Genomic DNA, 461,373 nt, shown 5'->3' on the forward strand with positions numbered 1-461,373 from the left:
AGACCCCTCATAGACGATGAGGTTGATAGGTTCGGTGTGGAAGCGCGGTAACGCGTGGAGCTGACGAATACTAATCGGTCGAGGACTTATCCACAAATTCTTAGCAATCATGCATATCTAGTTTTGAAGGTGCATATAATCACGGAGAGTTACCCAAGAGGCCGAAGGGGACGGTTTGCTAAACCGTTAGTATGCGCAAGCGTAGCGAGGGTTCGAATCCCTCACTCTCCGCCTTTTTTATTTTGGCGGCGTAGCTCAGCTGGTTAGAGCGTTCGGTTCATACCCGAAAGGTCGGGGGTTCGATTCCCTCCACCGCTACCAAACTACATAAAAATATGGCGGTCGTGGCGAAGGGGTTAACGCACCGGATTGTGGCTCCGGCACTCGTGGGTTCAAGTCCCATCGATCGCCCCATAACAACATGGGAGTATAGCCAAGTGGTAAGGCACGGGTCTGCAAAACCCTTATCCCCGGTTCAAATCCGGGTACTCCCTCCATTTTAGTCCCAGTAGCTCAGCAGGATAGAGCAACGGCCTTCTAAGCCGTCGGTCGGGAGTTCGAATCTCTCCTGGGACGCCACGCCTTTTCAAAAGATAGCCTCCTTAAGACGTTGTGGCGTCCGCAGGAGGTTTTTTTCGTAGAAGATAACGCGTTTTTCAGGGTGCAAACAGAAGCAAGTGATAAGTCATATGGCCCATTTCAAAAAAATAGTAAAAAAACTTTCATCCACAACTGGAAATATTTTGTCTAATTTGTCATAAATTATGTAAAAAAATCACAGAATATGGCTCCCTTTCTATTCGGAAAATGTGACGAAACGATGATATTTTTGTAGAGAGACGTTTGCATTCTTTCAAAATTTTTGCGACATGTAACTTTCTTTTTCGACAAACGTATCTAATAGAGGACTGGACAAAAAAATGATAGTTTGACAGGAAAAATATGGGCTCCATTCAGTCGAAAACGATATTGACTTGCGAAAATTGATTGTGTATACTCAAAAACGTACTTCGTGTCAACAGAAAAACACGAGTGAAATCAGCGTTTATAGGCGGTCGTGGTGGAATTGGCAGACACACCATCTTGAGGGGGTGGCGGGGCGACCCGTGCGAGTTCGAGTCTCGCCGACCGCACCAATCCCGGAAACAATCAGGAAGAAATGGAAACGAGTGTTTGTATTTTTCTAAATAAACGGAGCCTTTTTCGACAAGGGCTTTTTTTTCTGCCAACTGCGAAGCACTGTCGAATAGAAAGAGAAAAAGGTGGGAAAGGTGATAGCAGTGCCTTGTTTTTTCCCACTTTTGGGTCATTGCTTATGAATCGCATTTGATGTAAACTGCCAATTGAGAGAAAAACAATAGAGAAATGTTGGAAAAACAACACTACCTAAATTCAGATCAGACCCAATCTGGTTTAGGTCGAGGAGAAGAACCCATGAGTGTAATTAGAGAGATCATTGAGGGATTATTCATCGGATTTACTTCTGCGGTGGGTGTAATCGGCACATACCAAACACTAGTTTCTTGTGCAGGCCTGTTCCGCAAAAAAGAGCAAGTAACAACTGAGCCGCAAAAGACGTTTGCTGTGCTCGTGGCAGCTCACAATGAGAGCGCCGTAATTGCTCCGCTTATTGAAAACCTGAAGAAACTCGACTATCCACGTGAAATGTACGACATCTTCGTCATTTGCGACAACTGTACAGATAACACGGCAGAAATTAGTCGGGCGCATGGTGCAATTGCATGTGAGCGTTTTGACACATCCAAGCGTGGGAAAGGCTACGGCATCGAATGGATGCTGGAGAACCTCTGGGCAAGACCTAAGCAGTATGACGCTGTCGTCATGTTTGATGCTGACAACTTGGTTGAGAAAAACTTCCTGAAAGTAATGAATGACCGTCTCAGCAAAGGGGCGCGTGTGATTCAAGGTTACCTCGACTCTAAGAACCCGTTTGATTCCTGGATTACGTTGTCCTATGCGGTTACCTACTGGTTTACAAACCGTATGTGGCAGCTGGCTCGTCACAATTTGGGACTGCCGAATACTTTGGGCGGAACTGGCTTGTGCATTGAGAGCAACCTGCTTAAAGAAATGGGCTGGGGAGCAACCAGTCTCACGGAAGACCTGGAATTTGCAACACGTTGTATTGAACGCGGTATTTACCCGACTTGGGCACATGACACCAAGGTCTGGGATGAAAAACCGATTGATTTAAAATCGTCAATGCGCCAGCGTTTGCGTTGGATGCAAGGGCATTACGATGTGGCAGGACGCTACATTCGAGCTGTTTTGTTTAATGGATTGAAGTCAAGAAAGCTGGGAATGCTTGACGCAGCCTTCTACCTCTTCCAACCGATGTATGTGCTGATGGTGACGATGATGTCGGTATTGTTCTTGGCAAGATTTTTTGATATCGGTACGCTGACAACAGTATCCACGATCTTGCCTACATGGCTGGTATACGGTTCTACTGCCGTGTTCTACCTGTTGCCGATCTTGGCCCTCTATTTGGATAAAGTTCCGTGGAAGGGGTATTTCGGGCTCCTCTTGCTACCATTCTTTTTCCTGACCTGGCTTCCGATTATGTTTTACGCGTTCTTTACGAAGAAAAACCAAGAGTGGAGTCATACCTCTCACACACGCGCGATTCGTATTGAGGAGATCCAGCAATAGTGACGTAAACAAGCAAAACCACAGGGGGAATTTTCACCTGTGGTTTTCCTATTATCTTAAAGTAGCGAGACCGTTGCCGAATTTGGTATAATGACGTGATCAAGCAAGTAGCGTTCGCCAACGGGATTAAGGCACCAGCGCCAGACGTAGCGGTGCCCATAGGAGGAAAACAGCAATGAAGCTCGCGACAGATATTCACAACAACGACGTCCCATTGTTGTGGGGCGATAAACGATACCATACATGGAATTATCATTTAAGAGGGACTTTTCACGAAAAGATTTTCAAGGTTCCATTGGATGGCGGTTTTAGTTGTCCGAATCGGGATGGGAAAGTGGCGACAGGCGGCTGCACGTTCTGCAGCGCGAGAGGATCTGGAGATTTTGCTGGTGACCGCAGGATGGATCTGGAAAGACAGTTTCATGATGTGAAAAACCGCATGCACGAGAAATGGCCGCAAGCCAAGTATTTGGGCTTCTTCCAAGCGTACACGAATACGTATGCACCTGTGGAGGAGCTGCGGGAGATGTACGAAGTTATCCTCCAACAAGAAGGTGTAGTCGGACTCTCCATTGCCACACGTCCTGACTGCCTGCCAGACGATGTTGTGGAGTATTTGGCTGAATTGAATGAGCGCACATATTTGTGGGTGGAGCTCGGTCTACAGACAGTCCATGAGCACACAGCCCAGTTAATTAATCGAGCCCACGATTATCAATGCTACGTGGATGCTGTAGAGAGGTTGCGCAAGCACAATATCCGTGTATGCTCTCATATCATCTACGGATTGCCAGGAGAGAGCCACGAAGAGATGATGCAGACGGCAGATGCTGTGGCACATCTGGATGTGCAGGGGATCAAGATACACCTGTTGCATCTGCTGCGCAAAACGCCGATGGTGAAGCAATACGAAGCAGGACTCCTGGAATTCCTGTCACAGGAAGAGTATACGAAGCTCGTTGTGGATACATTGGAAATTTTACCTCCAGAGATGATTGTTCATCGAATCACAGGTGACGGACCACCTGATCTCTTGATTGGACCGATGTGGAGTCGCAAAAAGTGGGAAGTTCTGAATGGCATTGATGCAGAACTGAAAACGCGGAATAGCTGGCAAGGAAAGTTTTTCGTGCCACGTACGTAAAGATGCAGCAACAAAAAGGGAGCCTTTTTAAGGGCTCCCTTCTTTTTTATAGATTGCGAATCAGATTTCTCGCACGCTTCGGGTAATTGGTGATCAGACCATCTACACCAAAGTCAATGGCTCGCTGGATTTGCCGACCAGTATTTACCGTCCAGCTCAAAACTTCAAAATGATGCTCCTTTGCTTGTTTGACCAAGTCTTCTGTCAATTGATCAAAAGGGACGTGCAATTGATCAGCTCGATAGCTGCGGGCTACTTCCCAAGGCTTGGCGAGTGGTCCAACATATAAGAGTCCCGTCGTTTGCGTGGCATCCAATTGCTTGATTCGTAAAAGGCTGTCGAAGTTAAACGTTGAAATAATGGTTCGCTCCGTTAGCTGATATCGCCTGATTTGTTCGATGACGAGCTCCTCTAAGTGGGGTTGATCCAGGAAAAAATTTTTCATCTCAATGATGAAGCGCAGTGGTGTGTCGACAAACGTCTGGAATACCTCCTGCAGGGTTGGAATGTGGGCTTTTGGTACTCGCATAGACGAGTCTTTATCCGCACGAAGCTGACGCAGTTCACGCAATGTGTAATTTCGCACCAATCCAGAACCATTGGTCGTACGCTCCAGGCTGTGGTCATGAATGACAGCCAGCTTATTATCACTGCTGAGCTGGACGTCCAATTCGATCCCATTGGCTCTTCTGCGGACGGCTGCTTGAAACGATTCCATCGTATTTTCCGGATACAGGCCGGAAGCGCCACGATGGCCATAGATAAGTGGGGGCACGAGGGCTTCCTCCCTTCTCGAGCGTGTGTCACCTACTACCATGATATGTAAAGGGCCCCTCGATACAACCTGACATGAGAGGCATCTCCAGGAGTCTATCCGATTACGACGAGTACGATGACCAAAAGGACAAAGAGGACAAGGATCAGGGCAAAATTGTTATTGCAGCTCACAAAAAACACCCTCCTTCTCGCACATGAAGCATCTACTATCATGGTATGAAGAACGAGTAAATATGACCCAACAATATGCCCACCTTGTGTTTTTTTGTGCATGAGGAACGCTTTTTTATACAGATTGGCAGATGACGGCCTTACTTGTTTTGCTACAATGAGAGGAGGAGTACTATAGGGGAGGATGAAGACGTGATAAATGTTGTAGGCGCACAGGACGCTGGCGACCTGATCATTGATCGGCAAAATCGCCGGGTAAAGCTGCACGTATATGAACCTTCACAAATCGAGCAGTGGGATCGGGTCATGAAGGAGCTGGCCGAAGAGTCAGAGGCAACAAAAGTCATTGTGTACGGGAAGAAACAAGATATTCCGCAATGGCAATCCCTGGGTTACGAGCTGGAGGGAACCATCGATGGTTTTTTTCAAGGGGATAACGCACAGATGCTCACCTGTTATCTGACGAAAGAGCGGGCTACCTCTGGTGCAGCAAAACTTGCCGAGGAAATTCTTACGCTGAGCCTGTCAAAAGCGGGGAGTACGATAGAGAAATCATTACCCGAGGGATACCACCTGCGTGAAGCAACGGAGGCAGATGCGAAGGAATTGGCGTGTTTGTATGGACTGGTATTTGCGACGTATCCTACACCGATGAACGATCCGTCCTACATTCGCAAAACCATGCAAGAAGGTACCATCTACTATGTCGTTGAATTTGAAGGCAAGATTGCATGTGCTGCGTCAGCTGAAGTATCCGAACGATTTGGTTCAGCGGAAATGACGGATTGCGCGACCCATCCAGACCATGCGGGGAAAGGTCTCCTCCAACCGCTGTTTATCGCGCTGGAACAAAGGATGGAGGAGGCGGGGATTTACTTTTTGTACACCTTGACCCGGGCACAATCTGCAGGAATGAATGTGACGGCTGCCAAAATGGGCTATGCATACCGCGGACGGCTAATTAACAATTGTACGATCTTTTCAGGTTATGAAGACATGAATATATGGGTAAAGCCACTTCGCCCCACGAGGGAATAACAGGCTACCTGTTTGTAGGATACAACTGCTGCTGCAGACGACGGGCCATCAGGGCCAACTGAAGCTGCCAGCGTTGATGAGCATCCTCCAGGCGGTAGCCTGTTTTTTCTTCAATTTGGGTCAACCGGTACTTGAGCGTATGTCGATGGATATACAAGGCTTGCGAGGTCTGTAGACCGTTTCCATTCTGGGCCAAATACACTTCAAGTGTTTCGAGAAGCTGTTGATTGTATTTCGTATCATAGCGAATTAATGGTTCCAGCAATGGGTTCCACAGGCGGAGCAAGCTTTCTTTTTCACGATGGTACGGAAATAAAAACTGATAGCCCTGCATATCCCGGTATCGCAAGATTTGCGGGGATTGGGCCAACAGTGGGTACGCTTGTAGAGCAAACATCGCTTCTTCGGAGGCACTGACGACGTTTGGCAATTGCTCACAGGGATTGCTCAAGGCGATCCGTAGGTCAAGTGTAGGGTGCAGCCCTCTCCAGCGGGAAGTGAGCTGTTCCAGCAAGCGCAGGCTCGTCTGATCATCCGGCAAAATAAACAAGAGGCAATGTGGCCGCTCGCGCAGCAAATAAGAGCGCTGATGACGATCGCTAAGCCTCCGCATCAACGTAATGACACTTTGATGCATGTCTCCGAGCATCGTCTGATCGGTTACCTCTACGCGAACAGCGACACAGAGATGATGTCCAGCAAGCGGGTACCCCAGCATGCGACAACGGCTCTCAAGCTCCGTATGGGTCATCTGTTGTCCGTTCAGCAGTTCCTCCACAAAATCCCCTTTTAACCGCCATTCCGTTGCGGCTACGGCTCTTTCTTTCACATATTCGAGTGCACATAAGGTAGCAGCATGCTGTAGAGCGACGTCATCGAGTTCTTTCCAGGCGTGTTCGGGCTTGGCTAATGTCAACGTGCCAAAATGCTCGCGATTGGCGCGAATCGGTACACGATGCGCGATTTCCTGGGACTGATCATGCGGCAGTGCTTCCGAACTGCCATGCTGTGTGACTTCAAAGCCTAATGCATCGACGAGCGACACGACGCCTTCCGTAAGTGCAGCGAGCTCGCCTGCGATGGCGGGAAGGCCTCCTTTGGACAGGGCAGCTTCAATTATTCGATTATGAATCGCCGAGGAATAGGCCAGCGTTTCAAATTGCCGATTCATGATCGGCTGCAAGATGGCTTTGGTTATGGTTGAAAAGTTTATCTCCGTGGGAATTTCAATCAATGGAAGTTGATAGTGATCCGCCAAAGTCAAAAACGTCTCGGGAATTTCCCGTAAATAAAAGCCCGTATGAATCGCAACGCCACTCAGCTTTTGCTTCGCCAACGAAGGAATAAAAGAAGCGAGCTTTTCCGTATGTTCAGCCAACCCAAAGCCGGTTGTAATCAAAAATTCGCCTTCCTGCAAGCGACTCGTATCCTCCAGCACCTCGACAATTGTCACCCAACGAATCGGATTGTCCAGTCCGCCTGCTCCTGCGATCAGCCTGGTGTGAACCATGTCCGGCAGTTGCAGCGCTTCTCTTATCGTGATGGTCATCAGGTATCTCCTCCAAAAGCCTCGGTAAAGGTTCTCTTATACAAAATGTACAAAAGATTTTGTCTCTTTTCCATGTTTTTTTGCCAGCACGTAGGATGGCTCTTGCGTGCTGGTCAGCTAGGATAGAGGTAGAGAATAAGCGAGGTGGCGACGAAAATGACAAAAAGCTATGTAATCAAGCCTGAATTGGGCAAAGAGTATCCAGTTATTTCTCACGGAAAAGGCATCTATCTTTACGATAAAGAGGGGAATCGTTACATCGACGGTTCCAGTGGAGCGGTGACGGCAAGCATTGGTCACGGTGTAGAAGAAGTGGCTGAGGCGATGTATGCACAAGCCAAGGAGGTTTCCTTCGTATACCGCTCACATTTTAGCAGCGATGCTGTGGAGAAGCTGGCTACAAAGCTGGCTGAGTGGGCACCAGGCTCACTGAACTGGACGTTTTTTGTCAGCAGCGGTTCGGAAGCAACAGAGACTGCACAAAAAATCGCGATTCAATATTGGCAGGAAAAAGGAAGACCAACGAAAAACCGGATTATCTCCCGCTGGATGAGCTATCACGGGATTACAATGGGTGCACTTTCGATGTCTGGACACGTCTTGCGCAGAAAGCGGTTCACCTCATTATTGGCTGACTATCCGGCAATCACAGGACCATATCCGTATCGCAAACCAGAAGACATGTCCCTCGAATCGTATGCGCTTGCGTGTGCAAACGAACTGGAGACCGCAATTTTGCGCGTCGGACCTGAGCAGGTAGCCGCATTCATCGCAGAACCGGTCATCGGGGCTTCTGGTGGAGCGGTCGTGCCACCAGATGGTTACTTCCAATGCATTCGCGAGATTTGCGACAAGTATGAGGTTCTGTTTATCGCAGACGAAGTGATGACAGGGGTAGGTCGCACGGGGAAAGCGTTTGGGATCGACCATTGGGGCGTCGTACCTGACCTGATGGCATTGGGCAAAGGCATGAGTGCCGGTTACACGCCTATGGCTGCTACGATTGTCTCTGACAAAATCATTGAGACCATTACAAAAGGCAGCGGCTCGATTATGGCAGGACATACGTATAGCGCCAATCCACAATCTGCTGCTGTTTCTCTCGCTGTCCTCGACTATGTGGAGAAGCATCAGCTAGTCGACAAAGCAGCAGAACAAGGAGCCTATTTGCTTGCAAGCCTAAAAGAACTGGCTAAGGAGCTCCCGTTGATCGGAGATGCACGTGGTCTTGGCATGCTGTGCGCGCTGGAATTTGTGAAAAACAAGCAGACAAAAGAACCGTTTGCGCTTTCGCAAGGAGTTGGCGTGAAGGTCATTGAAAAAGCATTTGAAAAAGGCTTGCTTATTTATCCTGCAATGGGCGGAATCGAAGGGGTGGCAGGAGACGCTGTCATCATCTCACCTCCACTGACCATTACTACGGAGCAAATCGATGAGCTGATATCTCTGCTGAAAGAAGCGGTGATAGCTGTTCAGCAAGAGCTCCAAGACAAGGCACTGATCGGATAGAAAAGGAGGAACGAGGATGACAAACCGATTTGAAAAGGTCGTCTCCCTGTCCGAAGCGCTCGCCCATTTTCGCGATGGGATGACGCTGTTGGCAGGGGGCTTCGGTGGGGTAGGAAACCCGCCTACTTTGATTCAGGGGATTTTGGATAGGGGCGTGCGCGATCTGACGCTGATCAGTAACGATACGGCTTTCCCGCATATCGGAATCGGCAAGCTGGTGACCGAAAAGCGCGTCAAAAAAGTGATAGCTTCTCATATTGGCTCAAATCCGAACGCAGGGGCCCAAATGACGGCTGGAGAGCTGGAAGTAGAGTTCTGCCCGCAGGGGATACTTGCAGAGCGTGTACGGGCAGGTGGAGTCGGTCTGGGAGGCATTCTATCGGATGTCGGCATCGGGACGATCGCGGAAAAAGGGAAGCAGAAGGTCGTTCTGGACGGAAAGGAATATCTATTGGAGACACCGCTCACTGCCGAAGTGGCTATCGTACATGCGAAAAAAGCGGATCGCTTTGGCAATTTAGTGTTTGATACAAGTGCACGCAATTTCAATCCGTTAGTGGCGATGGCGGGCGACATTACTATCGTGGAAGCGGATGAGATTGTCGAGGTAGGCATGATCGACCCGGAAGAAATCGTCACCCCGGGCGTTTTCGTGAACTTTATCGTCCAAAGTGAAGGGGTGAACTGGCAATGGGCATGGGAGAAGTAAAAGAAACAGAGAGCTATCGTGAGCGTATTGCCCGCCGCGCAGCATTGGAAATAGAAGACGGCATGATTATTAATCTGGGAATCGGTATTCCAACGCTAGTTGCGGATTTTATTCCAGCTGACAAACGGGTCATGTTTCACGCGGAGAACGGCATTCTCGGTACAGGACCAAGCCCTGCGAAAGGGGAGGAGAACGCCATGCTTTGCAATGCAGGTGGTTTTCCTGTCACGCTCGCCACAGGGGCATCCTTTTTCGACAGTGCGACTGCTTTTGCCATCATCCGCCGTGGGCTATTGGACATGACGATTTTAGGGGTCCTGGAAGTAAGCCAAAATGGTGACATTGCCAACTGGATCGTTCCAGGGAAACGTGTCCCAGGCATGGGAGGAGCAATGGAGCTGGCACAAAAGGCCAAGAAGGTCATGGTTGTGACCACGCATCTGGATAAAAACGGACGTTCGAAAATCGTTCGGGAATGCTCACTGCCGTTAACCGCGACCAAAGCTGCGGATTTGATCATCACGGACATGGCAGTAATGGAGGTCATGCCAGATGGGTTGTATCTACGAGAAGTCATGTATCCATACAGTGTAGCTGATGTGATTGGAGCAACGGAAGCCGAGCTCAAGATGGACGGAGAGGTTGGCGTTTTCCGCTAAGCAAAGACAAAAACCATGGAACGGGGGAAAAACATGGCAAACTGGCAGGTGCTTATTCGGGAGCAATTGGAAAAAGATCGCGAGGCCGCTGTTCAATTGCTACAGCAATGGGTAAAAAGCCCGAGCGTACAAGGAGAAGAGCAATCCATCCAGCAAAGCATTGCTGAGCTTTTGAGGCAGATGGGTCTGGATGTTGACTTATGGGTCATGGAAGGCGAAGAGCTGGTGTCACATCCGTATTTTGTCTCCCCGCGTACGACGTTTGAAGGTAGCCCGAATGTCGTCGGTGTGTGGAAGGGGCAAGGAGATGGGCGTTCCATCATTCTAAACGGACACGTGGATGTAGTTCCCGCGGGCGATCTGGCACAGTGGAGCGATGATCCGTTTAGCGGGAAGATTGAGGACGGCAAACTTTACGGACGCGGAGCAACCGACATGAAGGGTGGAAACTTATCTTCAATATTGGCGATCCAGGTTCTACAGAAGTTGGGTGTGCAACTGAAAGGCGACGTCATTTTTCAGAGCGTCGTAGAAGAAGAAAGTGGTGGTGCAGGAACATTAGCGACGATCATTCGCGGTTACAAGGCGGATGCTGCCCTGATTCCAGAGCCGACCAATATGAAAATTTTCCCGAAGCAGCAAGGCTCCATGTGGTTCAGATTGACTGTCAAAGGGCGTTCTGCTCACGGAGGGACCCGCTACGAGGGAGTCAGCGCCATCGAAAAGAGCATGCTCGTCGTTCAAGCAATTGGCCAATTGGAAAAAGAGCGTAACGATCGACTCGACGATCCGCTCTACGCCAAGCTGCCCATTCCGATCCCGATTAATCTGGGGGTGATTGAGGGTGGCAAGTGGCCTTCGTCTGTAGCTGACCTCGTCAAGCTGGAAGGAAGGATGGGGGTTGCCCCAGGAGAGCAGATGGACGATGCCAAAGCAGAAATGGCAGCAGCACTCAAAAAGCTGGCAGAGGTCGACCCGTGGTTTGCAGAACAGCCGGTTGAGCTGGAGTGGTTCGGAGCTCGCTGGGTTCCGGGAGCAGTGGAGCTAGATCATCCGTTGATGGATATTCTGCATGCGCAGTTTGAAGCTGTGACAGGAGATCGTGCCACTGTGGAAGCATCGCCTTGGGGAACAGATGGCGGGTTGTTGACTGCTTTGGCCAATACCCCAGCGATTGTTGTTGGACCTGGAGTCACACAGGTTGCACACTACCCGAATGAATACATCGTTTTGGATGAGGTATTCCGTTGTGCTGAGATCTTTGCGCTTACGTTACTCGAATGGTGCGGTGTGGCTGAAAGTGTGAAAGAGTAAAAAGATATCCAAATATTTCAAAAACACGACAGGAAGGCGCGCGCATGAGGGAGAATGATTGGAAGGTGAACTCCAATCAATGAGAGTGGGGATATGCCGATGAAAAAAACGTGCTTTATCGGGGGAGCGTGGGTGCCAGCCACTGATCATGCACCGCTACTCTCTCCATGTACGGGTCAAGAGATTGCACAAATTTCGCAAGCAGACTCATCATTGGTTGAAAAAGCAATTGCTGCGGCCCACGAAGCGACAACCGTCATGCGACGCCTTCCTGCCTATCAACGCGCCTTCCTGCTTGAAAAAATCTCGATATTGATGAATGAACGTTTGGAGGAAGCGGCGCGGATCATCGCAATAGAAGCGGGGAAACCAATCAAAACAGCCCGCGGTGAAGTGATTCGAACCATTCAGACGTATAAGTTTGCAGCAGAGGAAGCCAAACGCCTCCACGGAGAAACCGTACCACTCGATGCAGCTATCGGGGGAGAGGGACGCTTGGCTTATACCGTGCGTGAGCCACTGGGAGTCATCGGAGCCATTACACCCTTTAATTTTCCAATGAATCTCGTCGCCCATAAGGTCGGACCTGCTCTCGCTGCTGGCAATACCGTTGTTCTCAAGCCTGCATCGCAGACACCGCTTAGCGCATTGTTTCTCGCAGAGCTCGCAGAGCAAGCTGGTGTGCCTGCTGGCGCCCTCAATGTGATCACAGGCAGTGGAGCGAGTGTTGGCGATAAAATCGTGTCTGACCCGAGAGTCAGGGCGGTGACGTTTACAGGGAGCCCAAGTGTTGGGCTGGATATACGCAATCGAGCGGGTATGAAAAGAGTCACGCTCGAGCTGGGGTCGAATTCGGCAGTGATCGTTGATCGTGATGTGCAACTGAATGAAGTGATACCCCGATGCGTTTTTGGCGCCTTCGCCTACTCTGGACAGGTATGTATCTCTGTGCAAAGAATTTATGTGGTCAAAGAGATCTATCAAGATTTCGTCCAACGTTTTGTTGAACAAACACGAGCACTTCGCGGTGGTGAATCGCTCTCTGAGGACGCGGACTATTCCGCGATGATCAATCCGCGCGAAACAGAACGTGCGATGGAGTGGATTCATGAGGCGCTCCAGCAGGGGGCACTTCTGGAGTGTGGGGGACAGATCGTGGATCGGATGCTCCAACCTACGGTGTTGACCGGTGTCCCGGCAGATGCAAAAGTATCTTGTCAGGAAGTATTCGGCCCTGTCGTTCTAATTAATCCAGTGGAGTCCGTCCGGCAAGGCATTACGTTGGTCAATGATTCTCGCTATGGATTACAGGCTGGTGTCTATACCAACAATCTGTCGTTGGCTCTGGAAGCGGCAGAAGAGCTGCGCGTGGGCGGTGTGATGGTGAATGATATTCCGACTTTTCGCGTGGACCATATGCCCTACGGTGGCGTAAAGGAAAGCGGACTTGGTCGGGAAGGGGTCAAATACGCGATAGAAGAAATGACGGAATTGAAATTCGTTGCCATCAAGCGATAAAGGAAACGAATACGGGCTCTTGCAAAAAATAGTAGAGCTGTGATATAGTATGTATTGTTGAAATACGGAGGGATACCGAAGTGGTCATAACGGGGCGGTCTTGAAAACCGTTAGAGTGCAAGCTCACGCGGGTTCGAATCCTGCTCCCTCCGCCATAAATACAAATGAACCGACTCCAGTTAAGTAGCTGGGGTCTTTTTTATGGTCGAGAGCTTTGAGAGAAGTTGATGTTTCTTTTTTGTTAAAATATCAGAAAATAAAGAAAACTATTATATAATGGAGATGAGACTATAAGTGATGGGGGAATTTGCATGCTCGAAGCGCAAAGGGTTCGTAGAAATGCACTTGGCGATATTTTGCGAAGAAGTCGTGGACGAAATCCTGATAAGCCTGCCCTGTACTTTGAGGAAGAAGTATTGACTTACACGCAGCTTGATCAGCTTGCAAATAAGACGGCTCATACGCTTCTTTCAAAAGGCTTGCAAAAAGGGGAGCGGGTGGCAGTACTGTCACGCAACTCGATGGATTTTGCGATTCTGAACTTTGGGCTAGCGAAAGCAGGAGTCATCATGGTGCCAATCAACTTCATGTTGAATAAAGAAGATGTCGCCTATATTTTGGGGCATTCGGAAGTGAGTGCGTGCTTCGTTGCTCCCGAATTCCTGCAGCTCGCTCAAGACGGACTCCAATTAACTGGAATTTCCCCCAAGCTGCTTTCCCTCATGTCCAAACCAGCAGTACAAGCAGGGGAATGGTTGCCATTTCGCACGCTGATTGAAGCGGCAGACGACCAAGAGCCTGAAGTAGACATAGCGGACGATGATGTTGTGCAAATTTTGTATACCAGCGGAACGGAATCAAAGCCAAAGGGCGTTATGCTCACTCATAAAAGCATCATCTCTGAATATGTCAGCGCGATTATCGAAGGAGGGATGACGCAGGATGATGTGGCTGTTCACGCACTTCCCTTGTTCCATAGTGCGCAGCTTCATTGCTTTTTGGGACCGTACGTGTACCTTGGTGGGAGCGGAATTATTTTGGAACAGGCAACCCCTGCGTTATTGCTGCAGACGGTAGAGGCGTATAAGGCTACCCAGTTGTTTTGCCCGCCTACCGTGTGGATTGCTTTATTGCGTTCTCCCGATTTTGCCGCTCGTAATTTGAGTTCTTTGCAAAAGTGCTACTATGGTGCAGCGATCATGCCCGTAGAAGTGTTAAAAGAGCTCGGTCAACGCCTCCCGAACGCACAGTTTTACAATTTTTACGGACAGACGGAAGTGGCGCCATTGGCAACTGTTTTACAACCGAAGGATCAGATGAGAAAAGCGGGCTCTGCAGGCAAGCCAGCATTAAATGTGGAAACGAAAATCGTCGATGATGATGGAAATGAAGTCCCTCGTGGAAGTGTTGGTGAAATAGTTCACAGGACCAGCCATGCGATGCTGGGTTATTTCCGTGATGAGGAGAAGACACAGGCTGCCTTCCAGGGAGGGTGGTTTCACAGCGGGGATTTGGGCATCATGGATGACGAAGGCTATATCACCGTGGTTGATCGGAAAAAGGATATGATTAAATCGGGGGGAGAGAACGTAGCAAGCAGAGAGGTTGAGGAGCTTATTTATCAACATCCGAAAGTGTCCGAGGTTGCAGTGATCGGAGTTCCCCATCCGTACTGGATCGAAGCAGTGACGGCTGTCGTTGTGCCAAAAGCAGGTGAGTTACTGACTGCTGACGAGATGCTTGCTTTTTGCAAAGATCGTCTTTCCTCCTTCAAAGCACCCAAATATGTAGTGATTGCTGACAATCTTCCCAGAAACCCTAGCGGCAAAATTTTGAAAAGAGAGTTGCGCCTCCGATACGAAACGCTGACGACTTAGCCAATCGCAAGGTCCAAAGCGCAGAAAAACCCGCTCTGTGATGAAGCGGGCTTTTTGCTGCTGTGATTATTTTACGTTGGAAACTGTCGGACGATCGTCTTGAATGACTTCAAAACGATAGCCTTTTTCTTTCAAGTACGAAATGATTTCGGGGAGAGCTTCAGCCGTTGGTGACTTGGTGCTGGAATCATGCATCAAGACGACGATTTCTTTTTGTGACTTTACTTGCTGCTTTATATTTGCCAGTGTTTGAGCGGCTGTGTATTTATTGCTTCTTGCATCGCCGTTTGTTACATTCCAGTCGATAAACGTATAGCCACGTTGTTTCGCCTCTGCTTTGATCGCCTGCATGACTGTCTGCTGCTTGTTATAACGTTTGGGATCTTGATATTTCAAGCTGACGGTATTCGTGCTGCCACCTGGATAGCGGAATACTGTTGGTTTTACGCCGGTTGCTTTTTCAATCATTTGACTGCCTTTTTCCACGTCTGCAAAAAAGCTCTCCATGTTTTTGTAAACAAGCTGATAGTTATGGGAATACGAATGTCCTCCCACCGCATGTCCTTCGGCTACAATCCTTTTGAGAATAGCCTCATGACCAGCTACCTCACGGCCTACAATAAAGAAGGTGGCTTTGACCTGATGCGTTTTCAGCGTATCCAAAACGCGTGGAGTTACAGAAGAAGGTCCATCGTCAAAGGTTAAATAAGCGATCTTCTCAGAAGACTTCGGAGTCTGAGGGATCGGTTTTGTAGCTGGTTCAGGCTTCTTCTTTTGATTGGTCGTTCCATTATGATTGCCAGTCTGCGGTGGAGTCGGTGTTTCTGGCTTTTCTGGCTTGGATGGTTTCGGTTGTTCTGGTTTCTTTGGTTGTTCAGTCTGTCTTGGTTGTTTTGGTTGTTTCTGTTGAAGCGGCTGCATCGGGATATACGGTTCATCGCCATAGATCAAATATTTTTGCCGCAGCTCTACAAATTTCTTAAGATCCGTTTCATAGGAAGAAACAATCTCCTGCGGGGATTTACCTTGTTCGAGAAGCAGACCGATTTTGTTGGTACCCATCACTTTGTCGAACATGGAGATTTGCATACTCGTACTTTTTGGCATAGGGAATGGCTGTAATTGCTTGGCATAAGCCAGCGCGTAAATACCTGTTTTTGCCGGGTTAAACTGATGTAGATCGTTGATTTGAAGGCGTACGCCCCCAGCAGTTCCTTTATTCTCAGGAATAAAGATGACGCCAGGTAGAAGACTTCCATTTAACAGATCGGCGTACATGTGCGAATCTAGACCCTCTGCCCCGATCCAGGTGAAATGGTCGCCTTGACGAATGGGGGTACCCTCACCCAAACCAGTTGCCATATACCCGAAAACCGAGGTCAAGTTAGGGATGTGCGGAGAACTCGGAATCCAGGCTAAACCAGTCTGTTGATAAATCATGTTGCGTGAATACCCTTGCATCGGAATGACGGTAAGATCTACACCAATGGTACGGTTGAAAAACAATGCCAGCTCTCCGATGGTCATGCCATGTGCAAGCGGGAGAGTATCCACTCCAATAAAGGAGCGGTAAGGCAGTTCAACGACAGGCCCCTCGACAATTGCTCCGCCGAGAGGATTCGGTCGATCCAGTACCATTACTTCTTTTCCTTGTTCCTTTGCAGCTATCATGGCGTATTGCAAGGTAGATATGTATGTGTAGGTTCTCGATCCGATATCCTGCAAATCGACGAGTAGAATATCAATGTCTTTCAGCATTTCTGGTGTTGGCTTGCGTGTTGAGCCAGACAAGCCGTAGACCGGTATAGCGTAGACGGGATGAACAAAGCTCGTTACTTGTTTTCCTGCGACCGTGTTTCCGTCGAGGCCATGCTCAGGTGCATACAGAGCGGTTAAATGGACGGAGCGATCACGTCGTAACATGTCGATCGTGCTAACCATTTGACTATTGAGACCTGTTTGATTCGTAATCAGCCCGACTTTTTTGCCTTCAATGAGATGGTGGAACTGATTGAACAGCACATCACTTCCCAATTGGATAGCAGTCGTATTGGCGGAGCTTCCTACTGGAGGAATTAAAGTTAAGATAAGTGCCAGGATAAGGAAAGGGAGAAATTTGTTCATCATTCATTGCCTCTTTCAAGATAAAATACTGTCGCTTCTTGTCTATTGTAACGGTTTTGGAAAGCAAGATGGTTGCATTTTTGTAACAATTTGAAATTAGGTCAAAAGGAGGAGGAAAAAGTAACGTAAAAGAGGAGAGTTACTAGGAAAGAATGATCTTTTGAAAGGGAGACTACAGGAAAATCTTGAAACAGCCTTCATCCTATAGTAGATTAAGAATCGTGTGAACCTTTTTGGAAATGGAGTGAATGTTTTGCTAAAAAAAGTAACCTCATTACTGCTAGCGATCGCCTTGGTACCGATGGCAGCATTTTCTGCAGCGGCAGCACCTGTAGCGCCTAAAGCCGTACAGAATGCTGTTAAAGTGGAGTACAATAAAAAACAAATTGCGTTTCCTGACCAAGCACCTATTATCAGCCAGGGACGTACACTGGTTCCGATTCGTCCGATTGCAGAGAGTCTTGGATTTGAAGTGAAATGGAATGAACAAACCCGGACTGTTACCATCAACAAAGGGAAAGATAACATCAGATTGGTTGTTACTCAAAAAATTGCCAACAAAAATGGACAAACCATCAACCTCGACGTACCGGCACAGATTGTGAACAAGCGTACTATAGTACCTGTTCGTTTCATCGCGGAAGCTCTGAGCTACAAGGTGGATTGGGATCCGAAGACACAAACCGTATTGATTGCGGATAATGTGAACCCTAATCAAGTCGGCCAACAGGAAAAGCCAAAGGATCCGACGAAGCCTGCAACGGATGAGAAAAAGCCTGATCAGGTAGCTTTGATTGATAAAGAAAGCATTGAAGGAAAAACTGTCAATGTCTTAACAATTGGTCTGTACGGTGTAACAGGAAAGGTTGACCCTCAAGCATCGCTCGTAGTTGTTATGGAAGATCAGACGTATGAAGTTGACGTAAATTCAGATGGAACTTTTAATTTTGAAATGCACACGAATGACGGTATCCGTACTTTTACGCTAAAAGCAGAAAAAGCTGGTAAACAAGACGTATACGAAGGCGAATTTATTTCCAATGATTTAGGGGTTTAAAGTCTGAGTAAGAACGCCTCCTGCACATCACACTAAGTGCAAGGAGGTGTTTTTGTTGTGAGACGAATGAGTGGGGGTATCATTGCTGTGCTCCTGTTTGCTGGCTTGGTGACAGGGTGTTCGCCTAACAAAGAACAGGGCACCGAGGATCAGAACGGAAATAAGGCCAAATTTGAATCTCTCGGGATTAACATCCAGAACGATAACGTCGCTAGAGACAAAGGACCGGCAGCCATGATTAGCCAAAAGATGGTTCATCAGAGAGAGCCGCAGCTAGTGACTCACTTGGAAGGGCATGCGGAAAAGCTGCCCGGTGTAACCGATATCAAGGTGTTAGCGTACAAGGATAACTTGATTGTTGGTGTGCTGCCAGTCGATACACCGAAGCCTGACGAAGTCAATCCGCGGACGTCGATCCCGTATACGCCTGGGAAAATTGTGCGAGTCGATAATGGACATCCAGATTCGCTGCATAAACGTGTTGTGGATCGGATGAGATCACGCTTGCAGGCAGAAACTCGCTTCAACATCTTGTACGTGTCTACCAATCGCGCAGTTTATGACCGAATCGCAAATTTGCATTCACGAATTACGAACGGAGAGCACATCAGAGACGAAGAATTCCAAGTCCTGTTAAATGATATTGGACATACTGTTACTGGATATAACTTAGTGGATTGAATGAGCACCACCTGGACTCCCGGGTGGGCTTTTTGTCGGTTAAGGGCCAAATGGCAGGAGAATAGTTAGAAATGGGGAAATAGTCAAAGAAGAGCAGGAGAACGGCAAGGAGTGCACATATCATGATTCCAATCCACATCCCTATATCCAAAATAACTCCTCCAGGACAGAAGCCATACGTCTTACGGCGACCTACATTGGCGAAAAAATTACGCCTGTTGAAATATACGCAGCTTTGTCTCATTCATGCAGGGACAGGCTATGGCAAAACAACTTCTCTGGCTACATTTCTACATGATGAAGCACTGGCTGCGTCCTGGTATACCATTCAGGATGGAGACGATGCTCTTCTTGTGTTTGTCATCTGTCTCGTCGAAAGTGTTCGGCAGGTTCATCCTGATTTTGGACAGGTATTGCGAGAGCAGCTCATACGTATCACAGAGCAAAGTCCGGTGCACTCCATAGACAGTAAGGTACTGGTCGACTGGTTCGTCGGAGAATGTGTACAGCTCCAGGCGGACCACATACTTGTTTTGGACCATTACCAACGGATAGTTAATGGTAGTGACGTCGATCGATTTGTTCAACGGTTGGCCGAGGCTCTCCCACAAAAGGTCAAGCTGGTCATCTTAACGCGCTCTCGACCGAAATGGTCCAATCTCGACTTGTTGTCCGCAAGAGGAGAGTGTCTGGAACTTACAACAAATGACCTTTCTTTTACGCTGGAGGAGAGTGAAGTCTTTTATTCCGATCAATACGACATCACGTTGTCCGAAGACGATTGGGGCCGCGTGGAAGAGGTGGCACAAGGCTGGGTGATGGCGCTTCGCACTTTTGGTGAAATGGTAACGAGGGGGCAGACGGTTTCTGACAGTCTGCGTGAGTTATCGCGATTGCTGCATTTGCTGGAAGTGGAAGTCTGGACACAGCTGGATGCAGATATGCAGCGCTTCTTGATGGAGGCAGCGGTTCTCGAACAATTCGACATGGAGGACTGCAAGCAAATACTCGGGGAAGGATGCATCGAGCACCTATTGGAAGTACAGCGTTGTAATCTTTTTCTGCATGTCCAAACAGGATCTCATTATTCCTTTCATCCACTTTTCCAGCGTCTCCTCTCTAGCAAGCTGGCTGCGAATCAAACGACGTACGTGCATGTCAATCACAAGGCCGCAGGATGGTACAGACGTAAAGGGGACGAGGCAAAAGCTTTTGGGCGGTTGCGTCTCGTGGAGCAGTGGGAGGAGCTGGGAGAATGGTTATGCCAAGCATCGGAAAGATTGCTGCAAGAAGGGAAGCTGGACTTTTTATATGAGTGGATAACACTGTTACCTGAGCACATCAAGTGCGAACAGCATTGGCTGTTGTTTTATCAGGGCGAAGTAGAACGCTATCGCTGTCTATATGCGAAAGCCTTTTCTTCCTATGAGCAATTTTTGAAACAATGTGAACAAAAGCAAGATCAAATCGGATTGTGCCGAGGGCTGGAAGGGCAAGCACGCGTTCATCTCGACAGCGTACAAGGCGTCCGGGCAGAAGAACTGCTCAAGAGGGCGATTCAACTGTTGCCCCCATTTGAACAAGAGAATGAAATGGCACCGAGGCTATACCGCTTGCTGGCAGAAATTTATACGAATCGCGGAGATGCCAAACAGGCAGCAGCTTGGTATGAACGGAGTCAGGAATTAGAGCAGCAGACGGAGGTTGAGCTGGAATCGCGCCTGTTGTTCCGTACCGGCCGATTGCAGTCCTCCATTCAGCTCTTGGAGAGTAAGTGGCAGGTAGAACAGAGGAAGCATCCTCCGTTGACCAGATCGTATCGGGAAACCTCTTTGCTGCTATCTTTTGTGTACGCATTGAATGGCGAATGGGAGCGGGGGTGGGAATCTGCAGAAACTGCCATACAACTTGGACGTGCAGCGCATTCACCTTTCGTAGAGGCGAATGGCTATGTTCGAAAAGCCCATGCGGCCCTCATCAGTCAAACATTGCCTACGGATGAGATTCGCCAGCTTTATGAAAAGGGTTTGCAAATCATGGAGGAGCTTCAGTCGACACGCGGAAAGTCAGAAACGCTTTTGGGACTAACCTTGCTTCACGCAAGAGAAAAGGCACTCGACCAAGCCCTTCTGTATGGCAACAGGGGGATACAAGAGACAGAGGCAATGCGCGACGACTGGTTAGGCAGTCTGGTAAGGATGGCGATTGGAATTGCATACGCCAAATACGGTAAAGAAGAGGAAGCGTGGGCTACCTTTATCGATTGTGCCGACCGGCTTAGTCACTGTGGGGATAGCTACAGTGTCGTCATTTGCCAATTGTGGTTGAGCTTCTTGGCTTATCGCAAAAAACAATGGGATTTGTTCGTACCTGCGGTGACGCAAGCTCTGTCCTTGATGAAGTCTGGTGAATATCAATTCCTCCTGCAGAGACCTACTATGCTTACACCGCATGATGTACAGCAGCTTATGCCAATTTTGATTGAGGCAGAGCGCCGAAAGGTATCGCCCGATTACGTATCTCAGCTGTTAAATGATTTGGGCTTGCAAAACGTGACATTCCACCCCGGCTATACACTTCGTATTCAGACGCTGGGCGCGTTCCGTGTGTGGCTGGGAGAGCGGGAACTGAGCGAAAAGGCATGGCAGCGAGGGACGGCCAAGCTGTTGTTTCAGCTTTTATTGACGAAGAGACATCATTTGTTAGCCCGTGAAGAAATCATGAACCGACTATGGCCAGACAGTATCGAGGAAGCGGCAATCCGCGATTTTAAAGTGTCGCTGAATGCGTTGAACAAAGCCCTCGAGCCAGATCGTGCCGCCAGAACAGATACATTCTTCATTCAACGCCATGGCAGCTCCTACGGTTTCAATCTGGCATCGGGCTACCATATGGACGTTGAAGAGTTCGAGAAGCTCGTTACCCTGGGCTTGGCAGAATCAGACGGGCGTCAGGGCGCCATCCTTTTGGAAAAAGGGCTTGCGTATTACTTGGGGGACTACATGCCGGAATGCCGTTATGAGGATTGGTGTGTAGAAGAGCGTGAGAGGGTGCAGGCGCTTTTTTTACGCGGAGCAGAGAGGGTAGCCAAAATCATGCTAGAGGATGGGCAATTGGAAAAAACGATCCGCTGGTGTGAAGCGATTCTACGAGTGGATGATTGCTGGGAGGAATCGTACCGCTTACTTATGACTGCGTATTATCAGCAAAATAATCGGACACAGGCCATACGCTGGTACGAAAAATGTGTAGCAAAACTAAGGGAGAACCTCGGTGTCGCGCCAATGCCGGCAACCACGGAGACTTACTTTCAAATTATAGAGAAGTAAAAGATCGCCTACAAAGCGATCTTTTTTTTGTACATAGAAGTAATGGCTGCTTGACAAAACTAGGAAGTATTCGTAATATAATCTTTGTACTGACCAGTCAGTTCAAAAAATCGAAAGGGGACAGGAGTGATGGCACCATCAAAAAAAGATCAAATTGCGAACGGAGCTTTAACTGCATTTGCCCAATTGGGATATAGCGAAACGACCATGGATGCAATCGCAGAAATGGCGCAGGTGGCAAAAGGAACACTCTATTATCACTTTTCCACAAAGGAAGAGCTGTTTTTGTACGTGATAGAAAAAGGCGTGAAGATGCTGATTTACCATGTAGATAATGTCATGCAAAATGAAGAGCTTTCCTTGGAGGATCGCATTCTGAATGTGCTGGATGAGCATCTTCGCTTCTTTTCCGAGAATCAAGATTTGTGTTTCCTGTTGCTGAGTGCCTTCTCAGGAGATGGACAGCGCGATAGGATGGTTGGCAATCTGTTAGGTGGCTATTTCAGTACGATGGAGTCACACATGCTGGAGTTGCAACAGCAAGGGTATATCCGGGCAGATATCGAGATTCGTACACTCGCTTCCGCGTTGTTTGGCATGGTTGGGTTTACCGTACTTCGCAAGCAATTTCGCAAAGAGCCAGTGAACAGTGCCGCAGATAAACAGACACTTCGTTATATGCTTTCAGGAATGTTTCAAACCAAATAACGTCTAGAGAAACGTAAAACAAGAGGAGAAGACAGATGAACAAACGTGCATGGATCGGTGTAGGTAGCTTTGTAGTCGGCATTGCAGTACTTGGAACCGTATTGTTTGGTTCAAACGTGAGTAGTATGGCCGGTCAGAATACAACGAAATTAGCAGGTGTAATCGAAGGAACAGAGGTAGACCTCTCTTTTAAAATGGGCGGTTCCATCGAACAGCTCTCTCTAAAAGAAGGAGACGAAGTAAAGGCAGGGCAAGTAGTTGCCACGCTAAACAGCGCGGAGATTCTCGCGAAGAAAGAGCAGGCGGAAGCTGCTTACAAGCTCTCACTCGTCAAACTTGATCAGGCGAAAAAAGGAGTATCCGTGACGGATAACTCCAGCAGTGCCCAAGTCGACCAAGCAAAAGCAGCAGTCAACTCGGCGCAAGCGCAGCTTGACGCGAACAAAAATGGAGCGCGTTCAGAAGAAATTACGCAGCTCAAAGCGAAATTGCAAGCAGCACAAACTTCGAATCAAATTGCTGCGACGAATTTGGTACGAATGAAAAAATTAATGGCGGAAGGTGCCGTTCCTCAAGTGAAAGTGGAAGAGGCGCAGATGCAAGCAGATAAGGCGCAAGCGGAGTTTAAAGCAGCAGAAGAGCAGTTGAAAATGGCTCAAACTGGATCGCGCAAAGAGCAGGTCGATGCCGCACAAGCACAGCTGGATCAAGCAAAAGCTGCATACAACCAAGCTGTAGCTGGGAGAGGTCAAGTAGGTTTGAAGGAGCTGGATGTTAAATCCGCAGAAGCGAACGTGATGCAGGCAAAAGGTGCGTTGGCAGAAATGGAAGCCTATGTGAACAACACCAAGCTGTCAGCTCCAGTAGACGGTATTGTAAAATCAGTTGCTGTTCAAAAGGGAGAGCTGGTTTCGCAAGGCTTCACCGTTTTGACGATCCAAACGAAATCAGACAACTATGTCAAATTTTATGTGAATGAATACATGCTCGCGAATGTGAAAACAGGCGATCAAGTGAAATTGTTCGTCCCAGCCCTGAACAGAGAAGTAGACGCCAAAGTGGTTACTGTAGCTCCTGCTGCTGACTTTGCCGTTAAAAAAGCGACACAAGAACTCGGTGATCGAGACATTCGTTCCTTCCAGGTGAAGCTGCTGGTGTCCGATCCGGAATTGCGTCCAGGCTTGACGGTTGAGTGGCAACTTGAAGGAGCTGGTAATGGTGAATAGTTTCTCTCACCTGTTCTGGAGCGAATGGAAAAATCTTTTTGCAAACAAAACCATTCGGAATATTCTCTTCCTCGTTCCGCTGATTTATTTGACGATGTTCGGATTTCTGTACAGTGAGAAAAAAGTGATGGAGATCCCTACGGTGATGGTGGATGCCGATCAAACCGAATTGAGTCGTGAGCTCTATCGCGCCTTTGAGGTCGATCATACATTTCGGATCACGTCCATTGTAGGAACAGAAGAAGAAGCAATGAAATTGGTTGACAAGGGCGAAGCAAATATCGCCCTGATCATTCCAGCTGGATTAGAAAAGGATGTGAAGGCTGGGAGAGAGGCAGAGGTACTAACTGTTATCGACGGCAGTAACATCATGATCTCGAATACGGCAGTTCGAGCAGCGAATACAGCCATTAAGTCTGTATCGGCAGGAACCACGCTGAAGAAGATGGAAGCAATTGGGGGATGGGGAGAAAAAGGGAAAAACATGTTTACGGGTATCGACTATCGATACAGAGTGCTGTATAACCCGACCTTCAGCTATCTGTCCTTCATGGTATTCGGACTCGCAGGTACAGTGCTACAGCAAGTGCTGTTCCTCGGAATCGTATTGTCGGTTGCCCAACAAAAAGAAGAGGGTACCTGGAGGGATACACTCTCTCGCCATAGCTTCTTCGCGATCACCGCAAGCAAATTGTTGCCGTACTTTCTGGCAGGAACCCTCAATATGTTCCTAGCGTTTACACTGATGTTAAAAGGTTTTGATATCCCTTATTACGGAAGTACGTTCGATCTGATGCTACTGGCTACCATGTTTAACTTGGCGGTGTTGGCTATCGGTTATGCCATCTCCTTTGTGTCCAGCAGCCAACTCCAGGCTACTCAGATCGGGATGATGATTGCAGTACCTTCGTTCATGTTATCTGGCTATACTTGGCCACTCATGTCGATGCCGACCGGAATTGTCGCGATTGCAAAATCTTTGCCGCTGACGTATTTCCTGAATGGTGTCAGAGAAATCTTGACGAAGGGACATGGTCTGTCAGCTGTCATGAACGACTTTGTCGTTCTCGGCTTCATGACAATCATCGGGTTGTTCGCAGCCTATCTCATTTATTTGTTGCAGATAAGGAAAATTAAGGGAAAAGTTAGTGAGCAATCAGCGGTATAAATTGCAATTGCATAGTAGAAATTGGCTACGCTAAAGCTTTGGCGTAGCCTTATTTTGTGCGTTTATGATGCTCCATATCATCTTCTGAAGTAGTCTTCTTGCATAAAAATAACCCTTGTGTAATAAATAATCTTTCCTTTATACTTATTATAAAAAAGGCAGATTCTTCAACATTAGGGGGACTTTATGTCAGCGACTCATCTAAAGCAATTGTGCGAGGAGACGTACACCAAGTTGAAAAAGGTCAGCATGGAAGTGGAACGTTTTTTGAATCAGGTTACCCTAGCTGGTCTTGTATCCGCGTCAGGTGATCCTGAAGAATTTGAAACGTATTACCGTAACTATCTTTCCGACTTGCGCCACCTTTTGGTTTACTGCGAAAATGCATACGAAAGGCTGGGAGTATCGCTCCGACGCGCACGATTTCATGAGGAGTTTGCCGAGGAAGTATTGTATCAGGTATACCATACCTGTATAAATAACTTCTACTATCCCAAAGGTGAGGTTTACGAAGAAGATGGGCGGTTGGCCTATACGGGTCAGGACTGTATCATTTTTCGCAAGCAGGCGGTCCCTGAGTTGCAGCAGTTGACCTTGTCCTTATCGAGAGTATTCGAACCGATGCGTAATGATCTTCAATATTACGAGACAGACTATATCGCGAAAAAAAATATGCAAATAGAAAAAGCACAGGCCTAATAAGCCTGTGTTTTTCTATGGTTTCTCGATCGGGGATGAACCCTGATGGAAGTCCTATTATTTATAAAAGTGTAGCGTAATGGATAATGGCTATTTTCATTATGCTTCGAAGTAATCACTTTTCTCCTCATCAAAAGAGAGAGGAGAGTTCAAGAGAAAAAAACGAATTTCCTCAATGCTTAATCCCATTTTTCGTGCTGTAAGGATTAAATCGATCCATTCCTTATCCAGGAGATCTTTAGGAGACGGAGTGCTTTTCATGTTAGTTCCCCTTTTACCCTCCTTTTGTAAAAATAAATAAAATATCCAAAAAATGGTTGGAAAAAGATAGGTAAAAAGCTTATATCAGAAATGATACTTAATTCAGTTTCATATGTAAATCTAGTATTTGTGACTTTTGTTTTAAATTAATGCAAAAAATAATAAGCCACCACTATATCAGTGCTGGCAACAATGTTATTTATGTCGATTTAACCGCCATTTATTGTACTCCAAAAACTCCCGAAACTGTTCTTTACTTACCCCGGATTTCATAGCCTCTTCGATCAGCTTGTACCATTCTTCATCAACATTCTCGCTTGAAGGAACAACTTTTTCCTGAAGCAATGTGTCTACTGTCACATTTAATACTAGTGCGATTTTCTCAAGAAATTGAATAGAAGGATTTCGCTGAATGCCGCGCTCGATTGAGCTCAGATAAGACTTGGCGACACCAGCGCGATCAGCTAAATCAGAAAGAGAAAGGCCTTTGTCTATTCTAAGCTGCTGTATACGCGAGCCGATCATGTAATAGCCACCCCTTTAAATCTCTTCGTTTATTATAACGTCAATATAGCTGAAACACAACTTTTTGCGGGACTAGTCCTGTATCGTTTGGCTCATTTATTCGGTTTGTCCCTACTGACATTGCTAAAAAATTACCTTTCTACTAGATAAAATGAAGCGTCATTATGGCTAAGTATCTATAATTGCGACCGTTCTTTATAAGAAACGTAGTGTTCGTTATTAAGGTTGAGTAAAAACGAGATATTCAGACGATATTCTACAAAACAGTCGATTTTCGCTGTTTTTGGTCTATTTTTGGAGAAAATTGATATTTTACATTCCATAGCCCGTACAGGATACTAATTTCAAATCGTTCTTTATAAAGAACAAAACGAACGAAATGTTCTCTATAAAGAAAACTTCGAGCTTGAATGGCGCTTAACGCTGTCGACTTGAAATGGATAGGAATGTACAAAAAACTTACAAAAAAACTGGAGAGGAGAGATCCATTCTGCATGCCATTTTGTCAGAAGCAGTCACGGTAATCTGCCTGTTAATTGTAATAATTATACTATTTTTTATGGGTATCTTGGTGATTAAATCAAGGAACTTGTTGATAGAAAGGAGAACGCGCGTTTACCTGAGACAGTTTCAAGACTACTTCACGTATATCCAGTCTCATATGGACTCGCCTGAGAGGTTGAAACCGCCTTACTGGCAATTAAATCGCTTGGAAATGAGAGTTCTGCAACAAAAACTCACTGAATGGATCGAATCTCTTACAGGAAGCCACCGAAAGAAAATGATCACACTCTGTGAGGATACAGGGCTCGTCAAGCGAAACCTCCAAAGGCTGTATAGTCGCTTCCATTGGATAAGGATCGATGCGGCCTATCATGTAGGAACAATGCGATCCGAGGAAGCCGTACCAAGACTTCTGCAATTGCTGCAGACAAAAAAACTCGATCCCACTCATTTTATCATCGCGAGATCTATCACCAAGTGTGCAAGAAATCTGGACGATATAAGGAACATGCTGATGCTCCTTATAAAGCATCGAAAAAGCAATCATTTCCTTACAGTTGACATCATGAAAGAGACAGAGCTGGATTGTACACCATTATTGCTTGAATGTTTGCGAAGTACGGACAAGGATTTGAATAAAATCGCTTTAATTGGATGGTCTGCTCCTTTAACCGCGGAGATTGCCGATTTGGTATATCAGCAGATCGATTCGGAGGACAACGAAGTCCGCATCCAGTCAGTGAGGTTGCTGTTCGAATATGATGCTGTTTTGGCAACGGCATTGTTCGAGTCCTTGATGAAGACGAACGATACGGAAGTCTGTCAGAATACTGAAATTATTGAGATGTATGCCAGTTGCAGAAAGCAAATCAATGAGGATGAGCAGGCGGACAAGAAAAATCGTTATGTTTATGCCGTGTAACTATACCTGAAAGGAGATTGACATGAGGGACTTTTTGCAAGCATACGGGATCTTTGCTGTTTATTACGTAATCGTGATTGAGACGCTCTATTTAACGATTCTAAGCCTGTCCATCAAAAATATTTTTTCCATCATCAAAAGCTCCATGTATTCTCGCTTTCAGTCACTCTCTGGATCAGAGTACGTACCACAAATATCCATCCTCGTTCCTGCTTACAATGAGGAATTGACGATCATTGAAAACGTTCGTTCTCTTCTCGCGCTAGACTATCCCAAGTATGAAGTGGTTGTTATTAATGACGGTTCGAGAGATGAAACGTTGCAAGTTTTGTTGGATGAGTTCCAGTTAACCCGCACAGAGTATGCAGGGGGCTCCAAAGTATTGGAAACCTCCAACGTACGAGGCGTTTATTACAATACGCAATATCCCAATTTATATCTCATTGATAAGGAAAACGGAGGAAAAGCCGACTCGCTAAACGCCGGGATTAATCTTTCCCATTATCCATTGATTGCTTCCATCGATGCTGATTCGTTATTGGAAAAGGACGCGTTGATCCGCATCGCCAAGGTGTACATGGAAAACCCTGAAGAAACGGTCGCGATCGGCGGTATCGTCCGAATCGCAAACGGCTGTGAAATCGAGGACGGAATGATAAAGAAAGTCAATCTTCCTACCAAAATTTTGCCAATGTTCCAATGTGTCGAATACTTAAAGGCATTCCTAGGGGGGAGGGTTGGGTGGAGTTCAATCAACGGACTAATCATTGTGTCGGGTGCCTTTGGGGTATTTCGAAAAGATTTTGTTGTCAAAGCTGGTGGTTATCGAGGGGGATATCCTGGCGAGGACATGAACATCATCATCAAGCTTCATAAATATATGCTTGAAAATAAACTTCCGTATCGAGTGGCTTTTTGCCCCGATGCCGTTTGCTGGACTCAGGCTCCTGATACGCTGAAAATACTTGGCAGCCAGCGAAGAAGATGGGGACGCGGAAACCTAAAAAACATGCTGGAGTACGGCATTTATATAGTAGGCCGTCCTAAGTACAAAGTTATGGGGCTGATTACATTTCCCTATAACATCATTTTCGAAACGCTGAATCCTTATTTCAGGTTTACCGGCTTTTTGGCTCTGCTGGGATATACATTGATGGACATGACTCAATGGAGAATACTGGTTATCTATGCGCTGTTGAATCTCTTGTTTGGCGTGCTGCTCGGGATCGGCTCTCTGTTTATGGAAGAGTTGGCCTTCAAGCGTTATACAAGAGTTCGCGACAATCTCAAGATGTTGGCATTCCTCTTCTTCATGTTTCTTGGATATCAGCAGTTGGGAGTCATTTGGAGATTTTTGGGTCATATCGAGTTTATGCGCAACAATAACACATGGGGAACCATGACGAGAACAAGCTGGAAAACATAGAGAAACAGGGCACAGGAGGGAGATACCATGAGTCAGATTGCAAAAGCGTATTCGTTTCCTTTATTTCAAGCCTTTGAGCATGTGCTTACCTTCTATGAATCGAGTCAGTTGCCATGCGGGATTATTCTGGCTGTCACGAATGGAAGCAGTGAAGAAAAGATCCAAGATTTGAAAATGTCTTTGGCAAAAGCAGAGGGGTTTACGGATATCCATTGTTTTTACGACAAACAGAGCAGCATTCTAGGTATTCTCCTTGGCGACCAAATGCTAGGCAATACTCATTTCCATTCTCTCTTCATCAAGGAACAGCTACAGACCCAACATATGTTGGCAGGGCCAGTATTCATCGCCAGCTTCCCCGAACAGGGGGAATCAGCAGCACAAGTCCTAAGTGGTATGGTACAGGAGATTACTGCTGAAAAGGGAATCGCTGGTGATATTCACATATACAGCGGTAAAAGATCATCGGAAGCAAAGAGAAGTCTTTTGCTTGTTTCGCAAGATGAAACTGTGAATGAGTTTTTACGCATCTATTTACAAAGAAAAGGTTACTGCGTTTATTTGGCCGACAACGGGAGAGAAGCGTGGGAAAAATACAAGCGATTTTTACCAGACGCTGTTATCACCGATGTCAATTTGGCCATTGAAGACGGTTACCAGCTCATCAGCAAGATCAATACAGTTGAGCGTGGCACCAAAATCGTAGTATTAACCCACAAGCGGTTGGAAGACGACAAGAAAAGATCATTCGAGCTGGGAGTCTCAGATTATATAGCGAAGCCATTTTCACCCGTAGACTTAGAAGCACGAGTGAGAAGTCTATTGTCTTAAAAAACAGAGAAAAGGGAGGAAGAAAAATGAGCTACTTCACAAAATTGAAGCAAAAAATGGAATCAAAAACCGTAAAAGTTGGGGTAATTGGACTTGGGTACGTTGGTCTGCCCCTCGCAATGGAAATGGCCAAAAGCGGTTTCTCTGTTTATGGGATCGATTTGGATCAGCGAAAGGTAGAAAGCTTGCTCGCAGGCAGGTCATATATCCAGGATGTTCCTTGCGATGTGATCCAATCAAGCCTTTCTGCTCAGCGATTCTTCCCGACAACTGATTATAGGGTGCTCAAGGAGCTGGATGCCGTCAGCATATGTGTTCCAACGCCGCTCAGTGAAAATCAAGACCCGGATACCTCCTTTATTAAGGGAGTTGTCCGTGAAATTATCAAATACAAAAAGAAAAACCTTCTGATTACGCTTGAAAGCACAACTTACCCTGGAACGACAGAAGAATTGATCCAATGGGAGTTCGAAAAGCTGGGTCTGACCGTCGGACAGGATTTCTTCCTTTGCTTCTCTCCTGAGCGTGTAGATCCAGGCAACTATTCCTTTAACACACATAATACGCCAAAAGTAATTGGGGGAACCACGCCAAAGTGCTTGGAGTTGGGGGCCCTGCTGTATAGCAATTTGGTTACCAATGTAGTAACGGTTTCTTCCCCGAAAGTCGCTGAAATGTCTAAATTATTGGAAAATACATTCCGGAGTGTAAACATTGCTTTTATCAATGAAATGGCTATGATGTGCGACAAAATGGGCATCGATGTGTGGGAGGTTATCAAAGCTGCGTCAACGAAACCGTTTGGCTATATGCCGTTTTATCCAGGTCCTGGAATTGGGGGACATTGCATTCCGCTTGATCCGATGTACCTCTCCTGGAAGGCAAAGGGCTTCCGTTTTCATAGCAAATTTATCGAACTGGCACAATCGATTAACGACAATATGCCAGACTATGTGATCAATAAAACCGCACAGGTACTGAATCTTTATGCCAAATCAATCAAAAACTCGCGGATTCTCATTTTGGGGATGGCCTATAAGCCTGACATTGATGATCTGCGTGAATCCCCAGGCTTGCATATTTACGAGCTGTTCCAGGAAAACGGAGCACGTGTCGATTACTACGATCCTTATGCACAAAGCTTTGTCGACAAACGCGGGAACACCATTCGTTCCATTCCGCATGACTTGGAACAAATGAAAAATTACGATTGCATGGTACTCGTTACGAATCATAAGAGCTTTGACTACCAGAAGTTTGCTGATCTGGGTGTAGCCATCATTGATACACGAAATGCTTTTGACAGCATAACGGGTCAACACATATACAAGCTTGGAAATCCGGCAAGGATGCACATCGAGGAAGAACGAGTTGTACTCCTGGCTTAACTAGAAAACTTGCTGATGATTACGGAATAGGGAGGCAATCGTATGTGCGGTATCGTGGGATATATTGGTGAGGGACAAGCGCAACAAATCCTGACAAATGGTTTGCAGAAGTTGGAGTATCGCGGCTACGACTCGGCTGGTGTCGCAATATTTAACGGTGAAAAAATGGAGATTTGCAAATCGAAAGGAAGGCTGGCCGTTTTGGAAGAACGGCTCAACCAATCTCCTATTCAAGGTTGTTTGGGAATCGGACATACGCGTTGGGCCACTCACGGCCGTCCGTCAGATGAGAACTCACATCCGCATACGGATGAATCAGGAAAGTTTTCTGTTGTCCATAATGGTATTATCGAAAACTATCTGGAAATCAAACAGGAGCTTTTGGACCATGGGGTCACGTTTACATCCGAGACCGATACAGAAGTCATTGCTCATCTCATTGCTGTCCTATACGAAGGCGATCTCGTTACCGCAGTTCGAAATGCAGTGCTGCGTATGCGCGGAGCGTATGCTCTCGGTGTTGTTTGCGAGTACGAACCAGATAAAATGGTGGCAGTCCGATTGGCAAGTCCATTAATTATCGGGGTAGGCAAAGGCGAAAACTTCATTGGTTCCGACATCTCTGCGGTTCTTGAGCACACACGCGACATTGTCATCCTGGAAGACGGGGAAATGGCGGTTCTCAAGCAAGACAGCGTTTCTCTCATGAAAGTGGAAACTAGCGAACCGTTTCAGCGAGAGATGTTCCGTGTAGATTGGAATGTGGAACAGACGGAGAAGGACGGCTTTGAGCACTTCATGCTAAAAGAAATTTACGAGCAGCCAAATGCATTCCGTAACACACTGCTCAACCGGATTGACGAGGAAGGAAAGCAAATTGTATTGAAGGATTTTCAATTACAGCCTGAACAAATCAAGCGGTTTGAGAAAATATTCATCATAGCGTGCGGAACCGCATTTCATGCAGGGCTGATCGGCAAGAATGTGATCGAAGAATTGGCGAGGATACCCGTAGAGGTCGATGTCGCTTCAGAATTCAGATATCGACGCCCTATTATATCTGAAAAAACGCTGGTCATTGTCGTGAGTCAGTCGGGTGAGACAGCTGATACGCTGGCAGCGTTGCGGGAGAGTCAACGCCTGGGAGCCAAGGTCTTGGCCATCACCAATGTTCAAGGTAGCTCGATTGCCCGTGAAGCCGATTATGTGCTTGCTACCTTTGCCGGACCGGAAATTGCTGTCGCTTCAACGAAGGCGTACACCTCTCAGGTCATCGTTTTTTATCTGCTCGGATTGTATCTGGCTCAGGTGAGGGAGACGCTTACGACAACAGAACGGGAATTCATGATTGCCAATCTGCGACAACTGCCTGAGCAGGCTGAAAAGGCACTCCAACATGCGGATGATATTCGCGTCTATGCCGAGTCCATCAAAAATCATGCCAGCCTGTTCTTTATCGGTCGAGGTATTGATTATGCTGTGGCGCTGGAAGGGTCCTTGAAGCTGAAGGAAATTTCCTACCTGCACTCAGAGGCATACGCTGCAGGGGAATTGAAGCATGGAACGCTGGCTTTGATCGAAGAGGGGACACCTGTCATTGCCTTGGTGACACAAAAAGAGCTGGAAGAAAAAATGGTTAGCAATATTACAGAAGTGAAGGCACGAGGTGGGAATGTGTTAGCGATCACATTGGAAGGGAATGTTGAATTGCACAGAAATGTAGATGAAGTGTGCTTTGTGCCTGCGACATTGCCTGTGTTTACCCCCATCCTGTCCGTTATTCCGCTGCAGTTGATCTCTTATTACACTTCTCTGGCATTGGGCAATGATGTAGACAAGCCACGGAATCTTGCCAAAAGTGTAACCGTTGAATAAAAAAATATGATTTGAAAGAATCCCGGAACAGCCAGTTTATTGGAGAGAACGGGATTCTTTCCCCATTTTGACTTGTCGGATTTACATTAATTCCGTAAGGGGCTGAATTGTCCATGATGGATTCCACTGACCAAACTCTTGATCAAAAAACGTTGATAGAAATCATGCTTCAGGTTTACGAGAAAGGTCAACAGACAACGACAATGGGAACCAGAGATATTGTTGAGGATATTGTCAACAGAGTAAGGCCGTACTTCAAAGAAGCCAAATAAGTCGATCTGTTGGGAGGATCATATGAGTAGTCGTTATGCAATTGTATTGGCAGCGGGAAAAGGGACACGGATGAGGTCTACGCGGTGCAAAGTGCTCCATGAGGTTTGTGGAAAACCAATGATCCAGCATATTGTCGACCGATTACATGGCCTTGGCATCCATGAGATTATTTTGATTGTAGGGCATGGGGCCGAGCAAGTGAAAAAGCAGTTCGGTGCTTCTGTCCGCTATGCTTACCAGTCCGAGCAATTAGGAACTGCCCATGCAGTGATGATGGCGGCTGACCTCCTGCAAGACAAACAGGGGACAACGATCGTGTTGAGCGGGGATACACCATTGGTGAGGGAGAAAACGCTGGAGCAATTGCTTGCGCAGCATGAAACGCAACGTGCAGCTGCAACTGTCTTAACGGCACGAGTAGACGATCCTACAGGGTACGGGCGATTGATCCGCGACGCAAACGATCTTGTAAAACGGATCGTGGAGCATAAGGATGCAACAGCCGAAGAACGGCTCGTATGTGAAATCAATACAGGAATGTATTGTTTCGACAACCAAAAGCTGTTTCAAGCCATATCCCGAGTGAAAAATGATAATGCCCAGAAAGAGTATTACTTGCCTGACGTTTTGACTATTTTAAACGAGCAAGACGAGCGCATTGGGGCTTTCATGACCGATGATGCGGAAGAGGGGGGCGGCGTGAATGACAGAATCCAGCTGGCTTGCGCCGAGAGATTGCTCCGTATGCGAATCAATGAGGAGCATATGCAAAACGGGGTCACGCTCATTGATCCAACCTCCACTTATATTGATGCCGATGTGTGTATCGGACCTGATACGGTTATTCATCCGGGAACGTACCTCCGTGGGAAAACAACAATAGGATCCAATTGTGTCATCGGACCGAATGCAGACGTAAGTGATTGCGAAGTAGGGTGTAACGTAGAAATTCGTTATGCAAATGCATGTAACAGCATAATTCGTGACGGGGCATTGGTTGGCCCTTATGCCTATATTCGTCCAGGTTCAGATGTAGGTGAGGCGGCAAAGGTCGGAGATTTTGTCGAACTGAAAAATTCACGTCTCGGGAAAGGTGCAAAGGTTGCTCACCTCTCGTATATTGGTGATTCTGATATTGGTGAACATGTAAACGTAGGGTGCGGTACAATCACTGTCAACTACGATGGCGTCCGCAAGCATAAAACGATCGTTGGCGATCACGCCTTTATTGGTTGCAATGCCAATTTGATAGCTCCAGTTACCATCGGGGAGGGCGCTTATGTAGCGGCAGGCTCTACGATCACAGATGATGTTCCGAACGACGCTTTGGCCATCGCCAGAGAACGCCAAAGCATCAAAGAGCAGTATGCCAAACGGTTGATGGCAACCCGCACATAATCGTAGTCAGTAGGAGGATGTCTTATTTTTACAGACAGCATGGAACCAGAACAGAATCGATTAAGCAAAAAAAAGCTACTGCTTGGTTTTGTGATCATCATCATACTAGTCATCGCAATCATCGCTTATTTGTATAGGACTCCGCCGATCATCGCGACCTGGATTTGGAATACGCAGCTCATTGTCACAGAAAGAGAGGAAATCATCGCATTTGCCAAGCAACATGACGTCAATCTCATTTATTTGCATATTGATCAAGAAAATGTTGCCCATCAAGATTATCATTCCTTTATTAAGGCAGCAAATGCATCCGGCATTCGCGTGGATGCTCTTGCAGGAGATCCGGTCTGGTCTCTCGTTTCCAATCGAAAAAGTATTACCACCTTCTTAAACTGGGTTCAGACCTATAATAAATCAGCAGGGGAAGGTGAAAGATTTAGTGGCCTTCATCTCGATATTGAACCTCACGTACTACCCGAATGGAATGAGAACAAGGAAGTAATCAAAAACGAATGGGTAGCCAATATCGAGTACTTGTCCACGGAAATCAAAAAGGACCCGGCGTTGGAGTTAAGTGTCGATATTCCGTTTTGGATGTACGAGCTGTCGCTGGCAGACAAATCGGAAACTGTTAGCAAATGGCTGGTCAGCACGCTAGATCATGTAACGTTAATGGCCTATCGCGACAGGGTAGAGGGACCGAACGGGGTATTGGAAATTGTGAACCCGATCATGAACGAAGCGGACGATCAAAAAAACAAAGTGGTCGTTGGTCTTAACCTGCTGCAAAGCGCAGAGGGAGAAAACACCACCTTTTATGAGGAGGGGCATGGAGGATTGGAGGAGCAGCTGGCCGTTCTCGAAGATAACCTCGGAGAATTTGCAGGCTACGCCGGATACGCCATCCATGATTACGAGAAGTGGAGGGAACTGGTCAAAAAAAGCGAAGCACAAATGGAAGCAAGCAAAGCGTCAAAACCGATGCCTGTATTCGAAAGTGAAGGCAAAAAGCTCGTTGCCAAGGTAGATGGTGGGGATATTGTCCTCTATAACGGGCAGGGCTGGAAACCTGTGTTTTGGGCGGGAATCAATCTGGGTGCAACGACACCAGGACACTATCCTGGAGAGCTCTCCCCGACCCGCGAGGATTACTTGCGCTGGTTTTCGCAAATGAAGGAAATGAATAACAAAGTAATTCGCATTTATACGATTCTACCTCCGATCTTTTATGAGGCTTTACACGAGTTCAACCATAAACAGGAAGAGCCGTTGCTCCTGCTGCAAGGAATCTGGTCGCCGGATGAAGCGCTCGCGGGTGAAGATCGGAAAGGACGGGATGCATTTACTCCCGAAATAACCAAAGATTTTCGCCATGAGATTAAAGACGCTGTACAAGCAATCCATGGAGACGTGACACTCCCAGAGCGGTACGGTCGTGCCAGCGGTGAATATCGGACAGATGTGTCGCAATACTTGGTAGGGTGGATACTGGGTACCGAGTGGTATCCGTATACGGTACAGGTGACGAATGCATCTCATCCGGACATGCCTCCTTATCAGGGAAAATATATCAAGACAACGGAAAAAGCGTCTCCTTTTGAAAGCTGGCTAGCCTTCATGCTTGATTATTTGGCTGAGGAAGAGATGAAATATGGATGGCAGCATCCAGTATCGTTCACAAACTGGCTGACGACCGATCCGCTGTCGCACCCTAACGAGCCGCTACCGCAAGAGGATATGGTCTCGATCGACCCGATGAATCTGAAAGCATCGGTGGAATGGACAGCCGGTTACTTTGCCTCTTATCATGTCTATCCGTACTATCCGGACTTTTTGCGATATGAGGAGAAGTACCAAAAGTACCGGGATTCCAGCGGTAAGTTAGACCCATATGCGGGATACTTGCGTGATCTACGTGCCCACCATAAGGGAATCCCGTTGTTGGTTGCCGAATATGGTGTACCTAGCTCACGGGGAATGGCTCATTATGGGCCTGCTGGACGGAATCAAGGAATGCATACGGAACAAGAGCAGGGCGAGATGAATGCCGATATGCTGCGTAATATTTATGAAGAAGGTTATGATGGCGCACTTTTATTCGCATGGCAGGATGAATGGTTCAAATTTACCTGGAATACGATTGACCTGGAACTGCCTTGGGAACGGAGGGCGATGTGGAGCAATACGTTAACCAACGAGGAAAAATTCGGCGTCATCGCGGTGGAACCCGGTAGTTACGCGTCTGACCAGATCGTTCTCGATGGGAAAACAGCAGATTGGGAAAAAAGACTTCAGCGCGTCAAACGTGCTTATCCGGGATTTGATCTATCTGTTACTCACGATGAAGCGTACTTGTTTCTCATGCTAAAGAAGAGCGAAGGAGAGTGGGATTTCTCAAAGGACACGCTGGATATTGGCTTCGATACGCTAAGTGGTGGGAGTCGAACTGCGGATAAAGCACCAGGTATTACATTTTCCCAAGAGATCGAATTTTTGTTGCGAATGCAAGGGGAAAGCAATTCTCGCATTTTTGTCAATAGTGCCTATGATCAGCATAGTTGGCTATACGGGTACCTAAAGGGAATGCTGCCATGGGACGAGCGTTATGATCAAGCAGATAGCGGCATATTCTTGCCGTGGAAGCTGGCGCTCAACAAAGCATTGTATTTACCAGAAACGAAGAAAACAGTACCTTTCGAAGAGCTGGAAGTGGGCATCATGAAGCCAGGGATTTCTGATCCGCAAGATCCGGCGTACAACTCACTGGCAGATTGGTATGCAAAGGGCAATGTTTTGGAAATACGCATTCCTTGGATGCTTTTAGGGTATACTGACCCGAGCAGCAAACAGGTTTGGAAATATCCGTATGAGGCGAAAGGAACCGTACCAACCGAAAGTAAAGGTGTCGGAGTGGAAGTATTTGCACATTCCCATCAGAAGCCATTCTCGCGCGAAGCCTCCAAACCACTCTTGTACCAATGGGACAAATGGGATCTGCCAACGTACCATGAACGAAAAAAGCAAAGCTTTGAGATACTGCGCAAGGCTTATGAAGCATATGGTACACCAAAGTCTGAGTAACAAACAAAGGTGGTCAACAGCCACCTTTTTTCTATTCGTACCGCACCAAAAAGTATATAAAAAAAGGCGTACAAACCTTGGATCGGTACGTACGCCTTTTTGTCCATCGAAGTTTATCACTGAACTTATTGCCCACCAAAGCGCAGACGTTGAAAGAATTTATTAAGCAAGCCGCCGATAGTTTTTGGAGGTTGTTCTGATTTGACTCGCTCGGCCGGCTGGGCTTGGCGAAGAGCCTGGTTCACATTGATCATACCGTATCCGTATAACTGATCGTGCCCAGGAGCACCGAGGTCAGTCGAGGATTGTCTAATGAGATTCATCACGTCTTGGGAATTCATATTGGGATGAACGGAACGGATGAGCGAAGCGAGTGCAGCGACATGAGGGCACGCCATCGAGGTACCTGATAGCGAGGCATAGTCGCTAGAAATGTACGTGCTCGGAATATCGACCCCAGGAGCAGATACATCCACATAATCACCAAAGTTGGAAAAATCAGCGCGTTCTTTACGGTGATCGACAGCGGCAACGGCAAGGACTTCATCATAGGCAGCAGGAAAGCTAGGCTGATCGCTCGCATCGTTTCCGGAAGCAGCGACTAACACAACATTTTTATCAAAGGCATAGCGACATGCTTCCCGCAGAGCAGCAGAGGAGGTATAGTTACCTACACTCAAGTTGATGACATCCGCTCCGTTATCTGTCGCCCAATAAATGCCTTGTGCGATGTCCACGGCTGATCCCGAACCGTCTGCGCCAATGGCTTTGATCGGCATGAGCTTGCTATTCCAGGACATCCCGGCAATGCCATCTCCGTTATTCGTTTTCGCCGCTATGACACCTGATACGTGTGTACCATGACCATTATCATCCTCAGGTTTGCTACTGCCATCCAAAACGTTGTAGCCTTTGACTAGCTTACCAGCAAATTCCGGATGCTTCATATCCACACCTGTATCGACGACTGCAACGATGACATCACTGCTGCCTTCACTGACGTCCCAACTTTGCTCCATGCCGATCAGAGGTAGATTCCACTGGTATTCCTTGTAATACGTATCGTTTGGTTTCACGTTCGGGAGTAAGAGGTAATTCGGCTCGGCAAATACGGAGTCCGGATGTTCAGCCAGTTTTTTCATGAGCTGCTTGGTAGTCATGCTCTTTGATTTGATAATGAGAAATTTGTCAAAATCACGTTTGATCTTGGCATCCAAAGAAGAAACGAGCTGATCAATTTTTTCTTGCTTGGGGCGTGGTGAAAAGCGCACGACGACTTCATTTTCTACATAATGACTGCGGTCACGCTGGTTATGATGAAGCGTTTGAATATGGCTTTTTTTCTCCAGGTCACGACGGATGTCTTTCACCTGTTCAATGTAGTTAATGCGGGGAATTCTCGCTTGAACCGATGTCACGCGGGGATGAGGTTCGCGCATTTCCTGTTCTGCATTCTGATTCATCCGATACGGGACAACTACGAGACCGACCAAGGCAACAGCGGCAACAAAAGGCCAAACGCGCAAAAAAACTCACTCCCTCCAGTGCTGTTGTCTATAGCGTGCACATGAAGGGAGTGATTATGAAGGAAATAGCTTACAGTTAGCGTAACTAGATTAAACCAAGCTTTGCTAAACCATGTTGGATGCCACTGTCGTTTACGTGACGCGTAATCATATTGGCGAACGGCTTCAACTCTTCATGAGCATTTCCCATCGCTACCCCCATGCCAACATAGGAGAGCATCTCTTTGTCGTTCAATCCGTCTCCAAAGGCAACAGCATCCGCAGGAGTTAGTCCAAAATGTTTTAAGACGGCTTCAATTCCTTTTGCCTTGGAGCCGTTTGGGGGCAAAATATCCATGCAGTGTTCATGCCAACGAATGTAAGAGACGTCATGGAATTCACCCGTGTATCTCGATTCATCAGCGCCACAGTAGAGAAATGCTTGATAAATCGACGTTTCCTCCCAGTAGCGATGGCGATACGCTGGGGATTCCAGTCGCAACCAATCAAACGACTCGATGATATGTGGGTGGTCCGTGGCATTGGCATAGCAGTGATCTGCGCTCAAAAATACCATGGGGTGGGAATGACCCTCCGCCATTTGTTCGAGCTTTGCCAATGTATCTGTAGCAATTGGCGTGTGATGGATGATCTTCCCTTCGCTCTTCACATACGACCCGTTAAAGCCCACGAATGTCTCAATGCCCAATTGCTCAGCGATTGGCATCAAATGATAAGGAGCTCGACCGGTTGCGATCGCGACATGGACACCGTTTTGTTTTAATGTTTGTACGGCGTCCACCGTTGTTTGTGGAATGATGTGATCGGTGTTCAGTAAGGTTCCGTCAATGTCAAAAAAGACGATTTGATAAGCCACTTCTTATCCGCTCCTCTCCACGCTACCTCTAGTTGTTCTCTCTATATAGGTTTTGCACAAAAAAATAGGAAAAGGAATGCCGATGGGACACTCCTTCTCACTTCGCTATTAGAATACAGCTACTTCTGTCTCGCTGTCAAATACATGACATTTGGCAAGATCCATCGCTAGTTTTACCTTCATCTTTGGTTTTAGCGCTTCACGAGAATCCACGCGCGCTACCATCTGGGTATCCCCGATATTGTGGAAATAGACGTACAATTCGGAACCCATGTTTTCTACGACTTCAACTTCTGCTTCCAGTGAACTCTCAAATGGATTTGCTTCCATAAAAGAGGCGTCGCTGTAAATGTCCTCCGGGCGAATACCAAAAATAACCTGCTTATTTACATAACCTTTTTCCCGTAAAGTCTTGGCTTTATCTTCTGGGAAGCGTACATGAATATTTTGCGCATCAAAATAGAGCGCCCCGTCTTTCTCGGAAAGATTCCCTTTCACAAAGTTCATCGCAGGCGAGCCGATGAAGCTCGCTACAAACAGATTGACTGGATGATTGTAGATTTCAGTCGGGGTTGCCACCTGTTGGATAAGGCCGTCCTTCATGACGACGATTCGGTCTCCCATGGTCATGGCTTCCGTCTGATCGTGTGTCACATAAATAATCGTGGTATTCAAACGTTGATGCAGTTTCAAAATTTCCGTGCGCATTTGTACACGCAGCTTCGCATCGAGGTTGGACAATGGTTCATCCATCAAAAATACTTGCGGCTCACGCACGATCGCACGACCCAATGCGACACGCTGTCTTTGGCCCCCGGAGAGAGCTTTTGGCTTGCGGTCTAGTAAATGCGAAATATCGAGGATTCGAGCTGCATCTTGAATTCGCTTATCAATATCGGATTTGGAGAATTTGCGCAATTTCAGGCCGAAAGCCATATTTTCGTATACATTCATATGCGGGTAGAGTGCATAGCTTTGAAAAACCATGGCGATGTCGCGATCTTTGGGAGCCACATCGTTGACTCGACGATCACCTATGTATAGATCACCTTCCGAAATCTCTTCCAGACCTGCAATCATGCGCAGCGTGGTAGATTTTCCACAACCAGATGGTCCGACTAGAACGAGGAATTCGCGATCTTGAATTTCCAAGTGAAAATCGTCAACTGCCGTTACGCTGCTTCCATATCGTTTATAAATGTGGGAAAGACTTACTTTTGCCATGAAAAAGGCACCTCCTCGGGTTTGTGAAGAGAGCAAATTCTTGGATGACTGTAAGGGTAGGGTACCAATTCACTAGCAAGAAGAATATGGACAGTATATACGAAATGTTTTGTTAATTTTGACGAAAGAGAAGGTAGAGCTGCAGCATGACGGCATCAGGAAATAATCGCGGGTCTAAACCGGTTTGTTCCGTCAGCTTGTCCAATCGATACAACAGTGTATTCCGATGAAGGAAAAGCTGCCGTGCTGTATCGCTTACATTCAATTGTCTGGCGAACAACGTATCTAATGTTTCCAGTTGTTCATCTGTCATGTGTGGAACGGTTATGACAGCGGCCAACTCGTTAGCGATTGCGGCTGCTATTTCTTTGGGGAGAGAAGCTGCCCATCGTTCTAACGGATACGACCAGTCCCCAGCAACCATCATTTGTGGTCGATAGGATTGAAGGGCACGCGAGAGTGATACTTGTCGTAAAAGAGTGTCGCCCAATGCAAGTGGACTCGTGATTGGCGATCCGACAACAAGGCGAACGGGTTCCATCCATTCCATCGAAATCAGATCGTGTAAGCCAGATGCCCACTCCAAAAGCTCTGAAGCTGTTTTTTGATGATCGAGCATGGAGACAGGGACGATGAGAAGGGCATGTATTTGCGTCAACGGAATGAAATCGGGTACTCCTTCAAAAAAATCATGCAACAAGGGCTGCAAGGTATCCCATTCTCCCTTGCGATCTGGTCTGCATCGCTCTAATAAAAAGGAGACGCGGGCTTCTTTCCACGGCCATTTCGCTTCCAGCTGAGCAGGGATCGCTACAGGGGAGCCGGAGACAATGCCCGAAAGCCAATGGGATATCTGTTTGGGGAAGGGAAGCGTTGCTGGATCATTCACTTGAGGAAAAATCAGATCCAACAACACTCGGGCTGAAGTATGCCACGATGCCGTTTCAATAAGGATCATTGTCATTACACCGTTGCTCGAATGGATGGCAATTTGCTCCCAGCCTTTTTGTACCCAATCCTGCTGGACTTGTACTGCATCTGTTTGTGAGACTTGTACATATTCGATAGGTAAATTTGTCGCTTGTCGGATGTGCTCGACATCTCTCTTCCATTTTTCCACAAGGTGACCCCCATCTCGACACGAAAGTAAGGCTATTATATCTTAGTCGAGAGCGAGCGTGGCAGCTGTTTCTTGTAGAGCCGGAGCTGGAGCGGCCTTCTCGTTGAATGGAGCATCACTGCCCAGTACATGCAAAGTTATCTCGGGACGGGAACGCAGACGGATGTTTACCCCTGTTTGCCCCAGGCCCTCACTGATGTAAAAGGATCGACCATCCATCTCGTGGAGACCTTTAACGATATTCAGCTTAGGCAGCTTCCCCATCGTTGCGAGATGAAAGGGGCGAGGCCAATGGATCTGTCCGCCGTGAAAATGCCCTGACAACAAATAATCGTAAGCATACTCTTTCATGTGCAAAACTATATTAGGATCATGAGTTAAGACGAGCCTTGCTCCTGTCTCGGGTACACCGTAGAAAGACTTGTCCAGGTTGCTATGGCGTGTGCTGAAATCATCCACACCTACAATGTGCAGGGGCTGCCCCTTGTGATAGATGGTTTCATTTTCGTTGATAAGAACACGACAGCCAATTCGCTCCAACTCTGATTTCAACTGTGCGAGCTTGAAAGGGGTAAGAACGTAGTCGTGATTGCCAAAAACCACATAAGTTCCGAGTGCTGGCTGTAATTGCTGGAGACATTGCACAAAAGCAACTGCCTTCGGAATGTTTTTTTCACGGTCGAGCAAGTCGCCGGTAATCGCAATCAGGTCTACCTGACGCTGCGAGAAGTCATCGACAATACTCTGGGGCAGTACAGATAAGTTTTCCATGTGCAAATCAGACAAATGTAGGATCGAAACCGGCTCAAACTCATGCGGTTGTTGAAGGTGCCGGGATTTTTGCAAGGGTATCGCTACTTCTTTTATTTGAACATCAAATGTATTGCGATAGGCTCGAAAAAGCAACAAGGCGATAGCGCCAAGTAAAGTAAACCAGATCATCATGGTCAGCCATCTCCTTCACAGTAAGAGTACCGTCATTATACAAGAAAAAGTTCGCGATCGAATAAGTAGGTTCTGGCAGGAGGAATTATGCAAAAAATGTAGAAATATTATGAATGTTGCGTAGTGAGAAAAACGATATGTAGAGTGGGAGAGTGAAGACATGAACGTAGAGAAAATTCCAGCAACGGAAGGCACTTATAATCTGGAAAATTATGACGAAGCATATGCGAATTTTGATTGGGCGGATGTGGAGAAGCAATTCTCTTGGTATGAGACCGGGAAAGTGAACATGGTGTACGAAGCCATTGATCGACATCTCGCTACTGATCGGAAAGACAAAATCGCTTTGATGTACAGCAATGCGACGAGAGACGAGACTTATACTTTCGCGCAATTAAGCGAATTATCCAATAAATTCGGTAATGTCTTGCGGAATTTGGGCATTGTGAAAGGGGACCGCGTTTTCGTCTTTATGCCGCGTTCGCCGGAGCTTTATGTAAGCGTTTTAGGCACGATTAAGGTTGGCGCAATCGTAGGACCGCTGTTCGAAGCGTTCATGGAAGCGGCTGTGCGCGATCGCTTGGAAAATAGCGAAGCCGTTGCGATCGTTACGACACCTGCACTCTTGCCACGCATTCCGGTAAGTGACCTGCCTGCATTAAAACACGTGATTGTTGTAGGTGCAGAAGAGGAGCTAAAAGAAGGTCACATCCGTTTTGAAAAAGCGATGGAAGAAGCCTCCACTGAGCTGGAAATCGAATGGGTTGATCGTGAGGATGGCATGATCCTCCATTACACTTCAGGCTCAACGGGCAAGCCAAAGGGTGTTCTGCATGTTCACAATGCCATGATCCAGCACTACCAAACTGGGAAATGGATTCTCGACTTGCAAGAGGATGATATTTATTGGTGCACAGCAGACCCAGGCTGGGTAACGGGTACTTCTTACGGCATTTTTTCACCTTGGTTGAATGGAGCAACAATTGTCGTACGTGGCGGACGTTTCACTCCCGAAGACTGGTATAAAGTCATTGAGAAAAACAAAGTATCGATTTGGTTCAGTGCTCCGACTACGTTCCGCATGTTCATGGGGGCAGGGGATGAACTTGTCAAGCAATATGACTTATCCAGTCTGCGTCACGTCCTGAGCGTTGGCGAACCACTCAATCCGGAAGTCGTTCACTGGGGTATGCGCGTGTTTAATCAACGCATTCACGACAACTGGTGGATGACGGAAACAGGTGCTCAGCTGATTTCTAACTATCGCTGTATGGCGATCAAGCCTGGATCGATGGGTAAGCCGTTCCCAGGTATTTATGCAGCGATTATTGACGACCGTGGAAATGAGCTGCCGCCGAATCGAATGGGGAACCTGGCAATCCGTACAGGTTGGCCAGCCATGATGAGACAAATCTGGAACAACCCAGCGAAGTACGAAGAATACTTCAGCATCCCAGGCTGGTACGTGTCCGGGGATTCTGCATACAAGGATGAAGAAGGCTACTTCTGGTTCCAAGGCCGTATTGATGATGTGATCAATACTTCCGGTGAGCGAGTCGGTCCGTTTGAAGTAGAGAGCAAGCTCGTGGAGCATCCAGCGGTAGCGGAAGCGGGTGTCATCGGCAAACCGGATCCGGTTCGTGGTGAAATTATCAAAGCGTTCATCTCGCTGCGAGCTGGCTATGAGCCAAGTGAAGCGTTGATGGATGAAATTCGCAAGTTTGTGAAAGAAGGACTGGCTGCGCATGCTGCTCCTCGTGAAATTGAATTCCGCGACAAGTTGCCAAAAACGCGTTCCGGAAAAATCATGCGCCGTGTCTTGAAAGCATGGGAATTAGGTCTACCGACGGGTGACCTGTCTACCATGGAAGATTAATCACAAGAAAAACCATCTCTCGAAAATGTCGGGAGATGGTTTTTTTGTTAGGAATGGCTATGTTGTTTATGATCATGCGCATGGTCGTGGTTGTGATCATGGTCATGGTCGTGATCGTGAGAATCGGCTGTTGCCTGGCAATGTAAGCCACCGTGTGTAGTAGACGAGTTCTCAATCTGGATGGTAGCGTGTGTAATGCCGAATTCTTTTTCCAAAAGGGCCAATGCATCATTTAACACAGGGTAGCTAGGTAAGTCGTCCTCAACAACCAAATGGCATGTCAGGGAATCGAATCCGGAAGTAACCGTCCAAATATGGAGGTCATGCACTTTGCTAACTCCAGCTAGCTGACTGAGTCGTTCTTCGACTTTTGTCGTATCCAGCCGTGAAGGAGCGCCTTCCAGCAAAATATTGACGGATTCTTTCGTTACGCGCCATGCGCTCAGCATGATCAGGACAGCCACGACGATACTGATAATCGGGTCGGCAATGTACCAGCCAAAAGCCCACATCAGGATACCACCAATGATTGCACCGACAGAACCGAGAAGATCGCCGAGAACATGGAGATATGCACTGCGTACATTGACGTTGTTCTTGGTATCGCCACGCATGAGTACAATGGCGGCAGCAATATTTGCCAAGAGGCCAACTGTGGCGATGATGATCATGGAGCCGCTGGCAACCTCAGGCGGATTCCACATGCGTTGGAATCCTTCCCAGAAAATGAACAGGGAAATTAGTACAAGTGTAACACCATTGGTCAGTGCAGCTAAGATTTCAAAGCGCTTCAGCCCGAAGGTTCTCTTGGCAGAAGGTGGTCGTGCAGCGAAATGAACAGCGATTAAGCTCAATAGAAGCGCCAATGCATCGCTTAACATATGCCCAGCATCAGAGAGCAACGCCAAACTATTGGTGAGGAAGCCCCCGATGGTTTCTACAACCAAAAATACAGCAATGATGAGGAAAGAAATGAGAAGAGCTCGTTTACTGGCTCCTTTTCCATGGTGATGGTGATCGTGACCATCTCCATGATCGTGATGATGAAAGCTCATGATTGTGTCCTCCTTATAAAACGAATGATTTATAGATGCTCTGCTAAATAAAGCGCGTCATTCCCGACACCGCCCATTAGCGCTGATCCTCGCGTATGCTGCCAGGGCAGCCCGAGAAAGGATAGCCCAGGAACGTTTGTTATCCCTCGATTATGAATCGGTCGGCCATGGGAATCGAGCACATTGGGAACGTTTAGCCAATCGTAGTTCGGTCGAAAACCGGTAGCCCACAATATGTTGTTGACCGTTGCTTGTGTTCCATCTGCAAAAGTAGCGGTATTTCCGTTTACCTGTAGTGCTCGGGAAACCAATCGCAATGCTCCGGTTCTGGACAGTTCTTGGACCTGCTTTTTGTAACCGAATATCGGATCAGGTGATTGACTCAATTTTTGGCCAAGCCAGGTGGAGCGGGGGACATCAAGTAAACCGAATGTCCTCATGTAATCAAATATAGGTTTTCCAAAAATGAAGAGCGGCAAGTAAGAACGTGATTCTCCTTGAGAAAAAACAACGGGTCGATGAGCGGCAAGCTCTACTGCAATTTGTGCGCCAGAGTTGCCACTGCCTACGACGAGGACAGGACCGTCAATGAGCTGGCTTTCATTTTTGTACTGTGCCGTGTGCCATTGCCGAATGGTCGGGTCTAGGCTGTTTGCGATAGCCGGGATATAGGGTGTATGAAAGGGACCCGTAGCAATCACTACTTGGTTCGCGAAGAGCAAGCTGTCTTGTGTCCGAACCTGAAATCTAGATTCGGCATGGCTAAGTTCCAAAACGGTTGTTCTCAGCATGACTGGCAATTCGAAATGTTTCGCGTACATTTCCAGATAGTCTGCTGCATCGTCTTTGTTTGGGAGTGAATGCGGCTTTCCTGGGAAAGCGAGACCAGGTAGATGATTATATTGGCGTGGTGTAAAAAGCACGAGTGAATCGTACCGCTGCCGCCAACTATCCCCGATCCGTTTGTTTTGCTCCAAGATGACAAAACGGCGATTTTTACGCTTGAGTGCATATCCGAGAGCAAGTCCTGCCTGCCCTCCACCAATTATGATGACGTCATAGTCGTTCATGATTAGGGCCTTCTTTCGGTAAGGATTAACTAAATCATACCATATTCATTATCATATTCAAGTAATTGTTTGAATGTTTTTTGAGCATCAGCAAAAAAAGGCCGCCACTCATAGTGACGGACCTGTATGTAGCCAGTGGATTTACGGTTTTGATTGCTTCAATTCGGCAGCATGCTCAATTCCACACATGATTAAATGACGGACATGATCATCATCGAGTGAGTAATAGACGAGCTTGCCGTTTTTGCGGTAGCGGGCGAGACCCATATTTTTTAGCAACCGCAGATGGTGAGAGGTATTGGGGATCGAGCTATTGATGGTTGCAGCGACATCACAAACGCATAGCTCTCCTTCTAGTGCCAGCGCGTAAATGATTTTTGCTCGCGTATCGTCTGCGAGAGCCTTGAAGAGAGGGGCCACACCTTCCGTCTCCATCATTCTGGGCCGAAGCCTGTTTACTTTTTCTTCATCGATCGTCTGTACTTCACAAACCTCTAGATCAGTGGGAATGCGCTGAATGTCTTCGCTCACTTCATTCACCCCGAACGGTTCCATTTTTCACCATTATAAGACGGATACAGGGGGAAGGGAAGGCTGTACAACCTGTTCATCTTGCAAAAAAAAAGTAAAAGGATAAGAAGGAAATATAGATGCCTTTATATAAATAGGAATGATACCTATTTGCAAATAGAGAGGAGAGAACTCCCACTTGATTCTGAAGATCCGCCAATTCCTGGTTGAAATAATCGGGGCGCTCCTGCTTGGACTAAGTGTCGTTTGGTTAACCATGGGTAGAGAAAGCAGCTTGTTTTCCGGTTGGAGCATAGAGTGGTCCCCTTTGTGGCTTGATGTGAAAACCTTTTTCCTTAGTATTTGGTTGGAAGCAATCCCGTTTGTCCTCTTGGGTGTATTTTTTTCTGCATTTATCCAGACGTTTGTGACAGAAGAGCAGGTGAGGCGCTGGACACCGAAGCATCCACTCGTGGCCCTACCGTTTGCTGGGTTACTCGGGTTTTTGTTCCCTGTATGTGAATGTGCCATTATCCCTGTGGTTCGTCGCTTGATCCAAAAAGGGATGCCGCTTTCAGTTGGTATTGTTTTCTTATTGGCGGGACCGATTGTGAATCCCGTAGTTTTGTCATCGACCTATGTGGCTTTCGCCCGGCAGCCGGAAATGGCTCTCTACCGGGGCATTGCGGGATTTATTGTTGCCCTCATTGTGGGTATGCTTGTCTTCCTGTTTGTCAAAAAAAATCCGATACGGCTCGGCATGGAATCGCAAATCAGTCATGAAGCCGAACATGTAAAAGCGACGAGTGGAAAGCTTTCCTCGACATTTGCCCACGCGGTGGACGAATTTTTTGATATGGGGAAATATTTGTTGTTTGGTTCGTTTATCAGCGCGCTTCTACAGGTGTACATCAGCCGGGATACGCTCATGGACATTGGTCAAACACCGCTCACCTCTAATTTGGTCATGATGGGGATGGCGTATTTGTTTTCGCTTTGTTCAGAGGCAGATGCGTTTATCGCTGCTTCCTTTGCCAATACGTTCTCAAGCAGCTCGTTGCTTGCATTTCTGATTTTCGGTCCCATGCTCGATTTAAAAACAACGTTGATGCTATTTGGAACGTTTCGCTTTGGTTTTGTTGTCAAGCTGGTCGTAGTTATTACGCTTTTGGTAATTTGTGTAACCATGCTTATACCGATGTAAGGAGGAGAATATGGATCAGAACAAATTGAAGCGTCATCATGTCATGCGCAGTTTGATATTGGCGGGCATTACAGCGTTGTTGGCCTATTTGATCCTGTCGGAAACGCTCAGTCACTATCTCGCACCACGATTACACATGTTCAGCTATGTCACGCTCGTCATCCTGGCTCTGTTGACAATTGTCAGCATACGGCAAATTTTTGTAGGCAGTAGTGTTTACGATTGCGATTGTGAGGAGCAGCACAAAGTTCCGCGTACACCCATCGGCTCCCTTTTGGTTTATGGCTTGTTTGTGCTCCCAATTGTGATGGGATTTGTCATGCCGGATAAAATTCTTGGCAGTGATGTAGCTGAGAAGCGGGGAATCACGCTTCTCAGCAATGATGTACGAAAGCTGGCGGATGTTACGGCGAACGCGAATGCGAACGTGAATGCAACAGAGAATGTGAAGCAGACAGCAGAGGTAAAAGAAGATGCCGTGCCAAGCGTGGAACCACAGCCAGAGGCTACCAATCAAGTAGCAACACCCCCGGTACAAGCGACAAACGACGAACAATTGCGGCAGCGATTCTCGAACGGGGGATTTGGTGACTTTTACACAGATATCGCCGTCTTTTTACATAAACAGCCAGTGATTGAACTGAATGACAAAGTGTTCTTGGACGGACTCACCACAATGGAGCTATATGCAAAAGAATTTGCTGGGAAAGAGCTTGAGACGATGGGATTTGTTTATCGGCAGCCTGATTTTACGAAGCAGCAGTTTGTCGTAGCGCGTTTTTCCGTCACCTGCTGTACAGCAGATTCCAGTGTTTATGGCGTTTTGGTGGAAAAAGAGGACGCGAACAAATGGGCAAAAGATAGCTGGGTAAAAGTTCGCGGAAAGCTCGAGCTGCGTCAGGTAGATGGATACGACATGCTTGTTCTCCAAGCATCTCAGGTAGAAGCCGTTGCCGCACCGAAAGATCCTTATGTGTACTATAGCTTTGAAGCAGCACCAGACAGTTAAATGCGGGGGAAAACGAAATGATCGTGCGACTAGATTTACAGGAAGAACAAACGGTACAAAAACTTTGGAACATGCAGCAAAGAGCGTATCGTGTAGAGGCGGAGTTAATTGGAACGGAAGATATTCCACCCCTGCGAGAATCAGTAGAACAACTGAGGACTTGTGGAGAAACGTTTTTTGGCTACATAGAGGAAGGCGAGCTGGCAGGGGCGGTTTCTTTTTTGATCGAGGGACAAACGTTGGATATTCATCGGATGATTGTGGATCCTGTTCATTTTCGCAAGGGAATCGCGAGTCAATTACTTGCCTCTGTCCACGAGCATGGCTGCAGCAAGATCATCGTTGCTACTGGTTCCTTGAATGAACCGGCTGTTCGCTTGTATGAAAGACATGGATTTACCTTGACGGATCAAAAAGAAGTGAAGCCCGGTCTGAGGCTGTCTTTTTTCGAGAAAACGATTTATCCATCTTAAAGCGAAAGCCCACCCAAATAGTTGGGGAGGGATATAGTTGCACAAAATAACCCGGAGGACGGGCACTTTTTCAAGTGTCTGTTTCCGGGTTTTCATTCTTATGAAAGCATATTCTTACTTGGTATCATCTGTTTCTTTCTGTTGGTCTTCATAAAACCAGAGAGGATCATCGCAATCCTCATCACCATTGTAATTGATTAAGATTTCTTCACCCGCTTGAATGTCCGTATAGGCATAAAAATCAAACGTGTGGTTGTCGAAGTTAATCTCATACGTGGCATTTGGCGTGTAGGAGTGATTAAATAGCATGCCATACCCTAACAAGAAGGCTGTGTGATTGGCACCGTACTCAAATGCATAATCCGCGAGTAAGGTTTTCTCAATATGCTCATGCTCTTCGTTCAAATAGGGCAGCACGGGCGCTTCATGAATCAGATCGCCTTTTCGGATATCTTGTGTTGCAAATACACCTCTATTTAATTCTCCATTGCTTAGTTTGGAGGTCTTGACTTCGATCATGCGGATCACCTGCATTTCTTATGTCTGTGGAAAACGTATCTTTTTAAGGATGACAGTTGATCGAGCAGAAAGCAATGTTTTTTATTTTAAAACCAAATGATGGCGAACGGCATAAGCAGCGAGTTGGACGCGATTAGCCAATTGCAGCTTTTCAAGAATGTTTTTTAAGTGGTTTTTCACCGTGTTTTCTGCGATGATCAGCGCTTCGCTTATTTCCCGATTCGTTTTTCCGGCTCCCACGTACATGACAATCTCTCGCTCTCGCGGGGTCAGAACATCTGGTACCATTTCATCTGTAGCCTCTTCTTGACGGAAGCGGTACATGAGCCGAGTTGCCATTTCGCGAGTCAATTCACTGTCCTCGCCGAGCAAGGCATGCAAGTAGTTAATCCAGTCGTCAGGCTCTAAATTTTTCAGCAAGTATCCTTGGGCGCCGAACTGAATGGCCGTGATCAGGTCAGCAACGTCATCGGAGACGCTGAGAATGACAACCTTGATGTGCGGGTATGCTTTTTTGACCTCGCGGGTCGCTTCGAGTCCGCTCCATTTCGGCATGTTGATGTCCATGAGCACAAGGTCCGGTTGTATTTGTCCGCATAAGAGAAAAGCTTCCTCGCCATTTTGCGCTTCTCCGATGACTTCAAAAGAGGGATCGGGATCAAGCAGGCTGCGAATGGCCATACGAGCCATCGGGTGGTCGTCGGCGATCAATACACGGTAAGCGTTCATAGGGTTTTTCCTCCTGAATGAGAAGATAAGCGGATGATCGTACCGCCTGCCGGTCGTAACTGAATGTCGATGGAGGCGTTCAACTGGCGTGCTCGCTCGCGCATCATGGACAAACCGTATTTTTTCGCATCGGGAGAAGGGTTGGAAATCCCAATGCCATCGTCCTCAACGGCGAGAACCCAGCCAGTTGTTTCATCCGTCGTGAGGTGAATCCACGAATGCTTGGCCTGAGAATGCTTGCGAATATTGGCAAAAGCTTCTTGGATAATCCCGAACAGTTGTACTTCTGAGGTGGCAGTAAAAAAGCCATCTTTGACATGCAATTCGCTAACAACGTCGATTCCAGATAAAGCGCTCCATTGCGCCAGCCATTTCTCAAGGCGTTGATCCAGACTGCCTTCTTCTGGCAATGAGCGCAAGTTAAAAATGGCTTGGCGTACATGATTGTCGATGGCAGAAACAGCGACCCGTGCATCGTCCAAGTGTCCCTGCTTCAGCTTTACGTTGAGGAAGAACAGAGACTGCGCAATCCCGTCGTGTAATTCGCGGGCAAGGCGTTCACGTTCTTCATAAACAGCGCGACGAGCTTGTTCCTCGACAATTCGTGCATTCATTTGTTTAAGCGTGTGAAACATCCAGGTAGCGAATAAAAAAGAGAGAAAGAGCGTCAAGAGGGTAATGTACACATTCCCGGCTTCCATAGACATATAGGGCAGCAGAAAGTCGTGACGGATGAATTCAAAACCCCCGATGATGATGGTTGGAATCAAAAAGGTCAACCAATAAAAAATACGATAGGACATGCAGATGCCTCCTTGCATGACTGCTGGCAAACATTCCTTTAGTATACCGAATGGGACGAGCGGATGGTATACTCAGGTGAGAAAAGGTGGAAAGCAGGAGGGAATATCATGAGCACGATTGCGAAAGCATTGACGATAGCGGGTTCAGATAGCGGTGGGGGAGCTGGGATTCAGGCGGATCTGAAAACCTTTCATCAACTCGGTGTGTACGGAATGAGTGCGATCACAGCAATCACTGCACAAAATACATTAGGCGTAGCAGGAGTTTATCCGTTGCCGACAGAGGCAGTTGCACAGCAAATGCATGAGGTGCTACGTGATCTAGGCGCTGACGCGGCGAAAACGGGAATGCTATTTAACGCTGATATCATTCGTGCTGTTGCGGAAGAGGTAAAAGCATTTGGCCTGAAAAAGCTGGTGGTAGACCCAGTGATGATTGCCAAGGGAGGTTCAAAACTCCTGCTGGATGAGGCGATCGTTGCCTTGAAAACAGAGTTGCTGCCTCTTGCAGAAGTCGTCACACCTAACTTGCCGGAAGCAGAATGCTTGACTGGCATGAGAATCGAGACGACAGACGAGATGCGCGAAGGGGCGAAAGCGATACATGCGTTAGGCGCTCGCAATGTCCTGATGAAGGGGGGACATATGCAAGGGGACGTTGTCGTGGACATTTTGTTCGATGGTACGGCATTCCATGAATTGTCCCATGAGCGTATTCATACACGTCATACGCACGGCACGGGTTGTACGTTCTCAGCGGCTCTCACAGCAGAGTTAGCAAAAAATACACCGCTCATCACTGCGGTTGAAAAAGCGAATCGTTTTATCTTCGAAGCTATTAAGACAGCTCCGCAATTGGGTGGCGGGCATGGGCCGACCAATCACTGGGCGGTTGTAGACTAAGGTTATCAAATTAAGAATGCCCCACAGCGATGCCGTACAAGCAACCGCTGAAGGGGCATTTTTTATTTAACTTCAATAGAAAAAGTACCTTGAAGTCGTTCAGGATAGCTGGACAGAGGAAAGGAATAGGAAGTCGGCTTACCTATGTTTGTTTTTCGCTTGAATAGCATGGAATAGTTTTGAATGGATTCATCTTTCGTTGCAGATGAAGAACTCCCTTGCACATAATCATATTCATTTCCTAGGTCGTCCGTTATGTTATATCCAAGAGAGATATGAGAGTGATTATCTTGGGGCGGCACCTTTAAAGAGAAGTCCATACCCACGACATCATCGACTTGACGCAGCGCCGTTAGTTTCAGGCGATCATCCGGTACTTTTGTGAGTGTACCTGTCTTCGCATCAATCACGATTTGCAATTGATCTTTGTCTAAAGCACGAATGCCATCTGTTTTCAGGTAGAGCTTTTCGGGTTCCACAAAATAGATGCTCTCCAGATGATATATCCTTCCGTTTTCTCCGTTGTCACGAACAGGAACACCATTCCCCCAAAAAGCGAACGTTTGCCCTTTTTCATCCTCAAGTCTTAGCTTATCGAAGTCAAAGACATGTTTTTTATTGGCTGGGTCAAATCGGATACTCACTTCTGTCTGTGTAGGAAATACTGCAATTTGTTCAATCGTAAACCGTTGTCCGTCAACTGTTACTTCCTTCATCACCGGATACACTTTTTTCTCAAGAGTCTTGTACTTGCTTTTGTCGACCGCAAAGTCAATCGATAAAGGAGTCTCTTGTTTGATATGATCGATTTCCAGCGTGACCTTTGCTGTCATTGCATCCGGTATTACGGTTGCTTCGTTGATGATAATGTCGAGACGGTTTTGATTCACAAGGTCTTCGTTGCCCATGTTTGACCAAGAAACACCATACTCCCATTCCTTTCCTGTTTGGTCTAACAACTCGATCTTGTCCAGGGCTACTTTTTTATCAGTAAAAGGATGCTTTAGTGTATAGAAGAGGACCATCCGTTTTTCGTCGGCCAAAACTTGATCGATGGTAAACGTCACATCTCCCGTTGAACCACTGGCGCCAATATTTTGGACAAGATTGTGTTCTGCTGCCTTTTGCAAGCCTTTATCATCCCGAAGAAACTCAACGATCTTCTCCATCCCGGGAATGGAGCTGACATAAGCAGCAACAGCAGGTGAAAGTCGAACGGAAAAAATAAACACGAAAATGAACAAACAAGCAACCAGACTAGAACCAACGCGTACCCACCGATTGCGGCTCCGATTTTGACGCAGCTCTTTTGCTTGTTCCATCCCTCTTCGAATGTATTGATCAATCTCAGCGGGAACCATAAATGGACTCGCATTCTTTTTTTCATTATCACACATGCAGCTCACCAGCCTTTCCCGAGATCTTTGCGGAGTGCACCCAAAGCCTTGTGCAGCCATGTCTTGATGGTGCCTTCCGGATGACCGAGTACCTCTGCAATATCGCGTATCGTCCGATCTTCAAAATATTTCAAAATAATGATGTGGCGATAATTCGGACTGAGACGAGCGAGAGCCTCTTCGATTTGAATACGCTCGACATTTTGGTCGTCTATAGGAATACTTTCACGACTTTCGATGTCATCCTCCATGGGATCCAAGATGATCCGTTTTCGGCGCTTTTGCTCATCCAGACAAATATGAATAAGGATGCGAGTCAGCCATGTACGAAAATACGCAGGCTGTTTCAATCGTGCCAGCTTGAGATAGGAACGGCACGTCGCTTCCTGAATGGCTTCCAATGCATCTGTCTCGTTACGAAGAAAGGCGTAAGCGATTTTATACAGTTGTTCTTTATGAAGGCTGACGAGTTGAAAAAAGGCATCATCATCCCCATCTTTTGCGTACGAAACGAGCTGTTCCAGATTCACTTTTCCCCCTCCTCTAGCATTAGACGGCGCAGGTGCCAAAATGGTTTTCATAAATTGTCAGCCAAGCTGTTTTTTTTGAACCAATCACCTGTCCACTGCTTACTGTAAAAGAAAGAAGTGTGTAAGGATGGGGTGCAGGTGCATGTGGATCAAATGGGTTACGATTCATGAATCGTATGGCCTTCCGCGGATTGCTCAGGAATGTCGGCATTATTTAGAAATGAAAGGAATTCGAGTCAGGCTTTTGTCCAGACAGACCAAAAAAGCAGGACATGTCTATACACTGCAAGTACCACTAGCTCAACAGGAGCAAGCAAAGGCGCTGCTACGCGATTTTAAGAACACCCTGAAATAACGGACACAGCCATACTTCCCCTTACGTCCAGTCAAATGGCACGGGCATACTAGGTGAAGGGGGAATGATAGCTATGGGAACGACCCTGTTGGAAAGACCTGAAAAGAAGGAACAGAAAGGCAGCAAGCTATTTGTTCCGGATTATATTTTCGTCGAACCAAATGCACTGAATTATCCACTTGGCCAAGAGCTGTATCGCCGTTTTCAAACGGAAGGGATTCCAATGCAGATGACGACCAGTCATAATCAGGTCCGTGGCATCCCTGGAGATACAGAAGTGGAGAAATATCGCAATGCGAAGCGGACGTTGGTCATTGGTGTACGCAAAACATTGAAGTTCGAGACCTCCAAGCCTTCCGCAGAATATGCCATTCCACTGGCAACGGGATGTGCTGCCCACTGTCACTATTGCTATTTGAACACAAATATCGGGACAAAGCCGTATGTTCGGGTGTATGTCAATACAGATGAGATTCTTGCTCAGGCCGAGAAGTATATCCAAGAACGCCCGGGAGAGATCACTCGTTTTGAGGCAGCCTGTACATCCGATCCGGTTAGCATTGAGCATCTTACGGGCAATCTGAAACGAGCGATTGAGTTTATGGGCCAACAGGAGTTTGGGCGGTTGCGGTTCGTGACTAAGTTTCATCACGTGGACTCCTTGCTAGATGCTAAGCACAACAAGCATACCCGATTTCGCTTCAGCATGAATGCCGACTATGTCATCAAAAATTTTGAGCCAGGCACCTCCAGCTTTCATCAGCGACTGGAGGCCGCAGGGAAGGTAGCCAAGGCCGGTTATCCGCTCGGCTTTATTTTAGCGCCTTTATATTGGTTTGACGGATGGGAAGCGGGGTATACCGATTTGCTGGAAAGGCTCCGTTCGCAGTTGGTTCCCGAAGCGATGGAGGATTTGACGTTCGAGCTGATTCAGCATCGTTTTACCAAGATCGCTAAAAACTTAATCCTCCAGCGTTATCCGAAAACGAAGTTGGAGATGAAGGAAGAAGAGCGCAAGTACAAATGGGGGAAATACGGGAAAGGCAAGTATGTCTATCCCGACATCCAAGCAAAGGCGTTGCAGGCCCATTTGGAAAGTGAAATTGCCCGACTATTTCCACAGGCTCGCGTTGAATATTTTACGTAAGAACCAGACTGCTCTTGATGAAGAGCAGTTTTTCTTTTAGAAAAATGAATACCAAATGATACCAAACGACAGGATGCGAATGTTTTCGACAAACGTTTACATACGTGCTAGAATATGGAGTGCTCTCATTTTCTTGAAAGGAATCGAAGCATACATGAAGTCCATATTGATTACCGTTGAGGGACCTATTGGTATTGGGAAAACCTCTTTATCGCGGGAACTAAGCCGCGCATGCAACTTGCAGCTACTGGAAGAGATCGTCTACGAAAATCCGTTCCTGGGTAAATTTTATGAAAATATTGCCGAATGGAGCTTTCAACTCGAGATGTTTTTCCTCTGCAACCGTTACAAGCAGTTGCAGGATATTCATTCTCAGTTCCTGAATCAAGGTATTTCCGTTGTTTCTGATTACAATATTTTCAAAAATACGATTTTTGCCAAACGGACGTTACAAGGAGATAACCTGCCAAAGTACCTCAAAATTTATGATATCCTAACAGAGGATTTGCCTCAGGCCCATTTGGTGATCTACATGACAGCTTCGATTGAGACCGTGATGAAGCGGATTTCGATGCGCGATCGCGAAATGGAGCGCAGCATGGATGTCACCTATATGGAGAACCTGATTGCTGATTATAACGAGTTTATGGAAGCGTTTGAAAAGCATCATCCGGATACGCCTGTCATCAAATTCGACTGTGACGATTTGGATTTCGTACATAGACCAGAAGATTTGAAGGTTGTACTGGATCGAATTGCCCCACGGATCCAAGAGTTGATGGGACAAGAAGATTAGGGAACAAAGGAAAAGTAAGCATGGGGATAAGGAGTTGCGTACATGTCGAGGTTTCAAAACAGCACGCTTCGTGAAAAATACGGGATACCGAACAACGCAGTGATTACGATCGGAGGGACAGTAGGGGTAGGAAAATCCACCTTTACACATGCCTTGGCAGATCAGCTAGGATTTCGTGTATCTGTAGAGAAGGTTGACAATAACCCGTATTTGGGCCGTTACTATAACGATTTATCGCGTTGGGGTTTCCATTTGCAAATTTTCTTTTTGGCAGAACGCTTTAAGGAACAAAAACGGATGTTTGATTATGGCGGCGGTTTTGTCCAAGATCGCTCCATCTATGAGGATACCGGGATTTTTGCCCGCATGCTGTACGAGCAAGGCAACATGACAGAAGAAGATTACCGCACTTATACAGAACTTTTTGAAGCGATGGTCATGACGCCTTACTTCCCGCATCCGGATATTTTGATCTATTTAGAGGGAAGCTTCGATGATATTATTGACCGCGTAAAAGAGCGCGGGCGTCCGATGGAGCAACAAACGCCGGTGGATTACTGGCAGGATTTGTTTGGCCGCTATGATAGCTGGATTGCTTCCTTTACTTCCTGTCCGATTTTGCGGGTCAATATCAACGAATACGATGTTGTGGATGACCCATCTTCGGTAGAGAGCATTATTGCTCGGGCTGCTGAAAAAATTCGGCTTGGACGAGCTACCCGCTTTTCATCATAAAAAAACCTTTACAATAACAGAGCACCCCTACATTTTGCCGGTAAGAGGCGGAAGCAGGGGTGCTTTTCTTTTATTTGGTGCGATATCCTTCCAAGAGAAGAGTCATTGCTGCTGAAATTTCCTCAAGGGACTTTTCATGATCAGACGTCTCCGAAATCCAGAGCACCGCTTCATTCATCGCACCAGACAGCAAATGCGTCAGAGCATCGATGGAAACGGGACGAAGGTATCCTTGCTCCTGCATCGTTTGAAGCTGCTCCCTGAGATGCCTCATGGAGTTTTCCTCGTCCATCCGGCGCCACGTTTCCCACCCGATAACAGAAGGGCCATCGATAAGCAAAATCCGCTTGTTGCGATGTTCGACGGCCGAGGAGACAAAGGCCAAGCAACCCAAGATCAATTGTTGCCAAGGATCCTCACTTTTCGCAGCTTCAGCTTCTACGCGCTCACCGATTTCTTGTTGGACAGAAGCCAGTACTGCCTCAAATAATCCTTCTTTGCTCCCAAAGTTATGGTACAGTGCGCCACGGGTCACCCCGGCTTGCTTTACGATGTCTTCCATAGCGGCATCCGCGTAGCCTTGCCTGGAGAACATCTCTCTTGCTACTTCGATCAATTTTTGCATCGTCTGTTGTTTTTGCTCTGCTTTGGACATCTTCATACGGTACGATCTCCTTACTTATTTCATGCCAGATTATACAGGGTCAACATAACTTTCAGCAAATGCTTCAGAAGGCGGGATTACTGTTATGATATCGAGTAAAATGCCGTTCGGATCGGATGTAATAAAATGCCGCTGACCGAACTCTTCGTCTCTAATGTCGAGATGGAGAGGAAGACCTGCTTTCACAATAAGTCTCTCGTATTCAGCGTCAACATCATCGACTTCGAAATTAAGGATAAGACCACCATCTACTGGCTTTCGGAATCCTTGTGGAATTGTGTTGTGAGAAGGATCTAAGATGGCTAGCTCAAATGCCGGATTGCTGCTCTGATTTTGCAGGCTCACATACCAGTCTGCTTCGAAAACAATTTCAAATCCAAAGTGTTCACGATAAAACTTCGAGCTAGACTCAACTTGTTCTGTCAAGATGACAGGATAAAAGCTGTTCACTTTCATTACGGATCTCTCCCTCACGATTGGATGAGGTTAATTTAACATACATACAGTATGTATGTAAAGCGATTTCTATATTTTTCAACAAAGCTTTTGTACACTTTGCCATATGCAAATCGGCTCCGGATAAACCCCGCTGTGGTATAATAAGAACATCTTGGAATTAAAGGGGCTCAGACATGGCAGAAGAATGGTTTGAACGCAGCTTTCGCGAAGATTATGTGCTTGTGTATCGTCATAGGGACGATTCGGCAGCAGATGGAGAGATCGCTAATCTGTTGGAAAGATTGCCGGTAAAGGACACAGGACGCGTACTTGATCTTTGCTGCGGGAGCGGGCGTCATTCGCGTGCGCTGGCTCGCCGGGGCTATGAAGTAGTTGGTGTGGATTTGTCGCCTGTTCTCTTACAGTTGGCTGAGGAACAAAACACCTATCCACAGCTAAGTTTTGCCCGCTGTGACATGCGCGACATTCCGTTTCACGACGAATTTGATATCGTGGTGAATTTGTTTACCAGCTTTGGTTATTTCTCCACAGATGAAGAAAATGCTAACGTTATTCGTAACATGGCACAAGCACTCAAAACAAAAGGTGAAGTGGTCATCGATTTCTTAAATGCAGCGTACGTCATGGATAATCTCGTGTCGCACTCTACGAAGGAAGTCAGTGGAATGTTGATTAAAGAAGAACGCTGGATCCAGGATGGATTTGTGAAAAAGCGGATACTGATTTCCGACGAGTCTTCGAATGAACCGCGTGAGTATATGGAGCAGGTTCGCTTGTTTTCTGCCCAGCAAATGATTGCAATGCTGACAGAGGCGGGATTCGAAAAAATCCAAGTATTTGGAAATTATCGGTTTGACGAATATGTGGCGCATGAATCACCTCGTATGATTTTTTATGCCGTGAAGCAATAGGGAGCGGATAACCTGTACGTCTCGTGAATATGATGGTGTAACAACCATTCATCGGGTAAAGGGGGCATTGCGAAAATGAGCAAGCTGTCTTTGGAACAGGTCAAATTGTATCTGAGCAAGGTACCTGGCTGGAAGCTGGTAGAAGACCGAATGGCACTATCACGCACGTACCACTGTCGTGACTTTTCCACTGCGGTCAGTTTCGTTAACCGTGTGGCAGAGATGCTTGAGCATGACAATCAGCATGTGGAAATTCATCTGGCAGGGGGAACGGTTACGTTTACGTTAGCCACCCGCGAGGCAAAAGGTTTAACCGGCAAAGATTTTGCGTTAGCCCAGACCATTAGCAAAGTAAGCTAACAGGCAGAAGAGAAATAGCCGCTTCCCACAGCGAAGCGGTATTTCTTTTTGGCTTTTTAAGAGCTACTTTGTTATGATGGGCAGTATGAACCATTTCGGAGGGATTACAAGATGGACATTCAACAACACGAGCAATTGATTCAACTGTTGGCGGAGTATAAAAATCAAAAGGTTTCCGTGGCTTTTACCCAATGGGATACCGATAGCGAAGAAGAGGAAGAGGTAACACAATTTCAAGCTCAGCTCCTCGAAACCAAACTGACTGACAATGAATTTGAGGAAAAAGATCTCCTGCTCGTGTTTACGACAGTAGAGGGCGAAGAAATGGAAATCCTGATGGAAATTCCGGGTGATGAAGTAGATTTGGCTAGCTATGAGGAAGGCCATTTGCGCATTTTTGGAACAGAAGCGGAGATTGTTTTGCAAAAATGAAAACGAAGCGGGCTTTTCGTTATGTAGGCACGCCCGATCCCATGTCTGATAAAGAGGCGTACCACTGCGAAAAATATATAAAGAAAAACAAGCATTCCTTGGTGAGAGCGGGACAATATTTGGTTGATGTAACAGCCCTCCAAGCTTTGTTTCATTTGGACTGTTGGAATTGCAGGACGGTTCATCGTGAGACGTGTTGTGAGGGTGGACAACCATACGCAGTAGAAGAGTGGCAAATTCCAATCATGGAGGGGGAAATCCCCTCTATCTCTGCTGGACTCCAGGATGAGTCTGAACGCAATCATTGGCTTCTTCATGGGGTTTGGGATCGCAATGAGCCTCCAGGAACCATTCGCATGCGGCATGGTAATTGTCTTTTTTATCAAGAAAACAATGGGCGTTACGGCTGTGCGATCCATGCTTATGCCGAACAGGCTGGTCGTGAAGTTGAGCCTCTCAAGCCATTTAGCTGTCAACTGTATCCAATCGATTTGATTGAGACAGGGGAAGGGATCCTGCTAACGGCGGTTACCACCGAAACGTCTTCCTTTTCCAGATGGGGTACGGATTATTTGGAGCAGTTTTACTGTGCCAGTCCGGCCCGCCGAAAGCTTGCCACGCATATAGATGACAAGCTGTTTGCTTTAGACGGCTATCGCCCAGCCTATGAGTGGAATCTCCCTTTGTTACGTTACATTTTGCAAGATGATGCAGAGAGAATAGAAGGCATGCTTGCGACCAGCTATCAATTGGAACGTTAAATGCCTTGTGATATGATGAAGTATGCATCAAGTAGATTGATAAAGGAGCAACAGCGATGAACATCAAGACAACTCAAGAATCTCGTACAATTCAGGCATCACTGGTTCAGCCATCTGATACGAATTACCATGGGACTATTTTTGGTGGTACGATGATGGCTTATATAGATGAGGTAGCTGCAATCGCTGCGATGCGACATTCGCGTCGCCCTGTTGTGACAGCATCGATTGACTCGATTGACTTTCTTGCTCCCGTCAAAATGGGACATTCCATCTGCCTGGAAGCTTTTGTTTCGTCAACAGGCAGAACGTCTATGGAGATTTTCGTAAAAGTCATCTCGGAAAATCTCCAGACCGGCAAGCGCATTTTGACCGCGACATCTTTTCTCACCTTTGTTGCCCTAGATGAGGAAGGGAATCCGACTGATGTGCCAGCTATTGCCCCTGAAACAGAGGAAGAAGAGAGATTGATGGCAACTGCGGATGAGCGCAAGAAAATGCGCAAGGAACGAAAAGGGAATCTGCAAGATTTTGTGAGCCAATTGAACATCGAGAAAAGCATATAATTTTTTTTAGTCTACACCCTGAGCGAACATTCGTTCAGGGGATTCTCGTTTATCCATGATGAGGAGGAATCGGGCAATGAAGTACCGCAGATTAGGAAAAACCGACTTGAACGTATCCGTAATCGGTGTAGGTACCTGGCAATTTGGCGGGGAGTGGGGAATGGATTTCTCGCAAGAAGCTGTTGACCAGATTCTCGACAAAGCAAAGGATCTCGGGATCAACTTGATTGATACAGCGGAATGCTACGGAGATCATCTGTCCGAACAGCTTATCGGAGGATATTTGAAAAAAAGCCGCCGGGAAGACTGGATTGTGGCGACGAAATTCGGGCATCATTTTCATGACAAATTTTCTCGAACCAATCATTACGGAGCAGCTGAAGTTCAGCAACAATTGGAAAAATCGCTGGAAGCCTTGCAGACCGACTATATTGACTTGTACCAATTCCACTCGGGACCTGACGAGGCTTTTGACAATGATGACTTGTGGACTTACCTCGACAAACAGGTGCAAGCAGGAACGATCCGTCATCTCGGCCTCTCGATTGCGAAAAATGACAACATGCATCAAACATCCGCCGCTACTTCGGTGAATGCAAAGGCAATCCAAGTGGTGTACAATCGTTTGGATCAAAAGCCGGAAGAAGGTGTTTTTGCTTCTTGCCAGCAGCAAGATCTGGGTGTGTTGGCCCGCGTTCCGCTGGCGAGTGGTTATTTGAGCGGAAAGTATAAGCCGGGTTCTGTATTCGGTGGAAACGATGTGCGACACCGACACGATCAGGAGCATGTCAACAAGCTGCTGCTCCAAGTAGAAGAAATCAAGAAAAATGAAGTTCCAGAAGGAATGGATATGGCGCAGTGGGCATTGGCGTGGTGCCTCATGCATCCGGCTGTTACGACCGTGATCCCAGGCAGCAAGAGCCCAGCGCAGGTAGAGGCAAATGCCAAGGCAGCTGACTATGTGAGCGATGAGCATCCACAAGCGACGTCGAATTAAAGAGGATACGTGCCATGACAACTTCCAAAAAAACGGTAAGAACTTGCGCGAATGGTCATCCATACATGAAAAGCAGTGATTGTCCGACTTGTCCAATCTGTGAGCAAGAACGCAAACCGGACACGGGATTTCTTTCTCTGCTCTCGGCACCAGCAAGAAGGGCATTGGAACACAATGGGATCACTTCCTTGGAACAGCTCGCAACCTACAGCGAAAAAGAGATCCTGAAATATCATGGGATGGGGCCCGCATCTATGCCGAAACTTCGGACTGCATTGAAGGAAAAGGGATTGTCATTTAAGAGCGAATGATTGGGCACAGCGAATAAAAAAGGAGGAGCCGCGATAGGACAACGGCTTCTCCTTTTTCTTTTAATCCAAAAAGCGGGATCTGATCTGCGGGGTAGGAAGCATGCATTGTTCAGCTTTGCCCATCCACCGATAGCGATTTCTCGCGACCCAATCATAAATCGGATTGCGGACAGGTCTAGGGATGAGCCGAGCTACGTTTGACAACAGAGGCCATCCACCTTGAAGCTTGCGACCAACGTGCAAGATCGCATCCGATTTTGTATATAGCTGTCCGTTGGCGATAAAGACCACGGATGACAAGTCTTTTTCCTGATACTTGTAATGAGACAAAATTTCCTGTGCTCTCTCTGACTGTAAGGATGCAAAGTGAATGTGCCCATGCGGATCACGCTTCAAAATAAACTGTACAGCACCGTGGCACAGATGACAAACCCCATCAAACAGTAACAGGTACTCAGGATGGTCCAGTTCTCTGCCTGCTTTCATGAGACAGCCCTCCATACTTCAAGTGTTTTGCTCTAAATGCTTATCCTTAGCTCCATCATAACAGAGAAAGACAATGGTTCCTATACACGAACGATTATTCTGTCACAAACGCGAGAGTCCCTTGCTGGATCAGCTCTTCTGCCTTTACGAGATCAGGATGCATTTCGCGGTCTTCATACAGGCGGGGAATCACCCGGCGCAACTGCTCATAGGCTCGCGCTGTACCTGTCCCGAGATCTCCCGAGCCAAAATCGATAGCTTGTGCTGCTGCCAAATATTCAATGGCAAGCACCTTGGTGACATTCGATACGATCGTGCGAAGCTTGCGAGCAGAAGTCGTTCCCATGCTGACATGGTCCTCCTGATTGGCAGATGACGGAATCGAATCGACCGACGCGGGATGGCAGAGCACTTTGTTTTCAGAAACAATGGAAGCGGCTACATATTGCGTAATCATAAATCCAGAATGGAGTCCGCCATTTTCGGTTAAGAATCCGGGTAGACCACTTAGCTGTGGGTTGACGAGACGTTCTGTGCGTCTTTCGGAAATATTTGCCAGCTCAGCTATGGCAATGGCAAGAAAATCAGCTGCGAATGCCATTGGCTGACCATGGAAATTCCCGCCGGAGATGACGTCGCCTGTTTCTGTGAAAAGAATAGGGTTATCGGTGACGCTATTGCATTCGCGTGTTACCGTAGTCCATACATACTCCAGCGTATCACGAGTTGCACCATGCACTTGCGGGAGGCAACGAAGGCTGTATGGATCTTGGACGCGTAGCTCACCCTGCGCAGTTGTACGTTTGCTGCCGGATAAGTGCTGGAGCAAGCGCTTCGCTGACTCCTGCTGTCCTGGATGCGGGCGGACGAGATGGAGTTGGGGATCAAAGGCTTTTGGAATTCCACGCAGCGCTTCAATCGTCATCGCCGCAATCAATTCAGCGCTTTCAAGCAGAACTCGCGAATCATACAAGGCGAGGCAAAGCTGTGCAGTCATCGCCTGTGTACCGTTAATCAGAGCCAGACCTTCTTTAGCCTCCAGTCGAATAGGGGAAAGCCCTACTTCATTCAGTGCTTCTTTTCCGGATAGCCGCTTGCCATTGACGAACGCTTCACCTTTACCGAGCATGACCAGTACCATATGAGCGAGAGGGGCCAGGTCGCCGCTTGCACCAAGGGAACCTTGTTGAGGAATAATCGGATGAACCCCTCGATTGCATAGTTCTACAAGCTGAAGCAATGTTTCTTCTCGTATTCCCGAATAACCCTTTGCCAATGCATTGATGCGCAAAGCCATCATCGCACGGACAACTTCAACGGCATAAGGGTCGCCCATCCCGCAAGCATGACTCATAATCAAATTTTCTTGTAGCTTGCTTACGTTCTCGTCGTGGATCATGACATCGGAGAATTTTCCGAAGCCAGTGGTGATTCCGTATACGACTTCCTGCTGCGATACCATTCGCTCCACCATGGCACGTGAAGCACGAATACGATGCAATGCTTCTTCGGTCAATTGGACGTGGGTGGCGCTTCTTGCAATGGAAACAACATCTTCGATACGCAATTGATCCCCATCTACTTTTACAACGTTTACTTGCTGATTCATCTGTAATTTCCTCCTTTAGCAGAGCAGAGAACGAAAAGAGCGAGGGGTTAGGACATCATATCCTAACCCCTCGCTCGAGAGCATGTATGTGATTGGATGAAAACGTGTAAGCCTGCATTTGTCGCGGCATACGTTCTTCCTCACTTTCGTTCATGTGCAACTGTCTGATTATTTTAGCTATTGTTATCATTGTATCAAATGCCTACGTGCAGTCAAGATGATCTTGTCACGGCGGCTTCCCTAGAGAGCAAAAAACGGGCTTAGTCCATTTTTTCAAACTGGGCGAGAGTCGTCTCTCGAGTTGGATAAATGTCATACCATGTACTGTGTTATTTCATCCGAAAGGACGTGTAGAATTCCGTGGAAAAGCGACGTAAGATGCCGCCTATGCCTACCGCACTCCCAAGGCGTCCTAAAGAAATGCCGAAACCGCCTTCTTCAGCGATGCCATTGCCGTCTCCATCGATGCCGTCACCTATGAAGCCTTCTCCTGAAAAGCCCAAGTCGGAAAGTCCAATCAATCCGAATCATTCTATTCCTGCTCGCCCAATGCCGCAAAAACCGATCATGCCAGCTCCCAATTTGGCTAACCCGAACGTGCCAAACGTAATGCCGCCAAATCGGATGCCAGCGAATCCCATGCCACCAAATCTCAAGCCGTCCAATCCAATGCCTCCAAATCCGATGCCACCAAACCTCAAACCGTCGAATCCAATGCCAATGCCACCGAACCGGATGCCCGCAAACCCTATGCCTAACACTTTACCGAATGTAAGGCCAAATGAGAGCCCAAACATGATGCCAAATGTAAGACCCAATGTGCGACCAAACGTGCGACCAAACGTGCGACCGAATGAAAGTCCAAACATGAGACCAAATGTCAGACCGAACGTAAGGCCAAACGAAAGTCCAAACATGAGGCCAAATGTAAGGCCGAATGTCAGACCAAATGTCAGACCAAATGTCAGACCAAATGTGCGGCCGAATGAAAGTCCAAACATGATGCCAAATCTAAGACCGAATATTAGACCAAATATTAGACCAAATATTAGACCGAATGTCAGGCCGAATGCGCGACCGAATGAGAACATAGGAAGGGATCTGGAGATGTACTTGTTCAAATTCCAGTTCCATATGGACCGGATGCAGTACTTCCGCCACAAATGCGAGGAGCATGGTGAAAATCGCCGCAAATACATGGAATACCGCAGACATTACAAACACCATGAACGGAGAATGCATCATTATCATGACCGTTGTCAATTATGGAATGACGGTAGCAGTTCCTTTGGTCGGGGCTCATCATCTTCATCTTCGGGTGGCAGTAGCTCCTCGGTCGGATGCCATTGCGGACGTAGACGGGGTCATAGACGAGGGCGTGGCTGCGGATGTTCATTTTGAAGCACATGAGGAAGGACGCCAGCTAATTAAGCGGCGTCCTTTTCCAAACTCAATTCGTAAATGCCTCAACAGCGACTCCTTTTTTCTTTAACTCGCGCCTTAAAGTAAGCAAGGCATCATCTTTGTTTTTGCATTCCAATATGATGTCCACATTGTAATCCGCTAGCGCACTGACAAATGTAAGGAACGCGTCTGGGTCAATATCGTCTGCATGAGCGCGAAAGTCATTTGCTGACTTAGGCGAGGACATGTGCATTTTCGGTGTGCGCTCTCCCCAGGTTTGAATAATCCGGGGAAGGTATTCCGTCCAATCTTCGCCATCAGAATGGCAGGTATGGTGGTGAATATCGAGCACCATCGGCACACCGATCCGTTCGCATAGCTCCAGTACCTCGCGCATGGTAAAAGACATGTCGTCGTTTTCCACAACTAAACGACGTTTGACGTTTTCAGGAAGCTGCTCGAAGTTGGATGCAAAACGATCGAGAGAAGAGGCCTTGTCTTCGTATACTCCTCCCACGTGCGTCACCAAGACGGAATTATCGTCGAGCCCCAGTAAATCAAACACTTTTGCATGGTAGGAAAAATCGGCAATCGTCGATTCCAGCACAGAAGGCTTGTCGCTGTTCAATATGCTGTAATGTCCGGGATGAGCTGTCAAACGAATGCCATGATTGCGGATATAATTCCCTGCCTTTTGGAAGTCCCATGCGAATTCTTTTGCCCAATCCCATTCAGCTGCTACTGGATGAGTAGCCAGTGGAACAAATTCAGAAGGAAGTCGATACACAAAGATATGATTTTCTACATTATAAGCAAGCAAATCCATTAAATTGAAAAAGTTTACCTGCATAACTTGCCGCAGCTTTTTTAACCGAGCTTGGGGATCTAATTTATTTACTTGGGCAACCGTCGTTTTTTTGTTTGGATTGTTTTTCGTCTTTACACTGATGCAGGCATAGCCCATACGGATCAAGGAAATCTCCCTCCTTTGCAGCAGCATTCCTTTGTAGTATCTCCAAAACGGGAACGTCGTCGGCTTCTTGCCAGAGAATTATAAAACGGATAAGATGGGAGAATGTCACAGGCACGTCGATAAACAATCCCTAAAAGTGCGGACGTTCCTTGTGAGTAGACATCGGTAGAGGTTTTTGAAGGAGAATGCAATGAATAGTCTTGACCAATCCTATAGTATGACTCTGGTTTTTCTCTCCTATTTTATTTCAGCAATGGCGTCATACACAGCATTAGATCTAGGCGCACGTCTCCATTATGCAAAAGGCAGGGGACGTGTGTTTTGGTTATGTGCTGGAGCCGTCTCCATGGGGCTTGGTATTTGGGCTATGCATTTTGTTGCCATGCTTGCTTTGCATCTGCCGATTGCCGTCCAGTATGATAACCTGATTGTATTTTTCTCGATTGTTTTGGCGATTTTATCATCAGCGATCACATTATGGATTGTGAGCGAGCAGTCCATGTCCAAAACGAGGGTAGTAACAGGATCGGTTGTCATTGGGTCTGGTATCGCCGGAATGCATTATACAGGGATGGCAGCGATGATGATGAACGCCATTATTCTGTACGATTGGCGATGGTTTACCGTATCCATTTTTGTTGCCATCCTGGTTTCGATGGTAGCGTTGATTCTTACGTTTCAATTGCGTTCGGTGGACCCAGTAGAAGGTCTCTGGCGTAAAATTTTTGCAGGGCTGTTGATGGGGGCAGCCATTACCGGTATGCATTACACTGGTATGTACGCCACCACATTCATCGCTCACGAGCACATGACAATCGCAGTGATCTCACATGATGATTCGGGGCTGATTGCTACCATGATTGGCATTGTCATCGTGTTGATTCTGGTCGTTACATTGGCTTCTGTATACGTGGACAAGCAATTCGCAGGGAAGACCTTGCGCGTGCTAGAAAGTGATCAACGCTATAAATCGCTATTTGAGCACAATTACGACGGGGTGATCTTTTACTCGATCGATGGTAGCCAAAGCGTCATGAATCCTGCGGCGATGCGATTGACAAAGGAGCAGAGCTTGCCTCTCGAAAAATTAATGACGATGTGTGCTGCAACAGATGCCGAGCTCATATCGACACATTTTGCTAATGCAGTGCAAGGTCAGGCGCGTAACTACGAGATTACCTTGACCACGTGCGAGGGTCGTCAGCTTCATCTGAATATGACCCATACCCCCGTATTTGTCGATCAGCAGATTACGGGCGTATTTGTGATTGTGAGAGACATTACCAATAAGAAAGAATACGAGGCAAAAATCAATTATCTCGCTTTCCACGATTCGTTGACTGGTTTGCCGAATCGCCGTTTTGTTGAACAGCAACTGGATCAGGTGATCATGGAGGCACAAAAAACGGATCAGCAAGTATACGTGTTGTTTTTGGATCTCGACCATTTCAAGCTGGTAAACGATTCCTTGGGGCATGATTTTGGTGACCTGTTACTCCAGGAAGCCTCCTTGCGATTGCAGGATTGTGTGGGTGAAAGAGGAACGGTGAGCAGGCTTGGCGGAGACGAATTCATGGTGATTCTTACGGATGTCACGGAAAAAGAAGTATCTTCCATGGCGAATGAAATCAACCAAAGGATTGAACAGGCATTTTTTATCCATGGGCACGAGCTGTACATAACGACGAGTATCGGGATTTCTCGATATCCAGAGGATGGGCAAGACAGAAGTGTCTTGATGCGTAACGCAGATGCGGCGATGTATGCAGCCAAAGACAAAGGGAAGAACAGTTTCCACCTGTATGTACCGAATCTGGAGCAAGCAGTGAATGACAAAATGAAGATTCAAAATGAATTGAATCGCGCTTTGGCCAGGCAAGAATTTTTATTGCATTACCAGCCACAGGTAAGTGCCAAATCAGGCGCAATCGTTGGTGTAGAAGCGTTGATTCGTTGGGACCATCCTGAACGAGGCTTGCTTTTGCCAGACCAGTTCATCTCTGTAGCAGAAGAAACCGGGTTGATCGTACCGATTGGAGAATGGGTGCTACGAACGGCCTGCAAACAGAACAAGCAATGGCAAGAACAGGGACTCATGCCGCTTCGAGTAGCCGTTAATCTATCTGCGCGGCAATTCCTCAAACAAGACTTTACCCTGATGGTCGCTGAGATTCTGCACCAGACAGGGCTAGCACCGGAATACTTGGAGCTGGAAATCACAGAAAGCAGCATGATCGACGTCCAACGCGCCACACAGGCACTTAAGAAACTGAAGCAATTAGGGGTGCACGTTGCGATTGACGATTTTGGAACGGGCTACAGTTCTCTCTACTATCTGAAAGAATTTCCGTTAAATCGTTTGAAAATAGATCGCTCGTTTGTGCGCGATATGATCGAACAGCCTTCCAATCAGGCCATCGTGTCCACGATAATATCCATGGCGCATCATTTGCAACTGCATGTGATTGCGGAAGGGGTCGAGACGAAGGAAGAGCTTGCGTTTTTGCAAGAGCATCTGTGTGAAGAAGTGCAAGGCTATTTATTCAGCAGACCGTTACCGAGTGAAGACGTAGCGCTTTATTTGCAAGCCCAAAAAGGCGCGAGTTAAACAAGAGGAGCAGCTCACATGAGTTGCTCTTTTGTTTTGCATCGGCCAGCCAAATGAGGTGGTATAGCTGTCAAATTGTCACGTAAAATGTACTATTCCTGCGAACTTGTCAAGGAATTGCATCTAGGACGAAAGGAGGGAGAGTATGCTGGCTCTAGGTGTCGTCTTATTGCTGTTTACCATTGGAGTTGCGATTGCCATTGGGTATCGGGCAAACGAAAGCGTCCGGCAATTTGATGAAAGCGCGCATGAGAGCTTTATCGGTTCCCAAGCAGAGAGGGAGGGATAACGAAATGCAGCAGGAAAAAGAACAGCAATTGCTCGAGGACAAGAGAGACCTGAACAAGTTTGGTTATGCGCAGGAATTACTGAGGGATATGGGTGGCTTTTCGAACTTTGCGATCTCATTTTCGATTATCTCTATTTTGACAGGTGCAGTATCCTTGTACGGGCACGGATTACTGTATGGCGGTTCTGGCATGATGGGCTTCGGATGGACCTTGGTAGCGTTATTCGTCATCCTGATTGCAGCATCGATGTCTGAACTCGCATCTGCGATCCCTACAGCCGGAGCGTTGTATCACTGGGCAGCAATATTAGGTAGCAAACGGTGGGGCTGGTACACAGCGTGGATCAATCTCATCGGCCAAATCGGGATTGTCGCAGGCATTGACTATTCGTTCTCTTTGTTTGCGGACCCGCTGCTCGCGAGTGCGTTTGGTTATACCTCAACAGAAACGACGACGTTAATCCTGTTCGGGATCACACTCCTTTTGCACGGTACATTTAACCACATTGGAATTCGACTCGTTGCCCGGTTAAATGACTTCTCCGCTTGGTACCATATTGGCGTCGTCGTCATACTCGTCGGCAGCCTCGTCTTTTTCTCCCGTCATGATTTGCAACCACTTGATTACCTCTTTCAGGTCGGTCAAACTTTTTCAGACAAACCGTACGCGATTGCTTTTTTAATTGGGTTGTTACAAGCGCAGTGGACGTTTACTGGCTATGATGCATCGGCACATACGATTGAAGAAACGATTAACCCGCGGGTTCGTGCTGCTTGGGGGATTTATACGTCTGTGGCCTTTTCCTTTATTTTTGGATTCATCATGCTTGCTTTTGTCACCTTATCCATCAAAAACGCAGCGGCTGCGAGTGAAGCGGAAAATGCATTTATTTATGTGATTAGCGAGGCATTAGGCGGCACATTTGGTTCGGTCGTGCTGTGGCTGGTTACCTTTGCGATGTGGTTCTGTGGCTTGGCGTCCATTACTTCCTTTTCGCGAATGCTGTATGCGTTTTCACGCGACAAAGGAATGCCGTGGAGCCACCAGTGGGCAGCAATATCGACCAAGTACAGAACGCCGGCAAAAGCAATTTGGCTGGTTATCATTCTTTCTTTTGCGCTTGCCTTGTTCGATTACATCGTGAAAAGCATCAATCCGAACACGACGTATACGACCTTGGCATTTCTTACTGCGGTTAGTGTCGTTGGGCTTTATGTCGCCTACGGGATTCCGTTGTACCTCAAGCTCCGGGCGGAATCGCGAGGACTTTTTCAGCGGAAGCATTACGGTCCCTGGCATTTGGGGAACTGGAGTAAACCCATTAATGTGTTGAGCTTGATTTGGATCATTTTCATCTCGATTATGATGGTGATTCCACCCAATCAGACAGCTGGGTACGCCTTGATAGCCATGTTTTTGGTGCTTCTGATCATGGATTTGGCTTATTACAGGAAGCATTTCAAGGGCCCGCAAGCTGCGCTGGGCAATTCGGAGGAAGACATTAAGCGTCAGGAAGCGAAATTTCGGGACTCCTAATGGAAAAGAAGTTCCGTTTCAAGGAAAGTGAAGAGCCTCCCTTATGTCAGTATTGGCATAGGGGCTTTTTTTCGTTGAAGGCGATTTTGCATAACGAATGGCAGAGGACGAAAAGCTATCAGTAGGAAGGAAATAGCAATACATATGGGAGGAACGCGATGAAAAGAATGAGATGGATATTGCTTGCGATGGGAATCGTTCTGATGGCTCAAGCAATGACGAGTTTGGTTCCACAGGTGAGTGGGTATGACGGATATGCGCGTGAAGGAAATTCCTCGAATCGGTATGAAGTCGCGGGTATTACAAATGCAGGCGCATTTGAAGCCTTTTTTGGAAAACTTCAAGAAGCGGTCAAAAAAAATGACAAGACAGAAGTAGCCAAGCATATCAGGTATCCACTGCGTGTGAACAAAGACGGAAAAAGTCATTTTATCCGAGATGAGCAGCAATTTTTGGAAGAGTATGATCGAATCATCACGGAGAAGGTAAAGGAAGCTTTTTTACAGCAAAAGGTAACGGATACGTTTGTCAATTATCAAGGAGTGATGGTAGGGAATGGAGAAATGTGGCTGGGGCAATTTTCGAATCGCTTTGTCGTTTTTGCAGTAAATGTAGAATAGGGACAAGGGCTTTTCTCTAGAAAAGCTCCCAATCTAGCAGCATAAATGTTTTTATTGTTCCAAATAGTATATTTTACATGGACATTATCGATGGAAAATTCTAAAATAACAAATAAATAAACAGCTACAGATGTAGATTCGACAGTTTTGTCCTTGTGGAATGGACATTTGTTATTTTCATCGTTCCGTGATAGAATTCACAAAACGATATTTTTTTTAGTTAAACTTAACTGACTCGGAAAATGTTGAGGAAAAAAGCAGAAAAAGGAGTGATTGTGTGAGTTTGGAAACGAAGAAATGGGCGGATGAAGTAGCTGAGCAGGTAGTCTCATGGCGACGATATCTCCATCAGCATCCAGAATTGTCTTTTGAAGAGGAGAAGACGTCTCAATTTATTTACGAAACGTTAGAATCTTTCGGGAATTTGGAGCTTTCGCGGCCAACCAAAACGAGTGTGGTCGCTCGACTGATCGGATCACAGCCAGGAAAAGTTCTTGGCATTCGCGCTGATATTGATGCTCTCCCCATCCATGAAGAAAATGATGTGCCATATGCATCAGGAAAAGCTGGCGTGATGCACGCGTGCGGACATGACGGTCATACAGCGATGCTGTTGGGAGCCGCAAAAATTTTGTCCCAGTACAAGGATCAAATCAAAGGTGAGGTTCGTTTCTTCTTCCAGCATGCCGAGGAGCTGCCGCCGGGTGGGGCTGCTGAAATCGTAAGAGCTGGTGCAGCGGACGGACTGGATTCGATTATCGGCATTCATTTGGCATCGTACATGCCTGTCGGGAAATTTGGCGTACTGTACGGGGCACTTACTTCATCGACAGATCGCTTCGATATCAAGATTCAAGGAAAAGGCGGGCACTCCTCGCAACCGGAAGCATCGGTTGACCCGATCGTCATTGGGGCACAGGTTATTACTGGCCTACAACAAATTGTATCCCGCAACGTCAGTGCGTTGGACAAGGTCGTTATTTCGGTGACGATGCTGAATGCAGGGACAGCTTATAACATCATACCAGATTCGATGACACTGACGGGTTCCACGCGCTGCTTCGATGCGGAGATTCGCAAAAATATTCCAATGTGGATTGAACGAATTGTCAAAGGAATTACGGAAGCGCATGGCGCAAGTTATGAATTGACGTTCTCGCATGGCTACACATCAGTTGTCAACGACAAGCAGGTGACCAAGCTGATGGAGGATACGATCCGCGAGCGTTGGGGAGAAGAAGAGATTATTTACATTGATCCTTTGATGCCGGGTGAAGATTTCTCTGAGTATTTGAAAAAAGCTCCAGGCTGTTTTATTCAATTGGGCGCTGGCAATCCAGACAAAGGCTTTACGTATCCGCACCATCATCCACGCTTTGATTTTGATGAGGATGCAATGGTACGCGGCGTGGAATTGTTTGTTCGAGCAGCTCAAAAAGTCGTCATGGAGTAGAGCGAGATAGAATGAGGGGGAAGTTGTATGGCAGAGGCACGCGTCAATGAGTACAAGCTGCATTTTCTCGTACTGATTCTCGTCGCATTGACAGAATTTATCGGGACAAAGAAAATCAGTATTGGCATCGGGGTTATCGCTCTGTTTCCGATGCTCTACGCGCTCGTTTTAGGTGGGGCAATTAGCTGGCCTAAGTTTAAATTTTTGAGTGAAAAAGAAATGAACGTCGCAGCCAATATTTTGGGTGTTTCGTTTTTGATCTTTATTGCGAAGCTGGGAGCCAATATCGGTCCTGAGCTGCCTAAGCTGCTCGGTTCTGGTGTATCCTTGATCGTCCAAGAGATGGGACACATTGTAGGGACAATCGCATTTGGTCTACCAATCGCATTGTGGCTAGGTCTGAAGCGTGAAGCAATTGGGGCTACTTATTCTCTCGACCGTGAGCCAAACTTGGCAATCATTGTTGATAAGTTTGGAGCAAACTCTGCCGAAGCTCGCGGCGCGCTGGGTGTATATATTTGCGGAACCTTGTTTGGTGCCATTTATATGTCGATTCTTGCAAGTATTTTAGGAAGCAGCGGGGTGTTTCACCCGATTTCTCTGGCGATGGGAGCCGCAGTTGGTTCCGGTAGCATGATGGCAGCAGCAACAGGCTCATTGGCTGTTATTTTCCCGGAAGCGCAAAAAGACATTGCCTTTTATTCCGGAGCGGCAAACTTGATGATGAGTATCGTCGGAACGTACGTATGTATCTTCTTCTCCTTGCCGGTCACACAAAAGCTGTACGCATGGCTTGAGCCTATCATTGGACGCAAAGGCGCTTCTTCTGCAGCAGAAGGGGGGAGAAAAAGCGCATGAATCAGATCTTGACGATTTTTATCATTGGCTTCATTGCTCTCATTGGTAACTGGATCGGTTATAAAGTACCATTCATGGAATCTTTGCCAGGTATTTTGCTCTTGGCGGTCATTACGTTGATCGGAATGGGCTTCACTCGCATTCTCCCGTTCAAATCTCCCGTCATTGTATGGATCTCTTTGTTTGCGATGCTTGCGACCTCCCCGTTTTTTCCAGGGAACGAATATACGGCTGCTGCGATTGCCAAGATCAATCTGCTTGCATTGGCCACGCCGATTCTCGCGTATGCAGGTCTGTCACTCGGAAAAGACGTTCATCTATTCAAACAGCTTAGCTGGCGTATCGTAGTCGTGTCTCTCGTCGTCTTTACAGGTACGTTCCTATTCGCTACGTTGTTTGCAGAGATTGTATTCAAGATTCAAGGCAAATTTTAACGAAACTGTTTTTGTGTTAGGGCCTCCGTGTGCTTCCATATGCCATGGAGGTTCTTTTCACATACAACTGTGAGAGTCAGGAGTGGAGAGAGCATGATCATTGATGTGAGAAAGGTTACCTGGCAAAGAGATGAAACAACCATTTTGCGAGACATTGCCTGGCAAGTGCAAGACAGGGAGCATTGGTGTTTAGTTGGTTTAAACGGCTCTGGTAAAACCAGTCTGTTGAATATCATTTGTGGCTATGTGTGGCCGACAAAGGGGGAGGTCAGTGTATTAGGTAATCTTTACGGAACAGTCGACTTACGCGAGGTGCGTAAATCAATCGGCTGGGTAAGCACGGCGTTGATGGCACAGCTTCACGAGCATGAAACCGCACTCCGTGTCGTCTTGAGTGGACGGGAGGCAACCATCGGCTTGTATTCCGTTCCAGAGGAGGCGGACGTAGAGAAAGCGTCGGATTTACTCGATACATTTGGATGCCGTGCATTGAAAAACAGACGTTTTGCCGCTTTATCGCAAGGGGAGAGACAAAAAGTGCTGATTGCTCGTGCATTGATGGCTTCCCCTCGGTTACTCATCCTAGACGAGCCTTGCACTGGACTGGACTTGCTTTCAAGAGAACAGCTGTTGGCCATGATTGAACAAATCGCCAAACAGCCCAACGGGCCCACTCTTCTTTATGTCACCCATCACATTGAAGAAATTTTGCCTTGCTTCACGCATACCTTGCTGCTAAAAGCAGGGGAAGTAGACCAGGTTGGAAAAACAGATGAGGTCTTAACGGCTGAGCGTCTGACAAGCTTTTTCGGTGTACCTGTTCACATTCAACGCTCGCAAGGAAGATCTTGGGTAAGCTTAGGCGAAGAGGCGACTTTTTGATCGTGTAGGATAAGTTTGGGCACGAGTCAGCACGGTTGTGCATGATTGTGTATAATAGCAATAAGAAATGGTATCTGGGAGGAGAGGAGAGATGGAGGCATGAACAATGTGATTGCACCAATCACAGACTCCACCTGGGCGATCATCACCTATGAGGAAGCGTGGAATAGCTACGTGAACAGCTATGTGATCAAACAAGGGAATGCCTTTGTATTGATTGATTCTCACCAGCGCAAGCAACGCTCATTTTTTCAACAGGCGTTGGAAGAGATCGGGGTCAAGCCAGAGCGAACGGAATATGTCTACTTCACTCATCGACATGCTGATCATATTGGAAATGCCGATATGTTCCCTTCTCGAAACAATTGGATTCACCTCGAAGATTATTACGAACTGGACGATTTTTCACAGACGCTATTCGGCCATACGTTTACAGGGAGTGGGGGCGATCTGCCTTCACTGCGTTTCCGACAGCTTTCTTTTCATACAGAAGGCTCAGTTGCCTTCTTTGATCCCCAGTCGAAAATATGCTTTGTCGGCGATCATTTGTGCTTTGAAAACACAGAACTCGGCCAAATCGTTGGCGGAGAAGTGGACTGTCGGACAGCTTATCAAGAACACTTGAAGCAATGGGTAGCACGTGAACCGGAGCGAGCGATGGAGTTTACGGAGGGCTTGGAGATTTTGCAGGATTGGCCCATTGAGTATTTAGCGACTGGTCATGGCCCCATTCTTCAAGGCGAAATTAAGGTGTTTTTGCAAGAGTTGATTGCGATTGCCCGTTCGTAACGAAAAAAAGACTTGTGTGCCGCGTACTGCCGGCTTGCACAAGTCTTTTTGCATTACTTGCTGGAAGTTGTTGTTTCTTCTTCTTCCACTTCTTTTTCTTTTTCTAAATCTTTATCCAGGATTTGGACATTATGCTTCTTATACAATTCATCGATCCATTTATCTATATTTTTGCGTTTGTGTCTGTCTTTTACTTTTTCTGTCACTTGCGGGCGAACTTCTTCGAGTGTTCCCTCGAACTTATCTTTGTTTTTCTCATAGTATTCTTTGATTTGTTCTTCAGTGATCGGATTAGCCTTCTCGAACAGCTTGTCCCGCAGCATGACAGCACGCACGCCTTCACGGAGCTCTTGCTCAGTCATTTGCTTATCATCCAAATACTGTTGGAATCTCTCTGGTGATCCCATTTTTTCTTTAACTGGGTTCACACGCGCATCGAGTTCTTGATCAGTTACAGTGACTCCTTGTGCAGCGCCTTCCTGCTTGTACAGCTCCAAGGTGATGATATCAGCCATGACACGCTTACCAGCATCTTTTTTCAACTTGTCGTACATTTGTTCTTGAGTGATCGTCACATTACCTATTTTGGCAACAGGGTTATCCGCAGAGAAAGCAGAATCTTTTCCAGGTGTACAGCCCGCTACAGCGAGACCGAGTACAAGTGCTGAGGCAGCAAGTATAGATACATTGAATTTTTTCATGAAAAATACCTCACTTTCTTGATAGTAATACGACTGTGTATAGAGCAGCGTTACGGAGACCGGAAAATAAAAACCGCACACATAAAGCAATGTGCGGTCGTCAATCGATTAGCTGGCTTGTGTAGAGGCTTTTTTCCACTCTTCCAAGCGTTTTTCCAGTACGGTGTGATTCAGATGCAAAAGACTGGCTGATTTGTCCATCAATTGCTTCAGATGGGAGAGGGCTCGCTCGTAATTTCCTTTGGCAGCTTCAATCTCTGCCAAGCAGAAGAGCCTCCAGTCTTTTGCCGATCGTTTGCTTGCGATCAGCTGGTAAGCTTCTATCGCACTCTCTACTTCACCCAGGCGGGCGTGCGAGCATGCAATAAGAGCTAAGGAATCAGTCATTCCTTGATCACGCTGGTAAATACGAAACGCCACTTCCAATGATTCGTTGTATCGTTCGGATGAATAGTAAACGATCGCCAGGTTGTAAAACAAGTAGTGAATCATCGCTTGATTGAATAACGTTGGTCGTTCTTTGCAAACGTTGATTCCTTGAACGATATATTTTTCGGCCATTTCATAATTGCCAAGCATGATCTCATGGGTTGATTTATCCAGCATAGCGACAGCACGGGAACGGTTCTTCCGATAGGAAGCCTCCAGCCAGCGCAATCGAATATTCAAACGTCGTTTGAAAAGATTGGCCATGTACTGAAAGCGGAAGGGCCAGTGCAGGCGAATAAACATAACCAGCAGCACAGCCGCAATCCCTGCCAGCGTTGATGTCAAATTAAAACTCAAATACTCCACGTAGTGACACCCTCTCTATTTACGCTGCATCTATTACCCCATCTTAGCACAGAACCTGTCCGCATGACAGAGCATTACCGCTATTTCGTCAATGGCAAGATATTCTCTTTTTGGGGGGAAGAGAGTTGCTGCGTTTTGACATAATCGTCGGAAACGGTATAGAGCGTGTCGCCAATCGTGAGTATCCGTTTAATATTACTGGAGCTGTCGTACCAGCCTTCGCCTGCTTTCGCGACATCTTCCTTCGACAGATGGGTGATCTGATCTGTCAGTTGAAAACCTTTTTTCAGATCGAGCTGATATACATAGGCACCTTGGAAAGTAAAGTGGCCGTACTCGCGCATATCGTTTTTTGCTTTTTGTTCAGCCGTACGTTCGTGAACGGATACAGGGAAGGCTAGCAGATTTTTTTCTTTGGAGAACAGCAGAGCCTTGTGATTGCGCAACAGCTCGGAGTCCGTTCCTCTGTCCCCGATAACAGTCTTGAACTTTTCCTTCGGTTTGGTTACATCACTGACGTCAAAGAGGGCAATTTTCATCCCTTGGTAGTACGCCCAGTCTTTATCTGATTCTGCTTCTTTGCCAAAACCGATGATATGGTTTTCATCATACGGGTGTAAATAGTCGCTGTAACCTGGAATTTTGAGGGCACCTAGTACGCTTGGAGCAGAAGGCTTCTTCAGATCGAGAACGAACAGCGGGTCGACTTTTTTGAAGGTGACCATGTAGGCACGATCTCCCATGAAACGGACAGAGTAAATGCGTTCTCCTGGAGCGATGCCTTCCAGCTTGCCAAATACCTCGAGTTTGTTGTCCAGAACATACAAGTTGTTTTTTGACGTAAGCTCATCGTCTCGCCACATGTCACCGCTCGTGGTGGCAATTCGGAAATAACCGTCGTTTTCATCCATGGAAAACTGGTTCAGAATGCGTCCAGGCACCGACCCTTTTCCTGTATACCGAATGTCTCCCTTGTTCATGGCAAAACGGTAAATGGTTGTATCTGACTCAATGGGAGGTGCAATCAAAGGAGTTGTCACTCCTTTTTGCTTAACGGCTACTGGCTGGGCATTGTTCTGGGTGACTGCTACATACAGATTTTTGGTGGATGCATAGATGTTCTCGCCAGCACCAAGATACGTATTCAGTGACATCTTTTGTTTCGCGTCATCCAGATTCACGCCAGCGACGATCAAATATTCTGGACGAAAGTGATCCGGGAAGTAACGAATCTCGCTGTACGGAATGGTTTGGTATTGGTTATGATGGGCGCTGTCTTTATACGTTGGACCTGGCACTTCTGCTTTCTCTTGCATGATACGATACGTATCCATGTAATGGTTGGTTGTCACGTACAAGCTCGCGCCGATTTTGCGGGACGACATGTACTGGCCTTCCAGCTCCAATTGACGAATGAGCCGAGGTTGTTTTTTGTCCGTAATATCGTAGATCATGGTTTTCACGGACTGCATGCCTTGGAAACGGGGGATGCCTCTTTTGGAAGCAGGACCAGGAGGATAGGAGATCGTCTCATCCGCTTGCCCGATTACGATGAGTCTGCGTTCGTCTACATACATTTCTTGCGGTACGAATTTTCCATTGTCATAGCTGATACGGCTTGAGACCTTCATCTCGGTGGCTGGATACGCTTTGATGATGCGCACTTCATTTTGCGTGGATTGATAAAGATAAGTGCCGTCTGATTTTACGATATCTGCTTCATCGACGCCCTGCACTTGTGTGTTCGTTGTGGAAAAATCACCGCGAACAGAGCCGCTAGATGTGTCCGCTACTTTATTGGCTGTGCTGGGTGCTGCTACTGGCATAGCGGTACTCGTTTCCATGGTGGCGTAATGATAGCTGTCCAGGTCTGATGATTGGATGAGCTTTTTTAGCCTCGCATAGGAACCGACTACTGGCAACTCTTCTGTAGATGCGGCTTGAACGGTTGGCTCCGCGATTGTACCCGTCGTGAACAGGAAGGGTATAGCGGCCACCACCATCACGGATGCGAGAAGCCCGGCAAATGTTCTTTTCATTTTGATCCCCCTCATATCTGCTTCTTGCCAAAATTTGCTGTCGGTAGTAAGACGATGCATATTAACGGAATGTTTCACACACTCTTTGGGCAGCAATCTACGGACAGGTGGGGGAGCGTGTGCTATAATAATAGGCGGTTTATGCTACCATTTACACCACTACGTCAAAAGGGGCGTCATAGATGGAAAACTTGAAGCAAAGCATTCTGGAACTGATCACGGATACTTCTACGAATCTACCACCAGATGTGCGTCGTGCCGTCAATGCAGCTAAAGTGAACGAGGATCTTGGCACTCGTGCAGCGCTGTCTTTGTCTACGATTGCGCAAAACGTCGTCATGGCAGAAGAAAATGTTTCTCCGATCTGTCAAGATACGGGTATGCCTACATTCGAAGTGAAAACGCCGGTTGGAGTTAACCAACTGATCATTAAACAAGCAATCAAAGAAATGATTGCAGAAGCAACCAAAACAGGTAAGCTGCGTTCCAACTCTGTAGATTCCTTGACGGGTGCAAACACAGGGGACAACCTCGGACCAGGTACTCCTGTCATTCACTTCGAGCAATGGGAAGAGAATGAAATCGAAATCAAGCTGATTCTCAAAGGCGGCGGCTGTGAGAACAAGAACATCCAATACTCCCTGCCCTGTGAGCTCGAAGGCCTGGGCAAAGTGGGCCGCAACCTGGATGGCATTCGCAAGTGCATTCTGCACGCGGTATACCAAGCGCAAGGACAAGGCTGTAGTGCCGGCTTCATCGGCGTAGGAATCGGTGGCGATCGCACTTCCGGTTATGCACTGGCGAAGCATCAATTGTTCCGCAAAGTGGACGATGTCAATCCAATTGCTGATCTGGCTGCATTAGAAGACTACATCATGGAAACAGCAAACCAACTCGGAATCGGAACCATGGGCTTTGGCGGAAACGCTACCCTCTTGGGCTGTAAAATCGGCGTGGAAAACCGCCTGCCAGCGAGCTTCTTCGTATCCGTTGCATACAACTGCTGGGCATTCCGCCGTCAAGGAGTTCGCCTGAACCCGGATACTGGCGAAATCCTTCGTTATCTGTATAAAGATGAAGAAGTGGCGATGGACTTGACGCCAGTAGCAGCTTCGGACGAAACAGACGATGAACCTCGTGAAGTGGTTCTTCAAGCGCCGATCACGGAAGAACAAATCCGCAGCCTGAAAGTGGGCGATGTGGTTATCATCAACGGCGAAATGCACACAGGACGCGACGCGCTGCATAGCTACCTGATGGATCATGACTGTCCAGTGGACATGAATGGTGGCATCATCTACCATTGCGGTCCAGTAATGCTGAAGGATCAAGAGGGCGAATGGCATGTAAAAGCGGCTGGTCCGACTACCTCCATTCGTGAGGAGCCGTACCAAGGCGAAATCATCAAGAAATTCGGAATCCGTGCCGTTATCGGAAAAGGCGGAATGGGTGCGAAAACACTGAAAGCATTGAATGAGCATGGCGCTGTTTACCTCAATGCAATTGGTGGGGCAGCTCAATACTATGCACGCTGCATCAAAAAAGTAAACGGTGTTGACTTCATGGAATTCGGTATTCCAGAAGCAATGTGGCACTTGCAAGTGAACGGCTTCGCGGCTATCGTAACGATGGATGCGCACGGCAACAGCTTGCATGCGGATGTCGAGAAAACGTCCGCTGAGAAACTGGCTCAATTTGCTGCACCTGTATTTAAATAAGGTATAAAGGGAAAACCTCTGGCGCACTTATGTGTGGCCGGAGGTTTTTTATTTTTTACGAGGCAAAGAAACAGGGAGGAAAAGGTCGGATGCATGATGAACTTTCGAGGGACTAACTAGGATTGCGGACAGATGGATTTTCATTTTTGACAGGGGGGACAGGAATGAAATGGTTGATTGCTGATCGCGTCATTATCGGAGATGGAGAGCATGTAATCGAACAAGGCGCTGTTGGGATTGATGAGCGAGGAAAGATTGTAGCAATAGGGAAAGAATCGGAGCTTACGGATTCCATTTCGGAGGGAGAGGTAAAGCGGTACACCGGATGCTCCATTTTGCCAGGCTTGATCGATTTACATGTTCATATCGGGTATTGGTGGAGCAAACCAGACTCGGCTGAGTATCGCAACAACGATGGACTCGTGGCTTTACTTGCGACAGCGAACTTGAAAGAGGCACTTTCCTTGGGGGTCACGACGATTCGCGATGTAGCAGCACCGGATGGATTGTGCAGTACGCTGAAGATGGCAGCCAAGAACAAGTTCATTGTTTCCCCTCGTCTTTTTCAGGTAAACCAAGGGATTATTATGACCGGGGGGCACGGTTGGCAATTAGAGGGTGCCCTGCGAGAAGCAAATGGTCCGTGGGACGTGCGGACAGCTGTGCGTGAACAAGTGAGAGCTGGAGCGGACTGGATCAAGCTCATGACGAGCCATCGTACACCAACGCCGGAGTTCACACAAGAGGAGCTGGATGCGGCGGTTGATGAATCGCATCGCTTGGGACGGAAATGCTGTGTCCATGCCTCGACCCAACCTGCGATCCAGATGGCGATTGATGCGGGATTTGATACGATCGAGCACGCAACATTTATGACCGTCGAACAGGCAGAACAGATGAAAGAAAAAGGACTGGTATGGGTACCGACCATGATCACCTTTTTCCAGATTGCTGATTATTACAAACATATTTGGAATGAGCACCAACAGGCGAATCAAGGCATATTGAGCGAAGGGCTTATTGAGCAGGGAGCCTTTTTCATCGAATCGGAAAAGGCGTACCGGGAGAACTTCGTACAATTGATGAATACAGGCGTAAAGATCGCTACGGGTACGGATATCGTATTGGAAGGCTATCCGATTACCCCTGTGGCAGAAGAGATCAAGCTGATGGTGGAGCTGGGGATGGAGCCAATTCGTGCGATCCAGGCTGCTACCCAAAATGCTGCTGAGGTGCTGGACCAAGGGAGTAAGATCGGTACGTTAGCGCCAGGTTATTTTGCTGATTTGCTTGTGGTAAAAGGAGATCCATTACAAGAGATAGAGGTATTGAAGCAAGTAGAGGAAGTGTTTCTTGAGGGTGTGACTGTCTATTCAAAGTGTTGATGGGGCTGAGCCTTGCTCTTTCAGGTTTGTAACGGCGTTTGTACTGGGTGTTTGACTATTTTTTGCCAAAATGGGTATTGGTTTATTGCGCGTGTACCAGGGCGGGCATAGGTTAATAACGAATGATCACAGAAAAAAGGAGTGAGATTCGTGAACTATGTAGTCCGTTCGGGAGATACGCTGAACAGCATTGCGGCTCGTTTTGGTGTATCCGTTCAGGAATTGATCCGCGTGAATAATATCGCCTATCCCTACTACATTTACGTTGGTCAAAATTTGTACATTCCGATTACTCCGACACCAGCTCCTGGTGGAGATGTCGAGCGTCGTTTGAATCGACTGGAGAATCGAGTAGATGCGCTTCGCGAAGACTTTCGGAGGCTGGATAATCGAGTAGATCGGTTGGAGAACCGTGTCACTCGTCTGGAGCGGGCCATTACGCCGACACAACCTCCGCGCCCACGTCCGACCGGCACGCCTCGTCCACGCTAAGCAGCAGGATAGAGGGTCGAATATTTTTCCACACTTTGCAATTTCCTCTTCGCCCGATCCTGCATAAAGTGATACGAGAGGATTAAGAGGAGGTGCGGCCATGCTGGGGTTAAATGGAAAAAACGTCCGACACCATTTCATGGGCGTCTATGGAAAAGTGGTGCAGATTCGGGAACTGGTGGATGTGATCGACCAAGTTTTTGACTCTGTAAACAAAGTGGGCGACATAGGAAAGGCGATGCTTGGACCTCGTAAGGCAAGTGCCAAAAAGCTCGACAAGCTGAGATGAATGGCAAAACAAAAAAACCGCGTCCATAATGGAGGCGGTTTTTATTTATAATTCACTCATAATTCTTATGGGCAGACACTATCATCAGAATAACTCATCAGAAAGAAAAAGTCTACTCTTTTTCTAAAAAATCCCTTATATTTTTGGAGCTGTTATCAACTGACTTCAAAAAGGGGAGTGGGATGGAGATGGAAAAGGAAAAGCGCCGCGTAGGCTTGGTTACGGGTGGAGTGCTGATGGGGCTAATCTTGTCATCGTTGGATCAGACGATTGTATCAACAGCCATGCCGACAATTACCAAAGAGCTGGGAGGTCTATCGCTTTATAGCTGGGTGTTCGCCATTTATATGCTTACAGCGACCACGAGCATGCCCATCTATGGGAAAATGGCGGACTTGTTTGGACCAAGAAAAATGTATGTGATCGGTTTGTTTCTGTTTCTCGTGGGATCTCTCCTGTGCGGCATGGCGAATTCCATGACGAGTCTTATTGTAGCGAGAGGAGTTCAAGGGTTGGGCGCTGGGGCATTAATGCCGGTTGCTTTCATCATTGTGGGTGAACTGTATCCACCCGAAAAGAGAGGCAAATTTCAAGGCCTTTTCGGAGCTGTCTTTGCCATGACGAGTATACTCGGTCCCTCGTTGGGAGGAATTCTCGTGGAGCATCTGCCGTGGGGATGGATCTTCTTTATAAACCTTCCTATAGGTATCGCTGCGTTTTTGATTATTGCCCTAGTCTTTCGTGATCAGCGGCACTACGATAAGAAGCCTGTGATTGATTGGTATGGGGCGACTAGCTTGAGTACAGCCATCATTCTCATCCTGCTGTCCCTTGTTATGGAGGGGAGGGAATACAAGATCGGGTTAGGGGGAGTGGGTATCTTACTTCTCGGTTTGTTCATCTGGGTTGAAACGAAAGCAAAGGAACCCCTGCTTCCGCTTTCCCTATTTCGCATCCCGGCCATTGGCTATGGCAATCTCGTTGGATTCTTTGTGAGTGCCGCTTTGTTCGGTGCAATTGGATACATCCCTCTGTTCGTCCAAGGGGTACGCGGTGCGAGCCCCTCAGAAGCTGGATTCCTTTTAGTTCCTCTCATGCTGTCCGCAGCGATTTCTTCGACGGTTGGGGGAAGATGGATGGCAAAAGCTTCATTTCGGGCGATTCTGATTCCCAGCTTACTCATCATGGCGACAGGCTTTTTCCTTCTAAGCACGATGGATGTAGAGACAACCAACGCACAGCTCGTAAGCTACATGATTGTCACAGGTCTAGGCATGGGGGCAATCTATCCGGCACTCGGTACAGCAGCACACAGCGCTGTAAAACCGCAAGATCGGGGCGTTGCTATGTCGACATCGCAATTGTTTCGTTCCATTGGGGGGACGATTGGTATTAGTGTGTTTGGGACCATTGTAGAAGGGCGGATGCAGGGAGGAATGGTGCTTAGTGAAGCTATGCACGGCGTCTTTATCACTGGATTGATTCTGATTGGAATCAGTTTGATAGCCAGTGTCCTACTCGGCAATACTCGATTGCTCGACAAAGAACCCCGCCATTCGCATACATCAAATAGCGGGGTTCCCAAACAATAGAATCACGGTTTTTTATTCATACCTTCCATTGCCATCCGAACCATCTCTCTGACCATACTGCCGCCCAAGCGTCCTCCGATTCGACCAGCATCGTGAGAGGTTAATTGTCCATTGTAGCCGGGCTGCAACGGCACATGAATTTCTTCTGCGACCTCGAATTTGGCCTGCGCGGGATCAGCAACGTGTGCAACCTGCGCTTTTAGGGCGTCCAGTCCTTTTCTCGCCTCGGGGACGAGAGGGCGTTTGCGTCTGCTCATGGTAGATCACCTCACGCCCTAGTGTGCCCAATTAGACGAGTGCTTTGCGCAGAGTAAAATCAGTCTCCTGATAGTAAGTATTAGCAACGAGCAGGTTTGGTCCTGCACATCCAGCAGCGGGGCAGAAGCAATTGATTTTCTGATTCAGCGTGTGTTCCTGCCATTTTTCAAACATCGACTGGAGCTGATCGGTTTGAATATTGCCCAATGGCTCTACATCACCGAAATCGGTCACGATGACATCGCCTGTGAAAATGTTGATGTTAAGACGATTGCGACCATCTGGATCATTGCGAGTCGTCACATTTTTCGCAGAGCGCAGTCTGCTGATCAATTCCCTGTCTGCTGCTTCAGGACTACAAGCGAAAAACGGAAGCGTCCCGAAAAGCATCCACAAATCTTCATTGCGTACATCGAGCATCCGATGAATGGCTTGACGGAGCTCATCGAGTGAAAGTACATCCAGATCACGGGCAAAATCACTCGCGTACATCGGGTGTACCTCATGTCGCTTGCTTCCCATCTCCTGAATCTGACGGTGGAGCGTATCGAGCTTTGTCCATGTGCGATGATTCAGCATCGTTTCGGCTGAGACAAATACACCTGCTTCTGAGAGCTTGCGAACATTTTCCATCATCTCTTGAAACTGTGCTTCCGCTCTTTTGATTGAAACCGGCTGCCGTGCTTTTGCGTAAACAATATCATGGAATTCTTCGGGGGTAGACCAGTTCCATGAAATATGCATGACGTCGATGTAAGGCAGGATCAACTCATACCGAGAAAACGGCATGGACATGTTGGAGTTGATTTGCGTCCGCAGCCCACGATCTGCTGCATATTGTAGAATAGGCGCGATCACAGTTTTCACGGTGCGCTCGCTGTACATCGGTTCTCCGCCTGTTATACTGATAGTAAGCAGATCTTTTGCTTCATCGAGACGACGGAGTATGAGATCAACAGGGAGAGCGGGATCGTCTTTGTATCGCAATGTATCACCAACCGCGCAATGCTCACAGCGGAGATTGCACAGATTCGTTACAGTAAACTCGACGCTGGTAAGTTTATAGGCGGGGGGTGTAGCATTGAACAACGGCTCCCATGGATCGTGTAAAGGTGTTAGTGGTGTAGTTGGAACCATGCGGATCAATTGTGGAAACCTCCTTCATTCTGCGTACAACTCAACCTATTATAACGACATTAGGGCGGAAGGAGAATAGCTAACGAGATGATTATGGGGATGTCTTTTGGACGCGGTGTGCTTTTTCATGATCGAAATGTGCTGGCTTGCGCGGAAGTAAAAGACGGCGTGATTCATATGTGGGCGGAAAAAATCACATTGAAAACGATCGGGAAGCTCTGGTATCGAATATTTTTCTCCTTTCCGTGGTACTATCAATTGTTTCACCTCCTGCTTGCTGGTTATGTACTGGCAGCGATCGTGAAGCCTGACTGGGCCATCATCGATCCGATGTGGGTAGCTGTATACATCGCAGGCTTTCACTTCGTTTTTCCGAAAATGATGAAAAAATTTCACGGTGCAGAACATAAAGTATTTAGCTATGGGGGCAAGAAGTCGCTAGCAGCACTCAAAGAGATTCAACGGGCAAATATCGTGAATGACGGTTGCTCGACGAATCTGGTCGTGTGGTTTTTTACGGGGTTCATTTTGTCTGTATTCTTTTTACCCTTAGAATGGAGCGTCGCATGTGGGGTAGCAGGACTGCTTGTTGGCATGCTAGGGGATCGCTACGTGCGTAAATATTTTGGTTTTCTTTACAAGCTGTCGGCTTTCTTTCAAAAGTACAGCACGACTAAAGAACCGGATCGGCTTCATCTAGAGACAGCGATCCGCTCGTATATGCTTTTTGAGCACATTCGCAAGGTGGATCGATTGCAGAATGCTTCATAAGGAAAAAGCGGTGTTTCCACTATGGATACGCCGCTTTTTTTGTTCCATGCACAGGTCGGTAGCGTCATTGAATCCTGAAAAGTATTTTAGTAATATTTGCTCAACTCGATCCTTTTTCTTTGAAAAGGGATGGAGGAATATGAGATGAGGGGAGCTGAGTCGAGATGAGAAAAGAACAGGATGTAGGGGTGTACGAGCAAGTCGGAGTGGCAATGACATGCCGTTCCTATCAAGAGTATGTGGATATGTTTTCGCTCACGGACGAAATCTTGGCGATGGGACCGATCTTGGACGTCGGGGCAGGAGCGTCCTCCTTTACAGCGGAGGCATGTCAACAAGGACGAGAGGCAATGGCAGTCGATCCGCTTTATCGAATGAAGCCCGAAGAGATTTACACGAAGGGGAAGCGAGAGATCGAGGAATCGACGCAAAAGCTGGCTGGAATCGCACACACCCTTCATTGGGAATATTACGGCTCGCTTGGCCAGCATCAGCAAAACAGAGAAAGGTCACTGGAGCAATTCGTTGCCGCTTATCGTGCCGATAAAGGCATCGGTAAAAGATACGTCGCAGGCTTGCTACCGGAATTGCCTTTTGCAAACGATCAATTTTCACTGGTGCTTGGCAGTCATTTTTTGTTTTTGTACCAGCAACAGTTCGATGAGCAATTTCACCTGGACGCGATCAAGGAATTGTTGCGTGTTTGTCAGCCTGGCGGTCGAATCAAACTCTATCCATTAATCGGATTGGATACCAAACCATCTAGCATGCTGCCACAGCTCATGGAAGAAATACAACGGTTCGGCCACACAGCCAGTTTGCAGCCGACGAGCTTTCGGTTTCTAGTGGGCGCTACGCATTATTTGGAGATTCGCAAATCATAAAAAAACAGGGAGGATAGAAGGTGCCCATGCGCCTTCGACCTCCCTGTTCCTTTTCCTATTCCCGTTCTAGCGGGCTTTCTTCCAGTTGGCGATACATCTTGCCTTTATCCACATACGATTGGCGAATGCGTACGAATTCTTTCAAGTCAGCCTCGTTGAGTTCGCGTTTTACTTTCGCTGGATTTCCGACAACGAGCGAGCGAGGTGGCACCTTCATGCCTGGAGGAACGAGTGCACCCGCAGCGACCATCGCTTCTTCCCCGATTTCCGCACGATCCAAAACAATCGCGCCCATTCCGATCAATGCGCCGCGACGTACCACGCAGCTATGTAAAACGGCATTATGTCCAACGGTCACCTCGTCTTCGAGGATCAACGGGTTGTTCGGACTTTGATGCAGGGTGCTGTTGTCTTGCACACTGACGCGTTTTCCAATGACGGTCGGAGCGATGTCCCCACGGATCACAGTGTTGTACCAAATAGAAGAATCCTCGCCGATTTCGACATCGCCAGAAACGACGGAGCCTTTTGCCAGGAAAACAGTAGGGTGAATCTTCGGTTTGATGTTTTCAAATGATAAGAGCAGCATAGTATCCTCCTAATCAATGAGTAAGCGAGCAATCTGTTTGCATCGGGCGCGGATGGAAAATGGAGAAGCGACCAGTTGCAGGATCGCAGTCGATGACTGTCCCGGAAAGCTTGTCTATCTCATGCGTTTGATAAAAGAAATGAATCCCACTAATATCTTGGGCAATATCGTGTTTGTCCGCTTCCGTAATGGCGATGCTATATGTATAGCTACCACAACCCGTCGTAGTCGGGACGAGTCTGATTCCGAGCTGTTCAGCATCCGCTTCTTCCGCGATCATTTGTGCAAGACGTACTGCCGCAGTTGGAGTAATGGTTATCATCGTCATACCTCCTCGTAGCCATTCTATTGTACTACAAATGGACCTTCCAAATCCTGCTTGTTGACCATGTAGGAGGCATGTGATAGAGTAAATGTTACTGATTCTGATGTGCAGGAAATGTGGGTAGTCGCTGCCGCAATCGTTTCGACGATTGGCGGTAGAGGAAAGTCCAGGCTCGCCCAGGCTGAGATGCCTGGAGTGTTCGTACCTGGTGCAAGCCAGGGCAGTGAGGTGCAAGCCTTGCTGACGGCGTGGAAAGGGCTCTCTCTGAGGCCCGAGTACGCTGAAAGTGCCACAGAAACGTAGCTTTTCTGGCGACAGAAAAGATGGAACGCGGTAAACCCTGCGAGCGAGAAACCCAAATTAGGTAGGGGAACCGTCCTGAAGGAATCAAACGGAAAGGACGGATGGTATCTTCGGATGCCATAGATAGATGGCTACCGCTCTTGGTGCGAGGGATTGCCCCGCTTGAAGCACGGGAGAGACAGAACCTGGCTTATAGCATTTCCTGCTGGAATGAAACGTAAAACCACCTGAGATCTCAGGTGGTTTTTTTACGTTCTCCGAAATATCGTGAACCCGCTACCTATCAATGTTGAAGAACAGTGGAATGATTTACCGTGAACAAGCTATGAAACCTTTTCGGAAGTCTTGTCGTCTAAAAAGAGCAATCGGCCGAAGAAAACAGTTCTACTGCGGACAATTCCATCATTTCTTCAAATGGGAGTGTTTGCTGGAGAGAATGAACTGATAAAACTGTTACATTGATGGAGGGGTTTATTTTGCAAAAAGCAAAGAATAGAGCAAGCAAGGATTTTAAAAAATTATTAGCAACTGCGGTTCTGGCAGGTTCGCTTGCGTTACCGGGTACCGGATTGGCTGCTACGGCACTGCCATTCTCCGATATCGGAGGAAACGTAAACAAAGACGCGATTCTGAAATTGAATTATGCCGGTGTTTTAAAAGGATATACCGATGGCACGTTCAAGCCGAATAAAGAAGTGACAAGAGCAGAGTTCGCCAAAGTTGCGGTGCTGGCACTCGGGTACACAGATGCCCAAGCAAAGCTCTTGCAAGGAAAGACCGTTTTTAAAGACCTGCCTGCAGATCACTGGGCGACAGGCTATATCAATCTCGCTGTATCGCAAGGCATTATCAAGGGCTATCCGGATGGTACCTTCAAACCGAATCACAACGTAAAAATTGCGGAAGCGTTGACTGTCTACGTTCAGGGCTTGAAGATCGACGTTCGTCCATCAGCATCAAGCGAATGGTACATCCCGTACTTGCTGGAAGCGGACAGAGCAGGTATCTACGATGCAAAAGAAACACCGACAGCAGCAGCCCCGCGTGATACCGTCGCGAAGTATACTGATCGCTTTATGGAAACACCTGTATACGCAAACGGCGCATACTACGACAAAGATGGCAATGCAAAAGGAACCGATCAGAAGCTGCCAGTAGTAAAGGGCGCAGTTGCTTCGTATGACAAGTCTGGCAAAAAGCTGAAACTAGTCGGACAAAACAAAGAAATCGAAATTGCTGATTCCGCGCAAGTATACGGCAATCTGGTCGTAGGCGCGCAAGTAGAATACATCACGAAAAACGGCCGAGTGGCTTTCCTCACCGTTGTTACTTCTGATTCCGAAATCGTCGAAGGAATCGTGAAGACTGGCCTTAATTTTACAACAGCTGTAGGCGATGAGAAGAAATTCAAGGCAATCGTCAATGGAAGAGAAGTCGTTTTGGAAGTAGAAGATGGCGTAAATGTTAGCCGTTCTCACATCGGCCAAAAGTTTGTGGCAGTCGTTGGCGACAATGGCAAGATCAAGTCCATTACGATCAGCGACAACACGACAAAAGGAATTGTGGAAAAAGTATCTTCCGTGAGTGGTTCCAACTCGAAGAAAGAGCTGAGAGTAGACGGCACAACTTATGTTCTGGACTCCAAAGCAACGATCAAAGGCAAGGAGCATCCAGAGGCGAAAGCAACAAGTGCTTCGTTCTCTGACATCGAAAAAGATGACTTAGTCGAGCTGACACTTAATGTGGACGGCGAAGTATCCGAGCTTCTTTACACGAAGCTGAGCTACACGGATACGATTACCGTTGATACAGACAAAAACCGGATTCGCGTTGGCAGCGTTAATTACGAGGTGCATGAAGATACCGAGTTGTTTGTTGACGAGGACGAAGTAGATGAACTGGATGAGTTGGCGAGCGGCCAAATTGCAGTTCTTACGTTTGACAAGAATGGAAATCTGGTGAAAGTGGAGCAGGGTGTAGGTGCAGCTACGAACAAGCTGATCTCTGACACAACAGCGTATCAAGCAGGTAAGCTGGCAACTGTGAAAATCGACGGGAAAACCTACGACATCTTGACCAACGCGAAGCTGAAGGTCGATGGCGACTCCGTATCACCAACGACGATTAAAACAGATCAGTTTAATGACCACCGTATCCTTACGTGGAAATACAACGTCGGCACGAATGACATTGTAGAGCTGACTTTGGAAAAGCAAACCGTAAAAGGATACGTGACGAAAAAATCCGGTTCCAAAATTACCGTGAACGGGAAGGTGTATGAGCTCTTGTCCGGGGTTACTATTGACAGCGATGCAGCATCCAACGACAACGAGTACACACTGACACTCAACAACGCTGGCAAAGTAAAGGCAATTACAGGTGCGCCTAGGAAAGTAAGCGGCGTGGTTGATTCTGTTGAGGTTCGTAACGATGACGGCAAGGTGACTTCCGCGAAAGTAGAGATTAACGGCAAGACGTACGATGTAACGGATGAAGATGCGATTGAAGATGTCGATCAATTTGAATACGTGACATTGACCCTTGATCGGGACGGTGATGTCATTGCTGCTTCCGTCAGTGGAAAGCTGGCGAAGGAAAACGTGAGCTTCGTTGGAATTGAATCCCGTGTGAACAAAGACAAATACGTATTCTTCAATGATGAATCGACGAGCTTGAAGATGACAGAAGACGCGAAGATCAAATACTACAACGGTAATGACTTGAAAGAAAGCGATCTTTCCTCCAAGGACAAAGTGGATTTGTGGACAAATAATCAAGGTCATGTTTATGTTATCGTTGTAGCCAAACGATAAGAAATAGAAAAAGGCGATCTCTTGCTCGATTCGAGAAGGGGGTCGCCTTTTTGTTTGTTGGCATAGTCTTTAAAAAGTATTTAATTGAAAATCGTTTTCAATTAAAAGAAGATGTGATATATTCATATTGTTTCGCGCAAAACAAAAAAGAGGAGTGGTTTCAATGCAGGTCGATTATGAAGTGATTATTGTTGGTGGTGGACCAGTTGGAATGATGGTAGCTGCAGAGCTGGCGTTGGCTAAAGTGAAGGTGTGCGTACTTGAGCGCTTAAAGGAAACGACCCCGTATTCACGGGCGCTCACTGTACATCCGCGCACACTGGAAATCCTGGATATGCGCGGGTTGAAAGCGAAATTACTTGATAGAGGAAAGCCGATTTCTACGGCGCATTTTGCTGCGCTTGATACACGCTTGGATTTTTCTGTCTTAGACTCTTCCTCCAACTACACACTGATTATTCCCCAACATGATACGGAGAAGGTACTAGAGGAGTGGGCAAAAAATCTAGGGGTGGAAATACGCAGGGAAGAGGAGGTAGTGGCAGTCAACCAAGATCAGCACGGGGTTGAGGTAGAGGCTGTCGGGCCGAATGGAAAGGTTGTGCTGACGGCACTCTATGTGGTCGGTGCAGACGGCGCTGCCAGCATTGTCCGCAAGCAGGCAGGCATTCCGTTTATCGGTAAGAATGCGACTTTTACGGCTATGCAAGGGGATGTCGTTTTGAAAAATCCGCTGGAATCAGGAATTCCTTCCTACTTTAATGAGCAAGGTTTGGTCATGATTGTACCCTTGCCAGCAGGAATGCATCGGGTGGTGCTGATCGATCCGGAGCGAATGGCAGTGCCAAAGGAAGAACCAGTTACATTGGAGGAACTGCGTGCTAGTTTGCTGCGTATTCTTGGAGACGATTTAGGAATTTCCGATCCGTTTTGGATGACTCGTTTTGGCAATGCGGCCTTGCAAGCTCAGCGTTATCGAGAAGGACGGATTTTCCTGGTCGGAGATGCAGCGCATATTCATTTTCCAGCTGGAGGACAGGGGATGAACGTTGGCTTGCAAGAGGCAATCAACCTGGGGTGGAAGCTGGCGGCCCATTTAAAAGGCTGGGCACCGGATTGGCTGTTGGATAGCTATCATACAGAGCGTTTCCCCATCAATACCGCATTGCTAACGAATACACAGGTGCAATCGGTGCTTTTCGGTAGTTCGGAATTCTCTCCATCCGTCATAGCTTTGAGGAATATGCTGTCCAACCTGCTGCAAATACCCGAGGCAAATTATCGGCTGGCTACCCAAATCTCTGCGTTCAATGTCCAGTATGAACCGGATAGGGAGACGCAACCGCATGTATTGAATGGTCGACGTTTTACAGAGTTGAATCTGCGCCTGGAGAACGGTGAGTGCCAGAATACATACGAGCTTTTTCATTCTGGTTCATTCCTCTTGCTACATTTCGGCTCGGATGATCGATTGGACGATGCTTTCGATTGGTCGAAATACAAGCATGTCCATGTAGCTCGCGCTTCGCTTGCTAAGGGAGCTGCTGAATGGCATGACGTACATACTGCGTTGATTCGACCGGATGGATATGTCGCATGGGCGGTTTCCCAAGAGGAGTCTAATCCGATGGAAGCTATTCGAAAAGGAATCATCCACTGGTGCGGACATGATTGATTGAAACAAGATTGTTTCGTGCAAAACAAAATGAAATTGTTTTTCTCGAAACAATCCGTATATAATGGAGAGGAGATGGTAATCTAGGAGACATGATATGCAAAGTACAGAACTTTCCAAGCAGAGGATCATACAGCTTTACATTCAGCTAGTCACGCAGCAAGAGCTGCGTGAAAGCAAATTGACTGCGCGAATGGCAGAAGAGATGCAGAAGCTGGAATCCGAAATGGGGGTGAAGCTAAACCTTACCCTATCCGAAATTCATTTCATTGCCTGTATCGGCGATCATGGTCCCATCAATGTCACCACGATTTCGGAGAAAGTCAACTTAACGAAAGGGTCCATAACGCGGATCAGCAAAAAGTTATGGAAGCTTGATTTAATTAAAAGGCAACAGCTGGTTGATAATAAGAAAGAAGTATACTATCGGCTAACGGCAAAGGGACAAAAGCTGTATAAGATTCATAACCGGATGCATCAGGATATTGAACAGCGATTTATGAGCTTTCTAGATAAATACACACCGGAGCAATTAGCATTTTCCCGCGAACTGCTGGAGGACTTGCTGGATTGGGATTTCTAAAATCGTAGACAAAGGGGCGCCATCACACAGATGGTGTCCTTTTCATTGACTCGGGGTCCTCTTGACAACTGAAACGGTTTGTCTCGTTGATCTAGTAACATAGGTTCAAGAAACATAATTATGACTAAGAATAATTATATCAGTCGACTTTGTGTGAAAAATATGTCTGTGAACAGAACTCTCGCTAAGTAAAAAGCCGAATTACCCCACGGTAATCCGGCTTTTTTGCTTATTTAAATCTTAGGTTGAATTTTGCATTTCTCATAGGAAACCGCTCTTAGTTAGGTATACGTCTGTCTTTCCACTCGTCAACTTCTCTTGGATCGATGTCGAGAACTTCGCAAATATGTAGCGCAATCGTAACAGTGGGATTGGTAATCCCGTATTCTATGTTCTGATAATGTTTCAAGGATACGTTTATGATCCTGCTTACTTTTTCCTGGGATAATTTCTTTTCTATTCGGGCATCTTTTAGTTTCAATTCTTGGAAGCTCTCCTTGAATTTTTACTCATATGTTAACCTGTTAGCGAATTTTTGATGACCCATGATACTTGGCTAAATAAAATACACGTATTATACTTACTATTATTGCTAGGCATTTGCATTTTGATAACCTCTAAAAACTAAGATGAAAGTGGAATGAAAATTCATAGAAGGATGTGAACTCCATGCATGAGTAATATAATTGACGGATCATAAGTAAGTTCAAGGAGATTTGATGGTAAATATTTACAAATACTTGTAACGATTATAAAATGTGGGAAGTTAAGTGTTTCTTATGTACATGGCTAAGGGGGATTTCTTTTAGTATGGAAACAAGAAAAACAACACAAAAATCGATACGCTCTGAAATAGATACAAATATAAAAGAGAACGGATATACACTTAGTAAACTCGGCGAGTTAAGTGGTGTGAATCCTGGACATTTGAGTGAGATCCTAAATAGCAATCCACCACGTGCCATTACAATTGGTCAGCTTGACACGTTGGCTAAGGTCTTTAAAAAGGCTCCTGGTTGGTTGTACGAGTTATACCCGGAAGAGTGCATAGCTGAGGAAAAAATTTCGCGTCCACATTTGATCCCTTACTTGGTTCGATGTGCCGAGATCGGGCGTCAGGATTGTATTGATGTGGTTGTCTCAAGATTGCTAGAGAACCCTAAAAACGTTTCCATTCTCTTCACTGTTGCAGAGCAATTATTTCAAACTGATGGAAAGGCTATGTCAGTCCCTTTTTATCAGCTAGTGATTGAAGCTGAAAAAGATAGTCATTCGGATCACTTTCTGATAAGTCAATATCGGTTATTTCGTGCGTTACAAGGTACAAGTCCAGAAGACAACTGGAAAGCGATCATAAGGTTTGAACCCTATCGGAACAGATTGTCCGAAAATCACCAATTGGACGCGTTGCTACATTTAGCGAATGCGTGCTACATGTTGCAGAAGTGGAAAGATGTAGAAAAATATGCTGACGAATTACGGACCCTAGCTATTGCAGTCTATCAGGATCAACTACGCAAGAAAGAGAGCGGTAAAACGGTTGAAATGTTACACACGGAACGTCATCTAGTTGTGTACTATGGCCAAGGCTCCTTGTTAAAAGGAGTTGCTCTCACTATGCAAGAACAGTATGTAGAAGCGGAAAAACACGTGATCGAATATACTGATCTTACTTGGTTTGAACTGTTAGATGAGATAGGGCATAAAGAAGTAAAGAAATTCAATATATGGGGCAGGGCTAACTTATATGGGCTTAACTTGAAGAAGGGAAACGTGAGTATCCTATCAGAGTATGTTGCTTTCTTACAGGAACATCCAAATGAAATTCTCCCTGGGATGTTGACCATCATCGAAGCAGCCAATAAACATAATTTTTGTATAGATGAGCTACTACATCGTTATTCTGCTAATCTATCCAGCTTTCATGACCATCAGAACCCTATTAATTTGAGTCAGAATTTTCACTTTTGGGATCAAAAGACTGAATATGAATTTAGAAAAGGAAACACGTCACAAGCGATAGATCAGTTACTGCTGTGCCTGGATTTATCTGACAAAATGACCTATCACCAAGGATTTAAACGTTGTGTCACAAAGTTTTGGAAACACTTGCCACATGCAACAAATGAGCAAAAAGATCGCTATGAAGCCATTTTAGAAGGGAGAGTGTGAATATGAAGAGATTTTTTGTTTTGTTATCCATGGCTTTGAGTTTTGGGCTGTTTTCCAGTGTTGGCCAGGCTTCTATAGCCAGCGAAACGCCATCTATTTCTGCTGTTTCTCCTCCTCCAGTTATGCAATATCATCACGGCGTAGGAGGCTAAATAGAGTTTGATAAAGGGTTCGAAAAAGCATCCCCAACAAAAAAAGGGATGCTTTTTTTATTTTCCCATTTTTCTAAGAACAGTGAATTTGGGAAATTGCAGTATAGTTATAAATGTATCCATTGTAAAAAAAAGGGAGGTGATAAGTATAGGAGCATTTGCATATAGAAAGGGCGTTCCACCCATTCGTCAGGTTAATGGAACGCCCGCAGGAGGAGCAGATACAGCTCCTATAAGTAAATGTACCACGCTACCGTTAGATCGGGAAGGAGGAACTTATCACGATGTAGATCATTTGAAAAACATTGTGGAACAATTACGTGAACAACTGGTGCAATTGTTTTTGGAGAAGAATGATTTGTTGGATGATGAAGTCGTGGAATTAAGTCAGCAATTGGATCAGTACATCCTGGTAATTCAATCAAGAATGATTCAAAAATAAGAAAATAAGGTTTTATTTGGGTTTGGGTATTTAGAACCTTTTTTAGGAATATATGTTATGGTTGTTTTCTATTTAAAATTTCCAATACTATACAGGAGGGTAAAAAATGAATATTAAGAAACTTTCTTTCGCAACTCTCTTACTTAGCAGTTTAGTTGTATCTGGAGCTGGTTCCGCCTTCGCAGCATCTCAAGGTGAGATTATTAAAATAGGTAACCTAAAAATCGTTGAACGTGTATATGAGAACCCAGAAGAGTATGATTTTACAGATGCCCTTACGAAGAGTGATTCATCTAAGATTGGTCCCTTAGGCAATGATATGACTGGCAAAGTGTATGAAATGTCTAAGAAGGACCTATACAAATCAAAATCTTATGAAGCTGATATTGAGAATGATAGTAACGAAAACGATTCCATTTCAAGAAAGGTTACAAGAAAAACCTTTCTGACCGGTAAAATAGGTGCGTCAGCTGAGACGAAAGTCAACTGGAGGATAATAGAGGGGAAAGTGGGGATTAATGCAGAAGTTTCATTTGGAAAAGAAGACATTATAGAAACAACCCAAACTTGGGTCATACCAAAGCGTACGATGACAACCGTTGAATACGGATCAAAAGCAGTAAAAACCACTGGAAGCTTAGTCGAATATTTTCAAGGCAGAGTAGTAGATTCTAACTACGTTAACGTCAAATATTCGTACAAAGAGTATTATAGTAAAAAATCAATAGATCTATGATCCGACCTCTCCATATGCTTCTCCTTCTGTTCATAGTTCTTCTTAGTGGTTGTAGCGAGGGTAGTTCATCAGGAACAGTCCCTACAGATAAGTCATATGCAAGCGTCTACGATTATTTTGAACAAATTACAGGGGAGAATTTAAAAACATCCGTGCTACAGATAACAAAAAATAGTAATTCGGCAGAACTCACGTTACGAATCTTAATTTCGGACGATTTGAGAGAAAAAATGATGCATACGGAAAAACCCATTTACTTTTCGTTTGCAGATATGCCGGGTAACGAGACCATTAAAAATTTGCTTGCAGAGACTCCTTCACTCGTTCAAATTGATTTAAACAGTAATGAGAGTCGGTATACGATTACGCAACAGCTAAAGCTAAAAGAAAATTTGTCAGAAGCTGATAACCAGGCGCTATTGTCTCCTGCTAATTATCGACTTCAGGTTATAAACGAAGAAAAGCTCTCCGTAGCTAGTTTTATGGGTTTAGAATATTCGCTACTTCCTGAAGATAATCAGAAGTAGCAAATCGCTTGTTACGAATTGTACATCTTGTGGCAAACGTGGCCACACCCTACATGGTATTTTGGGGGTACCGCCAACCAAATGTGACATGGATGTAATAAAAAACTCGTTTTCCTGTACGCTAAGGAACTCGAGTTTTTTCATATTGCCGGTACCCATGGGAGTAGCATCCATTGTTCCCTGGAATACAGTGCTTGGAGTGAGCGATACAGGCGTTGACAGAACGAGGAGAATTGATCGATGACAATCTATTACAATCGTACGATTATTTCCGTTTCGTGAGGTGCCCCCTATTGTCCGAATCAATCCATTCTTGTCGCTTGAAAGCATCAGCATGTATTTACAGCGTGAACGATTCTTTATCTTAACGTACAGGATACCAGCGTTTTTTCTGTCATCCAGGGCTTAGCGTACAAAATCCGCATATTGTTGGCGGTACCCCTTATTGGAATACGGAGCTGATCCACTTCTTGCTACACAGTATGCCCCAGAACACCCATTCAAGTTATCTAGTCCGATCGCAGAAGCAAGAATGTTGGGGAATCGTGAAAATCAGTAACTTCTCATTCGCACAGGGGTAGTGCCTTCTTTTTTCAATCGATTATAATAACGTATAAAAGCTAGTTACCTGTTAGGAGAAAGAGGGAACCTCCATGGCTTATACGACCCAGGAAAGCGGTATTTTTCCAGCAGTCTGTTCACTTGATTGCCCGGACCAATGTGGATTACTCCTTCATAAAAAAGAGGGGAAAATCGTCAAAATTGAAGGGGACCCGAACCATCCGGTGACGAAGGGGAATATTTGCAACAAAGTCCGCAACATGACAGAGCGCATTTACGATCCCAAGCGACTCACGCATCCGTTGAAGCGTATTGGCAAAAAAGGGAGCGGGGAGTTTGTTCAAATCAGTTGGGAGGAAGCCATCACTACCATAACCGAACGCTGGCGTGCCTTGATCGACTCAGACGGTCCTGAGAGCATTTTGCCTTACAGCTTTTACGGAAACATGGGGCGGATTAGTGTTGAAGGTATGGACCGCCGTTTTTTCCATCGTATGGGGGCCAGTCAACTTGACCGTACGATATGCAACAGTGCAGGGGCTGTAGGGTACAGCTACACGATGGGCGGAGCCTTTGGAACAGATCCGGAAGACACCGTTCATTCCAAGCTATTCATCATGTGGGGGATCAATACGGTTAGCACCAACATGCATCAAGTGGTGTTTGCGGAACAGGCTCGAAAAAATGGGGCGAAGATCGTCGTGATTGATGTCCATAAAAATCAGACGGGTCGATGGGCTGATTGGTTTATCCCGATTTTACCCGGAACAGACACGGTTTTGGCTTTGGGCATCATGCATGTGCTTTTTGCAGAAAACTTGGTAGATTTAGCCTTTATGGAGAAGTATACGGTAGGACATGAAGAGCTCAGGGAGCATGTACGTACCTACGACCCTATTACCGTATCAGCCATTACGGGTGTCCCTGTCGACGATATTTACAAATTGGCGAGAATGTATGGAACCACATCCCCGTCCTTTATTCGCATTGGAAATGGCATTCAGCATCACGACAATGGTGGAATGTGTGTAAGGACGATTGCTTGTCTTCCGGCCCTGACAGGGCAGTGGCTTGTCAAAGGCGGTGGGGCCAATAAAGGGAATAAAGGTTTCCTGGAGCACAACAAGCTTGCCGTGCAGCGACCAGATTTGCTGGCCAATAAACAGACGAGAGTCATCAACATGAATGAACTTGGGAAAGCGCTGCTCGATACAGATCCACCGGTGAAATCACTCTTCGTCTATACGAGCAATCCAGCCATTGTCGCACCGGAAGGAAACAAAGTTCGGGAAGGCTTGGCGAGAGAGGACTTGTTCACGGTCGTACACGACTTATTTTTGACGGAGACGGCTCTTTATGCCGATATCGTTTTGCCAGCGACGTCTTCTTATGAAAATACTGATTTTTACACGTCGTATTGGCATCATTACATTCAACTTCAGCAACCAGTGATCGCCCCATTTGGAGAGAGCAAGTCCAACACGGATGTTTTCCGCTTGCTGGCTGCTGCCATGGGATATGACGAACCTGCTTTTCAAGACAGCGATGCAGAGATGGTCAGACAGGCGTTGGAGGGGCACGATAATCCTCATCTAGAAGGAATCACGTATGAAACTTTGGTCGAAAAACAATATGCCAAAGCCAATCTGGAACCTTTCTTTTTGGAACATCTCCCCACCCCAAGTGGCAAAATTGAGCTTTACTCGCAAGCAATGGCAATACGAGGGCTGCCTCCATTACCGACGTACACGCCATTAGTGAATGATGGGGATTTCCCGTATTTATTTGTCCCGGGACCCAATCACAATTATTTGAACTCCACGTTCTCGAATAATGAAAAACATAAGAAGATGGAAAAAATACCTCGTTTACACATGAATGTGGTGGATGCTAGTACTCTAGATATTAGTGATGGAGATACGGTCCGCATATGGAATGAGCGGGGAGAGTGTGAACTCGTGGCAGCTGTCGGCGAAAATGTTCTCACGGGTGTCGTCGTGAGCCAAGGCTTATGGGCAGACAACGAAGGGCCGAAGCATTATGTAAATGCCCTCACACCAGACCGAATCGCGGATATGGGTGGAGGAGCGACGTTTTTCTCTGGACGTGTTGATGTGGAAAAGATCATTCGATAAAAGCAGCGAGTGCCCTATTGTAGCAGGGCACTCGTTGTTCATGAAAAAGTGTCCCTACTGCACATGGCAGAGGGACACTTTCTCATGTTACTTACAGGACGAAGCTGACGACGACACCAGACAAAAGACTAACTAGCGTGGCACCGAATAACAGTTTTAACCCAAAGCGAGCAACCACATTGGATTGTTTCTCATTCAGTCCTTTCACCGCACCAGCGATAATGCCGATGGAGGAGAAGTTCGCGAACGAAACGAGGAAGACAGAGAGAATTCCTACTGTACGTGGGCTCAGTTCAGATACGACTTTGCCCAGCTCGATCATCGCCACAAACTCATTCGTTACGAGCTTTGTCGCCATGATACTACCAGCCGTCATCGCTTCCGCAAAAGGAATGCCCATCAGGATGGCAAAAGGAGCGAAGACGAAGCCGAGCATTTCTTGGAACGTCCAACCGAAAATCATGCCGAACAAGCTATTCACAGCCGCGATCAAGGCAACAAATCCGAGTAGCATAGCGCCAACGACTACTGCTACCTTGAAGCCGTCCATGATGTACTCAACGAGCATTTCAAAAAAGGACTGCTTTTCATTGCTTTGAATCTCCAGTAAATCTTCTTCTTCGTTCACTGTATAAGGGTTGATGATCGAAGCGATAATAAAGCCGCCAAACAGATTCAAGAACAGGGCTGTGACAACGTATTTCGGCTCAATCATCGTCATATACGCACCGACAATCGACATCGAAACAGTGGACATGGCTGACGCGCACAGCGTATACAGACGGTGTTCCGGCAAGGAGCCGAGCTGTTTTTTAACAGCGATGAATACTTCATTTTGGCCGACAATAGCGGAAGCAACAGCGTTATATGACTCCAGCTTACCCATGCCGTTAATTTTGCTCAGAACAAAGCCAATTGCCTTCATGATAATCGGCAAAATCTTGAAGTGCCGCAAAATACCGATGAGGACGGAAATGAAGACGATTGGGAGCAATACACCAAGGAAAAAGGACATTTGTCCGTCGTTTACCAGATTGCCAAATACGAAATTGATCCCTTCCGCTGCAAAAGCAAGAAGCTTTTCAAACGATTTGGAAATGGCTGAAACGAAAATAAACCCAAACTTGGTATGCAGAAGAAGAAAGGCAAGCAAAAATTGCAGAGCAATCATGACGATGATCGGTTTGTATTTGACCTGTTTACGTCCATTGCTCCCTAACAATGCTAACCCGATCACGATGAGTAAGCCAGCGATGGGAATGATGAAATTCATTACAACCTCCAAGAAATTAAATAGTGCTAAACTTAAAAGGCAAAAAAACGCACTTCCCGACAAGAGAAGTGAAAGCGGTTTATATTCTATCACCTCGATAATATGATTGCAATTTATATGTATGTTCAGAATTATTGTCCATAGCGTTTGGAACGCTGAAATCGGGCGTACTAGCATAAGCCCACCACCATACGGTTTATGGAGGAGGTGAAATCCTTGGATGAGTTGCAGAGGCTCAAGCAGTTTATCACTTCAGCAGAGCATGTCTGGACTCAGATCGCGAATTCGCCGAGAGGAAAGCCTGTATATACCGTAAACGGTGTGGATTACACGCCATTGCCCGAAAAATACAACACCAAACGAAAAATCTCCCGTATTTTCCGCCGGTATTGGGGGAAGCAATTGACGGAAGTGATGATTCGGAATCTCCATTTGCGGATGCTAAAAGGTAAGCTCTGTGTTCCTTATCGTGACATCCCACCTTTTCCTGCAACCGTGTTGTCGTTGCAGATAAAAGTGAATCTGCCGGATCATCGGACCGTGGCTGCGATACTGAGCGGGGGCGGGAAAAGAACAAGAGTGGACTACCGTTTGATCCGAGTCGGCGCAACCAAAACGTTCACGATCATGAAACGCTCAGGCGAGCAGTTTGATCTGAGATATCAATCTCTTGCTACCATACCCCTCAACCCGAAGGCACAACCCGTACGTAGAACCAAGCAACGGGGAAGAACCAAAAAGTAACGAAAAGCTCCTCAATTCCCCCGAATCATAAGGGACGAGGAGCTTTTGTAATATCGTTAGGCACGAATGGAAACACGGTATTCCCGCAGCCAATAATCCAGCTGGCCGAGATAGGCGAACAACTGGGGTGTACTCATGAGCTGACCGAAAAACGGAATGCTCGAAGCCTGTGCATCTGACTCGGCAATTTTTCGAATCGTTGGAACATCTACCAGTTGAAGCAGTGGAGAGGAAGAGTCGTTTACTATATCGAGCAGCCAAGAGCGAACGGCTTCCGTATAAGCGGGATTGTGTGTTTTCGGGTACGGGCTTTTCTTGCGATACAGCACTTCGTCCGGCAAGATTCCTTCCATGGCTTTTCGCAAAATTCCTTTTTCCCGATTCCCGTGCGTCTTCATATCCCATGGGATGTTCCAGACGTATTCCACGATGCGATGGTCACAGAACGGGACGCGCGCTTCCAGACTGGCCGCCATACTCATTCGGTCTTTGCGATCCAACAGCGTGTTCATGAACCACGTTATATTCAAATAAAACATTTCCCGTCGGCGAGCTTCAATGGGATCTTCGCCTGGAAGATGTGGGACTTCATCGAGAGATTCCTCATACCGCATGGCAACGTATTCCTCGGGTTTGACCCAATCACGAAGATCAGGGGATAGCCAGGAGGCACGTTCTTTCGTCGCTCTCGACCATGGAAACGTTCCGGCATTCAGCAGTTCCTCGCGATGAAACCACGGATACCCGCCAAATACTTCATCTGCGCATTCTCCAGAGAGGACGACGGTCGTCTCTTTTTTTATTTCGCGGCAAAACAGGTAAAGGGACGCATCCACATCAGCCATCCCCGGCAAGTCGCGGGCGAGTGTCGCTGTTTTCAGGGAATCAATCAAATCGTCTGTGTCAAACTCAATGGTGTGGTGCTGGGTTCCGAGAAACTTTGTAACGAGCTGCACATAAGGTTCATCCTCATTCGGTTGAAAAGTACTTGCCTTGAAATGTTTTCGGTTGTCTACGTAATCGATGGAGTAGCTGTGCAGGGTTCCACGGCCTGTTTTTTGAAAATGATCTGCCGCAACAGCTGTGATAATGCTCGAGTCTAACCCACCTGACAAGAGGGTCGAAACGGGCACATCCGCAACCAATTGGCGTTCAATCGAATCCGTGACTAACTCCCTGACACGTTCCGCAGTTGTCTCCAGGTCATCTGTATGTGGGTGGCTTTCGAGCTGCCAATAGCGTTTTTGCTTGACGCTATCACGCGTCACCAACAGATAGGAGCCGGGCCGAACCTCGTGTACGTTATGAAAAACACCATGGCCAGGCGTACGAGCGGGACTAATTCCGAAAACCTCAGCCAAGCCTTCACGAGAGAGCTCTGGTTTGACTTCGGGGTGAGCGAGCAAGGCTTTTAGCTCGGAGGACAGTAGAAATGAACTGCCTCTTTGCGCATAAAACAGCGGCTTAACCCCCATACGGTCACGGCCGACAAACAATCTTTGTTCGCGTTCGTCCCAGATCGCAAAAGCAAATATGCCGTTTAGCTTTGACAGACAATCTGGCCCCCACTCCAAATACGTGTGCAAAAGTACCTCCGTATCCGAGTGAGATTGAAAGGTATGTCCGCAAGCAAGCAGTTCTGCTCGCAAATCCTCGGTATTATACAATTCACCATTGTAAATCATGGTGCAGGCATGTTTGTTTTTGATAGCCGACATAGGCTGCTGTCCGCCAGCAGGGTCTACGACCACAAGGCGGCGATGACCGAGTGCCGCGCGAGGAGTCAGCCAAAAGCCTTCTGCATCAGGGCCTCGATCCTTGAGGCATTGGGTCATTTTTTGCAGCACATCACGTTCACCAGATAAGTCCTTTTCCCAATCAATCCATCCTACAATTCCACACATGGCATGATCACCCTTCTCCTGAAGCATTGCACACACAGCGTATGCAATCAGCCTAGCGAGGTTGTCTGTCCAGCAGGGAATTGCGGGTAATATGCGGAATTTATAGAAGATTTAAAATAAAGGAGGCTGCGGTGGACAATCTCACGTTATTGCTCATTGAAAGAATGGGCATTCTTTTGACGCTGGCATTTATTTTGACAAGGACACCATTATTTCGCCAGCTTTTAGACCGCGAATTGCACGTAGGGACGTCAATCGCCTTTTCCGTGATGTTCGGGTTGTTTGGGATTGCGGGTACATATGCAGGAGTGGTCGTGCAAGGGGATAGCTATCTTCCTGCATTTTGGATATTTCGCTTGTCATATGAAGAAATTATCGCGAATTCTACTTTGGTAGGAGTCGTTATTGGAGGTTTGCTAGGAGGACCTCTCGTTGGCCTGGGGGCAGGTGTCATTGCTGGGCTTCATGTCTTCCAATTGGGAGGATTCGCCGCAGCACCGATGGGCTTATCGATCCCGATCACGGGGGTGCTGGCAGGATACGTAGCGCGTTTTTTCTCGCAGGAGCGGGTTATTTCTCCGTCCAAAGCTATGTTCATCGGTATGTTCGCGCCCATTATACAGATGTCGCTTTTATTGATCATGGCAGCTCCGCCAGAATTGGCGCGAACCATGGTCAACGTGATTGGGATTCCGATGGTGCTGACGAATAGCGTTTCGATTGCGATTTTTACGACGATGATACGAGTTGCCTTGCAAGAGGCAGAACGTTCGGCTGCCATTGAGGCGGAGCGTTCCTTTACGATAGCGGAAAGAATTTTGCCACACCTGAAAAGGGGGCTTACACCGCAGACATCTCAGTCAGCAGCCCTCGTCTTACAAAAAGAAACGAAAGCAGCCGCCGTTGCTGTAACCGATCGAGAACGGCTCCTTGCGCACGTGGGAGTGGGGGCAGACCATCATCATCCAGGAGAAGCGCTCAATAGTGAGCTCGATAAGCGGGCTCTGTATAGCGGTGGAATTGACAAGGGATTGACGAGAGAGAGCATAGGGTGCAAGCGCAAAAATTGTAACCTGCATGCAGCGATTCTCGTGCCGATTAAAGAGGGGGACAGCGTCGTTGGACTGATCAAACTCTATTATCGGAGGCCGCAACAAATAGGAAAAGTTCAAGAAGCACTAGCAAAAGGGCTTGGCAACCTGATCTCCAATCAATTGACCCTATCTCTCACGGAGCAAATGAAAGGGTTAATGAAGGATGCAGAGTTGCGGATGCTACAGGCACAGATTCATCCTCACTTTTTGTTCAACACGTTGAATTCCATTGTGACCTTGATACGAATTGATCCGCAGCTAGCCCGGCATATGACCATTCAGCTTGGCGTGTTCATGCGATTCAACCTGAAGCTCACAGCGAGTCCGCTTGTCACCGTGAGACAGGAGTTGGATCACCTGCATGCTTATTTGGAAATTATCAAAATCAGATTTTCCGAGCAATTCGCCGTTCGCACCATCATTGATGGGGGGGTAGAGGAAGCCCTTATTCCTCCTGGCACGTTGCAGCCGTTATTTGAGAATTGCATTCAGCATGGTGTTCGCGACATCACGAACGGCGGTGAGATCATCCTCCATGTGAGACGGCAGGATGTGCACGTTGTTTTTCAAATCGAAGATAATGGCGAAGGCTTTCCCGACAACTTGCTGCCAGTTCTGGGAAAGGTGCCAATGGAGAGTAAGGAGGGCAACGGAATTGGCATCCATAATGTCAACCAACGTCTGATCAGCTTGTGCGGACAAGATGCCCAACTTCATTTTGCCAATAAACAAGAAGGCGGTAGTACGATTATCTTTACTATTCCGATTACAAAAGAGGTGAGTGCCTGATGCCAATACGCGTCATGATTGCAGAAGACGAGCGACTAGCACGCGAAGAACTGAGCTATTTACTGCTACAAGAAGGAGACGTAGAATTGCTGCCCTATGCCACTAACGGCCGAGAGCTGTTGGAAATGGTCGATGTGCACGAACCGGATGTCGTCTTCCTGGACATGAAAATGCCTGAGCTGGAAGGGGCGCAGGCAGCAAGAATGCTCGCTTCACGCAAGCAGCATCCCCTCATCGTTTTTTGTACCGCATATGAGGAATTTGCCATCGATGCGTTTAAGTTGTACGCCGTCGATTATTTGTTGAAGCCTACGGAGCCCAAGCGTCTGGTAGAAACGATGCAACGAATACGCGAGCGTCTAGTCAAGCCAAAAGTAGAGCCTGTCCAGACAAAACGAACCAAGCTGTTGGTAGAAGACAATAGTAGATTAGTGGTCATTGATCCAGCGACGATTGTCTATGCGGTGCGGGAGGAGCGGTATGTGCAAATCGTCACCCAAACGGCGACGTACTCGACGCGGATGACCCTGACACAACTGGCGGAAAAGCTTTTCGCATACGACTTTTTCCGTACCCACAAAAGCTATTTGGTCAATCTTCAATTCGTGAGCGAGCTCGAACCATGGTTCAACGGTGCCTACAATCTGATTTTGAAGGGAGAAGGAAGACCGCGTATTCCCGTATCTCGGACCTCCGCCAAGGATTTGCTCAAACGTCTCGAGGAGTAAGCCTGGTGATCCATCGTTTGCAGATCGTGGTTAAAAATCTGCCACTGACACACTCTCCCCGACATCTTACGCAGAAAAATACACGGTTAGAAAAGGATTCTCTACAATGTAGGAAGCGCTTACATTTCTGTAGATGAGGGGGAGGTTCCCATGGGCAAATCCGCTTCGGCAAAAAAAGCCGAGGATCAGAAGAAGCAAGCTGTTGATTATGCAGCGGTAATTCAGTCAGCCACTTTCAAAGAGCTCTTAAGAAGAAAAAAAGCGTTTATTTTGCCATCTTCTATTTTTTTCTTCGTGTTTTACTTTACCCTTCCAATTTTAACCTCCTACTTCACCGTACTGAACCAACCAGCTTTTGGAGCCATTTCGTGGGCGTGGGTATTTGCCTTTGCTCAGTTCGTCATGACATGGGGCCTCTGTATTCTGTACACCAGGCGGGCAGCGCAGTTTGATCAACTTGTTGAGAAAATCAAACAAGAGGCAGGTGGACGGGGCTAATGAACGTTACTGCATTTTTACTCTTTCTCGGCATTGTTCTTTTGACACTTGTCATCACCTTTTACGCTTCGAAAAAGACGAACACGACTAGTGAGTTTTATACCGCTGGAGGCGGCTTGACGGGTTGGCAAAACGGCCTCGCGATTGCGGGAGATTACATGTCCGCTGCTTCCTTTCTGGGAATTGCCGGGATGATTGCATTGAGCGGATTTGATGGCTTCTTCTACAGTATCGGTTTTCTTGTCGCGTATCTCGTTGTGCTCTACTTGGTAGCAGAGCCTTTGCGTAATTTAGGAAAATACACGATGGCAGATATGATAGCCGCGCGTTTTGACAATAAAAAGGTTCGTGGTGTCGCCGCTCTCAATTCGATTGCGATCTCGATTTTTTATATGATCGCGCAATTGGTCGGAGCAGGGGCCTTGATCAAGCTGCTCTTGGGGCTGGATTACACGACATCTGTATTGATCGTAGGGGCATTGATGACGATCTACGTCGTCTTCGGCGGGATGACGGCTACCTCGTGGGTGCAGATTGTCAAAGCGGTTTTGTTGATGATCGGAACATTCATCATCTCTATGATGGTTTTTGCCAAATTCGATTTTAATCTCTTGAAAATGTTCGAGCAAATGAAGACAGTGACACCATTGGGAGAGCAATTCCTCAATCCTGGCAACAAGTTTAAAGTGGGGCTCGATACCATTTCACTGAATCTCGCGCTGGTGCTCGGAACAGCTGGATTGCCGCATATTTTGATTCGTTTCTTCACCGTAAAAGATGCCACGACAGCTCGCAAATCAGTTGTGTACGCGACGTGGATCATTGGCGCCTTCTATGTCATGACGATCTTCCTCGGCTTCGGGGCGGCAGCCTTTGTAGGAGCGGGGAATATGGACCCCGCAGGTAACATGGGAGCTCCACTGCTTGCGCAAGCACTTGGCGGCAATTTCTTGTTCGCCTTTGTATCTGCGGTTGCCTTCGCTACCATTCTCGCGGTAGTGGCTGGGCTGGTGCTGACTGCGGCTTCTGCCTTTGCACACGACTTTTACGGACACGTATTACGCCAAGGAAAAGCAACAGAAAAGGAGCAAATGAAGATGGCCAAATGGGCGTCTGTCGGTGTCTCGATTGTCTCCATCTTGCTCGCCTTGTTTGCACAAAATCTGAACGTGGCTTTCCTTGTTGCGCTGGCTTTCGCAGTAGCGGCGAGTGCAAATCTACCAGTGATTTTGTTCACGATCTTCTGGAAAAGGTTCAATACGGCAGGAGCAATCAGCGGGATGCTCGTCGGTTTGTTCAGCTCTCTCATTCTCGTTGCGTTGAGTCCTAACGTTTGGAATCCTGTAGCTGGAAAAGCCATTTTGGTTGGCGAAGCGCTGTTCCCGTTGCCGAATCCGGGCATTGTCTCGATCCCGTTAGGGTTTTTGGCAGCATGGATCGGAACCTTGTTGTCTAGTTCTCGTGATGATAAGAAGTACGATGAAATTTTGGTGAAAGCGAATACAGGAATGAAAGATTCAGCGTAGAAACAGTAAACGTAGGAAGCTCATGCCACGAAGAGAAGGCTAGGGTTAACCCCTGGTCTTTTTTATTTATGCAAGAAGGGAGAGGTATTGTCCGTGACGACGATCATCTTTTTCCTTGCCGTCATTATCGGAACGATGGCCATCACTTATTCGGCTGCCAAACAGACGGGGACGACGAAAGACTTCTATGCAGCAGGAAATCGCTTGAACGGGTTACAAAATGGCATTGCCATCGCAGGCGATTACATGAGTGCTGCCTCGTTTTTGGGGATTGCGGGAACGATTGCGATGTACGGCTTTGACGGGTTCGTGTATGCGATTGGCTTTTTTGTCTCTTATCTGATTATTTTGTTTTTAGTTGCGGAGCCGTTGCATAATTTGGGGCGTTATACGTTGGCAGACGCGATTGCCGTCAGGTTTGACAGTCTTTGGCTGCGTGGCGTTGTTGCCTGTACGACTCTATTAATTACGATTTTTTACATGTTGGCGCAATTAGTTGGGGCAGGTGCCCTCATTCATTATTTATTGGGAGTGCGTTACGATACGGCTGTCTTGATTGTCGGGAGCCTGATGACATTTTACGTCGTGTTCGGCGGGATGGTGGCGACCTCCTGGGTTCAGATTATTAAAGCGATTTTGCTCCTGACAGGGACATTGATCCTAAGTCTGATCGTGTTTGCCCGTTTTGATTGGAGCTTCTCCGAAATGTTTTCACATGTGAGTACGATTACACCTCTGCAGGAACAGTTCTTACAGCCGGGTAATCAACTTCATGATCCGCTGGAAACGATCTCCCTGCATTTGGCCTTGATTCTCGGTACCGCCGGACTCCCCCATATTATCTCCCGGTTATTCACAGTCAAGGACGCAAAGACGACTCGAAATTCGATTTACACCGCTACCTGGGTCATCGGCGCTTTTTATTTGATGACGGTCTTTCTCGGATTCGGGGCGAGCACGTTTGTAGGCTACGAGGCATTGAAAAATGTGGGTTTCGGGGGGAATCTGACCGTCACGCTCTTGGCAGATGCTCTCGGTGGAGAGTTTTTGATGGCGTATATTGCTGCTGTTGCCTTCGCGACGATATTGGCAGTCGTGACAGGACTTGTGCTCTCTGCCTCTTCTGCGTTCGCGCATGATGTCTACAGTCATTTGATCAGACGAGGGGGCGCATCAGAAAAAGAACAGGTCACTATGGCAAAGCTTTCGTCAGTGGCAGTGGGCGTGATTTCCATTTGGCTGGCTATCGGTGCAGAAAAAATGAACGTGGCGATTCTCGTTGCGCTGACGTTTGCGGTAGCCGCATCATCCAATTTGCCACTGCTGTTGTTTACGTTGTATTGGAAGCGGTTTACCGTGAGAGGAGCGATTTGTGGCGTCCTGACAGGGTTAACGGCATCAGTAGTCCTTGTCATTTTAGGACCGACTGTTATGCATCCCCTCACCGGACTTATCCGTGCGGAGCCCCTTTTTCCACTGACGAATCCCGGATTGGTCTCCATACCACTCGGCTTTTTAGGTGCTGTGCTCGGGACACTATTGGATCGGCCTGATCCAGATGCCGAAATGAAGTACCAACGCGTACTGTTTCAGGCGTTGACAGGAATCCGAGTTCCACCTGCGAAGAAAACGGAACAAGAATCTGCATAAAGCCTCTCCACGTGCCCCACTCTAGGAGTAGAAGGAGGAGGGGTAAGTGGGTACGACGAAAGAGTCAGACGCATTATCACATGACCAGCCAGATGTCTATGAACGCGCAAGGCTGGCACTGGATGATCTGATTGAAGAGCTATGTGAAGCACTGGAAGAGGAAGATACCGAATCCTATAAGCGAAAAGGCTATGAGATGATCGGGAGCTACTTTCGAGAGCCGGTTAATACCGGGGAATTAACCTTGATTTATGCTGCGGTGCTTACCGATATCCTCTATAAGCTGGAGTTGACGCAGCAAGGGGAAAACGTAGCAATGGTCCGTGATCAGTACAGCATGATGAAAAAAGACGACTGAGTGGCGACCCCGTTTGAGGGTCGTTTTTTGATTCGCACGATCCCGCCCTGCATGTTTCATTGGGCAACCATTCATACTACGGGTAAACGACATCAAAATGGGTGATTGGTATGGAAAAGGTCGGGCTCGTTTTGCAGGGCGGGGGAAGCCGTGGGATTTATACCGCTGGCGTTCTGGATTACTTTATGGAGCAGGAGCTTTACATCCCGTATGTGATTGCCGTGTCAGCAGGTGCGTGCAATGGAGCGGCATACTTGGCGAGGCAACGCGGATTGGGCAAGATTTATCATACGAAATACATTCACGATCCCCGGTACTTTCACTATAAAAATTTGATCACGAAGCGCTCGTTGTTTGGCATGGATTTTATTTTCAATGAGATGCCATACAAGCTGGAGCCGTTCGCCTTTGATCGGTTTCACGAAGCGAAGGAACAGTTTGTCGTCGTCACAACGGATTGCGCGACAGGGGAAGCCGTTTACTTTACGAAAGCCGACTGTGAGGATATTTTCCATGTGATTCGGGCTTCGTGCAGTCTTCCGTTTCTATCACCCAAGGTTACGATCAACGGACGTAAGCTATGGGATGGAGGCATCGTGCATCCGGTACCTTTCATGAAGTCCATGCTTGATGGCAATCAAAAACATATTATTGTGCTGACTTCTTCTTGTCCGCCAAGTGAGTGGATGCGTCGGCTTTCGCGTGTCGAGCGTCTTTTTTCTAGAAGTATGAGCTTGTGTCAAGCATTCATTCGTCATTTTCGCATCTATTGCGAGGCAATTGAGCAGGTCAAAGAGATGCAGAAGGAAGGCAGAGCGTTTGTTATCGCACCACCAATGGGTACCTTTCTACGAGGCTTTGAACGTCAAGAGGAGAAGCTGGAGCATTTTTACAGACAAGGCTACCAGGATGCACGTACCCAATTTTCTGAGCTTTGTACTTGGCTTGGTCTTGGAAGGAACAGGTGAAAAATGAGGAGACAGCTGTCCCGTGGATGTTTTTTCGGCAAAATCATGCGAAACAGGTTTTTCCAAAGCAAAGATAGGGAAGAAGCATCAGGGGAGGATGGAATCAGGAGGAAATACCCTATGAAATATGTGAATGTAGACCTAGTAGAGCCAGGAGACGTTTTGGCTCGAAGCATTTATACAAGCGAGGGCTTGACGCTCTTGCATACAGGTGTCCAGCTGACTGTCGGAATGATTAATAAATTGCGGCGGTTTGGCGTCACGATGTTAAGCATCAAAGACCCGCTGCTCGATGAAGTGAAAGAGCAGGAGGTCGTCACAGAGACCACTCGGAAGGACGCAATCCGCAATCTGTCACAAGCGATTTCGTGTGTGCAGACTGGAAAAAATTTTGATGTCCGCGGTATTCAAAAATCAGTGGGAAGTATTATCGACGAAACTTTGAGAAATCGCCGCGTGCTCTTGAATCTGGGAGAAATTCGCACGACCGACAACGCTATGTACATTCATTCCTTGAATGTGTGCATGATGGCGACAGTAATGGGCGTAGGATTAGGCTATAATACGGCTCAATTAAAAGAGCTCGCCATCGGAGCCCTTTTACATGACATTGGAAAGCTGTCAGTCGACAAGGAAGCCCCAGCCTACAAAAAGAACAGCAAGACCAATCATCATACGTGGCTGGGCTTTGATCTGTTGCGAAAAAAACATGAGATGAGCATTGTCTCTGCACACGTTCCTTTGCAACATCATGAATGGGTGGATGGTAGTGGGCAGCCACGAGGATTGACTGGCGATGAGATTCATGATTTCGCCAAGATTGTTGCGATTTGTAACTACTATGATAATCTCATCTCTCCTTTTTCAGAGGAAGAAGAGACGTTACCTGCGTATGAGGCTTGCGAAAAAGTTATGGGGTTCGCGGAGAAGCGCTTTGACCATAAAATGGTCATTCACTTTTTGCGCTCGATTGCCTTGTACCCGACAGGAACCTCGCTGAAGCTGTCGACAGGAGAGATCGGTGTGATCATTGACCAAAATAGAGGCTTGCCTTCGCGCCCAGTCGTTCGGGTCATTCGAAGAGACCAGCAGGCGAATCGGCGGATGGTGGATGACCATGAGATCACGGACATTGATTTGAGTGAAAAGCCAACTATTTTTATCACTGCTGTCATGGACTAAGACATTGAAAGAATAGGACTCCCTATCAGGGAATATCCCTACCAAGATCAGGGAAAACCCCTACATACACGTAGGGCTCACAGGTCTACAATGGACTCAAGGCAGATGGGTACATAGAGCTACACCACATTTGCCAGATGAAAAAGAGGAAGGACGTGTCATTATGTCCCGTATTCTAGTCCCTGTCGATTTCTCTGCGCAGTCCATTCAGGCGGTCCGCTTCGCGCTGGCCTACGCCAAAAATAAGCATGATATCACATTGCTTCATGCCATTTCGCCGTTCCCTTCACGCAATGTTGTCAGAAGGTTGGGACGAGATGTCGTTGAAGATTTTCAATTGGATGAAGCAAGAGATGATCTGAAAAAATTCCTGGCGATCGTAGAAGAAGCCGGAATCTCGTATGAACTGGAGATTGAGTTCGGAGAGCCGCATGAAGTCATTGCGAAGCACGCAGCGAATGACTATGCTGCCATCGTAATGGGTACACATGGTTACGGTCGCATTACAGGCTTCCTGTTGCAAAGCGTCAGCTATCCGACACTACACGATGTCAAAGTCCCAGTCTTCCTCATTGCGGAGGAGACAGATGAGAGCCGCTTCCCTTGGAATAAAGTACTTATTGCAGTAGATGGCTCCGATCATTCGATGGAAGCTGCGAAAAAAGCCATCGAGATGGGGCAGCACCTACCGGATGTATCATATACACTCTTGTCCGTTGTCATCCCACCAGTCACATACGCAGGAGTGTATGGCGTAGGCTGGGATAACATGAATACCCTCGAAGGTTGGGGACGTGAAACGCTAAAACCTTGCGAGGAGATGCTTGAAGCTGCATCGCTTCCTTTTGAAAGCAAGGTCGTGGTTGGAGACCCAGCTACTGTGATCCGCCAGACGGCTGAAGAAATCGACGCAGGACTGGTTGTGCTCGGTCATCATGGCCAAGGTGCAGTTGCAGGTACGCTGCTTGGCAGTGTTACATTTAAAACGATTCATCGTACGAAAACACCACTCCTCATTGTGAAAACATAGCATTTTGCTAGAAAAAGCTGTCCGCTTAGTGGACAGCTTTTTTGCTTGGGCGCATTCTCTTATGATAGAGTTTGCGCTTGTTTTTGTTCGAGAAGATGGTTAGCTCCATCTTGTGTAACCTCTGCCGAATCCCACTTGATTCGAGTACATCCCCATGCAGCGAGCAGAAGGATTACAGATGCTATTAGAAAGACCATAATCAACGAAGTCATCTGCATGAGCGGACCTGCAACAAAGGAACCGATCATCATGAGTCCGACCATGAGCGGTGAAATCGTTCCATTTACCCGTCCGATATACGCTTCATCCACGAGCTTGATCATGAACATACTGATCACGATCTGTAAAAATGCCATCCCGATTCCGGTGAAAAAGCGCATCGCTGCGGTTAGGTATATCCATACAGAGAGAACTTCTACGGCGACGGAGAGAGCGAAGAATATCAATCCACCTGTAATGACCCAGCGACCATTCAGGCGTTCCAGATAAACAGAAGCCAAAATGCCGCCCAACAGCATACCCAATCCGTCTAACGCGTTAAACCATTGAATGGCTTCCTTGGAGAGTAAAAGACGATCCGTGATGACAAAAACTTCCAGCGAATTAATAAAACCCGAGGATAGCCCCAGACACGAAAAGGTAATGGCGAGCCCGCGCAAGGCTGGTCGCTTTTTTACATAGGCAAAACCTGCTTTAATCTCAGAAAGGAGAGTTCCATCTTCCTCTGGTGCGGTGGCAGATGAGGCAGGGAGTGTCAAGAGGATCAGTGCCGAGACGAAGAATAGGCCAGCCATCGTTAACAGGGAAGGGTAGATGCCCCAATGTTCAAAGAAAAAGGTTCCGACAATCGGGCCAACCAGTAGAAAAATAGAACCCGTACTTTGTGAAATAGACACAGCTGCTGCAACTTGCTCATCAGGAATATGACGCTTCATCATCTTGGCAGAAGAAGGCTGGGAGAACTGTGACACGACAGCCGAGATAAATGTCGCAAAGAATACAGCGATCCACATCCCTTGCCAGAGTAAATACACGATGACTAAAACAGAGAGGGCGCTCAACAGGTTCCCGGCTATCATCGTTCGCTTCGGATTCCAGCGATCAGCCAATGCTCCGCCAATAATCGAAAAAACCAAGATTGGCGCAAGTTCGATAGCGGTCAAAAGCGATACGGCAGTTGGATTGTTGCCGCTCGTCTCCATCACATAGTAGAGCAAGGCCATGTTACGAATCCATATACCGATATTTTCTAATGTATCACTGATAAAGACAGTGAGAAAAACTTTGTTTCCCCAAAGACCTTTCATAGGTCATTTCACTCCCGAAAAGTTATACCGAACGTCCGGTCTAATTAAAGGTGAAAAAAATGCTACTTGGCAACAATGCCATGCAGCAAAACGTCAATGCTCCTCTTCAGAAGAGCATGAAGACGTTCGTCTTCCATTTGATAACCTACGTTAATGATTCCGTTCATGAGCCCTTCCAATATCATCGCCATTTCTTCGGGATCGCATGGGGCGAACTCGCCTCGGTCGATTCCTTCTTGGAAGAGGGAAGTATAGAGGGTATACGTAGAACCGAGCATTTCCAGCACTTGTTCCAAAATGACTGGATCGGCGAGCTGGCTACCGGAGAACTCTTCGCCTGCTTTTTTTAAAGGGTGGGACAAAAAATCCTCCAAGAAAAAAGCAGCTAAGCCGTACAGCTTATCGATGGATGTCTCGAATTCTTTTTCTTTTTCCTGCCACAGATCTACCCATTCGTTGTACTGCTTTTCAAGCAAATACAGGAACAACTGCTCCTTGTTTTTGAAGTGATAATAGAGGCTGCCCTTACTCGCTCCAGTTGCTTGGCAAATGTCCTCAATGGAAGTGGCTGAATAGCCTTTCTGAGAAAATAACTCGGTGGCTTTCTCTACGATATGTTGTTTGGTTTTCTCCCCATCGAGACGACGCTTTGACATTTTTTAAAAACTCCTTCTTCTAGACTGAACGTTCGGTTTAGTTTTAAGTTTATTCGATCTGACAGGGAAGCGCAAGTGCTCGATTGAGAAGAAGGGTCAGAGGGAAAAATGATAGAGGTATTTCAAAAAGTCGTCTTTTGATCACGGAGTCGTCCTGAAAGTCTATTCGGCGTCGAAAGCGGCGTTCACCTTCAAAGTCCGGTGCTCATGTAGGTTTCCTACATTCCGCGCCTCCTTTTTCAGGTTCACACCACTTTCTTGGTGCTGAAAAGACGACTTTTTGAACAAGCAATGAAAGGAAGCGAGAGAAGGGCGGGATTGCCTTGGAAATCGGTTGTCATGTCAGTATTCGTCATGGGTACGAGGAGGCGGCGAGAACTGCCTACAAAGAAGGAGCGTTATCCTTTCAATTTTTCCCGAAAAACCCGCGAAGTTTAGGTGTCAAGCAATTCGATGCCCGGGATGCAGAGCGGTGTCGCGCCTTTTGTCAGCAAAACGGTATGCTGTCGATTGCTCATACGCCATACCCGGTGAATCTTTGCGTCGAGGAGCAGGAGCTATTCGCCGTCACAGTGGGCTCCGTACGAAATGACCTTGAAATTGCCGAAGCTTGTGGAGCGTTGGGCGTGGTCGTTCACTTTGGCCAGTATAAAGGCGCCGATGTTCTTACCGGTTACAAAATCATGATCCAGATGGTCAATCAAATACTGGATGGCTGGAATGGAAAGGCTCAGCTGTTAATCGAAAACAATGCCGGACAAGGCAACCGGATGGGCACGACACTCGAAGAGCTTACGCAGGTTCGACAATTGTTTGCTGAGCCACAGAAGGTAGGCTTTTGCCTGGATACGTGTCATGCATTTGCCAGCGGATTGTGGAAAGGGAATGATTGGGGGGAAGTAGCTGATCGGATGCGAGAGCTCGATTATTTTACGAGCTTGCGTGCCGTTCATCTGAACGATTCCGTTTATCCGAGTGGTTCCTTTCGAGACCGGCATGCCTCCATCGGAAAAGGGATGATCGGTGATGCAGCTATTGCCGCTTTTTTGCAAACACCCGAATTGCAAGGACTTCCCATCGTTCTGGAAACGGCGAGAGGCTCAGAAGGGGGACATAGCGAAGAAATCAAACATGTTCGTCTGCTCAGAGACAATTGGCAGGGCTGACCATGTTGTGGTAGAGTGTGAAATGATGTGTTCAACACGGGAGGGGTAGCTATGAAAAAGCGTATTAAGGTGACGATTGCGGATTTTACTCATCTTACAGAAAACTTGAACAACCCGGAAGAGCTCGCTCTGTACGAAGGGGCGAACGGAAATACATACGATGCTGAAATCGAGCATGATGGATATGCTATTGTGGATGTGACAGACGAGGATTACATCGAGCTGGCTCCGGGAGAGTATCAGCTGATGATCGAGGAGTGGACAAACGCCGGACAAATCGGTGAGTGGACACTACAAACCATGTCAGACCCAGCGGATGACAAAGCTTTGCTGTACCGCACAGTGGACAAGGCTGGAACAGAAATACAAGCACCACAATCACTGCCGAAGCAAGTCGTCGAGCTGGTTACCAATACGTGGTTCGGCAAAAAAGCAAAGAAGATTGAAGAGTAATCCAAGAATGAAAAGGAGCGCTATGAGATAGCGCTCCTTTTTTTTCTATTACTGATTTCTATGGCCTTCTGGATTTGTCTTACTTTGGTCAAGTTCATACTCCGTAACCTCTTTGGTTGTTTTCGACTATCGCTAAATAAATCATTTTTATCCGGTTCAATACTTTATTATTCAGTCTAAAACTTTATTGTCGCTGCACATTCGCTCCGGGTTTTCTTATTTGTTCATCCTCTATTTACATGAAATTAATCTTTAAAACAAAATACATTCATGTGTGGTTAATATTGCGATTTTATATTATTGATGTAGCGAATCGCAATCAAACGCACATGAATCGCAAATCGGAGGGGAACGAAGTGATAAGAATAACGGCTCTGAAAACAGTACTGGCAATGGGTTTAATGACAATTACCATTACGGGATGTGGAGGTCAACAAAATACTGCCACTCCAAATACGGCATCAGATGCAACAGCGGAACACCCAAGAAAAGAACTGTCGCTCGTAGAGATCACCAATCTGGCGAAAAAAGAAGGAAAAGTTGTGAGTTTAGGAATGCCAGACGGGTGGGCGAACTGGAAGGATACCTGGACTGATCTTGACAAGAAATATGGGTTGCAGCACACCGATACAGATATGTCTAGTGCAGAAGAAATCGCAAAATTTGAAGCTGAGAAGGATAATCCAACAGCGGATATTGGGGATGTCGGCATCTCATTTGGCCCTGTCGCAGTCGAAAAAGGGGTGACAATTCCATACAAAACATCCTATTGGAACGACATTCCTGACTGGGCAAAAGACGATCAGGGTCACTGGACAGTTGCTTATCAGGGAACGATCGCGGTTCTCACAGACAAGAAGCTTGTCAATAACCCACCTACATCATGGGATGATCTGCTAAAAGGCGACTATAAAGTAGTTATGGACGATGTTGCCGTATCGAATCAGGCACAAATGACCGTTTTGGCAGCCGCCATGGCACGCGGCGGAAATGAAGGAAATATCCAACCTGGTTTGGACTTTTTTGCGGAGTTGGCGAAGCAAGGCCGGCTAGCATCGATGGATGTAAAACCAACCAACCTAGAGAAAGGTGAAGTGCCAGTTGCGCTTTTGTGGGATTTTTCGGCTTTGGGGTACCGGGACAAAATCGATCCAAACCGTTACGAAGTATCGATTCTAAAAGAGGGCAGTGTTGTCAGCGGTTATACAACCATTATCAATAAATATGCGCCGCATCCGCATGCAGCGATGCTTGCCCGCGAGTACATTTTGAGTGATGAAGGTCAAATCAATTTGGCCAAAGGCTATGCTCGACCAATTCGAGTAAATGTAAAGTTGCCGGAAGATGTAATGAAAAAAATGATTCCGTCCGAGCAGTATCAAAATGCAAAGCCGATCAATGACTACAAAGTCTGGGCAGAAACAGCAAAACGGCTTCCTCAAATGTGGCAAGAACAGGTATTAGTCAACGTACAATAGGAGGATTTGATATGAACAAAGTGATTATGGTCGTGATTGACGGCTTGCAGCATAAAGTTGCCACTTCCCAAATGGGCTATGTAAACCATCTGGTTGAACTGAATAAAGCGGCTTCGTACAAAGTAAAGTCCGAACTGCCAAGTATGTCGAGACCTCTTTATGAGGTGCTGTTGACTGGTACCCCATCATCAGTTAATGGGATCACAAGTAATGACACGGTCCGGCTGTCTACCCAAAAGAGCCTGTTTCATCTGACAAAAGAATTTGGGATGCGCAATGCAGCAACCGCTTTTTATTGGGTAAGCGAGCTTTACAACCGGGCTCCATTTGACAAATTTGTTGATCGCCACCAGGCGGATGAGTCTAAGGTCATACAATACGGTTCGTTTTATTACGACGATTTCTATCCGGATTCTCACCTTCTGTTGGACGCTGAAGCTCTGCGCAGAAAACATGACCCTCACTTTCTCTATATCCATACCATGGGTGTTGACAATGCAGGACACCTATACGGATCAGATTCGAAACAGTATCGAAAATCTGCTATTAAAATGGACAGCTATTTAGCTGAGTTGATCCCTGTATGGTCGCAGGAAGGATACCAAATCGTCATTACGGCAGACCACGGGATGAATACGGATGGGGATCACGGTGGTACCGGTGGTGATGAGCGGGATGTTCCTTTGTTTATCATTGGTGAACGAGTGAAGCCGGGCTATCATGAGCAGGTGATCCCGCAGCTTGCAATGGCGCCATTTATTTGCCAGTTGCTTGGAATTTCTAAGTCTGAAGTGATGATCGATTATGATTTTTCAGGAATGATCGTTTAAATCTGAACCAATCACAGGAAGACCATTGCTAGAAGGGAATGGTCTTCCCCAATTAAAGCCAGGAGTTGTCCAAATGAAACAGAAGATAACGTGGTTCTCCGTGTTTGCACTACTGCCTTTTGTCGTGCTGATCATTACGTTTGAAATCGTGCCTCTCATCGGAATGATCCTCGACAGCTTTCAGTCTGATGATGCATACAGCTGGGATCATTATGTAACAGCTTTGACAAATCCCTATTATTTTAAAGGAATACTCAATAGTTTGCAGATATCCTTGTATTCCAGTCTGATTGGGATTGTAATTGCCCTGGTCACCTCTTATTCCATTACACAAATGCCAAAAAAGATTCAAACGATCATGATCACATTCTCTAATATGACATCCAATTTTTCCGGAATTCCACTTGCCTTTGCGTACATTATTTTACTTGGAAGCAGCGGGATATTTACCTTGTTATCCAAGGAACTAGGTTGGAATATACTCTCCTCCTTTGATTTATATAGCTGGAGTGGACTCGTAGCGGTGTACGTCTATTTTCAAATACCATTAGCGATACTGATGCTCTACCCGACATATTCTGGCATCCAAAAATCCTGGCGTGAATCTGCCGCTCTCTTGGGAGCTTCTCCATTGCAATTTTGGTGGCATATCGGACTTCCAGTGATTTTTCCAGGCGTTGTCGGTACGTTTAGTATCCTCTTTGCAAATGCAATGGGGGCGTATGCAACCGCCTATGCGTTAGTAGGAGGCAGTTATAATATCGTGCCGATACGTATCGGTGCTTTAGTAAGCGGAGATGCTATCAGCCAGCCCCATTTGGGAAGCGCGTTGGCTGTCATCTTGGGCTTGATGATGATTGGAGCGATGTGGTTTAACGAACGAATGATGCGTCGGGTTAGGAGAGATTTGCAATGAAAAAAGGATCAATCCACTATCTTGTCATCTTCGTGGTAGGGATGTATCTTTTCCTACCTTTGGCCGCAACATTTTTGTACTCGATATCCAATACGTGGGCGAATACGATCTTGCCTTCAGATTTTACGCTCTCATGGTACCAAGAGCTGTTTTCCGATCAGCGCTTTATCCTGGCGATGGGAAGAACCGTGCTGATCTGTATTCTGGCTCTATTCGTCAGCATGATTACTATGGTGATGGCTGTTTTTACGATCACCGTCTATTTTCCAAAATGGGAACGTTTTATCCAGGCGCTAGTGATGCTTCCGTATGCCATTCCAGGTGTGGTAGCTGCTGTGGGACTGATCAAAATGTATTCCAGCAAGCCGATTGTCCTGACGGGAACCGTATGGATCATCGTTGGAGCTTATTATGTGTTGATTTTGCCATACATGTATCAAGGGATTCGAAACAGCTTGAGAACGATTGATGTCAAGAGGCTGATCGAAGCCGCAGAGATTTTGGGGGCAAGTAAATGGAAAGCTTTCGTCAAAGCGATAGTGCCTAACATTATTCCAGGAATTCTTGTTTCGTCTCTATTATCTCTTTCGATTTTGTTCGGAGAATTTGTCTTGGCTAATATTCTCGTAGGCGGGCATTTTGAAACGATCCAAATCTATTTGATGAAACGCCTTAAAGAAAATGGGCATTTGTCCAGTGCGGTTGTGATAACGTATTTTGTGATCGTTCTGATCAGTTCGCTGGTGATGTTGAAGCTGGGATCAAGACTTCAAAATGGAAAGACAAAGGAGAAGGTGTCATGAGTTATGTACAGATTGAAAGGGTTGAAAAAAATTATGCTGGCACTACCGTGCTTCAGCAGGTCTCCCTTCAGATTGAAAAGGGTGAATTCATCACATTGCTTGGTCCGAGCGGATGCGGAAAGAGTACATTGCTCCGTTGCATTGCCGGATTGGAAACAGCAGACAGCGGAACGATCACAGTCAATGATACGAACATTACCAACCTCTCTCCCCAAAAGCGGAATGTCGGGATGGTATTTCAATCGTATGCATTGTTTCCCAATATGACGGTATTTGATAATATCGCCTTTGGATTGAAAATGCAAAAAATGGACAAGAACCAAACAGAAAGAAAAGTGCGTCAGGTAATTGAGCTGATTCATCTGTCAGAAAAAGAAAAAGCCTATCCGCACGAACTTTCCGGAGGACAGCAACAGCGCGTAGCGCTTGCGAGAGCGATCGTGACAGAACCAGATATATTGTTGCTGGATGAACCACTAAGCGCACTCGACGCAAAAATCCGCAAAAGCCTGCAAATGGAACTCAGAAACATTCAGAAGAATTTACAAATGACGATGATCTTTGTAACGCATGACCAAGAAGAAGCGATGACCATTTCAGATCGGATCTTTGTGATGGACCAAGGGGAGATTGTACAGAGTGGAATACCGGAGCATATTTATGCGTCTCCTAAAAACGAATTTGTAGCCCGCTTTATCGGCAGCTATAACGTATTAACTCACGAAGACATTTATCGATTAACGGGGGAGTCGCTTCAAGCAGGAACCTATGCTGTTAGGCCCGAAGTAATCGGATTATTTGACAGCAGTATTCCTTCCAAGATGAAAACATCAGGTTATTGGGTAAACGGATCTGTCATGAGTGTAACCATCAAAGGAAACGTACGTCGTTATGAAATTCAGGCGAATGATTGCTTGATACATGCTGACGAACTGAACGTGCCTCAAACCTCATCTTTAACAGTAGGCATGCAGGTTCAAGCCTGGATACCGGAAAAAGAGTGCATATTACTTTAACAGAAAGGTGAGTCCCGATGTCGATTCAGGCTGTAGAGAGAAAAAAAACCATTCTTGATCAGTTGCAATCTACTGGAAAGGTGAACGCATCTGAATTGTCTCGATTGTTTAATGTTTCCATGGAGACAATTCGTCGAGACCTTGATCTTCTGGAGAAGGAAGGTTTATTAAAACGCGTGCATGGTGGGGCGGTCAAAAGCAATTTTGAACTGGGAGAGCCTCCTTTTGTACAAAGGCAAAGTATTATGATCGAGTCCAAACAGCAAGTCGCAAAACGTGCGGTACAATTGATCCAAAATGGAGATACGATCGTACTTGGTGGCGGCACCACGATCGTGGAACTGGCGCATGCGATTCGCGGTCTGACGAACCTCAACATTTTAACGAATTCCCTCCCCACAGCTAATGTCTTATTGGATTCGTTGTACCAAGGAGTTTTCCACGGGAATGTAATCCTATTGGGAGGAGCGTTAAACGTGGATCAGCACTCAAGTGCAGGGACCATTTGCGAGAAAATGTTAGAGGTATTTCATGTAAACAAAGCCTTCATTTCTCCAGGTGGAATCTCTTTGAATGGTATTACAGAGTACGATCTCGAAGAGTCATCAATTTCCAGGAAGATGATCGAAGTGGCGAAGGAGGCTGTCATTCTCGTAGATCATTCAAAGCTCGGAATGGAAGCTTTTTGCAAGGTTTCACCTATACATGGGGTTGATGTGATTGTGTGTGATCAAGATATGCCTGCAGCATGGAAAAAGCAAATAGACAGCATTGAATGGATAACAGCAGGAAACGAACAAGAAGGTAATTCCGCAGCATCGTAAAGAGAGGCAGAAAGGTTGGGTGCATTAGAATTGGGTCAGATTAAAGGAATCCTTTTTGACAAGGATGGTACGTTACTGGATTTTCATGCTTTCTTTGTTCCAGTAGCCAGACAATTGGTTACTCAATTGCTTGATGATTTGGGATTATCAGATGATCGCCTGTTAGAACAAGAACTGTTGAAAGTGATCGGATTAAGGGAGACTCAGGTAGATCCAAAGGGAATTCTCGCCAGCGGTACATCCTGTGACATTTATGAAGCCTTTTCTGAATTGCTTCAGGATAAACATGTGAGGGCGGACCGACTGAAACAATTGGAGTCCTGGATTCCAGAAAAACTATATGAACTCACCAAATCAAGCGCTGCTCAAATAAAGCCGACTGCTGATTTGAAAAAACTGTTTGCACAGCTCCAGTCCATGGGAATGAAGGTAGGAATTGCAACGGCAGATGATTGGGAATCAACTGTTTACGGTTTGAAAAGCCTGGGAATTCATGATTATTTTGAATTCATTGGAACATCGGATCACTATGATAAAAAGCCGGATCCATGCATGCTTTATGCATTCTGTGAAAAACATCAGTTGGATACGACTGAAGTAGCTGTTGTCGGGGATACGGTAGTAGATCTTCTGCTTGCCCGAAATGGGACGGCTGGTCTTGCGGTTGGAGTGCTCTCCGGTGTAAGCGGAACACGTGAATTGGAAGAATTGGCCGATATCCTGTTGCACTCCGTTGGAGACATCGTTCGAGAAGATGGATGCTTGATATGGGAAAACAGCATCATTCGCTAAATGCGAGTGATGTTGTTTTTTAGGAGCTGTCGCTGGGGAGATGAACGTATGAATGGAAATTGGGTATACATTCTTGTCGCTGGTTTTTTTGAAGTGTTATGGGTAATTGGATTGAAACATTCATCGAACGGGTGGATGTGGCTAGGTACGATTGTAGCAATCTTCCTTAGCTTTGATTTTTTGATCCGTGCTTCCAAACAATTGCCACTGGGAACGGCCTATGCAGTCTTTACTGGCATTGGAACAATGGGAACAGTAGTGATAGAAATACTTATTTTCGGAGAGCCGTTCAAGTGGATAAAATTACTTTTGATTCTCATTCTGTTAGCAGGAATCGTCGGCTTAAAGGTAATCACCAAAGACATGGACACAAAAGGAGAAGCCGCATAATGGGATGGGCATATCTACTCTTGGCTGGTGTATGTGAAGTGGTGAGCGTAACCAGTATTCATCATGTAAATGTAGGTGGTGGCTGGAGGGCAAAGATTGTGTTGGTTAGTGGTTTTACGTTAAGTTTTTTACTCCTTTCCCTTGCCATGAAAACCATTCCGATGGGGACCGCGTACGCACTCTGGACTGGAATAGGGACAGTAGGCAGTACAATCGTATGCATGATAGGATACGGGGAATCAAGAGATTGGCGTCGAATGATCTGCATGAGTATGATTTTATTTGCAGCAGTCGGTTTAAAGATAGTATCTTGACATTTCGGAAGGAGAGAAGTATATGAGAGCAGATAAGCTGATCGCAGGAAAAACGATCAATCACTGGATTGCCGAGCATCCTCTGTTGGAAGATATCATTTCAACCAAAAAGGTTTTCTGGTCAAATCCATCTCATGGCTTACAAAAGGGAGATCCCTGTTCGTTGGGAGCAGAGGATGTAAAGGATGCAGAGGAGAGATTGTTGAGATTCGCGCCGTATCTCGCGAAGGTATTTCCGGAAACAAAAGGGACAAATGGAATCATAGAATCACCCATTATGCCAATTCCCAATATGCAAAGATACATGGCGGAACGTTACAAGCAAGAGACCCCAGGGAGATTATTGCTGAAGTGTGACAGCCATCTCCCCATCTCAGGATCAATTAAAGCCCGGGGCGGAATTTATGAAGTGCTGAAACACGCTGAAGATCTGGCATTTGCACATAACATGCTTACGATGGATGATTCCTATGAGATGATCGACTCGGAAAGGTTTAGGCAAATTTTCTCTCAGTATTCCATTGCTGTTGGCTCTACTGGGAACCTGGGGTTAAGCATAGGCATTATGGGTGCCAGAATGGGATTTAACGTGACCGTTCATATGTCAGCCGACGCAAAACAGTGGAAAAAAGACTTGCTTAGAAGCAAAGGCGTAACGGTTATTGAATATATGTCGGACTATAGCAAAGCAGTAGAGGAAGGAAGAAAACAGGCGGAAGAAGATCCAACCTGCTATTTTATTGACGATGAGAATTCAAAGCATCTTTTTTTAGGGTACGCCGTCGCAGCCGGAAGATTACGGAAACAATTGGATGAGTTAGGGGTCATTGTTGATGAGGAAAATCCACTGTTCGTGTATCTCCCATGTGGTGTAGGCGGGGGGCCAGGAGGCATCACGTTTGGATTAAAATTATTGTACAAGGATCATGTACATCCCTTCTTTGCTGAACCTACCCATTCCCCATGCATGTTGCTAGGTTTATTGACCGGAATGCATAACCAGGTCTGTGTGCATGACTTCGGTATAGATAACCGAACAGAAGCGGATGGCCTTGCAGTGGGCAGACCTTCACGCTTTGTCGGCAAGACCATGGAGTCCTTACTTAGTGGAATATATACGATTGATGACGATTCGTTGCATCTACTATTGCAAGCGCTGACTGATATCGAAAACATAAAGCTTGAACCGTCTGCCTTGGCAGGAATGCTAGGTCCCGTCAATCTGATTGGAACCGAAACAGGCAAACAATTTCTCGCAAAGAATCATCTGGATTCGAAAATGAATCAAAGTACACATATTATTTGGGCTACCGGTGGAAACATGGTACCGCCAGAAATAATGAAAGAATATTACGAGAAAGGGCTGCTTTTATCAAAGGGCAGCAGGTAAACTTTTTATTTTGCCCCAGTAATTCTGGCTGTACAGGATAAACTCCACTGTCGCAGGGGAGTCGGATTGGTAGTCGCAACCCGCCAGGTCGGGAAATTCTCGATAGCTATCTTAATAGATCCCGGGATATTGCAGCATTATACTAATTCTGATAAGGAGGATCTTCTTCCTAAGTTTTTTAAAAGGTATCGATGAACCAACAAAGCTGGTGAGAAGAAAAAGCGCAGGACTCGCAGACCTTGACAACGCCTACCCAGTCGGAACTTCAAAAAGGGGACCACGCTTGTCGAACACTTCTTCCTTGAGAATCTTCCGCCCGTAGGGTGGCTTTTGCTCGACGGTCCCCTTTTTGAAGTGGAGACGGACAGTCAATCTCTCTTGCGGGCGTGTCAGAGTCGAAGAGAACTGCGCTTTTTCTTCTCCTCCACTATGTTGACTCAGGCCTTTTCCAAGTTTCTCAATCACTCTTCCTCAAAATCCAGTTGAATCCCATACTTTTTAATCCGACGCATGAGAAGAGACTGGGTAATGCCGAGGGCCGCTGCTGTTTTGCGTGTCGTTTTGTGTGTGCGCAATGCTTGCAGAATAAATTCCATCTCAATTTTCTCCATCCGCTCGGTAAGAGAAAGAGAACCGAGTGAAAGAATCCCTTCCTCCAGCTCCCGAATACTCCGCAGTTCTTCTGGTAAATCGCTGACTTGGATTTCATCCAGCTTGGACGTGATGACGATCCGCTCTACCAAATTTTCCAACTCCCGCACATTCCCAGGCCATTCGTATTGATGCAAAACATCCAGCGCTTCCGGGGAAAAACGCCGTTTCTGGTTATGCTTGCTATTGAATCGCTGTAAATTATGGTGGAGTAACGGGAAAATATCGTCCTTTCTCTCCCGTAATGGCGGAACATTGATTGGCAAAATATTAAGGCGATAGTACAGGTCGTGTCTGAATTTGCCCAACCGCACGAGCTCCTGAAGATTGGCATTGGTTGCCGTTATGATGCGGATGTCAGCTGTGTATGTTTTGGTGCCGCCGATTGGCATAAACGTTTTGTTTTGCAGGAGCAGCAATAATTTCGATTGCAAGTGGTAGGGAAGCTCGCTGATTTCGTCCAAGAAAAGCGTCCCTTTGTCCGCCATTTTCACTAATCCGATTTTCCCCGAGTGACTCGCCCCCGTAAATGCCCCTTTGTGGTAGCCGAACAGCTCTGATTCGATCAAGGTTTCGGGAATGGCGCTACAGTTGACGTGGACGAACGGCCCGCTTCTTCGTCCGCTCAACTGGTGGATTTGCTCCGCAAGATAGCTTTTTCCTACGCCTGTTTCACCCGTAATAAACACAGTTGTGTCGACAGGGGCTGCTTTTTTCATTAATTCCAACAGGGCGAGATAGGAACGACTGTTGCCAATCATGGTTTGAGAAGAGCTCTGGCTCGCTTCCCACTTCATGAGCTGAATCTCTTCGCTGTACCGCTTAAGCAAAGCGACCGTCTCTTCCAGCTGCGAACTGGCACGGGCTGCCTCTGTGATATCACGTGAGTGGGAAACGATCAGCTCCGGTCTCCCATCCTCATCCGGGATGATATGCCCGGTCACCAGGAACTTCCCTTTACTATTGACGAGTTGAATGGTTGTGGTCGGTTTTCCCGTTTCTAAAACCAAGCGGGTAACTGAAGGACTGAAAATCCCCATTTCTTCGAGGTCGGATACGTTTTGCCCGATGAGTTCGGCTTTTGGTAGACCACACAGGTTTTCACTGGCATTGTTTAACCATAAAGTAGTTCCCTGCGCATCAGCAATGAATATGCCATCTGCCAGTGTGTTCAGGATGTCAATAAAACGATCAACAGAAGACAATGCTAGTATCTCCGCAGCTTTTTCCATGTTGAGTAGCTCCCCGGTTTTTCAACTGATTGTACAAGATGAAATTGATCGTTGTATAGTGAATCGAATTTAAAAATAATTGAGTCGAAATAGATTCAATAAAAAAGTTAGACTTTTCCTACTTTTCGATTCAAAAGTGAGTCTACTTCGACTCACCAAGAGAGGGTTGCTTTTAGCTTGATTGCGTTTTCTTGCCGTTTTGAGGCTTGGCACAAGAGTTGCTATTACATAGTTGGACGTAAGCGATTTACCCAAGAATAAGAGATAAGGAAGCATGCGATGTTATCAAAACTGGTGACGCACGAACAAGCAGTGGAGCATGTTTTAGATGGCACCCGGCTGATGTATGGCGGATTCGGCACGATTGGCTCCCCGGCGCACTTGATTGATGCGATCTTGCACAAAGGCGTGCAAAGCTTGACACTCATCGGAATTGATGCGGGGTATCCGGAACTCGGAATCGGAAAGCTGATCAGTCATGGACGGGTGAGGCAGCTGATAACCACACATATTGGCTCCAATCCCGAAGCAGGTCAACAAATGATGGACGGAATGCTGGAAGTGACATTTTGTCCACAAGGAATTTTCGCAGAAAAGATTCGGGCAGGAGGTGTTGGCATTCCGGGAATCGTTGTAGATGCGCATGTGAGAGGAGAGCGAATGGAAGGAGCAGAGCCGTTTGCCTTTGCCGGAAGAACTTGTCAGGTTGAAGCTGCTCTTACAGCGGAGGTAGGAATCGTCTATGCGAAACAGGCGGACACCTACGGTAATCTCGTTTATGACAAGGCGGCAAGAAATTTGAATCCACTAGTTGCGATGGCCGCAGATATCACGATCGCTGAGGTGGAGGAGATCGTTCCGGCAGGAGAGCTGGACCCGGATAAAATCGTGACGCCTGGCATTTTTGTGGATTATATCGTGGTAAGTGGCGGAGGGAACAGCTAATGGGGTTGGAAGTGGATCAGCGAAATATGGTTGCGTGGCGTGCAGCCAAAGAGGTCGCTCCCGGAATGGCAGTGAACTTGGGGATTGGGATACCTGAGCTCGTCGCTGATTTTATCCCGCATGAATGGCAAGTCATGTTTCACTCGGTGAATGGAATCTTGGGAGTCGGACCTACGCCGTTAAAGGGAGAAGAGGACCAGCATATTTCCAACGCAGGTGGAGCACCTGTTACCGTAGTACCGGGGGCATCGTATTTCGACAGCACCATAGCGTATGGCATGATCCGAAGAAGAAAGCTGGATGCAGCGTTTATCGGGGCTTTGCAGGTGAATCGCCGAGGAGATCTGGCAAACTGGATTGTTCCTGGCTCACGCGTTCATGGAATTGGTGGAGGAGCGGAGCTGGCCTACTACGCCAAAAAAGTAATCGTGCTCATGAGCCATGTCAATCAGGCAGGTGAGCCCAAAATTCGCAGGGAGTGCACATTGCCGCTGACGGCAAAGGGCTGCGTCGATCTCATTATCACCGAGAGGGCCGTTATCGAGGTCACGCAAAGAGGCTTGCTTTTGACAGAGGTAATGTACCCGTACACCTTGGAAAATGTCATTACGAATACCGGAGCACCGCTAATGATTTCAGAAAATTTACAAATGGTAGAGTAATGAAAAATGTAAGCGTGAACAAAAAGAATTGGGGGATGGAACAGATGAAAAAAACAATGAAAACAATCGCAGGAGTCGTATTCTCGTTGTCACTACTTGTAAGCGGATGTAGCCAAGGCGCTTCCACTAACAGTGCGGGAGGTCAAGCGGGTGGGGCAACTGCTGGAAATGCATCGTCCATGACAAAAGAGGCAGGGGTATTTGTATACGCGGCTTCCGGTGAATATCAGCCATTCAGCTACTTCAAGGATGGTCAATTGACTGGATTTGATGTCGAGATCGGCAATGAGATCGCCAAGCGCTTGGGTCTTGAGCCAAAGCCAGTCACATCGCCTTTTTCCGGCATTATCGCAGGGGTAAAGGAAGGACGCTACGATGCGGCGATTGCTAGCCATGTGATCACAGAAGAGCGGAAGCAGCAGGTTGATTTCGCAGACCCGTACTACTTGTCCGGTGGTCAACTGTTCGTTCGCCCCGATGGGACCATTAGCACGCTGGAAGGATTGAAAGGCAAAGAAGTGGCAGTTGCACTCGGCACTACACATGAAAAGATGGCGCGGGAGTATACGGATAACATCAAAACGTATGACAGCGATGTAACGGCTCTGCGTGCTTTGGAGCAGGGAAAACATGATGTCGTGATTACAGATAGCGTCGTAGGGGAGCTTGCCATTGGGCAAGGCTTGAAGCTCAAGAAAAGCGGGACGCCACTTTCAGAAGTCCAGCATGGAATCGCAGTGCGCAAAGGAAATACGGAATTGCTGAACAAGATCAACGAAGTGCTCAAGCAAATGGTGGAAGATGGTACCTACCTCAAATTGAGCGAAAAGTACTTTAATCGTGACATCAGCAAAGCCGAATAGTGAGTTTGGTATGACAAGTATATTCCATTACGAGTGAGGGGTGGCATCAAGTGCCGAGTTTTGCCCATCTGACAGAAGAGTTTTTCCGAACATTGCCGTTTTTTTGGAAGCCGTTACTGCTGACGTTTCAGCTGACGGTCGCATCTGTTATCGTTGGATCGATTATCGGATTGTTTGTGGCCTTGTTAAAGGTATCCAAGCTTCCCATTGCACGTTTTGTAGCCAATGCGTACATCATGATCATTCGCGGTACGCCGCTGATCGTGCAAATTTTCGTCTTGTATTTCGGCTTTTACAAAATCATTGACCTCGGTCAATTTTGGTCGGCAGCGCTCGCCCTGGCGATTCACAGCGGAGCCTATATCGCAGAGATTTTCCGGGGCTCTATTCAGTCGATTGATAAAGGACAAATGGAGGCAGGTCTGTCTTTGGGCATGTCCGCTCGTCAGACCATGCGTCGGATCATTTTGCCGCAAGCGATGAAACGATCGATCCCGCCGCTTGGCAACCAGTTTATTTTGTCTTTGAAGGAATCGTCTCTGGCCGCTTTCATTGCCATGGATGAATTGTTCTCACTGGCCCGTCGCTTGTCAGCGGAAACCTTTGATGAAATGACGTACTTTTTGATTGTGGCGCTTTATTACTTGATTATTGTCATGGTGTTTACGTATGTGGTCCACATCATGGAGAAGCGTCTGGCCAAAGGAGAGGCGTAAAGCGGAGGGGAAAGACGATGGAAAAGCAAAGAGAAATGATACGCGTGCAAAATTTGAAGAAAAGCTTCGGAAAAGTGGAAGTTCTCAAGGATGTTACCCTGCAAGTCGGAAAGGGCGAGGTTGTCGTCTTGATCGGTGCTAGTGGATCTGGGAAAAGCACATTGATTCGATGCATTAATTTTCTGGAGATCAAGGATGGCGGAGAGATCTATATCGAAGGAAAAAGCATCGACTCGAAAAAGGATGACTTGACCAAAGTACGGCAAAAGGTAGGCATGGTGTTCCAGCACTTCAATCTGTTTCCGCATAAAACGGTTCTGGAAAACATCATGGAGGCACCGCTGATTGCCAAGAAAGCGGACAAGGAAGAAACGAAGCAGGAAGCACTCCGGCTGCTGCAAAAGGTAGGTCTTTCTGAAAAAGCGGACGCCTACCCGTCCAGCCTCTCCGGTGGACAAAAGCAACGCGTGGCCATTGCTCGTTCGCTGGCGATGAAGCCCGAGATCATGCTCTTCGACGAACCAACCTCAGCACTTGATCCGGAGCTGGTAGGGGAAGTGCTGGAGACAATGAAGCAGCTCGCGCAAGAAGGGATGACGATGATTATTGTGACGCATGAAATGGGGTTCGCCAAGGAAGTGGCCGATTGGGTTGCGTTTATGAATCAAGGCAAGATCATCGAGATGGCTAGACCCCAAGAAATTTTCAACAATCCGAAAGAAGAGCGCACCAGAGAATTTTTGAACCGTGTATTGTAATGGCAGAAAACGAAAGGGAGCTGTGGCATGAGAGACGTGGTCATAGTAGCGGGTGTGCGCAGTGCAGTGGGTGCATTCGGGAAAAGCCTGCGTGACGTACCGGCAACAGAGCTGGGGCGGCAAGTATTGGAAGGCTTGATGAATAAAGTTGATTTGCCGAAGGAACAAGTCAATGAAGTGATTTTTGGTAATGGATACGTACATGGGGGAGGACTCAATGCTGCACGTATCAGCTCGCAGCTAGCGGGATTTCCACGCAATGTCTATGGTCACATCGTCATCAAAGCGTGTGGCTCAGGATTGAAGGCGATTGGCAACGGTGCGCTAGCCATAGCAGCAGGTCAAGAGGACGTGGTGATTGCGGGCGGAGTAGAGTCCATGAGCAGTGTTCCCTATCTCGTGAAGAACCGCTGGGGCAGCAAATTCGGCAATTTGTCTATGGAGGACGCTCTCTTATCCGATGGATTGATCTGCTCGCTGACCGGTGAGCATATGGGGATGACGGCAGAACGGCTGGCTGTACAGTACGGTATTTCCCGTGAGGAGCAGGATCGTTATGCCTATGAGAGTCACGTAAGAGCAGCAGCAGCAATCGAAGCGGGCACGTTTGAGAGTGAGATCGTACCGATTGAAATCAAGGATCGCAAAGGCACCCGTGTTTTTGCGCAGGATGAATCCGTGCGCCCTGATATCAAGTTGGAAGAGCTGGCTAAGCTGAAAAGTGTTTTTCAAAAAGAGGGAACCATCACTGCCGGAAATGCGTGTCCGATGAATGACGGTGCAGCCGCTGTATTGATGATGTCTCGTGAAAAGGCGGAGGAAGCGGGATTGACTCCGCTCGTGAAAATAAAGGCTTTTGCCAGCGCAGGAGTCGAACCTGACGTGATGGGGATCGGACCAGTTCCCGCCACGCAAAAGGTATTGGAGAAAGCGGGATTGACACAGGATGACATTGGACTCATCGAATTGAACGAGGCATTTGCCGCCCAGGCATTGTCTGTAATCAAAAGCTTGGAGCTGGACACGAGCAAGGTGAATGTCAATGGAGGCGCGATTGCCTTAGGTCACCCTGTGGGAGCAACTGGAGCCAAACTGACTGTGACGTTGATGAACGAAATGATGCGCAGACGCGAGAAGTATGGCATGGTGACGTTGTGCATGGCAGGTGGCATGGGGATGTCTGTGATCTATGAAAACTTGACGATGTAAACTTCTCATGTGCAAATGAAAAAGCCCCGAACGTGGATATGTCGGGGCTTTTTGCCATGAAAGAGTGAGCGCTTATTAGGGGACCTATTGTTCGTGTAAGTATTTTCGCAATGTGGCTGCTACTTCTGTTGGGTTTTCTAGCTGTACAATGACATGCTGATATTTGACATGTCCCTCTACTTCTAGGATCAACAACGAATCAGTCTGGGTAAAAGAAAGGAAGTACCATTCATTTCTATGCTGAAAGCTTCCTTCGTAAATGTTCAAAGGTCCAAAGGACGTCCCTGGCAAGCGCAACATCCATTTTGGCGGAATAAAAGAACCGACCTCGACATGCTTGATCGATTGATAAGGTAACGTGATCGTGCTCTTCAAGGCTAAGAGCGTATGCAAGCCAGTGAGACGCAAAGTAAAATCCGTCTTGCCGAAATGTACACTTCTTCCCATCGTTGCTCACCTCTTTTATCTGCCTTCGTTCCATTATCTCACAGAGGAATGATGATGACACGGGACAATCAAAAAAGCCGGCACTTCCCCACAAGGAAGGCAACCGGCTTTTCGTATTCTTACTTACATTTCTTCTGGAGCAGCTAGACCGAGCAGACGCAGACCTTCCTTCAGCACAGCAACGACTGCTGCTACGAGCTGGAGACGGGATGCTTTCACATCTTCTTCCTCAGCCAGGATGCGTACATTCGCATAGAACTTGTTGAACGTTTGCGCCAGGTCGATCACATACTTGCCGATTTGCGACGGATCGAAGTTATCGGCAGCACGTTCGATTACCTCTGGGAACGCGTTCAAGAGGGTAATCACTGCCCAAGCCTCTTTGCTGTCGAGTGCGCCGGAAGCCAGGTTCACTGTCGTTGCTGGCTGGTAGCCACCTCTGCGCAGCAGGGAGCATGCACGAGCGTGTGCGTATTGTACGTATGGTCCTGTTTCACCTTCGAAGGTCAGCATCTCTTCCCAGGAGAAGTTGACATCATTCAGGCGGAAGTTTTTCAAGTCATGGAAAATTACTGCGCCTACCCCGACTTGACGAGCCACTTCTTCTTTATTGGACAGCGTAGGGTTTTTCTCTTCGATGACTTTTTGGACATCAGAAATGGCTTGTGCCAACACTTCTTCCAAGAGAACAACCTTCCCTTTACGCGTGGACATTTTCTTGCCGTCCTTGAGCATCATGCCGAATGGAATGTGGTGCATATTTGCAGACCATGCATAGCCCATTTTTTCCAACACTTTATAGAGCTGCTGGAAGTGGAGGCGTTGCTCGTTTCCTACGACATAGAGTGCTTTTGCAAAATCGTACGATTCGTGGCGGAAGAGGGCAGCAGCCAAATCACGCGTTGCGTACAGGGTAGCGCCGTCTGATTTTTTGATCAGGCATGGCGGCATATTGTATTCATCGAGGTTCACGACCATTGCACCGTCGGATTCAGTCAAGAGACCTTTTTCCTCGAGCAACGTAACAACGCGATCCATTTTGTCGTTGTAGAATGCTTCACCGTGCGTGGAGTCGAAGGCTACGTTCATCAGGTCGTAGATCTTCATGAATTCTTTGAGGGACTCATCACGGAACCATTTCCACAGATGTTGTGCTTCTTCGTCGCCATCCTCGAGCTTTTTGAACCATTCCCGGCCTTGGTCTTCCAAGGTAGAATCGTTCTCGACTTCTTCGTGGAAGCGAACGTATAGGCTGAGCAGCTCCTTGATCGGTTCTGCTTTTACCTTTGCTTCGTCACCCCAGAGGCGATATGCAACGATCAGTTTACCGAACTGCGTTCCCCAGTCACCCAAGTGATTGATGCGCACTGGCTCGTAGCCTTGCTTTTCCATGGTGTTGGCAATCGCGTTCCCGATTACAGTAGAGCGCAGGTGACCCATGGAAAACGGCTTCGCGATATTCGGGGAGGAGAGGTCGATTGGTACTTTGCGTCCTTGACCGACATTGCTGCTTCCATATGTGCTGCCTTGAGTAAGGATTGTTCCGATTACTTGCTCTGCCACATTTTCTTGATCCAGGAACAGGTTCACGTATGGACCAACTGCTTGCGATTCGCGCAAGGGTGCACCGGAGAGCTGTTCAGCCAGCTCTGCTGCGATCATCGGTGGAGCTTTGCGCAATGCTTTTGCCAATTGGAAGCATGGGAAGGCAACATCGCCCATCGCAGGGTTTGGTGGTGTTTCCAGCATGCCGTATACGGCTTCTTTTGTCAGTGTGTCTACGCCCATCGAGGAGAGCGTAGCGGCAATCTTTTCAGCGACTTGGTGTTTGTAGCTCATTTAAATTTCTACTCCTTTCAAATAAAAAAACCTCTACGTCTCCTGTGAAAAAGAGACGAGAGGTTATACTCCCGCGGTGCCACTCTTGTTGTTTTTCCCTTCCATCGAACAGGAAGGCAAAAACCGCTTGATCTGCTGTAACGGGCAGTCCCGGCATAGCCCTACACGATCCGTTGCCCATAATGGCTGGCGTAGGATGTTCAGGTCGCATCTCCGAGGGGCGCTTCCTCACATGGTTTGGCATCGGGCTCACACCGTCCCCGACTCGCTACAGCCTCGCACAAGGAGTACTTTCCTCATCAACGATTCGTTTGTTTCTCTAGAATTATAGCTGTATTAACCGTCAGGATGCAACTCACTGTTCCGGTTTTTTCAAAATCTTATCTAATTCCGCGAAATACTGCTTGGTCAGCTCTTCCCTTTCTTCCGCGCTGAGGTTATCCGCGTTCATCATTTGCTCTTTGTACTGTTCCAGCTTTTCGAGCATAGCCAGCTCGGCAGCAGCGGCCTCGTCCAGATCGTAATTTTCAGATGGATCGAACGGGATCAATCGATTGTCGTTACCACTGCGCAAATAAGCGGAGCGCCAGTTTTCAGGGAACTGGTACGCTTGCTCGCCAAACATAATCCCTAAAATATCGTCGGATTCAATCGGCAGGAAGTGATCGTAATCGTCTCTTCTGCCTCCCTCGGATAAGTTAATGTGGGACAAAAAATAGTGGAGATAATGTTCGCCGGTTTCGGTATTCTTAACGATGGAATAGGTTTCAAATTCGGATTTGGATAGTTCTTTTATGGTCTCCAAACAGGACAGAAATTTGTCTTTTTCTCGTGCTTGCAAGTCATCCATGTCATCTCGTTCCTTTCGCTCTACAATAAGCCTCATGATAGCAAAAGCAATGTGCGCTGACAATGAAAGCAACGCAACGGAGTGTAGCAGTGGAAGAAGGGAAAAGGATTATGGAAAAAATAATTGGATAATCTTGTCACAAAAATAAGTCAGCTGGATCAAATACATATCAACACGTAACAAGGAGGTGAACAGCGCGTGAATGCAAGTGCCAAAAGTAGCGAAGCGGATTGGACGCTGCAACTGACCAACGAGGAGAAGCTGACGAGACTCATGAGCGAGTACGGAGACAACATCGTGCAGCTCGCCTACTTGATCGTCAAGGATCGGGGAATCGCGGAAGACATTACCCAGGAAGTGTTCCTAAAGGCGTATCGGGGTCTGGATCAGTTCCGCCATCAGAGTAGCGTGAAAACGTGGCTTTACCGAATCGCGATCAACGAGTCCCGCAAATATTTGCGTTCGTGGTCCTTTCGCCAGATTTTTTCTACATACCTCTCCAAAGAGGAAGCACCCCCGGAGAAGGCCGACACCGCAAACGTTGAAGCGGCAGTCATCGGACGAATGAGCAAGGTACAGATAGCGGAGCAGGTGATGAAGCTCTCGCCGCTGTACCGAAAAGTCATGATACTTCATTACTATGAAGATTTGTCGATAAGAGAGATTGCGCAAGTGCTGGATATTTCAGAAGATGCCGTACGAACCCAATTGTCACGGGCCCGAAAACATTTTAAGGCATTGTGTGAAAAGGAGGGATTGGAATGGATGTAGATAAGCAAATGCGTGAAGCAGTACGGAGCGCAAGTGAGGAATCAGTGGAGGAAGTGAGGTTTACAAAAGAGATGGAATTACGGATCAGAGGTGCGATTGCACAGAATAAACACAAGAATCGAAACCGAATTTTTGTAGCTGGCTCGCTGGCAGCGTGCTTGGCGGTAACTGCTGTGGGCATGCACCAACAAGGCTGGTTTCCACAGTTGCCAAATGGCAAAAATGTAACGAATGCGATTGTTACAACTGCTACGAAAACAAACAATAAAGAGGCAAATCCGAACAGTGTAAAGGTGTCGCCGGAGGAGGCAATTTTACCATTGAAAAAGGCGATCCCAGCCTTGAGTAAGATGACAATAAGAGTGGATCGTACAAGCTATGGATTCAGTAATCTAACGTTATTGGAAGGCGATAATGCTCGTGCCAAGGTTGCATATGATATACAGACAGGACAAATTGAGAGCTTTACAATTGATGGTGATCGAGGAGAACAGAAGGAAGAGAAATTGCCATCAGCCAAGACTGCGGAGAAAGCAGCAAGCGCATTTCTTCAAGCTTTTTTGGGGGAGGAAAGTAAGACCTATCAGCTCGTCGAGACTCAGATCTATACGGACGAGTATAAGGTAAAAGGCCCATGGATGAGCGTGAATTATCAACGTATGGAAAACGGCCAGCGAGTTCCGTTCGACGTATTGTCAGTTGGAATTGACCAGCATGAGCAAGTCACATTTTTCGGGCGATTGAACAAGAGTGAACAAGCCTTTTTCACCAAGCTGACAGATGCCGTGCCCGATTTGAACCCCTCCCTTCTTCTGTTGGATAAAGAGAAGAACCACGATGGCATGTTAGTAATCTTGGGGAAAATGAACAAGGAGGGGCATCAGGTTTCTCTTGCGATCTATGGAAATGGTCAAGCACTGGAATCGTATATGCTTCTGTATAGGGATGAAAAGGAAGCAGCGAGCCGGAAAGAAGCAGAAGGAGCAAAAGCCTTGGAGCAAGAGCGACAGTTTCTGAACAAACTGCTCGGGGCTGATAGCGAGAACTATCGGTTGTTGGACGCCAACAATCCAGGATTGTACTTGCGATACTATAACGGGCTGCCAGTGTTGTCTGATGAAATAAGCATAGTAACAACTGACTCTGGCCATGTCCAATATTTCAGGAAGGAGCCCGTATCATTCGAGCCGTCACGATATCCAGATGTATCGACTGCTGTGTCAGAAGAGGTAGCCATCAAAGAGCTGAGTGAGCATATGAAGCTTCGATACGTGCAGAATCCGAGAATACGGCCAGAATCAAAACAAGGAGAGAAGTGGCAGCCTATTCTGGAGTACACGCCAGCTGTTTCCTTCATGCAACGAGGACGTGAAGATGGTACGGAGTGGCATATCGACGCGACCAGTGGCAAGATTGTGTATGGAACGGGAGATAACGGGCTTGCCTATGATCAGTTGAATACGAAGAAAGCACATCCAATCGAATCTCCGAAAGAATACGTCAAGGTTCGCTCCAAGGATGAGGCAAAAGCACTGCTGCAAGCAGAGTTCGGCGTACAGGTAGAAGGCTTGACCTACAGAGAGAGTGAACGTGAGCGCGATGGACGCAAGGAATACGTCTGGTATGATAAAAATGACAAGTATATCGGCGTAGAAGTTATCGCAGAAACAGGCAGTGTCGTCGGGCTGGGAACACCGCGTTCCAATGCTGCAGTGACAGTCAAACGCCAGCAAGCGGAAGAGGCTGCATTCGCCTTTCTGCATAAATACGTCGATCCAGGTGTAAAAGAAGTACAATTGGCACAAGTTATACAGCCAGGCGAAGCGAGTCCTGTGTCATCGGGCGAATGGGAATTCAGATTTTTCCTGAGCAAGGATGGCATTCCTGTACAGGATCGCGAGCAAAAAGCGGCTTATTCGGTAACGGTCGATCCGTCTACGGGCAAAGTGACAAAGTTTGATAACTACAGAGAGACGCACGAGTTGGTGGAGCTTCCAGCATCCGACAAGATCATCTCGAAAGACAAGGCTGTTGAGGAGTATTTACGCGTCATGCCTTTGAAGCTGGTCTATTTGATGAAAGATGTGGATGGGCAAAAATTACCTCAACCGAAGCTGGCGTATGTGCCGTGGAGTGAGGAAAAGCTTGCGAACAAATTTATGGCCCTTGATGCCGTGACAGGCAAGATCATCGCCGACTAAAACGAAAAAAAGGCTATCCCGCAGCCATTCCTGATGGCTTTTGGGATAGCCTTTCTTAAACACTTATCTAACAGTCGTCACACGAGCACCCGATAATAACCAACAGGATAAACAGCACGAGCACGATTGCGAAGCAGTCACCGAAGAATCCGTTCCCGCAGAAAGATGTACTCATCTTTGTTTCCCCTCCTTTCCGTTATACTCCAGTCTATACACGAATGCCGATATTGGACTGGGCGGATGCCCAGCTTAGGCAAAAATGGGCGCGTAAGAGAAGAGGCTTAGTAAAAAATAGACAATTCACAATTGACGGGGAGACAAAGGGGGTGTTAAGATACTTGCAAACATTCAAGACATTTCACAATACAACTAAATGACAAGTGTACGACTCTTATCCAGAGAGGCAGAGGGACTGGCCTGATGAAGCCTCGGCAACCGGTAAAAATCCGGTGCCAATTCCAGCAAAGCTACGTGCTTTGAAAGATAAGAGGATGTCTCAGGCGTTTTCGTATCTGCTGACAAATCCTCTTCTTTCAAAGAAGAGGATTTTTTGATTTTATTTACCTAATGACAGAGAATAAGCCGATGCAAGGGAGAAAAGGGGCACGTCAATGAAACCAACTTTTCGCGAACAGCTTTCCCGGAAAATTCTGATTCTGGACGGTGCAATGGGCACCATGCTTCAACAGGCGAACCTGACTGCTGATGATTTCGGCGGTGAAGCCTATGATGGCTGTAATGAACTCTTGAACCTGACCAGACCAGATGTGATCCGTTCCATTCATGAGAAATATTTAGAGGCGGGAGCAGACATCGTCGAAACAAATACGTTTGGTGCTGCTTCCATCGTTTTAGCCGAGTACGATGTGCCAGAGAAAGACCTTGAGATCAATATAGCGGCAGCACGCTTGGCCAGAGAAGCGGTGGATGCCTATTCCACGGAGGAGTGGCCGCGTTTTGTAGCAGGTGCAATGGGACCTACGACCAAAACCCTTTCGTTGACAGGCGGTGTCACTTTTGAAGAACTGGTCGAGGCGTATTATCGTCAGGCAAAAGGTCTGATTCTCGGTGGCTCCGATGTTCTTCTTTTGGAAACCTCGCAAGATACGTTGAACGTTAAGGCCGGTGGAATTGGGATTCGCAAAGCTTTTGAAGAGCTTGGACAGGAGATCCCGGTGATGCTGTCAGGTACGATTGAGCCGATGGGCACGACGCTTGCTGGCCAAAACATCGAGGCGTTTTACATCTCCTTGGAACATATAAAGCCAGTCTCTATTGGTCTGAACTGTGCGACAGGACCAGAGTTCATGCGTGATCATCTGCGGACATTGTCGGGAATTGCCCAATGTGCGGTCAGCTGTTATCCGAACGCAGGCTTGCCAGATGAGAACGGTCATTACCATGAAACGCCACAAGGACTTGCCTCGAAAATGCTGGCGTTCGCTGAACAAGGCTGGATAAACGTCGCTGGCGGTTGCTGCGGAACAACGCCTGACCATATTCAAGCGATGGCAGAAGCATTGAAAGACTGCAAGCCTCGCAGTGCAGCTGTAGAACCGCTGAGCGCGGTCTCCGGGATCGAGGTCGTTTACGTCGAAGATGACAATCGTCCCCTGCTAGTAGGGGAGAGGACCAATGTCATCGGTTCCAAAAAATTCCGTGAAATGATTGCAGCTGGTCACTATGAAGAAGCATCTGATATTGCCCGGGCACAAGTAAAGCGCGGCGCACATGTCATCGATATATGCTTGGCTGATCCCGACCGTGATGAATACGAAGATATGGAAAAATTCCTACAGTTCATCGTGAAAAAAGTAAAAGCGCCCCTCATGATCGACTCGACAGATGCCAAGGTTATGGAGCTGGGACTTCGCTACTCGCAAGGGAAGGCCATTCTCAACTCGATCAACCTGGAAGACGGGTTGGAGCGATTTGAGGAAGTCGTTCCGCTTATTCACAAGTTCGGTGCCTCCGTTGTCGTTGGAACGATTGAGGAAGCGGGTATGGCTATCACTCGCGAAAAGAAGCTGGAGGTCGCGCAACGCTCGTACGACATTCTTGTCAACCAGTATGGAATAAAGCCACAGGATATTATTTTCGATCCACTCGTCTTTCCAGTAGGGACGGGGGATGAACAATACATCGGCTCTGCATTGGAAACCGTAGAAGGAATTCGTTTGATCAAACAAGCAATGCCTGCTTGCAAGACAATCCTGGGTGTCAGTAACGTTTCCTTCGGCTTGCCTGCTGCAGGTCGGGAAGTGCTGAATGCGGTCTTCTTGTACCACACCACTCTCGCAGGGCTTGATTACGCCATCGTCAACACGGAAAAGCTGGAGCGCTACGCTTCGATTCCAGAAGACGAGAGAAAGCTGGCAGAAGCTCTTCTATTCGAGACAAATGATGAGACATTGGCGGCCTTCACCGAATTTTATCGCCAAAAGAAAAAGGAAGTCAGTGTGGAAGTCTCCTCGCTAACGCTCGAAGAACGCTTGGCCCGTTATGTAGTCGAAGGCTCCAAGGATGGTCTAGTGGAAGACTTGAAGCTGGCTCTGGATAAATACGTACCGCTCGAGATCATCAACGGTCCGTTGATGACTGGGATGGAAGAGGTCGGTCGCCTGTTCAACGGCAACCAGCTGATCGTGGCAGAAGTATTGCAGAGCGCAGAAGTTATGAAGGCATCCGTATCGTTTTTAGAGCCATTCATGGAAAAAAGCGATGCCGCTGCCAAGGGGAAAATCTTGCTGGCGACAGTCAAGGGCGATGTACACGACATCGGAAAAAACCTCGTGGAAATTATTTTGTCAAACAACGGCTACAATGTCGTGAACCTGGGGATCAAGGTACCGCCAGAGCAACTGATTGCCGCATGCAGAGAAGAAAAGCCGGATGCCATCGGTCTCTCTGGACTCTTGGTGAAATCCGCGCAACAAATGGTCATTACTGCACAAGACCTGCGTGAGGCAGGCATTGATATCCCGATGATGGTTGGCGGTGCGGCGTTAACGCGCAAGTTCACATCGAACCGGATCGCACCGGAATACCGTGGAATTGTTTTATACGCAAAAGATGCCATGGATGGTCTGGACCTCGTGAATCGTCTACAAAATCCGGATGAACGTGATCGCTTGGTAGAAGAACAGCAGCATCTGCTGGAAGCAGTTGCAACCGCTCAGCCTGTTGTTGAGGAGAAAAAAGCACCAGTGCCTGCTCGCTCAGCCATCAGCAGAACCGTTCCGATCCATCTGCCGCCCGATTGTGAACGACATGTTTTGCGACAATATCCGCTCAGCCATTTGCAGCCGTATTTGAACCTGCGGATGCTCCTCGGAAAACACCTCGGTGTTCGCGGAAATGTAGATAGATTGATAGAGGCAGGCGACGACAAGGTACTGGAACTGTACGGCATTGTGGAAGAGCTATTAAATGAAGCGAAGCAAAAAGGAACCATTACGACACACGGTGTGTATCAGTTCTTCCCGGCTCAGTCAGATGGCAACGAAATTTTGGTCTATGATCCAAAAGACCACAGCAAGCTGCTGGAGCGCTTTTCGTTCCCGCGTCAGCTGGAAGAACCTCATCTTTGCCTGTCCGACTTCCTGCGACCAGTGGAGAGCAAGGAAATGGATTATGTCGGATTCCTGACCGTAACGGCTGGGGGAGGGATTCGCGAAAAATCTACAGAGTTAAAAGAGCGTGGTGACTACTTGCGCTCCCATGTCCTCCAAGCCTTGGCATTGGAGCTGGCAGAGGCATTTGCTGAGCGAATTCACCACGTCATGCGCGACGTGTGGGGTATACCCGATCCGGTTGAGATGACGATGCTCGAGCGCTTCGGTGCTAGATATCAGGGCATTCGTGTATCCTTCGGTTACCCTGCTTGCCCGAATCTGGAAGATCAGGCGCAGTTATTCCGTCTGTTGCGTCCAGAGGATATCGGCGTTCAGCTGACAGAGGGCTTCATGATGGAGCCAGAAGCTTCCGTATCGGCGATGGTTTTTGCTCACCCTGAAGCACGTTATTTCAACGCAGGTCCATCTATTTTTGAAGTTTAAAGATAAATGAATATGGGAGAGAAGGGATTGAGTTGACGACGAGAAAGAAAGATTTACGAGCCTATTTGAAAGACAACCTTCTAGTCGGAGATGGAGCGATGGCGACCCAGCTGCACGGGCTGGGCGTCCCAGTTGGTGTCAGCTTTGAGGAGCTGTGTTTATCCAACCCTCGTTTGGTACATGAAGTTCATACGTCCTACTATCAGGCCGGTGCACGTTTCCTAGAGACAAATACGTATTCTGCCAACCGCGATGCATTGAGCCGTTACGGTCTAGAGCATAAGGTTGCGCGGATTAATCGGCTCGCAGTCGCCATTGCACGGGAAGCTGCTCAGGATGATGCTTATGTAGCTGGGAGCATTGGATCGATTTTGGCTGGACGGGTGAAGAAAAAGGTTTTGGATGAATACCGTGACCAATATGAGGAACAGGCGATTGCTCTATTGCATGCTGGCGTAGATGGACTGATTCTGGAGACGTTCGTGGACTTGGAGGAGCTGCTTCTGGCGATCGAGGTAATCCGCCCGCTCACAGATGTACCTGTAATCGCGCAGTTAGCTACTTTGGAAGTAGGGCGCACACGTGATGGCTACGATCTGACAGATGCTTTTTCCAAGCTGAAAGCCGCAGGTGCTGACGTGATCGGACTAAACTGTCGCCTTGGTCCCGCTGAATTACTTCGTTCGTTTGAAAATACAGTAATTCCAGAAGATGCACTCTTATCCGTATTCCCAAATGCGGGTCGTCTGGGGATGACTGACGGAGAATACGCTTTTAAATCATCACCTGAATATTTTGGACAGAGTGCGCTTCGCTTACGTGAGCAGGGGGTACGGTTGATTGGCGGATGCTGCGGAACTACGCCTGCACATGTGAAGGCGATTGCAGATGCACTTGAGTCACTTGAGCCGCAAGCGCGTGTGAATCCAACCATCGTAGCTGGAGATCGTCCTTCGGTTTCTGTGCAGAACACGAGGGAGAGGGAGAAACCAAGCATTGTCGAGCGTGTAAAAACGGCAACGACGCTCATTGTTGAATTTGATCCTCCGCGTGATCTGGATGCAGACCAGTTTCTCCACGGATGCTGCGAGCTGCACAAAGCAGGAGCAGACGCCATTACGTTGGCGGATAACTCGTTGGCGACAGTGCGTATGAGCAACATGGCTCTCGGGGCCCTCATGAAGAGCAGACATGGAATCGATCCGCTCTTGCACATTGCTTGCCGGGACCGCAATCTCATTGGACAGCAATCGCATTTAATGGGGCTGCACGCATTGGGGATTGACCAAATATTGGTAATTACTGGCGATCCATCGCGCTTTGGTGACTTGCCAGGTGCCAGCTCGGTATTTGATGTGACCTCGTTTGATCTGATTCGCATGGTGAAGCAGTTGAACGAAGGTGTTTCGTTCTCAGGACGTCCGTTAAAGCAAAAAGCCCAGTTTATTGTGGGCGCAGCCTTTAATCCGAATGTCCGAAATATGGATGCTGCCGTTGCCCGCTTGGAAAAGAAGGTCGAGGCAGGTGCGGACTATATTATGACACAGCCTGTGTACGATGCAGAGTCCATTCGGAATGTGTACGAGGCGACGAAGCACATCGGCATTCCTGTCTTTATCGGGATCATGCCGCTGACTAGCTCGCGCAATGCGGAGTTCCTGCATAATGAAGTGCCGGGAATCAAGCTGTCGACAGAGGCTCTCGAACGGATGAAAAAGGTACAGGGAGAAGCCGCCCGACAGGAAGGAATCGCAATCGCGAAGGAATTGGTCGACACGGCCGTTCGTTACTTCAATGGTATCTATCTGATTACACCTTTCAATTATTACGAGATGGCGGCAGAGCTCATTCACTATACGCGTCAGCAAAGCTCATTGGTGAAGCTGGCCCGGACTTAACGGTATACGCCAGTTAAATAGGGAAGGCCTATGTGTATAGACAGGCTATAGCCTTGTGTCTAATATACATGGGCCTTCATTTCGTCTAACATAAAGGCGGTCTTGAGAGCTTCCCGATTGCAAAACTGTTGAATCTCAGCAAGGCTCATCTGGGCGTACAGCTTTTTGCGTAAAAAACGTTCAATGATATGCGGGAAAGCGAGATCGACAAAGAGCAAATGCAGTTGCTCAATCGATAGGGGATTTTCTTGGAGATAGCCACGCATTATATGAGAGAACAATTCCTCGTTCCACTGTTCATTTTTTCGCATAGCAAGGGATAGAACACGGGCAATGTCTTTGGACGGAAAATCGTAACGAACGTCATCCCAGTCAATGATCGCAATTCTTTGATTACTGACGAGCAAATTCCCATTGTTAAAATCGCCGTGACAGAGAAAGTGGTTGCTCAGGAGTTCTTTTTTCCATTTCGAGAAGTATGGAGCGGATATCAAGTGTTCCTTGGCTGTGATCCCGGCTTGTTTAAAAAAAGGAAGGTATTCCGCGATCGCAGTGTATTTTTGATCAGTCTTCCCGGCATGTCGAAGCTCCCACTTCTCAAGGGCAGCTAAATCTGTCTTGTATTCCACGGACCATTTTTCTGCGCCATTGTAAAGGTTGCCATGCTTGGAGGAAAAACCGAGTGACCTCACATGAAATTTGCCTAATACCGTGCCGATCCGTTCCATTCGAAAAGGGGAATTATACGCAATATTTGGCCAGGATAGCCTTCGGTGGAGAACGAAAAGATTTTCATTATGAGTTATGTAACGCTTATTATTTTTGGTTCGTTGAATGTCGGGGATGAGTACGCCATTTTGGCGCAAATGCGCTTCTGCATTCAGAATGAAATGTAAACGTTCCTTTTGCAGAGGGAAAGCCTTTCCGATGAATTTGCCATTGGTTGTTTCCAAGTAAATGACGAGTGATTTGGAAGTATCCCGAATGGTTTTGTGATGCAGAACAGTCATGTCGTATCTGTTCTGGATTTTTTTGATGAGATCGTCCACTGCTGATGCCCCTCCTTGCGTACAGAGCTACAAGTATTGTACGGAAGAAGAGGAGTGGTTGACACTGAAGGATCTACTCAGCAGGCAAGGGAAGCGGGTGCCAATTCATCTCGCGTAAAAAATGACTTAGCTCAGTAAACTTGGCGATTCGTTCCTCACGTGTAAAAGATGCGTTAGCCCCACTGGTAGACGGGACGACAAACACATAGCTGCCAGACCAATCTTCTGTCCCAAAGTACCTGATTGGCTGCAGCCCCAGTGAAATTGCTTCTTTTTTTTGTCCGGTCGCGTGACGAAAAGCAGTAATGCCGTTAAAACAAATGACACGAGGCCGGTAAGTCTGAATCATTTGGACGAACTGTTCTGCACCTGTGGCATAATCCTCGTTACGAAGGTCTGTTGCGGAGCGGGTAGGGCGTGAGACCAGATCGGTAATACCATAGTTGTAGTCTAAGAGGGTAGCGGTTTCCTCGGGCAAGAGCTTGTGAGGTGTCAGGCCGCCTTCGTACAATCCGCGCCAAAACAGGTTGGCTGGATTGGCGTAGTGGAAACCCGTCGTAGCCGATATACGTCCTGGATTGATACCGCAAAATAAAACCGCCAAATCGCGGCGAATGTATGTGGGTAACCATTTTTCTGTGAACTCTACCAAAGCGAACCCCTCCTGTTTACCACATTGTAGCACATCAGTGAGCGCTTTCAGAAAGGAGCAAAAAAAGCTGCCAGATTCGGCAGCTTCAGGTTATATTGGATCAAGTATTGGATCTTATAACTGGGGAAGCGGATACGGCAGCACTTGCTGTGGCTCATTGAACGTGAATTGCTCCATTTCATTCCGGACGTATCTTTTCGTCTCAAATGGAACGACTTCTTGTTCTTCATTACCCCACAACCAATTCGACAGCATTTGTATCATAAGGATACCCTCCACTTTGTGGAAATGTTTTACATGTTCATCATACTCCAGTTGAGGGCATTTTTGGTTGGGCAGGTGTGAATAAGGCGTGAAGAAATCGTGGATAGAAAGTGAACAAAAATAAAGCGGTTTCACAGGGCTTCGAAAAAAAGCGAAAAGAAATCCGCCTGTACGAACGGACTCTTTTCGCTTTTTTGCCATGTCATATTTATGGATTGGTGGACCACAGTCCAGCGGATTTCACAAAGATGCGTTTGTTCAGCTTCAGCTGGCTAACCACGAACTCAGCAATATCCTCAGGTTGCATGGTCTTTTCAGGATTTCCGTCGGTCAGACCCAAGTCAATTGCCATATCGGTTGCTACTGTGCTAGGCGTAAGCGCTGTTACGCGAATGTTGTGTTTGCGCACTTCGAGAGCCAACGATTCAGTCAGACCAAGAACACCAAACTTGGATGCACTATACGCGCTGGTGACAGGAGCTCCTTTTTGTCCAGCAGTGGAGGAGATGTTGATAATGTCACCGGAGTTTTGGTCAATCATGCCAGGGAGTACAGCGCGAGTCACGTAATACACGCCCATCAGATTGACTTGGATGATTTGTTCCCATTCGCTCGTTTCCAGCTCTAGGAATTTACCGAATTTAGCGACGCCTGCATTGTTGAGCAGGATATCAATTTGACCCAGTTCATTTTTGATAGAGGTAACAGCTGTCGTGACGTCGTCATAGTTGGAAACGTCTGCTGTCGCAATCGCGACCTTTACGCCGTATGCTTCTACTTCCTTGGCTACTTGCTTCAAATTTTCCTCAGAGCGAGCCAAGAGGCCGAGATTCACACCTTCCTTTGCCAAAGCAATTGCAGTAGCGCGACCAATGCCTTTACCTGCTCCTGTAATGATTGCGGTTTTTCCTTTTAGATCGATAGCCAATCGATAACACTCCTTTTTCAAGACAATAGGAATCTCATGTATATTATGCAGTGTACTAGCATTTATCCGCGGGGGGAAGGATGCACTTTTATGTACGTAGGTTACGAAAGGTAACTGTTTAAAATGAAAATGTCCTCCCTGAGCAGGGAGAACATTGGATAGCAAAGGTATAACTGCTTACAGCTTGTATACGTCTGTGTATTTTTTCTCCAGGTAATTCATCAAGTAAGTCGCATTGGTGCCTTCGCCTGTAATCGCTTGTACGAGTTCGCGAGGGCTCTTCATTTTGCCGTACTGATGGATTTTTTCCTTGAGCCATTCACGAATCGGAGCGAAATCGCCTTTTGCGATCAGCTCTTCGTAGCCGTTGATCTCATTTTCCATAACGTGGACGAATTGTGCCGCATACACATTACCCAGCGAGTAAGTAGGGAAGTAACCGATCATTCCGCCTGACCAGTGTACATCCTGAAGCACACCCAGTGCATCTGTCGGTGGCTCAACACCGAGGTATTCTTTCATTTTTTCATTCCAGATTTTTGGCAGATCAGCCACTTGAATGGTTTGATTGATCAAGCCTTTCTCGATTTCGTAGCGGATCATGACATGCAGGTTGTACGTCAACTCATCTGCTTCAGTCCGGATAAAGGAAGGAGTAACAGCGTTAACCGCACGATGCAAATCTTCTACAGACACACCTTCGAATTGGGTAGGGAACGCTTTTTGCAAGTCAGCGAAAAAGTGATTCCAGAACGGCAGACTGCGTCCGACCATGTTTTCCCAGTAGCGGGATTGGGATTCGTGAATCCCCATGGAGGTACCATCGCACAGTGGAGTGAACAGCAGGTCTGGATTGATGTTCTGCTCGTACATCGCGTGGCCAGCCTCGTGAATACAACTGAAGAGCGCAGAATTGAAATCATTTTCAGCGTAGCGCGTCGTAATGCGGACATCACCCGGATTGAAGGTGGTGCAGAATGGATGCGCACTGCGATCCATGCGGCCAGACTTGAAGTCGTACCCGATTTTCTCGAGGATATAACGGCTGAATGCTTCTTGGTCTGCTACTGGGAAGTTTTTCGTCAAGAAGGATGTGTCTGGCTTGTTCGGGGAGTCGGCGATCGCTTTTACCAGCTTGACCGTTTTCTCGCGCAAGGTGGCGAAGATCGGATCGAGCTGATCGACAGTCATACCAGGCTCATACATGTCCAAGAGGGTGTTGTACTTGTTTTTGCCGTCATGACCCCAATACTCGATGAACTCGAGCTGGAAGTTCACGATTTTCTCGAGGTACGGCTGGAACATGGAAAAGTCGTTGTTGGCACGAGCTTCTTCCCACACCGTTTCAGCCTTGGCGGTCAGCACGACGTACTCCTGATGCCTGTCAGCAGGAATTTTCTTGTTGCGGTCATATTCCTTTTTGCATTCCAGCACACTATGACGGGTAATTTCATCCAATGTTTCGAGGACAGATGGCTCACTCAGCTCTGTCAAAAGCGCTTCCATTTCTTTAGACGTCGCTAGCTTGAATTGCTCACCAGCCAAAGTCCCGATGATTTCAGAACGGGCATCCATTCCATTGCGAGGAGCTTGTGTAGCCTTGTCCCAATAAAGAACGTTCAGCGCTTGCGTGTAGCTGGTTATTTTCTTCACATAGTCACGGAATTCGGCCGCACGTGTTTCCACAGTCGTTGACATAGGGTTCCTCCTGTAAATTTGTCATATTCTGGTAATTAATATGTAAGTCATGCAGTCAAAAAAATTTTACTACTGAATATTATAACGGTTTAATGAAAAATTACTAGGTGGATGCGACAAGCATTTGTCGGTATAATCGTAGAGGAAACGAAAGTGTTACTTATTTGCGATGACAGGAGAATGAAGATGAGTCAATCCAATCCCCAATGGGAAAATGAGATAGCAAAACGCCGTACCTTCGCCATCATCTCCCACCCGGATGCGGGTAAAACGACAATGACGGAAAAGTTGCTCTACTACGGCGGAGCCATCCGTGAAGCAGGGGTGGTCAAGGGGCGCAAAAATTCCAAGCATGCCACTTCTGACTGGATGGAGATCGAGAAAAAGCGTGGAATCTCCGTTACGTCCAGTGCGATGGATTTCGAATACAATGGTCACCACATCAACATTTTGGACACACCTGGTCACCAAGACTTCAGTGAGGATACGTACCGCACGCTGACTGCTGCAGACGCTGCTGTGATGATTATCGACGTAGCAAAAGGGGTAGAGGCACAGACGATCAAGCTGTTCAAGGTCTGTCGCATGCGTGGTATTCCGATCTTTACGTTCGTGAACAAGCTGGACCGTCACGGTAAAGATCCATTCGAGCTCTTGGAAGAAATTGAGCGCGTATTGGGTATTCGCTCTTATCCGATGAACTGGCCGATTGGGATGGGCAGCTATTTCAGCGGCGTATTTGACCGCATGAAGTCTCGTGTCGAGCTGTATCAAAACAATACACAGCACGAGGATATCTCCTTTTTCCCTGTAGAGGGAGCAGAAGACCCGCTGATCGGTGATCGTGTCGGTCAAGAACTGTGGCAGCAATTGCAGGACGAAATCTCCCTGCTGGATGTTGCGGGAGATGAATACGATCCTGAACTGATCAACAAAGGGCAACTGACGCCTGTTTTCTTCGGTAGTGCCATCAACAACTTCGGTGTACAAACATTCCTGGACAACTTCCTGCAAATGGCGCCAGCACCTTCTGCGAAGAAGAGTACAGAAGGATTGATCGATCCGTATACGAACGATTTCTCCGGCTTCATCTTCAAAATCCAAGCCAATATGAATCCAGCTCACCGAGATCGCATCGCTTTCTTGCGTATTTGCTCCGGCAAGTTTGAGCGAGGAATGTCAGTCAAGCACGTCCGTCTTGGCAAAGACATCAAATTGGCGCAGCCGGTACAGTTTATGGCACAGGACCGCGAAATAGTCGATGAATCGTTCGCGGGAGATGTCATCGGTCTTTTTGACCCGGGCATTTTCCAGATCGGCGATACACTCTGCGTCGGAAAATCGTTTGAGTACGAAGAAATGCCGCACTTCTCGCCAGAGTTTTTCTCCAAGGTGATGGTGAAAGACGCGATGAAGCACAAGCAATTCCAAAAAGGGATCATGCAGTTGACCGAGGAAGGCACAGTGCAGTTATTCCGTACCCATCCGATGGAAGAGCTGATTCTTGGCGTGGTAGGTGTGCTGCAGTTCGAGGTACTGGAATACCGTTTGAAAGCCGAGTACGGGGTAGACATCATGTTGACTCGTATGCCGTATCAAATCGCTCGCTGGCTCGAAGGGGAGAAAGCAGACCTCGATGCTGTGAAGAACAGAACCGTAAGTGACCGTTATGGCCGTCCGGTTATGCTGTTTGAGAGCGAGTACCAGTTGCGTGTCGCGATGGATAAGTACTCGAATATCAAGTTCCATGACAGTTCTCTTGGTTTGAAATCCGTTCATTCTTAATTGAAAAGGGAATTACAGGGCCTCCCAATCACGGTGAGGCCCTCTTTATCCCTCATGAGGAGGCAATCCGATGCAAATTTTGTTGATTCGCCATGGACAATCCGAAGCAGACATTTTGAATGTACATGAAGGCAAGGCAGATTTTCCTTTGACAGAAGAAGGGCGTGAACAGGCACGGCGCATGGCAGCGCGCGTTTTGGAGCAGTTTCCTCCAGATTTTATTTGGGCGAGCACACTCAAGCGAGCCAGTGAGACCGCTTCTATTTTGGCTGACACAGTAGGTTGTCCCGTTCAGTACATACCCGAGCTGCAAGAGCACAATAATGGAGATCTGGCAGGCAAGCCCTTAGAGGAAGTCGCGTTTCCTTGGGGAATCTTGCCGCACGAAAAGTTGGGCGGAGATGGCGAGAGCAAGATCGAATTCCGCGCACGCGGCGAGCAAATCTATTCCGCAATCAGACATCTCAGCACTTCCTATAAAAGAATTGCGATTGTTTCCCACGGCGGCATGATCTCCAGAATCATCGAAAGCTTCTTGCAGCTGCCTGTCTTGCACGACATTTACTTTGGCACAGGCGACACAGGTATCCACTTGTTGGAGTATAACGAATACGGACGTCTGATCCATTTCACCAATTCCATCACTCATTTGGACAGCATGGACTAGAACTCGATGGCAAAAAACTTGACCTCCTTCGTATCATTTGGAAGGGTAACCATCCCTTGTTCTTGTAGGCCGATTTTCTTTAGAAGATTGGCAGAAGATGCATTATCGGGGTTGGTGATTGCTACGATGCGCTTTAAGCCGACAACTTCTTTTGCGTGGGCAAGAACGGCAGAGGCTGCCTCATATGCGTAGCCTTTGCCCCAGTATGCGGGCAGAAAGGCAAAGCCGATATCAACATCCTCCAACGACTCTCTCTTGATCAGTCCACATAAACCGATCGGAACATTTCCTTCCTTTCGTTCTGTCAAATACAGACCAAAGCCAAGACTCTCGTACATCGCGACAGCGCCATTCAAAATATAGTTGCGGGCGTCTTCCGTCGAACGAAGACCACGATCGCCAATAAATCGAATCCAAGAAGGCTCATTCATCAGTTTCAAGACAAAATCAGCGTCTTCGGCAGTTTGCCAGCGGAGGATGAGACGATCTGTTTCCAGTACTTTCAAAGGAACGACACCAGCCTTTTCTTTTATCATTTATCCGATGATTTGCAGCTCTTTGGGAAAAGACGTCAATACTTCTACGCCATCCTTCGTGACGAGCACATTGTCTTCAATGCGGATGCCACCGATCTGCGTGTTATAAATGCCTGGTTCAATCGTGAAAACCATGCCTGGAATGAGTTCTCCTACTGCCTGGCTGTGAACGTACGGGGCCTCATGAAGCTCCAATCCGATTCCGTGCCCTACCCGATTGATGAAAAATTCTCCATAGCCCCGGTCCGAAATGACAGCTCGAGCAGCTAGGTCAACCTCTGCGATCAGAGCCCCTGGTCGAACGGCTTGTATCCCGGCCAAATTCGCTTGCAAGACCGTATCGTACATGTCTAGCAATTCTGCACCAAGTTGACCGACAGCAAAAGTACGAGTCAGGTCCGATACATACCCATCGACGTATACCCCTGCGTCAATCAACAAAACTTCTCCCGCCTGAATTACACGATCACCTGGGTCACCATGGGGCAGTGCTGCTTTTTCTCCAGCGAGTACAATCGTTGAAAAGGAAGGGCCTTGGGCTTTTAGCTTTTTCATCTGGTATTCCAGCTCTGCTACGACGTCCAGTTCCGTCATCCCTACGGATATCAGAGGGAGCGTACGGCGTAGGGATTCCTCCATCACCCAAATAGCTCGCTTGATAGTAGCGATTTCAGATTCATCCTTAGCCACGCGTATATTGCACAGCAATTCTCCGAGATCCACTGCTTCTGTAGCGTGCACCACCGATATGAGCGCCTCATATGTTTTCGCTGTCAAATGGTTCTTCTCCACACCAATGTGAGAGAGGGGAGTCGGCAGCAAATGCTGAAGCACAGTCAGCGCATCCTGTGAATCGTCATGCGTGTAAATCATAATAGCAGGACAAGCCTCCCGTGCTTTTTCACCGTCCAGCAGTGGAACGAAGAGGAAGGGGGACTCGCCTCTCACCAAAACGAGGCCCATAAAACGTTCATGTGGCTCTGACAAAAATCCGGTAAAATAGTACACGTTTTTGGGGTGCGTAATGATCAATGCGTCCAGTTTCCTGCTTTCCATATACGCGTGTAGCTTTTCCAGTCTTTCTTGCATTTAAATCACCCTTTTATATTGGTAGATAATGCGGAAAGGACACGTTGCGTTAGGCTCTAAAAATGACAGGCGTCAAAACGGACAGAATCTCGGCTTCTTCAACAGTGGAAGGATTGTACCACGTATGAAGGAGAGAGGAAGGGAAGTGGATCGTGTCTCCTTGCTCGAGATGGTATTCCGTTTCGTCGACGATGATGGTGACACATCCTTTTACAACGTAGTAAAACTCTTCACCGGGATGCTGAAAGGCGACATGCTTCGTCTGTCCGGGTGGCAACACGTTGAGGAGGGGCTCAAGCGCCCTGTCGGGGAAATTCCCACCGATTCGAACGTACTTCACAGGTGAACCTTCAATCTGCAATGTTTTACGCTTTTCAATGGGTGTGTGGTATATGACATCATTTTCTACTTCAAAGAAATACGTAATGGAGACACCCAGGCATTCCGCAATTTTTTGCAGAGAAGTAATCGCGAGTGAACTGTTACCACGCTCTACTTGTGATAAGAAACTGACAGAGAATCCTGATTTCTCACTTAAGTCCTTTAAAGTAAGCTCCTGCTGTATACGAAGCGCTCGTATTTTTTTGTAAACGTGCTCCAAAAAGTCACCTCCTAATCAAAAACAATTACGGTAATACAGTAAATATTACGGCAATACAAAAATAATTGCTATATTTATTCTGAATCTTCCCTCTCCTTTTCTTATCCTACTTGTACCATTCCCTTCATATACTGGGACAAAGACAGGCCGTTAGAGAGGAAGGGAATACTTTGAGGGCTCTCCTGTTAGTGGTTTTGTTTCTTGTTGCCTTTGACATGCACGCGCAGACGCCTCTTCTTGCGCCGTATTTAAACGTATTGGGTGTATCCGCTGCGATGATCGGCTTCGTGCTCGGCGGTTATGCGATCAGTAATTTGACAGGCAACCTGCTCGCTGGCCCTTTTCTCGATCGCTATCCGAAAAAATGGTTTATCGCAGGTGGATTGATTTTGGCTGGGGTGATGCTGATTGGCCAAGGCATCGTGCAAAATACCGCTGGTTTCTTTACCTTTCGACTGATGCTCGGGTTTTTGATGGCGTTTGTATCTCCTGCTTGTTCTGCCTTGCTCGGAGAAACAGGGAAGACGGCACTTGAGCAGGGCGAAATCATGGGTAAAAAGGGATTGGTCCTTACCTCGGCAGGTATCGTATCCCCGGCAGTCGGTAGCTTTTTGGCAGTGCAGTTCGGCTATGGTCAATCATTCGTGATTCTTGGCTACATGATGATCATTGCTGGTGTTTTCGCTTGGATGATGCTGCCGGCTAGAGTAGAGGGAAGCACGCCGTCCACGCCACGGATCAAAGGTGGAGGCAAGCAGAGCCTTACCGCCATCCTGGAAAATCGAATGCTGTACCCTGCGTTTCTTGGGGGATTTGCGATCATTTACGCTCAAGGAACGATCATCTACGAAGTACCCTTGCTCATCCAAAAACAAGGGCTGTCCCCGGCCGTTACGGGCATATTGTTCAGCTTGAAAGGGTTGGGGGCACTTGCTATTCTGTGCCAGTTTTGGCTGCATCGCGTTCCCGTTGAGACGAGAACGTTTGCTGGTTTGGGCGTACTTAGTCTTCTTCTGTATGCCCTGGCAATCGGGCTGGCAATTCCGATTCATGTGATGATGTTTTTCTTCGGTGCGTGCTTTGGGATGCTATTTCCGGCTTTTGCGACCATTTTGACGGTACATTCCCCCCGAGAGCAATATGGTAGCGTGTTTAGTATTTACTCAGCGGTATTGTCGATCGGAGCGGTATTGAGCCCAGTATTGGCAGGCTTGCTGGGGAATTGGCACCATTCCTACTTCATTGCGTTTTTTGTAACAGCTGGCGTGTGTCTGATCGGGGGACTGCATCGATTCTTGTTAAGCGGGGTTCCGCGATAAAGCTGCAAGACGGATAGACGAAGGACTTTCTGCTTAGAAGCAGGAGGTCTTTTTTCGTTTCCATAAACAAAAAGTTGAGCATCGTGCCATAATCCGCTATAATACCCATTGTGATTTTGATAATTATTCTCAACGGAAATGTAGTCGAGTTGGCAATTGTCGCTGCTTGATGGCATGACGCAGATGGAGGAACACACCAATGAAGAAAACAGCCAAACTTTTGATAGCCAGTGTCGTATTGGCAAGCCTAGTTACAATCGTGAGCGCTTGCTCTGGCCAGCCGAATACTGCGAATCCAGGGACACAAACTGGCGATAGTCAAACGGCGACACCATCAGCTGAAGCTCCACGGGTATTGAAGGATGCGATGGGAAATGAAGTAACAGTCCCAGCCCAACCGCAGCGCGTGATCGCTTCTTACTTGGAGGATCATTTAGTCGCATTGGGAGTGAAGCCGGTTGCCCAATGGTCAGTAGGGAACAGCGAGGTACAAGGCTACCTGCAAAAGGAGCTGGCGGGTATTCCAGCGATTCCTTATGATCTGCCACCAGAAGTCGTGATGAGCCATAGTCCTGACCTGATTATTTTGGATAGCGCGACCTTGATCCAAGGCGACAAGTATAGTCAGTACGAAAAAATTGCGCCAACCTATACAATCGGAAAAGAAAAGAACAGCGATTGGCGTAAAGAGCTCCTGACAGTAGGGGAAGTTCTCAACAAGGGAGAAGAAGCGAAGAAAGTGCTGGCAGATTATGAGACATTTGCAGCCGAGTCCAAACAAAAGTTGCAGCAAGCGATTGGGGAAAAATCAGCGGCAGCACTGTGGATGACGGGGAAAAATGTGTACGTAGCACGTCAGGACTTGTCTAGCGGTGATGTGCTCTACAAGGACCTTGGGTTTAAGGCTCCTACCATCGTTCAGGAAATCTCCAAGTCAGGAGAAGCAAACTGGAACGCGATTTCCATGGAGAAATTGGCTGAACTCGATGCCGAGTACTTGTTTATCGTAAACAGTAATCGAACTGCTGTGGAACAGCTGCAAAAGGATCCAGTATGGGCGAATATTCCTGCTGTGAAGAATGGAAATGCCTATACATTTGCGAAAGATTCCAGCTGGCTGTACACAGGTGTCATTGCCAACCGCCAAATGATCGAGAATGTACTCGGCAACGTAATGAAATAAGAGAGAAAGCCTATCCACCCTTTGACGTTTCGTAGGAAGAGTGGATAGGCTTTTTACGTGTGTTTCTTTCTATCATGGGACTGGGATCTTCTGGATTTTACGTGTTTCAATTCCGCCACGATAATAAAGCTCACGATAACAAGTAAAAACCACGAGCTGATTTTACTGAGATGCACGAGCTCCCAGCCTGCTTTTTGATTCGGATAATTCCAAGCGCCGAGGAACGTCGCTATATTTTCCGCAATCCAAATGAAAAAACCGATCAAAAAGTAACCAAGAGGGATGGGCATGAAAAATCGCTCGTTCGCGACGCTAAAATAAACACGGGTTTTCCAGAAGACAATGAAAATAGCTGCCATCAGCACCCAACGCAAATCCCAAATATAATGGTGGGTGAAAAAGTTCAAATAGATCATTGCGCCCAAAATTGTGGCGATAATCTGATTCGGCCAGCCAGAGAGTGTGACCTCAAGTCGGCGCCACGCTTGACATAAGTAGCTCGCGACACTGGCGTACATGAACCCACTGTAAAGAGGAACGCCAAACACCTTGCTGTACGCATCCTCAGGATAGCTCCAAGATCCCATATGCACCTTGAATATTTCCAAGCACAGCCCGATCACGTGAAAGACCGTGATGACCTTCAATTCGTCCCGAGACTCCAAGCCACTTTTCACCATGAAGATTTGGAAGAGTAGGCAGAGCAAAAGCAGGAGGTCATACCTCGGCAAACCAGGAATGGTGACGAACTTGGATAAGGCGAGCGAAGCAAAAATAAAGACTGGAAACAAGCAAGACATGGCTTCTTGATAGCCGAAATGAAGCAATAAACGAATATATCGTATCATTTGTCTGTCCTTTACGTTCTGAAAGTAGTTTCAGAGGGCTAATCCGTAAGCACAAACCGCACAAGTCTATTAATCGCGGAAGGCAGCACGCTTACGTGGCCCTCATCTTCGAATTTGATGTAGCTCACTTGAACACCTTTGGTAGCGAGTGGTTCCATGCGCTCGACGACCCGTTGTGCACCCTCGACCATGAAGGAGAGCTCATCACCGCCAACAATGACAAGAAGCTTTAGTTCGTGATCCCCTTTCCATTGGGCGGTGAAGCGCTCTTGCTCCCTCAATACCTCGTCGTTGCCCCACCAGACGGAAGGGCTGCCTGATACGACGTGAGAAAAGAGCTTCGGACGCGAGAACATCGTATACAGTGTGAAATGTCCGCCCAAGGAGTGGCCGAAAATCGCCTGTTTGTTCGGATTTACTTGCCACTCGGAAGAAATAGCTGGCATCAGCTGTTGTTCAAGGAAATCGAGGAACCGATCAACTCCACCATGCTCTGGCCAAGGCTGCCCATTTGGTCGGTCAGGAAGCGTAGCTGCGTCCACAGGCATGGTCAGATCGTAACAACGGCGGTCCATGTCAAATGGTAGACGTGATGGATAGCCGATTCCTACAACAATGGCTGGGTTGAAGCCCTTGGGCTTACGGGTTTGCACCTTCACTGTCTCGGCAATCGTTCCAAACATCGCATCGCCATCCACGGCATAAATAACCGCATACCCTTCAGGAGGGGCCTCAGCTTCTGGTATCGCAATCATAATCCGATAGTCACGACCTTGGCTTGATTGCAGTGTCCACTCTACACAATTACGAGGGGAGTAGCCATTTTTCTCTATGATTCTCATTTTGCAATCAATCCTTTCACATCGTCAATGACTTTCATATGTGCGATCAGGCCGCCACTTAACCAGTGATCTCCCTCTACTTTAAACGTACGACCGTTCTTCACAGCCTCCATGCTTTTCCAAACAGGACTCTCAGTCAAATCCTTCTCGAACGCATCCCCCGTACCAGCGTCATTGATGAGGAAAATATAGTCCGCATCCAAATCAGGTAAGCTCTCTAGTGATAAATTAATGTCACCGCCGAATACAACTTGGCTCGGCAAAAAGCCTATCTCATTGGTAAGTACGTATCCACTGAAGAAATCGTACTTGATGAAGAACATCCCTCTGTCATTGAAGCGAATAATCGCTGCTTTTTTGCCTTGGATATGAGGGGCCAGCACCTTTTTGGCTGAATCGACATGCTCCTTATATTTCTGCAAAGCTTCTTCAGCTTCCGCCGACTTGCCCAACAGATCGCCTACCACGCGTACGGAAGATTCAAGATCAGCATTTGCTTGCTTGAACACATACGTCGGAGCAATCATCTTATATTTATCGTATACGCCGCTTTCGATATGGTTGGCATTGTGCAAGAGGATGAGATCTGGCTCATGGGCCATAACCGCTTCCGGCTCTGGAGGCAACCCACCTGCGAAGGTAATGGACGGCACATCTTTTAGCTTATCTTGCAAATACATTTTTGGTCTTGAGCCAGATGACCACTGTACGACCGGAGCAACGCCTAGTGCGACCAAAGTATCTTCCAGATTGGGAGCGAATATTTTGGCAGGTGCGGCAGGCAATGTCACCTCGTTACCCATTTCATCTTTTAGTATTCGCGGGTAGGCAGGTTGGTCAGTAGAGCTCTTTGCCGATCCTTCGGCACTCCCAGTCGCGGACGAATCGACCTTCTGCGTCACAGACTCATTGCTTGCATTGTTCCCGCAGCCTGCTGCAAGTCCAGCAACGAGCATCGTCGTGGTCAGCATTAGCGCAAGGCTAGTTTTCTTTGTCATACTAGTGGAATCCCCTCTCGATGATAATGTTTCTCACTGGAAAACATTATAATTCACGCGAGAAAGGGGCTCCATGGACAACACCTTGAATTGCATTTGGACTTTTCCCCGTTACCATCAGCACCATTTCATCCAGCATTCGGTTCATGGCAACAGGTGAATACTCGTACCACGGATTAGAAGGCAAGGAGTAGAGGTATCCATTTTGTACAGCGCGAAGTTCTCTCCAAAGCGAATGATGCTGCAGCGTCAGCCAGCTTAGACGTGTCGACTCATCCAGACAAACGAACAACAGGATTCGCTCCGGGTCTAAGCTCGCAAGCTGCTCGAGCGTGATGGGCTGATTGCAAGGTTTCATTTCCTTTTCCACAAGAGAAAGCTGCAAATCATCGTACAGAAGTTCCTTCATTCCTTTGTTGTTGTAGAGATGGATGCCATTCCGATAAAGTCGAATGATCGCAAATTTATCTTGCTTGAGCACGGACTGCAGGTCTGCGCGAACGGCAGCAGCCTTCGCTTCATAAAAAGCGATCCAGGAGTCACAAGAAGTTTCTTTGCCCGTGTAGTTGGCCACTTCACGTAATTGCTCTCTCCAGCCAGATGATTGGAGGGTCAAGACGTCTATGCCATGTGCGGACAAGCGTAGCCTAGTAGTTTCGGGAAGTTCTATGTGGCTAATGACAACGTCCGGTTTGGCAGCCAGAAGCATCATTTCCTGATCGTCATCGTTCCATGGTGTTTCGACCGCTTTTAGATGAACCGCAATTCGTTGCTGAAACTGCTGATAGTAATAGGGGGTCCACTTCGCATCCAAAGGAGCAGCGACTGGTAAAATTCCTAATACCATTAGATGACCCAGCAGGGAAGGGGAGAAGACGGCAACTTTGCGCTCGGAAGCTCTTTCATACACGGATGGGGACACTCCCACTTCCTTTTTGAACTTCCGACTAAAGTAAAACTCATCGCTATACCCGATTGTTTTCGCAATATCCCGCAGCTTCATATCCGTCTCGCGTAACAATCGTTTGGCGTGATTAATACGCAGACTCGTTACATAGTCCATGACACTTTGTCCGTAAGCCTTTTTGAACGAATCGCCAAAATAGCTCGGACTCAAGTTCGCCATCGCTGCCAACGTAGTTACGTTTAACGGACGATCGAAGTTACAGATCATATAGGCACGAACCTCGTGGAGTGACATATGACGTCTAGGCTCGTATTCTTCATTTTGCTTCATGAATCCATCCACCTTTTCAGGCAAGTGCAAAACTTTGTGATAATGATAATTATTATCTATGAATAAAAGCAAAAATGATAGAGGAAGAGAAAAATTAAGGCGACCACTCCCCAGTATCGTAGGGAAGTGATCGCCCGCCAATTCATTTTTGGAATTACTCTTCGCCGGTAGCTACTGGATTATCTGGATACGAGCTCCAGTCACTCCAGCTGCCCAGATACAATTTCACATCTGATCGACCAGCAGCATGGAAAGCGAGCAAATTGGAGCAAGCCGTCACGCCTGAGCCGCAATAGACAATCAATTCTTTATCAGCGTAAGGGGCGAGACGCTTTTGCAGCTCGTCTGCTGGAAGCATCGTCTGATCACCAGCGAGGTTGTCCTTATAAAAGAAATTGTGCGCCCCGGGAATGTGACCTGCTTTTGCGTCGATTGGTTCGTTCTCGCCGCGGTAGCGTTCTGGCGCACGAGAATCGAGCAATACAGTGTGCTCGCTGCGTTGTTTGACACCTTCTATGTCAACCAGCATGTCGTGGCGGACATAGGGGACGAACACTCGAGGTTGTACAGTAGGTACTTCTGCTGTTATCTCATAGCCAGCCTTTTTCCAAGCAGCGTATCCGCCATCGAGTACAGCTACCTGATCGTGACCAAGGTATCGCAGCAGCCACCATAGACGTCCTGCCATCGCCATTTCCTGATCATCGTAGGCGATGACAGTCGTGGTGGCATCGATTCCCGCATTTGAAAAATGGGCAGCCAGCAGATCCGTGTCTGGTAGAGGATGACGTCCACCATGCTCCCTTTTGGAGCCAGAAAGGTCACGGCTCAGATGAAAGTAGAGGGCTCCCGGGATATGGTCCTTCGTGTATTCCTCTGCACCTGCTTCAGAAGCACTTAAAGCAAAACGACAATCGACGATCACCAAATTTTCATCGTTCAGATGATCCTTGAGCCATTGAGGTGTGACAAGTGCTTGCATGAATCTCCCTACTTTCGCTTTTTTTTCTTCATCATAGCAGATGGCAATCCAATCAGGTACAATAATTACGGTAAGGTAGTTAGGAGAGAGGAGAAGAGAGGAGAAGAGAGATGAAGCGTTTCATTCGCTATTTTTTAGAGGGGCTATTGTTTGTCATTCCTTTGGCAGTGACGATTTATATTTTGTACTGGATTTTCACGACTGTGGATAATTGGTTCTACCTGCTGGTCCACAAGTGGTTTAATCTCCAAATTCCAGGACTAGGCTTCCTCTTGACCATACTCGGCATCACGATTGTAGGTTTCCTTGCATCCAATGTGCTGACACGCGGAGTACTTTCGCTCGTGTCCACTGTTTTCGAGAAAGTGCCGTTTATCAAACTCATTTATACATCCATCAAGGATTTGATCGGAGCGTTTGTAGGGGAGAAGAAGAGCTTCGACAAGCCGGTGCTCGTGACGCTATCCAAGGATGGAAATGCGAAGGCAATGGGGTTTATTACAAAGGAAAGCCTCGATTCTTTCGGTCTGACAGACCATGTAGCGGTCTATCTGCCCCAGTCGTACAATTTTGCAGGAAATCTCCTGTTGTTCCCGAGCGATCAGGTACTGCTGCTTGATACGGAAAGCTCAGAAGTCATGGCATTCCTGGTATCGGGTGGAGTATCCGGAGGTCCGCAAAACGTAAACAAAAAAAGCAGCGATGCGTAAATAATACAAACCTCCAGCGCCACGAGTCTTGTGGTTTTGGAGGTTTGTTGCTTGTTTCTTGGGAACTTCTTTCGTGTTCTCTCCATTCAATCCTGTAGTTACTATAGCGATCGTTGTCAGAGGTGGTATTCATATATACTTTGAACCACACCACTGTAACTTGCACCAACTACGACTTTTCCACATAAAAAAGACACTCAAACGAGTTTGAGTGCCTTCTCATTTTAATTATGTTAGCTGCTAAAAAATCCACTATGGCTGGAATATTTACGACGGTAGTGACGATGACCGTATGTTCGATGCCCCATCTTCCAAAAAGGGCGATATCGGTAATCACTGCTGCTGTACTTGTGATAGCCACGTCCGGTCATTTTCCACAAGAACCGGGCGCCTTTCTTAAAGAGGACCGCCACAATGACAATCGCAACGATCAATATAACGAAACCGATCCCCAAAATCGTGAGTAGGACTGACATCCACATCGTCTCCTTACCAAAAAGGTCTTACCCTTTTTTACGGATGACTCCACAGGAAGTTTCAATTATCCCTCTGCATTCAAATATTTTTCATAGGGAGTGTAGTCGATTTCTTTGGATTGCAGGTGGGCAATGAGCCATTTGTGGTCCCGCTTGGGGGTTGCTACGATGTAGCCCTTTACAATCAAATCTGTTGTAATGGTGGTTGCTTTCTCTTCCAGCGCGATCTGGCCGATTTTCGCTGCAATAGAACGTCTCGCAACATCACGAAACAACTGTGGCACAGGATCAACTAATTCATTGAGCAAGGTCAGACCCTCATCTGTCCAGAGTGAACGTGTCTGATCAATGTAATGATCTTGCCAATCCAAGTCGGATTTTCCGTCTTGCTTGGGCATGGACTTGAGAAATTTGCGGAACATGAAATACCCGCCAATGGCCATAAGACTTACGAGAACGATGGTCCAACCAACGATAAACAGGGAAAACCCTGTAGACATTTCACCCATACCTTGTACACCTCATTACGAATATCCATTCACTAGTAAAAATTGTACCTTATTTTGGTTCGAGCAACAAACTTTTTGTGCATTTTCCTATCCTTGGGGTTTGCTCTTCCCAAGAACACATACAATTTAGTATGATTAGAATTAATCTTTATTGGGAGTTGACGCTCATGTTCAAGCTTGGACAACGCGTCGTCATTGTTGCCGACTCCTTCGAGCAAGGTTTGCCTTTGGGTGAATACGGTTACCTGATTGCTCGTGACCGCAATCCGGACAGCGCATTTTCCTGGGTTTTACGCATTCCGAAAATTGATAAGCAAATCGCCGTTGTAGAAGAGGATATCGCCTTGGAGGAGCAGTTGCTGGAGGAAGAAGCAAATCGCATCTCGCATGAGGCTTTACTTGATTTTGCATTGGCGACAAGGAACGAAGCACTGTTTCGACAACTGATGGGCATGGAAGATGCAGAAGAGGCAAATGACGAACCCGCGAAGGAATCAATGGAGGAATTTATCCGTAAAGTAAATATCAAAGCATGGATCTAATTGGCGGTTTTCCTTGTGTGGAGAATCGTTCTTCTTCTTTGGAAATATCTTGTCCCTTTAACAATCATTTGAAACTTTTGTGAGGAAATGAAAGCGAGGCTGTTTCATGTCTGAATTTGTGACGTTTACCAATGAGTTCGGTCAAACCATCGATATGTCCCGAGAGGACTACCAGAAAAAAATAATTCCGCAAAATCTGGATAAGTACTGGGATGAAAAAGATAAGCTTCGCGATTTTGCGATGGAGTTGGTGAAGGGTCAATTTCATGAGCAAGCCGCTGTCGCTGCCGACAGGCTTCTCGAATTATACGGTCCAATCGAGTCTGCTCTCATTTTCCGTGCAGTCGTTCATATGCAGGCGAGAGAATTTGAAAGCGCTAAAAAAATCCTGACAGATTGTCTGGAACGATTCCCGTCCTCGGGCACGGCATGCACCAATTTGGCAAAAATCTTCGCGTTTGAGGGAGATGAGCCAAAAGCGTTCGAGACCCTACATACAGGCCTTCACAAAGACCCGAATCAAGAAAATGGCTTGAACATGTTTGTCGAGAGCTTCTTGCAAAGAGGGAAAAAGGATGAGCTGAAAGGGCAGCTAGAGGCGCTGGCAAGTAAAGAAGGCGCATGGAGACCACAATTGCAGCTGGCGCGTGTTGCGTTGAATGAGGAGGATCTCCTGAATGCAATGAAATGGTACACGGTAGCGATTGAAGGAGCGAAAGATCGCTTTGAGGTCGTCATGACTGTGACAGGTGAATTGGGACAAGCGGGTTATGTCTATCAGTTGATTCAGATTTGTGAAAAGTTCTGGACGCCACATTTCCCGTATCCGTATGCAGGCTTCAACTATGCCAACGCTCTGTTGGCGACCGATCAAATGGAAAAGGCAATTGTCATCCTGCGAAACATGCAAGAGCATTTGCCAGATAACTACAAGCCTATGGTCGATCACTTCCTGAATCGAGTACCTGGAGCGCACGAAGTGGAAGCAACCGCCCAACAGAAAGTCGTCGAGAGCCAAATGGACGATCCGACGACGAAGAAGAGCAAGTGGAAGTTTTGGAAGTAAATCGATAGTTGTAGCGCCCGGCATTTCGCTGTCGGGCGCTTTTCTGTAAAAAGGGGGGGGCTGTGCGATGCTGCATCATGTAGAAGTGTATGTCTCCAATCTGGCACGCTCAAAAGATTTTTGGGGCTGGTTGTTGGAGGGGGGACTGGGCTATACGCGATATCAAGAATGGGCCAGTGGGGTAAGCTGGAAACAGAACGGTACCTATCTGGTTTTTGTCCAGGCAGAAGAGCGATTCCTTGACATTTCGTATCACCGTTGTCGTGTCGGTTTAAATCATCTGGCATTTTACGCACGGGATCGAGAGCATGTGGAAAAGCTGCGGGAGGAAGCTGCTCGTCGCGGTATCTCTTTGCTCTATCAGGATCGGCATCCGCATGCTGGAGGCGAGGGACATTATGCTTTGTTTTTCGAGGACCCAGATCGAATTAAGGTCGAGATCGTCGCCCCCTAACCTCTCCAAAACGTATTGCTCCATGAAAAAACGGTGCAATCATCCCCGGTAGATGGTTGGCACCGTTTTTTAGAAGCCATCTATTTGAACTGGCTGGTGAGCCGCCGCTCTATATAGGCTACGCCTTGATACATCAGGGTAGCGATAACCGCGATAATGGCTAAGCTCATCATGACCAGGGTGAAATTAAATACTTGGAAGCCATATATGATCAAATACCCCAAGCCTTGCTGGGATACGAGAAACTCTCCGACGATGACGCCCACCCATGAAAGTCCGACATTCACCTTCAGCGTAGCGAGAAGGGTTGGGATGGTAGCTGGCAAAATGACGAGCGTGAAGATTTGCCGCTTGCTACCCCCGAGTGTTTGCACGACTTTGACGTAGTTTTGATTGACTTCCTTGAAGCTGGTGTAGACGTTGATTGTGGTGATGATGACCGAGATCGCGCACCCCATCGCTATGACGGAGAGCAAACCTGGACCAAAGCCGACGATAAAAACCGGACCGAGGGCTACTTTTGGCATACTGTTGGCAATCACCAGATAAGGCTCTAGTACGCGGGAGAGAAAAGGGGACCACCATATGATCGTTGCCATGACGGTTCCCAGAATCGTTCCTAAGAGAAAGCCGATAATCGTTTCCCATACGGTCAAGCCGACATGCGGGAGAAGACTGCCATCTTGCAGCTGCAACCAAAATTGAGCCCAAATCTTGGAGGGATAGCTGAAGATGAGTGCATTAATGGTGTTTGTTCGAGCCAAGAGCTCCCATAAACCGAGAAAAACGAGAAAGAGGAACAGTTGTGTGGAAAAGACGGAAAAGCTCATACGCTTTTCTAACTGTAAGTAGCGACGATGGACAGATTCAATTTCCTTTGGCTGCATCAGACACTACCTCCATCTCTTTCCACACGCGATGGAACAAGTCTTGGAATCCATCATGATTTCTGGCATCGAATGGCAGAGCATCCCGGATCGGGTTGGGTACGACAATCTCGCTGTTGATGCGTCCCGGGTTGCGAGAAAAGATATAGACGCGATCGCCCATCGCGATCGATTCGGAGAGATCATGTGTCACAAGCACTGCCGTTTTCTTATGCCGACGCAGCGTCGAAAAAATCAAGTCTTCGAGCTTGAGTTTGGTTTGGTAGTCCAATGCCGAAAATGGTTCGTCAAGCAACAGTACATCAGGTTGACAGGCGAGTGTACGGACGAGTGCAACCCGTTGCCGCATGCCGCCTGATAGCTGCAGGGGAGAGGATTTGCGTACATCAGACAGTTCCATCTCATCCAGCAGATGCAGGGCGTACTCCTCTGTTTCCTTGGAACGGATGCTTTGGATTTCGAGTCCGAGAAACACGTTGTCTTCGATGGACCGCCAATTGAACAAATAATCTTGCTGAAGCATGTACCCAACTTGCCTAGACGTTCCGTTGACTTCTCTTCCGTCGATCCACACCTTGCCTGCTGTCGGCTTCTCAAGCCCTGCAATGAGTGAGAGCAGCGTCGTCTTTCCACAACCGCTGGGACCAACCAGACAAATGAACTCGCCTTCCTCCACGCGCAGGTTAATGTCTTGGACCGCCATGAACGCCCTGGTCGTGGATAAATAAAGATGGGTCACGTGGCCGAGTTCTATTTTTGCCGGCGTAGAAGAAATCTGCTTCATGACGGCCTATTTCCCTTCCTTGGATTGGGTAGCAAAAGTGGTGTTTACCAGCTTGGTGTAATCAGCGCGTTGCTTTAATTCACCAGCGGAATCCATAATATCTTGTAACTGATTCCATTCCTTTTCGTCCAGAATGGGATCCGTCGCATAGGAGCCTTGTTCCAGGTAACGCTGTACAGCGGTTTCCAGAATCTTTGGATCGATTTGCTCGAAGTACTTGCCAATCACATCAGCTGTTTCTTTTGCACTGTGGCTGGCAACCCACTGTTGCCCTTTGTAGACCGCATTGGTAAACTTTTGGATAGCTGCTGCGTTGCTGTCGATATAGCTTTGTTTTGTCATGAAGACGGTGTATGGAACGGTTCCGCTCTCTTTGCCAAAAGAGGCGACGACATGGCCGATTCCTTCCTGTTCAAAGCGGGAGGCTTCCGGTTCAAACAGCTGTACATACGCTCCGGTACCAGATGCGAAGGAAGACGCAATATTTTTGAATTCGATATTCTGAATGAGTTCCAGGTCGCCTTGCGGATTGATATTGTGCTTTTTGAGTACATACTCTCCGACCATTTGCGGCATACCGCCTTTACGTTGACCCAAGAAGACACTGCCCTTTAGCTTGTCGAAAGTAAAGTCATCCATTTTGTTGCGGGAGACGAGGAAGGTACCGTCCGTCTGCGTGAGCTGCGCAAAGTTGACAACTGGATCGGCAGCACCTTGCTGAGAGACGTAGATGCTGGTCTCGGAGCCGACGAGCGCGACCTCGATGCCGCCAGATAACAGAGCCGACATCACTTTATCTCCGCCGGGTATGGTTGAGAGCTCCACTTCCAAACCTTCTTCCTTGAAAAATCCTTTTTCAAGTGCGACATATTGAGGGGCGTAAAACAAAGAACGAGTCACTTCACCAATTCTTATTTTTTCGGGAGTGCTGGAGCAGCCAGTCAAGACGGCCGTCATAACGAGAAAAGCGGCCAGCCCCAGCGCCAAAAATCGTTTCATGATTAGGAGTCCCTCCTTGCTAGGCTTTGTATGTTGTAGGCTATGCGCCCAGACAAAAAAGGGTGAATGCCTAGAGATAGAGACAGGCACATGATGAGGGAAGGCCACAAAGGAGATGGACATAGCGTGATCGTTACATTCTTAGGCACCGGATCAGGTGCACCCACTACGCGAAGAAATGTGAGTGGTATCGGATTGCGATTTTTACAGGCAGGTAAATGGTGGTTGTTTGATTGCGGAGAGGGGACTCAGCATCAACTACTACGAGCACCGATGAAAATTAGTCAATTGGATAAAATCTTTATCACTCATTTGCACGGGGATCATCTGTACGGTCTGATCGGACTGCTTGCGAGCCGGTCTTTGCGCAATACCGAACCGACTCCGTTAGAGCTGTATGGACCACCGGGGCTCGACCAATATTTTCGAGCTATCATGGAGGCAAGTCCAGTTCATTTGCAATATCCTTTGGAAATAAAAATCGTTAGTGAGGGCGTAATCTACGAGGACGAAGAGATCGTGGTGAGCTGTCGATTGGCGAAACATCGTGTGCCTTCGTTTGCTTATGCCGTGATGGAAAAGGAAAAGACAGGAGCATTTCAAGTAGAACTGGCAAAGCAGGCCGGTGTGCCGTCAGGGCCGTTATTTGGAGCCTTGAAGAGAGGAGAACAGGTCACACTCGAGGATGGTCGAGTGCTGGACGGGAAGGACTTCGTTGGAGAGCCGCAGCCAGGACGCAAAATCGTCTTCAGTGGAGATACGGAGCCGAGCCAAGCGGTTGTGGAGCTGGCAACAGGGGCAGATTTGCTTGTCCACGAAGCGACCTACGCCCATCATGACAAGGAGTTGGCGACCAGAAGCGGGCATTCCACAGCACGCGAGGCGGCTCAAATTGCCAAAGACGCGGGTGTGAAAGAACTATGCCTGACTCACTTTAGTCCACGTTATGAAGATGAAGACGGAGATTTTTCGATGGAGGATCTGTTGGCAGAAGCGCAGCAAATTTTCCCGGCGACCCAACTGGCTGATGATCTTGGCAGCATTTCTGTAAAGCGAGAGAGAAACGATGGGAGAAAGCCATAATCCCTGCTATAATGAATGATCACGATGGAGGAGGTGGGGGAGCATGAAGCGGATTACTTTTACTACACCAGAAGAACTCATTCAACATTGTCAGTCGGAAGAGGTCAGCCTCGTCGTCGAATATCGAGACGATGTGAACAAGCAACGCCAGGTCATTTTGACGGGAGAGCAGCTTGTAGAGGCACAGACCTACCTGAACTTCTCCAAATCGGAAGCGTATTACCGGAAGGACGGGCTTTTTTACGAAGTCATTGCAGGCTGGAAGTAAACCACATCGTCAGGAGATGAAAGAGACGTGTCTGGCAGAGGGTTCAACAGGTCGATCACAGTTCGCTACATGATGTTTGTACTGGGCTTGTTCGTTGGTGCATTCGGTACAGTACTGGCCATTAAAGCAAACCTCGGCGTAGCACCTTGGGAAACCTTTCACATTGGCCTGCAAAAAACATTTGGATTAACGATTGGCCTGTGGTCTCAGATCGTAGGAGTCGTTGTCATTTTCGCCACTTATTTGGTGGCAAAAATAAAGCCTAATTTTGGAATGTTCTTAAATATGATTTGCTTTGGCGTTTTTCTCGATCTTATCTTATGGTTAGATTTTATTCCTGAGCTGCAATCTATTTGGGCGAGGCTCTTGATGTTTCTCGCAGGTGTCGTTGTTTTGGCTGTCGGGATCGGGATGTATTTATCTCCTTCTCTTGGGGCAGGACCGCGCGACAGCTTCATGCTGGCGATGAACGAGCGTCTTGGCTGGAGTATCCAGCGAGTCCGACTGATCATAGAAGTAACCGTACTGCTTGCAGGTGCTGCTTTGGGTGGACCTGTGTCAATCGGCACGATACTGATAGCGCTGTTAACGGGACCGATGATTCAACGTACGATTCCGTTTTGGCGTCAAGTCATGAAAAAGCAGTATGGATTGCCAGAACCAGTTGAAAGACAAGCGAGCTAATCTCCTTTCCATTTGCCAGTAACTGTGTAAAAAACCAGGAAAAACAGTCTTGTATAGGCGATGGTCCAATCATTCTTGAGCATTCGCACATACAGTATGACTAGTTGCTGGCAAAGGAGGGAAAGCGAATGAGTCTGTTCAACGGAGGATTTGACGACTTTGCTTTAATACTGGTGTTGTTCGTATTGCTCGTTATCGTTGCATGCTCTTGCGACTAACGAAAACACAGGGTATTAGCTTCGCCAGGAGGGAGAGCGATTTTTCGCTCTCTCTTTTGTTTTGCAAAAAAAGCTTCGCCAAAGAGTGGCGAAGCCAAGGGGAGACATATCTTATCCGAGGCGATCATGCACTTGTTTTTTTACACTGGACATTTGCTGGTCGGATAAGTTGACACCGACCGCCTTGCTGACTTTTTTAATCAGCTCGCTTAATTTCTTGTCATCCTTCAAGTCTTTCATGGAGAAGTTTTTTGCCAACGATCGGACATCACCCATCGTCCATTTTTTCTTGCTTTTCTTGTTGATGGACTTCAGTATGTCACGTGGACTGCCCTTCGCTTTGAGCTTGACTTTTGCCTTTGCTTTTCCTTTTGCTTTTGCCATGATGCTTCGCTCCTTTCAAAGGAATACGCCTGCCATATGCAGTTATATGGAAAAGCAAGGGAGTTCGCTTGGACAGATTCAGGCCGCTATTCGCCTATTTTGCTCAACGTTGTGCAATGGCCCAAACCCATAGGGGGAGCCGTGACATAGGATGAGTCAGAACGACGCATGACAGGAGGCTAGTGGGTTGAAAATTGTCAGCTTTCATCGGGATACGCCGTTTACCGAGATACTGTCAGATTTGAAAACCAAGGTTCTGACCAAAACCGAGAGACTTCCATGGCGATGCTATGATGACCTTTCTTGCTTGTGTGTCAAACAAAAGATTTTTGAGCAGCATGAGGAGCTTTTTCGAAGGTATAAAGCGATGGTGGAAGAGAACATTACCGTAAGCGTCCATGCGCAAGGGGTGGATGAAATCCCGTGGGGCGTGCAATATGTGGGGGCACAGAGATTGTGGCGAAAGGGGCGTGGAGCAGGCGTCAAGGTCGCTGTCATCGATACGGGAATCTCCCGCGATCATTTTGATTTGAAGGATCAAATAAAGGGTGGCATCCAGCTAGTGCGCGGCAAACAAAATGGACACGGGACGCATGTCGCAGGGATCATCGTAGCTGAGATGAACCAAAGAGGAATTGTCGGAGTTTCTCCAGAGGCCCATTTATATGACGTCCGTGCTTTTGATCATGAGGGTCAATCATCTTTGTCGACCATTTTGCAGGCCCTGCAATGGTCAATTGCCAATAAGATGGATGTTGTCAACATGAGCTTTGGCATGCCCCAATATAGCGAAGCAATGGCGAGAGCAGTTGGTCGGGCCCATCAGCAGGGAATCGTATTGGTAGCATCTGCAGGCAATGGAGGGGGAGAAGCGGAGTATCCAGCGCGGTACGATGGTGTCTTAGGGGTTAGTGCGATTGATCAAATGGGAAAATTGGCATCGTTCAGTGCGAGAGGCAAGGGCGTAAATATGAAGGCACCCGGGGTTGATATTTTGTCTACGTGGCCGGGGAATCAGTTTAAAAAGCTGAACGGCACTTCGATGGCTGCCCCGCATGTAGCAGGGCTGAAGGCGTTAGAAATTGGTCGCAAGCGAAAAAAAGCATAGGGTTCCTAAAAAAATCAGCTCCGAGGCTAATGAAGCCAAGGAGCTGTTGCTTTTTATAAACGAATTATTGATGGATTTTGGTGTCATGGTCTTGCTGGACACGGAACCATATATTAAGATCGTTAATAACACTAGCCAACTCGTGGATCTCGCTGTTCAATTCACAAGATCTTACGAAATTTTCTTCTTCGGACATTTGTTTGGTTTTCTCAATGATGACCTTCTCTACCCGGTATATTTTATCCGGAATGGTCGCGCGGATTTCTTCCCATTCCAGCAACATGTCCGCTCTTTCTACCTTCGAATAATCTTCCCATTCCAGATGCAGTACGGGAAGTCGTATACCTAGCCGTTCATCATGGATAAATTGATAGCGCAAAGGTGAACTCACTCCTCTCCACCTCCATCATACCAAAAATGAATCGGTACGGGGAGAGAAATGCACACGAAAGGAGAAACCATGTCAAAAGGACGTGTTCTTATCGATGCGGATGCCTGTCCGCGCCAGGCACTCTTAACTGCCCAAGCATTGTGCAAGGAGCTCAACTGGATTTGTTTGACCTTTGCCAGTTATAATCATCAAATCGGCAACGCAAATCATGTAACGGTAGATGCCGGCCCACAAGCAGTAGATATGAAGCTGGCGAACGAAACGAGTTCAGGGGATGTCGTGGTGACGCAGGATATTGGTCTGGCAGCGCTGATTCTTGGGAAGAGAGCCCATGCCCTGACACCACACGGGATGGTTTTTGACCCAGAACGGATTACGTTTCATTTGGAAGAACGAAATGAAAAAGCGAGATATCGGCGCGGGGGAGGTCGTACGAAGGGGCCTGCTGCTCGCACGCGTGAAGATGATCAGCGATTTGCTGAGTCCTTGCGCTTTTTGATGGAAAGAGGAGATCAACAATGAATCAGACAACGAGAAAAAATGGATATGTACGCGGAGCTCTTTGGTTTGCGGTACTTGCCACAATCATGTTTGCCCTCTACGTAGCAGGGAAAGTGGCAGGTATGGATCAAGCAGCTATCGCATTTGCGGAGTCGATTCGCTCGGATGCGGGGACTGCTTTTTTCCGATTGGTAACCAATCTTGGCGGAGGAATGTTCCTTGTACCTGTAGCGGTGATCATGTTCGTTGTCCTATACATAAAGAAATATCGTGTGGAGGCAATGTTTGTTCTGATTTCCCTCGGTGCCAGTGAAGTTGCGAATGAGCTTTTAAAGCGGTTCTTTGAGAGACCTAGACCGAGTGGCGTCAATCTGATTGAGCTGCCGGAGTCCTTTTCGTTTCCGAGTGGTCATGCGATGATTGGACCAGCCTTTTATTGCATAGTTGCGTTTTGGATTGCCCAATGGTTTGCGGAGAAAAGATGGTCGTCGCTCGTACAGCCTGCGGTTTTTATTTTCGTAGCATTGCTCGCGTTCAGCCGTGTGTACTTGGGTGTTCATTATTTAAGTGATGTGCTTACCGGCTTTTTCCTGTCGATGTGCTGGTATTTTCTTCTTCGTCTTGGCTATGAAGAATGGATGGGGAGACGAAGCACGGTCGTCGACCCCATACCGCATTCCAGGTAATCAGCAAACTAGGTGGAATATCCTAATTCACTCATTAAACTCAGCCATTTTTCTACGCTGGGTTTATTTTTTTTGTCCTTCGGCAGGACGATGTACGCCGATCGTTTAGGAGGCTTATTACCTGTTATGATCAGTTCCTTCAAGGTACCCGCCGCAAGCTCCGCTTTGACGGTAGAGCGCGTCAACAAGCTCACGCCGAGACCTTCTTTGATCAGGTCGATGGCGAGCTCCGCTTTGTCTACTGTCAGCTTGGGTACGTAATTACGCGGCAGTGTCTGTCTAATCCACTCGTTAAAAGGAGGGCCCCAATTCATGTACAACAGCGGCAGATTGCGCAGCTCGCGCGAATCGACGTGTGTAGATGCGGCAATGGGGCTCTCAGGACAGCATACCAAGACAATTTCATCATCCCACGTTGGAATAACGTCAAAGTTGGGCAAGGATGGGGGAACGTACACGATTCCGATTTGAATCACGTTGTCCAGCAAATACTGGATGACATCGGACGAGTGCCCTGTCTTTGTGCTGATCGCAATTTGTGGATATCGATAGTGGTACTCTTTCAAGATCGGCTCGAGGGTGGAAGTCCAGATCGCGTTTAAGCTACCGATCGATAAATAGTCTTCATAAGGCTGGAGTGAAGCGACTTCATTTAGGGCTTCATGGGATAGTTTGAGGATTCTCTCTGCATACGGTAAAAGAGTTAAGCCCGCTTGGGTAATCTCCACACTTCTTTTATCACGAATGAAAAGAGGTTTGCCAACTTTTTCTTCCAGTTGCTTGATTCGCATTGTCACCGTAGACTGGACTAAGTGGAGCATTTCCGCAGCCTTGGTGAAATTTTTCGTTTGGGCCAATGTGTAGAAAGCGCGTAATTGTTCGAAGTCCATACAGTTGGAATCCCTCTTATCTAAATATTTGATTACCATATACAAAAATGTTCGTTTCCCAAATTATACCCTGTTCGCTAAGCTGGGGATATCCTTATTTCATGCGGGCTATCGGGAGAGCGAGGGGTATTGGGATGAAGTGGGAATGGTGGCGAGAAACGCCCTTTTCAGTGAAGCTCTTGTTAAGCACATCTTTTATGATGAATATGGGCTTTTATGCATTAATCCCGTATCTCACTTTGTATTTGACGGGTAGCATCGGCTGGACACTGGCGATGGCAGGGATAGTCCTGAGTGTTAGACAGTTCTCCCAGCAAGGTCTTGCTTTTATAGGCGGTGTGATCGCGGATGCCTTCGGATACAAAGGGGCGATGTTCCTCGGATTAGGCGTACGTGCTGTTGGTTTTGCGATGTTCGCTTTTTGTACCGAGACATGGCACTTTTTTGTTGCCGCGATTCTTTCCGGATTGGGTGGGGCGTTGTTTGAGCCTGCTTGCTCTGCTGCCTATGCGATTATTACACCTGAGGCCATCCGAAAAGAAGTATTCTCCCTTCGCAATGTGCTTGGCAATATTGCGGTTGTCGGTTCCCAAATCGTGGGGACAGCACTCTCGGCTATTGATTTTACGTACATTTCGTTGTTTGCAGGGGCCGTCTTCGGAGTGAATACAATCGTGATTTTCTTTTTATTCCCACCGATTCGCGCCACAAATACGCGGCATAGTATATGGGAAAGTATGTCCACGGTAGTGAAGGACAAGCTGTTTGTACGATATACCTTTATTTTGATGGGGTATTATTATTTGAATATGCAGGTGTTTTTAACGATTCCGCTGTTTGTTGAAAATGTTACGCATAGCAAGGTGAATGTAGGAATCGTGCTTTCTGCGCTCTCGCTGTTTGTAATCTTATTTCAAATGAAAGTGACACAATTGCTGGAGAGTTATCAGCAAAGGCTTACCTTAATTGGCATCGGGACGTTGTTTATGAGTGTGGGACTATTTTTGTTCACGTTTGCCGATTCATTGTGGCTCATTCTCTTGGATGTGTTCCTTTTTGCACTGGGTACCATGATTGCTGTTCCGAATCTGGTCGATGTCGTTCCTCGTTTTGCTCCCAAGGACTTGGTGGGCGCCTATTACGGCTTCAACGGGTATTCGATTGCCATCGGGGGTTCATTCGGACAAATAGCAGGAGGATGGGTGTACGATGTAGGGCTGCGCTTGCAAACGCCGTGGCTGCCGTGGACCATTTGTTTGGTCATCGGGTTTTGGGTGGCCTGGATGCTGCATCGCATGGAACAACAAACCGGACAAATCGGGAATGATCTTAAGAAAATAGCTCGCTCATAAATATTTTTAGGCGAAATGAAACATTTTCCATCGTTCAAACGTATATAACGATAGAGATGATTGGCGCAAGAAAGTGAGGGAATTTTTATGGAAGATATGAAAAAGCTAAAGCGCATGTTGCTGGTAACGAGTTCCCTTGGATTTGCAGTTTTTGCCATGGTAGTCGTTACGGAAATTGTCCGAATCTCATTGTAGTATTGCCAAGCCTATCGCATCACATATAAAACATGAAAAGCTTGCAGTCCCTTCTTGAAGAGGGGGCAGCAAGCTTTTCTTTTTGAATTACGCTTCGATTTTCTTTTTAAAATGGAATTGATACACGCATATCGCAATGATCATGAACGGAACTCCGCAGTACAAGGCGATGCGCTGCTCTGGATCGAATGCCAAACTCACGAGAACAAGCAAGTTCAGGATCAAGGAAATCAAAGGCAGTATAGGGTACAAAGGTGTACGGAACTTCAGGTCCTCCAACTTGCCTCCATTTTTCAGGTAATGGCGACGGAAAGCCAGCTGCGAAGCAGAGATGGAGATCCAACCCACCTGTGCGCCGAGACCAGCGATTGACAACAGTACCATGAACACCGTATCTTCTGCAAAAATACCGGACAGAAGAGACAAGAGAGCAATTGCAAACGTAATCAACAAAGCGTTCATCGGAATCCCTTTTCCATTTACGGCCCCAAGCTTTTTCGAAGCCATTCCTTCTTTGGACAGGGAGTAAAGCATACGAGTTGCTGCGTACAAACCAGAGTTAGCCACAGACAGAAGTGCTGTCAAGACAACGAAGTTCATGATGTCAGCGGCATAAGGAATTCCAATACTGTCAAATACGGCGACAAACGGACTTTCAATTACACCCGCCTGTTGGTGTGGAATCATCCCTGCCACGATAGCAATCGCCAGAATGAAGAAAACGAGTGTACGCCAAACCGTCGTACGAATGGCCTTCGGAATCGTCTGCTCTGGATTCTCACTTTCTCCAGCGGCAATCCCGATCAGCTCGGTACCTTGGAAGGAGAAGTTCACGGTGATCATCGTCATCAGCAAGCCTGTGATTCCAAAGGGGAGAAGCGGGCTTTCTGTAAAGTTGGTGAGCATTGGCGCAGGCTGACCGTTTTTCAGGTCGATGAAGCCAAACATCGCGGCTCCACCCAAGATGATGAACAAGATGATAGCGCTTACTTTAATACTGGAAAACCAGAACTCAGATTCACCGAACGCTCGAGCAGATAAAGCATTTAATAAGAAGAGCACTACACCAAAGATCGCGCACCACATCCAAACAGGTGAGTCAGGGAACCAACGTTGCATCAGCAATCCTGATGACAACAACTCTAAAGCAACGGTCACGGCCCAACCAAGCCAATACAACCAGCCTACACCAAACCCAAGTGCTGGGCTAACAAAGCGGGTCATATATGTTTGGAACGAACCGGCCACTGGCATGGCAACTGTCAGCTCGCCCAGACATAGCATAGTCAGGTACATGATAAAGCCGCCGACTAAATAGGAGAGAATGGCACCAACTGGTCCTGCCTGACTAATTGTATAACCTGATCCGAGGAATAACCCGGTTCCGATTACGCCGCCAAGAGAAATCATAAAGAGGTGTCTGCTGTTCATTGTGCGTTTCAATTGATTGTGCTGTTCCATGTTGCTTGTGGACATATAACCCTCTCCTTCACGCGAGTATGTTAAATGGATGTATGCGTTTTCAGGCGCGATAGCGATATATGCTCTGCAAGAATGATACCAAACGAAATACTTTATGAAAATATTATTTTTGAGGTATATACTGGCAAAAAGCGCAAAATGTTTCGGCAGTTGATGCAAAATAATTAAAAAAACGCCAAATCTCTTGGCGTTTATTAAAAAAGATAAGGTGAAAACTGGACTGATAGAAAACATCTAATGAGATGACCAGCAATTATTAAAAGGTAACGATGAACCAACAAAACTAGTGAGAAGAAAAAGTGCAGGGCTCGTAGACCTTGACAATGCCTACCCAGTCGGAACTTCAAAAAGGGGACCACGCTTGTCGAACACTTCTTCCTCGAGAAACTTTCGCCCGTACGGTGGCTTTGGCTCGACGGTCCCCTTTTGGAAATGGAGACGGACAGTGATTCCCACTTGCGGGCGTGTCAGAGTCGAAGAGAACTGTGCTTTTTCTTCTCCTCCACTACGTTGACTCAAACCAGAATGCTCTTAAAAGGTACTCTTTATCCCTTAATCCCCAGCTTACGCAAACGATATTGCAAGCTCTGACGACTAATTTGCAATTCCTTGGCTGCTCGTGAAATATTTCCGTTATAGCGTTCCACAACATGGTGAATATATGCTGTTTCAAATTCTTGCATGGTTTCCTTCAATGGCTTTCCTTCATCCACAAAAGGCAATGTATGAGGGGAGGGTTGCTCGATCGTTACGGAAGCGGCTGGCGTACGACGCAAAAAGTGCAAAGGCAAGTGTTCATAGCGGATGGTTGATTCGTCAATCATCAGATTCATGGCCCCCTCAATCAAGTGTTGAAGTTCTCGCACATTCCCAGGCCAGTCATGCTGGATAAAAAATTGCAGAACCTCGTCACTGATGCCTCTTACTTCCATTTGGAACAGCTCATTGTATTTCTCGATAAAATGGCTGACCAGCATCGAAATATCTTCCTTACGTTCCCGAAGCGGGGGGAGAAATAACGTGACGACGCCGAGTCGATAGTACAAGTCTTTTCGCAAATGCGAATTGGCGATTGCCTCAACAGGATCTTCATTGATAGCGGCAATGATTCGCACATCGATCGACCGATCCTTTGTGTCACCAATACGTCTAATCGACTTCTCTTGCAGAGCACGCAACAATTTTGCCTGGAGTGGCATACTAAGCGAGTTGATTTCATCGAGAAAAAGTGTTCCGCCTTCCGCTTGCTCAAACAATCCAGGTCGCTCCACTGCGCCGGTAAATGCTCCGCGAGCAGTTCCAAACAAAAGCCCTTCGATCAGGCTATCCGGAAGCGCAGCGCAGTTTTGTGAAATAAGGGGACCAGAAGCACGCAGACTGGCATTATGAATGCTTTGCACGAACAGCTCTTTCCCGGCACCAGTTTCACCGACTACCAATACGGATGAGGAGGTGCGTGCTGCGCGTTTGGCATTCTCTATGACATCGAGAATAGGACCGCTTCTCCCGATAATGTGCTCGAATGTGTAGCGTGACCCGTTTTTTTGCAGCAGGTTTTCTCTGATCAATCGTTCCATTTTGGTAACATCATTTGCGATTTCCATTGCGCCGATGATCTTGCCTTTTTCAATGATGGGGTACGTATGGTTAATGGTTGAAATTTCTTTTTGCTTGTCATTGAAATACGTTTGGCGTGTATTGCGAATGCTATTTCCGGTACGCAAGCATGTGAGCAAGGTACTTTCCTGTCCAGACGGGAACTGAAAAACCTCTGCTAAAGGTTTGTGCAAAACGTTTTGTCTGGTCATCGATTCCAGCTCGGTCATTTTGGAATTGTAGACAATCGTCGTTCCGTCCGAATCGATGACATGTACACCTTCATTCATTCTGTCCAAAATATGTTCATAAATGCGCAAGAGAGTGTCAGCTGAAGAATTATGCGTAGAAGACGACACCGTGGTCACCAGCCTTTCCTTATGAGGGTATCATAGCATAAAGGGAATGAGTGCAAAAACATTATGCACTGCAAAGGAATATGAATGCGAGATGCAAAATTTTTTTGCTTGTCTGATCGGATTGGACCGACTTTGTGGGGTTTTCCTATTTGGCATCGTTCTTGCTAGATAATTTTAGCAAGTGATCTTGAAGGAGGCTAACGACATGAGTAAAACAAACGTGGTTATTGAACAAACAGAAAAATTTGGTGCGCACAACTATCATCCGCTACCGATCGTTATTTCCAAAGCAGAAGGCGTATGGGTACACGATCCGGAAGGCAATAAATATCTGGATATGCTGAGTGCATATTCTGCGCTGAACCAAGGGCATCGTCATCCACGTATCATCCAAGCTCTGAAAGATCAAGCAGATAAAGTAACGCTCACTTCCCGAGCTTTTTACAATGACCAACTGGGTGAATTTTACGAAAAGCTCTCTGCCGTGACAGGAAAAGAAATGATCCTGCCAATGAACACTGGTGCAGAAGCAGTAGAGACAGCACTCAAAGCGGTTCGTCGCTGGGCTTATGACGTGAAAAAAGTACCAGAGAACCAAGCAGAAATCATCGTATGTGAAGGCAACTTCCATGGTCGTACTGTCACAGTAACTTCCTTCTCTTCTGCAGAAGAGTACAGACGTGGCTTTGGACCATTCACGCCTGGTTTCAAAATCATTCCTTATGGCGATATCGAAGCGCTTAAGCAAGCGATTACACCGAATACAGCAGCATTCATGCTGGAGCCAATCCAAGGGGAAGCAGGCATCATCATTCCGCAGGAGGGCTACTTGAAGCAAGCACAAGAGGTATGTAAAGCAAACAATGTACTCTTGGTCAGCGATGAGATTCAAACGGGCTTCGGTCGCACAGGTAAAATGTTTGCCAGCGATTGGGAAGATGTAGTACCAGACATGTACGTCATGGGGAAAGCTCTTGGCGGTGGCGTGTTCCCAATCTCCGCAGTAGCAGCAGATAAAGAAATCTTGAGCGTGTTTGAGCCAGGCTCCCACGGTTCTACCTTTGGCGGAAATCCACTAGGATGTGCAGTTGCTGTTGCAGCTATGGATGTATTGGCTGACGAAGGTCTTGTACAGCGCTCCCTGGAAATGGGCGCATACTTCATGGAGAAATTGAAAGAAATCAACAACCCAATCATCAAGGAAATTCGCGGTCGCGGTCTGTTCATTGGTTTGGAGCTGACAACAGCGGCTCGTCCATATTGCGAAAAACTAAAAGAACTGGGACTCCTGTGCAAAGAAACACATGAGACAACCATTCGCTTTGCACCGCCACTCGTCATCAGCAAAGAAGATCTGGATTGGGCAATTGATCGCATCAAGCAAGTTCTGCACGTGACAGAAGCTGCAAACGCATAATAGCAACGACAAAAGCCATCCTGTACAGGGTGGCTTTTTTTCTTGAGGGTTCTTTATGACAGAATAGTCACATCATTCGTTCGACAATTTTCGACTGACTGTGGATAAATGGAAGAAAACATCCACAAAGGAAATGCTTGGATACTTATAAGTTACACACAATTTACCCACATGTTACCAACAAGATGTCCACATTGCTTGTGGATATCCGAACGATTGTTCGATACAAATGCATCTGTTACAATGGGCTCATATGAGAGATGGAGGTGAGCAAAGGTGAAATACTTAAGTGACCAAATGTTGATAGAAGTATATCATCGAGCTGTCGACCTTCAACTAGATGCAGCTTTTATCGAATTGCTTCGCGAAGAACTACAGCATCGGAATATCCGTATCACGCAGTTCAGCGCCTAAGAGCAAAATTATCACACATACGTAACATATGGCAAAAGCCATCCTCTTTTATCGAAGGAGGATGGCTTTTGTTATCTTACGCTTACTTGGTAATAAACTCCAAAGCGGTAATTCCTTTGATCGGTGCTTCATTTGCCAGCAACACTTCCGGCAAATATAAGTACACAGGACCATCTTCTTTAATAGGCTTGCCGTCTTTGGAGAATTGTAGGATGGCTCTTCTTGCCTCAGCAAGTGGAAGAACGATTGCTTCCTGATCCCCGCGGTGAAGACGGACATGAGTCACCTCTGGTAGGGGCTCAGCGTTTGTAATGAAGGGATCGAGACGGATTCCGTAATCGCCTTCGAGCACTTTACGTTCTTCTGCTAAGCTTTTTCGTTCGGAAGGAAGCGTAGCCCCCTCGCGCAATTCCTTATCCCACTGCGTCCCCGTGCCAGCCAAATACTTTGCTTGTGTAGCTAGCGAGCTATCATCTTCGCCCGAGTATGTTTTCAGATCGAATTTGCGTTCATCAAAAACCCAAACGGTTGGATCCAATGTAATGGGGAAAGCAATAGCCCCTTTGAACACGATAACATCAGACATACGTCATTCCTCCGTGATCATTCGTAGTCAATCTCTATATTACTATAGACTCGCAAATGACAGCAATTATCCAAAAAGCGAAAATTTCATAAAATAGTCTAAAAATTATTGACATGCATTTTGTAGATTATATAATCATATTAGAAAGTTATTATGTGAGAGTGAACTTTGCCTATGATATTTGAGTTCCTACTAAAAAGTTGGGGTCAGATAAAAGGCATTGTGTACAAGCCTTTCGATTCTTGGAAAGGCTTTCACGAAAAAAGGGAAGCTCACTTCGTCTTTCTCCCGCTGAACCATCAACGGCGATGAGCGCTAGAGAAGGAAGACCACATCATTCATCCCGAGGATGGTTGCAAAGCCGCAGAAACATTCAGGGAATTCAAACGACTTAGGGGGCGAAACTATGGCGAAAGGCACGAATGTGCAAGCAGATCTGATGAAGCAAAAAGGTATCCTAAAATGGATTGAAACGGTAGGGAATAAGCTCCCGCATCCATTTGTATTGTTCATTATTTTGTGTGGTGTATTGATGGTAGTCTCAGCAATCCTCGCAGCCATGGACTTTTCGGTTATGCATCCTGCTAAAGGCGAAGAGGTTGCGGTTAAGAGTTTGCTTAGCGTCGAAGGTATTCACTGGATTTTAACGAGTATGCTGAAAAACTTTATTGAATTTCCAGCACTTGGTCTCGTTCTGGCGATGACGCTTGGAATTGGACTGGCAGAAAAAATCGGTCTTTTGACGACTGTTCTACGCAAAATGATGGCAGGCATTCCGGCATCGGTTGTCAGTTATGCAATTGTCTTTGTCGGTATATTAGGAAATCTTGCTTCTGATGCAGCCATGGTTATTATTCCTCCGCTTGGCGGTCTTGTGTTCTTGGCAATGGGGCGTCACCCGATTGCAGGTTTTGCAGCTGGTATGGCTGGTGTATCCTCCGGTTTTACAGCGAACTTTTTCATTGCCGGTACAGATGCTCTCTTGGCAGGGATCAGTACCGAAGTAGCGAAAACGATTGATCCGAATGCAATGGTTACACCAGTAGATAACTGGTTCTTCATGTCAGCTTCCGTTGTCATCCTCGCTTTTATTGGTGGATGGATTACCGATAAAATTATCGAACCACGCCTTGGCACGTATCACGGCGATCGAAACGTACAATTCGAAGAAGTAACTCCTCAAGAAAACAAAGCACTGCGTAAAGCGGGTATCGCAGCGTTGATTTTCGTAGTCATTGTAGGATTGCTGGTCGTTCCAGAAGGTTCACTGTTGCGTGATCCAAAGACAGGTGACTTCTTGACATCACCGTTTTTGAAAGGGATCATTCCCATCATCCTGTTGTTCTTCGTGACCGTATCGTTTGTATACGGTAGAGCAATGGGACTGATTAAAACATCGAAGGACATTCCGCATTACATGTCCGAAGCAATCAAGGATATGTCCGGCTTTATTGTGTTAGCGTTTACAGCAGCGCAGTTCATCGCGTTCTTTAACTGGAGCAACATTGGTATTTTGATGGCTGTCAATGGCGCAGAAGTCATGACAAACATGGGCTTGACGGGCTTGCCGATCATTATTGCCTTTACACTTTTCACGGGTATCTGTAGCTTGTTTATCACGAGTGGTTCAGCGCTGTGGGCGATCCTGGCACCTGTATTCATGCCAATGCTGATGCTGTTAGATTACAATCCGGCGTTTATCCAAGTCGCTTATCGGATTGCGGACTCTGCAACCAATACGATCTCACCTGTGAATCCGTACATCCCGCTCTTCCTGGCTTTCTATCAGAAGTATAATAAGAATGCAGGAATGGGAACGATTTTCTCTACCATGACTCCGTATGCAATCGTTTTCCTGGTGGTTTGGATCTTGCAATTGACAGTGTGGTACTTCCTGGATCTCCCATTTGGTCCTGGCGTATACGCTCGTTAATCTATTCTTTAGTAAGAAGAGAGTCGCTCATCAGGGCGGCTCTTTTTTTCGTACACCAGAAGCTTGGACAATTGGAAAAAGACGGTTTATGCTGTGTGTATGTATGTGAAGGGAATAAGGGAGGGAACGAAAGTGTACGATTTTGATCAGCGCATCGAACGCAGAGGGACAGATAGTGTCAAATGGGAGATTCAGAATCCAAAAGTGAATGGTGAAGGAATGCTTCCGCTGTGGGTAGCGGATATGGATTTTGCTTGCGCTCCTGAAATCACAGAGGCACTGATCAAACGAGCGAGTCACCCGATATACGGATACACTTTAAAGTCAAATGCCCTTTACCAGAGCTTGAAAGAGTGGATACACAAGCGATTTGGTGTAGAGGTAGAAGTGAGTTGGATGACAGGGATACCTGGAGTTGTTCCCGGCATTCACGTAGCGGTAGAGGCGTATACAGCCCCGGGAGACGGTGTCTTGATCCAGACGCCTGTGTACCATCCTTTTTATCATGCAGTCGAAAATCGCGGACGTCATGTCGTTACCAGCCCACTATTGGAGCGTGACGGCCGTTATGAAATGAATTGGGATGATCTCGCACAAAAGCTGAGCGACCCGCGGGTGAAGCTCATGCTGCTCTGCACACCGCACAATCCGATCGGGCGAGTATGGACCAGAGAAGAGCTGGAGCGCTTGGGAAGGTTGTGTGTAGAAAATGGCGTGCTTGTGGTTGCCGATGAGATTCATTCGGATTTGGTCTATGAGCCGAATGTTCATACGCCTTACTATTCGCTGGCACCGGAATTAGCCAATCAGAGCGTTACCTTTCTATCAGCCGCCAAAACGTTTAATTTAGCTGGTCTGTATACTTCCTATTTGATGACAGAAAATCCGCAGTTATTGCGGAACTTCTCCATTACAGCGTCCAAAATGGGCTATGAGAATCTGAATCTGTTTGGGATGGAAGCAACGATCGCAGCCTACCAACATGGAGAAGCATGGCTGGAAGAACTGTTGATCTATTTACGTAAGAATGCAGCCTATGTGCATGAGTTTTTATCGACTCGTATTCCTGGGGTATCCATGGCCATTCCAGAAGCGACATACTTGGGGTGGATGGATTTTAGACAGCTAGGACGTAGTCAGGCGGAGTTGAACAAGCTCATTCGCGAGGAAGCAAAGCTTGGCTTACACGATGGCACCACGTTTGGGCCGGATGGTGCAGGGTTTATGCGAATCAATTTTGCTTGCCCGAGATCGATTCTAGTCGAAGCGATGGAAAGATTGGAGCACGCCGTGCAGAAGTAGGGATAATTTGACATGTCCCATGTAGAAACCTACAATCGAATCTGTATACATCGACGTAATAGACTGAGGGGTTTTTCGATGGATTTGAAACAAGCGTCCGAACAATTGGAGCAAGTACGCAACCAATCACTTAAGTATACAAACAAGGGGAGTGTTGCTTCCTACATCCCTGAATTGGCAAAAGTCGATCCACATCAATTGGGAGTGGCTGTATGCTTGCCCGATGGGACGATCCTTTCTGCTGGTGATGCAGATGTGCCTTTCTCGATGCAAAGTATCTCCAAGATATTCTCTCTGATCGTCGCCTTATGCCAGAACGGGAAGGAACACGTGTTTCGGCATGTGGGGAAAGAACCAACTGGAGACCCGTTTAATTCGATTATTAAGCTCGAGACGACCGAATCCCATAAACCACTGAACCCGATGATCAATGCAGGAGCCATTGCGGTTGCGGGCATGATTCGCGGTGCCAACGTGGACGAACGGCTAGATGCTGTGATGGCATTAATGCGGAAAATGACGGGGAATCCTCATCTTTCTATCAATCAAGCTGTTTATTGTTCTGAAAAGAAAACGGCTGATCGCAATCGTGCCCTCGCTTGGTTTCTAAAGGACAGCGGCATTCTGGAAACGGATGTAGAAGAGACGCTTGATCTGTATTTTCGCCATTGCTCGATAGAAGTGACAGCGAAGGAAGTAGCTACACTAGGGATGGTGCTAGCAGCAGACGGAATTCTCGTGAATACAGGTGAGCGAGTGATTCCAGAAGAAGTAGCGCGAATCTGCAAGACCTTCATGGTGACTTGTGGGATGTACAATGCCTCTGGTGAGTTCGCGATTGACGTAGGAATCCCCGCGAAAAGTGGGGTTGCAGGCGGTATTATGGCAACAGTGCCACATCGTATGGGGATTGGTGTGTTCGGTCCATCTTTGGATGATAAAGGAAATTCAGTAGCTGGTGTCAAGCTGTTGGAGCTGCTTTCAAAAGAGTGGAAGCTTGGTATCTTTTAGCTTCTTGCAGTTGATCTGTCTTCTCCCCTTTTCAAATGGCCCAGAATCGCGTACTATGTATGATAAGGATGGAGGCAAACGGAGGGATAGGTTTTGACAGAAATTAAGGTTCCCGATCTGGAACAAAAAGCGCTAGCGTTGCTTCAAGCAGACGCCGACAAAATTTACAAGCTGATCGACGTACAGATGGAAAACCTGACCATGCCGCAGTGCCCACTGTATGAAGAAGTGCTGGATACCCAAATGTTCGGGCTTTCTCGTGAAGTAGAGTACGCGGTCCGCTTAGGACTGATTAGCGAAGACATTGGTCGAGAAATTATGGGTTCATTGGAACGTAAATTGGCCCATCTTCATGAACTGTTTAATCAAAAGTAAGGCGAGGAGAGCGGCGATTATCCTCGCTTTTCATTTTGTTGAATGAAAAAGTACTTGCCTATTTCGTATATTTATATTAAATTAAAGTCTATAATTTTTTATTAATTTTGAAATGCAATGACGGAGACTAGTATGCGGAATCACCGCTTGTCAGGGAGAAGCTGCCTTAGACTGAAAGCAGCTTTGAAGCGCGCCCCGTAGAATTCCCTCCTGAGCAGCCCTCTTAATGGCTTTTTGCCTAGTAGGAGGAATCGGGTCATTCCCGTTATCAATGATGGAGAGAAGTGCGTAGGGAATCTGTATCCCGTGCACTTAATCAGGGTGGTACCGCGAATAACTCGTCCCTTTTTTGGACGGGTTTTTTTTATTTTCGCAAGACGCCCAACAATCGAATTATAGAAACAAGCAAGGAAAGAGACTAGTAAACGGACCTGCTACATGACAGGGAAGGCTGCCATAGACTGAGAGCAGCCTGATGTAAGCCCCGTAGAATTCACTCTTGAGCTGACCTCTGAACGCAGGCGCCGCCAGTAGGAGAGTCCGGGTCATTCCCGTTATTAATGACGAAGCGAGGCATCGCCAATTGGGGATGTCTAAGTAGGGTGGTACCGCGAGAAATAATAACTCGTCCCTTTTTGGGGCGGGTTTTTTTGTATCCATTTTTGAGCATAAAAGAATATCTTTGGAGGTTGAAAACTATGAAACAAGCCGAACAATGGACGAGCAGGCTCGGCTTCATCTTGGCAGCAGCAGGCTCGGCAATTGGACTGGGGGCCATTTGGAAATTTCCTTATATGGTTGGAACGAGCGGTGGTGGAGCGTTCTTTCTGCTATTCATCATCTTTACGCTAGCAATTGGTCTTCCGCTGTTGCTAGGAGAATTCACAATCGGACGCAGTACACAAAAAGAGGCGATCAGTGCGTATAAAACAATTGCGCCTGGGTCACTCTGGCATTGGATTGGTCGCCTTGGAGTGATCACCTGCTTCTTGCTCTTGTCCTTTTACAGTGTGGTGGGAGGCTGGATTCTTAGTTATCTTCTTCGCGGGTTTACTGGTCAATTGCAAGGGCCAGCTTATGATAAAGTATTTGGTGACGTTATCGGTGATCCTGTTGGTGCAGTAGTTGCCCAGTTGGTTTTCATGCTCATTACCGCATGGGTAGTAGCGAGAGGCGTACAGAGTGGAATTGAGTCTGCTAACAAGTACATGATGCCTGGTTTGTTCCTTTTATTCATGGTATTGATGGTTCGTTCCTTGACGTTGGATGGGGCTATGGAGGGCGTTTCCTTCTTTCTGAGTCCTGATTTTTCCAAGCTGACTGCTGAATCGATCCTGTACGCATTGGGTCAATCCTTTTTCGCGCTGAGCGTCGGGGTGTCCGTCATGGTCACGTACAGCTCGTACCTTGCCAAAAACGAAAGTCTGGTTCGTTCTGCTGGATCGATTGTCAGTTTGAATCTGCTCGTATCGCTGTTTGCTGGTTTGGCGATATTCCCTGCAGTCTTCTCCCTTGGAGTAGAACCAACAGCAGGACCAGGATTACTGTTTATCGTACTGCCTTCTGTGTTTGAACAAATTGCCTTCGGTAGCATTTTTCTGTTAATCTTTTTGGCTCTTTTCCTTTTCGCTACATTGACTTCGGCTTTTTCGATGCTGGAAATTATCGTGGCTTCTCTTGCAAAGGGGGACGAAACGAAGCGTAAACGTCTCGCTTGGGTGATTGGTCTGTTGATTTTTATCGTTGGTGTTCCGTCGGCTTTGTCATTCGGCGTATGGAGCGAGGTTACGCTGTTCGGCAAATCTATCTTTGATGCGATGGACTTTTTGGTCAGTAATATCTTGATGCCATTGGGAGCGCTGCTCATTGCGATCTTTGTTCCGCTGAAAATGAAGCGTGAGACCTTGATCAACGAGCTGGAGGCACATACTACTCTGGGCAAACGCATGTTTATCATTTGGCTGCTCCTGATTAAATATGTAGCACCTATCGCGATTCTCGCCGTTTTCCTGCAAATGCTGGGTATCTGGTAACAAAACGAAAGGCTTCGCCACAGAGGATGGCGAAGCCTTTGTTTTGTTCCTGAGCCCTACGCGAAGAAAAAGACTGTACCCAAAATAACATACACCGTCAAGAGAAGTACGCCTTCAAACCAGTTCGTGGCGCCATCCCGCGTGATGGAAATGGTAATAAAGGTAGCAACTCCGATCGCAGCCAATTCAAAGGTAGTGAACACGATGTCCATAGGATTGCCTAGCAAGAGACTGATGATGACGAGAGTAGGGGCTACGAACAAGGCAATCTGCAAGCTGGAGCCGATCGCGATTTCGACTGCTGCACCGATGCGTCCTTTTAGTGCCAAAAGCAAGGCAGCGCTGTGCTCTGCGGCATTCCCGATGATCGCAATGACAAAAGCCCCGACGAATAACTCCGACCACCCTAACGATTCGGAGACATGCTGTACACCCTCTACCAGCCATTCCGAGACAACGGCAACGAAAAAAGTGGAGACAGCAAGCATCAAGAGTGAGACACCCTTTGACCAAACCGCATCACTTTCTTGTGGCTCGATATCCGATAAAAAATCGCTGTGTGTAATCATTGAAAAGATGAGCCACAAAATGTAGGCAATGATGAGCAGGCTGGCGATGACGATGCTGATGATCTCCACCTTGATCATAGGCAAATCGAACATGAAGACGGCCGGTATGAACAAAGCGACGATCGCAAGTGTCATCAGCGAAGCATTGTGACTTGCCAGTCTGCTATTGAAGGTTTGTTCCTTGTACTTGAGACCGCCCAGTAACGTACTCAAGCCAAGAACCAACAGCATATTTCCGATGATCGCACCCGTAATAGAGGCTTTGACCATATCGAACAAGCCTTCTTTCACCAGAAAAAAGGCAATAATGAGTTCTGCGGCATTTCCGAAGGTAGCGTTAAGAAAGCCGCCGATTCGGTCCCCAGCATAATGGGCGACGCTCTCTGTCGATTTTCCGAGCCAAGCCGCCAAAAAAATGATGGCAAGAGAAGCCGTGACGAATTGGAACATTTCATTTCCAGAAAAATAGTGGGCGAAAAGAGCTAACAGCATGCTCCCGCCTACTAATGAAAAAAAGAGTTTCAAGTTCATTTCATCACCTCAGCAGTTTTTACTCATCCCTAAAACCTCATAGGTATAGAGTTCCTGTTCTGGACAAAACTAACCATGAACAAGAAAAGTGAGGTGTTTTTTATGACCCAGCCTTTGTTATGCCCGACATGTAAATCGAATCGGATGAGGTTCACTGTCATCGAGCAGACCCCTCGCTATATAAGACTCGACCCACAGTCAGGCGAAGTCGTAGCAGAACTCCATCAAGAACAGCTCGATATGTTTCACCAGCCGTACAAAGGTGAGAACTACATGATACAATGTGGAGTTTGTGGGACCACAGAACCGGAAGAGCGATTCGTCAAAATGGCCCAGCATATGCAATCACAGCGTTCGAAATGAGACTCGAAAAGGAAAACAGGCACGCAGCTTACGACTGTCGTGCCTGTTTTTTATGGAATGCTAGCGACAAAAAATGTGTCTGCCGATCTTTTTGATTTGAGGGCGGCTCCAAATCCAACCGGATGTAGCTGTATCCGGGTTGAAATAATAAATGGCTCCGTCTGATGGGTCCCAACCTTTGAGCGCATCATTCACTGCTTTTTTTGCCTGCTCGTTCGGTGCTAGCCAAATTTGACCATCCGCCACGGCTGTAAAGGCACGCGGTTCGAAGATAACCCCCGCGGGTGTATTGGGAAAGGCTGCGTTCTTCGTCCGGTTTAGAATGACAGCCGCCACTGCCACTTGGCCGATGTAAGGCTCTCCACGCGATTCTCCGTAAACAGCATTCGCCATCAAACGCAGGTCATTCTCCGATATTCCGGCTGCGTGATAAGTAGGCTTAGAGGGCTTAGGAGGCGTAGAAGGCTTCGATGGTGCAGGGGTTGCGGTTTGTGGCGCCCCGAGATCAGAAGCAGTGGGCTTATAATTTTTCGTTGCGTTATACAGCTTTACTTTTGTCTGCGCTCCGAGGACACCGTCTATGGTTAAGCCAAACTCATACTGAAAGTTACGCAACGCCCAATAAGAACGCCACCCGAATACGCCGTCTACTTTTCCCGTATAAAAACCAAGGTGCTTCAAGCGATACTGCATCTCACGCACGTCTGAGCCTTCTGCCCCTACTTTGACGATCTGCTTACTGAATGCATCTGAGCGCAACGGAGATACCATAACCGCAGTCGTAACCAGAAGTGCGAATACTACTACAGCTAGCAGCCATTTGACAGGCTGTTTCATTTCTTACCCTCCTTCGGGTATGGATTTGAATATCAGTTGAATATTGTTAGGTTCTCCAACTTCCGTCATTTTGGCCTTAGTAAAATATTGGAGAATGCGTAGACTACGAGTAATGTATTTGCACTTTAGTACTGGAAGGGGAAGATTTTGATGCAGGTCGCGCAATATTTGACGGAACAATTGATCAGATGGGGAGTAAAACGAATATACGGGGTGGCAGGTGACGGAATCTTTGCGTGGCTGGATCAGATCGCGAAGCAATCCGGCATTCAATATATTGCTTGCAAGCATGAATCTGCTGCGGCCATGATGGCAAGTGCGGAAGCAAAACTGACGGGAAATCCGGCTGTTTGTACCGCGACGATGGGGCCGGGTTTCGTCAATCTGCTGAATGGACTTGCAGATGCGCATACAGATCGCGCACCTGTCATTGCGATTACGGGTCAAGTGGAGACATACAAGCTGGGTGGCGCGTACAAACAGTTTATCTCACAAGAAGACATGATACGTCCCATCAGTTTTTATTCGACGACGATTACGCATCCAGATGCAATCCAGAGTGTTTTGCACAAAGCATTTGTAACGTCTATGCAGCAAAAGGGCGTGAGCCATCTCTCCATTTGCAAAGACGTCTTTACGCAAACGACTTCAGATGCTGTTCTTCCAGCACTTCCACGTATTCCACATGCCATTTATCCAGATCGGATGGAGATCGAACTCGCTTGCGAGCAGGTTGTGAAGGCGCAAAAGCCTCTCATACTGCTTGGTATCGGTGCCCGCAAGTCGGCGGATTCGTGTGTAAAGCTAGCGGAACAGCTAGGGGCAGGCGTGTTGCTGTCGCTCGGAGCAAAAGGGGCGGTAGATGAATCTCATCCACTTGTGATCGGCGGATGGGGAGAGGGGGGCAGTGAAACAGCTTTACATGCCTTAGCGGAAGCCGATTTGTTGCTGATTTTGGGAGCGAGCTGGTTCCCGCGCGCTTTTTTGCCAAAGAAACTGTCCGTCATTCAAGTAGATCATCAGCCTGGGTCGATACATGCACATCCCTACCTCCAGTCTGTCACTGCTGAATTGGACGATGTCCTGCCTATCTGGATGAGACGCTTGCAATCGCGCAGGATGGACGATGCGTGGCAGGAACAGATCAAGCGGTGGCATGAAGAGTTTGGCGAGGAGACAGAGCAAGCGGTCATTCAACAAGCGAGTGAACAAGTAAAACCACAAACCTTGATGAATACGCTTGGGGGCGTGGTCAATGAAGATGCGATTATCGTCCTAGATACGGGTGAGCACACGATCTGGTTTAATCGGGCGTTCCGTGGGAAAAAACAGACCCCACTCTTCTCCGGGAAGTGGCGAACGATGGGATTTGGGTTGCCTGCGGCTGTGGCTGCAAAGCTAACCTATCCGGAGAAGCAGGTCGTCTGCGTAGCTGGAGATGGGGGATTGCAAATGAATCTGGCAGAACTTATGACAGTGGCAGAGCTCCAACTTCCGATTGTGATTCTCGTGGTGAACAATGGGACATTAGGATTGGAAGAGGTCAAAATGAGTCAGGCGGGCTTGATCCCTTTTGGAGTAAAATTGCATAATCCAGATTTTCAACAATTGGCGAATGCTTGCGGAATCAGTGGTAAGGTCGTCAAAGAGGTACATGCTTTAGAGCCGGTATTGCGGGAGGCGTTTGCTGCAGATCAGTTGACACTCGTCGACATTCATTGCACGTCTCCGACACTAACGGAGAGAAAAAAACAAATTTCCTTCCAAGCCCAAGCATGATTTGTTTATAATGAAAGAAAAGGGAAATGAAACCAGTGGGTGAAGTACGAAACGGGCGAAGAGGAGGACGTCCTGATGGCTGACAGGCTTGGCGAAATCAGAGTAGCAGATCAGGTGATCGCGATCATTGCTGGTGTTGCTGTAGAAGATGTGTTGGAAGTCACAGTTCGTTCAGGCGGAATCTATCAAGATTTGGCGAAAAAGCTGAATGGCGGCGCGAAAGGCATTACCGTATCCGTAATAGACGACAGAGTCACCATTGACATGCGTGTGTCCGTCCGTTATGGGGCGCAGATCCATCACGTCTGTCACGTCCTACAGGAAAAAGTAAAAGAAGCAGTGGAAACATTGACTGGTCTTTATGTGGAAGCCGTGAATGTACGGGTGGAAACAATCGAGCTCCTTCGAAATGAGTAAGAAAAAAGGGATACTGGACGCATCCGGTATCCCTTTTGTTTCTTACATGGCATAGGGTTGTTTTTGTAATTGCTCTTCTACCTTTTGGCGACTGACTTCCCGCGAAATACTGAGCAAAAAGCCAGTGGCGAGCAGACATACGAGTAAAGAGGAACCACCATAACTGATAAACGGCAAAGGTACACCTGTCAATGGAATCAAACCCGTTACTCCGCCAATGTTTAGGATAGCCTGAATGGCGAACATGCTGACAACACCGATTCCTGCCAGACTGGCAAAGGTATCCTTTACGCGCAGACAAATATGGATACCGCGCAGTAGGAAAAGCAAGAAGATCAAGAGGAACACAGAGGCACCGATAAAACCAAGCTCTTCAGTCATAATTGAGAAAATAAAATCGGTATGCCTCTCGGGCAGATACAAATATTTTTGAATGCTTTTTCCAAAGCCTGTCCCAGTCAGACCGCCATGTGCAATTGCAATCCAGGATTGAATGATGTTGTAGCCAGTGCCATCCATATCACTCCACGGATCGAGATAGGAGTAGATCCGATTCAAGGCATGGGGCTTTGCTGTAATGTATACCAATAGTGCAACAGTCACAGTTGGTGCACCGAGACCGACTAGATGACGGATTTTGGCCCCACCACAGATCATGACAATCAAAGCGCATCCGAGCAAGATGGCGGCAGAACCGAGGTCGGGTTGGACTACAATCAGCATAAAAAACAGCCCAGTTACCATCAGTGGCGGCATCAAACCAGATTTCAACTTTTGTATCCCATTGCCTTTTTTGGAGATGATCGCTGCCAAGTACAGAATAAGACCAAGCTTGGCAAACTCCGCAGGCTGTAAGGTTGCAGAACCGATTTCAAACCACGATCGTGCTCCGTTAACTTGCTTACCAATCCCTGGAACAAGTACCAGGAGCAAAGAAAAGAAGCTGACGAGCGCAATCAATAAGAAATTTCTCTTATAAAAGGAGAAGGGAATGTTCATGGCCACCAGCATCCCAACGACACCAAGCAGCAAGAAAACCGATTGACGCTTCACGAAATAAAGCTCATCTCCGCCACAATAATCACAGCCGCCGCTTGTAAAACTGGTCAACGCGAAAATGGAGCTGGAGCTGAGCACCATGGTTATCCCAAACCCAACAAGTAGGGCGGTCAAAAACAGGAGCAAGAAGTCAGGTACGCCCCTCGTCTTCATAAAAATACCCCCCTCTACGTGAAACAGAGAGGGGATTCCTCTCTGTACACCGTGCCAATTCATTTTTTAGTGTGAGGACAGCTTTTCGCCCAGCATTTGCAGCTTTAATTTCGCTGTTTTTACAACGGAGTCTGGCATTGGGTAATCGTAATCCAGACCGTGTGGGAAAAGATGTTTGCCCATATAAGGATCTTCGAGCTTCAGGACAGCGTGCGTATCCTCAAGTTTGCCTTCTGTCACGTTCGCTTCGATGCGCAGGTAGAAGACAGTGCCTTTATCTTGGATTTTATAATCGTATGTAGCATGCTTGTAATCCCAGGCGCCGCGATCAAAGCCGAGTTCGCTCATGTAATGTTCCAGATCGGCGAAAAAGACTTCTTTCGTGCCAATCCCCGTGTCCTTAATGACCATTCTTTTTCCTCCTAAAAATGGGTGAGATATTCACTTATTAATCATAGTCTGTTTTTGGAAGAAGCGCAATATATCATACTCTTTCTTGCGCATGAAACGATAGCTGAGAGGACAAACTACAATCGTTGATTAGCAAAAGGAGGAGAATACAAATGGCGAAGCTGGAAAATCGCACACTGCGCGAAATTATGACAAAAGATGTCGCTACTGTGACGCTTAAGGATAATGTGTATGAAGTGGCTTGCAAAATGCGCGATTGGAATGTAGGGGTCATTCCGGTGGTGGATGAAAAAGATGATGTAATCGGGATCATTACGGACCGCGATATCGTCATTCGTGGCTTGGCTGAAAAGCATGAAGGCTCGACCGCCACAGAGGTCGTCATGACACGAGACATTATTCTTGGGGAACCTGGAACGACTGTCGATGAAGCGGCTAGGATCATGGCCCAGCATCAAATTCGTCGTCTGCCTGTTGTCGAATCTGGCAAGCTGGTCGGAATTGTGGCGTTGGCAGATATGGCTGTTCGTCAGTTTCACCAAGATGAGGCGAGTGACGCTCTCCAGCAAATTTCTGAGCCGGCGAGACATTAATAAGATAGAAGATAGAAACGAGCTGTCGGAAAGAATCCGGCAGCTTTTTTTCTTTCGTTCTGTACATTCACGCTGCGTCAAGGTTTATGATAAGGAAAGAATGATACAGGGAGAGAGTTCCATGCAAATCAAAGACATGGCCCATCGCTTGCAAATAACCCCGCGTGCGATTCGATATTATGAAGAAAAAGGGTTAATCAAGCCATCGAAAGCAGATGCGTCCGGGTATCGCCAGTTCACAGAGGAAGATGTCTGGAGGCTGCAAACCATCATTACACTCCGCGAGGTCGGGATGGCGGTAGAAGACATTCGGGAGCTCCTGATTCAAATGAAAGATCAGGAAGGAAGTCTTCTCCATTATTTAGAGCTGCAGCGCTCGTTTATGTATACAAGGTGGGTAGAAATGAGCAAGGTCATCCAAACGACAGAAGCGATGATTGAGCGGATAAAGGGTAGAGAATCGATTGATCCAGGAGAGCTGTTTACACTGGCAGAAGCGAACAAGCGATTGAAGCAGACAAGAGATAACTGGGTGGATCGATGGAATTTTAATGAATGGGCGGACCGCTACGACGAATGGGCACATGGCGGGAATGGTCATGAATCATACGAAAACGTACTAGATGAGGTCGTTGCGACAGTTGCGGTCAAACCGGGGGAGTGTGGTCTGGATGCTGGAACGGGTACAGGAAACCTCGCAGGGCGTCTCGTGAACAAAGGAGCTAGGATGAGCGGGTTCGACCAATCTCCGCAAATGCTGAAGCAATGCAGAGCGAAACACCCGGAGGTCGAGACGAAGCTGGGAACCTTTTTCGCGTTTCCGTTTTTAGAAAACCGATTTGACTTTGTGGCTACGAGTTACGCCTTGCACCATTTGACGGATGATCAGAAGCAGCTCGCCTTGGCGGAATGTCGTCGTGTGTTAAAACCAGGGGGGCGGTTGGTCATTGCCGATTTGATGTTTGTGGATCAGACGCATAGACAAGCTCATCTTGATGCCCTAGCGGAGGCAGGTCATACGAGAATGATAGCAGATATTCAGGACCGCTGTTATGCCGATCGCTCTCGATTGCTACAGGAGCTTGCCAATCTTGGTTTTACGAATGAAGTAAGACAGCTAGGTACCTTTACGCATTTGATCTTGTCTACTTGTAAGATTTGAACACGCATTTCACTTTTGGGCTCTTCCAACTACTGGCACGCGTCTAGCCTTTTGCATAGGCTGTAGCGAGAAGGAAAGGAGGACTCCACCATGGGTCTGCTCGACGGTTTTTTTGATCGCGAAAACGAGGAATTTATATGGATTATTATTGTCGTGGTCGTCCTGTTGTTCTTGTTTAGCGCTGATCGTGACTAAAATCTGGACGTATAGACAAAACGACCTTGCGTGAAGGTCGTTTTTTTCGTTAGGAAAAAAGGACTTCTATCTTGAACATTTGTACTTTTTTCTCTTCTATTGACCTGCGCTGGCAAATCCACTACGCTGGAAAACAATGCAACGTAGAAGAGGAGAACGAAGTCTATGAAACGATTAACCATATATCTGTTCGCACTGGTTCTTTTGCTATCGGCATGTGGATCGTCCGGCCAGCCAGAAGCTAACGGTGAGATAGATGCTGTGATCAAACGAGTGGTTGATGGCGATACATTCGAGCTGGACAGCGGAGAAAAAGTCCGTATGATTGGCGTAGATACCCCAGAGACAGTGAAACTCAACCATCCAGTCGAACCGTATGGGAAAGAAGCGAGCAATTACTCCAAGGAGCTTTTAACTGGCAAAAAGGTCAAGCTGAAGTTCGATGTAGAGCCCTATGACAAATACAAGCGTTTGCTTGCTTACGTATATTTGGAAGACGGCACCTTCGTCAATGAAAAGCTCGTTCGTGACGGCTACGCCCGGATCATGACAATCCCACCGAATGTAGCCCAAGCAGAGCTGTTCCTGGCAGCAGAGCGGGAGGCGCGGGAGCAGAATCGCGGACTGTGGGCTTTAGAAGGGCAGCAGACAGAGGCTCCTAAGGAAAAAGCCAAGCCCAAAAAACAGTCCAATAACAATACCGCCGCAGACACCGCGCCACCAGAAGGCAAGACCATCAAGGGCAATATTAACAGCAAAGGCGAGAAAATCTACCACGTTCCAGGCTCCGCTAGCTACGAGCAAACAAACGCGGAGATGTGGTTTGCGACGGAGGAAGAAGCGCAGCAAGCAGGCTTTCGGGCGCCAAAACGATAAGATATGCAAGAAAAAGTAGCAGCATAAATGGATAGGTAAGCCTCGTCCGCCTTGGCAGTCGGGGCTTTTTCATTGTCGAAAAGAATTCCAAAAATGTTACAGAACGATGTTGTATGATAAAAAGGTCAAAAGACCTATAGAAAATGCCGTTACATAAGAGGAAGGGATTATAAAATAACTTACATAGTTCACAGAATGAAGGAATAATTCGTAGAATTACGATGGAGGAAACAACTATTATGAAGTTGACGGTAAGGAAAAAGTTATTTTTAGGATTTTTGGCAGTGTTATTACTTTTAGTGGCAGTAGCAGGGATTGGTTTTTCTCAGATTTCTTCCATCGATTCCCGTTATGGGAGGATGATTGAAGACCGAGTTAACAAGGAGATGTTGTCCAAGGACATTATTGCAAGTGTCAGTGAACGACAAAAGTATGCACGCGGATATGTCATTGTAGGCGATGATAGCTACCTGACGGGGTATTCAAAAGCAAATGACCGTTATAAAGAGCTTACAGCAGAAATGTTCAATTTGGGCATGACTTCTGAAGGGCAAAAACTCGTAACAGAGATGAATGAGCTACATGCCCAACACGAGGAAATTATTGATCGGGTTGTAGTCTTAAAACAACAAAACAAGGTAGAAGAGTACACGCGCTTGGTCAGAGATGAATGTACGCCAGTCGGCGAATTGTTCATTCAAAAAGCCCAAGAATTTGTTGCTCTCGAACAGAAGCTATTGGAACAAGATATTGCCGAGCTGGATAGCGGTATTCAATCTACGAAGCTCCTGGTTGTCTTGCTTAGCTTACTTGCTCTTCTCACAGGAGCAGGTATCGCCTTCATGATTGGACGTGCCATTTCTCAGCCCGTTTTACTGATCACGAATGCAGCCGAACAAATTGCCGCAGGGAACTTGGCCTCAGCAGAAATTCAAATCAAGAATCGCGACGAAATCGGTGATCTGGCCCGCCATTTTTCCCAAATGAAGCATAATCTGCAAGATTTATTAGCACGAGTCTCCTTCCATTCACAACAAGTAGCCGCCTCCTCCGAGGAATTGACAGCCAGCTCCGAATTAACACGTCAGACAGCAGAGAACGTATCCCAATCGATCCAAGGTATTGCAGCAGGTGCTGAGCAGCAAGTAAATGATGCAGAGAATGCCACACAGATTGCCGTGAGCATCTCGCAAGTTATGCAGCAAGTATCAATGAGCATGGATCATGCGATCAGCTCATCCATTGAAGCGAACAAAACAGCAACCGAAGGCAATGAAGTGGTTGCCCAATCAATCGAACAAATGAATGAGATTAATCAAAGAGTGAGCTCTTCTACCGAAGTGGTCAATATGCTCGGCGAAAAATCCAAAGAAGTCGGTTCAATCGTTTCGATTATTACGGAAATCGCGAGTCAAACGAATTTATTGGCGTTAAACGCAGCGATTGAAGCGGCGAGAGCGGGAGAACAGGGAAGAGGATTCGCAGTTGTAGCAGATGAAGTTCGCAAATTAGCAGAACAGTCCGCGCAAGCAGCTTCGCAGATCGCTTCTATCATCGGGGATATTCAAAGAGATACGGAAAAGGCGATTCACGTCATGAGTCAAGGGGACGTAGCAGTTAAAGAAGGAGTCATCATGATCGAACAAGCTGGGGTTGCCTTCTATAAAATTTTGGGGGTAGTAGACGAAGTCTCGAAAAGAACACAAGAAATGTCAGGACAAATCAATGAAGCCAATAACGGAACTGTTTCCGTAGTGGAATTTATAGAGGGAATTGCGCATGTTTCAAGAATGGCAGCGGAAAACACGCAAAGCGTAGTTGCTTCTGTACAAGAACAAACAGCTTCTATGGAACAGATTACAACCGCTTCCAGTACACTCGCCGAAATGGCAGAAGAGCTGCAGCATTCCATTCGTAAGTTTCAATTGTAATGCGAGAACAGGCGGGGGTGCCATGTGTTTAATCAAATCAGAGATGTAAAGTATGCATTATCTGCATTGGAAGAGTCATCAGTTATTTCGATAACAGATGAAAAAGGAATCATCACCTACGTCAATCACAACTTCTGTCAAGTATCCAAGTTTAGTAGAGAGGAATTAATCGGAGAGAACCATAACATCGTCGATTCCGGTTTCCATCCGCGAGACTATTTTAAATCGCTATGGGATACCATCAGCCGAGGAAAAGTATGGAAAGGCGAGATGAAAAATCGGGCGAAGGACGGTACGGAATATTGGCTTAGCATGACGTTAGTACCGTTCATGAACGACAGTGGATTCCTTTATCAGTACGTGGCAATCGGGACGGACATCACGAAACGAAAGCAGATGGAAGAGTCTCTTTCAAAGACAATGAAGGACTTGCACGATATCAAAAATGCACTGGATGAATCTTCGATTGTAGCGATTACAGACGATAAAGGCGTCATTACTTATGTAAATGACAAGTTTTGTGAAATCTCCAGATACGAAGTGGATGAATTGGTTGGAAATACACATCGGGTCATTAACTCTCGCTATCATTCCAAGTCGTTTTTTAAATTGATGTGGGAAACGATCAAGCAAGGACGTGTCTGGAAGGGCGAAGTGAAGAATCGAGCCAAAAACGGTAATGAATACTGGATGAATACGACCATCGTTCCATTTCTAGACGACCGGGGAGTTCCGTATCAATATGTTTCGATTCGTACGGATATTACCGACCGCATTGAAGCAGAGGCAGCTTTGGCAGAAGCATTGCAGAACGATTTTCGCCGGACGGTTCAAAACTTGCAAAACTGTGTGTTCAAGATCGTGACAGATCCAAAAGGGAACATCACCTATACCTTGTGTGAAGGGAAGATTGCGGAAGAGCTCGGGCTAACGTCTGAGAGGATGTTGAGAAAAACGTCGTATGAAATCTTTCCTTATGAGGTAGCGGAGCAAATGGAAAGCTCTTTTCGCAGAGCTTTTGCTGGCGAGCCCGTTACCTTCGAACTGAAACTATCCGGAAATGATTATTACATTACGTTGTCACCTATTGAGGAAAACGGAGAAATCGTGGAAATGGTAGGCTCCATGATTGACATCACCGAGAGAAAAAAGGCCGAAGAAACGATTCGCTACATGGCCCATTACGATTCCTTAACCAACCTGCCTAATCGAACGCTTTTTCATGAAAAACTGGCAGAGGCCATGCTCAAAGCAAAGCAAAAAGATGAGAAAATCGGCGTCATGTTCATCGATTTGGATCGATTCAAAAACATAAATGATACGCTGGGTCACTCCATAGGGGATGTCCTTTTACAAGCAGTAGCAAATCGTCTCATCGGTTGTTTGCGAAAAGAAGATTCTGTTTCTCGACTAGGCGGAGATGAGTTCGCCATCTTTCTCACAGGTGTCACACACAAAGAGGTTGGTGAAATTGCGCAGCGAATCATCACGAGCATGTCCGAATCGATTACGTTGGACCATATCGAAATCTTTATAACACCAAGTATCGGCATCAGCATGTTTCCGGAGGATGGAGACGATATTGAAGCGCTGTTGAAGCATGCAGACGCTGCCATGTATTTGGCAAAAGAGCAAGGGAAAAATAATTATCAATTTTTCTCGGAGGAGCTGCATCAGGTTTTAGCCAAAAAGCTACAGCTTGAAAGAGAGCTGCGAAAAGCTTTGGATGAGAAACAATTTACGCTGCACTACCAACCGAAGATTCAATTGCAAACGGGCCAGATTATTGGCATGGAGGCGTTGATTCGTTGGGAACATCCAGACCTTGGTCTCATCCCACCTATTCAATTTATCCCGATCGCAGAAGAAACAGGCTTAATCGTACCGCTTGGGGAATGGGTAATGCGAACGGCTTGCCAACAGACAAGAGTGTGGCAGAAAGCAGGCTTTACGCAGCTGGCGGTTGCGGTGAATATATCCTTACGCCAATTTATGCAAAACAATCTCATTGAGATGATTACCTCGATCCTTGAAGAAACAGGCTTATCTCCGCAATACTTGGAGCTGGAAATCACGGAAAGCATGGCGCTAAATGTAGACTATACGATTCGGATTTTGAATCGCTTGAAAGGTCTTGGGATTAGCATCAGTATCGATGATTTCGGGACGGGCTACAGTTCTTTGAGCTATCTAAGTCAATTTCCGATCGATCGGCTCAAAATCGACCAATCCTTTGTCCGGAATTTGAATCCACGGAATCAAGCGATTATTAAAACGATCATCCATATGGCACACAACATGAAAATTGCTGTTATTGCAGAGGGTGTAGAAACACAAGAACATGTTGATTTTCTAAAGGAACAAATGTGTAATGAAGTCCAAGGGTACTTCTACAGTAAACCGCTGCCCATGAAAGAAATCGATTCCTACTTGCAGGTAAATCGTTATGGTGAATCAGGCAGCATGGTTTAAGTGAAACCATCCAGATTAACAAAAGGAAAGTGGTGAAGGAGCTTGGATCACCAGATACATGGGACGTACGACAATTTCCTTGTGATACTATCTTATTTAATCGCGGTTGCAGCTTCTTTTTCTGCTCTCAACCTGGCAGCCAGAGTGAGTACAAGTAAGGGGAAGCATCAGCTACTCTGGTTAATTTTTGGTGCCACAACGATGGGGCTTGGAATATGGTCCATGCATTTTGTCGGAATGCTGGCACTTACCCTCCCTATTAAGGTTCTGTATGACATGGAGTATGTCATCCTATCTGTCATTCTTGCTATTTTTGTCTCAAGCATAGCCTTGTTTACCGTCACGAAAAGCAACCTCAATGCACGACAGTTAGGTATCGCGGGAATTTTGATGGCCGCAGGAATATCTGGAATGCACTACGTTGGAATGGCCGCGATGATTATCGAAATTACATACGATATGTGGATCGTCATTTTATCTATTATCATTGCAGCGACTGCTTCGGCAGCGGCACTTTGGCTCTTGTTTTACTTTCGCCGCGATCAGTCGAAATACGCGTATTTATACAAATTGGGCAGTTCACTCATTATGGGAGCTGCAATAGCGGGTATGCATTACACTGGGATGGTTGCAGCGCATTTCTACGTAACGGAACTGCCGACAACCGAGGTGGAAACGCAAATCGAACCGGAGACCTTGGCCTATATCATTGTCTTAGCCACTTTTTTACTGATCGGCATTACATTGTTTGGATTGTTTATTAACAAACGACTCTCGCAAAAAGATACGGTCATTCAGGAAAATGAAAGCTGGTATCGCTCCCTTTATAAAAATAATGAGTACGGCATTATTTCCTTAGATACAGGTGGATGTATTATCAAAATGAACCCAGCTGTCACGAAGATTGGTGGTCTGAGTGAGGAAGAATTCATGAATCAACATGTATCCAAAATTGGCATGCATATTGTTGAGGAGAAAAGGGACATCACTAAAGATTCTTTTGCCCAGTCGTTTCAGCCCATTCGTAATAATTTTGAGACGACCATCCTTCATCCGAACGGAAATCGCGTAGAGCTGAGTGTACTCAATGTCCCGGTTGAGATTGAGGGAGAAGTGGTGGGGAATCACATCATTGTGAAGGATATTACCGAAGAGAATCGCGTGAAAGAAAAAATCAGATATTTGGCTTATCACGATGAGCTGACCGACTTACCGAACCGAAGAAAGTTTAATCAAGTCCTTCATCAATCCATTGAAAAAAGTAGCCAAGATTCATCGAGCTTTGCCGTCATGGTTATCGACATCGATCGGTTCAAAATGATCAATGATTCCTTGGGACACTCCTACGGCGATATCTTTTTGCAGGGGGTCAGCGACAGAATCGTAAAAAATGCGGAAGGGTACCACGCAACAATTGCCCGGATGGGTGGAGATGAATTTACCATCCTCTGCGAAACAGGAACGGACCGACGGGAAGCAGAGAGTTTAGCGGATAAGATCATTGAAGCATTGAAACAGCCATTCTCGCTAAAAGACAGTGAATTTTACATATCAGCAAGTATTGGAACGGCGATATTCCCAGACCACGGAACGGATGCTGGCGCGCTGCTCAAAAAAGCGGATACGGCCATGTACGAGGTGAAAAAACAGGGGAAAAATGGTCACCTGTTCTATACACCCGATTTTGATGTCCAATTGCTAGAAAATATTGAAATAGAAAGCGATCTCAGAAAAGCAATTGAACGTAACGAGCTGGTAGTGTATTACCAACCTCAATTTCATGCGGAAAGTAATCGCATGATCGGAGTGGAGGCGCTCGTCAGGTGGAATCATCCGACCAAAGGGATGCTTTCACCAGGAGTGTTTATCCCTATTGCTGAAGAGACAGGGTTGATCTATGAGATCGGTACATGGGTGCTTCGCGAGGCGTGCAGGCAAATGAAGCATTGGCATGATGAAGGGGGACCGTTGATCCCCGTATCCGTCAACTTGTCCTCCCATCAATTTCACCAACGGAACCTCGTCCAGTACATCAAAAATATCCTCGAGGAAACCAAGCTTGCCCCGCACTTTTTAGAACTGGAAATCACGGAGAGCATGATGATGGACCCGGCTGTATCGATCAGTATCCTGCATGAGTTAAACAAAATCGGAACGAGAATCAGTCTGGATGATTTTGGAACCGGTTACAGCTCTTTGAGCTATTTGAAAAAGTTCCCGATCCACAAACTAAAAATTGACCGCTCCTTCATAACAGACCTGTCTCGAAATGATAACGATAAAGCCATTGTGGCCACCATTATTTCGATGGCGAAGCATCTGAAATTGGATGTGATTGCAGAAGGTATTGAAACGAAGGATCAATTAGACATTTTGACAGAAAATCATTGCAAGGAAATTCAAGGGTACTATTATAGTCGCCCATTATCTGCCAATGAGGTGGAGCACGTGTTTTTTGCTCCCATCAGAAATCATCTCAGCCAAGAAGCGTAAGGAAAACTCCCTGTCTTTTATAGATGGGGAGCTTTTTTGTATGTACACAGCAGGAAAATGTAAAATTGGGTATTGCATACCCTACAGGGGTATCGTAAAATGTAATCAAGTAAAGCTTCCCAAAAACAAAGGAGGATGTAAAATGAATGTCACTTTGAACGTACAAGGAATGTCCTGCAATCACTGCGTTATCTCCATAGAAGGTGCACTTCAAAAACTAGACGGGGTTAGCAAAGCAACGGTAAGCCTTGCTGACAATCAGGTAAGCGTGACTTTTGATGAATCCGTTGTTTCGCTGGACAATGTGAAAGAGACCATTGAAGATCAAGGATACGATGTCGTTTAAGGAAAGGTTGCGGGAAAGGCTGTGATTGTAGAATTGCAGTCTTTCTTATAGCTTGCAGTTAACCGAAAATTAAAAATTCAAATGCGTAGGAGGAATGCCTTTTGAAGCGTGTACAGTTTGCCGTAAGTCCAGAAATTCGTGTCGGCGGTTCTGTGTTTACCCCAACAGATATGGTGGCGATCGGTCAAATCGTTGGCGAGGATGCACAAATTGAACTTTCAACCTTTCAGCAGCTTATTGTCGAGATGAATGAAGAGAAGGCTGAGAATGCGAAAAAAGCGCTGCGTGAAAAAGGCTTATGCGTGTACGAAACGGGCTCTGTTGTGAAGAATTTGTCTGTCTGTTCTTTTTGCAAAGGAGCAGAGATTGAAGGGCTAGAGGCAGCGAGAAATTTGAATGATACGATCGCAGGGATGGTCGTTCCTTTTACGGTGAGAGTCGGTTATACGGGCTGCCCAAATGCCTGTGGAGAGCCGTTGGTAAAAGATATCGGGATCGTCAAGCGAAAAGAAACCTTTGAAATTTACGTCGGAGGCCAATCGAAAACAATGGAGGCCAAAACAGCCGAGCTCCTGGTCGAGCAGGTGAAGGAAGAACAATTATCCTCCATCGTCCAAAGCATCATTACGTTGTATCAGACGCAAGGGAAAAAGAGAGAGAAGTTTTTCAAGTTTGTCGAGCGATATGGATTGGAAAATGTCCGAAAAGAATTGGGGCTGTCTTCCTGACAGATATGTGAATATGGAACTTGCTACATTTTGAAAATTTGGATTATAATCGAAGCGTATGTTTGCTAGGATGATTAGAGGAGGAATCTCATTGTCAAGTGCAGAATTGAACGTTGTACAGTCTTGTCATACATCAGATCGAAACAGTCATCATTCAGAAAAAACCAAGCAAAACTTGCAGGCGCGCCTCAATCGGATTGAGGGACAGATTCGCGGGATTAAAGGCATGGTGGAGAAGGATGCTTATTGTGATGATGTCTTGAATCAAATTGCTGCGGTACAATCTGCCTTAAATTCAGTGGGACGTATCCTTTTGGAAGGACATATGAAATCCTGTGTGATTGAACGCATCCAAGAAGGGGACAGCGCAGTCATTGACGAGCTGTTAACCACGATGAATAAGCTGATGAAATAAAAAGCTTCAGAAATGAAGCTTTTTTATTATTGCGAAATATAGGTTAGTGGGGTATAGTATTTTCAAGTCAGAATATTTTCATAATACAGAAAATATCAATCAAACAGGATGACAAGGGAGATGAAAAAATGGGCAAGAAAATGTTGCTGTTAGGTGTGTACGGCATGGAAGTGGTGGAGTGTGGCGGTGCTCTTGCCATTAACGTGAACAATGGAGGGGAATCGTACGCCTCGATCATACTGTCTAGCGAAAAATCACGCCCGCAAGTTACAGAGGCGGCAGCGGTATTGGGGGTTCAAATGTATTTTCCCGGCTTTCAATCCGGTTATGTTGATGTCAGTCCGGAGTCCAAGAAAAAGCTCGTACAGATTATCCGGGAAGTGAAGCCAGATATTATCATTACGCAGGACCCGGAACATTCTTTTCACGACTTGGACCCAGACCGTAGGCAGGCCATGATTTTAATCTTAGAAAGTATCGCATTGGCAAGTCGGGAGTTTGCTTTAGATGAAATGCCTGGCTTGGAGGCACATCCGATCCCGGCGCTCTATTACATGACTCCGCATCAACCCAACTGTGTCGTTGATATTTCGTCAGTGTGGGAACAGAAAAATCGAGCGATGGATGTCTTGCACAGTCAGATGGAGTTCAGTGGCCGACATTTTGAAGAAGCGATAGATGCGAAGGCAATGGAGGCTATCGTCCCTGGGTTTTCCGCGTTGCCCTCTGACTACGAAAAGGGAAGAGCAGTGCACAAGGTACTCGATCAAGCCATTCACGTCTATCACGGTTTGGCAACACATGGTCATTTTACATTAGCAGAAGCATATAAACGTGATGGGAACTTTCATTTGAAAGAACTGATCAACTAATAGGAGAGAGATGTCGGATGAAGCATAATCGAATCGGGATCATATGGCTGCTCATCGCTCTGGTTTCCGCGTTGTTCGCTATTCCGGCTGGTGCCGAGAATCACAGGGAGGTGAAGCTTGGGATCACACAGGATGAACGCTCCTTGAATCTATACACATACAATACCGGCTTTCCTGGACTCGAGCTGGTTAATCTTCTTTACGACCCGCTATTTATCCTCGATAAAAGCAACAAACCCATTCCTTGGCTGGTCAAAGAATTCACGGTATCCGGCGACGGCAAGCAATACAAAATGATCTTGCATGACCAAATCTTGTGGCAGGACGGAAAGCCTTTGACCTCAGAGGATGTGAAGTTCACCTACGAATACTTGTTGAAATATAAAAAATCCCGCTTTACAACCCCAGCTGCACTCGTGAAAAGCATTCAAACACCCGACCCAACCACCGTAATCATGGAGCTTGAGAAGCCTGAACCAGATTTCTTCATTCAACCTCTCGCTGATTTGCCAATTCTCCCGAAACATATTTGGAGCTCTGTGACGGATCCTGATAACTTCAACAATTCCTTGGGGAGCGGTCCTTTCATTTTAGAGGATTACAAAAAGGATCAATTCTATAAGCTGAAAGCGAACCCGCAGTACTTTAAAGGCAAACCGGAAATCGATACGTTAGTCATCCCCATCATCGCAGAAGCTAACGCCATGTTTACAGCACTCGCGGCCGGGCAGCTGGATGTCATCAGTCGCAGAGTCCAACCGGAACTCGTCAAAGAGTTTGAAAGCAATCCGTCAATTAAAGTGGAAAGAGGCCCCGGTTTTGCTACAACGTTACTCCAATTCAACGCCGAAAAGTTCCCGATGTCCGATCAAAAATTTCGCCAAGCGATTAGTCTTGCTATCGACCCGCAATACTTGGTAGATACGGTTTTGCTCGGCTTTGGCACAAAAGGAAGTCCCGGCTTTATTCATCCAGCTACTTCTTCTTACAACAAGGCAGTCGTACATAAGACCGATGTTGAACAAGCCAAATCCATTCTTGAACAAGCAGGCTATAAAGACACGAACAATGATGGCTTGCGAGAGGCGCCAGATGGCAAAAAGCTCGAACTCGTCAATCTAGTCCAATCAAACAACCCTTCTAGCATACGCTCTGCTGAAATCATTGCCGGATGGATGAAAACGATCGGGATTGATATGAAAGTTCGACCGATGGACCCCGATACCGTGATTAGTCTTGTCTGGCCCGAATATGATGTCACCAAAGGCCGGAATTATGACATGACGATGTTTGGCTGGTCGACTACGATGCAGCTGTTCCCTGCCAGATTGATTGATTTGTTCCACTCCGATCTAGCTGGCAAAGGAGGAACCAATATTGGCGGATTCAAAAGTGCAGAGTTTGACAAGCTGGCTGAACAGTTCGATGCCACATTGGAACCGGAAAAACGCCTACAGATTATCAATCAGATGCAAGAGCAGGTAGCCAAAGATTATCCGATCGTCCCTCTGTACTATGCTGAGGAAATTGGTGCGTACAATCCCGCTAAATACGACGGGTGGGTATTCCAGGATGGGAAAGGCATCATCAACAAGCTCTCCTTTGTTTCCAATGGCGAAAAAGCGGCTGTGACAACGGAACAGCCAGCAGCAACACCTGCAAGCACAACGCCTGCTACTGCTACAGAAAGTGCTACATCTGTATCCACAGAAGCACAGGCGAATGCGAATACGGGAAAAGGCACGACCTCGATCGTGACCATTCTCATTATTATCGTTGTCGTAGCGGGTGGATGGTATTTGCTCAGCAGAAGAAAAACGAAGAGCGAACGGTAAGCATGTTGACAGCTTCCTCTGCAGTAATGCTCCTAAAGGTTATTGCGGGGGAACCATTTGTTCCTGTTGATTATCGAAAGAAGAGGTGTACTCATGACCCGATTTCTAACAGGCAAGGTCACTCAATATATTTTCGTTATTTTTATTATGCTGACATTGAACTTCCTCCTCCCTCGTTTGATGCCAGGCAGTCCCCTCGCGTATATAGCGGGAGAAGACATCATGCTCATGACGACGGAAGAGAAGGAGGCCATATTAGAGGCGCACGGATTGAATAAATCACTCTTGGAGCAATACGTCATCTATTTGGGAAATATGGCGACGATGGATTTCGGCTATTCCTACCAACAAAAGATGCCGATAACGGAGTTGATTTCAGAGCGGTTGCCGTGGACGATGCTGTTAACTGGATTGAACTTAGTGATTTCTACCTTGTTAGGCGTCATTTTTGGGACGATATCTGCCTGGAAATGGGGGAAAAGAAGCGATGTTAGTCTCTTAACGATTTTTATGTTTTTAAGCGCGATGCCGTCCTTCTGGCTGGGCATGATTCTGGTAGCGATTTTTGCCGCACAATGGGGGCTGTTTCCCATCTTTGGCGCGCAGACGGCATGGAGCAATTTGACTGGCTTAGATCGCGTTACCGACATTGCCCATCATCTCGTTTTACCTCTGGTGACACTCGTATTGATCACCGTTACGACAACCTATATGACGATGCGCTATTCGATGCTGAACGTGCTGGGCGAGGACTACATTATGATGGCCAGAGCCAAAGGCGTAAAAGAAAAAATGATCAAATACCGTCATGCGATGCGGAATGCGTTACTCCCGGTAGCTACGGTTTTTATGCTCAGTCTCGGTAATATTTTTGGAGGGGCAACGGTGATTGAAACCGTGTTTGCCTACCCAGGCATCGGCAGGCTGATGTTTGAGGCCGTCTTAAGCAGGGACTATCCGGTGATACAGGCTGCTTTTCTTATCATTACACTGAGCGTAGTCATCGCCAACTTCCTAGCGGACATCTTATACCCGATTCTCGATCCAAAGGTGGGAAGGAACAATGGATAAAGGCAAATGGCTGCAGTACTGGACCATTTTTCAATCTAGCCGACTCGGGGCGATTGGTATCATCATCCTACTTTTGTTTGTAATTGTTGCGCTAGCGGCACCACTCCTAGCACCTTTTGACCCGGACGAACGTGTAGCTGCGCCATTTCTTCCGCCAGGCGGAGATTATGTACTCGGAACCAATGACGTTGGACAAGACATCTTTAGCGAGCTCCTGTACGGCTCGCGCATTTCATTGACGATCGGTATTTTAGCTGCGTTGTTTTCTATCTTGCTCGGTTCTCTTGTGGGGATCGTTGCCGGATACTTCGGGGGAAAAATCGATTCTGCTTTAATGAGACTGGTAGATTTGGTACTCGTTGTGCCTTTTTTGCCTTTGATGATTTTGCTCGCCGCGTTTATCGGTCCGAGCTTTTGGAATCTCATTTTCGTCATTACCGTATTGACCTGGGCATCTCCTGCTAGGGTGGTTCGCTCACAGGTCCTTACGATAAAAACGAAAGGGTTCGTGGAGGCTGCACGATCAATTGGCAGCAGCGTTTCTACCGTGATGTTCCGTCATATTTTGCCGGGAGTCGTACCGATCGCCTTATCACAATTCATCATGGCCGCGAGCAACGCCATCTTGCTGGAAGCTTCCCTTAGTTTCCTAGGGCTGGGCGACCCTTTGAATAAAAGCTGGGGAACGACCCTGTATTATGCACAGGCCAGAAGTGCTTTCCTGACGGATGCATGGCTATGGTGGATCTTGCCACCAGGTGTGTTAATTACGGCGCTGGTTATCGGGTTTGCTTTTGCTGGCTACTCGCTGGAACAAATCTTTAATCCTCGGCTGCGGAAAGGGTGACTAGCCATGAATAAAGTTCTCGTCGTCGAAAATTTGCACACACACTTTTTTACGGCAAATGGTGTAGTAGAAGCCGTTGAGGATGTCAGCTTTCACCTGGAAAAGGGGGAAATGCTCGGGCTGATCGGAGAGTCTGGCTGCGGGAAGTCCACCGTGATTCAGTCCATTCTGCGATTACTCGAATACCCGGGGAAGGTCATGAGCGGGAAAGCCATGCTGGGTGGAGTCGACTTGTTGCAGGCGCCAGCAGAGCAGATCGAGAAGCTTCGCTGGAAATCAATTTCTGTTATTCCCCAAAGCGCGATGAATGCCTTAAATCCTGTATTTACGGTCGGGGAACAAATTATGGAAGCGATTCTGTTACACGAAAAAATGACGATGGAGGAAGCGATTCGACGAACAGAGCAGCTATTGGAAATGGTCGGGATTCCCAAGCAAAGGCGCAAGTCGTACCCACATGAATTCAGCGGAGGAATGAAACAGCGTGTAGCCATAGCGATGGCGCTAGCCTGTAATCCGCAGGTCGTCATCTCAGATGAATCGACGACCGGACTGGATGTTTTGACCCAAGCGCAAGTCATCGCGATTTTGAAAGATCTACAACGATCTATGGACTTGTCTATTATTCTTATCTCTCACGATCTGCCGATGGTGACAGCCATCTGTGAAAGGATTGCCATTATGTATGCGGGCAAGATTGTGGAATGTGGGATAACGGAACAATTGATTACGAACCCAAGGCACCCGTACTCACAAGGTTTGCTCGCTGCCACTCCCGATATTAATGACCCCGAGAAAGAATGCCGTTCGATTCCGGGGACAGTGCCGCTGCTCATTAACCCGCCAAAAGGGTGCAGATTTCATACGAGATGCCAACATGTGCAAGACAAATGCAAGGTAGATTCACCTCCAATAAGAGAAGTGCATGAAGGGCATTTTGTATCCTGTTTTGTAGGAGGGTAAGACATGGCAATCACACAAAAGTCGCAATCCAACGATGATTTGGTGACGGTGCAAAATCTGGTCAAACGCTTTGAAAAGAAGCAGGGAGCGTTTTTTCGCAGCAAAAAGACGACGGTCTATGCAGTAAACAATGTGAATTTCTCCATTAAAAAGGGGGAGATTCTCGGGATCATCGGGGAGAGCGGGTGTGGGAAAACAACGACTGCTCGAATGATTATGCGGCTTACAAAAGAATCATCCGGTCAAATTCTTTTTGATGGGCAAGATTTGTGTCGATTAGGGGAACGGGCAGTGAGGGGAATTCGGCAAGAGATGCAAATGATTTTTCAAGACCCGTACGATTCATTGAATCCAGGAATGACTATTCTTGAAATTTTAATGGAGCCGCTCCATGCCCATAAAAAAGCGAGTACCTTTGAAGAGAAGAGGGAGAAAGTGCTTCAAATTCTCAACCATATCGAGTTAAGACCTGCCGAAAGCTATTTGCAGCGATATCCGCATCAGCTAAGCGGGGGACAGCGGCAAAGAATTGCAATCGCTCGAGCGCTCATTTTAAAACCAAAGTTCGTTGCGGCTGATGAGCCGACCTCCATGTTGGATGTGTCGGTCAGAATGGGCGTTTTGCAGCTATTAAAATCATTGAAGGAAGAAATGGGTCTGACGATGCTGTTTATTACCCATGATCTGTCGACGGCTGCCTACATGTGTGATCGGATAGCTGTTATGTATCAAGGGAATATCGTCGAGATCGGACCGACTCATGAGATTCTGTATCATCCCTCTCACCCTTACACACGTGCACTCGTAGCCGTGGTATCCGATCTTAATCATTTTCTCAAACACAGGCAAGAGCTGATAGTAGATGGGGAAGTGCAGAATGAAGGAATCCAAAGAGGATGTCCCTTCCTTGTCCGCTGCCCCCATCAGGTTGACCACTGCCGGAATATGGTACCTATGCTAGAGCGAATCTCATCCGACCACTATGTTTCATGTATCCATCACCAGGGGGAATATGAGAGCGCAAAGGCTACCAACAGGCATGCGAACTAGAAAATGGGTGAGCCCTCTCGACAGTAGTCAGAGGGTTTTCTCGTTCGTTTTGTCCTATTTTGTTGGCGTAGGACATACTTTACAATGTGGGGAATATACTCGGGGGTGGTATCTTGAGCGCGGTGTATCAGGTCCTGATCTACGTCGGTTTCGCTTACGTTTGCTTCACATGGTTTATATGGCGACGAAAGCAGGGAATCGATCATATGCAAGGCATGATGAGCACGATGTCTGTCAGTATGATGATTGGCTTGATTGGAGGGTTGATCCTCGGCGATGTTTACAGGGGAGACCTTTATGTATCCACCATGTGGGGAATGCTGGCAGGTGGACTGTCTGGTTTTCTGCTAGGAGTTCCATTGTCGATCCTGAGTATTGTAGAAGGAATCTTATCAGGCGTCATGGGCGGGATGATGGGCGCCATGCTGGGAGAGATGGTCCCTAGTGAAAAAGTAGAGCCTCTCCTGTTTGTTTTCGTCATGCTCTATACCGTATGTATGCTGCTCGTAGCCAAGCTGATTGATTTTAATAAAAAAGAAACGAAGTGGTCCTCCATTTTTCATCATCCTGCCGCTCCAGCTGTGTTGCTGCTTGCCGTCTTCTTCTGGTTTCAATCATTACCGTTTCCATCCCCGGCTCTTTATGCAGGCGATCGCGCGACAGAAATCAACCTCACAGCCGTCGACTTTTCCTATAAACCGAACCAATTTACCGTGAAAAAAAATACGGAGATCAAAGTCGTTTTTCAAAATGATGGCAGTGTAGAGCACGATATAGAGGTTGTGTCTCATGGAAAAATTATAACGATTTCAGAATCAAGCACGGAACATCAGCATGGAGCAATGGCTGATGGCGTGGTTCATTTGCACGCCAAACCGGGAGAGTCTGTTGAAACAGTGTGGAAGGCATTGGAGGAAGGAATCTATGAATTTTATTGTACGATCCCTGGACACAAAGAAAGCGGCATGATGGGACGCTTGCAAGTGACGGGATGAAGCAAAGGAGAGGCGAATCATGCCTTTCTTTTTTTCTTCATAGTTTCCTCACAACCTTTTTGTAAAATAAAAGAAAAGAAAAGGAAGCCCCACTCGGAGGAGAAGCATGGATTGGTATTCGTACTTGTATCAATATGGAGCATGGATCAGCAAGCCCTTTTCCGATTTGTATTACGGAATGGGTGAACAAGCACCGTTGATTGGAGCGTTGTTGCTCGGGATCGTTGGGGCGTTTGCACCGTGCCAGTTATCAGGGAATGTGGCTGCATTTACAGTGTTCGGGAAGAATGTCGTCGTCAAAGGTGGCTTTCGTAGTCATGTATGGACGTTCATCCTTGGCAAAGCAGTCGTGTATTCCGCTTTGGGAGCAATCGTATTTGCGTTTGGCGAACAACTCTCTACACAAGCGATTCCATTGTTTCAGTGGGCGAGAAAATTACTAGCACCGATGTTTATTTTGATTGGATTGTTCTTAATCGGATGGATTCGACTGCCATTTCTACATACGCAATCAATTGAGGAAAAAATCAAGCGTTTTTCGGAGCGATTTGAGGGAAAGACACAATCCTTTTGGCTTGGCGTTGCCTTTTCCCTCGGGTTTTGTCCGACGATGTTCTGGCTCTATTTTGGACTGACGATGCCTATGATGTTCACGAGCTCGTTCGGCCCGATCATTCCGACTGTATTTGCACTTGGCACGGCGCTACCGCTACTCATCGTTTTACTGCTGCTTGCCGTTGCAAGTGATAGCCCTTCTCTCATGAAGAACACAAGGAAATGGGGGGCGGTAACGCAAAAATTGGCTGGTATCGTGTTTGTCCTACTCGGTATTTCGGACTTCATGGCATTTTGGTAAGGCTGCAACAAAATAAAATACGAAAAGGTGGATCGGATGAAAAAGATATGGATAACGAGTGCTCTGGTGGTCGTGCTCGCTATGGTAGCGTTCGTATTTTGGAATACCAAACAATCATTGCAAATCATAGATTCAGAACAGTTGGCGCAATGGATGACGGGTGAAAAAGATATGGTGATTGTGGATTTGCGCGAGCCTGAATTGTTTGAAGAGGGAAGAGTCCCCAATGCCATTAATATTCCTTTTGCAGAGATTAATGAGAAATACAGGAGCATCCCCACAGACAAGAAAGTCGTCTTCGTCTGTCATACCGGAAGGATGGGAGTGGAGAGCGGAAACCTTCTGCTAGAAAATGGCTACAAAGATGTTGCGAATCTGGACGGTGGCATGGCGAAATGGACTGGACAGGTGGAATTGTAGTGTTAACCGCTTTCCTTTTACAGAGGAGAGCGGTTTCTTCGTGTTGGGGTATCAATCACGCCTACTGGGTGGGCTGCATAGTGTAGTCATGAAGGAATAGACAATGCAAGTTGGAGGAGGATATTGGCATTGCATTCGCAAACACGCGACTACTATCCGTATGTAGGTCCTTATGATCCTTGTCCGCCGATTCGGGTGAAGACGTACCAGGTGCCCGCTCAGCTGTTCATGACGTTTCAGCCGGAGAACTTACCACAATACAGCCCGATGGAAGCGTTGAAATTAGGTACGTTATGGCCGGCACTTTTTAGCCCCTATGATCCCAGACTGAGTCATTTGGGGAGGGAGCACTCATGACAGCTGAAAATAGATTTGGCGATGAACAATATTACGCATTGCTTGAACAGCTGCAAGCGATCGACTTTGTACTGGTAGAGCTCAGCCTTTATTTAGATACGCATCCCACCGATCAGAATGCGCTTCACCAGTTTAATGATTTAACGGAGCAGCGCTGGGTTTTCGCGAACGAATATGAGAAATTGTACGGGCCTTTGCAAAATCTTGGTCGCAGCTATTCAGGGTATCCGTGGCAGTGGAATGATGATCCATGGCCTTGGCAAGTTTAGAAGAGAGGGATAACGAAACCGATGTGGATTTATGAAAAAAAACTGCAGTATCCGGTTCGTGTCAGTAAGTGCGATGTAAGAATGGCGAAGTATTTGATTGAGCAATATGGAGGGGCGGATGGAGAGCTGGCAGCCGCTCTGCGCTATATGAACCAGCGGTATACGATCCCGAATAAAGTCGTAGGGTTATTAACGGATATCGCTACCGAAGAGTTTGCGCATCTCGAAATGATTGCCACGATGGTGTATAAGCTGACCAAAGACGCGACTGTCGAAGAGTTGAAGGAAGCGGGACTGGGTGACCATTACGCCAATCATGATCGGGCGCTCTTTTACAACAATGCCAGTGGTGTGCCGTGGACGGCAGCCTATATTGCTGCCAAGGGCGATCCAATCGCGGATTTGTATGAGGATATCGCTGCTGAAGAAAAAGCCCGCGCGACGTATCAATGGCTGATTGACATGACGGATGATGTTGATTTGCAGGACAGCTTGAAGTTTTTGCGAGAGCGGGAAGTCGTTCACTCTATGCGTTTTCGCGAGGCTGTAGAGATTTTGAAGGAAGAGCGGGATGCGAAGAAGATATTTTGAGGGAAAAAAAGAGAGCTGATGGGCTCTCTTTTTTCTAATTTAGTCTATCGCATAGCTGGCGAAGGTTATTGAAGTCGTTAATCTTTGCTATAATCGTATGGGATCACTATAATGGATTTCTGCCCCCATTTATGAACAAAAATAACCTCACAGTTTAACATTTCTGCAACTTCTCGTAACGGGACCACAAGAATGGTATTATTGTGCAGCTTGGCTTTTGCCGATGTAGTAACAGGGTAATTATTGATTATGAATCGATTACTTCCTGCTGGAATGGTAATCCAAATTGCGCTTCCCGGGTAGGTCTCTCGTGTGATTGTTGCGGACTGAGTTGAATCGTCCCATTGAAGAGTAGCACCAAGAGCATCCGCTAAGTCGCGAAGCGGCACATATGTGACATCATTTTCAACCAAGATTAGATCATTAAGCTTTTTATTATTAACTGTCACACTCAGGGCTGTATCTTTATAAGGTGCTGAGTTCTCATGCGTAAAAGAAAACTTTATCGTGAATATATCTTGAAAGCTATTAAACTTAGAATTGATAAAATTCATTGGTATTTGAAAGGATACGCGGGCGAATTGCCCCGGTTCTAGCCGCAATGATGAATTGATAACAGCGTGATTTGTTTCAGAATAGAAGTGTACCATTCCATTTTGAGCGGTTAATGATATTCCCGAGTATTTAAAATTTGAGGCTGTTGCCTCTCCGTGATTAATTAAAATGGTCTTGATGGAGAGATTGTCCCCGGACGGCCCAAATGTTATTGCTCCTGGTACGATGTCAGGTCTGAGTTCAGCTTTTTTTCCTAATGTAAATGTATACGTTGGTTTTAGATAAGCACCCTCGATTTGTGTGGGATTTGTAACGGAAGGAACAAGATCAAAGTCTACCATTTCGAAAAAGTCATAACCACTAGTGCCGGCTTCGAGATTATATCGTTCAATGTATTTAGGTTTCGTACTGATTTTTTGACCCTGCTTATTGAGCAAATCAATGCTTCCTTTAAGTTCAATTATTTCATAAGGACTAAGATTTCCCCAATTCAAGTATCCTTGTGCATAGTGACTTCCATCCGGCTTAGTTACAAATTTTACTTCCGTAAATTCGAACAGTAAAGGATTCTTCTCCAAAGATGCCAAGGAAACTGGAACCGAAGCAAAGAAAATAATAAAGGTCAAAGCAAGGCACGTAAAAAGTCTCACCATTTTCACCATTCCGAATCACCCCAAGGTTGAAAATATCATGTTGGGAGAAGATAATTGTGTTGCTACATATCAGGGATGTACGGAACAACTATGATGGATCTTCGTCCCCATTTATGTTCAAAATCAACATAACCATACATCATTTCCACTACATCTTGTAGAGGTACGACCAGAACGGTGTTATTATGCAGCTTTGCTTTTGCAGATGCAGTGGTTGGGTACCCATTATGTACAAATCGATTACTTCCAACTGGGATGATTATCTTATTTTCCCCTTGCCAGGTGTCCTCTTCAATGAGTGTTGCGGTCTGCGTAGAGTCGTCCCATTGAATAGTAGCACCAAGAATATCGGCTAACTCGCGAAGTGAAACATAAGTGACATCATTTTCAACAAAGGTTTGTTGTAATAGCTTTTTATTATTTACTGTCACACTCAGCGCAGCGGTGTCTATATAAGGTGCAGAGTTCTCGTGCGTATAAGTTATACTGACATCATCAATTTCTTCAAACTTTCCAACGTTAGAATTGATAAAATCTAGTGGTATATCAAATGATGCGTATACATATTGCCCCGGCTCTAAACGTAATGACGAATTGACAACTGGGTGGGTCGTTTCGGAGTAGAAATGAACGAGTCCTTTTTTGTCCGTAATGGAGACCCCAGAGTATATAAAATTAGTAGCGGTTGCCTCTCCCTGATTAAGTAAAAAGGTCCTGAAGTAAAATTTTTCCTGGTCCATTCCATGATATTGTTTTCCAAAAATGACGTTCGGTTTGAGTTCAGCTTTCTTCCCTAATGTAAACGTATAAGTCGGCTTTAAATAAGCACCCTCGATCTGAGCAGGATGGGTAACGAAAGGAGCAAGATCAAAGTTTACAATATCGAAAAGCCCTAAATCGTTATTTCCTGCTTCCAAATGATAACTGTCAATGTCTTTAGGAGTAGCTCCGATTTTTTGCCCTTTACCATTGACCAAATCAACGCTTCCTTTAAGGTCATGGATTTCATAGGGACTGACATTTCCCCATCTCATATAACCCTGTGCATAGTGACTTCCATCAGAACTTGTTATGAATTTTAATTCGGTTAATTCAAACTGCAAAGGATTCTTCTCCAATGATGCATAGGACACTGGAACCGAAGCAAAGAAAATAAAAAAGATGGCAAGAAGGCACGTAAAAAGTCTAACCATTTTCCCCATTTCAAATCACCCCAAGATTGAAAATATCATGTTAGAAAAGCCTCCAGGAAAGAAGGCTTTTCCCTACTCATCTGTAAAGATTATTCGGAACGACGATGATGGTTTTCTGACCCCCTTTATGTTCAAAAACAACATAGTAATCCAGCATTTCTACAATATCTCGTAAAGGTACAACCAGGGTGGTGTTATTGTACAGCTTCGCTTTTCCCGACACAGTAGTTTCGCGACCTTCATCAATAAAGCGATCACTGCCAACCGGTATGACTATTTTTCTATCGTATTCCATGAAGTTGTCTCTCAGGATGAGCGTTGCCGTTTGGGTAGGATCATTCCACTGGATAGAAGCACCAATAATGCCGGCTAACTCGCGAAGGGAAACATAAGTGACATCATTTTCAACAAAGGTTTGTTGCACAAGCTTTTTATTATTTACGGTCACAAGCACTGCTGAGTCGTCTTTATAAGGAGCAGCGTTATCGTGGATAAAGTCTATACTAATTTTTTTGATGTCTTTCAAGTTCTTAAACCTAGAATCGATAAAATCATAGGGGAGTTCAAATTTTGCTTCTACAAACTGTCCCGGCTCTAGCTTTAACGACGAATTGATAACAGTATGGCTAGTTTCGGGGTAGAAGTGAACCCTTCCGTTTCTGTCTGTAAATGAGAGGCCTGAGTATTTAAAATTTGTAGCGGTTGCTTCACCTTGATTAAGGAATAGGGCATAAATAAAAAAATTGGTTTCCTCTGATCCTCCATAAATCATTGAATCTCTAATGACATTTGCTTTGAGTTCTGCCCCTTCAGACACTGGAACCGAAGCAAAGAAAATAAAAAAGATGGCAAGAAGGCACGTAAAAAGTCTAACCATTTTCCCCATTTCAAATCACCCCAAGATTGAAAATATCATGCTAGAAAAGCCCTCCAGAAAGAAGGCCTTTTCCTCATACATCCATAATAATCGGCAGGATCATGGGTCTGCGCTTTGTTTTGGCATATACGAATTTCCCAATCGATTCCCGCATTCCTTGCTTCAAGCGGTTCCACTGACTCACATTCGCTTCCTGTAAATTGGTGATCACCTCGGATGCAAGGCGAGTCGCTTCTTCCAACAGACCCTCTGATTCCGGGGCATGAATGAATCCGCGAGAAATAAGGTCAGGACCCGACAAAATCTTGCCGTCGGTTTTACTGCGCGTCACAACGATCACGAGAATGCCATCTTCCGAAAGATGTTTGCGATCCCGTAATATTCCATTCCCTACATCACCGATTCCTAAACCATCCACCAAGGTATTTCCGGCAGGGATTTTTCTTTCCTGCACAGCCACACCATCCTGAATATCCACGACATCTCCGTTATTTACAATGAAAGTGGACTCGAAATCAACGCCGACGGATTCAGCCAATAGACGATGCTGATGGAGCATCCGATACTCACCGTGAATGGGGATAAAATATTGTGGCTTCATGAGAGTGAGCATGAGCTTCAATTCTTCTTGGAAGCCGTGGCCGGACACATGCAAGCCAGTCCCAGAGCCATATATAACGTTGGCACCCATAATAAACAAGTTGTCGACGATGCGCGCTACATTCCGTTCGTTCCCTGGAATCGGGGAAGAAGAGAGAATGACGGTATCGCCGCGTTCTACTTTAACGTGCCGATACCCGGAGGTCGACAACCGGGATAAAGCTGCCATCGGTTCGCCTTGGCTTCCCGTGCATAGAACAGCGACACGGGCTGGATCGAGCTCGCTCACTTCTTCTATTTCCACCAACATGCCTTCTGGTATAAGTAAATAGCCTTGTTCCGATGCGATTTTGACTACATTGACCATACTTCGGCCCAGCAAAGCTAGCTTTCGATTCGTCGCTTCTACGGCATCAATGACTTGTTGCAGGCGGTATACATTGGAAGCGAACGTCGAGACAAATATTTTCTGCTGTGCCTTACTGAATGCTTCTAACAGACGATCGCCCACGTTCTTTTCTGATGGAGTAAAGCCTGGGCGCTCCGCATTGGTACTCTCCGACAACAAGGCCAATACACCTTTCTGCCCGATTTCAGCCATTCTGTGCAAATCGGGGGATTGCTTATGCACCGGCGTTAAATCAAATTTAAAATCACCCGTATGCACTATAGAGCCTGCTTTTGTCTCAAACACGACACCCAAGCAATCAGGAATGCTATGGTTCGTTTGAAAAAAGCTAATCGTGAGCGAACCTAATGAAATAGTAGAGTGACGATCGATGGAGATGAGGGTGGTCTGATGAAGCAAATCATGCTCCTTCAGCTTCAATTCGATAAGTCCTAACGTTAAGCGGGTACCGTAAACAGGGACGTTTAATTGTCTTAAAAAATAGGGAATGCCCCCGATGTGATCCTCATGCCCATGCGTGACAATCAAGGCTCGGACTTTTTCCTGATTTTCCAGCAGATAACTAATGTCCGGTATGATCAGATCAATTCCTAAATAACTCTCATCCGGGAACTTCGAGCCACAATCGATGAGAACAATTTCATCCCCGCATTGAATCCCGTACATGTTTTTGCCGATTTCATATACTCCTCCTAATGCAAAAATAGAAAGAGTTTCATTCCATGCATTCATACGCAGTCACTGACCTCCCCAAAGCATCTTATGGTTACTCTTACCTATTAGAAAGCTGAGTATGTATGGATAGCTGGTTAGATCATAAGGCAAAAATGGATGAATGAACCAATCAGGAGTCGGGCACACTGGGGTAAGACTCATTTTGGAAGGGAGCAGCTCCGGTGAAAACCAAACGATTTCTTTTCCGCTTGTTTCTATTGATTGCCATTGCGGCTGGTGTGGAATGGTTTGTGTACGCGAACCAACAAGCGCAAAGCGAAGTGGTAGCAGACGAGTCGCACGCTCATCATGCAGCGCCGACACTCGCTGTGACGCATACCCTTGAGAAAGATGATTTGCAGCTCAAATTGGCCGTTACGAACTTCTCTTTTTCCCTCGAAAACATGGGGAAAGAAAACAAGCACGGAGAAGGCCATGTTCATCTGTACCTCGACGGCAAAAAGATCGCTAAAGTATTTGAGCCTAGCTATGTCATGAAGGATATCCCGGCTGGGAAACATGAGGTCAAGGTAGAATTGGCTCATAATAATCACGAGTCGTATGGTGTTGCAGAGAGCTTTTCCATTGAGGTAAAGCCCTGATAAGTAAGGGTAACTGTTGGGAAAAGGAAAAAAGCCGACTTCGATACGCCTTGTGGCTTTCGAACTGTCGGCTTTTTTCATGGATAGACTAGCGCATATGCACACTGACTTTTGCTTGCTGGTCTGGCAGGGCAATCACCAGAGTCGGATAGCTGATGACTTGCGTTTTCATCGAACCTGGAGCTGGTGATTGTACCCGAACGTGTACGGCAAAGGCATGAGGGCCTGTCCGCTTGACTTGGTCCGCCACTAAACGATATCCTCCTGTAGGGCGCTGTCCTGCACCCACGACTACATAGGATTTTCCATTGGCACGAACAATAGTATGACCGCCATTTTTTCGAACTTTCTTCAAAGCTTCCTGCACAGCCGGCGGATAGGGAGCAGCAACGGCCTCGTAAGCAGCATCTGCTTGTACAGCCTCTTTCGCCACAGGCTCAGATACGGTAGGATGTTGAGGTGACAAGACTTGTGTACCTGTTACAGCTAAGGTTGCTGTTAAGAGTAAGCTAGGAAATACATGCAACATCAAGATCCCTCCAATAGGTAAAAGTAATGAATCGAACATCATATAGACTGAGGTGACAGGCGTGCGTGTGAAGGATTCGCTGGAATACCTGTCCGAATCAACGCGACAAGCGATTCTACATGAACAGACCAAACGATATCAGATTGCCGAAGAGCAAGATTTAACAGCTAGATTATTGGACCCCGTTTTTATTGGGCAAGTATGGGAAGAGGCAGATGAGCTGGAACGAGCCGTTATCCGGCTTTTCGTAACCAAAGCGACGAGAGGCTTTTTTAGCAAACGAACCTGGGAACGCGAAACGGCAAAAGAGCACAGACATCTGTCAGTCGGCTTGACGAAATTGCGACGGCTTGGACTGATCTTGACTGTACGGAAAATGTGGAGTGAGATCGGCTATTTGATGCCACAAGAGGTTCGAGAGCAGTTGACGAATCAAATGCTGCCGGAAGCCTCTCAGGCTTTTGTTTCTCTTTCAAAAACGCTCCCTTATTATATATCAGCAGGCAGAGGGATACAGCTGGATCTTTTTGGGCTTCTGCTGTTTATTCGAGACAACCAAATTCCCATTACGCAAAAAGGAAGCATTCATCGCAGGATGTCGCAAAAAATGCTGCCGCTGCTCTCGTTTACAGACGAGCATGTAAAAGGAATCGTGATTCCACCGCTCGATCAGGAACAAAGAGAGGGCTTATCCTTGACCGTTGTCCTTGATATCGCGCTCAGACTAGGCTTGGTGCATAGGGAAGAGCGAGAACTCGTACTCGATCTCAATCGAACGAAGCAATGGCTGCATCAACGGCCGCTCGTACGTTGGGAAGAGATGTACCAACTCGTGATGGAACAATTTTTGCCGCATGGTGACTGGTGGGAATTTTTCATTCAATTGATGAGACAGGTTCCTGTCGAGCAGTGGTGTTCCATCCATGAGCAATTGCGCATGCTAAAAGAAGCAGGATTCCCTTTGCCCGATAATGCAGAGGAGCGCATTGTGGAGCAATGGATGCATTTGCTGTTAGGCTTAGGATGGATTCAGCTCGGGATGGACGAGGAACGTGGGATTTATTGGCGTTGGAGCAGCTTGCCGCGATTATCGTCAGAGGAAGGCTGGTTTGTGGACCCTTCAGGTGCCATTACAATTCCTCCGCTTGTCCCATTGCTGGATGTATGGGAGATCAGCCGGTTTTGCCAGCTCCAATTTGATGGGCAATTGATTCGGGGTGAATTACAAGCAAGGCTGTTGCAAACGTATTTGTCTCAAGGAGGGACGGAGGAGCAAGTCATCGAAAAGCTCCGTGCCTCCTGTGTTTATCCGTTGCCTGAGAGCTTGATTGAGGTTGTGAGCCAATGGGCTAGAACAGCAAGGCAGATTCAAATGGAGCCGTACTTCCTCGTTCGGACAGCACATGCTGGATTTCTGGAGGAATGGCGCGAAATTCCTGACTTTCGCCCATTTCTTACCCAAGTGATATCGCCGACTGCGTTTTTGATTCCGTACTCGCAGGAAAAAGAACTGATCCGTTTACTTCGTCACTTCGGTTATGAGCCGCAAGTGCTGTCACATGTTGCTAGTGCAAGCAAAGAGCTCCAGCCGTGCCAAAACAGTCAAGCCGGGAATAAGGGCTTGCTTCTCATCGAACGGCCTTGGGACGGTTATGCTATAGAAAACACGTTACCTGAGCAAAATGAGCAAATCGCAGCACTACCCAAAATGTGGACGAAGCATTTCCAATCGTATCATCCACAGTCCATGCGGGATTTGTTTAAGCGTGCAATAGAACTGAAGCTGGAAGTCGAGATCCAGCAAAGCGGAAAAGAAAAGCTGCGAGGGCTACCGACAGAAGTACGCCTGGAAATGGGGTATTGGATGGTTACGATTGCCGGACAGAGCGGCAAACATTATTACCGTCTCGACAACATTGAGCGAGTGCGCATTGTAGTGCCTGAATATCTGTACTAAGGGTGTGCATCATGATACAATCAGGAATGACGTAAAGTTTTCAAGCTTTACGGCGAAAGGAGGTCTCGCTTTATGGAAACATTGGAAGCTGTGGATATGTCACAGTTGATCATGGAGTCTCATGAGCTGTCCACGATGATTAACCAATCGCGCGAGGTCTCGGGGTATCTGGAGGCCAAACGCCAAATGGAAGCAGATGAGGAAGTGCAACGTCTGCTCGTCGTGTTCGAGGCTAAGAAGGAACAGTACGAAGATGTGCAACGGTTCGGGAAGTATCACCCGGATTACAATCATATATCCAAAGAAGTACGGGAACTGAAGCGCAGCATTGAACTGAGGGATTCCGTACAGGCATTCAAGAGAGCAGAGGATGCTCTGGATGAGCTCTTATATCAGGTGAGTAGAACCATTGCTCATTCCGTATCGGATACGATCAAGGTGCCGAGCAACAATCCATTCTTAGAGGCGCAGGGTAGTGGCTGCGGGACAGGCGGAAGCTGCGGCTGCAGTGTGAAAAAGCCATCGTAATTTACGCTGTTCCCGATTCATTTTGGCGCAGCAGAAAGCAGTCTTCACAAAGATTGCCACAGCAAAATTGCTTTTCGTCAGGTACGCGAAAGCGGAAGCGATACACATGCTGCGCGTGATCAGAACGCACGTAAATGCATTCTGGCTTTAATTTGGTATCAGTGGTCAGGCGCTCTCCTGTTTCCATGAGCTGCTTTGTCAGCATAGGAGCAGGGAGCGTACTGCATACATAGAAAAAAAGCTGGCCTGCATATGTACGCCAACTGCTATGGGTCACTATTTTTTCGCGGTGAAGCGCTTCCTCGAATTGATGATAAAACGTAGCCAGCATAGACCACGATTCCTTTCTATAATAAGCTTTCACCAGTAAGTATACCACGATTGGGAAGGAGACCGACGGCAAAACATGAGAGAGCGACGTCTGGGGGTCGCCGTGTGGGTGAAAAACACGCGTGCCGCCAAAAATTTACGCAAATTTGGCACCATTCATTACATCTCCAAACGCTTAAATTACGTTTCGATGTATGTGGATGCCAATTTGTTGGATGAAACGATTCGCATTATGGAAAAGCTACACTTTGTAACGAAAATTGAACGTTCCCATCGCCATGAGATCCCGGTAGAGTACAACAATGCCAGACCGGATAAGGCAAAGGAATACGATTATAAACAAGAGAAGAACCAGGTAATGGCACTAGCAGAGACCTTGCAGACAGAAGAAAGCAGCCAAGCAACCGTTGGTTCGACATAAGTTGTTCATAAGCTGCCATTTTTCGGCAGCTTTTTTGCTTTTGTTAAACTGGCGTACATGGTATGCTAAAGTGGAAGAAAACGAGAAGCCACGCGCATGAATGCGTTTTCAAAAGATAGATTAGTGAAAGAAGGGTGAGCATACATGATTCATCTGGATATTAACTGCGATATGGCAGAGGGCTTCAGCAGAGGTCGACAATCAGAGGATTTGGGGATTATGAAATGGATCACCTCCGTTAATATTGCTTGCGGATTGCATGCAGGGGATCCCCATATTATTTGCAGAACAATCGAAGCTGCACTCAAGCATGATGTGAAAATCGGGGCACATCCCGGTTATGCAGATATTCAAGGCTTCGGACGTCGCTCGATGAACTTGTCTGTTAATGAAGTGTATGAGCTAGTGCTGTATCAAATTGCAGCATTGGCTGGGACTACAAAAGCACTCGGTGGGGAGCTGCACCATGTGAAATTGCATGGTGCGCTGTATAACGAAGCGGCTGAACGCCCAGAGCTCGCCGAAGCGGTTGTCCAAGCCATTGCGGATATTGATGAAGAACTGATCCTCTATGCACTGTCTGGCAGCAAGCTTGTAGAGGCAGGCTTGGAACACGGGCTTCAGGTGGCAGAGGAAGTATTTGCAGAGCGGGCTTATTTGCCGAATGGTCGATTGGCCCCGCGTGAGTTGGAAGGAAGCGTGCTGATCAGCAAGGAAGAACGTATGGAGCAGACACGTCAGCTCGTTTTAAAACAAAGAGTAATGACGGTCAATGGCGAGCACATTGACTTGGCGGCCGATACCCTTTGTGTCCATCACGAGAGCCATGACGTACTGCAATTCCTTGTCGAAGTACATAAGTGGGCAAAGCAAAACGATGTGAAAATTGAACCAATCACAGCTCGATAGTAAAAAGCCATCCAGCAATGCCATCCCATTATCGGGAAATGGACGTTGCTGAATGGCTTTTTTCATTTTTCCGTTCCTTGATTGTGCCGTTATCGATCAGGAAAATGACATCTGCGAGCTTCTCGGCCTCTTCACGATCATGGGTGACCAGCAGAAACGGGATGTTCCATATGGCGTGAAGGCGAAGCAACTCATCCTGGCATTGTTTACGCGTATCTGCGTCCAGCGCCGATAAAGGCTCATCAAGGAGCAGGATGTCTGGTTCAGTAGCAAGTGCACGTACGAGTGCCACCCGTTGTTTTTGTCCTCCGGATAACTGGTGAGGATATTTTTGCAGCAGATGATCGATGCCCACTGTGGACAACAATGGGGCTAAATTGAGCTCATGTCCTTTTTTCAAGCCGTATCGAACATTTTGGTCGACCGTCATGTGAGGGAACAGTGCATAATCTTGAAATAAATACCCGATGTTGCGTTTTTGTACGGGAAGCGGCTTCTGTCCTTCGCGATAAAAAACGTTCTCGTCTAATTGGATCACGCCGGTATCAGGATGAACCAGACCTGCAATACTGTTCAATATCGTTGTTTTGCCAGAGCCGGATGGTCCGAACAGCACGACAATTTCCTTCTGTACCGAAAAGGACACATCCAAAATAAAATCAGGCAAACGCTTCTGTATGTGGACAAAGAGCATTTACCAATCACCTGCCTTACTTTTGATTGGCGTACCTGCGCACGTTACGACGACTCCACCAATTCAGCCAGAGAGTCGTACCCATACCCAAGGAAACAATAATGATGACCCAAAACAATGCCTTATCCATTTGACCAGCCTCAACAGCAAAATAAATGGCGACGGGAATCGTATCGGTTTTCCCAGGGATGTACCCTGCGAGCATTAGCGTAGCGCCAAACTCCCCTAAACCACGGGCAAAAGAAAGAACAAACCCAGCCAACAGGCCAGGCCAAGCCAATGGAAAGGTAACGGTCCAGAATAATCGCCATTCGGAAGCGCCCATCGTGCGTGCCGCATTCTCCAAACGACGATCCACTCCTGTAAAGGCAGCGACTGCACTCTGATACATCAACGGAAAGGAAACGACAATCGAGGCAATAACGGCTCCTGTTAGCGTAAAGACGACGGTGATATTGAACCATTCATGCAGAAGCTGGCCGAGAAAGCCGTTTTTTCCGAAAAGCATCAACAAGCCGAAGCCAACAACAGTGGGAGGGAGAACAAGCGGAAGCAAAAAGAAGGACTCCAGCACATTCTTCCCCCAAAAATCCTTTTGTGTCATCCATCTTGCAGAAATCATCCCAAGGACAAATACAAAGGAGGTGGAGAGCGCAGCTACTTTAAGGGATAGCATCAAAGGAGTAAGATTGGTTTCGATCACGCTTGCCACCTCCAATTCGATTCGATTGGTTTATTTATTGAAACCCGTACTTCTGTAAGATCGCTTTTCCTTTGTCGCTTGTCAAGTAGGCAAGAAAAGCTTTTGCTGCATCTGGGTTCTTCGATGCGCTGACAACAGCACCAGGATAAACGATAGGCTTGTGCCATTCAGGCTTGGCTGTCGCCAATACCTTTACATTTTTCGAAGCTGCGGCATCACTGGAGTAGACAATACCGACTTCCGCGTTACCGGATTCTACGAAGGTCAAAACTTGGCGAACATCGCTGCCAAATACCATTTGTGCCGAAAGAGAATCCCACATTTTCAGCGTATCCAAAGTTTCTTTCGCATATCGTCCAGCAGGGACTGTCTCAGGCTCACCGACGGCAATATGCTTGATTGCTGTGTTGCTCAGCTCTTCAAAAGAAGTGATTGCGACAGCACTTGTGTTACCTGCAATGAGAACAAGCGAGTTTTTCGTGAAGTCTTGACGTGTGTCTTTGGCGATCAGTTGCTGTTCCTCTAGACCGTCCATGTCTTTTTTACTAGCCGACAAAAATACATCAGACGGAGCGCCTTGCGTAATTTGTGTGGCGAGTTTGCCCGAGCCTCCGAAGTTAAAGGTGAGGGTCGTTCCTGGGTGTTCCGTTTCATATTGGGTTTTCAACTCATTCAAGGCATCCGTCAAGCTAGCAGCAGCAGAAATCATCAGTTCTACCTTTGCTGTTTCGGTTTTGGCTGGCTCACTCGCTTGTGGTGCTGTTTGCGTTGTCGAGCAAGCAGTGAGCATCAAGCAAAATGCCGTCAATAGGGCTAACCAGTGCTTCTTCATAAAAAAAGACCTCCATAATTATATTTAGTTATAATTAATTATAACTGGACATAACTAGATTATATGGATTCGTAATGAATAATCAATTGCGATTTTACGACACTTGTTTGACAATAGAGCAAAGGAGATAACGGAGGCGGAACATGAGTCAACAAAATTCTTATACCACCGAAGAAATAGCAAAAATTCTACGTATTTCTAAGCTGACGGTCTACGATCTGATTAAAAAAGGAGAGTTGCCCGCTTATCGCGTCGGTCGGCAAATGCGCGTAGATGAAAGCGATCTAGAAGCGTACAAGGCGAAGGCAAAGGGAGAATACAGACAAGCCTCAGCCGTTAGCATTCCTCAGACAGGACAAGCTCAGCAATTGACACGACATGAGCAGGCTGGTACAGGCCGCAATATCATTATCAGCGGGCAGGATGTGAGCTTGGACCTACTGGCGGGGCATTTGGAGAAAAAGGATGCGGCATACCGACCGCTTCGCTCGTACGTGGGATCTCTAAACAGCCTCGTAGCGATGTATACGGGTAAGGCAGATATCGTCAGCACGCACTTGTACGATGGGGATACCAATGAATACAATGTCCCGTATATTCGTCGTATTTTGTGTGGGCATCGATTTGTTGTCATTAATATGTTGTCACGTTGGGCTGGATTCTACGTCCAGGCAGGCAATCCGAAACAGATCAAGGCATGGAGCGATTTTACGAAGCCGGGCATTCGCATGGTCAATCGGGAAAAAGGGTCCGGTGCACGCACGCTGATTGAAGAGCAGTTTCGACTGGCAAAAATAGCGGGGAGTGACGTAAGTGGCTATGAACGGGAAGAGTCCAATCACCTGGCAGTCGCAGGGGTAGTAGCACGGCGCGAAGCAGACGTAGGGGTGGGCATTGAAAAGGCAGCTTCACTCGTTGGCGTAGAGTTTGTCCCAACTGTGCGTGAGCGATATGACCTAGTCTTGTTGAAAAATAAGGACAATGAACCGCTCATTCAGGCCGTTCTTGATGTTCTCGGATCGCGTCCGTTTCAAAAGGAATTGGAAGCGGTCGGGGGCTATGATCTTAGCCAAACAGGAAAAATTATGTACGAAACGTGGTAAACGCTAAAGAAAGCTGCCAATCATTACGATACAATGAGTGGCGGCTTTTTTATTTCACCTAGGAAAGACCATTGTCAAATAAGGCGTTTTCTCTACAGAATCTCCTGAATTTCTACTCAGTTTGACATATATTTGCTACAATGAAACAAAAACACTTAGCGCCTGCCGCCGGGCGGTTTATTATATGGGGGCTGTCATGAAATCACTACATAAAACGAGCTTGCTAGTATGTGTGACGATCCTCGTTTTTTTTGGCTCAGTTGGGGTCGTCGCGTATTGGCCAGCCATTTCACAAATCATTGCCATGAATCAATCACCTGAGGAGGAGCAAAAGTTCGTCGATCCATTTTCATATGATCCCCCTCTGCCGTCTTATGTAAAGGATTTGAACCCTGTATATAAGATTCAAGCTGAATTACATACGTCCGAAGCGAAAATAACCGGAAACATGACCTTGGAGTTCGACAACCCGAAAACTCCAGATGTACGACTGTATATTTACGACTACCTTTGGAACAAAATGACGGTGAAGTCGATTCGCTACAAGGACAAGCCGCTTTCTTTTGAACGTGGTCAATCGCTGGTGAAAATGGCAAATCCTCTTGGTAAGGAGCTTCGTGGGGCCCTAATCATTGAATTTGAGAACCCGGTTCCACGTAGGGGCACACGTTTTGGGGTCAAAGACGATATATGGACGTTGACGACATGGTACCCGATGCTCGGGGCACAAAATCAAAAAGGTGTTTGGTACGACCCACCGCAACGCGTTGATTTTGGTGATCCATTCGTTTACCACTATGGAGATTACGATGTGTCGTTTACCTCTCCACAAGGCTACAAATGGGTCAGTTCATGGGGCAGAGGACAAACGAAGTCAATCGGTGGCAGTAAGCAACAAGTCCATTATCAAGCAAAAAATCTGTTGAACTTTGGACTGGTCGGAAGTCCGCTTTATCATATCGAAACGATTCAATTTGCTCCGAATTTAACGGTTGACATTGCTTCCGTTGATAAAGGAAACATAGAAAGAATCAAGACCATTGCCCAATCGGTATTTCCTACTTTCATCGACATGTACGGTCCGTTGCCGTATCCGCACGTGGCGATTGCGGAAACAAGTACAGGAACGACGTACGCCATGGAATACGCGAATCTCGCCGTATTCAAAAGAGACATGCATTACAACAATCTGATCGATCATTGGCTGCCACATGAGGTAGGGCATCTTTGGTGGTATAACAGTGTGGCTACATTGGAGTCCACGCATGGGTGGCTTGATGAGGGGCTGGTGGAGATCGGCGTGTCTCATTACTTACAGAAGCGTTATGGTGCCCAATCAGCTACGACTTTGTTAGATGAGTACAACCGGGATGTCAAACGTTTGCAAGAGCGTTATCCAAATGGAAAGCTGGACAAGCCATTGCAGAAGTTTGCCACCGAAGAAGAGTTTAAGCTGACCTGGTATTCCCGAGGAGCACTCCTGTTTGACAATCTGCGGCGCAAAATTGGTGACGATGCCTATAAGCGATTCTTGCAGCGCGTCCAACAAAATTATCATGGTAGTGTCATTGGTGCAGAGCATCTCGATCAGGCGCTTGGGCAAACTTTGCAAGGGGAAGCGAAATATTTCACCCTGTATACCAATAGTGCAAATAAGAATGGCTTTGGTGCAGTGCAACTGGAGCCCTATATCACTACGATCATCAATAACATGAGCTTTTATCCATCGATTCCGGCTCGGGTCACCCAAAATACGGTGTATATTCCGTTGCGTGAGCTCGGTGAAAAAATGGGATTAGCGATTAGCTGGGACGACAAGAAACAAATGATCCGCGTAAAAGGAAATGGGCGCGAAGTATTTATAAAGGAACGGGAGCGCTTTGCTGACGTAGATGGGAAGCGGATGGATTTAGGTAGCCCGTTAATCGAAATCAAAGAACGTACGATGGTTCCACTGTCCTTTTTTGAAAAAGCATTAGGATATGAAACAGCGTACAATCAACAACAAAAAACGGTGAAGATCAATACATACTGAACGATTGGAAAGGCGGCAAAAACAAAATGATGAACCTGGTGTTGGTCGGATTTATGGGAACAGGAAAAACCACGGTTGGCGCCGCACTCGCTGCCTCTTTGGGAATGAAGCATACGGACTTGGATGATGCGATTGTGGAAAGTGAAGGTCGCAGCATTCCAGAAATCTTCACTGATCAAGGAGAAGCGTATTTCCGAGACGTCGAGACGAAACGTCTTGCACAATTACTGGCAGCAGGGCCTCAGGTACTAACAACTGGCGGAGGAGCTGTATTACGAAAGCAAAACGTAGAGATGATGATGGAGCATGGCATCGTAATCGCACTGCATGCCACGGAAGAGGAACTCATCAAGCGTTTGGAAAAGGATACAGGCCGGCCCTTGTTGGCAGGAGGAGTAGCGACAAGGGTAAAAACCTTAATGGCGGAGCGCGCAGGTGTATACGATTTCGCGCCGATTCAGGTGGATACGACAGGAAAGAGCCTTTCCGATATTGTGATGGAAATTACGAGCCAAGTGGTTGAAAGAACGCAGGACGGGGAACAATAGAGGGGACAGCGCTTGCGCCGTGGTTTGAATCCGCGAGTAAGAAGGAGGTCAAGTGCGATGTCCTTTCAGGAATATTTAAAGTACCTGACGAAACTGTTTGTTCAGTACGTGGATACTCCAAAAGATGAACGCCGTTTGCGTAAGACTCCACGCGAGTCCTGGTCGTCACGCTGGTTTGGTGCCATTCCCATGTCCATTCGACTGTTGTGGCGCAAATAAAATTCGTAAACCTATCATGGACGGAGGGTGCATATGGCGAGAGTAGCGGTAGAAAATTCCCTGTCTGAAGTGTGCGAGATGCTGCGTCAAAATGGTTACGAAGTTGTTGATTTAGGCAACTGGCAGCAGGTGGTAGACGCGATTGTCATTACAGGCCAGGATATCAACGTGCTAGGTGATCAAAACAAAACGATTACAGGAGCACCCGTCATTAATGCAGAGGGAATGACGGTCAATGAAGTTTTTCATGCCGTTCATGAACGTCTCTCTCCTACGGAACATCGGTGAATAGAAAACGTAAAAAACAAGCTCTCCAACCGGTTATTCGGCAGGAGAGCTTGTTTCGTTTACGAAAAATCGTCCGACACGATGTGCATACGAATACGGGACAAAGCGCAGGCCCTCATCCCATACGCCCACATAAGCATTTTGGTCGTTCCATATATGCAGGGACCCCACGACAAAGGGTGCTAAAACCTGTGACTGATGAATCGGGACGGCTAATGTTACCGGCGAGGTATAATCTTGCTGCCACAATTGGTTCCAGGACACGTCTGTGTCTGTTGTACTCATTTGGCTGACCCACCCGATATGATCAAAAGGATCAGCCTCGGCTGCGCTTAAAATTCTCATTTGAGTCAGGCGTTGTCCATTTTGTATGAGCTGCTCGCCTGCAAAGGCATCGACAGCGGGCTCACTAATTTGAAAGGAAGTGGGATACATTTCTCCCGTTTTTGCATTGACCATTTGTGTATCTGACTTCTGGGTGATCAGCCAGTAGGAAGCGAACCCGTCATAAACTGGCTCTGCCGCGATTTCTTTCGGAGCAAAAGCGTCATCGAACAAGATGTACTCCCCGACACCGTATTCCAGCAGAACAAATTTCTCATGGGAATTGGAATTAGGTGCTTCTCCTATCACCAAATACCCTACTTGCTTGTCCGCTTTTTTTATACTTACCAGCCATTGATGCTGCCCTGCACCAAGTGTTTGCACGTCCGTTTTTGCGTCCTGCCATTGCTTGAATTGAGGGTCTCGGCTTGCGATTGCATCCATCCATTCTCGAATTTGTGCTTGGAATTGCTGGTCCCAGCTAGCTTCGTCTTGCGCAAAAGCTGGTAAGGAGAGCAGCATCAGAGACAAAAGAGCAGCGATAAAAGGAAGAAATCGTCTGGTCACAACTATGCACCACCTTTTGTAAAGGCTTAACCTATTCCTATTGTAACCAGCTGTGACAAAAAGATTTGTTGCAACGTGTCTTTTCTGTTTCACATTTTCTCGTTGATCTTTTACATGATTCGCCCTGATGCGGGGAGATGTCGCATGCTTTTTGCTTTTGAAGACCGCATGAGCGGAGGAACGGAAGATAAATAGAACAAGCCGCCGTTGATGAACGAAACCTCGATCCGCGGCTCGTATTGCCATGCCAGCTCGTCTTTTCGGCGTTGTCTTTCCTCATCTGGCGTGCTCTTTTTCCATTCTGCTTGATTAATCTCTTCGCGTGAAGTGGTTTGGATTCCATTTGCACGTAAAAAGTCGAGGATTCGTCCGCCAGAAGCCCGGTATTCGTCAAAAGATATTGGCTGTTCGACAGGAGTTGGTCCATCTGGATCAGCTTCGGAGTGCAGGGCTTCTTGCTCGAGTGACGACTGAGCTTCTGGCTGTTCTGCTTCTTCCCCGGTTTCGTCTACGTTTGTTTGCTCATTTTCTGGTTCGCGCCGTGCCAGCTCTTCATAGTACACTTCCAAGATGGCCATTTCTTCGCTCAAACGTGTGCGCGCTTCCTCTGCCCATTGCTGATCTGCTTGTTCCAATGTATGTTCGACTTCCTGTTGTGCCATTTGGAGGGCTTCCTGTATGGTTACCTTTCGATCTAACGTGTAATAGTAGTCAGGGATCGCAGGGGTCAAGGAAAGTGAAAATAAAAACGAAGTGAAATCCGTCACCATCCGTGGCTGATGCAAATTAATCCCTAGGTACAATAAAATGTCACGTCGCTTGTCACAGAGCAGAGAAACCTTCAAGTTCATCCCGAGCCAAGGCACGAGAGGGGTTGAACGACGCTTGCCGGCATTGCCTAAAAGGCCCCCTTGTTGTTCGTACATACAGACAAAGCTGCCATGCTTTTTGGTTGAAGCGAAAATTTGTTGCATGCGTGCAGCCCCTAGATGCAGATGCTCGGATCGCAAACCCTCAGGCATGCAATCTGGATGAAAAGTAAAGGTGAGCACTAATGGCTGATAAGCTAAATTCATCTTATCCACCCAGCTCCAGTAAAAAGGGCGATTGCCGATATCTTTGTCCACCTCGACAGGTAGTTTGACTGTGAAATAATCTGGGTGAGACTCGACGATATGGGCAGAAAAAGTCGCCAAGTAGCGCTCGACAAACTGTCTGACCTGCTGTTGCTGCATCAGGAGACCTCATTTCTTTTTCGTATCCAACAAGAGTTATTGTTCAGCCGCCTCAGAAAGCGGGACAGCATCATTTGTTATTTTGCTTGCCCGAATCGCGTATCCAATGTTATCGAGCTTCAGCGCCATTTCTTTGGAGGAGCGGGAATCCATAATGATTTGAATCAGATTATCTTCCAAGGAATGATTTAAATTCAGACGTTCCACAATATCATCGAGTTCACCGATGACCATTTCAAAGAGGTCGATTTTTTCATAGAGCAGCTTGAGAATATGCTCCTCGATCGTTCCTGTTGTCGATAAATTGTAAATGTGCACATCCCTTTTTTGTCCGAGACGATGGACGCGACCGATTCGTTGCTCCACTCGCATGGGATTCCAAGGCATGTCGTAATTGATCACCTGATTGCAGAACTGCAAATTGATGCCTTCGCCGCCTGCTTCCGTCGCGATCAGGACTTGTGCACGATTTTGGAAAAGATCCGTCATCCAGTCCTTTTTGCTGCGCTTAAAGCCGCCGCGGAAGGGGACAGAAGTAATGCCGTGGTCGTGCAAATACTTTTGTAGATAGTTTTGTGTTGCCCGATACTCTGTAAAAATGATCACTTTGTCGTTGATTTGTTGAATGAGCTCAACCGTTTTGGCAGCCTTGGAATGCGTCTCAATTTGTTTGATCATCTCGACTAGCTCAAGAATTTGTGCGCGCAGGGGAGAGTCCTCGCCGGTGCGCTGGTGCATGTTATACAGCGTCATGAACGCAGCTTCCTTACTGGAGCAGACCTCGCGCTGCAAGGTAATCAGAGCGAGAGAGTTGAAGCCGCCAACCCCAAATCCTGTTTGGTATTGCTCGCGGACGAAGCGGGTCACACCTTCGTACAAGGTCAATTCCTCAGGAGAAAGGTCAATCGGAATCGACTGAACGCGGCGACTGGTGAATTGAATACCACCGTCACTTCGTTTGTTGCGAATCATGACCTTTTCAATTTCTTCCCGTAATTTCTCGCTATTTTTGGATTGGCGTTTGCCCTCAACGTAATTGGTAGAGAAGGTGGAAGTATGGCCGAGGTGACCTGGCTTTAACAAATTGATGAGGTTGTACAGCTCGTCCATCTCGTTTTGAATAGGAGTTGCGGTAAGGAGCAGGCAATATTTTTTGCGGATTTCTTTGACGAACTGATAGTTGCGTGTCCGTTTATTTTTGAGTTTATGGGCCTCGTCGATGATGAGCATGTCGTAATCGATGTCGAGGACGTGACGCCTGTGAGGATCTCGTTTTGCTGTGTCAATTGATGCGACAACGACTTCGTGCTGCCGCCACATATATTCTTTTTTTTGCGCGACTGCTGCAATGCCGAATTTTTGATGAAGCTCTTTTGTCCATTGAATGACGAGAGAGGCCGGAACCAGGACGAGAATTTTTTTAGCCAAGCCGCGGACCATATACTCCTTCATGATCAAACCTGCTTCGATCGTCTTTCCCAGACCGACCTCATCTGCGAGAATGGCTCGTCCGCGCATCTCTAGCAGGACACGTTTCGCCGTTTCCAACTGGTGTGGAAATGGTGACAAGAGTGGAAGGTATTTCAGACATTGCAACTGATCAAATTCGTGAACAGCCATCGCTTCCTCGGCTTCCAATGAGAGCTTGAACAGCTCCCACTTATCCCAGGGACCATCTTCTTGCATGCGGTCTGTAAGCGGATTGATCCAACTCGTATCAAATGAAATAGGAACATTCGGCATATAAGATACTCCTTTACATAGCTCTGCCATAACTTTCAAGGTTAATGTCTAAAAACTGAACATTTATCTATTGTCAATGTGTTTTGTTAAGTTTTTCTGAATCTGACTGTTAATTTGTATATTTTCAACTTCGGACTCTCATGGTAGGATAAAGAGGTAGTACATCCATTAGTATGGAAATGATAGCAAAAACTTATGTATGACCATGAAACAACCGCGAATGAAGGTAGTAGGGAGAGACTGCTTGAACGTTTTGCAGCGCCGAAGGAGCAAGCCGGTAACGGTGAATCTCTCAGGCAAAAGTACCTCTACTGGACGCAACTCTGGAGAGAGCTCACACGAGCCACCAAAGGGGAAACTTGCAAGTGGGGAAGGAAGTAATCCCCATGTGATACGCAAGGTAACTCTCAGGTACCAAGGACAGAGGAGGAGAAATGGGCACCATTATTTTGGTGTACCCGTTTTTCCCCCTCTGTTTTGTTTTGGATCTTATTGTTCACAGGAGGTGCCACATGTCCAATTTGAAACGTACGCCACTATTTGATTCTTATGCAAAGTATGGCGCGAAAACCATCGACTTCGGTGGTTGGGATCTGCCGGTGCAGTTTACAAGCATTGGTCAAGAGCATGAAGCTGTTCGGACAAAAGCTGGTCTATTTGATGTTTCCCATATGGGAGAAGTGGACGTAAAAGGGGAAAATGCTCTTTCTTATCTCCAGCGTGTGACTACGAATGACGTGTCCAAGCTGGCAGTCGGACAGGCGCAGTACAGTGTGCTTTGCTACCCAGATGGGGGTACGGTAGACGATCTGCTTGTTTACAAGTATGCAGATGATCATTACTTGCTCGTCATCAACGCGGGGAATATCGACAAAGACTATGCGTGGCTAGAAGAACATCTGATTCCAGGCGTAACGATTGAGAATATTTCGCCACAAACAGCACAAATCGCGATTCAAGGTCCTTTGGCTGAATCCATTTTGCAAAAGCTGACGACTACAGACTTGTCTCAAATCGGCTTTTTCCGTTTTGAGCGTGATGTGCAAGTGAGCGGTATTCCGGCATTGGTCTCCCGCACTGGCTATACTGGCGAAGATGGCTTCGAGATTTATTTGGATGCCGATCGTGCAGCAGAGCTGTGGGACATCTTACTGGATGCCGGAAAAGAAGAAGGTCTTTTGCCGTGCGGTCTCGGTGCACGCGATACGCTTCGTTTTGAATCCAAGCTGCCACTGTACGGACAAGAGCTTAGCAAAGACATCACTCCGATCGAAGCGGGCATTGGCTTTGCTGTCAAGGTAGACAAAGAAGTGCCGTTCATCGGTCAAGACGTGCTGAAGGCACAAAAAGAAAACGGTGCCCCACGCAAGCTGGTAGGGATCGAAATGATCGACCGTGGGATTCCGCGCACGCATTACCCCGTTTATGTAGGGGAAGAGCTCATTGGCGAAGTGACGACGGGAACACAATCTCCAACCTTGAAGAAGAACGTCGGTCTCGCTCTCGTAAAAACAGAGCATACTGCGTTAGGTACACAAGTAGAGGTAGAAATTCGCGGAAAACGTCTGAAAGCAGAAGTCGTTGCCGCTCCATTTTATAAACGCCCAAAAAACTAAGCGATACACCACATACATCCTTTTAGAGGAGGACAACGTCCGTGAAATACCGCTACCTGCCCCAAACTGATCAGGACAAGCGCGAAATGCTGGAAACCCTCGGCATTTCGAGTGTAGAAGAACTGTTTGCTGATATTCCGGAAGAAGTACGCTTCAAAGGTGCATTGAATATTCCAGAAGCACTTTCCGAGCCAGATTTGGTGAAGTATTTTACACACCTCGCAAATAAAAACGTAAACTTCAGCACGCATGTTAATTTTCTAGGCGCGGGTGTTTATCAACATTACACACCGAGCACAGTCAATCACATGTTGCTCCGCGGTGAATTCTTTACCGCTTATACACCTTACCAGCCAGAAATCAGCCAAGGTGAGCTGCAAGCTATTTTTGAGTTCCAAACGATGGTATGTGAGCTGACTGGCATGGAGGTAGCTAACTCCTCGATGTATGACGGCGCGACTTCTTTGGCAGAGGCAGCGATGATGGCTGCGGGTCACACTGGCAAAAAGCGCGTAATCGTTTCTCGCGCTGTCCATCCGGAAGCGCGTGGTGTTTTGAAAACATATGCGTATGGACAAAATGTTGAGCTGGTTGAAGTAGGTATCAACAGCGACGGCGTTACGGATACAGCGGCTCTGGAAGCGCTTGTTGATGAAAACACAGCAGCGGTCATCGTGCAGTATCCGAACTTCTTCGGAAATGTAGAGGACTTGGGAGCGATTGAACCAATTGCGCACGGAAAAGGCGCACTGTTGATCACATCCTCCAATCCGCTTGCTCTAGGTGTACTGGAGGCGCCGGGCAAATTAGGCGCAGATATCGTAGTGGGCGACATGCAGCCATTCGGTATCCCAGCATCCTTTGGCGGACCACATTGCGGATATTTTGCTACTACATCCAAACTGATGCGCAAAATGCCAGGTCGTATCGTCGGTCAAACGAAGGACGAGAATGGCAAACGCGGCTTCGTATTGACGCTGCAAGCGCGTGAACAACATATTCGTCGTGAAAAAGCGACTTCCAATATCTGCTCGAACCAAGCGCTGCTCGCATTGGCTGCTTCCATTGCCATGACAGCACTCGGCAAGCAGGGTGTACAAGAAATGGCGATGATGAACCTGCAAAAAGCTCATTACGCCAAAAATGCCCTGCAAGCAAAGGGCTTGGAGATCGTATTCACTTCACCGTTCTTCAACGAGTTTGTGGTGAAGCTGAACAAACCAGTTGCAGAAGTGAACAATGGGCTGCTGGCTGCTGGAATGATCGGGGGCTATGATCTCGGTCTCGACTATCCAGAGTTTGCGAATCATACCTTGCTTGCAGTAACCGAGCTACGTACCAAAGAAGAAATCGACACATTGGCGGCTGAATTGGAGGCGATCACACGTGCGTAACGACCAGGAGAAAGCACTGATCTTTGAAATGAGCAAACCAGGCCGTGTGGGCTACAATTTGCCGGCATTGGATGTTCCAGAAGTAGAAGTAGCAAGTCTTTTGCCAAAGCACCTCATCCGCGAAACGCCGGCTGAGCTGCCAGAAGTATCTGAGCTGCAATTGGTTCGTCACTATACCGAACTGTCTCGTCGCAACCACGGGGTAGACAATGGCTTCTATCCGCTCGGTTCTTGCACGATGAAATACAACCCGAAAATCAACGAGGACGTTGCCCGTTACGCAGGCTTCGCGCAGACACATCCGTATCAACCAGAAGAAACCGTACAGGGCGCTTTGGAGCTGTTGTACAACCTGCAAGAAGAACTGGGTGAAATTACAGGCATGGACGCAGTTACCCTGCAACCAGCTGCTGGTGCTGCGGGTGAGTGGACAGGCCTGATGATGATCCGCGCTTACCACGAGAGCCGTGGGGAAGCGCATCGTACCAAAGTAATCGTGCCGAACTCCGCACACGGTACGAACCCGGCATCTGCTGCTGTAGCTGGCTTGGATACCGTAACGATTGCATCTGACGATCGTGGATTGGTTGACATTCAAGCACTGCGTGATGCAGTAGGACCAGACACGGCTGCTTTGATGCTGACGAACCCGAACACACTGGGATTGTTTGAAGAAGATATCGTAGAAATGGCGAAAATCGTCCATGAAGCTGGCGGCCTCTTGTACTACGATGGTGCCAATGCAAACGCGATTTTGGGAATTGCCCGTCCAGGAGACATGGGCTTCGACGTAGTGCATCTGAACTTGCACAAAACGTTTACAGGGCCTCACGGCGGTGGTGGTCCAGGTGCAGGTCCGGTCGGTGTGAAAAAAATTCTCGAGCCCTTCCTGCCTACACCAATCGTAGCGAAAAAGGAAGACGGCAGCTTCTACTGGGACAGCAATCGTCCGGCTTCCATCGGTCGCGTAAAAGGCTACAACGGAAACTTCGGTATTCTAGTTCGTGCATACAGCTATATCCGTACCATGGGTCCAGAAGGCTTGCTGCAAGTTTCTCAAAATGCGGTGCTCTCCGCCAACTACATGATGCGTCGTCTGGCAACGGCTTATCATCTGCCATTTGATCGCGTCTGCAAGCATGAGTTCGTCCTGTCTGGTGTAATCCAGAAGAAGCTGGGCGTACGCACGCTCGATATCGCAAAACGCTTGCTCGACTTCGGCTACCACCCGCCAACGATCTACTTCCCATTGATCGTGGACGAGTGCCTCATGATCGAACCGACTGAAACCGAGACAAAAGAAACGCTCGATGAGTTCATCGACGTCATGCTCCAAATTGCCCGCGAGTGTGAGGAAACGCCAGAAATCGTTCAGGAAGCTCCTCATACTACTGTGGTCAAACGTTTGGATGAAGCGACAGCGGCAAGAAAGCCAATTCTGCGTTATCAACCGCAAGCATAATTCTAGATTCCAGGAAAAGTCGCCTGTTGTTACGGGCGGCTTTTCTTTCGGATTGGTGCTATCATGAGGGAGGAAGAGGCAGGGGAGGGTTCGAACCGAATGAAGAGAAGGATTGTGTTTACCGGTGGTGGTTCGGCAGGACATGTCACTGTGAATCTTGCGCTCATCCCCCACTTTATCAAGCTGGGTTGGGAAGTCGCCTACATTGGTTCTGCGACAGGAATTGAACGAGAGCTAGTCGCCAACCATCCGGATGTTCGCTATATTGGCATTTCTTCAGGAAAATTGCGACGTTACTTTGATTGGAAAAACGTAAGTGACCCGCTGCGAGTCCTCAAAGGCATTTGGCAAGCTTCTCACTTTCTCGGTAAGTGGAAGCCGGATGTGATTTTTTCCAAAGGGGGCTTCGTCTCCGTGCCGGTCGTATTTGGGGGGTGGGTAAACCGCCTTCCGGTAGTCATCCACGAATCAGATCTGACACCCGGTCTTGCAAATAGGCTGGCTGTCCCTTTTTCCAGCAAGGTGTGCGTAACATTTCCAGATACGCTTTCGAAAGTGCCGAAAAACAAAGGGATTCACGTAGGTGCAGTTGTGCGAGATGAGCTGAAGCAGGGGAGAAGAGAAGCGGGCTTGTTATCCTGCTCCTTTTCTACAAAGAAACCTGTCATGCTTGTCATGGGTGGAAGCCTGGGAGCACGGAGAATAAACGAGGCGGTACGCCATTCGCTTACTGCTTTGCTCGAACATTTTTCCATTGTACATATTTGCGGCAAAAATCAAGTGGATGAAACGATTCAGGTGGCAGGCTACAAGCAATTCGAGTATGTACAGGAGGAATTGCCCGATTTGCTGGCGATGGCTGATCTTGTCGTATCACGAGCAGGCTCCAATGCGATTTATGAGTTTTTAGCCCTGCAAAAGCCGATGCTCTTGATACCGTTGTCCCGTGAAGCAAGTCGGGGTGATCAGATACTAAATGCACAGTCTTTTAAAAGGCAGGGCTTGTGTCATGTTTTGCTCGAAGAAGAGCTAACGGCTGATCGCTTTTTTCAAGCGGTGAATGACTTGCAAAACAACAGGGAGTCCATCTTGCAGCGAATGCGGGAAGAGAATGCGAAGAAAACAGATTCATTGGCGCAGGTCTTGGCCATTTTACAGGAAACAGCTCGCCCCAATTAGCCCATCAGAAGCTTGCCGTCCTTCATGCCAGAAGCGTACAATGAAGGCGTTGTGAATGAGGAGGTACATAGATGGAACAGTGGCGCTATATCGTGACGGAAGCAATGTCACCCGCGATGAATATGGCAGTAGATGAAGCAATTTTGCAGTTACACAGTGAGGGCAAGGTTCCGCCGACCGTTCGTTTTTACACGTGGGACCCCGCGACACTATCGATTGGTTATTTCCAAAAGGCCATCAAGGAAATCAACCTGGAGGAAGTTCAAAATAGAGGACTGGGCTTTGTTCGCAGAGCGACGGGAGGGCGTGCTGTTCTCCACGATCAGGAGCTGACATACAGTGTCATCGTATCCGAAGACCATCCGAAAATGCCTTCGAGTGTGACGGAAGCCTATAAAATCATTAGCTTGGGACTGCTGCACGGATTCCAAAACCTTGGACTCTCGGCGGAAATGGTCTCTTTGGCGAGTGAAGAGGAGAAGGAAAAGTACAATTCGCCAGGGTCATCGGCTTGCTTCGATTCGCCCTCTTGGTATGAGCTCGTGGTAGAGGGGAAAAAAGTAGCGGGAAGCGCTCAGACCCGACAAAAGGGCGTTATTCTTCAGCACGGCTCTATTCTGCTTGATATGGACGTAGATTTGCTATTCTCGCTCTTGCATTTCCCATCGGAGCGGGTAAAACAACGGATGATCGATAGTTTCCGACAAAAAGCAGTGACGATCAACGAAGTAAGCCCACGGCCAATCAGTCTGCAAGAATCCATCGAGGCGTTCTCGAAAGGCTTTGCATCTGGATTGGAAGTGGAGCTGATCCCTTCAACGCTTACGGATGAAGAACTCGCGTTGGCAGAGGAACTCGTTAAGACGCGCTATGCCACAGACGAATGGAATCTGCGTCGTTAAAAAAAGAGTAGCTCTCTCGGATGTATGTGCATACCGGGAGAGCTTTTTTTCATTACACGAGTATGTCCAGTGAAAATAATGTTTTAGACTGAGAAAATATCACCTTTTTTGTAACGTGTCGTTACTCTGTTTGTACTTGGAGTTCGGTTATAAAGTCTTTATTGTTTGAAGAAGCATAATTATTCGGAAGCGAAACTTCGTATACATGATTCTCTTTTGAAAAGCCTAATGACTTCGTTCATGGATTGACGAACACCAAAATGTGGAAATGTCACTTTCAATGTATCGGGTTCTTCATCCACAGACATTACATAATCAGTAGCTGTGCCTTTCGTTGGGAGGAATGGATTTTCGATTCCAATTTTTTTCGTGACCAACAGAATATCGTTATAGTCCTTCAATGTATAGCGGAGGTTGTCAACATACGAGGATGGGTTGTAAGCCATTGTTTATAGACTCGTGCGAGAATGATGAAATTGGAGAAAGGAAAGATTCTGTATTTTGGTTGTTTAGGCGGAACAACGGGCTATATGTTACGGCATAAGATGAAATGGGTAATTAAACGAATTCGAAGAGTGACAGGAACCATATTATAAACCTTTTGTTTTTGATCGATTTTTAATACGATAAATACTATTGAATATAATTACTAAATAACGGTCCCGAGCTAATACCGAATGCGTTGGGAGAACACCTTACTTCATCTGTTGTAAGCATCGATGACAATGGTGAAATTCTGGTCGGCCAAATTGCAAAAGAGCGTCTCATTACCCATCCCTATGTAACTGCAGCAGCCTTCAAACGGTATATGGGTACAGAAAAGCTGTTTTATGTTGGGGCAGTATTCATTTTCTCCTGAAGAGCTTTCCTCTTTCGTCCTGAAAGCCTTGAAGGCAGATGCTGAAGCATTTTTTGGATATGAGGTTACGGAAGCGGTGATTAGCGTTCCGGCTTATTTTAATGACTCTCAGCGAAAGGCAACCAAGCGTGCTGCCGAATTAGCCGGGTTAAAAGTAGAGAGGCTCATCAGTGAACCTACTGCCGCTGCGATCGCGTATGGACTTCATCAAGAAAAGTCCGATACCAAATTCCTGGTCTTTGATTTGGGTGGAGGAACCTTCGACGTTTCTATACTCGAATTTTTTGAAGGAGTCATGGAGGTCAAATCGATAGCAGGAGATAACTATCTTGGTGGCGAGGACTTCACCGAGATACTCGCTGCCTATTTTGTTGAAAAAACAGGGATGGATTCTGAGGCTCTAGATGCCAAGGCACACTCTGCCATTGTCAAACAGGCGGAACTTTGTAAACGGATGTATGCCCTTATAGGCTTGGAACCGATATTGTGAAAAGAACGGCAAGCGGCTTTGAGGATGGACATTATCTGCCGATCATTGAACGTAACACGCCCATACCTGTGGGCAAAGTAAAGCGTCTGTATACAGTCAATGATAATCAGACTACGATTCTCACCGAAATATACCAGGGGGAGAGCCGCCGTGTCGAGAACAACATCAAACTGGGGGAGCTCAAAGTAGAGGTGGGATTTTGGAGGTTGAAGTTACTATAGTCAGTACTGGCTTGAAAAAGAACATGATTATCGAGAAAAACCCAGGAAGCCTGTCACCTGAGGAGATCGAAGCTCGCCTTAACGAATTGAAAGATATTAAAATCCATCCGCGTGACAGGGTCGAAAATAGACTGTTGCTTGCTCGGGGTGAACGGATGTATGAAGAATCCCTTGGGGACAAACGCACAGAAAATGCATATTTACTGGAAAAGTTGGAAGCTGTGTTAGCCAGACAAGATCAGCAACTGATAAAAAAGGCAACTTTAGCGTTTAAAAAACAACTGGATCATTTAGAAGGGTGGTTCGACTACTAATGGGTGTGTGGGAAGTACTGGGGATTGAACCCACAGAAGATATTCAATCGATTAAAAAAGCCTACTCCCAAAAACTGAAGGTTCACCACCCAGAGGATGATCCGGAAGGCTATCAAAGGCTAAGAGAAGCATATGACTATGCAGTGAAGGCTGCGAAAAAGGGAACCATCAAAGAAACTGGCCCGTCGTTCAGCGATGAAAACAACCTCCATATCTGGCCCAATCCTCCCAACACGGTCGAGCTAACAGTTGAAACAATAGACCGACCAGAAGAGATTGACCCAGTAGATGAATTCATGGAACAAGTTGAAGAGGTGTATTCTGATTTCTCTTCCCGTATCAGCCATGAACAATGGTCAAAGCTATTAAATAAAGATATTGTCTGGAATGTAAGGCTCAAAGAAATAGTAGAAGTAGCATTATTGGATTTCTTGCATGAACATCGGTTTCTCCCTAAAAGAGTTTGGGAATTCATCGAATACTGTTTTCGTTGGCGTGAACTAGCAACAGAAGATCCGGATGATCGAATGGAGCATTTCACCGAAGAGTTTTACCATTTTTATTGTAGACAATTGGATGAACCTGCTCTTCGTTATACCTTTATACAGCATGTAGCCAATTTAGACTACGATGTGTTTCTGAACAAGCGGGAGACGGCATATCAGGCACTTAAGGAAAACAATCTGGAACTGGCAGGTCAATCGCTTGATGAAGCATATGCGATGTATTCAGATGATCCTGACTTGCTTCGGCTACAGGGTGAATACTTCCTTCGAATGGGTGAAAAGGAGTCTGCTCTTGCTGCAATGGAACACGGAATCCGTATTTATCTAGATGACATCGATTGGTATCTGATTCGATCGCGGATATGGTATGAAACCCATCAATTCATAGAAGCAAAAGACGAATGTCTGTACATCCTCTCACATATGCCTACCAATATGGGTACCCTGCGTCTGTTGGGGAAATGCCTCATTCAACTTGGTGAGTTAGAGAAGGCAGAGGAGAACTACTTGAAGATATTGGAGAGTTTTCCGAATGATATTGATGCCATAACCAGCCTTGCACATATCCGTTATGAGATGGTGGAGCGGGCCAAGAGGAGGCCCTTTTTCACCAGAAGATCAGTCATAAAGAGATTGTATAAAAAGCTTGGGAAGCCAAATTTTTTTGGCAGTGTGAAACTGTTTTGGATGCAGTTGCCCAAAGTAGGTGTCGTATTCTCTCTATCCTTAATTCTTTTTCTACATGTTTTGTTATCTAATTCTTTCATCAATGATAACGGATTAACACCTATCTCCTATCTAAAAAATAGGATTCATCCTGTAGAACTATCTTCCACTGAGGTGCTGAATCAACTGGATTATTCTGATATCGCCCAAATAAAGCTTCCCAGTGTTCATTTTCTAGGAATAACAGAGTATCAAGCAAAAGCCCAAACCGGTGCTATCAGTACTCGATATAATTCTTCCTACAGTAAGCAACGTAATTGGGCTCGAAGCATTCTCCCCACAGGATGGTTTTATGTTGCTAAGCTTGATAACTCATCAATCGTTTTATTGGTCTCAGATGCCAATCAAGCAGTGCACATACAAAAAAGTAATTTCATTGATTCGCCAGGAACAATCGTGAAAATGCCGCAAGAGTTACCTGAGTATGTAGGGGAAGTTTTGCAGATTACAGACTTTGGATCCAAATACAAAGATTCCAAATTTGTTGTCGATAAACTAATTGTTGTACATAATGTCACGAATGAAGTTCCCGTTAAAGCAGTGATTTATTCCGTATTGTTACTAGTTCTCTATGCATTTTTGCTTCGACTGTTTGTCAGAACCTACAAAACGGTCCGATTCTAATAAGGAGGAACCGATGGCACCCACCGTTCTTACATATAATCAGAAGGGTCACAGATTATTTCTGCGAGCTCTTTCGTCTGTTTGCTTTAGCAAAAGTGGAGCCTACTATTATGCGTTATATCATGAAAATTTAAGTAGACGAACGTGCCTATTTCTTCTTAAGGAAAAACAGATTACAGATAAGACCGCACTAATTGATACAATAAAATGGCTCATATCGGAAGGGAAGAGGGAAGAATTCAATCGTCTCCGTCATTTCTTATTTACTTTTTCCGAATCAGAACGAACGGCATACATTCAAGCGTTACCCGAGGACCATCAATCGAAATCTCAGTTGATTCTTGTCGATTACTATTCGAGATGTCTACCTTCAGAGGGGATTGCTGCTCATGACTATGCTTGGTGTGTCCTTTTATCCAGAGCTGGTTTGAAACTGGGTTACTTGCAAAAGGATCAGGCAATCGAATATATGTTGAGTGCTGCAAGACTGGCACAACAAGCGTATTCCGGATGGAGTGAATATATTGCCGGTTTTGTGGCAGGAATTGACTTTTTAATTCCGGATACGTCTTTCCAAACTGCTAAAGAAAATCGAGGTTTCTACACCAAGCTGCTCGCCTCTAGGCACAGTCCCATGCGTCAAGTTGATTGGAACGTAGCTCTCAACAGTAATAAATGATCTGACCTTCGTGAAATATCAGTCCTCAATCGTACCAAGAAGATGTAGGGCTGGCTTGATTTTGAGTAAACCAAACAAATGTTCACAACATAGAGTGGTTACCAACACGTCCTCGTCGATTAACACGAGGGCGTGTTTTTAAATAGAAGTATGGGATTATATAGAAATATTGGAATAATATGTGACACAAATAATTGCCCATCCGTCTTACCATTGGTAAGGTCAAACAGAACCTATCCACAAATCTGAACACTTTTTGGAGGTGCCCAATGAAACTCAATCCATCCATGATGTCGGTTATAACGGCGTGCTTACTTGCCTCTGCACCTGCATGGACTACTCATCAACCAACTGTACAAGCAGCAAGCGATGTGAAAAAGGAAGAGACTCAAAAAAATGATTATTCCCAAGATGTTCAGAATTCTCTGGACAAGCTGTTTGAGGCGATTCCAGAGTTGAAAGGGTATCGACTAATAGATAAATATCATGAGGAAGATAGCTTTCGCGGTTATCCGTCACCGATCTGGAGCTTGAACTTCACCAACATGCCAAAAACAGATGAAAAAGAAGAGTATGACGCATACTCATCCGTTAGCCTTGAGCTGGATGCGCATACGGGCCGACTGCTTTTCATGGATATCCAAAATCCAGCATGGGCTTCAGCCGATTATCCGGAAGAAAAGCTTGCCAGAGACAAGGCTTCAATTTTTATCAAGGACTTATTCGGTATGGAAGCAAAACAGCTGAAGGCCGAACAAAAACTCGGCAGAGGAAAAGCAGGATCAGGTGACGGGAAAGGCAACAAGCTGGAATGGGCTCGCTCCACGGTGAAATACCACTCTCTCATCAATGACCTCCCTCTGTCCAACAACTCTATCTCCGTATCCGTTGATGATGCTGGCCATATTATTCGCTATGAAGCGTATGATTTCATCAATCCTAGCAAAGTGAACTGGCCTGATCCGAAAAAAGCGATAACACTTGAGGAAGCAAGCAAAATCTATAAGGACAAGCTTAAGATGGACCTGGTATACGTATCGGAGCAGCCGATTTCCTATGCTCAAAATGGAAAACTGGCAGAAAAGAAACCGATGCTTATTTATCAACTGAATACCATTGGTTGCATCGATGCTCTAACCGGCAAAGTCATCGGGGAAGAAGCCGAACTGGCAGGGGAGGGTGTTCGTGTAAAAGGAGAAGGGAAAAGCATCAAAATAGCTTCCCGCGAACAAGGAGAGAAATGGCTGAAAACACAGTTTGGTATTGATGTTTCAGGTGCGGCCTTTGAATACGATGATCACAAGGACAATCTTTTAGAAGGACTTCAGACAATCGAATCCTATCGTTGGATGAATGATTCAAATAAAGGTACGCCTGCATTTGAGCTGGTTAGCCTCACGACAGATGAACAAAGTGATCGGCTCATCGACTTCGATCTGAATTTGCCAGACCAACGAAAAACAGAGCAGAAAATCAGTGTAGAGGAAGCGAAGAAAAAAGCGATCGCAGCACTCGTACCTTATCTTGACCCTGCGTTAACGGAGCTATCGCTTATCGTAGAGACTCCAGAAGAAGATATTCCGGAGTGGGTAGACAAGAACAAGCTGGATAAGGAAGAGGATAATGCGTATTCATTCACTTTCCTCGGAAAACGCAACGGGGTCGAAGTATCTGACGAGACTTATATGGTGGGTGTAGACAAGGCAACGGGTACGATTACAGAGTTAAACCTCCACCCTCTCAACCCGCGCATTACCCTTCCAGATTCCAAGAAGATTGTAAGTGCAGCAGAAGCAAAAGAAACGATCCAACAAGAAATTGACCTTGAACTGGTCTACGTGTGGGAGCAGTATGATGGTCAAAGAGCTCCCGAACCGCAGTTGGTCTATCAGCGCAAATGGAAGAATGGCTATAGCTTTATCGATGCTTCGACAGGGGAGCTCGTCAAGGTGTCCCGCCAATAAATGACGTAACAGCCGATTTGCTCTCGCAGCAATATCGGCTGTTTTTTGATGCGCCTAGCATGGGCGTCGTTGTTCACTGAAAAGTCCAGTCCTAGTATTTCAAGTCACCTCAATTAATGGAAAGCTGTTTGAATTGTCAGCTTACCGAGGGAAAGTTCTCCTCATAGTCAACACTGCCAGTAGGTGCAGCTATTCTCGTCAATTCGCTGGTCTTCAAAAGCTTTACGAAAGTTACCATGAGAAAATGGAGGTTAGAGGTCAGACTGCTCATCCATTATTTCAATTTTTAACAGAGCAAGTGCCATTTCAAGGTTTCGATACTCAGACCTCGGACGGTCAATGGATGCAGAGCTTTCTGCAAGAAAAGTATCCTGACATATACGCTGGTGTTGAGATCAAGTGGAATTTCACAAAGTTTTTGATCGAACGGAACGGTCATGTATACGGAAGATACGAAACAACCATGGAACCATTGGAAATAGTGCCAGTAATTAAATCACTGCTTTTAAAGTAAATGAATATTTTCGGCCATTCTATTAAACATCCCTGTAAAGGCTAAGAAATGGCCTTTGCCAAAAAAAGAGGTTGAACTAACGAAGACGTTAGTACATTCATAGGCCGAAACAGCAGCGGCAGTCTAAGACTTTATTTTTCACATCTTAGTCCGCCACTGTTTCTTTTATTGAACCAGTCTTAAACTTATTTTGCGAAGGCTGCCCAATTTATATTTGAAAAACCGCGTTAGATCAATAACTCCAGACTAAAACTTTATTTTCATTACACAAGAACACTTGTGTTGATATGCTGTTCAAACAAGTCTTGTAGCGTAAGAACGACAGGTCCTGGTTGTCCGTTGCCGACAGCGACGCCATCTACCGAGATGAGCGGCATGATTTCTGCGGTGGTGCTGGTGAGGAATACTTCATCGGCTTGTTTCAAGAAAGCCATGTCGAATGCTTTTTCGTGTACAGTGATGCCGTTGTCCCGAGCCAAATCAATGACCGCTTGGCGGGTAATTCCGTGCAGGATCAGATTGTCAGCCTGATGTGTATACAGCTCGCCATTTTTTACAACGAACAAATTGGAAGAGCTGCACTCTGTGATGACGCCGTTGCGGTGCAAAATCGATTCTTGGGCACCTGCATCCTTTGCGTATTGTTTGACCAGAACAGCCCCTAGCAGATTGAGCGTTTTGATATCGCAACGCAGCCAGCGGATATCTTCAATGAGCTGAGCGGTCCAGCCTTTTTTCATATCGGCGACAGGGCGGTCCTTGCGACGGACAAAGCCCATGATCACAGGCTTGATACCAGACGGAATATCGTGTACACGCGGAGAGGCGCCACGAGATACTTGCAGGTAAAGGCTGGCGTCATCATTCTCCGTGATGTTGTTTTTGGCGATCAGCTGATTCGCTAAGTCTGTCAGCTCTTCTGCGCTCCAAGGGAGCTCCATTTTTATTTCTTTGGCACTTCGAAACAGACGGGTAAGGTGTCCATCCCATTGATACATGCGCCCCTTATAAATGCGTACTACCTCATATATGCCATCCCCAAAGTTATATCCGCGGTCTTCTGGATGAACTGCGACTTGCCCGTCTTCTACCCATTTGCCATCAACATACAGCATGGTACTTCCCCCTCAATGGATTCCAATCCGTTTCTTTCAAACGGTTTTTTGTTGATTCCACCTTAGCAAAAGGGAAGGACATAGGTCAATTTGAAAGTCGCCTTTTCTTTATCAATAATTTTACGGAGTAAAGCACCTTTCTATTAAGAATTCATATGGAGGGAAGTCGCTCGAAAAATCGATGTTTTGGGCAGAAGAAAGCGAAAGCTGTCCAGGGATGGCGCAGGATGAAGTTATTTGACTAACTATTCTGACTAGACTCGGTTTGTCGTAACCGCCCATAATATAAGCAAAGAGCGAAGGAAAGGGAGACTGCCATGCGATCTGTCCGTCATTATGCGCTATGTGCCTTGCTAGTCTGTGGAACGATATTGCCGATACCTTCCCTTTCACATCGTGCTCATGCAGAGGAAACGCAAGATTGGATCGATAATGAACGATTGTACAGCCATGTCGAGCAATTGGCGAGAACAGCCCGTCCACCTGCTACTGAAGCGGAATTTGCGGCAGCTGTCTATGTAGAAAATACACTTCGATCTTATGGGTACAAGACCAAGCTCGATCCGTTTTCTTATTATACGTACCGAAAGCCTACTACTCTATCACTGACGATGGAAGAATGGCAGGGTCAAAAATGGGCAGTAAGTGGATTTGCTTTTGGGATCAATGGAACCGCGACAGCAGATGTGGTGGATGCAGGCTTGGGAAGAGCGGTTGATTTTGCGGATGAGGCATCACGGGGAAAGATTGCTTTGGTCAAGCGAGGCGAGATTCCGTTCGGAGAAAAAGTACGTCAAGCAGCCGCTGCCGGAGCCGTTGCTCTTATCATCTGGAATGATCGAGAGGAAGGATGGAATGCTTCACTGGGTGAACCCTTGGATATCGCTGTTCCTGTAATCGCTTTGTCTAAGGCGGATGGCACGAAGCTCCAAAAACGCATCATGGACAAGCGGCCCGTAAAGGGAACCGTCAAGGTAGAAGGAGCCGCAACCACCAAGCAAACCTCGTATAATATCGTGGCAAGCCGAAAGCCCAATCAAAATGACACTGGGCAGGTCGTGATGGTATCTGCTCACCATGATTCCGCTGGGTTATCGGTTGGGGCAAATCACAATGGCTCCGGTGTAGCGGCCTTGCTTGAGATAGCGCGTAATATGGCTGACAAGCCGATTGATACGGAAGTGAGGTTCATAAGCTTTGGCGCGGTTACATCGGGAAGCAGAGGCCCGATTGCTTATGCGAATGTCTTATCAGCCAAAGAGCGACAAGCCATGATAGCAGCCTTCTATGTTGATGGGGTAGGCAGTCAAAAGGCAGAGCTCGTAGCAACGAATTCGCTGGGCAACGAAAATCTGCCAATCCAACTCCTGAGAGCAGCGGGGGTGTCTCCTTCCAACAAGGATGGGAAGCGTGAACGAAACGGTGCAGCAGGCTCTTTAGCCACCGCAGGAATTCCTACGGCACTTGTGACGAGTGCAGGGACGGGACAAGCAACAGATGACTCCTTGGAGCAAATGGATTGGGAACAAATCACAACGGCGACAAAGGCGGTCCTTTCAGCAATTCACAAAATTACGGAACAAACAACGCCAGCTTATCCGCTGGGTTCTCCAAATGGGGGACAGCTAAGAGCGGAGAGTGAGGCTTTGCAGTAAACGTCTCCTTCGGGGGACGTTTTTCATATGTGATAAAATGAGAGAGAGTAAGAAATATTGAATTGGCTCCTATAATGCGAAAAAAAGTGGCCAAGATTCTGTCTTGACCACAGGGGCTACGAGTAAACGATCAGGTCAATTCTGATGCTTCCAAACATACCAGCCCATTACGAACATGCCACAATAGGTTGCTGCACTGGCGATTGCAGACATACTCCACGGAACAATGAGTGTGAGGAGAGCGAATACAAATACGGTAAGCAGCATGACGACAATCAGTGGCAGCATTTGTAGATGTTGACGTGTCGCAATGGGATGTGTCAGCGAGTAGAGTAGGGCTGCGACAATGACTCCACCATGTACAAGTGAGAGGATAGCGAGAAGCCAATCGCCACCCGTCATCATTTGAACCAAAATTTGTTTGATAGGCAGTACAGAGGCGTGGGCATCATGCCAGTGGGCAAGAAGGATAGCTTGACCTAACATTGTGAACAAAAGGAAGATTCCAGCTCCGATGATTGCCCCCAGCCGAACAGATCGCTCATGGGACGCACGCACTGCCAGAGGTAGAGTCGTGGCCAAGCTGATAAGAAAATGCAAGGCAAGGAAAAATACGGCGTGAATCAGCCAGTTCACATTCAGTTGATAACCCAAGCTCGGGATTGGCACATGGGTTTGTGCGCTGAAAATCAATCCGAATAATAATAAACCGATGGATAGAGATATGGCTGTTGCAGTGACAATCCATCTCCAACGATTTATGATAAAGAAGATGGCTGCAATGGTCAGAAGGATGAACCATAGGGGAGAGAGCTCCTCCAAGAGGAAATCTGCCTGTTGGCCAAGCATGACTCCTGTATAGCCCAATAGCAGAATGTGGGTGATGACAGATAGGCTAGAAGCGAATGCTTCGCCACACAATACGTAGTACAGCTCGTACAGGGAGCGTATTTGCTTGCGATGGCAAAAGGTCAACAGCTGGACGCCGAACCAGCCGAGGCCAAGAGCCGCAAGTGCAATGCCTATTGTTCCCCAGGAACCGAAATAAGTAAAAAAGCGTAACCACTCATATCCACCCAAGTAGAATCCACCTAACGCAGACCCTGCAAAAAGCACGGCGATATGCCAAGCGACTTTGTCCATAGGCATCATCCTCACTTGCAACTTGGTACAAGTGTATGAAACGAACAGGTCTGTTCAGAACAGATGATATTAAATAAACATAAATGTTTACAAATTATACTTAATGGAATATAATGATGATCATACCAGTATTTAGATTATCGATGGGGTGAAACCATGAAAATTGTAGGAATAGCCGGAAGCATGAATGCCAATTCTACGACAAAACAAGCGATTCATATTGTACTCGAAGCAGCGAAGGCTGCAGGTGCCGATGTTGAAATGATTCATCTCGCGGACTGGAAGCTGCCGCTGTATGATGATCGTGATGATACCAGTACGTACCCTGAAATTGTCCATCAATTTGTCAAAGCGGTTTCTGAAGCGGATGGATTTGTGATCGGTTCGCCTGAATACCATGGCACAATGACAGGTGCTTTGAAAAACGCCATTGACTTCCTGGAAGGGCGCATTTTGCGTGACAAGCAGGTTGCCATTATTGGGGTCGCTGGGGGAAGCATGGGTGCTACGAACACGGTCAACACCTTGCAGTTAATCATGCGCAACCTGCATGCATGGCCGTTGCCATCTAGCCCTTCCATCCCAAGTGCTTACAATGCCTTTACACCAGAAGGCAAGCTGAAGGATGAGCGTCTACAGGCGCGTATGGAGCAGTTGGGTCAACAACTCGTACAATATGTCCAAATGATGAATCCAACACCAGAAAAACAGCTGAGATAGGTACTTTTCTCTTGCAAATGCTTCTCATTACGCGGTATCATATTTCTACGTGCCTTTTTTGGCTAGATGAAATAACGGTTTGGAAATGAGGGGTTCACAATGCCGCCGACGCCGAGTATGGAAGACTATTTGGAACGCATTTACAACTTAATTGAAGAAAAGGGCTATGCTCGTGTCTCCGATATTGCTGAAGCGTTGGAAGTACATCCCTCTTCGGTCACGAAAATGGTTCAGAAGCTAGACAAAGACAAGTATCTCGTTTATGAAAAATACCGTGGGCTTGTCTTGACGCCAAAAGGGAAGAAAATCGGAAAACGCCTAGTGGACCGTCACAGTCTTTTGGAAGAATTTATGCGGATCATTGGCTTGGATGAAGAGCATATTTATCAGGATGTGGAAGGAATCGAGCACCACCTGAGCTGGGAATCGATTACATGCCTGGAGTATCTGGTTCAGTACTTCGAGGCAGATCCAAAACGTATAGAAGAGCTTCGTAACATTCGTTTGTTAGATGAGCAAAAAGAGGAATAGTCTATATCTTTATCGTATTATAGCGCAAGCCAACCTGGCTTGCGTTTTTCTTTGTGGTAATGGAAAAGCTGTCGTCTTATACATGGAAAATGGGGAGGAATTTTAGGGAGGGGAAACAAGGTGAAAGCGGATGCGGTCTTTGAAGGTGGCGGCGTTAAAGGAATCGCTTTTATTGGTGCCTTGCGAGTCATGGAGGAGAATGGATACACCTGGGAAAGGCTCGCTGGTACATCGGCAGGCTCCATTGTTGCAGCTTTACTCGGCGCAGGCTATTCTAGCCATGAGTTGAAACCGATCTTTGAAGAGCTGGATTACCTTCACTTTCTCAAGCGCTCAGGGCTGGGCAGGCTCCCTCTCATTGGACCAATCTATGAACTAGTCGTGCGGGAAGGGATTTATCGAGCAGATCGAATCGAGTTGTTCATAGAGGAGTTGTTACTACGAAAAGGAGTACGAACATTCGGAGATCTTCCGCCTGGTAAGCTGAAAGTTGTCGCATCTGATGTCACTGACGGAAAAATGCTTATATTACCTGACGATTTGGCACGGTATGGTGTAGAACCCGATGATTTTCCTGTGGCACGAGCCGTTCGTATGTCTTCCTCGATTCCGTTCTTTTTTCAGCCTGCAAAGCTGCCAAGTGCTGGACATGTGCACTACATCGTCGATGGCGCATTATTGAGCAACTACCCGGTGTGGTTATTTGATGTACCGGGGACTCCCCGGTGGCCGACGATTGGTTTTCGCCTGAGTGATGATCAAGACAAGAGAGAAGCGACTAGCATCAACGGTCTTTTTTCCTTCTCTCGGGGATTACTGGCGACCATGCTCGATGCCCATGACCGTTTGTTTGTGGAAAAGGCAAAAGCCGTTCGGACGATTTTTATTCATACATTAGGGGTGAGGACTACCCAATTTCAGCTGTCAAAAGAAATGCGGCAACAATTGTTTGAGTCAGGGGAGGCAGCGGCTCACAAATTTTTGGCGCAATGGGATTTTGAAGATTATGTCAAAGTGTTTCGCAATAGCTCTCCGAAAATACTGGTCTAATAAAAAACAGGTTGCCGATTCAGGCAACCTGTTTTTGTTTTCAGTGGGAGATATTATTTTGCGATTTTTCGTCTTGTTTCTCTTTTTGCTTCCCTTTACTGCCTTCGATCACACGAAACGGATGATCTTTTCTCGGGGTAGTCGACTGCTTTTTCACTGCTTGCCGGGCAATGGAGGGCTTTGGTTTCACCTTGACCTTTGGCTGTCTAGGTTTGCCTGCGTCTTGTGAAAAGAAGGAGCCGGTTTGTAAATAGTTGCGAACGACCAAGAAAAGTACAACGGATAATCCCAAGATGATAATCGTACTGACAGGATCATTGATGAGTGTTATCAAAAATCCGTAAATCGCCAATACGATCACTATCAGAATCACTGGTGGAATACGGCGTAACATAGGGCTTCACCTCTATGGGAATAAAAATGCCTCACGTTATCCGGTCGTAACCATTCTTTCCTGCACGTGCTTCTGATCAAGCTCCCGCATCTTTTGGAAGGAAGCGATGGCTACCTCGACTTGGCTGTCATCTGGTTCACGAGTTGTGATCTTTTGCAACCACAATCCTGGATAACCAAGGTAACGTAGGACTGGTACATCACGGAGCTTGTTTGTCCACTGCAAAACCTCATAAGAGACGCCGATTACCAGTGGCAAAAGAACAATGCGTTGTACGACCCTCTCCGTCAGGGAGTCATAACTGAACAGTGAGTAAATCACTACACCGACGAACACAGAGAAAATGAGAAAACTGCTCCCGCAACGATAATGCAGAGCGGAAAATTTTTGTACATTAGCTACTGTTAATTCTACCCCGGATTCGAATGCGTTAATCACCTTATGCTCGGCTCCGTGGTATTGAAAAAGCCTTTTAATCAACGGAGCTTGTGCAATCGCTGTAATGTAACCGAGGAGGAGCAAGATTTTAAATCCGCCTTCAGCCAACGTTTGAGGAACGCCATCTGGTACCCATTTTCCGAGTAAAAAGTCGGCCAGGAAAACGGGAACGAGTGTAAATACGAATTTCCCGAACAGGAAGGAAAGTACCCCGACGACAGCAACACCTAAAATCATCGTGAGCTTCGATGGACTTTCGGAAACTTCTTCTCCAGACTCCATACTGTATTGTTCAGAGGCGAAGTTGAGATGTTTGGCCCCATTGGCGCTGGCTTCGACCAAACCAACAATCCCACGCACAAACGGAATCTTTTTCAGCGTAGTAATCCATTTATATTCCGATCGTGGGGATTCAAAATACTCAATTTCATGATTTTTTTTGCGAACAGCCGTAACAGTCATGGTTTTGCCACCGAACATAACTCCTTCGATGACGGCCTGACCGCCGTAGCTAGGTACGTTTTGTTGCGCCAATACAATCACCATCCTTACCACTATATTAACGGAAATGGCGACTTGAAGCTACAAGGAGTTCGCACTTTTCCAACAAATGTAAAGCGAAAGTGAAAAACTTAGAGGAAGAGCATACTAGAGAACAGAGGTGATGGAAATGGAAGTAAGCAAAACAGGACGGAAGCACAAGCAAGCACGCGTATCCCATACAGAAGAAGGTAGGCAAGGGAGTAAAAGAATCTCCACTTCGAAGATTTTGGAGGTCGCATTCTGGGGAACTATCATTTGGGGGCTCGTTCGTTTGATGGCTCACTTTTTGAACATGACCCCGTACGGAGTCGGAGCCTTTGCACGTCCTTTTATCAGCATCGAGGACGAAAATACGTTTGCGAGCGTGTGCCTTGGTGGTATCGTATTGTTCGTTGAAACAGTCGTTTCTTCATTTGTGTTCAGCTTGCTTTTTAGCCGTATCCGTGCGTGGTGGCTGGGACTCGTCTACGGGGCGGTTATGTTAGGGATAGCGGGTTTCTTCTTTCATATCGGAAATTGGGAGGTTGCCACTCTAAGTACGGAAGGCGCTTGGTATTTGACGTTTGGCTTGTTCATTGGGATGACAATCATACTCGAGCAGTCGGACGAGCATCATGCATGGAATGAGTCCACAAGGTAGGAGGAATTCTCCGTTCCTTGTCAAAATGGATGTAACAATGTTCGAAATGTTGCATAGATGAATGCCCACTATGGAACGAGGACGGCTTGTGGTAAAATGTTTCATTAGTAAGAAAACGACTATCGATGCCTCTTCAAAGCGGAGGGACCGCGTTTTTGCGGTTAGTTTTGCCGAAGTTATGCTGGAAGCGTACGCTGAGGCACTTCGTCATGCGCTCCAGAATTCATAAGCATGTCGCTTATAAATTCTTACACGGAAAACAACTTTTTTCGAAGACTGTAGATTATGGGGGGAGGAATGGTCGATGACTTCCGTCTTGTTGCTGAACGGTCCCAACCTGAATTTATTGGGGACAAGGGAGCCGGATGTTTACGGAAGGGAAACGCTGGAGGATGTGGTGACAATCCTGACGGGTGTTATGGATGAGCTGGGCGGAAAGCTTGAGCATCTCCAATCGAATCACGAAGGTGTCCTCATCGACGCGATTCATCAGGCGAGAGGTGTCCATGACGGTATCTTGATCAACCCAGGGGCATTCACACATTACAGCTATGCAATCCGAGACGCTTTGGCCAGTGTGGCACTGCCAACGATTGAAGTACATATTTCCAATATTCATGCACGGGAACCATTTCGCCATCACTCAGTCATCGCTCCTATCGCGATTGGACAAGTTGTCGGATTGGGGATCGATGGATATGAATGGGCACTAAGAGCGCTCGTCCGTAAAATCGAAAAAAAATAATAGCATTCAAAAAGGGGAAAAGGCTGCCATGAAACAACGTCTGCATAAATTGCGCGAGGCGCTTACACAAGTTGGAGCAGAGGCATTTATTACCGAAAAAACAGAGAATCGCTTCTACTTGAGTGGTTTCACCGGATCAACGGGATGGGTGATTGTCACCGAAACAGAGGCGTTTCTCGTCACTGACTTCCGCTATGTGGAACAAGCGCAAGAACAAGCACCTGATTTTACGGTGGTAAATAACGAGAGAAAAGCAGTTGAAGCGATGGCAAAGCTCCTGCAAGAAAAAGGGATTAAGCGTTTGGCATTCGAGAGCAGCGTGTCCTTTAGCACCTATCAGGAATGGAACAAAGGATTTGACGGAGTAGAGCTGGTGTCAACAAGCGGTCTGCTTGAAAAAATCCGCATGTTTAAAGACGAATCCGAGATGGTTATTATTCGTGAAGCGGTTCGTATCGCGGAAGCAGCATTTACGCATATTCAAGGCTACATCAAACCAGGCGTGCGTGAATCCGATGTTGCTTTGGAATTGGAATTCTTCATGCGTAAACAAGGAGCGACAGGCTCTGCCTTTGATATGATCGTAGCGTCAGGTGTGCGCGGTGCTCTGCCACATGGACGAGCTTCCGAGAAAGTGATTCAGGCAGGGGAAATGGTTACGCTCGACTTCGGAGCTGCATACCAGGGCTACAATTCCGATATCACACGCACGTTGTCTGTGGGAGAGCCGGACCCGAAAATGCGCGAAATCTACGAAATCGTTCTGCGTGCACAGCTCGCAGGTTTAGAAGCACTGAAGCCAGGTGTATCCGCAAAAGACGCTGACGCAGCAACGAGAGATATCATCACAGCAGCAGGCTATGGCGATGCCTATGGACATAGCGCAGGTCACGGTCTCGGACTGGAAGTTCACGAGCTGCCAGGGCTGTCGACTGTAAGTACCTTCGTATTAGAGCCAGGTATGCTCGTAACGATGGAGCCAGGCATTTACGTAACAGGCCTTGGTGGCGTTCGGATCGAAGACGATGTGTGGATTACAGCTGATGGTCATGAGAACCTGAACAAGTCCACGAAAGAGTTGCTCATTTTGCCTGTGTAATTTATACTTATTCTGTTATTGATTGATTTGGGAGGACTACCATGATCTCTGTAAACGATTTTCGTACCGGTTTGACAATCGAAGTGGATGGCAATATTTTTACCGTGCTAGAATTCCAACACGTAAAACCAGGTAAAGGTGCGGCATTCGTTCGCTCCAAACTGCGCAATCTGCGTAGCGGCAACACGACAGAAATGACCTTCCGCGGCGGCGAAAAAGTAAACCCTGCTCGGATTGAATCCAGCACGATGCAGTACCTGTATGCTAGTGGCGATGAATACACTTTCATGAATACTGAAACATACGAGCAAATGACGTTCACTCAAAAGCAAATCGAGCGTGAACTGCGTTTCCTCAAGGAAAACATGAACGTGCAAATCATGCAGTACAACGGAGAAACAATCGGTATTCAATTGCCGAATACTGTTGAACTCGTTGTAACAGAATGTGAGCCAGGTGTAAAAGGTGACACTGCTTCTAACGTAACAAAGAAAGCAACCTTGGAAACTGGCTTCGTAGTAAACGTTCCTCTCTTCGTAGAAGAAGGAGAGCGTCTGATCATCGATACTCGTACGGAAGCATACGTTTCCCGCGCGTAAAAGTACGGATTGCAAGAAAAAGCTGTGCCCAAATGGGTGCAGCTTTTTTTATTTGCTTCACCAATTGATGCGGTATTGTAAAAATTATGCAATTGCACTACATTAAGTGGACGGAGAAATAGTAGGGTGGAGGGGTATGGCTTTGAGAACGGAACAAGAAATGATGAGCATGCTGATCGATTTCGCCACGAAGGATGATCGAATCCGCTTGGTAACCTTGGAAGGGTCGCGTACGAACAAAAATATACCCGCTGATCCATTCCAAGATTATGATATTTCGTATTTTGTGACAGAGATGGATTCTTTTAAGGAAAATGATCAATGGCTCGATGTTTTTGGGAATCGGATCATGATGCAAAAACCAGAGGATATGGAGCTTTTTCCGTCCGAGCTAGGGAATTGGTTTTCCTATCTCATGCTATTTGACGATGGAAATAAAGTAGATCTGACGCTGATTCCGATAGACGAGACAAAGCCGTATTTTGCAGATAGCGACGGCCTGGTTGAGGTTTTGCTGGATAAGGACGAGCTTATCAAACACGAGGTGCTCCCTTCCGATCATCAATATTGGATCAAGAAGCCAACTGCTAGAGAGTTTGATGACTGCTGCAATGAATTTTGGATGGTCTCTACTTACGTTGTCAAAGGTCTAGCGAGAAAAGAAATCCTTTTTGCGATTGACCATCTCAACGAAATCGCCCGACCGAATTTGCTCCGCATGATGGCTTGGCAAACCGGATGTGAGAAAGGATTTACCTTTAGTGTCGGGAAAAATTATAAATTTATTGATCGCTATCTTCCAAAAGAAGATTGGGAAGCGCTACTATCCACTTATCGCCAAAATGGCTACGTAGACATGTGGGAATCGTTATTCACTTGCTACGAGCTATTTCGAAAGTACTCCAAAGCGGTGGCAGATAGTCTCGAATATCCGTATCCAGATTACGATGAAGCCATTACCAAGTATGCGGAAAATATCTACCATTCATGGAAGTGATGGATGGAACTCGACCGCCTTATTCAAGGGCGGTTTTCTTATGTTGTCGATCACTTCTTCTTTGAGATTCTTCCGCCCGTAGGGTGGCTTTGGCTCGACGGTCCCCTTTTTTAAGTGGAGACGGCCAGTGAATCCCCCCTGCTGGCGTGTCAGAGTCGAAGAGAACTGTGCTTTTTCTTCTCCTCCACAATGCTGACTCAAACTTTTTTTAAAAAATGCACTCATTTCTGGAAAGAAAATACAAAATGATCCGTTAATCCATATGAGCCTGCCAAAACGAACGCTGCGCAGCGAACTTTTTTGAAATGGGAGGATTTCCTTTGCAGGATGATTGGTTGCTCATACAACAGGTACAAAAAGGGAATCGGGATGCCTACGCGCACCTGGTCGACAAGTACAAAGAACGAGTATACAGCTATCTGTATCGAATGACGGGGCAGCAGCAGGATGCCCAAGACCTGACACAAGAGGCTTTTATCAAAGCGTACTGTCAACTGGATAAATATAAGCCGACAGATGCTTTTTTGGCCTGGCTGTATCGGATTGCGTCCAACCTGTGTATAGACGCGTGGCGCAAGAACAAGCACTACGCCAAAACACCTTTGGAAGAGACCAGATTGATTGAATCCGAAACACCCGAAAAAGCTTATTTGGAAAAAGAAAAGCAAGATACCTTGCAGCAGCAAATCATGGCGCTGGGTGAGGAATACCGCATTGTGTTTCTGCTGAAATACATGGAGCAGCAAAGCTACAAGGAGATTAGCGAGAGTTTGCACATTCCGGTGACAACCGTGCAAATGCGCATCCATCATGCCAAGAAAAAGCTCCGGGCAAGTATTACGCAAGAAATGTCAGGAGGTGCTGCTATCTATGAATTGCTCCAAAACTGAAGAATTGCGCAAGTACTTGGCTGGAGACCTGACCACAGAAGCAGCGAGACTGCTGGAACAACATGTCGAAGCGTGCATGCTTTGCCAAAAGGTAATGATGGAGGAAGCTGACAGCGATGAGGAGTACCAAGTCCTGCAAGTTCCAAGCGCGTTGCCAGCAGATTTTACAGCCCAAGTGATGACAGCATTAGAGACAGTGCGAACTCCTACTCCTAAACCAAATTGGAAAAAGAGGAGTGTAAACATTTTGAAGAAAACAGCGATAGCCGTAGCGAGTGTGACTGCGATCATTACGTTTGGGTCCATAGTGTCCCCAACTTTTGCGAGCTATGTAAATAGTGTGATCCAGTCCATCCAAGGCATTGACAACGGAATGAAGCAAGCTGCCGAAAAAGGCTATGCCAAAGCAATCAATAAGAGCGCAACCGATCAGGGAATGACACTGACCGTGCAAGAAGTGGTTGCTGATCCGGTGAGAATGGCAATCTTCGCCCAAGCAGTCGATCAAAATGGCAAGCGCATTCCGTTTGACCCGGAAAAAATCGAGGTTTCGCTTACGTATAAAACAAAATCAGGTGAAGAGCTCAATCCAGATGGAGGAGGCTATCACTTCGGAGAAGAGGGTGAATACCTAGTCATCAGCCATGATATCTTCCAATTTCTGAGAGACAGAAAGACTCAACTGGATGAAATGATAGTCGGCGTGGACGTGACGATGCTGAATGGAAAAGAAGGTAGCTGGAAGCTGGAGTTTCCAGTCGATTTGAAAAAGGCGAGAGCAGCGGCAAATCAAACAACGATTGAGAAAAATTTCATGACCCCGCATGGAATTAAGCTGGCTTTGCACAACATTAAGACTGTGCCTAGTGTCAGTTTGATTGAATTGGAAACAGCGTGGACGGAAGAGCGAGCGAAGCAAGTTCAAAAAATAAAAGAAGAAAATGGATGGGTCGTAAAGCAAGATGCACCAGGTGTGTTCACAGATGCAGAGCGCGTGGAGAGATATTTCGTAGACATCGGATTGGCCTATGAAATCGTGGATGAAAAAGGAAAAGTAGTAGCAGGATGGGATGATGCTATTTACGGGGATCAACTCAATCAAATTCGCAAAAACACGGTATCTCCCTCTTACCGAGGGCAACTGCATGATGAGGGGAAACGATATACGAAGTGGAATGGCATAACGCCTTTGGCTGATGACCAAACTTATACATTCAGGCTGCACTCCCTGTACTTATTTGAACCGGCGAAGTTTCAAGTGACCATTCCGGTTGATAAGCTGATGAAGGAAAAGGTGACTGTAACGAATAACGACAGCGTGTACACCTTTACGGGCTTTACCTTAAAAACGACGGAGGGCGAGGAAAAAATCGGGGACCATACCTACAGCGGTAAAGGTGCCATCATCCCGTTCACGGCTGTTCTTCCTGAAGGTATCATCATGAATTTGGTATGGAGCGCGCAAGATGACGCCAAGCAAGACTACCGATTGCTCATGAAAGAAACATTCAAGAGAGACAAGGATGGGCGTGTACATGTCAGTGGAACCTTCTTTATCCGTGATCTAGAAAAGCAACCGAAAGAGCTGAGCCTGAAGCATTTGATGCAATGGCGTCAATACCAAGGGATGAATTGGGAAGTCCCATTTAAAACGTCTAGCAAACGGTAAGCCAATCAGAAAAGATAAATCCCCCTCCTGCACAAAGAGGGGGATTTCCTGTTTTTATTTACTCATAAACCATTCCCATAGCTTCAACACAAAGGCGGTAATCCCGGCAGCCATCAACGGTCCAACGGGAATCCCACGGAAAAATACAATCCCAATAATGGAACCAATCACCAATCCGACGATCATGTGCGGCTCAGACCGCAGCAAATCGAGTCCTTTTCCATTCATCCAGGTGGCAATGGCCCCACCAGCCAGTGCGGTTAAGCCGACAACCGTAGTAAAGAGAGGTGTGACGTCTTTCCACGATATTTTTTCGCTGGCGAATGGAACCAGTACGGAAATGGTCAAAAAAAGCAGGCCGAGCTCCAATCCGCGACGCTCTACCGTTGGGAAAAAACGCTCCAGTGCCGTTAGCTTCAACACCAACAATATACTCGCCGCAGTAGCAATAATCGGTGAGCGCCCAATAAGACCGATAACGATCAGGATGACGAGCATCACTTCTCCAGACATCATTGGCATCATAACCCCTGTCCCTGTTCTCCTTTCACATTATGAGACAAGGTGTGGGAGTATGCGTTTCTCCTTGATATAAGGAACGATTTGATACTGATCCACTTGAGCACAGTACCGTATATCGCTTGCGTGATGATGCTGGACGAGCCTTTTTCCTGTTGTTGTGTGGGGTAACAGCTCGCTCAGTTTCCCTGCGTAGTAAAGGTAGCTCGCTTTTAGAACTTCACCCAGATCACAAATTTGGATGCTCGGTAACGATTGTTGTGTCTGGGCAATCATCAAGCCGGCAGCCAGACCGTCTTCCAGAGCGAATTCCGACCGGGTACCTGCACAGTACAGCGTAATATCGAGATGATACGAAAGAGCGTGTCGCACGCATGCCGTGGCATTTAAGAAGCAGCCAATCAAGAGAGCAGAGGCACGTTCTGCTTTTTGGATCGCGCGAGTCCCGTTCGTCGTGGTGAGAATAAGCTGGCTCCCCGTTTTCCCCAGAGCTGCGATTTCAGTTGGTGAGTTGTTGCAGTCGAATTCCGGGATTTTCTTACAGTGGCGTTCACCAGCCAAAACACAGTCGTTGGCGCGCAGCGAGTTCGCTTGCCCAATGGTTTCGACCGGGATGACGCTACGAAATCCATTGCCTAAAGCGGTGACAATCGTACTGGAGGCACGAAGCACATCGATGACGATGACAACATGATTGCTGATCTGTTCAAAACGAATTTCTTCCACGGTCGGCACCACTTCTATTCGCACGGATAAAACCTCCCTCTATCCATGAGTAGGGCAGTATCGCCGCGCAATCCTCGCCGTAGCGTCTCCACAGAGAATACATCTGTATAGGCAATGTTTCCGAGATTAACTTCGCTGCCAATAGCTTTGATGAAGCAGACCTGTTGATCTTTTTGTGGGGCTTCCCAGATTAGGCGGGAGGCTTTTTCTTTGGCCGCCGCGACAATGTCTAAAACGAAGGAATCGTCTATATTGCCGTCCCCGTCACAAACGCCAACGGTCCCACTCTCTCTCGCTTCCACAATAACGTGACTGGCACCATTGTGCAGGTCGAAGCTAAGTGTCTCCAGCAATTCCTCTCGACTAGTGCGATAATCGGCAGTTTTTTTCCCAACTTCCGTGTAGACCACCAGATCATTGTCTAACGCGTAATTGATGGCTTCCTGACGTTGTGAGAAGGATAAAGGGAACGTTCCATCAGATATCTCGACCGCAGTAAAACCGAGAGAGCGAATCAGCTTCATATAATCCGCAATCGTATTATGACGGATGGCAATTTCAAAAAAAGTTCCTCCTGGCATGATGTGTACGCCATTTTGTTTTGCGAGGGTCAATTTTTGGTTGAGTATTTCGAGGGGGTACAGAGCGATGGTGCCAAAACCGAGTTTGTATAGATCGATATAGGGAGCAGCCAGCGCTAACAAGTCGGAATAAGCGGTAAGTCCAAGGCCTTTGTCAATGACCATGGTTAAGCCCTTCGCCCGGGGCTTCTCTCGGATTTGCCCGGACGGGTTTGCCCAGCTGTCAGGCAAAAACGATTGATCACACTCTACCATCGGCAAGTTCCTCATTTCTTCTAGGCGTATGGTTCAGTGTATGCCCAGTAGAGGGGAGGAGTGAGGGCAAAAGCCTATAGAGGTCATGCAAAAAGTGCTGAAATGATGTGGTACAGGCATAGAGTGAAAGGAGGGGAGGACGAGACGGTATGTTGGAAAAAGCAATTATGGGTATGGCGGCGCTTAGGGTCTTCTCAGGCAGTATCGAGATCATTGCAGCTCTGCTCATTTTGAAAGTGAACCAGGTCGAAAAAGCTCTGCTCATTAATTCGGGTCTTGCGATTGTCGGGCCAATCATCTTAATCACTACTACAACAATCGGTTTATTAGGCATGTCGGATCGGGTTAGCTTTGCCAAAATTGCCTGGATTCTGGTGGGGATCTCCTGCATCTTGATTGGGGTCCGCAAGTAGTTACCCATTTCCTTCCATTGGTAAATGCAATCACGATGGGGAACGATAGGTGGGAGAGATTGGATGGGAGGGAATGTGGATGCCAGAAGCATTGGCGAATCGAATCGCATACTTGCAAGGGTTGGCAGATGGGTTGGAAGTGGGGGAGAAGAGCCCCGAAGGAAAAATTATGGTAGAGATGATTGAGATTCTAAATGAGGTGCAGGGTCAGATACGAGAGCTTCACGCGCGAGTGGAAGAGGCAGAGGATTATGTGGAGGCCTTGGATGAAGACTTAGAGGACATTGAGCTCTACCTTTTTGAAGATGATGATGACTTGTACGAAACCGTTGTCGATTGTGAGGATGATGACGATGAGTACGCGGCTTTCTACGATTTAGATGATGATGAAGACGCACAACTGTACGAAGGACAAGTAGATCCCCATCTCGATACGACCTACGAATTCGCATGCCCTAGCTGCCAGAAAGAAATCTATCTGCACGAGGGCGAAGATGAGGAAGGTTTCAGACACTATGTAATAGAGCCGGTGGATAACAAGAAAACGGATAATCGGTGATCCCAATAGGAAAAGCTTGCACTCGCGTTCTAGCACGAGAGCAAGCTATTTTTTTTGCATAAATCTCGTCCACCTCTGCATAGGATGGAGGTAAGTCAAAGTGGACAAAGGCAGAATGCTGCAAAAGGAGGGTACCTGATGAATGAGATCTTGATGATATTGCCAGCAACTTTACGTACGATTTTGACGGCCCTTCCTATCGCGGTAAGAGAGAATCTGGAAGAGATTCGGCTTCGGCAAAACCAGCCGCTAGAAGTCCGGTTTGGCCAACAATCTAGCTATGTGACACCGTCGGGGCAAATCACCTCGATACCCGCGCAAGGTTGGCTGTTTTCAGCAGAAGAGGCTGCAAAGCTCTTAAACCAGGTCAGCCAGCATTCTCTCTATGCCTTGGAAGAAGAGTTGAAAAGGGGTTACATCACGGTGGTTGGCGGTCATCGCATTGGCATTGCGGGGAAAGTGGTGCTGGACAAAGGTGAAGTGAAGGGAATCAGAGATGTGACCAGCTTCAACATCCGGATTGCCCGCGAGAAAAAAGGCGCGGCCAGGAAGGTCATGCCGTATTTGTTTGAGGATGGCAAATTGCTGAACACGCTGCTCATCTCCCCACCCCAGTGCGGGAAGACAACCTTGTTGCGTGATATGGCGAGAACCATCAGCTACGGGAGCGAGTGGTCTTCAAGTCGCAAGGTAGGAATTGTGGACGAGCGTTCTGAGTTGGCGGGATGCTTACAAGGAGTTCCTCAACGAGACGTCGGTCCGCGAACGGATGTGCTGGACGCTTGCCCAAAAGCTGCAGGGATGATGATGATGATTCGCTCCATGTCTCCTGATGTTCTGATTGTGGACGAGGTGGGAAGAGCGGAGGATGGCGACGCAGTCTGGGAAGCGATTCATGCAGGTGTAGCCGTCATTTGCTCAGCGCATGGAGCGAGCGTCAAGGAAGTAGCAGAACGCCCCATGCTGGGCAAGCTGATTCGATATGGAGCCTTTTCCCGCTATATCGTACTCAGCCGCGAAAAAGGCGTTGGAACGATTCAGGCCATCTACGATCAAAGCATGAACCTGGTTGAAAGGGAGAAGGTTGCATGGTCAAGTTGATGGGAGCCGTACTCATCCTGTTTTCAGCGTCGATGGTTGGTTGGCAGATCGGCAAGTATTACGCGAATCGTCCCGTTCAGCTTCGGGCTCTGCTCGTTGCTCTGCAAATGCTCGAAACGGAAATCGTGTTTGGGATGACCCCATTGCAGCGGGCGTTTGTGAAGGTCGGTCATCGCGTCTCCGAAGAGGTAGGGAAAGTATTTCTTCTGGCTGCTGAATTCCTGCAGACCGAAAAGGCGCATTCGGCTGAGGAAGCGTTGCAACAGGCAATGAATAGACTCTGGACTCAAACCGCCTTGCGCAGACAAGAACGAGAGGTGCTAGAGAGTCTAGGTCAGGTACTCGGATCATCCGATCGGGAAGACCAGCAAAAGCATTTGCGCCTAGCTGTCACCCACCTGCGAGGGCTGGAAGAGGAGGCTCGTGCAGAACAGGAAAAGTACGAAAAAATGTACAAGAGTTTGGGCTTTTTAGGTGGACTCTTGGTCGTCATCCTGATGTTCTAAAGGCGAGGTGTTCACAGTGGATTTTGATTTGACACCTGTTTTCCAGATAGGAGCAGTAGGGTTCATAACAGCCATCCTGCATACAGTCCTGAAGCAGGCGGGCAAGGAAGATATTGCGCATTGGGCAACTCTGGTCGGATTCATCATTGTCCTGTACATGGTGTCCCATTACATCGGCGATCTGTTCTCCGAGGTAAAACGCGTCTTCCTGTTCAACTGAGGAGGGGCTCCAGATGGAGATTGTACAAATTGTCGGACTAGGACTGGTGGCTACGATTCTCGCGCTAGTCATTAAGGAACAGAAGCCGATGTTCGCCTTTTTGTTGGCGATCGCGAGCGGAGTCATCATCTTTTACTTTCTCGTCGGAAAAATAGCAGATGTCATTCGGGTTTTGGAAAGATTAGCGGTTCAAGCAGACTTGAACCTTGTGTTTCTGGAAACGATTTTAAAAATCATCGGAATTGCCTACATTGCTGAATTCGGTGCACAGATGACCCGAGATGCTGGACAAGGTGCCATAGCTTCGAAAATCGAGCTCGCTGGAAAAGTCCTCATACTGGTTATGGCTGTACCGATCATCCAAATCATTATCGAAACAGTGATCGACTTGTTGCCGGCATAAGGGAGGTGGGATGTCCATGGCACACACTTGCAAGCTGATCCTGTTCTTGTTCTTGCTTCTTGCCTTGTTTCCAGTTGCCGTGTCTGCTGCTATGACACCCGCTGTTGCACCCGCAGCCGGTCCGATCAATCAAATCGTGCAACAACAGGTCGATCACTTGCAGCTAGACCGAGTCGAAAAGTATTGGCATCAGTTGCAGCGCGACTATAAAGGGTACTTGCCTGACTTGAAATCGGAAGGCTTTATCCAAATCCTCATGCAGCAAGGTGACTTCAGTATTTCAGGAGTCCTGCAAGGAATGGGCAAATTCATCTTTCATGAGATTTTGATGAATGGCAAGCTGCTTAGCTCCATCATTATCATTACGGTCTTCGCGATGATTCTCGAAACGATGCAGAACGCCTTTGAACGCAATGCGGTATCGACAGTGGCGTACTCGATTACTTATCTCGTCTTGATGGTACTTGCGATCAACAGCTTTCATGTCGCCATTACCTATGCCAAAGATGCAATCGCGAACATGTCTGATTTCATGCTGGCCATGATCCCACTTGTCATCGCGCTGCTTGCTTCGGTAGGAAATCTGGCATCCGCCACTATGTTTCACCCGCTGATTATCTTCATGATCAACACCAGTGGCATGATGATCTCTTACGTCGTGTTTCCGCTACTGTTTCTCTCTGCGATGCTCTCTATCGTCAGCCTGTTTTCAGAGAGGTACAAAGTCACACAGTTAGCGACCTTGCTTCGCAATATTGCAATGGGTGTCCTTGGCTCATTTCTGACGATCTTTCTCGCCATTATTTCCATACAGGGAGCGACTTCAGCCGTTGCGGACGGGGTCACGCTCCGAACAGCGAAATACATTACGGGCAATTTCATCCCGATAGTAGGTCGTGTGTTCTCCGATGCGGCAGATACCGTACTCAACGCCTCGCTACTGGTCAAAAATGCCGTCGGCTTGGCAGGAGTTTTGATCCTGATCATGCTATGCGCGTTTCCGGCTTTGAAGATACTGGTACTGGCTCTGATCTACAATCTGTCATCTGCCGTACTCCAACCGCTTGGAAACAGCCCAATCATCAGTGCATTAGGTACGATTGGGAAAAGTCTTTTGTTCGTCTTCGCTGCTTTGGCGACAGTCGGCTTGATGTTCTTTCTGGCGATTACGATCATTATTGCAGCGGGCAACATCTCCATGATGGTTCGGTAGGTGATGAGATGACTTGGTTAACCCTGTGGTTGAAAAAAATTATCTTGCTCGTCCTTTTGGCTGCCTTCCTCGATCTGATCCTGCCCAATACGACACTGCAACGCTACGTAAAAATGGTGATGGGCTTGATTCTCTTGTTGACGATCATTTCTCCCGTGTTTAGTCTGTTTAGCCTCTCGCAGGAAGATTTGGCCTTTCGTCTGGATCGCTACCAACAAGAGCTGAACAAGCCTGCTTCGGCAGAGTGGAAACGCATCACTGACAAGCTGCTCGGTCAACAAAACCAACAGATGACCGCTTACGTCCAGTCACAGGTAGCGTCCTCAGTAAAAGCCAGTGTCAAAGAGCAGTACGGCGTAACTGTCGAAGATGTCACGATTACCGTTAATCAGCAAAATCCAGAACAACCAACCCTTGAGCGAATCGAGCTGGTAGTCGGTGACGCGAACAAGGAAGAGCAAAAAGGGCAGAGCACGATTGAACCGATTAAACCTGTCCAGCCTGTTGAGATTACGATTGGCGAACCCATTGACATACAACCTGATCCCAAATCAGATATTGCAGCAACAGCTCACCATGACAACCCGCTTTACGCGCAAATCACAAACGATGTCGCTAAAGAGTGGGGGCTTTCGAAGAGTCAGGTCGTTATCAAAGACGAATCGAGAGAAAGAGAGAAACAGTAGCGGATACAGTCAGTGAAACGAGGTGAAAACAATGAAGCAATTGTGGGAAAAGCTGAAAAGTATGTTCATGAAGCAACAAGGCGAGACGATGCAGGAAGAAAAGAAAATCGTAGTGGGGAGCAAGGGTAAAAACCCAAAACTGAAGCCGCTGCATTATTTCATCGTCATATTGGGAATAGGCGTTGCCATTATGATTTTGACGGATTTCCTCAGAGTGGAAAAAGATCAGCCACTCGGATTTGGAGATATAGGGAGTGAGGCGCCAGGTCCTCCTGGAGGCGATTCAACTTCCCAGGTGCTAGGAGGATCACCGACTACCGACATTATTGCCGAATATGAAAACATTTACGAGACGCAGCTGCGCGATATCCTCGCTTCTGTTGTCGGCGTCGGCGAAGTAGAGGTCATGGTCAATCTGGAATCAACACCAGAGCTGGTTGTGGAAAAAAATCGCAACATTCGTTCCTCAACCAATCAGGAAATGGACAAAGAAAAGGCAACCCGCAATCAAAATGACCAGTCACGAGATGAGCAGGTCGTTATCGTGCAAGGCGGCAAGCAAGATGCCCCCGTTGTTGTGAAGACGCTGAAGCCGAAAGTACGCGGGGTCCTGGTAGTGGCTAAAGGGGCCGATAACATCCAGGTTAAAGCGTGGATCACTGAAGCCGTTCAAAAGGTTTTGGATGTTCCCGCTTATAAAATATCCATTTTGCCCAAAAAAGGGTAGGAGGTAATGGCGAATGATTCTAAGAAAGCAAACGGTATGGTTGTTGACAATGCTTGCTGTCATGGTTGTGCTCTCCGGCTATTACTTGGTGAAGGGGCCGCAAGAACAGGTCCCAACATCAGGACAAGAGCAAGCCGTCCAGAAGCAAGAGCAAATTTCTGGCGTGGTTGTTGAATCCAAGCAAGTAGATCACGCCTCACAAGCAACTCCTGTCGATCAAGCTCCAAAGGCAGCTCCGGTAGACGAAAAAACTGGCACGAAGGAAGCCAAAACTCCTGCTGCACCAGAAGCGAAGCCAGCTGCAACGAACACGGTCGTCCCAGTAGCAGAAACGGCGAGTGAAATCTTCCAAGGTTACAAAATGAAACGTGAAGCCATGCTGGCGCAACAAAAAGACGAACAGCTCGCAATTGTAAACAGTACGGATTCCTCTCCGCAAGCAGTAGCAGAAGCAATGGCCAAGTTTGAAGAACTGTCTAACATGGAAAGCGCTACGATGACTGCAGAAGAAATGCTCAAGGCGAGTGGCTATCAGGATGCGGTCGTTACTGTCCAAAATGACAAGGCGACAGTCATTGTACAAAAAGATAAATTGAGCGCCAACGAGGTCGTGGAAATCATTGCAAACGTGAAGCAGCACTTGAATATCCCGGCGACAAACATTAACGTACAATACAAGTCATCCTAATAAAAGCTGCGGTACTTTCTCGTTATAAGGGATAGGAGAAACGGGCATGATGGTAAGGATTTTCTCGCTTCTGTTAGAAAAGAAGCGGGGAAATCCTTTCTTGACGTGGTATAGGCAACAGGCTACCATGGATTTATGGTTTGCCAAAAGGATACATAATGGACTCCCCGAACCTCTATTGAAAGAAAAGAAGGAGTGCTTGTTCGTAATGAAAATGCATGAAATCCGCGAAATCATTAAGTTAATTGATCAATCATCCATTCAAGAATTTAACTTGGAAACAGAAGGTGCCAAGGTGTCTCTGAAAAAATCCAATGGTACGGAAACGATTGTCGTCACGCAACCAGCGGTTCAAGCTCCTGTTGCAGCACCAGTAGCACATATCTCGGCTCAGCCAGTTGTTGCGGCAGCGCCAGTCGTAGCAGAAGTTCCAAAAGCAGCTGCTGTACAAGCATCGGATGACGCAAATCTCCACAAGATCGTATCTCCAATGGTAGGGACTTTCTATAGCGCACCAGAACCAGGCAAGCCGCCTTACGTACAAGCTGGTGACAAAGTGAATGCGAGCAAGGTTGTTTGCATCGTAGAAGCTATGAAACTCTTTAACGAAATCGAAGCAGAAGTAAGCGGCGAGATCGTGAAAGTGCTCGTAGAAGACGGTCAATTGGTTGAGTATGGCCAAGCATTGTTTTTGGTAAAGCCAGAATAAGGTGGGGGAGAGCGGAATGTTTCAAAAAGTATTGATTGCCAATCGCGGGGAGATTGCCGTGCGTATTATCCGGGCATGCCGCGAGCTGGGCATTCGTACGGTCGCCGTCTACTCCGAAGCGGATCGTGAAGCGCTTCATGTGAAGCTGGCCGACGAAGCTTACTGTATTGGTCCAAAGGCATCCAAGGAAAGCTATTTGAATATAGCAAACATCATGAGTGTAGCGACCAAGGTAGGGGCAGACGCCATCCATCCTGGTTATGGCTTCTTGGCAGAAAACGCAGACTTTGCCGAGATCTGTACAGCCTGCAACATTACCTTTATCGGTCCAGACCCAGAAGCAATTGTGAAGATGGGTGACAAGTCCACAGCTAAGGATACGATGAAAACGGCAGGTGTACCTACTGTACCAGGTACGGAAGGACTGATCGAAGATGTGGCTGACGCTGTAGTCACCGCAAACGAGATTGGCTATCCTGTCATGGTCAAAGCGACAGCGGGTGGCGGCGGACGCGGAATGCGCGTAGCCGTTGACGACGAAGATTTGGAAAAAGCGATCCGTCAGGCGCAAAACGAGGCGAAAACGGCTTTTGGCAATCCAGGGGTTTACTTGGAGAAGTTCGTAGAAGGCCCACGCCATGTGGAAATTCAAATCATGGCAGACAAGCATGGCAATGCCGTATACCTGGGTGAGCGCGACTGCTCCATCCAACGTCGTCACCAAAAGCTGATCGAGGAAGCTCCATCTCCAGCATTGAGTGAAGAGTTGCGTCGACAAATGGGTGAAGCTGCTGTTGCGGCGGCAAAATCCGTTTCCTATCACGGTGCGGGCACTGTCGAGTTTTTGCTGGACAAACACGGACAGTTCTACTTCATGGAAATGAATACACGTATTCAGGTTGAGCATCCGGTAACCGAGCTGGTGACTGGCTTTGATCTGATCAAGGAGCAGCTGACCGTAGCGGCAGGCCAACCTTTGTCCTTTACGCAAGAGGATATCCAAATGGATGGCTGGGCTATTGAATGCCGCATTAATGCTGAGAATCCTGCGAAAAACTTCATGCCTTCGCCAGGTCGTATCACGGAATATTTGGCGCCAGGCGGCTTTGGCGTGCGCGTAGACAGTGCAGCGTATGCGGGATATTCCATTCCGCCATACTACGACTCTATGATCGCCAAGCTGATTGTGTGGGGCAAGGATCGTAACGAAGCGATTGACCGTATGAAACGTGCCTTGAGCGAATTCGTCGTAGAGGGTATTACGACAACGATTCCATTCCATTTGAAGGTATTGGAGCACGAAGTATTTGTCAGCGGGAATTTCGATACGAAATTCTTGGAAACCTACGACTTGAACCTGAATGAAGAGTAAGTAGGGCTGATTTGTAAAAATACGGTGTGCTTGGTATAATGAATTACAAATTAGAGGGAGGTGCGAAGCATGGAAGAGTTTACTTCAGATTTAGATAGAACAGAACTTGGTAAGGTCCAGATCGCTCCCGAAGTGTTGGAAGTGATCGCCGGCATGGCTGCATCCGAAGTAGAAGGTGTGGCGCAAATGAGCGGCGGTTTCGTAGGAGAAATAGCTGAACGTTTAGGCCGTAAAAATATAGCACGTGGTGTGCGTGTAGAGGTTGGTTCCCGCGAAGCAGCGGTGGATGTTTCGATCATTGTCAAATACGGACATCGCATCCCGGAAGTCGCTCGAAATATTCAAGATAGTGTACGCAATACGATTGAGAGCATGACAGGTCTTTCGGTAGTTGAAGTAAACGTACATATCGTTGATGTTGAGTTAAAAGCTGAAGAAAAAGCACCGGCACCTGTACCGGTTGAAGAACACCAGCGCGTGCGCTAACAAGCAGCGGATGGATGCCCCCTACGAACAGGGGGCATTTTCCTCATTTGAAAACGTGATTTTGTTTAGGCTTTCAGCGTAAATTCATGGAGTTTTCCGGAACGTGCCGTGTTTGTCTTCTTTTTCAAACATGGCTGAAAGGAGAGGTGCTTGTGAACTTGTTTGACCGCTTTATCTTGACGATTTATAGCTTTGCGCTCATTGTTTTGTCTTGCATCGCGATAGCAGCGACCAGCGGATTGATCTCGCAAGATTTTTTCCGTCCATACGTGGATCAGATGCTGGCGGGTACGAACATCACCTATCTCGTTGTCGCGATTATTTTCCTCGTAGTCAGCCTTCGCTTCTTTTTCAGTTCTTTCCGCTCTAACAAGCCTAAAGTAGAACGGGGAATCCGTCAGCACAGTGATTTGGGTGAGGTCAACATTACGATTCAAACGATCCAGACCATTGCAGAACGTGCAGCCCGCCGAGTTAAAGGAGTGCGCGATATGAAAACGACAGTGAAAGCACTCGAGAGCGGCAATATTATCACCCTGCGTGTTTCGGTAGATGGAGAAACGCCATTGCCTGAACTGACACAGAAGCTACAAGCTGACGTGAAGGAGCAAGTTGAGGGGATTGCTGGTGTTGTCATTTCTGAGGTGACCATTGTCGTGACGGAAGTAGCTCAGCAGGAAAACTACTCGGCTCGTAAACGGGTGGAATAGAAGGTGAAGTAAATGGTGCGGGAGTTAATGTGGGAACACAAGGGGAAGCTAATGGGGGTTTTTGCCGGACTTTTTTTAGGCATCATCTACCTTCTCGTGGGATTTTGGGATACACTGGTTTTTGTTGTGTTTGTCGGGACCGGTTATTATATTGGTCGCAAGCTCGATCATAAGGAAGACTTGCGTGAAATACTCGACAAGATTTTGCCAGGCAAGTTTCGGTGACATAAGAAAAGTCCGAGCTCATTTTAATTAGTAGGTGAATGAATGGTATGAAACGAAGAACAGCACGAGAAAAAGCAGTCCAATGTCTTTTCCAAATTGATATGGCTGAGGTTCCGCTAACGGATGCGGTTGCCCTCGTCATGGAAGAATCCGAGGAAAATGCACAGTATTTGCGTTATCTCCTCGATGGTGTATTGAATAACTTGACTGAGATTGATTCGGAAATCAAGAAGTATCTGCGCGGATGGCAATTGGAACGCATCGCCAATGTAGATCGCGCTATTCTTCGTCTGGCTTTTTACGAGATCATGTTTGAGCAAGACACTCCTGACAAAGTCGTGATGAACGAAGCGATTGAGATCGCGAAGCTCTTTAGCGACGAGACGTCCCACCGATACATTAACGGTGTGTTGTCGAGCTTCTTGCAATCGCGTGAAACTAAGCAGGCGTAATAGGTAGGAGATACAAGCATGAGTAAGGTAATGTTGGGAATCGACACGAGCAATTACCGGACATCACTGTGCTTGGCTGAGGAAGACGGCCGAATTGTCGCAGAAGCAAAACGCCTTCTGAAAGTAAAGGAGGGCAAGCGCGGACTGCAACAATCCGAAGCCGTCTTTCAGCATGTGATGAACCTGCCGGAATTAAGTGAAGAAATGAAGTGGAAGGATTACGAGATTGCAGCGATTTGCGTGAGCGAGAAGCCGCGTCCGCAAGACGGATCGTATATGCCTGTATTTAAGGTAGGAGAGGGCTTGGCGAAATCGTTGGCAACTTATTTGCGGGTTCCCCTTCACTTGACGACTCATCAAGAGGGACATATAGCGGCGGGGGAATATACCGCTGAGGTGCGTCCGACAGAGGATCGCTTTTTGGCTGTGCATTTGTCTGGAGGCACCAGCGAGTTGTTGTTGTGCGAGCGTCACGCAGCCGGTTACGTCATTGAGAAAATCGGTGGGACAATCGATCTGCACGCTGGGCAACTAGTTGATCGGATTGGTGTAGCACTCGGTATGTCCTTTCCAGCAGGTCCTGCGTTGGAGCAGTTAGCCAAGGACTCAACAGGTGCGTTTCGGATTTCTTCGGCGGTTGACGGGCTTTCCTTTAGTTTTTCTGGTCCAGAAGCTTCGCTTTTGCGTGAAGTGGAGAGAGGAAGTACGAGTCCTGCTGAGATTGCGCGAGCGACAGAGCAATGTATTGCCAATACACTAGAGAAGTCCTTACGTCATGCAGTAGAGCAAGGTTACCCGAAGGATATCTTGATTGTTGGAGGAGTAGCTGCTAATTATTACATACGTGAGCGGCTAATCAAACGCCTGGAACACCCTGCCGTGAAGGCAAAGCTGTACTTCTGTGACCCCGTTTACTCCGGTGATAATGCCTATGGAGTCGCTATGTTGGGGTGGATGAAGCAAAAGGCGAACATTAAATAAATGCGAACTTTTTATAATTCGGCTTTACAGCTGAGGGGGAAATCGGTACACTTAACGTATCGACGTTGATAAAGGAGGCATTTTCTCCATGGCTGCAACCATTCTCCAGGGAAAAGAAGTAGCACAGAGTATTCGGGCCGAATTGGCGAACGAAGTAGCTGAATTGAAAAAGCAAGGGATCGTACCGGGATTGACCGTTGTCATTGTGGGAGACGACCCGGCTTCTCACTCCTATGTGCGTGGTAAAGCAAAAGGCTGCGAGGAAGTCGGTATTTCATCTGAGATCATCATGAAGCACGCTGACATCACAGAGGAAGAGTTGTTGGTGATCATTCAACAGTTGAACGAAAATCCGAACGTTAATGGGATTTTGGTTCAGCTTCCTCTTCCTGCTCATATTTCAGAGCATGCGGTAATTGAAGCCATTGCTCCTGAAAAAGATGTGGATGGTTTCCATCCGATTAGCATAGGAAACATGGTATTGGGAAATGATACGATGCTTCCTTGCACGCCGCACGGGATTATTGAATTGATCAAGCGCACAGGCACCCCAATGGCAGGCAAACATGCAGTGGTGATCGGACGCAGCAACATCGTTGGTAAGCCGGTCTCATTGCTACTGCAACAGGAAAATGCTACGGTAACCATGTGTCATTCTCGCACGCAAAATCTCGAGGAATACACCCAAAAGGCAGACATCCTCGTCGTTGCAACCGGTAGGGCTCATATGATCGGCAAGGAGCATGTCAAACCGGGCGCTGTCGTCATTGACGTTGGTGTGAACCGCATCGAAACGGGTAAGTTGGTTGGAGATGTCAAGTTCGACGAGGTCAAAGAAGTGGCTAGCTATTTAACCCCAGTTCCAGGCGGTGTTGGCCCGATGACGATTACCATGCTGCTGAAAAATACCGTTGCGGCAGCGAAAAAGCAAGCAAAACAATAGAAGAAAATCGGCAACTTATTATAGAATGGATAAGGCATAAGCTTTATCCATTCTTTTGCATAGTCCTTGTTACATGCACGGCAAAGCCAAGTTTTTTGTAAAGGAGGGGCCGCATGGCATTACAAGATATCTTATCCGTCACTGATCTCAATCGTTATATTAAGCTGGTGCTGGAAAAGGAACCCCACCTGCAAGATATATGGGTGAGAGGGGAAATCTCCAATTTTACCCACCATTCCAGTGGTCATATGTATTTCACGCTAAAGGACAAGCAGTCACGCATCAAAGTCGTCATGTTTGCGAGTTATAACCGCTTCCTGCGTTTCTTGCCCAAAGATGGAGCAAAAGCGATTGTGCGCGGGTCCATTTCTGCATACGAACGGGACGGCGCGTATCAGTTTTACGCCAAAGAGATGCAGCCAGATGGTCTCGGCTCGCTTTATTTAGCATTTGAGCAGCTAAAAGAAAAATTAGCTCAAGAAGGGTTGTTTGCAGCAGAGAGGAAGCGAATGCTCCCGCGTTTTCCCAAACGTGTCGGTGTCGTTACTTCTCCGACAGGAGCAGCCATCCGAGATATTTGCACGACGATTCGCAGACGGTATCCGCAAGCAGAGATCGTACTTTCACCAGCTGTTGTCCAAGGTGCGGATGCACCTGCATCGATTGTCTCCGCTATTCGGATTCTAAACGATCAGCCTGACATTGATGTTCTCATCGTAGGGCGCGGTGGTGGTTCCATTGAGGAGCTGTGGGCGTTTAATGATGAAAACGTAGCGAGGGCAATTGCTGCATCACTCATCCCTGTTATCTCTGCGGTTGGACACGAAACGGATGTGACGATCGCCGATTTCGTAGCAGATGTCCGGGCAGCTACGCCGACAGCCGCAGCTGAATTGGCAGTACCGCATTATTTGGAATGGGTCGAGAGAGTGCGGCAGCTCGAAATACGGATGCATCGAGCAGTGCGTGGTACCATGACAGAGAAGAGAAGCCGTTTGACACGCTTGAGCAATTCGTATGCGATGCGCCAACCGGAGCGGAGGCTGGAGGAAGCCGCAGAACGATTGGATCGGGCACATTTGCGGATGCGTCAATCGATGAAGCATTTGCTAGAAAGAAGACGCGAACGCTATACGAGATTAGACGAACAAATCAAGCGCTATCGCCTCGCCGATCAAATCGGGGATAAAAGAAAAAATCTGTCTAAACTCCGCGCCACCCTGGACGAACGGATGCGGGGACGTCTCAACCATAAAAGAATGGCATTCGCAGCTCGCATAGCTACTTTGGAAGCACTGAGTCCGTTGAAGGTCATGCAGCGTGGATTCTCACTTGTATACACAAATGACAGACTCGTAAAATCGGTGGAACAGTTTGCCCCTGGCGATGAGATCATGGTACGATTAAGTGATGGCAGTGCGACTGCGCGTGTGGAAAAAGTGAACCGGGAGGAGGAGAAGAAGAGTGGCTCGCAAGAAAACAGAACAAGAGACTGATATGCAGTTCGAGGACGCGATGAAGCGTCTGGAAGAAGTCGTCAATCGACTCGAGGAAGGAGATATTCCCCTCGAAGAAGCGATTACGCTATATCAGGAAGGAGTAACTCTTTCCAGAATTTGTGGTCAAAAGCTGGATGCAATCGAAGCGAAGATTACCCAGTTGGTGGAAGAAGACGGACAGGTAAAGCAGAAGGCTTTTCGCGTGGAAGGAGAATAATGATCGGCGTGCATACATTCGAGAGTTATTTGGTGGAAAAGACTGCCTATATAGAACAAAGACTCCTGCCAGCCCTTGAGCAGCAAGGAGTTCCGGAAAACTTGTACGAATCCATGAAGTATTCGCTCATGGCAGGCGGAAAAAGGTTGCGTCCCATGCTGGTGTTGGCGGTCCTAGAAGCACTGGACAAGCCGATTGAACGGGGTGTGGCTTTTTCGGCTGCCTTGGAAATGATACATACGTACTCCTTGATTCACGATGACCTCCCTGCGATGGACGACGATGATCTTCGTCGCGGAAAACCGACCAATCACAAAGTATTCGGTGAAGCAACAGCCATTCTCGCAGGAGATGCCTTGCTGACTAGAGCGTTCGCATACATTGCAGAAGCTTACATGGATCACGCTGATGTTTCAGCGGCTACTACCGTGAAACTGATTGCGGAGCTGGGAAAACGTGCAGGAGCAACTGGTATGGTCGGCGGACAGATGGCTGATATCGAAGGGGAGAGCAAGCGCCTTAACCTGGACCAGCTCGAATTTATCCATCGTCACAAAACGGGTGATCTCTTGATCGCAGCCTTGCGCGGGGGAGGCTACCTCGCAGAAGCATCCGAAGGTCAAATGGAAGCGTTGACACGCTATGGTGTTTGCATTGGTCTCGCTTTTCAAATTCAGGATGACATCTTGAATGTGGAAGGAGATGCCCAAGAGCTGGGGAAAGCAGTTGGCAGTGATGCAGATCGGGAAAAGGCGACGTACCCATCGCTGCTTGGTCTAGCCGAATCGAAGGCGCGTCTTGACGAATTAATTGCGGAGGCAAAAGCAGCGCTTACAGATGCGGGAATCGAGAATTCTGCACTCAGCCCTTTGGCCGACTACGTGCGTGATCGCAATAAATAAGTGAAAGCTGGCAACCCATATGGGAAATGCCAGCTTTTTTCGTACCTACCTATTACAAGCTTTTATCGTTAATGCTATTTAAAAATTGTTCAATCTCGCCAATCACCGATGGTATGCTGTCGTCCTCAAATGGAGAATACAGCTTCGCCACTTGTACCAACTCGAGGAACGATTTGCTTCCGCCTTCGCGGCAAAGTGTCAAATAATCTTCCCAAGCTTGCTTCGGCTCAGATTGAGCCCGTTTCCAAAATTGGAACGCGCAAATCTGAGCAAGTGTGTAGTCGATGTAATAGAAGGGGCTTTGAAAAATATGCGTTTGTTGCTGCCAGAAACCGCCCTCCTCAAGATACTCATTCTGTGCGTAATTGCGATCGGGGAGGTACTTGCGCTCAATTTCACGCCAAGCACGTTTACGCTCTGACGGGGTCATATCTGGGTTCTCGTAGACAACATGCTGGAACTCATCAACAGAAACGCCGTACGGAATGAACTGGAGTCCGCTACTCAGATGAGAGAATTTGTATTTGTCCGTATCTTCCTTGAAAAAATGCTCCATCCATGGCCACGTCAAAAACTCCATGCTCATCGAATGTATTTCACACGCCTCATAGGTTGGGAAATGATATTCAGGGACCTCAAAATCTCTACTTACATACACCTGAAACGCATGTCCTGCCTCGTGTGTAAGTACGTCGATATCACCAGATGTACCGTTAAAATTGGCGAAAATAAAGGGGAGCCTGTATTGGCTGATGTATTCACAGTAGCCGCCTGTAGCCTTTCCTTTTTTGCTCAATAGATCTAAACAGTCATTGTCCAGCATGAAGTTGTAAAATTCGTCCGTTTCAGGTGCCAACTCGGCATACATCTTTTTCCCGTTATCAACAATCCATTCCGGCGGGCCTTTCGGACTTGGATTCCCTGTAGCGAAATCAAAGGAAAGATCGTAATACTCAAGTGTATCGACACCAATGCGTTGGCGCTGACGTTCAACGAGCTTTGACGCTACTGGAACGATGTGCTCAAGCACTTGCTTACGGAAATTGGCTACCATTTCTGCGTTGTAATCGGTACGGTTCATACGTGCATAGGCTAGCTCCACAAAGCTATTGAAGCCGAGTTTTTTGGCGATGCGTGTGCGTACCTTGACGAGCTGATCGTAAATGCGATCAAATTCGTCCGTATGTTGCCGCATATACTCATACTTCGCTTCATTAGCACGTTTGCGCGTGTCTCTATCTTTCGCGATTGTAAAAGGAATCATCTCTGAAAGATTTCGCTCTTCTCCTTCAAACATGATTTTGGCAGAAGCTTTCAGTGCGACATATTGACTGGCCAAACGGTTTTCTTCCTGCAAATCAGAAATGACTTCTGGCGAAAATGTACGGAGTGTGCTTTCAGCGATGCGAAACAGCTGTGCACCCCATTTTTCTTCCAAGTCAGCACGGAAGGAAGAATCGACGATCGCCTGATAGTAGCGGGAAACGATTCCGGTATACAAAGGAGTTGCTTCATCCCAATAATCCTGCTCTGCTTTGTAGAAAGGATCTTCTGTATTGATCGTGTGGCGGATTTGTGCGACATTCCGCGCAGATTCCACTTCTTGTCGCAGTTTGTTCAATTGAGCCATGATTGTATCTTGCTCGGAGAAGGTTGCAGCATGTTGAAACGCTTCCAATAATTGCGTGAATTGTCCTTCAACTTTGTCCATATCCATGCGCTCATACTGAATTTGTGAGAACTTCACGGACGTCCACCTCTTTTGTTCGGAGTATGTATTCAAAATCATCTTACCAGAAAATGCAAGATAGCGCCTTCATATTCGTATATGTTGATGAAAAGTGGTGTTTTTATTAAGAAACCGTTATAATGAATCAAGCTGAAAATAAGCGGAATCGGCTATAGCAATAAGGAAAGCCGGGTTTTCTAGTGGCTTGATTGATATGCAGCATGCACAATCGCCGGAGAACGAACAGTGGAAAGTGAGGAATACCAATGCTGCTTACTACTATAAATGATCCTCAAGACTTGAAAAAGTGCACGCAACCGCAGCTACATACATTGGCATCCGAGATCCGTCAGTTTCTAATCGAGACGCTATCGAAAACAGGTGGTCATCTCGCGCCGAATCTGGGAGTCGTCGAGCTGACACTAGCGCTGCACTATGTTTTTGACAGTCCCAAGGACAAGCTGATCTGGGATGTCGGACATCAAGCATACGTACATAAAATGCTGACAGGACGCCGGGAGATGTTTCCGACCTTGCGTCAGTATAAAGGTCTGTGTGGGTTCCCAAAAATGGTGGAAAGCCCGCATGACGTCTGGGAAACCGGGCATAGCAGTACGTCGTTGTCTGCCGCAATGGGGATGGCGACTGCGCGGGATTTGAAAAAAGAAAAGAACCATGTCATTGCTGTGATCGGAGACGGTGCGCTGACAGGCGGTATGGCTCTGGAGGCCTTGAACCATATTGGTCATGAGCGTAAGAATGTCATCGTTGTGTTAAATGATAACGAAATGTCCATCGCGCCAAACGTTGGGGCCTTGCACAACTATTTGGGGAAAATTCGCTCGACGGAGAACTATCAATGGGCGAAGGATGAAGTCGAAGGATTGTTGAAATCCATTCCGGCTGTAGGGGGCAAATTGGCTCACATGGCTGAGCGCTTCAAGGACAGCATGAAATATTTGCTCGTATCTGGCGTTCTCTTCGAGGAGCTAGGCTTTACGTATATTGGCCCAATAGACGGACATAACATGGAGCTTTTGCTCGATACATTGAAGACAGCCAAGCATACAAAAGGCCCGGTTTTGATTCATGCCATCACGAAAAAAGGTCTAGGCTATGCGCCAGCTGAAGCTGACTCAGTCAAGTGGCATGGTATCGGTACGTATAAAATCGAGTCAGGTGATACACCGAAATCTGCACCAACGTATACGTCTGTTTTTGCAGATACGATGATGAAGCTCGCAGATGAAGACAATTCGATCGTGGCTGTTACCCCTGCGATGCCAGCGGGCTCAGGCTTGATCCCCTTTGGACAGAAGTACCCTGACAGACTGTTTGACGTTGGGATTGCAGAGCAGCATGCATGTACATTTGCGGCAGGATTAGCAACACAAGGCTTGAAGCCGGTCTTTGCGATTTATTCGACCTTCTTGCAAAGAGCTTATGATCAGCTAATCCACGATGTCGCACGCCAAAAGCTCAATGTAATTTTTGCCGTTGACCGTGCTGGGCTCGTCGGAGCAGACGGGGAGACACACCAGGGTATGTACGATGTGGCATTCATGCGTATCATTCCAAATATGGTCATTATGGCACCGAAGGATGAAAATGAGCTGCGTCATATGATGAAGACAGCAGTAGAATATAAAGATGGTCCGATCTCTTATCGTTATCCACGATTGCCGATTCGTGGCGTCAAAATGGATGACGATCTGCAAGTGCTGCCAATCGGAAAAGCAGAGATTGTACGCGAAGGCAAACACGTGGCGATCCTTTCGTTCGGGCATGTATTCGAAATTGCTGAGGCGGCTGTCAATCAGCTTCAAGACGAAGGAATCAAGCCGATGCTGGTCAATGCACGTTTTTGCAAGCCTTTGGACGAAGAGCTTTTGTTCCGTCTGGCAAAGGAAGGCTACGATATCGTTACGGTCGAAGAAGGCTGTGAAATGGGCGGATTCGGCAGTGCTGTCATTGAATGCTACAATCGCGCAGGCTATCACGGCATGAATGTACAGGTAGTCGCGGTACCTGATTATTTTGTTGAGCATGGAAGTGTGAAAGAACAACGGCAAGAGGTAGGGCTGACAGCTGATAATATCGCTGCTCGTGTTCGATCCTTGATGCCAATTTCGAAGGGCGTAGTGGAAGCATGAGTGTGAGAAAAGAACGGGTTGATGTTCTCTTGGTCGAAAGAGGCCATTATGAGACCAGAGAAAAAGCAAAAGCAGCCGTAATGGCAGGCCTAGTGCAAGTAGCTGGCGAGCGCTGTGACAAGCCGGGAACCAAATTTGCCGAGGATGTTGCGATTACGGTGAAGGGCGAGGTACACCCGTATGTGAGTCGGGGTGGCCTCAAGTTAGAAAAAGCATTGCGTGTCTTTGAAATCGACATGAAGGATCGTGTCATGATGGACATCGGGGCCTCCACTGGCGGATTTACGGACTGTGCGCTACAAAACGGTGCGCGACTTGTATACGCCATTGATGTCGGGTACGGACAGCTCGCGTGGAGCTTGCGACAGGATGAACGAGTGGTCGTCATGGAACGGACGAATTTCCGTCATATGGACCCGGAAGCCTTTGAACATGAACGCCCTAACTCGGCATCGATTGACGTATCGTTTATTTCGCTGCGATTGATCTTGCCGGTGCTGTACCGTTTTCTGCTCGAGGGCGGTGACGTCGTTGCGCTGGTCAAGCCTCAATTTGAAGCAGGCAAGGATAGAGTCGGAAAGAATGGAATCGTCCGTGATCCAGAAGTACACGAGAGCGTACTGACTGACATCGGTCAATTTGCCAGCGGATTGGGTTTCGCGCTAAAAGGCTTGGATTACTCTCCCATTACAGGGGGAGAAGGAAACATTGAATTTGTTATGCATGCCCAGAAAAGTGAGGGCGGCATGGATTCGGAAGCTTGGTTGCAATGCGTATCAGAGGTTGTTGCGTCTGCTCATGCGAATTTGAAATAGGATAAAAAACCAAAGCCTCGGGAGTTTTGTCACAATCGAGGCTTTTTATTTATGCATGTGAAGTTGTATACTTGTATATGAGGTTGTTCAAGAAGGATTTCCAACCAACCAGTTTTGGGGTGGACCACGTGAAGAAAATTGGAATCATAGCGAACAAAGGAAAACCCGAAGCACGTATCGTTGCACGGGAACTGCTGTATTTACTTGAGGACAGAGGGGCGCAGGTATTCCTGGATGAACATGTCGCATCAGATGTAGGGCATCCAGAACTGGGCGCTTCTGTAGAAGAGATGGGGATGCAGGCGGATTTGGTTTGTGTATTAGGGGGCGATGGCACTCTACTCAGAATTGCTCGCCAGCTTGCCGGTCACTCTATCCCGATCTTTGGAATTAATTTAGGCACGTTGGGCTTTTTGTCGGAAGCGGAACCGGAGCATCTGCCTCAGGCTGTAGACAATCTCCTTTCTGGAAAGTACGACATTGAAAAAAGAGCGATGCTGGAAGCTTGTTTGGTGCGAAAAGGAACCACACTGGGGACATACACAGCCATGAATGATATTGGGATTGCAAAAGGGTCATTTTGCCGGATCATTCAATGTGCAGTCTTTCTGGATGATGAGTACGTCGCGACGTTCAGCGGAGATGGTGTCATTGTCTCTACACCAACAGGATCAACGGCATACTCGCTTTCTGCGGGCGGTCCAATAGTGGCGCCCAATGTGGACATGCTATTACTGACGCCAGTGGCTCCTCATTCCTTGACGGCCCGGCCATTGGTACTGTCAGGCAATCAAACGATCCGGGTCGAAGTGGATGCCATTCATCAAGAGATGGGACTGTCCATTGACGGGCAGTTTGGTTATCGACTAGAGGGCGGCGATCAGATTTACATTAAAAAGTCACCGTGTGTTACCCCGCTGATTAAGTGGAAAAAAGGTGGCTTTTTCGAAGCAATACGAACGAAATTACAAGGGGAATGGGAGTAATCCATATGAACAAAGGGCAACGACATATTCGTATTCGGGATATCATCAGCAATCAAGAGGTGGAAACACAGGATGAGCTGGTGGACCGCTTGCGGACTGCTGGCTTTAACGTGACGCAAGCGACTGTATCCCGAGACATCAAGGAACTACACTTGGTAAAAGTTCCGCTCCCTGATGGACGATATAAGTATTCAATGCCTGCTGAACAAAAATTCAATCCACTGCAAAAGCTGAAACGCATGCTTGTGGATTCCTTTATTAGCATTGACCAAGCTGATCATTTTATTGTACTGAAGACACTTTCGGGACATGCAAATGCGGTAGCTGAACTGATTGACAACCTTCCATGGGAAGAAATCATGGGGACAATCAGTGGCGACAACACCATCCTGATTATTTGCCGTTCCAAAGAAAATACCAATGAAGTGACGAAACGCTTAATGGAAATGTTGTAGAAGGTGGTCGCTTGCGATGCTAGTGGAACTCTCGATCCGAAATTTTGCCATCATCAAATCAGTGACGGTCTCTTTCCAAAAAGGCTTAAACATCCTGACAGGGGAGACTGGTGCTGGTAAATCCATCATTATCGATGCGCTTGGACTGCTATTAGGAGGCCGGGCTTCGGCTGATTTTGTACGTTACGGTGAGCCTCGTGCAGAAGTGGAAGGGCTATTTGAATTGCCGCCTGGTCATCCTGGACTTGACGTTTGTAAGAATGTCGGTGTCCAGATTGAGCAAGACGGAATGCTCGTGGTACGACGAGATATATCGAATCAAGGGAAGAGCATTATTCGAATCAACGGCCAGCTCGTGACTCTCGCTATGCTGCGTGAGTTAGGGCCATGGCTGGTTACGGTGCATGGACAACACGATACGCATATGCTGATGCAGTCAGACAAGCATATCAATTGGCTCGATGCATATGGGGAAAGTGCATTGGGATCTGCGAAGCAAGAGTACGGCACCCTGTATGCTACTTACCGCAAAACAAAGCAAGATCTGGAGCGTATGGCACGTAATGATCGTGAGCTGGTACAGCGTATGGATCTATTGCAATATCAGCTCGATGAAATTGAGGCGGCAACCCTCACGCCTGGTGAAGACGAGAAGCTCTTGCAGCAGCGGAAAAAGTGGATGAACATTGAAAAAGTTTATTCAACGATTCAAGATGCATATCGCGCCTTGCATGGTGACCAAAAGGGCATGGATTGGTTAGGACATGCGATGGGAGAGCTCGAGCGTGGTGTGAACTACGAAGAACAGCTCGTTCCGATTTTGGAAACGGTCCAATCGGCATACTATCAGATAGAAGATGTGGTACATAACCTTCGTCAATTGTCGTATCAAATGGATTTTGAACCGGAGCAGTTGGCAGAAGTAGAACGCCGTCTTGATCAGATTCAGTCGTTAAAACGCAAGTATGGCAAAAGTGTAGACGACATTTTGGAGTACGCTGCCACGATTCAGGATGAATTGGATGATATGCATCACTACGAAGACCGCCTCCAGCAGGTGGAAAAGCAATTGCAGGAGTTTGCAGCCGATTTGGCAGTGGAGGCATTGGAGTTGTCGGTCATTCGTTCCGAATGCGCAGGGAAACTCGCACAAGAAATCGAGCAGCAGCTAAAAGAACTGCACATGGAGCGTGCTCGTTTTGCCATTGATGTCAGACAGACGCCGGATGATGACGGGGTAGAAATTGACGGAATCAAGCGATTTGTAGATGCAAACGGAATGGATCAGATCGAGTTTTTAATCTCACCTAACCCGGGTGAGCCATTGCGTCCCTTGGCGAAGATTGCTTCCGGCGGGGAGCTGTCTCGCGTCATGCTGGCCATTAAAACAATTTTGGCGGGTACTGATCAAGTGGAGACCCTTATTTTTGATGAAGTCGACACGGGAGTAAGCGGAAGAGCCGCTCAAGCGATTGCAGAAAAGCTCGCCCGAGTCGCTGGGCAGCGCCAAGTCCTGTGCATTACGCACTTGCCACAGGTAGCATCCATGGCAGACGCGCATTTTCTGATCAAAAAGGAAATGAGCGAGAATGAAACAGAGACGCGGGTGAATCGTTTGTCTGATGATGAACGGGTATCAGAGCTGGCTCGTATGCTAAGCGGGGCAGAGGTAACAGCAAAAACAGAAGAACATGCGCGCGAGATGATCCTTCTCGGCCGTGAACGAAAGACTGTCAGCTAATTTAAGTTGGCAGTCTTTTTTTCGTTTATAAAAGTGCTGCAATAGACTCGCCAAGGGCTTGGTGATGCCTGGTTTTCTAATGTTCAGAGTGGGTTATTTTCCTGACATAATCCGCTTCGCTGGTGGCAACATTAAAGGTACACAAGGTGGAGGTGTCCCTCATGACCGCTTGCGGTCAATCAAAACGGACCTGACCGTTTTGTTTTGTAGGTGTAGGTAGGGAACGGTAGGAGTGATTACTGGTGATCCGACAAAACAAAAGAAAATGGATGGGAAGTCTCCTTCTCCTCATCACGGCGCTTGTCGTGAGTTCCACCCCGTTCCGCGATCTGTCCTCCTTTCCCCGTGAATTGCGTTTGATGGAAGGGTCCCTCGAACAACTGCGGGTCTCTGTGCCGGTAATGGGCACGCTAATCAATAGCAATCCTGATATTTTGCACGTTAACGGGACAGAGGCGCGAGAGGTATCCGTTGATTTGAGCAGGCCTATGTCCGTTGAACCGCGTAGGGCTGGGGAAGCCCAATTGCAGGTGAAGTGGCATAACATTCCGCTGACTGCTGTAAAAGTAAATGTATTGCCAGATCTGCGGTTGTACCCTGGTGGACAGTCAATCGGGGTGAAGCTGCAAACAGCGGGTGTTTTGGTTGTCGGTCATCATTTAGTTGACGATGGTAAAAACAAGTTTTCTCCAGGTGAACAGGCAGGTATACACGTCGGTGACATGATTATCAAAATGAACGACATGTACATCAATGACATGAACGACGTAAAGAAATTGATTAACGAAACGGGGAAAAAGAATCATTCCGTTCAATTGCTTGTCGTTCGTGGCAAGGAAAAGCTTTCGCTCACTTTGCATCCGGCAAAAGACAAAAAAGACAGTGAATATCGCATGGGTCTCTATATTCGGGATTCAGCGGCAGGAGTAGGGACACTAACCTTTTTTGATCCGAATTCCAAAGCGTACGGGGCATTAGGGCACGTCATTTCCGACGTTGATACTGGTCAAGCCATTGTCGTAGGAGATGGCCAGATCGTGCAAGCAAGTGTCACATCGATTGAAAAAGGACAAAGTGGCAACCCAGGGGAGAAATTTGCACGTTTCTACAATGAAAGTGAAGTTCTCGGAAATATAACCAAAAACACCCCTTTTGGCATTTTCGGCAAAATGAAGGATGAGCCCAAACGCAGCTATTACCAGGAGCCGTTACCAATCGCTCTTGCTGAGCAGGTAGAGGAAGGACCAGCCAAAATTCTTACTGTCGTGGAAGGTCAGAAGGTAGAAGAGTTCGATATTGAGATCGCAAACGTGGTCAAGCAGCATTTTCCTGCAACCAAAGGGATGATTATTAAAGTCACGGACAAACGCCTTTTGGAAAAGACAGGTGGCATCGTACAGGGAATGAGCGGCAGTCCCATCATTCAAAAAGGCAAGATCGTCGGTGCCGTCACGCATGTGTTTGTCAATGATCCTACTTCGGGATACGGCTGCTACATTGAATGGATGCTTCAGGATGCTGGTGTGAATGTGCGAGGTACTGCCGAATCTCGAACCAATACAACCAAAGCTGCTTGAATGAAGTGCCGTCACGCGAACGAAGCGAGGCGGCTTTTTCGATTTTTGCAGTCCTTTGACGAATCGATTAGAAATGTAAGGATTCTTTGTCGAAATATCAGTTAAATCATTCAATCTTTCGTCATTGGCAGGAATGGAATTTGCTTTGTCGAATAATTTTTGTAGAGAAAAGATGGTATGGACTAATCCTTTTAGATTTGTTACCTCTAGAACGCCACCTTCTTTCCAAAAGACCGTCCATTGTTAGGAGGAACGACCTTGAGCAAGATTGAAGTGTTGTTGGCAGATGATAACCGTGAATTTGTAAATCTGTTGGAAGAGTACATCAGTAGCCAGTATGACATGAATGTTGTGGGTGTTGCTTACAACGGCAATGAGGTAGTTCGACTGCTGCAGGAACGTGTACCCGATGTATTAATTTTGGATATCATCATGCCACATCTGGATGGCTTGGCTGTTTTGGAGCAAATTCAGGCCATGCGCTTAAGTCCTCAACCTAAAATTATTATGTTGACTGCTTTCGGGCAGGAAGAGATTACGAAGAAAGCAGTAGAGCTGGGAGCAGCATACTACATTTTGAAACCGTTTGATATGGAGGTGCTGGCTCAGCGCATCCGTCAGATCATTACAACCAAACCAGCCTCTTCTTTTGTTTCTTCTGTAAAACCACAAGCTACCTTGCAAATCCGCGGACGCAATTTGGACGCGAGCATCACAAGCATCATTCATGAGATTGGAGTTCCTGCTCATATCAAAGGCTATTTGTATTTGCGGGAAGCGATCACAATGGTATACAACGATGTTGAGCTGCTCGGTTCGATTACCAAAGTCCTGTACCCGGACATTGCCAAGAAATTCAATACAACCGCAAGTCGGGTAGAACGTGCCATCCGTCATGCGATTGAAGTAGCGTGGTCCCGTGGTAATTTGGACTCCATCTCCAGCTTGTTTGGTTATACGATTTCCAACACCAAGGCGAAGCCGACCAACAGTGAGTTTATTGCCATGGTGGCGGACAAGCTGCGGATTGAGGCGAAGATTAGCTAGGATCGCGTCATTAGTTGAGACGAGTTTAACCGAATGCACATTCGAAAGCAACGTTGCCCGAATTGGGTGGCGTTTCTTTTTATTTGTACTAACGCTTTAGTCTGACAAAGTGCATAAGCATAGTAAGTACATCTGATCGTGTAGGTACTTGAAAGCATATTCGAGGAAGTATGTATAAGGGGCAACAGTATATGAAGAACTGCCCCTATTTATCTTAGTGTGATTCAGTCTCCTCCGTAAATTTCTTGACAATCTACAAACTCTTCCGCACACCTTTGGTTACACAAGACGTTTTCATAGCCAGTCATGAAGGAACAACGCCTTTCACACCGTTTTCGTTCCATGACGCATATGTCAAAGTTTGAAAACCAGCGATACGGATAAGGTGGATAAGGATCGTATGGATTCGGATACCTGTCGTACTGTACATGTCGAATGGTTCTCTTATTACCCTTTCGTTTCATGTCTTCACTCCCTCGTGAAAGTAACGCACCTTTTGTAGTAAATGACTATATGGCCCGTCCTGATTGGACGAATCGACTAAACGTTTCACCCAAATACACGCGCGGCGCCGTAATGGTACCGCGCTTTTCGCGTTATCTCAACGAAAGGAGCTCGAACATGCCCGTTTATATCGGAACGCGAATACTCACGAGCACACAGGCGGATGCAGACGTTATCGTCCCACTTCTCTTAGAATAAATTAACAAAAAATGGTTTTCATCATCTATAATTATATTCTAAACAGAATAAAAACGAGGTGCAAAATGGAAAATCCAACAGAACAATGCTCAAAATGTGGGTGTAAAGAGATTGGGGAAGGGAGGCAGTCTGGGCATGCGGGAGTATTACCCATAGGCAAGATTTTTCCGCTTAGTTCTGCGATCATTCATAGAATCTGTACAAATTGTGGCTATGTTATCGAGAGTTATGTTGAAAACCCAACTAAATATAAAGGTTAATACTGATCATTATTTCAATCGGAGATAAAAATAAATGAGCAAACTATTGTCCTACAAAGAAATTAGTATTCGTTCTTCTACATCACCAATTGAGTTTAAGAGGGCTGGTTATCGTCAAAGGTATCTAACCATTGAGGGAAAAGATATCGCCAATACAGGTATAGGTTGTGAAACCTGTCTTTTTTATGCCGACGCTTCAGGAATGGATATGAAAAACTCAACAAAAATATCCAACAAACTAAATCAAGGGATAATTACACTGGACCAAGAATTCATGTCTGATTTATCCTGTCTCATTCCCAATGGTCATTACATTAAAAAGTTTGCGGCAGATAAAGCCCATAAAGCAATTACCCTATTATCCTTTTTATCGATTGAAGAGTCATTCGCTAATATGGAACAATTAGAAAAACTATTCCAAGTTTTAACCTGATGAATGGACTAATGAACTTAGATGTCTCTCTGGGCAAGAGGTAAGCCAAGGTATTTTACCCCTGGCTTTGATTATCATTACACAATTTTACTTAATAGAATCACTGAGGTCATTTAGATGTTTCTGTAGTAGGTGGTTGCTTGGGGGTTGCTGCGGGAGCATTTTTATATTCAAATTGTATTTCGGAGGTACTACTCAATCCGGTTTGTTCCATGCCTTTACTCGTCAAGGCAATTCTGCCAAATGCCGTAACAGTGGGGGGAATCATTCCATCTGGTTTGATAATTGACACAGAAATGGAGTTAACTTCCTCTTTCTTGTCTTTTGCTAAGGTCCGAGTATTTTCCACGAGAGCACGTAATTCCTTTTCATCATTCGACTCGGTTGACAAAGCAACGAACCACGTTCCAGTACCTTCGTCAAATCGATCAATGGCTAATACATAGGTAGGTAACGGTACTTCAGGTGTGTTTGCAGTTTCACTACAGGCTGGAAGGATTAGTGCTAGTGCAAGTATTAAGGCTAGTCTTAATTTCAATCTGCAACTCTCCTAATTATATTTTTAATGATTTTACCAAAGTTAGTAAATTTATACTATAACTAAAAAAGTACTCTTTCCGGAGGAACTGAACCCATGTGTCTGGAATTATTCGTCATGATAAAAGAAACACCGGGATTTGAACCTAAGCCGCTACTTTCCCCTTATGTTTTGACAGGCAAACTGTCACGGGAAAAAAGCCCTTATTTTTTCAAGCATTTTCCGAAAAAACAGGCTTGGTGGGTGACAACCGAAGAGGGTTGCGCTTGCAGATTTAGCATTTCCAAGCATCCTGATAAAGTAAAACTCGGGATGTATCCAGAAGAGGAGAGGCATCGTTATTATCAAAAATACGTAGAGGACTATCAAAAAAGCATGGACAGAATGATGCATCTACGTGCTTGGTGCGAGGAGCTGCTTGATCACGATAAGACGCAGGTAGAACTGTATGGTCTATGTATAGGTGAGAAATTCACGAAAAGAGAACCAATTTACTCGACGATTGTGGACCTCTTTTCACCCAAAAAATTTCGTTTAGGCGAGAAACATTACATCCTGACAAAATGAACCACTTGATAAGAAACTGCTACAGTCCCTTGCGAGATTTTGATCCAACTATGTAAAATAGAAAAGCATACGATACAAATACATACTACTAAGAGCGAGGCAGGTGCTGTGAAAGTGCGCAATTTGGATGAAATTCTCGCATTTAACCATGAATTTGTGGCGAACCAAGAATATGAAAAGTACCAAACCACCAAGTTTCCTGATAAACGATTGGTCGTGTTGTCTTGTATGGATACCCGTTTGGTTGAATTGCTGCCGAAAGCCATGAACATGCGCAATGGGGATATCAAGCACGTAAAAAGCGCCGGCGCAATCGTGTCCCATCCTTTTGGGAGTATCATGCGTAGTATTCTTATTGCGATCTACGAATTGAATGCCGAAGAAGTGATGGTCGTCGGGCATTATGACTGCGGGATGAGCGCGATCGACAGCAAACGCACGATGGAGAAGATGCTGGAGCGAGGAGTCTCGGCTCAAACGTTTTCCACGCTTCAACATGCAGGGATTAACTTACATAAATGGCTGCACGGATTCGATCGAGTAGAAGAAAGTGTGAAAAATAGCGTAGAAACGATTAAAAATCACCCGCTCCTCCCACCGAATGTGGAGGTACATGGCTTACTCATTGACCCGGTGACGGGAAGACTGGACGTTGTCGTGAATGGGTATGAGCGAATGAAAGACAGTGAATGATCCTAACCTTGCTCCCCTTTCAAGGAAAACATTTCTCCACAAACTCACGAAATGGGTAGGGGGATTGATTGGTCTCGGTATAGCGACTGGCGTGTACGGTCATCTATGGGAACGAAAAGCGCTAGATATCGTGCGATTGTCCATCACGATACCGGGATTGCCAGAAAGCTTTAAGGGGACAAAGCTCATTCATTTCAGTGATGTCCATCTCGGTCATTATTTTGAACCGAAAGAGTTGGAGTCGGTTATTGCCTTGATCCAGAGCGAAAAACCAGATTTGATTTGCTTCACAGGGGATATCGTAGATGAAGTGACGCGACCTCTATTCGCCGCCGTTCCCCTTTTCAATCAGCTCCTAGCTCCATTAGGCAAATTCGCCGTTTTGGGCAACCACGATTATCGAGCTGGTGAACAACAAAAAGTTCGGGATGGATTAGTCGCGTCTGGATTCGAAGTGTTGGATAATCGGCATGTGGTTGTACACAAAGATGGCCAGCAGTTATACATGGCGGGAGTGGATGACCTTTTCTATGGTGTACCTGATCTTCCAAGGGCGCTAGAAAATATCCCGCCGGAGGGCAGTGTTATCTTGTTGGTGCATGAGCCTGATTTTGCTGATATTGCGTCAGAGCACCCTGTACATCTCCAACTGTCCGGCCACAGCCATGGCGGACAAGTGCGCTTGCCTTTCATTGGTCATCTTTTGGCGCCGCAATACGGTCGTAAATATGTACAAGGACTGTATCAGGTAGGTAGCATGGCTGTGTACACCACCAGAGGGTTGGGTACGACGATCTTGCCTGTTCGTTTATTTTGCCGCCCGGAGCTTACGGTACTCACACTCCATTGAACTTTTGTTAATAATGTTCCTTGATCCATTGGACGAATTGCTGGAAAGCATCGTCCTCTTTTTTTGGATGCAGGTAGGCGATGAGTGTGGGGCGCACTAATTCGCCGTTTGCGATATCGTAGGCGATCAATCTTCCGGTCGCTAGCTCTTGTTGTATGGTTCTTTCCGGCAGGATCGTAATCCCTAGCTGCCGTTCGACCATTTTTTTAACAGCATTGAAGCTGTCCAATTCCATAATAATATTCGGAAAAACTCCCTGCTGTGCCAAATAGCGGTCAATCCGTTGGCGATAAGGAGCGGTGTGATTCCCGAACACAATCATTTCCTCGGTTCCCCATGCCTGAAAACCTGGAAACCCGCTTGCCCAAGGATGGTTGGGCGCCATGACGAGCAGGAGCCGATCGCTGGGAAGGAATTCTTGATGGATGTGCGGATGATACATTTCACTCCCGAGAAAAGCAATATCGGCCGTTCCCGTTAGCAGAGCGCTGAGGGACTCCTCGTACAACGTAGAGCGGACGTAGCAGGTAAAGCCCGGATGAGCAATCCGGTACTCTCCAATCAGTCGTGGCAGCTCATAGGCGACAAAAGCTTTTCCTGCGACGATGTTCATCGATTGGCGTTGTTCTTTCTCTTGGATAAAGGAGCGCATTTGCTCCACGATATTCGTCGCAACCGGTAGTAACCGACGTCCTTCGCCTGTAAGACTCACTCCAGAAGCGGTGCGAACAAAAAGCGCAGTCCCAACCTGGCGCTCTAACTGCTTCAATCGATGCGTCAATGTTGATTGCGCCAAAAATAATGCCTGTGCAGCGCGATTAATCGATCCATGACGAGCAATCGTTAAAAATACCTCAAGACTTTCTCGATCCATTGTGAGTTGCCTCCTATTCAAATTCTCGATAGCTAGTTATCTGTATTCTATAACAAGGATGACAAACATTGGAATATGATGTAGGCAGGAGGTGTTCCCGATGAAGAATGAGGAGATCAAACAAGCTGTTCAAGCGCAATTTGGAAAAAATGCAGCGCAATACGTGCAAAGCAAAACGCATGCAAATGGCAGCGACCTGGAACTGATGGTGGAGTGGATGCAGCCAGCAGAGAAGTGGCGGGCACTGGATATCGCCACAGGCGGTGGGCACGTAGCGAGGACATTGGCTCCACATGTGAGCTTGGTCGTCGCCACGGATTTGACTCGCTCGATGCTCATGGCGGCGTCTGCGGCCAATGATACAGCACTTGTCCATAATGTGATGTATGTCCAGGCTGATGCAGAATCTCTCCCGTTTCTCGATGAATCATTTGAGATGGTCACATGCCGAATCGCGGCTCATCATTTTCCCGATCCGGCGGCTTTTGTTCGTGAGGTGAGTCGCGTGCTGACCCCTGGAGGGTTGTTTCTCTTCATCGACAACATTTCACCTGAGGAGTCGTCACTCTCGGCATTCATAAATGAAGTAGAGAAAACACGCGATCCCAGTCATGTTCGCTGTCTTTCCGTAAGTGAATGGCGCGCTTTGTTTGAAGTGAATGGCTTGATTACACAAAAGCAGCAGGAACGCAAAAAAAGGTTTGAATTTATACCATGGGTTCAGCGCACTTCCGAATCATCTGAGCAGGAAGCGGCCGTAGAAAAAATGCTGCTGAACGCTACAGACGAACAAAAGGAATATCTTGGGCTTACCACAAACGAAGGCAGAGTAATGACCCATCAGATTGACGAATGGATGGTTCTTTGCAAAAAAAGAGGAGGAAATGAAGACGATGACAACAAAGCATGAATGGATTGGACTTGACCATGTACAATTAGCAGCACCAGCAGGAACGGAGGACGTAGCGCGCAAGTTTTTCGGTGAGCTTTTAGGAATGCCGGAGGTTCCAAAGCCAGAGAAGCTGCTTGTTCGAGGTGGTGTATGGTTCAAATGTGGCGCCCAAATGATTCATATTGGCGTAGAGGAAGGATTCATTCCTGCGAAAAAAGCACATCCGGCGTTCCTTGTGCAAAACATTGGTTCACTGATGGAGCATTTGCAAGCAAATGGGGTATCTTTTCGAATTGACGAAGAAATTCCTCACCTTATCCGCTTTTTCACAGAGGACCCATTTGGAAACCGACTGGAGTTCATGGAGGCGAAACAGGAATGACAATTGATTTTCACACTGAGAAAAACCAGTTGAGCTATACAGGGAGAACCGCTGACGACTCGTGGAGACAGACGATCCTCTCACTTGTCAATCCGGTGGGCAAAAATGTCGTGGACATCGGTTGTGGCGGTGGAATTTACAGTAAGGCTTGGTCTGGGCTAGGCGCTGCTTCTGTCACGGGCATTGACTTTTCCCACGTGATGGTAGAAGCGGCGAGAGAGCAATGCGCTGACGATCCGAAGATTTCGTTTGCACAGGGGGATGCCCGCGCAACAGGCTTGCCGAGTCAGTGTGCGGATATTGTATTCGCTCGCGCCTTGATCCATCATTTCCCGGAGCAAGACTTGCAGAAATTCTTTAAAGAAGTGATCAGGCTATTGGCACCTGGCGGAATTTGCCTGATCCAAGATCGGACGATGGACGATGTCAAAATGCCAGCCTCGCCGACTCATTTTCGCGGTTATTTCTTTACCCGATACCCGCGCTTGCTAACGATAGAACAGACGCGTAGACCGGATGATACAACGGTGCAGAACACCATGAAGCTCGCGGGGCTTGACCAGGTGAACAAGACAACGCTATGGGAGACAAGACGTGAATACGATAGCTGGTCTGAATTGGAAGCTGACTTACTTTCAAGAAAAGGCCGCTCCATTCTGCATGAATTGTCTGATGCGGAACTGAAGGACCTTGTTCACACCATCCATGATCACGTAGTCAGTGAAGAAAAATGGAATGAGCAAGATTGCTGGAGTATATGGATAGGCAACGCAACTTGTGGCACAATAAAAGGGAAATAATTGTGAAACTTTTTGTTCACAAATTTGGATATGCTTGTCTCATAATACGTGAAGCTATATAATGGAATTGCCATTGTATTCCGGTTTGCGTCATCATGGTGAAGGAGTTGTCGTTTATGAAAATCGTTTTATTTGACATCCTGATGTTTATCTTCACATTCTTTATTGCTTGGGGCTGTTTGAGTTCCATCAAAGCGAAAAACACATTTGCAATCTTATTTGGCTTTGTATCTTTGATGGTTTTCCTGTTCGCAGATGGTTTAATCATTTACTACCTGGTCAAAGGTGCGTAGATTAAACTGAAAACGCTTCGCTAAAAGAGGTTGTGCATTTGATGCACAGCCTCTTTTTTTTTTTTGCATTGTGCAAGGAAATATTTAGCATACTAAAAGCGGAGGTGGAAACGTGGGCAAACAAAAAGGTTCTACAGCACATTCATACACGGCTGTCGTAGCAGCTGATCTGAAGACGAAGCAGTTGTGCAAACGTCTCCACTCCCATCATATCGCCATCATTGATCATCCGGACGTTGATGAGATAGCAGCACAGTCCTTGTTGGAAAGAGGGGTAAAAGTCGTCCTCAACCTTTCGCCATTCATGACGGGGCAATATCCGGCTGAAGGAGCTCGCCAACTTTTAACAAACGGTGTCACACTCTATGAGGTACTGGATGTAGATGTGTCGGATTCGTTCATGGAATGGATCGAAGGCAAGTATGCAACGATACGCGAAGAAAAACTGTACATCCTATTGGAAGAGAAGTGGGTCCAAGTATGTAGGCTGCAGCAGGTGACAGTTCCCTCTATTTTGAACCGATGGCATGAAGCGCAGGATAAGTTGGATGACACACTCTCTTCGTTTATCGACAATACACTTTTGTACGCCAGCAAGGAAAAAGACCTATTTTTAAAACCACTTTGCCATGTGCGATTACATACAAAAATGGAACAGCGACATGTCGTTGTCGTCGTTCGCGGAAAACATTACAGAGAGGATTTACTGACGCTATCTTCCTACATTCAGGAATATCGACCTGTTTTGATCGGGGTCGATGGCGGTGCAGATGCCCTCATGGAAGCAGGGTATCGTCCAGACCTGATTGTGGGAGATATGGACAGCGTCTCGGACAGAGCACTTCAAAGTGGAGCTGAGATCGTCGTACATGCTTTTGTGGATGGGACAGCACCTGGAACGATTCGCGTAAAAGCACTCGGTTTGCCTTATCATGTCTTGCCAGCGCCTGGTACGAGTGAAGATGTGGCGATGCTGTTAGCGTACGAAAAGGAGGCAGAACTGATCGTCACGATCGGTGCCCATACCAATATGATTGATTTTCTGGAAAAAGGCCGCAAAGGTATGGCGAGCACGTTATTGGTCCGCACGAAGATTGGGACAAAGCTAATTGATGCCAAAGGAGTCAGTCATCTCTATCGGCCGAGCGAGTCATGGAAGCTGTGGGGTTGGTGTTTAGTTGCTATGCTTCTCCCTGTTTCAGCCGCGCTCATCATTAATCCGATCGCCCGTCATGCTGTACAGATGATTTGGACCCAGTGGCGAACATGGACTTTATGAACAACGCACTTTCATGGAGGTAGACATGATACCCTTCCGCTATCATTTGATTTCACTGGCTGCCATATTTGTCGCACTTGGGGTAGGTATCTTGTTAGGAGGGACGGCAGGCCATTCATGGATAACGCAAGGAACAAAAGGCATTCTTTCCAATATGGAAGCAAAGTACGATCGCGCTCTCAAAAGCAACCATGAATTAAGACAGCAAATGAATCGATTGCTCAAGGAAGTTGCTCGCAGCAACCAAGAAGTCGTCCAACTCATGAGCGTACGCTATGTGGATGAACTTGCAGGAAGCAAGCTGTATGTTTGGCAGGAGGATGGCAACGTTGCTGAACAGATTAAGCAACTGATGCATTCAGTAGGCATGGAAGTGGTTTCATATCGCGAGGGAAACAGTTGGGAAGATGGGGTGCTTTTGGTGGTAGCTAGGCAAGCCCCGCTTTGGTTACGGGAAAAACGAGTGAATTCCTGGATACAGGTCGTAGAAGTGCCTGACTCTCCTGCAAAACAATGGGCACTTTTGGAGCAAGTGCAAAATAGATTGCCTGAGAGGAAGGGCTCGCGTGAAAAAAGTTAGCGTCGTCATCCCAGCGTTCAACGAACAGGCTTCCATTGGTGATACACTCCGTGCCATCCGTGAACGCTTTTTTTGTGATGAACTAATCGTTGTTGATGATGGCAGTAAAGATGAGACGGCACACATCGCAAGCAAGTGGGCCGATATGGTGATTCGAGCGCCGCGCAATCAAGGGAAAGGTGCAGCTGTTCAACTGGGCTGGAAGTGCGCTAGTGGGGATGTGATCATGCTTCTAGACGGTGATTTGCGAGACAGCGCAGCAGAAGCCGCACATTTGCTAACGCCGGTGCTACAAGATGTCTGTGATATGGCGATAGCTGTTCTTCCACCTCCGCAAGTGAAAGCAGGTTTCGGATTAGCAAAAGGCTTGGCTCATCAAGGCATCCGGGTGTTGACCGGTTTTGAAGCAAAAGCCCCTTTGTCGGGACAACGGGCAATACGTCGCGAGCTTCTTAACCGATTGGGCAGTCAGGATAAAGGATTTGGTATAGAGGTGGGTCTCACTGTCGATGCCTTGCGGGCAGGGTATCGTGTAGCAGAGGTCCCTGTCTTTTTTTCGCATCGTGAAACGAAAAACGATTGGGCAGGCTTCTGTCATCGCGGGAAAGAGTTTGTCGCGATAAGCCGAACGCTATGCTGGAAATGGTGGGAGGGGCAGGAGTGGAAACGAAAATCATGATGCTCATGATGCTCGTCGCGGTCGTTATTCCGCTGATGCTTGAACGTCCGCTGTATAAAATCGGCATACAAAAGCTCAAAGCCCTAGGGATGAATCGATTCAATTACAATGCAGAGCCAGTACTGACAGCGGGGGGGCTCATCCTCGTATGTACGAGTGCTATAACCGGGATAGTGCTGATCGGACTACTTTTGCTCAGAGGGGCCAAAAGCGAGCTTCTCCTGAACGGCTTTTTATTTCTAACAGGTATGATTACAATGGCCTTTTGGGGATGGCGTGATGACCGCGCATCAGATCGGGATGCAAAAGGATTTCGTGGACATTTCGGTGTGTTTTGGCGAGAGAGGCGAATGACCAGTGGCATGTGGAAGCTGATAGGCGGGACAAGCACGGCTTTTTGTCTTTCCTTCACTCTTTCGAACTCGTTAGGGGCCGGTATTGTTTCCTTTGGTCTACTTGCACTCTCGCCTAATATCGTTAACTTGTTTGATTTGCGGCCTGCACGGGCGATCAAAGTGTTTTGGTGCCTGACTGTACTGGCAGGGGCTTTTGGCATATGGACATTAGGAGCCAGTGCGGCGATGGCAAACTGGATTTTTTTGATCCCTGTTTTCATGGTAAGCATGCTCATGTTTCCCCATGACGCTAGCGGCAAAATCATGCTCGGAGATACAGGGTCGAATACCTTGGGTTTTGCAGTAGGCTTTTCCTTTGTCATCGGGACATCGATTTATGTACAGACGATTATGCTCGTGCTTTTCCTGTGTCTTCAGGTTGCGGCAGAATTTTGCTCGTTTTCCCGCGTCATCGAACAGGTCGGCTGGCTCCGTCGACTCGATCAATGGGGGAGGGCTACAGAAGCAGAAAATAAAAAAAACCAGACTGGCTCGTCCGGTTTGGTCTAGTCCTCGTCATCAGGTTCAGGAACCATGAAACGGGGCTGTACGCGATTTTTTTTGCGTTCGTGGTGGAGAATAAATCCGGCGATAAACCATACAGGGATGGCGAAAGCCAGTATACCTAGAATGAGTTTTCCCCATAAAAATCCAACATCCGGAGAGGCAGAGTAGAAGAATGCGTCACGGATTAACTTGATTCCGTACATGGCGATTGCCGCCGGAATTACCATAATTAAGAGTGCAATGATTTTCTGAAATACCAAGGGTTTTTCACCCCTTTCTCCAATGCGTAAACGAACTACAACTTCTACAGTACGGTCTTTTCATCATATCGGATGCGAACAGCCTTGTCCACCGTACCTGTTGCACACGAACGAGCGCACGTTAGGGAAGAACGCCTGTCCATCAACGGTTTGTTGGAGTACAATGGTAACGAGTAAGATCGTAAAGAGGTTGTTCAAAAAGTGAGGGGTCTCTCGCATGCACAAGCTGCTCATCGTTGGTGCGGGACGTGGTGGAACAGCACTCCTGCGGATGCTAAACCAGATGGACCGATTACAAGTCGTTGCTGTTGTCGATCAACGGCCAGACGCCCCAGGCATACTACTGGCCCAATCATTGGGGATTCGCGTCGATCAAGATTATCGGCCTTATTTGGATGAGGATCTGGATGTCATTTTAGAAGCTACAGGGGACCTGGGGGAGTATGAGCATCTCAGGCAATTAAAGAAAGATAAGACAGTGCTCATCCCAGGAACGTTTACGAGAATCGTCATGAAATTGATTCGGGAACGCGATAAGCTGATTGCGGTCTTGATGCAAAATCAGCGGGAGCGGGAAACGATGTTGAATTCTACGCATGACGCGATTATCGGGGTCAATCGCCAAGGAGTTATTACGTTGTTCAACAAAGCCGCAGAGCGATTGATGGGCATCGAGGCGAGTGAAGTGCTGGATACAAAAGTTTCGGAGCGTATACCGAACACTCGGTTACATATTGTATTAAAGACAGGCTCTCCCGAATTGAATCAGGAGCAGGTTTTGCCGAATCAGACGCGGATTATTACAAACCGTGTGCCTGTTCGCAATGATCGAGGAGAAGTTGTCGGAGCTGTTGCCATTTTCCGTGATATTACAGAAATCATGGCGTTGGCAGAAGAAGTGACGAACTTGAAAGATTTGCAGAGCATGCTGCAAGCGATTATTCAATCATCGGACGAAGCAATATCAGTCGTTGACCAATACGGGAATGGACTTTTGATCAACCCGGCCTACACGAGGCTTACGGGTTTTTCGCAAGACGACATTATCGGGAAACCAGCGACGGTAGATATTTCTGAAGGCGATAGCATGCACATGCAAGTCTTGAAAACGAAGAAGGCAGTGAGAGGCGCCCCCATGAAATTGGGACCAAAGCGCAAGGACGTCGTGGTCAATGTTGCACCTGTTCTGGTCGATGGGGAGCTGAAAGGCAGCGTGGGCGTCATTCACGATGTCTCCGAATTCAAGCGCCTGTCAGAAGAGCTGGAGAAAGCTCGTCGTATCATCCGCAATCTGGAGGCAAAATATAGCTTTGCAGACATTATCGGCTATAGCGAGTCCATGCAGCAAGCGATCGAGCAAGCCAAAAAAGCGGCGTCAACACCAGCAACGGTCCTTCTCCGTGGGGAATCGGGAACGGGGAAAGAACTGTTTGCCCACGCTATACATAATGCAAGTGAACGAAAATACAACCAATTTATCCGGGTCAATTGTGCAGCGATCTCAGAGAGCCTGCTGGAGAGTGAGCTTTTCGGTTACGAAGAAGGTGCGTTTACAGGTGCGCGTCGAGGAGGCAAGCGGGGGCTGTTTGAGGAGGCCAGCGGTGGAACAATCTTTTTGGACGAGATCGGCGAACTGTCCATGAGCATGCAGGTCATGCTTTTGCGCGTCCTGCAGGAGCGAGAGGTCGTGCGAGTCGGTGGAACGAAGCCGATCAACATCGATGTTCGCGTCATTGCGGCTACTCATGTGAATCTGGAGGCTGCGATCGGAGCGGGACGTTTCCGTGAAGACTTGTACTATCGTCTCCACGTCGTGCCGATTCATATCCCTCCACTCAGACAGCGTTTGGAAGATATTAAACCGATTGCTATGCACCTGCTACGAAAAGCCAATGTGGAGTACGGTAGAAATGTAGAAGAGCTGCATGAAGAAACATTGCAGATGCTTCTGTCCTATCACTGGCCAGGAAATGTGCGCGAGCTAGAAAATGTACTGGGCAGGGCGATGATTCATATGCGGATCAACGAGCGAATCATTATGCCGGAACATTTACCCCCACTGGAAAGAAGAATCGTTTCGACCAAAAAGGAAGAGACCCAGCATGAGGGTTCCACTGGTACCACGTTAAAAGAAGCGGTGGAGAAGGCAGAACGTCAGCACATATTGCGGGAACTGGCAGCAGCCAAAGGCAATCGCACCCTTGCAGCAAAACGCCTCGGAATCGCGATTCGCAGTTTGTACTACAAGATGGAAAAATTGGGCATCATGGATGTGCAGGAAGAGTAACGAAGTGATCGTGCAAAATATTGCACGCAAATCTTTGCGCGTATATGCAAAAAAATGCAGACTTGACGTCGGGATACTCATTCCACGTTCTTGTAAATAAAGCGCTTTCATGAGTTTGATTTTATTGGCATGACTTTTGCATATACCTCTTGACGGGAAATTCTCCAAATGGAGCCCACTGTTACGCCAGCTTACTTAAGCGGAAAACGAAAGATACTAGGGAGGTTTCTTCAGTGAACATCTTTGACTACATGCAAAAGTACGATTACGAGCAATTGGTATTTTGCCAAGACGAAAATTCCGGTTTGAAAGCAATCATTTGCATTCATGATACGACATTAGGACCAGCACTCGGCGGTACGCGCATGTGGCCGTATAAAACAGAAGAAGAGGCGATTGTGGACGTACTCCGTCTCGGTCGTGGGATGACTTACAAAAACGCTGCAGCTGGACTGAACATCGGTGGTGGTAAAGCAGTCATCATCGGTGATCCGCGCGAGCATAAGAGCGAAGAGCTGTTCCGTGCTTTCGGTCGCTATATTCAAGGGCTGAATGGCCGTTACATCACAGCTGAGGATGTAGGCACAACGGTAGCAGACATGGATATGATCCACTTGGAAACAGATTTCGTCACAGGTGTTTCTCCAGCATTCGGTTCCAGTGGCAACCCATCCCCTGTCACAGCTTACGGTGTCTACCGCGGAATGAAAGCTTCTGCTAAATTGGCGTTTGGTTCCGACTCTCTCTCCGGACGAGTGATTGCTGTACAAGGTGTAGGAAACGTAGCGTACAACCTGTGCCGCCATCTGCATGAAGAAGGCGCGCATTTGATCGTAACGGACATCAATCAAGAAAACGTAGATCGCGCAGTGAACGATTTCGGTGCGAAAGCAGTAGGCGTTAACGAGATCTTTGGCGTAGAGTGCGATATCTTCTCTCCTTGCGCATTGGGTGCAATCATCAACGATGACACCATTCCACTCTTCAAAGCAAAAGTGATTGCAGGGGCAGCTAACAACCAGCTGAAAGAAGAGAGACACGGCGACCAAATTCACGAGTTGGGTATGATCTACGCGCCTGACTACGTGATCAATGCTGGTGGTGTAATCAATGTGGCAGATGAGCTGCAAGGCTACAACCGCGAGCGTGCACTGAAAAAAGTAGAAACAATCTATGACAGCATCCTGAAAATTTACGAAATCGCTGAACGTGATGGCATGGCTTCCTACAAAGCTGCTGACCGCATGGCGGAAGAGCGCATTGCAAGTGTTGCAAGATCACGTAATACTTTCCTGCAAAACGGCAAGACTGTTTACAAGCGCTAATCTTGTTTCTTCTATAAAGTTCATACTCCTGTCCGCTCTTCAATGGAGGGCGGTCAGGAATACATAAACGTTTTTCTTTGAATATTCATATTCTCGTAAATACGCAGGTTAGCTTTCCGAATGAAAGGAGAGATCGTGGTGTCTCAAGAGTTTGATCTAGTCGTCCTCGGGGGAGGTACCGGCGGTTATGTAGCGGCAATCCGCGCTTCCCAGTTGGGAATGAAGGTAGCAATCGTGGAAAAAGAAAAGCTCGGTGGTACTTGCTTACACCGTGGTTGCATCCCATCTAAAGCGCTATTGCGCAGTGCAGAAGTATTCTCCACCCTGAAGGAAGCTGACAAATACGGAGTCTCGGCAGGTACTGTAGGCTATGACTTCACAAAAATACAAGAGCGAAAGCAAGGCATTATCGACCAACTTCACAAAGGGATTCAATACTTGATGAAAAAAGGCAGCATTACTGTCTTTGAAGGCTTTGGAAGAGTCATGGGGCCTTCCATTTTTTCTCCGCAGGCAGGTGCTGTGCGCATTGAAAAGGAAAACGGGGATCAAGAAATGATCGTTCCACGGTTCCTTTTGCTGGCAACAGGTTCTCGTCCACGCACACTTCCAGGTTTGGTCATCGACGGATCTTATGTGGTAACAAGCGATGAAGCGTTGCAGTGGGAGCAATTACCTGCTTCAGTTGTCATCGTTGGTGGCGGTGTCATCGGGATTGAGTGGGCTTCCATGCTCAATGATTTCGCTGTGGAAGTAACTGTTGTGGAGTACGCCGACCGTATTTTGCCGTTTGAGGATGAAGAAGTGAGCAAGGAATTGGCTCGTCTTTTGAAAAAGCGGAAAGTCAACATCGTGACGGGAGCAAAGGTGCTGCCTGAATCGTTGGAAAAAGGGGAAGGCAAAGTATCTATTCAGGCGGAAGTCAAGGATGGGGTCCAAACCTTCGAAGCCGAAAAGGTACTCGTATCAGTAGGACGCCAAGCGAATGTAGAAAACATCGGCTTGGAAGCAACCGAAATCAAAGTCGAGCGTGGCGTAGTCGTGGTTAATGAATTTTTCCAGACCGCAGAGTCTCATATTTATGCGATTGGTGACGTTATTGGCGGTCTGCAATTGGCGCATGTTGCTTCGCATGAAGGAATACTTGCGGTAGAGCACATGGCTAGACTAAACCCGCACCCGATGGATTACACCAAGGTTCCGAAATGTACGTATAGCCGACCTGAAGTCGCAAATGTCGGACTCACTGAAAAAGAAGCAAAAGAACAAGGCTACGATGTGAAAATCGGCAAGTTCAGCTTTAAGCCATTAGGTAAAGCTCTGATCCACGGTGAGAATGACGGCTTTGTGAAGTTGGTCGTTGATGCCAAGACCAATGATTTGTTAGGGGTTCACATGATCGGTACACATGTGACAGATATGATTTCTGAAGCGGGCTTGGCTCGTGTACTGGATGCGACTCCGTGGGAGATCGGCCAGACGATTCACCCGCATCCATCCTTATCAGAAGCAATCATGGAGGCAGCGCAGGCTGTCGACGGAAAAGCGATACACAATTAGCAAGGAGGGAATGTAACGATGACAACCAAGCGACATGAGCAAGTGGGATTGACCGATGCGCAAGTCCTTGACATGTATTATTACATGCTATTGGCCAGAAAAATTGACGAGCGCCAATGGCTGTTGAATCGTGCGGGCAAAGTACCGTTCGTGATTTCCTGCCAGGGTCAGGAAGCAGCTCAGGTGGGGGCAGCTTTTGCGATGGAAAAAGACAGGGATTTCTTTTGCCCTTACTATCGCGATCTTGGTTTGGTGCTAGTCTTTGGTCAAACAGCCCGTGATTGCATGCTGTCCGCATTTGCAAAGGCAGAAGATCCGAATAGCGGTGGAAGACAGATGCCAGGTCACTTCGGTGGCAAAAAGTACAATATTTTGACGGGTTCAAGCCCTGTGACGACCCAAGTGCCACACGCAGTGGGTATGGCTTTGGCAGGTAGAATGAAGCAAAAAGATTTTGTTGTGTATGCATCGTTCGGGGAAGGCTCCAGCAACCAAGGTGACTTCCACGAAGGTGCGAACTTTGCGGGTGTCCACAAGCTCCCGGTTATCTTTTTCTGCGAAAACAACAAATACGCGATCTCTGTACCACTGAAAAAGCAGTTGGCTTGTGAAAGTGTAGCAGACCGTGCGATTGGTTACGGTTTCCCAGGAGTCAGTGTAGACGGAAACGATCCAATTGAAGTATATCGTGTCATGAAAGAAGCGGTTGAACGTGCTCGCAGTGGTCAAGGGCCGACGCTGATCGAAGCCGTTATGTATCGCCTTGTTCCGCACTCCAGCGACGATGACGACCGTGTGTATCGGACGAGAGAAGAAGTGGAAGAAGCGAAGAAAAAGGACCCGCTGATTGTTTTCGCTGAGTATTTAAGAGAGATCGGACTCTTGGATGAACCTAAGGAAGCAGATATGCTTGCTCGCGTACAGCTGGAAGTGGATGAAGCCACTGAATATGCAGAAAACGCGCCATATCCAACACCAGAATCGACTATGACATACGTATACGGGGAATAAGGGGGGATCTTTTATGGCAGTCATTTCTTTTATTGATGCAATAACAATGGCGATGCGTGAAGAAATGCGTCGCGATTCCAATGTGTTTATCCTCGGGGAAGACGTTGGCGTACGCGGTGGGGTTTTCCGTGCGACAAACGGGTTGATTGAAGAGTTTGGCGAGGAGCGCGTGATTGATACGCCACTGGCTGAATCCGCTATTGTCGGTGTAGGGATTGGGGCGGCAGCTTACGGTATGCGTCCAATCGCGGAGATCCAGTTTGCGGACTTCATCATGCCAGCTGTGAACCAAATTGTCAGTGAGGCGGCGAAAATGCGCTATCGTTCGAACAACGACTGGCATTGCCCGATTACGATTCGTGCCCCATTCGGCGGCGGGGTTCACGGTGCACTGTACCACTCGCAATCTGTGGAAGCGATGTTCACAAACACCCCTGGTTTGAAAGTAGTGGCACCTTCGACCCCTTACGATGCAAAAGGTCTTCTGAAAGCTGCCATCCGCGATGAAGATCCTGTGCTCTTTTTCGAGCACAAGCGTTGCTATCGTTTGATCAAAGGCGAAGTGCCTGAGGACGACTATGTGCTGCCGATTGGCAAAGCGGACGTCAAGCGAGAGGGTACAGACATCACGGTCATCTCCTACGGCTTGACTCTGCACTTCGCACTGCAAGCTGCGGAAAAGCTCGCACAAGAAGGCATCAGCGCGCATGTTCTCGATTTGCGCACACTGTATCCGTTGGACAAAGAAGCGATTGTAGAAGCGGCTTCGAAGACAGGCAAAGTATTGATCGTACACGAGGACAACAAAGAAGGCGGCGTTGGCGGTGAGGTAGCTGCCATTGTAGCGGAGCATTGCCTGTTCGATTTGGATGCACCGATTAAACGGCTTTGCGGTCCAGATGTACCGGCTATGCCATACAGCCCGCCGATGGAAAAATACTTTATGCTGAACCCGGAAAAAGTATTGGAAGCAATGCGCGAGCTGGCCAACTTTTAAGGCGAGGAGGACCAAGGATCATGGCAACGAAAGTACTTATGCCCCAGCTCGGAGAGAGCGTAACCGAGGGCACTATCAGCAAATGGTTGGTCAATGTAGGCGACACGGTCAAGAAATACGACTCGCTGGCTGAAGTGACGACGGATAAAGTAAACGCAGAGGTTCCTTCTACCGTTTCAGGACGCGTTACTGAGATCGTCGTGCCAGAAGGTGAGACGGTTGCTGTCGGCACATTGATCCTATATATAGAAGAAAGTGGTGCAGAAGGTGGAGCTGCAGCGCCTGCTAGCACGACGGAAACTACGGCTCCACAAGCACCTGCAACTGAGCAGCCAAAGGTAGCGACGCCGGCTGTATCCATTCAGCAAGCACCAGTCGTCGATGGACCAAAACAACGTTATTCACCTGCTGTTGTCATGCTATCACAGCAACATGGCATTGATTTGTCCCGCGTTGTAGGGACTGGGGCAGGCGGTCGTATTACTCGCAAAGATGTCCAAGCGATTATCGACGCGGGCGGCCAAAAACCAGCTGAGACTGTGAAAGAAACGATCGCGCAGGCTCCCGTGGCAGCAGTCGAACAAACTACTGTCGTTTCAACACCTGCTCCAGCAGCTTCAACTCCTGCTGTTTCTGTAGATATTCCGGTTGCAACCGGTGATCAAGTTGTACCTGTAACGTCTATTCGTCGTACGATTGCAAACCGGATGGTACAGAGCAAGCATGAAGCTCCACATGCTTGGACGATGGTCGAAGTAGACGTGACTAATCTCGTTAACTTCCGCAATCAGGCAAAAGGCGAATTTGCGAAAAAAGAAGGGCTCAACCTCACGTTCCTGCCGTTCTTTATCAAAGCGGTCGTGGAAGCGTTGAAAGAGTACCCGATGATCAATTCGACATGGGCACATGACAAAATCATTGTGAAAAAGGACATCAACATCTCCATCGCAGTAGCCACGGAAGAGGCTCTCTATGTTCCTGTCATCAAGCATGCTGACCAAAAATCCATTCTTGGCATTGCCAAGGCAGTCGATGATCTGGCAGCACGCACCCGTGCAGGGAAATTGACGATGGATGACATGACAGGCGGGACCTTTACGGTTAACAACACAGGCTCCTTTGGCTCTGTTTTGTCCCAGCCGATTATCAATGCTCCGCAAGCTGCGATTCTTAGTGTCGAGTCCATTGTGAAACGCCCTGTCGTCATTAACGACATGATCGCAGTGCGTTCGATGGTCAATCTGTGCATGTCCTTGGATCATCGCGTGCTGGATGGTCTGATTTGTGGACGATTCCTGCAGAGCGTGAAGCAAAAGCTTGAGAATGTAGGACCAGATACCAAGCTGTATTAGGGTGTCGAAAAACCAGGTCAAGTAAAGACCTGGTTTTTTTCATAAAAGAATTTCAAAAAAATTTTCCAAATCGATCATTACGTATGTAACTTTTTCCGAGACATCTTCGTCTTACCAATTGGAGCCAGTAAGTCTCATAAATGATCTAGAAGAGATTCCCACCAGATAGCATTTGTGGTAGACTGGTAGCGTCCTGCTAGAGAGATTTTCCAGATTAACGGTAAATATGGGAGGAAAAACATGGAGAAAAGTAAAAAAGCACTACCAATAGTGCTGGCATCAGCGCTGGCCGCTACACCTTTTGTTGCAGTACCACAAGCATATGCTATTGAAAAATTGGATGTATCAGCTGACAACGATGGTGCCGGGAAAGAAAGTGACTATGATATTAAATTCACGCTAGAAGAAGACCTGTCGAGCGGAGATACCATCACGGTTGAATTCGACGGTGATTTCGATGTGGATGATAAAATCAGTAAGAAAGATATTGACGGTATAGATGTCAAAAAAGTTGAAGTGGATGACAATGAAGTAATTATCACGGTGGATGAGGATTTTGATGAAGGAGAAAAAATCTCGTTTACCATTAAAAGTGGGATCACAAATCCTGATGATAAGGGTACATATGATGTAAGCGTAGAAACCGAAAATGAGAGCTCTGACACAGACGAAGTTGAGATCAAAAAAAGCAGCTCCAGCAGCGGTAGCAAGTCCAAAAACGATTACAGCGTTACTTTGAGCAGCAAAGCAGCAGGCGAAAAAGTAAGCCTCAAACTCGGCAAAATTTCTCTGAAAGGTAGCGATGAGCTGGAGACGAACTCCACCATTACCGTCACTTTCCCAGAGAAAGGTATGCTGCCTTCGAGCATTGATGAAGACGATGTAAAAGTAAACGGTACTACAGCGAAATCCGTCAGTATTAGCGGTAGCTCAGTAGACATCAAGATTCCGAGTGGCGCAGACTCAGATGATTACATCACGCTGGAATTTGACAAATCTGCTGGCATTGAAAATCCTAGCTCCGGCGACAAATATGTTTTCAAAGTGAAATACGATGGTACGACATATGAGTCAGATGAATTCGAAATTACGAAAAACGGCTCCAGCAATAGTAGCGCTTCCGACAGCTTTACGGTAAATCTGTCTGATCCAGGTGTAGGAGCTCGCGCTAGCTACACCTTTGATGCTGACTTCGGCAGCAAAGAGTTGAAAGAAGATGGAGAACTGATTCTTGAGTTCCCGTCCTCTGATATGGTACCGGGCATTGTGACAGCATCTGACTTCTTGCTCAATGGGAAATCAGCGAGGAAAGCAACTGCAATCGGGAACAGAATTGCCTTGGTTGCACCAACCGGCTTCAAAGCGACTAGCAAAGTGAAGGTTGAAGTTACTTACGGAGCGTGGATTTCGAATCCAAAAACGGCAGGAAGCTACAAGTTGAAGGCTACTGTTTCCGGAAGAACTTTGGAATCCAAGTCCTTCAGCATCGGCGGTTCTTCGGTGAACCCGACGCCAACTAACCCAACTAACCCAACCAACCCGACAGTACCTGTACCAAATACAACTACGAACAATAGCACCGCAACCATCGCATTGACACAAAATGCACTTGGCAAGCAAACGGGTGTAAATGTGGCAATCAAGGGATTGGGTGTTGGTTTGCAAAAGCAACGCGATTTCATTGAGATCGTATTCCCGGTAGGCTACAAGGTACCAGCTTACATCGCGCCAGCTAACATCTCTGTGAATGGTGTAGGAGCGAATTTCGTTGCGGTTCGTGGACAAAACGTTCTGATTTATCCGTCTCAGGATGTTCCTGCGGCAACGAACGCTAATATCGTGATCAATCCAGCGGCGAACATCGTAAACCCTGCTGTGAAAAACACATATAGCATCAGCGTATTTACTTCCGAAGAAAGAGGCTTGCTGTTTGCTCGTGCTGTTGGTGTAGGTATGGCTTCCCCGGCTCAACAAAAGCCTGTAACGCCAACGCCACAACAGCCGCAACAACCATCGACAGCTATTCCAGCAAACTCGGCTTCCTTTAAAGTAAATGCAGCAAACTTCAGCCTGCATGGCAAAACGTATCCGCTCTCTGTAGCTCCTTACATTGATGGAAATACGACCATGGTTCCAGCCCAATTCTTTAAAGAAGCACTGGCACTGACTACGCAATGGAACAATACAAGTGTTGCTGTTATCAGTGGAACCAAAGTTGTGAAGTTTACAGTTGGGTCGAAAACAGCAAAAGTAGGCAAAACGGAAATCCAACTGCCAACACCTGTTGTCCTCAAAAACGGCATGCCAATGATTCCAATCCGTACCGTTACGGATAATCTTGGTTACAAAGTTGGCTGGGATGCGAAAACTTCCAGCGTATACGTTTATAAATAAAAACTAGCTGGGACAAATGAAAAACCCCTTTCCGCATTTCGGTCGGAAAGGGGTTTTCATTGTTTATCATCACTCGTTTATTGAAAGTAAAAAAACGTGGGAACGATGAGTGAGAGTATTAGAATACCGATCAGGATTTTTGCAAAGAGCGATTGGTGTCTCATTCTAATCAAACCTCCTTTCAAGGTAGAGGAAATTATCAGGTGATTCTGTAAGTGGCTGTGCTAGAATGAAGAAAAGGATATCATTGGCTTTCTTTTTTCGCCCATGCTGAAATTGTACCGAAATGTAGCCAATGAGACAACCACTTACAAAAGGATGATGATTCGTGAGCGCACCGAAAAAAATTGCCCATATCGGCATTGCGGTAAAAAGCTTGGAAAAGACGCTTCCCTTTTATACCGAGCAATTGGGATTGGAGTTGGTTGGAACCGAAATCGTAGAGAGCGAACAAGTACAAGTGGCATTTTTAAAGATCGGGGAAAGTCATATTGAATTATTAGAACCGTTGAGTGATGAGAGTCCGATAGCAAAATTTATGGAAAAACGCGGTGAAGGCATTCATCACATTGCTTTTGATGTAGATGACGTTACGGGTCGTCTAGCCACATTAAAAGAGCAAGGTGTACCTCTTATTCACGAGGTCCCAAAAGCGGGTGCACACGATGCGTTGATTGGATTTTTGCATCCGAAGGCAGCGAATGGCGTTTTGTATGAGCTATGCCAATATCCGAAAGAATCATAGGCGTTTACGTAGTAGAAAAAATTTTTTTGCGGTATACTGGAACTTGTGAATATGTACCAAAATCGGGCAGTACGATCAGGAGGTAACGAGTGTGAGTACGATCAACCAAGAGCGTTTGTTAAATGAATTTTTAGAGCTCGTCCAAATTGACAGTGAAACGAAGAACGAAGCAGAGATCAACAAGGTGCTCAAAGAAAAACTGATTGCGATGGGCTTTACCGTAGAAGAGGATGACGCAGCAGCGAAAACCGGACACGGTGCCAACAATCTGATCGCAACCTTGGAGGGAACTGGAAAAGGTCCAGTTATCCTGTTTAGTAGTCATATGGATACGGTTGTACCAGGAAACGGAATCAAGCCACAAATTCGCGATGGCTTCATTTATTCCGATGGAACGACGATCCTCGGTGCGGATGACAAAGCAGGAATCGCAGCGATCTTTGAAGGCATTCGCAGCATGAAAGAGCAAAACTTGCCACATCCAACGATCCAAGTCGTATTGACAGTGGGAGAAGAGTCAGGACTTGTAGGCTCCCGCGCAATGGATTCTAGTCTGCTGAAAGCAGAAATGGGCTTCATCCTCGATTCGGAAGGTCCAGTTGGAAAAATTACAGTTGCTGGTGCTGGACAATATCGCATCGTAACCAAAATCCACGGCAAAGCAGCGCATGCAGGTGTGAATCCAGAGGATGGCATCAGTGCTATATCGGTCGCTAGTAAAGCAATTTCCCGTATGCCACTGGGTCGTATCGATGCGGACACAACTGCAAACATCGGTCGTTTTGAAGGCGGAAAAGCGTACAATATCGTAACGGATTATGTGGAAATTTGGTCCGAGGCTCGCAGCTTGGTTATGGACAAGCTGGAAGCGCAAGTGAAGAAAATGACGACAGCATTTGAAGAAGTGGCAGCCGAGATGGGTGCGACTTGCGAAAATGACGTTATTTTTATGTACCATGGCTACAAATTCAACGAAGAAACGCCTGTTGTACAAAAAGCGATTGCAGCAGTTAAACGTGTAGACCGCAATCCTGAGCTGGTTGCAAGCGGCGGCGGAAGCGACGGTAACGTATTTAACGGCTACAACGTGCCAAGCGTAAACTTTGCCATCGGCTATGAAGAAATCCATACGAAAAACGAGCGTATGCCAATCGCTGAACTGAACAAAGCGGCAGAGCTGGTGCTTGCTGTTATTGCAGAAGTACAAGAATAACCAAAGAGGGTCGGAATCTCCATGCGAGGGGTTCCGGCCTTTTTGTTCGTTCGCTTACTCGTTTGCATGATTGAGACAACCACTGTTTATCATAGACTGAATAGAAAGCTTGGGGACGAGGCAGGACTGAAAGGGGGAAGCTGCGTGCTCCGTTTGGCGGTGGGGACGGTCCAAAAAGTTCTGGAAAAGCAACCAGGGATGCAGATACTCGAAGTCCGGACAGAATCGGTTGCTGGATACAAAATGGAGAGAGTGTTGTCTTTTTTGCAGGAGGATTATAAAAGTGGCGATTTACTTTTGATCAATACAACCGCTGTTCGACTTGAATTGGGGACAGGCGGGTATCATTTTGTTGTAGGAAAGGTTACCCAACCAGAGGAAACTGATGTCCTTCCGAATGAGTGGGGGCATGTCATGAAAATGCGCTATTCGCCATGGCAGCTCGCGGTTGATTCGGTAGAAGAACAGACCAGCCCGTACCACCCTTTGTTTGTGCAAGAAGATTTATCCTTGGAAGGTACCCCTGTTTTGATTGGCGAACTGCACAGTCTTCTGCCTGTTGCAGTCCTTGCTTTGCATAAAAAAAATCCAAATGCCCGTATCGTATATGTCATGCCAGACGGCGCATCTTTGCCGATTGCCTTGAGCCAGCACGTCCATCAATTAAAAGCAACTGGGAGCTTGGCTGCGACAGTGACGACAGGTCATGCGTGGGGCGGAGATCGCGAGTCGTTGACGATTCATAGTGGCTTACTGGCAGCACGCCATGTAGAGCATGCCGATATCATTGTTTGTATGCTGGGACCTGGGGTAGCAGGTACGGGTACACCTTATGGCTTCTCGGGAATTCAGTTAGCTGAGGTCATTCATGCCGTATCCACTCTCGGAGGAACGCCCTTTTTTATTCCCAGAATCAGCTTTGCAGACCCACGTACCAGGCATTATGGTGTCAGTCATCATACTGTATCGATAGTAAACAGATTTGCTCTCTGTCCTGCTCTGGTTACAATCCCGATTTTCGAGGATGAAAGAGATGAAGTCCTTTCACGGCAAATGAAAACAATAGAAGTTGCGGGGAAGCATATTTTCATAAAGGGAAAAGTCCCGGACCAGTCAGAGCTGGCAGCACTGGAAAAGGGGTATGGCTTGTCCTTTTCTACGATGGGTCGAAATTGGCAAGAGGACCCTGCACCTTTTCAGACGGCATGGATGGCTGCCGATTTTGTGGCAAACAGTCTGGACTACATCGTCCACACCGTTAACGGCGCCCCGCATTCGCCCGCTTCATTAAATAATCTTGAAGCGTTAGGTCTTTATTTGACCAGGAACGAAGTGCAGCCTTGATCTCCCAAGCTTTCCCGACCATACGCAATTGCTTTTCGCTAACATATGTTTTCATACATGATCTCCTCCGATACAATAAGGTGGACAAGCTCTATGCTCCCAACTTATGGAGGGAATCGAGGATTTAGAACGACTTCATGAAAAAAGGATGATGACGACAGTGAATAAATATGATCACTTATATGAAAAAACCATTTCCAGTCAACCGATTTATGACGGAAGAATTATTAAGGTCAAGGTGGATGAAGTGCTTCTGCCCAATGGCAACACAGCCAAGCGAGAAATCGTGAATCATCAAGGGGCGGTTGCCGTATTGCCGATCACAGATGATAACAAAATGGTTGTGGTTCGACAGTTCCGCAAGCCGTTGGAGCGTACGATCGTGGAAATCCCAGCAGGAAAGCTGGAGCCAGGGGAAGAGCCGCTTGCATGTGCAATGCGTGAGCTGGAGGAAGAGACGGGTTACGTTGCGAGTCAGTACACACCGCTCAGCTCTTTTTATACATCGCCAGGCTTCGCGGATGAAATATTACATGTTTTTGTGGCCACTGGTTTGAAAAAAGGAGAAAGCAAGCCGGACGAGGATGAGTTCGTAGACGTGCTAGAAGTGACACTGGAAGAGGCGCATGCCCTGCATCAAAGTGGAGAAATTCGTGATGCCAAGACAGTCGTAGCATTGTTTGCTTGGGAAAACAAAATGCTGCGTGAACGTGGCTAGTACCATGCTTACTTCGTATTTTTGCGACATGCATATTCACATCGGTGGTACGTGGACGGGTAAACCTGTGAAAATAACGGCTTCTCGTCAAATGACACTCACCAAAATTTTGGAGGAAGCCTCAAATAAAAAAGGGATGGATGTCATCGGGATTATTGATGCACATTCGCCGGAGGTTCAGGATGAGCTGGTAGATCTGTTGGAAAAGGGATTAGCCACTGAACTGGTGGATGGAGGAATTTCCTACAAAGATACCTTGCTAATCTTGGGGTGCGAAGTAGAAATCAAGGAGCTGGGGCGTGGTGCAGCTCATTTTCTCGTTTATCTGCCGAAGCTACAAGAAATGAAGCAATTTACTGCGTGGCTGTCAGAACGCTGCAAAAATGTGCAGTTAAGTTCTCAGCGTATCTACACAACACTTAGGGAATTACAAGCCTGTGTCGATCAATTGCAGGGCCTCTTGATCCCCGCACATATTTTTACGCCGCATAAAGGGTTATATGGGAGCTGTACGGATTCGATGGCGGAAGCGCTCGATCCTTCGCTCATCTATGCGGTTGAGCTGGGATTGAGTGCGAATACCATGATGGCGGACCGCATTTCCGAGCTGCATGACAAAACCTTTCTCACCAACTCAGATGCCCATTCTCTGGCGAAGATAGGCCGGGAATATCAAGCGATATATATGCTAGAGCGCTCCTTCGCAGAGTGGGTGAAAGCAATTAAGCGGATCGGTGGAAGAGGGGTTCATGTGAATTACGGTCTGCATCCCGAGCTTGGCAAGTATCATCAGACGGCATGCCAAGGGTGCCAGTCTTTACTAGCTGCGGATGCCTCAGGCAAATGTCCGGAATGCGGCTTCCAACGAATTGTGCGAGGAGTTGCAGCGCGCATTGATCAGCTGGCGGATGTAGAGGCCGGCCAGCATCCGGTGTTCCGTCCTTCTTATATCGAGCAAATCCCGTTGGAATTCATTCCGGGAATCGGTCCGAAATTGTTGGACAAGCTGTATCGATCGTTTGGTACACAGATGAACGTATTGCATCGCGTGAACGAAGAAGAGCTCACCCATGTTGTCGGAGAGAAAATCGCTTCGCTTATCGTGCGAGCACGAGAGGGAAAGCTATCAGTCCAAAAAGGAGGCGCCGGTACCTACGGCAAGATCGTCCCGCTGTAGGTTGTCATAGGGGAGAACTCGTCCGCATAAGCTGTACAGTAATCAGCCAAGCGGGAGGCGACGAAGCGTGCGTTCACGAGTCGGACAAACTATCCAATCCTATGCGAGAGAACATCAGTCACTCTACTGGTTCACGATCGTCCTGTTTACGATGGGCATTATTTTCGGAGCCGTCCTCGTCAATTCACTGCCATTGTCACAGAAGCAGGAGCTGTACGGTTTTCTGCAATATTTTTTCAACAGTCTTGGCAGTGATGGAATCCCTGAGACCAGTGCCCATTTTCAGCAGGCGTTTGGTCATTATGCCAAAACCATAGCGATCATGTGGGTGCTAGGATTATCCATTATTGGGTTGCCTATGATTTTGTTGATGCTCTTTTTAAAAGGAGTCGTGGTTGGTTTCACCGTCGGTTTTTTGGTGAGTCAACTCCAATGGCAAGGCGTAACATTTGCCATGGTGGGTGTACTTCCACAAAATTTATTAGTCGTCCCTGCCCTTTTTATTGTAGGTGTCAGCGGAATTTCGTTTTCTCTTCGACTCATACGAACGAGAGTGCTAAGCAAAAGGGATGTCATCATGCCGCATTTTATGGGCTATACCGTTCTTGTTCTTAGCATGCTGGCGGTATTGACGATTGCAGCCTTGTTTGAAACCTTCATTTCCCCTAGGCTGATGCAGCTTGTGCTTAATTAAGAATAATTCTCAGGTAAGAACTTATGCATTTGACTTATTCAATGCCCCTCTACTATAATAGGAACAGGTTTCATGCGAGCGGGGAGGGGCATTAATGTTGGAAGAAAAATTAGAGAAAATTAAGCAGCAGTTGCATTCACAGAACTACAAGCTGACGCCACAGCGTGAAGCCACTGTTCGCGTGTTGTTGGAGAATGAAGAAGATCACTTGAGTGCGGAAGATGTTTACTTGTTGGTGAAGGATAAAGCACCGGAAATCGGGCTTGCTACCGTATACAGGACATTAGAGCTGTTGAGCGAACTGAAGATCCTTCATAAAATGAATTTTGGCGATGGCGTAGCTCGTTACGATCTTCGTGATGATAATGCTGCCTATCACCATCATCACCTCATTTGCCTCAATTGTGGTACGGTGGATGAAATTTTTGAAGATCTGCTTGTCACAGCAGAAGAGAAAGTCAAGAATGTTTACAACTTTTATATTACCGACCACCGATTGACCTTCTACGGGATCTGCAATCGTTGTGTAGATAAAGTAAACGTGGAGGACTTCAAATAAAGTCGACTTCTCTGGGAACGGAGAAGTTTTTCTTTTTTCCTTGGGAGCTTTTGTAATGGCAGACCTATTCCTGTGGAATCCTAAAAGAGGATCGATTCGAATGGAGCAAGGGACAAGTGCATATAAATGAAAGAAAGTCTGTAAGGAGGCTCACGGATGAAGGTCTCTTATCGCCGCTTGATGGAGGGTCTTCGTTTCTTGCTTCTTTTCATTACCTGCACTTTGCTCTCCTACGGCATCATTACCTTGCTGGCGGACAAATTTCTTCCGGCAAACCCTTATCAGGAACCACATGGGAATGCGGTGAAGGTAGTAAAAGTCATCAATACCTCTCAGGCACAGGATTTTGACGGATATGTCGCACGGCTACAGCTCTTTTTTCTAACAGGAGAGTAATGCAAGTTTGAGTTTTTTATCTGGAGAAGCAGGAGTTTCTTTTTCTTTGTGGAAAGCAATACAAGATACTTATCAGCTGAAGGGGACAGCTTCATGGACAGTCTGATTGATCAGTTTATTCATTTCCTGACTGTGGAGAAAGGGTTATCGAGAAATACCCTGGAATCCTATCAACGGGATATGGTGGCCTTTACCTCGTACTTACAGGAGCAAGGTGTTGCTCGAATAGAGGATTCTACTCGGACGCACATCATTGGATACTTGCTTGTTTTACGGGAAAAAGGACGTGCAACAGCAACTCTTTCTCGCAATATGGCATCGATACGAGCGTTTTATCAGTTTCTCATTCGGGATAAATACATAGACAAAGATCCATCCATTCACCTAGAAACACCGAAGATCGAGAAACGCTTGCCGAAAGTGCTCTCTGTTGAGGAAGTGGAACGTCTTTTGGAAAGTCCTCCTGTCAATCATCCTGCCGGGCTGCGAGACAAAGCGATGCTTGAGCTTCTATATGCGACAGGCATTCGGGTCTCGGAGTTAGTCAATCTGGATTGTGCTGATGTGAATCTGGATATGGGTTTTGTCAAATGCTTGGGAAAAGGATCAAAAGAGCGAATCATTCCGTTAGGCTCGGTTGCCATTCAAATGGTACGCCACTATTTGCAGGCAGGGCGCCCCAAGCTGGTAAAAGGAACTGGCGATAATGCATTATTTCTGAATCACTTGGGCAAACAAATTACACGGCAAGGTTTTTGGAAAATTATTAAACGATATGCCCAAAAATCAAACATCCGTGCAGAGATTACACCCCATACACTTCGCCACTCTTTTGCCACTCACTTACTGGAAAATGGAGCCGATTTGCGCTCTGTTCAAGAGATGCTTGGGCATGCTGATATTTCAACCACCCAGATTTACACACATGTGACCAGAACGCGGATTAAGGACATCTATGCCAAGACGCATCCGCGAGCATGAGTATGAAAAAACGATCGACTCCGCCTGATTGTCGGGCGGAGAAAAATTTTCTGAATCAGGTCAGACGTCTGACGACTTGATTATAGAATTCGAATGACTGGTAAACAGGAGGCGTTAAGATGCAGTATTCACGAGTTTTTTTGATCGTCATGGACAGCGTAGGGATTGGCGAACAACCTGATGCGCCTAAGTTCAATGATGCAGGAGCAAACACCTTAGGTCATATTGCGGAACGAGTTGCAGGATTTTCGTTGCCTAACTTGCAAAAATTAGGTTTGGGAAATATAGCACCACTCCAGAACGTTGCGCCAGTAGCAACCCCTATGGCCCATTACGGGAAAATGCAGGAAATCTCCATGGGGAAAGATACGACGACTGGTCATTGGGAAATCATGGGTCTGCATGTGTCTACTCCGTTTAACACCTATCCAGATGGATTTCCACAAGAGCTGATCTCAGAATTTGAGCAACGTATTGGCCGCAAGGTGCTCGGGAACAAGGTCGCTTCTGGGACGGACATTCTCGACGAGCTTGGCGAAGAGCATATGAATACGGGTGCAGTCATTGTCTATACATCTGCGGACAGTGTATTCCAGGTGGCAGCACATGAAGAGGTTGTTCCGCTTGAAGAGCTATACCATATTTGCGAGGTAGCTCGTGAGTTGACGCTTCGTGATGAGTTTGCGGTTACTCGTGTCATTGCGCGTCCATTTGTTGGACAGCCAGGCAATTTTAGCCGTACAGCAAATCGTCACGATTATTCCGTGAAGCCATTTGCTCCGACAGTCATGAATCGTCTGCAAGATGCTGACCTTGCTTCTATTGCCATTGGCAAAATCAGCGACATCTACGCAGAAGAGGGCGTTACCGAATCTATCCGAACCAAAGATAACATGGACGGTGTAGATCAAATTCTTGGCACGATGAAACAATCTTTCACGGGTCTTTCTTTTGTCAACTTGGTGGACTTCGATGCGAAGTTCGGTCATCGCCGCGATCCAGAAGGATATGGTCAGGCTTTGATGGAGTTCGACGCTCGTATTCCAGAGCTTTTGGAAGCGCTACAAGAAAATGATTTGCTGGTAATCACGGCAGACCATGGTAACGATCCTGTACACCATGGCAGTGACCATACGAGAGAATATGTTCCGTTGATTGTGTATCACAAGGGTATTCAAGCTGGAGAACATTTGGGCATCCGTGAAACATTTGCAGACTTGGGTGCGACCATCGCAGACAATTTTGGGGTAACTGCTCCAGTGATTGGGAAAAGCTTCCTCAATCATTTATAAAGGTTAAGTAAAAATAAACATTTATATAATAGAAGAAACACAAAAAAAGGAGAGAGTTGAATTGGCAAATTTCCATGACGCAGTAGCATATATCGAACCGAAACTAACAGAAAAACCAACCATTGGTCTCGTACTCGGATCAGGGCTGGGTGTTTTGGCGGATGAGATCGAAAATCCGGTGATCATCCCTTATCATGAAATTCCTGGCTTCACTGTGTCCACCGTTGTCGGCCACAAAGGACAACTCGTGATTGGCAAGCTGCAAGGCAAGCAAGTCGTTGCGATGCAAGGTCGTTTCCACTTTTATGAGGGACATGGTCTGGATGCTGTTGTTTTCCCAATTCGTGTCATGAAGCTGCTCGGCGTAGAAACCATTATTGTGACCAATGCGGCTGGCGGAATTAACGAAGGCTACAATCCAGGGGACCTCATGCTGATTTCTGATCACATCAATATGACGTTCCGCAATCCATTGATCGGTGCAAACGATGAACAATTGGGAGCACGTTTCCCAGATATGTCTGAGGCTTATTCCAAACAGCTCCGCAAGCTGGCTCATGAAGTTGCGTCCGAGCAAGGAATCCAGCTCCGTGAAGGTGTATACGCAGGTCTGCTAGGTCCTACCTATGAAACTCCAGCTGAAATCCGCATGCTTCGTCTGTTGGGTGGGGATGCTGTAGGGATGTCCACTGTACCAGAAGTAATCGTGGCACGACACATGGGTGTTAAGGTGCTTGGTATTTCGTGCATTAGCAACATGGCAGCAGGTATTTTGGAACAGCCTCTGTCCCATGATGAAGTAATGGAAACAACAGAAAAGGTAAAATCTCAATTCCTGGCTCTGGTAAACGGTATCGTAGCCAAGATGTAAGTAACGGATTCGGAGGGATTAACAATGCGTATGGTCGATATGATCGCCAAAAAACGTGATGGCGGAGAACTGACAACAGAAGAGATTCAATTTCTGGTGACAGGCTATACAGATGGAAGTATTCCTGACTACCAAATGTCCGCGTGGGCAATGGCAGTCTTTTTCCGTGGCATGACTGCGAGAGAGACAGGAGATCTAACCTTGGCAATGGCAGGGTCAGGCGAACAGCTTGACCTGTCTTCCCTGCAAGGAATTAAGGTAGACAAGCACAGTACAGGCGGAGTAGGGGACAAGACTACTCTAGTTGTTGCGCCATTGGTCGCGGCAGCGGGTATTCCTGTGGCAAAAATGTCTGGAAGAGGCCTTGGATACTCAGGAGGCACCATCGACAAGTTGGAGTCCTTCGCGGGATTCGAAGTAGAACGCACACGCGAGCAATTTTTGCAGCAGGTGCGTGATATTGGCGTGTCCGTAATTGGGCAGTCTGGCAACCTGACACCTGCAGACAAGAAGCTGTATGCTCTGCGTGACGTGACAGCTACTGTAGAGGCTGTGCCGTTGATTGCAAGCTCCATCATGTCCAAGAAGATTGCCGCTGGAGCAGATGCCATCCTGCTTGACGTAAAAGTAGGGAAGGGCGCTTTCATGAAAAGCATTGAAGAGGCAGAAACATTAGCAAATGCGATGGTTGCAATCGGTAGTCAAGTAGGACGTAAAACGGTGGCGGTCATCAGCGATATGAACCAGCCGCTTGGCTTTGCTGTGGGCAATGCACTGGAAGTGAAAGAAGCGGTGGAGACACTTGCAGGTAAGGGTCCTCGCGATTTGACCGAGCTGGTATTGGCTATTGGCTCCCGCATGCTTGTCATGGGTGGGCTTGTTACTGATGTGGAAGAAGGTCGTAAGAAGCTAGAAGACCTGATGGCTTCCGGAAAAGCAGTGGATAAACTGGCGGAAATGGTAGAGGCTCAAGGCGGCAATAAGCAGGACGTCTATGATTTGGCTCGTCTGCCGCAAGCAAAGATCATTCATACGGTTACAGCCGAACAGGACGGCTTTGTAAGCGCGATTGATGCGGAAGCGATCGGTCATGCTTCTGTTGTCCTGGGTGCTGGCAGATTGACAAAAGAAATGCCAATTGACTTGGCAGTAGGCCTTATTCTGCACAAAAAACGCGGGGATCAGGTGAAGGCTGGAGAAGTTTTGGTCACGATCCATGCCAACGAAGACCATCTTCTGCAAAATGCGTTGAAAGAAATGGAAGGTGCCTTCCAAATTTCGACGGCAATCGATGGAGAACAACCGTTGATCTATAAAATTATCGAAGCATAGAACGTCCGGATATTAGTTGATCAATCAAATAAAACAAGGCGTGCACAGCACATGCGCACGCCTTGTTTTATGAGTAAAAATACAGTTTCTCGAAAAAATATTGTTGATTAAATCTAGCTTTTCATATTCAATAGAAAGATATAAGTCGTTTTTTATTATATAAAAAATATTTTACTGTTCGGATTGACTTTATAAAGTTTTATAATTCTACTTGTCAAATTTCGTTGACACCGCTATCATTTCCGATTACTTTTATTGTATTAGACTGTTTGTAAAAGATTATTGCGAAATTCGTAAAAAAATGATGGAGGTTCCCAGAAAATCGTATTTATGAAAAAGCTGGACCATGTCGACAGACAGATTCTGCAAATCCTCCATGAAGATGGGCGTATCCCATATACAGAAATCGCCCATCAACTAGGCGTGAGCGAAGGAACAATTCGATCGCGCATCACTCGTCTTTTGCAAGACGGAGTCTTCCAATTCGTAATTCAACCCGATCCAGAGAAATTAGGATTACATGTGCAGGTTATCATCGGGTTAACCACAAAGCTAGGTTTGCAGAAAGAAGTGGCAGAAAAATTAAGCAAATTTTCTGCAGTACGTTTTGTAGGCGCTTATAGCGGTAAGCACGACTTGATTATCCAAGCGTGTTTCCATAGTAATGATGAGCTGATCACCTTTGTTAATGAACGACTCTCTCAAATTGAAGGAATTGCGGCTGCGGACGTTTCACTGGAACTGAAGCAGTACAAAGACACCTTCTCTTTCGTTCAAGACGACGAGGTGACCCTGCAATGAAAGGGGTTGATGCCTTCCAGCCGAAGTCAAGCAGCTTCGCGTAGTTTTCATTTTTTTTCGTCCTTTATTTTCAGAAAAAAGACAAAAAAGAAAAACGTACTGGGGGTTATTGCGTTGAAAAAGAATATGTTTGCACTTGTGAGCTCGATTGCTGTATTAGGAACCGCCCTGGCAGGGTGCGGAGGAGGTCAACCAACTGCCGCTCCACCGTCAGGAGAAACACCTGCAACAACAGCACCTTCACAGCCTGCAACTCCAGCTGCTGAGAAGAAGCCACAAGTTTTAAAAATGAACCTGCACTCCGAGCCACCTACAACTGATCCAGGCCTCGCAGAGGACACGACTTCAGGCGCGATTATCTTGGCAACCTTTGATGGCTTGACCCGCATTGGTACCGACGACAAGCCGCATGAAGCTGCTGCTGAGAGCTATACCGTCTCTGATGATAAGCTAACTTACACATTTAAAATCAGAGAAGGGAAATGGAGCAATGGTGATCCTGTAACAGCACATGACTTTGAATATGCTTGGAAGCGTGCTCTCGATCCAAAAACAGCTTCCAACTACGCATATCAGCTGTACTACGTGAAGAATGGTGAAAAAGCAAACAAGGGCGAAGCAAAGCTTGATGAAGTAGGCGTGAAGGCACTAGACGATAAGACACTGGAAGTTAAGCTCGAGAATCCGACTCCATACTTCCTGGAATTGCTCGCATTCCGTACCTACTTCCCAGTTAACAAAAAAGTAATTGATGCAAATCCGAAGTGGGCAGGCGATGCAAGTTCGCACGTCGGTAACGGACCTTTCAAAATCGAATCTTGGGAGCACAAGAGCAAGATGGTGCTCGTGAAGAACGAGAATTACTGGGATAAAGACAATGTAAAGCTCGACAAAATCGAATTCTCCATGGTAGAAGACGAAAATACAGAGCTCTCCATGTTCGAAAATGGCGAAATCGACTGGGCTGGCGCACCTATGAGTGCTTTGCCAACAGATGCGATTCCAGCATTGAAAGAGCAAGGCAAGATTCAAACGAATCCAATTGCTGGTACGTACTGGTACAAGTTCAATACCGAAAAGCCGCCATTTAATAACATTAAAGTGAGAAAAGCATTTGCTTACTCGATTGATCGCCAAGGCTTGATCGACAACATTCTCCAAACGGGTCAAATCCCGGCAACAGGCGCTGTTCCTCCATCCATGGTGCTGAATCCAAATGGCTATTTCAAAGACAAAGATCTAGAAAATGCGAAAAAGCTTTTGGAAGAGGGACTGAAAGAGGTTGGTTTGAGCAAGCTGCCACCGATTACCTTGTCCTACAATACATCTGAGGCTCACAAGAAGATTGCTGAGGCCATCCAAGACCAATGGAAGAAAAATCTCGGTGTAGATGTGAAACTCGAGAATAAAGAATGGAAAGTTTACCTGGAGGATATGCATGAGGGTAACTTCCAGATTGGACGGATGGGCTGGCTGGGTGACTTCAATGACCCAATCAACTTCTTGGAGCTCTACAAGGATAAAATGGGTGGAAACAACGATACACGTTGGGAAAATGCAAAATATAAAGAGTTGTTGAACCAATCCGCTCAGGAGCCAGACCTCGAGAAACGTAAGAAAATTTTGGCAGATGCAGAACAAATCCTGATGGATGAAATGCCAATCATGCCAATTTACTTCTATACGCAATCTTGGGTACAGAAGCCAGAAGTGAAAGGCGTTCACCAAACTGGCCTGGGTGACGTGGATTGGAAAGGCGCATACATCGAGTAATTTCATAACGAAGGAAACGGGATTTGCGGCAGAGGGTATATGGTTGCGCATATACTCTCTGCCATGCAAGCCCTTCCCATAAATACCAGCTGGCATGATTGCCAGCAAAGAGAAAATAGAGAGAGAAGCTTTTCTGCAAGAGATCTAAGGGTTATTTACACAGCCGATTTTTACACTGTGTCGGCAGCGTTCCGCAGTGTAAACATGGGACGTGAAAGCAATCAAAAATCTACCAAGGGGGTAAGTTAGTTGATCCGTTATCTCGGTAAGCGCATCATTTTTATGCTCATCTCGCTCTTCTTAATTGTAACGGCCACCTTCTTCATCATGAAAGCAGTACCAGGTGGTCCATTTACATCCGAGAAGCAGGTCCCGCCGGAAATTAAGGCAGCACTAGAGGCAAAGTACAAGCTGAACCTGCCGTTGCACGAACAATACTTCGAATATTTGAAGGGTGTAGCAACATGGGAGCTCGGTCCATCGTTTACGGAGAAATCTTCAACTGTTAACGACATGATTAATCGTGGTTTCCCAGTTTCTGCTCACTTGGGAGCACAAGCTTTATTGCTCGCTATTTTTGGTGGGATTACGCTAGGGGTTATCGCAGCGCTAAACCATAATAAATGGCAAGACTATTCCGCGATGGTCATCGCCGTTTTGGGATTATCGGTACCAAGCTTTATTTTGGCGTCCTTTTACCAATACATTTTCGCTATTAATTTGGGCTGGTTTCCAATCGCGAAATGGGAAGGATTCGAATACACCATCCTTCCATCATTGGCACTCGCCGCATCACCGATGGCATTTATCGCGCGTTTGACGCGTTCCAATATGATTGAAGTTATGGGTCAAGATTACATCAAAACAGCAAAAGCAAAAGGGCTGCACACTTTTACCATTACAGTAAAACACGCAATCCGTAATGCGCTATTGCCAGTTGTTACTTACCTGGGTCCACTGATTGCTGGTATTTTGACAGGGGCATTCGTTATTGAACGTATTTTCGGTGTTCCTGGTCTTGGTCGCGAATTCGTTTTGTCTATTACAAACCGCGACTATACGGTAATCATGGGTACGACCGTGTTCTACTCCATGATCCTGGTTGTGATGATTCTGATTGTTGACATCGCATACACCTTGGTAGACCCACGGATCAAACTTTCGGACGCAGGAAAGGAGTAATGACACGTGCAAAACTTGACTAAAGAACATTTCGAGCCAATTTCCGTTGACCTTCGTCAAGCTGAAGCAATTAAGCGCCCAAGTCTCTCTTTTTGGTCTGACGTTTGGCGTCGTTTGAAAATGAATAAAGTCGCAATGATTTCTATGATCTTCATTGCTTTGTTGATCGTATGTGCCATTGTGGTCCCATGGCTAACTCCACAAGATTATTTTACGACGGATCTGGCTGGCAAGAACAAAAAGCCGTCTGCTGAACACTGGTTTGGCACAGATGACCTAGGTCGTGACGTATTTGAGCGTATTTGGTACGGTGCACGTATCTCTCTGCAAGTAGGTCTTGCCGCAGCGTTCATTGACCTGATCATTGGTGTGATCTGGGGCGGTATCGCAGGTTTTTATGGCGGTAGAGTAGATGAAATGATGATGCGTTTCGCAGATATCTTGTTCGCGATTCCTTACCTGCTGGTTGTTATTTTGTTGATGGTTGTTTTAGAGCCTGGTGTTGGAACGATTATTCTTGCCTTGACGATAACGGGATGGATCGGTATGGCCCGGATTGTGCGTGGTCAGATCCTTCAATTGAAAAACCAAGAGTTTGTACTGGCAGCGCGCTCCCTTGGTGCTGACGCCAACCGCCTGATCTTCAAACACTTGATTCCAAATGCTTTGGGTCCAATCATCGTAACATTGAGCTTGACTGTACCTTCCGCGATTTTCGCAGAATCCTTCTTGTCCTTTATCGGGTTAGGGGTTTCGGCACCGATTGCATCGTGGGGAACGATGTCCAATGAGGGCTTGCCGGCCATGAAGTACTATCCATGGCGTTTGACATTCCCGGCAATCTTTATTTCCCTGACCATCTTGGCATTTAACTTGTTCGGTGACGGTCTGCGCGATGCAGTAGACCCACGCCTGCGTAAATAGGAGGGATAGTCGTTATGGAACGCATTCTTGATGTAAAAGACCTGCATGTATCCTTCCATACGTATGCAGGTGAAGTAAAAGCAGTCCGCGGTGTGAATTTTCACGTCAACCGCGGAGAGGCTGTAGCGATTGTAGGGGAGTCCGGTTGCGGTAAATCCGTAACCGCTCAAACCCTCATGAAGCTGATTCCTATGCCTCCAGGTGAAATTAAACAAGGGCAAATTCTCTTCAATGGCGAGGATATCGTCAAGAAGTCGAAAAAAGAAATGGAATCGATCCGCGGTAAAGATATCGGGATGATCTTCCAAGATCCGATGACTTCCTTGAACCCAACAATGACCATCGGTAGCCAAATTACTGAGGGCTTGATCAAACACCAAAACATGTCGAAATCTGCAGCACGTGATCGTGCCATTGAGCTGTTGACCATTGTTGGTATTCCGCAACCTGAGAAACGTGTGGAGCAATATCCACACGAGTTCTCTGGGGGTATGCGTCAACGTGCGATGATCGCGATCGCCCTCGCCTGTTCGCCGAAGCTGTTGATCGCGGATGAACCGACGACAGCTTTGGACGTAACGATTCAGGCGCAAATTTTGGACCTGATGAAAGATTTGCAAAAGAAAACGGGCACTTCCATTATCTTGATCACGCATGACCTTGGTGTTGTTGCTGAGATGTGTGACCGCGTAATTGTTATGTATGCAGGAAAAGTGATCGAGACTGGAACAGTTGACGATATTTTCTACAATCCGCAACATCCTTACACCAAAGGCTTGCTTCGCTCGGTACCACGTCTTGACTTGAACCGTGACGAGCCACTGACACCGATTTTTGGTACGCCGCCAGACCTTCTGCGTCCGCCAGTTGGCTGTGGATTCACTGCGCGTTGCGAATCAGCGATGCGTGTGTGCCAAGAGATCGATCCTGAGCTGAACGACGTCAGCACGACTCAGCGAGCAGCTTGTTGGCTTCAGCATCCGCTTGCTCAGAACCGTGCATGAACGTAGAAGGAGGGATATCAGTGGATAAACGTGAAAATTTAATTGAAGTACGTAATCTAAAAAAGTTCTTTTCTATTGGCGATAATACTCTGAAAGCTGTGAATGATATCTCATTTGAGATCAAACGTGGAGAAACATTGGGCGTAGTAGGAGAGTCAGGCTGTGGAAAGTCCACTGCCGGTCGTACCATCTTGAGACTGTATGATGCGACTGAAGGGGACGTCCTGTTTGAAGGCAAGAGCATCATGGATTTGAACCAGCAGGAAATGAAGGCGATGCGCCGCAACATGCAAATGATTTTCCAAGACCCTTACGCATCCTTGAATCCGCGTATGACAGTCGGGGATATTATTGGTGAGGCACTAGATATTCATGGCCTGGCGACTGGTCAGAAGCGCAAAGAACGCATCCAGGAGCTCCTTTCCTTGGTGAGCTTGAATCCTGAGCATATGAACCGCTTCCCACACGAGTTTTCCGGTGGTCAGCGCCAACGTATCGGAATTGCCCGTGCATTGGCAGTAGAACCAAAATTCATCGTGTGTGACGAGCCGATCTCTGCTTTGGACGTATCCGTACAAGCACAGGTTGTAAACTTGCTCGAACAGCTGCAAGAAAAAATGGGCTTGACTTACATGTTCATTGCCCATGACTTGTCCATGGTAAAATACATTTCCGACCGTGTAGCGGTTATGTACCTGGGGAAAATGGTTGAGCTGGCAGAAAGTGATGCTTTGTATGAAAAGCCGCTCCATCCGTATACGCAAGCGCTGTTGTCTGCGATTCCGATTCCAGACCCAGAAATTGAGCGTAACCGTGAGCGCATTGTATTGCAAGGTGATGTACCTAGCCCAATGAACCCACCAAGCGGTTGCCATTTCCGTACCCGTTGCCCGAAAGCAATGCCGGAATGCGCTGCATCCGTACCTGTGTGGAAAGAAGTAGAGCCAGGACATTTCGCAGCCTGTCATTTGTATAACTAAATCAATTACAAATAGCGAGTTCCGAGGCTACTCGTGCAGCCCGGAACTCGTTTCCCTTCATAAGGGAGGTTTTACCTCTGAAAAAAATGGGTATTGTACCCAGAGGCAGTTTTTTCAGGGGTATTTTTTCGGAGTTCTTGCACTGGAAAATTGTAGCAGTGATAAAGGGGGCAAGTAGCATGAGTAAATTTTTGTCGCCACGATGGAAAAAGAAGGAGGGAATATCGAATCTCATAAAAAAAGTAAACCTGACTAGCCAAGTAGCAACGGAAAAGCTTAAAGGCTCTCTTGCTACAAAGATGATTGTGTTTGGTCTAATTCTTGTACTTATTATTATCGGTTCTTTGCAATACATAGCCCTTTCCTTCTCGAAATCAACGTTGTTTAGCATTACCTCTAATCAGGCAAAAATGCTGGCTGACCAGCATGCGAATAGCATAGAAGATGACATAAAAGCGATTGTGAACTCCACCAAATCGGCGGCAACCAAACGTGTGATGATGACAGAGCTGCAGCCACTAATCATGGAGCAGTTTACTTTATTGCGCCAGGCACATAAAGAAGTATCCAGAATCTATTTGATCGACACGGCTACCGGGAAATCCCAGTATTCCTTGACCGGGACAAATGAGATTGACTTCAAGCAAAAACAATACTTCCAAAGAGCGCTAACCACGAAATCCTTGGTCGTTTCTGATGAAGAAATCGTTGAAGGCAGCAACAAGAGTTTTCTTTATATTGCGACACCCATAGGGGAAAAGGCCGATGATACGAGCCGGTTGTTCGTTGTTGGCTTTACGATTGACCAAATGATTCAAAAGATTCCTGAGATCTCTTTCATGGAGAATGGCTACGCATTTGTCGTTCGACAAGATGGTTTAGTTGTGGCCCATCAAAATCCGAATAACAACAACAAGCTCGTGCTGGCTGGTGACAAAGATTATGAAGAGATGCTTGCCCTGATGCAGTATGAGACAAGCAACAGCTTATTGTACTCGGATCATGGAATTGATTCATTTGCCGCTTTTGCACCGATCCCAATGTTGAAGTGGAATGTGGTTTTGTCCACGGGAACTAACGAGGTGTATGGTGAAGTAGACGGTATGTGGCTGTACTTCGTACTCTTCAGCTTGCCGATCATCGGACTCTCGGTTTGGGCGATCTGGTGGTTTGCAAAGCGGATTCGAATGTCTCTGTTCGCGATAGCGCGGGATATGGATCAAATCGGCGCCGGACATTTTAATATCAACGTAAAAGTAAACGGCAATGACGAGCTGGCGATGGTTGGCCGCAAAATGAATGACATGGCGGCTGAACTCCGCAAGCTGATTGCCCTCGTACAGGGACAAGCTACACAACTGAACGTAGCGACAGATGAGCTGACTCTATTTGCGCAAGAAAATAAAGGAGCCATTAACGTCATTACGGATAACATTTCAACGATTGCCCAACGCGTTTCTACGCAGACGAATGAAGTGCAAGCAACGGCCAATACCGTCTCGGAAATATCGGAAGGCGTTGAACAGGTGGCTGTGGCTGCCGAATCTACATCGGTTGCCACGACCCGTACGTTTGAGAGAGCGCAAGGCGGAATGGAGTTAGTGGAGAACGTAATCAATACGGTAAGACGTGCCACTGGTGAGGTAGAACGGACTGCTGGGCAAATGCACAATCTTCGTGAGCGGGCTCGCGAAATTACGAGCATCGTCGAAATGATTACGAGTATTGCCTCGCAAACGAATTTGTTGGCGCTAAATGCTGCCATTGAGGCTGCCCGTGCTGGAGATGCTGGACGAGGCTTCTCGGTAGTTGCCAGCGAGGTTCGCAAGCTCGCAGAGGAAAGCAGCTCCTTCTCTGAGCGTATCGCTGCCATTGCCCATTCGATCAATGATGAGGCAATGGATATGAGCAAGCATATGGACCAGATCGTTACCATGGTGAGTGGAGGCTTGCAGTCTGTAGAGTCTGTGGGTACTGCTTTCCAAAATATCGTGGCAGAGATTCAATCGGCAGCAGAGCAGAGCGAATCGATGACAGCGACCTCGGAAGAGATGGCGGCAGGTAATCAGGTTGTGACGAACTCCATGCAACGTCTTGCCACCATGTCGGATGAAATTAGTGACTCCATCTCAGATGTGGTAGAGACAGTGGATGAACAATTGAATTCGATTGCACGCATTAATGAAAACGTAGAGCAATTGAAAAAAATGGCGGACGAGTTAACGCAAAATGTAAGCCGATTCGTCATTTAAGAAAGTGTCCCTTCTGCTAGTAGCGGAAGGGATTTTTTATGTAACCAGATGTCTTTCGAGAAGATAATCTTGCCGTTTTTGTGTGAATATTTTCCTTTCATGATGGTGAGAATAAAACCATGAATGGAGGGAAGAGACTGCTATGAAACGGAATGGATACCTCGCTCTATGCTTCGTTATGTGCTTTACCATCTTTTCTCCGATGGCTATTGCCAAAGAAAAGGCTGGACAGCAAAAGGGTGACAATCATTTTGCCCCACAAGCTTCATCCGCAGTGATGATTGAAGCGGATACGGGAACAGTCTTGTATGAAAAGAACGCCAATGAAAAAATGCCACCCGCCAGTATCACCAAAGTAATGACCATGCTTTTGATCATGGAAGCGGTGGAGCGGGGAGAGCTTAAGCTTACCGATAAGGTTCGAACAAGTGAAAGAGCAGCATCGATGGGCGGGTCGCAAATTTTTTTACAGCCCGGTGAAGAAATGACGGTAGAGGACATGTTGAAAGGGATTGCTATTGCTTCTGGGAATGATGCCTCTGTAGCAATGGCTGAGCACTTGGCTGGGACAGAGGAGAGTTTTGTCGTGCGAATGAATGAACGCGCACAGCAGCTCGGCATGAAAAATACGCATTTTGTAAACTCCAATGGACTTCCTGCCGCAAATCATTACTCTTCGGCAACAGATATTGCGATCATGTCACGCGAGCTCTTAAAGCACGAAGGCATCACGAAGTTCACTGGTACGTACCAAGACTACTTGCGAAAAGATACAGAGAGCCCCTTCTGGCTTGTGAATACGAACAAGCTGGTGCGTTTTTATGAAGGGGTGGACGGTTTGAAAACAGGGTACACAGGCGAAGCGAAATACTGTTTAACAGCGACTGCCAAACGCAACAACATGCGTGTCATTGCTGTCGTCATGGGTGAGCCTGATGTAAAAACGCGCAACAATGAGGTTTCGACCATGTTCAATTACGCATTCACGCACTTTCAGGTGACGCCGATGTACAAAAAGGGAGAAGCTGTGCGAGCACTTGTTGTGGATAAAGGTCAGAAAGCGCAGATCAATGCGGTGACACCCCATGCGGTTAGCTTGTTGATGAAAAAAGGTGAATCGGCAGATACCTTCCAGAAGGAAATTGTCATCAACCAGGCGATCAGTGCACCTGTAGCAAAGGACCAAGTAATTGGACACATTTTCATCCGCACGAAAGATGGCAAGGAAGTAAACCGTATCGATCTGTTCCCAGAAGATCAGATAGATAAAGCCAACATGTGGGAGATTCTCAAGCGAACCACCAAGAGCGTTTTGATTAGCTACTGACAGACAGCATGAGCGCGAAAAGAATCGAGTTGCCCCGAATGGAATGGCGCGGCTGCTCGATTTTTTTGTTCTTTTGTCGGCTGGCAGGAATTGGTTTCGTTGAGGAAGAAAGAGAGTTTCTATCAAGGGAGAAGGAGTGTGTCAGCTATGAGTTTACGAGTTGCGATGGAAACACGGCAGGACGTGCTGGTGATCCGTTTGCAGGGTGAGCTGGATCATCATACGGCAGAGGAGTTGCGCAAGAAGGCGGATGATCTTTTGCGTACCTCTACTATACGCCATATTGTGCTGAGTCTGGCTGATTTGACGTTTATGGACAGCTCTGGTATCGGGGTTATTTTGGGAAGATACAAGCAGATTTCTGCCCGATCTGGAGAAATGTACGTCTGCTCGATCAATCCTACGATCTATCGAATATTCGAGATGTCCGGGTTATTCAAGGTGATCAAGTTTCGCGAAAACGAAGCGGATGCTTTGCATGTTCTGGGGGTGGCGTAATGATGGTACAGCGTAACTTTATGTCAGTGTCGTTTGCAGCGTTGAGCCAAAATGAAGCATTCGCACGTGTAGCAGTTGCAGCCTTCATATCCCAACTCGATATTACGATGGACGAGCTGGAAGAAATCAAAACCGTTATATCCGAGGCTGTTACCAATGCCATTATTCATGGTTATGACGAAAATCCAGAGGGTGTGGTACAGATCTCTGTGCGAATTCAAGAGGACAGCGTTGATCTGATTGTGGAAGACAATGGACGAGGAATTGAGGATGTGGAGCAGGCCATGCAGCCACTCTATACGACGAAACCGGAGCTTGAGCGCTCTGGAATGGGCTTTACCATTATGGAGAATTTCATGGATTCTTTGGAAGTGGCAACAGTTGTGGGTAAAGGAACAACTGTGCGCCTCACCAAACGCCTAGCGTTTGCCAAAGCCTTGCAAAATTAGGGGTAGTGCCTATGGGTGCCGATATCAAAAACGCGAGTCAACCATTTCTGACCAATGACCAAGTGAAAGAGCTAATCGCCAAAAGTCAAGCTGGCGACACTGAGGCACGAGAGCTTTTAGTCAACAGTAATATTCGACTGGTCTGGTCCGTCGTCCAGCGCTTTATCAACCGTGGATACGAAGCGGATGATTTGTTTCAGATCGGTTGTATTGGCCTTTTGAAAGCCGTAGACAAGTTCGATCTCTCCTATGATGTTCGATTCTCAACCTATGCTGTGCCGATGATTATCGGAGAAATTCAACGTTTCTTACGCGATGACGGTACAGTCAAGGTAAGTCGATCACTCAAAGAAACAGCCAATAAGGTACGACGAACAAAGGATGAGCTGTACAAGCAATATGGTCGCGCACCCACGATTGCTGAGGTTGCGGACGCGGTGGGGATTACGCCAGAAGAAGTCGTGTTTGCGCAAGAAGCGAATCGGGCACCTTCTTCCATCCATGAAACGGTTTTTGAAAATGACGGGGACCCCATTACGTTGATCGATCAGATTGCGGATGAAGGGGTCAACAAATGGTTTGAAAAAATCGCACTCAAGGATGCGATCAGTCGATTGAGTGAGCGGGAGCAACTCATTGTTTATCTGCGCTACTACAAGGATCAGACGCAGTCGGAAGTAGCGGAGAGGCTGGGGATCTCGCAAGTACAGGTATCGCGCCTCGAGAAGCGCATTTTACAAACAATCAAAGACCAAATTGAGCATTAACAGATGCAAAGAAACACTCCGGTCACTACGTGGCTGGTGTGTTTTTTTGTGTGAAAAACGTCCCCTCTCATCGGGAGATCGAAACATCTCGACGTTTTTCATAAAACAGAATATGACCGCCGTTTATTTGCATGGGTTTTGTGGCTCGGCACATACTAGCGAATAATCAGGTATGTGATGGAAGGGGAAGGTACCATGAAAGACGCGTTGTTTCTGCGCCTGAGAAAGCGATTGGCCGTACAGCCACAAGCCATGATTATGCTTGGGGACATTTGCCAGCTTTACTGGGATGGAGAGCGCGAGGAAGCGTTAAAGCGGATGCCCATTTACCAGACAAAGCCAACAGATGGCAATTTGATCATTATCGATATTATGCAGGTGATCAAAAGGCTGCGCTCTGTCTATCCTGACGTGGAATTGGACGTCCAGGGTGCTCCCCAAATCATAGTGGAAGTACTCAATCCACGAAAGAAATCGAACCCGATTTTGGTGGCGATGGTGTGGATTCTGTTGTTCATTGGCTCAGGCTTGGCGATCATGAATTTCCATACTGATGTCAGCATGATGCAGGTTCACGAACGAATCTACTATTTGATTACAGGTGAAAAAAGCCATCAGCCTTTATGGTTGCAAATCCCTTACTCCATCGGAATCGGCTTGGGGATGATTCTGTTTTTCAATCATATCTTCCAGAAAAAAATCAACGAAGAACCTAGTCCGCTAGAAGTGGAATTGTTTATGTATCAGCAAAGCCTGGATCAATACTACATACAAAATGAAAACAAGGAAAACCAACGGACGAAGAAATGAGCGTCATCAAATGCTTGTTGCTTATGTTGATCGGGCTAGGTGGAGGTCTTGCAGTTGGGAGCGGGCTGGTCGCGTTTATTACCGTTCTGGACATCATTCCGAGGTTGACACAATTAACGAATGCTCATCGATATATCCGCTCGCTGGAATGGGCTTTGGTAGCAGGGGCGCTTTTTTTTACGTTCATTGATTTTTTTCACTGGGGTGCTCATTTGCCCGATATCGTTTCTTCGATTTACGGGATATTTGCAGGAATATTTGTGGGGACACTCGCCGCAGGCTTAACTGAGGTACTGAATGTCTTCCCGATATTAGCGAAGCGAATCCACATGGATGGCAGTCTTCTCTTTCTGATGATGGCAGTGGTTTTGGGAAAAGTGACAGGTTCCTTACTGCAATGGCTGCTCCATCTGTGAAATGGTAAATACCACTATTCATAGGCATCTTTAGAAAAAGGAAGGATATAGGAAGAAAGCTTACAAAGGGAGTGAAAGGGCATGGCAACCAAAACAAAATCCAAAAATCCCGGATCGATGCAGATGACCAAACAACTGTATCAACAGCAGGCTTCCAAGTTCCAGCCCAAACGAAATGTTCTGCTGAACTCGTTTCGTGCTTTCTGGGTAGGAGGGACCATATGTTTGTTGGGTCAAGCCATTCAAAATATGTATATTACCTTTTTCGGATTTACGGAGAAAACGGCAAGCAATCCGACCGTTGCGACGCTCATCTTTCTATCCGTTTTGCTGACAGGGTTAGGTGTGTATGACAATATCGGGCAGTATGCCGGAGCAGGATCAGCTGTGCCTGTTACAGGCTTTGCCAACTCAATAGCTTCTGCAGCCATCGAACATCGGAGCGAAGGGTATGTGCTCGGCGTTGGGGGAAATATGTTTAAGCTGGCTGGCTCGGTCATTGTATTTGGGGTTGTTGCTGCTTTCATTGCGGGAATTTTAAAGAGCCTGATCAACATGTTTTTCTAAGGGAGGGCTGGCGGTGTCAAACAATCAACCAGTGAAACGAGTCAATCGGCAAACCTGGCACTTCGATCAAAATGTTCGCTTGCAAAGCTCGGCAGTTGCTGTGGGACCAAAAGAAGGAGAAGGGCCGCTGGCACACTTGTTTGATAAGATCCACGACGATATGTATGCAGGCCAACAGACGTGGGAAGACGCCGAACGCCAGTTGATGGAGGATGCAGTCAACACCTTGCTGCAAAAGGCCGAGATCACGGGCAAGGATGTGGATATCATTCTCGCCGGTGATCTGTTAAATCAGAACATCACCACCAACTTTGCAGCAGAAAAGGTGGCGATTCCGCTTTTGGGCATGTACGGAGCTTGTTCTACCTCGATGCTGACACTGGCAAATGCGGCGGCTTTGGTAAACGCAGGCTATGCGAACAGGGCCATTGCTGCTTGCAGTAGCCACAATGCCACAGCGGAAAGGCAATATCGTTATCCCACGGAATATGGAGGCCAGAAGCCGCCAAGCGCCCAGTGGACAGTGACAGGAGCCGGCGCTGGATTGGTCGGGATAGGGGGAAATGGTCCGCGAATCACGTATGCGACGATGGGAAAAGTAGTAGATATGGGGATTAAAGACCCGTTTGACATGGGGACTGCTATGGCTCCAGCAGCAGCTACGACGATCCAGACGCATTTTCAAGATACGGGGCGCTCCCCACAAGCCTATGATTTGATCGTGACTGGTGACCTGGCAGCTGTCGGGTTTCCGATTCTAAAAGAGCTCATGCTGACAGAAGGATACGATCTGGATCAAATCTACAATGATTGCGGGTTAATGATTTACTCCCCCGATCAGGATGTATTTGCAGGCGGGAGCGGTTGTGCCAGCAGTGCAGTGGTCACGTATAGCTACATTTTGGATCAACTTAACCGTGGGTTACTGAAAAACGTGTTGGTCTGTGCCACGGGAGCCCTCTTAAGCCCGGTAAGCTATCAGCAGGGCAATTCGATACCGTGCATCGCCCATGCGGTTGCACTGGAAGGAGGAAAATGATGGAGTACCTGATTGCTTTTGTCGTAGGAGGATTGGTTTGTGTAGTAGGTCAGCTCCTTCTGGATGTTGGCAAGTTAACGCCTGCTCATGTCATGAGTACGCTGGTCGTGGCAGGAGTTTTTCTCGATTTTATCGGCGTGTATGACAAGTTTATTGATTTCGCAGGCGCAGGAGCGACTGTACCAATTACGAGCTTCGGTCATTCTTTGTACCATGGAGCCATCGGCGAGGCAGAGCAACATGGGTTGATCGGTGTGGCAACGGGGATTTTTGAGGTCACGAGTGCGGGTATATCGGCTGCGATTGCATTCGGATTTTTTGCCTCACTCATCTTTAAACCCAAAGGGTAAGTCCAGGCAGTAAAAGGCGGTGACCCAGCATGGACACAGTACGCCGGAAAGTCATCTTGGTGACAGACGGAGATCATATTGCCCAAAAAGTTATCGAGAATGTCGCCAAGCAATTTGGTGGTCGATGTATATCGCTGTCTGCCGGGAATCCAACTCCACTACGAGGCAATCAGATGGTCGAGCTAATAAAAATGACACCATATGATCCTGTCATCGTCATGTTCGATGACAATGGAGATTACGGCAAGGGTAGAGGGGAACGAGCACTCGAATACGTGGTGAAGCATCCTGATATCGAAGTAATCGGTGCGATTGCAGTAGCCTCGAATACACATTGGGTCAAGGGTGCGACGGTCGCTTATTCCGTAAACAACCAAGGTCAAATTGTAGACGAAGCGGTGGACAAGGACGGGTACGCAGACGAGCAACTTCAGCATCATATTTATGGAGATACGGTAGACATCTTGAATTCCCTGCATGTACCAAATGTCATCGGCATTGGAGATATAGGCAAAATGGAAGGCAGGGATAGTTTGCAAAACGGTTGTCCTATCACAACGAGAGCGGTGCAATGGATAATAGAAAGGAGCGGCGCTCATGGCACAGGTCACGGAAAAACGTCATCCCATCTCAACTTATCTTGAAGAGAATCAGAGGTATTTGAACGACAGACTTGGTGTCGGTAAGAGTTTTGATATTGGGGTCCATGATTTTTATGTGGGTCATACACGAATGTTGTTGTATTACATAAATGGCTTCGCAGAAAGTTTACTGATTTCTCAGGTCATGCGTGAGCTGAACGGTGTGCGTGAGCGGGATCTGGCTGATAACGCTTTCGACCATTTGTTTCACAAATTCATCCCTTTTTTCCAACTGAGCAAGGTAGAAACGACTGACGAGTTTATTGATAAATTGCTTGTCGGTCAAGTAGGGATGATCATTGACCGATCTCCCCACGCCATTATTCTCGATGCCAAAATCTTGCCGAATCGCACACCGCAGGAGCCAGATACGGAGAGAATCGTCCGCGGAGCGCATGACGGTTTTACAGAAGTACTCGTAACCAATACGGCTCTTACCCGCCGAAGAATACGTGACGAACGGCTCCGATTCGAAATCATGCAGATTGGGGAGCGGACCAAGACAGATGTTGCCGTCGCCTACTTGCATGATGTAGCAAATGAAGGGCTGGTCCATACGTTGAAAGAGCGCCTACAAAATATCCAGATTGACGGGATACCGATGGCAGAAAAAACCGTCGAAGAATTTATCATAGGAAAAACGTTGAACCCCTTCCCTCTGGTTCGATACACAGAGCGTCCCGATGTAGCCGCTGTACATCTATTAGAAGGTCACGTACTGATTTATGTGGATACTTCGCCGAGTGTCATGATCACACCCGCCACTTATTTTCATCATGTACAGCATGCGGAGGAGTATCGACAAACACCGGTAATCGGTGCTTATCTGCGCTGGGTTCGCTTTTTGGGAATCTTTGCTTCTGTTTTTGTTTTGCCGATCTGGTTGCTTTTGGTTATGCACCCTTCCATGATACCGGAGCCACTTCACTTCCTGGGGATCAAGAAGATGGGGAGCATTCCTATTTTGGCACAATTCGTGATCGCTGAGGTTGGATTGGACTTGATGCGGATGGCCGCCATTCATACGCCAGCGCCGCTCTCGATTGCCGTAGGTTTATTGGCCGCGATTCTGGTCGGGGATGTGGCGATCAAGGTAGGACTCCTCGCACCCGAGGTTATCTTGTATCTGGCAGTGGCGGCAATCGGGATGTATGCAACTCCCAGTTATGAGTTGAGCTTGGCCAATCGACTGATTCGTTTATTTCTGATTCTCATGGTGGGCTTTTTCTCCACACCGGGACTGATGATCGGACTTACGATCATTCTGATTTTCTTGGCTTCCACCCGTTCGCTCAATACACCTTACTTATGGCCGTTCATTCCATTCAACTACAAAGGGATGAAGGATATTGCGGTACGGCTGGCTGTGCCAAGCAAAAACAACAGGCCGAGTATCGTTCGCTCGCAAAATTCCTCTCGGCAATAATATTCTGAAAACGGATGACTTCACCCATTGTCAAACGCACAGCCTTGTAGTAAATTGTAGGGAAGCCTTACGAACAAAAGTTTCTGTATGGCAACTGACGCTCCTCGTTGGTTGCCTTTCTTTATAAAAGGTTGTCTATATACATCATCGGTGCGAATGAATTGGGGAGGAAACGAAACATGTACTTACACGGGACAAGTCGAGTGAATGAACAAGGAAACTTGGAAATCGGAGGCTGTGATACGACACATCTAGCTGCTACTTACGGAACACCTTTATATGTGTATGACGAACTACAAATTCGCACCAAATGCCGGGAATTTGTCAATGCGTTTCACAATACGGGTTTTTCCTTCCAGGTTGCTTACGCGAGTAAAGCTTTTTGCACAATGGCGATGTGCAAGTTGATTGAAGAGGAAGGCTTGTCACTCGATGTAGTATCTGGCGGCGAATTGTATACGGCTCTGCAAGCTGGATTCCCCGTAGAGCGCATTCATTTCCATGGCAACAACAAATCTCATGATGAGTTAATCATGGCGCTCGATGCCAAAATTGGCTGTTTCGTTGTAGACAACTTTTATGAGCTGCACATCTTGGCGCAATTAGCCGAAGAGCGGAACGAAAAGGTCTCCGTTCTCTTGCGTGTCACACCGGGTGTAGAAGCTCATACGCATGAATACATTTCTACAGGGCAGATCGACTCCAAGTTTGGCTTTGACGTGCAAAACGGCCAGGCTCTTGAGGCGATTCAATTCTCTCACGAAAGCAATCATCTCCATTTATTGGGAGTTCATAGCCATATAGGTTCACAAATATTTGAAACAGAAGGCTTCCTCGTCGCTGTCAAACGATTGACAGAGCTGTTGGGGGAAGCAAAAGGAAAGCTTGGATTCCTGCCAGAAGTACTGAATGTAGGTGGCGGCTTCGGTATTCGGTATGTAGAAGGGGATACACCGCAGCCAGCGGAAACGTATATCAAAGCCATTACAGATGTCGTTCGCCAAGAACTCACAGCGCTGGAGATTCCTCTACCTGAGATTTGGATCGAGCCAGGTCGGAGTATTGTAGGAGATGCAGGGACAACCTTGTACCGAATTGGATCGCAAAAGAACATTCCAAATGTCCGGAAATATATTGCGGTCGATGGTGGCATGACAGACAATCTGCGACCAGCTTTGTACGATGCAGAATATGAAGCAGCGATTGCGAACAAAATGAATGCACCTGCCACAGAAGTTGTTTCCATTGCAGGGAAGTGCTGTGAGTCAGGTGATATGCTCATCTGGGATGTGAAGCTGCCAGAAGCACAGGCGGGCGATATTCTCGCAGTTCCAAGCACAGGTGCCTATGGGTATTCGATGGCGAACAACTACAATCGGATCGCTCGTCCTGCTGTTGTATTTGTCAAGGACGGAGAAGCAGAAGTGGTCGTACGACGCGAAACGTACGCAGAAGTAGTCGGTCACGATGTTTTGCCAAAACGCGCGCAGCTAATGCGCTAAACTTCATAAAAAATGAACAAACCTTCCCGATCGTTTGGGAAGGTTTTGTATTTCCTTCATCTCCCATTCATGATTGCTTAATGTTTTCTCGGCATAATGAAAGGGTGAGGGGGAGCGATTCATCATGTTGTCGACTCTTATGAAGCGGTTTCGACGAATACCCTACATTTCATTGGACAAACGCCAATGGATGAAGGCGATGATTCGGCAAGAAGTGGAGAGAGAGAAGAAAGTCGTCATGTTTTATATAGATATCGTCAAGCTGACAGAGGTAGAGCATCGCTATGGCGATACAAGTGCCAAGAGAGTTCTTCATATATTTGAAAGCATTTTGCCAGCTGTAGCTCGTCAAGCATTTGAAATCAAAGGGAGAATCATCGCGATTCAAAAGCTGTGGGGAGATGATTTTGCGATCTACACTTCCTTTTCGAACACGATGAGTGAGGAAGACTGTCAAATGCTATCGATTCATTTTCAGGAGTTGGCTGAACGACAGTTAAATCGACAAGTGAGCTTCGTCAATCGTGAGGAGCTTCGTGTCCATATCGGTTATGCGGAAATCATCGGAGAAGATATCGTAAAAGAGATGTATACTTCTGTCAAACATGCTGTACATATGGCCAAATATGGGATTACCTCCGAAAAATATACGCACATCAGACAATTTCACAAGCTGCTTGCAGAAGAAAACGTCCAGATGCATTTCATGCCGATCATTCATTTGCCAAATGGCGAAGCTTTGGGATGGGAGGCATTGGCGCGAGGGCCGGTCAACAGTCTCTTTGCAACTCCCGCTGCCTTGTTCAATTATGCACAAGAGACGGATACGGTGTTTCGTTTGGAGCATATATGTCGAAAACGGGCATTGGAGCATATACGCTATCTGAAGCCGCATGAAAAATTGTTCATCAATTTGGACCCACGGGCGATTGACGATCCGTTTCTGTTGCGTGGCAAAGTGCAGATGCTTTTGGCAGAGTATGAGCTGACGCCACAAAACATTGTTTTTGAAATTACAGAGCGCCACGCGATTACGAATTACGCTGCCTTTCGAAAAATCATTGAGGAGTACCGCAAGCAGGGCTATATGATTGCTGTAGATGATGCGGGAGCAGGATATTCCAGCTTGGAATCGATTACAGAAATCTATCCAGATTTTATTAAGCTCGATATGTCATTGATCCGCAATATCGATGTCGATCCGATTAAGCAGGCGTTGTTAGAGACGTTTGTATCCTTCGCTGACAAAGTGAACTGTAAAATCATTGCAGAAGGAATCGAGACGGAGCGTGAGCTGGAAACGCTCATGGACGTCGGTGTCATCTATGGACAGGGTTACTACTTAGGCAAGCCGGACAAAGGGATGGCGCAGCTATGTGGAACGGCTATGAACTTTCTGCGATTTACAATGGAAAGGCGGATTGAGCAAGAAGCAGAGCTAATCCTGCCCACTCCGGCTATGACGGAAATTTTGGCGAAGACAATCAGTGTTGAAAAGCACGTGAAAGTAAGACGAATCCATGAGATTTTTGAACAAAATCAGCGGATTGAAAGCGTGGTTGTACTGGAGAACGGCATACCAGTTGGGCTTGTTATGCGCTTTTCTCTGTATCAAATTCTCGGTGGTCAATACGGAATCGCATTGTATTATGAAAGACCTGTTTCTCAAATCATGAATACCAACCCGCTCAAAGCTACCAAAGACGACAAGTTGGATGAGGTAGCGAAGCGGGCGATGGCCAGAGATGCTTATCATTTGTATGATGTGGTCATTATTATTGATGAGAATGGCGAGTACATCGGTATCGTTACCGTGCAGAAGCTGTTGGACAAAATGGCCTCCATTAAGCTCGAGATGGCGAGCTCTGCCAATCCGCTGACAGGGTTGCCGGGGAATGTGCAGATTGAAAGGGAATTGAATCAACGGCTGAAACGGAATGATCATCAGGTGGTCATCTACTGTGATCTCGACCGTTTCAAATGGTTTAACGACCGCTACGGATTTGAAGTGGGTGATCAGATTATCGTTCGAACGGCGAACTTGTTGCGGGAAGCATCGAAATGGTATGGAAGCGGGTCTGACTTCATAGGGCATATCGGCGGAGATGATTTTATCCTGATTACGACAGCACAATGTGCGAATGATGTAGTCTTGTTTATCATGGATGCTTTTACGCCGTACTTTTCGGACATTTATGAAAAGCGCAGAATGGGGGACGGTCAGGAGCTCTCCATGTCGATGGCAGGTGTCGTCCTATATGCAGGGAAGTACACCAGTGCGGAACAAGTTGCAGAGAAGGCAGCGTACGTGAAAATGGTGGCAAAGGCGAAGGCGGGAACTGTTTTTATTACCGACTGTGAGTTGCCTGGCGAAGATCAGATCCGCATCGAGGGATAAATTGGACGTCAATCGTTCTCCATGGTAGAATGGGTACGTTAACTTTACAAGGTATGGAGGTTCAACATATGAAAAAAGCGCTCATCACCATGGAAAATGGTAACCAAATCGAGCTGGAGCTGTTCGATCAAGAAGCTCCGGGCACAGTAGCAAACTTTGAGAAATTGATTAACGAAGGCTTCTACAACGGACTGTCCTTCCACCGTGTTATCCCTGGCTTCGTAGCACAAGGCGGATGCCCTTACGGTACAGGTACAGGCGGTCCTGGTTACACAATCAAATGTGAAACAAAAGGAAACCCACACAAGCATCAGCGCGGTTACCTGTCCATGGCACACGCAGGAAAAGACACAGGCGGAAGCCAATTCTTCATCTTGTATGATGCTTTCCCTCACCTCGATGGCGTACATACAGTATTTGGTCGCGTCACTTCCGGTATGGAACACGTTGATGCAATCAAACAAGGCGATAAAATGGGTACAGTAAACGTAGGCTAATAAAAGTTTTATAAACACCGATGAGGGAAACCTTGTCGGTGTTTTTTCGTCAGGATGCATGCTGGGTCCAGCTGGAATGGGGTTGTAAGCCTATCTATCTGCTGGTATGCTAGAAGATAGACGACTTTTTTGAACACGGATGATTAGGAGGAAGCAATGGACCTTTTTCACTTTGATTGGAAAACGGTACCGTTTCGCATGATTGCGTTCGTTATCGCTTTTACTTTGCACGAATGGGCGCATGCCTTTGTCGCTTGGAAGCTAGGTGACAACACGGCTAAATCGGAAGGCCGTTTAACATTAAACCCAATCCCGCATATTGATCCGTTTGGTTTGATTCTCATTTTGTTTGGTCCATTTGGTTGGGCGAAGCCAGTGCCGATCAATCCTCTTCATTTTCGCGGGAACAAGCGTTTAGGTATCGTTTACGTTTCGGTGGCAGGTCCGATTATCAACCTGATCCTATCGATCTTATTCTGCATCGTGTACATTCTTGTACGCTATTCCGGAATGTTGGTAGGAATGAATGAAAAAGCAGTCTTTGCCATTGAGACAACGCTTGAATTTAGTATCATCATCAATGCGGCTCTTTTCGTCTTTAATCTTTTGCCGATCCCACCATTGGATGGCTACAAAATATTGCGCTTCTTGTCACCGCGCAGCTGGGATGCGAAGTACTATCATTATGAGGTTTACGGACCGTGGATCTTGCTCTTGCTGATTTTCATTCCAGGTGTCAGCTCTACCATTTTCGGGATTCCACTTGCTATTGTAAGCACCTGGATTCAACAGATTGCAGTGAACATATTAAGCGTGTTCATCTAACGGAAACGAGGGACGACTTTTGGCTTACAGCATCAAACTTGATTCCTTTGAGGGACCACTCGATCTGTTGCTCCATCTGATCGACAAGGCTGAGGTGGACATCTACGACATACCGATAGCGGAAATTACGGAGCAATACCTCGCGACGATTGACAAGATGCAAGAGCTCCAACTGGATGTGGCCAGTGAGTTCGTAGTCATGGCGGCTACGCTCCTCTCTATTAAGAGCAAGATGCTGTTACCCAAAAAGGAGGAGCATGTCTTTCAGCAGTTCCTCGATATGGATGTAGACGAGATAGACCCGCGTGAAGAACTGGTTGCTCGTCTGTTGGAGTACAAACGCTATAAAATGCTTGCTGAGAACTTGCGAGAAATGGAAATCGGTCGTAATCAAGTTTTTACGCGTCCCGCAGAAAATTTATCTCCTTATGCGCGCGAAGAAGATCATACCGTAACGAATGTGACCCTCTATGATTTGATCAACGCGTTGGAAAAGCTGGTAAAGAAAACGAAAGAAAAAGAACCGATGACCAAGGTGTCGCGGGACGAAATCTCCATCAAGGATCGGATGACGGAGATACGCCAAGTGGTACGCGGTGGTGGGATGGTTCGGTTTTCTGAGTTGTTTACTCAAGGGGCGACGCGTACAGAGATTGTGACGACCTTTCTCGCTTTGCTTGAGCTCATGAAGGCTAAGCACATTACGTGTGTACAAAATCAATTGTTTCAAGACATCATCATATGTGAAACCGGAGCGGAAGGAGCCCATACCGATGGACTATGACAAGCTGAAAGGCGTAATCGAGGGCTTGCTGTTCATCTCGGGTGATGAAGGAATCGATGCCAAAGAAATCTGTGAAATCACTGAGGTGTCGGAAGAAGAGGTCATCGATTTGATCGAAGACATGAAAGCTGACTTCCGCCGGGCAGGACGCGGTATTCAAATCGTGGAAGTGGCAAAAGCGTATCAGCTGACCACTCTGCCCGAGCATGTACCCTATTTTGAACGGCTAGCAACATCGCCAGGTCAGTCAACGCTATCCCAAGCAGCATTGGAGACTCTTGCCATTGTTGCGTACAAACAGCCACTGACTCGTTCGGAGATTGAAGAAATCCGTGGCGTTAAATGCGAAAAAGCACTGAACACCCTCTTATCTAAACACCTCATTCGCGAAGCGGGGAGAGCAGAGGGGATCGGACGTCCTATTTTGTACGCGACCACTAAAGAATTTTTGGAGCATTTTGGATTACGGGAACTGGGGGATTTGCCAGAACCGCCTGTCAATCTTGATATCGAAGAAGCGCGATTGGAAGCATCAGCGCTATTCGGAAAAGCAGAAGAATCGACAAACGACTAGTTACAGTCCGGACAGTTTTTCGTACTATCATACGACTCGTCCCCATATACTATGGTACAAACCTGTGTATCGTGGTATAACGACGGCTTTTCTCTTGCCTAATAGGCAAGGTTGAGCCCAAGTTTTCAAATGGGGAGGACGTTTATGAGCATTCGAAAATATCTGTCCGGCGTACTCGTCGTTTTTCTTTTTATACAGATGGCTCTTACGCCGGCAGCGATGGTAAAAGCTGCTGCAGCTCCACCTAGCTTGTCAGCAGAAGGTGCAGCGCTAATCGATGTAGAGAGTGGGCGGATTCTTTATTCCAAAAACGGTACGAAAAAAATGAGGATCGCGAGTCTGACAAAAACGATGACAGCAATCGTAGCGATCGAGATGGGCAAATTGGATGCACAGGTAACGGTACCGCCACAAGCAGTTGGTGTAGAAGGCTCATCGATCTACTTGAAAAATGGGGAGAAGCTCACGCTTGAAGAACTGCTGTACGGTTTGATGTTGCGATCTGGTAATGACGCAGCAGTCACCATCGCAACGCACATCGGAGGGTCAGTGCCTGGATTCACTTACTTGATGAATGAAAAGGCTGCGATGATTGGAATGGAGCATACGAATTTCACCAATCCGCATGGTTTAGATGACAGTAACCAGCATTACTCCACCGCGGAAGATATGGCAAAGCTGTCCGCCTACGCCTTACATAATCCGGTATTTCGTCAAATCGTTTCAACGAAAGTCAAGGATATTTCATGGGAAGGCGAGCAGTGGGATCGGCGTCTACTCAACAAAAATAAGATGCTTCACTTATACAACGGTGCTGATGGTGTGAAAACGGGATACACCAAAATTGCGAAGCGCTGCTTAGCATCTTCTGCCACGCGGGATGGAAGGCAGCTGGCCACGATTACCCTGAATGCTTCTGATGACTGGAACGACTCCGCCAAGCTGATGGACTGGGGCTTTGCGAATTATCCACTACAAGAGCTGGTCAAAAAAGGGCAGGAGGTAAAGCCTGACACGCCAGTCACACTCGAAGCAGGAACTCATCTTGTCACAACAAACGCTTTTCAATATCCCTTGCAAACGGCAGAGGCAGAGGGGATTCACAAACGCGTCGTTATGGGAGAATCAACGGTAACATCGAAAATGAATGGTCAGCTGGCAGGGTTTCTGCAACTCTATTTAAAGGAGAAGATGATTGGGCAGGTTCCGTTGCTAGTTAGTGTGGATGCGCCGACTTTAGCAGCTCCGCAGGCTTCACGCTCCATGTGGCAGCCATTTTGGGACATAGTGTCAGGGGGGCTGTGGAGTGCTTAATGTCATCTGGCTCGGTCTCATTGTCATTAGCATTGTCGTTGCGGCCATGACGGGGCGGATGGAAGCGATTAACGCAGCAGCGTTTGAAGGAGCCAAGACGGGAGTAACCGTTTGTCTCGGTCTTCTCAGTGTTCTCGCTTTTTGGATGGGAATGATGCGGATTGCAGAAAAGTCAGGACTCCTTGAGCTATTGGCGCGGGTATTGTCACCGATCATTCAGATCCTTTTTCCTGATGTACCAAAAGGGCACCCTGCCATGGGATATATCCTCTCAAATATGAGCGCAAACTTGCTCGGGCTGGGTAATGCAGCAACTCCAATGGGGCTGAAAGCCATGGAAGAGCTCCAAAAGCTAAATCCAGACAAGCAAAACGCTTCGGCTGCCATGTGTACGCTGCTGGCGATCAATACGGCGAGCATTACGATTATTCCTACGACGATGATCGCGATCCGCATGCAGTATGGCTCCGTGAATCCCGTAGAAATCGTAGGCACTACGCTGTTATCTTCTTTTGCTGCCACCATTGTCGCCCTGTTGATTGATCGCATGTATCGTTATCGGCATATACGAAGACACAGATAGGGGGAGTCCTTATGTACCAATGGGTATCCCTGCTCTCTCTTTGGGCCATTCCCGTTACGATTGCCTTTGTCTTGTTGTATGGGTGGCGGAAACAAGTCCCCGTCTACGAGACGTTTGTAGATGGAGCAAAAGGCGGCTTAACCACTACGATTCGCATACTCCCGCATCTGATTGCCATGATGGTCGCGGTGAGTATGTTTCGGGAGTCAGGAGCATTGGATCTACTGCTTCGCGCGCTCAAACCGCTTCTTGACCTGTTGCATTTTCCGGAAGAACTGGTCCCGTTGGCGTTGCTTCGTCCGTTGACGGGAACAGGCTCACTTGCGATAGCAACAGACCTGATCGCGCAGTACGGTCCCGATTCTTTTTTGGGCAGACTGGCAGCTACCATGCAAGGGAGCACAGATACGACACTGTATGTCCTAACCGTTTATTTTGGCGCAGTTGGTATTCGCAATTCTGCTTATGCGCTAAAGGTAGGCTTGTGGTCAGACCTAGCTGGTGTCATATTTTCGCTGCTCATTGTCTCCTACATTTTCGCTTAATAGAGTTCAAATAGTGTTGGCAGTGAAAACTTCCTCATGGATATGGGGAAGTTTTTCCCTTTTTCTTGTCCACACTAGTAAGAATGGGTATGATGTTGTAGAGGTGAACCAACGATGGAACGTTTACAGAAAGTATTGGCGCATGCTGGAGTCGCCTCTCGTCGCCATTGTGAAGAATTGATTGCGCAAGGCAAGGTGCAGGTAAATGGCCAAGTCGTACGAGAGCAGGGAATAAAAGTCGATCCGCTCAAGGACAAAATTGTGGTGAATGGACAGCAGGTTAAGCTGGAGCAACATGTCTATCTCTTGCTGTACAAGCCTACTGGTGTCATTACGAGCGTCACTGACCCGCGCGGCAGACGGGTAGTGATCGATCTGTTGAAGGGAATTAAAGAACGGGTATATCCAGTAGGTCGCTTGGATTACGATACTTCCGGCTTGCTGCTCTTGACGAACGATGGGGAGCTTGCCAACAAGCTGGCACATCCAAGCTATGAAATCGATAAAGTGTATCGGGCATGGGTAAAGGGAATCCCTAGTCAGGAAAAAGTGCACAAGCTAGCAACCGGCATTCGTTTGGAAGACGGCATGACTTCTCCCGGTCAGTCCAAATTGTTGAAGACAGAGTCTAGCAGCCAAAAGGCATTGGTAGAACTGACTATACATGAAGGACGAAACCGCCAAGTGCGCAGAATGTGTGAAGCGATCGGTCATCCGGTGTTGACATTGGAGCGAATCCGTCTAGGATTTCTCACATTAGATGGACTAAAGCCAGGCGAATTTCGCAAGCTCAATCATGAGGAAGTGGAGAGCTTGAAGCGGGGATTGGTTCAAAAGAAACGCAGCCCGCGGTAGAAACATTGATTCGTTCAAAATCTGTTCATAAGTTGTGCGCTGTCGGAAAAACTAGGAACGCTATAATAGAATGGGAAAAGGATGCAATTTATTAGCAGTAGATGGGAGTATGGAGTCATGAACAAAAGCAATCGTACATATGTCAGGATCGCGGTATTGGGTGTTTTGCTTGTAGCGCTGGTCTTTGCACTCTATTCCAGCTTTGTGAAGGACCCCGGTGCTGTGAAAGTAGGAAGCGATGCTCCGAATTTTAGTTTGGAGCAACTGAATGGACCAGAGCTGACTCTGGAAAGTTTGAAAGGAAAGGGCGTTATCCTTAATTTCTGGGGCACGTGGTGTGAACCCTGTAAGGAAGAAATGCCGGCATTGCAAGAGCAATACACGAAGTTTAAAGACAAGGGATTGGTTGTAGTCGGCGTCAATATCGGAGAATCGCCAGTTGCCGTAGAACCATTCGTGAAGCAGTTCGGGATTGACTTCCCTATTTTGCTCGATCGCCAATCGCAAATAACAAAGCTGTATCGAATCGGTCCGATTCCGACGACTTTTTTCATCGACCCTGATGGAGAAGTGCAGGACATTTTTATCGGGCAGTTAGATGAAGCGATGATTGAGTCGAAAATAACAAAAATCTTGCCGTAAGTGAGGAGCAATGATGGATCAGAGAAAATGCGAATGCGGTCATACCAACCCGGTTGGGACGCTGCTCTGTGAGTCTTGCGGGAAGCCTTTGAATGTGGAAGTCCACGAGCAGACATCGTTTCCTGACATGCGTTATGAAGGAATGGCAAGACGTTCTCAAACGAATAAAACAAAGGTAATCGATCGAGTCTGGAACTTTTTTTCTTCGGTCAAAATTGCAATCGGTATCATTATTGTCATTTTGGTGGCGTCCGCAGTTGGAACCATCTTTCCACAACAAATGTACATACCGGTTCCCGTACCGACTGAAGCAGATGTTGCCCGTTTTTATACGGAATCATATGGAACGCTGGGAACGATTTTCTACGGCCTTGGATTTCACAATATGTACTCGTCCTGGTGGTTTGTGACGCTTCTAGTTATGCTCGGTACGTCTTTGGTTATCTGTAGTCTGGACCGCGTAGTACCGCTGTATAAAGCGTTAAAGAAGCCAAGATTGAACCAGCACAAGTCCTTTTTGAAAGGGCAAAAGCTGTTTGCAGAGGGTGAGCTTGCTCCAGAAGCCAATCAGGAAGCAATACTGGACGCCTCCGCTCTGGCATTGAAAGAAAAAGGATACCGCATTTTCCGCACGGAACGGGCGATTATGGCTGAAAAAGGTCGTTTTAGCCGTTGGGGTCCTTACATTAATCACATTGGACTGATCTTGTTTTTGGTCGGTACCCTGATGCGAAGCCTGCCTGGCTTTTACTTGGACGAGTACGTCTGGGTGCGTGAGGGACAAACAATGGCGATTCCGAATACCCCTTACTACATAAAAAACGAGAACTACACGACAGAGTATTGGTCGGAAGAAGAAATGCCGGAGCAACTGGAGCTTAAGGGCGGAGCCATTGTGAAGAGCTACCAGACAGAGGCCATTTTGTATGAAAATAAAAGCGCTGACGTTCCAGGGAAAAAGCCGGATTTGGTAGAAGTACAGAAGGGTCCGATCGTCGTGAATCATCCGATGGAGCAGGACAGCCTCTACATTTATCAGAGCGGCGTGCAAGAGATGCAGCTTGGCGCGCTTAATTTTACAGTGGTCGATTTGAAAAACAATAAAAAAGAGATCGGTCTTATCAAAATTGATCTGTACAATCCACAGCCAGAGCAAACCATTGCGGATGGGTTTACGGTACGGATTTTGGATTACTTCCCCGATTTTATAATGGGAAAAGACGGGAAGCCGGCGACGAAAACCAATTTGCCTAAAAATCCGATGGTGGCATTGGAACTCATTGGAGAGAATGGCAATTATAACGAAAAACTGGTTTATCTAGAAGGAACCATTCTTACACAGAAAAATGATACGCGTTACGGACTCGACATCAAAATGCCTGATTTAATCGATATTGCAGGGCTGAATGTACGGGTGGACAAAGCATTGCCACTGATTTATTTAGGTTCATTCATTTTCCTTGCGGGCGTTGTGATCGGCATGTTCTGGCAACATCGTCGGGTTTGGGTACAGACGCAAGAGGGAAGTATCTTGGTAGCAGCTCACACGAATAAAAACTGGTTCGGTCTTCGTAGAGAAGTAGATGGGCTGGTTAAACAAGCGGAGCTCCCTGTCACGATAGAAGATAAAACGAAGGCCAAGGCCTAAAGCTTCAAAGGGGGTACTAACAACGTGCAGCTCATTCAACTGAGTGACTGGTTACTGGATGTCGCGTTCCTGCTCTACGTCATCTCGTCTATCGTCTTTGCTGTAGCCGTGACGGGTAAAAACTGGGCAGGGCGTGATCCCAAACAACATGAAGAGCGCTATGGACGGCTTGCGTATTGGTTAGCCGTTATCGGTTTTGTGGCGCAAACAGGGTATGTGATTGCTCGCTGGATTGCAGGCGGTCATAGCCCGACGAGTAACATGTTTGAGTTTATGGCATTCTTGGATTACTGTATTATCCTGGCCTACTTAATTATTTACCGGATCTACAAGCTGACCTCGATTGGGGCGTTCGTTCTTCCGCTAGGGGTTATCATGCTCGCGTATTCGTACGTGTTCCCAAAGGAAATCACCCCATTGATTCCGTCTTTGCAGAGCTACTGGCTGCACATTCACGTGACTACTGCTGCACTGGGTGAAGGGATTTTGGCGGTTGGTTTTGCAGCGGGTCTGATGTATTTGATCCGTACCGTTCCGCAGCATATTTCCACGAAAAGTACGAAATGGCTGGAGATCGTGCTGGCTGTGGTCCTGATGCTCGTTGGATTCATTTTGATGGATTCTACGTTTGCTCGTATGGATCAAAAGACGGTATTTGAGATGAAGAAGGAAGAAATGAATGCAGCGGGACAGATGGTAAAACCGAAAGTGGAGTACATCCTGCCTGCAATTGTTGCACCCGCTGATTCAACCATCATCAAGGAAGGTCCAATGTCTCCACTCTTTGAGGCACCTACCTGGATGGAAGGAAAAGACGCTGCACGCAAATTGAACACGATGCTGTGGTCAGTCCTTACAGGGGTAATTCTGTATGGCGGAATGCGTTTGATTTTCCGAAAACGATTAGGGGCTGCAATCAAGCCTTCCGTTGAGAGTGTCGATCCTGAGCTACTGGACGAGATCAGTTATCGAGCAATCAGTATCGGATATCCGGTGTTTACCCTTGGGGCCCTTATCTTTGCGATGATTTGGGCAGAAGAGGCCTGGGGACGATTCTGGGGCTGGGACCCGAAGGAAGTATGGGCCTTAGTTGTCTGGCTCTTCTACAGTGCCTACTTGCACTTGCGTCTATCCAGAGGATGGATCGGTGCAAAATCAGCATGGATGTCCGTCATCGGGTTCGTCATTATTTTGATTACACTGGTCGTGGTCAACTTGGTCATTGCTGGTTTGCACTCCTACGCTGGGGTGTAGAATATCCTCGAAAAGCTGGTTTTATCACCAGCTTTTTGGACTATCTTCAAACGGTTTTACGATATTATGAGAGCAAGAGGTGTTCCAGATGGAAAAAATAGCACGTATTCTCGTAGTGGATGATGAAGAGCGCATTCGCAGACTCCTGAAAATGTACTTGGAAAGAGAAAACTTTCTGATTGATGAAGCAGATAATGGAGAGCAAGCGGTCGAAATGGCTGTGGGAAGTGACTATGATATCATTTTGCTCGACCTGATGCTGCCAGGAATGGACGGGATCGAGGTATGCCAGCGTGTTCGTGAATTCAAGGCAACCCCAATTATTATGCTGACAGCAAAAGGGGAAGAAACGAACCGCGTTCACGGGTTTGAGGCAGGGGTAGACGATTATGTCGTGAAGCCGTTTAGCCCGCGCGAGGTCATGTACCGGGTAAAAGCGATTCTGCGTCGTTCTTCCGCGACAGCTTATTTGAAGACAGAGACGTTCAACAGTCATTCTGTTCTTGTTTTCCCGGAATTGACCATTGACCACGATGCACACAAAGTCATCGCAAGTGGCCAAGAGGTGAGCCTGACTCCAAAAGAGTATGAACTGTTGCACTACCTGGCATTGTCGCCGGATAAAGTGTTTACGCGTGAAGAATTGTTAAAAGATGTGTGGCACTACGAGTTCTTTGGCGACTTGCGCACGGTGGACACACATATCAAGCGTCTCCGCGAAAAATTGAACCGTGTTTCTCCACAAGCTGCCAATATGATCGCCACGGTTTGGGGCGTCGGATACAAGCTAGAGGTGCCTAAGTAAAGTGGACGTTATTTTTCGCAGTGTAGTCGGAAAGCTATGGATGACCATTATTGCCTTATTTGCTCTCGTCTTGACCATCTTTAGTTTGTTGCTCGTTCAATCCTTTGACAGCTTTTATAGCAATCGGCAGTCCAAGAATTTGCACGATCTGGCAGATGGCATCGCAATCGGTTTGGCGCAGAGTCCTGATATGACAGCAGCTATGGAGATGGCTTCAAGATTTGGCTTGGTCCATCATACGGGCATGGTCATTCTCGATGAAACAGGCAAGCAAGTCGGTATGAGCGAGGGGGCTGGGCTCCCGCGTATTCCAGTAGAGCAATTGCTCCAAAATCCTGCCTTGCGTTTGCCTGATGCGCTGGCAGGTAAGCATCCTGCTCCCAAAACGATTTATATTAATGTGGAGAATTCCGCTGATCACACGAACAACAAGCATGAAATGCTTGCGGTCGCTGTGCCTTTAGAAATAGCAGCAGGGAAAACGGGCGCAGTGGTCATGTATCAGGCGATTGAAGATTTTGATGATACGGTTAGTGAAGTCAGATTTTTAATCTTTGTGGTTGGCGTCATCGGATTCGTCTCTACCACTGTATTCGCCTTCTTCCTCTCATCGCGTCTTACGATTCCATTACGTCAGATGAAAGAAACGGCGCATCGTATAGCGGAAGGGGACTTTCATGCTGAAATCCCGATTAGGACCCAGGACGAGACAGGTGAACTGGCGGCTTCGTTTAACACGATGGCAAGCAAGCTCAATCAGTTAGTCGATGCACTGTCCAAAGAGAAGGAGCAGCTGGCGAGCGTTCTTAGAAGCATGGTAGATGGTGTTGTGATGATAGATGCGAGCGGCAAGCTGGCCGTAACGAATCCGCCAGCAGAACGATTCTTGCGAGATTGGGATTTTGAGCATTCGGATGAGCCTGTGCCGCTGTTCTTGTTCTATCAGCAGGTTTTGCAAACCGGACAGGAAGTGACTGAGGACATCCCTGTTCAAGGGCGGATATGGTCGGTTGTCATGGTACCCTTGAATGATCGGGATCAAATCCGTGGAGCTGTCGCAGTTCTGCGGGACATCACGCAGGAGCGTAAGTTGGATAAGATGCGTAATGATTTTGTGGCTAACGTATCCCATGAGCTACGAACACCTCTATCCATGTTGCAAGGGTACAGTGAAGCGATTGTGGATGATATCGTGGCTACACCGGAAGAGCATAAAGAATTGGCGCAGATCATCTATGACGAGTCAGCGCGTATGACCAAGCTAGTGAATGAATTGCTCAGCTTGGCACGGATGGAAGCGGGGCATGTTGAATTGTTCCAGGAGACGATGGAACTGCGTCCGTATTTGGAGCGCATTCAACGTAAATTCACCAATTTGGCGAGAGAACGAGAAATCCATCTCTTCCTCGAAATATCGACGACGCACACGCATGTGCTCATGGATCCTGATCGCATGGAGCAAGTGCTAACGAACTTGATCGATAATGCGCTGCGGCATACGCCAAGTGGGGGAAGCGTCACCATTCGTGCTCGCGGGGATAAAACGTTACTGGTTGAGATAAGCGATACAGGCAGTGGCATTCCACAAGAAGATTTGCCGTTTGTTTTTGAGCGATTCTATAAAGCAGACAAGGCTCGAACACGTGGACGACTAGGTGGAACTGGACTTGGACTAGCCATCGCGAAAAACCTTGTCGAGGCACACGGGGGCACCATCAGTGTGCAAAGTAAACTGGGTGAGGGAACGACTTTTACAATCGCCTTGATGCTGCATAAAAACAAATAGGAGTGTAGAGAGAAATGATCAAAACGATCTTATTTGATGTTGACGGGGTTATGTTGAGTGAAGAGCGTTACTTTGATGCTTCTGCATTGACAGTGTGGGAATTTTTGTACAGCCCGCAGTATGTGGGGCTTGCAGGCGAGGAATTCACACCTGCTCCAGAAGAAGCGCAAATTAGACGAGTGCGCGAGCAAGTTTTCGCTCATGATGAAGTGCTGAATTTCATCAAGTCACGTGGAATCAACTCCAACTGGGACATGGTTTTCCTCGCGTTTTCCTATCAGTTGATTCGTTTGATTGAAGCGGTTAAAACGCAAGTTCCAGAAGCAACGAGCCTTCTTAGCGAACAAATTGATCGACCGCAACTGGCAAAAGTGAAAGAGTGGGCAGCTACTTATGCTCCTGATTTCCAAGTAGACTACGCAGGGTTCACCGCTGATTTTGCCAAAGGTTCTGCACAAAAAGCAGAAATGCTGGTCTACTTGAATCAAATTGCAAAAGAGCGTTGCGGTATTTCAACAGAAATGTTCTCTCGCAATAGTGATCTATGGCAGTTGATTCAAAAGACGTTTCAAGAATGGTATCTCGGTGATGAGCGCGTGGCGGCATCGATTGGCCGTGAAACCATGCAGCCAGGCAAGAAGGGCTTCTTGTCAGACGAGATTCCGATTGTACCGCCTGTAGAAATGGTCGAGTTGTTCCGCACGTTAAAAGAAAAAGGATACACACTGGGGATTGGAACAGGGCGCCCTACCATCGAGACGCATGTTCCCCTCAGTGAGATGAACATACTGGAATGGTTCGACCCGAACCGTGTCGTAACTGCCTCTCACGTACTCGATGCGGAAGAAGCGTTTCCTAGCTTTGCCCCGATGTCCAAGCCACACCCTTATTCTTATGTAAAAGGGTTGCTTGGACTCGATGCACCGATTAGCGATGCTGTCCATTTTTCACTGCCAATCGAAAATGGAGAAGAGGTGCTGATCGTTGGCGATTCACTCGCAGATTTTCTAGCGGCTCGCTCAATCGGTTGCAAGTTTGCTGCGACATTGACTGGGCTGTCTGGTCAAGACGCGCGTAGCAAGTTTGAAGAGGAAAAAGCAGATTTTATTCTCGATGATGTTCGCGATATCCTTTCCATTCTGTAGATAAAAAAAACTCCGCCGTATGTAGAAACGGCGGAGTTTTTTTATTCCCAACAAATCGATTGCAAGCATTTGAAGCGAAAGGCATGAATTAAAAAGGATTCAACCATGTTCGTCCTAACAATAACTTCGAAAGAACCGTCTTCACGAGAAAAAAACATGACATCCGTATAGTCTTTGTTCCCTTCAAAATAACGGCGAACCTCTTTCACGCGCTCTCGCATCTCTTCTGTTTTGACGACAATCTGGAAAGTGGCACCCTGCTCAGAAATCGTTTCCTTTAGCTCGATATCCTTTTCATCATAGGTGTAATGGAACAAAAGGATTCCTCCTTACCAAATAAAATAACGTAGGTAAACGTAGACATGAGCAATCATGATAGAGAGAATCATCAACGGGAAGGCGACCTTCATAAAGCTGAAAAAGCCGATATGATATCCTTCCTTTGAGGCCAAGCCAGCAACAATCACGTTGGCACTCGCTCCAATCAAGGTACCGTTTCCTCCTAAACACGCCCCGAGTGCAAGGCTCCACCAAAGAGGCTCCAGATTGGTGATCCCGAGCGCTCCCATTTCCTTGATCATCGGAATCATGGTGGCAACGAACGGGATATTGTCTACAAAGGCAGAGGCGATTGCGCTCAGCCAGAGGATCAACAGGGAGGTCTTCAATGAATCTCCACCCGTCAGATTCATCGCTTCAGTTGCGAGTTTTTTGATCACACCTGTTTCCACTAACCCAGAGACGAGAACAAACAGGCCGATGAAGAAGAATATCGTATTCCACTCGACTTTGCTGATCGCGTCTTCTAAATAATGCTCTCCAGTAAGAAGGAGCAAAAGAAAAGCTCCTGTTAAAGCGATAGTTGCCGACTCCAAATGAAGGGCCCCATGGAGCATGAAACCAATAATGGTCAATCCCATCACCGTCAAAGACTTTTTCAATAAACGGCTGTCGGTAATTTCATCGCGCTCATTTAACTGCATGATTTTTGCGCTCAACTCAGGAGACGTTACTAACTGCTTGCGGTAAATCAAGACCAAGCAAACAACGGTTACAGCCATAACCACGATGATAATTGGGCTCAAATTCACGAGAAATTTCATAAAATCGAGCTCAGGCACAGAACTGCCAATCATGATATTCGGTGGGTCACCGATCAATGTAGCTGTTCCTCCGGCATTTGAAGCAATAATTTCACTGATTAAAAAAGGAATCGGATTAAGCTCGAGCTGGCGGGCGATGCTAAACGTCACAGGTACGATGAGAAGTACAGTGGTAACGTTGTCCAAAAAGGCGGAGGCAAAGGCCGTGATCAAGCTCAGGTAGACGAGGATGCGAATCGGTTTGCCCTTTGCGACCTTTGCAGCACGGATGGCCACATACTTGAATACACCGGTCTGCGCCGTAATGGCAACCAAGATCATCATCCCAATAAGTAGGCCGAGCGTGTTAAAGTCGATATGGTGAATTGCTTGTTCTTGTGTAACGATCCCGAACAAGACCATAAGAATTCCGCCAGACATGGCGACGATGGTTCGATGTAACTTTTCGCTAATAATAAATGCATAGGTAACTAAAAAGATAGCAATAGCGAATAATGCCTGGTTCGTCATAAGAAGCTCCTTCCATGGTGTGTAGAATTATCTTGTCCCATTATAGCTCTAACCAAAATAAGGGTAAAGAAAAAGACCCGGCATATGGCCAGGTCTAATCTCGTGTGGAAGGGAGAACCTACAGCTCGATTTGTGTAACGCTTTTCACTTCCGCCAACTCGCCCATCGTATCGAGGAGCTCTGGCGTCAATGGTTTGTCAACAGAGAGCATCATGATCGCGTCTCCACCGATATCACGCCGTCCTACCTGCATCGTTGCGATGTTCACGCTGTTTTCACCCAAGATGGAGCCGACACGTCCGATCACACCTGGACGGTCATTATGGTGAATGTAGAGGAGGTAGCCCTCAGGCGCTACGTCAATCGCAAAGTCGTCAATTTTCACAATACGCGCACCGTAACCATTGAGTCGCGTTCCAGCCACTGTGCGTGTCTCTTGTGTCGTTTTTAAGCTAACGGTCAGTAAGTTCGTAAAGCCTTTGTTTTGTGCTGCCTTTTGCTCCGTAACGGTGATGTCACGCACTTTTGCCAGAATCGGGGCGTTCACATAGTTGACTTCCTCGCCCAGACGGAAGGACAGCACACCTTTGAGGACTGTGCGAGTCAGAGGGGATGTGTCTACATCCGTCAACTCACCGCTATATTTAATCGAAATCTCCGAAATGGAACCTACTGTCACTTGGGCAAGGAAATGGCCCAGCTTTTCACCCAACGTAAAGTACGGTTGTACTTTTTCCATAACGTGCGCAGGGATCGAAGGCAAATTCACGGCGTTTTTGAATGGTTCGTGACGAAGCACCTTCAGGATTTCTTCCGATACGTCTACGGCCACGTTTTCCTGCGCTTCAATGGTCGAAGCTCCCAGATGCGGAGTCGTAACTACTTGTGGCAGACCGACGAGAGGGTTGTCTACAGGTGGTTCTTCTTCGAAAACGTCCAGAGCTGCCCCCGCGACTTTTCCTGCGGTAATCGCCTCGTAGAGAGCCTTCTCGTCAATGATTCCCCCACGCGCGCAGTTGATCAAGCGAACGCCATCTTTCATTTTCGCAAATTCACGCGTGCTGATGATATGGCGGGTTTCTTTTGTCAGCGGAGTATGGACGGTAATGAAATCTGCTTTGCGGCAAATTTCGTCGACAGTTGCGTTGGTTATACCCATCTTTTCTGCACGTTCCTCGGTCATGAAAGGATCGAAGCCCATGACGGTCATGCCAAATGCTTTCGCACGCTTCGCAACCTCTGAACCGATACGGCCCATACCGATGACACCCAGAACTTTGTTGTTCAACTCAACCCCTTGGAAGCTTTTGCGATCCCATGTACCGTCTACTAGCTTCTTGTGAGCTTGAGGGATGTTACGAGCGACAGCCATCAGCATGGCAAACGAATGCTCTGCAGTAGAGATGGTGTTACCGTCTGGAGCGTTGATGACTGGAATACCTGCTTGAGTGGCAGCGTTGATATCAATGTTATCGACTCCAACACCCGCACGACCGACTGCCTTCAGCTTTTTGCCGGCTGCGAGTACTTCTGCTGTTACTTGGGTTTGGCTGCGTACGAGGAGTGCATCGTAATCGCCAATCACATCGATCAGTTCGGCAGGGGAGAGGTTTGTTTGACGAACCACTTCTACATCAGAAGCGTCCAAGAGCTGTTGAATTCCAAATTCGCTAAGTGGGTCAGAAATGAGTACTTTATACATGTGCAATGAGCACCTCCTGAGCAGCTTTTACACCAGCACCCAGCTCAACTGGGGCACCGATTTGGTGAAGCGACAATTCGATGGCAGAAATGACTTGCAGGACATCCAATGGCTCGCAATAACCCATGTGCCCGATGCGGAAGATCTTGCCTTTCAGGTGCTGCTGGCCGCCAGCAATCGTGATGTTGAATTGCTGCGTTAACATTTTGCGGAGAGCTTCTGCATGAAAGACACCCTCAGGATCGCAAGAAGTTACGGTCGTCGATGCGTACTGATCTTCCGCTATCAGTTTTATGTTTAATGCTTTCATCGCTGCGCGAGTCATGTCCCTCATCAGTTCATGGCGCTTTACGATAGCTGGTATGCCTTCTTCCTCCAACATATCCAATACCTCGGCGAGACCGAAAATGAGGGATACAGCAGGCGTATACGGTGTTGTTTGCTCTGCCAAGCTCTTGCGGTATGCTTTCAGGTCCAAATAGAAGGCGAGCGATTTGTTTTGCTCAATCACTTGCCATGCGCGTTCACTCGCAGCGAGGAAGGCAAGGCCTGTTGGCAGCATGAAAGCTTTTTGCGAGCCAGTTACCACGATATCGACACCCCAAGCGTCCATTTCGCATGGCACCGCACCGAGATTGCTTACCGCATCCACAATGAAGAGGGCGTCCGAATGTGTGCGGATTGTTTTCGCCAAGTCAGCAATCGGATTTTCTACCCCAGTGGATGTTTCACAGTAGGTAGCGAATACGGCTTTTACTTGTGGCTTTTTTTGCAGGAATGTTTCAACGAGCTCTGGTGTAACAGCTTTGCCCCAAGGCACTTCCACGCGATGGGCGATGATACCGTAACGCTCGCAAATTTTTGCAAAGCGCTCCCCAAATGCACCGCTGACGAGGATGGCAGCTTCATCGCCTGGTTGGAGCGTGTTTACGACGCCCATCTCCAGTGCACTCGTTCCGCTACCTGCCAAGATGTATACGTCCTGCTTGGTGCCAAAGAAAGGCTTCAGTCTTTCAGCAGTACGGGAGAAAAGAGCGGAAAATTTGCCGCTGCGGTGTCCAATCATCGGTTGGCTCATCGCTGTTTGAACACGTGGTGGAATGGGGGTAGGACCAGGGATTCTCAAGATCATTTTGTCTGCAAACATGGGTTTCTCCTCCTATATATGTGCATATCAAAAAAACCTCCCGTTCTCACACTGCTCCTATTACAGAACAGTGAGGGACGAGAGGCTTTGCTTCGCGGTGCCACCCTCATTCGCTCTTTTTTTCTCAAAAAAGAGCCTTGGTAGGTACATGACCTAAAAGAGATAACGGATCTACCGTTTGCGTCTACTGGGATGGTGAATCCATTTTCAACGCAGCAGCTCAGAAGTGCTTAACCGTGGGAGAAACCGCCGATTCGCAGCAACCATCGGCTCTCTGGGGATTTCTCGATCACAGCGTTTCTTCGTCAACGCCGTTGTTTTATAAGGTGTTTCGTAAGATTTGTACTTACGATATCACGTCAAAATAACACCGTCAAGAAGAAAAACGAGAAAAAATGAACATTATTTATTTTATATCAGTTATCGTTCGTGAATAATACTCGATTCCATGCCAGGAACGTCACGAAAATGACCAAAACACGAACATTAAGATATTGACATCACAAAAAATGGAAAAAACGCATTTTAATGTTCGGTTTTTGCTGTTGCTTTTATCTTACCGAAAAATCACAAAAGAAAGAACGGGAAGTTGTCGATCATTCGTTCAGCGGAGGAGAGGGGGACATAATGAAAAACCTCTTACATACCGGAGTACGTAAGAGGTCTCTTCCATTAGTAGATGGAATACTATTCCACTTTAATAGAGTCGGTCGGGCATCCTTCAGCAGCATCACGAACATCGTCATGCAGGATATCCGGGATTTCAACGCTGTTAGCATTGTCATCCAACTTGTTGAACGCAAGGCCCTCATCGTCGTAATCAAAGACGTCAGGAGCCGTGGCGCCACAAGCACCGCAAGCAATACAAGTATCTTTATCTACCCATGTAGTCATCGTGGTTTCACCTCCCATACCGAAGTGGTACGTCCACTATCATAGATCATTGTATGCTCTTGGTGACAAGATTTCAAGATTGAATCAGTCTAAAAATGTACGACTACTTATAAAGAGGGATTTCCGGTGCCTTCAGGACGGAGTAGAGCTGTGTATTCAAGCGTTTAAAATCTCCCGCAGATACTGCATCTGTCGCGTTCAAAATCTTTACGGCAGCTGCTAAATCCTTGATTCCTAGTGTCTGAACTTCGTTAGATGCGATGAGCAAATCAAGTCTCGCAGTCAGGTCCTCAGGATTATAGCTGCTCCATTGATTGCTTGCCGACATGGCCACAGCTGCGAGATAGGTGCGGTAATGGAACGGATACTGCTTCCACTGCGCGGTGTTAACGGTTCCAGGTAATTGCTTCGGCATGGCTTGCTTCACCACATAAGCCGATTCCCAAGACGCGATGGAGTGATAGACCATTTCCTGTGCAGTTAGCCAGTTATTTTGGAAAAGCGTCAGGTTAGCTCCAATAGAAGCAGGCGTAGCATTAGTTTGATCGGAACGAATCTGCTCCATACTATCCAAATACGCCCGTACACTGTTCGTAAAAGTGGCGTGAGCTTGTCTCAGCATGGGTGACGTCGGCAAGGGAACGTTTTTCTCCAGCTCTTTCCTTGTCTGGTCAGCTAATTTGCTGAGTTGCTTCAAGCCATCCGTCCGTTCACTTTCGTTCATTTGATTCCATTTATCCATCGTATCAAAATGTGCTTGTTTCAGATCAAGCAGCGGTGCATAAACGGCATAGTAAAATCGGATAAAGTCCTGTTCGTTGTACAGCTTTTGCTCACGCAGCAGTTTTTCTTTTTCGGCTTCCTTTTTCTCTGCTTCGAGTACGGCGGCTTGTTCCGACTCCAATTGTGTCTTCATATAATGGGCCCCGAAAAAAAATCCACCAACAGTGCATGCAAGTGTTATGATGATCATGTACGCCATCATAAATTCAGTTCTTTTCAATCGTTTTGTCATACTATCCTCCAAATCCAATGATGCAGTTTACTTCGCTTACTTTGAGCTTTGAAAAATATAGAATGATGTAAGGAGTACCAATGAACAGTCGGAACAGTGCGGCAGAGGAGCAGGACCTTTTATGTGCGGTCGCCTTGAATGCCATGTTACCTCTGGCCAATGAACGAACGCTGCAATCAGCCTACTACATACTGCGTGGCAGAAAAGCCAATCAGACACTGCAAGATGTGCATTTGTATACCCTTTATCCGTATTATCGGATGTTTTCTCGTTTTCCAAGAGAGGATTGGGAGAAAATAGTTTCAACTTTATTTCAGGCGGGCTGGATTTTACCTGTTGAAGCAGGTGGAACGAACTCGAAACCGACATTTTCCTTTTCTGATACAGGATTGCAGCATGCCAAACATACGTACCAAAAATATCGATTTGATATATGGTTCGCACCTTTTACTCAATCCGATTTGGCGGAGCGAATTGAACCATTTTGGAGCAGACTTCATCTTATGGTGCAGACAATCTCGCAAATGCATCATGGTGATCTTGGTTTTATTCCGGTCGTTTCGGACAAGACGGCACAGCGTTGGGTAAAAAACCAATTGGCTGATGGGGCAATGCGAAATGCTTGGAAACAGCAATTGTCCGACGAGCTATATCGACTGTGGGAGCCTTTGGATGAAGCTGTGCAAGAGCTTTTGTTCTGTCAACTGTCAGGAGCAGGACAAGTAGGCAAGACCATGGGACAAGTAGCAGAGATTCGCCAAACGAGTCGTAGCTATCTCATGCTGCAATTTCGATACGGGCTTGCCGAGTCGATTCAGACGCTGCTTGCAGAGAACAATCATTATCCACTTTTATCAAAACTTGTCACAGAATCACATAAGCTTGATCCACGTCTAACTGAAAGTGCTGCTCGAACGTACGCACTGCTTCAGACTGGCTGTGAAAAAAAAGAAATAGCGATGAAACGACAAATGAAAGAAAGTACAATAGAAGATCATTTGGTAGAGATTGCCCTGCGCTGTCCGGAATGGGATATGACAACGTATCTGCCGAATGAGCTGGCAAAAGAGATCGTGGAGACGAGTGAGCGCCTCGATACAAGCAGACTCCGGCTCATCAAGGATCAATTGGAAGCAACAGTAACGTATTTGCAAATCCGATTGGCACTGGCACGAGCGACAAGGGGGACAAAATGAATAAACAGCTTATGTGCGATAGATTAAAGCTGCATTTTGGATACGACTCATTCCGCCCCGGTCAAGAGTCCATTATTGAACGTATATTGCATGGACGAAGTGTTCTCGGGTTATTAGCAACAGGTGGCGGGAAATCAGTGACGTATCAGCTGCCAGCAATGCTTTTGCCGGGTCTGACTGTCGTGGTTTCCCCGTTGATCTCCTTGATGGTCGATCAGGTGCAACAGCTTCGAGCACGAAAAAAAATTCCAGCTGCCTATTTGAACAGCATGCAGGATCCGACAGAGTCCCGCGAAATCTTAAAAGGGCTCTCAGAAGGTGTGTACAAGCTGTTGTATATTTCTCCAGAAAAGCTTCAACAGCCCTATGTCCAACAAGTGTTAAAGCGGGCGAGGGTGTCTCTGATCGCCATTGATGAAGCGCATTGCATCTCGCAATGGGGACATGACTTTCGCACAGATTATTTGCGATTGCCGGAAGTCGTGAAACAATTGGGAGCACCTCCTGTTTTGGCTGTGACGGCAACCGCGACGGCGACTGTTCGCGAAGAAATTTGCAGCTTGTTCTCCATTGAAAAAGAAGACGTCGTGTTGCAATCCCTTAATCGGGCGAATATCGCCTATGATCTGGTTGAAGTTGTGGAGGAAAGTGACAGGCGTTCGTATGTATTAGATCAGATAGATCGTTTACAGGGCCCTGGGATCGTTTACTGCAGCACGCGACAAGCGGTAGATGTGTTGGCAGCCTCTTATCAACTCGATGGGAAAAAGCGTGTGCACGGCTACCACGGGGGCATGAACAGCATGGAGAGGATGTTGATTCAGTCCCAATTTCTCGCGGGAGAGCTGGATGTTATTATTGCGACCAATGCGTTTGGTATGGGAATCGACAAGCCAGATATTCGCTACGTCATCCATTATCAAATGCCAGCCAGTTTGGAGGCATACGCACAAGAAATCGGGCGGATCGGCCGTGACGGCAAGCCTGGGTATGCGCTGCTTTTATTTTCGTGGGACGATTGGCAGATTCATCAACACATGCTGGAGAAGGAGTACCCGACACAAGTGCAAATTCAAAAATACGAGCAGTTGTGCAATACCGGAGTACCCTTGACGAACGAGGCATTGGCGATGATGGACATATCAGAAGAAATGGGCGCACTTCTTGCCTTTTATTCGGAAAGAGTGCTGGCCTCATACGAAGTTGCAGCTGCTGGAGAATCGTATCCGAAGGCTCAAATTATTTGGCAGGAAACGGAAAAAAGGAAAAGCTTTAAGCAAAAAAAGCTGGCAGAAATGGTGTCTTACGTAAGAGGGGAAAACTGTTTGCGTGCGAGCATCAATACGTATTTCAAAGAAAATGATCATCAATTTGATCTGTACTGCTGTAAGAAATGCGGCCTAACTAAGGATGCATATTTCCAAACGAATGACAATGCAATCGCAAAGAATGAACAAATCAAATGGAATTTGCGGCAGGCGTTAGACACTCTTTTGCCGAACAAATAAAGGAGAGAAACATCGAGTGAGGGAAGATCGGCTAGAGGTGGATGAAGCCACTCTTCGGCTGAATCTATGGTTGACACAAGGAATCGTGATGGGAGTGGCTGCTGCCGGTAGCTTATTGGTGCTGGGCTGGGATGCTACTCTGTCCTTGTTTACTTTGCCAGGCTGGAATGCTGTGCTGCGGGCCGTGTTTGTAGCCGCAGGTATTATTATCGCGAGTATTGCAATGGATCGGTACTTGCCTAAAAGATGGCAAGATGATGGCAGTATCAACGAGAAAGTTTTTGGGGCCATGTTACCATCCACTACAATTCTCGTCTGTATGGTAGTAGGGGTGGGAGAGGAATGGCTATTCCGGGGAGTCATTCAATCGCTTACCGGGAATTTTTGGAGCAGTCTTATTTTTACACTGATCCACGTACGTTATTTGAAAAAACCGCTCATGGTCATAAGTGTATTTGGTACAAGCTGGATCTTAGGACTCTTGTTTTCCCACTATCAGTCCCTTTGGCCCTCGATTGTGGCCCATATCCTTATTGACGTCATGTTAGCATTTTATTTACAAAAAACGATCAAGAAAAAGGGGGAGGAAGAGTGAATCTCGAGCATAATCCATTACCACCCCGACGCTCCCGTCATACTCGCCCTACAGCGTCGTTCTCATTTAAAAAGTGGATTCAACCGGGATTGTACTTGTTTGGATTCGTCTTTTTCGGGTTGATTGGTCTTGAGTTGTATAGGGCCAATGTCCCACACGAGTCAGCAGCTTCTGGTAGTGTTGAAGTGAAAGAAGCTAGCAAAGCAAGTACCACTTCGCAAGGAAGCAAGGCAGGAGAAAAGGAACCTGTATCCGTCGTTCTTCCTGCTACGCTTGATCCGAATGCAAGCGTGACCAACCCACCTGCCAAGGCGAAAACGACCGAATCAAAACCAGCTGAGCATGCAGTGAAGGCGACCACAAGCGTACAGACACCTGCTGTGAGCACAGTCCCAGCCCAAACTTCGACTGGTACACCTGTAGACAAGGCACCCCAGATTGCGAGTACTTCTACTAGCAAAGTAGCTACACCGGGAAAACAAGCTTCAACACCATCTACAGCAAAATCGAAGGTCGTCAAGCATGTGGTGAAGAAGGGTGAAACATTGTTTATGCTGTCACGAAAGTACTATGGAAATAATTCGAACGTAGGTCGAATCGCAAGATATAACGGACTTCATTCAGAAGCAGGGCTCGTTGAAGGAAAAATTGTAATGGTTCCCCTCGTTCAGTAATGAGATCGTGCTCCACTGGCAATGCTATCGGGAAAAAGATAAGCAGGTGGATGCAAGTGGAGTATGATACGGTCATTGTCGGCGGCGGGATTGCAGGGCTTCAAACCGCAATCCAACTAGCAAGATGCCTTCGACGCGTTGCAGTCATTGACATGCCGGGTGGTCGATCAACAGTCGCCAAAGCCTACCGAAACATTCTCGGATTTTCGGAGGGGGTTAGTGGCGATTTTTTGCGTCAAGTAGGCAGAAAGCAAGCACAAAAATACGGCGCAATCTTGATAACAGATGAGGTAACAAAGCTTGCTACTGACTCAAGCGGCTTATTTTCAATAGGTACGAAAAGTGGCATACATACGCTTACTTCGCGCACGCTGGTATTGGCAACCGGCATTCGCGATCCGTTTCCAACGATATCTGGCTTCTCCGATTGTGTAGGGATATCGATTTTCTTGTGTCCTGACTGTGACGGCTATGAAACAGTTGAGAAAGACACGGTAATCATTGGAGCGGGCCCACAAGCTGTTTCGATGGCAGACGAACTTGTTTACTATACAAACAGGTTAACAGTCATTAACCATGCACAAGTGCAGGTGGATACGCAGGCTGTCTCTGGACTGAGCCAGCGAGGGATTATGTATCGAGAGGAAAAAGTATGTGCCCTTCATCATACGGGGGGACAATTGCAAGAAATCGAGCTCTCTTCAGGTGAACGCTTGTCTGCCGAAAGAGCATTTCTTGCCTTTCCTGGTGCTCATGCTTTGACAGAGCTATTGCGTGGTTTTTCCGTGCAAATTCATGAAAAGGGCCACATCCATACGAATCCGCGAACAAAAGAAACCGAACATCCCAACATATGGGCTGTTGGCGATATCAATGAGCATTCTCAACAAGTGTCGATTGCCATGGGGGATGGAACACAGGCGGCCATTTGGATTCAAAAGCGGCTGCGTGAATATGAGACGTAGAAAAACGCCTGATTATGGGCGTTTTTTCATGTACAAACCTTTATGAATGAGAAGGAACCCGAACTAGCAGAGCCAAATATAAATACATGAGAAGAACCATGAGGGGGAACTTTTCCTGGGAAAGCGCAGGAAATGACAGGCAACAACAAAGTTTCTTTTTTCGTGAGTTGATTCGACAGCGATAGGCGAATGCTGCGTAGGTGTCATGGTAGCTTTGTTCCAGTAATTAAATGTGATATGATAGGACTACCCCGTATTTTCCAGTCCATCAAAAAATGGATGAATACCAACAGGTATTCGCCGGAGAATGTGGAGAACTCTTACAGGCTTACCATCATATTTTGTAGTACGACTGGATGGCGAGGAGGGACAGTCATGCGTGTTGAACGCCTTGGTCAAGATAAAATACGAATCTTTTTAACTTTTGACGATCTCTCAGAGCGCGGGATAGAAAAAGAAGACATGTGGCGTGACATTCCTAAAGTTCATGAACTGTTCAACGACATGATGGAACAGGCTTATCACGAATTAGGGTTTGAGGTATCAGGGCCTGTTGCAGTTGAAGTGTTCGCCTTGCCAGCTCAGGGAATGGTCGTAATCGTAACGCGTGGCAAGACGGGCTCAAAGGACGGCAAAGAGGAAGAATTCGAAGACGAGGATGTATACGAGCTAGAGGTCACATTGGAAGAAAGCGATTTGATCATGTATGCCTTCCGGGACTTTGAGCATATGGTTGAAGCCGCCCATCGCATTAACGCCCTATTGACCAATGGCGGAGCTGCCTACTTCTACCAGGGGAAATATCACCTGGTGCTGGAGGAAGTCGACTTGGATCAGGAGCGTTATCACAAGCTAATTGCGATCCTCTCTGAGTACGGAGAAGCGACGCCGATAACGATTTATGTGTTGGAAGAATACGGGAAAGTGATCGTTGCCGACGATGCTGTAAAAGAAATATGCAGGCATTTCACGTAATCGAAAAAGAAATGTCTGGGAATATAAAACAGCACCTAGTCAACCAACTAGGTGCTGTTGCTGTCTGTACAGATTATGCTAGGCCGTCAAAAAAATCAGCCTCTTTACCTTGAATGGTATAGTTCGGAAGGCTGTGCCAAGCCAAGATGTAGTGATTGTTTGGCGGGACAGAATGGTGCTCGCCTTTTGTTACACCTGGGAAAACGCGCTCTACTGATAGGTGTTGTGTTCTGTGCGCCCGCAAGGCATCTGCTACTTTTTGCATATATTCAGGGGCGTGAATGATCGTCGTAATGCTCTCGATTGGATCCGTAAAGGGAGGCTTCATCGTACCAAATCCTTCTTCGGATGAGCGAGTCGCATAATAAAGCTTTCGCACACTCGTATCTGGGCCTAAAGAAAGGACAGCCTGAGTGGTAGCATGACTAATCGCCAAATGGTCAGGATGTCCGGAGATGCCATGCGGTGCAAACGTGACGACGATTTCCGGTTGGATCTGGTGAATAGCCTGGTGGATACGAGTAACGAGCTCATCTACAGGCACTGTGTTTAGGAACTTATCCTGGTATTCCCAAACGTCTACCTGATCGAAACCGAGTATGGCGCAAGCGTCGCGAAGCTCTTGCTCGCGAAAACGGGGGAGTTCTTCCGGTGTGCATAAAGGTGGTTCACCAGCTTTCCCTGCTTGCCCTTTTGTTGCACACAATAGATGGGTGCTGGCCTTTTGTGTTTTACTATATTTGGAAATGGAAATCCCACAAGCAAACGTTTCGTCATCGGGATGGGCAAAAACAAACAAAATAGACTTTTTTTTCATAAAAACACCTCCATGAATAAACTTCCACCTTTACTTTTTCTATTATGGCATAAATCCACTATTTCCGTAATGAAAGAAACAAGTTTGGGGACAATACAAGCATGGTGGGACGCGCTTTTGAAGCTGTTTGTAAAAATGTAGCCCGTAAAAGCGGTTACAGAAATGATTGGTAAATAATTGAATGATTATGCAAAACAAGGAACGAAAACGTTTTCGAAATGGAAAAAAAACATTTTTAAGCTTCTCATAAATGATACAAGCGTGTATACTAAAGGCGGCATTGACCGAAAACATTTTTGAGGTGGTAAGTAATGGGTAATCAAGACGTGGTAACCGAAAGCACCGAAGGGAAAGAAAAGCAAGAATCATTGAACTTGCTCCATTCAACTCAAACGGTGATCAAGGAAGCACTGGAGAAACTAGGTTACCAAGAATCGATGTTTGAACTCTTGAAGGAACCGCTACGCGTTTTGACTGTACGTATTCCGGTTCGCATGGATAATGGCGAAGTAAAGGTATTTACGGGCTATCGTGCACAGCACAACGATGCAGTAGGTCCGACCAAGGGGGGCATTCGTTTCCACCCGGAAGTTACTGAGGATGAAGTTAAAGCACTTTCTATCTGGATGAGCCTCAAAGCAGGTATCGTCGATCTGCCGTATGGCGGTGGTAAAGGCGGTATCATTTGCGACCCGCGTGAAATGTCCTTCCGCGAATTGGAAAGACTGAGCCGCGGTTACGTTCGCGCAATCAGCCAGCTTGTGGGTCCTACTAAAGATATTCCAGCTCCGGACGTCTTTACGAACTCACAGATCATGGCGTGGATGATGGACGAATATAGCCGTATCCGTGAATTTGACTCGCCTGGTTTCATTACGGGTAAACCAATTGCGCTGGGTGGTTCCCATGGCCGCGAAACAGCTACTGCAAAAGGTGTAACCATTTGCATCCGTGAAGCAGCGAAGCGTCGCAACATCGAAGTAAAAGGTGCTCGCGTAGTTGTACAAGGCTTTGGTAACGCTGGTAGCTACTTGGCAAAATTCATGCATGATGCAGGCGCTAAAGTCGTAGGTATCTCTGATGCATACGGTGCACTGCATGATCCTAACGGTTTGGATATTGACTACTTGTTGGATCGTCGTGATTCCTTTGGTACAGTTACAAAACTGTTCAACAACACGATCACCAACAAAGAGCTTCTTGAACTGGAATGCGACATTTTGGTTCCGGCAGCGATCGAGAACCAAATCACAGCTGCAAATGCTCACAACATCAAGGCGTCAATCGTAGTAGAAGCGGCAAATGGCCCAACTACTTTGGAAGCGACTAAGATTTTGACTGAGCGTGGAATTCTTCTGGTTCCAGACGTACTGGCTAGTGCTGGTGGTGTGACTGTTTCCTACTTCGAGTGGGTACAAAACAACCAAGGCTACTACTGGTCTGAAGAAGAAGTAGAAGAGAAGTTGGAAAAAGTAATGGTTCGTTCGTTTGAAAATGTATACTCCATGTCTCAAACTCGTCGCATTGATATGCGTCTGTCTGCTTACATGGTTGGTGCCCGCAAGATGGCTGAGGCTTCTCGCTTCCGCGGTTGGGTATAATTTTTCAAACAACCCTCCATATATTGAGAAAACATGGCTTCGCCGTTTTGGCGGGGCCTTTTTTATTGATGGAATGTGGCAGCGGTGAAGAGAAGAATATTTCCAGTCTAGGCTCCAGGCTCCGTCCTGCTGGGGGTAAGACTGTCCGCTCCTAAGGGATTCGCGGGGAAACGCAAAAGTGGTAGCCGCTTCGTAGCTCGGGCACGTTGCGTTTCTTTTGCCCACAAATCCCTTCTCCGCTCGGTAGGACTCCACAAGTCGCTACGTCTGGAAATATTCTTCTCTGTCGTAACTGATGACATTCTTCAATCTTTTAAGTCTTTTAAAACAAGGTTAAACAAGGATAGCTCGTAGAGGAAACAGGAGAAATAAGCGAAGATCTTAGGGACACCGACCAAGACGGAATGCGAAAAGCGAAACGCGCCCTTAAGCGGCCACCTCTGAGACACATCCTGAGAGGACGACTTTGGCCGCGGTTTCGCTTTTTGCATGGAGGCGGGCAGTCAATCCCACAGGGGGTGGCCCTAGAATCTGAGCGTTTTCTCCTGTTTCCTCCTCACCACAACAGCATCATGCAACATGTTTTCAAGGACGAAAAAAACCTCCTGATGAGCAGGAGGCTGTAGTCATATTCATTACTGGTCGAACAACAGCTGTAGCTCTTTGAAAGTCCGTGATTTTTGCAGCGTTACAATTAACTTGAGACGAGCTTTTTGCCCATTCAAACCATTGGAGAAGATGATCCCCATCTCTTTTAGTTTGCGGCCTCCACCTTCGTAGTCATAGATATCCTGCACCTGGCCATTGTAGCAGCGGGAGACGAGCACAATGGGTACGCCTTTGTCGAGTAGTTGCTGCAGGGTAGGGATGATAGCGGGAGGAAGATTTCCTAATCCGAACGCCTCTACGACGAGTCCATCAATGTGCTGCTCCAATAGAAACTGTAGCCAAGCAGGCTCCATACCAGCAACAGCTTTGATCAGCGGCACATTCGCATCAGCATGGGTAATGGTATAATGCTCTCGATCCAATGGAGCATGGTGGTATTGCACACTTTTTTTCGCAATGGTTCCAATCGGCCCGTATTGTGGCGACTGGAAGGTAGCGACATTGCTCGTATGTGTTTTGGTTACGTGTCGTGCTGCGTGAATTTCATCATTAAAAACAACAATGACGCCTTTGTTCAAACTGAAGGAGTCTGCGGCTACACGAACGGAAGAAATGAGATTAACGGGACCATCTGCCCCGAGCTCATTGCTGCTGCGCATGGCCCCGGTAACGACAATCGGGACGTGAACCGATAAAGTCAAGTCGAGAAAGTATGCGGTCTCTTCCAACGTATCAGTCCCATGGGTAATGACAATGCCATCGTAGTGATCATGTTGAAAGGCTTCCTCAATATCGAGTCGCAGTTGATTCATGATCGCAGGCGTCATATGAGGGCTAGGCAGGTTGAGTACATTTTTCATGGTGACGTCCGCATATTTTTCTAAAAAAGGAAGGATTTTGTTGACTGCTTGATCATCCAATGGCTTTACGCCTTCTGAGTCATCGACAGACATGGCAATCGTACCGCCTGTATTCACTACCAAAATTTTTTTTGACATGATCTCTCTCCTGTAGCGGGTTTTCATCAACCAGTATTCATGGTACGATGAACAATAGTCTTGTGTAAAGGAGTAATAAAAGATGATTGCTTTGATCGGCGCGGCAGTTGCCCCCGGTATCGCCATCTTAAGTTACTTTTACCTGCGTGACAGTCTCGAACCGGAACCAATTTCGATGGTGATCCGGTCGTTTATCTTTGGTATGCTGCTGGTTGTACCGATTATGGTGCTCCAGTACATCATGCAGAATGAATGGAACTGGCGGGATGGCATTGTCGCGGAAGTTTTCCAATCCGCTGTCGTGGAAGAATTTTTTAAATGGATGGTCATCTATTTTACGGTTTATAAACATTTGGAATTTGATGAGCCATACGATGGAATTGTTTATGCAGTTGCGGTGTCACTTGGTTTTGCTACGTTGGAGAATTTGCTCTACCTCATTATCAACGGAACGAATATCGCCATCTGGCGTGCTTTTCTGCCGGTATCCAGCCATGCGTTGTTTGCCGTGTGGATGGGCTATTATCTCGGACGGGCCAAGTTTTCCAAGGACGCCAAACATGAGCGGCTTTTTTTATGGATGTCGATTACCTTGCCGATCGGCTTGCATGCCCTGTACAACGTGATTTTTTTAGCAGTGCAAAACTGGTTGGTAGTGATTGTGCCATTCATGCTCGTTTTGTGGTGGCAGGGCTTAAAAAAGGTACAAAGAGCACACGATTTCGGTTCTAAAAATCTCTCTTCACGTCCACAATAGACGGTAAGGAGGAGACGTGCGTGCTAAAAACCGAACGAGCAAAAGTGACAATTCAATGCAATGTATGTGGAGAAAAGTTTACACTGCGTGGTCATCGAGAACCTGGAGGGCAAATAGAAACAGGGTTCAAGCAATGCCTGTGTGACAACGATAAGCATTTTCGGATTGACGAGTCCTGATCTTTTCCTTTCCCAACTGAAAAAGCGTGAGAAATCTAGGTGGGCCGATGCAAATAGCGTCGGTCTTTTTCTATATCCAGATTTACATGCATAATCCATTCTTCCTCCACCAACACTATGCAAAGATTTCAATACATGCCAAGGAGGATTCAGCCGTGCGTACAATCTGGATCGCAGGTGTGTTGGTGATGTTGGTAGCAGCGGGCTTGAGTGGATACAAGGTTGTCTGGAAGGAAAAGAATGTTGCTGCCGTACAAGAAGAGCAGATGGCTGCACCTGCTGAAAAGAAACAAACGGCCAAAACCAAAGCCAGCTTTCATCCTTCACGGGTCTCTGACAATGATTTGAAAATCATGGCGAATGCTGTTTACGGGGAGTCAAGAGGAGAGCCGTTTGAAGGGCAAGTAGCTGTCGCAGCCGTTATTTTGAACCGCGTCAAGAGCCCTTCGTTTCCTGATACGCCCTCTGCTGTGATATTCGAACCACGCGCTTTTACAGCAGTTGCTGATGGTCAAATATGGCTTACACCGAATGAAAGCGCAACGAAAGCAGTGAAGAATGCACTAAACGGCTGGGACCCGACAGGAGGATGCACGTACTATTTTAATCCGGATACAGCAACATCCGGTTGGATTTGGACCAGGCCGCAGGTCAAAAAGATCGGGAAACACATCTTCTGCAGATGATGGATGCGTAACCAAAGGAGGAGTGGCAAGGGATGGTATATGGAGCAACAGCACGCGTGTTATTTCCCATTGCCCTAGTTGCCTTAATAGGCGCTGGCGTGTGGGGATATCAGGAACACAATGAGAAGAACTCGGTCCTGATCAAAGCAGAAAACTCATACCAACGAGCTTTTCACGATCTCACTTATCATGTGGACAAACTGCACGATGAGCTTGGCAAATCGCTGGTGGTCAACTCGCGCAGACAAATGACACCAATTTTGACGAATGTTTGGCGGCTTTCCTATGCAGCACAAGCTGATGTCGGACAACTCCCACTGACCTTGATGGCGTTTAGCAAAACCGAAGAAATGCTGTCGAGGGTCGCAGATTTTTCCTATCGTGTCGCTGTGCGTGACTTGGACAAGCAGCCATTGAGTCAGAGTGAATACAAGACATTGAAGAGCCTGCACACCCAAGCAGAGGATATCCAGGATGATCTGCGCAAGGTACAAACCCTCGCGATGGACAAGCAATTGAGGTGGATGGATGTCGAGACGGCATTGGCCACCAATAAAAACAAAGAGGACAATACCATCATCGATGGATTCCAAACCATTGAGAAAAAAGTGCAGGAATACCCTGATTTAGACTGGGGCGTCGGGATACAGAGTCTCGATAAGAAAAAGCAGCAGCGAATCAAAGGGATCGATGGCAAAGCAGCCACCAAAGAGGAAGCAGAGAAGAATGCACTGGTATTTCTCGGGTTGAAGCCAGGAGATGCGAAAGTAGAAGTGAACGAGAACGGCAAGGGGCAGGAATACTCGGCGTATAGCGTACGTGTCACGCCAAATGGACACAAGACAGGCATTAACCTCGATGTCACCAAACGCGGCGGTAAAGTGGTTTGGATGATGAACGAGCGTGGGGTTGGCGAGGAAAAGCTGGACATGAAGCAGGCGGAAGAAAAAGGTCGAGTGTTCTTGCGCGACCATGGATTTGACAATATGCAGGTCTCCGAGATTGACAGCTACGACCGCAACGCACTCTTTACGTTTGTGCCAGTTCAGGATGGCGTTAGAATTTATCCGGACGGGGTGGTCGTCGAGATTGCGTTGGACAACGGAGAGGTTACTGCTTATAACTCAACGGAGTATCTGTTTAATCACAAAAAGAGAATTCTCTCCGAGCCCCGTCTCTCGAAAGAAGAAGCGAGGAAAAAAGTCAATCCGAGCGTAAAAGTGACGGATCAGCGCCTTGCCCTCATCGAAGGGAAAAACGATGGAAAAGAAGTACTGGCGTGGGAAATGACAGGCAGCTTTGAAGGAAATTCGTACATGGTCTACATCAACGCCATGAATGGAGAAGAAGAAGAAGTTGTGAAAATGGAAACGGGATCAGGACAGAACGAAGGACAATAGTGTTTAAAAAAACAGGGGGAAAGCTAGTTTTTTAGCGGCTTTCCCTATTTGCTGATTCGAAACAATAGGGTATATAATGGAAAGGGTGATAGGGAAGGGGAGGAACATTTACTTTATGATGCTTCCACGAATAGGACAAACAATAAGACTAAACTTCACGAGTTCCTCAGAAGAAACGGAGCTGCAAACTTTCAAAAGCCGTGTGGCTGATTTGAAAGATGATGTAGCTTCCATCGAGTTGCCAACCAGCGAAAACACTGGACGGACTGGAGTATTTCAACCGGGGACAGAATGCTTGGTTTGGTATGTTGGCGAGGATGGCTCACGCTATGAATTCCGCTCTGCGATTGTCGGCAGGCAAAACAATCACATTCCTGTTCTGCTTTTGCAACTGCCGGCCAAAGAGGAGATTGTGCGCACACAGCGACGAAACTACTTGAGAATTGACACCACGGTAGACATCGCAGTCAAACTGGATGATCCGATTCGACGCTATCATTTTCTGGCACGAACGCTGGATATCAGCGGTGGTGGGCTGTCTTTTAGTTGTGAGGAAAGCTATCATTTGAAGGAAAAAGACAACTTGCACGTCTGGATTTCTCTTCCAAACAAAAATGGACAGGTTCAACATGCTTTTGTGGAGATGGAAATCGTCAGACAAAAACCGGCGGAAGAAAAAGGTTTGCACCAATGGATTTCGGGGAAGTTCACCCAAATCAGTGAGCAAGATCGGGCAAAAGTGGTTAGAGCGTGTTACGAGAGACAGCTAGAGCTTCGCAAAAAAGGCGTTGTGGATTGACGCTTCATCAGAGGAAGTGACCCTATTGACCAGCCAGTACAACGATCGTTTTTGCAGCTTTTCCAAACGGGTAGAAAAAGGCATCATGATTGGAATTGTCGTATGTGCGATTGTACTGACTATAGGCGAAGTCCTCATTCAGTACGTACCCGCAAGACTAGTATTAATTGAAACAGAGCGCTTGGAAGGCGTGTCCAGAGAGCCCTAAAGGTTTGCGCATGCTTCCATACTATGGTACTATTATAGATAACATAGAAAACGGTCTTGGATCGTTTTGTGTAGACCGCTAGTGGTCACAGCCAAATTCGAAAAACGCAATATCGTTTTTCATCACACAAAGAATGGGAAAGGGCTTCGACAGAAGCTTTTCTTGTTTTATTCCCATCCGAACTAACGTACATAGCAGGTGAGAAGTAATGAACATTGCCATTGATGGACCAGCGGGAGCAGGCAAAAGCACTGTCGCACAAAAAGTAGCGGGACAACTGGAATACGTGTACATTGACACGGGTGCCATGTATCGTGCCCTTGCTTGGGCAGTCCACCATCATCAGCTCCCTATCAACGATGAGTCTGCAGTTTCCGAACTTTTGCAAAAAAACAAGATTCAACTGGTTCGGGAAAACGGACAGCAACATGTATACTGGAATGAAATCGATGTCACAAGCTGGATACGTTCCACAGAAGTGAGCCAGTACGCCTCCATTGTAGCGAGCTACGGTTCCGTACGTGAACAAATGCTTGTGCTCCAGCGACGATTGGCGACTCAAGGCAATGTCGTGATGGACGGCAGAGATATCGGTACTCATGTTTTGCCTGATGCAGATGTAAAGATATTTCTGACAGCCTCCATCCAAGAGCGTGCAGAACGCCGCTGGAAGGAACTACTCGCAAAAGGTACCCAGACAGACTTAGCTGAGCTGGAAAAAGAAATCGAAGAGCGAGATCGACGGGACATGCAGAGAGAAGTCGCACCGTTGCGCCAGGCGGAAGATGCCGTTTTGGTAGACACAACAGGAATGACCATTGATCAGGTGGTCGATCGCATCTTGCAAATCTGCGAGCGAACGGGAGAGTCAACCCATTGAGTTACTATCGTTTATTCAGAGGTTTTTTTCGCATAATTTTTTCGCTTGTCTTTCGTTGGCAAGTGATCGGGCGTGAACATATACCTAAGGAAGGCCCAGTGATCCTTTGTGCCAACCACATTTCTTTGTGGGACCCACCCCTTCTCGGGAGTGGTATCGAGCGTCAGGTTCATTTCATGGCCAAAGAAGAGCTTTTCAAAATTCCAGTCATATCCTTTCTCATTACCAAATTCGGTGCATTTCCGGTCAAACGGGGTGCAGGAGATCGTGCGGCTATTCGCACGACTCTCAAATTGCTGGAAGATGGAAAAATCTTTGGAATCTTTCCTGAGGGAACCCGTAGCAAAACGGGGGAACCAGGGGAGGCGATGCCGGGTGTGGCGATGTTCGCTCTCAAGTCAGAAGCCGCGGTCATTCCGGTAGCGATTATCGGGCCATATCGACCGTTTCGTTCCATTAAGATCGTTTATGGTAAACCGATCGATCTGACTCGTCTGCGCGAGGCCAAATCAAGCGCTGACACGTTGAAGGAAACGAGCGATCTGCTTATGGAGCACATCAAGCAATTACGGAACCAGCATCTCTCTTAGCAAACGGTATAGAATTGCTAAAGGGACGAATACTAAATCTGCTGGAACTTACTGGCTTCATCAGTACTAACTGCCAGCCATCAGGCGACAGTTAAAAATATACATGCTCCCGCTTCATGTAGTGAGGTTGTACACAACCTGTACATAGACGTTTGGGACTGGATGGTATTAAGGAGGTCTTTTGAATGATGGAAGAAACGAACGTAAGCTTGACGGATGCAACAACCATTTCCGTAGGAGATGTCGTAAAAGCAACCGTAACAAAAGTTGAGGACAAACAAGCGCTTGTAGATCTAGGCTACAAGTACGATGGTCTGATTCCTATCAGCGAACTGTCTCCACTGCATGTTGAAAAGGTATCTGATGTAGTAGCGGTTGGTGATACTTTCGAAGTGAAAGTCATCAAGCTAAACGACGAGAAAGAAGAGCTCGTTGTTTCCAAGAAAGCCGTAGCGATGGAATCCTCTTGGTCAGATCTTGAGCAAAAAATGCAAGCGGGTGAAATCATCGAAGCGACTGTGAAAGAAGTAGTGAAGGGCGGACTAGTTGTTGATGTAGGTGTTCGCGGCTTCATTCCGGCTTCCATGGTTGAGCGTCATTTCGTTGAAGATTTCTCCGATTACAAAGGCAAAACATTGGCTTTGAAAGTAGTAGAAATGGATAAGGAAAAGAATAAAGTTATCCTGTCCCACAAAGCGGTATTGGAAGACGAAGTAAAAGTGCAAAAGCAATCCATTATGGACAAAATCCAAGTGGGTCAAGTATTGGAAGGAACGGTTCAGCGCATGACCGATTTCGGCGTTTTCGTGGATATCGGTGGTGTTGATGGATTGGTTCACGTATCTGAACTTGCTTGGAACCGTGTAGATAAGCCGTCCGATGTCGTGAAGGAAGGCGACAAGGTACAAGTGAAGGTCCTCAAAATTGACCGTGAAAACGAGCGCATTGGCCTTAGCATTAAGGAAACGCAAGCAGGTCCATGGGCGAACGTTGCAGAAGATTTCAAAGCAGGCTCTATTTTGAATGGAACGGTAAAACGTTTGGTGTCCTTCGGTGCATTTATTGAGCTGGCTCCTGGAATCGAAGGCCTCGTACACATCTCCCAAATTGCAAATCGCCGTGTGAATACACCGAGTGAGGTGTTGAAAGAGGGCCAAGAAGTACAGGTGAAAGTTTTGGATGTTGTTCCACAAGAACAGCGCATTAGCCTCAGTATCCGTGCAGTAGAAGAAGACCGTGTGGAGCAGGCAGAGCGTGCGAGCAAGCGTGAACAGCAACAATTCACGCAAGAAAACAACCAACCAATGGGCGTGACATTGGGCGAGTTGTTCGGTGATCTGAAAGACAAGTTCAAGTAAGATAAAAAGTAGGATTCATGGGGATACGCTCTGGCGTATCCCTTTTTTCTGGGAGTGAAAGTCTAGGAGGGGTACAATGGATCGTCGTTCGATTAGAAAACTGGACCATATTCGAAATGCTCTTGTCACTGGGGAAGACGGTGCGAATAGCTTTGATGATGTTAGCTTTGTTCCGAACAGCTTGCCGAATACAGCGTTTGCTGAAACCTCACTGGACACCGAGATCGTATCCTTGCGACTCTCCTCACCGATTATGATTAATGCGATGACGGGTGGAGCTAGTGGGACTACGCAGATCAATCAAAAACTGGCGATCATTGCGAGGGAACGCAATCTGGCTATGGCTGTTGGCTCACAAATGGCCGCTCTGCGTGATCCAGATGTTACGGATAGCTATCGGATTGTCAGAAGGGAACATCCACAGGGGATCTTGTTTGCAAATGTTGGGGCAGAGGCGACAGTGGAGCAGGCAACAGCAGCAGTGGAGATGATAGAAGCGAACGGACTGCAAATCCATCTGAATGTTATGCAAGAACTGTTGATGCCTGAGGGAGATCGTGATTTTCGCGGCTATCTCGAGCGGATTCAAGCGATTAGGGAGAGCCTGGATGTGCCGGTTATTGTCAAAGAAGTCGGTTTTGGCATGGCGAAAGAATCAATCGAGAAGCTCATAGAAATCGGGATCAGAACAATCGATGTGGGTGGAAGAGGCGGAACAAATTTTGCTCAAGTCGAAAATATGCGAAGTGAACATCCTCATGCCATGTTTGAGGATTGGGGATTCACGACGGTGGAGAGCTTGCTGGAAGCGAATGCTGTCGGTCATCCGGGAATGTCGTACATAGCAACAGGCGGTGTTCGTCATGGACTCGATGTAGTCAAAGCCGCTTCTTTAGGCGCGTCCGCTGTCGGGATGGCGGGGGCAATGCTGCGTCTGGTTCAACGCGAATCTCTGGAAGAATGCTTTTCTACCATCGACAGATGGCATCATCAAATTCGAGTGGCGATGACGGCACTCGGAATGAAAGTTCTGGCAGAAGCGGTATGTACTCCTGTTATGATCACGGGAGAAACAGCGGAGAGAGCTAGGCTTCGTCACATGCAATTGGAGAGACTGGCACAACGTTAGTTAGTGGACGAGCATTCGATTCATGAAATTTCCTTGGTTGAGGCATACTTTTGGGGAGACAACCATCATTTTGAGGAGATGAACATGAACGAGGGAACCGTTGCGATCCTCATCCAGTGGTCTTTGCTGTGTCTGGTCTGGATGGGAAGCTTTGACTTGCAGCTGCGAAACATGAAGATGGAACGCAGACGAGTGCTCGCAGTGATCAGTGCGTTTTTAATGTGTACGTTTGTTAACTGGGAAATCTATTTTGCCCCCATTCAAGTTAGTCTAAGTGGAACGATATTGCCACTGATCGCAAGCATTGTCCTTTACACCAAGCTCATGTCCAAAATACGCAGATTGTACTTGCTGAGTGCGCTGGCAACGGCCCTTTTGCTATTTTGGCTGCGCTGGCTGTTTTTTACCGATCCGATCTTGCTGTTTTGGGATGAGAGGATCATCGTACCCGCAGTTGGAGTCAGTACGATTTTTTTGATGAGCAGAACGAATCTGGGACAGCTGTTTCAGCTCACGCTCGCCATGCCACTCGCAGATGCGATACATTCGCTATATTTTTGGAAATTGTCGGGTTCCTGTCATTGGGGATCGGAGTATGCGCAAGATCTACTGTGGAGTGGCATATCACTATGGGCTCTCGTCAGCATAGTCTGGTCTGCGATTCGTCGTATCCTTGGTAGAACAGAAACAGAGTCTTCCCATTCCGATACGGGCAGGTGACGCTAGGGTGTTCAAGGAATTGCTAGCTTATGAATATGTTTTTCCTTTAGTTCTGGGCTTCCTATTCGGGATTATGTGCCGAATTCATCTTTTGCGAACAGATTATCGACAATATCCAACCTATCCCCACGGAAAAATTATTCACGTTTCACTTGGGGTGATCGCATCCGCGCTCGGAGCGATAGCGATTCCCGCCCTGCTCAAGGAGAACTACACGGCAGTCACATTTTTGACAGTGGCTGCTCAGCAATTCCGCGATGTCAGGAACATGGAACGCACTACGCTCACGGCGATCGATAAGCAGGAGCTGGTGCCCCGTGGTGGTCCCTATATCGAAGGAATCGCAATGGTGTTTGAAGGACGCAATTACATGGTCATGTTTACGTCTCTGGTGACAACGACGGCTACCATCCTTTTTCATTGGTGGGGGGGTGTCATTGCAGGTGTAATTGCCTTGATAATCTCTCGCAAGCTGCGTTCTGGAAAAACACTGTCGCTGATTGCAGAGATCGAGCCGGGCAAAGTCAGAATGGAAGGAAGAGACTTGTATGTCAACGACATTTACATCATGAACGTCGGTCTGGCAGATGCCCAAGAGATTATACGTGAGCAAGGTGTGGGTTTTATTTTGACACCGAGGGATGCCAATGCCAAGGTAACGATTGCCCACCCAGGACAGCGACAAGCGATTCTGCACGATGTCGCGACGCAGCTCGGTGTATATACAGATACGGGAGAGCCATCGCTAACACCGTTGGTAAAACGTGATATACAGTCAGGGAGACTGGGTGTATTTTTATTGCCGCAAGAAAAAGATGTGGAACGCGCAACGTCCGTCATTCGTGCTGTCCCGATTCTCGAAAGCGTCTTCCGAATGCCAACGAAGACTAGAATCGTGAAAAAGGAGCTGTAGGTCATGACAGGATTAATCTTGGCGGTGATTACGACGAACAAAGATAGGATTGCGGGTGGTGTGCCGATTTTTATCGAGTCTACTACAGAGAAGATGCAGAAAACAGCTTTCACTTTGGAAAAGATACTGGACGCGATGGTGCATGAAGTGAGCGACGATACCCTTATCATTGTTCGGCATAAGTAGTGTATGGTATGATTAGCTAGTCAAAACGTAAAATGAGAGAGAGTGTTGTTAATTATGGGATTACCAGTGGTAGCCATTGTGGGGAGACCCAACGTGGGGAAGTCCACGATTTTTAACAGATTGATTGGCCAACGAGTCGCGATCGTGGAGGATATGCCGGGAGTAACCCGTGACCGCCTGTACGGGAAAGGTGAATGGCTAACTCATACTTTCCATGTGATTGATACCGGTGGGATTGAGTTTGGCGAGACCGACGAGATTCTTACACAGATGCGTTATCAGGCAGAGCTCGCGATTGATGAAGCAGATGTCATCGTTATGATTGCAGATAGCCGCACAGGTGTGACAGATGCGGACGTTGAACTGTCACGGATGCTGAATCGGACAGGAAAACCTGTCGTACTCGCGGTGAACAAAGCGGATAATCCGGAAATGCGTGCGGATATTTACGACTTTTATTCCTTGGGCTTGGGCGAGCCATTCCCTGTCTCAGGTAGCCATGGTCTTGGCTTGGGCGATATGCTGGAAGACGTGGTTCAGCATTTCCCTGCTGAGGATGACGAAGAGAAAAGAGACGATGTCATTCGTGTATCCATCATCGGTCGTCCAAACGTCGGGAAGTCTTCCTTGACGAATGCGCTTCTCGGTGAAGAGCGAGTCATTGTGAGTGATGTTGCCGGAACGACCCGTGATGCGATCGATACACCGTTTGAACGCGATGGTCAAAGCTACATTCTCGTGGATACGGCCGGTATGCGCAAGCGCGGTAAGGTGTATGAAACAACGGAAAAATATAGTGTAATGCGCGCGATGCGTTCCATTGAAGATTCGGATGTTGTTCTTGTTGTCATTGACGGTGAAGAGGGCATAATCGAGCAGGACAAGAAGATCGCAGGTTATGCACATGAGGCTGGTCGTGGTGTAATCATTATCGTCAACAAATGGGATGCTGTCGAAAAAGATGACAAAACGATGCAACGCTTCACTGAGTTGATCCGCGAAGAGTTCAAATATCTGCATTACGCACCGATACTGTATGTTTCTGCGAAATCAAAACAACGTGTTCACACGATTCTTCCAAAGGTCAATGAGGTTTCTCAAGCACATGCGATGCGAGTTCCTACCTCTGTCCTTAATGATTTGGTAACGGATGCGACAATTCGTACCCCACCACCGTCTGATCGTGGAAAGCGCTTGAAAATCAACTATACGACACAAGCGACGGTGAAACCACCGACGTTCATTCTGTTTGTTAACGATCCAGAACTGATGCACTTCTCCTATGAACGTTACATAGAGAACAAAATCCGCGAAGCATTTGTGTTTGAAGGCACGCCAGTACGAATCTGGACGCGGAAAAAAACGTAGGGAGAGAAAAACGCCATGGTGTTATTATCCTGGGTGCTTAGCTATTTAATCGGTTCTATTAGCTTTAGCTATCTTATCGCCAAAAAAGTCGCAGGAATTGACATACGTTCTCATGGCAGCGGAAATGCCGGTGCAACTAATACCCTCCGGGTGTTAGGAAAAGGCCCCGGCATTGCCGTTCTCCTTCTTGATGCAGTAAAAGGAATAGCTGCGATGGGACTGACTCACCTGATGACAGGGGACCCGGCAGCGTATGCAGTGGCAGGCTTGTTTGTTATCGCTGGTCACAATTGGCCGATCTTTTTTGGATTCCGCGGAGGGAAAGGCATTGCGACCACACTAGGTGTCGTGTTAGGTTTTTCTCCCTTGGCATTTTTGATCGCTGCCGTGTTGGCTGTCTTAGTCATTGCAATCACTCGCTTTGTTTCATTAGGATCATTGGTTATCGTAACGGTTATTCCATTTACCCTGTACTTGTTGGACAAACCTGTTTCCTTTATTTGGGCGAGCATGGCGATCGCAATCTTTGCTTACATTCGTCATTATAATAATATCCGCAATCTTCTTTCAGGAAACGAACGGAGACTAGGAGATAAGTCCAACCGGAAGCTGGGATAATGTACGAACGGACATGAGAAAAGTGGAGGGGGACGTATTGATTCAAAATGTTACGGTGATTGGGGCCGGAAGCTGGGGAACGGCACTTGCTACAGTCTTGGCAGACAACGGGCATCAGGTTACGCTTTGGGTACGGGATACCAAGCTGGCAGAAGAAATAAACAGCAAACATGTGAATGAAAAGTACCTGCCGGGAGAAACGCTTTCAGCAAACATTGTGGCGACAACCAACATTCAAGAGGCGGTAATTGGCAAACGTATTGTTCTTCTCGTTGTTCCTTCCCATGCCATGCGCCAAATTTGTCAGCAAGTGGCGCCGTACTTAGAGCCGGATGTACTTTTGATTCATGCGACAAAAGGCTTTGAACTGGAAAGTCTGAAGCGAATGTCAGAAGTCATTGCGGAAGAGGTGCCAGGCGAGATTGCGTCCAGATTGGCTGTGCTGTCAGGACCGAGCCATGCCGAGGAAGTAGTCAAACGGCAACCAACGACAATTGTGATGGCGTCTGAATCGGAAGAAAGCATGCTGCGATCTCAGGATTTGCTGATGAATACGAATTTTCGTGTGTATACAAACCCAGATTTGATTGGCGCTGAGATCGCCGGAGCGTTGAAGAACATCATTGCACTTGGTGCAGGGATGTCTGATGGCTTAGGATATGGAGACAACGCTAAGGCAGCACTGTTGACCCGTGGCTTGGCGGAAATTAGCCGTCTGGGTATTAAGCTCGGTGCTAAGCCGCTTACGTTTTCTGGTCTGGCTGGTGTTGGCGATTTGATTGCCACATGTACGAGTAAACACAGCCGAAACTGGCGTGCAGGCTATTTGCTCGGACAAGGAAAAAAACTCGATGACGTACTGGCGCAGATGGGTATGGTCGTCGAAGGCGTTCGCACGACAAATGCAGCCTTTTCCTTATCGCAACGTGAGCAAGTGGAAATGCCAATCACTTCTGTTCTGTATGGTATGCTGTTTGAAGGAAAAGAAGCTCGTCAAGGCGTGGAAGAACTGATGGGGCGTGGAAAAACCTTTGAAATGGCGTACCTCAATCCCGAAGCGGAATAATGCATGAATGAAGTATCACCGATTTAGGCTTCTGCACATACGATAGGGTGAAAGCCCATGTGCAGGAGGAGATACTAAATGAATAATATGTCGAAACGACTTTTTGAGCGCTTGCAAGGGAAAGCAACGGAAAATGTCGATGAAGAAAAGCTTCGCTCACTAGCCGGTCAAGTCAAGCGCAGTGACTTTGAAGACGAGACCAAGCTGCGTCAAATCATTCGCACGCTCGCTACGCTTAGTGGCAAGCAATTGACTCCTGAAAAGGAAGATAAGGTCATTGAAATGTTTCGCAATCAGGAAATCAATCTGGGTGACATGTCCACCTTGACCAAGCTGCTCAAATAAGAGAAATGGGCGATTATGCCCGTTACCTGCAACAAAAACCGTCATACAGTAAGACTAGGAACAATCATGGCTCTACAGGGACATGGCTGACCTACAGATTGCAAGAAAAAAAGAGGGATCTTATCCCTCTTTTTTTCGTTCCTTGGAGGAGCTGCTTACCTGTGTAATCAGGTTCTGGACCAAAGGGGATTGCAGGAGACCCAGTAATTGCCCGATATCTATATTGGCCAAAAGGTTGCCTAAGCCTGATTCCTGCGGTGGTGTTTCAGCTGCCTTTTGTGGTTCTGGAGCAGCTTTGCGTTTGCCTGTAGCAGCAGCAGGCTTTTCGGCAACGACCTCAGGCTCAGGCGTGCGTTTTCCGAGGTTCTCCATCATCTCCATCGCCCCGTACAACGAATCCATCGTGTCTTCTACCTGCCGAATCGTGCTGCCGATCCCTTTGATGTTATGGCGCATTTTTGTAACAGAGGTGCGCAAATCAACTGTGGGCAGGATTTTTTTTGGTGAAAGGGAAAGGGAGACATTTTCGACTTGGTCGCTTAATTTTTTGCTGGGTATAGGCGCGTATGGATTCCGCCATTTTCGATTATTTACTTTATTACTCAACGTTTCATCCCTCCTATGGGCGAATTCATCACGATAGTCTATGCGAATGTCTAGTTTTAGGTTCGCAAGCGTCAGACGAAGAGGGGGATTTATGGTATAATAAAGCAAAAAATGCAAAGGATGCTGCAGTCCCGATGTATATTGATCCTATGACAAAGATGAACATTTCCTTAATCGCCATTGGGCTCATGTTCGTCTGCAATTTAGTTATGATCTTTGCCAGAAAAATAACCAATGGGTTTTTGCGGTTCCTTGTGAAGACCTTCGCATTCTTACTATTACTCGTCGTGCTTATCATGATTTTGATTGTGATTTTTGTCTAGGGAGGTTTATCGATGTCAACGATCACACTACTTACTCGTGCAGGCAGTCATGAAGTCTCGATCGAGTTGAATCAATCCATTGTTGCTCTTGCAAAAAAGAACAACATTGTGTGGGGCCATGCATGCCAAAGAGGGGTATGTGCACAATGTCGTACACATGTTGTGGAAGGGGCAGAGCACTTAAACGAAGTGACACCAGAAGAAAAACTGCGATTGCGCAAGGCTGAACGCGCAGAAGGCTACAGATTAGGCTGCCAGACGAAGATTGTTTCATCAGGAACAGTCAAGGTAGCTCATCGGCCGTACTAGTAAAGGAAGTGACAATATGGGGAAAGTAACCTTTCTCCCGAGCAAGAAGAGTGTGAAGGCGCGGACAGGGCAAACCTTGGTCAGTGTAGCTTCGTCAGCTCGCGTCGTAATCCCGCAGAGATGCGGTGGACACGCATCTTGTCTGATGTGCCGCGTGATCGTTGAGAATGGCCTGCTATGCCCGCCAACGGCGCTGGAAAAGCGCAAGCTGCCTGAAAAGGATCTGGCGAATGGGATTCGTTTGGCTTGTCAGGCAAAAACGACGGAAAAGGATTGTACGGTCAGGATTCCAGAAAGTAAGCTGAAATCAGTGGTAGCGGCTGCACTCGAGCGACAACGCAATGAAAATGAAGATGGAATGTAAGAGGTGTATACATAAGATGTGGCAATCGTGGCGAAAATCGTTCAAGCTTGTGATCAGCTTGACGATTCTGTCTTCCCTTTTATCTGGATGCTTGTATCCGGATGAGCGCAGAGCAGAGAATCAAATTCCTAGTACCTTTTTTGTAGAAGCAACACAAAAAGCGATTGAGCAATTCCAAAAAGACACAGCAGTGTTGCCAATCGTAACGAAACCCCTCGATACTCCTATTTTTGAAAAATACGAGATTGATTTCCGCAAGATGATCCCTAAATACATGCCGGATGTACCTGGGAACGCATTTGAAAAAGGCGGCGTATACAAGTACGTGCTGATTGACGTGGATACAAAGCCGACAGTGAAGCTCATTCATTTGACCGCTGTCAGTACAGTAGCGGATGTACAGAGCGAAGTAGACCGTTACAAGGGACATTTCGAAAAGCTGCCTGTACTCGCTGATCTGGGGAATGGATACTATTCCATCGATCATGAGCGGCTCGGGTTAAAAGCATGGCAGGTGCCGTCCACGATGGGGACTTACTTATTGCCACTGGTCATGAATGCTGAAGGACAAGTCGGGATTGATTATGCTACGGATATCGCGCAATTGCTTCGGGATACAAAAGTAACCGTGCCGGCAAAAACAGACCCGAGATACGTGCTGGCGCGTAATTCCATGTTCGTGCCCGCGAAATCGTTTCCCTATGAAATGGTCGATGGTGAACCGAAGCTTCTCAAACTAAATTAACATTACGGAAAACGACTCTGATCAGGGTCGTTTTTTTTTGTTCTAGTTAACGCAAAAATACATATATTTGTACTGTCCACAAAACTAGTACGAGATTCCCTACGAAAATACTGGCGGTCAGGGATAATTCGGAAAATCGGTCATAGTGTAAAAATAGACAAATAGAAGGAGGTCATCGATGGTGGAACGAGTCGACATCTTTAAAGACATTGCCGAACGGACGGGCGGAGACATCTACCTCGGAGTGGTAGGCCCTGTTCGTACGGGAAAGTCGACCTTTATCAAGCGGTTTATGGAGCAAGTTGTCATCCCGAATATCAACTCGGAAGCGGAGCGGATACGAGCGACAGACGAGTTGCCGCAGAGCGCATCAGGACGAACAATCATGACAACCGAACCCAAATTTGTTCCGAATCAGGCTGTTAACGTACATGTAACAGAAGGACTCAGCATCAATGTCCGCCTCGTTGACTGCGTTGGCTATACGGTGCAAGGGGCAAAGGGTTTTGAAGACGACAATGGCCCAAGAATGGTAAATACCCCTTGGTATGAAGAGCCTGTACCGTTTGAGGAAGCGGCCGAAGTCGGGACACGCAAGGTTATCCAGGAACACTCAACCATCGGGATCGTTGTGACAACGGATGGCAGCATCGCGGAAATACCGCGTGTAGGATACATCGATGCAGAGGAGCGAGTTGTAAACGAGCTGAAGGAAGTCGGAAAACCGTTCGTGATCGTTGTAAACTCAACGCGTCCGCGCTCCGACGAAGCACAAAACCTTCGTGTGCAGCTCCAGGAAAAATACGATGTACCAGTCGTGGCCTTGTCGGTTGATCATATGACAGAGCAGGAAATCTTGCTCCTTATGAGAGAAGTCCTGTTTGAATTCCCAGTTCATGAAGTAAATGTCAATCTGCCGAGCTGGGTAATGGTGCTGGAAAACGGGCACTGGCTACGTCAGAACTACGAGGAAGCTGTACGTGAGACCGTGCAGGACATCCGCCGGTTACGCGATGTGGACCGTGTCGTCGGCTTCTTCAATGACTATGACTTCGTAGAGAAAGCCTCCCTTGCTGGTATGCATATGGGGCAAGGAATCGCGGAGATTGACCTCTACGCGCCAGATGAGCTGTATGACCGCATCTTGATGGAAATTGTCGGTGTAGAGATAAATGGCAAGGATCACTTGCTGAAAATCATGCAGGAATTCGCACATGCCAAGCGCGAGTTTGATCAAGTAGCGGAAGCATTGCATATGGTCCGAAGTACGGGCTACGGTATAGCAGCCCCGTCGTTGCATGAAATGACCTTGGACGAACCTGAACTAATCCGCCAGGGACCGCGCTTTGGAGTCAGACTCAAAGCAACAGCACCGTCTATTCACATGATTCGGGTGGATGTTGAGTCTGAATTCGCTCCGATTATCGGAACAGAGAAGCAAAGTGAGGAACTTGTCCGCTATCTGATGCAAGATTTTGACAAAGACCCGCTTTCTATCTGGAACTCCGATATTTTTGGACGCTCGCTCCATTCCATCGTAAGAGAGGGTATTCAGGGAAAAATTACCATGATGCCAGACAACGCCAGATACAAATTACAGGAAACATTGGGTCGAATCATCAACGAGGGATCGGGTGGCCTGATAGCGATCATACTCTAATAAATAGTTCCAAAGTCCTAAAAACAACAAATGTAGGGAAGGCATCTGATATGACGAGATGCCTTTTTTTCTTGTATTTCGTTCAATTTCGACAGGAGGGGCTTGAATTTAAGAAATCGGTGTATTACTATAAGCTTGTCAGATCGGTAAAAACAACCATTCGTGTATAAAACGCTTCGTTTCGGTTAAGAAAAATAATAGCTAGGACTTGGTGTTCTTTGAGGGGAGGTGAATAAAATGAACAAAACAGAACTGATTGCAAAAGTGGCTGAAACCACAGAACTCACCAAGAAAGATGCAACAAAAGCAGTTGATGCAGTTCTTGACGCAATTGCAGATGCATTGAAAACTGGTGATAAAGTCCAACTGATCGGCTTTGGTAACTTCGAAGTTCGTGAACGTGCGGCTCGTAAAGGTCGTAACCCACAAACTGGTGAAGAGATCGAAATCGCTTCCAGCAAAGTACCTGCGTTTAAACCAGGTAAACAACTCAAAGACTCCATCAAGTAGTTGTTTCTTTTGAGAACGAAGCACTTACATAAAAAAATCCACATTGATAAAATGTGGGTTTTTTTCTGTGTACATACAGTTTGCCTATGAAAATTCTGGTATATCTTTTTGTCTTTTTTTAAACGATATGGTAAGATTGGCTTTGATCGCGAGCAGGCAATAAGTCTGGCACTGATTTGGAGCAGGCAGACCTTAGTGATGAGAAACAAGGCGTATGCCGTTACGTAGGAGGTACAATGATGAACGTCGACTTAGATAAAATACAGCAAGCTGTTCGCATGATCCTAGAGGCAGTGGGGGATGATCCTAATCGTGAAGGAGTGCTGGATACCCCTAAGCGAGTTGCGAAAATGTACGCTGAAGTATTTGAGGGCATGCATATAGACGAAGAGCAGTATTTCGAGACTGTCTTTAGTGAAGATCATGAGGAAATGGTTCTAGTGAAGGACATTCCGTTTTACTCCATGTGTGAGCATCACTTGGTTCCCTTCTTCGGCAAAGCGCATGTCGCTTACGTACCTCGTGGAGGCCGTGTAGTAGGACTGAGCAAGCTGGCGCGTGCGGTTGACACCGTAGCAAAACGTCCGCAGTTGCAAGAACGAATTACCGCAACAGTAGCTGACGCGATTATGCGCAAGCTCGATCCACATGGCGTGGTCGTGGTTTTAGAAGCAGAGCATATGTGCATGACGATGCGTGGTGTGAAAAAGCCAGGCTCGAAAACGATCACTTCTGCTGTTCGTGGGATGTTTGAGAAAGATGCGGCAGCCCGTGCAGAAGTATTTAGCTTGATTCGCTAAGAATTCAAAAATAAGGAAATTATATTGACTCTATAGGTAAAATATTGTATAGTACGGATGTACAGTCGGGATGTGGCGCAGCCCGGTAGCGCGCACCCTTGGGGTGGGTGAGGTCCAGGGTTCGAATCCCTGCATTCCGACCATCTACATATAACGATCAGAAGCCTTGAGCAAAGGCTTCTTTTTTATGTAAAATGACTACTCTCCCAAGTAGTACCATTTTGCTATTGGCTTCCTGATCTTTCTTTTTTATAATGATAGGTAGACAAGCTAGGGAAGGGTTGTTCAATGCTATGAAGGTGCCTGTATCACTTCAACCATATTTGCAAACATTGCCGCAAAACTATGACGCCTCTTCGCTTTCGTATGGAGACGAAGGGCTCTTCTCGGACATCCTGCAGTCCCAGTTAGCAACAACCGGTCAGCGGGTTATCAGTTCGCAGGAGATTTTAGCCAAGTTAGACGGTTCTAGGAACTGGAAGATTCCTACCCATATTCAAAATGAGCAGTCCCTGTCTTTTGCAAAAGGGCCATCTGTTCCTACCCCGGAAATCTTGGGCAAGATTGATCAGACAGCGAAAGCGATGGGAGTGGACGCTGATCTGGTGAGAGAGGTCGTCAGGGCCGAATCCAATTTTAATCCGAATGTAGAATCTCACGCAGGGGCGAAGGGCTTGATGCAGCTGATGGACAATACGGCAAAAGCCATGCAAGTCCGCAATGTATACGACCCTGATGAAAACCTTGAAGGTGGAACAAAATATTTGAAGTCACTTTTGGATCGTTATGATGGAGATGTGAAAGTAGCACTTGCTGCTTACAATGCTGGTCCAGGTCGGATGAGTCGTCTGGGAATCAGCAGTGATGACGAACTAGAAGCGAAGTTTGACCAATTGCCGCAAGAGACACAGCGCTATGTAGACAAGATCATGAGCCGACTGGAGTCAGAAGGGGCATCATACTAGACGTACGCGCATATCGTATTGGTCAGGAGGAAACATAGTGGCACAACCATCTGGATTTAATCAGGATTATTTCGTAGTCAAAGCGAAGGAAAATGGCGTTCATGTGATCGGATTAACAAGAGGTACTGATACGCGTTTTCATCATACAGAGAAGCTTGATAAAGGCGAAGTTATGATTTTTCAATTTACGGAGCACACCTCTGCGATTAAGGTGCGAGGAAAAGCAGTGATTTACTCGCAGCATGGCGTCGTGGATACGACCGAATAAAGAGCAAGTCGTTTTGCTAAGAAGCAGGCATAGCCTGCTTTTTTTGTTTGTACAATGGAGGAGAGGAGGGATGTCTATGCCGCGCCAATTGTTGATGGCGATTGCTGTTTCCACTTTCTTGGCTCTGATGCTGTCGCTCGTTCCCACAAATCAGTGGATGCAAGCGGATATACCGACATTTCAGTCGGCTCGTGCCATTCACTTAAGCGAGCAAAATGCCCTTGATTTGTTTACAAGGATGTCGACACATTATAATATTAAGCGTATAAAATGGGAAAACCCATCGATCTATGTCGATTTTGTGGTGAAACCTGCCGAAAAAGTAGAGTTAAACACCGTCTATCAAGATTTTTACCGTTTGACATACGACTTGCGTACCTATGCAGAGAATGTCGGGCCCGTGTACTATCGCTTGTTGGAAGAGACGGATCCACCAAAAGAATCGAGATTATTGATTGCCATACAATCGACAACTGGAAATCTCGAAGGACATGACAAACCTTTGACCGACCCTTCGGATATCCAGTCCTTTGTAATCAGTACATTTCCCATTCGAATCGAGCCGTATTTTTATGAGCGAATTAGTCCCTGATGGAAGAAGTATGGTATGATAGTAGAGACGGCCTTTTGACCGGACGGCAGAGGAAGACCGAAGAGTAAGGAACAGTACGGAACAGGCAGACATCTTTAGGTTGTGCAGCTTGTGGAGGAGGACGCATGAGCAAAGAACTTTCCCCGAATGTAGAAGAGGTTCGGTCCATTATCGAACAAATCTACAAGAGAATCACCCATTCCTATGTAGAACATTATGTTGACGTTCCTTCCATGGCGGAAAATCGTCTAGAGCTGTTGTACCTTTTTTTGCTGGAACAAGGTATACCGAAGGAAAAGGCTTCGGTTTTATGCACAGCAACAGGACTTGTCCAATTGGGACTGGACACGCATGAGCTCGTGAAAAATGAGTACGACTCCTCACAGAGCGCGGAGCGAAACCGACAGCTGACCGTACTTGCGGGTGATTATTACAGCAGTCGTTATTATCACCTTCTGGCTTCAACGGGTGAAATCCAAGCCATTCAAGTGTTGTCGGCAGCCATTCAGCGAGTGAACGAAGCGAAAATGAGACTCTACATCGCTGGGCGAGATAGCAAGGTTTTATCAGATGAAGAGTACTGGGAACTGCGAAATACGATTGATACGGGCTTATACGTGGCTGTTGTAGAAGAGTATGCCGATTCAGCTGATCGCCGTCGTTTCTGGAGCGATCTGATGAAGGAAACAGCCAAGGTAGAGAGTGTGATTGGAGAGTGGGAGCAGCTCAAATGGCAAGAACAAGTTCCTTTTGGTTTTGCCCGTTTTTTGCTGCAAAAACCTGGGGCTACACTCGCGCAAGTTTTGTCAGGCGTTGAGGGGAAAGCCATTGAATTAATCGGTTTATGTGAGCAAATGGTACGTACGCTACATCCTGCAGAGACGCGGAACATGCTTGCATCTATTACGGCACGGTACTCCCATCGGATCAGTCGCTTGAAGAAGGTAATTGAGGAGATGTAGCCAAGTGAACCAGACACAGATGAATGAGAAAGCAGAGTACGTTCACTCCGTTTTCGAGAGCATTGCAAACGATTACGACAAAATGAATAATGTAATCAGCTTTGGCAGTCATATTGCTTGGCGTAATTACACGATGAAGCAGATGAATATCCAGCCAGGGCATACGGCGTTGGATGTTGCTTGTGGTACAGCAGACTGGACCATTGCATTAGCCAAGGCTGTTGGAAAAGAAGGCAGTGTTGTTGGCCTTGATTTCAGCCAAAATATGCTGGATGTAGGGGCATATAAAGTGGCGAACGCAGGTGTTGGCAACAACGTAAAGCTAGTGAATGCAGATGCAATGAATCTGCCTTATGAGGATAATACATTCGACTTCGTCACAATCGGGTTTGCCTTGCGCAATGTACCGGATGTTCAGCAGGTCTTGAATGAAATGGCGCGTGTTGTGAAGCCGGGCGGTAAAGTCGTTTCTCTAGAAGTGTCCAAGCCCCCATTCATTCCGTACCGGAAGCTATTTTACTTATATTTCTACAAAATCTTGCCATTTATCGCGAAGCTGACAGTCAACAAGTACGAAGAGTATGCATGGCTGCCACAATCCCTGACCAATTTCCCTGACAGTCGCGAGCTGGCAAGCATGTTTCAGAAAGCAGGCTTGGACCCGGTTCAGGTCAAATTGTTTATGGGCGGCGTATCAGCCTTGCATATGGGCACAAAGCCATAGGTTGACATATGCGATGGCGCCAAACGCGTATATGGGGAGTAAACCGGTATTTCTTCACTAGATAGGAAGTGTCATAGATGGGTCTACGTAAATTGAAAGTCATCTTGGAAATGATTAAATTCGAGCACTCCCTTTTTGCCTTGCCTTTTGCTTTTATGGGAGCTGTTTTGGGAAGTATTGTGGTAGAGAATGCATGGCCTACATGGTCGGAAATTTTTTGGGTGACGGTAGCGATGGTGGGCGCTCGCAGTGCAGCGATGTCCTTAAACCGTGTCATCGACCGGGTGATTGATGCGAGAAATCCTCGTACGGTCACACGAGCGATTCCTGCTGGCCTCATTTCGATTGTGGAAGTCATTTTGTTTATCGTGGTGTCCTTTGCGGTGTTATTCATTGCTGCATACCAGTTAAATGATTTGGCTGTGAAATTGTTGCCGCTCGCTGTGTTTGTTCTTGTGCTTTATTCCTATACAAAACGCTTTACTTGGCTATGCCACTTTGTTCTCGGGGTTGCCATCGGGTTTGGACCGTTGGGTGGCTGGGTAGCGACAACGGGTCAAGTAGATGGCATCGGCCTTCTATTGTTTGCCTCCGTTATGTTCTGGACAGCAGGATTTGATATCATTTATGCGTGCCAGGACGCCGATTTTGACCGGAAAGAAGGCCTTTATTCCATGCCGAGCCGCTTCGGAATTGCCAATGCACTTCTGATTGCCCGCGTATGCCACGTTCTTACTTTCGTTGGTCTGATGTCGTTGTATGTAGTCGCAGACTTGTCTATTTGGTTCTTGGTAGGTGTGCTCATTTCTGGTGCGATTTTGATCTATGAACACACGCTGGTGAAGCCTACAGACCTGTCCAAGCTGGATATGGCATTCTTCAATATGAACGGCATCTTGAGTGTCGTGATGTTTACCTTTACGATGATTGATTTGGTGATTGCATGAACAAGCAAAAGTGGGCTGTCGGGATAACGGGTGCAAGTGGTGCTATCTATGGTGTTCGAGTCGTCCAGGAGCTTTTACGTGCTGGACATATCGTTCACTTGATGATTACAGAAGCAGGCTGGCAAGTGTTTCGTGATGAACTGGATTGGCACACGGATGACAGAGAAGCTCTATTGCAGGAGAAGCTGCAACTAGACTTTTCGGGTGAGCTACATTATTGGGGACTGCGAGATTTCAATTGTCCCGCAGCCAGTGGTTCCTATCGCTGTGACGGTATGATCGTAGTACCGTGCTCGATGGGGACTGTTTCTGGCATCGCGCATGGCGCATCAGGTAATTTGCTGGAGCGCGTTGCTGATGTCATGATCAAGGAAGGTCGGCGCTTGGTCATCGTTCCGAGAGAGACGCCGCTCAATGCGATTCAGCTCGAGAACATGCTCAAATTAAGCCGTCTGGGAGTAAAGATTCTGCCTGCTATGCCAGGCTACTATCAGAAACCGCAAACCATGGATGATCTGATTAATTTTGTGGTAGGGAAAACTTTGGATGCAATTGATGTACCACATTCGCTGTTCCGGCGTTGGGGGGAATAAACGCATGCAAAAGTCTTTGCGTGTTGGACAAATTTTGTATACCAATGTATTGCCGGTTTACTTCTATTTTGATCAGGCGAAATTCGAAGACCGAATCGAATTCATCCGCCAAGTTCCTGCCCAGTTAAACACTGCAATGGCGAATGGCGAGATTGACTTGGGTCCGATTTCTTCGTTTAGCTATGCAGAGCATGCCTCCGAATACGTGGCATTGGCAGATCTGTCTGTCAGTGCCAAAGGGAGAGTAGGCTCCCTTTTCTTGTTCAGCAAAAAGCCGATTGAACAATTAAACGGTGCCAAAATAGCCTTGACCAACACATCGGCTACCACAGTGAACCTCTTAAAGATCATTCTCCATAAGTTTTACGATTATGAGATTTCCTACGTTACACAGGAACCCATTTTGCAAGAAATGCTGGAGGATGCTGACGCAGCGCTCTTGATCGGGGATGACGCCATTTCGGCTGAGCGAACGGCCAAAGACCTGCATGTCTATGACTTAGGAGAGCTGTGGCATCAATTTACGGGCTATTCCATGACCTTTGCCATTTGGGCTCTTCGTCGAGCAGTTATTGCCGATCATCATGATTTGATCGCGGACGTCCATGCCTCTTTTTTAGAGAGCAAAAGGAAAACAAGAGCGAATACAGCCCCATTGATTGACTACGTTCACACACATTTCGGTGGAGAGAAAGAGCAATGGATCCACTATTTCCAAGGATTACAGCACGATTTCGGTGACGTTCAGCGGATTGGACTGGAGTACTATTACCGATGCGCAGCGGAGCTGGGACTTCTATCGGCACCTGCAACCGTCGATCTGTGGCAGGCTGGCGGCCGACAGACCAATACTACGTTGACGAGATAGGTGGAACGGATGAATCTAGTCGATATTTACTTCAAGATGAAAAAAGATGTCCAATACATAGAAGATGAACTGGAAAAAGCAATTGATACACCGGTTCGAGAGCTGTATCTATCTTCGACTCACTTACTCAAGGCAGGAGGAAAGCGGATTCGTCCCGTTTTTGTTTTGCTTGGCGGTAAGTGGGGCAATTACGATGTCAAAAAGCTAAAGCATGTGGCCGTTCCTCTAGAACTAATCCACATGGCTTCCCTGGTGCATGATGATGTAATTGATGATGCGGATAAGCGTCGCGGGAAAGACACCGTTCGGATGAAGTGGGATAACAAAGTAGCCATGTACGCCGGCGACTATATTTTTGCACGGGCATTGGCCATTGCCTCCCAGCTCCCGATCCCGCAATTGCACCAAATTCTCTCGAATGCAATCGTCGAGGTTTGCAAGGGAGAGATCGAGCAAGTAAAGGATTTGAATAACTGGGACCAAAACTTCCGTACGTATTTGCGCAGAATCAAACGAAAAACTGCGCTTTTAATTGCCATTAGCTGTCAATTAGGAGCAGTGGCAAGCGGAGCGTCAGATGATATGATTCGCAAAATGTACTGGTACGGCTACAATGTGGGGATGGCTTTTCAAATTACTGACGACATTTTGGACTTTACAGGGACTGAGAAGCAGTTAGGGAAGCCTGCTGGAAGTGATTTGGTGCATGGAAACATTACGTTGCCTGCGCTTTATTCGGCTCATCATGGAAAAGCACGTGCGCAATTCCAGGAATGGATCGCGCAAAATACGTTCTGGGATCATACGGATGAAGCGGTTCGTATGGTGCGAGAAGATGAGGGCATAGCTTTTTCGCAGCGCCTCGCTGAACGCTATATCACCCGTGCGCATGCTATTCTCGCAGATTTACCTAATAACCAAGCTAAGACATCTTTGACAGGTATCGCCAATTATATTATCGATCGCAAATTTTAATGATATTTTGACGGTCTACCTGTTGCTTGACCACTCTAGTTTTGATAAACTTTTCAATGGTGTCCTATGCACCAATACATAGCTCTAATGGAGGCATACTTACAATGGAAAAAACATTCCTGATGGTAAAACCAGATGGCGTACAACGCAACCTGATCGGGGAAATCGTATCCCGTTTTGAGAAAAAAGGCTACCAACTCGTAGGTGCTAAGCTGATGACAGTAAGCCGCGAACTGGCTGAAGAACACTATGCAGAGCACAAAGAGCGCCCTTTCTTCGGTGAACTGGTAGACTTCATCACTTCTGGACCAGTATTCGCTATGGTATGGCAAGGTAACAACGTAATCACAACTGCTCGCGCTATGATGGGCAAAACAAACCCAGTTGACGCTGCTTCCGGTACGATCCGTGGCGACTTCGCTACTTCCGTTGGCATGAACATCATCCACGGCTCTGACTCTCCTGAGAGCGCTGAGCGTGAAATCGGCCTGTGGTTCTCCGCTGAAGAAGTTCTCTCCTTCGAGAAAACAATCCAACGCTGGATCTAAGACTGATCGAGAAGACCCCATTTATTGGGGTTTTCTTTTTTTTGTCAAAATCTTTGTCAAAACAGATAGGATAATGACGAAATATAGCGAATGAAATTAGGGAGTTTGCAAAGGGGGTACGATTCAGCATGGAAGATAAGGACTTTCTCCAATTTATTGCTAGTGTGAAGAAAATGACTGGAATTGATCTTGCCCTCTACAAGGAAGCACAGATGAAGCGCCGTCTAACCTCGTTGAGACAAAAGCGGGGGTACAACACATTTGCCCAGTATTTCGATGCCATCGCGAAAGACAAGGAGCTTTTCTATGAGTTCCTCGATAGGATGACCATCAACGTATCGGAATTTTTCCGCAACCCAGGCCGGTGGGAGGTTCTCGAGAATAAAATTTTGCCGCGTTTGGCGAAGCAATCGCCGCGGGTGAAATGCTGGAGTGCGGCATGCTCGACAGGGGAGGAGCCGTACACACTCTCACTGATTTTGCTACGCAAGAAGATGGATGCGACCGTGCTCGCTTCCGATATTGATGAGGGAGCACTAGCAAAAGCAAAGCAAGGGGTATACACGGACCGATCCCTGCAAGATTGCCCGAAAGACCTCGTAACGAAGTGTTTTGAAAAAGATACACTCAGCTATCGCATCACGGATGAAGTGAAGAGAAAAGTGACGTTCAAAAAACATAATTTATTGGCGGACTCATTTGATTCTCAATTTGATTTGATTATTTGCCGGAACGTGATGATTTACTTTACCGAGGAAGCAAAGCATGAGCTGTATCATAAGTTTAGCCGGGCACTGAAACCTGGCGGGGTACTCTTTGTAGGCAGTACGGAACAAATTTTTCAGCCGCAACAATACCAATTGGAGACAGAGGATACGTTCTTCTATCGAAAAATGGGTTGATTCATGTTGGCCTTGGTATATCTCTGCTGTTTTTTCCCAAGACTAGGAATACCTACTTTGCAAGAGGAGGCAGCAGATGGATAAACACAAGGTCATCGAAGCATACCGTCGAGGGCTGATCACGCTGCAGGAATGTGGTCAGATTTTAGGGGCGGAGAGGACACAACTAGATGATTTGATACGCGTGGATCACACTCGCAAACCGCTGAGCCCCAATCCTTTTTTCAACGTGTAGGAATATATAAACGCTTCGTTTATATATTCCGGAACGCATGGAAACTTTCCTCTAAAACGCGGTCGCTCCTCCGTGAGCTATCAACGATAGAGGTTTCCTTAACGTGTAGGTATGTCAATCCTGATTCATTCGCGATAGCGTAAAGAGAGCGCTTCTCCTAATACGGAGGGGCGTTTTCCTGTAAGAAGAAAAGGTTTTTCGCAGACGTTTCCCACTTTTGTATTTCCACGGCGTACTAGGTATGATATTATAGCGCTTAAAAGTGATAAAGGACAGCACCCCGAAAAGAGAACCTTAAGGGGAACGGCTGCCTGGAGGATGGAGGAAGGATAGAGATGCGTTACTTGACAGCAGGGGAATCCCACGGGCCGCAATTAACAGCTATCATCGAGGGCGTACCGAGCAACTTGCCGATTTCCATTGAGGAAATTAATGAGCAGTTGGCACGTCGTCAGAAAGGCCATGGCCGCGGCAGAAGAATGCAGATTGAGAAGGATCAGGTGAAAATTCTTTCTGGTGTCCGTCATGGATATACAACCGGAGCTCCTATCACACTGGTCGTTGAAAATAATGATTGGACGCATTGGCAAGGAATCATGAGTGCTGAACCTGTAGAGGAAGGCACTGAAGAAAAGCGTCGTGTTTCACGTCCACGCCCTGGACATGCTGATTTAAACGGGGCTATTAAGTATCATCAACGCGATATGCGCAATATTCTGGAACGCTCCAGCGCTCGTGAGACTACAGTCCGCGTAGCTGTTGGTGCAGTAGCTCGCCAATTGCTGGCTCAATTTGGTATCCGTATTGGCGGACAGGTACTCCAGATCAATGAGATCGTGGCGAAGCGTCAAGAAGTAAGTCTGGACGAACTGATTGCGCGCACCGAAGAATCACCAGTACGCTGCTTGGATAAAGAAGCAGAGCCACTGATGATGGCGGCGATTGACAAAGCAAAAGAAGACGGGGATTCCCTCGGTGGTACCGTAGAAGTTATCGTTGAAGGCGTGCCGATTGGTTTGGGTAGCCATGTGCAATGGGACCGCAAGCTGGATGGACGACTTGCACAAGCGATTATGAGCATTCAGGCTTTCAAAGGTGTCGAAATCGGCATTGGATTCGAGGCATCCGGTCTGAAAGGCTCACAAGTTCATGACGAGATTCTTTGGAACGAAGAAACCGGCTACAGCCGTAAAACGAATCGTGCAGGTGGACTCGAAGGCGGAATGACGACAGGAATGCCTGTAGTTGTTCGCGGTGTCATGAAGCCGATCCCTACCTTGTACAAACCGTTGATGAGTGTGGATATCGACTCGAGAGAGCCATTCTCAGCGAGCATTGAGCGTTCTGACAGTTGTGCTGTTCCAGCGGCAAGTGTGGTCGCGGAGGCTGTTGTAGCATGGGAGATCGCGAGTGCAATGTGCGAAAAATTCCCTTCTGATTCTCTTGACGATATGGCAGAAAACGTAAGTCAATACCGTGCGTACACGGAGAAATTCTAATGAGTGTAGAGAAGCTGACTGTTGAGCTGGGCGAGCGTTCCTACGAGATTGTGATAGGCGACGGTCTTTTGCACGATGCAGCAGCGTTGCTAGTAGAGGCAGGAATTGCTTCTACTAGCAAGCTGATGATTGTCACAGATGAGAATGTAGCCGTTCATTACTTAGAGCCTTTGCTCGATGTTTTGCGGCAGCATGGTTATCAGGCCCACTCAGCTGTCATCGCTGCAGGAGAACAATCGAAGAGCCTGGCTGTCTACGAACGATTGATGACGGAAGCAATTGATGCAGGACTGGACAGGAAGTCTGCTGTATTGGCTCTCGGTGGTGGAGTCGTCGGAGACTTGGCTGGATTTGTGGCTGCTACGTACATGCGTGGCGTTGATTTTGTTCAAATGCCGACTACCTTGCTCGCACATGATAGCTCAGTTGGTGGAAAAGTAGCGATCAATCATCCGCTCGGAAAAAATCTCATAGGTGCTTTCCATCAGCCCAAAGTTGTCATTTATGACACGAAAGCATTGCATAGCTTACCGAAGCGTGAAGTCGCAGCAGGTTTTGCAGAGGTTGTTAAGCATGGACTTATCGCCGACGCTGCCTTTGTCGATTGGCTGGAAGACAACGCGGATAAGCTATGGCAGCTCGATTCTGAATTATTAGGGAAAGCCATTGAAAAAGGTTGCGCAGTCAAAGCGGCTATTGTTTCTCAAGACGAGACAGAGCAAGGGCAGCGTGCATTGCTTAATTTGGGTCATACGTTTGGTCATGCGTTTGAAGCGCTGTCTGCTTACTCCACCCTGAATCATGGGGAAGCCATCTCAATTGGGATGTGTTTGGCTGCCAAGGTAGCGGAACGAATTGGTTTTGCCGAGACAGATGTATACAATCGCACGAAACGGATGCTGGAATTGTTCCACCTGCCAACGGCTTGGCCGGGCAATCTCTCGCCAGAAGCTGTGCTGGAAGCCATGAAACGAGACAAAAAGACGGTAGGCGGAAAGCTGGCCTTGGTGTTGCCTAGGGCAATCGGGCAGGTTGAAATCGTCAAAAATATAGAAGAAGAACTCATACTGGGAATCATGAGAGAAGAAGTGGAGGGATAAGGATGGGAATGAGAGGAATCAGAGGCGCGGTTACGGTGGAAGCCGATACGCGCGAAGAGATTGTCTCCTCTACAAAATGGTTGTTGGAGGAAATGGTAAGCCGCAATGAAGTAAACCCCGAAGACATAGGCAGCATCATTATCACGACGACAGAGGACCTCTGTGCGACCTTCCCTGCTCAAGCGGCCCGCCTGCTTGAAGGAGAAGCTTGGCAATATGTCCCACTCATGTGCGCAAGAGAAATCCCGGTGCCGGGTGGCTTGCCACTTTGTATTCGTGTCATGATGCATGTGAATACGGACAAGACAGCAAAAGACATTCATCACGTCTTTTTGCGTGAAGCAGTCAAGCTGCGCCCGGATTTGACAAATCGCGGTTGACAATTAGGGCGCTCTCTTTTACCATAAGTGAAACGAGAGCGCCTCGTTTTTTCCGGTAATAAGCAAAAGCCGGCTGAGAGCAGAGATTGAGTAGAGCAGAGTTGAGATGAGTTAGGTCGAGGAGAGAAGAGAAGGCTGGGTACATATTGACACCCAATCCAGGTCTCTTTGTCTGGATTTTTTTGTATACAAAAAATTCTCCCCCTACCTCTCGCTCTAGGAAGCGGGTGTAGAAAAGGTGGATGCCTCATTCCCTTTTCTCTCCCACTAATTGAGGAGATGAGAGTCCATGTATTTCCCTTCCCTTGCCGAGGTTAAGACCCTCTCGGCGTCGTATTCCCTTATCCCTGTAAGCATGAAACTGTTAGCGGATCAGGAGACACCGATTCGCTTGTATCAGAAGATTCGCACGAGTGATTCCTTTTTGCTGGAGAGCGTAGAAGGTGGTGCACGTTGGGCGCGTTTTTCGTTCATTGGCATGAACCCTTTTCAAATCGTGGAAGCAAAAGGTGAAGAAATCACGGTTTCCTATCGCAATGGTGAAAAGCTTGTCCAGACAGGAAATCCCGTCTCCTTTTTGCGTGAAGAAACCGATCGCTACAAAAGCCCGAAGCTACCCGGGCTGCCTCGTCTCAGTGGTGGTGCGGTAGGCTTTTTCGGCTACAATACGCTACGCTACTTCGAAAAATTGCCAGCACATCGGAAGGAAGCTGTACGAGTGCCGGATATGCGCTTTCTGTTCGTTGATGAGATGATCGCATTTGATCATTTGAAGCAGGAAATTCAATTGGTTGTGAACCTCCATGTGGAGCCGGGAGACACCAAAGACACTATTGGCGAAAAATACAAACAAGTCTGCGAACGAATCGAGGAGCTGGTTACCAAGGTTTCCGCTCCGCTTGAAATGGATCAACGAATTCAAGTAGCGGCAGATACACCAACGCCATTAACAATAGAGCCAAATATGACGCGTGAGCAATACGAGAAACTAGTTGTGCAGGCGAAAGAATACATCGCAGCCGGCGACATTTTTCAAGTTGTGTTGTCCCAACGTTTTTCCGTAAAGACGGATGTCGATCCTTTTGCGGTGTATCGATTGCTGCGTACGTTGAATCCTTCCCCGTACATGTACTATCTCGAATACGAGGGCGAAACAGTCGTCGGGACATCCCCAGAACTGCTTGTGCGTGTAGAAGATGAAAAAGTAGAGATGCGGCCGATTGCAGGAACGCGAAAAAGAGGAGCAACCCCACAAGAAGATGCTGCGTTGGCGGCTGATCTTTTGGCAGATAAAAAGGAGAGAGCCGAGCACTACATGCTGCTGGATCTAGGGCGCAACGATGTAGGAAAGGTCTCTGCATACGGAAGCGTGAAAGTGGAAGAAGCATTGGTTATTGAAAACTACTCCCATGTGATGCATATGGTTTCGCATGTGACCGGCAAGCTTCGTGAGGGACTGCATGCTTTCGATGCATTGCTGAGTGCTTTTCCGGCTGGTACGGTATCTGGTTCTCCCAAGCTGCGGGCGATGGAAATTATTGCAGAGCTCGAGCCTGACGCACGCCATCTGTATGCGGGAGCAATTGGCTACATTTCATTTGATGGTTCACTCGATAGCTGCATCACGATTCGAACGTTGTTCTTTCAGGATGGCTACGCACATGTACAGGCAGGTGCAGGCATCGTAGCGGACTCGGTCCCTGCGAGTGAATATCAAGAGACGGTGAACAAAGCAGCAGCGATGCTCTCGGCGTTGGAAAAAGCTGAACAGATGTTTGTCAGAAAGGTGGAGTTGTCATGCTAACATACGCGCTGGAACAAATTCTGCTTGGGAAGCACTTAACACGGACAGTTGCAGAAGAGGCCATGGGCGAGATTATGGATGGAAAGACAACTCCGGCTCAGATTGGTGCATTTTTAGCGAGTCTTCGCTTGAAAGGCGAGCAAGTGGAAGAGATTATCGGTTTTGCCAAAGCCATGAGAGCGCGGGCGATGAGTTTTCCCATCGATCTTCCAGGTCTGGTAGACACTTGCGGAACAGGCGGAGACGGAAGTCATACCTTCAACATTTCGACGGCGAGTGCAATTGTTGCGGCAGCTGACGGTGTACGCATTGCCAAGCACGGGAATCGTGCGGTTTCCAGCAAAAGCGGCAGTGCTGATGTATTGGAAGCGTTGGGAGTGCCCGTCAATTTATCTCCAAAGGACGCGGCAGATTGCCTGCGTGTGACCAATCTCTGCTTCCTGTTCGCTCCTTTGTACCACCAAGCGATGAAGCATGCGGCTGGACCGCGAAAAGAATTGGCGATTCGCACGGTGTTTAATTTACTGGGACCATTGACGAATCCAGCAGGAGCCAGCCATCAGCTGATGGGCGTCTATGATGCCAAACTGCTACCAAATGTAGCTGCAGTCTTACACGAGCTCGATGTGAACAGAGCGCTTGTTGTCGCAGGCTCGGATGGTCTGGATGAATTGACGGTCACGGGAACGAGCCATATTGCCGAATTGCGTGATGGGCGTATTTTGACATATGAAATCGAGCCAGAGCAGTTCGGTCTTCGCCGACATGAAAAGGATGCTTTGCGCGGCGGTGATGCGACTGAGAATGCCAAGATCATTCACGATGTGTTTTCCGGAGCACGTGGGGCAGCACGCGACATCGTTTTGCTGAATGCGGGCGCGATCCTCTATCTCGCAGATCGAGTTAGCTCGATTGAAACAGGTGTTATACGTGCAGCGGAACTGATCGACGGCGGACAAGTAATGCGAAAGCTCGAGCACGTTCGTCACATCGCAGGAGGTATGATTCATGCTTCGTAAAATCGTAGAAAAGAAACGCGAAGAGATCGCAAGACTATATACAGATACAACGGTTTCAGCATTGCTTTTTGCAACAAAGGAAGTCCAACGTCCACGCGGATTTCGTCAAGCATTGGAGACGAGTGTACGGCCTGTTAGCGTGATTGCCGAAGTGAAAAAAGCATCCCCGTCCAAAGGGCTAATCCGACCTGATTTCCAGGCAGTGACCATCGCGAAGGCTTATCAGGCCGCTCGCGCAGAATGCTTGTCTGTTTTGACAGATGAGTCCTTTTTTCAAGGGAGCTTGAGCTATCTAAGACAAATTCACGAGGCAATTGATCGTCCATTACTCAGAAAAGACTTTCTACTTGATGAAATACAAGTCGTGGAAGCAAGAGCAGCAGGCGCTGATTGCGTGTTGCTTATTGCTGCCATTCTCGATCGGGAATCACTTCGCCACCTAAACCAAACTGCCGAGGAGCTGGGCATGGATGTACTGGTTGAGGTGCATGACAAACAAGAATGCGAGCTTGTTTTTCAAGCAATGGAACCTAAATTGCTCGGGATCAACAATCGAAACTTAAATACGTTTCAAACTGACCTGGCCGTTACGCATGAGTTGATTGCAGAACTGCCTACGTCATTGACGATCGTGAGCGAAAGTGGGATTTCGACACCAGCGGATATTGAGAATGTACGAAGTGCAGGTGCAAGGGCTGTGCTGGTTGGAGAGCATTTCATGCGTCAAACAGACGTAGAGCGCGCAGTCATTGATCTCGTGGGAGAAGCAGCGCCGGGGGTGAGTGTATGACTCGTTTGAAAATATGTGGGATTAAGCGAGCGGAAACACTTGCGCTGTTAAAAGAGCTGGAAGTCGATTATGTAGGCCTTGTTTTTGCCCCAAGTAAACGACAAGTTGATGCCCAGACGGCTGGACAATTGCTTGCATCCGTTCCGGGCCATCCTCCTGCTGTTGGTGTGTTCGTTAATCCGACGATGGAAGAGCTGGAGGAAGTGCTAAGCGTTGCACCGTTATCCGTGATCCAGTTGCATGGACAGGAGACACCGCAATTTTGCCAGCAAGTTCGGGAGCGGTTCGCTATTCCGGTGTGGAAGGCGTTGGCAGTGGGCGGGGAAGCGGATGCTGCTCAAGAAATCCGATCCTATCGAGGCATTGTCAGTGCCTTTTTATTTGATACGTATGACCCTAGTCAAGCAGGTGGCACAGGGAAAAAGTTTTCGTGGGAGCAAATCCCTACTTTGCAAGACGCATGCGAGGAAGCAGACTGCATCATCGCAGGAGGGATTCATGCGGAGAATGTCGGAGAATTAATGGGACAGTATCAAGCAGGGATTGTCGATGTATCCAGTGGAGTAGAGACAGATGGCGAAAAAGACTCCGAAAAAATAAAAACATTGGTGGAGAGGGTGAAGGCGCATGAACAACATTCAAACAACTACGCGAGTCATGCCTGACGAAAACGGACGATTTGGTGCCTTCGGAGGCAAGTTTATTCCGGAAACCTTGATGAATGCGGTGACAGAGCTCGAGATTGCTTTTGAAGAAGCACGTCGTGACCCGGCATTTGTTCAAGAATTGAATGGACTGCTCAGCGAGTATGCTGGACGCCCTACCCCGCTCACCTATGCAGAGCGTTTGACGAAAGCGGTCGGTGGCGCCCAAATCTATTTGAAAAGAGAAGATCTCAACCATACGGGTGCACATAAATTGAACAATGCTTTGGGCCAAGCATTGCTAGCCAAGCGCATGGGCAAACAATCAATTATTGCCGAAACGGGAGCTGGTCAGCACGGAGTGGCAAGTGCAACGGTTGCGGCAAAGCTCGGACTCTCTTGCAAGGTGTTCATGGGGGAAGAAGATATTCGTCGCCAGTCGTTGAATGTTTTTCGGATGAAGCTGCTTGGAGCCGAAGTCATCCCTGCGGTATCCGGCTCACGTACACTTAAGGATGCAACAAATGAAGCGATTCGCCATTGGGTTTCCCATGTTGATGAAACGTTTTATGTCATCGGATCTGTCGTTGGCCCACATCCATACCCGTACATGGTTCGCGAATTCCAAAAAATTATCGGAGAAGAGACGCGCAGTCAAGTCCTGCAAATGCTCAGAAGGCTTCCAGACGAGGTTGTTGCTTGCGTTGGTGGCGGCAGTAATGCGATTGGCATGTTTTATCCATTCATTCAGGATGAGTCTGTCGCGCTCAGAGGGGTAGAAGCGGCAGGAAAAGGAATCGATACCGAAAAACATGCGGCAACACTAACACTTGGACGCCCGGGAGTCATCCATGGTTCCTTAACCTACTTGTTGCAGGATGAATGCGGACAGGTGCAAGAAGCGCATTCGATTTCGGCTGGCTTGGATTATCCAGGAGTAGGGCCTGAGCATGCCTATCTCAAAGACAGTGGAAGAGTGACCTATACATCGGTAACGGATGCGGAAGCACTCGAGGCAGTACAAGTGCTTTGCCAAACGGAAGGCATCATTCCAGCGCTGGAGAGCGCACATGCAATAGCTGAAGCGATAAAACGTGCGAAAGAGATGTCTTCAGACAAAATACTGGTTATCTGTTTATCTGGTCGCGGCGACAAGGACGTACTGACTATTCAAGAAGCGCTGACAGCAGAAGGGGGAGAGTAATCATGTCGACAGCTCTTAACAGAATCGATCAATTATTCGCGGATCGTGATCGCAAACGATTCATCCCGTTTCTAACGGTAGGCGATCCTTCGATAGAAGCAACCTTTCATCTCGTAAAAGCGATGGTCGAAGCAGGCGCTGATCTCATCGAGCTCGGCGTCCCTTACTCCGATCCTTTGGCAGACGGTCCAACGATACAACGAGCTTCAGAACGCGCGCTGAAAAATGGCGTGACGATCGGAGATGCTTTACATTTGGTCAAAAGGCTTCGCGAATCAGGTATGGCGGCTTCCATCGTCCTATTCAGCTACTTCAATCCGGTTTTGCAATATGGTGTCGAGCGCTTTTTTTCCGATCTAGCTGCCTATGGTGCGGACGGTGTTGTCATTCCAGATTTGCCGATTGAGGAAAACGGTCCAGCTGTAATCGCGGCAAAACAGAATGGCATTCATGTCATTTCGCTCGTGGCACCCACTTCCAGTTCCAGAATCAATACGATCGGCGAGCAAGCAACCGGATTTCTTTATTGTGTATCGTCGCTCGGTGTGACGGGTGCCCGTACGGACCTGCGAGAGGATTTGGCAGATTTTCTGGAACGAGTAAAGGCCAGTACATCGGTTCCTACTGCGGTAGGCTTCGGAATATCCACGCCGGAACAGGTACGAGCAGTAGCACCCCATACGAATGGTGTCATTGTGGGAAGTGCCATTGTACAGCAAATCGAGGAACATGCTGAGCAACTGAAAGACCCAAAACAGATGTCAGAAGCAGTAGAAAAAATAAAAACCTTTGTACATCAGTTAGCCAGTGCGCTACAATAGTGGGAAAAATGTGACTGGAGTGAACGTGGATGCAACCGAAACAACGCATACTCAATGCCCCGGTATATCAACCTGGCAAGCCTATTGATGACGTGAAACGTGAATATGGTTTGACTGAAGTCATCAAACTGGCGTCCAACGAAAATCCTTTTGGTTCCTCACCGAAGGCAAAAGCCGCCATTGCGGAACAGTTGGACAACTTGGCCCTTTATCCAGACGGTGCAAGCCTCAGTCTACGCTGGGATCTTGCTGACTTCCTCGGGGTCAAACCAGGCCAATTATTTTTCGGCAACGGGTCTGATGAAATTCTGTTGATGATCTCTCGTGCATTTTTGGGCGAAGGAACAAATGCAGTCATGGCGACGCAAACGTTCTCGCAATATCGCTCAAATGGGATTATTGAAGGTGCAGACTTGATTGAGGTGCCGTTGAAAGATGGCGTTCACGATCTCGAAGCGATGGCGGCTGCCATCAACGAACAGACGAAGGTTGTATGGGTATGTAATCCGAACAATCCGTCTGGTACGATTGTAACAACCTCCGAGTTGGAAGCTTTTCTGAAAAAGGCTCCAAAAGATGTACTGGTCGTTTTGGATGAGGCTTACTACGAGTATGTGGTTGATCCAGAATATCCACAAACAGTACCGATGCTCGCTGAGTATCCGAACCTGATTATTTTGCGTACGTTCTCCAAAATCTATGGTCTGGCTGCCCTACGTATCGGCTACGGGATCGCGTCAGAAGAGCTCATTTCCTCTCTGGAACATGTGCGTGAGCCGTTCAATACAGGCACACTTGGTCAGGTAGCAGCACGTGCGGCGTTAAAAGACCAGGAATTTGTAAAAACATGCCGCGATCGTAACCGTGAAGGCATGAAGCAGTTTACCGATTCCTTTGACGAGTGGGGGCTTTCCTACTATCCATCTCAGACCAATTTTATCTTGGTTGATTTGAAAAAGGATTCCGATGAGGTATTCAAAAAGCTGCTCTCTCAAGGCATCATCGTTCGCTCTGGTAATGCACTAGGCTTCCCAGGTTTTCAACGTATTACCATCGGGACCACAGAGCAAAATGATAAGATTCTTTCTGTCTTAAAAGAAATCGTGACTGGAGCATTGAAATAAAGGACTCAAGATGCCGGGCATGCCTCGGCATCTTTGTCTAAAGAGAGATGAAGGAAGGATAGAGAGTGGAGATGAAAAAAACCACCATTACTGTAATCGGCGTCGGGTTGATTGGCGGCTCAATCGCGCTGTCAATGCGACGCGATCCAAATATTCGGGTAGTCGGCTACGATTTACGTCAGGATTGTTTGGATAAAGCACTGACTCTTGGTGTCATTCATGCTGGCACAACGGATTTGCAGACCGCAGTTCGGGAAGCAAATGTTATTTTCCTCGCATCACCTGTAGAGCAAATCGTTGCAACCATTCGTTCGTTAGTGGAAATGGAGCTGCAGCCTGGTGTGATCATTACGGATGTTGGCAGTACAAAAGCAGGTATTGTCAGACAAGCGGCGGATGTCATTCCCGATCATGTCACGTTTATTGGTGGACATCCGATGGCGGGCTCGCATAAATCCGGCGTGGAAGCTGCTTCTGACCGTCTGTTGGAAAACGCCTATTATGTTTTGACACCAGCACCGGGAACGCCTGAAGAAAAAGTAAAACAATTGTCTGAACTACTCACACTGACTCGCGCAAAAATCGTGCAAATGGACGCGGCTTCGCATGATCAGGTCGTGGGTGCAGTCAGCCATTTCCCGCACATTCTCGCGTCTGCTTTGGTCAATCTGGTGGCAGAGTACGACGAGGAAAATGCTTGGCATGCAACCCTTGCGGCTGGTGGCTTCCGTGACATTACGCGCATTGCATCTAGCAACTCTCAGATGTGGCGTGACATTTTGCTGCAAAACCGTGATCCGATCCTGAAAATCGCAAAAGATTGGGCAAACGCATTGGAAGATGTCGTTCACCTTGTTGAACAGGGAGATCCAGAAGGAATCGAGCATTTCTTCAAAACGGCACGAGAATTCCGCGATAGCTTGCCTGAGCGCAAAACGGGTGCATTGCCTCCTTTGAACGATTTGTATATCGATATCCCGGACCACCCTGGCGAAATCGGACGAATTACGACATTATTGGGAGCAAGAAATATCAACATCACGAATCTCCAAATCAGAGAGACACGAGAAGACGTTTATGGAGTGCTACGCATTACGTTCCATTCGCAACAAGAGTTGGAAAAGGGAGAGGAAGTTCTTCGCTTTTTCGATTACAATGTATACAAGCGCACATAAGTTTTTTTATGCAAACACACTTTACAACGAAGACGCTTCACAGTGCGACTGGTGATCTGGGAGAGCGTGAGAGAGAAAAGGAGTGGAAGTAATGATACGCGTACAACAAGCCAAACAAATCAAAGGTACCGTTCGCGTGCCAGGAGATAAGTCTATTTCCCATCGTGCCGTCATGTTTGGAGCTCTAGCAGAAGGAACCACAACCATTGAAGGCTTTTTGCCGGGTGCCGATTGCTTGAGCACGATTAGCTGCTTTCGTCGGATGGGGATCGAGATTGAACAACAAGGAGATGCCGTAACCGTACAAGGCAAAGGCTGGTACGGCTTACAGGAACCGTCTCAGCATTTGGATGTAGGGAACTCCGGTACGACCATTCGCTTAATGGCAGGGATCATGGCAACACAGCCTTTCCATGTGGTGATGGAAGGCGATGAGTCCATTGCCAAAAGACCGATGCGTCGGGTGATCGGACCGCTCCGTCAAATGGGCGCCAAAATCGATGGAAGAAAAGATGGCGAATACACACCGTTATCCATTCGAGGCGGTGAGCTTCAAGGGATGGCGTATCAATCCCCAGTTGCAAGTGCACAAGTGAAGTCAGCGATTATGCTGGCAGGGTTGCAGGCAAAAGGCGTGACCAGTGTAACAGAGCCGCATTTATCCCGTGATCATACAGAGCGTATGCTGCAAGCATTTGGTGTACAAGTTGTGCGTGATGGCTTGACCGTTTCAGTAGAAGGCGGACAAAAGCTGAAGGGCCGTGCCATTTCTGTTCCTGGTGACATTTCTTCCGCTGCTTTTTTGATTGCAGCCGTAATGGTCGTACCAGGCAGTTCTCTTCTGATTGAAAATGCCGGAATCAACCCGAGCCGCACGGGCATCATTGATGTTGTCAAGGCGATGGGGGGAAGCCTGGAGCTTTTGAATGAGCGAATCGTAAATGAAGAACCGGTTGCAGACCTCCTCGTGACGCATTCGGAGCTGCACGGTATTGAAATTGCCGGAGATATCATTCCACGTCTGATTGACGAAATTCCAGTGATTGCGGTCATGGCAACGCAGGCCAAAGGACATACCGTCATCCGTGATGCCGAAGAGCTGAAAGTAAAGGAGACAGACCGTATTGCCACGGTGGTTAGTCAACTCTCCAAATTCGGTGCTAGGTTGACACCTACCGATGACGGAATGATCATCGAAGGAAAGACAGGATTGACAGGGGCTGTCATCGATAGCATGGGGGATCACCGAATTGGCATGGCGATGGCGATTGCAGGTCTTGTTGCCGATGGTGAGACGACAATCGAAAATGATGATGCGATTGATGTATCGTTCCCTGGCTTCCATGACTTGCTTGTGAAAATCAGTCAATCATAAAGAATGAGAGAGAAGTCTGTGCCTTATTAGGGTAGCAGGCTTCTTTTTTTTGTGCAAAGACAAAGCGTTCCGAATTTTAGCAAAAATGATTTGACAAGCGCTTACATTCCGTTTATTATAAAACTACAGTATGGTTTCTCTCCACTCCTATCCAATATAAGAAAGCACGTGTGTGCTACCGTCGTTTGAATGCGCTTACATCAACGACGGTCTTTTTTTGTTTAAAAAGCGGTTTGGCCCTAATTAGTACTTTTTCCCTTTTCTGTGCATATGCTCGTACAAGGGTAGTGTGTGCATGAGAAGTGGGAGGGGGACGAGCTATGCTGGAGCAAGGGATGGTCATACGCGGGGGAACGATTGTCACAGCACTAGGAATGAAAGAAGCAGATATTTGGATCCGTCATGGGAAAATTGTACGAATTGCTAAAGATACTTTGACGAAAAACCCTTTCAACGATTTATATGAAGAAATAGATGCTACGGGTATGTATCTTTTGCCCGGTTTCGTCGCATTCCCGACACATTCGTTGTATAAAATCAAAGATGTAGATGTTTATATAGAAGCTATGCGAAATCTCATCAGCTCGGGATGTACAAGCCTGGTGGACATCTTCCGGCCAGAGCGTTGGATGAGCAGACCGCAAATTCACTATCAACAAACCCAACACTTCAACAGCTTGTTAGATTATGTTTGGCATGTGGAAATCGATGTCACCGATCTTCACGGTGACCGTTTAGCGGAGTGGATGAACCATGGTTATTCTTCGTTTCATGTCACGATTCGAAATCCAGAAGAAATTTCCACAATAAAATGGGAAACGCTTTTGCAACTTCATACGTCTAAACATACGATCCTGCACATGCAGGTGCAAAATGATCCGTTTTTGAAAAAAGAACAACGGGAACTCATTCGTCAGATTTGGATGGAGGCTACTCGTTATTGGCGGTTACGCACCGTCATTACGGATTCTCAAGCGGCCTTTCATTTTGAAGAAAATGACCCGTACCTGCATATCTTTCGTTTGCCTGCTGAAGTGACGGATCAAGGTCTTCGTCAATTACATCGTCAATGGTTTGGGAGCTGGCAAGTAGCGTCTCCAATTCACGATGTGCGGATTGATACACGAAAGAGCTGGTGTACGCCAGAAGAATTGCTTTGCTTGCTAGTCAGGCTCACTTCGACAAATGTTGCAAAAGCAATTGGACTGTATCCGCGAAAAGGGAGCTTGACAACTGGCGCAGACGCTGATATCGTTTTCCTGAAAAAGGAAAACTGGTTGACAAAGAATGATCTTTCCACTATTCTCAATTTTAATGAAATGCATCTTCCAACATCTGTTATGTCGAACGGTAAATGGATATATCGAAATATGCGATTTATCCCTTTGATTGGTATGGGTAAGTGTTTAATCGACACGAAGCCATACGCTTATGTCATATAACCCCAGTTTGGGGGTTTTTTCGTGAATGGTTTACAGCAGACAGACGAGAAAAAGAATCGTAAGGTCGCGCAACTTTTTACATCCCCAGCAGTCTAATTATGCAAAAGGCCGCTGAGGGATCGGAATCGCAAGGAGGTAATCCTGATCATGACCGATTCCCAGCTTATCCGAGAGATTAAAGAAGGTAATCTGGAATGCTATGCTGAACTGATTCGTCGATATGAAAAAAAGATCCTCTCATTTGTCACTCATCTTTTGCGTCAGGCACATTTAGAGCATATAGCGGAGGATATATGTCAGGAGACGTTTTACAAGGCGTATAAGAGCATTCATTCTTTCCGAGATGTAGAAGCTACATTCTCCACCTGGCTCTATACGATTGCACGCAACTCCGTACTCAGTGAATTGCGCAAGAGTCGCAATTCTGACGTGTATCTGGATGATACGTTGCAAGTGCCTATGGCATCTCCCAAGACACTGCCTGAGCAAGTTTTGCTCCGGAATGAAAGGGAGAGCATGGTAAGACTGGCAATCAACAGTTTACCAGAGAAGCAACGCTCAGCACTGATATTACGCGAGTACGAACAAATGGATTACACAGAAATCGCTACGATTCTGGATTTAACAGTGAGCTCTGTGAAGTCTCTACTGTTTCGAGCGCGGCAAAGTATTCGTGGACAGTTGGAAAACTACATCCTGGACCCTCATTTGGATGAAGCTGAAGGGATGAATCGATGATGAGATGTGAAGAAGTTCAGGAAATACTGCCTGAATACGCCGAAAATCTGTTGCCTGAGGTGACCCAACGCCGGGTTGATCACCATATGGCTGCATGCTATGCCTGTCGTTCCGACTATGAGATTTGGTCGGACAGTGGTGAGTGGATGGAAATGGATAAAGAAGAATACCATTCTGTAACCCCATCACGTTCCATTGTAGACGCGGTGATGGCCCGTATTTTATCGGAAGAGCAGTGGGCGATCCCGATTGGCAGAAAAATTTTCAGCGTGACAGCGAGAATGCGACGCATGGGTGCGAGTGTAGCTGTTTTGTTGCTGATGGTTTTTTCGTTCACTTTATATGTGAATACAAGTACCACAGAGCATGCGAATTCGCTCGTTATTAACGGAGAAGTTATGGAGATGAACTCACCAAAGGCGCAAGTCATTTCTTCTTCCATGCAAACGGACGACGGTACATACGTGGTTGAAGCTCAGCCATATACGTCGCAAGGAGATTCTCTGGAACATGCTACTGCTTCGATCGTGCCGCTTGATGGGAAGCCGACTTCTACTGATTTAGCCAAGCCGAATTACAGCATTGTACTTAGTATTTTTGGAATCCTTATTACTGTTCTTACAATGAGCTGGCTAACGCGAGCATAATGGTATATGATCAAGAGTAAAAGAAAAGACCGTCTTCGGACGGTCTTTTGTGGCTATTTTATTAGAGTGGTTGTTCAGCAAGCGCGTAGAGCAACAAGGCCACGCAAAATACATATGAGGTGAAAGAAATGCCGAAAAAGTGGCTGTATGTCATAGACGAAGCGATCAAGCGGATCGAAAACGATGAAGTGGAGTTGGGCTTGACCGCTTTGCAAAAGGTTCAGGAGCACGGAAAAGATTTGCCGGATGTCATGATGTATTTGGCAGAGGTTTGGTATCGACTCGGTCATATGGAAGAGGCGAGTCAATTGCTGACAGATGTCATGGCCAAAAATCCGCAAATGGACTCCTCTTTGCGCAGAGAATGCCAGCTGCTGTTGGCGGAGATTGCTTTGGATTCCAGTGATTTTGAGACGGCGCAACACCTTCTCTATGAATGCAAAGAATCTGGCTTTGAAAGCATCCAGCTTGACTTGTTGTTAGCGGATCTGTATTCACTCCAAGATTTAGATGAAGTAGCGGTCAAGTATCTGGAACAAGCAAGACTAAAGGAGCCAGACAACCAAGATATTATGGCAGCGCTGGGTAACTTGTATTTCCGCATTGGAGAAGACGAGAAAGCAATGAAGCTCCTGGAACAAGCCGGCGATGAAAGTCTGTCCATGCTTTTGACGAAGGGACGCTCGTACGCACAAAGCGGTCAATTCGAACAGGCTTACCAAGTATTCCGTCAGGCGCTGGTCATGGATCGTTCGCCAGAAGTACTCTACGGATGTGCACTGATGGCATTCCACGTAGGACGACTGGATGAAGCAGCAGAATTGGTCAGTAGTTTGCAAGCGGTTGACGAGGAGTATGTGGCTGCTTACCCATTAGCTGCAGATGTGAATCTTTCAAAGGGGAAAACAGAAGCAGCTATTGAGGCGCTAAAGCAATATGTATCATTGTCAGGTTTCGATTTGGATCAAATCCGAAGGCTGATTGCCCTTTTGACTCAAGCCGGGCGCTATGAGGAAGCAAAAGAATACCAACAGCTTCATGACCTGTGGGACCATGAATCCGACGAAGAGCAATAAAAAATAGACAAACAGGAAGTCACTTCGGTGGCTTCCTGTTTATTTTTCCGCATTTTGGCAAGAATGAGAGACAAGTAAGCCATCGTAAAGAAGGGATGCACAGATGAACTTGGCTGAGATCTTGGTGTACACCGATATCCGGCAGCTCCATCAGATTGCCAACCATTACGGATGCGAATGCAACCCTCATTCCAAAAACGAATTAATTACGTCGCTGTTGTCTAGCTTGAGGCACAGGTTGACAATCTCTCAAGAAGTTGAGCAGCTGAGCAGTGCAGAAACCCATTTTTTGCTTCAATTGTTCCTGGACAAGCGTACGGTCATGTCGCTTGAGGATTTGTTGGCGAAAGCCGGGGTGGCACTGGAGTGTGAAAAGGAAAAAAAGCAGGAGGAAGGGCGAAGGTTTGTCGCAGCTGCAATGAAGCGAGGATGGATTTTTCCGGCGAAAAGTAAAACCGTAGGGCAGTATCAAATTCCGCTGGACATCCGTGAGCCGTACTTGCAAGCGTGGCTGACAAAGTGGCGTGAGTCAAACGTATTTCTTCATCCCGGTCCGCAAGCTTACAGGGATGAAGGGACAGCACTATGCGATGATATCATGCAATTTTTACAATTTCTCCAGCAGGAGCCAGTACCATTAACCGCAGAAGGTGGCATGTACAAGCGTCATCAGCAGCAGCTTTTTCAATTTTTGTTCGTAAAAGAAGAGCCGCTATTGCCGCAAAAATGGCGTTTTGGTTACGGTCTGCACTTTGATTTATACCCTGACCGTTTTTCCTTGCTCTACGATTTCTGCTACTATCACCGATGGATAGAAGAAGTGGACGGCAAGGTAGCAGTAACGGAAGCAGGGAGGGAGCGACTGGAGCAACCGTATAACGATCAATTGTACCATGATGTCATTCGTTTCTGGATGAGGCTGTACAAGCGGGCTGTCCCGAACTTGCCGATGCTGGTTCAGCTCATTCCGTTGATCGCGTCGGGTGGTTGGGTAAGTCAGCAATCGTTGATGGACACGCTGCTCCATTGGATGAAAGAGTTTTACTACGATTCGCCTACGGATATCTTGGTGAATCGGGTATGCAAAATGATGGTGCATCTAGGATTGTTGCGCGTCGGCCAAGACGAACAGGGACAGTGGTTATACACCGCAACGTATGCGAGCCAGACTTGGCTTCGAAAATACAATGGTTTTACCGAAACGACTATTTTATTGAAGTGAGGGATGGGTATGGAGTGGCCGAATTTCTATTCCAACGCGTACGGAACGAACAATCAAATGGTTTCCGGTTTGCTATCTGAAATGGTGATCGACGAGCAGATGCGTCAATATCGCAAGCGCACGCTAATTCAGGAGATTGATGAGGCACTTGCATCGAAAAACAAAGAGCTGTTTTTGCGCTTAACAGACGAATTAAAAGAAATCATGGCTTACGAGCAAGCCTAAATACATAATCGTATGCGTTATTGCGAGTCTCCGACCATTCATGGTACGCTTGTTTCCAGAAATGAACAAGGAAATGAGGAGACGGCTCTATGCAGTGGAACCTGAACGATTTTGAAAACTGGGAGGAGTTGCGGTCCTTTGTGGATACCGCGCTGCTCCCTCTTTATTTGTACAACGCGGACAGAAAAGTAGAAGAGCATGTTGTACGCATGAACTACTTATTAAATGTAGCGGCTGGGATTGAGCAGCGACTGAAGGGACGCGTGCTGCTATTTCCGTTAAGCTATCAAATCGGAGAAGAGCAGCTGGAACAACGAACACCGGCGGAATTCCCCTATAAAGTACTGCTTCATTTTCGCGGAGAACAGATTCAATTAAAGGAACGAGCAGAAGAAGGCGTATTAACCTTATTGGTAGGGGAAGAAGATCTGGAATCTTCTTTGCGTTTTGAAGTGACTGTGGATGTGCTGTACAAAGAGGTCATCAAGTTGTGGCAAACCGTCCGGGGATAATCGGTTTGACATAAAAAAGAGACGCAATAGAGAAAGCGTTTTCCGGTAATACTACAGAAAAATGGGTGGGGCAAGGTCTTAAATTTGACAATCTGGCAACAATATCCTGTCACACATCGTTTGGGTAAAGACATGTCCACTGGACATTCTTGACATCTTTATAGGCGTTAGCTATGATTGGGATTGACCTAGTGTATATGTATGAAAATGCCATCGTAGCGCTATTTTACAGGATAAGGAGGGAAAAAAGATATGGGAGACAAACGCGAAATTTCCAGGCGTACATTTTTGAACTACGCCCTGATGGGAACTGGCGGATTCCTTGCTGCGGGAATGATCACCCCAATGATTCGCTTTGCGGTAGACCCCCTTCTGCAAGGACATGCAGGTGGAGATAAAGTAGCTGTCGGCAGTCCGGATGAGTTTAGTGCCGTGCCAAAACGCGTAGAATTCAAGGTCCATACCAAGGACGGTTGGTATGAATCAGAATCTACACTTACTGCATGGGTTACCAAGAACGACAAGGGTGAGATTCTTGCTCTGTCCCCGATCTGTAAGCACTTAGGGTGTACGGTTGACTGGGGAACTGGCCCAGGACAACCAAATGAGTACTTCTGTCCTTGCCACATGGGTCGTTATTCGATCAATGGCGAGCACATTTTGGGAACGCCACCGACGGCCTCTCTTGATGAGTATGAGACAGAAGTCAAAGATGGAAAATTGTATTTAGGTAAAGTAAAAGCAAATCCTCGTCCGGGGGTGAACGGCTAAAATGATGCAAAAAATGTATGATTGGGTCGACGAGCGCTTAAACATCACTCCGATGTGGCGTGACTTGGCTGACCACGAAGTACCTGAGCACGTGAACCCGGCACATCATTTTTCAGCTTTTGTTTACTGCTTTGGTGGACTTACGTTCTTTATTACCGTTATTCAAATCTTGTCTGGTATGTTCTTGACGATGTATTATGTACCAGACGTTATCAATGCTTACGAATCCGTTAAGTACCTCCAGAACGAAGTAGCGTTCGGGGTAATCGTACGCGGTATGCATCACTGGGGTGCCAGCTTGGTAATCGTGATGATGTTCCTACATACTCTGCGTGTATTCTTTACAGGTGCTTACAAAAAGCCTCGTGAATTGAACTGGGTAGTCGGCGTACTGATTTTCTTCGTTATGCTGGGCCTCGGTTTCACAGGTTACCTCTTGCCTTGGGATAACACCGCATACTTTGCGACCAAAGTAGGTGTGCAGATCGCTGACTCTGTACCTTTCATCGGTCCATATGTGAAAACTTTGCTCACAGGTGGAGACATTCTAGGGGCGCAAACCCTTACCCGTTTCTTCGCGATTCACGTGTTCTTCCTCCCAGGCGCACTGCTTGGACTGTTGGGAGCTCACTTTGTTATGATCCGTTCGCAAGGTATCTCGGGTCCACTATAATTGGTCTTCGAAAAAAGGAGGAAATAGCATGGCAAAACAAGATAAAGATGCTACCTTCGTCGGAGATTCCCGAGTATCGGCGAAGCGTATTCCAAACATTTCTCCATCCTACTCCGACTTTCCGGGTAAAAACGAGCCGTTTTGGCCAAACTTCCTGTTGAAAGAGTGGATGGTGGCAGCCGTTTGCTTGGTTGGTTTCCTTGTGTTAACGGTCTCACATCCGTCGCCGTTAACTGACAAAGCAAACCCGAATGATACTTCATTCATTCCGTTGCCAGACTGGTACTTCTTGTTCCTGTATCAATTGCTGAAATATCCATGGGCTGCAGGGGATTGGGTCGTTCTTGGAATCGTTGTTATTCCAGGTATCGCATTTGGTGCACTGATGCTGGCGCCTTGGCTGGATACCAGCAAAGAGCGTCGTCCTAGCAAGCGTCCAGTTGCTACAGGCTTGATGCTGACGGCACTCGTTGGTATTTTCTACCTGACTTGGGCGGCAAACCATGAATATCATCTGGCTCACCCAGATAAAGGTAAAGGAACTGGTGGTAAACAGGGATCTAGTGCAACTGCACCTGCTCCGGCTGACACCAGCTTTACAGCAGATGCGCTTTGGAAAGCGCAAACAAGCTGTATGGGATGCCATGGTAAAAACATGGAGGGTGGCATGGGTCCAAACCTCCAAAAAATCGGTGCAACTTTGGATGCAGCCAAGATTACTGACGTCATCAAGAACGGTAAAGGCGGAATGCCAGCCGGTTTGCTCAAAGATGATGCAGAAATCGCAAAGCTAGCTGAATACATGGCTGGCTTGAAATAAGCTAATAGGGGAAAAGCTGGCTGGTAATGCGGTCAGCTTTTTCGTTAGCGGCGTACACAGCGGGAGACGATTATAGATGATCTGGATATGGGAGTGGTTTCGGCAATCTTTGGGCAAAAGGTGGTTTCTTTGGACGCTGTTCGTCGTCAACTTTTTGGGAACCATATATGGATTTATCTGGTACGGTAACCAATTGGCTGAGACACCAGCATATTTGATTCCTTTTGTCCCGGACAGCCCGACAGGTAGCGGACTTTTTTCGCTTGTACTCCTTACCTATTTGTTGGGTCGCCACATTCCTGTACTGGAAGCTTTGGCTGGCATCACCAATTTTAAGTATGGTGTCTGGGCCGTCTGCATTATCGTGGCTGGTTGGTTGATGGGCAATGAAGTGCGTTGGACAGACCTGATGCTGATCATTTCCCACACCGGCATGGCTGTGGAATCTGTTTTGTATGCGCGTTTTTACAAGCTAAGTCTTCTGCCGGTGGGAATCGCTGCGCTGTGGACACTGAATAATGATTTTCTCGATTACGTCATGGACATCCATCCGTGGCTGCCGAGTGTACTAGATCCATATGAGGGCTTCGTTGGGTTGTTTACGGTTCTTCTCAGCCTGATCTCGATCTCGGTGATCTGGTGGGTGAATATGAAGTATACGACAAATAAGGTCTAATCTTGTCCTCCTTTCCATAGGCTGTACTAGGGAAGGAGGTTATTTGCGTTGAAGAAAAACATCCGGTTTTTATTATTCTTTCTCATGATCGGGTTGTTCTTGTCGTGGCCCATTCATAATTTGTACTCGAAGCTGAATCAACCGATAGAAGAAAAGCAGTTGGCAGCATTAGATCAAATTGCGCATGAGTTACTGACGTATGCAAAAAAGGGAGATCTTGAAGGGGCAGAGCAGCGGATTGTACAGCTCGCAGAACGATTCCCGAACCAGCATTTGCCCAATCCGATACGAATTGAGAGTCTGAATGCAGTGACACAGTCCATACTAGCAGCCAAGCAAAGCTTTGCTTCCGCAAACGCAAGTGAACAGCAATTGCTGTGGCATGCCACACGGGTCCGTATCGCCATAGACGCACTGACGCATGATCACCAGCCGATGTGGCGTAGTTACTATCCTTCTCTCGTCACACAGGTCCAAAACCTGCAGCTATCGGCTGTTGAACGGAATTTCAGTCAGTTTCGCGAACAGTTCGATGAAAATTACCGATTATTTTTGGCCATTAAGCCGGGGATGAGTATTCAGCTTCCAGAGGGCCAAATGTCCTCGATTACGGTTGCGTACGATATCATATCCAAAGAGATGCGAAACAGCCAAGTAGATTGGCAGCTGGTACGAGAGGCGTTGCGAGAATTGACCGGCTCTTTTCAAGTGGCTTTTGTGGGAGAAGAGAAGAGTACGTTTGCTCGTCTAATGATGCGGCCAGATTCACCTATTGTTATTCTCGCATCGATTTCGATTGCTTTGATCATGGCCTTGTCTTATGTGGCGTGGAAGAAATATGATGGAGAAATCCGTTCGACGTAATAGATGTAGAAAACCCTTGCCTGTTCGAAAAGGCAAGGGTTTTTGCTGTGCTGCTTCGTGCTTAGTCGTGAAGCGGTTTCTTGTTTTCATCAAGGGTGAAGCCTTCTCCGAGAACTTCATGCACATCGTTGACGATGACAAAAGCATGCGGATCAATTTCTTGCACAATGGTTTTAAAACGCATGACTTCGTTTCGGCTGACAACGACATAAATGACTTTCTTTTCATCGCCAGAGTAGGCACCTTTACCCGCTAAGAGTGTCACACCACGACCTAGATCGAGAATTTGCTTGGCGATGTTATCTGCTTCGTTGGAAATGATCGTCAATGCTTTTCCTGCATAAGCGCCATCTTGGAAAAAGTCAATGACACGTGCTGCGATAAAGACGACGACGAGGGTATACATAGCGCTTTCCAGATTCAAATAGACCAGGGACGCCCCAATGACCAAGATGTCTCCGAAAAACAACGTCCTTCCCATACTGATACCCATGTATTTCTGAAGCAGTCTGGCAATGATGTCCACACCGCCGGTTGTCCCACCGTAACGGAAAATAATTCCTAAACCGACACCAACAGCTACCCCGGCATACAAGGAAGCGAGCAAGCGATCTTTCATCGGCAACGGAAGCACACCATCAAATAAGGATAAAAAGACTGAGAGAGAAACCGTTCCCAAAATCGTGTAGAAAAAAGAAGTTCGTCCAAGAATTTTCCAGCCCAAGAAAAATAACGGTATGTTCAGGACAAAGAAGACGATTCCCTGATCCACAGCAGGAACTAACAGCTTGATCAAAATACTGATACCAGTAATACCGCCCTCAGCTAGATGGTTGGGAATGTTGAACGCGTTAATACCAAATCCCATAATGGCAGAACCGATGATGATGGCAATGATACTGTCAAGACGAATTTTCATATATCCTCCTGTTCGCCGGATCAGGAAACAGGCTTCCCCCCGGACGTGATGTGCAGGTAATACTTGTGTTACCTGAGGGCTATCCGAAAGCCATTATAAATGAACGCTCGTTTGATTGTCCATATGCTGGAAAGACGAAGTATTGTGATTTGGCAAACGAAGCCTTTTTTAGTACGATAGGTGAAAGAGAGAAGTATGTGAAAAAGGAGTGGGCGGATGGAACGGCAAAAGACTATGCAAGAGATGCAGCATGAAGTTGATCAATACATATCGCAGTTTAAAGAAGGATATTTTTCTCCGCTTTCGATGCTGGCTAGAATGACAGAAGAAGTAGGGGAATTAGCCAGAGAGATTAACCATTTTTATGGAGAAAAACCTAAGAAAAAGGACGAAGGCGAAAAAACAGTAGAGGAAGAGCTGGGTGACGTACTCTTCATCGTGATTTGTTTCGCAAACTCACTCGGAATCGATTTGCAGGAAGCCTTTGATCGTATTATGCACAAGTTTAATACTCGCGATAAAGATCGCTGGACGAGAATAGAGGAGAACGAGCAGCATGACTAAACAAATTCGTGTAGCAGTTGCAGGCGCAAATGGTCGGATGGGGCAAGAAGTAGTGAAAATGCTGGCGCAGGATACCGCACTCGTTTTTACAGGCAATCTAGACACACGTGTGAGCGAAGAGGAAATCAATCAACAACTGGACGAAATGAAGCCGGATGTTCTGGTAGACTTTACGACACCACATACGGTGTACCGTCATATGGAGCTATGCCTAGCTCGTGGTGTGAGACCGGTCGTCGGAACAACGGGCCTGACAACAGAGCAGCTGCAAGAGATGACTGAGCGCTATAAAGAAGCGGGACTGGGTGCCATTATTGCCCCGAACTTTGCAATCGGCGCGATTCTATGTATGAAGTTTTCCGCAATGGCAGCAAAATATATGCCGCATGTAGAAATTATCGAGCTGCATCATGACCGCAAGCTGGATGCGCCGAGCGGAACTGCTTTGAAGACCGCAGAGATGATTGCAGCCGTTCGGGAAGAGCTCAAGCAAGGGCATCCTGAAGAGGTAGAAACGATTCCAGGCGCTCGCGGAGCAGATTACGAAGGCTTCCGGATTCACAGTGTCCGTCTGCCAGGTATGGTTGCTCATCAGGAGGTTTTGTTTGGTGCAACAGGCCAAACGCTGTCCATTCGCCATGATTCGATTAACCGGGAATCATTTATGCCAGGGGTAAATATGGCCATTAAAGCCGTAATGAATATGAACGGATTGATTTACGGATTGGAACATCTGATTGATTAAACGTTTGATTAACATACACACGATACCCAGCCATAAAGGGAGAGGTTTTCTTGAAAATTGCATTGATTGCCCATGATCGAATGAAAGAACAGATTGTGCAACTAGCGATGGCCTATGAATCCATTTTGGCAAAACATGACCTGTATGCCACAGGAACAACTGGGTCGCGAATCATGGAAGCTACCTCGCTGTCCCTAACCCGATTTCTGTCTGGGCCTTTAGGAGGCGATCAACAAATCGGTGCGATGATCGCCCGCAATGAGATGGATTTGATTATCTTTTTGCGTGATCCGCTTACCTCTCAACCACATGAACCTGATATTATCGCATTGCTTCGACTGTGTGATGTGCACAAGATACCGTTTGCCACCAATCTCGGTTCGGCAGAAATCATGCTGAAGGCTTTGGAGCTGGGACAACTGGATTGGCGCGAAGTGGTGCATGAGGAGAATGAAGCATGAGTTCACTCGATATTTTGGCAATCGGCGCTCATCCTGATGATGTTGAGATCGGTGCGGCAGGCAGTCTGATTTTGGCAGCTAAACAGGGAAAGCGCGTGGGGATTCTCGACTTGACCTATGCCGAATTGTCTTCGAATGGAACCGTTGAAAGAAGGCAGCAAGAAGCGACTGCAGCTGACCAAGTGATGGGAGTGGCTGCTCGCTATAATTTTGGCCTGCCTGATCGTGGCTTGGAAGCAGTCAGGGAAAGTGCGATTGAACGTGTCGTAAAGCTCATTCGCGAAACTCGTCCAGCCATTGTTCTTGCACCTTATTACGCGGATCGTCATCCAGATCACGAAAGCGTTAGTCGGATCGTTCGTGAGGCGGTGTTTAATGCAGGCATCCGCAAGTATTTGCCGGAGCCTTCTTTGCCTGCCTATCGACCTTCGCAATTCCTTTACTATTTTATTAATTCAACTGTCACGCCGCAGGTTGTCGTGGATATCACCACTGTTTATCCGCAAAAAATGGAGGCGCTGCGTTGCTACCGCAGTCAGTTTGAACTCGAAGAAGGCAGCGTTCAAACACCACTTACCAATGGGTATCTGGAGTCTGTTGAGTATCGAGAGCGACTGTTTGGTCAACAGGCTGGTGTAGCCTACGCAGAAGGATTTGTCAGTGCAGCTCCGTATGTATTAAAGAGCTTGTGAGAAGGAGTGACACTGTATGAAGATCGGAATTACTTGCTATCCGTCATTGGGCGGATCGGGGGTAGTAGCCACAGAGCTGGGGAAGCTATTGGCCGAGCGAGGACATCAAGTCCATTTCATTACAGGTGGAATGCCATTTCGCTTAGGTGCGTTTCACCCGAACATTTTTTATCATGAAGTAGAAGTGAACAACTATGATGTTTTTAAATATCCACCTTATGATTTGACCTTGGCGAATAGAATGGCGCAAGTGGCGAAAAATGAAAACTTGGACTTATTACATGTGCATTATGCTGTGCCACATGCGTTGTGTGCGTTCCTCGCCAAGCAAATGGTAGGGGATCATTTGAAAATTGTGACCACCTTGCACGGGACTGATATTACTGTTCTGGGTTATGACTCGAATTTGAGTGATATGATCCGCTTCGGTATTGAGCGAAGCGATTTGGTAACAGCGGTGTCCAACGATTTGATCAGGCAGACGAAAGAGCTGCTCCATACTGAAAAAGAAATTGTCCCAGTGTACAACTTCGTTGACAAGCGGCGTTACTACCCGAAAGAAGTTTCGAAGCTGAAAAAGGTATTTGCACCGAATGGTGAAAAAATTCTTATGCACATTTCTAATTTCCGTCCGGTCAAACGAGTGCCGGATGTGATTGAAATATTCTCCCGAGTACGTGAAGAAGTGCCTTCCAGACTGATCCTCATTGGAGAAGGTCCCGAAATGGGTCTGGTCCGCAAGTTGATCACTGAGCTCGGTTTGAACGACGATGTTTGCTTCCTCGGCAAGCAGGAAGATGTCGCTGAGGTATTGTCGATGGCAGACATCATGCTGCTTCCATCCGAAAAGGAAAGCTTCGGTCTCGTCGCATTGGAAGCAATGGCTTGCGGCGTGCCTGTCGTCGCTACAGTGGCCGGAGGCTTGCCTGAGGTCGTCCTGGATGGTGTGAACGGCTTCTTGCGTCCAATTGGGGACGTGGAAGGCATGGCGAAAGAAACGATTCGACTCTTGCAAAACGAAGAGCTATACCGCGAATTCTCCGCGAATAGCATCGAGCGATCCTGCAAAACGTTTTGTCACGAAACGATCGCCTCTCAGTATGAAGCACTTTACGCCAACTTGCTGGAAAGTAAAACCGAAGAAAACCTAAGCTTTTGAACGTAAGATCGAGCTTTTGGCTAGTTGATGTACCTTGGATATTAAAATGAACAATCCATACAAAACTCTCATGAAAAACGCCTCCTTGTGTAGATCAGGCGGAGCAAACCAGAAAGGGGGGATTGGATTGGCGATAGAATTGGCAAAGCGTGTTCTCGACAGATTGGAGGAACACGGATTCGAAGCTTACTATGTGGGTGGTTGCGTCCGCGATTGGCTTTTACAACGACCTGTTCATGATATAGATATATGTACGAATGCCCATCCCGGCGACGTCATCCGATTGTTTCCCGATCATGTCCCGACTGGTCTGAAACACGGTACTGTGTCTGTAAAAGTCGAGGGGCAGATGTTCGAAGTAACCACGTTTCGGACGGAAGGAAAATATGAAGATTACCGTCGACCTGCTGAAGTTCAGTTCGTTTCAGAACTTCGGCTCGATCTGGAGCGACGAGATTTTACAATGAACGCAATGGCGATGGATCGTCATCAAGTATTGCACGACCCGTTCGGTGGACGTGAGGATATGGAGCGTCAGTTGGTTCGGGCTGTAGGCATTCCGCTAGAGAGATTTCAGGAGGATGCCCTTCGGCTTTTACGAGGAGTGCGCTTTGCTTCCCAGTTAGGTTTTGCTATAGAAGACCAGACCATGCTTGCTATGAAACAGACTGCACCTTTGTTAGCTCATATTGCTGTGGAGCGCATAAGGGAAGAGCTGAATAAAACGCTCGACAGCAGAGCCCCAGAGGTAGGTTGTCAGTTGTTGAATGAAACGAGGCTCATGGCTTATGCCCCTGAGATAGATAAACTGTTTGACCTCTCAAATGAGCATATCTGGCGGCTGCATCATTTGCAAACCGTGACGCAAAAATGGTCGTTGCTACTGTTTGCGGCGAATTATTCTCCTGTGCAATCGCGTGAAGTATGCCAATTCCTCAAAATGTCCAAACGCGAAACAGAAGCAATTTGTTGCTTGGTTGAACTTCTGATGCGATTGCAGCCGCAATGGGATGTCCCTCAAGCGATTGAGTGGGGGCCACTGCTACTTGAAGTCGGTTGGGACACGTGTAACGAGTTCTTCCTTTTATTGCAAGCGTGCTGGTGGAAGGAGAGGCAATCGTTTTCGATGCAAGCACTCCTCGATCAATACGAGAACATGCCTGTCAAAACCATCAAGGATTTGGCAATCACGGGGCTTGACCTGCAAGTAGCCGTTCAAAAAAAGCCAGGCGAGTGGATTGTTCGCGTCTTGGAATCGTTACTTAGACAAACGGCACTGCACGGTTTACCAAATACACCAGAAGCACTCGTCGAAGTTGCAAAGAAAGAGGTTGCACAAGATGAACATTAAGCAAGTCATCCTTCAAGCATTCCGTGATCAGCCAGGTAATTTCATCTCTGGTGAAGAACTAAGTCAAACATGCGGTTGCTCTAGGACGGCGGTTTGGAAACATATCGAAGAGCTGCGCCGAGATGGTTACGAGGTGGAGGCGGTGCGAAAATCGGGGTATCGCCTGCTGGTTGCCCCTGATCGCTTGTCAGCAGCAGAAATCATGGCTGGACTGGAAACGAATCGGATCGGTCAAAATGTCATCGCTTACGATGAGGTGGTATCTACACAGCCACTGGCACACGAGGCTGCGGCAAAAGGGGCAGTAGAAGGTACGATTGTGCTGGCAGAGCTGCAAACAGGTGGGAAAGGCAGACTCGGCCGTCCATGGCATTCTCCGAAAGGAACAGGGATATGGATGAGCTTGATCATCCGACCTTCGATTCCGTTACCGAAGACACCTCAGATGACGTTGCTAACGGCGGTTGCTGTAGCGAAAACGATCCGAGAAGAGACAGGGTTGCCTGTCAAAATCAAATGGCCGAACGATATTTTTATCGGAGACAAAAAAGTATGCGGGATTTTGACAGAACTCAATGCTGAATCTGATCGGGTCAATTATTTAGTAATCGGAATAGGGCTCAATGCTAACAGTGTCGAGTCTGATTTCCCATCTGAACTGGCACAGATTGTGACTTCGCTTCGAATTGAATCTGGCGAGCCACTCAAGCGTGTTTCGTTGATCCAGCGACTCTGCCGAATTTTTGAAGAAGAGTACGACCATTATTTGCAGGCTGGCTTTGAGCGTGTAAAACAAGAGTGGGAGAATCATTCGTTCACCATTGGCAAATGGGTGACCCTCCAGACGATTTCACAACAGCTTGAAGGTCGTGCCGTTGGCTTGGATGAGGAAGGCGTACTCAAGGTCGAGGATCAGGCGGGACAGATTCACAAAGTTTATTCGGCTGATGTCAATTATCGTGCAAATGATTAAATCATTTGCTATACTCCAATTTGGAGGCTGTATCACGTCGTGAACGGTACTCCCGGAGTATTTTTGTATCTATCGTGTAATCTTAAATCAATACGTGCAAGGACAAAAATCTGCTCAGAGCCTGTGTGGACCGAGACAGAAGGAATCCGCTAACGCAAAATGTCTTTTTGACATGGACAACCTTCTCCCGATTGACGCGAGAAGGTTTTTTTATTCCTCACACGATCCACGGGCTTGATGCGAAAGAGGAGCAATGAAAAATGGCACAAAACGACAGACCTATTACGACTTCGAGTATCCGCAAGAAAAAAGAAACGCGAACCCCGATTACCATGGTGACCGCCTATGACTATCCGTCAGCCAAATTAGTGGATGAAGCTGGCGCTGATATGATTTTGGTCGGTGATTCATTGGGAATGGTCGTACTCGGTTATGACTCCACCATCCCTGTAACGATGGAGGACATGCTACACCATACGAAAGCAGTAACGAGAGGGGCTAAGCGTGCATTTGTCGTGACGGACCTGCCTTTTCTCAGCTATCACGGAACAGTTGAGGAAGCAGTGAAAAACGCGGGCAGACTAATGCAAGAAGGGCTGGCCAAGGCGGTCAAAATGGAAGGGGGCCGTGAACTGGCCCCAATCATTACACGCTGTGTACAAGCAGGCATCCCTGTCGTTGGACATATTGGACTTACTCCGCAATCGGTACATCAATTAGGTGGCTACAAAGTACAAGGAAGAGATCTGGAGGCAGCCAAAAAATTGTTGGACGAGGCCCTTGCGATTCAAGAAGCGGGTGCATTCGCCATTGTGCTGGAATGTGTTCCAGAAGAGGTCGCAGGCATGATTGCAGACAAGCTGGACATCGCTGTGATCGGAATCGGAGCGGGTGCGACTTGTGATGGTCAAGTGCTGGTGTTCCATGATATGGTCGGCTACGCATCGGATATCACACCGAAATTCGTGAAGCGTTACGCAAACATCGGTGAAACAATTCGTGAAGCAGTGGAGACGTATAACAAAGAAGTTGAAGCAAGAAGCTTCCCAGGGCCAGAGCATGTCTTCCATGCCTCTGAAGAAACCATCAAGGAATTGTACGGGGAAGGAGTGAAGCAGTCATGATGCAAACAATGATGCAGCAAGTCTCCACAATCGCAGAGATGCGCGTTCATATAAAAGAAGCACATCGGCAAGGCAAAACGATCGGGATGGTACCGACCATGGGCTTTCTGCATGAAGGACATCTCAGCTTGGTGAAAGCTGCCCGTGAAGTATGCGATTTGGTTGTGATGAGCATTTTTGTAAACCCGCTGCAATTCGGACCGAATGAAGACTTTGAAAGCTATCCGCGTGATATTGAACGGGATAGCAAAATGGCGGAAGAAGCGGGTGTGGACCTCCTGTTTAGCCCGGATGTCAGCGAGATGTATCCGAAACCGATGCTGACCAATATTTCAGTGGCAAATGTGACGACTCCATTGTGTGGAGCTTCTCGTCCGGGTCATTTTGATGGCGTATCGACTGTCGTCAATAAATTGTTTCAAATTGTCCAGCCCGATTACGCTTTTTTTGGACAAAAGGATGCCCAGCAGGTGGCTGTTGTGACGCAAATGGTTCAAGACTTGTCGATGTCAGTACAAATTGTTCCTTGCCCGATTGTCCGCGAAGCGGATGGTCTTGCCATGAGTTCTCGGAATGTATACTTGTCAGCGGATGAGCGAGCACAAGCACTCGTGCTATCACAAAGCCTGAAACAAGCAGAAGAATGGCTGGGTGAGGGCATGCCTCTTTCTGAAATCAAGGATCGAATCACGCAAATGATTTCCGAGCAGCCGCTGGCTGATATTGATTATGTGGAAATTTTGAGCTATCCAGCGCTTACACCAGTTGAGCAGGAAACGGCAGGTCAGACGATCCTCATCGCGCTAGCTGTTCGTTTTGGCAAAACACGTCTGATCGACAATACGATTACATCAATCAAGTAGAGATAAGGGAGGAATTCTTAGTGTTCCGCACCATGATGAAAGCAAAAATCCATCGAGCAACGGTAACTGAAGCGAACTTGAACTATGTTGGCAGCATTACCATCGACAAAAATTTGTTGGATGCACTGGATATTTTGCCAAATGAAAAAGTACAAATCGTCAATAACAACAACGGAGCTCGTCTGGAAACATACGTCATCGAAGGTGCTCCAGGCAGTGGCGTCATTTGCTTGAACGGAGCAGCAGCACGTCTTGTACAAGAGGGCGATATCGTCATTATTATTGCCTATGCGATGATGACGGATGAAGAGGCAAGAACCTACAAGCCACGTGTCGCCATCATGGATGAAAAAAATCAGATCAAAGAATTGATCGCAGAAGAAGTACACGCGACGATTCTGTAAGCGATCTGTTTGTTCCTGCATAGAGCCACCTGCCTTGTGAGACAATGAAAGTACTCATGCCTCATAGGGGGTGGCTTTTCTTGTGAAAATCGAGGACTGGTTTCATACGCTTCGTAAAAAAGCGCAGACGATTGAAGAGAAGTGGCAGGGGGCTTCTGAACAAGAACGTCATCAGCTCGCGGAACAATTGTTTCAATTGCGCCAAGTAAGTGATACAGTTGTTGACCTGTGGCTGCAATTCGAAGAAAAATTATCGAATGCAATTCGTAGTATCAAGGAAATGGAAGGACAGCTTCCGGCGGAAGAAAAAAAGACGCATCAGTCGAAGGCAAGTGCAGAATCGCCAAAGGCCGTTGAAACGAATCCATACGAGCCGATTTTTCGTCGAGGGGAAGGCTTTTATCATTTGCGCATGTTCCAAGACGCGAAAAAGTGTTTTGCAGAATTAGTCCAAAAATCGCCAGACTGGGAAAGTGGACGCCTGTACTACGCCTACAGTCTCCTTTTGTGTGAGGATGAAGAATTAGCCTTTCGGGAATTCCGTCTGCTCGGCAGGACAGCAAGCTCACCTACCATTGTGGCCATCAGCTTTAATGCCATCGGGTGCATACTGGCAGAAGAGGAGCAATGGCTAGAGGCGGCGCAAGCTTTTAAGACGTCTCTCGAGATCAATCCAGAACAGGAAGAAGCCAAATACAACCTCGCGCTATGCTATTTAAGAGATGGCGATGCACAGGAAGCTTTGGACGAATTGGAACCGTATCTAGAAAAAAACGAGCACGATTGGGAAGCGCAGATGCTATGGCTGCGTGCTGCAAAATTACTGCATACGATGGACCAAACGGTGGAATGGAGCCCGCCGAAAGGCTTGCAACTGCCGACACGCGATTTGGACAGCGATACTCTTCAGGAAATGGCCTCTTTATACGAAACAGTGGGCAATTACCACCGGGCACAAATTTGCTATCACTTTTTGACGGAGCGTTCCCCAAAAGATGGGTGGACGTGGCATGGCTTGGCCTGGAATACGTGGCTCATTGCGGGTACGAAGCGCGCATTGACGCTCGTCAAAAAAGCGATCAGTCTTGCACCCGAAAATGACGACTTTCTTTTTAGTTATGGATGGATGTTGTTGTTTGACGGAAGGGTAGAAGAAGCAATTAAAGCGTTTCGGATCATGCTGGAGAAAAACCGAGACAATCGCCTCGGCCAATCCGGGATGATTTCCGCATACGAAAAGCTAGGGGATACACAAGAGGCAAAACGGTTGGCAAAGTATTTCCTGGTAGACGCTGAGCCATATGTACGTTCGTTAGGGTATTTTCATCTGGGAAGAATCGCAGTTGTGGAAGAAAATTGGCGCCTAGCTGAACAATATTTTCAACGGGCATTGCCATTCGCAGAACAGTTATGGGAAATCCCCATCTATCTGCAATTGTGTGCAAGCAAGCTCGGTCAATCAGAAATGCAAACCGAGCTCGTACAGCCTTAAATGTACAGGAGAGCAGGAATATTTCCCATCGTTGCCGAATGTGAATGGGTGCGGATTGAATGTTTCCGCCCAGGTTACGAGGTGACAACGTTTGAATCGATTACTAGTTGTAGATTTTGAGACGACGGGAAGCCATCCACGCCAAGGTGACAGCATCATTCAGATTGGTGCCGTCGCGATCGATGACGGGCAGATTACCGAGAGTTTTTCCACCCTGATTCATCCGGGCCAGGATATTCCCCCGTTTATTACCCAATTAACAGGGATTACCAATGAAATGGTTGCAGATGCTCCTTCCTTGGAAGAAGTGTTCCCAGATTTCTTGCGTTTATTGGATGGACGAGCTTTTGTTGCACATAATGCAAGCTTTGATCTCCAATTTTTACAAGAAGCCCTGCTGAGCCAGGGCTATTATGCGTTTGACGGCTACGTGCTTGATACAGTGGAGCTTTCCCGCGTTCTTTTGCCGATGCAAAATAGCTACAGGCTCGGAGAACTGGCGTCTGAGCTGGAAATCGAACACGATAATCCCCATCAAGCAGATAGCGATGCCCTTGCAACAGCGCAGCTGTTTCTCCACTTGCTGGATATTTTAAAGAGACTGCCGCTCGTGACGATTCAGCGCCTGCAGATGCTCGTCTCTTCGTTTCGCTCTGATATCGAGGTTCTTTTACGTCAGATCGAGATGGAAAAGCTCATAGAGCTGCCAGAGCTGGATGGAACGCCAACCGAAACGGATTCCTCAGACATGTGGGATGTTTATCGCCAGCTGGCCCTTCGGAAGCGAGAAGAAAAATTAACAGCCTCGCTAAAACGTTCCCATGTCGATGCGACAGTGACCAAAGCGTTTGCTGACCAGCTCGAGGATGTTTTGGGCGAAAACGGGCACATGCAGGCGAAAATGTCGGGGTATCAACGCCGGGATGCTCAAGAAGCGATGATGCATGCGGTCTATGAGGCAATGGAGGATGGTGCCCATTTATTGGTAGAGGCAGGGACAGGTACGGGAAAATCATTAGCCTATCTCTTGCCGGGGATCATTTGGGCTCATCATAATCAGCAGCAGCTGGTGGTCAGTACCAACACCATTCAATTGCAGGAACAGCTATTCCATAAGGAAATCGCTACCTTGCAGGAGTCTCTGCCGTTCTCCTTTACAGCTTCGACGCTAAAAGGCAGAGGAAACTACTTGTGCTTGCGAAAATTTGAACAAGCCGTGGACGAGCCTGTAGAAGGAAGCAGCCAAGAAATGCGCTTGGTCAAAGGACAGATGCTGACGTGGCTCACGCAAACCGTAACCGGTGACGTGGAAGAGCTGAGCATGCCTCCGAGTGGCCAACTGCTGTGGCAACAGGTAAAAAGTGATACGAGCTCTTGTTTGAATCGGGCTTGTCCCTGGTTTAGTCGCTGTTACTATTTTCAGGCGAAGGAACGGGCTCGCGATGTCGATGTACTCATCGTTAATCACGCCCTTTTCATCAGCGACTTGCAAGCGGAAAACAGAATCCTCCCTCCGTATGAAGTTGCCATCGTCGATGAGGCCCATCATTTGGAGGATGCCGCGACACAGCATTTAGGCAAGCAGTTTTCAACCACGCAGCTTCTTTTCTTGTTAGATCGTGCATCGGTTGAAGAGAGTGGGGCAATTGCCCGCTTCGCAGAAGAGCTGCAAAGCTGGATGCCTGCGGTACAAGACGATGTTGCCGCAAAGCTTTTGGAGCTGAGAAAACAGTCCGCTGCCGTACGTGAGAAAGCGCAGCAATGGACACAGCTCTTGTATGTATGGGCATCTGATCGTGCGGAGGAGACGATGGACGCTGGACGTGAGACGGTACGTTATCGGATCGAATCGTTTGTAGGCAAACACGAGAAAATACGCAAAGTAACCAAAAAGCTGATTGAAGGGATGACCGCATACGCAGCGGGCATCGAGGAGCTTTTGCGAACGACTCCGCAAGAGGAAAAGCCTCCTTTTGCCGTACGCAGTCTACTGACAGATTTATTCGGTCTCATCAAAGACTGGCAAAACGTCGTGGAGCTGCTTCACTTCTTTTTGCTTGAGCAGGATGCGGAGTATGTATATTGGATGGAAGTAGAGTCCCGTACAGCTCGCAAGCAGGTTCATTTGTCAGCAGCACTCTTGAAGGTTGCCGACTCACTAGCAGAACCGCTTTTCGCGCAGAAGCGGAGTCTGATCTTGACATCAGCCACTCTGACGGTCAAAAACAGCTTCTCCTACATCAGAAGCCAGTTTGGTCTCGACCAACTGCCTGAGGAGCGCGTGCGTACCTTGTCACTGCCATCGCCGTTTCATTATGAAGAGCAGGGATTACTGTTGATTCCATCTGATTTCCCCGCACCAGGCAAAGAGAGTGACCACACGTATTTGGAGGCGGTCATTCAAGGGTGCGTGGATGTCGTACTGGCTTCGAAAGGAAGGACGCTGATCCTGTTTACCTCCCACTCGATGCTTCGACTTGTTTACCAAGCAATGAAGGAACGCCTTGCGGAGGCCCCAGAACCGTATACGTTATTCGGTCACGGGATTGATAGCAACAATCGGAGTAAGCTGGTGCGTCTGTTCCGAAGCATGGAGAGAAGTGTCCTGCTTGGGACGAGTAGCTTTTGGGAAGGTGTCGATATCCAGGGAGAATGGCTGAGCAGTTTAGTCATTGTTCGCCTCCCATTTGCTCCGCCAAATCATCCTGTCTATCAAGGAAGGGCAGAGCTTTTGAAGGCAGAAGGAAAAAACGCTTTTATGTCCTTGTCTCTTCCACAAGCTGTTCTGCAATTTAAACAAGGGGTGGGTCGATTGATTCGCCACCACTTGGATCGCGGGGTCGTGATCGTTCTTGACACGCGTGTGGTTGAGTCGAGATATGGACGCTCATTCCTACAATCTTTACCGCCATTTCAGATCGAAAGCGGTCCATGGCCAACACTGCGAGAGCGTATAGAGCCATTCCTTAGTATGCAATCCCTGTCAGATTCATAAAATGAAGCAATAGTCTCATAGGGATTAAGGTGATAAAATAAATGTTATGGAAAAAAGAGTGGCGTTGGTGGATTGTAGTTCTTAGTGCGATTTTCCTTTGCGCATGCTCGATTGATAGCCATTTGTATTTGCAAGAAGCAGCAGTGAAGATAGATGACCCATTTGAAACAGAGACAGAACAGGAATTTTCGGGTCTCATTATCACCTACTTGGCACTTCCACATGGTGAGAGTACGCTTTTGAGAATGCCAGGCGGCAAAACGATGCTGGTTGATACGGGTACGGCAGAAGATTGGCCCGTTCTCTCGGCGCGCTTGGCAGAGCTCAAGATCACACGGCTCGACTATGTAGTGTTGACGAACGACCAGCCTGAGCATATGGGAGGCTACGCTTCATTGAGCCAGCAAGTGCTTATAGATGCCGTCATTTTGCCCAAGCTGATCGCATCAACGATTCGTCATGTCGTGCTGCTTCGCTCCAACCAAAAGCAGATGGAAGCAGAGCAAGGACAAGTACTCACTCTTGACCAAGAAATCTCGATGGAAGTTTTGCTACCGGATGAACCGCTATTTTTATCGCCCCAGAACAATTCTCTCGTTTTTCGATTGACGCACGGACAATTGCGATTTTTATTTATGAGCGCCGTGAATGAAAAAGCAGAAGAGCGACTGTTGGAACGGCAAAAGGATAGACTGAAGGCGGAAGTTCTAAAGGTAGCCGGTCAGGGGAGCAATCAAGGCTCTTCGCAACCGTTTCTGACGCAAGTCGATCCTCAGGTCGCCATTATTCAGACAGGCCGATCGCGGGATCAAATGAAAGACGGTCAGACGGAAGTCATGGAGCGCCTGGGTGAGTCATGGGCCGAGACATACGTTACCAGCCACGACGGTTCCATTACCATTTTATCGAATGGAAAAGAATATCGGATTTTGAAGCAAAAGAATTAGGGGGGAAGACCGAACGTGGCAAAACACGAAAAGATTTCAGAAGCGGTCGTCCGTCGTTTGCCGATTTATCTGCGTTACCTCAGTTATTTGCAGCAAGTTGAGGTGACCACCGTTTCCTCCCAACAGATGGGCAAGAATCTAGATGTGAATCCTGCCCAAATCAGAAAAGATCTTGCAGCTTTTGGTGATTTTGGAAAAAAGGGAATCGGCTATGATGTCGATTATCTGGTAGAAAAAATCCGTGAAATTCTGAAGCTAACGGATGAAATCCGTGTCGCTTTGGTCGGAGCTGGGCATTTGGGCCATGCCATTAGTAACTACAACGCTTATTTGAAAGATAACATGCGGATTGCGGCCATCTTTGACAGTAATCCAGAGAAGCAGGGTAAAAAAGTCGCAGGTATACCGATCCAGCCTTTAGTAGAGCTGGAAGAAACGATCGTAAACAAGCAAATCAAGCTAGCGATTATTACGGTACCGGCACCTGCAGCGCAATCCGTATGTGATCAGTTGACTCAAGCGGGTATCAGGGGGATCTTGAATTTTGCCCCTACGACGATTCGCGCAGGAAAAGATGTTCGCATTCACTATGCGGATGTGACGTCCAACCTGCAAAGCTTGGCCTACTATTTGACGTAAGAATGGAGTGTATACTATGAAAAAGACGATCCTCATTCACGCAACAGTCATTACCGTTAACGATACGAATGAAGTCATTTACGATGGTGCCGTAGCATTCGAAGGCAACAAGATTACGTATGTGGGCCCAACTCCTGAAGACCTGTCGGAAGCGGGATACGATGAAGTCATCGATCAAAAAGGTGATTACATACTGCCTGGCTTAATCAACACGCATGGACATGCTGGTATGTCCCTGCTACGCGGTTATGCAGATGATTTGCCGTTGCAACAATGGCTTGAAGACAAAATGTGGCCATTGGAGGCGCAATTCACGGGCGACACAGTAAAATGGGGTACCCAATTGTCGCTTATCGAGATGATTCGTACCGGAACCACCACGTTTGTGGATATGTATGATCATATGGACGTCGTGGCGAAGGAAGTCGATGCAGCTGGAATGCGTGCTCGCCTTTGCCGCGGTATGATCGGTCTGTGCTCCGAAGAAGAACGTCAAACAAAGCTGAAAGACGCGACTCTATTTGCAAAAGAATGGCATAATCAGGCGGACGGGCGTATTACCGTCATGATGGCACCGCACGCGCCGTACACGTGCTCACCAGAATTTATTACCCAAATTATCGAAAAAGCCGATGAGCTTTCCTTGCCGCTTCATATCCATATGTCTGAAACTGCTTGGGAAGTCGGTCAAAACGAGAAGGACTACGGGCTGCGCCCAGTTGCTCATTTGGAAAAGCTGGGAATGTTCAATCGCCCAACACTCGTTGCGCACGCTGTTCACCTAACGGATGAAGAAATCGACATTTTGGCAAAATACAACGTGAGAGTTTCTCATAACGTAGTGAGCAACCTGAAGCTGGCAAGCGGTGTTGCGCCTGTTCCGAAAATGTTGGCAAAAGGTGTAAGCGTGTCACTGGGTACCGACAGCTCGGCAAGCAACAACAATTTGAATTTGTTTGAGGAATTGAAACTCGCTGCGATCCTGCACAAAGGTGTGAACAACGATCCAGTAGCCGTACCAGCAGAGGAAGCACTTCGCATGGCTACTCGTTATGGCGCAGAAGGGGTATTCCAAGAGGAAACGCTCGGAAGCATTGAAGTAGGCAAGCAAGCTGACTTGATCGTACTGGATAGCCACCAAGCCCATTTCCACCCGGCACACCAACCGATTTCACACGTGGTGTACGCAGCAAATGGACGCGATGTGAAAGATACGATTGTAGCGGGTAAATTCTTGATGCGTAATCATAAGCTGTTGACCATCGATGAGGAGCGCGCGATTTACGAAGCAAACCGCGTATTCCAAACGTTAAAACGGTAAAAGGCTCCTGTCAGGTGGGGGACAGGAGTAAGGCAGTGCAGGTGTAGGTAGGGGAATTGGATACTACGACGTTCCGTTGTTCGTTTTCGCCACAGCTTTTGTCAGGAGATGATGGCGAAAATGAAGAGTGGGTGTGTGCGACCATTGACGCAAGGGAGACGACAATCCTGCCCAGGAGACGCGGTATTCCTGTAACAGAAACCCAAGTATGTCAGGAGATGTGGTTTGTTGCGAAGATGTCACGCGCTCACCTCCTCGGGGTGTATATGTAGTATGACCGCCCGACCTTAAGCTATGATTAGCAACTTTTCCGTGTCGTTCTAAAACCTTCCCGTATAGCATAGGCTAAAGACAAAAATGGGACAGGGGGGACGACATGTACATCCGGCCCAAAATGCTGTGGTGGCTGATTCCTATCCTACTCGGTCTATTTCTGCTTGGGATTGTATTGGGGACAGCAAGTCGATCAGACAATACAGACGGCACAGATACTGCGTCTGCGGTCAGACAAACAGCAGGTACGGAGCAGACGGCCACGACGGTAGCGGAGCTTTTGGAGCAGATCACGAAGGACGAGGAACGCTCATTTCTGGTATACATGCAGGATCAGACCTTGCATGGGCGATATCAAAATGAGCAATTTCAGCTCACAGGAGAAATCGGTGGCCACCAGCTTGAAATAGCCAGAGAAGATGGGCAGCCCGTATCGGTACGAATTGATGGACAGATACAGGATCATGCCGCACTGCCGTATGCGATGTTCACCCCGTATGAGCACGCAGTATTGCTCAAGGGAGTTTTGCAATCGGTTAGTCCTGAACGCGTTGAAGATACTGCCGGGCAAGGCTGGAGTGGATATCGGATAGCGGTACCACCTGAGGAAGTCTCTTCGTTATTATCGATGTGGTTAGGTCCATCCTTCCCTATTCAGGATTTGACTTCGAACGTAACGAACGGAATGAAAGTCAATTACCAACTATGGTACGAATCAACTACGGGGCAGCTTCGCCAACTGGAGCTGGATTTGCAAATACAAACGGCAGTTGGAGTGAAGAGAGACCAGCTTCGATTCCGATTGTAATGTCAGCCACGTAAAGGAGTTACTTTGCTGTGTTAGTACGAATTATCCTATCAATCGTAGCCGTCATTTTACTTACGGGAGCTGGGTTCGCCTACCACCTGACGGCTTCTGTAGCAGGAGAGCGCAATCAATTTGAGGAAACCGTTCGTCAGTGGGTCCAGGATCGCACGACAATCACGGAGATTGAATCCATTGATGAATATCGAGGCAAGGAGAGCTACGCTGTCGTCATTGGGAAAAATAAGGCGGGTACACAGGTTGTAGCCTGGATGACAGATCAGAAAGTTAGCTTCGATCGAATGGATCTAGCTGTTCCCAAAAAGAATGTAGAAGAGGCGGTTTACAAGTCATTCCCACAATCGGAGATCACTCATTTGGTTCCTGGTCTCGAAAACGATAAGAAATTTTGGGAAGTCACTGTTAAAGACAAAGACGGTCGTTTTCACTATATTCACTATGATCTATTCACTGGTGCTCTGTTAACCTCATACGTGCTCGCGCCAACCTAATACGCTTACTTGACGACAGGCCTTTTCCTTATGGGAGAAGGCCTGTTTGGCATTCCATCCAACATCTGTATAAGAAATTGATATACTCGTGTGATATACTGGGGACGTTGCAGAGAGAGAAAACGAGAGCGATATTTATGGGGGGAGTAGCCGTGCAGTTGAAAAAGAGCGCAATTGGATTATCTTTGGTGGCAACCTTGGCACTCCTGTTCGGAGGATGGTTCTTGTATCAAAAGATGGAGATTGAGGAGCCAATCCGTGCAGAAATTGGACAAATGCAGTCCGCAACATTGGGCAACTTGGAGATCAGCAAAGATAAAATTCAAATAGATGTAACTGTTACAAAACCAGACGCGTTTCCAGCAGAATATCGCAATCTGCTAACGGAAACACAAAAGATCGCAGGGGAAAAAGAAGTGATCATTGACATAGACAATCAGTCGACAGCGATGAACGATATATGGCAGAGCGGTCAATTTGTGTTTACAGAAGCAGTGGAGTTGCATGAATATAGCCGCATTCCAGCCCTCGTGGAACAATGGAAAAAAGGGAATCAGCTGGACGAAGCATCTGCATTGATGGATGACGAGAACATTTATGTTTACTTGAAAAAAGGAACGGAGGATTTTTACACTATCATCCCCCGTTCCATTGAAAAAGAGGTGACGGCACGTGCGTAAGGAAGTACTGATCGGCGTCGTACCTGCACTGTTGATTTTTCTTGTTTTTCTAGGTGTAAATATTACGCCATTCTTGGTGTTCGGAGCCGTATTGGGTGCGATTTACTTTCTGGTCATCCGTCAGCAAAATGGACAAGGCGGAAATGTCGCCCTCGGTGGGAAAAGAAAAGCAAACAAGCATGAGCTTCCGAAATCGGACGTGCAGTTTGCTGATATCGGTGGACAGGAACGCGCTAAAAAAGAACTGAAGGAATCGCTTGATTTTCTCGTATACAAGGACAAAATTGAGCAGTACGGGATTCGTCCGATCAAAGGTGTTCTTTTGACAGGTCCTCCTGGTACGGGTAAGACACTGATGGCGAAAGCGGCAGCGAACTATACAAATTCTGCTTTTGTGGCGGCATCAGGTTCGCAATTTGTAGAGATGTACGTGGGTGTCGGTGCACAACGCGTCCGTGAATTGTTTCAAGAAGCGAAGGCATTAGCAGAGAAAAATGGGCAAGACAGCGCGATTATTTTTATCGATGAGATCGATGTCGTCGGTGGGAAAAGGGACGGTCAACAGCAGCGTGAATATGATCAAACCTTGAATCAACTGTTGACGGAGATGGATGGTGTAGCTACGACCGACAAGCCGCGGATTTTAGTCATGGCAGCTACGAACCGGAAAGACATGCTCGACGCAGCGCTATTGCGCCCTGGGCGTTTTGACCGTCATATTAGCGTTGATCTTCCAGACAAGCCTGCACGCGAGCAGATTTTGACGATTCATACGGCCAATAAACCACTTGGCGAAGACGTCACACTGGAAAAAGTGGCACAGGAGACATTCGGTTTTTCTGGCGCACAGCTGGAGAGTGTAGCCAATGAAGCGGCCATTTACGCCATGCGTGATCGTCTGGACAAGATCACTGCGAAGCATTTTGCTTATGCCGTGGACAAGGTCATGCTCGGAGAGAAGGTAGACCGTCAAGCGTCAGAGGAAGAGAAGAAACGTGTTGCTCTCCATGAAATAGGCCATGCCATTGTTAGTGAGATCGTGCGACCAGGCTCTGTCTCGCAGGTCACGCTGAGTCCACGTGGCAAAGCACTAGGATACGTTCGACAAAATCCAATAGAAGACCGCTATCTGTATACCAAGGAAGCGATGGAAAAACAAATCATGGTTAGCCTTGGAGGAGCCGTAGCGGAGGAAATCTACTACGGTGGGCGCAGTACTGGATCGAAGAATGACTTCGAGCAAGCGTTGGGAATGGCACAGGAAATTGTACAAAGCGGTATGTCGGATCTGGGCATTGTACATTTACAATACGTGGAGAAGAGTCGTATTCATGACGAGGTTGAACGTCTGCTTGAAGGATTGCTCGGAGAAACTCGCAATCTTTTGAGACAGTTTGACTCCGTATTCCAAACAGGCTTGTACACATTGATGGAAGCGGAAGTTCTGCAAGGCGATGAATTCAGAACGCTTTTGTCACAAACGAAAGAAGAAGTTGCTGTATAGATGAAGAGAAAGAACCTGCTAGCCAACGGGAGAGTTGGCCAAGCAGGTTTTTTGTGTTTGCTGGAAACTTAGGCCAATAAGGATGAAACAATTTTGTAGACACGGTGCCAAATAGGGAAATGGATGAATATCCTACAAAAGTGATACGGGAATGAAATCAGGAGGCAAGGAGACCCTATGGCCAATGTGAACCGGCGAAAAGCAAACAAAAGTCTGAGCAAAACCTTTAGGCAGACCATGCACGAGTTACCGCTCTCATATACATCATCACCCGATCGGGAGTGGATGGAAGACCTCGAATTAAATCTGCTTGAAAGTAATTTGGAGAGCGATCAGAGAATACCTCCCCTCTCTGCTGCCACACCGAAAGAGCAACAACAACCGATTCCCAAAGTACCCAAGCAGGACCTATCCTCCAAACAGGACTCGTTTACCAGACAGGATTCAACTTCCAGACAGGATTCAACTTCCAGACAGGATTCAACTTCCAGACAGGATTCAACTTCCAGGCAGGATTCAACTTCCAGACAGGTTTCAACTTCCAGACAGGATACAACTTCCAGACAGGTTTCAACTTCCAGACAGGTTTCAACTTCCAAACAGGATACAACTTCCAAACAAGATACATCTTCCAAACAGGATACATCTTCCAAACAAAGCTCAACTGCCAATCCGAACTTTTATTCGAAGGTCATCAAAGACCGAAATGATGATCGTGTCCAATCATTTGTCTATACAGACGACTTGACAGATCAATCGGTGACAACAGAAAAAATTGCGAACCGTGCCATTGACGCGTCCAAGATTAAGCAAGGCGCCGTGGATAATTCGATTTTGAAGGATTATGCCGTGGACAGCAGCAAACTCGCGGACATGAGCGTAACCTCCACCAAACTCGCACCGCATGCGATACTGAGGGATCATCTGGGGCGGGGAATCGTAGACGGTGAGCATTTGCAGGATTATTCGATATCCGCGCAAAAATTGATCAATCATAGCATTACGTCGGAGAAGTTAGCTGATAAAACCATCGACTCCATGAAATTTGCCGACCACTCGATTCAGAGTAAGCATATTCAGGAGCAAGCCATTACGAATGAGTTGATCCAGGATCAATCGATTACCTCGGAAAAAATAAAGATGGGGACCATTCAAACAAGTAACCTAGCAAATTATGTGATCAACACAGTGAAGCTTGAGGATGGAGCAGTCACAGGAGATAAATTACGCGATGGAGTAGTCACTTCGACGAAGATAGACGAGGATGCAATTGAGTCTCAACATATCCGTGAAGGCTCCATTTACCGTCATCACCTCACTGAAGATCTAATAGATGGCAGTAATATTAGCGCTGGCAGCATTACGAATCATCACATCGCATTTCAGGCCATTTATAACCAGCATTTACAGCCAGAAGCGGTGACCAGTGATAAAGTGGGGCCAAATGCGATTTTGACTGAGCATTTGCACAACAACAGTGTCACGACAGAAAAACTCGCCAAAGAATCAATCGGTAGTACACATTTACAAGCTGGCAGTGTCCTATCGAGCCACTTGCAAGACGGTATGCTGACGTCCAAAAAAATTGGGGATCAGCAGGTTACTACTGGCAAAATAGCCGACAAGGCTGTCACTATCGACAAATTGGCGAACAGGAGTGTAGGAGAGAAACACTTACTCGACGAGAGTGTGAGTTCACGACATCTGATTGACGGGTCCATTCGTGCAGAAAAGTTGGCAAGAAGATCTGTAGAAGAACATCATTTGGCTGACAGACTCATTGGGGGCAATCATCTACGCGAATACATCATCCACACGCAACATCTGCATGACCATTTGGTGACCACCTCAAAATTGGCGCCGGAATCTGTTTCCACAGACAAAATTTCAGACCTAAGTATTACGACAAGCAAAATTGGAGATGCCGTCATCACAGCCCCCAAAATAGCCAAAGATGCGATCAAGACACGCCATCTGGGCAGAGCATCCGTCACAGGGGAAAAGATCGCCGAAAAAGCAATATCGTCTACACATCTCAACAGTCATATCATTCAAAATGAACATCTCCAGGGTAACTCCATTTCCAAGGAAAAATTACAGGAAGGCAGTGTCACCCGAGAGAAAATAGCTGACCAGAGCATTGATGCGAGCAAGCTTGATAGCCATTCGATTCATGGTGCTCATGTCATAAAAGGCAGCTTGGATGGAACTCATATTATGGAGGGGACGCTCAAAGGAAATCATCTTGTCACCAGAAGCATAACAGAACAGCATCTGCAAAACCGGATCATTACGCAGGAAAAACTGGCAGAGGACTCCGTGACCGGTTCCAAAATTGCGCCCAAAGCTGTCTCTACGCTTCACATTGAGAATGAGTCGATTACGGCTGAGAAGCTGAGCTTTCCGGTCATTGAAACGCATAATCACGTAGGAGTAACCTTTCAACAATACGGTTTCGTCCCATTCAGACTTTCTGCCACTAGCAAGTCCACAGATGTGACCGTTCGTTTGCCACAGCCATATGCGGATACACATTATTGTATGGTGGCGATGACAAATCAACCGGGGATATATACGTCGCTCAAATACACCAAGAGGACTTCAGCGATCATCACCGTGTTTCGCAATCAAGAGGGTCAAGAAGCGACAGGTGTGATTCACTGGATCGCGATTGGAGAAAAAGGAGTAGGTGTCCCACACGAAATATTGGAATGGTCAACGGAGAGGGAGCAACTGGAGGCAGAAGAAGTCGACGAAGATCAGATCGAGGAAGACCAAGACATGGATGATGAAGACATGGATGATGAAGATACCGATGATGAAGACACGGATCATGAAGACTCGGATGATGAAGACTCGGATGATGAAGACACAGATTATGAAGACTCGGATGATGAAGACTCGGATGATGAAGACACGGATCATGAAGATTCGGATGATGAAGACTCGGACGATGAAGACATGGAAGATGAGGACATGGACGAGGATGACATGGATGACATGGATGAAGATGAAGAAGATGCGGATGAAAGTGATCTCGAGCAAGATTATTATGAAAGTAGTGAAGAATACGATAGCGATATCGAGTATGATAAATAATTCGGTAGGAAACAACAATGGGGCGAGTGGATGATTCAGAAGCGGGGAGGCCGATGTTGAGATCAGGTCTCCCAAATGTACATTAGTTTACATAATTATTTTATGGTTAACATTATACCGGGAGACTTTCATTGAATTTGCAGGCCCCCAATAGTATAATTATCAGGTATACTTAGTCTGTATTTGCGTGGCATGGTAAATGGAGGGAATCATTCAATGTTGACGACGATTGCCCGAATCGGGCAGCATGTTGGACAAGAAGTACGTCTGGGTTGCTGGTTATACAACAAACGCAGCAGCGGCAAGATTCAATTTTTGCAGCTCCGCGACGGCTCCGGCTTCATCCAAGGTGTAGTAGTAAAAGCGGAAGTAGCGGAAGAAGTGTGGGAGAATGCATCGCAGCTCACACAAGAAAGCTCACTTTACATAACCGGTGTAGTTCGTGCGGATGACCGCGCACCAAGCGGTTACGAACTGACAGTAACAGGTGTGGAAATTATTCAGATCGCCCAGGAGTATCCGATTTCCTTGAAGGAACACGGTGTTGACTTCCTCATGGACCATCGCCACCTGTGGCTGCGTTCTCCACGTCAGCGCGCAGTCATGGCTGTGCGTTCCGAAGTGATTCGCGCCATGTATGAGTTCTTCCACGAGAACGGTTTCGTAAAAGTAGACCCACCGATTTTGACACCGACCTCTGCGGAAGGTACCACGAATCTGTTCCATACGAAATATTTTGAGGAAGATGCGTATCTCTCGCAGTCCGGCCAGCTTTATATGGAAGCAGTCGCTATGGCGTTAGGTCGCGTTTACTCTTTCGGTCCAACTTTCCGTGCCGAGAAATCCAAGACACGTCGTCATTTGATCGAGTTCTGGATGATCGAGCCGGAGATGGCTTTCGTGGATCATGAAGAAAATCTGCGTATTCAGGAAGCGTTTGTATCTCATGTGGTACAATCGGTATTGAAAAACTGTGAGCGCGAACTGAAAACGTTGGAGCGCGATACAACAACACTGCAAAATGTAACGGGGTCGTTCCCACGCATCTCTTATGATGATGCGATCAAACTGTTGCAGGAAAAAGGTAGCGAGATCAAATGGGGAGACGACTTCGGGGCACCGGATGAGACGATGATTGCGGACCACTTCGACAAGCCTGTTTTCATCACCCATTATCCTACCGAAATCAAGGCTTTCTACATGAAGCCACACCCTGAACGTCCGGAAGTGGTTCTGTGCGCGGACATGATCGCACCAGAAGGCTACGGTGAAATCATCGGGGGTAGCCAGCGGATTGATGATCCAGAACTCTTGGAGAAACGTTTTGCTGAGCATGAGCTTTCGGAAGAGGCATATCGCTGGTATTTGGATCTGCGCAAATATGGTACAGTTCCTCACTCCGGCTTCGGTTTGGGTCTGGAGCGTACGATTGCATGGATTTGCGGTCTGGATCACGTGCGTGAAACCATTCCATTCCCACGCATGCTGAATCGTCTCTACCCATAGAGAGTTCCTTTATCACTGAACGATCTACACCCTGTTGCGCGAGGGCAGCAGGGTGTTCCTATTGTTTGACAGCGCGTTTTACGCACTCCCTTGTTATTCCAACCCAGAGGTGAATATGCGTTATGGACTCCCATATATTGCAATTGTTGCAAGAAGGAGCAACATCCGTCTCCAACCTTCTTTTGAAAATGTATAAGCGTATGTCATTGACTGATGACGAGATGATGCTATTGATTCATCTATTATCCTTTCAGCAGGAAGGGAATCGATTCCCAACCTTAACAGAGCTGGAGGAACGCATGTCCATGACGAGCAGGAGATTGATTCAATCTCTACAAAAGCTATTAAAAGAAGATTGGATTACGATAGATGAGTTTATCGATCCACAAACTGGTATGCGTCATGAGCAATACAATTTGACCCCCTTGTACAAAAAGCTGTACCAGACCTGGCGGGAGCAGCAAGCAGACCCGAGAAGCATGGAGCCCTTTATGGAAGTGGCCGTTTCTCTGGATGCCGAACCTGTTGCTATTTACGCTCGTTTTGAGCAGGCATTTGGTCGCCCGCTAGCACCGTTTGAATTGGAGAACATCCATATGTGGACCGAACAGGACGGCTATCAGGAAGAATTGATTTTGACCGCTTTGCGTGAGGCTGCAACCGTCGGCAAACTCCACATCCGCTATATCGACAGGATCTTGCTCGAATGGCAAAAGCAACAGATTACAACCGTAGAACAAGCACGTCTTTACAGCTTGAACTTCCGTAGACAAGCAAATATGAGAGACCACGGGCAACCGCTTTGATTTCATCCAAATCAAGCGGTTTTTTCTATGTCACCGTACACGTACCCATTTTCCTTGTCTGTCATAACATATTACGTAGATGCAAGCTTCAGGAGGCGATGACTTGTGGAAAAACGGAAAAAATGGGATCTGTCTCATTGGGTAACACCAGGTGTGTTTTCAGGAAGTTATGTCGTAGATGAGGCAGTTCAACGTATTTCAATCGTAAAAGCCAATGAAAAACAGGAAGAGGAAGTAACAGAAAACGTCCAGGAGTTGGTCGTAAATACAACAGTTGAGCAGACTAAGGAACTGGTCTTGGAGCCTACCTTCGAAATTATTATGAGAGAAGCCGATGAGGCAGTCGTAGAACAGGTTCACAAGCTTGAGCATGAAGTGTTGGAACTGAGAGAGGCGCTGGCTTCGTGGGAAGAAAGATGGGAGAAGCTTGAAGAGAACCATACAAAACAATTGCAGTACTTGTATCAAGTAGTTCTTTCACTGAAAAAGGAGTGGGAGATCGAGCGAAATGAACATCGCAATTATTAGTCCGGGTCCCTTTTCTGTACCACCGGTCAAAGGAAGCTCGGTCGAACACGATATTGACGAGGTCACAAAGATGATCGAGCCAATTCATAACGTGACGATCTACACTCGTCAATGTGCGACCTATCCGACCTCATCCGTGGAAGAAAACCGGCAGTTCATTCGCGTCCCGTATCAAGGGCCAAAGCCTTATTTGCGCCGGATTATTAATCATATCAAGAAGAACAAGCCAGATGTCATCCTCGTGGAAAACAGACCGATCTATGTTCTCACATTAAAACGCCATTTTCCGAAGATCCCGATCTTTGTGAATATGCACTCTCACGTGTATGGATCACAGCCGATCATCAGCAAAGAAAATATGCGGCGCGCCGTTCGACTGGCAACAGGTTTTATTACGAACAGTGAATTTTTACGTCAACATTTTATTCGGACGTGTAAGATTCCTGCAAATAAAATTCATGCGGTTCACCTTGGGGTCGATGTCACGCCTTATCAGGTTGCAAAGATCGCGGTCAAAAAAATGCGTCAAGAACTCGGATTGAAGCCAGATGATCGCGTCTTGTTTTATGCAGGCAGACTCATGCACGGTAAAGGAGTGCACGTGCTGATCAAAGCCTTTCGCCAGGTGAGCAAACAAGACCCGAAAGCCAAACTCGTCATTGTAGGCGGTACGGGATACGGCAGTAATCGCCTGAATCCGTATGTTCGAGAGCTCAAGCGACTTGCGAAGCCTTTGGGTGAAAAGGTGCGTTTCGTCAATTTCGTACCATCCGCAAAAATGCCGCTTTACTATCAAATTGGGGATGTCGTGGCGACACCATCCGTTTGGAAAGAAGCGTTCTGCCGTGTCAATTTAGAGGCGATGGCTTCCGGAAAGCCCGTCATTTCCACTCCACGAGGCGGTATTCGTGAAGTCGTTGCCCACGAGAAAAGTGGCTTTATCATTCCGCCAAAAGATTGGAAAAAAGGATTGCCTGCTGTCTGGGAACTGTTGTGGAGTTCACCTACCGTCCGGAATGAAATGGGCAAACAGGCCCTGCAACGTGCTAAGTTTTTTTCTTGGTACGCGACAGCGCAAGGCTATCTGAACGTGTTTGAAACAGTTGTTCCAACGCGAAGTGAAGAGAAACAACCGCTTTTAAAAACAGGTTAATTCGAACGGAAAGGATGTAGGTGGTTGCCTTTTCTTTCGCTAATGTGGACGTCTGCCCTGTCCAGCTATCCAGATACGCATACCTTATAAGTATCGCAGAGCAAAACTGGGGAGTGATACTTGTGAAAGGGTTAATCTTGTGTGCTGGACGTGGGTCGCGACTGCACCCCTTTTCCTATTCGCAACCGAAAACCCTCCTCCCTGTGGCCAATCACCCGGTCTTACACTATTGCATTCGCAAACTGCGTGAAGTGGGCATTCAGGACATTGGCATCGTGATACATCCTTCTCAATCACAGATTCCTCCCATGGTGGGCGATGGTAGTCAATTCGGGGCTACCATTACGTTTATCAGGCAGGAGGTACGACTGGGAATTGCCCATGCTGTCCAGCTAGCGCAACCGTTTTTGCAAGACGAACCGTTTATCTTGCTACTAGGTGATAATTTATTGATGGATTCGCTTCACGGACTTACAAAAGCGTTTACGAAGGGAAAATCTGACGGTGTCGTGATGCTAAGTAAAGTGGAGAGACCACAGGATTATGGGATCGCAGAAGTACAAAAAGGACGACTAATCTCTGTAGAGGAAAAGCCACGTCAGCCAAAGAGCAACCTGGCAGTGATTGGCGCATACCTGTTTACGCCACCTATTTTTGAGTCGATTGCTACCCTGCAGCCATCTCCCCGAGGCGAACTAGAAATAACGGATGCGATTCAATCGATGATTAATCGCGGATTCAAATTGGCTCACTCCGTCACCAACGGAAAGTATTCGGATGTGGGAACCATCGATCGCTGGCTGGAGGCTAACCAGTGGATGCTTACGAGGGAGCTAGGCAATCAACATCAAATTGGCAAAGGAACCGTAGTGAAAAATGCGAAGATTACGGGTCCTGTACTAATCGGTGATAATTGTGTGATTGAAAATTGCCAAATCGGACCGTACGTCTCGATCCAAAATGGCGTAAGCTTGAGAAATTGCTCGCATATCGAAAATAGTATCCTGCTGGAAAACAGCTCGCTGCATGAAGTTGCTTGGAAAATAACAAACAGCGTTTTCGGCCGCTCATCGATGCTGACGGGTCAATCTTCTAATAGTACGGGAGTCTTCATTGTAAGCGACAAATCGTCCATTTGCATTCCGGCTGTCAAGAGGGAGGACGTATGAATCCGACCTTTACTGTAGTCATTCCGGCATACAATCGCGCCAAGTTTATTCGCAAAGCCATCAACAGCGTCTTGAATCAAACCTCAAAAGATTGGAAGCTGTTGATCATTGACGATGCGTCCACCGATCACACCAGAAGTAAAATTGAAAAATATTTGTACCATCCAAACATTATGTATCATCGATTGGAACAAAATTCTGGAATCGGCAAAGTCATGAATCAGGCTTTGTCGATGGTGGATACCCCTTATCTCGTACAACTCGACTCCGATGACTGGTTACCGAAACGAACACTGGCAGTGCTCAAAAAGTACATTCACAAAAGCAAGAAAAGCACAGCTCTGTTCTATGGCAACATGAACATCTGGAAAGTTAGGCGCGGAAAGTATACCAAAACGATTAAGGTGAACCATAAGTCATTTCATAACAAATACCAGTTTCTGAAATACAATCGCTGGATGGTTTCTCCACGTTGCTATCGCGTAGAAGCCCTGCACAAAGTGGGTGGTTGGGATACCTCGGATCGATACGAGGGAAGGATTATGGAGGACCGGCGAATCATTTTGCGATTAATTGAAAAGTATCGGGTGAGATACATCAATCAAATCCTATACAACCGGACGAAGCATAAAGGTCAGCTCACGGACAGCAAGATGAAGTTCCGCCGTAATTATTTGCGAAAAAAAACATTCAAATTTTATCTGAAAAGGTGGGGCAAGAAATACAAGGCCATCTATGGTTACAAGGACGGATATTTAGTCATTAAAAGGCTGAAGAAAGTGAGGCGTCGGAGACGATGAAGAAAGCTCTTGTCACCGGCTGTGCAGGTTTTATTGGGTCTCATTTGACACAGCGCTTGTTGAACGATGGCGTGACAGTCATCGGCATTGACGGGTTCATCGATAACTACGATGTTGCTGCGAAGCTGCGGAATCTGGCCGAAATAGGAAAACATCCTGCCTTCACCTTCCACTCTACCTCGCTTCAGACTGGGCGTTGGGACATTTGGCTCGAGAACGTCGACGCTGTTTTCCATCTCGCTGCCTTGCCGGGCGTGAGAAACAGCTGGGGAAAGTCCTTTGCCGATTATGTTAGCCATAATATTTTGGCTACACAAGAGTTGCTAGAGGCTTGCTTGCAAAGACCGAAGCCACCTGTCATCGTGGTCTCGTCTTCTTCCTCGGTTTACGGGACGATGCAAGGGACCGTAACCAATGAAAATGCGCCTCTTCGCCCAGTTTCCCCTTATGGTGTGACCAAGGAAGCGATGGAGCAAATCTGCTCGGTTTATGTAAAAGCTTATGGACTCCCGGTTAGCATGCTTCGCTACTTTACGGTATACGGCCCCAGACAGCGTCCCGATATGGCTTTTCATCGTTTCTTTCGTCAAATGATGAAAGGCGAGCAGGTCATTATCTATGGTGATGGCCAGCAATCACGAGACTTTACGTATGTGACAGACGCGGTAGAGGCGAATCTACTGGCTGCACAGCATGCTGTTCCCGGTGACATTTTTAATGTGGGGGGGGATCGGGAAATCAAGCTCATCGATGTGCTATCCATCATGGGCACGTTAATGAATCTGACCCCTCGCATTACGTTTCAAAATGGGCCGGCCGGTGACTCCTTACGAACCTGTGCGGATATCCAATTTGCCCAACAACGCTTGGGGTACAAACCAAAAGTGACGCTAGAAGAGGGCCTTCGCCATCAATTAGCAGAGATTCGTTCGCAATCGAAGGGGTAACACCCGTCATCAAGGAGGCCAGTTGCATGCATCGGGTCCTCGTTTATCGTAGAAAGTTTCTTCCCAAGAGTGAAACATTTATTTACGAGCAATTGCTTGGACATCAAGTGGTCAAACCCGTGGTGTTGACCCGACAGCGAGCCTTTAACCGAAAACAATTTCCTTATTCGCCGGTCTATGTGCGCAAGCATATGGCCGGCCTCTCCACTTGGTTACGACGAAAAAAATTTAAATGCCTGCATGCCCGTTTTGGTCCTGCTGGATTAGAATTGCTTCCTTTTGCACAAAAAAGCAAGCTCCCCCTGATCACTTCCTTTCATGGCTTTGATGCGACTAAGCGCGTAAAAGAAAATCCAGTGTACAGACGGTCTCTTATGCGTCTCTTTCGAAAGGGCCAGGCGTTTACAGTCGTCAGCAATCACATGAGAAAGCGCTTGATTCATCTGGGCTGTCCCCCATCCAAAATTACCCTTATCCGCTCAGGAATTGATTTGCGCAAATTTCCCATGCTGCCGAAACAGCCCGTGGAAAATGGGGAGTACCGATTGCTAAGCGTAGGGAGACTGACTGAAAAAAAGGGGATGGATACGTTAATCAAGGCGTTTACTCATGTGCATAAAAAACATCCAAAGGCGAAGCTAATCATCGTTGGCGATGGAGAAGAAAAAAAGAAGCTCAAACGACTGATCAAGAAAAACAGGTTAGGCACACAAGTCGTGCTCAAAGGAGCTCTACCACATCGTGAAGTCCAGCGTGAACTGGCCAAGTGCCATTTGTTCATCATCGCATGCAAGACAGCGAGAAATGGCAACCAAGAGGGGATTCCCAATGTCATCATGGAAGCGATGGCTAGCGGACGCCCTGTCATTTCCACCTATCACGCGGGGATTCCGGAGCTGGTCGAAAACAAAGTGACCGGATATCTGGTTCCGGAGAAATCACCGACTGCACTCGGGAAAATGATAAACCATGTACTAACAGATGGTCACGAGTGGGCACAGATCACGACGGAGGCTCGACTGAAAGTAGAAAAAAACCACGATATCCATAAGCAACGGATGAGGCTAGAAGAGCTCTATTTGCGTGTGTCGAAAAAATGATGAGGTGAAGGAATGAAAGTTGCCGTTATTGGGACCGGCTACGTAGGTTTGACGACTGCTGTCTCCCTTGCCATGAACGGTCATCAGGTGATCGGAATTGACCTCGTTGCGTCCAAAGTAGAAAAATTGCGCCAAGGGATCTCGCCGATTTACGAGCCGGGCTTAGAAGAGGCATTGAAAAAAGTATTAGATGATGGCGCGCTTGCTTTTTATACGGATCTGAAAGAGGCGAAGGACGCAGAGATTTTTTTCATTTGTGTGGGGACACCTGAAGCAGCAGACGGCACAGCCGATTTAACGTATTTACTCGGGGCTGTTTCTGACATGGAAAAGGTCCATTCGCTCGCACCGCAAGAACGCATCGTGGTAATCAAGAGTACCGTACCAGTCGGAACTGGCGAAAAAGTAGCGGCGATGCTGGCTGGCTGCATAGGAGTATCTGTTGCATCCAACCCGGAGTTTTTACGGGAAGGGAGTGCATTATTGGACGCATTGGAGCCTTCGCGAATCGTCATTGGCGTAGATAATCCTCAGGCAGCGGCTCGCATGGAGGAGCTGTACAATGGCGTGAAGGCACCGCGAGTAATCACCACCAGAGCAAACGCGGAGCTGATCAAATACGCTTCGAATGCATTTTTGGCAACCCGAATCTCTTTCATGAATGAGCTAGCACGGTTAAGTACCGCACTCGGGACGGATATCGTGACGATCTCGCG

At 47.1% G+C, this 461,373-nt stretch carries 473 protein-coding genes, 8 tRNA genes, 1 rRNA gene, 1 other RNA gene, 2 pseudogenes, 3 riboswitches and 3 other annotated features (1 of these 491 only partly in view); of the genes and pseudogenes, 377 read left to right on the forward strand and 108 right to left on the reverse strand.

Annotated elements, in window-relative coordinates:
• The 9 genes from ACFVS2_RS00005 to mnmL all read left to right on the forward strand — a co-directional run.
• Positions 1–94 (forward strand): 23S ribosomal RNA (locus ACFVS2_RS00005); the annotation flags it as partial.
• 49 nt (positions 95–143) lie between these two features.
• Positions 144–231 (forward strand) — tRNA-Ser (locus ACFVS2_RS00010).
• Between the two features lie 13 nt (positions 232–244).
• A tRNA-Met gene (locus ACFVS2_RS00015) sits at positions 245–321 on the forward strand.
• A 17-nt stretch (positions 322–338) separates the two neighbouring features.
• Positions 339–414 (forward strand) — tRNA-His (locus ACFVS2_RS00020).
• Positions 415–423: 9 nt separating this feature from the next.
• Positions 424–497 (forward strand) — tRNA-Cys (locus tag ACFVS2_RS00025).
• 5 nt (positions 498–502) lie between these two features.
• A tRNA-Arg gene (locus ACFVS2_RS00030) sits at positions 503–579 on the forward strand.
• Between the two features lie 472 nt (positions 580–1,051).
• Positions 1,052–1,136 (forward strand) — tRNA-Leu (locus tag ACFVS2_RS00035).
• 298 nt (positions 1,137–1,434) lie between these two features.
• Entirely contained in the window at positions 1,435–2,673 is a 1,239-nt protein-coding gene (locus ACFVS2_RS00040) for a glycosyltransferase family 2 protein (RefSeq protein WP_007724131.1), read from the forward strand.
• 175 nt (positions 2,674–2,848) lie between these two features.
• The gene (mnmL, locus tag ACFVS2_RS00045; RefSeq protein WP_390229531.1) at positions 2,849–3,817 is read left to right on the forward strand and encodes a tRNA modification radical SAM protein MnmL/YtqA; all 969 of its coding nucleotides are present in this window, start codon (positions 2,849–2,851) and stop codon (positions 3,815–3,817) included.
• 46 nt (positions 3,818–3,863) lie between these two features.
• On the opposite strand, the gene ACFVS2_RS00050 is transcribed toward mnmL, so the two are convergent.
• Positions 3,864–4,592 carry a glycerophosphodiester phosphodiesterase gene (locus ACFVS2_RS00050; RefSeq protein ID WP_390229534.1) on the reverse strand — a complete coding sequence of 243 codons (729 nt, stop codon included), beginning with the start codon at positions 4,590–4,592 and terminating at the stop codon, positions 3,864–3,866.
• Positions 4,593–4,687: 95 nt separating this feature from the next.
• The gene (locus ACFVS2_RS00055) at positions 4,688–4,867 is read right to left on the reverse strand and encodes a YjcZ family sporulation protein (RefSeq protein WP_390229537.1); all 180 of its coding nucleotides are present in this window, start codon (positions 4,865–4,867) and stop codon (positions 4,688–4,690) included.
• Positions 4,868–4,957: 90 nt separating this feature from the next.
• Between ACFVS2_RS00055 and ablB the strand changes: the two genes are divergently transcribed.
• Positions 4,958–5,803 carry a putative beta-lysine N-acetyltransferase gene (gene ablB, locus ACFVS2_RS00060; RefSeq protein ID WP_390229540.1) on the forward strand — a complete coding sequence of 282 codons (846 nt, stop codon included), beginning with the start codon at positions 4,958–4,960 and terminating at the stop codon, positions 5,801–5,803.
• Positions 5,804–5,807: 4 nt separating this feature from the next.
• On the opposite strand, the gene ACFVS2_RS00065 is transcribed toward ablB, so the two are convergent.
• Positions 5,808–7,352, reverse strand: a complete 1,545-nt coding sequence (locus tag ACFVS2_RS00065; RefSeq protein ID WP_390229543.1) for a PucR family transcriptional regulator — start codon at positions 7,350–7,352, stop codon at positions 5,808–5,810.
• A 156-nt stretch (positions 7,353–7,508) separates the two neighbouring features.
• Here ACFVS2_RS00065 and ACFVS2_RS00070 point away from each other — a divergent pair, with 156 nt between their 5' ends.
• The 7 genes from ACFVS2_RS00070 to ACFVS2_RS00100 all read left to right on the forward strand — a co-directional run bounded on the left by ACFVS2_RS00070 (position 7,509) and on the right by ACFVS2_RS00100 (position 14,938).
• Positions 7,509–8,861, forward strand: coding sequence for an aspartate aminotransferase family protein (locus ACFVS2_RS00070; protein WP_390229546.1), 1,353 nt, complete (start codon positions 7,509–7,511; stop codon positions 8,859–8,861).
• 16 nt (positions 8,862–8,877) lie between these two features.
• Positions 8,878–9,570, forward strand: a complete 693-nt coding sequence (locus ACFVS2_RS00075; protein ID WP_390229548.1) for a 3-oxoacid CoA-transferase subunit A — start codon at positions 8,878–8,880, stop codon at positions 9,568–9,570.
• Positions 9,552–10,229 (forward strand): 3-oxoacid CoA-transferase subunit B, encoded by a 678-nt coding sequence (locus ACFVS2_RS00080; RefSeq protein WP_017247770.1) that lies wholly within the window; start codon positions 9,552–9,554, stop codon positions 10,227–10,229. The genes ACFVS2_RS00075 and ACFVS2_RS00080 overlap by 19 nt, the downstream gene beginning before the upstream one ends.
• A 33-nt stretch (positions 10,230–10,262) precedes the next feature.
• Complete coding sequence (locus tag ACFVS2_RS00085; protein WP_390229552.1) at positions 10,263–11,543, forward strand: peptidase; 1,281 nt, start codon at positions 10,263–10,265, stop codon at positions 11,541–11,543.
• A 99-nt stretch (positions 11,544–11,642) separates the two neighbouring features.
• Entirely contained in the window at positions 11,643–13,061 is a 1,419-nt protein-coding gene (locus ACFVS2_RS00090; protein ID WP_390229555.1) for an aldehyde dehydrogenase family protein, read from the forward strand.
• A gap of 66 nt (positions 13,062–13,127) precedes the next feature.
• Positions 13,128–13,216, forward strand: a tRNA-Ser gene (locus ACFVS2_RS00095).
• 156 nt (positions 13,217–13,372) lie between these two features.
• Entirely contained in the window at positions 13,373–14,938 is a 1,566-nt protein-coding gene (locus ACFVS2_RS00100; RefSeq protein WP_390229558.1) for an acyl-CoA synthetase, read from the forward strand.
• Positions 14,939–15,004: 66 nt separating this feature from the next.
• On the opposite strand, the gene ACFVS2_RS00105 is transcribed toward ACFVS2_RS00100, so the two are convergent.
• A complete protein-coding gene (locus tag ACFVS2_RS00105; protein ID WP_390229561.1) occupies positions 15,005–17,062 on the reverse strand; it encodes an exo-beta-N-acetylmuramidase NamZ domain-containing protein in 2,058 nt (685 codons plus the stop codon).
• A gap of 223 nt (positions 17,063–17,285) precedes the next feature.
• On the opposite strand from ACFVS2_RS00105, the gene ACFVS2_RS00110 reads away from it, so the two are divergent.
• The 7 genes from ACFVS2_RS00110 (at position 17,286) to ACFVS2_RS00140 (ending at position 25,930) form a co-directional block, all read left to right on the forward strand.
• Positions 17,286–18,119, forward strand: coding sequence for a copper amine oxidase N-terminal domain-containing protein (locus tag ACFVS2_RS00110; RefSeq protein ID WP_390229564.1), 834 nt, complete (start codon positions 17,286–17,288; stop codon positions 18,117–18,119).
• Between the two features lie 66 nt (positions 18,120–18,185).
• Positions 18,186–18,800: a sporulation protein gene (locus tag ACFVS2_RS00115; protein ID WP_390232339.1), complete on the forward strand. Its 615-nt coding sequence runs from the start codon at positions 18,186–18,188 to the stop codon at positions 18,798–18,800.
• 122 nt (positions 18,801–18,922) lie between these two features.
• Entirely contained in the window at positions 18,923–22,129 is a 3,207-nt protein-coding gene (locus ACFVS2_RS00120) for an AfsR/SARP family transcriptional regulator (RefSeq protein WP_390229567.1), read from the forward strand.
• 129 nt (positions 22,130–22,258) lie between these two features.
• A complete protein-coding gene (locus ACFVS2_RS00125) occupies positions 22,259–22,837 on the forward strand; it encodes a TetR/AcrR family transcriptional regulator (protein ID WP_173620890.1) in 579 nt (192 codons plus the stop codon).
• Between the two features lie 35 nt (positions 22,838–22,872).
• Complete coding sequence (locus tag ACFVS2_RS00130; RefSeq protein WP_390229571.1) at positions 22,873–24,063, forward strand: HlyD family secretion protein; 1,191 nt, start codon at positions 22,873–22,875, stop codon at positions 24,061–24,063.
• On the forward strand, positions 24,053–25,231 hold the full coding sequence (locus ACFVS2_RS00135; RefSeq protein WP_390229574.1) for an ABC transporter permease: 1,179 nt from the start codon (positions 24,053–24,055) through the stop codon (positions 25,229–25,231). Before ACFVS2_RS00130 ends, ACFVS2_RS00135 begins: the two co-directional genes overlap by 11 nt.
• A gap of 186 nt (positions 25,232–25,417) precedes the next feature.
• Positions 25,418–25,930 carry a YpuI family protein gene (locus tag ACFVS2_RS00140; RefSeq protein WP_173620887.1) on the forward strand — a complete coding sequence of 171 codons (513 nt, stop codon included), beginning with the start codon at positions 25,418–25,420 and terminating at the stop codon, positions 25,928–25,930.
• Positions 25,931–26,029: 99 nt separating this feature from the next.
• On the opposite strand, the gene ACFVS2_RS00145 is transcribed toward ACFVS2_RS00140, so the two are convergent.
• Both ACFVS2_RS00145 and ACFVS2_RS00150 read right to left on the reverse strand, forming a co-directional pair.
• Positions 26,030–26,191, reverse strand: coding sequence for an anti-repressor SinI family protein (locus tag ACFVS2_RS00145; protein WP_390229577.1), 162 nt, complete (start codon positions 26,189–26,191; stop codon positions 26,030–26,032).
• A 195-nt stretch (positions 26,192–26,386) separates the two neighbouring features.
• Positions 26,387–26,716, reverse strand: a complete 330-nt coding sequence (locus tag ACFVS2_RS00150) for a helix-turn-helix domain-containing protein (protein ID WP_173620885.1) — start codon at positions 26,714–26,716, stop codon at positions 26,387–26,389.
• Between the two features lie 571 nt (positions 26,717–27,287).
• Here ACFVS2_RS00150 and ACFVS2_RS00155 point away from each other — a divergent pair.
• From ACFVS2_RS00155 to ACFVS2_RS00190, 8 genes are all read left to right on the forward strand, one after another.
• Positions 27,288–28,142: a hypothetical protein gene (locus ACFVS2_RS00155; protein WP_390229579.1), complete on the forward strand. Its 855-nt coding sequence runs from the start codon at positions 27,288–27,290 to the stop codon at positions 28,140–28,142.
• A gap of 22 nt (positions 28,143–28,164) precedes the next feature.
• Positions 28,165–29,568: a glycosyltransferase family 2 protein gene (locus tag ACFVS2_RS00160; protein ID WP_390229582.1), complete on the forward strand. Its 1,404-nt coding sequence runs from the start codon at positions 28,165–28,167 to the stop codon at positions 29,566–29,568.
• A gap of 27 nt (positions 29,569–29,595) precedes the next feature.
• Positions 29,596–30,399, forward strand: a complete 804-nt coding sequence (locus ACFVS2_RS00165) for a response regulator transcription factor (RefSeq protein ID WP_390229585.1) — start codon at positions 29,596–29,598, stop codon at positions 30,397–30,399.
• 26 nt (positions 30,400–30,425) lie between these two features.
• On the forward strand, positions 30,426–31,787 hold the full coding sequence (locus tag ACFVS2_RS00170) for a nucleotide sugar dehydrogenase (RefSeq protein WP_390229588.1): 1,362 nt from the start codon (positions 30,426–30,428) through the stop codon (positions 31,785–31,787).
• 42 nt (positions 31,788–31,829) lie between these two features.
• Positions 31,830–33,662 (forward strand): glutamine--fructose-6-phosphate transaminase (isomerizing), encoded by a 1,833-nt coding sequence (gene glmS / locus ACFVS2_RS00175; protein ID WP_390229591.1) that lies wholly within the window; start codon positions 31,830–31,832, stop codon positions 33,660–33,662.
• 113 nt (positions 33,663–33,775) lie between these two features.
• The gene (locus tag ACFVS2_RS00180) at positions 33,776–33,934 is read left to right on the forward strand and encodes a YwzD family small protein (RefSeq protein ID WP_157966782.1); all 159 of its coding nucleotides are present in this window, start codon (positions 33,776–33,778) and stop codon (positions 33,932–33,934) included.
• Between the two features lie 22 nt (positions 33,935–33,956).
• Positions 33,957–35,333 carry a bifunctional UDP-N-acetylglucosamine diphosphorylase/glucosamine-1-phosphate N-acetyltransferase GlmU gene (gene glmU / locus ACFVS2_RS00185; RefSeq protein ID WP_390229595.1) on the forward strand — a complete coding sequence of 459 codons (1,377 nt, stop codon included), beginning with the start codon at positions 33,957–33,959 and terminating at the stop codon, positions 35,331–35,333.
• Between the two features lie 39 nt (positions 35,334–35,372).
• Complete coding sequence (locus ACFVS2_RS00190; protein WP_390229598.1) at positions 35,373–38,414, forward strand: hypothetical protein; 3,042 nt, start codon at positions 35,373–35,375, stop codon at positions 38,412–38,414.
• Positions 38,415–38,539: 125 nt separating this feature from the next.
• Here ACFVS2_RS00190 and ACFVS2_RS00195 read toward each other — a convergent pair whose 3' ends face one another.
• The 5 genes from ACFVS2_RS00195 to ACFVS2_RS00215 all read right to left on the reverse strand — a co-directional run bounded on the left by ACFVS2_RS00195 (position 38,540) and on the right by ACFVS2_RS00215 (position 44,082).
• Positions 38,540–39,940, reverse strand: coding sequence for a S8 family peptidase (locus tag ACFVS2_RS00195; protein ID WP_390229601.1), 1,401 nt, complete (start codon positions 39,938–39,940; stop codon positions 38,540–38,542).
• A gap of 85 nt (positions 39,941–40,025) precedes the next feature.
• On the reverse strand, positions 40,026–40,796 hold the full coding sequence (locus ACFVS2_RS00200) for a Cof-type HAD-IIB family hydrolase (RefSeq protein ID WP_390229604.1): 771 nt from the start codon (positions 40,794–40,796) through the stop codon (positions 40,026–40,028).
• 108 nt (positions 40,797–40,904) lie between these two features.
• The gene (locus ACFVS2_RS00205; RefSeq protein ID WP_173620875.1) at positions 40,905–42,020 is read right to left on the reverse strand and encodes an ABC transporter ATP-binding protein; all 1,116 of its coding nucleotides are present in this window, start codon (positions 42,018–42,020) and stop codon (positions 40,905–40,907) included.
• Between the two features lie 112 nt (positions 42,021–42,132).
• Positions 42,133–43,140, reverse strand: coding sequence for a PucR family transcriptional regulator (locus ACFVS2_RS00210; protein ID WP_390229608.1), 1,008 nt, complete (start codon positions 43,138–43,140; stop codon positions 42,133–42,135).
• Positions 43,141–43,182: 42 nt separating this feature from the next.
• Positions 43,183–44,082, reverse strand: coding sequence for a metallophosphoesterase (locus tag ACFVS2_RS00215; protein WP_390232342.1), 900 nt, complete (start codon positions 44,080–44,082; stop codon positions 43,183–43,185).
• 163 nt (positions 44,083–44,245) lie between these two features.
• On the opposite strand from ACFVS2_RS00215, the gene acsA reads away from it, so the two are divergent.
• Positions 44,246–45,961 (forward strand): acetate--CoA ligase, encoded by a 1,716-nt coding sequence (acsA, locus tag ACFVS2_RS00220; protein WP_390229611.1) that lies wholly within the window; start codon positions 44,246–44,248, stop codon positions 45,959–45,961.
• A 47-nt stretch (positions 45,962–46,008) separates the two neighbouring features.
• Here the strand turns inward: acsA and ACFVS2_RS00225 are convergent, their stop codons facing one another.
• The 3 genes from ACFVS2_RS00225 to ACFVS2_RS00235 form a co-directional block, all read right to left on the reverse strand.
• Entirely contained in the window at positions 46,009–47,016 is a 1,008-nt protein-coding gene (locus tag ACFVS2_RS00225) for a cation diffusion facilitator family transporter (protein ID WP_390229614.1), read from the reverse strand.
• Between the two features lie 29 nt (positions 47,017–47,045).
• Positions 47,046–48,086, reverse strand: a complete 1,041-nt coding sequence (locus ACFVS2_RS00230; RefSeq protein ID WP_390229617.1) for a flavin-containing monooxygenase — start codon at positions 48,084–48,086, stop codon at positions 47,046–47,048.
• A gap of 141 nt (positions 48,087–48,227) precedes the next feature.
• Positions 48,228–48,617 carry an ArsR/SmtB family transcription factor gene (locus ACFVS2_RS00235; protein WP_047069462.1) on the reverse strand — a complete coding sequence of 130 codons (390 nt, stop codon included), beginning with the start codon at positions 48,615–48,617 and terminating at the stop codon, positions 48,228–48,230.
• 178 nt (positions 48,618–48,795) lie between these two features.
• Between ACFVS2_RS00235 and ACFVS2_RS00240 the strand changes: the two genes are divergently transcribed.
• Genes ACFVS2_RS00240 through ACFVS2_RS00250 form a run of 3 tightly spaced genes read left to right on the forward strand, consistent with a single transcriptional unit; the run spans position 48,796 to position 51,282 of the window.
• Complete coding sequence (locus ACFVS2_RS00240; RefSeq protein WP_390229621.1) at positions 48,796–49,800, forward strand: permease; 1,005 nt, start codon at positions 48,796–48,798, stop codon at positions 49,798–49,800.
• Between the two features lie 10 nt (positions 49,801–49,810).
• Positions 49,811–50,809 (forward strand): TIGR03943 family putative permease subunit, encoded by a 999-nt coding sequence (locus ACFVS2_RS00245; RefSeq protein ID WP_390229623.1) that lies wholly within the window; start codon positions 49,811–49,813, stop codon positions 50,807–50,809.
• A gap of 17 nt (positions 50,810–50,826) precedes the next feature.
• A complete protein-coding gene (locus ACFVS2_RS00250) occupies positions 50,827–51,282 on the forward strand; it encodes a GNAT family N-acetyltransferase (RefSeq protein WP_390229626.1) in 456 nt (151 codons plus the stop codon).
• Between the two features lie 114 nt (positions 51,283–51,396).
• On the opposite strand, the gene ACFVS2_RS00255 is transcribed toward ACFVS2_RS00250, so the two are convergent.
• The 3 genes from ACFVS2_RS00255 to ACFVS2_RS00265 form a co-directional block, all read right to left on the reverse strand.
• A complete protein-coding gene (locus tag ACFVS2_RS00255; protein WP_012685826.1) occupies positions 51,397–51,801 on the reverse strand; it encodes an SET domain-containing protein in 405 nt (134 codons plus the stop codon).
• Positions 51,802–51,882: 81 nt separating this feature from the next.
• Positions 51,883–52,530, reverse strand: a complete 648-nt coding sequence (locus ACFVS2_RS00260; protein ID WP_173620866.1) for a response regulator — start codon at positions 52,528–52,530, stop codon at positions 51,883–51,885.
• A complete protein-coding gene (locus ACFVS2_RS00265) occupies positions 52,527–53,333 on the reverse strand; it encodes a sensor histidine kinase (RefSeq protein WP_173620865.1) in 807 nt (268 codons plus the stop codon). Before ACFVS2_RS00265 ends, ACFVS2_RS00260 begins: the two co-directional genes overlap by 4 nt.
• 108 nt (positions 53,334–53,441) lie before the next feature.
• Here ACFVS2_RS00265 and thiD point away from each other — a divergent pair, with 108 nt between their 5' ends.
• Positions 53,442–54,236: a bifunctional hydroxymethylpyrimidine kinase/phosphomethylpyrimidine kinase gene (thiD, locus tag ACFVS2_RS00270; protein ID WP_390229631.1), complete on the forward strand. Its 795-nt coding sequence runs from the start codon at positions 53,442–53,444 to the stop codon at positions 54,234–54,236.
• 62 nt (positions 54,237–54,298) lie between these two features.
• Here the strand turns inward: thiD and ACFVS2_RS00275 are convergent, their stop codons facing one another.
• On the reverse strand, positions 54,299–55,633 hold the full coding sequence (locus tag ACFVS2_RS00275) for a DUF4179 domain-containing protein (RefSeq protein ID WP_390229634.1): 1,335 nt from the start codon (positions 55,631–55,633) through the stop codon (positions 54,299–54,301).
• A 5-nt stretch (positions 55,634–55,638) separates the two neighbouring features.
• Complete coding sequence (locus tag ACFVS2_RS00280; RefSeq protein ID WP_390229637.1) at positions 55,639–56,163, reverse strand: sigma-70 family RNA polymerase sigma factor; 525 nt, start codon at positions 56,161–56,163, stop codon at positions 55,639–55,641.
• Between the two features lie 127 nt (positions 56,164–56,290).
• On the opposite strand from ACFVS2_RS00280, the gene ACFVS2_RS00285 reads away from it, so the two are divergent.
• The 4 genes from ACFVS2_RS00285 (at position 56,291) to ACFVS2_RS00300 (ending at position 59,196) form a co-directional block, all read left to right on the forward strand.
• On the forward strand, positions 56,291–56,518 hold the full coding sequence (locus tag ACFVS2_RS00285; protein ID WP_173620861.1) for a hypothetical protein: 228 nt from the start codon (positions 56,291–56,293) through the stop codon (positions 56,516–56,518).
• 73 nt (positions 56,519–56,591) lie between these two features.
• Entirely contained in the window at positions 56,592–57,665 is a 1,074-nt protein-coding gene (gene splB / locus ACFVS2_RS00290; protein ID WP_173620860.1) for a spore photoproduct lyase, read from the forward strand.
• A 154-nt stretch (positions 57,666–57,819) separates the two neighbouring features.
• Positions 57,820–58,461 (forward strand): deoxynucleoside kinase, encoded by a 642-nt coding sequence (locus ACFVS2_RS00295; protein ID WP_390229641.1) that lies wholly within the window; start codon positions 57,820–57,822, stop codon positions 58,459–58,461.
• Between the two features lie 42 nt (positions 58,462–58,503).
• Positions 58,504–59,196 carry a deoxynucleoside kinase gene (locus tag ACFVS2_RS00300; protein WP_007724243.1) on the forward strand — a complete coding sequence of 231 codons (693 nt, stop codon included), beginning with the start codon at positions 58,504–58,506 and terminating at the stop codon, positions 59,194–59,196.
• A 70-nt stretch (positions 59,197–59,266) separates the two neighbouring features.
• Here the strand turns inward: ACFVS2_RS00300 and ACFVS2_RS00305 are convergent, their stop codons facing one another.
• Together ACFVS2_RS00305 and ACFVS2_RS00310 are read right to left on the reverse strand one after the other, a co-directional pair.
• Positions 59,267–59,857 carry a TetR/AcrR family transcriptional regulator gene (locus tag ACFVS2_RS00305; protein ID WP_007724246.1) on the reverse strand — a complete coding sequence of 197 codons (591 nt, stop codon included), beginning with the start codon at positions 59,855–59,857 and terminating at the stop codon, positions 59,267–59,269.
• Between the two features lie 33 nt (positions 59,858–59,890).
• A complete protein-coding gene (locus tag ACFVS2_RS00310) occupies positions 59,891–60,316 on the reverse strand; it encodes a VOC family protein (protein ID WP_390229646.1) in 426 nt (141 codons plus the stop codon).
• 176 nt (positions 60,317–60,492) lie between these two features.
• Here ACFVS2_RS00310 and ACFVS2_RS00315 point away from each other — a divergent pair, with 176 nt between their 5' ends.
• The 7 genes from ACFVS2_RS00315 to ACFVS2_RS00345 all read left to right on the forward strand — a co-directional run bounded on the left by ACFVS2_RS00315 (position 60,493) and on the right by ACFVS2_RS00345 (position 64,657).
• A complete protein-coding gene (locus ACFVS2_RS00315) occupies positions 60,493–61,230 on the forward strand; it encodes a class I SAM-dependent methyltransferase (RefSeq protein ID WP_390229649.1) in 738 nt (245 codons plus the stop codon).
• A gap of 75 nt (positions 61,231–61,305) precedes the next feature.
• On the forward strand, positions 61,306–61,590 hold the full coding sequence (locus tag ACFVS2_RS00320) for a 4a-hydroxytetrahydrobiopterin dehydratase (protein ID WP_048032351.1): 285 nt from the start codon (positions 61,306–61,308) through the stop codon (positions 61,588–61,590).
• A gap of 111 nt (positions 61,591–61,701) precedes the next feature.
• The gene (locus ACFVS2_RS00325) at positions 61,702–62,022 is read left to right on the forward strand and encodes a hypothetical protein (protein WP_173620854.1); all 321 of its coding nucleotides are present in this window, start codon (positions 61,702–61,704) and stop codon (positions 62,020–62,022) included.
• Positions 62,019–62,783, forward strand: coding sequence for a DUF3109 family protein (locus ACFVS2_RS00330; protein ID WP_390229654.1), 765 nt, complete (start codon positions 62,019–62,021; stop codon positions 62,781–62,783). Before ACFVS2_RS00325 ends, ACFVS2_RS00330 begins: the two co-directional genes overlap by 4 nt.
• A 56-nt stretch (positions 62,784–62,839) precedes the next feature.
• Positions 62,840–63,349, forward strand: a complete 510-nt coding sequence (locus ACFVS2_RS00335) for an acyl-CoA thioesterase (RefSeq protein WP_390229657.1) — start codon at positions 62,840–62,842, stop codon at positions 63,347–63,349.
• Positions 63,350–63,425: 76 nt separating this feature from the next.
• Positions 63,426–64,346: an aldo/keto reductase gene (locus ACFVS2_RS00340; protein WP_173620851.1), complete on the forward strand. Its 921-nt coding sequence runs from the start codon at positions 63,426–63,428 to the stop codon at positions 64,344–64,346.
• A 14-nt stretch (positions 64,347–64,360) separates the two neighbouring features.
• Positions 64,361–64,657, forward strand: coding sequence for an RNA polymerase alpha subunit C-terminal domain-containing protein (locus tag ACFVS2_RS00345; protein WP_390229660.1), 297 nt, complete (start codon positions 64,361–64,363; stop codon positions 64,655–64,657).
• A 60-nt stretch (positions 64,658–64,717) separates the two neighbouring features.
• On the opposite strand, the gene ACFVS2_RS00350 is transcribed toward ACFVS2_RS00345, so the two are convergent.
• From ACFVS2_RS00350 to ACFVS2_RS00365, 4 genes are all read right to left on the reverse strand, one after another.
• Positions 64,718–65,158 (reverse strand): thiol-disulfide oxidoreductase DCC family protein, encoded by a 441-nt coding sequence (locus tag ACFVS2_RS00350; RefSeq protein WP_173620849.1) that lies wholly within the window; start codon positions 65,156–65,158, stop codon positions 64,718–64,720.
• A gap of 79 nt (positions 65,159–65,237) precedes the next feature.
• Positions 65,238–66,752: a histidine ammonia-lyase gene (gene hutH / locus ACFVS2_RS00355; RefSeq protein ID WP_390229664.1), complete on the reverse strand. Its 1,515-nt coding sequence runs from the start codon at positions 66,750–66,752 to the stop codon at positions 65,238–65,240.
• A 329-nt stretch (positions 66,753–67,081) separates the two neighbouring features.
• Positions 67,082–67,273 carry a hypothetical protein gene (locus ACFVS2_RS00360; RefSeq protein WP_106836660.1) on the reverse strand — a complete coding sequence of 64 codons (192 nt, stop codon included), beginning with the start codon at positions 67,271–67,273 and terminating at the stop codon, positions 67,082–67,084.
• A gap of 6 nt (positions 67,274–67,279) precedes the next feature.
• Complete coding sequence (locus ACFVS2_RS00365; RefSeq protein WP_390229668.1) at positions 67,280–67,753, reverse strand: hypothetical protein; 474 nt, start codon at positions 67,751–67,753, stop codon at positions 67,280–67,282.
• A 173-nt stretch (positions 67,754–67,926) separates the two neighbouring features.
• Between ACFVS2_RS00365 and ACFVS2_RS00370 the strand changes: the two genes are divergently transcribed.
• Positions 67,927–68,244, forward strand: a complete 318-nt coding sequence (locus ACFVS2_RS00370) for a hypothetical protein (protein WP_390229671.1) — start codon at positions 67,927–67,929, stop codon at positions 68,242–68,244.
• Here the strand turns inward: ACFVS2_RS00370 and uvsE are convergent.
• Positions 68,203–69,129 carry a UV DNA damage repair endonuclease UvsE gene (gene uvsE / locus ACFVS2_RS00375; protein WP_390229674.1) on the reverse strand — a complete coding sequence of 309 codons (927 nt, stop codon included), beginning with the start codon at positions 69,127–69,129 and terminating at the stop codon, positions 68,203–68,205. The two genes, ACFVS2_RS00370 and uvsE, sit on opposite strands and share 42 nt — an antisense overlap.
• A gap of 190 nt (positions 69,130–69,319) precedes the next feature.
• Between uvsE and ACFVS2_RS00380 the strand changes: the two genes are divergently transcribed.
• The 9 genes from ACFVS2_RS00380 (at position 69,320) to ACFVS2_RS00420 (ending at position 78,599) form a co-directional block, all read left to right on the forward strand.
• Positions 69,320–71,737: an EAL domain-containing protein gene (locus ACFVS2_RS00380; RefSeq protein ID WP_390229677.1), complete on the forward strand. Its 2,418-nt coding sequence runs from the start codon at positions 69,320–69,322 to the stop codon at positions 71,735–71,737.
• A gap of 145 nt (positions 71,738–71,882) precedes the next feature.
• Positions 71,883–72,026, forward strand: a complete 144-nt coding sequence (locus ACFVS2_RS00385; protein ID WP_173620844.1) for a hypothetical protein — start codon at positions 71,883–71,885, stop codon at positions 72,024–72,026.
• A gap of 4 nt (positions 72,027–72,030) precedes the next feature.
• Positions 72,031–73,563 carry an amino acid permease gene (locus ACFVS2_RS00390; protein ID WP_173620843.1) on the forward strand — a complete coding sequence of 511 codons (1,533 nt, stop codon included), beginning with the start codon at positions 72,031–72,033 and terminating at the stop codon, positions 73,561–73,563.
• 158 nt (positions 73,564–73,721) lie between these two features.
• A complete protein-coding gene (locus tag ACFVS2_RS00395) occupies positions 73,722–74,183 on the forward strand; it encodes a hypothetical protein (protein ID WP_390229680.1) in 462 nt (153 codons plus the stop codon).
• A 277-nt stretch (positions 74,184–74,460) separates the two neighbouring features.
• Entirely contained in the window at positions 74,461–75,636 is a 1,176-nt protein-coding gene (locus ACFVS2_RS00400) for an amidohydrolase (protein WP_017247829.1), read from the forward strand.
• A gap of 27 nt (positions 75,637–75,663) precedes the next feature.
• Positions 75,664–76,494 carry a DUF3100 domain-containing protein gene (locus tag ACFVS2_RS00405; protein WP_173620841.1) on the forward strand — a complete coding sequence of 277 codons (831 nt, stop codon included), beginning with the start codon at positions 75,664–75,666 and terminating at the stop codon, positions 76,492–76,494.
• Positions 76,491–76,928, forward strand: coding sequence for a hypothetical protein (locus ACFVS2_RS00410; RefSeq protein ID WP_048032367.1), 438 nt, complete (start codon positions 76,491–76,493; stop codon positions 76,926–76,928). The genes ACFVS2_RS00405 and ACFVS2_RS00410 overlap by 4 nt, the downstream gene beginning before the upstream one ends.
• A 93-nt stretch (positions 76,929–77,021) precedes the next feature.
• Positions 77,022–77,810, forward strand: a complete 789-nt coding sequence (locus ACFVS2_RS00415; RefSeq protein ID WP_390229683.1) for an ABC transporter ATP-binding protein — start codon at positions 77,022–77,024, stop codon at positions 77,808–77,810.
• A 99-nt stretch (positions 77,811–77,909) separates the two neighbouring features.
• Positions 77,910–78,599 carry an MBL fold metallo-hydrolase gene (locus ACFVS2_RS00420; protein ID WP_390229685.1) on the forward strand — a complete coding sequence of 230 codons (690 nt, stop codon included), beginning with the start codon at positions 77,910–77,912 and terminating at the stop codon, positions 78,597–78,599.
• 53 nt (positions 78,600–78,652) lie between these two features.
• Here ACFVS2_RS00420 and ACFVS2_RS00425 read toward each other — a convergent pair whose 3' ends face one another.
• From ACFVS2_RS00425 to ACFVS2_RS00435, 3 genes are all read right to left on the reverse strand, one after another.
• Positions 78,653–79,300, reverse strand: a complete 648-nt coding sequence (locus tag ACFVS2_RS00425; protein WP_390229688.1) for a SurA N-terminal domain-containing protein — start codon at positions 79,298–79,300, stop codon at positions 78,653–78,655.
• A 108-nt stretch (positions 79,301–79,408) separates the two neighbouring features.
• Positions 79,409–80,095, reverse strand: coding sequence for a tetratricopeptide repeat protein (locus ACFVS2_RS00430; RefSeq protein WP_390229691.1), 687 nt, complete (start codon positions 80,093–80,095; stop codon positions 79,409–79,411).
• 80 nt (positions 80,096–80,175) lie between these two features.
• Positions 80,176–82,134 (reverse strand): beta-propeller domain-containing protein, encoded by a 1,959-nt coding sequence (locus tag ACFVS2_RS00435; RefSeq protein WP_390229694.1) that lies wholly within the window; start codon positions 82,132–82,134, stop codon positions 80,176–80,178.
• A 182-nt stretch (positions 82,135–82,316) separates the two neighbouring features.
• On the opposite strand from ACFVS2_RS00435, the gene ACFVS2_RS00440 reads away from it, so the two are divergent.
• The 5 genes from ACFVS2_RS00440 to ACFVS2_RS00460 all read left to right on the forward strand — a co-directional run bounded on the left by ACFVS2_RS00440 (position 82,317) and on the right by ACFVS2_RS00460 (position 87,610).
• The gene (locus ACFVS2_RS00440; protein ID WP_390229697.1) at positions 82,317–83,852 is read left to right on the forward strand and encodes a fumarate hydratase; all 1,536 of its coding nucleotides are present in this window, start codon (positions 82,317–82,319) and stop codon (positions 83,850–83,852) included.
• Between the two features lie 164 nt (positions 83,853–84,016).
• Positions 84,017–85,237 (forward strand): metal-dependent hydrolase family protein, encoded by a 1,221-nt coding sequence (locus ACFVS2_RS00445; RefSeq protein ID WP_390229700.1) that lies wholly within the window; start codon positions 84,017–84,019, stop codon positions 85,235–85,237.
• Between the two features lie 150 nt (positions 85,238–85,387).
• Entirely contained in the window at positions 85,388–85,729 is a 342-nt protein-coding gene (locus ACFVS2_RS00450) for a LysM peptidoglycan-binding domain-containing protein (RefSeq protein ID WP_007724314.1), read from the forward strand.
• Positions 85,730–85,829: 100 nt separating this feature from the next.
• Positions 85,830–86,018, forward strand: a complete 189-nt coding sequence (locus ACFVS2_RS00455; protein WP_007724315.1) for a hypothetical protein — start codon at positions 85,830–85,832, stop codon at positions 86,016–86,018.
• A gap of 182 nt (positions 86,019–86,200) precedes the next feature.
• On the forward strand, positions 86,201–87,610 hold the full coding sequence (locus ACFVS2_RS00460) for an MDR family MFS transporter (RefSeq protein ID WP_390229705.1): 1,410 nt from the start codon (positions 86,201–86,203) through the stop codon (positions 87,608–87,610).
• A gap of 2 nt (positions 87,611–87,612) precedes the next feature.
• On the opposite strand, the gene ACFVS2_RS00465 is transcribed toward ACFVS2_RS00460, so the two are convergent.
• Complete coding sequence (locus ACFVS2_RS00465) at positions 87,613–87,867, reverse strand: alpha/beta-type small acid-soluble spore protein (protein ID WP_007724320.1); 255 nt, start codon at positions 87,865–87,867, stop codon at positions 87,613–87,615.
• A gap of 31 nt (positions 87,868–87,898) precedes the next feature.
• Complete coding sequence (yfkAB, locus tag ACFVS2_RS00470; RefSeq protein ID WP_173620831.1) at positions 87,899–89,014, reverse strand: radical SAM/CxCxxxxC motif protein YfkAB; 1,116 nt, start codon at positions 89,012–89,014, stop codon at positions 87,899–87,901.
• 78 nt (positions 89,015–89,092) lie between these two features.
• Between yfkAB and ACFVS2_RS00475 the strand changes: the two genes are divergently transcribed.
• Together ACFVS2_RS00475 and ACFVS2_RS00480 are read left to right on the forward strand one after the other, a co-directional pair.
• Positions 89,093–89,776 carry a DUF1385 domain-containing protein gene (locus tag ACFVS2_RS00475; protein ID WP_390229709.1) on the forward strand — a complete coding sequence of 228 codons (684 nt, stop codon included), beginning with the start codon at positions 89,093–89,095 and terminating at the stop codon, positions 89,774–89,776.
• A gap of 164 nt (positions 89,777–89,940) precedes the next feature.
• A complete protein-coding gene (locus tag ACFVS2_RS00480; protein ID WP_390229712.1) occupies positions 89,941–90,660 on the forward strand; it encodes a class I SAM-dependent methyltransferase in 720 nt (239 codons plus the stop codon).
• 55 nt (positions 90,661–90,715) lie between these two features.
• On the opposite strand, the gene ACFVS2_RS00485 is transcribed toward ACFVS2_RS00480, so the two are convergent.
• On the reverse strand, positions 90,716–91,249 hold the full coding sequence (locus ACFVS2_RS00485; RefSeq protein ID WP_007724325.1) for a gamma carbonic anhydrase: 534 nt from the start codon (positions 91,247–91,249) through the stop codon (positions 90,716–90,718).
• A 13-nt stretch (positions 91,250–91,262) separates the two neighbouring features.
• The gene (locus ACFVS2_RS00490) at positions 91,263–91,571 is read right to left on the reverse strand and encodes an iron-sulfur cluster biosynthesis family protein (RefSeq protein ID WP_173620828.1); all 309 of its coding nucleotides are present in this window, start codon (positions 91,569–91,571) and stop codon (positions 91,263–91,265) included.
• A gap of 115 nt (positions 91,572–91,686) precedes the next feature.
• Between ACFVS2_RS00490 and rnpB the strand changes: the two genes are divergently transcribed.
• From rnpB to ACFVS2_RS00510, 4 genes are all read left to right on the forward strand, one after another.
• An RNA gene (rnpB, locus tag ACFVS2_RS00495) (RNase P RNA component class B) lies at positions 91,687–92,075 on the forward strand.
• A 278-nt stretch (positions 92,076–92,353) separates the two neighbouring features.
• Entirely contained in the window at positions 92,354–94,690 is a 2,337-nt protein-coding gene (locus ACFVS2_RS00500; protein WP_390229716.1) for an S-layer homology domain-containing protein, read from the forward strand.
• A gap of 163 nt (positions 94,691–94,853) precedes the next feature.
• The gene (locus ACFVS2_RS00505) at positions 94,854–96,365 is read left to right on the forward strand and encodes a monooxygenase (protein ID WP_390229719.1); all 1,512 of its coding nucleotides are present in this window, start codon (positions 94,854–94,856) and stop codon (positions 96,363–96,365) included.
• Between the two features lie 97 nt (positions 96,366–96,462).
• Positions 96,463–96,948 carry a MarR family transcriptional regulator gene (locus ACFVS2_RS00510; protein ID WP_390229722.1) on the forward strand — a complete coding sequence of 162 codons (486 nt, stop codon included), beginning with the start codon at positions 96,463–96,465 and terminating at the stop codon, positions 96,946–96,948.
• 277 nt (positions 96,949–97,225) lie between these two features.
• Here ACFVS2_RS00510 and ACFVS2_RS00515 read toward each other — a convergent pair whose 3' ends face one another.
• Positions 97,226–97,429 (reverse strand): helix-turn-helix domain-containing protein, encoded by a 204-nt coding sequence (locus ACFVS2_RS00515; RefSeq protein ID WP_142496321.1) that lies wholly within the window; start codon positions 97,427–97,429, stop codon positions 97,226–97,228.
• Positions 97,430–97,758: 329 nt separating this feature from the next.
• Here ACFVS2_RS00515 and ACFVS2_RS00520 point away from each other — a divergent pair, with 329 nt between their 5' ends.
• From ACFVS2_RS00520 to ACFVS2_RS00545, 6 genes are all read left to right on the forward strand, one after another.
• On the forward strand, positions 97,759–99,120 hold the full coding sequence (locus ACFVS2_RS00520) for a DNA-binding protein (protein ID WP_390229725.1): 1,362 nt from the start codon (positions 97,759–97,761) through the stop codon (positions 99,118–99,120).
• Positions 99,121–99,122: 2 nt separating this feature from the next.
• A complete protein-coding gene (locus ACFVS2_RS00525) occupies positions 99,123–99,272 on the forward strand; it encodes a hypothetical protein (protein WP_158265783.1) in 150 nt (49 codons plus the stop codon).
• Positions 99,273–99,279: 7 nt separating this feature from the next.
• Positions 99,280–99,714 carry a Spo0E family sporulation regulatory protein-aspartic acid phosphatase gene (locus ACFVS2_RS00530; protein ID WP_390229729.1) on the forward strand — a complete coding sequence of 145 codons (435 nt, stop codon included), beginning with the start codon at positions 99,280–99,282 and terminating at the stop codon, positions 99,712–99,714.
• A 106-nt stretch (positions 99,715–99,820) separates the two neighbouring features.
• The gene (locus ACFVS2_RS00535) at positions 99,821–100,450 is read left to right on the forward strand and encodes a hypothetical protein (RefSeq protein ID WP_390229732.1); all 630 of its coding nucleotides are present in this window, start codon (positions 99,821–99,823) and stop codon (positions 100,448–100,450) included.
• A gap of 152 nt (positions 100,451–100,602) precedes the next feature.
• Entirely contained in the window at positions 100,603–100,977 is a 375-nt protein-coding gene (locus tag ACFVS2_RS00540; protein WP_390229735.1) for a hypothetical protein, read from the forward strand.
• A gap of 653 nt (positions 100,978–101,630) precedes the next feature.
• A complete protein-coding gene (locus tag ACFVS2_RS00545) occupies positions 101,631–103,673 on the forward strand; it encodes a molybdopterin-containing oxidoreductase family protein (RefSeq protein WP_390229738.1) in 2,043 nt (680 codons plus the stop codon).
• Positions 103,674–103,764: 91 nt separating this feature from the next.
• Here ACFVS2_RS00545 and ACFVS2_RS00550 read toward each other — a convergent pair whose 3' ends face one another.
• The gene (locus tag ACFVS2_RS00550) at positions 103,765–104,946 is read right to left on the reverse strand and encodes a NupC/NupG family nucleoside CNT transporter (protein ID WP_390229741.1); all 1,182 of its coding nucleotides are present in this window, start codon (positions 104,944–104,946) and stop codon (positions 103,765–103,767) included.
• A gap of 207 nt (positions 104,947–105,153) precedes the next feature.
• On the opposite strand from ACFVS2_RS00550, the gene ACFVS2_RS00555 reads away from it, so the two are divergent.
• The gene (locus ACFVS2_RS00555; RefSeq protein ID WP_173620338.1) at positions 105,154–105,690 is read left to right on the forward strand and encodes a DL-endopeptidase inhibitor IseA family protein; all 537 of its coding nucleotides are present in this window, start codon (positions 105,154–105,156) and stop codon (positions 105,688–105,690) included.
• A gap of 56 nt (positions 105,691–105,746) precedes the next feature.
• On the opposite strand, the gene asnB is transcribed toward ACFVS2_RS00555, so the two are convergent.
• Entirely contained in the window at positions 105,747–107,594 is a 1,848-nt protein-coding gene (gene asnB, locus ACFVS2_RS00560) for an asparagine synthase (glutamine-hydrolyzing) (RefSeq protein WP_390229745.1), read from the reverse strand.
• A gap of 131 nt (positions 107,595–107,725) precedes the next feature.
• On the opposite strand from asnB, the gene ACFVS2_RS00565 reads away from it, so the two are divergent.
• From ACFVS2_RS00565 to ACFVS2_RS00605, 9 genes are all read left to right on the forward strand, one after another.
• On the forward strand, positions 107,726–109,477 hold the full coding sequence (locus ACFVS2_RS00565; RefSeq protein WP_390229748.1) for a LytS/YhcK type 5TM receptor domain-containing protein: 1,752 nt from the start codon (positions 107,726–107,728) through the stop codon (positions 109,475–109,477).
• A complete protein-coding gene (locus tag ACFVS2_RS00570; protein ID WP_390229751.1) occupies positions 109,477–110,205 on the forward strand; it encodes a LytR/AlgR family response regulator transcription factor in 729 nt (242 codons plus the stop codon). The genes ACFVS2_RS00565 and ACFVS2_RS00570 overlap by 1 nt, the downstream gene beginning before the upstream one ends.
• A 150-nt stretch (positions 110,206–110,355) precedes the next feature.
• Entirely contained in the window at positions 110,356–110,703 is a 348-nt protein-coding gene (locus ACFVS2_RS00575; RefSeq protein ID WP_390229754.1) for a DUF485 domain-containing protein, read from the forward strand.
• Complete coding sequence (locus ACFVS2_RS00580) at positions 110,703–112,229, forward strand: solute symporter family protein (RefSeq protein WP_390229757.1); 1,527 nt, start codon at positions 110,703–110,705, stop codon at positions 112,227–112,229. The genes ACFVS2_RS00575 and ACFVS2_RS00580 overlap by 1 nt, the downstream gene beginning before the upstream one ends.
• An 87-nt stretch (positions 112,230–112,316) precedes the next feature.
• Positions 112,317–113,879, forward strand: coding sequence for a solute symporter family protein (locus tag ACFVS2_RS00585; protein WP_390229761.1), 1,563 nt, complete (start codon positions 112,317–112,319; stop codon positions 113,877–113,879).
• A 46-nt stretch (positions 113,880–113,925) separates the two neighbouring features.
• A complete protein-coding gene (locus ACFVS2_RS00590; RefSeq protein WP_390229764.1) occupies positions 113,926–114,237 on the forward strand; it encodes a hypothetical protein in 312 nt (103 codons plus the stop codon).
• Between the two features lie 110 nt (positions 114,238–114,347).
• Positions 114,348–115,205, forward strand: coding sequence for a patatin-like phospholipase family protein (locus ACFVS2_RS00595; protein WP_390229767.1), 858 nt, complete (start codon positions 114,348–114,350; stop codon positions 115,203–115,205).
• 120 nt (positions 115,206–115,325) lie between these two features.
• Entirely contained in the window at positions 115,326–116,387 is a 1,062-nt protein-coding gene (locus tag ACFVS2_RS00600; protein ID WP_173620330.1) for an HD-GYP domain-containing protein, read from the forward strand.
• 163 nt (positions 116,388–116,550) lie between these two features.
• The gene (locus tag ACFVS2_RS00605; protein WP_173620329.1) at positions 116,551–117,417 is read left to right on the forward strand and encodes a universal stress protein; all 867 of its coding nucleotides are present in this window, start codon (positions 116,551–116,553) and stop codon (positions 117,415–117,417) included.
• 59 nt (positions 117,418–117,476) lie between these two features.
• Here ACFVS2_RS00605 and ACFVS2_RS00610 read toward each other — a convergent pair whose 3' ends face one another.
• Together ACFVS2_RS00610 and ACFVS2_RS00615 are read right to left on the reverse strand one after the other, a co-directional pair.
• Positions 117,477–118,724 carry an MFS transporter gene (locus ACFVS2_RS00610; protein ID WP_390229771.1) on the reverse strand — a complete coding sequence of 416 codons (1,248 nt, stop codon included), beginning with the start codon at positions 118,722–118,724 and terminating at the stop codon, positions 117,477–117,479.
• Positions 118,725–118,786: 62 nt separating this feature from the next.
• A complete protein-coding gene (locus ACFVS2_RS00615) occupies positions 118,787–119,380 on the reverse strand; it encodes a TetR/AcrR family transcriptional regulator (protein WP_173620327.1) in 594 nt (197 codons plus the stop codon).
• A 323-nt stretch (positions 119,381–119,703) separates the two neighbouring features.
• Here ACFVS2_RS00615 and ACFVS2_RS00620 point away from each other — a divergent pair, with 323 nt between their 5' ends.
• The 12 genes from ACFVS2_RS00620 to ACFVS2_RS00675 all read left to right on the forward strand — a co-directional run bounded on the left by ACFVS2_RS00620 (position 119,704) and on the right by ACFVS2_RS00675 (position 129,752).
• On the forward strand, positions 119,704–120,546 hold the full coding sequence (locus ACFVS2_RS00620) for a deoxyribonuclease IV (RefSeq protein ID WP_390229775.1): 843 nt from the start codon (positions 119,704–119,706) through the stop codon (positions 120,544–120,546).
• Between the two features lie 51 nt (positions 120,547–120,597).
• On the forward strand, positions 120,598–120,999 hold the full coding sequence (locus ACFVS2_RS00625; RefSeq protein WP_390229778.1) for a hypothetical protein: 402 nt from the start codon (positions 120,598–120,600) through the stop codon (positions 120,997–120,999).
• 356 nt (positions 121,000–121,355) lie between these two features.
• Entirely contained in the window at positions 121,356–122,477 is a 1,122-nt protein-coding gene (locus ACFVS2_RS00630; protein ID WP_390229781.1) for an ABC transporter substrate-binding protein, read from the forward strand.
• An 11-nt stretch (positions 122,478–122,488) separates the two neighbouring features.
• On the forward strand, positions 122,489–123,307 hold the full coding sequence (locus ACFVS2_RS00635) for an alkaline phosphatase family protein (protein WP_390229784.1): 819 nt from the start codon (positions 122,489–122,491) through the stop codon (positions 123,305–123,307).
• A gap of 73 nt (positions 123,308–123,380) precedes the next feature.
• Positions 123,381–124,223, forward strand: a complete 843-nt coding sequence (locus tag ACFVS2_RS00640; protein WP_390229787.1) for an ABC transporter permease — start codon at positions 123,381–123,383, stop codon at positions 124,221–124,223.
• Complete coding sequence (locus ACFVS2_RS00645) at positions 124,220–125,026, forward strand: ABC transporter permease (protein ID WP_390229790.1); 807 nt, start codon at positions 124,220–124,222, stop codon at positions 125,024–125,026. Before ACFVS2_RS00640 ends, ACFVS2_RS00645 begins: the two co-directional genes overlap by 4 nt.
• On the forward strand, positions 125,023–126,042 hold the full coding sequence (locus ACFVS2_RS00650; RefSeq protein ID WP_390229794.1) for an ABC transporter ATP-binding protein: 1,020 nt from the start codon (positions 125,023–125,025) through the stop codon (positions 126,040–126,042). Before ACFVS2_RS00645 ends, ACFVS2_RS00650 begins: the two co-directional genes overlap by 4 nt.
• Before the next feature lie 17 nt (positions 126,043–126,059).
• The gene (locus tag ACFVS2_RS00655; protein WP_390229797.1) at positions 126,060–126,866 is read left to right on the forward strand and encodes a DeoR/GlpR family DNA-binding transcription regulator; all 807 of its coding nucleotides are present in this window, start codon (positions 126,060–126,062) and stop codon (positions 126,864–126,866) included.
• A 15-nt stretch (positions 126,867–126,881) separates the two neighbouring features.
• On the forward strand, positions 126,882–127,658 hold the full coding sequence (locus tag ACFVS2_RS00660) for an HAD family hydrolase (RefSeq protein WP_390229800.1): 777 nt from the start codon (positions 126,882–126,884) through the stop codon (positions 127,656–127,658).
• 48 nt (positions 127,659–127,706) lie between these two features.
• Positions 127,707–128,048, forward strand: a complete 342-nt coding sequence (locus tag ACFVS2_RS00665; RefSeq protein WP_390229803.1) for a DMT family transporter — start codon at positions 127,707–127,709, stop codon at positions 128,046–128,048.
• Positions 128,048–128,362, forward strand: a complete 315-nt coding sequence (locus ACFVS2_RS00670; RefSeq protein ID WP_390229806.1) for a DMT family transporter — start codon at positions 128,048–128,050, stop codon at positions 128,360–128,362. Before ACFVS2_RS00665 ends, ACFVS2_RS00670 begins: the two co-directional genes overlap by 1 nt.
• Positions 128,363–128,384: 22 nt before the next feature.
• A complete protein-coding gene (locus ACFVS2_RS00675) occupies positions 128,385–129,752 on the forward strand; it encodes a D-serine ammonia-lyase (protein ID WP_390229809.1) in 1,368 nt (455 codons plus the stop codon).
• A 249-nt stretch (positions 129,753–130,001) separates the two neighbouring features.
• Here the strand turns inward: ACFVS2_RS00675 and ACFVS2_RS00680 are convergent, their stop codons facing one another.
• Both ACFVS2_RS00680 and ACFVS2_RS00685 read right to left on the reverse strand, forming a co-directional pair.
• Positions 130,002–130,217, reverse strand: coding sequence for a hypothetical protein (locus ACFVS2_RS00680; protein ID WP_390229812.1), 216 nt, complete (start codon positions 130,215–130,217; stop codon positions 130,002–130,004).
• Entirely contained in the window at positions 130,214–131,635 is a 1,422-nt protein-coding gene (locus ACFVS2_RS00685) for a sigma-54 interaction domain-containing protein (protein ID WP_173620324.1), read from the reverse strand. Before ACFVS2_RS00685 ends, ACFVS2_RS00680 begins: the two co-directional genes overlap by 4 nt.
• 279 nt (positions 131,636–131,914) lie before the next feature.
• Here ACFVS2_RS00685 and ACFVS2_RS00690 point away from each other — a divergent pair, with 279 nt between their 5' ends.
• The 6 genes from ACFVS2_RS00690 to ACFVS2_RS00715 are packed head-to-tail and all read left to right on the forward strand — an operon-like array spanning position 131,915 to position 136,788.
• Positions 131,915–132,580, forward strand: a complete 666-nt coding sequence (locus ACFVS2_RS00690; protein WP_390229815.1) for a CoA transferase subunit A — start codon at positions 131,915–131,917, stop codon at positions 132,578–132,580.
• On the forward strand, positions 132,580–133,242 hold the full coding sequence (locus ACFVS2_RS00695) for a 3-oxoacid CoA-transferase subunit B (protein WP_173620322.1): 663 nt from the start codon (positions 132,580–132,582) through the stop codon (positions 133,240–133,242). Before ACFVS2_RS00690 ends, ACFVS2_RS00695 begins: the two co-directional genes overlap by 1 nt.
• Positions 133,243–133,286: 44 nt before the next feature.
• Positions 133,287–134,105, forward strand: coding sequence for an ABC transporter substrate-binding protein (locus tag ACFVS2_RS00700; protein WP_173620321.1), 819 nt, complete (start codon positions 133,287–133,289; stop codon positions 134,103–134,105).
• Between the two features lie 50 nt (positions 134,106–134,155).
• Positions 134,156–134,821: an amino acid ABC transporter permease gene (locus ACFVS2_RS00705; protein ID WP_173620320.1), complete on the forward strand. Its 666-nt coding sequence runs from the start codon at positions 134,156–134,158 to the stop codon at positions 134,819–134,821.
• A gap of 17 nt (positions 134,822–134,838) precedes the next feature.
• Positions 134,839–135,579 carry an amino acid ABC transporter ATP-binding protein gene (locus tag ACFVS2_RS00710; RefSeq protein ID WP_007724428.1) on the forward strand — a complete coding sequence of 247 codons (741 nt, stop codon included), beginning with the start codon at positions 134,839–134,841 and terminating at the stop codon, positions 135,577–135,579.
• A gap of 27 nt (positions 135,580–135,606) precedes the next feature.
• A complete protein-coding gene (locus ACFVS2_RS00715; RefSeq protein ID WP_390229821.1) occupies positions 135,607–136,788 on the forward strand; it encodes a thiolase family protein in 1,182 nt (393 codons plus the stop codon).
• A gap of 84 nt (positions 136,789–136,872) precedes the next feature.
• On the opposite strand, the gene ACFVS2_RS00720 is transcribed toward ACFVS2_RS00715, so the two are convergent.
• The 3 genes from ACFVS2_RS00720 to ACFVS2_RS00730 all read right to left on the reverse strand — a co-directional run bounded on the left by ACFVS2_RS00720 (position 136,873) and on the right by ACFVS2_RS00730 (position 139,924).
• Complete coding sequence (locus ACFVS2_RS00720; RefSeq protein ID WP_173620318.1) at positions 136,873–137,235, reverse strand: hypothetical protein; 363 nt, start codon at positions 137,233–137,235, stop codon at positions 136,873–136,875.
• Between the two features lie 123 nt (positions 137,236–137,358).
• Complete coding sequence (gene argS / locus ACFVS2_RS00725; RefSeq protein WP_390229824.1) at positions 137,359–139,074, reverse strand: arginine--tRNA ligase; 1,716 nt, start codon at positions 139,072–139,074, stop codon at positions 137,359–137,361.
• 355 nt (positions 139,075–139,429) lie between these two features.
• Positions 139,430–139,924 carry a hypothetical protein gene (locus tag ACFVS2_RS00730; RefSeq protein WP_173620316.1) on the reverse strand — a complete coding sequence of 165 codons (495 nt, stop codon included), beginning with the start codon at positions 139,922–139,924 and terminating at the stop codon, positions 139,430–139,432.
• Positions 139,925–140,122: 198 nt separating this feature from the next.
• Here ACFVS2_RS00730 and ACFVS2_RS00735 point away from each other — a divergent pair, with 198 nt between their 5' ends.
• Together ACFVS2_RS00735 and ACFVS2_RS00740 are read left to right on the forward strand one after the other, a co-directional pair.
• Complete coding sequence (locus tag ACFVS2_RS00735; RefSeq protein WP_390229827.1) at positions 140,123–140,695, forward strand: sigma-70 family RNA polymerase sigma factor; 573 nt, start codon at positions 140,123–140,125, stop codon at positions 140,693–140,695.
• Complete coding sequence (locus ACFVS2_RS00740) at positions 140,686–142,896, forward strand: YcdB/YcdC domain-containing protein (protein WP_390229830.1); 2,211 nt, start codon at positions 140,686–140,688, stop codon at positions 142,894–142,896. The genes ACFVS2_RS00735 and ACFVS2_RS00740 overlap by 10 nt, the downstream gene beginning before the upstream one ends.
• 67 nt (positions 142,897–142,963) lie before the next feature.
• Here the strand turns inward: ACFVS2_RS00740 and ACFVS2_RS00745 are convergent, their stop codons facing one another.
• On the reverse strand, positions 142,964–143,071 hold the full coding sequence (locus ACFVS2_RS00745) for a YjcZ family sporulation protein (protein ID WP_007724452.1): 108 nt from the start codon (positions 143,069–143,071) through the stop codon (positions 142,964–142,966).
• 213 nt (positions 143,072–143,284) lie between these two features.
• Positions 143,285–143,386, forward strand: a riboswitch (SAM riboswitch).
• Positions 143,387–143,507: 121 nt separating this feature from the next.
• Here ACFVS2_RS00745 and metH point away from each other — a divergent pair.
• Together metH and ACFVS2_RS00755 are read left to right on the forward strand one after the other, a co-directional pair.
• Positions 143,508–146,954 carry a methionine synthase gene (metH, locus tag ACFVS2_RS00750; RefSeq protein ID WP_390229833.1) on the forward strand — a complete coding sequence of 1,149 codons (3,447 nt, stop codon included), beginning with the start codon at positions 143,508–143,510 and terminating at the stop codon, positions 146,952–146,954.
• 32 nt (positions 146,955–146,986) lie between these two features.
• Complete coding sequence (locus tag ACFVS2_RS00755; RefSeq protein ID WP_390229836.1) at positions 146,987–148,852, forward strand: bifunctional homocysteine S-methyltransferase/methylenetetrahydrofolate reductase; 1,866 nt, start codon at positions 146,987–146,989, stop codon at positions 148,850–148,852.
• A 59-nt stretch (positions 148,853–148,911) separates the two neighbouring features.
• Here ACFVS2_RS00755 and ACFVS2_RS00760 read toward each other — a convergent pair whose 3' ends face one another.
• The 5 genes from ACFVS2_RS00760 to ACFVS2_RS00780 all read right to left on the reverse strand — a co-directional run bounded on the left by ACFVS2_RS00760 (position 148,912) and on the right by ACFVS2_RS00780 (position 153,443).
• Complete coding sequence (locus ACFVS2_RS00760) at positions 148,912–149,901, reverse strand: phosphotransferase (protein ID WP_173620311.1); 990 nt, start codon at positions 149,899–149,901, stop codon at positions 148,912–148,914.
• A 73-nt stretch (positions 149,902–149,974) separates the two neighbouring features.
• Positions 149,975–150,553: a mismatch-specific DNA-glycosylase gene (locus tag ACFVS2_RS00765; RefSeq protein WP_390229839.1), complete on the reverse strand. Its 579-nt coding sequence runs from the start codon at positions 150,551–150,553 to the stop codon at positions 149,975–149,977.
• 114 nt (positions 150,554–150,667) lie between these two features.
• Complete coding sequence (locus ACFVS2_RS00770; RefSeq protein WP_016739809.1) at positions 150,668–150,817, reverse strand: hypothetical protein; 150 nt, start codon at positions 150,815–150,817, stop codon at positions 150,668–150,670.
• 208 nt (positions 150,818–151,025) lie between these two features.
• Positions 151,026–151,745 (reverse strand): 3-ketoacyl-ACP reductase, encoded by a 720-nt coding sequence (locus ACFVS2_RS00775; RefSeq protein ID WP_048032431.1) that lies wholly within the window; start codon positions 151,743–151,745, stop codon positions 151,026–151,028.
• Positions 151,746–151,922: 177 nt separating this feature from the next.
• Positions 151,923–153,443, reverse strand: a complete 1,521-nt coding sequence (locus ACFVS2_RS00780; protein ID WP_173620309.1) for a carboxypeptidase M32 — start codon at positions 153,441–153,443, stop codon at positions 151,923–151,925.
• A gap of 186 nt (positions 153,444–153,629) precedes the next feature.
• Here ACFVS2_RS00780 and ACFVS2_RS00785 point away from each other — a divergent pair, with 186 nt between their 5' ends.
• Both ACFVS2_RS00785 and ACFVS2_RS00790 read left to right on the forward strand, forming a co-directional pair.
• Positions 153,630–155,228, forward strand: a complete 1,599-nt coding sequence (locus ACFVS2_RS00785) for a peptide chain release factor 3 (RefSeq protein ID WP_007724474.1) — start codon at positions 153,630–153,632, stop codon at positions 155,226–155,228.
• A gap of 70 nt (positions 155,229–155,298) precedes the next feature.
• The gene (locus tag ACFVS2_RS00790; protein WP_173620308.1) at positions 155,299–155,895 is read left to right on the forward strand and encodes a histidine phosphatase family protein; all 597 of its coding nucleotides are present in this window, start codon (positions 155,299–155,301) and stop codon (positions 155,893–155,895) included.
• Here the strand turns inward: ACFVS2_RS00790 and ACFVS2_RS00795 are convergent.
• Genes ACFVS2_RS00795 through ACFVS2_RS00805 form a run of 3 tightly spaced genes read right to left on the reverse strand, consistent with a single transcriptional unit; the run spans position 155,892 to position 158,121 of the window.
• Positions 155,892–156,431 (reverse strand): GNAT family N-acetyltransferase, encoded by a 540-nt coding sequence (locus tag ACFVS2_RS00795; protein ID WP_390229847.1) that lies wholly within the window; start codon positions 156,429–156,431, stop codon positions 155,892–155,894. The two genes, ACFVS2_RS00790 and ACFVS2_RS00795, sit on opposite strands and share 4 nt — an antisense overlap.
• A complete protein-coding gene (locus ACFVS2_RS00800) occupies positions 156,432–157,520 on the reverse strand; it encodes a M24 family metallopeptidase (protein WP_390229850.1) in 1,089 nt (362 codons plus the stop codon). It abuts the gene before it with no gap.
• Between the two features lie 49 nt (positions 157,521–157,569).
• Positions 157,570–158,121 (reverse strand): helix-turn-helix domain-containing protein, encoded by a 552-nt coding sequence (locus ACFVS2_RS00805; RefSeq protein WP_390229853.1) that lies wholly within the window; start codon positions 158,119–158,121, stop codon positions 157,570–157,572.
• A 170-nt stretch (positions 158,122–158,291) separates the two neighbouring features.
• Between ACFVS2_RS00805 and ACFVS2_RS00810 the strand changes: the two genes are divergently transcribed.
• Positions 158,292–159,440 (forward strand): MFS transporter, encoded by a 1,149-nt coding sequence (locus tag ACFVS2_RS00810; RefSeq protein WP_173620304.1) that lies wholly within the window; start codon positions 158,292–158,294, stop codon positions 159,438–159,440.
• 199 nt (positions 159,441–159,639) lie between these two features.
• A complete protein-coding gene (locus ACFVS2_RS00815; RefSeq protein ID WP_390229856.1) occupies positions 159,640–160,623 on the forward strand; it encodes an ABC transporter substrate-binding protein in 984 nt (327 codons plus the stop codon).
• 53 nt (positions 160,624–160,676) lie between these two features.
• Here the strand turns inward: ACFVS2_RS00815 and ACFVS2_RS00820 are convergent, their stop codons facing one another.
• From ACFVS2_RS00820 to ACFVS2_RS00840, 5 genes are all read right to left on the reverse strand, one after another.
• Positions 160,677–161,471, reverse strand: coding sequence for a DUF817 domain-containing protein (locus tag ACFVS2_RS00820; protein ID WP_390229859.1), 795 nt, complete (start codon positions 161,469–161,471; stop codon positions 160,677–160,679).
• A gap of 38 nt (positions 161,472–161,509) precedes the next feature.
• A complete protein-coding gene (locus tag ACFVS2_RS00825; RefSeq protein WP_390229862.1) occupies positions 161,510–162,313 on the reverse strand; it encodes an alpha/beta hydrolase in 804 nt (267 codons plus the stop codon).
• The gene (locus ACFVS2_RS00830; protein WP_390229865.1) at positions 162,310–163,311 is read right to left on the reverse strand and encodes an ABC transporter substrate-binding protein; all 1,002 of its coding nucleotides are present in this window, start codon (positions 163,309–163,311) and stop codon (positions 162,310–162,312) included. Before ACFVS2_RS00830 ends, ACFVS2_RS00825 begins: the two co-directional genes overlap by 4 nt.
• A gap of 46 nt (positions 163,312–163,357) precedes the next feature.
• The gene (locus ACFVS2_RS00835; RefSeq protein WP_390229868.1) at positions 163,358–164,548 is read right to left on the reverse strand and encodes a helix-turn-helix domain-containing protein; all 1,191 of its coding nucleotides are present in this window, start codon (positions 164,546–164,548) and stop codon (positions 163,358–163,360) included.
• Positions 164,549–164,702: 154 nt separating this feature from the next.
• Positions 164,703–165,530, reverse strand: a complete 828-nt coding sequence (locus tag ACFVS2_RS00840; protein ID WP_390229871.1) for a sulfurtransferase — start codon at positions 165,528–165,530, stop codon at positions 164,703–164,705.
• 110 nt (positions 165,531–165,640) lie between these two features.
• Between ACFVS2_RS00840 and ACFVS2_RS00845 the strand changes: the two genes are divergently transcribed.
• On the forward strand, positions 165,641–166,240 hold the full coding sequence (locus ACFVS2_RS00845) for a DUF502 domain-containing protein (RefSeq protein ID WP_390229874.1): 600 nt from the start codon (positions 165,641–165,643) through the stop codon (positions 166,238–166,240).
• 233 nt (positions 166,241–166,473) lie between these two features.
• On the opposite strand, the gene ACFVS2_RS00850 is transcribed toward ACFVS2_RS00845, so the two are convergent.
• Both ACFVS2_RS00850 and ACFVS2_RS00855 read right to left on the reverse strand, forming a co-directional pair.
• Positions 166,474–166,716 (reverse strand): hypothetical protein, encoded by a 243-nt coding sequence (locus ACFVS2_RS00850; RefSeq protein ID WP_007724492.1) that lies wholly within the window; start codon positions 166,714–166,716, stop codon positions 166,474–166,476.
• A 65-nt stretch (positions 166,717–166,781) separates the two neighbouring features.
• Positions 166,782–167,225, reverse strand: a complete 444-nt coding sequence (locus tag ACFVS2_RS00855; RefSeq protein ID WP_007724494.1) for a DUF2621 domain-containing protein — start codon at positions 167,223–167,225, stop codon at positions 166,782–166,784.
• 167 nt (positions 167,226–167,392) lie between these two features.
• Between ACFVS2_RS00855 and ACFVS2_RS00860 the strand changes: the two genes are divergently transcribed.
• The 3 genes from ACFVS2_RS00860 (at position 167,393) to ACFVS2_RS00870 (ending at position 169,287) form a co-directional block, all read left to right on the forward strand.
• Positions 167,393–167,767: an ATPase gene (locus ACFVS2_RS00860; RefSeq protein WP_390229879.1), complete on the forward strand. Its 375-nt coding sequence runs from the start codon at positions 167,393–167,395 to the stop codon at positions 167,765–167,767.
• Positions 167,768–167,873: 106 nt separating this feature from the next.
• Complete coding sequence (locus ACFVS2_RS00865) at positions 167,874–168,833, forward strand: tetratricopeptide repeat protein (RefSeq protein WP_390229882.1); 960 nt, start codon at positions 167,874–167,876, stop codon at positions 168,831–168,833.
• A gap of 67 nt (positions 168,834–168,900) precedes the next feature.
• Positions 168,901–169,287 carry a VOC family protein gene (locus ACFVS2_RS00870; protein ID WP_390229885.1) on the forward strand — a complete coding sequence of 129 codons (387 nt, stop codon included), beginning with the start codon at positions 168,901–168,903 and terminating at the stop codon, positions 169,285–169,287.
• Positions 169,288–169,367: 80 nt separating this feature from the next.
• Here the strand turns inward: ACFVS2_RS00870 and ACFVS2_RS00875 are convergent, their stop codons facing one another.
• Genes ACFVS2_RS00875 through ACFVS2_RS00885 form a run of 3 tightly spaced genes read right to left on the reverse strand, consistent with a single transcriptional unit; the run spans position 169,368 to position 171,957 of the window.
• Positions 169,368–170,174 carry an ABC transporter permease gene (locus ACFVS2_RS00875; RefSeq protein WP_106652840.1) on the reverse strand — a complete coding sequence of 269 codons (807 nt, stop codon included), beginning with the start codon at positions 170,172–170,174 and terminating at the stop codon, positions 169,368–169,370.
• Positions 170,155–170,958 carry an ABC transporter ATP-binding protein gene (locus tag ACFVS2_RS00880; protein ID WP_390229889.1) on the reverse strand — a complete coding sequence of 268 codons (804 nt, stop codon included), beginning with the start codon at positions 170,956–170,958 and terminating at the stop codon, positions 170,155–170,157. Before ACFVS2_RS00880 ends, ACFVS2_RS00875 begins: the two co-directional genes overlap by 20 nt.
• 6 nt (positions 170,959–170,964) lie before the next feature.
• Positions 170,965–171,957, reverse strand: a complete 993-nt coding sequence (locus ACFVS2_RS00885) for an ABC transporter substrate-binding protein (RefSeq protein ID WP_390229892.1) — start codon at positions 171,955–171,957, stop codon at positions 170,965–170,967.
• A 126-nt stretch (positions 171,958–172,083) separates the two neighbouring features.
• On the opposite strand from ACFVS2_RS00885, the gene rnz reads away from it, so the two are divergent.
• From rnz to ACFVS2_RS00905, 4 genes are all read left to right on the forward strand, one after another.
• Positions 172,084–173,040, forward strand: coding sequence for a ribonuclease Z (gene rnz / locus ACFVS2_RS00890; RefSeq protein ID WP_390229895.1), 957 nt, complete (start codon positions 172,084–172,086; stop codon positions 173,038–173,040).
• Positions 173,041–173,083: 43 nt separating this feature from the next.
• Positions 173,084–173,308, forward strand: coding sequence for a hypothetical protein (locus tag ACFVS2_RS00895; RefSeq protein ID WP_173620289.1), 225 nt, complete (start codon positions 173,084–173,086; stop codon positions 173,306–173,308).
• A 27-nt stretch (positions 173,309–173,335) separates the two neighbouring features.
• Complete coding sequence (locus ACFVS2_RS00900; protein ID WP_173620288.1) at positions 173,336–173,992, forward strand: YczE/YyaS/YitT family protein; 657 nt, start codon at positions 173,336–173,338, stop codon at positions 173,990–173,992.
• 128 nt (positions 173,993–174,120) lie between these two features.
• Positions 174,121–174,210 (forward strand): YjcZ family sporulation protein, encoded by a 90-nt coding sequence (locus ACFVS2_RS00905; protein WP_100169674.1) that lies wholly within the window; start codon positions 174,121–174,123, stop codon positions 174,208–174,210.
• Between the two features lie 111 nt (positions 174,211–174,321).
• Here the strand turns inward: ACFVS2_RS00905 and ACFVS2_RS00910 are convergent, their stop codons facing one another.
• Positions 174,322–174,594, reverse strand: a complete 273-nt coding sequence (locus ACFVS2_RS00910) for a stage VI sporulation protein F (RefSeq protein ID WP_007725880.1) — start codon at positions 174,592–174,594, stop codon at positions 174,322–174,324.
• Positions 174,595–174,781: 187 nt separating this feature from the next.
• Between ACFVS2_RS00910 and ACFVS2_RS00915 the strand changes: the two genes are divergently transcribed.
• Entirely contained in the window at positions 174,782–175,702 is a 921-nt protein-coding gene (locus ACFVS2_RS00915; RefSeq protein WP_390229902.1) for a S8 family peptidase, read from the forward strand.
• Positions 175,703–175,766: 64 nt separating this feature from the next.
• Here the strand turns inward: ACFVS2_RS00915 and ACFVS2_RS00920 are convergent, their stop codons facing one another.
• A complete protein-coding gene (locus ACFVS2_RS00920; protein ID WP_390229905.1) occupies positions 175,767–176,093 on the reverse strand; it encodes a hypothetical protein in 327 nt (108 codons plus the stop codon).
• 69 nt (positions 176,094–176,162) lie between these two features.
• Between ACFVS2_RS00920 and ACFVS2_RS00925 the strand changes: the two genes are divergently transcribed.
• Together ACFVS2_RS00925 and ACFVS2_RS00930 are read left to right on the forward strand one after the other, a co-directional pair.
• The gene (locus ACFVS2_RS00925) at positions 176,163–176,615 is read left to right on the forward strand and encodes a YaiI/YqxD family protein (protein WP_173620285.1); all 453 of its coding nucleotides are present in this window, start codon (positions 176,163–176,165) and stop codon (positions 176,613–176,615) included.
• Complete coding sequence (locus ACFVS2_RS00930; protein ID WP_390229908.1) at positions 176,612–177,280, forward strand: phosphatase PAP2 family protein; 669 nt, start codon at positions 176,612–176,614, stop codon at positions 177,278–177,280. The genes ACFVS2_RS00925 and ACFVS2_RS00930 overlap by 4 nt, the downstream gene beginning before the upstream one ends.
• A gap of 8 nt (positions 177,281–177,288) precedes the next feature.
• Here the strand turns inward: ACFVS2_RS00930 and ACFVS2_RS00935 are convergent, their stop codons facing one another.
• Complete coding sequence (locus ACFVS2_RS00935; protein ID WP_017247917.1) at positions 177,289–178,170, reverse strand: LysR family transcriptional regulator; 882 nt, start codon at positions 178,168–178,170, stop codon at positions 177,289–177,291.
• 134 nt (positions 178,171–178,304) lie between these two features.
• On the opposite strand from ACFVS2_RS00935, the gene ACFVS2_RS00940 reads away from it, so the two are divergent.
• Positions 178,305–179,522 (forward strand): MDR family MFS transporter, encoded by a 1,218-nt coding sequence (locus ACFVS2_RS00940; RefSeq protein WP_390229911.1) that lies wholly within the window; start codon positions 178,305–178,307, stop codon positions 179,520–179,522.
• Between the two features lie 282 nt (positions 179,523–179,804).
• Here ACFVS2_RS00940 and ACFVS2_RS00945 read toward each other — a convergent pair whose 3' ends face one another.
• The 3 genes from ACFVS2_RS00945 to ACFVS2_RS00955 all read right to left on the reverse strand — a co-directional run bounded on the left by ACFVS2_RS00945 (position 179,805) and on the right by ACFVS2_RS00955 (position 183,163).
• On the reverse strand, positions 179,805–181,193 hold the full coding sequence (locus ACFVS2_RS00945; protein WP_390229914.1) for an amino acid permease: 1,389 nt from the start codon (positions 181,191–181,193) through the stop codon (positions 179,805–179,807).
• A gap of 333 nt (positions 181,194–181,526) precedes the next feature.
• Positions 181,527–181,718 carry a hypothetical protein gene (locus ACFVS2_RS00950; RefSeq protein WP_390229917.1) on the reverse strand — a complete coding sequence of 64 codons (192 nt, stop codon included), beginning with the start codon at positions 181,716–181,718 and terminating at the stop codon, positions 181,527–181,529.
• A 26-nt stretch (positions 181,719–181,744) separates the two neighbouring features.
• Positions 181,745–183,163 (reverse strand): sigma-54 interaction domain-containing protein, encoded by a 1,419-nt coding sequence (locus ACFVS2_RS00955; RefSeq protein WP_173620281.1) that lies wholly within the window; start codon positions 183,161–183,163, stop codon positions 181,745–181,747.
• Positions 183,164–183,359: 196 nt separating this feature from the next.
• Between ACFVS2_RS00955 and ACFVS2_RS00960 the strand changes: the two genes are divergently transcribed.
• On the forward strand, positions 183,360–184,571 hold the full coding sequence (locus ACFVS2_RS00960; RefSeq protein WP_007725858.1) for an ornithine--oxo-acid transaminase: 1,212 nt from the start codon (positions 183,360–183,362) through the stop codon (positions 184,569–184,571).
• Positions 184,572–184,847: 276 nt separating this feature from the next.
• Positions 184,848–184,985, forward strand: a complete 138-nt coding sequence (gene sda, locus ACFVS2_RS00965; RefSeq protein ID WP_007725857.1) for a sporulation histidine kinase inhibitor Sda — start codon at positions 184,848–184,850, stop codon at positions 184,983–184,985.
• 82 nt (positions 184,986–185,067) lie between these two features.
• Here the strand turns inward: sda and ACFVS2_RS00970 are convergent, their stop codons facing one another.
• Positions 185,068–185,571: a molybdopterin-binding protein gene (locus ACFVS2_RS00970; RefSeq protein WP_390229922.1), complete on the reverse strand. Its 504-nt coding sequence runs from the start codon at positions 185,569–185,571 to the stop codon at positions 185,068–185,070.
• A 406-nt stretch (positions 185,572–185,977) separates the two neighbouring features.
• Here ACFVS2_RS00970 and ACFVS2_RS00975 point away from each other — a divergent pair, with 406 nt between their 5' ends.
• From ACFVS2_RS00975 to ACFVS2_RS00995, 5 genes are all read left to right on the forward strand, one after another.
• On the forward strand, positions 185,978–187,504 hold the full coding sequence (locus ACFVS2_RS00975; protein WP_390229925.1) for an AbgT family transporter: 1,527 nt from the start codon (positions 185,978–185,980) through the stop codon (positions 187,502–187,504).
• Positions 187,505–187,636: 132 nt separating this feature from the next.
• Positions 187,637–188,806 (forward strand): MalY/PatB family protein, encoded by a 1,170-nt coding sequence (locus ACFVS2_RS00980; RefSeq protein ID WP_390229928.1) that lies wholly within the window; start codon positions 187,637–187,639, stop codon positions 188,804–188,806.
• Between the two features lie 78 nt (positions 188,807–188,884).
• Positions 188,885–189,817 (forward strand): glutaminase A, encoded by a 933-nt coding sequence (glsA, locus tag ACFVS2_RS00985; protein ID WP_007725853.1) that lies wholly within the window; start codon positions 188,885–188,887, stop codon positions 189,815–189,817.
• Between the two features lie 93 nt (positions 189,818–189,910).
• On the forward strand, positions 189,911–190,192 hold the full coding sequence (locus tag ACFVS2_RS00990; protein ID WP_007725848.1) for an Fpa/YlaN family protein: 282 nt from the start codon (positions 189,911–189,913) through the stop codon (positions 190,190–190,192).
• A gap of 108 nt (positions 190,193–190,300) precedes the next feature.
• Positions 190,301–190,541: a binding site (T-box leader), on the forward strand.
• A gap of 50 nt (positions 190,542–190,591) precedes the next feature.
• Positions 190,592–190,828, forward strand: a binding site (T-box leader).
• Between the two features lie 62 nt (positions 190,829–190,890).
• Positions 190,891–192,225, forward strand: a complete 1,335-nt coding sequence (locus ACFVS2_RS00995; protein ID WP_390229932.1) for a sodium-dependent transporter — start codon at positions 190,891–190,893, stop codon at positions 192,223–192,225.
• Positions 192,226–192,281: 56 nt separating this feature from the next.
• On the opposite strand, the gene cax is transcribed toward ACFVS2_RS00995, so the two are convergent.
• Positions 192,282–193,325 (reverse strand): calcium/proton exchanger, encoded by a 1,044-nt coding sequence (gene cax / locus ACFVS2_RS01000; protein ID WP_390229935.1) that lies wholly within the window; start codon positions 193,323–193,325, stop codon positions 192,282–192,284.
• A gap of 102 nt (positions 193,326–193,427) precedes the next feature.
• Between cax and ACFVS2_RS01005 the strand changes: the two genes are divergently transcribed.
• A complete protein-coding gene (locus tag ACFVS2_RS01005) occupies positions 193,428–193,688 on the forward strand; it encodes a hypothetical protein (protein ID WP_017247929.1) in 261 nt (86 codons plus the stop codon).
• Between the two features lie 60 nt (positions 193,689–193,748).
• Here the strand turns inward: ACFVS2_RS01005 and sleB are convergent, their stop codons facing one another.
• Entirely contained in the window at positions 193,749–194,525 is a 777-nt protein-coding gene (gene sleB, locus ACFVS2_RS01010) for a spore cortex-lytic enzyme (protein ID WP_390229938.1), read from the reverse strand.
• A gap of 150 nt (positions 194,526–194,675) precedes the next feature.
• Here sleB and ACFVS2_RS01015 point away from each other — a divergent pair, with 150 nt between their 5' ends.
• Together ACFVS2_RS01015 and ACFVS2_RS01020 are read left to right on the forward strand one after the other, a co-directional pair.
• Positions 194,676–196,304 carry a thiamine pyrophosphate-binding protein gene (locus ACFVS2_RS01015; RefSeq protein WP_390229941.1) on the forward strand — a complete coding sequence of 543 codons (1,629 nt, stop codon included), beginning with the start codon at positions 194,676–194,678 and terminating at the stop codon, positions 196,302–196,304.
• Between the two features lie 75 nt (positions 196,305–196,379).
• Positions 196,380–196,721 carry an Asp23/Gls24 family envelope stress response protein gene (locus ACFVS2_RS01020; protein ID WP_173620272.1) on the forward strand — a complete coding sequence of 114 codons (342 nt, stop codon included), beginning with the start codon at positions 196,380–196,382 and terminating at the stop codon, positions 196,719–196,721.
• Positions 196,722–196,763: 42 nt separating this feature from the next.
• Here ACFVS2_RS01020 and ftsW read toward each other — a convergent pair whose 3' ends face one another.
• Positions 196,764–197,933 (reverse strand): putative lipid II flippase FtsW, encoded by a 1,170-nt coding sequence (ftsW, locus tag ACFVS2_RS01025; RefSeq protein ID WP_390229944.1) that lies wholly within the window; start codon positions 197,931–197,933, stop codon positions 196,764–196,766.
• Positions 197,934–197,999: 66 nt separating this feature from the next.
• The gene (locus ACFVS2_RS01030) at positions 198,000–198,344 is read right to left on the reverse strand and encodes a YugN family protein (RefSeq protein WP_048032475.1); all 345 of its coding nucleotides are present in this window, start codon (positions 198,342–198,344) and stop codon (positions 198,000–198,002) included.
• 152 nt (positions 198,345–198,496) lie between these two features.
• Between ACFVS2_RS01030 and ACFVS2_RS01035 the strand changes: the two genes are divergently transcribed.
• The 21 genes from ACFVS2_RS01035 to ACFVS2_RS01135 all read left to right on the forward strand — a co-directional run bounded on the left by ACFVS2_RS01035 (position 198,497) and on the right by ACFVS2_RS01135 (position 219,681).
• Positions 198,497–198,937 (forward strand): CBS domain-containing protein, encoded by a 441-nt coding sequence (locus tag ACFVS2_RS01035; protein ID WP_390229947.1) that lies wholly within the window; start codon positions 198,497–198,499, stop codon positions 198,935–198,937.
• Positions 198,938–199,058: 121 nt separating this feature from the next.
• The gene (locus tag ACFVS2_RS01040) at positions 199,059–200,099 is read left to right on the forward strand and encodes a MerR family transcriptional regulator (RefSeq protein WP_390229950.1); all 1,041 of its coding nucleotides are present in this window, start codon (positions 199,059–199,061) and stop codon (positions 200,097–200,099) included.
• A 360-nt stretch (positions 200,100–200,459) separates the two neighbouring features.
• Positions 200,460–201,170, forward strand: a complete 711-nt coding sequence (locus ACFVS2_RS01045; protein WP_390229953.1) for a thermonuclease family protein — start codon at positions 200,460–200,462, stop codon at positions 201,168–201,170.
• A gap of 239 nt (positions 201,171–201,409) precedes the next feature.
• The gene (locus ACFVS2_RS01050; protein ID WP_390229956.1) at positions 201,410–203,101 is read left to right on the forward strand and encodes a methyl-accepting chemotaxis protein; all 1,692 of its coding nucleotides are present in this window, start codon (positions 201,410–201,412) and stop codon (positions 203,099–203,101) included.
• 24 nt (positions 203,102–203,125) lie between these two features.
• Positions 203,126–205,573 (forward strand): EAL domain-containing protein, encoded by a 2,448-nt coding sequence (locus ACFVS2_RS01055; RefSeq protein ID WP_390229959.1) that lies wholly within the window; start codon positions 203,126–203,128, stop codon positions 205,571–205,573.
• A 42-nt stretch (positions 205,574–205,615) separates the two neighbouring features.
• Complete coding sequence (locus ACFVS2_RS01060; protein WP_390229962.1) at positions 205,616–208,066, forward strand: bifunctional diguanylate cyclase/phosphodiesterase; 2,451 nt, start codon at positions 205,616–205,618, stop codon at positions 208,064–208,066.
• A 142-nt stretch (positions 208,067–208,208) separates the two neighbouring features.
• Positions 208,209–208,412, forward strand: coding sequence for a copper chaperone CopZ (gene copZ, locus ACFVS2_RS01065; RefSeq protein WP_007725825.1), 204 nt, complete (start codon positions 208,209–208,211; stop codon positions 208,410–208,412).
• Positions 208,413–208,513: 101 nt separating this feature from the next.
• On the forward strand, positions 208,514–209,140 hold the full coding sequence (locus tag ACFVS2_RS01070) for a nitrite reductase (protein WP_390229965.1): 627 nt from the start codon (positions 208,514–208,516) through the stop codon (positions 209,138–209,140).
• A 91-nt stretch (positions 209,141–209,231) separates the two neighbouring features.
• Complete coding sequence (locus ACFVS2_RS01075; protein WP_016739861.1) at positions 209,232–209,555, forward strand: metal-sensitive transcriptional regulator; 324 nt, start codon at positions 209,232–209,234, stop codon at positions 209,553–209,555.
• Between the two features lie 128 nt (positions 209,556–209,683).
• Entirely contained in the window at positions 209,684–210,427 is a 744-nt protein-coding gene (locus tag ACFVS2_RS01080) for a PIG-L deacetylase family protein (protein WP_390229968.1), read from the forward strand.
• A 17-nt stretch (positions 210,428–210,444) separates the two neighbouring features.
• A complete protein-coding gene (locus tag ACFVS2_RS01085; protein WP_390229971.1) occupies positions 210,445–212,262 on the forward strand; it encodes an ABC transporter substrate-binding protein in 1,818 nt (605 codons plus the stop codon).
• A 93-nt stretch (positions 212,263–212,355) separates the two neighbouring features.
• Positions 212,356–213,333 carry an ABC transporter permease gene (locus ACFVS2_RS01090; protein ID WP_390229974.1) on the forward strand — a complete coding sequence of 326 codons (978 nt, stop codon included), beginning with the start codon at positions 212,356–212,358 and terminating at the stop codon, positions 213,331–213,333.
• Positions 213,326–214,180, forward strand: a complete 855-nt coding sequence (locus ACFVS2_RS01095; protein ID WP_390229979.1) for an ABC transporter permease — start codon at positions 213,326–213,328, stop codon at positions 214,178–214,180. Before ACFVS2_RS01090 ends, ACFVS2_RS01095 begins: the two co-directional genes overlap by 8 nt.
• 6 nt (positions 214,181–214,186) lie before the next feature.
• Positions 214,187–215,143: an ABC transporter ATP-binding protein gene (locus ACFVS2_RS01100; RefSeq protein WP_390229982.1), complete on the forward strand. Its 957-nt coding sequence runs from the start codon at positions 214,187–214,189 to the stop codon at positions 215,141–215,143.
• Between the two features lie 3 nt (positions 215,144–215,146).
• Entirely contained in the window at positions 215,147–216,193 is a 1,047-nt protein-coding gene (locus ACFVS2_RS01105) for an ABC transporter ATP-binding protein (protein ID WP_390229986.1), read from the forward strand.
• A gap of 122 nt (positions 216,194–216,315) precedes the next feature.
• Entirely contained in the window at positions 216,316–217,188 is an 873-nt protein-coding gene (locus ACFVS2_RS01110; RefSeq protein WP_390232344.1) for a cupredoxin domain-containing protein, read from the forward strand.
• 106 nt (positions 217,189–217,294) lie between these two features.
• Entirely contained in the window at positions 217,295–218,044 is a 750-nt protein-coding gene (locus ACFVS2_RS01115) for a cytochrome c biogenesis CcdA family protein (RefSeq protein WP_390229989.1), read from the forward strand.
• Between the two features lie 36 nt (positions 218,045–218,080).
• Positions 218,081–218,464, forward strand: a complete 384-nt coding sequence (locus tag ACFVS2_RS01120; RefSeq protein WP_390229992.1) for a rhodanese-like domain-containing protein — start codon at positions 218,081–218,083, stop codon at positions 218,462–218,464.
• 129 nt (positions 218,465–218,593) lie between these two features.
• Positions 218,594–218,821: a spore coat associated protein CotJA gene (locus ACFVS2_RS01125; RefSeq protein ID WP_390229995.1), complete on the forward strand. Its 228-nt coding sequence runs from the start codon at positions 218,594–218,596 to the stop codon at positions 218,819–218,821.
• Positions 218,818–219,090, forward strand: coding sequence for a spore coat protein CotJB (locus ACFVS2_RS01130; protein WP_390229998.1), 273 nt, complete (start codon positions 218,818–218,820; stop codon positions 219,088–219,090). Before ACFVS2_RS01125 ends, ACFVS2_RS01130 begins: the two co-directional genes overlap by 4 nt.
• Before the next feature lie 21 nt (positions 219,091–219,111).
• Positions 219,112–219,681: a manganese catalase family protein gene (locus tag ACFVS2_RS01135; protein WP_007725798.1), complete on the forward strand. Its 570-nt coding sequence runs from the start codon at positions 219,112–219,114 to the stop codon at positions 219,679–219,681.
• A gap of 77 nt (positions 219,682–219,758) precedes the next feature.
• Here ACFVS2_RS01135 and ACFVS2_RS01140 read toward each other — a convergent pair whose 3' ends face one another.
• From ACFVS2_RS01140 to ACFVS2_RS01155, 4 genes are all read right to left on the reverse strand, one after another.
• Positions 219,759–220,898: a copper amine oxidase N-terminal domain-containing protein gene (locus ACFVS2_RS01140; RefSeq protein ID WP_390230001.1), complete on the reverse strand. Its 1,140-nt coding sequence runs from the start codon at positions 220,896–220,898 to the stop codon at positions 219,759–219,761.
• A gap of 53 nt (positions 220,899–220,951) precedes the next feature.
• The gene (locus tag ACFVS2_RS01145; protein WP_390230004.1) at positions 220,952–222,091 is read right to left on the reverse strand and encodes a copper amine oxidase N-terminal domain-containing protein; all 1,140 of its coding nucleotides are present in this window, start codon (positions 222,089–222,091) and stop codon (positions 220,952–220,954) included.
• A 67-nt stretch (positions 222,092–222,158) separates the two neighbouring features.
• Positions 222,159–222,968, reverse strand: a complete 810-nt coding sequence (locus ACFVS2_RS01150) for a copper amine oxidase N-terminal domain-containing protein (protein WP_173620251.1) — start codon at positions 222,966–222,968, stop codon at positions 222,159–222,161.
• A 64-nt stretch (positions 222,969–223,032) separates the two neighbouring features.
• A complete protein-coding gene (locus ACFVS2_RS01155) occupies positions 223,033–224,700 on the reverse strand; it encodes a ribonuclease J (RefSeq protein WP_390230009.1) in 1,668 nt (555 codons plus the stop codon).
• Between the two features lie 164 nt (positions 224,701–224,864).
• Between ACFVS2_RS01155 and ACFVS2_RS01160 the strand changes: the two genes are divergently transcribed.
• Positions 224,865–225,284 (forward strand): thioredoxin domain-containing protein, encoded by a 420-nt coding sequence (locus ACFVS2_RS01160; protein ID WP_390230012.1) that lies wholly within the window; start codon positions 224,865–224,867, stop codon positions 225,282–225,284.
• 88 nt (positions 225,285–225,372) lie between these two features.
• Here ACFVS2_RS01160 and ACFVS2_RS01165 read toward each other — a convergent pair whose 3' ends face one another.
• A complete protein-coding gene (locus tag ACFVS2_RS01165) occupies positions 225,373–225,813 on the reverse strand; it encodes a protease complex subunit PrcB family protein (RefSeq protein ID WP_173620248.1) in 441 nt (146 codons plus the stop codon).
• A gap of 61 nt (positions 225,814–225,874) precedes the next feature.
• Here ACFVS2_RS01165 and ACFVS2_RS01170 point away from each other — a divergent pair, with 61 nt between their 5' ends.
• Together ACFVS2_RS01170 and ACFVS2_RS01175 are read left to right on the forward strand one after the other, a co-directional pair.
• The gene (locus tag ACFVS2_RS01170; RefSeq protein ID WP_390230015.1) at positions 225,875–227,770 is read left to right on the forward strand and encodes a hypothetical protein; all 1,896 of its coding nucleotides are present in this window, start codon (positions 225,875–225,877) and stop codon (positions 227,768–227,770) included.
• Positions 227,771–227,842: 72 nt separating this feature from the next.
• Positions 227,843–228,298 (forward strand): YlbF/YmcA family competence regulator, encoded by a 456-nt coding sequence (locus ACFVS2_RS01175; RefSeq protein WP_173620246.1) that lies wholly within the window; start codon positions 227,843–227,845, stop codon positions 228,296–228,298.
• Between the two features lies 1 nt (position 228,299).
• Here the strand turns inward: ACFVS2_RS01175 and ACFVS2_RS01180 are convergent, their stop codons facing one another.
• The gene (locus ACFVS2_RS01180) at positions 228,300–228,629 is read right to left on the reverse strand and encodes a hypothetical protein (protein WP_390230019.1); all 330 of its coding nucleotides are present in this window, start codon (positions 228,627–228,629) and stop codon (positions 228,300–228,302) included.
• Positions 228,630–228,704: 75 nt separating this feature from the next.
• On the opposite strand from ACFVS2_RS01180, the gene ACFVS2_RS01185 reads away from it, so the two are divergent.
• Together ACFVS2_RS01185 and ACFVS2_RS01190 are read left to right on the forward strand one after the other, a co-directional pair.
• Entirely contained in the window at positions 228,705–229,049 is a 345-nt protein-coding gene (locus ACFVS2_RS01185; protein ID WP_007725782.1) for a YlbG family protein, read from the forward strand.
• 144 nt (positions 229,050–229,193) lie between these two features.
• Positions 229,194–229,958, forward strand: coding sequence for a LamB/YcsF family protein (locus ACFVS2_RS01190; protein WP_017247960.1), 765 nt, complete (start codon positions 229,194–229,196; stop codon positions 229,956–229,958).
• Positions 229,959–229,986: 28 nt separating this feature from the next.
• Here ACFVS2_RS01190 and ACFVS2_RS01195 read toward each other — a convergent pair whose 3' ends face one another.
• Genes ACFVS2_RS01195 through modA form a run of 3 tightly spaced genes read right to left on the reverse strand, consistent with a single transcriptional unit; the run spans position 229,987 to position 232,187 of the window.
• Entirely contained in the window at positions 229,987–230,652 is a 666-nt protein-coding gene (locus ACFVS2_RS01195; RefSeq protein ID WP_390230024.1) for an ABC transporter ATP-binding protein, read from the reverse strand.
• Between the two features lie 16 nt (positions 230,653–230,668).
• The gene (gene modB / locus ACFVS2_RS01200; RefSeq protein ID WP_173620244.1) at positions 230,669–231,355 is read right to left on the reverse strand and encodes a molybdate ABC transporter permease subunit; all 687 of its coding nucleotides are present in this window, start codon (positions 231,353–231,355) and stop codon (positions 230,669–230,671) included.
• A 34-nt stretch (positions 231,356–231,389) separates the two neighbouring features.
• Positions 231,390–232,187 (reverse strand): molybdate ABC transporter substrate-binding protein, encoded by a 798-nt coding sequence (gene modA, locus ACFVS2_RS01205; RefSeq protein ID WP_173620243.1) that lies wholly within the window; start codon positions 232,185–232,187, stop codon positions 231,390–231,392.
• Positions 232,188–232,330: 143 nt separating this feature from the next.
• Between modA and ACFVS2_RS01210 the strand changes: the two genes are divergently transcribed.
• From ACFVS2_RS01210 to ACFVS2_RS01230, 5 genes are all read left to right on the forward strand, one after another.
• Positions 232,331–233,290: a substrate-binding domain-containing protein gene (locus ACFVS2_RS01210; protein WP_390230029.1), complete on the forward strand. Its 960-nt coding sequence runs from the start codon at positions 232,331–232,333 to the stop codon at positions 233,288–233,290.
• Positions 233,291–233,486: 196 nt separating this feature from the next.
• Positions 233,487–235,325 (forward strand): stalk domain-containing protein, encoded by a 1,839-nt coding sequence (locus tag ACFVS2_RS01215; RefSeq protein ID WP_390230032.1) that lies wholly within the window; start codon positions 233,487–233,489, stop codon positions 235,323–235,325.
• 26 nt (positions 235,326–235,351) lie between these two features.
• A complete protein-coding gene (locus ACFVS2_RS01220) occupies positions 235,352–235,873 on the forward strand; it encodes a shikimate kinase (RefSeq protein WP_390230035.1) in 522 nt (173 codons plus the stop codon).
• 57 nt (positions 235,874–235,930) lie between these two features.
• Positions 235,931–236,092: a YqzE family protein gene (locus ACFVS2_RS01225; RefSeq protein WP_106652891.1), complete on the forward strand. Its 162-nt coding sequence runs from the start codon at positions 235,931–235,933 to the stop codon at positions 236,090–236,092.
• A gap of 33 nt (positions 236,093–236,125) precedes the next feature.
• Positions 236,126–236,380, forward strand: a complete 255-nt coding sequence (locus tag ACFVS2_RS01230) for a YkuS family protein (RefSeq protein ID WP_173620239.1) — start codon at positions 236,126–236,128, stop codon at positions 236,378–236,380.
• A 33-nt stretch (positions 236,381–236,413) separates the two neighbouring features.
• On the opposite strand, the gene ACFVS2_RS01235 is transcribed toward ACFVS2_RS01230, so the two are convergent.
• From ACFVS2_RS01235 to ACFVS2_RS01245, 3 genes are all read right to left on the reverse strand, one after another.
• Positions 236,414–237,271 carry a hypothetical protein gene (locus tag ACFVS2_RS01235; RefSeq protein WP_390230039.1) on the reverse strand — a complete coding sequence of 286 codons (858 nt, stop codon included), beginning with the start codon at positions 237,269–237,271 and terminating at the stop codon, positions 236,414–236,416.
• A gap of 110 nt (positions 237,272–237,381) precedes the next feature.
• Positions 237,382–238,506 (reverse strand): YqhG family protein, encoded by a 1,125-nt coding sequence (locus ACFVS2_RS01240; RefSeq protein WP_390230043.1) that lies wholly within the window; start codon positions 238,504–238,506, stop codon positions 237,382–237,384.
• A 36-nt stretch (positions 238,507–238,542) separates the two neighbouring features.
• The gene (locus ACFVS2_RS01245; RefSeq protein WP_390230046.1) at positions 238,543–240,249 is read right to left on the reverse strand and encodes a DEAD/DEAH box helicase; all 1,707 of its coding nucleotides are present in this window, start codon (positions 240,247–240,249) and stop codon (positions 238,543–238,545) included.
• A 221-nt stretch (positions 240,250–240,470) separates the two neighbouring features.
• Positions 240,471–240,566, forward strand: a riboswitch (glycine riboswitch).
• Between the two features lies 1 nt (position 240,567).
• A riboswitch (glycine riboswitch) is annotated at positions 240,568–240,683 on the forward strand.
• A gap of 78 nt (positions 240,684–240,761) precedes the next feature.
• On the opposite strand from ACFVS2_RS01245, the gene gcvT reads away from it, so the two are divergent.
• The 12 genes and pseudogenes from gcvT (at position 240,762) to ACFVS2_RS01305 (ending at position 253,699) form a co-directional block, all read left to right on the forward strand.
• Complete coding sequence (gcvT, locus tag ACFVS2_RS01250) at positions 240,762–241,865, forward strand: glycine cleavage system aminomethyltransferase GcvT (protein ID WP_390230050.1); 1,104 nt, start codon at positions 240,762–240,764, stop codon at positions 241,863–241,865.
• Between the two features lie 41 nt (positions 241,866–241,906).
• Positions 241,907–243,259 carry an aminomethyl-transferring glycine dehydrogenase subunit GcvPA gene (gene gcvPA / locus ACFVS2_RS01255; RefSeq protein ID WP_390230052.1) on the forward strand — a complete coding sequence of 451 codons (1,353 nt, stop codon included), beginning with the start codon at positions 241,907–241,909 and terminating at the stop codon, positions 243,257–243,259.
• The gene (gcvPB, locus tag ACFVS2_RS01260) at positions 243,252–244,721 is read left to right on the forward strand and encodes an aminomethyl-transferring glycine dehydrogenase subunit GcvPB (RefSeq protein WP_173620233.1); all 1,470 of its coding nucleotides are present in this window, start codon (positions 243,252–243,254) and stop codon (positions 244,719–244,721) included. Before gcvPA ends, gcvPB begins: the two co-directional genes overlap by 8 nt.
• 99 nt (positions 244,722–244,820) lie before the next feature.
• A complete protein-coding gene (locus tag ACFVS2_RS01265) occupies positions 244,821–245,900 on the forward strand; it encodes an undecaprenyldiphospho-muramoylpentapeptide beta-N-acetylglucosaminyltransferase (RefSeq protein ID WP_390230056.1) in 1,080 nt (359 codons plus the stop codon).
• 71 nt (positions 245,901–245,971) lie between these two features.
• The gene (locus ACFVS2_RS01270) at positions 245,972–246,802 is read left to right on the forward strand and encodes a lipoate--protein ligase family protein (protein ID WP_017247974.1); all 831 of its coding nucleotides are present in this window, start codon (positions 245,972–245,974) and stop codon (positions 246,800–246,802) included.
• Positions 246,803–247,484: 682 nt separating this feature from the next.
• Positions 247,485–248,151: pseudogene (locus tag ACFVS2_RS01275) on the forward strand (Hsp70 family protein).
• Positions 248,148–248,372, forward strand: a complete 225-nt coding sequence (locus ACFVS2_RS01280) for an Hsp70 family protein (RefSeq protein WP_390230060.1) — start codon at positions 248,148–248,150, stop codon at positions 248,370–248,372. The pseudogene ACFVS2_RS01275 and the gene ACFVS2_RS01280 overlap by 4 nt, the downstream one beginning before the upstream one ends.
• On the forward strand, positions 248,351–248,686 hold the full coding sequence (locus ACFVS2_RS01285) for a hypothetical protein (protein WP_390230063.1): 336 nt from the start codon (positions 248,351–248,353) through the stop codon (positions 248,684–248,686). The genes ACFVS2_RS01280 and ACFVS2_RS01285 overlap by 22 nt, the downstream gene beginning before the upstream one ends.
• Positions 248,686–250,542 carry a J domain-containing protein gene (locus ACFVS2_RS01290; protein WP_390230066.1) on the forward strand — a complete coding sequence of 619 codons (1,857 nt, stop codon included), beginning with the start codon at positions 248,686–248,688 and terminating at the stop codon, positions 250,540–250,542. The genes ACFVS2_RS01285 and ACFVS2_RS01290 overlap by 1 nt, the downstream gene beginning before the upstream one ends.
• Positions 250,543–250,555: 13 nt before the next feature.
• Positions 250,556–251,221, forward strand: coding sequence for a DUF1266 domain-containing protein (locus ACFVS2_RS01295; protein WP_390230070.1), 666 nt, complete (start codon positions 250,556–250,558; stop codon positions 251,219–251,221).
• 269 nt (positions 251,222–251,490) lie between these two features.
• The gene (locus ACFVS2_RS01300) at positions 251,491–253,185 is read left to right on the forward strand and encodes a YcdB/YcdC domain-containing protein (RefSeq protein ID WP_390230073.1); all 1,695 of its coding nucleotides are present in this window, start codon (positions 251,491–251,493) and stop codon (positions 253,183–253,185) included.
• A gap of 76 nt (positions 253,186–253,261) precedes the next feature.
• Positions 253,262–253,699, forward strand: coding sequence for a glutathione peroxidase (locus ACFVS2_RS01305; protein WP_390232347.1), 438 nt, complete (start codon positions 253,262–253,264; stop codon positions 253,697–253,699).
• Positions 253,700–253,962: 263 nt separating this feature from the next.
• Here the strand turns inward: ACFVS2_RS01305 and dat are convergent, their stop codons facing one another.
• Positions 253,963–254,814: a D-amino-acid transaminase gene (gene dat, locus ACFVS2_RS01310; protein ID WP_390230077.1), complete on the reverse strand. Its 852-nt coding sequence runs from the start codon at positions 254,812–254,814 to the stop codon at positions 253,963–253,965.
• Between the two features lie 317 nt (positions 254,815–255,131).
• Here dat and ACFVS2_RS01315 point away from each other — a divergent pair, with 317 nt between their 5' ends.
• A complete protein-coding gene (locus tag ACFVS2_RS01315) occupies positions 255,132–256,469 on the forward strand; it encodes a M28 family peptidase (RefSeq protein ID WP_390230080.1) in 1,338 nt (445 codons plus the stop codon).
• Between the two features lie 135 nt (positions 256,470–256,604).
• On the opposite strand, the gene ACFVS2_RS01320 is transcribed toward ACFVS2_RS01315, so the two are convergent.
• Positions 256,605–257,612: a hypothetical protein gene (locus tag ACFVS2_RS01320; RefSeq protein WP_390230083.1), complete on the reverse strand. Its 1,008-nt coding sequence runs from the start codon at positions 257,610–257,612 to the stop codon at positions 256,605–256,607.
• A gap of 156 nt (positions 257,613–257,768) precedes the next feature.
• Here ACFVS2_RS01320 and ACFVS2_RS01325 point away from each other — a divergent pair, with 156 nt between their 5' ends.
• The 3 genes from ACFVS2_RS01325 (at position 257,769) to ACFVS2_RS01335 (ending at position 259,913) form a co-directional block, all read left to right on the forward strand.
• Positions 257,769–258,332: an NADPH-dependent FMN reductase gene (locus ACFVS2_RS01325; protein WP_390230086.1), complete on the forward strand. Its 564-nt coding sequence runs from the start codon at positions 257,769–257,771 to the stop codon at positions 258,330–258,332.
• 99 nt (positions 258,333–258,431) lie between these two features.
• Complete coding sequence (mntR, locus tag ACFVS2_RS01330; protein ID WP_017247979.1) at positions 258,432–258,863, forward strand: transcriptional regulator MntR; 432 nt, start codon at positions 258,432–258,434, stop codon at positions 258,861–258,863.
• A gap of 120 nt (positions 258,864–258,983) precedes the next feature.
• Complete coding sequence (locus tag ACFVS2_RS01335; RefSeq protein WP_390230089.1) at positions 258,984–259,913, forward strand: patatin-like phospholipase family protein; 930 nt, start codon at positions 258,984–258,986, stop codon at positions 259,911–259,913.
• Between the two features lie 40 nt (positions 259,914–259,953).
• On the opposite strand, the gene ACFVS2_RS01340 is transcribed toward ACFVS2_RS01335, so the two are convergent.
• A complete protein-coding gene (locus ACFVS2_RS01340; RefSeq protein ID WP_390230092.1) occupies positions 259,954–260,307 on the reverse strand; it encodes a hypothetical protein in 354 nt (117 codons plus the stop codon).
• A gap of 36 nt (positions 260,308–260,343) precedes the next feature.
• Positions 260,344–261,291 carry a DUF1385 domain-containing protein gene (locus ACFVS2_RS01345; protein ID WP_017247982.1) on the reverse strand — a complete coding sequence of 316 codons (948 nt, stop codon included), beginning with the start codon at positions 261,289–261,291 and terminating at the stop codon, positions 260,344–260,346.
• Positions 261,292–261,415: 124 nt separating this feature from the next.
• On the opposite strand from ACFVS2_RS01345, the gene ACFVS2_RS01350 reads away from it, so the two are divergent.
• The 7 genes from ACFVS2_RS01350 (at position 261,416) to ACFVS2_RS01380 (ending at position 267,927) form a co-directional block, all read left to right on the forward strand.
• Positions 261,416–261,928, forward strand: a complete 513-nt coding sequence (locus ACFVS2_RS01350) for a YqhR family membrane protein (RefSeq protein ID WP_173620224.1) — start codon at positions 261,416–261,418, stop codon at positions 261,926–261,928.
• Positions 261,929–262,232: 304 nt separating this feature from the next.
• Positions 262,233–262,673 carry a type II 3-dehydroquinate dehydratase gene (gene aroQ, locus ACFVS2_RS01355; RefSeq protein ID WP_007725740.1) on the forward strand — a complete coding sequence of 147 codons (441 nt, stop codon included), beginning with the start codon at positions 262,233–262,235 and terminating at the stop codon, positions 262,671–262,673.
• A gap of 28 nt (positions 262,674–262,701) precedes the next feature.
• Positions 262,702–263,772 carry a M24 family metallopeptidase gene (locus tag ACFVS2_RS01360; protein ID WP_390230098.1) on the forward strand — a complete coding sequence of 357 codons (1,071 nt, stop codon included), beginning with the start codon at positions 262,702–262,704 and terminating at the stop codon, positions 263,770–263,772.
• 41 nt (positions 263,773–263,813) lie between these two features.
• The gene (gene efp / locus ACFVS2_RS01365) at positions 263,814–264,371 is read left to right on the forward strand and encodes an elongation factor P (protein WP_007725738.1); all 558 of its coding nucleotides are present in this window, start codon (positions 263,814–263,816) and stop codon (positions 264,369–264,371) included.
• A gap of 142 nt (positions 264,372–264,513) precedes the next feature.
• Positions 264,514–265,368 (forward strand): aminoglycoside 6-adenylyltransferase, encoded by an 855-nt coding sequence (gene ant(6), locus ACFVS2_RS01370; protein WP_390232350.1) that lies wholly within the window; start codon positions 264,514–264,516, stop codon positions 265,366–265,368.
• 320 nt (positions 265,369–265,688) lie between these two features.
• Entirely contained in the window at positions 265,689–266,258 is a 570-nt protein-coding gene (locus ACFVS2_RS01375; protein ID WP_390230102.1) for an RNA polymerase sigma factor, read from the forward strand.
• On the forward strand, positions 266,239–267,927 hold the full coding sequence (locus ACFVS2_RS01380; RefSeq protein ID WP_390230105.1) for a DUF4179 domain-containing protein: 1,689 nt from the start codon (positions 266,239–266,241) through the stop codon (positions 267,925–267,927). Before ACFVS2_RS01375 ends, ACFVS2_RS01380 begins: the two co-directional genes overlap by 20 nt.
• A gap of 54 nt (positions 267,928–267,981) precedes the next feature.
• Here the strand turns inward: ACFVS2_RS01380 and ACFVS2_RS01385 are convergent, their stop codons facing one another.
• Genes ACFVS2_RS01385 through comA form a run of 3 tightly spaced genes read right to left on the reverse strand, consistent with a single transcriptional unit; the run spans position 267,982 to position 270,008 of the window.
• Positions 267,982–268,443 carry a DUF441 domain-containing protein gene (locus ACFVS2_RS01385; protein ID WP_173620347.1) on the reverse strand — a complete coding sequence of 154 codons (462 nt, stop codon included), beginning with the start codon at positions 268,441–268,443 and terminating at the stop codon, positions 267,982–267,984.
• A 36-nt stretch (positions 268,444–268,479) separates the two neighbouring features.
• Complete coding sequence (locus ACFVS2_RS01390) at positions 268,480–269,196, reverse strand: 2-phosphosulfolactate phosphatase (protein ID WP_390230108.1); 717 nt, start codon at positions 269,194–269,196, stop codon at positions 268,480–268,482.
• Complete coding sequence (gene comA / locus ACFVS2_RS01395; protein ID WP_390230111.1) at positions 269,187–270,008, reverse strand: phosphosulfolactate synthase; 822 nt, start codon at positions 270,006–270,008, stop codon at positions 269,187–269,189. The genes ACFVS2_RS01390 and comA overlap by 10 nt, the downstream gene beginning before the upstream one ends.
• Positions 270,009–270,157: 149 nt before the next feature.
• Here comA and ACFVS2_RS01400 point away from each other — a divergent pair, with 149 nt between their 5' ends.
• From ACFVS2_RS01400 to ACFVS2_RS01500, 21 genes are all read left to right on the forward strand, one after another.
• Positions 270,158–270,421 (forward strand): YqhV family protein, encoded by a 264-nt coding sequence (locus tag ACFVS2_RS01400; protein WP_007725730.1) that lies wholly within the window; start codon positions 270,158–270,160, stop codon positions 270,419–270,421.
• A gap of 79 nt (positions 270,422–270,500) precedes the next feature.
• Positions 270,501–270,980, forward strand: a complete 480-nt coding sequence (locus ACFVS2_RS01405) for a CD1247 N-terminal domain-containing protein (protein ID WP_390230115.1) — start codon at positions 270,501–270,503, stop codon at positions 270,978–270,980.
• A 138-nt stretch (positions 270,981–271,118) separates the two neighbouring features.
• Positions 271,119–272,081 (forward strand): stage III sporulation protein AA, encoded by a 963-nt coding sequence (gene spoIIIAA, locus ACFVS2_RS01410; RefSeq protein WP_390230118.1) that lies wholly within the window; start codon positions 271,119–271,121, stop codon positions 272,079–272,081.
• Complete coding sequence (gene spoIIIAB, locus ACFVS2_RS01415) at positions 272,069–272,587, forward strand: stage III sporulation protein SpoIIIAB (protein ID WP_012686020.1); 519 nt, start codon at positions 272,069–272,071, stop codon at positions 272,585–272,587. Before spoIIIAA ends, spoIIIAB begins: the two co-directional genes overlap by 13 nt.
• Positions 272,588–272,603: 16 nt before the next feature.
• The gene (gene spoIIIAC, locus ACFVS2_RS01420; RefSeq protein ID WP_007725726.1) at positions 272,604–272,807 is read left to right on the forward strand and encodes a stage III sporulation protein AC; all 204 of its coding nucleotides are present in this window, start codon (positions 272,604–272,606) and stop codon (positions 272,805–272,807) included.
• 13 nt (positions 272,808–272,820) lie between these two features.
• Entirely contained in the window at positions 272,821–273,210 is a 390-nt protein-coding gene (spoIIIAD, locus tag ACFVS2_RS01425; RefSeq protein WP_007725724.1) for a stage III sporulation protein AD, read from the forward strand.
• Positions 273,211–273,226: 16 nt separating this feature from the next.
• Positions 273,227–274,423: a stage III sporulation protein AE gene (gene spoIIIAE / locus ACFVS2_RS01430; RefSeq protein WP_173620215.1), complete on the forward strand. Its 1,197-nt coding sequence runs from the start codon at positions 273,227–273,229 to the stop codon at positions 274,421–274,423.
• An 8-nt stretch (positions 274,424–274,431) separates the two neighbouring features.
• A complete protein-coding gene (gene spoIIIAF, locus ACFVS2_RS01435) occupies positions 274,432–275,109 on the forward strand; it encodes a stage III sporulation protein AF (RefSeq protein ID WP_390230124.1) in 678 nt (225 codons plus the stop codon).
• A gap of 31 nt (positions 275,110–275,140) precedes the next feature.
• A complete protein-coding gene (gene spoIIIAG / locus ACFVS2_RS01440) occupies positions 275,141–275,836 on the forward strand; it encodes a stage III sporulation protein AG (RefSeq protein ID WP_390230127.1) in 696 nt (231 codons plus the stop codon).
• Between the two features lie 13 nt (positions 275,837–275,849).
• Positions 275,850–276,524, forward strand: coding sequence for a SpoIIIAH-like family protein (locus ACFVS2_RS01445; RefSeq protein ID WP_390230130.1), 675 nt, complete (start codon positions 275,850–275,852; stop codon positions 276,522–276,524).
• A gap of 208 nt (positions 276,525–276,732) precedes the next feature.
• Positions 276,733–277,233 carry an acetyl-CoA carboxylase biotin carboxyl carrier protein gene (accB, locus tag ACFVS2_RS01450; protein WP_390232353.1) on the forward strand — a complete coding sequence of 167 codons (501 nt, stop codon included), beginning with the start codon at positions 276,733–276,735 and terminating at the stop codon, positions 277,231–277,233.
• Between the two features lie 16 nt (positions 277,234–277,249).
• Positions 277,250–278,605 carry an acetyl-CoA carboxylase biotin carboxylase subunit gene (accC, locus tag ACFVS2_RS01455; RefSeq protein ID WP_173620210.1) on the forward strand — a complete coding sequence of 452 codons (1,356 nt, stop codon included), beginning with the start codon at positions 277,250–277,252 and terminating at the stop codon, positions 278,603–278,605.
• 69 nt (positions 278,606–278,674) lie between these two features.
• A complete protein-coding gene (locus tag ACFVS2_RS01460) occupies positions 278,675–279,091 on the forward strand; it encodes an Asp23/Gls24 family envelope stress response protein (protein WP_173620209.1) in 417 nt (138 codons plus the stop codon).
• A 152-nt stretch (positions 279,092–279,243) separates the two neighbouring features.
• Entirely contained in the window at positions 279,244–279,801 is a 558-nt protein-coding gene (gene amaP, locus ACFVS2_RS01465; protein WP_390230135.1) for an alkaline shock response membrane anchor protein AmaP, read from the forward strand.
• 12 nt (positions 279,802–279,813) lie between these two features.
• Positions 279,814–280,026, forward strand: a complete 213-nt coding sequence (locus ACFVS2_RS01470; protein WP_007725710.1) for a DUF2273 domain-containing protein — start codon at positions 279,814–279,816, stop codon at positions 280,024–280,026.
• A gap of 47 nt (positions 280,027–280,073) precedes the next feature.
• Positions 280,074–280,478: a transcription antitermination factor NusB gene (nusB, locus tag ACFVS2_RS01475; RefSeq protein ID WP_007725709.1), complete on the forward strand. Its 405-nt coding sequence runs from the start codon at positions 280,074–280,076 to the stop codon at positions 280,476–280,478.
• A gap of 18 nt (positions 280,479–280,496) precedes the next feature.
• Complete coding sequence (locus ACFVS2_RS01480; RefSeq protein ID WP_390230139.1) at positions 280,497–281,459, forward strand: tRNA (adenosine(37)-N6)-threonylcarbamoyltransferase complex transferase subunit TsaD; 963 nt, start codon at positions 280,497–280,499, stop codon at positions 281,457–281,459.
• A gap of 88 nt (positions 281,460–281,547) precedes the next feature.
• Positions 281,548–282,402: a bifunctional methylenetetrahydrofolate dehydrogenase/methenyltetrahydrofolate cyclohydrolase FolD gene (gene folD, locus ACFVS2_RS01485; RefSeq protein WP_390230142.1), complete on the forward strand. Its 855-nt coding sequence runs from the start codon at positions 281,548–281,550 to the stop codon at positions 282,400–282,402.
• 113 nt (positions 282,403–282,515) lie between these two features.
• A complete protein-coding gene (gene xseA, locus ACFVS2_RS01490; RefSeq protein WP_390230145.1) occupies positions 282,516–283,898 on the forward strand; it encodes an exodeoxyribonuclease VII large subunit in 1,383 nt (460 codons plus the stop codon).
• Entirely contained in the window at positions 283,867–284,118 is a 252-nt protein-coding gene (gene xseB / locus ACFVS2_RS01495; RefSeq protein WP_007725705.1) for an exodeoxyribonuclease VII small subunit, read from the forward strand. The genes xseA and xseB overlap by 32 nt, the downstream gene beginning before the upstream one ends.
• Complete coding sequence (locus ACFVS2_RS01500; RefSeq protein WP_390230149.1) at positions 284,118–285,020, forward strand: polyprenyl synthetase family protein; 903 nt, start codon at positions 284,118–284,120, stop codon at positions 285,018–285,020. Before xseB ends, ACFVS2_RS01500 begins: the two co-directional genes overlap by 1 nt.
• Positions 285,021–285,072: 52 nt before the next feature.
• Here ACFVS2_RS01500 and ACFVS2_RS01505 read toward each other — a convergent pair whose 3' ends face one another.
• Positions 285,073–286,767: a M3 family oligoendopeptidase gene (locus tag ACFVS2_RS01505; protein ID WP_173620203.1), complete on the reverse strand. Its 1,695-nt coding sequence runs from the start codon at positions 286,765–286,767 to the stop codon at positions 285,073–285,075.
• A gap of 248 nt (positions 286,768–287,015) precedes the next feature.
• On the opposite strand from ACFVS2_RS01505, the gene dxs reads away from it, so the two are divergent.
• The 8 genes from dxs to ACFVS2_RS01545 all read left to right on the forward strand — a co-directional run bounded on the left by dxs (position 287,016) and on the right by ACFVS2_RS01545 (position 296,918).
• Positions 287,016–288,902 (forward strand): 1-deoxy-D-xylulose-5-phosphate synthase, encoded by a 1,887-nt coding sequence (dxs, locus tag ACFVS2_RS01510; protein WP_173620202.1) that lies wholly within the window; start codon positions 287,016–287,018, stop codon positions 288,900–288,902.
• On the forward strand, positions 288,899–289,717 hold the full coding sequence (locus ACFVS2_RS01515; protein ID WP_173620201.1) for a TlyA family RNA methyltransferase: 819 nt from the start codon (positions 288,899–288,901) through the stop codon (positions 289,715–289,717). The genes dxs and ACFVS2_RS01515 overlap by 4 nt, the downstream gene beginning before the upstream one ends.
• 128 nt (positions 289,718–289,845) lie before the next feature.
• Entirely contained in the window at positions 289,846–290,703 is an 858-nt protein-coding gene (locus ACFVS2_RS01520) for an NAD(+)/NADH kinase (RefSeq protein ID WP_390230154.1), read from the forward strand.
• A 5-nt stretch (positions 290,704–290,708) separates the two neighbouring features.
• Positions 290,709–291,158, forward strand: coding sequence for a transcriptional regulator AhrC/ArgR (gene ahrC, locus ACFVS2_RS01525; RefSeq protein WP_007720787.1), 450 nt, complete (start codon positions 290,709–290,711; stop codon positions 291,156–291,158).
• A gap of 16 nt (positions 291,159–291,174) precedes the next feature.
• Positions 291,175–292,899 carry a DNA repair protein RecN gene (recN, locus tag ACFVS2_RS01530; RefSeq protein WP_007720789.1) on the forward strand — a complete coding sequence of 575 codons (1,725 nt, stop codon included), beginning with the start codon at positions 291,175–291,177 and terminating at the stop codon, positions 292,897–292,899.
• A gap of 242 nt (positions 292,900–293,141) precedes the next feature.
• The gene (spoIVB, locus tag ACFVS2_RS01535) at positions 293,142–294,476 is read left to right on the forward strand and encodes a SpoIVB peptidase (RefSeq protein WP_007720791.1); all 1,335 of its coding nucleotides are present in this window, start codon (positions 293,142–293,144) and stop codon (positions 294,474–294,476) included.
• Positions 294,477–294,734: 258 nt separating this feature from the next.
• On the forward strand, positions 294,735–295,523 hold the full coding sequence (spo0A, locus tag ACFVS2_RS01540) for a sporulation transcription factor Spo0A (protein WP_007720793.1): 789 nt from the start codon (positions 294,735–294,737) through the stop codon (positions 295,521–295,523).
• 996 nt (positions 295,524–296,519) lie between these two features.
• A complete protein-coding gene (locus tag ACFVS2_RS01545) occupies positions 296,520–296,918 on the forward strand; it encodes a hypothetical protein (RefSeq protein WP_390230160.1) in 399 nt (132 codons plus the stop codon).
• Between the two features lie 109 nt (positions 296,919–297,027).
• On the opposite strand, the gene ACFVS2_RS01550 is transcribed toward ACFVS2_RS01545, so the two are convergent.
• Entirely contained in the window at positions 297,028–297,456 is a 429-nt protein-coding gene (locus tag ACFVS2_RS01550) for a hypothetical protein (RefSeq protein ID WP_390230163.1), read from the reverse strand.
• 96 nt (positions 297,457–297,552) lie between these two features.
• Here ACFVS2_RS01550 and ACFVS2_RS01555 point away from each other — a divergent pair, with 96 nt between their 5' ends.
• The 3 genes from ACFVS2_RS01555 to ACFVS2_RS01565 all read left to right on the forward strand — a co-directional run bounded on the left by ACFVS2_RS01555 (position 297,553) and on the right by ACFVS2_RS01565 (position 299,566).
• A complete protein-coding gene (locus ACFVS2_RS01555; protein WP_390230166.1) occupies positions 297,553–298,023 on the forward strand; it encodes a hypothetical protein in 471 nt (156 codons plus the stop codon).
• 114 nt (positions 298,024–298,137) lie between these two features.
• On the forward strand, positions 298,138–298,716 hold the full coding sequence (locus tag ACFVS2_RS01560; protein WP_173620346.1) for a beta-class carbonic anhydrase: 579 nt from the start codon (positions 298,138–298,140) through the stop codon (positions 298,714–298,716).
• The gene (locus tag ACFVS2_RS01565; RefSeq protein WP_173620197.1) at positions 298,709–299,566 is read left to right on the forward strand and encodes a metallophosphoesterase; all 858 of its coding nucleotides are present in this window, start codon (positions 298,709–298,711) and stop codon (positions 299,564–299,566) included. Before ACFVS2_RS01560 ends, ACFVS2_RS01565 begins: the two co-directional genes overlap by 8 nt.
• Before the next feature lie 7 nt (positions 299,567–299,573).
• On the opposite strand, the gene ACFVS2_RS01570 is transcribed toward ACFVS2_RS01565, so the two are convergent.
• On the reverse strand, positions 299,574–300,440 hold the full coding sequence (locus ACFVS2_RS01570) for a LysR family transcriptional regulator (RefSeq protein ID WP_173620196.1): 867 nt from the start codon (positions 300,438–300,440) through the stop codon (positions 299,574–299,576).
• Between the two features lie 100 nt (positions 300,441–300,540).
• Between ACFVS2_RS01570 and ACFVS2_RS01575 the strand changes: the two genes are divergently transcribed.
• The 8 genes from ACFVS2_RS01575 (at position 300,541) to ACFVS2_RS01610 (ending at position 306,250) form a co-directional block, all read left to right on the forward strand.
• A complete protein-coding gene (locus tag ACFVS2_RS01575) occupies positions 300,541–301,350 on the forward strand; it encodes a class I SAM-dependent methyltransferase (protein WP_390230171.1) in 810 nt (269 codons plus the stop codon).
• Positions 301,334–301,714 carry a VOC family protein gene (locus ACFVS2_RS01580; RefSeq protein WP_390230174.1) on the forward strand — a complete coding sequence of 127 codons (381 nt, stop codon included), beginning with the start codon at positions 301,334–301,336 and terminating at the stop codon, positions 301,712–301,714. The genes ACFVS2_RS01575 and ACFVS2_RS01580 overlap by 17 nt, the downstream gene beginning before the upstream one ends.
• Complete coding sequence (locus ACFVS2_RS01585; RefSeq protein WP_390230177.1) at positions 301,711–302,514, forward strand: class I SAM-dependent methyltransferase; 804 nt, start codon at positions 301,711–301,713, stop codon at positions 302,512–302,514. The genes ACFVS2_RS01580 and ACFVS2_RS01585 overlap by 4 nt, the downstream gene beginning before the upstream one ends.
• Positions 302,515–302,630: 116 nt before the next feature.
• The gene (locus tag ACFVS2_RS01590; RefSeq protein ID WP_144616167.1) at positions 302,631–302,807 is read left to right on the forward strand and encodes a DUF2759 family protein; all 177 of its coding nucleotides are present in this window, start codon (positions 302,631–302,633) and stop codon (positions 302,805–302,807) included.
• 112 nt (positions 302,808–302,919) lie between these two features.
• Complete coding sequence (gene steA / locus ACFVS2_RS01595; protein WP_390230181.1) at positions 302,920–304,086, forward strand: putative cytokinetic ring protein SteA; 1,167 nt, start codon at positions 302,920–302,922, stop codon at positions 304,084–304,086.
• Positions 304,087–304,111: 25 nt separating this feature from the next.
• Complete coding sequence (locus ACFVS2_RS01600) at positions 304,112–304,666, forward strand: copper transporter (protein ID WP_173620191.1); 555 nt, start codon at positions 304,112–304,114, stop codon at positions 304,664–304,666.
• Positions 304,653–305,345 carry a glycosyltransferase family 2 protein gene (locus ACFVS2_RS01605; protein ID WP_390230185.1) on the forward strand — a complete coding sequence of 231 codons (693 nt, stop codon included), beginning with the start codon at positions 304,653–304,655 and terminating at the stop codon, positions 305,343–305,345. Before ACFVS2_RS01600 ends, ACFVS2_RS01605 begins: the two co-directional genes overlap by 14 nt.
• Positions 305,327–306,250: a UDP-N-acetylmuramyl pentapeptide phosphotransferase gene (locus tag ACFVS2_RS01610; protein WP_390230188.1), complete on the forward strand. Its 924-nt coding sequence runs from the start codon at positions 305,327–305,329 to the stop codon at positions 306,248–306,250. Before ACFVS2_RS01605 ends, ACFVS2_RS01610 begins: the two co-directional genes overlap by 19 nt.
• Here ACFVS2_RS01610 and ACFVS2_RS01615 read toward each other — a convergent pair.
• Positions 306,247–306,507 (reverse strand): DUF2627 domain-containing protein, encoded by a 261-nt coding sequence (locus tag ACFVS2_RS01615; protein ID WP_007720834.1) that lies wholly within the window; start codon positions 306,505–306,507, stop codon positions 306,247–306,249. The genes ACFVS2_RS01610 and ACFVS2_RS01615 overlap by 4 nt on opposite strands.
• Before the next feature lie 217 nt (positions 306,508–306,724).
• On the opposite strand from ACFVS2_RS01615, the gene ACFVS2_RS01620 reads away from it, so the two are divergent.
• The 10 genes from ACFVS2_RS01620 to ACFVS2_RS01665 all read left to right on the forward strand — a co-directional run bounded on the left by ACFVS2_RS01620 (position 306,725) and on the right by ACFVS2_RS01665 (position 320,735).
• A complete protein-coding gene (locus ACFVS2_RS01620; protein WP_390230192.1) occupies positions 306,725–308,794 on the forward strand; it encodes a sigma 54-interacting transcriptional regulator in 2,070 nt (689 codons plus the stop codon).
• 233 nt (positions 308,795–309,027) lie between these two features.
• Positions 309,028–310,119, forward strand: a complete 1,092-nt coding sequence (locus ACFVS2_RS01625; protein WP_173620187.1) for a Glu/Leu/Phe/Val dehydrogenase — start codon at positions 309,028–309,030, stop codon at positions 310,117–310,119.
• Positions 310,120–310,257: 138 nt separating this feature from the next.
• Positions 310,258–311,679, forward strand: coding sequence for a dihydrolipoyl dehydrogenase (lpdA, locus tag ACFVS2_RS01630; RefSeq protein WP_390230195.1), 1,422 nt, complete (start codon positions 310,258–310,260; stop codon positions 311,677–311,679).
• Positions 311,680–311,697: 18 nt separating this feature from the next.
• The gene (locus tag ACFVS2_RS01635; RefSeq protein WP_390230198.1) at positions 311,698–312,690 is read left to right on the forward strand and encodes a thiamine pyrophosphate-dependent dehydrogenase E1 component subunit alpha; all 993 of its coding nucleotides are present in this window, start codon (positions 311,698–311,700) and stop codon (positions 312,688–312,690) included.
• Positions 312,691–312,703: 13 nt separating this feature from the next.
• Positions 312,704–313,687, forward strand: coding sequence for an alpha-ketoacid dehydrogenase subunit beta (locus ACFVS2_RS01640; RefSeq protein WP_007720847.1), 984 nt, complete (start codon positions 312,704–312,706; stop codon positions 313,685–313,687).
• 20 nt (positions 313,688–313,707) lie between these two features.
• Positions 313,708–315,039 (forward strand): dihydrolipoamide acetyltransferase family protein, encoded by a 1,332-nt coding sequence (locus ACFVS2_RS01645; protein ID WP_390230202.1) that lies wholly within the window; start codon positions 313,708–313,710, stop codon positions 315,037–315,039.
• Positions 315,040–315,279: 240 nt separating this feature from the next.
• Positions 315,280–317,433, forward strand: coding sequence for a copper amine oxidase N-terminal domain-containing protein (locus ACFVS2_RS01650; protein WP_390230205.1), 2,154 nt, complete (start codon positions 315,280–315,282; stop codon positions 317,431–317,433).
• A gap of 328 nt (positions 317,434–317,761) precedes the next feature.
• Positions 317,762–318,178 (forward strand): methylmalonyl-CoA epimerase, encoded by a 417-nt coding sequence (mce, locus tag ACFVS2_RS01655; protein ID WP_056492626.1) that lies wholly within the window; start codon positions 317,762–317,764, stop codon positions 318,176–318,178.
• A gap of 91 nt (positions 318,179–318,269) precedes the next feature.
• The gene (locus ACFVS2_RS01660) at positions 318,270–319,391 is read left to right on the forward strand and encodes a M20/M25/M40 family metallo-hydrolase (protein WP_390230209.1); all 1,122 of its coding nucleotides are present in this window, start codon (positions 318,270–318,272) and stop codon (positions 319,389–319,391) included.
• A gap of 144 nt (positions 319,392–319,535) precedes the next feature.
• Entirely contained in the window at positions 319,536–320,735 is a 1,200-nt protein-coding gene (locus ACFVS2_RS01665; protein ID WP_390232356.1) for a DUF3866 family protein, read from the forward strand.
• Here ACFVS2_RS01665 and mciZ read toward each other — a convergent pair.
• Positions 320,734–320,790, reverse strand: a pseudogene (gene mciZ, locus ACFVS2_RS01670) (Z-ring formation inhibitor MciZ); the annotation flags it as partial. The gene ACFVS2_RS01665 and the pseudogene mciZ overlap by 2 nt on opposite strands.
• 105 nt (positions 320,791–320,895) lie before the next feature.
• Between mciZ and ACFVS2_RS01675 the strand changes: the two are divergent.
• The 43 genes from ACFVS2_RS01675 (at position 320,896) to ACFVS2_RS01885 (ending at position 363,118) form a co-directional block, all read left to right on the forward strand.
• Positions 320,896–321,453, forward strand: coding sequence for an NUDIX domain-containing protein (locus ACFVS2_RS01675; protein WP_007720749.1), 558 nt, complete (start codon positions 320,896–320,898; stop codon positions 321,451–321,453).
• Between the two features lie 4 nt (positions 321,454–321,457).
• Positions 321,458–322,630, forward strand: coding sequence for an endonuclease Q family protein (locus tag ACFVS2_RS01680; RefSeq protein ID WP_390232359.1), 1,173 nt, complete (start codon positions 321,458–321,460; stop codon positions 322,628–322,630).
• A gap of 67 nt (positions 322,631–322,697) precedes the next feature.
• Positions 322,698–323,324, forward strand: a complete 627-nt coding sequence (gene spoIIM, locus ACFVS2_RS01685) for a stage II sporulation protein M (RefSeq protein WP_016739960.1) — start codon at positions 322,698–322,700, stop codon at positions 323,322–323,324.
• Between the two features lie 94 nt (positions 323,325–323,418).
• On the forward strand, positions 323,419–323,883 hold the full coding sequence (gene fur / locus ACFVS2_RS01690; RefSeq protein WP_007720739.1) for a ferric iron uptake transcriptional regulator: 465 nt from the start codon (positions 323,419–323,421) through the stop codon (positions 323,881–323,883).
• A gap of 156 nt (positions 323,884–324,039) precedes the next feature.
• Positions 324,040–324,279: a YqzK family protein gene (locus ACFVS2_RS01695; protein WP_048032568.1), complete on the forward strand. Its 240-nt coding sequence runs from the start codon at positions 324,040–324,042 to the stop codon at positions 324,277–324,279.
• A 93-nt stretch (positions 324,280–324,372) separates the two neighbouring features.
• The gene (gene xerD / locus ACFVS2_RS01700; RefSeq protein WP_039960542.1) at positions 324,373–325,260 is read left to right on the forward strand and encodes a site-specific tyrosine recombinase XerD; all 888 of its coding nucleotides are present in this window, start codon (positions 324,373–324,375) and stop codon (positions 325,258–325,260) included.
• A gap of 119 nt (positions 325,261–325,379) precedes the next feature.
• Entirely contained in the window at positions 325,380–326,552 is a 1,173-nt protein-coding gene (deoB, locus tag ACFVS2_RS01705; RefSeq protein WP_390230215.1) for a phosphopentomutase, read from the forward strand.
• Between the two features lie 61 nt (positions 326,553–326,613).
• Entirely contained in the window at positions 326,614–327,423 is an 810-nt protein-coding gene (locus ACFVS2_RS01710; RefSeq protein WP_056492641.1) for a purine-nucleoside phosphorylase, read from the forward strand.
• Positions 327,424–327,447: 24 nt separating this feature from the next.
• Positions 327,448–328,755, forward strand: a complete 1,308-nt coding sequence (locus tag ACFVS2_RS01715; RefSeq protein ID WP_173620177.1) for a pyrimidine-nucleoside phosphorylase — start codon at positions 327,448–327,450, stop codon at positions 328,753–328,755.
• 330 nt (positions 328,756–329,085) lie between these two features.
• Complete coding sequence (locus ACFVS2_RS01720) at positions 329,086–329,556, forward strand: Lrp/AsnC family transcriptional regulator (protein ID WP_007720718.1); 471 nt, start codon at positions 329,086–329,088, stop codon at positions 329,554–329,556.
• A 114-nt stretch (positions 329,557–329,670) separates the two neighbouring features.
• Positions 329,671–331,329 carry a peptide ABC transporter substrate-binding protein gene (locus ACFVS2_RS01725; protein ID WP_173620176.1) on the forward strand — a complete coding sequence of 553 codons (1,659 nt, stop codon included), beginning with the start codon at positions 329,671–329,673 and terminating at the stop codon, positions 331,327–331,329.
• Between the two features lie 249 nt (positions 331,330–331,578).
• Positions 331,579–332,511 carry an ABC transporter permease gene (locus ACFVS2_RS01730; RefSeq protein WP_173620175.1) on the forward strand — a complete coding sequence of 311 codons (933 nt, stop codon included), beginning with the start codon at positions 331,579–331,581 and terminating at the stop codon, positions 332,509–332,511.
• Between the two features lie 6 nt (positions 332,512–332,517).
• Entirely contained in the window at positions 332,518–333,435 is a 918-nt protein-coding gene (locus ACFVS2_RS01735; protein WP_173620174.1) for an ABC transporter permease, read from the forward strand.
• A 14-nt stretch (positions 333,436–333,449) separates the two neighbouring features.
• Positions 333,450–334,439: an ABC transporter ATP-binding protein gene (locus tag ACFVS2_RS01740; RefSeq protein WP_173620173.1), complete on the forward strand. Its 990-nt coding sequence runs from the start codon at positions 333,450–333,452 to the stop codon at positions 334,437–334,439.
• A gap of 20 nt (positions 334,440–334,459) precedes the next feature.
• On the forward strand, positions 334,460–335,419 hold the full coding sequence (locus tag ACFVS2_RS01745) for an ABC transporter ATP-binding protein (protein WP_304502530.1): 960 nt from the start codon (positions 334,460–334,462) through the stop codon (positions 335,417–335,419).
• A gap of 179 nt (positions 335,420–335,598) precedes the next feature.
• Positions 335,599–337,671: a methyl-accepting chemotaxis protein gene (locus ACFVS2_RS01750; protein WP_390230225.1), complete on the forward strand. Its 2,073-nt coding sequence runs from the start codon at positions 335,599–335,601 to the stop codon at positions 337,669–337,671.
• Positions 337,672–337,813: 142 nt separating this feature from the next.
• Positions 337,814–338,998, forward strand: a complete 1,185-nt coding sequence (locus tag ACFVS2_RS01755) for a D-alanyl-D-alanine carboxypeptidase family protein (RefSeq protein WP_390230228.1) — start codon at positions 337,814–337,816, stop codon at positions 338,996–338,998.
• A 147-nt stretch (positions 338,999–339,145) separates the two neighbouring features.
• Entirely contained in the window at positions 339,146–339,496 is a 351-nt protein-coding gene (spoIIAA, locus tag ACFVS2_RS01760; RefSeq protein WP_007724108.1) for an anti-sigma F factor antagonist, read from the forward strand.
• On the forward strand, positions 339,496–339,945 hold the full coding sequence (gene spoIIAB, locus ACFVS2_RS01765) for an anti-sigma F factor (RefSeq protein WP_048032581.1): 450 nt from the start codon (positions 339,496–339,498) through the stop codon (positions 339,943–339,945). Before spoIIAA ends, spoIIAB begins: the two co-directional genes overlap by 1 nt.
• 11 nt (positions 339,946–339,956) lie before the next feature.
• Positions 339,957–340,712 (forward strand): RNA polymerase sporulation sigma factor SigF, encoded by a 756-nt coding sequence (sigF, locus tag ACFVS2_RS01770; RefSeq protein WP_390230232.1) that lies wholly within the window; start codon positions 339,957–339,959, stop codon positions 340,710–340,712.
• Positions 340,713–340,907: 195 nt separating this feature from the next.
• Positions 340,908–341,522: a stage V sporulation protein AA gene (locus ACFVS2_RS01775; RefSeq protein WP_007724102.1), complete on the forward strand. Its 615-nt coding sequence runs from the start codon at positions 340,908–340,910 to the stop codon at positions 341,520–341,522.
• A complete protein-coding gene (locus tag ACFVS2_RS01780; protein WP_390230235.1) occupies positions 341,519–341,938 on the forward strand; it encodes a stage V sporulation protein AB in 420 nt (139 codons plus the stop codon). The genes ACFVS2_RS01775 and ACFVS2_RS01780 overlap by 4 nt, the downstream gene beginning before the upstream one ends.
• Before the next feature lie 81 nt (positions 341,939–342,019).
• On the forward strand, positions 342,020–342,505 hold the full coding sequence (gene spoVAC / locus ACFVS2_RS01785) for a stage V sporulation protein AC (protein WP_007724098.1): 486 nt from the start codon (positions 342,020–342,022) through the stop codon (positions 342,503–342,505).
• Positions 342,506–342,518: 13 nt separating this feature from the next.
• Positions 342,519–343,544, forward strand: coding sequence for a stage V sporulation protein AD (gene spoVAD / locus ACFVS2_RS01790; protein WP_390230239.1), 1,026 nt, complete (start codon positions 342,519–342,521; stop codon positions 343,542–343,544).
• Positions 343,544–343,894, forward strand: coding sequence for a stage V sporulation protein AE (spoVAE, locus tag ACFVS2_RS01795; RefSeq protein WP_137029388.1), 351 nt, complete (start codon positions 343,544–343,546; stop codon positions 343,892–343,894). The genes spoVAD and spoVAE overlap by 1 nt, the downstream gene beginning before the upstream one ends.
• Positions 343,895–343,923: 29 nt before the next feature.
• A complete protein-coding gene (gene spoVAEA, locus ACFVS2_RS01800; protein WP_390230242.1) occupies positions 343,924–344,538 on the forward strand; it encodes a stage V sporulation protein SpoVABEA in 615 nt (204 codons plus the stop codon).
• Positions 344,492–345,961 (forward strand): spore germination protein, encoded by a 1,470-nt coding sequence (locus tag ACFVS2_RS01805; protein WP_390230245.1) that lies wholly within the window; start codon positions 344,492–344,494, stop codon positions 345,959–345,961. Before spoVAEA ends, ACFVS2_RS01805 begins: the two co-directional genes overlap by 47 nt.
• Before the next feature lie 179 nt (positions 345,962–346,140).
• Positions 346,141–347,463: a diaminopimelate decarboxylase gene (gene lysA / locus ACFVS2_RS01810; RefSeq protein WP_173620163.1), complete on the forward strand. Its 1,323-nt coding sequence runs from the start codon at positions 346,141–346,143 to the stop codon at positions 347,461–347,463.
• A gap of 124 nt (positions 347,464–347,587) precedes the next feature.
• Positions 347,588–349,861, forward strand: coding sequence for a GGDEF domain-containing protein (locus ACFVS2_RS01815; RefSeq protein WP_390230248.1), 2,274 nt, complete (start codon positions 347,588–347,590; stop codon positions 349,859–349,861).
• Between the two features lie 68 nt (positions 349,862–349,929).
• On the forward strand, positions 349,930–350,358 hold the full coding sequence (locus tag ACFVS2_RS01820) for a peptidylprolyl isomerase (protein ID WP_390230251.1): 429 nt from the start codon (positions 349,930–349,932) through the stop codon (positions 350,356–350,358).
• A gap of 156 nt (positions 350,359–350,514) precedes the next feature.
• Complete coding sequence (locus tag ACFVS2_RS01825) at positions 350,515–351,183, forward strand: site-2 protease family protein (RefSeq protein ID WP_173617976.1); 669 nt, start codon at positions 350,515–350,517, stop codon at positions 351,181–351,183.
• Positions 351,184–351,202: 19 nt separating this feature from the next.
• Entirely contained in the window at positions 351,203–351,967 is a 765-nt protein-coding gene (locus tag ACFVS2_RS01830) for a segregation/condensation protein A (protein ID WP_390230254.1), read from the forward strand.
• A complete protein-coding gene (gene scpB / locus ACFVS2_RS01835) occupies positions 351,957–352,541 on the forward strand; it encodes an SMC-Scp complex subunit ScpB (protein WP_173617974.1) in 585 nt (194 codons plus the stop codon). The genes ACFVS2_RS01830 and scpB overlap by 11 nt, the downstream gene beginning before the upstream one ends.
• A gap of 144 nt (positions 352,542–352,685) precedes the next feature.
• Entirely contained in the window at positions 352,686–353,855 is a 1,170-nt protein-coding gene (locus ACFVS2_RS01840; RefSeq protein WP_390230257.1) for a D-alanyl-D-alanine carboxypeptidase family protein, read from the forward strand.
• Entirely contained in the window at positions 353,848–354,438 is a 591-nt protein-coding gene (locus ACFVS2_RS01845; RefSeq protein WP_007724061.1) for a nucleoside recognition domain-containing protein, read from the forward strand. The genes ACFVS2_RS01840 and ACFVS2_RS01845 overlap by 8 nt, the downstream gene beginning before the upstream one ends.
• An 11-nt stretch (positions 354,439–354,449) precedes the next feature.
• Positions 354,450–354,983 carry a spore maturation protein gene (locus ACFVS2_RS01850; protein WP_007724050.1) on the forward strand — a complete coding sequence of 178 codons (534 nt, stop codon included), beginning with the start codon at positions 354,450–354,452 and terminating at the stop codon, positions 354,981–354,983.
• A 114-nt stretch (positions 354,984–355,097) separates the two neighbouring features.
• Positions 355,098–355,838 carry a pseudouridine synthase gene (locus ACFVS2_RS01855; protein WP_390230262.1) on the forward strand — a complete coding sequence of 247 codons (741 nt, stop codon included), beginning with the start codon at positions 355,098–355,100 and terminating at the stop codon, positions 355,836–355,838.
• A 117-nt stretch (positions 355,839–355,955) separates the two neighbouring features.
• A complete protein-coding gene (gene resA / locus ACFVS2_RS01860; RefSeq protein WP_007724043.1) occupies positions 355,956–356,480 on the forward strand; it encodes a thiol-disulfide oxidoreductase ResA in 525 nt (174 codons plus the stop codon).
• A 13-nt stretch (positions 356,481–356,493) separates the two neighbouring features.
• Complete coding sequence (gene resB, locus ACFVS2_RS01865) at positions 356,494–358,128, forward strand: cytochrome c biogenesis protein ResB (RefSeq protein ID WP_173618004.1); 1,635 nt, start codon at positions 356,494–356,496, stop codon at positions 358,126–358,128.
• Positions 358,129–358,152: 24 nt separating this feature from the next.
• Positions 358,153–359,382: a c-type cytochrome biogenesis protein CcsB gene (gene ccsB, locus ACFVS2_RS01870; RefSeq protein WP_390230267.1), complete on the forward strand. Its 1,230-nt coding sequence runs from the start codon at positions 358,153–358,155 to the stop codon at positions 359,380–359,382.
• An 88-nt stretch (positions 359,383–359,470) separates the two neighbouring features.
• Positions 359,471–360,187: a response regulator transcription factor gene (locus ACFVS2_RS01875; RefSeq protein WP_007724035.1), complete on the forward strand. Its 717-nt coding sequence runs from the start codon at positions 359,471–359,473 to the stop codon at positions 360,185–360,187.
• A gap of 1 nt (position 360,188) precedes the next feature.
• Complete coding sequence (locus tag ACFVS2_RS01880) at positions 360,189–361,973, forward strand: ATP-binding protein (RefSeq protein WP_390230271.1); 1,785 nt, start codon at positions 360,189–360,191, stop codon at positions 361,971–361,973.
• 14 nt (positions 361,974–361,987) lie between these two features.
• Positions 361,988–363,118 carry an HAD family hydrolase gene (locus tag ACFVS2_RS01885; RefSeq protein ID WP_390230274.1) on the forward strand — a complete coding sequence of 377 codons (1,131 nt, stop codon included), beginning with the start codon at positions 361,988–361,990 and terminating at the stop codon, positions 363,116–363,118.
• Positions 363,119–363,159: 41 nt separating this feature from the next.
• Here the strand turns inward: ACFVS2_RS01885 and ACFVS2_RS01890 are convergent, their stop codons facing one another.
• The 6 genes from ACFVS2_RS01890 to ACFVS2_RS01915 all read right to left on the reverse strand — a co-directional run bounded on the left by ACFVS2_RS01890 (position 363,160) and on the right by ACFVS2_RS01915 (position 369,489).
• Positions 363,160–363,435, reverse strand: coding sequence for a hypothetical protein (locus ACFVS2_RS01890; protein WP_390230277.1), 276 nt, complete (start codon positions 363,433–363,435; stop codon positions 363,160–363,162).
• A 12-nt stretch (positions 363,436–363,447) separates the two neighbouring features.
• Positions 363,448–364,731, reverse strand: coding sequence for an ArsB/NhaD family transporter (locus ACFVS2_RS01895; RefSeq protein WP_390230280.1), 1,284 nt, complete (start codon positions 364,729–364,731; stop codon positions 363,448–363,450).
• Positions 364,732–364,849: 118 nt separating this feature from the next.
• Complete coding sequence (serA, locus tag ACFVS2_RS01900) at positions 364,850–366,433, reverse strand: phosphoglycerate dehydrogenase (protein ID WP_390230283.1); 1,584 nt, start codon at positions 366,431–366,433, stop codon at positions 364,850–364,852.
• Complete coding sequence (locus ACFVS2_RS01905) at positions 366,426–367,580, reverse strand: pyridoxal-phosphate-dependent aminotransferase family protein (protein WP_390230286.1); 1,155 nt, start codon at positions 367,578–367,580, stop codon at positions 366,426–366,428. Before ACFVS2_RS01905 ends, serA begins: the two co-directional genes overlap by 8 nt.
• 70 nt (positions 367,581–367,650) lie before the next feature.
• Positions 367,651–367,898, reverse strand: a binding site (T-box leader).
• 369 nt (positions 367,899–368,267) lie between these two features.
• The gene (locus ACFVS2_RS01910; RefSeq protein WP_007724004.1) at positions 368,268–368,474 is read right to left on the reverse strand and encodes a ferredoxin; all 207 of its coding nucleotides are present in this window, start codon (positions 368,472–368,474) and stop codon (positions 368,268–368,270) included.
• A gap of 103 nt (positions 368,475–368,577) precedes the next feature.
• Positions 368,578–369,489 carry a hypothetical protein gene (locus ACFVS2_RS01915; RefSeq protein ID WP_173617964.1) on the reverse strand — a complete coding sequence of 304 codons (912 nt, stop codon included), beginning with the start codon at positions 369,487–369,489 and terminating at the stop codon, positions 368,578–368,580.
• Positions 369,490–369,569: 80 nt separating this feature from the next.
• Here ACFVS2_RS01915 and ACFVS2_RS01920 point away from each other — a divergent pair, with 80 nt between their 5' ends.
• The 6 genes from ACFVS2_RS01920 (at position 369,570) to ACFVS2_RS01945 (ending at position 375,402) form a co-directional block, all read left to right on the forward strand.
• On the forward strand, positions 369,570–370,685 hold the full coding sequence (locus ACFVS2_RS01920) for a YpbB family protein (protein WP_390230291.1): 1,116 nt from the start codon (positions 369,570–369,572) through the stop codon (positions 370,683–370,685).
• Positions 370,682–372,193, forward strand: coding sequence for a RecQ family ATP-dependent DNA helicase (locus ACFVS2_RS01925; RefSeq protein ID WP_390230294.1), 1,512 nt, complete (start codon positions 370,682–370,684; stop codon positions 372,191–372,193). Before ACFVS2_RS01920 ends, ACFVS2_RS01925 begins: the two co-directional genes overlap by 4 nt.
• A 16-nt stretch (positions 372,194–372,209) precedes the next feature.
• Positions 372,210–372,788 (forward strand): CPBP family intramembrane glutamic endopeptidase, encoded by a 579-nt coding sequence (locus ACFVS2_RS01930; protein ID WP_390230297.1) that lies wholly within the window; start codon positions 372,210–372,212, stop codon positions 372,786–372,788.
• Positions 372,785–373,462, forward strand: a complete 678-nt coding sequence (locus ACFVS2_RS01935) for a LysM peptidoglycan-binding domain-containing protein (protein WP_390230300.1) — start codon at positions 372,785–372,787, stop codon at positions 373,460–373,462. Before ACFVS2_RS01930 ends, ACFVS2_RS01935 begins: the two co-directional genes overlap by 4 nt.
• Positions 373,463–373,512: 50 nt before the next feature.
• Positions 373,513–374,427 carry an NAD(P)/FAD-dependent oxidoreductase gene (locus ACFVS2_RS01940; RefSeq protein WP_390230303.1) on the forward strand — a complete coding sequence of 305 codons (915 nt, stop codon included), beginning with the start codon at positions 373,513–373,515 and terminating at the stop codon, positions 374,425–374,427.
• 375 nt (positions 374,428–374,802) lie between these two features.
• The gene (locus ACFVS2_RS01945; protein WP_007723994.1) at positions 374,803–375,402 is read left to right on the forward strand and encodes a genetic competence negative regulator; all 600 of its coding nucleotides are present in this window, start codon (positions 374,803–374,805) and stop codon (positions 375,400–375,402) included.
• 73 nt (positions 375,403–375,475) lie between these two features.
• Here ACFVS2_RS01945 and ACFVS2_RS01950 read toward each other — a convergent pair whose 3' ends face one another.
• Complete coding sequence (locus ACFVS2_RS01950; protein WP_390230307.1) at positions 375,476–376,219, reverse strand: PIG-L deacetylase family protein; 744 nt, start codon at positions 376,217–376,219, stop codon at positions 375,476–375,478.
• Between the two features lie 311 nt (positions 376,220–376,530).
• On the opposite strand from ACFVS2_RS01950, the gene ACFVS2_RS01955 reads away from it, so the two are divergent.
• The gene (locus ACFVS2_RS01955; protein ID WP_173617957.1) at positions 376,531–377,820 is read left to right on the forward strand and encodes a Glu/Leu/Phe/Val family dehydrogenase; all 1,290 of its coding nucleotides are present in this window, start codon (positions 376,531–376,533) and stop codon (positions 377,818–377,820) included.
• Between the two features lie 635 nt (positions 377,821–378,455).
• On the opposite strand, the gene ACFVS2_RS01960 is transcribed toward ACFVS2_RS01955, so the two are convergent.
• Positions 378,456–379,427, reverse strand: coding sequence for an asparaginase (locus ACFVS2_RS01960; RefSeq protein ID WP_173617956.1), 972 nt, complete (start codon positions 379,425–379,427; stop codon positions 378,456–378,458).
• An 82-nt stretch (positions 379,428–379,509) separates the two neighbouring features.
• Here ACFVS2_RS01960 and prsW point away from each other — a divergent pair, with 82 nt between their 5' ends.
• From prsW to ACFVS2_RS02045, 17 genes are all read left to right on the forward strand, one after another.
• Positions 379,510–380,184: a glutamic-type intramembrane protease PrsW gene (gene prsW, locus ACFVS2_RS01965; RefSeq protein ID WP_173617955.1), complete on the forward strand. Its 675-nt coding sequence runs from the start codon at positions 379,510–379,512 to the stop codon at positions 380,182–380,184.
• A 20-nt stretch (positions 380,185–380,204) separates the two neighbouring features.
• Entirely contained in the window at positions 380,205–380,363 is a 159-nt protein-coding gene (locus ACFVS2_RS01970; RefSeq protein WP_007716480.1) for a hypothetical protein, read from the forward strand.
• 26 nt (positions 380,364–380,389) lie between these two features.
• On the forward strand, positions 380,390–381,049 hold the full coding sequence (locus tag ACFVS2_RS01975) for a cell wall hydrolase (RefSeq protein WP_390230313.1): 660 nt from the start codon (positions 380,390–380,392) through the stop codon (positions 381,047–381,049).
• Between the two features lie 32 nt (positions 381,050–381,081).
• Positions 381,082–382,449: a germination protein YpeB gene (ypeB, locus tag ACFVS2_RS01980; RefSeq protein ID WP_390230316.1), complete on the forward strand. Its 1,368-nt coding sequence runs from the start codon at positions 381,082–381,084 to the stop codon at positions 382,447–382,449.
• 115 nt (positions 382,450–382,564) lie between these two features.
• Positions 382,565–383,248: a flagellar brake protein gene (locus ACFVS2_RS01985; protein WP_173617952.1), complete on the forward strand. Its 684-nt coding sequence runs from the start codon at positions 382,565–382,567 to the stop codon at positions 383,246–383,248.
• A gap of 16 nt (positions 383,249–383,264) precedes the next feature.
• Positions 383,265–383,456, forward strand: coding sequence for a hypothetical protein (locus tag ACFVS2_RS01990; RefSeq protein ID WP_390230320.1), 192 nt, complete (start codon positions 383,265–383,267; stop codon positions 383,454–383,456).
• A 208-nt stretch (positions 383,457–383,664) separates the two neighbouring features.
• Positions 383,665–384,336 (forward strand): (d)CMP kinase, encoded by a 672-nt coding sequence (gene cmk / locus ACFVS2_RS01995; RefSeq protein ID WP_007716486.1) that lies wholly within the window; start codon positions 383,665–383,667, stop codon positions 384,334–384,336.
• Positions 384,333–384,926, forward strand: a complete 594-nt coding sequence (locus ACFVS2_RS02000) for a lysophospholipid acyltransferase family protein (RefSeq protein WP_390230324.1) — start codon at positions 384,333–384,335, stop codon at positions 384,924–384,926. Before cmk ends, ACFVS2_RS02000 begins: the two co-directional genes overlap by 4 nt.
• A gap of 185 nt (positions 384,927–385,111) precedes the next feature.
• On the forward strand, positions 385,112–386,284 hold the full coding sequence (gene rpsA, locus ACFVS2_RS02005; RefSeq protein ID WP_390230327.1) for a 30S ribosomal protein S1: 1,173 nt from the start codon (positions 385,112–385,114) through the stop codon (positions 386,282–386,284).
• 76 nt (positions 386,285–386,360) lie between these two features.
• Positions 386,361–387,413: a type 2 isopentenyl-diphosphate Delta-isomerase gene (gene fni / locus ACFVS2_RS02010; protein WP_390230330.1), complete on the forward strand. Its 1,053-nt coding sequence runs from the start codon at positions 386,361–386,363 to the stop codon at positions 387,411–387,413.
• A gap of 84 nt (positions 387,414–387,497) precedes the next feature.
• Entirely contained in the window at positions 387,498–388,133 is a 636-nt protein-coding gene (locus tag ACFVS2_RS02015; protein ID WP_173617946.1) for a YphA family membrane protein, read from the forward strand.
• A gap of 7 nt (positions 388,134–388,140) precedes the next feature.
• Positions 388,141–389,046, forward strand: coding sequence for a YIEGIA family protein (locus tag ACFVS2_RS02020; RefSeq protein WP_390230334.1), 906 nt, complete (start codon positions 388,141–388,143; stop codon positions 389,044–389,046).
• A 3-nt stretch (positions 389,047–389,049) separates the two neighbouring features.
• Positions 389,050–389,232, forward strand: coding sequence for a capping complex subunit for YIEGIA (locus ACFVS2_RS02025; protein WP_390230337.1), 183 nt, complete (start codon positions 389,050–389,052; stop codon positions 389,230–389,232).
• 54 nt (positions 389,233–389,286) lie between these two features.
• A complete protein-coding gene (gene der, locus ACFVS2_RS02030) occupies positions 389,287–390,600 on the forward strand; it encodes a ribosome biogenesis GTPase Der (protein ID WP_390230340.1) in 1,314 nt (437 codons plus the stop codon).
• Positions 390,601–390,615: 15 nt separating this feature from the next.
• Positions 390,616–391,218 carry a glycerol-3-phosphate 1-O-acyltransferase PlsY gene (gene plsY, locus ACFVS2_RS02035; protein WP_390230343.1) on the forward strand — a complete coding sequence of 201 codons (603 nt, stop codon included), beginning with the start codon at positions 390,616–390,618 and terminating at the stop codon, positions 391,216–391,218.
• A 13-nt stretch (positions 391,219–391,231) separates the two neighbouring features.
• On the forward strand, positions 391,232–392,284 hold the full coding sequence (locus ACFVS2_RS02040) for an NAD(P)H-dependent glycerol-3-phosphate dehydrogenase (protein ID WP_217367558.1): 1,053 nt from the start codon (positions 391,232–391,234) through the stop codon (positions 392,282–392,284).
• Between the two features lie 78 nt (positions 392,285–392,362).
• Positions 392,363–392,629, forward strand: a complete 267-nt coding sequence (locus tag ACFVS2_RS02045) for a stage VI sporulation protein F (protein WP_007716506.1) — start codon at positions 392,363–392,365, stop codon at positions 392,627–392,629.
• Positions 392,630–392,749: 120 nt separating this feature from the next.
• Here ACFVS2_RS02045 and ACFVS2_RS02050 read toward each other — a convergent pair whose 3' ends face one another.
• Positions 392,750–393,235, reverse strand: coding sequence for a hypothetical protein (locus ACFVS2_RS02050; protein ID WP_390230347.1), 486 nt, complete (start codon positions 393,233–393,235; stop codon positions 392,750–392,752).
• A 158-nt stretch (positions 393,236–393,393) separates the two neighbouring features.
• Here ACFVS2_RS02050 and ACFVS2_RS02055 point away from each other — a divergent pair, with 158 nt between their 5' ends.
• From ACFVS2_RS02055 to ACFVS2_RS02270, 44 genes are all read left to right on the forward strand, one after another.
• On the forward strand, positions 393,394–393,558 hold the full coding sequence (locus tag ACFVS2_RS02055; RefSeq protein WP_390232362.1) for a DUF2768 family protein: 165 nt from the start codon (positions 393,394–393,396) through the stop codon (positions 393,556–393,558).
• Positions 393,559–393,570: 12 nt separating this feature from the next.
• Complete coding sequence (locus tag ACFVS2_RS02060) at positions 393,571–393,867, forward strand: 2Fe-2S iron-sulfur cluster-binding protein (RefSeq protein ID WP_173617940.1); 297 nt, start codon at positions 393,571–393,573, stop codon at positions 393,865–393,867.
• A 16-nt stretch (positions 393,868–393,883) separates the two neighbouring features.
• On the forward strand, positions 393,884–394,231 hold the full coding sequence (locus ACFVS2_RS02065) for a 2Fe-2S iron-sulfur cluster-binding protein (protein WP_390230351.1): 348 nt from the start codon (positions 393,884–393,886) through the stop codon (positions 394,229–394,231).
• Positions 394,232–394,247: 16 nt separating this feature from the next.
• Positions 394,248–394,976, forward strand: a complete 729-nt coding sequence (locus ACFVS2_RS02070; protein ID WP_390230354.1) for a hypothetical protein — start codon at positions 394,248–394,250, stop codon at positions 394,974–394,976.
• Between the two features lie 181 nt (positions 394,977–395,157).
• Entirely contained in the window at positions 395,158–396,636 is a 1,479-nt protein-coding gene (gene spoIVA, locus ACFVS2_RS02075) for a stage IV sporulation protein A (protein ID WP_106837772.1), read from the forward strand.
• Between the two features lie 237 nt (positions 396,637–396,873).
• Positions 396,874–397,146 carry an HU family DNA-binding protein gene (locus ACFVS2_RS02080; RefSeq protein WP_005831316.1) on the forward strand — a complete coding sequence of 91 codons (273 nt, stop codon included), beginning with the start codon at positions 396,874–396,876 and terminating at the stop codon, positions 397,144–397,146.
• A gap of 236 nt (positions 397,147–397,382) precedes the next feature.
• Positions 397,383–397,946, forward strand: a complete 564-nt coding sequence (gene folE, locus ACFVS2_RS02085; protein WP_173617937.1) for a GTP cyclohydrolase I FolE — start codon at positions 397,383–397,385, stop codon at positions 397,944–397,946.
• 66 nt (positions 397,947–398,012) lie between these two features.
• Positions 398,013–398,089: transfer RNA gene (locus ACFVS2_RS02090), tRNA-Pro, on the forward strand.
• Between the two features lie 111 nt (positions 398,090–398,200).
• Positions 398,201–398,911: a lytic transglycosylase domain-containing protein gene (locus ACFVS2_RS02095; RefSeq protein WP_173617936.1), complete on the forward strand. Its 711-nt coding sequence runs from the start codon at positions 398,201–398,203 to the stop codon at positions 398,909–398,911.
• A gap of 37 nt (positions 398,912–398,948) precedes the next feature.
• Positions 398,949–399,179, forward strand: coding sequence for a trp RNA-binding attenuation protein MtrB (gene mtrB, locus ACFVS2_RS02100; protein WP_007716531.1), 231 nt, complete (start codon positions 398,949–398,951; stop codon positions 399,177–399,179).
• 76 nt (positions 399,180–399,255) lie between these two features.
• Positions 399,256–399,771: a hypothetical protein gene (locus ACFVS2_RS02105; RefSeq protein ID WP_390230361.1), complete on the forward strand. Its 516-nt coding sequence runs from the start codon at positions 399,256–399,258 to the stop codon at positions 399,769–399,771.
• Between the two features lie 125 nt (positions 399,772–399,896).
• On the forward strand, positions 399,897–400,733 hold the full coding sequence (locus ACFVS2_RS02110; RefSeq protein ID WP_390230364.1) for a heptaprenyl diphosphate synthase component 1: 837 nt from the start codon (positions 399,897–399,899) through the stop codon (positions 400,731–400,733).
• Positions 400,734–400,737: 4 nt separating this feature from the next.
• Positions 400,738–401,457 carry a demethylmenaquinone methyltransferase gene (locus tag ACFVS2_RS02115; RefSeq protein ID WP_048032635.1) on the forward strand — a complete coding sequence of 240 codons (720 nt, stop codon included), beginning with the start codon at positions 400,738–400,740 and terminating at the stop codon, positions 401,455–401,457.
• Positions 401,458–401,534: 77 nt separating this feature from the next.
• Positions 401,535–402,404, forward strand: coding sequence for a UbiA-like polyprenyltransferase (locus ACFVS2_RS02120; RefSeq protein WP_390230368.1), 870 nt, complete (start codon positions 401,535–401,537; stop codon positions 402,402–402,404).
• Positions 402,401–402,997, forward strand: coding sequence for a UbiX family flavin prenyltransferase (locus ACFVS2_RS02125; protein WP_007716550.1), 597 nt, complete (start codon positions 402,401–402,403; stop codon positions 402,995–402,997). Before ACFVS2_RS02120 ends, ACFVS2_RS02125 begins: the two co-directional genes overlap by 4 nt.
• A gap of 4 nt (positions 402,998–403,001) precedes the next feature.
• Positions 403,002–403,865, forward strand: coding sequence for a menaquinone biosynthesis protein (locus tag ACFVS2_RS02130; protein ID WP_390230372.1), 864 nt, complete (start codon positions 403,002–403,004; stop codon positions 403,863–403,865).
• 9 nt (positions 403,866–403,874) lie between these two features.
• Complete coding sequence (locus ACFVS2_RS02135; RefSeq protein WP_173617931.1) at positions 403,875–404,840, forward strand: polyprenyl synthetase family protein; 966 nt, start codon at positions 403,875–403,877, stop codon at positions 404,838–404,840.
• Positions 404,841–404,944: 104 nt separating this feature from the next.
• Positions 404,945–405,388: a nucleoside-diphosphate kinase gene (gene ndk, locus ACFVS2_RS02140; protein ID WP_007716560.1), complete on the forward strand. Its 444-nt coding sequence runs from the start codon at positions 404,945–404,947 to the stop codon at positions 405,386–405,388.
• A gap of 128 nt (positions 405,389–405,516) precedes the next feature.
• Positions 405,517–406,290 (forward strand): CheR family methyltransferase, encoded by a 774-nt coding sequence (locus ACFVS2_RS02145; RefSeq protein WP_390230376.1) that lies wholly within the window; start codon positions 405,517–405,519, stop codon positions 406,288–406,290.
• A gap of 76 nt (positions 406,291–406,366) precedes the next feature.
• Entirely contained in the window at positions 406,367–406,525 is a 159-nt protein-coding gene (locus ACFVS2_RS02150; protein WP_007716564.1) for a hypothetical protein, read from the forward strand.
• Between the two features lie 335 nt (positions 406,526–406,860).
• Positions 406,861–408,024 carry a chorismate synthase gene (gene aroC / locus ACFVS2_RS02155; protein WP_173617929.1) on the forward strand — a complete coding sequence of 388 codons (1,164 nt, stop codon included), beginning with the start codon at positions 406,861–406,863 and terminating at the stop codon, positions 408,022–408,024.
• Complete coding sequence (gene aroB, locus ACFVS2_RS02160) at positions 408,024–409,124, forward strand: 3-dehydroquinate synthase (protein ID WP_390230380.1); 1,101 nt, start codon at positions 408,024–408,026, stop codon at positions 409,122–409,124. The genes aroC and aroB overlap by 1 nt, the downstream gene beginning before the upstream one ends.
• 2 nt (positions 409,125–409,126) lie before the next feature.
• Positions 409,127–409,504 carry a chorismate mutase gene (gene aroH, locus ACFVS2_RS02165; protein WP_047068990.1) on the forward strand — a complete coding sequence of 126 codons (378 nt, stop codon included), beginning with the start codon at positions 409,127–409,129 and terminating at the stop codon, positions 409,502–409,504.
• A 289-nt stretch (positions 409,505–409,793) separates the two neighbouring features.
• Positions 409,794–411,308: an anthranilate synthase component I gene (trpE, locus tag ACFVS2_RS02170; protein ID WP_390230383.1), complete on the forward strand. Its 1,515-nt coding sequence runs from the start codon at positions 409,794–409,796 to the stop codon at positions 411,306–411,308.
• Positions 411,302–412,327, forward strand: a complete 1,026-nt coding sequence (trpD, locus tag ACFVS2_RS02175; protein ID WP_390230386.1) for an anthranilate phosphoribosyltransferase — start codon at positions 411,302–411,304, stop codon at positions 412,325–412,327. The genes trpE and trpD overlap by 7 nt, the downstream gene beginning before the upstream one ends.
• Positions 412,317–413,117, forward strand: coding sequence for an indole-3-glycerol phosphate synthase TrpC (gene trpC / locus ACFVS2_RS02180; RefSeq protein ID WP_390230390.1), 801 nt, complete (start codon positions 412,317–412,319; stop codon positions 413,115–413,117). The genes trpD and trpC overlap by 11 nt, the downstream gene beginning before the upstream one ends.
• Positions 413,114–413,782, forward strand: a complete 669-nt coding sequence (locus tag ACFVS2_RS02185) for a phosphoribosylanthranilate isomerase (protein WP_390230393.1) — start codon at positions 413,114–413,116, stop codon at positions 413,780–413,782. The genes trpC and ACFVS2_RS02185 overlap by 4 nt, the downstream gene beginning before the upstream one ends.
• A complete protein-coding gene (trpB, locus tag ACFVS2_RS02190; RefSeq protein WP_390230396.1) occupies positions 413,745–414,965 on the forward strand; it encodes a tryptophan synthase subunit beta in 1,221 nt (406 codons plus the stop codon). The genes ACFVS2_RS02185 and trpB overlap by 38 nt, the downstream gene beginning before the upstream one ends.
• A gap of 2 nt (positions 414,966–414,967) precedes the next feature.
• A complete protein-coding gene (gene trpA / locus ACFVS2_RS02195; protein ID WP_390230398.1) occupies positions 414,968–415,786 on the forward strand; it encodes a tryptophan synthase subunit alpha in 819 nt (272 codons plus the stop codon).
• Between the two features lie 29 nt (positions 415,787–415,815).
• Entirely contained in the window at positions 415,816–416,910 is a 1,095-nt protein-coding gene (gene hisC, locus ACFVS2_RS02200; RefSeq protein ID WP_390230401.1) for a histidinol-phosphate transaminase, read from the forward strand.
• Between the two features lie 71 nt (positions 416,911–416,981).
• Positions 416,982–418,085 carry a prephenate dehydrogenase gene (locus ACFVS2_RS02205; RefSeq protein WP_390232365.1) on the forward strand — a complete coding sequence of 368 codons (1,104 nt, stop codon included), beginning with the start codon at positions 416,982–416,984 and terminating at the stop codon, positions 418,083–418,085.
• A 91-nt stretch (positions 418,086–418,176) separates the two neighbouring features.
• Positions 418,177–419,460, forward strand: coding sequence for a 3-phosphoshikimate 1-carboxyvinyltransferase (gene aroA, locus ACFVS2_RS02210; RefSeq protein WP_390230404.1), 1,284 nt, complete (start codon positions 418,177–418,179; stop codon positions 419,458–419,460).
• Between the two features lie 320 nt (positions 419,461–419,780).
• Entirely contained in the window at positions 419,781–420,902 is a 1,122-nt protein-coding gene (locus tag ACFVS2_RS02215) for an amidohydrolase family protein (protein WP_390230407.1), read from the forward strand.
• A gap of 147 nt (positions 420,903–421,049) precedes the next feature.
• Complete coding sequence (locus tag ACFVS2_RS02220; RefSeq protein ID WP_007716581.1) at positions 421,050–421,640, forward strand: RNA polymerase sigma factor; 591 nt, start codon at positions 421,050–421,052, stop codon at positions 421,638–421,640.
• Positions 421,637–422,287: a zf-HC2 domain-containing protein gene (locus tag ACFVS2_RS02225; RefSeq protein WP_173617917.1), complete on the forward strand. Its 651-nt coding sequence runs from the start codon at positions 421,637–421,639 to the stop codon at positions 422,285–422,287. The genes ACFVS2_RS02220 and ACFVS2_RS02225 overlap by 4 nt, the downstream gene beginning before the upstream one ends.
• Positions 422,288–422,415: 128 nt before the next feature.
• Positions 422,416–423,363 (forward strand): tetratricopeptide repeat protein, encoded by a 948-nt coding sequence (locus tag ACFVS2_RS02230; protein WP_173617916.1) that lies wholly within the window; start codon positions 422,416–422,418, stop codon positions 423,361–423,363.
• 103 nt (positions 423,364–423,466) lie between these two features.
• Positions 423,467–424,585 (forward strand): hypothetical protein, encoded by a 1,119-nt coding sequence (locus ACFVS2_RS02235; RefSeq protein ID WP_173617915.1) that lies wholly within the window; start codon positions 423,467–423,469, stop codon positions 424,583–424,585.
• Between the two features lie 9 nt (positions 424,586–424,594).
• Positions 424,595–424,810 (forward strand): IDEAL domain-containing protein, encoded by a 216-nt coding sequence (locus ACFVS2_RS02240; protein WP_007716588.1) that lies wholly within the window; start codon positions 424,595–424,597, stop codon positions 424,808–424,810.
• Positions 424,811–424,899: 89 nt separating this feature from the next.
• Positions 424,900–425,322 carry a DUF2487 family protein gene (locus tag ACFVS2_RS02245; RefSeq protein ID WP_173617914.1) on the forward strand — a complete coding sequence of 141 codons (423 nt, stop codon included), beginning with the start codon at positions 424,900–424,902 and terminating at the stop codon, positions 425,320–425,322.
• 252 nt (positions 425,323–425,574) lie between these two features.
• Positions 425,575–426,093, forward strand: a complete 519-nt coding sequence (locus tag ACFVS2_RS02250; RefSeq protein ID WP_007716590.1) for a Rieske (2Fe-2S) protein — start codon at positions 425,575–425,577, stop codon at positions 426,091–426,093.
• A gap of 1 nt (position 426,094) precedes the next feature.
• On the forward strand, positions 426,095–426,766 hold the full coding sequence (gene qcrB / locus ACFVS2_RS02255; protein ID WP_012686173.1) for a menaquinol-cytochrome c reductase cytochrome b subunit: 672 nt from the start codon (positions 426,095–426,097) through the stop codon (positions 426,764–426,766).
• Positions 426,767–426,794: 28 nt separating this feature from the next.
• Positions 426,795–427,586, forward strand: coding sequence for a menaquinol-cytochrome c reductase cytochrome b/c subunit (locus ACFVS2_RS02260; RefSeq protein ID WP_173617913.1), 792 nt, complete (start codon positions 426,795–426,797; stop codon positions 427,584–427,586).
• Positions 427,587–427,662: 76 nt separating this feature from the next.
• The gene (locus tag ACFVS2_RS02265; RefSeq protein WP_173617912.1) at positions 427,663–428,262 is read left to right on the forward strand and encodes a DUF1405 domain-containing protein; all 600 of its coding nucleotides are present in this window, start codon (positions 427,663–427,665) and stop codon (positions 428,260–428,262) included.
• Between the two features lie 48 nt (positions 428,263–428,310).
• The gene (locus tag ACFVS2_RS02270) at positions 428,311–429,126 is read left to right on the forward strand and encodes a sporulation protein YpjB (RefSeq protein WP_173617911.1); all 816 of its coding nucleotides are present in this window, start codon (positions 428,311–428,313) and stop codon (positions 429,124–429,126) included.
• Between the two features lie 61 nt (positions 429,127–429,187).
• On the opposite strand, the gene ACFVS2_RS02275 is transcribed toward ACFVS2_RS02270, so the two are convergent.
• A complete protein-coding gene (locus ACFVS2_RS02275; RefSeq protein WP_173617909.1) occupies positions 429,188–430,045 on the reverse strand; it encodes a YitT family protein in 858 nt (285 codons plus the stop codon).
• A gap of 216 nt (positions 430,046–430,261) precedes the next feature.
• On the opposite strand from ACFVS2_RS02275, the gene ACFVS2_RS02280 reads away from it, so the two are divergent.
• The 15 genes from ACFVS2_RS02280 to ACFVS2_RS02350 all read left to right on the forward strand — a co-directional run bounded on the left by ACFVS2_RS02280 (position 430,262) and on the right by ACFVS2_RS02350 (position 445,775).
• Positions 430,262–430,609 carry a nucleotide pyrophosphohydrolase gene (locus ACFVS2_RS02280; RefSeq protein WP_390230417.1) on the forward strand — a complete coding sequence of 116 codons (348 nt, stop codon included), beginning with the start codon at positions 430,262–430,264 and terminating at the stop codon, positions 430,607–430,609.
• Positions 430,602–431,354, forward strand: coding sequence for a 4-hydroxy-tetrahydrodipicolinate reductase (gene dapB, locus ACFVS2_RS02285; protein ID WP_087348317.1), 753 nt, complete (start codon positions 430,602–430,604; stop codon positions 431,352–431,354). Before ACFVS2_RS02280 ends, dapB begins: the two co-directional genes overlap by 8 nt.
• A gap of 50 nt (positions 431,355–431,404) precedes the next feature.
• Complete coding sequence (locus ACFVS2_RS02290) at positions 431,405–431,815, forward strand: methylglyoxal synthase (protein ID WP_056492842.1); 411 nt, start codon at positions 431,405–431,407, stop codon at positions 431,813–431,815.
• Positions 431,812–432,507 carry a bacillithiol biosynthesis deacetylase BshB1 gene (gene bshB1, locus ACFVS2_RS02295; protein WP_173617907.1) on the forward strand — a complete coding sequence of 232 codons (696 nt, stop codon included), beginning with the start codon at positions 431,812–431,814 and terminating at the stop codon, positions 432,505–432,507. The genes ACFVS2_RS02290 and bshB1 overlap by 4 nt, the downstream gene beginning before the upstream one ends.
• A gap of 16 nt (positions 432,508–432,523) precedes the next feature.
• Positions 432,524–433,666 (forward strand): N-acetyl-alpha-D-glucosaminyl L-malate synthase BshA, encoded by a 1,143-nt coding sequence (gene bshA, locus ACFVS2_RS02300; RefSeq protein WP_390230423.1) that lies wholly within the window; start codon positions 432,524–432,526, stop codon positions 433,664–433,666.
• A gap of 127 nt (positions 433,667–433,793) precedes the next feature.
• Positions 433,794–435,017, forward strand: coding sequence for a CCA tRNA nucleotidyltransferase (locus tag ACFVS2_RS02305; RefSeq protein WP_390230426.1), 1,224 nt, complete (start codon positions 433,794–433,796; stop codon positions 435,015–435,017).
• A complete protein-coding gene (locus ACFVS2_RS02310) occupies positions 435,007–435,990 on the forward strand; it encodes a biotin--[acetyl-CoA-carboxylase] ligase (protein WP_173617904.1) in 984 nt (327 codons plus the stop codon). Before ACFVS2_RS02305 ends, ACFVS2_RS02310 begins: the two co-directional genes overlap by 11 nt.
• Before the next feature lie 260 nt (positions 435,991–436,250).
• A complete protein-coding gene (gene panB, locus ACFVS2_RS02315; protein ID WP_390230429.1) occupies positions 436,251–437,114 on the forward strand; it encodes a 3-methyl-2-oxobutanoate hydroxymethyltransferase in 864 nt (287 codons plus the stop codon).
• Positions 437,111–437,977, forward strand: a complete 867-nt coding sequence (gene panC, locus ACFVS2_RS02320; RefSeq protein ID WP_217367556.1) for a pantoate--beta-alanine ligase — start codon at positions 437,111–437,113, stop codon at positions 437,975–437,977. Before panB ends, panC begins: the two co-directional genes overlap by 4 nt.
• 20 nt (positions 437,978–437,997) lie before the next feature.
• Positions 437,998–438,381: an aspartate 1-decarboxylase gene (panD, locus tag ACFVS2_RS02325; protein ID WP_007723146.1), complete on the forward strand. Its 384-nt coding sequence runs from the start codon at positions 437,998–438,000 to the stop codon at positions 438,379–438,381.
• A gap of 82 nt (positions 438,382–438,463) precedes the next feature.
• Complete coding sequence (locus ACFVS2_RS02330; protein ID WP_390230433.1) at positions 438,464–439,873, forward strand: tetratricopeptide repeat protein; 1,410 nt, start codon at positions 438,464–438,466, stop codon at positions 439,871–439,873.
• A 91-nt stretch (positions 439,874–439,964) separates the two neighbouring features.
• Positions 439,965–442,868: an ATP-dependent DNA helicase DinG gene (dinG, locus tag ACFVS2_RS02335; protein WP_390230436.1), complete on the forward strand. Its 2,904-nt coding sequence runs from the start codon at positions 439,965–439,967 to the stop codon at positions 442,866–442,868.
• A 41-nt stretch (positions 442,869–442,909) separates the two neighbouring features.
• Positions 442,910–443,815: a ComEC/Rec2 family competence protein gene (locus tag ACFVS2_RS02340; protein WP_390230438.1), complete on the forward strand. Its 906-nt coding sequence runs from the start codon at positions 442,910–442,912 to the stop codon at positions 443,813–443,815.
• A 15-nt stretch (positions 443,816–443,830) separates the two neighbouring features.
• On the forward strand, positions 443,831–444,454 hold the full coding sequence (locus ACFVS2_RS02345; RefSeq protein ID WP_173617899.1) for a redox-sensing transcriptional repressor Rex: 624 nt from the start codon (positions 443,831–443,833) through the stop codon (positions 444,452–444,454).
• A gap of 16 nt (positions 444,455–444,470) precedes the next feature.
• A complete protein-coding gene (locus ACFVS2_RS02350) occupies positions 444,471–445,775 on the forward strand; it encodes an amidohydrolase (protein ID WP_007723137.1) in 1,305 nt (434 codons plus the stop codon).
• A gap of 63 nt (positions 445,776–445,838) precedes the next feature.
• Here the strand turns inward: ACFVS2_RS02350 and ACFVS2_RS02355 are convergent, their stop codons facing one another.
• Positions 445,839–446,018, reverse strand: a complete 180-nt coding sequence (locus ACFVS2_RS02355; RefSeq protein WP_173617898.1) for a hypothetical protein — start codon at positions 446,016–446,018, stop codon at positions 445,839–445,841.
• Between the two features lie 133 nt (positions 446,019–446,151).
• Here ACFVS2_RS02355 and ACFVS2_RS02360 point away from each other — a divergent pair, with 133 nt between their 5' ends.
• From ACFVS2_RS02360 to ACFVS2_RS02425, 14 genes are all read left to right on the forward strand, one after another.
• Entirely contained in the window at positions 446,152–446,856 is a 705-nt protein-coding gene (locus ACFVS2_RS02360) for a hypothetical protein (RefSeq protein WP_390230443.1), read from the forward strand.
• 29 nt (positions 446,857–446,885) lie between these two features.
• Complete coding sequence (locus ACFVS2_RS02365) at positions 446,886–447,365, forward strand: cell wall elongation regulator TseB-like domain-containing protein (RefSeq protein ID WP_007723133.1); 480 nt, start codon at positions 446,886–446,888, stop codon at positions 447,363–447,365.
• A 152-nt stretch (positions 447,366–447,517) separates the two neighbouring features.
• The gene (locus tag ACFVS2_RS02370; protein ID WP_173617896.1) at positions 447,518–448,045 is read left to right on the forward strand and encodes a hypothetical protein; all 528 of its coding nucleotides are present in this window, start codon (positions 447,518–447,520) and stop codon (positions 448,043–448,045) included.
• Positions 448,038–449,549, forward strand: coding sequence for an AAA family ATPase (locus ACFVS2_RS02375; RefSeq protein ID WP_390230447.1), 1,512 nt, complete (start codon positions 448,038–448,040; stop codon positions 449,547–449,549). The genes ACFVS2_RS02370 and ACFVS2_RS02375 overlap by 8 nt, the downstream gene beginning before the upstream one ends.
• 177 nt (positions 449,550–449,726) lie before the next feature.
• The gene (locus tag ACFVS2_RS02380; RefSeq protein ID WP_390230450.1) at positions 449,727–452,648 is read left to right on the forward strand and encodes a WIAG-tail domain; all 2,922 of its coding nucleotides are present in this window, start codon (positions 449,727–449,729) and stop codon (positions 452,646–452,648) included.
• 216 nt (positions 452,649–452,864) lie between these two features.
• Complete coding sequence (asnS, locus tag ACFVS2_RS02385) at positions 452,865–454,154, forward strand: asparagine--tRNA ligase (protein ID WP_390230453.1); 1,290 nt, start codon at positions 452,865–452,867, stop codon at positions 454,152–454,154.
• 122 nt (positions 454,155–454,276) lie between these two features.
• The gene (locus tag ACFVS2_RS02390) at positions 454,277–454,960 is read left to right on the forward strand and encodes a DnaD domain-containing protein (RefSeq protein ID WP_007723121.1); all 684 of its coding nucleotides are present in this window, start codon (positions 454,277–454,279) and stop codon (positions 454,958–454,960) included.
• 105 nt (positions 454,961–455,065) lie between these two features.
• Positions 455,066–455,488 carry a hypothetical protein gene (locus ACFVS2_RS02395; RefSeq protein ID WP_173617893.1) on the forward strand — a complete coding sequence of 141 codons (423 nt, stop codon included), beginning with the start codon at positions 455,066–455,068 and terminating at the stop codon, positions 455,486–455,488.
• The gene (locus ACFVS2_RS02400; protein ID WP_390230458.1) at positions 455,469–456,641 is read left to right on the forward strand and encodes a glycosyltransferase family 4 protein; all 1,173 of its coding nucleotides are present in this window, start codon (positions 455,469–455,471) and stop codon (positions 456,639–456,641) included. The genes ACFVS2_RS02395 and ACFVS2_RS02400 overlap by 20 nt, the downstream gene beginning before the upstream one ends.
• 122 nt (positions 456,642–456,763) lie before the next feature.
• Positions 456,764–457,810 carry a glucose-1-phosphate thymidylyltransferase gene (locus ACFVS2_RS02405; RefSeq protein WP_390230460.1) on the forward strand — a complete coding sequence of 349 codons (1,047 nt, stop codon included), beginning with the start codon at positions 456,764–456,766 and terminating at the stop codon, positions 457,808–457,810.
• Positions 457,807–458,610 (forward strand): glycosyltransferase family 2 protein, encoded by an 804-nt coding sequence (locus ACFVS2_RS02410; RefSeq protein ID WP_390230463.1) that lies wholly within the window; start codon positions 457,807–457,809, stop codon positions 458,608–458,610. Before ACFVS2_RS02405 ends, ACFVS2_RS02410 begins: the two co-directional genes overlap by 4 nt.
• A complete protein-coding gene (locus tag ACFVS2_RS02415) occupies positions 458,607–459,557 on the forward strand; it encodes an NAD-dependent epimerase/dehydratase family protein (protein WP_390230466.1) in 951 nt (316 codons plus the stop codon). The genes ACFVS2_RS02410 and ACFVS2_RS02415 overlap by 4 nt, the downstream gene beginning before the upstream one ends.
• A gap of 26 nt (positions 459,558–459,583) precedes the next feature.
• A complete protein-coding gene (locus ACFVS2_RS02420) occupies positions 459,584–460,657 on the forward strand; it encodes a glycosyltransferase (RefSeq protein WP_390230469.1) in 1,074 nt (357 codons plus the stop codon).
• A 12-nt stretch (positions 460,658–460,669) separates the two neighbouring features.
• Positions 460,670–461,373, forward strand: partial view of a UDP-glucose dehydrogenase family protein gene (locus ACFVS2_RS02425; RefSeq protein ID WP_390230472.1) — the 5' portion only. Its footprint extends 583 nt past the window's final position; 704 of the gene's 1,287 nt are visible here — the first part of the coding sequence; its start codon is at positions 460,670–460,672; the stop codon falls past the right edge of the window.

The organism is Brevibacillus sp. NPDC058079 (genome assembly GCF_042885155.1).
In the GTDB taxonomy this organism is placed as follows: domain Bacteria; phylum Bacillota; class Bacilli; order Brevibacillales; family Brevibacillaceae; genus Brevibacillus.

What these genes read in the sequence shown, in the direction of transcription:
- ACFVS2_RS00040 (WP_007724131.1), top strand. Translation starts at nt 1,435, where the DNA reads ATGAGTGTAATTAGAGAGATCATTGAGGGATTATTCATCGGATTTACT.
- mnmL (WP_390229531.1), top strand. Translation starts at nt 2,849, where the DNA reads ATGAAGCTCGCGACAGATATTCACAACAACGACGTCCCATTGTTGTGG.
- ACFVS2_RS00055 (WP_390229537.1), bottom strand. Translation starts at nt 4,867, where the DNA reads ATGCACAAAAAAACACAAGGTGGGCATATTGTTGGGTCATATTTACTC.
- ACFVS2_RS00065 (WP_390229543.1), bottom strand. Translation starts at nt 7,352, where the DNA reads ATGACCATCACGATAAGAGAAGCGCTGCAACTGCCGGACATGGTTCAC.
- ACFVS2_RS00070 (WP_390229546.1), top strand. Translation starts at nt 7,509, where the DNA reads ATGACAAAAAGCTATGTAATCAAGCCTGAATTGGGCAAAGAGTATCCA.
- ACFVS2_RS00075 (WP_390229548.1), top strand. Translation starts at nt 8,878, where the DNA reads ATGACAAACCGATTTGAAAAGGTCGTCTCCCTGTCCGAAGCGCTCGCC.
- ACFVS2_RS00080 (WP_017247770.1), top strand. Translation starts at nt 9,552, where the DNA reads ATGGGCATGGGAGAAGTAAAAGAAACAGAGAGCTATCGTGAGCGTATT.
- ACFVS2_RS00085 (WP_390229552.1), top strand. Translation starts at nt 10,263, where the DNA reads ATGGCAAACTGGCAGGTGCTTATTCGGGAGCAATTGGAAAAAGATCGC.
- ACFVS2_RS00090 (WP_390229555.1), top strand. Translation starts at nt 11,643, where the DNA reads ATGAAAAAAACGTGCTTTATCGGGGGAGCGTGGGTGCCAGCCACTGAT.
- ACFVS2_RS00100 (WP_390229558.1), top strand. Translation starts at nt 13,373, where the DNA reads ATGCTCGAAGCGCAAAGGGTTCGTAGAAATGCACTTGGCGATATTTTG.
- ACFVS2_RS00105 (WP_390229561.1), bottom strand. Translation starts at nt 17,062, where the DNA reads ATGAACAAATTTCTCCCTTTCCTTATCCTGGCACTTATCTTAACTTTA.
- ACFVS2_RS00115 (WP_390232339.1), top strand. Translation starts at nt 18,186, where the DNA reads ATGAGTGGGGGTATCATTGCTGTGCTCCTGTTTGCTGGCTTGGTGACA.
- ACFVS2_RS00120 (WP_390229567.1), top strand. Translation starts at nt 18,923, where the DNA reads ATGATTCCAATCCACATCCCTATATCCAAAATAACTCCTCCAGGACAG.
- ACFVS2_RS00125 (WP_173620890.1), top strand. Translation starts at nt 22,259, where the DNA reads ATGGCACCATCAAAAAAAGATCAAATTGCGAACGGAGCTTTAACTGCA.
- ACFVS2_RS00130 (WP_390229571.1), top strand. Translation starts at nt 22,873, where the DNA reads ATGAACAAACGTGCATGGATCGGTGTAGGTAGCTTTGTAGTCGGCATT.
- ACFVS2_RS00135 (WP_390229574.1), top strand. Translation starts at nt 24,053, where the DNA reads ATGGTGAATAGTTTCTCTCACCTGTTCTGGAGCGAATGGAAAAATCTT.
- ACFVS2_RS00140 (WP_173620887.1), top strand. Translation starts at nt 25,418, where the DNA reads ATGTCAGCGACTCATCTAAAGCAATTGTGCGAGGAGACGTACACCAAG.
- ACFVS2_RS00145 (WP_390229577.1), bottom strand. Translation starts at nt 26,191, where the DNA reads ATGAAAAGCACTCCGTCTCCTAAAGATCTCCTGGATAAGGAATGGATC.
- ACFVS2_RS00150 (WP_173620885.1), bottom strand. Translation starts at nt 26,716, where the DNA reads ATGATCGGCTCGCGTATACAGCAGCTTAGAATAGACAAAGGCCTTTCT.
- ACFVS2_RS00160 (WP_390229582.1), top strand. Translation starts at nt 28,165, where the DNA reads ATGAGGGACTTTTTGCAAGCATACGGGATCTTTGCTGTTTATTACGTA.
- ACFVS2_RS00165 (WP_390229585.1), top strand. Translation starts at nt 29,596, where the DNA reads ATGAGTCAGATTGCAAAAGCGTATTCGTTTCCTTTATTTCAAGCCTTT.
- ACFVS2_RS00170 (WP_390229588.1), top strand. Translation starts at nt 30,426, where the DNA reads ATGAGCTACTTCACAAAATTGAAGCAAAAAATGGAATCAAAAACCGTA.
- glmS (WP_390229591.1), top strand. Translation starts at nt 31,830, where the DNA reads ATGTGCGGTATCGTGGGATATATTGGTGAGGGACAAGCGCAACAAATC.
- ACFVS2_RS00180 (WP_157966782.1), top strand. Translation starts at nt 33,776, where the DNA reads ATGATGGATTCCACTGACCAAACTCTTGATCAAAAAACGTTGATAGAA.
- glmU (WP_390229595.1), top strand. Translation starts at nt 33,957, where the DNA reads ATGAGTAGTCGTTATGCAATTGTATTGGCAGCGGGAAAAGGGACACGG.
- ACFVS2_RS00190 (WP_390229598.1), top strand. Translation starts at nt 35,373, where the DNA reads ATGGAACCAGAACAGAATCGATTAAGCAAAAAAAAGCTACTGCTTGGT.
- ACFVS2_RS00205 (WP_173620875.1), bottom strand. Translation starts at nt 42,020, where the DNA reads ATGGCAAAAGTAAGTCTTTCCCACATTTATAAACGATATGGAAGCAGC.
- ACFVS2_RS00215 (WP_390232342.1), bottom strand. Translation starts at nt 44,082, where the DNA reads ATGATCTGGTTTACTTTACTTGGCGCTATCGCCTTGTTGCTTTTTCGA.
- acsA (WP_390229611.1), top strand. Translation starts at nt 44,246, where the DNA reads ATGAACGTAGAGAAAATTCCAGCAACGGAAGGCACTTATAATCTGGAA.
- ACFVS2_RS00225 (WP_390229614.1), bottom strand. Translation starts at nt 47,016, where the DNA reads ATGAGCTTTCATCATCACGATCATGGAGATGGTCACGATCACCATCAC.
- ACFVS2_RS00230 (WP_390229617.1), bottom strand. Translation starts at nt 48,086, where the DNA reads ATGAACGACTATGACGTCATCATAATTGGTGGAGGGCAGGCAGGACTT.
- ACFVS2_RS00245 (WP_390229623.1), top strand. Translation starts at nt 49,811, where the DNA reads ATGGATCAGAACAAATTGAAGCGTCATCATGTCATGCGCAGTTTGATA.
- ACFVS2_RS00250 (WP_390229626.1), top strand. Translation starts at nt 50,827, where the DNA reads ATGATCGTGCGACTAGATTTACAGGAAGAACAAACGGTACAAAAACTT.
- ACFVS2_RS00255 (WP_012685826.1), bottom strand. Translation starts at nt 51,801, where the DNA reads ATGATCGAAGTCAAGACCTCCAAACTAAGCAATGGAGAATTAAATAGA.
- ACFVS2_RS00260 (WP_173620866.1), bottom strand. Translation starts at nt 52,530, where the DNA reads ATGAACGCTTACCGTGTATTGATCGCCGACGACCACCCGATGGCTCGT.
- ACFVS2_RS00265 (WP_173620865.1), bottom strand. Translation starts at nt 53,333, where the DNA reads ATGTCCTATCGTATTTTTTATTGGTTGACCTTTTTGATTCCAACCATC.
- thiD (WP_390229631.1), top strand. Translation starts at nt 53,442, where the DNA reads ATGAGCACGATTGCGAAAGCATTGACGATAGCGGGTTCAGATAGCGGT.
- ACFVS2_RS00275 (WP_390229634.1), bottom strand. Translation starts at nt 55,633, where the DNA reads ATGTGTGATAATGAAAAAAAGAATGCGAGTCCATTTATGGTTCCCGCT.
- ACFVS2_RS00285 (WP_173620861.1), top strand. Translation starts at nt 56,291, where the DNA reads ATGGGGTGCAGGTGCATGTGGATCAAATGGGTTACGATTCATGAATCG.
- splB (WP_173620860.1), top strand. Translation starts at nt 56,592, where the DNA reads ATGGGAACGACCCTGTTGGAAAGACCTGAAAAGAAGGAACAGAAAGGC.
- ACFVS2_RS00295 (WP_390229641.1), top strand. Translation starts at nt 57,820, where the DNA reads ATGAAGTCCATATTGATTACCGTTGAGGGACCTATTGGTATTGGGAAA.
- ACFVS2_RS00300 (WP_007724243.1), top strand. Translation starts at nt 58,504, where the DNA reads ATGTCGAGGTTTCAAAACAGCACGCTTCGTGAAAAATACGGGATACCG.
- ACFVS2_RS00305 (WP_007724246.1), bottom strand. Translation starts at nt 59,857, where the DNA reads ATGAAGATGTCCAAAGCAGAGCAAAAACAACAGACGATGCAAAAATTG.
- ACFVS2_RS00310 (WP_390229646.1), bottom strand. Translation starts at nt 60,316, where the DNA reads ATGAAAGTGAACAGCTTTTATCCTGTCATCTTGACAGAACAAGTTGAG.
- ACFVS2_RS00315 (WP_390229649.1), top strand. Translation starts at nt 60,493, where the DNA reads ATGGCAGAAGAATGGTTTGAACGCAGCTTTCGCGAAGATTATGTGCTT.
- ACFVS2_RS00320 (WP_048032351.1), top strand. Translation starts at nt 61,306, where the DNA reads ATGAGCAAGCTGTCTTTGGAACAGGTCAAATTGTATCTGAGCAAGGTA.
- ACFVS2_RS00325 (WP_173620854.1), top strand. Translation starts at nt 61,702, where the DNA reads ATGGACATTCAACAACACGAGCAATTGATTCAACTGTTGGCGGAGTAT.
- ACFVS2_RS00330 (WP_390229654.1), top strand. Translation starts at nt 62,019, where the DNA reads ATGAAAACGAAGCGGGCTTTTCGTTATGTAGGCACGCCCGATCCCATG.
- ACFVS2_RS00335 (WP_390229657.1), top strand. Translation starts at nt 62,840, where the DNA reads ATGAACATCAAGACAACTCAAGAATCTCGTACAATTCAGGCATCACTG.
- ACFVS2_RS00340 (WP_173620851.1), top strand. Translation starts at nt 63,426, where the DNA reads ATGAAGTACCGCAGATTAGGAAAAACCGACTTGAACGTATCCGTAATC.
- ACFVS2_RS00345 (WP_390229660.1), top strand. Translation starts at nt 64,361, where the DNA reads ATGACAACTTCCAAAAAAACGGTAAGAACTTGCGCGAATGGTCATCCA.
- ACFVS2_RS00350 (WP_173620849.1), bottom strand. Translation starts at nt 65,158, where the DNA reads ATGGAGGGCTGTCTCATGAAAGCAGGCAGAGAACTGGACCATCCTGAG.
- hutH (WP_390229664.1), bottom strand. Translation starts at nt 66,752, where the DNA reads ATGAATCAGCAAGTAAACGTTGTAAAAGTAGATGGGGATCAATTGCGT.
- ACFVS2_RS00365 (WP_390229668.1), bottom strand. Translation starts at nt 67,753, where the DNA reads ATGTTTGGACTTTCATTCGGCCGCACATTTGGTCTGACATTTGGTCTG.
- ACFVS2_RS00370 (WP_390229671.1), top strand. Translation starts at nt 67,927, where the DNA reads ATGGTGAAAATCGCCGCAAATACATGGAATACCGCAGACATTACAAAC.
- ACFVS2_RS00380 (WP_390229677.1), top strand. Translation starts at nt 69,320, where the DNA reads ATGAATAGTCTTGACCAATCCTATAGTATGACTCTGGTTTTTCTCTCC.
- ACFVS2_RS00385 (WP_173620844.1), top strand. Translation starts at nt 71,883, where the DNA reads ATGCTGGCTCTAGGTGTCGTCTTATTGCTGTTTACCATTGGAGTTGCG.
- ACFVS2_RS00390 (WP_173620843.1), top strand. Translation starts at nt 72,031, where the DNA reads ATGCAGCAGGAAAAAGAACAGCAATTGCTCGAGGACAAGAGAGACCTG.
- ACFVS2_RS00395 (WP_390229680.1), top strand. Translation starts at nt 73,722, where the DNA reads ATGAAAAGAATGAGATGGATATTGCTTGCGATGGGAATCGTTCTGATG.
- ACFVS2_RS00405 (WP_173620841.1), top strand. Translation starts at nt 75,664, where the DNA reads ATGGCAGAGGCACGCGTCAATGAGTACAAGCTGCATTTTCTCGTACTG.
- ACFVS2_RS00410 (WP_048032367.1), top strand. Translation starts at nt 76,491, where the DNA reads ATGAATCAGATCTTGACGATTTTTATCATTGGCTTCATTGCTCTCATT.
- ACFVS2_RS00415 (WP_390229683.1), top strand. Translation starts at nt 77,022, where the DNA reads ATGATCATTGATGTGAGAAAGGTTACCTGGCAAAGAGATGAAACAACC.
- ACFVS2_RS00420 (WP_390229685.1), top strand. Translation starts at nt 77,910, where the DNA reads ATGAACAATGTGATTGCACCAATCACAGACTCCACCTGGGCGATCATC.
- ACFVS2_RS00425 (WP_390229688.1), bottom strand. Translation starts at nt 79,300, where the DNA reads ATGAAAAAATTCAATGTATCTATACTTGCTGCCTCAGCACTTGTACTC.
- ACFVS2_RS00435 (WP_390229694.1), bottom strand. Translation starts at nt 82,134, where the DNA reads ATGAAAAGAACATTTGCCGGGCTTCTCGCATCCGTGATGGTGGTGGCC.
- ACFVS2_RS00440 (WP_390229697.1), top strand. Translation starts at nt 82,317, where the DNA reads ATGGAAAACTTGAAGCAAAGCATTCTGGAACTGATCACGGATACTTCT.
- ACFVS2_RS00445 (WP_390229700.1), top strand. Translation starts at nt 84,017, where the DNA reads ATGAAATGGTTGATTGCTGATCGCGTCATTATCGGAGATGGAGAGCAT.
- ACFVS2_RS00455 (WP_007724315.1), top strand. Translation starts at nt 85,830, where the DNA reads ATGCTGGGGTTAAATGGAAAAAACGTCCGACACCATTTCATGGGCGTC.
- ACFVS2_RS00460 (WP_390229705.1), top strand. Translation starts at nt 86,201, where the DNA reads ATGGAGATGGAAAAGGAAAAGCGCCGCGTAGGCTTGGTTACGGGTGGA.
- ACFVS2_RS00465 (WP_007724320.1), bottom strand. Translation starts at nt 87,867, where the DNA reads ATGAGCAGACGCAAACGCCCTCTCGTCCCCGAGGCGAGAAAAGGACTG.
- ACFVS2_RS00475 (WP_390229709.1), top strand. Translation starts at nt 89,093, where the DNA reads ATGATTATGGGGATGTCTTTTGGACGCGGTGTGCTTTTTCATGATCGA.
- ACFVS2_RS00480 (WP_390229712.1), top strand. Translation starts at nt 89,941, where the DNA reads ATGAGAAAAGAACAGGATGTAGGGGTGTACGAGCAAGTCGGAGTGGCA.
- ACFVS2_RS00485 (WP_007724325.1), bottom strand. Translation starts at nt 91,249, where the DNA reads ATGCTGCTCTTATCATTTGAAAACATCAAACCGAAGATTCACCCTACT.
- ACFVS2_RS00490 (WP_173620828.1), bottom strand. Translation starts at nt 91,571, where the DNA reads ATGATAACCATTACTCCAACTGCGGCAGTACGTCTTGCACAAATGATC.
- ACFVS2_RS00505 (WP_390229719.1), top strand. Translation starts at nt 94,854, where the DNA reads ATGCAGGTCGATTATGAAGTGATTATTGTTGGTGGTGGACCAGTTGGA.
- ACFVS2_RS00510 (WP_390229722.1), top strand. Translation starts at nt 96,463, where the DNA reads ATGCAAAGTACAGAACTTTCCAAGCAGAGGATCATACAGCTTTACATT.
- ACFVS2_RS00520 (WP_390229725.1), top strand. Translation starts at nt 97,759, where the DNA reads ATGGAAACAAGAAAAACAACACAAAAATCGATACGCTCTGAAATAGAT.
- ACFVS2_RS00525 (WP_158265783.1), top strand. Translation starts at nt 99,123, where the DNA reads ATGAAGAGATTTTTTGTTTTGTTATCCATGGCTTTGAGTTTTGGGCTG.
- ACFVS2_RS00535 (WP_390229732.1), top strand. Translation starts at nt 99,821, where the DNA reads ATGAATATTAAGAAACTTTCTTTCGCAACTCTCTTACTTAGCAGTTTA.
- ACFVS2_RS00545 (WP_390229738.1), top strand. Translation starts at nt 101,631, where the DNA reads ATGGCTTATACGACCCAGGAAAGCGGTATTTTTCCAGCAGTCTGTTCA.
- ACFVS2_RS00550 (WP_390229741.1), bottom strand. Translation starts at nt 104,946, where the DNA reads ATGAATTTCATCATTCCCATCGCTGGCTTACTCATCGTGATCGGGTTA.
- asnB (WP_390229745.1), bottom strand. Translation starts at nt 107,594, where the DNA reads ATGTGTGGAATTGTAGGATGGATTGATTGGGAAAAGGACTTATCTGGT.
- ACFVS2_RS00570 (WP_390229751.1), top strand. Translation starts at nt 109,477, where the DNA reads ATGCCAATACGCGTCATGATTGCAGAAGACGAGCGACTAGCACGCGAA.
- ACFVS2_RS00575 (WP_390229754.1), top strand. Translation starts at nt 110,356, where the DNA reads ATGGGCAAATCCGCTTCGGCAAAAAAAGCCGAGGATCAGAAGAAGCAA.
- ACFVS2_RS00580 (WP_390229757.1), top strand. Translation starts at nt 110,703, where the DNA reads ATGAACGTTACTGCATTTTTACTCTTTCTCGGCATTGTTCTTTTGACA.
- ACFVS2_RS00595 (WP_390229767.1), top strand. Translation starts at nt 114,348, where the DNA reads ATGGAAAAGGTCGGGCTCGTTTTGCAGGGCGGGGGAAGCCGTGGGATT.
- ACFVS2_RS00600 (WP_173620330.1), top strand. Translation starts at nt 115,326, where the DNA reads ATGAAATATGTGAATGTAGACCTAGTAGAGCCAGGAGACGTTTTGGCT.
- ACFVS2_RS00605 (WP_173620329.1), top strand. Translation starts at nt 116,551, where the DNA reads ATGTCCCGTATTCTAGTCCCTGTCGATTTCTCTGCGCAGTCCATTCAG.
- ACFVS2_RS00610 (WP_390229771.1), bottom strand. Translation starts at nt 118,724, where the DNA reads ATGAAAGGTCTTTGGGGAAACAAAGTTTTTCTCACTGTCTTTATCAGT.
- ACFVS2_RS00615 (WP_173620327.1), bottom strand. Translation starts at nt 119,380, where the DNA reads ATGTCAAAGCGTCGTCTCGATGGGGAGAAAACCAAACAACATATCGTA.
- ACFVS2_RS00625 (WP_390229778.1), top strand. Translation starts at nt 120,598, where the DNA reads ATGAAAAAGCGTATTAAGGTGACGATTGCGGATTTTACTCATCTTACA.
- ACFVS2_RS00635 (WP_390229784.1), top strand. Translation starts at nt 122,489, where the DNA reads ATGAACAAAGTGATTATGGTCGTGATTGACGGCTTGCAGCATAAAGTT.
- ACFVS2_RS00640 (WP_390229787.1), top strand. Translation starts at nt 123,381, where the DNA reads ATGAAACAGAAGATAACGTGGTTCTCCGTGTTTGCACTACTGCCTTTT.
- ACFVS2_RS00645 (WP_390229790.1), top strand. Translation starts at nt 124,220, where the DNA reads ATGAAAAAAGGATCAATCCACTATCTTGTCATCTTCGTGGTAGGGATG.
- ACFVS2_RS00650 (WP_390229794.1), top strand. Translation starts at nt 125,023, where the DNA reads ATGAGTTATGTACAGATTGAAAGGGTTGAAAAAAATTATGCTGGCACT.
- ACFVS2_RS00655 (WP_390229797.1), top strand. Translation starts at nt 126,060, where the DNA reads ATGTCGATTCAGGCTGTAGAGAGAAAAAAAACCATTCTTGATCAGTTG.
- ACFVS2_RS00665 (WP_390229803.1), top strand. Translation starts at nt 127,707, where the DNA reads ATGAATGGAAATTGGGTATACATTCTTGTCGCTGGTTTTTTTGAAGTG.
- ACFVS2_RS00670 (WP_390229806.1), top strand. Translation starts at nt 128,048, where the DNA reads ATGGGATGGGCATATCTACTCTTGGCTGGTGTATGTGAAGTGGTGAGC.
- ACFVS2_RS00675 (WP_390229809.1), top strand. Translation starts at nt 128,385, where the DNA reads ATGAGAGCAGATAAGCTGATCGCAGGAAAAACGATCAATCACTGGATT.
- ACFVS2_RS00685 (WP_173620324.1), bottom strand. Translation starts at nt 131,635, where the DNA reads ATGGAAAAAGCTGCGGAGATACTAGCATTGTCTTCTGTTGATCGTTTT.
- ACFVS2_RS00690 (WP_390229815.1), top strand. Translation starts at nt 131,915, where the DNA reads ATGTTATCAAAACTGGTGACGCACGAACAAGCAGTGGAGCATGTTTTA.
- ACFVS2_RS00695 (WP_173620322.1), top strand. Translation starts at nt 132,580, where the DNA reads ATGGGGTTGGAAGTGGATCAGCGAAATATGGTTGCGTGGCGTGCAGCC.
- ACFVS2_RS00700 (WP_173620321.1), top strand. Translation starts at nt 133,287, where the DNA reads ATGAAAAAAACAATGAAAACAATCGCAGGAGTCGTATTCTCGTTGTCA.
- ACFVS2_RS00710 (WP_007724428.1), top strand. Translation starts at nt 134,839, where the DNA reads ATGGAAAAGCAAAGAGAAATGATACGCGTGCAAAATTTGAAGAAAAGC.
- ACFVS2_RS00715 (WP_390229821.1), top strand. Translation starts at nt 135,607, where the DNA reads ATGAGAGACGTGGTCATAGTAGCGGGTGTGCGCAGTGCAGTGGGTGCA.
- ACFVS2_RS00720 (WP_173620318.1), bottom strand. Translation starts at nt 137,235, where the DNA reads ATGGGAAGAAGTGTACATTTCGGCAAGACGGATTTTACTTTGCGTCTC.
- argS (WP_390229824.1), bottom strand. Translation starts at nt 139,074, where the DNA reads ATGAGCTACAAACACCAAGTCGCTGAAAAGATTGCCGCTACGCTCTCC.
- ACFVS2_RS00730 (WP_173620316.1), bottom strand. Translation starts at nt 139,924, where the DNA reads ATGGATGACTTGCAAGCACGAGAAAAAGACAAATTTCTGTCCTGTTTG.
- ACFVS2_RS00740 (WP_390229830.1), top strand. Translation starts at nt 140,686, where the DNA reads ATGGATGTAGATAAGCAAATGCGTGAAGCAGTACGGAGCGCAAGTGAG.
- ACFVS2_RS00745 (WP_007724452.1), bottom strand. Translation starts at nt 143,071, where the DNA reads ATGAGTACATCTTTCTGCGGGAACGGATTCTTCGGTGACTGCTTCGCA.
- metH (WP_390229833.1), top strand. Translation starts at nt 143,508, where the DNA reads ATGAAACCAACTTTTCGCGAACAGCTTTCCCGGAAAATTCTGATTCTG.
- ACFVS2_RS00770 (WP_016739809.1), bottom strand. Translation starts at nt 150,817, where the DNA reads ATGATACAAATGCTGTCGAATTGGTTGTGGGGTAATGAAGAACAAGAA.
- ACFVS2_RS00780 (WP_173620309.1), bottom strand. Translation starts at nt 153,443, where the DNA reads ATGTCAACGACTGTGGAAACACGTGCGGCCGAATTCCGTGACTATGTG.
- ACFVS2_RS00785 (WP_007724474.1), top strand. Translation starts at nt 153,630, where the DNA reads ATGAGTCAATCCAATCCCCAATGGGAAAATGAGATAGCAAAACGCCGT.
- ACFVS2_RS00790 (WP_173620308.1), top strand. Translation starts at nt 155,299, where the DNA reads ATGCAAATTTTGTTGATTCGCCATGGACAATCCGAAGCAGACATTTTG.
- ACFVS2_RS00795 (WP_390229847.1), bottom strand. Translation starts at nt 156,431, where the DNA reads ATGATAAAAGAAAAGGCTGGTGTCGTTCCTTTGAAAGTACTGGAAACA.
- ACFVS2_RS00800 (WP_390229850.1), bottom strand. Translation starts at nt 157,520, where the DNA reads ATGCAAGAAAGACTGGAAAAGCTACACGCGTATATGGAAAGCAGGAAA.
- ACFVS2_RS00815 (WP_390229856.1), top strand. Translation starts at nt 159,640, where the DNA reads ATGAAGAAAACAGCCAAACTTTTGATAGCCAGTGTCGTATTGGCAAGC.
- ACFVS2_RS00820 (WP_390229859.1), bottom strand. Translation starts at nt 161,471, where the DNA reads ATGATACGATATATTCGTTTATTGCTTCATTTCGGCTATCAAGAAGCC.
- ACFVS2_RS00825 (WP_390229862.1), bottom strand. Translation starts at nt 162,313, where the DNA reads ATGAGAATCATAGAGAAAAATGGCTACTCCCCTCGTAATTGTGTAGAG.
- ACFVS2_RS00830 (WP_390229865.1), bottom strand. Translation starts at nt 163,311, where the DNA reads ATGACAAAGAAAACTAGCCTTGCGCTAATGCTGACCACGACGATGCTC.
- ACFVS2_RS00835 (WP_390229868.1), bottom strand. Translation starts at nt 164,548, where the DNA reads ATGAAGCAAAATGAAGAATACGAGCCTAGACGTCATATGTCACTCCAC.
- ACFVS2_RS00840 (WP_390229871.1), bottom strand. Translation starts at nt 165,530, where the DNA reads ATGCAAGCACTTGTCACACCTCAATGGCTCAAGGATCATCTGAACGAT.
- ACFVS2_RS00845 (WP_390229874.1), top strand. Translation starts at nt 165,641, where the DNA reads ATGAAGCGTTTCATTCGCTATTTTTTAGAGGGGCTATTGTTTGTCATT.
- ACFVS2_RS00850 (WP_007724492.1), bottom strand. Translation starts at nt 166,716, where the DNA reads ATGTCAGTCCTACTCACGATTTTGGGGATCGGTTTCGTTATATTGATC.
- ACFVS2_RS00855 (WP_007724494.1), bottom strand. Translation starts at nt 167,225, where the DNA reads ATGGGTGAAATGTCTACAGGGTTTTCCCTGTTTATCGTTGGTTGGACC.
- ACFVS2_RS00860 (WP_390229879.1), top strand. Translation starts at nt 167,393, where the DNA reads ATGTTCAAGCTTGGACAACGCGTCGTCATTGTTGCCGACTCCTTCGAG.
- ACFVS2_RS00865 (WP_390229882.1), top strand. Translation starts at nt 167,874, where the DNA reads ATGTCTGAATTTGTGACGTTTACCAATGAGTTCGGTCAAACCATCGAT.
- ACFVS2_RS00870 (WP_390229885.1), top strand. Translation starts at nt 168,901, where the DNA reads ATGCTGCATCATGTAGAAGTGTATGTCTCCAATCTGGCACGCTCAAAA.
- ACFVS2_RS00875 (WP_106652840.1), bottom strand. Translation starts at nt 170,174, where the DNA reads ATGCAGCCAAAGGAAATTGAATCTGTCCATCGTCGCTACTTACAGTTA.
- ACFVS2_RS00880 (WP_390229889.1), bottom strand. Translation starts at nt 170,958, where the DNA reads ATGAAGCAGATTTCTTCTACGCCGGCAAAAATAGAACTCGGCCACGTG.
- ACFVS2_RS00885 (WP_390229892.1), bottom strand. Translation starts at nt 171,957, where the DNA reads ATGAAACGATTTTTGGCGCTGGGGCTGGCCGCTTTTCTCGTTATGACG.
- ACFVS2_RS00895 (WP_173620289.1), top strand. Translation starts at nt 173,084, where the DNA reads ATGAAGCGGATTACTTTTACTACACCAGAAGAACTCATTCAACATTGT.
- ACFVS2_RS00905 (WP_100169674.1), top strand. Translation starts at nt 174,121, where the DNA reads ATGAGTCTGTTCAACGGAGGATTTGACGACTTTGCTTTAATACTGGTG.
- ACFVS2_RS00910 (WP_007725880.1), bottom strand. Translation starts at nt 174,594, where the DNA reads ATGGCAAAAGCAAAAGGAAAAGCAAAGGCAAAAGTCAAGCTCAAAGCG.
- ACFVS2_RS00925 (WP_173620285.1), top strand. Translation starts at nt 176,163, where the DNA reads ATGTCAAAAGGACGTGTTCTTATCGATGCGGATGCCTGTCCGCGCCAG.
- ACFVS2_RS00930 (WP_390229908.1), top strand. Translation starts at nt 176,612, where the DNA reads ATGAATCAGACAACGAGAAAAAATGGATATGTACGCGGAGCTCTTTGG.
- ACFVS2_RS00935 (WP_017247917.1), bottom strand. Translation starts at nt 178,170, where the DNA reads ATGGACTTCGAACAATTACGCGCTTTCTACACATTGGCCCAAACGAAA.
- ACFVS2_RS00940 (WP_390229911.1), top strand. Translation starts at nt 178,305, where the DNA reads ATGAAGTGGGAATGGTGGCGAGAAACGCCCTTTTCAGTGAAGCTCTTG.
- ACFVS2_RS00945 (WP_390229914.1), bottom strand. Translation starts at nt 181,193, where the DNA reads ATGTCCACAAGCAACATGGAACAGCACAATCAATTGAAACGCACAATG.
- ACFVS2_RS00960 (WP_007725858.1), top strand. Translation starts at nt 183,360, where the DNA reads ATGAGTAAAACAAACGTGGTTATTGAACAAACAGAAAAATTTGGTGCG.
- ACFVS2_RS00970 (WP_390229922.1), bottom strand. Translation starts at nt 185,571, where the DNA reads ATGTCTGATGTTATCGTGTTCAAAGGGGCTATTGCTTTCCCCATTACA.
- ACFVS2_RS00975 (WP_390229925.1), top strand. Translation starts at nt 185,978, where the DNA reads ATGGCGAAAGGCACGAATGTGCAAGCAGATCTGATGAAGCAAAAAGGT.
- glsA (WP_007725853.1), top strand. Translation starts at nt 188,885, where the DNA reads ATGGATTTGAAACAAGCGTCCGAACAATTGGAGCAAGTACGCAACCAA.
- ACFVS2_RS00995 (WP_390229932.1), top strand. Translation starts at nt 190,891, where the DNA reads ATGAAACAAGCCGAACAATGGACGAGCAGGCTCGGCTTCATCTTGGCA.
- cax (WP_390229935.1), bottom strand. Translation starts at nt 193,325, where the DNA reads ATGAACTTGAAACTCTTTTTTTCATTAGTAGGCGGGAGCATGCTGTTA.
- ACFVS2_RS01005 (WP_017247929.1), top strand. Translation starts at nt 193,428, where the DNA reads ATGACCCAGCCTTTGTTATGCCCGACATGTAAATCGAATCGGATGAGG.
- sleB (WP_390229938.1), bottom strand. Translation starts at nt 194,525, where the DNA reads ATGAAACAGCCTGTCAAATGGCTGCTAGCTGTAGTAGTATTCGCACTT.
- ACFVS2_RS01015 (WP_390229941.1), top strand. Translation starts at nt 194,676, where the DNA reads ATGCAGGTCGCGCAATATTTGACGGAACAATTGATCAGATGGGGAGTA.
- ACFVS2_RS01020 (WP_173620272.1), top strand. Translation starts at nt 196,380, where the DNA reads ATGGCTGACAGGCTTGGCGAAATCAGAGTAGCAGATCAGGTGATCGCG.
- ftsW (WP_390229944.1), bottom strand. Translation starts at nt 197,933, where the DNA reads ATGAAGACGAGGGGCGTACCTGACTTCTTGCTCCTGTTTTTGACCGCC.
- ACFVS2_RS01030 (WP_048032475.1), bottom strand. Translation starts at nt 198,344, where the DNA reads ATGGTCATTAAGGACACGGGGATTGGCACGAAAGAAGTCTTTTTCGCC.
- ACFVS2_RS01035 (WP_390229947.1), top strand. Translation starts at nt 198,497, where the DNA reads ATGGCGAAGCTGGAAAATCGCACACTGCGCGAAATTATGACAAAAGAT.
- ACFVS2_RS01040 (WP_390229950.1), top strand. Translation starts at nt 199,059, where the DNA reads ATGCAAATCAAAGACATGGCCCATCGCTTGCAAATAACCCCGCGTGCG.
- ACFVS2_RS01045 (WP_390229953.1), top strand. Translation starts at nt 200,460, where the DNA reads ATGAAACGATTAACCATATATCTGTTCGCACTGGTTCTTTTGCTATCG.
- ACFVS2_RS01050 (WP_390229956.1), top strand. Translation starts at nt 201,410, where the DNA reads ATGAAGTTGACGGTAAGGAAAAAGTTATTTTTAGGATTTTTGGCAGTG.
- copZ (WP_007725825.1), top strand. Translation starts at nt 208,209, where the DNA reads ATGAATGTCACTTTGAACGTACAAGGAATGTCCTGCAATCACTGCGTT.
- ACFVS2_RS01080 (WP_390229968.1), top strand. Translation starts at nt 209,684, where the DNA reads ATGGGCAAGAAAATGTTGCTGTTAGGTGTGTACGGCATGGAAGTGGTG.
- ACFVS2_RS01085 (WP_390229971.1), top strand. Translation starts at nt 210,445, where the DNA reads ATGAAGCATAATCGAATCGGGATCATATGGCTGCTCATCGCTCTGGTT.
- ACFVS2_RS01090 (WP_390229974.1), top strand. Translation starts at nt 212,356, where the DNA reads ATGACCCGATTTCTAACAGGCAAGGTCACTCAATATATTTTCGTTATT.
- ACFVS2_RS01095 (WP_390229979.1), top strand. Translation starts at nt 213,326, where the DNA reads ATGGATAAAGGCAAATGGCTGCAGTACTGGACCATTTTTCAATCTAGC.
- ACFVS2_RS01100 (WP_390229982.1), top strand. Translation starts at nt 214,187, where the DNA reads ATGAATAAAGTTCTCGTCGTCGAAAATTTGCACACACACTTTTTTACG.
- ACFVS2_RS01105 (WP_390229986.1), top strand. Translation starts at nt 215,147, where the DNA reads ATGGCAATCACACAAAAGTCGCAATCCAACGATGATTTGGTGACGGTG.
- ACFVS2_RS01115 (WP_390229989.1), top strand. Translation starts at nt 217,295, where the DNA reads ATGGATTGGTATTCGTACTTGTATCAATATGGAGCATGGATCAGCAAG.
- ACFVS2_RS01120 (WP_390229992.1), top strand. Translation starts at nt 218,081, where the DNA reads ATGAAAAAGATATGGATAACGAGTGCTCTGGTGGTCGTGCTCGCTATG.
- ACFVS2_RS01130 (WP_390229998.1), top strand. Translation starts at nt 218,818, where the DNA reads ATGACAGCTGAAAATAGATTTGGCGATGAACAATATTACGCATTGCTT.
- ACFVS2_RS01135 (WP_007725798.1), top strand. Translation starts at nt 219,112, where the DNA reads ATGTGGATTTATGAAAAAAAACTGCAGTATCCGGTTCGTGTCAGTAAG.
- ACFVS2_RS01140 (WP_390230001.1), bottom strand. Translation starts at nt 220,898, where the DNA reads ATGGTGAAAATGGTGAGACTTTTTACGTGCCTTGCTTTGACCTTTATT.
- ACFVS2_RS01145 (WP_390230004.1), bottom strand. Translation starts at nt 222,091, where the DNA reads ATGGGGAAAATGGTTAGACTTTTTACGTGCCTTCTTGCCATCTTTTTT.
- ACFVS2_RS01150 (WP_173620251.1), bottom strand. Translation starts at nt 222,968, where the DNA reads ATGGGGAAAATGGTTAGACTTTTTACGTGCCTTCTTGCCATCTTTTTT.
- ACFVS2_RS01155 (WP_390230009.1), bottom strand. Translation starts at nt 224,700, where the DNA reads ATGAATGCATGGAATGAAACTCTTTCTATTTTTGCATTAGGAGGAGTA.
- ACFVS2_RS01165 (WP_173620248.1), bottom strand. Translation starts at nt 225,813, where the DNA reads ATGTTGCATGTATTTCCTAGCTTACTCTTAACAGCAACCTTAGCTGTA.
- ACFVS2_RS01175 (WP_173620246.1), top strand. Translation starts at nt 227,843, where the DNA reads ATGGAAACATTGGAAGCTGTGGATATGTCACAGTTGATCATGGAGTCT.
- ACFVS2_RS01180 (WP_390230019.1), bottom strand. Translation starts at nt 228,629, where the DNA reads ATGCTGGCTACGTTTTATCATCAATTCGAGGAAGCGCTTCACCGCGAA.
- ACFVS2_RS01185 (WP_007725782.1), top strand. Translation starts at nt 228,705, where the DNA reads ATGAGAGAGCGACGTCTGGGGGTCGCCGTGTGGGTGAAAAACACGCGT.
- ACFVS2_RS01190 (WP_017247960.1), top strand. Translation starts at nt 229,194, where the DNA reads ATGATTCATCTGGATATTAACTGCGATATGGCAGAGGGCTTCAGCAGA.
- ACFVS2_RS01195 (WP_390230024.1), bottom strand. Translation starts at nt 230,652, where the DNA reads ATGCTCTTTGTCCACATACAGAAGCGTTTGCCTGATTTTATTTTGGAT.
- modA (WP_173620243.1), bottom strand. Translation starts at nt 232,187, where the DNA reads ATGAAGAAGCACTGGTTAGCCCTATTGACGGCATTTTGCTTGATGCTC.
- ACFVS2_RS01210 (WP_390230029.1), top strand. Translation starts at nt 232,331, where the DNA reads ATGAGTCAACAAAATTCTTATACCACCGAAGAAATAGCAAAAATTCTA.
- ACFVS2_RS01215 (WP_390230032.1), top strand. Translation starts at nt 233,487, where the DNA reads ATGAAATCACTACATAAAACGAGCTTGCTAGTATGTGTGACGATCCTC.
- ACFVS2_RS01220 (WP_390230035.1), top strand. Translation starts at nt 235,352, where the DNA reads ATGATGAACCTGGTGTTGGTCGGATTTATGGGAACAGGAAAAACCACG.
- ACFVS2_RS01225 (WP_106652891.1), top strand. Translation starts at nt 235,931, where the DNA reads ATGTCCTTTCAGGAATATTTAAAGTACCTGACGAAACTGTTTGTTCAG.
- ACFVS2_RS01230 (WP_173620239.1), top strand. Translation starts at nt 236,126, where the DNA reads ATGGCGAGAGTAGCGGTAGAAAATTCCCTGTCTGAAGTGTGCGAGATG.
- ACFVS2_RS01240 (WP_390230043.1), bottom strand. Translation starts at nt 238,506, where the DNA reads ATGCAGCAACAGCAGGTCAGACAGTTTGTCGAGCGCTACTTGGCGACT.
- ACFVS2_RS01245 (WP_390230046.1), bottom strand. Translation starts at nt 240,249, where the DNA reads ATGCCGAATGTTCCTATTTCATTTGATACGAGTTGGATCAATCCGCTT.
- gcvT (WP_390230050.1), top strand. Translation starts at nt 240,762, where the DNA reads ATGTCCAATTTGAAACGTACGCCACTATTTGATTCTTATGCAAAGTAT.
- ACFVS2_RS01265 (WP_390230056.1), top strand. Translation starts at nt 244,821, where the DNA reads ATGAAGAGAAGGATTGTGTTTACCGGTGGTGGTTCGGCAGGACATGTC.
- ACFVS2_RS01270 (WP_017247974.1), top strand. Translation starts at nt 245,972, where the DNA reads ATGGAACAGTGGCGCTATATCGTGACGGAAGCAATGTCACCCGCGATG.
- ACFVS2_RS01290 (WP_390230066.1), top strand. Translation starts at nt 248,686, where the DNA reads ATGGGTGTGTGGGAAGTACTGGGGATTGAACCCACAGAAGATATTCAA.
- ACFVS2_RS01295 (WP_390230070.1), top strand. Translation starts at nt 250,556, where the DNA reads ATGGCACCCACCGTTCTTACATATAATCAGAAGGGTCACAGATTATTT.
- ACFVS2_RS01300 (WP_390230073.1), top strand. Translation starts at nt 251,491, where the DNA reads ATGAAACTCAATCCATCCATGATGTCGGTTATAACGGCGTGCTTACTT.
- dat (WP_390230077.1), bottom strand. Translation starts at nt 254,814, where the DNA reads ATGCTGTATGTTGATGGCAAATGGGTAGAAGACGGGCAAGTCGCAGTT.
- ACFVS2_RS01315 (WP_390230080.1), top strand. Translation starts at nt 255,132, where the DNA reads ATGCGATCTGTCCGTCATTATGCGCTATGTGCCTTGCTAGTCTGTGGA.
- ACFVS2_RS01320 (WP_390230083.1), bottom strand. Translation starts at nt 257,612, where the DNA reads ATGGACAAAGTCGCTTGGCATATCGCCGTGCTTTTTGCAGGGTCTGCG.
- ACFVS2_RS01325 (WP_390230086.1), top strand. Translation starts at nt 257,769, where the DNA reads ATGAAAATTGTAGGAATAGCCGGAAGCATGAATGCCAATTCTACGACA.
- mntR (WP_017247979.1), top strand. Translation starts at nt 258,432, where the DNA reads ATGCCGCCGACGCCGAGTATGGAAGACTATTTGGAACGCATTTACAAC.
- ACFVS2_RS01340 (WP_390230092.1), bottom strand. Translation starts at nt 260,307, where the DNA reads ATGTTACGCCGTATTCCACCAGTGATTCTGATAGTGATCGTATTGGCG.
- ACFVS2_RS01345 (WP_017247982.1), bottom strand. Translation starts at nt 261,291, where the DNA reads ATGGTGATTGTATTGGCGCAACAAAACGTACCTAGCTACGGCGGTCAG.
- ACFVS2_RS01350 (WP_173620224.1), top strand. Translation starts at nt 261,416, where the DNA reads ATGGAAGTAAGCAAAACAGGACGGAAGCACAAGCAAGCACGCGTATCC.
- aroQ (WP_007725740.1), top strand. Translation starts at nt 262,233, where the DNA reads ATGACTTCCGTCTTGTTGCTGAACGGTCCCAACCTGAATTTATTGGGG.
- ACFVS2_RS01360 (WP_390230098.1), top strand. Translation starts at nt 262,702, where the DNA reads ATGAAACAACGTCTGCATAAATTGCGCGAGGCGCTTACACAAGTTGGA.
- efp (WP_007725738.1), top strand. Translation starts at nt 263,814, where the DNA reads ATGATCTCTGTAAACGATTTTCGTACCGGTTTGACAATCGAAGTGGAT.
- ACFVS2_RS01380 (WP_390230105.1), top strand. Translation starts at nt 266,239, where the DNA reads ATGAATTGCTCCAAAACTGAAGAATTGCGCAAGTACTTGGCTGGAGAC.
- ACFVS2_RS01385 (WP_173620347.1), bottom strand. Translation starts at nt 268,443, where the DNA reads ATGATGTCTGGAGAAGTGATGCTCGTCATCCTGATCGTTATCGGTCTT.
- comA (WP_390230111.1), bottom strand. Translation starts at nt 270,008, where the DNA reads ATGGTAGAGTGTGATCAATCGTTTTTGCCTGACAGCTGGGCAAACCCG.
- ACFVS2_RS01400 (WP_007725730.1), top strand. Translation starts at nt 270,158, where the DNA reads ATGTTGGAAAAAGCAATTATGGGTATGGCGGCGCTTAGGGTCTTCTCA.
- ACFVS2_RS01405 (WP_390230115.1), top strand. Translation starts at nt 270,501, where the DNA reads ATGCCAGAAGCATTGGCGAATCGAATCGCATACTTGCAAGGGTTGGCA.
- spoIIIAA (WP_390230118.1), top strand. Translation starts at nt 271,119, where the DNA reads ATGAATGAGATCTTGATGATATTGCCAGCAACTTTACGTACGATTTTG.
- spoIIIAB (WP_012686020.1), top strand. Translation starts at nt 272,069, where the DNA reads ATGGTCAAGTTGATGGGAGCCGTACTCATCCTGTTTTCAGCGTCGATG.
- spoIIIAD (WP_007725724.1), top strand. Translation starts at nt 272,821, where the DNA reads ATGGAGATTGTACAAATTGTCGGACTAGGACTGGTGGCTACGATTCTC.
- spoIIIAE (WP_173620215.1), top strand. Translation starts at nt 273,227, where the DNA reads ATGGCACACACTTGCAAGCTGATCCTGTTCTTGTTCTTGCTTCTTGCC.
- spoIIIAF (WP_390230124.1), top strand. Translation starts at nt 274,432, where the DNA reads ATGACTTGGTTAACCCTGTGGTTGAAAAAAATTATCTTGCTCGTCCTT.
- spoIIIAG (WP_390230127.1), top strand. Translation starts at nt 275,141, where the DNA reads ATGAAGCAATTGTGGGAAAAGCTGAAAAGTATGTTCATGAAGCAACAA.
- ACFVS2_RS01445 (WP_390230130.1), top strand. Translation starts at nt 275,850, where the DNA reads ATGATTCTAAGAAAGCAAACGGTATGGTTGTTGACAATGCTTGCTGTC.
- accB (WP_390232353.1), top strand. Translation starts at nt 276,733, where the DNA reads ATGAAAATGCATGAAATCCGCGAAATCATTAAGTTAATTGATCAATCA.
- accC (WP_173620210.1), top strand. Translation starts at nt 277,250, where the DNA reads ATGTTTCAAAAAGTATTGATTGCCAATCGCGGGGAGATTGCCGTGCGT.
- ACFVS2_RS01460 (WP_173620209.1), top strand. Translation starts at nt 278,675, where the DNA reads ATGGAAGAGTTTACTTCAGATTTAGATAGAACAGAACTTGGTAAGGTC.
- ACFVS2_RS01470 (WP_007725710.1), top strand. Translation starts at nt 279,814, where the DNA reads ATGGTGCGGGAGTTAATGTGGGAACACAAGGGGAAGCTAATGGGGGTT.
- nusB (WP_007725709.1), top strand. Translation starts at nt 280,074, where the DNA reads ATGAAACGAAGAACAGCACGAGAAAAAGCAGTCCAATGTCTTTTCCAA.
- ACFVS2_RS01480 (WP_390230139.1), top strand. Translation starts at nt 280,497, where the DNA reads ATGAGTAAGGTAATGTTGGGAATCGACACGAGCAATTACCGGACATCA.
- folD (WP_390230142.1), top strand. Translation starts at nt 281,548, where the DNA reads ATGGCTGCAACCATTCTCCAGGGAAAAGAAGTAGCACAGAGTATTCGG.
- xseA (WP_390230145.1), top strand. Translation starts at nt 282,516, where the DNA reads ATGGCATTACAAGATATCTTATCCGTCACTGATCTCAATCGTTATATT.
- ACFVS2_RS01500 (WP_390230149.1), top strand. Translation starts at nt 284,118, where the DNA reads ATGATCGGCGTGCATACATTCGAGAGTTATTTGGTGGAAAAGACTGCC.
- dxs (WP_173620202.1), top strand. Translation starts at nt 287,016, where the DNA reads ATGCTGCTTACTACTATAAATGATCCTCAAGACTTGAAAAAGTGCACG.
- ACFVS2_RS01515 (WP_173620201.1), top strand. Translation starts at nt 288,899, where the DNA reads ATGAGTGTGAGAAAAGAACGGGTTGATGTTCTCTTGGTCGAAAGAGGC.
- ahrC (WP_007720787.1), top strand. Translation starts at nt 290,709, where the DNA reads ATGAACAAAGGGCAACGACATATTCGTATTCGGGATATCATCAGCAAT.
- recN (WP_007720789.1), top strand. Translation starts at nt 291,175, where the DNA reads ATGCTAGTGGAACTCTCGATCCGAAATTTTGCCATCATCAAATCAGTG.
- ACFVS2_RS01545 (WP_390230160.1), top strand. Translation starts at nt 296,520, where the DNA reads ATGAGCAAACTATTGTCCTACAAAGAAATTAGTATTCGTTCTTCTACA.
- ACFVS2_RS01555 (WP_390230166.1), top strand. Translation starts at nt 297,553, where the DNA reads ATGTGTCTGGAATTATTCGTCATGATAAAAGAAACACCGGGATTTGAA.
- ACFVS2_RS01570 (WP_173620196.1), bottom strand. Translation starts at nt 300,440, where the DNA reads ATGGATCGAGAAAGTCTTGAGGTATTTTTAACGATTGCTCGTCATGGA.
- ACFVS2_RS01575 (WP_390230171.1), top strand. Translation starts at nt 300,541, where the DNA reads ATGAAGAATGAGGAGATCAAACAAGCTGTTCAAGCGCAATTTGGAAAA.
- ACFVS2_RS01580 (WP_390230174.1), top strand. Translation starts at nt 301,334, where the DNA reads ATGACAACAAAGCATGAATGGATTGGACTTGACCATGTACAATTAGCA.
- ACFVS2_RS01585 (WP_390230177.1), top strand. Translation starts at nt 301,711, where the DNA reads ATGACAATTGATTTTCACACTGAGAAAAACCAGTTGAGCTATACAGGG.
- ACFVS2_RS01590 (WP_144616167.1), top strand. Translation starts at nt 302,631, where the DNA reads ATGAAAATCGTTTTATTTGACATCCTGATGTTTATCTTCACATTCTTT.
- ACFVS2_RS01600 (WP_173620191.1), top strand. Translation starts at nt 304,112, where the DNA reads ATGATACCCTTCCGCTATCATTTGATTTCACTGGCTGCCATATTTGTC.
- ACFVS2_RS01620 (WP_390230192.1), top strand. Translation starts at nt 306,725, where the DNA reads ATGCACAAGCTGCTCATCGTTGGTGCGGGACGTGGTGGAACAGCACTC.
- ACFVS2_RS01635 (WP_390230198.1), top strand. Translation starts at nt 311,698, where the DNA reads ATGACAACCAAGCGACATGAGCAAGTGGGATTGACCGATGCGCAAGTC.
- ACFVS2_RS01640 (WP_007720847.1), top strand. Translation starts at nt 312,704, where the DNA reads ATGGCAGTCATTTCTTTTATTGATGCAATAACAATGGCGATGCGTGAA.
- ACFVS2_RS01645 (WP_390230202.1), top strand. Translation starts at nt 313,708, where the DNA reads ATGGCAACGAAAGTACTTATGCCCCAGCTCGGAGAGAGCGTAACCGAG.
- ACFVS2_RS01650 (WP_390230205.1), top strand. Translation starts at nt 315,280, where the DNA reads ATGGAGAAAAGTAAAAAAGCACTACCAATAGTGCTGGCATCAGCGCTG.
- ACFVS2_RS01680 (WP_390232359.1), top strand. Translation starts at nt 321,458, where the DNA reads ATGCTTACTTCGTATTTTTGCGACATGCATATTCACATCGGTGGTACG.
- fur (WP_007720739.1), top strand. Translation starts at nt 323,419, where the DNA reads ATGTTGGAAGAAAAATTAGAGAAAATTAAGCAGCAGTTGCATTCACAG.
- ACFVS2_RS01695 (WP_048032568.1), top strand. Translation starts at nt 324,040, where the DNA reads ATGAAGGTCTCTTATCGCCGCTTGATGGAGGGTCTTCGTTTCTTGCTT.
- xerD (WP_039960542.1), top strand. Translation starts at nt 324,373, where the DNA reads ATGGACAGTCTGATTGATCAGTTTATTCATTTCCTGACTGTGGAGAAA.
- deoB (WP_390230215.1), top strand. Translation starts at nt 325,380, where the DNA reads ATGCAGTATTCACGAGTTTTTTTGATCGTCATGGACAGCGTAGGGATT.
- ACFVS2_RS01715 (WP_173620177.1), top strand. Translation starts at nt 327,448, where the DNA reads ATGCGTATGGTCGATATGATCGCCAAAAAACGTGATGGCGGAGAACTG.
- ACFVS2_RS01720 (WP_007720718.1), top strand. Translation starts at nt 329,086, where the DNA reads ATGAAAAAGCTGGACCATGTCGACAGACAGATTCTGCAAATCCTCCAT.
- ACFVS2_RS01740 (WP_173620173.1), top strand. Translation starts at nt 333,450, where the DNA reads ATGGAACGCATTCTTGATGTAAAAGACCTGCATGTATCCTTCCATACG.
- ACFVS2_RS01750 (WP_390230225.1), top strand. Translation starts at nt 335,599, where the DNA reads ATGAGTAAATTTTTGTCGCCACGATGGAAAAAGAAGGAGGGAATATCG.
- ACFVS2_RS01755 (WP_390230228.1), top strand. Translation starts at nt 337,814, where the DNA reads ATGAAACGGAATGGATACCTCGCTCTATGCTTCGTTATGTGCTTTACC.
- spoIIAA (WP_007724108.1), top strand. Translation starts at nt 339,146, where the DNA reads ATGAGTTTACGAGTTGCGATGGAAACACGGCAGGACGTGCTGGTGATC.
- spoIIAB (WP_048032581.1), top strand. Translation starts at nt 339,496, where the DNA reads ATGATGGTACAGCGTAACTTTATGTCAGTGTCGTTTGCAGCGTTGAGC.
- sigF (WP_390230232.1), top strand. Translation starts at nt 339,957, where the DNA reads ATGGGTGCCGATATCAAAAACGCGAGTCAACCATTTCTGACCAATGAC.
- ACFVS2_RS01775 (WP_007724102.1), top strand. Translation starts at nt 340,908, where the DNA reads ATGAAAGACGCGTTGTTTCTGCGCCTGAGAAAGCGATTGGCCGTACAG.
- ACFVS2_RS01780 (WP_390230235.1), top strand. Translation starts at nt 341,519, where the DNA reads ATGAGCGTCATCAAATGCTTGTTGCTTATGTTGATCGGGCTAGGTGGA.
- spoVAC (WP_007724098.1), top strand. Translation starts at nt 342,020, where the DNA reads ATGGCAACCAAAACAAAATCCAAAAATCCCGGATCGATGCAGATGACC.
- spoVAE (WP_137029388.1), top strand. Translation starts at nt 343,544, where the DNA reads ATGGAGTACCTGATTGCTTTTGTCGTAGGAGGATTGGTTTGTGTAGTA.
- spoVAEA (WP_390230242.1), top strand. Translation starts at nt 343,924, where the DNA reads ATGGACACAGTACGCCGGAAAGTCATCTTGGTGACAGACGGAGATCAT.
- ACFVS2_RS01805 (WP_390230245.1), top strand. Translation starts at nt 344,492, where the DNA reads ATGGCACAGGTCACGGAAAAACGTCATCCCATCTCAACTTATCTTGAA.
- lysA (WP_173620163.1), top strand. Translation starts at nt 346,141, where the DNA reads ATGTACTTACACGGGACAAGTCGAGTGAATGAACAAGGAAACTTGGAA.
- ACFVS2_RS01815 (WP_390230248.1), top strand. Translation starts at nt 347,588, where the DNA reads ATGTTGTCGACTCTTATGAAGCGGTTTCGACGAATACCCTACATTTCA.
- ACFVS2_RS01820 (WP_390230251.1), top strand. Translation starts at nt 349,930, where the DNA reads ATGAAAAAAGCGCTCATCACCATGGAAAATGGTAACCAAATCGAGCTG.
- ACFVS2_RS01825 (WP_173617976.1), top strand. Translation starts at nt 350,515, where the DNA reads ATGGACCTTTTTCACTTTGATTGGAAAACGGTACCGTTTCGCATGATT.
- scpB (WP_173617974.1), top strand. Translation starts at nt 351,957, where the DNA reads ATGGACTATGACAAGCTGAAAGGCGTAATCGAGGGCTTGCTGTTCATC.
- ACFVS2_RS01840 (WP_390230257.1), top strand. Translation starts at nt 352,686, where the DNA reads ATGAGCATTCGAAAATATCTGTCCGGCGTACTCGTCGTTTTTCTTTTT.
- ACFVS2_RS01850 (WP_007724050.1), top strand. Translation starts at nt 354,450, where the DNA reads ATGTACCAATGGGTATCCCTGCTCTCTCTTTGGGCCATTCCCGTTACG.
- ACFVS2_RS01855 (WP_390230262.1), top strand. Translation starts at nt 355,098, where the DNA reads ATGGAACGTTTACAGAAAGTATTGGCGCATGCTGGAGTCGCCTCTCGT.
- resA (WP_007724043.1), top strand. Translation starts at nt 355,956, where the DNA reads ATGAACAAAAGCAATCGTACATATGTCAGGATCGCGGTATTGGGTGTT.
- resB (WP_173618004.1), top strand. Translation starts at nt 356,494, where the DNA reads ATGGATCAGAGAAAATGCGAATGCGGTCATACCAACCCGGTTGGGACG.
- ACFVS2_RS01875 (WP_007724035.1), top strand. Translation starts at nt 359,471, where the DNA reads ATGGAAAAAATAGCACGTATTCTCGTAGTGGATGATGAAGAGCGCATT.
- ACFVS2_RS01885 (WP_390230274.1), top strand. Translation starts at nt 361,988, where the DNA reads ATGATCAAAACGATCTTATTTGATGTTGACGGGGTTATGTTGAGTGAA.
- ACFVS2_RS01895 (WP_390230280.1), bottom strand. Translation starts at nt 364,731, where the DNA reads ATGACGAACCAGGCATTATTCGCTATTGCTATCTTTTTAGTTACCTAT.
- serA (WP_390230283.1), bottom strand. Translation starts at nt 366,433, where the DNA reads ATGTATAAAGTACTCATTTCTGACCCACTTAGCGAATTTGGAATTCAA.
- ACFVS2_RS01905 (WP_390230286.1), bottom strand. Translation starts at nt 367,580, where the DNA reads ATGTTTGCAGACAAAATGATCTTGAGAATCCCTGGTCCTACCCCCATT.
- ACFVS2_RS01910 (WP_007724004.1), bottom strand. Translation starts at nt 368,474, where the DNA reads ATGACTACATGGGTAGATAAAGATACTTGTATTGCTTGCGGTGCTTGT.
- ACFVS2_RS01915 (WP_173617964.1), bottom strand. Translation starts at nt 369,489, where the DNA reads ATGACAAAACGATTGAAAAGAACTGAATTTATGATGGCGTACATGATC.
- ACFVS2_RS01920 (WP_390230291.1), top strand. Translation starts at nt 369,570, where the DNA reads ATGAACAGTCGGAACAGTGCGGCAGAGGAGCAGGACCTTTTATGTGCG.
- ACFVS2_RS01925 (WP_390230294.1), top strand. Translation starts at nt 370,682, where the DNA reads ATGAATAAACAGCTTATGTGCGATAGATTAAAGCTGCATTTTGGATAC.
- ACFVS2_RS01940 (WP_390230303.1), top strand. Translation starts at nt 373,513, where the DNA reads ATGCAAGTGGAGTATGATACGGTCATTGTCGGCGGCGGGATTGCAGGG.
- ACFVS2_RS01945 (WP_007723994.1), top strand. Translation starts at nt 374,803, where the DNA reads ATGCGTGTTGAACGCCTTGGTCAAGATAAAATACGAATCTTTTTAACT.
- ACFVS2_RS01950 (WP_390230307.1), bottom strand. Translation starts at nt 376,219, where the DNA reads ATGAAAAAAAAGTCTATTTTGTTTGTTTTTGCCCATCCCGATGACGAA.
- ACFVS2_RS01955 (WP_173617957.1), top strand. Translation starts at nt 376,531, where the DNA reads ATGGGTAATCAAGACGTGGTAACCGAAAGCACCGAAGGGAAAGAAAAG.
- ACFVS2_RS01960 (WP_173617956.1), bottom strand. Translation starts at nt 379,427, where the DNA reads ATGTCAAAAAAAATTTTGGTAGTGAATACAGGCGGTACGATTGCCATG.
- prsW (WP_173617955.1), top strand. Translation starts at nt 379,510, where the DNA reads ATGATTGCTTTGATCGGCGCGGCAGTTGCCCCCGGTATCGCCATCTTA.
- ypeB (WP_390230316.1), top strand. Translation starts at nt 381,082, where the DNA reads ATGGTATATGGAGCAACAGCACGCGTGTTATTTCCCATTGCCCTAGTT.
- ACFVS2_RS01985 (WP_173617952.1), top strand. Translation starts at nt 382,565, where the DNA reads ATGATGCTTCCACGAATAGGACAAACAATAAGACTAAACTTCACGAGT.
- cmk (WP_007716486.1), top strand. Translation starts at nt 383,665, where the DNA reads ATGAACATTGCCATTGATGGACCAGCGGGAGCAGGCAAAAGCACTGTC.
- rpsA (WP_390230327.1), top strand. Translation starts at nt 385,112, where the DNA reads ATGATGGAAGAAACGAACGTAAGCTTGACGGATGCAACAACCATTTCC.
- fni (WP_390230330.1), top strand. Translation starts at nt 386,361, where the DNA reads ATGGATCGTCGTTCGATTAGAAAACTGGACCATATTCGAAATGCTCTT.
- ACFVS2_RS02015 (WP_173617946.1), top strand. Translation starts at nt 387,498, where the DNA reads ATGAACGAGGGAACCGTTGCGATCCTCATCCAGTGGTCTTTGCTGTGT.
- ACFVS2_RS02025 (WP_390230337.1), top strand. Translation starts at nt 389,050, where the DNA reads ATGACAGGATTAATCTTGGCGGTGATTACGACGAACAAAGATAGGATT.
- der (WP_390230340.1), top strand. Translation starts at nt 389,287, where the DNA reads ATGGGATTACCAGTGGTAGCCATTGTGGGGAGACCCAACGTGGGGAAG.
- plsY (WP_390230343.1), top strand. Translation starts at nt 390,616, where the DNA reads ATGGTGTTATTATCCTGGGTGCTTAGCTATTTAATCGGTTCTATTAGC.
- ACFVS2_RS02040 (WP_217367558.1), top strand. Translation starts at nt 391,232, where the DNA reads ATGAGAAAAGTGGAGGGGGACGTATTGATTCAAAATGTTACGGTGATT.
- ACFVS2_RS02045 (WP_007716506.1), top strand. Translation starts at nt 392,363, where the DNA reads ATGAATAATATGTCGAAACGACTTTTTGAGCGCTTGCAAGGGAAAGCA.
- ACFVS2_RS02055 (WP_390232362.1), top strand. Translation starts at nt 393,394, where the DNA reads ATGAACATTTCCTTAATCGCCATTGGGCTCATGTTCGTCTGCAATTTA.
- ACFVS2_RS02060 (WP_173617940.1), top strand. Translation starts at nt 393,571, where the DNA reads ATGTCAACGATCACACTACTTACTCGTGCAGGCAGTCATGAAGTCTCG.
- ACFVS2_RS02065 (WP_390230351.1), top strand. Translation starts at nt 393,884, where the DNA reads ATGGGGAAAGTAACCTTTCTCCCGAGCAAGAAGAGTGTGAAGGCGCGG.
- ACFVS2_RS02070 (WP_390230354.1), top strand. Translation starts at nt 394,248, where the DNA reads ATGTGGCAATCGTGGCGAAAATCGTTCAAGCTTGTGATCAGCTTGACG.
- ACFVS2_RS02080 (WP_005831316.1), top strand. Translation starts at nt 396,874, where the DNA reads ATGAACAAAACAGAACTGATTGCAAAAGTGGCTGAAACCACAGAACTC.
- folE (WP_173617937.1), top strand. Translation starts at nt 397,383, where the DNA reads ATGATGAACGTCGACTTAGATAAAATACAGCAAGCTGTTCGCATGATC.
- ACFVS2_RS02095 (WP_173617936.1), top strand. Translation starts at nt 398,201, where the DNA reads ATGATAGGTAGACAAGCTAGGGAAGGGTTGTTCAATGCTATGAAGGTG.
- ACFVS2_RS02105 (WP_390230361.1), top strand. Translation starts at nt 399,256, where the DNA reads ATGCCGCGCCAATTGTTGATGGCGATTGCTGTTTCCACTTTCTTGGCT.
- ACFVS2_RS02110 (WP_390230364.1), top strand. Translation starts at nt 399,897, where the DNA reads ATGAGCAAAGAACTTTCCCCGAATGTAGAAGAGGTTCGGTCCATTATC.
- ACFVS2_RS02120 (WP_390230368.1), top strand. Translation starts at nt 401,535, where the DNA reads ATGGGTCTACGTAAATTGAAAGTCATCTTGGAAATGATTAAATTCGAG.
- ACFVS2_RS02125 (WP_007716550.1), top strand. Translation starts at nt 402,401, where the DNA reads ATGAACAAGCAAAAGTGGGCTGTCGGGATAACGGGTGCAAGTGGTGCT.
- ACFVS2_RS02130 (WP_390230372.1), top strand. Translation starts at nt 403,002, where the DNA reads ATGCAAAAGTCTTTGCGTGTTGGACAAATTTTGTATACCAATGTATTG.
- ACFVS2_RS02135 (WP_173617931.1), top strand. Translation starts at nt 403,875, where the DNA reads ATGAATCTAGTCGATATTTACTTCAAGATGAAAAAAGATGTCCAATAC.
- ndk (WP_007716560.1), top strand. Translation starts at nt 404,945, where the DNA reads ATGGAAAAAACATTCCTGATGGTAAAACCAGATGGCGTACAACGCAAC.
- ACFVS2_RS02145 (WP_390230376.1), top strand. Translation starts at nt 405,517, where the DNA reads ATGGAAGATAAGGACTTTCTCCAATTTATTGCTAGTGTGAAGAAAATG.
- ACFVS2_RS02150 (WP_007716564.1), top strand. Translation starts at nt 406,367, where the DNA reads ATGGATAAACACAAGGTCATCGAAGCATACCGTCGAGGGCTGATCACG.
- aroC (WP_173617929.1), top strand. Translation starts at nt 406,861, where the DNA reads ATGCGTTACTTGACAGCAGGGGAATCCCACGGGCCGCAATTAACAGCT.
- aroB (WP_390230380.1), top strand. Translation starts at nt 408,024, where the DNA reads ATGAGTGTAGAGAAGCTGACTGTTGAGCTGGGCGAGCGTTCCTACGAG.
- aroH (WP_047068990.1), top strand. Translation starts at nt 409,127, where the DNA reads ATGGGAATGAGAGGAATCAGAGGCGCGGTTACGGTGGAAGCCGATACG.
- trpE (WP_390230383.1), top strand. Translation starts at nt 409,794, where the DNA reads ATGTATTTCCCTTCCCTTGCCGAGGTTAAGACCCTCTCGGCGTCGTAT.
- trpD (WP_390230386.1), top strand. Translation starts at nt 411,302, where the DNA reads ATGCTAACATACGCGCTGGAACAAATTCTGCTTGGGAAGCACTTAACA.
- trpC (WP_390230390.1), top strand. Translation starts at nt 412,317, where the DNA reads ATGCTTCGTAAAATCGTAGAAAAGAAACGCGAAGAGATCGCAAGACTA.
- ACFVS2_RS02185 (WP_390230393.1), top strand. Translation starts at nt 413,114, where the DNA reads ATGACTCGTTTGAAAATATGTGGGATTAAGCGAGCGGAAACACTTGCG.
- trpB (WP_390230396.1), top strand. Translation starts at nt 413,745, where the DNA reads ATGAACAACATTCAAACAACTACGCGAGTCATGCCTGACGAAAACGGA.
- trpA (WP_390230398.1), top strand. Translation starts at nt 414,968, where the DNA reads ATGTCGACAGCTCTTAACAGAATCGATCAATTATTCGCGGATCGTGAT.
- hisC (WP_390230401.1), top strand. Translation starts at nt 415,816, where the DNA reads ATGCAACCGAAACAACGCATACTCAATGCCCCGGTATATCAACCTGGC.
- ACFVS2_RS02205 (WP_390232365.1), top strand. Translation starts at nt 416,982, where the DNA reads ATGAAAAAAACCACCATTACTGTAATCGGCGTCGGGTTGATTGGCGGC.
- aroA (WP_390230404.1), top strand. Translation starts at nt 418,177, where the DNA reads ATGATACGCGTACAACAAGCCAAACAAATCAAAGGTACCGTTCGCGTG.
- ACFVS2_RS02215 (WP_390230407.1), top strand. Translation starts at nt 419,781, where the DNA reads ATGCTGGAGCAAGGGATGGTCATACGCGGGGGAACGATTGTCACAGCA.
- ACFVS2_RS02220 (WP_007716581.1), top strand. Translation starts at nt 421,050, where the DNA reads ATGACCGATTCCCAGCTTATCCGAGAGATTAAAGAAGGTAATCTGGAA.
- ACFVS2_RS02225 (WP_173617917.1), top strand. Translation starts at nt 421,637, where the DNA reads ATGATGAGATGTGAAGAAGTTCAGGAAATACTGCCTGAATACGCCGAA.
- ACFVS2_RS02230 (WP_173617916.1), top strand. Translation starts at nt 422,416, where the DNA reads ATGCCGAAAAAGTGGCTGTATGTCATAGACGAAGCGATCAAGCGGATC.
- ACFVS2_RS02235 (WP_173617915.1), top strand. Translation starts at nt 423,467, where the DNA reads ATGAACTTGGCTGAGATCTTGGTGTACACCGATATCCGGCAGCTCCAT.
- ACFVS2_RS02240 (WP_007716588.1), top strand. Translation starts at nt 424,595, where the DNA reads ATGGAGTGGCCGAATTTCTATTCCAACGCGTACGGAACGAACAATCAA.
- ACFVS2_RS02245 (WP_173617914.1), top strand. Translation starts at nt 424,900, where the DNA reads ATGCAGTGGAACCTGAACGATTTTGAAAACTGGGAGGAGTTGCGGTCC.
- ACFVS2_RS02250 (WP_007716590.1), top strand. Translation starts at nt 425,575, where the DNA reads ATGGGAGACAAACGCGAAATTTCCAGGCGTACATTTTTGAACTACGCC.
- qcrB (WP_012686173.1), top strand. Translation starts at nt 426,095, where the DNA reads ATGATGCAAAAAATGTATGATTGGGTCGACGAGCGCTTAAACATCACT.
- ACFVS2_RS02260 (WP_173617913.1), top strand. Translation starts at nt 426,795, where the DNA reads ATGGCAAAACAAGATAAAGATGCTACCTTCGTCGGAGATTCCCGAGTA.
- ACFVS2_RS02265 (WP_173617912.1), top strand. Translation starts at nt 427,663, where the DNA reads ATGATCTGGATATGGGAGTGGTTTCGGCAATCTTTGGGCAAAAGGTGG.
- ACFVS2_RS02275 (WP_173617909.1), bottom strand. Translation starts at nt 430,045, where the DNA reads ATGAAAATTCGTCTTGACAGTATCATTGCCATCATCATCGGTTCTGCC.
- ACFVS2_RS02280 (WP_390230417.1), top strand. Translation starts at nt 430,262, where the DNA reads ATGGAACGGCAAAAGACTATGCAAGAGATGCAGCATGAAGTTGATCAA.
- dapB (WP_087348317.1), top strand. Translation starts at nt 430,602, where the DNA reads ATGACTAAACAAATTCGTGTAGCAGTTGCAGGCGCAAATGGTCGGATG.
- bshB1 (WP_173617907.1), top strand. Translation starts at nt 431,812, where the DNA reads ATGAGTTCACTCGATATTTTGGCAATCGGCGCTCATCCTGATGATGTT.
- bshA (WP_390230423.1), top strand. Translation starts at nt 432,524, where the DNA reads ATGAAGATCGGAATTACTTGCTATCCGTCATTGGGCGGATCGGGGGTA.
- ACFVS2_RS02310 (WP_173617904.1), top strand. Translation starts at nt 435,007, where the DNA reads ATGAACATTAAGCAAGTCATCCTTCAAGCATTCCGTGATCAGCCAGGT.
- panB (WP_390230429.1), top strand. Translation starts at nt 436,251, where the DNA reads ATGGCACAAAACGACAGACCTATTACGACTTCGAGTATCCGCAAGAAA.
- panC (WP_217367556.1), top strand. Translation starts at nt 437,111, where the DNA reads ATGATGCAAACAATGATGCAGCAAGTCTCCACAATCGCAGAGATGCGC.
- ACFVS2_RS02340 (WP_390230438.1), top strand. Translation starts at nt 442,910, where the DNA reads ATGTTATGGAAAAAAGAGTGGCGTTGGTGGATTGTAGTTCTTAGTGCG.
- ACFVS2_RS02350 (WP_007723137.1), top strand. Translation starts at nt 444,471, where the DNA reads ATGAAAAAGACGATCCTCATTCACGCAACAGTCATTACCGTTAACGAT.
- ACFVS2_RS02360 (WP_390230443.1), top strand. Translation starts at nt 446,152, where the DNA reads ATGTACATCCGGCCCAAAATGCTGTGGTGGCTGATTCCTATCCTACTC.
- ACFVS2_RS02380 (WP_390230450.1), top strand. Translation starts at nt 449,727, where the DNA reads ATGGCCAATGTGAACCGGCGAAAAGCAAACAAAAGTCTGAGCAAAACC.
- asnS (WP_390230453.1), top strand. Translation starts at nt 452,865, where the DNA reads ATGTTGACGACGATTGCCCGAATCGGGCAGCATGTTGGACAAGAAGTA.
- ACFVS2_RS02390 (WP_007723121.1), top strand. Translation starts at nt 454,277, where the DNA reads ATGGACTCCCATATATTGCAATTGTTGCAAGAAGGAGCAACATCCGTC.
- ACFVS2_RS02400 (WP_390230458.1), top strand. Translation starts at nt 455,469, where the DNA reads ATGAACATCGCAATTATTAGTCCGGGTCCCTTTTCTGTACCACCGGTC.
- ACFVS2_RS02410 (WP_390230463.1), top strand. Translation starts at nt 457,807, where the DNA reads ATGAATCCGACCTTTACTGTAGTCATTCCGGCATACAATCGCGCCAAG.
- ACFVS2_RS02415 (WP_390230466.1), top strand. Translation starts at nt 458,607, where the DNA reads ATGAAGAAAGCTCTTGTCACCGGCTGTGCAGGTTTTATTGGGTCTCAT.
- ACFVS2_RS02420 (WP_390230469.1), top strand. Translation starts at nt 459,584, where the DNA reads ATGCATCGGGTCCTCGTTTATCGTAGAAAGTTTCTTCCCAAGAGTGAA.